Raw genomic sequence first — 364,432 nt, 5'->3', positions numbered from 1 at the left:
CGGATCACCCATTTTACAATCGAATACCACATCAGCCGGGCAACTGATTGAAGGAGGTACATTATCCCTGACCGTGATCGTTTGCACGCAAGTGGCGAAGTTTCCGGCACAATCAGTAGCTCTCCATGTTCTTGTAATGGTTCCGTATCCACAGTCATCCAGGCTTCCTACATCGCTATAGGACAAGGCTGGATTTTCATCACAGTTATCAGAAACAGTTGCGGTTCCCGGATCACCCATTTTACAATCGAATACCACATCAGCCGGGCAACTGATTGAAGGAGGTACATTATCCCTGACCGTGATTATCTGATCACAAGAGACTGAATTACCGTGACAGTCTGTTGCTGTCCATGTACGGGTAATAACAGATTCCTGCGGACAATCTCCTGCAGCGATTTCATCGCTATATGCTACCTCAACTTCATTGTCACAGTTGTCAGTGGCCGTAGCAAACCCTGTGGCTGACGGATCTGTGCTTTCGTCACATTCAACGGTAGCATCTTTCGGACAAAGAATTACCGGTGGCGTAGTGTCCACAACCTTAATGGTCTGTACACAAGTGGAAATATTACCGTCACAGTCTTTTGCAGTCCAGGTACGTTCGATCAGTGCCAGTCCGCAGTCTCCATCGGTAGTAACATCAGCCCATGTGATTTCCACGTCGTTGTCGCAGTTGTCGGTAGCTGTTGCATATCCGGTAGCTGTCGGTGAATTATCGACATCGCATTCAACCGTAGCATCGGCTGGACATTTGATAACCGGCGGTTTGGTATCCACAACGGTGATAATCTGAATACAACTTGCTGCATTGCCGTCGCAGTCAGTGGCTGTCCAGGTACGTTCAATACTTGTCAGTCCACATGATCCAATGGCTTCATCATCAGCCCATGTGATTACCACTTGGTTATCGCAGTTATCGGTGGCCGTTGCATATCCTGTGTTATCTGGATCGGTGCTTTCGTCACACTCTACTGTAACATCAGGCGGACAAACAATAACCGGAGGAGTAGTGTCCTCAACCTTGATTAACTGTGTGCAACTTGCCACGTTACCACAGGCATCGGTAGCAGTCCATGTACGCTCGATCAAGATCAGACCGCAATCTCCTTCAGTGCGGGCCTCGGTAAAGGTTAGTGTAACATCAGCATCACAGTTGTCGGTAGCTGTTACGTTAGCCGGATTAGGAATATTGTCACATTCTACAGTCACACCGTCTGGGCAACCGGTGAGTACCGGCGGCTCGTCGTCATTTACAATAAATGATTTTGTTGCTAATGCGCCATTCGTGCAGAAATCTTCTGCATAAAAAGAAACGATAATTTCTTGATTGCAGTTGCTTGTTGGTGGAATATATGAAAAATCTACATCAACAGCTCCGTCGCAGAGATCGTTTGCTGAAGCTCCGGCTGCCCATGCGGCAACCAGGTCGGCATCGAAGCATTTCATGGTCAGGTCATCCGTAGGCGGAGTGACTACCGGCGGAGTATGATCTTCGATGGTAACAGTCAAACTACAATCCGTGAAACAAGTTGGATCATCGTCTCTGGTTACTCTGACGGTTAAAGTGAAAGTCTGATCACATACTTTATCCGCTACTACAACTACGGATGGGCCATCAGTGTCTCCCGAAATTGTAGCAGCACCGCTTATACTCCATGAAAATAGAAGGCCATCTACAGCAAATGGGTAGCTATATGTTTCAGTTGCCCCGGGACAAACCGGATCATTACCGGTAATATCACAAGGAGGCGGCACACAGGAAGCCTTTGACTCATTTGTAAAAGTAACGGTAATTACCTGATCCCAGTCAATATTAATAGTCGCTGTACCTACATCTACTGCCGTAGTAACATCCGGAGTAATGGGGCCGGTATGAATGTTATATCCTTCATATGTTATGTTTGTAAGTCCCCAGTCCAGAGGTGGTAGTTGTAATGCCTTATCAATCTCTTCTACCACATATGTACCTGGTAGTAGCCCAACAAACTCTTTTGTATTGGATAATGTTGCATCTGCATCATCGTCTAAGGAGAATGATTCTGTAACTCCATTAGTAAATGAAAATCGAAAGTCCTGCGCATTATCCGGGACGGCATCTTTTACAACAATAATTTTTGCATACTGGATAATATCCCCAATACTTTTAAAAGGTACTGTCTGGGCACCACTTCCCGGAATTGCGTTATCCAGATCGTATTCGACACCATTAAAATCAATGCCCCAAATTACATGGGCTGCATCAAGTGTTGCCTGCAGGTTACCGGTAGGATCGCTCCCCGGAACACATTCGATAACTACATCAATTCGTAGAACAACTTCCTCGCCTGGATTAAGACTATCTATTTGAATAGTGGCAAGTAAATTATTTCCATCTGCCGAAAGTAAGTACGGATCAGTCATTAATTCTGCTTCACTATCATGATTGTCACTAATTCCGGTATCCGGATCACCATCGTTAGCGGTACCAACGAAATCTGTGTTGTAATTTATTGCAACACCTTTAATATATTCATGTCCAATTCCTGGCTGTCCGGTAGTGGTCGCTAAAAATGAAAAATCAAGTTCGATAGTTTCGGTTGCATATTCAGCATCTTCTAAAGGGTCAGTTACGATATGCATTAAATAGGTAACAACGTCACCGCATTTAAAATCACCGCCTTCCAGCGATTCAACAATATCATCGTATTTACCCACTGTACGGTCGTTAAAAGCTCCGCCACCTGTTTCATGATCGTAGGTATACGGCGCCGCAGCAGTGAAATCCATGTCGTAAATATCCGTCTGCCCATCTGTGAAAGTGGTCGTCGCTTCCAGCAGACTGGATAATCCTTTTGCTGTTAGAAGAAATGCTTCACCCAGATCCCATTCTTCAATTTGAAATTCATGGTTATCGATATCGCCAATGTCATCGGCAACAGCATAGAGCGTATCGTTAGGGTGGTCGTAAATCTGGTGGTCGATAACCAATAATACGGTTTCACCGGCCAGCCACCCTGAGCCTGTTATAAAGACAACATCACCTGGGAAATAGTCGGTTTTGTCGGTAGTTACTGTTTGTCCAAAGCCAACGCTGGTGGTAAACAGCATAATGCCCGTCAAAACTGCTGATAGCAGTACGCGGGCTGTTCGTAAAGGCACGTAGATTTTTCTCATAATCTGATAGTTTTAGATATAAATTGCTTTCAGTTTTTTTTTATATCAAATCATCAGAAAAAACACCCGACAGGTATTCTGTTTTATAATTGAATTATATTCCCGGGGTATGGTACATTTAAGTTCAATTCTTATAAATAAAAGTTACGAAATAGACGACCGGGAGTCAATTGGGATTACTACGTAATTACTGATTTGAATGTAACGTGTTTGAGGTCGTTTTTTTTTTTGTAAAAACTTGTTTATTAAAGTACATGTAAAAGTTTCCGCTGCGTAGATTGAAGATTAGAAATAATACCCGGATTAGGGCCTTTGTTAAAGATTATTTTACGAATATTTTATGCTGAAATATGATGCTGAAATGCGTAACGTATCATTTCGGCTGTAGATTTTATATTCAGCTTCTCCAGGATATTTCTTTTATGAGCCTCTACTGTTCGCGGACTGATATTCAAATAGGCAGCAATCTCCTTATATGTCCTGCCTTTTGAAAACTGTACTATAATTTCCAGTTCCCTGTTGGTAAGAACCTGATCATTTTGCTTTTCATTTTTCCGGACACGAATAGTTGTCCGGATTATAACCCATACCTTTTTGCTAAAAAATTCTTCTCCGTTCATTAATTTCAAGATCGCTTTTATCAGTTTTTTTTCGTCTGCATTATCAAAAATAATACCCTTCACACCAGACCTAATGTAGGCTTCAAAATATTCGGAACAATCCTGACTAACTAGCAATAAAACAGGAGATTTTGAATAGTTTTTTCTAAGTTTTCGAAGTGCCTTAATTCCTAAATTTTCGCAATGGCAAATATCAAAAACAACCACATCGGGATCTTCATCCCCGAGTTTAATTGTTAATTCTTCTATGCTTTTCGCCTGCACTATATCGTTATTTATTTGAGCGTTATGAAGAATTGCTTTTATTCCCTTTCCGTAAAGTGTAAATTTTTCCAGTAAGGCTATCTTACCCATATGTGCGGTATTTTAAGGTTAGATATTCTTGCCTGAAACATATTCAGACAATAATAATTTTTCAAATTGATTCCAAACACTTTAAATAATCCCCGTTAAGATAAATTATCTGTTCCAAGCTAATTATTTAAGCATTATTCAATCAAATTCGACGAACATACTTCTGGTTGGTTTTGTGGAAAGGATGAATACATTTAACCAAGCAAAACAATATACAAAGAAATATGTAATCTGTCAATTAGGGAAATTACCTATATGGATTTTGAAAATTCCGCATATAAAGCTTGATATTATATATTTTTAAATCTCAATTTAAACGTCAGATTTGTGCATTTGCATCCTCGAACTCATGATCCCGTGATATCGTATAGTTTAAAAATCCCGAAAGTAAAATTTATTACTCCCGGGCTTTACATAAGAAAGCAACTGTTCACAACTCTTCTGTTTATCAGTCGATTATGAAAATTTGCAAAAATATTTTTAGCGGCTGTTTGGAATGTCAAACTATCAGTAAATACTGATACTGTACAACTTTTTAAACAGTCCTGATCATTCCTAAATCGTTGTGTGTTAAAAAAATAGCTTGTGTATAAAAAAACGAACATCTACATTCGTCTCCTGAACCCGTAATATAAAATCGATCAAGAGTTCATGGACGATTCAATCCCAGTATTCTTATCGACTGAGAGAGTTAAATAGTTTAGTTTATTAATTAATTAAGTTGTGAGTAGAATTTAATTAAGGACATTTGTTTTTACAGACAAACCCGCTGATTGTTTTTGAATGATCAGAATACAACGAAACAAGACCATTAAATCAAATTCTAGAGTTTTGTTATGAAAAAATCAGAGTTATTGGCATTGCTGATGCTAATTTTTATCGGTAGTGCGTTGTATGGACAAACCCCAGACAACAAATTCAAAATGGCAGGAACGAATCCGGTATCCATGTCAATTGATCAAACCTTTTCGAAGTCTGCTGAAATTTTCCCGTTTGATGAAAACGGAAATGTGATTTACGGACTTGATATCAGTGCAAATGTTGAACTCAAGGACGATAAATCCCTGGTTCGGCTGGTATTAATCGATAGTAATTTTGAGGAGTACCTGATCTATGAGAGTTATCAGCTGCTGGCAGAAGAGGAAAGCTCTTTTTCCATAAAAAACGTTTGTGAAGAAACAGCGATTCTGGATCGTATAAAACCGTACGCTATATACATTGAGCTTGAAAATGCCGATCTTGAACTTACAGGTATCACTTATGCAACAGCTGTTGCTCCGGGTCTCGATGTAGCAAGCGTAAAAAAGGAAAAGAAGAAAGGTCAGAACGAGGCAAAGATCCGGAAGATCAACCAGAACCTAAAAAAGAAAGGTAAACACTGGGTGGCCGGAGAAACAAGTGTTTCGCAGCTAAGCTATGGAGAAAGAAAAAAACTGTATGGACAAAGTACCTTTCCTGCCGGTTTTGAATATTATGCAGGCGGGGTAATAACTGCCGGTAGTTCAGCGTCAACCACTACGACTGATGGCACGTTAAAATCAGCCACTACAACATCATCCAGTCCTTATGTTGGAGAATGGGACTGGCGAGACCGGCACGGGAAGAACTGGATCACTTCAGTAAAAAATCAAGGAGCCTGTGGATCCTGTTGGGCTTTTGCATCAACCGGGGCAACCGAGGCTATAGTAAATGTCTATTATAACCAAATTCTTGAACTGGACTTAGCAGAACAGGACGTATTGTCCTGTAGTGGAGCCGGAAGTTGCACAGGAGGATATCCGAGTATTGCCCTGAATTACATTACAAATACAGGTATAGTTGACGAAGGAGCTTTCCCTTATGAAGGAGCAGATTTATCCTGTAATGAAAAGTCAAAAAGTCCATCCGAGCTTATTAAAATTGGAGGAAAGATTGATTTTGGTTCTACTGCTTATCCAAGAACAGAGGATGATCTTAAACGTATGCTGATTGAAAAAGGCCCGGTCAGCGGAGGACTTTATGACTGGAGCCATGCGATGGTCCTAGTTGGATATAAGGTTGTTGAAGAAGGAGATGTATTTTACTACAGAGACCTAGACCTGCAGAGGTACTGGATTACAGTTGAAGCTAACGATCCTTTGATTGGAAAGACAGTTTGGATCTTTAAAAACAGCTGGGGATCCTATTCCGGAGATGCAGGATATGTTTATGTAGAAACACCGATCAGCAATATTGGATGGACACATGCACTGGAAGCGCCTGTTACAAGCCTTGTTCAACCCTATACTGTTAAATATACTGATGCTGATGGAGATGGATACTACTGGTGGGGAATAGGTCCGAAGCCGGCAAATTGCCCAGGGCCAGACCAGGCTGACGGTAATGATGCTGATCCAACATTAGGCCCGCTAGATCAGTATGGTTTTTGTTTACCGCTTAATAATCCTCCGGTTGCTGATTTTTCAGCAGACAGAACAGAAATAATCCAGGGAGAAAGTATTGACTTTACTGATTTATCCAGCGAAAATACAACTTCCTGGTCATGGACATTTGAAGGAGGATATCCCGCAAGCTCCTCAGAAAGAAATCCTACAGTTACATACGATGAGCCTGGTATTTACGATATTAGTCTGACAGTAACCAATACATCGGGAACGCATACTAAAACTGTTCCCGGATATGTTTCGGTTGAAAAAGTCTATTGTACTTCACATGGAAACGCTTCTGAAGAATGGATAAAAACATTACAACTGGGCTCAGTACCGATTGGATCCCAATCTACCGGTACAACCGGTTATCAGGATATGACCAATGTGTACACGATTGAAGTGAGTGGAGGTACAAGTAAAAATATTTACCTGGTCCCCGGATATAGCGGAAATGCATATGAAGAGTACTGGAAAATATGGATCGATTATAATGGTGATCTGGATTTTGATGATGATGGGGAATTAGCATATGCCAGTGCTGCAATAAGCGGTATGGTAACTGGTTCCATAACATTTCCACCGAATTTGAATATTACAACCCGTATGCGTATTTCCATGAAAAGAGGTGGAAGTCCATCTCAATGTGAAATATTTCCTTATGGAGAAGTAAGAGATTATTTGGTAGCGATAACCTCGCCATTAACAAATGCGCCGGTTGCCAACTTTACTGCCGATAATTCAATAATCACAGAAGGTGAATCTGTCTCTTTTACTGATGCTTCTACCAATACACCCACAACCTGGAGTTGGACCTTTGAGGGAGGATCTCCGGCCACATCAACGGCTCAGAATCCAACAGTTACTTACAGTACCGCAGGTACTTATAATGTGACTTTAACTGCAGGCAATGCCGACGGATCAGACACCAAAATAATGACGGATTACATTCGGGTGAATGCTCCGGTTATTGCACCTGTTGCAAATTTCTCTGCAAATCAAAGTACGATTACTGCAGGCGAATCAGTTACATTCTCTGATCTGTCCACCAATACACCAACTTCCTGGAGCTGGACATTCGAAGGCGGTACTCCTTCTACCTCAACGGCAAAGAATCCGGTAGTCAAATTTAATACTCCGGGAACTTTCAATGTAAGCCTGACCGCAACAAATTCAGGCGGTTCAGATACCAAAACTGCGACCGGCTTTATTACAGTTGATCGTATTCCTACGCCTCCGGTAGCAGCATTTGTCGCAGATGTTACCAATATAAAAGAAGGAGAAAGCGTTTCGTTTACCGATCAATCGACCAATACTCCCACCACTTGGAACTGGACTTTTACCGGTGGCAGTCCGTCGACATCAAGCGCACAGCATCCCACAATCACTTATAATACAGCCGGAACTTATGCAGTAACACTTACCGCTGCAAACGACGATGGATCAGATACAAAAACGATTGCTTCTTATATTACTGTTGCTGAACCTGCTCCGCCGGTTGTTAATTTCACGGCCAGTCAGACATCGGTTACCGAAGGAACCATTATTAATTTTACTGATCTTTCGACCAATAATCCGGATGAATGGTACTGGGAATTCCCGGGTGGAACACCAGGCAGTTCGAACGAGCAGGATCCGACTATTGTGTATAATACGGCCGGAACTTACAATGTTACTTTAACTGCCACCAATGCTGACGGCACAGGCACGCTGACATTAAATGGCTTTATCGAGGTTACCACACAACCGGTTGTTACATATCCTCCGGTTGCGGCATTCTCATACAGTGCACAAACAATTGATGCCGGTGAATCCATCTCGTTCACAGATGAATCGACAAATTCTCCGACTTCGTGGTCGTGGACTTTTACAGGTGGAACACCTGATGTATCAACCGCACAAAATCCAACAATCACCTACAATACAGCCGGAAACTATGGAGTTAGCTTAACGGTTACAAATGACGACGGTTCCGATACCAAATCATACAGCGGCGTTATAACAGTTAACGAGCCGGTAACTCCTCCTGTTGCAGATTTTACTGCAGATCAAACACTGATTACAGAAGGAGGGCAGGTGGACTTTACTGATAAGTCTAATAACAGTCCGGATACCTGGTACTGGCAATTTGAAGGCGGCGAACCCGCAACTTCAACAGAAGCCAATCCGAAAGTAACTTACAGAAATCCGAACAGTTACAAAGTAACGTTAACCGTATCCAACAAAGGCGGTAACGACACCAAAACCATTGAGAATTACATTCAGGTTGAACAGGCTATACCGGAGTATTGTATCCCATCGCCTGTTGCAAGTGAAGAATGGATAACAAAGATCTCGATCGGAAATACTATAAAAACATCGGGATCGAATGGAGGATATGCCGACTTTACAAACACAACATTTACGCTGGAATCAGGATCAAATTATGCCATAGAACTGGCACCGGGATTTAGTTCACGCGATAAATTTGAATACTGGACAGTCTGGATCGACTACGATCAGAATATGGATTTCACTGACGATGAAAAAGTATTCACTGCCTCAAAAAGCAAATCGGCGGTTAGCGGATCAATCACAATTCCTGACAACCTGGACCTGACAACCCGAATGCGTGTTGCCATGGGAAAATCAGATCCAACGGCATGTGGGTACATAGACCTTGGTGAAGTGGAAGATTATACTGTTCAGATTATGGCACCTCAGCCTCTGGCACCGGTGGCCGAATTTGCCGCCAATCTTTATACCATTAATGCTGGGGAAAGCGTACAGTTTTCCGATATTTCAGCCTATACTCCAACATCCTGGGCCTGGACATTTGCTGGAGGAAATCCGGCAACATCAACCAGTCAGAATCCAACGGTCACTTATTCAAGCGCCGGGACGTACAATGTAACGTTCACCGCAACAAACAGTTATGGTTCAGACACAAAAACGGGTGTAATTACCGTACTGGCTCAGGGAGAAGTTGCCTACTGTACACCTGTTAATTTGAACAGTACGAGTAACTATATTGAAAGCGTAATGATCAATAATACTGGTTATGAATCATTGACCGACGATGGATACTCTTTCTCGAATGTGAGCATCGATATGCTTCCGGGACAAAGCTATGATATCACACTTATTCCATCGCTTACCAGCTCGCGTAATTTCTGGAGAATATGGATCGATTTCAATCATGACGGGGATTTTGACGATGCAGATGAAACGGTTCTTGCAGCCAATAATAATAAAGGCGATGTAATTTCCAACATCACGATCCCTGACTATGCTTATGGAGTTACCCGGATGCGAGTGAGTATGAAAACCGGAAAAACTCCGGCTGCCTGTGATGATGATTTTGAGGGTGAGGTGGAAGATTATGAAGTCTCCTTTGGAGGAGCAGCTCCCGGTTCATCAATGCCGGGCTCAAGTGCAGATCTGTTTGCGCCGGAAGATAAAACCTTCTTATCGGTTTATCCAAATCCGACTGAAAACAACGTTACCCTGCGGATTTCTGCAATTGGAGAAACGGATTCCTATGCAGTCTATAATTCAATTGGGGCAAAGATCATGGAAGACTTTATAACAAATACGATGAGCACCATTGATCTGTATGATCAGTCTCCCGGTCTTTACATCGTTGTTGTAAGCTCTCAGGGACACCAATACACTGAAAAAATTATTAAAAAGTAACAGTAATAAGGGCACTTTTATTTAAAGCAGGATTGTCTGATTTTTCATGACACATCCTGCTTTTTTTTAAAAGTCTGGTTGTGCAATAATTTGTTATCATAGTAGAATCAAGTATTATTGACTCACCATGATCCCGAGTACTCGGGATCGTCCCTCTCCGCGCGCAGCTACCCTCTATACACAAATATTTTGGGACAATTATTTCAACTTCACGATGGCAATACGGCGCAAATAACTTTAAATCTCTGAACTGCGGGGTGTTTGCGCCTATCCCTGATACTGATCAATACCACGGGTTTCACTCTCTACGTTCGTTTACCCGCGGTTATTATTGTTTCACCCTTCCGGGGTGAATATAAAATGACACTGAAAGTGTCGAATGTGAATAACCCGGTGCGCCTGCCCGGCTTTTGACGGGAAGCGCCGGGCCGGTTAACAGCCCGCATCTCGTCCGGCGAAGAAAGTTGCTTAGTGATTGTTCGTTGTCCCGGACGAAATAATATTGGCCAATATTTAATCAGACAATCAAAAAAATGTAAACAAAGAGTAGATTCCGGAAGGGAGACCCGCCCGGATGAACCTGTCGGACGGGAACAGGAGAGAGGGTAAATGAGTAGCAACTTACAACTACTTTCATTTCTGCTGGTGATTCCCGGGAATCATGATTGTTTTTTCTGAAAGTCTATCTCCAAGAAATGAACTACCCCGCCGCAGAGCAGCGGGGTATCACAAAGTATGATGTTTCTCGATTCACCCCAAGGGGCGGGGAATAGAATCCATTAGATCCCGATGGCTATGCATCGGGATCAGTTCGACTTCATAATTTCAGTTCTCCGTCGGTTGACGGATTCTGAAATTAGAGTCTCACTGATTTAAATAAGAATTTTATTGCGATATGCATACTTCACCATATCGGCAGTTGAGTTGATCTTAAGTTTTGAAAGTATGTTACGTTTATGGGTTTCTACAGTACGCGGACTAATACTTAACTCCGATCCTATTTCCTTGTAAGTCAACCCACTGGAAAAAAGTTTCAGGACAGCAACTTCCCGGTCTGTCAGTTTTTGATCTATCGGCTTATGTTTCCTCGATTGAATTGAACTTTTAAAGATCTTCCAGACTTTATCCGTAAAGTATTCCCCGCCCTTCTTTAACTTTCTTATGGCGTTAAGCAATTCATCCCTGTCGGAACTATCAAAGATAAATCCCTTCACTCCCAATCGAATATATTCTTCGAAACAGTCGGCATAACTCGCACTTACAACTAACAGTACGGGAACATGCGGAAAGATATTCCGAAATCTTTTTAAGGGTTTGAAACCTGAATTTTCGTTATGAATTATATCGATTATGATCACATCCGGAATGGTGCCATCAAGCTTTCGTACCAACTCCTCCCTGGTTTTCGCTAAAATTACCTGGCAGTCTTTTTCATTACTCAGAATGGATGCGATACCCGATCCAAGAAGTGTAAACCTCTCTAATACAGCAATTTTACACATGACGATTGATATTAAAATGTTAAAAACACATTTACATCAATCTACCTAACTATTGATATCCCTTATTTTAAATCAATAAATCTGAATATACTGGATATAACCGTTAAACAGATTGTACATATCTACCAATCAGCCCGATAAGTCATCCATGAAATTGTTTGTGCGTAGTAAGTAATTTCTTATACGTAATTTACGCAAAAAGATACATATAAGTCAATAGGTAATTCCCGGTATATTTTTTTGAAGGAAATATGTAACTACTTTTTTTGACAACTTACGAAATATAAGATCTGCCATAATGAATGAGATTCGTTTCATTTCTATTGTAATTAATCAGCTCAAGTGTAACTATCCGGCATCGGAATAAATGAGTTGGATGAGGGTAACAATGCAATTCAAAAAATGGAAGAGGCCGACGCTGACAGCCGGCCTCTTCTGTAATTCTATTGAGGTATTATCCTCAACCTAAAGCAGAACACTTTAGTTATTTGATAAAAAATAAGGGTCAAATTATTTTTTGTAAATAATCCTTCCAACCTGAACATCTCCGTCCAGATCAAGACGATAGAGGTATACACCCGTAACATCGTGATCCGGTTCGTAGAATACCTTGTTCAATTCACCGGCTATTACCTGGCGCTCGAGTATGCGCGCAACACGTTGTCCGGTTAAGCTGTATATATCAAGCGTTCCGTAAGCATCTTTTGCAGAAACAAATTCGAACGTTACCTTCTCGGTAAACGGATTCGGGAATACTTTCAATTCTCCTTCTTCGAATTCACCAATACCAGTGGTAATTTCTGCGCTCTTCTTATTACCTCTAACTCTAACGGTTTCGAAGTCACCGTCCTGAGCTGCCAGTAATGTAACTTCAGGTCTGACTGTTTCCGGACAGTCGCATGTAGGTATGCATACCACAGAATGGACGATTACCCAGATATAGGCTCCTTCCGGCACATTGGTGATGTCAACTTCTATGCCGCCGGTAGAACCATCGTTCTCCCAAACTACGGTATATTGTCCCGGAGCCACGGTATATTCACCTTTGTGTTTCCCATTCTTCTTCTGAGGATACATTGGAGTACCTGCATAAATATGTGCTTCGGTTAATACATAACCTTCCAGCAAATCGAAGTCGACAAACATGGTGTTAGTGCCTCCGAAGGCGAAGCTTAAATCAACGGTTCCAACGTAGGTACCTTTACTAAGGTCGCACTGACCGGCGCCGGCATAAACATCCAGAGTATAGGTTGAATCTCCGTCAGCCAGGATCCTGTTTGTCCATCCCCAGCGGTTAAATACCGCGGTGTCAGGTTCGTCCAGGAAGCATTTTGCACCAATTTCGGTGGTATATGGCGTTTGATCCAGATCTACATTCAAATCCGGTTCCGGCAAACGTCCAAATGCTGTTTCACAATCGCCTTCCGATTCTGTGAACCTGTATAAGGTATCAACTGCAGTAGAAGTATTTTCGCAATCATCCTTTGCAGTGAATGTAAATATCCAGTACTCATCACATTGATTCGGATCTGAAGGATCGATCGGTACCACACGAATTGATGGTGTTATACTGCCTCCATCTGAACATTCGTCAGTATAGGTAGCCGTAGCTACCGGATCCGAGTTACAGGTGGAATCCATAACTACGGTAATGGTAATTACCGGTGGCGTGGTGTCTATAACTGTGATCGTCTGACTCGCTGTCGAACTGTTACCACAGGCATCGATGGCCTTCCAGGTACGGGTAATTACCAATGGACATGAATAATTCGTTGTGTCATCAACCATTGTTGGCGTGATATCTCCGTCACATACATCACTAGCTGTAGGACTACTCCATTCTGGTACACTCGGACATTCTATCGTAGTGTCGGCGTCAACTCCCGTGATAACAGGTGGTGTTGTATCGATTACTGTGATTGTCTGGCTCGCTGTCGAACTGTTACCACAGGCATCGATGGCTTTCCAGGTACGGGTTATTACCAATGGACATGAATAGGAAGTCGTGTCATCAACCATTGTTGGTGTGATTGCTCCGTCGCATACATCATTTGCTGTTGGTGTGCTCCATACCGGCTCATCCGGACATTCGATCTCTGCATCAGCACCTACTCCACTGAATACCGGTGGCGTAGTGTCTAAAACTGTGATCGTCTGGCTCGCTGTTGAACTGTTACCACAGGCATCGATGGCTTTCCAGGTACGGGTTATTACCAATGGACATGAATAGGAAGTCGTGTCATCAACCATTGTTGGTGTGATTGCTCCGTCGCATACATCATTTGCTGTTGGTGTGCTCCATACCGGCTCATCCGGACATTCGATCTCTGCATCAGCACCTACTCCACTGAATACCGGTGGCGTAGTGTCTATAACTGTGATCGTCTGACTTGCTGTTGAACTGTTGCCACAGGCATCGATGGCTTTCCACGTACGGGTGATTACCAAAGGACATGAATATGAAGTCGTATCATCAACCATTGTTGGTGTGATGGCTCCGTCGCATACATCATTTGCGGTTGGTGTGCTCCATACCGGCTCATTCGGACATTCGATCTCTGCATCAGCACCTACTCCACTGAATACCGGTGGCGTAGTGTCTATAACTGTGATCGTCTGACTTGCTGTAGAACTGTTGCCACATGCATCGATGGCTTTCCAGGTACGGGTGATTACCAATGGACATGAATAGGATGTCGTGTCATCAACCATTGTTGGTGTGATGGCTCCGTCGCATACATCATTTGCCGTTGGTGTGCTCCATACTGGTTCATCCGGACATTCGATCTCTGCATCAGCACCTACTCCACTGAATACCGGTGGTGTAGTGTCTATAACTGTGATCGTCTGACTTGCTGTTGAACTGTTGCCACACGCATCGATTGCTTTCCAGGTACGGGTTATGACCAGTGGACAAGCGTAAGACGTTGTATCATCGGACATGGTTGGAGTTACTTCTCCAAAACAAGCATCAAGCGCTGTTGGCGTGCTCCATTCAGGAACCGAAGGACATTCTATGGTAGTGTCAGCCTCAACTCCCGAAATTACTGGTGGAGTATTGTCCGAATTAACCGTAAATGTCGCATCACAAGTATCCTTTAATCCGCAATAATCAGTTACAATCATTCGAATTGTGACGGTACCGCCACAGTAATCCGGTGCATCAACGGTATCCGGATCTACTTCAATATCGTTAATATGAAATACCGTATCAAGAGGATCTGTTCCACCGGAAACCATGAAAACCGTATCTAACCAATTTCCAAAGTTTGCATCAACTGCAGATTGCCCCTGACAACCATCCATGCTATAATCTGAACATTCAACATAAACAGGATTTGGATCCGGTTGGAAAATAGTATCGCCACAAAATGATCCATTGGGATCAACAGCGTTAAACACTTCAACATCATAAATTCCGGCTCCAAGGTTAAACATGGTATCTACCAGATTTGGAGTTATCGTTGTATCAAAAGCTACTGCATCTTTGTACCAAATGTATGTATAAGGTGGATATCCAATCGTATCAGAAGGTGTTACTTCTGCCCATGCGATACCAGTTTCTGCACCATAACATTCAACATCAACCGTAAATACGGCACATGTTGGAGCTGTTGGAGTCCATAAAACCTCACCATAGCAATCAGTTGTACAACCATTCGCATCGGTAATATAAACATCGTATCTGCCGTCTGTTAACCCATAAATACTATCCGAATTCTGGCCTCCACCAATAGTACCGCCGTTACTTGGCACCCATAAATAAGTATAAGGGCCTTCACCTCCAGTAACAGTCACTTTTGCAGTTCCATTTCCGGCATTAAAGTAAGTTTCATCCGTAGCTGTAACATTACAAACCGGGTTATCGTGAACAGTTACCATAAAAGAATCTACAGCAAAACAACTTTCATCATCTGGATTTGAACTGCGAGCCCAAAACATGGTATCTCCTACAGGTAAAGTTTGGTTTGAAGAAATCGCATTTACAGGAGGATCTGCAAAGGCGTCAGCACTAGTAGCATAAAAGGTTACATTTCCGTCACCAAAGCTATCTACAGCTGTCATCAAATCAAATTGATTTTCGCCGTCATCGCAAGAATCGAGAGGCATTGCCACAATTTTGGTTTCCAAATCATAACCAAACAACAGTGGTCCAACAAAGTCATGCATTTCCGATTCAAAACTTGGCGAACTTCTGGTTTTTACCAACAGGCTTCCCAAAGTTTTGTTACAGGCATTTCCTCCAAATGCATCCAATCCTAAAAACGACATATTAATAGCAAATTCGGCAAACTGAAGTGGCAGATAGCCATCATTATTATCCGCTTGCGGACCTTCCAGGGTACCCCACGGAGGTGCAGGAGAAACACTATCAACGTTTACCACCGCCCATGCAGCAGGATCAACACCATCAACTGCCGGCTGAATTTCGGCATAACCAAAACCAGCACCCGATTCCGTAGTGAAAGCACCTGTAAAACTGAAGGAAGAGCTCGCATTAAAATTAGCTAATCCCCAATTGTAGTCATCTTCACTTACCCAAACGCGTATACTGGCCACGGGATCATCACCACCTTTTTCGTAATCAATACTAACGATCAAGTCTCCGGCGGTTAATACTATCCCATCATTATCACGATCAAATGTCCATGAGGTATGTCCATGGTCACCGCCGGTATTGGTAAAATTCATTCCATTATACCCAACCTGGTTTGCAAAAAACTCAAAATCGGCATGTACAGATCCTGAACTCGACCGGGTGGAGAAAGCTCCTATTCCCCAAACTTGTCCACTTGGGTCTTCTCTCATGTGCCCAAACACATCAATTAAATCTCCTTTTTGATAAGGGTCTTTAATCCCCGTATTCCATGTTGATGGATCCTGAAAGTTTTTATCCGACGTACCGGCAAACGCAGAACTGTCTTTCCCATTTCCGGCAGTATTGTTATCTCTTGCATACACTCCGTCAATCCATACAATTGTATCTCCAAGAGAAGAAGGAATCTCTATTTCGGAGTTTCGGGGAACACCCATCCTGACAACAAAACTTAAATTCTCATCAATTGCAAGCGCACTGATTATGTTAGCAATGAATGTTCCGGAAGGGGTAAACACGGCCATTCCATTCCCTCCATAAAGACCGCCAAACCAATCGTCGGTGCCAACTGCAGTTTCTCCAGCCAAAGCAGGATCAAGTAAGTAGTTCGCATAAATATCAGCATCAATTCCGAAGTTTGCCTTTACTGCGGGCCCCTCGGTGACGATCTGACTATTTGCATACTGCATTGTACAACACAGCAAAATAAATAATACGGCAAACATTCGGCACCAATAAAGGCACAGCAATTTTGCCCAGGCAGGAACAACTTTTCCGGCTCCTGAAAGTTTTTTGTAAAATGTCTCCATAAACTGATAATTTAAGTAAGTAAATAATGTCTTTTACTTATCAAATCATCATCCAACAAACGCCAGGTTACTGTATCTTTTAATTGAAATTTTGTGAGTACTTCGCGGGGTTGCACGTTAAGTTTCTGCTTTCGTTCAAAATTTCAAATACAAGTTACGACGAACGGATAGCCTAAGTCAATCGGGTTTTATACGGATTTGAGAATCGATATTTAAATACTTTTTGGTATTTTTTTCTTTTCTGATTCAGACTTCCAGTTTCTCTATAAATCCTGACTTTAATTTTGAACGGACAAAAGATTTATCAAGCAAGGATAGCAAAATTGAAATAAACTTGTGTTCTATTTACAATCAAATAAAAAAGAAAATAGAATCATCGACAAGAAGCATTTCACCAAGTTGATCAACATTGTAGTCTGAAAAACATTTATCAAAATACTATTGATATTAAAACACTTACAGGTATTTTATTGAATTTTAAGATTAAGTACTTTTCTCAACTTCTTTTAATTAAATTATACATTCTCCATTTGCTTACATTTGCAAGAATCCAGCTCATCGGAAATATCAAAATAGATTCCACAACTAAGAATTAAAGGGTTAAGCGTTCATAATTATGAAGTTGAAATTTTAATTTCCTCTATACGTAAAATCCCGTATAATTTATCCGAAAATTACGTATAGAAATGACATATATCCATGTAATATTACGGGATTAATTCACTCATTTTTTCGTTCACACGGCAATTTATTGGTGATAATAAACAAGATTCTAACACCTTAAAAATCACCTTTAGAATAAATATTGAGTTGTAAAAGAATAAGAGAATTCTTTATATCAAACACTTTGCAAAACCAATTCATCGTATTCATTTGCAGAAACAACTGCTTCAACCACTACAGGTCCGTTCAATTTGAAAGCTTCTTTCAAAGCTATTCGATAAGTAGTCAAGTCGATTGCCCGTAATATCGGCACTCCAAAATAATGGTTCGTTGGTTCATCCGGGAGAGTATTTAAATCCGTTCCGTAATGTGGCTCGTATCCTTTCTTTTGTTGTTTGATGTTGATCAGCGACAAACTTTTGTCGTAGATCACCACAAAAACGATATTGAGATTGAGTCGTTTGACTGTGGCCAGTTCGCCCACAGTCATATAAAAACCGCCGTCGCCCATTAAGGCTACAACGGAAAGTTCGGGATGACACATTTTTGCCGCCATAGCAGCAGGTAGCGCAAATCCCATTCCCGACCAGCCATTGGTCATCAGTAGTTTTTGTGGCGCCGGAGTTCGCCACTGCTGACCGGCAAGGTGAAGGTGAGCACCAACATCAAGCGTCAATATTCCATCATCAGGTAGTATCTGTCGTAATTCATGCAAAACAGCAAGCGGTCCAAAACTCCCTGGGTTGGGCGTCAATTTTCGGAACAAGCGTTCACGCCTTTTCTTTAGCTGACCAATATTCCAACTCTTCCTTTTATCTTCTAAAGCCAGCATTTCTTTTAACGCTGTTTTCAATCCCCCCACCACATTCAATACTTCAGGAATTTGTCCGGTATCCACATCGGCTTTCTTCGAATCGATGTGAATCAGCGGTACCCTCGGCATCCAGTCTTCATAATTAAATTCCACCGGGTCGTATCCCACACCGATCACCAGGTCGGCTTCGCTGTAAGTTTCGGACACCATATCTGAAAGCGCATGAAACAGCACACCTGCGTACAGCGGATGATCTTCAGCAAACATCCCTTTTGCCATTGGTGTCAATACAACCGGTAGTTGATATTTTTCGGCGATTTCAAGCAGGATGTCCTGAATACCTTCACGCACAGCTGTCAAGCCTACTGCCAAGACAGGTTTTTCACTTTTATTCCAGAGCTGCTCAATCTTACGAACCTGTGCGCCCACCAAGGGCGACCATCTTTTCTTTTCGATACTTAAATAATCGAGGGATGATCGGGCATCTGCCGCCACACGTTGCCCGATTCCGGCAGGCACACCAATATGAACCGGGCCGGGAATATCAGCTGTAGCCTTGCTCCTTCCTTTCAGAATGATTTCCTCCACGTTTCGATCATTCATATGGGTGGTCCACTTGGTAATCGGGAAAAACAATTGCTGATGATCGATATTCATCTGGACAGTTCGGCCCTGCAGATGATCGGGCATTTCGTCGGTAAAAGCAAGTAGAGGCGATCGATCTAGAAAGGCTTCCCCTACTCCTGTACTCAGGTTTGTTGCTCCCGGTCCGAATGTTGCAAAACACGCTCCAGGAATTCCGGTGAGTCGGCCGCAAACATCGGCCATAATAGCAGCTGTAGCTTCGTGGCCTACCAGCACAAAATCAATACCTTTTTCTTGACGAAGGGCCTCAATATAATCGATCATGTTACCACTGGGCACACCAAAAACATAACGAACACCAATTTCGCGCAGGGTGTGGGCAAACTGTCGGGCAACGGTTGACATGGTTTATCAGGAAATCATTTCTTTTACCAGTTCCAGATCTATATCAGGCTCAGTGATGTAATGCTTTGCCTGCATGTAAAATTCGTTTCTTTTGTGAAGCGTATCATCAATAAAGGCAATCAGTTCTTCACGCGATTTACCTTTTATCAGCGGTCGTTCGGTTTTCGATTTCAGTAAACGATCGGCCAGAATTTTTGGATTTATATTCAGGTAAATGGTTTTACCTGTCTTGTTCATCAGATCGATATTATCGAAAAAACAAGGTGCACCTCCGCCCGTAGCAATGACAATATCGGTAAATTCCGACAGCTCTTCCAGTGCTTTTCGTTCTTTCCTTCTGAATTCGGATTCCCCTTCTTCGGCAAAAATCTGTGGTATGGATTTGCAGTTGCGTTCTTCAATGTAATGATCCATATCGACAAACTGCAAATTCAAATGCTTCGAGAGTCGCCGTCCCAAAGTGGATTTTCCGCATCCCATATATCCGATCAAGTAAATTCTCATAAAAACAGTTTAGTGTTCAGTGTTCAATGTTCAGAGCATCAAGAAAACTTTGAACTTTGAACTCTAAACTTTGAACTAAAATAGTGACATTTGATTTCCATTGTCGTCATCATCGTCATTTTTCGGACGATTTACTTCGAATGGAATATCATCCTTCTCCGGCTCATCGTCAGCCTGCTCTTCCGGTTCACGGTCATCTTCGTCTTTTACAACAGGTTCAATCTCCTTAATGTTTTTCACTTCGTAATTCGTTAGGCGCTTCCCTTTAGCTTTCCACGATTTCACCCCGATAAATTCAGCAACTTCGATGATCTCGTTGTCACGCTCTTCGTTTTTGCCTCCAAAAGTTAACTCAAGTCGTGGGTAATGTACCCAGGTAATGCTCACCAACTTGTTGTCGGGATTGTCGCCAATAAACGGAATCAACTTCCCTTCGACTTCCTCAATTTCAAAGCGTTTTACGTAATAAAACTGTTGCTCTGCATCGAAATAAACAGCCGATAAAATTTTCGATTTATCAAATTTCTCAATGCACAGAATATTGGGTTCGAAGTGGTTACTAAGGTCGTAATTGTACAGCTGATATTCACCGCTCTTATACAGCACAAGGATCTTATCCTCGCCCATAAATTCGCCCAGATAGTTACCTCGGTTGTCGGCATTTAAGCGCAACACGTCAGGATCGAACCAGATCTTTCGGCCACCCAGGGTAGATACTCCTTTTTCTTTCAGCGAAATTTTGTGTACTTCGTATTTGGTAAGAATATTACCCATCGATTGCTTTCCTTTAATGGCCAGCTCACTCAGGTCTTCTTCGAAAGTTAATTTTTTAAGCCTTGGTTTTGGTTTTAGCACTACTCTCAAAGTTTCGGCCTCACCGTTCGGATTGGCCGAAAAATAAGTAATGCGCGATCCTTTGGTTCCTTTAGTCACATTGTATTCTTTGTCGCGCGTTACGCCGGTAACAAAGAATCGCTTCATGTAGTAATACCCGGTTTTGCCGTCTTTGTAAACCACATTGTAAATGGTGCGTTTATCGTTTTTCTTGAATACTGCAATGTGCAGCAGGTTTTTCCCGATAAACGCCTTATCCGAAACTTTGGTAACATAGTAGCTGCCATCGCGCCGGAAAATTATGATGTCGTCGATATCGGAACAGTCGCACACGAACTCAGCCTTTTTCAACGAGGTTCCCATAAATCCTTCTTTGCGGTCGACATAAAGTTTTTCATTCTTCACCACAACCTTGCTGGCCACAATGTTCTCGAAACTCCTGATTTCGGTTTTACGGTCGCGGCCCTTACCATACTTGGCTTTCAGGTGCTGGAACCATTTTATCGTGTAAGGAACAATGTTTTTGATGTTGTTCACCACCTCGGCAATCTCGTCTTCAATAGCTTTCAGGTGATCGTTGGCTTTATCTTTATTAAATTTAAGGATACGCGCCATGCGAATTTCCATGAGTTTCAGAATATCTTCGCGGGTAACCTCTCTTTTCAGTTTGGGTTTCCATGGCTCCAGTCGCTTGTCGATATGCGCAACAGCCTGGTCCATGTTTTCCGAATCCTCAAATTTCTTGTCCTTGTATATGCGTTCCTCGATAAATATTTTTTCGAGCGAAGAAAAATGCCATTGCTCTTCCAGCTCACTTTTTTTGATCTCGAGTTCCAGTTTCAGAAGTTCCTTTGTACTATCAGCCGAACGCTTTAAAATTTCCTTCACCCCAATAAACAAGGGTTTATCGTTTTCGATGATACAGGCATTTGGCGACAACGAAATTTCGCAGTCGGTAAAAGCGTACAAGGCGTCGATGGTTTTATCGGATGAAACACCGGAGGCCAAACGAACCAGGATCTCCACATTTTCAGCCGTGTTGTCATCGATCTTCTTCACCTTGATCTTCCCCTTATCATTGGCTTTAATGATGGACTCGATCAGCGAAGTAGTCGTTTTACCATAGGGAACTTCGGTTATGATCAGCGTTTTATTATCCTGCTTCTCGATTTTCGCGCGCACTTTAATGCTTCCACCACGGACACCGTCGTTGTATTTGCTAAAATCGGCCGAACCGCCGGTTGGGAAATCGGGATACAGTTCAAAATCTTTTCCTTTAAGATAATTGATTGAAGCATCTATCAGTTCATTAAAGTTGTGTGGGAACATTTTTGAAGCCAGACCAACGGCAATACCGTCGACACCCTGTGCCAGCAACAAAGGAAATTTTACAGGAAGCGTTACCGGCTCCTTTTTCCGGCCGTCGTATGAAAGTTTCCACTCGGTAGTTTTTGGATTAAAAAGAACCTCAAGTGCAAACTTCGACAAACGCGCCTCGATGTAACGCGGAGCGGCTGCACCGTCCCCGGTTAGCAGGTTCCCCCAGTTTCCCTGGCTGTCGATCAGCAATTCTTTTTGCCCCAGTTGAACAATCGCATCACCGATGGAAGCATCACCGTGCGGGTGATACTGCATGGTTTGCCCGATAATGTTAGCCACTTTGTTGTAGCGCCCGTCATCCATTTCGCGCATGGCATGCAAAATACGGCGCTGCACAGGTTTCAGGCCATCGTTGATGTACGGAACTGCGCGTTCAAGGATCACGTAAGAAGCATAATCCAAAAACCAGTCGCGGTACATCCCCGATAAATAGGTTACCTCGTCCTTTAGCTGTTCGTCCTGTATTTCTTCGTTATTATTGGTGTTCTCTTCCGACATTCTTACTTTTCAGGTTTGTAAATGCCACAAGGGCAATTGGTTTTTATGTTAAGCCACTTCGTCTTTCTCTACATACAGATTATCGATAATAAAATCCTGCCGGTCAGGTGTGTTTTTTCCCATGTAAAATTCAAGCATCTGAGCCACCGATTCATGCTTTTTCATTTGAACCGGATCGAGGCGAATGTCTTTCCCGATAAAATGTTTGAACTCATCAGGCGAGATCTCACCCAATCCTTTAAAACGGGTGATCTCGGGTTTGCCTTTTAATTTCTTTATGGCTTTTTCTTTCTCGTCGTCAGAATAACAATAATAGGTTTTTTGCTTGTTTCGAACGCGGAACAGTGGCGTTTGCAAAATATGTACATGACCTTTTTTGATCAACTCGGGGAAAAACTGAAGGAAGAAAGTGATCAGCAGCAAACGGATATGCATTCCATCCACATCGGCATCGGTAGCTATAATTACTTTATTGTACCGAAGGTCTTCCATGCTGTCTTCGATATTCAGTGCCGCCTGCAAGAGATTAAATTCCTCATTCTCGTACACCACTTTTTTAGTCAGTCCATATGTGTTCAGCGGCTTTCCTTTTAAGCTGAATACCGCCTGCGTATTTACATCACGCGACTTGGTAATTGAGCCACTCGCCGAATCTCCCTCGGTTATAAAAATGCTCGATTCTTCTTTCCTTTCATCGTTACTGTTGAAGTGGATACGACAGTCGCGCAATTTTTTATTATGAAGGTTGGCCTTTTTAGCCCGTTGCTTGGCCAGTTTTTTTACGCCGGAAATGGCTTTGCGCTCGCGCTCCGATTCCATAATTCGCCTGAGCAGCACTTCGGCGGTTTCGTGGTTTTTATGCAAATAATTATCCAATTCCTTTTGCAGGAAATTTCCCACATGCGCCCTAACTGAAGGCCCCTCGGGGCCAATATCCTTCGAACCCAGTTTTGTTTTGGTCTGGGACTCAAATACAGGCTCTTCAACCTTAATACTGACCGCCGCCACAATTGACGCCCGAATATCAGACGGATCAAACTCCTTCTTGTAAAAATCTCTGATTGTTTTTACCAGTACTTCCCGAAAAGCCTGTAAATGAGTACCACCCTGTGTAGTATGCTGGCCGTTAACGAAAGAATAATAATCTTCGCCATATTGGTTTCCATGCGTGATGGCAACCTCAATATCCTCACCTTTCAGATGTATAATTGGGTAAATTGGGTCGTGATCCATGTTCTCTTCCAGCAGGTCGCGCAATCCATTTCGCGAATAAAAACGCTCACCATTAAATTCAATGGTAAGTCCTGCATTCAGGAAGGTATAATTCTTCATCATGTTCTCGATGTAATCGTTCAGGTAACGATACTTCTTGAACACTTCGGCATCGGGAACAAAAGAAACTTCAGTTCCGTTTTCTTCCTCCAAACCTTTATAGTCTTTTTCGTCGGTTATAACTCCTTTACTAAAGCTAACTTCTTTGGCCGTTCCTTCGCGAACAGCACGAATTGTAAAATTAGTGGAGAGCGCGTTAACGGCTTTGATTCCCACACCATTCAAACCCACAGATTTTTTAAAAACCTTGTTGTCGTATTTGGCACCGGTATTCATTTTGCTGGCCACATCCACCAGCTTCCCAAGAGGAATACCACGACCAAAATCGCGGATTGAAACTTTCTCCTGATCAACGTTCACGATAATCTTCTTACCGTGTCCCATCATAAATTCATCAATGGAATTGTCCATCACCTCTTTCAGCAATACATAAATACCGTCGTCGGCTGAAGATCCGTCGCCAAGTTTTCCGATATACATTCCCGGACGCCTCCGGATATGCTCCTGCCAATCTAAGGTCTTAATCGTTCCTTCGTCGTAATTTGCGCTCATAATTATTCTCCTGAATCCTGCAAAGTATCAGTGAACGCCAACTATTAAATGAAATGTAATTGTGTTTGGGATTTTGCTTATTTCAAATAACTGCGGAATTCACCGGATTGCCACAAATATAATTAAATCATCATGTTTTACGCAGTTTGCCGCGCTTCATTAACTAACAATTTACAGTTGAAAAATACTGAAGAATAAAAACTTCCGGGATCCGAAAACGAATGAAAAATAGAATTTGAAAATCAAGGGATTACACTTCTTCCTAAAGCTAAATTATCCCCATTTTTTTCATCAGAAAAGTGGCATTCATGGTTTTGGTGACACCACCCGACAATTTGTAGTCGAAAACCAGCTCATCATTTTCAATGCTTATTTCGAAACATTTATTGGAAACCTGCACAGGATATTCCTTCTCCATCTCACTGAGCTTCAAATCGTGAGTGGCTATCAACGACACCGCCTGTAAATGCACCAGACGGCGAATCAGCTCTTTCGAACCATTCAATTTGTCGATGGAATTGGTTCCTTTCAGCATTTCATCGAGTATTACAAAATATCGCTCACCGTTCTTTAGCCTGTCGAGTACAGTTTTTATACGGCTTAGTTCGGCAAAAAAATACGATTCATCTTTTAACAGCGAATCAGTAGTTCGCATATTGGTGTAAATATCAATCGGCGTAAAACGCATGGAGGAAGCACAAACTGGAGCTCCCATTTTTGCCAGTACCAGGTTTACCCCAACTGTTCGGAGAAAGGTGCTTTTACCGGCCATGTTGGCCCCGGTAACAATTAAAACCTGCGACCACTTGTTCAACGATAAATCGTTACAAATTCTTTTGTCGGGATGAAGCAGCGGGTGCCCCAACTGAGTGGAAGAAAATTCAAAATCATCTACCTGTACTTGCGGAAATACAAATTCAGGGTGGTTGTTTGAAAAATTTGCAAGGCTTACCAGTGCATCAACTTCCGCAACTACGTCTAACCACACTCCAAGGTCTTTGTGGTATTTTTGGTGCCATTGCCAAAGGCGGTACATGCAGCGAATATCCCACAACAGAAAGGAATTCATGGCCAATCCGACGAGTAAATTTTCCCGGTAATCAAATTCTTTAACCAGGCTTTTTAATTTTTTGAAAGCTTTCGCAGCTGATGGATCTTCTATTCTTTGTTGAAGTTTGAGAAGCAATACCGACTGAAATTCATGTTCTCCGATTTTTCCCAGTTGTTGCATGTACTTGGAAAGAAGCTCCGATTTTCGGCCAAAAAAACCAAAATATTTTGTAACCGGTGTCCAGAAGAAGTAAAGCATAATCCACTGAGCAAACAATGTCAGAATCAGAAAAAGATTGGTGATTCCAAGTATTGCAGGAACGGCAGAGATCAGTGTAATAGCAGGAACAACCCAAATTAAATACCGGATGACAGCTGCCTTTTTCAGTTTCAGGTTTAGCTCCGACCACGACCGGATCTCGTGGTAAATATCTGCTGTCTCTTCAAAAAGTTTTCCTGCCGATAAAAATTCAAGACGCCATTCAGGCTGAGCGGCAAGCTCTTTAACAGCATGCTGTCGCGGTTCAATCTCCTTCTTGTTTTTAAAAGGAAACATCAACCATTTTGCCAGCAGGTTTTTCCCGCTTAAGGTGGAGGTTCTGTTTATAAACTGAAAAAGAGAACCGCTTCCAAAAAGATCGAGATCGTATGAATAAAAATGATCGGTATCGAGAAATTCTTTCCCGTCCGGAAAGTGCAAAAATGAATGCTGAAGTGCCAAACGCTCATCTTCCACCAATTTCAACAAAACCCCTGTTCTTCGTTTTTCCCTTTCAAGCTGGATATTCTTTTTGATGAGATAAAAGAAGAGGGCAACTAAAAGCACCACGTAAATTATGCTTCGCCAATTGAATCCGTCAAAAAAGAATGGAAGAAAAATAAATACAAAAGCCAGAAAGCGATACCAGCCAAACCACCTGAGTTTCGATCGTAAGGATTGAAGCTGACCGGAATACTCATCGAATTTATTTTGGTAAAAATTCTCCGGGGTACGCATTTACAAATAGTTGTAATGATGAAGCAGATAGCTTACAATAAATACTGTAACCAGAAGCACGAAAAACACCAGCCAAATAATTCCTGACTGTTGCTCCGGTAATGCTGTTTTTTCGATTTTCGGCGAACGGGAAAAAAAGAAGTGATTCTCCACAAACATCATTAGCTTATAAATGCCATAGCCTGCACCCCAGCCCAACAGCGCGCCCCCAAGCAAATCGAGCGGATAGTGAACACCCGAATAAATTCTGGAGTAACAGAACATTAAGGTCCAAAGCATCATGAGAATGTAGTAGCTTCGGCGCTTAAAAATGCGGGAGGTAAATACCAAAATCGCTACTGAATTGGCCGCATGTGCTGATACAAATCCGTACAGTCCGCCTTTCCGCAATACATTGTGCACCACGTTTTCAATGGCCGGCTCGTGCACCGGCCGAAACCGCTGTATCGTATCTTTGAGTAGGCCGGAAAACTGGTCGGCAGCAAGAACAAGCAAAGCCAGTGCAATAATGATAAGTATGGATTTGATCCGGTAATTTCGAATAAAATACCAGATGATGATCGCATACAGGGGAACCCAGGTTTCTTTACGGGTGATCGTTAACATGATGGTATCCCAAAAATCGCTGTGAAAACTGTTTAAATACAGGAACAACTCCTTGTCCCACTCAAGAATGTGTTGTAAAAACGCCATTAGCTATTCAATATCTCCCAGATTTTGTCTTTTAAATTTTGAATATTCAATCCTGTTACCGATGAGAAAAACAGGTGCGGAATATCTTTCAGTTCCGCGCTGATTTCTGTCATCAGTTCCTCATCCAGCAAATCGGCCTTACTGATGGCCAGGAAACGCTGTTTGTCGAGTAATTCAGGATTGTACTTTTCGAGCTCGTTCAACAAAATTTTGTATTCTTTTAAATGATCTTTACTGTCGGCCGGAACCATGAACAACAACATGGAGTTACGCTCGATATGGCGCAAAAATCTCAGGCCAAGGCCTTTCCCTTCATGCGCTCCTTCAATAATCCCGGGAATATCGGCCATAATAAACGAGCGCTGTTCGCGATGCCCCACGATCCCGAGGTTGGGAACGAGAGTAGTAAAATGATACTCGGCGATTTTTGGCTTAGCTGCCGATACTACAGAAAGCAATGTTGATTTTCCTGAGCTTGGAAATCCCACCAGTCCAACATCAGCAAGTACTTTCAGCTCCAGTATCCGCCAGCCTTCCACATCTTCTTCTCCGGGTTGAGCGTATCGTGGCGTTTGGTTGGTTGACGACTTAAAATGATCGTTTCCCAAACCTCCGCGGCCACCTTTCATTAATATTTTCGATTCGCCATGTTCAGTAATTTCGAACAGGAATTCGCCCGACTCGGCATCCCTGGCAATGGTTCCCAGAGGTACTTCCAAAACGATATCCTCGCCATCGGCTCCGGTACTGCGTTGCTTTCCTCCTGGATCGCCGTTGCCTGCTTTAATGTGTTTTCTGTATTTCAGGTGCAACAGGGTCCACATGTGCTGATTCCCCTCGAGAATAATATGTCCGCCACGGCCACCGTCGCCACCGTCGGGTCCTCCTTTAGGAATGTATTTTTCCCGCCGCAGATGTGCTGAACCTGCTCCCCCACTTCCGGATTGACAATGAATCCGCACATAATCAACAAAATTCGATTCGGCCATTTTCCTGTTTTTCGATTTTCAACTCCCTACAACTATTCACTCCCCGGGTTCAAATTCGGCGTTAGGCGAAACTATAATTTCTCAACCACCTTTTTTACTCTTTCTGCAATTTCCTCGATGCTTCCCATACCATCAATGGTATGATGCTTGTTTTGAGGATGGTAATACTCGATGATGGGTTCTGTTTTATTACGATAGACTTGAATGCGGTTCTCGATAATTTTCTGATTCTGATCGTCCACTCTGCCTGAAATCTGACCACGAGTCAGCAAACGTTTGATCAGTTCTTCTTTTTCCACTTCAAGACACAGCATGGCCGAAATGGGAGTACCGTTTTCATTCAGCAGTTTATCCAGAGCTTTTGCCTGATTAACAGTGCGCGGGAAGCCATCAAAAATAAATCCTTTGGTATCGGGATTGGTTGCCAGTTTTCCTTTGATCATTTCAATTACCACTTCATCGGGAACCAAATTGCCTTTCGCCATAAACTCGTTAGCTTTTTTACCCAGCTCGGTACCTGCTGCAATTTCACTACGCAATAATTCTCCGGTTGAGAGATGGATCAAATCAAAGGTATCTATCAGAAATTCGGCCTGAGTACCTTTTCCGGCACCGGGTGGCCCAAATAATACAAGATTTAGCATGTTGATTTATTTTGGTTGTTTTTGGTTACTTCATCACTGTATAAATATCGATCAGATTACGCCCCTGTCCGTCATAATCCAAGCCGTAGCCCACAATAAAATCGTTGGGTATTTCCAATCCCACGTATTTCAGATCAACTTCGCGCTGCAGCGCATCGGGTTTTAGCAACATGGTGGCCACCAATACTTCTTTCGGATTTAGTCCGGCCAGTTGCTGCTGAATATTTTCGATGGTAATCCCGGTGTCTACAATATCTTCGAGCACCACAACGGTACGCCCTTCAATGTTCTCGTTCAGCCCGATCAACTGCTTTACTTTTCCGGTAGTTTGATCTCCCTGGTACGAAGCAAGTTTTACAAACGATATTTCAGTCTCCACAAAGTCAATCCTCTTAAATAACTCGGCGGCAAACATAAACGAACCGTTTAGAATACATAGGAACAAAGGATCTTTCCCCGCCAATTCGGAATTCATTTTTTCGGCCATTTCTTCGATCACCGATTGAATTTTTTCGTGAGAAATAAATAATTCGAATTCCTTATCGTGGATTTTGACTTGCTTCATACTAAACTTTGATTTTTATAAATTCTCAAATTGACGTAAATTCGCCCCGAAACGAGAGCTACAAAATAACAAAAACAATTGGACTATCAGAAAAATAAATATAAATATGACACCAAAAGTTAGCATTATTATGGGCAGCACATCCGACCTGAGCGTGATGGAAAAAGCGGCCAAATTATTTGATGAATTTGAAATTCCATTTGAGATCAATGCACTTTCGGCTCACCGTACTCCTGAAGAGGTTGAAACTTTTGCCAAAGGTGCCAAAGACCGTGGAATTAAAGTGATTATTGCCGGAGCAGGAATGGCAGCACATTTACCGGGAGTTATCGCGGCCATGACACCGATTCCTGTTATCGGAGTACCGATCAATGCGAGTCTTTCAGGATTTGATTCAATTTTAGCTATTCTGCAAATGCCTCCGGGAATTCCGGTGGCCACTGTTGCTGTTAACGGAGCCATGAATGCTGCAATTCTTGCCGTTCAAATGATGGCAACCGGCGACGAAGCATTGATGCAAAAAATGGTCGAATACAAAGAAAGCTTAAAACAAAAGATCGTTAAAGCCAACCAGGATTTATCCGAAGTAAAATACAAGTTCAAAACAAATTAAATTGAATAAAATTTTTGTACCTTTAAAGAGGTGTGTTTAAACAACATACCTCTTTTTTTTGCTAAAAACTATTGATGCCACCCTATTGACCTCAAACTTTAATGAAGAGACCCGCTCAAATACTCATTATTCTTACCTTCAGTTTTATGTCGTTAACGGCCAGGGAAAACTATCCGGCAGGAGCGCGGGCAACTGCTCTGTCAAATGCCATAGTCTCGGTGAGCGATGTTTGGAGTACCTTTCATAACCAGGCAACTTTAGCCAATATTGAAAATTTTTCTGCCGGCATTTTTTATGAATCGAGGTACCTGGTTGACGAACTTTCGCTGGCTGCCGGAACCATAAGCCTTCCTGCCTTAAGCGGCACGCTCGGTCTTAGTTTTTACCAATTCGGGTACGGAACATATAAAGAAAGCAAAGTTGGCTTCGGCTATTCCAAACAGCTTTCTAAACGAATGAGTGCTGCCCTTCAATTGGACTATTTTCTGTACCGTTTCCCCGAAAATGATGGAGCAAAAGGATTCCCAACATTTGAAGCCGGGGTAAGTTACCAAGCCACGGATCAACTCACACTGGCCCTGCATATTTTTAATCCGGTGCATAATGGAATTAAAACCCGATACGGGAAACAAAAGTTGCCGGTTATTTTCAGACTAGGTGGACATTATCAATTTTCCGATCGGAGCCTCATCGCGCTTGAGGTTGAAAAAAATAACGATCAGAATGCGATGTTAAAAACCGGAATTGAATTCTACCTGGTAGATAATCTTGCTTTACGTTTTGGCGTTTCGGGTCGGCCGGTACAATTCTCTTCCGGATTGGGGTATTCATTCGGGAGAATAACTACGGACATTGCTTTTAGTTATCACGGCAACCTGGGTCTTACTCCGTCTGTCTCAGTAAACTTTAAACTTTAATGGAAAGAGCAATCAGAAATATCATCCTCCTGCTTTGCTGTACTTTTCCGTTGCTGCTTGTTGCCCAGGAAAACGATCCGCAACAATTGATTGAAGCCATTATTGAATCACAACTCGAAAATATTGAAGAAGGCACCGATGTTGCACTGATCATCGAAGACCTGGAAGGACTTCTTGAAAACCCGATTAACATCAATTCAACCAGTGCAGAAGAATTGTCACGACTGTACCTGCTTAATCCGGTTCAGATCGATCAACTTCTAAAGTATGTAAAAACTTATGGTCCTGTTTACAGCATTTTCGAATTGAACACGATCGACGGATTTACTCCTGATATTCTAAAAAAGATGGAACCGTTCATCGTTTTCGGACCTGTTGAAGAACAAAAAGTTGACTTAAAAAAAGAATTAAAATATGGACGGCACGAACTTCTGCTTCGTGGTCTTGGCACCATGCAGGAAGCACGAGGTTATAAAGAAAAAGATGACGGCACCACGCCGTACGAAGGAAACCGATACCGCTACTATACCCGTTACAGCTATAAAACACGAAATAAACTTACACTGGGATTTACGGCCGAAAAAGATCCCGGCGAAGCCTTTTTACAGGGTTCCAATAAACAAGGTTTTGATTATTATTCGGGACACATCAGTATAAAACCCGGCAAAACGTTTCAGCAAATAATTGCAGGCGATTTTGTGGTGCGTGCCGGTCAGGGACTCACACTTTGGCAGGGATACACAAATGGAAAATCGGTAGATGTATTGGGAATTTCGAAAACAGGACAAAGCATACGCCCTTACACTTCGGTGAATGAAAATGCCTATTTCAGAGGTGTTGCCGCCACTCTTGATTTTGGTCGAGTATCGCTCAGTATTTTTGGTTCGCACAAAAAAGCCGATGGCAACATTGAAACCGACGAAAACGGAATTGAACATTTTACCAGCCTGCAAACTTCGGGATATCACCGAACGCAAAGCGAGATTGAAGATGAAAAATCGGTAAAAGCCAGCGACGCCGGTGCAGTTTTGAGCATGCAATTCAACCATCTAAAAATAGGTGCAAATGCAGTTTATCAACGCTTCGACAAAGCCTTTATTCGAAGTGACCAGTTGTATAATAAATTTCGTTTCTCGGGCGATGAAAACTATACAGGCAGCATCGATTACCTGTTCAGCAAAGGGAAATTCCAGCTTTTTGGTGAAGCCGCTTTATCCAAATCTTTGGGATTTGCTGTCGTTCAGGGAGCCGTTGCCAGACTCAATGATCAACTGAGTTTCTCAGCCTTATTTCGGCATTTCGATAAGAATTATCATGCTTTATGGGCCAACACATTTGCCGATGGAACCAATACCAATAACGAATCAGGTCTGTACCTCGGTACACGAATTCTGCCTGTAAAATTTGTTACGCTTTCGGGTTACAGCGACATGTACCAATCTCACTGGATCAATTACTCCACCGCCGGTCCGTCAAGGGGCTGGGACATTTTTGCCCAGGCCGACGTTCATATTTCGGAGAATTTCAGTTTTTACCTTCGGTTTAAAAATGAGGAAAAAGACAACAAATTCAAAGCGGATAAGCTATATATCAACCTGCCGGAACGCACGCAAAAACTGAGACTGCATATTGATTACCGAATCTCGCAGGTCTTTCAGGCCAAAACACGTTTTGAACACGTTTACTATGAAGAAGAAGATTCAGAAAATGGCTTCATGATTTTTCAGGACATCAAGTACGAACCGTTGAAAATCCCCATCAACCTGATTGCCCGTATAGCCTGGTTTTCGACGGACAGTTACGACTCCCGTATATACGCCTACGAAAACGACTTACTTTACACCTTTGCAGTGCCGGCCTATTACGGAAAAGGAATCAGAACATACCTGAATCTGAAATACCGGATCAGCAAAAATGTGGAGTTCTGGCTTAAAGTTGCCAACACCCGATGGACTGACAGAGAAGTGATCAGTTCGGGGTACAATGAAATAAAAGGAAGCAATAAAAGCGAACTAAAAATGCAACTGAGGTTGAAATTTTAATTCCGAATGTGTTACTTTGTTGTGCTAAATTCTAACGCATGTCAAGCTATAATTTCGATGATATCCGTCCTTACCACGATTCGGAGGTAAAAGAAAAAATGCGGATCCTACTCAAAGACAAGACTTTTGACGAGGTATTGCTGCATTTATTCAAAAACAAGCCTAAAGTGCAAATGGTTAAATTCCAGCTGCGGCGGGTGCGAAGTATCAAACAGTTGCAGGGAGTTTTTATTTATGATTTGCTGCACTGGCTGGTCGATAAAACATCGAAAGGATTGCAGTGCACCGGAATAAATAACCTGGACAAAAAAACGCCTTACCTTTTTATTTCGAATCACCGCGACATTATTCTTGATGCAGCGCTACTTAATTTTCTGATTTTTGAGAACGGGATGAATACCACGCAAATTGCGATTGGCGACAACCTGCTTTTGTACGAATGGATTGAGCACACCGTAAAACTGAACCGCTCTTTCATCATTAAACGAAGCCTACCGCCGCGCGAATTAATGATGGCCTCGAAAAAAGTATCGCAGTTTATTCGCAAATCCATTACCGAGGATAAAATGTCGTGTTGGATTGCACAGCGCGAAGGCCGAACAAAAGACGGCTTCGATAAAACCCAGGACAGCGTACTGAAAATGCTGAACATGAGCAATAAAAATGGCATTTCCGATGGTTTCAACGAACTTAATATCGTTCCTGTTTCTATTTCATACGAAATTGAACCCTGCGGTTTAACTAAGCTGAAGGAACTGATAAAAGTGGAACATTACGGTGAATTGAAAACCAACAAAGACGACCTGAAAAGCATGTCGATGGGAATGTTCGCACCAAAAGGAAGAATTCGTTTTGCCTTTGGCGAACCTATAAAAACCAACTTCACGCTTGCTAAAAATAATGAGCAACGAAATAAGTACGTACGCAATATTGCCGAGTTGATCGATGCACAGATCTATAAAAACTTTAAGCTGTGGCCAAGCAATTACATTGCCTACGACATGCTGATGCAGGAACATCGGTTTAAAGACAAGTACACGGTTGAAGAACAAAAGCGTTTTGAAATTATGGTGGAGCAGGCCATGGTTAACATCGATTACCCGATCACTGATCTGCAGGAACGCTTCCTGAAAGTTTACGCCAACCCGGTTATCAACAAACTAAAAGTTAACGGCCTTTAATGAAGTCGGTAATCTGGGACTGGAACGGCACTTTACTCGACGACCTTGATCATTGCATCGCTTCCATCAATGTTCTGCTCGAAAAAAGGCATTTACCAACTCTTAACACCACACAGTATAAAGCCGTCTTTTCGTTTCCAGTTAAAGATTATTACGAGGCGATCGGTTTCGATTTTAGCCGGGAAGATTTTGCCATTCCTGCACAGGAATTCATCGATCTCTACAACGGCAATGTTGAAAAATGTACACTACATCATGAAGCAGCAGCCGTTTTGGAGCATTTGAAGAAAAAAGGAATCAAACAGTTCGTGTTATCGGCCATGCAGGAAGATATGTTGGAACGTACCTTAAAACACCAGGGAATCTATAACTATTTTGATGCCATTGCAGGATTAGATCATCACTACGCCACCTCGAAAATAGAGCGGGGAGAACAGCTGATTCATCATGCGGGCATCAGTAAAGAAAATGCAGTAATGATCGGCGATACCATTCATGATTTTGAGGTCGCGCAAAAGCTTGGAATCGAATGCATCCTCATTGCCGACGGCCACCAATCGGCCGAACGCTTGAAAAGCACGGGAACAAGAGTAATCGATAGTCTGGGTGATTTACTAAAAAACGGCTGGATTTAAAAAATATCCCTTTTCTTGATATCGCGGATAAACAACTGAAGATTCTTTTTCCCCCGGTATTCATTTTCGGTCACCGAATAACAAATATCAAAAGGCGAACCTGAAGTGATCAGGTCGTAAGCTTCCGACTGATTAAATGCAATACCCGGGAAGATTCCCGAGTTAACATCAGGTTCCACCAAATCGAGTTTAAGGTGCTCCTTGTTTTTACCCACCAAACGGCTTGTTCCGGCATCAAAAACATCTTCGGTAACAAAAACGGGCGTCATGTTGTGCGGTCCGAAAGGCGCGAATTGTTTTAGTATCCTGAAAAATCGGGGTGTAATCTCGCTGAGTGTAATTTTAGCATCCACTTCAACGGTTTGCACCTGTTGCTGGTCGGTGATCTGCCGGGTAACAATTTCTTCAAAGCGTTCTTTAAATTCGGGAATGTGTTCTATCTTCATGGTCAGGCCGGCTGCATACATATGACCACCATACGATTCAAGAAGATCGCTGCATTGCCCAATGGCTTCATACAAATCGAAATCGCGAACCGATCGTGCCGAACCCGTTGCCAAACCGTTTGATTCGGTAAGAATAATGGTAGGCCGGTAAAATTGCTCGGTAACCCGGGAAGCCACAATTCCAACTACACCTTTGTGCCAGTCGCGATTGTAAAGGACGGTGCTGTTCATGGCCTTCAACTCCTCACTACCTTCAATCATATCCAGCGCTTCCTGGGTAATATCGCGGTCGAGTGTTTTACGAATTTCATTAAACGAGTCGATCTCTTCACCCAACAGGTCCGATTTATTTTCATCATCGGAAACCATAATCTGTACTGATTTCTTTCCGTGTTCAATTCGTCCTGACGCATTCAGTCGCGGGCCAATCTTAAAAACGATATCGCTGATGGTAATTTCACTTCCGTTAATACCCGCAAAATTGATAATGGTTTGTAGTCCAACCCCGGGATTCGAGTTCAGTTTTTTCAATCCATAATAAGCCAGCACCCTGTTTTCTCCGGTTATCGGCACAATATCGGCAGCAATACTTACTGCAACCAGATCGAGCAGGTCGTATATTTCTTCGTAATTTATATCGTTCTTTTTCGAATACGCCTGAAGCAGTTTAAAGCCTACCCCGCAACCGGAAAGTTCTTTATAAGGATATGGACAACCGGGTTGTTTTGGGTCGAGTACCGCAACCGCCGGGGGAATTTCGTCTCCCGGATTATGGTGATCGCAGATAATAAAATCGAGACCGCGTTCTTTGGCTTTGGCAATTTTATCTACTGCTTTAATACCGCAATCGAGCGCCACCACCAGGGTATAACCATTCTCAACCGCATAGTCAATGCTTTTGGGCGAAATACCGTACCCTTCACTGTACCTGTCCGGAATGTAATATTCAATTTCGTTTATTCGCTGTTTAAGGAAAAGGTACATTAAGGCCACCGAAGTGGTCCCATCCACATCATAATCGCCGTAAACAATTACTTTCTCCTGATTTTCGATGGCTTTTTGCAAGCGTTCAACTGCTTCATCCATGTCTTTCATCAGAAACGGATCGTGAAGATCGCTCAAGCGTGGCCTAAAAAATGCTTTGGCCTCGTTGTAGGTTTTAATGCCGCGCTGTACCAGCAAACGGGCAATAACCATATTGACATTTAACGCCGCAGAGAGGTGTTTTACCTCGTTTTGGTCGCCTTGTTTCTTTAAGTCCCAAATTTTTTCCATGCCGCGTTTGTAGATATTTTTTTGGTGAATGTGCAAAGATACAAAATGCGCGTTCATATTGAAACAAATCATAAAATCGCACCAATATTTTTTGGGTTTCATTGTTGCTGAAAACCATAAGCAACTAGTTTTATTATCTTTGCCCAAATTTTTCAACAGACAGTTCAACCAAAACGGCAGTAGGCTCAGTTTGTTAGCGTTGCAGCATGTGTTTTTTGGCTTGAACAAATTAAAAAGAGTAGTTAAATGAGTCATCAGGAATTAAGCGAACAGGAAATTATCAGAAGAAATTCGCTACAGAAAATGCGAGAGTTGGGTGTTGAGCCCTACCCTGCTGCCCAGTTTGAGGTAAATACTACATCAGCCAAAATAAAAGCAAACTACAAGGAAGAAGAAAAGAATTTTCAGGATGTGGTGATTGCCGGCCGTATGATGAGCCGCAGAATTATGGGGAAGGCCGCTTTTGCTGAACTTCAGGATCATGAAGGCAGAATACAGGTTTATGTGAACCGCGATGAAATTTGTCCGGGTGAAGACAAAACACTTTACAACGACGTATTTAAAAAACTACTCGATATTGGCGATATCATCGGGGTGAGAGGTCATGCGTTTATCACTCAGATGGGTGAATTGACTGTTCACGTAAAAGAGCTTACGGTGTTGAGTAAATCGTTGCGCCCGCTGCCTGTTGTTAAAGAAAAAGAAGGAAAAACCTTTGATGCATTTACCGATCCGGAACAGCGCTATCGTCAACGCTATATCGACCTGATCGTTAATCCGCAGGTAAAAGATACTTTCATCAAGCGCACGAAAATCTACAACACCATGCGCCAGATGTTCAATGAATATGGTTACCACGAAGTGGAAACGCCCATTTTGCAGCCCATCCCGGGTGGTGCAGCGGCGCGTCCGTTCGTCACTCATCACAATGCACTGAACATGCCGCTTTACATGCGAATTGCCAACGAGTTATATCTAAAACGGTTGATCGTTGGTGGCTTTGAAGGCGTTTATGAGTTTTCGAAAGATTTCCGTAACGAAGGCATGGACCGCACCCACAATCCCGAATTTACGGTGATGGAAATTTACGTGGCCTACAAAGACTACAAATGGATGATGGAGTTTACCGAAGAAATTTGTGAGCGGGTTGCCATGGCCTTGCACGGCACAACAAAAGTACAGTTGGGAGAACATGTTATCGATTACAAAGCGCCTTATCCGCGTGTTACAATGGCCGAAGCCATAAAAGAACACACCAGTTACGACATTAACGGCAAAACCGAAGCCGAACTTCGCGAGATCTGCGACAAACTGGAGATCGAAATTGATGAGACCATGGGTAAAGGAAAACTCATCGACGAGATTTTTGGCGAGAAATGCGAAGGCAGTTACATCCAACCTACATTTATTACCGACTACCCGGTTGAAATGTCGCCACTTACCAAAAAGCACCGCAATAACCCGGAGTTGACCGAACGCTTTGAATTGATGGTAGCCGGTAAAGAACTGGCCAACGCTTACTCCGAGTTGAACGACCCGATCGATCAACGCGAACGTTTCCAGGATCAGTTGAAACTCTCGGAAAAAGGAGACGATGAAGCCATGTTTATCGACCAGGATTTCCTGCGTGCGCTGGAATACGGCATGCCGCCAACATCGGGAATGGGAATTGGAATGGATCGTCTGACGATGTTTATGACCAACAGCCCGAGTATTCAGGATGTCCTGTTCTTCCCGCAAATGAAACCTGAGAAAAAAGCAGTGGAATTGACCGACGACGAAAAAGTGGTTTTCGAACTCCTGAAAACTGAATCTCCGGTTGATTTGAATGTATTGAAAACGAAATCGGAACTCAGCAACAAAAAATGGGACAAAGCCATAAAAGGGCTTACCAAGAAGAATGTGGCTAAAGTTGAGAATACTGATACCGGGTTGATAGTGACAATGCTGTAGACATATAAAACCAGATTATATAAAGGCCTCTTCATTGATTGATGAAGGGGCTTTTTGTTTTACTAAATTAGACTTTAAGCTCTGATTGTTAATTAGTTATTGATCTCACATTACAGCTGAACCAAAATTAGATCATTTTCAAACCTTGAGGTAATACTATTGTCATTCTCTGTAGAATGGAATATGAGCTATTGTTCTATTATATGAGCCTGGACCTTTTATTACAAGAACATGTTCGCCTTTTGACAAGTTTGACACATCAATATGAGTAAAATAACCTCTTTGTTTCGTTTTTGACTTATATCCGTGAAACCATTGCAGATTATGCATTAAACTGTCAGCCACAGAAATATGGTAAAATTCGCTAATGCACTTTCTGTCTAAAAACGCTTTGTTTCTGTTAGGGTAAGCAGTCAGTAGCGAATCATAATTTGCAAACTTGCGAATATCCTTTTCAATATCAATCCTGGCAACTACGAATAAGCGGATTGTATTGCCTTTTATTATATCTGATTGAATATGTGCTCGCGGAGAATAATAGTCAGTATTCTGATCGTCATAATAAGAATTAAACCCAGAGTGATTAAAAAGACTAAGCCTTGAAAACTGATCCCCTGGATGTACATGTTTTCCCAACGTGATCGTTTGACTATATGTTATTGCAACAAATAAAACCAGAAAAAGGATAATCTCCCATTTTTTATAATTGGTTATAAAACTATAATAAATAGGACGATAGAATCTGGCTAAAGTAAGAATACTTACAACTTTGTAAATCGGCCAGTAAATTTTGCTGATGAACCTGAATCGCCTAAAATAGCCCAGTGACACAAAGTCGATAACAGCAATTACACCAACAATAGCTAAAACATAAAGGTAAATCAATTCAAAAATTGTACCATCGGAATAATTCTCCATGCCCGAGGCGTAAATCCAGAACAGAGTAAGTGGAAACATGCATACTACGATAAAAACATAAGCTCCAACAACCGACATTAACACTAAAAATGCAATGGAGAATAAAGCACTGGCAAGATTTTCCAAGTTGTTTATTATTCTTTTATACTCTGGGATTTTTTTTAATCCGTTTTCAAATTTACCCGAAAGCTTTAATTTGTCAGATTTAATTTCATTCGGGAAAATATAACTTAAGCCTATCATTCCTATCCAGATTGAGCGTACGACCAGATGTATGATAAGTATTACTATTACCCAATAGATTGCCACCTTAAATAGCGCCATTACCTGTGCAATATCTACTCCGTAAAACTTAATATTAGCTTCTATATATGCTACTAACTGGTCTAACAATTTCGGAATACGAAACAAAGCAAAGATTGCAATACCTGAGATTAATATTTCTGGCTCCCAGCTATTTCTCTTAAGTTTTTCTATCCAGTTCAGATCAGTTTTTTCTCCCATTTTTTTATTTAAAGATAGGTATTAAAAAATACTTAAAAGAAGAGTTATTTTATCAGACGAATCCGTAATTAGATTCTAATTATTATGAAATTAAATGATGGTAGATTTAACTTTTAGCTTTACTTAAAGGAGCAAAAACAATTTTTATATGTATTGAAGATGAATGTAACTTGCAGTTAATTTGCCATTTATCCCATAATCATACTGACTATTGTTGCTTGATCCGGTTGTATTTTAAAGTTAGAATTTAAATTTATTTGGGATAACAATTCGTCTTGGAAGTTGATAAACGAAATTAGTTCCTCTTACAAGTTTTGAAAGGGATTACCTTTGTCATTCTCTGTAGAATGGAATACCAGCAATTGTTCTGTTGTATGAATCCGGGCCTTTTATGTAAAGAACATGGTTACCCTGTGGCAAGTTTGAAATATTAATATGGGTAAAGTAACCTTTTTGTTTTGTATGTGCTTTATAATCGTGCAACCATTTTAAATTATGAATCAGGCTATCATCTACATAAATATGATAAAATTCACTTATGCACTGCCTTTCAATTAAATATTTTTCTTTGTTAGGATTCGCAATCAATAGCGAATCATAATTTGCATAATTGCGAATATCGTTCTCAATATCTACTCTGGCAACAACAAATAAGCGGATTGAATTATCTTTTATTTTTTCTGATTGAATATGTGCTCTCCGAGAATATCTATCAGAATTTTGATCGTCATAATAAGCATTATATCCATTATGACTATAAAGACTAAGCCTTGAAAACTGATCTCCCGGATGCACCCTATCCCTTAGTTGAATCATCTGAAGATTTGTTGCATAAACAAACAAAATCAGATAAAGTATAATCTTCCATTTCTTATAATTGGTAACAAAACTATAATAAATTGGGCGATAGAACCTGGCTAAAGTAAGAATACTAACAACCTTATAAATTGGAAAGTAAATCTTACTGATGAACTTGAACCGCCTAAAATAGCCAAGTGAAACAAAGTCAATTACAGCAATTATGGATATAACTATTATTAGAATTAAGTAAATTAATTCTATTACTGAGACTTGAGAAGGATCGTTTTCCAAGATAAAATGACTGCTTATAAATAAAGGAGCCATACATACAAAGAAAAAAACATAGGCTCCAACAACCACCATTAACAACAAAAATGCAATGGAGAACAAAGCACTGCATAAGTTTTCCAATTTGCTTATTATGCTTTTATAATCAGGGATGTTTTTTAATTCGTTTTCAAATTTACCTGAGAGCTTTAATTTATCATAATTGATTTCTTTCGGAAAAATGTAACTCAAACCGATCATTCCTATCCATATAGAGCGGACAACAAGATGTATAATAAGTATTAATATCACCCAGTAAATAGCTACTTTAAACAATGCAACAGCATTTGGCATATCTAAAGTTCTACCGTATATATTAGCCTGAAAATATGCTAAAAACTGGTCTAATAATTTAGGTATACGAAACAACGCAAAGATTGCAATACCAGAGATTAATATTTCTGGCTCCCAACTATTTCTCTTAAGTTTTTCTATCCAGTTCAGATCAGATTTTTCTCCCATTTTTTATTTAAAGATATGGATTAATCAAATACAGCTTACCTCATCAATTTTGAAGTGATTCTGTTTCAATATGTCCTAAACCATATTCGTTTCTTTTGGTAAGTGTCACCTATCCGATAATTTAATCCTAAAGATTCTATTATGAAGGTACACTTAAGAAAGAGGAAATTAAGGAAATCCAACTGATTTAGAAACAAGAATCAAGACAAAAGATATAGCCTCATCACACCATACCAATAGCGATCCGGATGGAAGGGCTTTTTTGGTGCCGGATATTTGATAATGGATGCTGGATCGGGGAATTTGTATTTATCTAAATTTGAACTTAACAACAACCATTAATAACACAGAACGATCTGTATAGTCTAACGCATCTCTAAATACCTCAGGCACTTCCTCAAATGCATCGGCACTGTTTATATCGGTCAGGCCGAAAACTGCACGAGTTCCTATACATATCCTGTCATTAAAGCAATAACCTATTCCAACTGGTACGCCAACGTCAAAGGTCTTAAATGATTCTCCGGCATTGGTACTATTTCCATCCTCTGCATCAATTCTGGCAATGATCAAAATGCCAGGCTGAACACCTCCTTCCAGATAGAACCCTTTTCTGCCTCTAAATTGATAAAGAAGAGGAAAATTAACATAGTAAAGAGAAGCATTCCCCTGTGATTGAATTGTTGTAGAATTACTATAACCATCATTGGAAATTATCTTGTAATTGGGGCCTTCCTGTTTCGTAAAAAGAATACCAGCTTTTATAGTAGATCTTTCATTAAAATAATATACATTGGTCTCAATACCAACCATAAAACCGAAAGCTGGCTCCCATATTCCCCAACCTTGATGATGTGACACTCCTGTACCAATAATTATCCCAAGATCATTAAATACTTTACTACTTTGGCACCAAGTTGCAAAGGAAATACCCATGAAGACAAATAGAAGAACAAGTTTGTTATTCATAGTTAATGATGTATCGAAGGTAAATGATTCACTTTAAAAAAACGTTGAATTCTTTTCATTTAAGGTCAGTCGATTTTAAAGTGGTTATATACGTAAAGTGATTTTAAAAGATACCACAAAAGTTTATTTCGAAGTCAGCTTCGGAATAAAGCCTTAATTCTGAAGAAAGTGAAACCGGGCAAGAAAGGTGGAGAATACGGATGCAGAATTGTTGGTGACATTGCAATAGACAAATAAAACCAGATTATATAAAGGCCTCTTCATCGATTGATGGAGGGGCTTTTTTGTTTTGGATGCTCGATATTGAAAGTTCGATACTCGATTGACGAATTGGGATTATGTGGTTTTGGCTATCGCTTGGATGGAATGGAACATTTTGTAAAATAATTAGTATATGCTACAAAAACGCTAAAACACAAAATCATGTACCGCCTTCGTTTCTTAACATTTACTCTTTTGACAACAACCTTAATCTCTGTTTTTTCTTGTTCCAAAGAAGATGATATTATACAAACAGTTAGCTTATCAGATGAAATTCCTTACGGAACTATCGGTACAGGTAAAATTTTGTTTAACCGTAATTACGACTATTATTTAATTGACAGTGAAGAACAATGTGTCAGCGAACTCAGAATAGAAACAATTGGAAACAACTGTGTTATCTCGCCTAATGGAGAAATGATTGCTTACGCCGATTACTCGGATATTCTTCACATAGTTAATATTGACGGTTCTGTTTATGCAGAGCAGAGCTATACGAAACAGTGCTTTAGTAAAATTAGTTGGAGCAAGGATTCGAAAAGAATTATATATTTCGACCAATGTTATGGTGATCCAGAGAATCTTTACGAATTGAACGTAGAAGAACCATGTTGTACAAATAGACTAATAAGAACATTTGGTCGTTCCAATGTGATTTATGGTATTTCATCTCCTTTTTCACTTTCAGTTAATAATGACATGGTTTTTTATGCAATTACTAATGAGGAATTTCAACAAAGTGGAATTTATACTATGAATAAAGATGGCGAAGATCTGAAATGTATTTATACTGACGATAGTGTTGGAGTTTATTTTCAGAATCCTTATTCACATAAATCATACAGTAGTCCAGCATGGTCTCCAACAGATGATAGAATTGCATTTGCTTCTAATACTTCTGGCGACCTTCAAAATTCCTCAGAAATTATTTTAATTGATCCCGACGGGAATAATGCTGAAACACTTGTAAAATTTGATGAACAATCGGTAAACGAGGGACTTAATTCCATTAGCTCAATATGTTGGTCACCAGACGGTACCAAGATTGCATTTTCTATATCTGACGAAATATTTAACCAGCAAAGTATATCACATATTTATATGATTGAGCTTATTACCCGTGAGATTACACAATTAACATTCGAAGAAGGCATGTCAGATACTGGTATCTCATGGTCAGAATAAGAAATAATTGTAATCTATTATTCTTCCATCCTAAGTTTGTCACCGATTCCATCAATTCCTATCCCATCCCCTCAACTTGAATGAACCACACAATTTTCACGCATGTTTCCCACAAATGAAGCCCGAGAAAAAAGCATTGGAAATGACCGACAACAAAAAAGCGGTTTTTGAACTCTTAAAAGCAGAATCGCCGGTAAAATTGCCGGACTTAAAAGAAAAAGCCGGACTAAGCAACAAAAAATGGGACAAAGCCATAAAAGGGCTTACCAAGAAGAATGTTGTCAGGATGGAGAATACCGATGCAGGGTTGTTGGTAACCTTGCAGTAGACAATTAAAACCAGATAATATCGAAAGCCTCTTCATCGATTGATGGAGGGGCTTTTTGTTGCATTAAATTGGGATTTTGTGGCCCTGAATGTCACTTGGTTATTGAGGACAAAAAAGGGCAACACAAAAAGTGTCACCCTTGAATTATTATAATCTCCATTATAGCGAATCCCATCCGTCTTCCAGGTCTTCCTGAGTCATGTCAGTTCCCCAGGGATAGAAGCGTAATTGCAAAAGTTTCAGTCCATCATTATCATACTTCCAATACTCGTCTTTAAGTATCTCATTGAATATTGGTATACGAACATGCAAGGTTATTTCTTCTTCAACCACTACATCAGGATCTGGATCAGAATCATAAGTTATAACAATTTCATAGACAACTGAGAGTAATTCCGCCGTAACATTTTGGAAAGTTTGTTTGCCTTTTAATCTTTCAAATGTTATCGGATTAGGAATAAATTCACCCCAAACAAGGCTTATTACATCATAATTGTCCATGATATTCTCCCAGATTCTTTCACCATGTTTGTCCAGAATTTCCCATCCATAATCAGATAGTTCAGCCATGGTTGTAATTGTTGCACCAGTCATCGGTTTTCCAAGCGGACGTGCATACACCGAATAATCTGTTTCAGTATCATATCCATATGGAAGTTCTGTTACATACGGTTCAAATCCAGGATCCGGAAGTTGGAACAGAGCACCATCTTCATCGGTGCCATTTTTATCCAGAACCGCAAAATCTTCGCCTTCTACTAATCCAATTTCGGTCGTTCCTTCCAGATCAACAAAAATGACATTACCAGCTGCAAGATCATCCTTCATGGTTTTATCCTTAACCCCAATAAGGTTGAGATTAAAGTGCTCACCAACAAGTTTTACGCCGTCATCGGCAGTAGATTTTAAGTTCACATCGTCATTATTAGGGACGAGGTCTGGTTTCTCACATGCGGCAAAAAACACCGCGATCATCAATAAAACAAAAAGTTTTTTCATGATTTAAATTTTTGTGTTAATAGTTAAATTTTATTATCCCCATCGGGGGAAGAGAAATATTCATTATAATTTACATATGATCTAATCATTTCGAGTTAATTGCTTATGATTAGGTTCAGAGTTCATATACTTAAAATGAAATTTTTAATTTCTTTAGAGTTCTACTTTACAAAATCCTAAGTATTATTTCAGTAAAAGATTCAGTTTTAATCAAGTCAAGCATGTATCCATCCTTTCTTATAGCACAGCTATAGTCAACTCTTATGAGTATGGCCTTATTCTTTATCATTAAAATATTGATGCTGTGCTAATTCGCCCTTTTGTCTGAGGAAGACGATATCCTATTCGATCATTTCATAAAATGTTTTAGTTCTGTCAGGTCAAGTGGTCTTTCAACCTTATTCTTTTTGATAACACAGTTATCGCACAACTCTATTGAGTACGGTCTTATTCTTTATCATTAAGATTTATAATGGTCGATTCTGTATCCAAAAGCATTTTTTAGGGATCAACAATTTACAATCTTTAAAAGTAAAAACCAAGTATTTCAACAACTTTTCAACACAGTATCATCCTACATACCAAATATTTACACTTTAGTTATGTTTATCCTTGAGCACAGCAAAATCCCAAAACAACTACTGAATAAGCTCAGTAGCTAATTAAACAACAAACATGCCTAAACATTATGGTCAATATCTGTTGTGCGCTGATAATGAGCAACTAACACTTTTACCCTTGATGCCATACCATATTTAACCTTTATGTTCGAAACCACATTCGTTTCTTGTAGTTCATGCCATCCATCCTATATTTTGGCTAAAGGATTTAATATGAGGGTACGCTAAAGAAAGAGGAAAACACAAAAATGATTTGGTGGAATGTTTTCTTAAAACTGGACTTTTTTAATGTCCACATTTCATTCCCGAACCATATCCAGAAAAAAAATCACGATCTCATCTGTACCATCGCCATTGAAATCAAATTCTGAATTGGCACCCAGGTGCAGCTTGCTATCATCATAGGAAATGTCATAATATTCTGCTTCTCCTTTATCTGTATCGTATTCAACTGCTAACCATTCTTCATCGAACCACAGCGTTCCCGAAAACACCATCGTTCTGCCTCCTGCCCGATTGATTGTAAAGGTGAACCTCCCGTTTACTGAAATGGTAAATGTAACGGTGCCTCCTTCTTCAATAACATCTACTCCATTGAAAGTAGCTTTCGTTGCAGTCCAGTTCCCGGCAATTTCTGCTATCCCTTCGGTTGAGTGTCCGTCATCCTTGCTGCATGAGATGATCAGCACTGAAAACAGTAGCAGGAACATAAAGCCCATTTTAGAATATGTACTCCAGTTTTTCATGTTAGTTTCGTTAGTCTTTCTGCCATCCGGTAAAATGACTTAATCAACAAGGTTTTATGGTTTACGAGGTTTTTATGTGCAGGTTTCCTTCCGGATAAATACACCTGTTCAATGACTATTGAGCTACTATATTCGTCTGATGAAGACTAATTCCATATCATTGAGAATTCGATTGAAAACAAAAGCAGTTATCCGGAATTTTATAAGTGGATTGAAATTTTATTCTGAAAAAGTTATGTTTTGGAATAAGGGCTGATCGAACCTTCATTTTTAAAATGCGTTATTGATTTATATCATTGTGTTTTGAACACTTTTAGTATGTGTTAAGCAACTTAATCATTGCAGATATGAAACAATTTATATTGATATTTTCAATCCTGCTTATTTCGATATCAAGCTGGTCAGAAAAAAATAAATTCCCGTTGATAGGGGATAAAGCTCCTTCGTTTACAGAAACCTCAACAAACGGCATTTTAAAATTTCCGGAGGATTTTGGGGAAAGCTGGAAGATTTTGTTCAGCCATCCACTTGATTTTACATCGGTTTGTACTTCTGAGTTGTGTGGTCTTGCCCGTAATCAGGATAAATTGGATTCGATGGGCGTAAAGGTGGCTGTAGTATCGATCGATGAAATTGAAAGGCATTTACTGTGGAAAGAATTTATGGAGAGAGTGTTGCACGATGAAAATCAAGCCATTAAAATAAAATACCCCATTGTAGCCGATCTTTCCGGACAAGTCTCAAAAAAATACGGAATGTTGCATCATGCAACGGAGGACAAAAGAGACGTTAGGGGCGTATTTATTATTGATCCTGATAATATTATCCAGGCCATTAGTTTTTATCCGCAGAATGTGGGACGAAATATGGATGAAATATTAAGAATGATTGCTGCCTTGCAACTTACACAACAAGAGAATGTTGGAACACCCTTTAGCTGGCAACCGGGTGACGATGTGCTGGTACCACATAAACCTTATACCTCCGATGAATTAGAGCAAAATCCCGAACTTAAAGATAAGTATTACAATAAGGGAGAATTCATGTGGTTTAAAAGAATGAATAAGTTTGCACCCTTACCATAAATTGAAGACAACTTTATCGTATTTGCGAAAAAAAATCTGAAAGAGCAGATATTAAAACCGAGTTTACAGATTTACCGGAATTTCCTGTATTCGATCCTTGGATTTTTCTTCACTTTCTTGTTGTACTCTTCTATGAAGATCAGTCCGGACACCGACATAAGCCGGATCTTCATTTATTTCGCATTTCTTGTGGATCCTTTTTCCAGGTCGTACAATTCCCACTGGTCGATTTCGTAGTAAAAATGAATAAGTGTATAGCAGTCGGAAGTGATATCGAAATGACGCATAACATTAAGTTCCAAGGGATATTCGTAATCATGATAACAGTGCGCTGTTCTAAAGTCTTCGGGAGTCTCGCCATTTAATATTTCCTAAACCATATTCGTTTCTTTTAGTACGTGTCAGCCAGCCTGTATTTTGGCTAATGGTTTTAAGTTGAAGATATACTTATGTAAGCCATCTGTCAAACATAGACGCTTTCGTATAAAAATTCAGATATACAATTACTAAGTGCTTACTCTTTGTAACTTATACCTTTCCATTTTTCGTATACTGTCAAAGAATTAACTTATTAAAGATGAGTACAAAAGTTGTTATTCTCCTTTCACTACTGATCCTCTATAGCTCATTACAAGCGCAAGACAAGACACTACTGAAAAAATATGTGCACAGGCAATTCAACGTTTTGCCTCATTTGGTATTTAGTAATGATTTCTATGATATTCAATCAGCCAATTTTGAAACAGATGATTTTTCATATGCAAGAATCGATGAACTCAAAGACTCATTCGAGACCTACCTGGATGAATCATATTTATATCGGATTTATATCATTTATGACGGATTAAATGATGTAGAATCCGGGAAAAAGTACCTCAGAGAATTAGCAGTCCGATTTCAGGACAAACAGATAGATGAGCCTGACAATATCAAAATTCTTCGGAACCTCTGTCAAATACATTTATTACTGCGTGATATATACCCAGCTATGGAATTTGCGGATCGGATTCTAGATTATGATCCTAGGGATCAAATTGCACTCATGACAAATGCCATGCTTCATTTTGGAAGTGGAGACTTTTCAGTTGCGAATGATTACGCAGAAAGGGGAATTAAAGCGTTTCCGGAATCCCCGGTATTTTATATCTTAAAAACTACCTTATTATTATCATCAGAATTGGTGGACATCAAGAATAAAGATGTCTGGGAAGGTTTTAGCGCTGACTTTTCATATTTGCTGGAGGCGGAGGATAAATACAAAAACAATGCTGAATTGCAATTCAATTTACTACACTGCAATTTATTTGTTCTGTATTTAAATGTAACGATGCCGTATTTTTTGAATCCTCCTGAATCATTCCACAAATTCCGGCTTTCAGTAAGCGATTCTCTTAAGCTGCATGATTATGAGTTCAGGCTACTTAGTATGGCTAAAATGGATAAATTCAAGAATAACCACTCATTATATTTTTATGTTGGATTCATCAACTTGTTGCAGGGAGAATATAACACTGCAATAGAGTATTTTACACAATCTATTGATGCTTATGGGAGTCAACGCGTGAACAAAGAAAAAATTTTGGTTTCGTATAACAACATATTGTCCTGCTATCTATTAATGGGCGATACCATTCAGGCGCAAAAGTGGACGGAAAGGAAGATCAATGATAAGGTTTCAACCCAATCGCTGCCACAGGACTATATAGAACTGGCACGATATTATTTGAAAAAAGGGCAATTAAACCAGGGAGAGAATCTTTTACAAAAAGCCATTGAACTTGACTCAACAACATTTGAAGCGTTTGTTGAATTGGCTAACATCGAAATGATTAATGACAACTTCAAAACAGCCGAAGAACTTTTAGACAAATGCTTTAAAATTAATCCCGATTGCGTGGAAATGTACGAATCAGCTATTCTACTTTCGCTGTTTCAAGGTGATATTGGAACAGCCAAATATTATGTGAAAAGAATACTTGTCGATGATCCGGAGAATTCTTTTGCACTGGATATCGAAAGAGACTTTTTGAACAATTGAACGAGACTTAAATTTTTAATCTTAATCAAATAAATCTTGTTATGCACCATACACGTTTCTTTTGATAAGTGTCACCTATCCGAAATTTGATCATAAAGGTTGATTTTAGAAAGAGGACACTAACCAAATCCAGCAAATCGGATATAAGCTATGATAAATAAATTGTAACTTGATATTTAAAGCCTACCGTAAGTATTTGAAAACGAAACAATATAAAATTTAAAAAACAAAAACGATGCAACCAAAACTTGCTCTAATTCTATCTTTACTTCTGCTAACATCAGTTGTAAATAGTCAGGTAATAATTGTTCCTGAAAAAGAAAACTTAAAAGGAAAAGTTAAATCGTACTCGGAGCTCACTTATAAAACCTTAGAACGCAATGGAAAGATTGAAAAAGGAGAACAAATTATAAACGATTGGGGATATGATATTCAAAGACGATATGATGAGAATGGAAATCAAATCGAATGGAACGGTTACAACCCAGGTAGTAGTTTGTATATTAAATACACTTATAAATACGATGAAAACGGAAGTCCAATAGAACAAAACTGGTACAACTCTGATGGTAGTTTAAAGGGGAGTCGCACCAATAAATTTAAATACGATGTTAACGGAAATCGAATTGAAGAGAACCACTACAGTTCAGATGGAAGTTTAAGCCTGAAAAACACTTTTAAATATGATAAAAATGGAAATCGAACCGAATGGAAATGGTTCAACTCTGATGGCAGTTTAAACGGAAAACACATTTATAAATATGATGATTCAGGCAATAGAATTGAAGAAAATTTCTACAACTCAGTTGGAACGAATTACCGGAAGCTGACTTATAAATACGATGAAAAAGGTAATCAAATTGAAGAGGACAGGTACTTGGATGACAATTTTGAAGGCAAGGCCACTTATCAATATGATGAAAACGGAAATCGAATTCAGGAGAAGCGGTACAGCTTAGATGGTAGCTTAAGCAAGAAAAAAACTTTTCAATACAATTACGACCAACGAGGAAACTGGATCAAAAAGACAGTTTTTGAGGATGATACAGCTAAATTCATTCTGGAACGAGAATATCAATATTTTAAATAAAAAGTATAATACAACAGTTTAACTTAAATACCCAAAATTATGAACCGACTTACGAATTTGACCCTTGCGATTTTAGCGTTGATTTTAGTTTGTGCTGTCTCATGCTCTAAAGATGATGATGCCGATAAAGTTGATCCTATTGTTGGAACCTGGGAAAATATCTTGTCGTTTGAAGGGTTCTCAATGACAACAACAATGACTTTTAAAGCCGATCATTCGGGAACATCGAAAATAGTAATGGTTATCGCCGGAGAAACGGAAAGTGAATCTGTAAATTTTACCTATAGCACCAATGGATCTGCACTAACCTTGACCGAAGGAGAAGAAAGCACGGTTCTAACGTATTCGATTTCGGGCAATAAATTAACCCTCACCGAAGATGGAGAGGAAATTGTGTTTACCAGGAAGTGAAATTCTGCCTTTGCATCGATACAGGTTAAGGCCTTTTTATATTCGGAAAATCACATTGAAAAGTTACACATACTAACGGCTTAAAATGTGGCTTTGGATTTATGCTTGTGGCCGGAGAATTAGGGGAGCGAATGCTACTCCGATCAAAATCTTAGATGCTTCGATCAGGAATTGGGGAACACAAATTGATCTTTCAAACGAACCTGCTCTTAGTTCTCTTTCAAATCGCGGTAACTCAGATACATTACTACTGAAACCACCATCAACAACAGGACCATGTAAGTAATAATTGCTGTCATAATTCCGGTTTTAGTTCAATACACAACAGTAATCTCGATATTAACTGTTCTAAAATTACAAGAATATTAGCTTGCTAAATCACTGACTCGTTGAAACTTATCAAACACAAAATGTTCATATGTGCTCGAAAGGCAATGCCTACGGCGAATTCCAATCTTTTAAAATTCTCATTTCACAAGCGGCAGAACAATTCAACCAATGATGATAAAGCAACTCCTAAGGTTGTCCCGAAAGTGAAAACAGGAAGCTCTTATTCCAAAAATGAAACAGCAGAAGCCTCAGCCAATTTGCGTATCGCACTCATATTCTGTCACTTATGAAAACTGGCATTATGTTTGACTTAGTAATGTAGCTTTGGATAACTGCTATCCTTTTGAAGATACAGACCTAAACTCTTAATGAGTTGCACGATAACCGCGTTATCATTGAATTTTACGAGTTTGATATAAAATAAGGGTCTTTACATTGAACGTCGTTGTTCAATTAAATCGTTTACGAAAAGTAGACAACGCCTCCCTCAACCACCCAATTAAGGTGTGATAAAACAATGCTTTTAAAAGCCTTCTGTAAAAACAGGGGGCTTTAACTTTTGATATCAACAACCTTTTTACTGCACCTTTCACTATTGCTAATTACCTGGAAATTATTTTATTTAGTACAAGAAAATTGCCTCTTTAGCTCAGTTGGTAGAGCAGCTCATTCGTAATGAGCAGGTCGCGGGTTCGAGTCCCGTGAGAGGCTCTGAAAATTTTATGCTGCTGCCTTTATTCTATTCGCTGCCGGAGCAAATTACGACTTGGTAATCTTTTTTACTTCTTATCTGTTATAGCAGTATGGAAAATCAGGATTTTAACAAAGAGTTTCATTCAAATCTGAATATTGAGTTTCAAAAAATCGATAAGTTCTTAAAGGAATTCCGCCACGAATTTACCAAAGAACTCTCGTCAGAACTTGAGCTTTTAAGTGCCGGAATCACATCGGATGAAACTCTTAAAGAAAAGCTACTGGTATACTCCAATCAGATTTTCAATTCAGCCGAATCGGTCATCGATAAAGACAAGCACTATACTGAAGTGCGTTTAATAGAAGAGCTTGAGACCATGTCGCGGGTAAGTAGAAAGGATTTAATTCGTCCGGAGCATCTGGAACTGGCAGAACGCACCCATCGCAAAGCAAAAGCACTAATGGTAAAATTCTATCCCAACCTGATCGATCTTTCAGCAAACGGCTTCAGGCTTCTTGAGAAGTATTGTTCCATGTACAATCACGATTTTGTATTGTCACTGTTGGATCACGCCTGATAATCTAATTTTGATTTTGCCGGTATACAGTAGTTTTTCTCCGGCACATACCTTTCTCCTTATGCCGCTTTTTAGCTTCATCCCATAACCAAGGATATGTTTTGGCAAACGCCAACTCCTTTGTTATTCATGATGTTTCAGATCCTGATAACTCAAATACAATATCACCGAAATCACAATAAGCATCAGAACCGCATAAGCCAGAAGTATTACCATAACTCTTTGCTTTAATTCGATCTTTGTAGGAAAACGCAATATCCAACCGCCAGGACTGACATATTCTTTTTCGTGTTACCTCTTCAAATCGATGCATTTCCTGCACATTTTAACTACATCATCGACTGTATATACGTAAAATCGCGGGAAATAGTTGGATAACGCTTTCGCCGGTGGCTATCAAAAAAGCCACCCGAGAAATCGAATGGCTTTTGAATTCAAATTTTTTGTTAGTTTACCAGCCGCTTAATCCGCTATGATCGCTGCTTTTGTAAGCAATGCCATGATCGCCAGCACACGGATCGTTTGATACTTCCTGCACGGTGGCAAACTGCCCCCAGATTTCAGGACCAATTTCAGTTCCATCTGCAGAATACCAAATATCACCGTCGAGAACCGCATCCTCGGGAACGGCAATAATCTTTGTGAAATAATTCCAGCTGCATTCGCTGCCATCTTCGGTTACGGTTACCCCCGAAATGTGATTGGTCAACCAGGCTTCTGAGCCGATATAGGAATCAAAACCGGCATGACGGTCAAGTTCACCATTACCATCACAGTCGGTATTCGCCAGCCATACATCGTTCCATTTCATCTTTACGGTATCATTCCGGTTTGGCCAAGCCCAATGATTGGCAGCTTCAGGAAATTCAGCCAGGTAGGCATCATCATCTCCCTTGAAAGGAGGCAAAGCAGTTCCCGGACGGCCGGCGTAAGCATTAAAATATGAGCCCTTAAACATATGAGCCTGGTAATTGTACCCGTAAATGTCGTAACCCGTTGTTATGGGCTGTCCTTCCAGGTAATGTCCGTCCGCATACACCAGCGTACCTTCTTTAAGAGTTACACATGAAGATGCCTTCTTTTTGGCACCTTTTAACAACAATTCGTCCCGGGCCGGCTGCTCGAACGATTTTTCACAAGCCGCAAAAGCAACGGCAACTACAATTAATAAAAATACTTTCTTCATGTTTTAGAAATTTTGAGTTTGTAAATCTGCTTCATATTAAAGCGTCTTAATTTATGTAAGCTTCCAAAAAATGTTCATTCGTTCCCCGAAACAACAAGTCGTATTTCGGTACCTTTCAATACTGCATTTATTGTGTGTGAGAATAGCCCAACAGAACTGTTAGTACCTTAAATAAATCAATTTTATTGATCATTTGCAAATCTTATGAAAATTAAATGTGGCGATACCATAGTTAGAGATCACTATAATATCCCCCGAAAAGCACGTTTACAAAGGGTTTTGAAAAGAAGGACCAACTCCAAAGAATCTTAAGTCAACATGTCTTAACGTTATCTCTTGGGTTACCATTTCATCATTTTCAGAATATATAAGTGACGACGCTTTATTTTATGTACAGTATTTCATAGCAATGCAGTTCTGATAATGAACTCAGAGTTCCCTTGCATTTCATACAGGTATTACGTAACTTGTGTAGCTTGATAAGCGCAATGGAAAATAAGTTGAATGATAAACACAACCAATCTTAAATCATATGAAGAAATTTTACATGCTCACAAAATTTATGTTGCTCACGGCCGGAATATTTCTGGTCACCAACGCAACAGGTCAAATCCTGGAAATTATTTCAGGAGATATCAAAACTGATCCTGATTCAGCGGTTATGGTTTCTGCTGCGGTTACCGATACTTCGGGAACCGAAATTACAGATGCCAGAATAAAATGGCACACCGAACCCGGTTACCTGGGTAAAGTGAATAAAGAAGGATGGTTGGTGCCCAATCATCCCGGCGACGGTTACCTGATTGCCAAATACCAAGACTCCCGCGATTCGGTGATGCTGGTAGTTACAGGCACTCCGAAAAACGACGATGATGATAAGGGAGAAATGGAAGATGAATATCCAAAGGTAAAAATCGTTCCGTCCAGCATCCGTATTGAAATTAGTGACTCGGTTGAATTGCGTGCTTTCTACATCGACTCAACGGGCTGCAAAGTAGATACAACCGTAACCTGGTCGGCCGAGCCGATGGGAATTGGCATGTTCCCCGATTCGAGTGTAAACATGTTTTACTCAACTGAAATGCCTGGAAGAGGAATGATTATTGCCACACTTGGCGAGTTGGCCGATACCGCAAAAATCACGGTTTACGAAACCAAAGCCAAAAAAGAAAAAATTAAACAGGAAAACGAAAATCAAAATAACCGCGGCAAACAATTAACAATCGAGCCCGGCGATATGGTAGTCTATACCGGAAATGAACCAATATTGTACTCCGCTACCTACAAAACCAACGGAAACAAACACCAGAATGCCGAATTTATATGGAGTGTTACCGATACCAGTGTGGCTACAATAGACGAAACAGGCTTACTGACCCTAAGTGGCGAAACCGGGATGACACTTGTTGAAGTAAGTTACAGCAACTTTGAAGCCGCTGTTGAACTTCTTGTGGTTGACTCCACGGTTGATATGGATGTAAATACCATTTCAATTCGAAGAGTTTTACCCAATGGAAACGAGCTGAAACCAAAATATTTTAAAGAAGGTGAATCCTACAAAATTGGCGGTCTGCCTTATCCGTTGAACATCCTGAACGCCAGCATGCTGCACTTCCCTTACGGCTGCGTGAGTGAAGATGTAGATATTTTCATGTTCATTCCTGAAAAATATGCTGAAATGGATGACGACAGCACCGAAGTGAATTTTACTGAGGATATCATTACCGGTGTAAAATTCAGCGTAAAACCGGTAAGTTCCGACACGATTGTAGAGCCTTATTATTTTAATGTTCCGGTGGAACTGAAATTGATTTACAAGCAAGACCTGCTGGATTCGCTTGGTATTGATCCGAAAGATCTGAATGTTTTCTTTGCCGACAATACCGGTTTCGAAGAAGTTGGCGATGGCGTTGCCATGGTTGACACTGCACGCAATCGCATTTATGCAACCATCGAGCATTTTAGTACCATTGTTGTAAAATCGGTAGAATCAGCTACTCAAGTGGAGGCTTTACAACCCGAGCCTGATAATTACTTCAATATTTACCCGAATCCATTCCGTACTGTTACTAATATCGAGTTCACACTCGACGAAGCTTCTGATGTTCATCTGAGTATTTATAACATGTTTGGGCAGGAAGTTAAGATTCTGGTTAACGATAATCTACCAGAAGGTAAGCACAAAGTAAGATGGACGGGAGCTCAGGAAAACGGATCGCCGGCAACCACCGGTATTTACCTCTGCAGGTTTATTAAGAATGGTGAGGTAAGCAACGTGAAACGCCTTATCATTAACAGATAGACAACCTTACGAATTACATATTTCAAAGCCATTTGCCGGGAGGTGAATGGCTTTTTTAGGCATAAAAAAACCGCCCATTTTTTAATGAGCGGTTCTTATATCTTCTTCAGCTTTTATTACGCATTCAAAGTGTAGCGGTCAAAAGCTGTAACTGTTAACTCAGGATCGTTTTGCTTCAGGAAATCTTTGATGGAGATTTTTCCGTCTTTCACGTAAGTTTGGTTCAAGAGTGTTACGTCTTTGTACCATTTATTCAACGAACCTTGTGCAATTTTATCAAGCATTGCTTCAGGTTTTCCTTCCTTGCGGTATTTCTCTTTGGCAAACTCAAGCTCTTTGTCGATTTCGGCCTGTGGAATAGCTGACTGATCGATAGCAAGAGGCGCCATTGCAGCAATTTGCATAGCAACGTCTTTACCAACGTTTTCGGCAACACCTTCTTTGTTAAAACTAACTAAGGTAGCCAGTTTATTTCCCGGGTGAATGTACGGCACAACACTTTCGCCGGCAATACATTTGTAGTAAGAAAGATCAAGTTTCTCTCCGGTTACACCAGTTTGCTCGGTTACCTGAGCTTCAATAGCTGTTCCGTCGAGTCCTATCGCTTTAAGCGCTTCAAGGCTTTCTACTTTATTTTCGAGAGCTGCATTCAAAATCTTTTCAGCAAATGCAACAAAGCTTTCGTTTTTAGCCACAAAGTCGGTTTCGCAATTCAGTACAACCAAGGCACCAAATTTACCATCTTCGGTCACTTTTGCCAGAGCTACACCTTCAGCGGCATCTCTGTCGGCACGTTTGTTAGCAATAAGTTTTCCTTTTTCACGGATAATTTCCAGTGCTTTATCAAAGTCACCGTCGGCGTCTTTCAGGGCATTTTTGCAATCCATCATCCCTGCACCTGATACTTTACGCAGTTTTACTACGTCGGCTGTTTTAAAAGACATATTAAAATCTTTTTTAAAAATTGTTATTCTAGAAAATCTTTATTCGCTGTCAGAATCGTCTTCTTTAGCGGCTTTCGCTTTCTTTTTTGACTCGCTGGCTTCAGCTTCCTCTTTATCCTTCTCGATCTTACGTTCGTTCAATCCTTCGCGTACGGCTTCAACCATTTCGCCTACAATGATACGAATTGATTGTGAAGCGTCGTCGTTAGCAGGAATTACGAAATCAACATCTTCAGGATTTGAGTTGGTATCAACGATAGCAAATACCGGTATTCCCAGTTTTTTGGCCTCGCGAACCGCGATTTTTTCTTTCAGTACATCAACTACAAACAATGCTGCAGGCAAACGAGTAAGGTCTGAAATTGAACCTAACACTTTGTCCAGTTTTGCACGTTGTCTGGTGATTTGAAGTTTTTCACGTTTCGAAAGATTTTCCCAACTTGAATCTTTCATCATTTTATCGATGGAGATCATTTTCTTCACCGCTTTACGGATTGTTGGGAAATTGGTAAGCATTCCACCCGGCCAACGTTCAGTCACGTATGGCATTCCAACAGTTTTAACCTGATCGGCTACCAGTTCTTTTGCCTGTTTTTTAGTGGCAACAAACAATACTTTGCGACCTGATTTTGCAATCTGTTTGATGGCTGCTGCTGCTTCGTCGATCTTAACAACTGTTTTTTGCAGATCGATGATGTGGATTCCGTTTTTCTCCATGAAGATGTAAGGCTCCATGTTCGGGTTCCACTTTCTTTTCAGGTGACCAAAATGTGCACCTGCATCCAATAATTCTTGAAAATTTGTCTTTGGCATCTGTTTACTTTTTCTATGTCCTAAAAGCAACACCTGAGTAGTCCCGAGTACTCGGGAATCTCAGCCGTTTTAGATCCATATAAATGAATAATAATATTAACGTTTTGAGAACTGGAAACGTTTCCTTGCTTTTGGCTGTCCCGGTTTTTTACGTTCAACCTCACGTGGATCCCTGGTCAGGAATCCTGCAGCCTTCAGCGGTGGTCTCGATTCCGCATCGATTTTAATTAACGCACGTGAAATGGCCAAACGCAAAGCTTCTGCCTGTCCTTTTGGGCCACCTCCATCGAGGTTAACTTTAATGTCGTACTTTTCAGAAACTTCCAGCAAGTTTAATGGTTGCAATACGATGTACTGCAGGATACCGGCCGGAAAATATTCTTTAAGATCTTTTTTATTGATGGTAATGTTTCCTTTACCTTCACTAACGTAAATGCGAGCTACTGCTGATTTTCTACGTCCTAATGTATTAACTACTTCCATCTTGTTTATTTACTTTTTAAGTCAACAACTTTTGGTTTTTGAGCCTCAAATTTATGCTCTGCACCAATAACTACATGTAAGTTTCTGAAAAGCTGACGTCCCAATTTATTTTTTGGCAACATTCCTCTAACAGCTTTTTCTACCAGACGCTCAGGATATTTAGCTAATATGTCCTGAGGATTTTGAAAGGTTTGTCCTCCCGGATAACCTGAGTGACGAACATATTGTTTGTCAGTCATCTTTTTACCGGTAAGAACTACTTTCTCAGCATTAATCACAATTACATTGTCTCCGCAATCGGCATGCGGAGTAAAATTTGCTTTGTTTTTCCCTCTCAGGATTTTGGCAACTTCACTTGCCATTCTTCCCAAAACAAGTCCTTCGGCATCAATCAAAACCCACTCTTTAACGGCAGTTTCTTTATTGGCCGAAATTGTTTTATAACTAAGTGTGTCCACTTTTTCTAATTTTTATGAATTCAACACTTATGATTCTCCCTTCTGCTGCAATATTCGATTCAACGGAATAATATCACCAAACGTGCTTACATCAAGAAAATCAATCATTTACACTCCTTATCTCTAAGGATAATAATCGGGACTGCAAAAGTATTTTCTTTTTTTGTATTTCCAAAGAAATAACGTTCAAATTTTCAATAAGTTAACGCAAGTCAGGCAAGCTTTTCTCAGAAAACACAAAAACACAATCTAAAACACTGGCATACTGCAACTTACAATAAATAAGGAAAAATCAGAAGTATTAGTTGGAGTGTTAAGTTCCTATTCCAAAATTTATTTTCCTCCTTCCATACCCCGACCGTATATTTCGTTACATTTGTTAGGCTCAGCATTTCACAGGACGTATGAAGCAAAAAAAGGCAAAAAAGATTAAAAAACGATTTTGGAACTCCTGGATTACTTCCCTGGTGAATATCACGTTGATTTTGATTTTGCTGGGTCTACTCAGTTTTGTTGTCCTCAATGCACATCAATTGTCGAACTACGTGCGCGAGCAAATTGGATTGACCCTTGTTTTAAACGACGACTTAAAAGAAGTTGAAATCATCCGTCTCGAAAAAACCTTATCGCTAAGCGAGTATGTAAAATTAACACGTTACATCGACAAAGAAACAGCCGCAAAAGAATTAACGGAAGAACTGGGTGAAGATTTCACGGGTTTTCTGGGCCAGAATCCGCTGTTCTCTTCCATCGAAATAAAGCTTTACGCATCCTACACCAACAGCGACAGTTTGAAGATTTTGGAGCAAAGATTTCTGAATTACCCGGAGGTGAAGGAAGTGTATTTCGAAAAAAATATTGCAACACTAATCAATGATAACGTAAAAAGAATCAGCCTACTTCTGCTTATTGTTAGCGGACTGCTAACCTTTATATTTTTTGGTCTGATCAACAATACCATTCGACTGCTCATTTACTCGCAACGTTTTATTATTAATACCATGCAAATGGTAGGCGCCAGTAAAAACTATATACGCCAACCGTTTTTAAAGCGCAGTTTATTGCTGGGAGGTACAGGGGCATTGCTGGCAAACCTGGTTCTGCTTGCGGGAATTTATACTTATAAAACCGAATTGTTCGACCAGTTTGGAATCAACGATATGCAAATTATCCCCATTGTAGTTTTGTCAGTTTTCGTTTTGGGATTTGTTATTTCGCTGTTATCAACATGGCTTGTCCTCAACAAATTCCTGCGGCTTAAATTTGATGAATTATTTTATTAATTATCTTTACCGCATCTATAAAAGAAACAATGGCTAAAAAATCGAAAGAAACAAAGGATACTGCCGGATTTGCGTTGGGAAAAGAGAATTATAAACTGTTGGCTATCGGCTTTGCAATTATTGTACTGGGTTTTATTTTGATGGCCGGAGGCGGTAGCGACGATCCGAATGTATTCAGTGATGATATCTTTAGTTTTAGGCGAATAACACTGGCACCGATTTTATTATTTATCGGTTTTGTTTTCGAGATCTACGCCATAATGAAAAAGCCAAAGGCTGACCAGTAACCCCACAATTCATGACTGCATTCCAGGCATTTCTTCTTGGAATAATCCAGGGCCTTACCGAATTCTTACCTATCAGTTCAAGCGGACATCTTGAAATTGGGCATGCGCTTTTGAACATCAAAAACGAGAATAACCTGCTTTTTGTGCTCGATGTGCATCTAGCCACGGTACTTAGTACTATTGTTGTTTTCAGAAAGGATATTGGCTCACTCCTGAAAGATCTGTTCAAGTTCGAATGGAACAATGCCACAAAATACGTGGCTATGCTGTTGTTTTCGTCGGTCCCCATCGTTATTGTTGGTTTACTATTCAAAGCTGAAATCGAAAGTCTTTTTACGGGTAACCTGTTTTTTGTGGGGTGTATGCTTTTATTCACAGCGTGTCTGCTCACACTTACCGGTTACGTAAAACAGAACACCAAAGAAATTACATTTGCCAAAGCATTTATAATCGGAATTACCCAAACTCTGGCCGTTTTACCGGGTATTTCGCGAAGTGGAGCAACAATTGCAACCGGTATTCTATTAAAAGTAAAAAAAGATGATGTGGCGAGATTTTCATTTTTAATGGTGTTAATTCCAATCATCGGAGCCGCCATTCTCGATGTTTTCAGTGGCGAAATTACCACTCAACATTTAAATGTGACCAACCTGCTGGTTGGCTTTGTTGCCGCATTTCTTACCGGATTGGCAGCCTGTTCGTGGATGATTAAAATCGTTAAAAAAGGCAAACTCATTTATTTTGCCATTTATTGCGCTCTTATCGGCCTAATTGCTATCTTTGCAGCCTGAATTTTGCAAAATATTACAATTCTCTGAATAACAGAGCCTTATATATGCCCAGATTCAAAAACAAATACGACTTTTCCGCAGGGGAAATATTATTGTTTGACAAAGGTTTGAACTGGACCTCCTTTGATGTTGTGAATAAAGTACGTTATGAACTTTGTCAAAAACTGGGCATAAAAAAACTCAAAGTAGGTCATGCCGGCACACTCGATCCATTAGCAACCGGAGTGATTGTTTTGTGCACGGGAAGGGCCACAAAAAAAATTGAAAGCATACAGGCTACTGAAAAAGAATACGTTGCTACCCTGAAAATTGGGGCAACAACTCCTTCGTTCGACCTTGAAACCGAGGAAGACTCGAGAACGGATTATGCTCATGTTACCAAAGCATTGGTGAATGAGGTCCTGCAGGATTTTACAGGGGAGATCGAGCAGGTTCCCCCGGTATTTTCGGCAGTAAAGGTGAAGGGGAAGCGGGCATTTGATTATGCAAGAAATGGTGAAGAGGTAAAACTTCGACCCAAAAAAATTGTTATACATAAGGTTGAAATTGAGGAATTCGAATTGCCGTTTATAAAATTACGGATTACATGCGGAAAAGGTACCTATATTCGTGCGTTTGCGCGCGATATCGGTGAAGCTCTGCAATGTGGTGCGTATTTAACGGCGTTGGAAAGGACCAGGGTTGGTGAATACAAAATAAGCGATGCATTTAAAGTGGAATATTTTCTGGAAAACATACAAATTGATGTATCCTAAAGTATTTTTATCTCGTAGATTGATAACTTTGAATAAAACCGCATTGCTGAATTCAATGACCAACAACCTGAATTCGAAGAATAAAATAAATTAAAATGAAAAGAGCCGTGATCAAAAAATTACCGAACGGGTAATTCGATAAATCATGGATCATTTTCCTGTCTGACAAAAGACAGGCTGGAGTAAACAAAGAAAATTAAAAATTAGCGAGATGAAATTATCAAAATTCAAGTATGAACTTAGCCCGGAGAAAATAGCCTTACATCCGGCCGACAACCGCGACGAATCGAAATTAATGGTTTTAAACCGGGAAAACCGTACCATCGAACATCGATTGTTTAAAGATGTGCTTGATTATTTTGATGATAAAGACGTGTTTGTTTTTAACGATACCAAGGTATTTCCGGCCCGTTTATATGGTAACAAAGAAAAAACAGGAGCCGAAATCGAAGTTTTTTTGCTTCGCGAACTAAACCGCGAACAGCGACTTTGGGATGTTTTGGTTGATCCTGCACGAAAAATTCGAATCGGTAATAAACTTTATTTTGGCGACGACGATGTTTTGGTTGCCGAGGTTATCGACAATACCACTTCGCGCGGCAGAACTTTGCGTTTTTTGTTCGACGGACCGTACGACGAATTCAAACAAACCTTGTACAGTCTTGGTGAAACGCCACTTCCAAAATTTATCAACCGCCAGGTTCAACCTGAAGATAAGGACCGTTACCAAACCATTTTTGCCAAACACGAAGGCGCAGTAGCTGCACCAACTGCAGGATTGCACTTTAGCCGCGAATTACTAAAACGCCTCGAAATCAAAGGAATCAATTTCTCGTACATTACACTACATGTTGGATTGGGTAATTTCAGGAGTGTCGATGTGGAAGACCTGACGAAGCACAAAATGGATTCGGAACAGATCTGGATAAAAGACGAAGCTTGCAAAATGGTAAATACCGCCAAGGAAAATAAAAGAAATGTGTGTGCCGTTGGAACAACTGTGATGCGCACACTTGAAAGTTCGGTCTCAACACAAGGTTTCCTGAAACCATTCGAAGGATGGACCAATAAATTCATCTTCCCACCCTACGAATTTAACGTAGCCAATTCGATGATCACTAATTTACACCTGCCTTATTCTACCCTTCTAATGATGGTAGCGGCCTTTGGGGGTTACGAATTTGTGATGGAAGCCTATAACACAGCCATAAAAGAAAATTACCGCTTTGGAACTTATGGCGACGCTATGCTGATTATCTAGCACTTTAACAAGAAATAATAAAGTAGCCGTTAAAGCCTGTCTTTAGCGGCTTTTTTTATTAAAGAACAGCCCGGCCGCATAGCAGCCAGACTGATTCTAATCGTGTTAATCACTTAGTATAAAACTTATAGATTCACCAATACTTTGTAATAGCTGAATCCGCAACGCTTATCCGGATCGAACTGATAATAGGCAATTGCAACGCGACAAATATCCTGGATGGTACTGTAAATGCTTGCAACTTCCTGTTTTCCGTAATTGTCGAGTAGCGCATCACCTTCGAGGGCTACAAAACAATCTCTGAATTCATTGATTTGATTGGCACAAGCCAGGATTTTATCAAATAATGAATCCACGGTACCATGTTCAACAATTTTCTGGCGGGTAGCCTCATCCAGATTAGCGGCAAAAGTTTTCAGGAAATTGAAAAGGCTTAAATGATCGCCGTTTTTGGCATCGCTGAAATAGGCGTTGTACCCCGTCTTTTCGAAGAAAGCCTTTAGAAATTCCTTATCCTTTTTGAAATCGATTTTTACTGATGCCCGTAAAACTTTCAGGTGCTGCAGTGCAGCTACCATAATTTCGTGCCACTCGCGATAGCGCTCATCTTCCAGTGCATCCTGTGAATCGGCATAATGTTTTTCGATGGTGTCATCAATCCAAACATTTAAAGAAGTGGCATATTCTTGATCCCATTCGGTGCGAACACTGGAAAGTTCAAAAATATTCTCCTTAAAAGTCCGGGCAATTTTCTGACACGCCAAAATTGTAGCAGTACTTGTTGGGCAAACGGTTAGAGTTTCCATATCACGGTTTTTTCGATTAGCAGTACTACAAAACTAAGGACTACAATACAGAAAAACCAGCCCGCAACACATTAATTGGCAATGTTTTACAACTATGTTACGCAACTATGTTATAAAATAGTATTATCGAACATAGGTTTTAATCGAACAACTCTTTATCCGACTCTCAAAAAACAACCGTAATTCCCGTAATTTTATTTATGACGTTTGCGCAGTTCCCTTACAATGTCTTCAATACGGTATCCTTTATGTGCCAACAAAACTATAAGGTGATAAAGCAGGTCACCGGCTTCGTATAAAAAGTTCTCGTCGTCGTTGGCCATAGCTCCAATAATGGTTTCAACCGCCTCTTCACCCACCTTCTGAGTGATTTTCCGAGTACCTTTCTGAAATAAAGAAGTAGTGTAAGAGCCTTCGGGCATTTCAACTTTTCGTTTGTCGATGAAATCCTGCAGGTAACTCAAGAACAAGATTTCATTGGAGGTATTCACCTCTTCAAAACAAGTATCGGCACCCGTATGGCAAACCGGCCCAACCGGATTCACTTTAATCAAAAGCGTATCGTTATCGCAATCAACGCCTATCGAAATCACATTCATAAAATTACCCGATTCTTCGCCTTTGGTCCATAAACGATTTTTCGAGCGACTAAAAAAGGTTACTTTCCCACTCACCTGGGTTTTAGCCAGCGCTTCGCTGTTCATATACCCCAGCATTAATACGTTGTTGGTTTCAGCATCCTGAATTATGGCCGGGATCAGACCTCTGGTTTTGTCAAAGTCGAGTTGTGATATTTCTTTTAATATTTTCATCGTTCCAATTTTTTCGTTCCTCGTTTAATTGTTTCTTCTTTAACGGGAGGAACCACACCGTTCAGAACTCATTTATTTCTCCTAAGCGAGAAAAACGAGTTCGTTTTCATGACTTAATTCGGTGCGAAGTTAAAACAAAGCACTGATTAACGGACTACAATGTCGTTGTGTTTTAAGTAATTCTTAAGTACGGGAATTGGAATTTCGTTGTAATGAAAGATACTGGCCGCCAGTCCGGCATCTGCTTTGCCGCTAGTAAACACCTCTACAAAATGCTCTTTGGCGCCCGCTCCTCCCGAAGCGATGATCGGAATTTTAAGCATATCGGCCATTTTTGAAAGCTGCGTATTGGCAAAACCGTTTTTGGTTCCGTCGTGGTTCATCGAAGTAAAAAGTATTTCACCGGCTCCACGGTCTTCGGCTTCTTTAGCCCACGAAAACAACTCTTTATCAGTAGGAATGCGACCACCATTTACTGTGACCGTCCATTGGTCGTTTTCATCTCCGCGGGCATCGATTGCGACAACAACAAACTGACTTCCGAAATGCAATGCCAGATCGTCGATCAGTTTCGGATTACGAACGGCTGAAGAATTTATTGAAATTTTATCGGCACCGGCGGCCAAAAGTTTTTCGGCGTCGCTCAATTCGCTTATTCCACCACCAACAGTAAACGGGATGTTGATGTGTGCAGCAATCCGTTTTACCAGTTCCACAAAAGTTTTCCGGCCTTCGTGTGTAGCTGTAATGTCTAAAAAGCAAAGTTCATCTGCTCCGTCGGCAGCATATTTTGCACCTAGTTCAACCGGATCGCCAACTTCCTGGATATTCACAAAGTTGATCCCCTTTACAGTTTGTCCGTCTTTAATATCGAGACACGGTATGATTCGTTTTGCCAGCATTCTTTATTTCAAAGTTGAAAGTTCAACAGCTTAAAAGATGAACTTTTTTATTTCCTTTAAAGTTATCCGATTTTCATAAATGGCTTTACCGGTAATTACTCCCGGAACTCCCATTTCATCTAATTTTAATATGTCTTCCATTGTAGCAATTCCGCCACTGGCGATTATTTCTACTTTGGGAAGCTGTTCCATAATTTCAGCATAGAGCTCGAAAGACGGGCCACTTAACGTTCCGTCGCGACTTATATCAGTTGATATTACTTTTGAAATTCCCTCACCAAAATATTCTGAAATAAAATCTACCACCGGCAGTTCAGTTGTTTCGAGCCAGCCGCTGACCGCAATTTTTCCGTCTTTTGCATCGGCACCGAGGATAATTTTGTCGCTTCCATATTTTTCGAGCCAGATCAGAAACGTCTCTCTTTCCTTTACGGCAATGCTTCCGCCTGTAACCATTGCAGCACCCGAATTAAATGCGATTTCAAGATCTTTATCCGACTTTAGACCACCGCCAAAATCGATGATGAGATCAGTTTTGGTAGCTATGGCTTCAAGCACTTTATAATTTACAATGTGTTTTGCCTTTGCTCCGTCCAGATCAACTAAATGCAGGCGCTGAATTCCTGCAGTTTCAAACATCTTTGCTACTTCCAGGGGATTTTCGTTGTACACGGTTTTCTGATTATAGTCGCCCTGCGAAAGCCGCACACATTTACCGTCAATTAAGTCGATGGCGGGAATTATTTCTATTTTTTGTGTCATGATATACAAGTTGTTCGCAAAGACGCGAAGACGCAAAGTTAATTCTTGATACGTCATTCCGAACCTGATTCGCAATCTTTTTAATTTATGAGATGCTGAATCTGCCGTTTGACGGACAGCGTGACAGGTACTACGAGTCTTCCAAAATCATTTTCAGTACCGCCTGGGCAGTTATTTCACGATTGTAAGCTTCTTCCACCACAATCGAATTTGAACTATCAATCACTCCGTCGGCAACTACCATGTTCCGGCGAACCGGTAGGCAATGCATAAATTTAGCATCGTTTGTCAGTGCCATTTTAGCCTCATCAACAGTCCATGCCAGATCTTTCGACAAAATCTGCCCGTAGTTAGTGTACGATGCCCAATTCTTGGCATAAATAAAATCGGCCCCCTCAAATGCCTTTCTCTGATCGTATTCTACTTTCACATCTCCCATGAATTCAGGTGCCAGTTCATATCCCTCGGGATGTGTCACTACCAGCTCGTAATCGGTTTCACGCATCCACTCAACAAACGAGTTAGCTACAGCCTGTGGCAATGCGCGGGGGTGTGGAGCCCAGGTCAATACTACTTTGGGTCGTTCTACTTTTTTATGCTCTTCAATCGTTACCAAATCGGCAAAACTTTGCAGCGGATGACGCGTTGCTCCTTCCATACTCACCACCGGAACACCAGCATATTCGACAAACTGGCTCAGTATTTTTTCAGAATAATCATCGTCGCGATTTTCGAATTTGGCGAATGCACGTACTCCGATCACATCGCAATACTTGCCGATCACCGGAATGGCTTCACGCAAATGTTCGGCATTGTTGCCGTCCATTACCACGCCCATTTCCGATTCCAGCTGCCAGCTGTCTTCGTTTACATTCATCACCATGGTATTCATGCCCAAATTCATGGCTGCTTTTTGGGTACTCAACCGGGTACGTAAGCTCGAGTTGAAAAACACCAAAACCATGGTTTTATTTTTTCCCAGGTGCTGAAATCCAAACTTATTCTTCTTAACCTCAAAAGCCGTTTTAAGGGCTTCGTCAATTCCTGGTATATCTTTTACCGATGTAAATTTCTTCATTTTGCAGTGTTTATTTTGGTCTGATTTGTCCGTTTCCTTCAATTATCCATTTATAGCTGGTAAGCTCTTCCAGTGCCATTGGTCCGCGGGCATGTAGTTTCTGTGTGCTTATTCCAATTTCGGCTCCCAGTCCGAACTGTGCCCCATCCGTAAAAGCTGTGGAAACATTCGAATACACCGATGATGCATCGATCACTTTTCTGAAAGTCTCAATGCGTTGCTGATCCTCACTTATGATTGCCTCGCTATGTTTCGAACTGTTCGTGTTAATGTGTTTTATAGCTTCCTCAAATGAATCCACCGTTTTAACCGACATTTTCAGCGATAAAAACTCTGTACCAAAACTCTTCGGTGTAGCTTCGAAAAGCAACTCTTTAGGATATACTTTGCTGATTTCGGGGAATGAAAGTTCATCGGCATAGATGATCACCTTTTCCTCTAAAAGCTTTTCTGCAAATTTTGGCAATTCATTTAAGCGCTTTTTATGAATCACCAGGCAATCGAGCGCATTACAAACTGAAGGCCTGCGTGTTTTTGCATTGAAAATGATTTCCCGGCCTTCTTCGGCATCGCCAAATTCATCGAAATAAGTATGACAGATTCCGGCTCCGGTTTCGATTACCGGAATGGTAGCGTTGTCGCGTACAAAATTAATTAGCCCCTGGCTACCTCTTGGAATGAGCAGATCGATAAAACCGTTGGCATGCAGCATTTCGTTGGTTTCTTCGCGACCGGCAGGTAAGAGCGTTACCGTATTTTCATCGATATTGAATTTATTCAGTACGTTTTTAATGATAGAAACAATCGCCTGGTTTGAATAAATTGCATCGCTGCCTCCTTTTAAAACACAGGCGTTACCCGATTTCAGACAAAGTGAAAATACATCGAAAGTAACGTTCGGGCGTGCCTCGTAAATGATCCCAATCACTCCAAACGGAACGGTGATTTTTTTTATCTTCATTCCATTGGGCTGATCGCTTTCTTTTAACAGCTTTCCCACCGGATTCTCCAGTTTGGCAACATTTTCGATATCCGCGGCAATACCTTCAATTCGTTCAGCAGTAAGTTTCAGCCGATCATATTTCGGATCATCTTTACTCATCCGATCCAGATCCTTTTGGTTTTCTTCCAGAATAAATGCTTTGTTGGCACGCGCCTGTACAGCCAGTTCATTTAAGACAGCAATAATTTGCTCGTGCTTAGTTAGATTAAGCTTTTGCGAGGCTTCCAGTGCATTTTGTAACTGTTGCTTTATCTTCATTTTCACCAAACTTTATCGTCAAAAAAATGTATTGTTCAATTAAAACCCCCTCCCGGGGGAGGGAGAGGGAGCTCAGAATAAGTTCAAATTAAGGCATATAAAAGGGATAATGGGTAGTAACCTGAAACAGGTATGTTAGTAAAAATCATTCTGAGCTATTTTATTTTTTATTTGTTTCTTCTCCATTTCCTTTTCGGTTTTCCATGTACAAATAATCGTAGTGGACTACCGGTTTCTGTCTTTCTGAAAGTTTTTCTTTTTCAAGCCTTTCCGAACTGTAAGCAGCTTTCCCCAAACCTATCAATTCTTCATTTTCGTTTCTGATCTTAATCAGATCACCACGTCTAAACCGGCTTTCCACACTAATCACTCCCACCGGCAAAAGGCTAACCGCTTTCTCGGATTTTAGCGCCTTTTCGGCACCTTCATTGATGATCAATTCTCCTTTGGCAAAACCATCAGAATAAGCAATCCACTTTTTCACGCCACTCGACGGTTTTGTCCCCGGTACAAAAGAAGTATGCTTCAAGTTTTTATTCACGTCGAGTAAATCAACCAACACATTCTCGCTGGTACCGTTGGCCACGTGAACTGCAATACCGTCGTTTGCCACTTTTTTGGCAATCCTGAATTTGGTATGCATTCCTCCACGGCCAAAGTCGGACCGTTCAGATGATATAGCGTTAGCCAACTCTTTTTCGCCGACCTCTATTCGTTCTATTAGTTCGGCATCGTCGCTATTGGGATGAGCACTAAAAACACCGTCGACGTTTGTTAAAAGAATTAGTGCCTCCGAATCAACCATCGAGGCGATCAGCCCCGACAGCTCGTCATTATCGGTAAACATCAGTTCTGTCACCGAGATCGTATCGTTTTCGTTAACTATCGGTATAACTTTATTTTCAAGTAACGTTGTAATGCAGTTTTTCATGTTCAGGTAATGCCCTCTGCTCGAAAAATTTTCTTTGGTAGTGAGTACTTGTGCACAGGTCAATCCGTCTTCCTGAAAAAAGTCGGAATAGCGCGAAATAAGTTTTACCTGCCCCAGCGCGGCCCACAATTGACGTTGGGAAACTGCATCGGTTTTTTTCGACGGTTGCATAACCGCTCTTCCGGCAGCCACTGCTCCTGAAGAAACCAGAACTACTTCTACCCCGTTTTTATGAAGAACAGCAATCTGATCGACCAGGTGAGCAATGCGCGAGACATTCAATGTCCCGTCGGCTTTCGCCAAAACATTGCTACCAACTTTTATGGTTATTTTCTTGTACCTTAACTGCACAGTTCCTACTTCGAATTCCCAACTTTTTTGTACGATGCCATCACTCCCTGAATTAACGAAGAACTAAATCCCCGGTGCTCCATTTCATTTAAACCGGTAATGGTCACACCCATTGGAGTGGTCACCTTATCGATTTCGCGTTCGGGGTGGTTACCCGACTGCAGCAGCAACTCGGTAGCACCTTTTACAGTTTGGGCGGTAATAAACTGAGCCATCTCGGCCCCAAAACCGATCTCGATTCCTCCCTGCATAGCAGCCCTGATGTAACGCAGTGCATAAGCTATTCCACACGATGAAAGCACTGTGGCTGCAGCCATCAATTCCTCCGAAATTTCAACCGTTTTGCCCAGTTTATCAAAGAGGTCGACCACATAATCGCGATGCTCTGCCGTGTTTTCATTGGCTGAGATACAAGTCAGTGATTCCTGCAAAGCAATGGCCGTATTGGGCATCACTCTGAAAATAGGGATATCCCGGCCGGCCATTTCACCCAAAACATTAATACCAACTCCGGCAACGATTGAAATGAATATTTTGCCGGTATCAAGCGCCGGTTTAATTGCACTTATCACACCTTCGATGTGATAAGGTTTAACTGCTGCGATAATTACATCGGCATTTTTGGCTGCTTCCAGATTCTCAGTGTAGGTATTTACGCCAAGGTCTTTTAATTCCTGAAGACTGGCTTCCTTTCTATCGGCCGCAAAAATATGGTCGGCGGGCAAAAAACCCGATTTTAAGAGACCATGTGCAATGGCACCTCCCATATTTCCAATCCCGATAATGGCTATTTTTTTTGTTTCCATAATTACAAGTTATAAAATCAAGTTCATTCTGCTTCTATTTTTCAGTCAGCGACTCAGAAACATCTGCATAAACAGCTTCAAAAGCTGCAAGAAAATCGTTGGCTTGCTGAATTGTGAGATTCAACGGCGGCAACAATCGAATAATATTTTGTCCGGAAACACCGGTAAAAATTCCATAATCAAACAATAAACGCTGGCGGATTTCTTTGATCGGAAATTTAAATTCCATTCCGATCATCAGGCCTAAGCCTCTTAGTTCAAAATCGGCATCCAAAGCTGCCAGTTTTTCAAAAAAATATTCCCCCACTGTTTGTGCATTCTCGATCAGTTTCTCAATTTTCATCACATCAAGTACAGAAATGGCAGCCGCACATGCCAGATGATTTCCACCAAAAGTGGTTCCCAACATGCCGTACCATGGTTCGATGCTGGGCTGAATTAACACCCCGCCAACCGGAAACCCGTTACCCATCCCTTTGGCCATTGTAATAATATCGGGTTTCACATCGGAATGCTGAAAGGCAAAAAACTTTCCGCTTCGTCCGTAACCCGACTGAATTTCATCGAGAATCAAGGCTGCCACATATTTTTCGGTGAGTTTCTTTATTTGAACCAAAAAATCGGCATCAGGAACATGAATTCCGCCAATCCCCTGTATCCCCTCAACAATAACTGCAGCGACATTTCCATTTTTCAGTGCCTCTTCAGTGGCTTCAATATCGTTGAATGGAAGAATAATGGCATTATCTGTTTCGTTCACCGGAGCAATGATCTTCGGATTATCGGTTATCGAAACCGCTGCCGAAGTACGCCCGTGAAATCCCTTTTTGTAACTGATTATCTTTTTCTTACCTGTAATAAACGAGGCAAGTTTAAGCGCATTTTCGTTGGCTTCGGCTCCCGAGTTGCAAAGAAAAAGCTGGTAATCCTCGCAACCTGAAAGTTGCCCTAATTTATCGGCCAGTTCATGCTGCAACGGATTCTGAACCGAATTGGAATAAAATCCAATTTTATTTAGCTGTTCCGAGATATTTCGCACATAATCAGGGTGACTGTGACCGATAGAAATTACGGCATGTCCTCCGTACAAATCGAGGTATTTTCTACCCTGCTTGTCCCAGACATAGCAACCTTCGGCTTTTACCGGAGTAATATTGAACAATGGATATACGTCAAATAGTTTCATATTATTCAAGTTGGAAGTCAGGAGCGGGAAACATGAAGCTAAATCCTCCCTTCATTCCATTTTTAATTTTCATTAAAAAGCCACCGGTTTTAAATTCAGACCGGCTTTTTCATCGAGTCCGAACATCAGGTTCATATTCTGAACCGCCTGCCCTGAGGCACCTTTAATCAGGTTATCAGTAACACTTATCATCACTAGTTTTTTCCCGTTTTTTTCAAGGTAAACTACTGCTTTGTTGGTATTTACAACCTGTTTTATCGACGGATTGTTTTCCACCACAAAAGTAAAAGGATGACCGTCATAATATTCTTTATACAACTTGATAGCATCTTCCAGCGATCCTGAAAAATTGGTATATGCCGACACAAAAATACCACGAGTGTGATTCCCGCGGATCGGTACAAAATTAAAGTCGCTGGAGAAACTCGTTTGTAACTGTTTCAGGCCTTGCAGGATTTCTCCTTCGTGCTGATGTTGAAAAACTTTATAGGCCGACAAATTATTATTACGCCAGCTAAAATGCGAAGTGGATGTTGGTTTTTGCCCAGCTCCGGTCGAACCGGTAATAGCCTGTACATGCACTTCATCATTCAGTAATCCGTTCGCCGCAAGTGGTAATAATGCCAACTGGATTCCGGTAGCAAAACATCCCGGATTGGCAATAAAATCAGCTTGCTTAATCAGCTCGCGATTTAATTCCGGCAGCCCGTAAATGAAGTTATTCCCTTCTCTTTTGAGTCTGAAATCGTGGCTAAGATCAATGACCTTCAAACTTTCGGGCAGTTGATTTTGTTCCATGAATTCTACCGATTTACCGTGCCCCATGCAAAGAAAAATAACATCTGCATTTTCTAAAGGCATTTCACCGGTAAAAATCAGGTCGGTTTCGCCCAGCAAATCAATATGAACATTGGTTATTGGATTTCCGGCATTGCTCGAACTTTGAACAAACGCAAGTTCCACTTCAGGATGATTTATCAATATCCTCAACAGTTCGCCGGCTGTATAGCCCGCTCCTCCTATGATCCCTACTTTTATCATCCTACAAATCCTTATTGACCGAGTTGTATATTTTCAACGAGTTCGACATGATTTTTGTAAATCCTTTGATGTCCTCAGCAGTCCAGGCTTCCACCGTTTCGCCGTATTCTCCAAAGCCCGAATTCATCAGGTCGTTTTCCGACTCAATTCCAACAAGTTCGAAGTGATAAGGCTTCAATTTAACAATCACTTTTCCCGTTACTTTATCCTGGCTCGATTCGAGAAAATCCTCGATATTTCGCATAACCGGTTCGTGATACATGGCTTCGTGCAGGAACATGCCGTACCAGTTACCCAGTTGTTCTTTCCAATACGATTGCCACTTTGTAAGCGTGTGTTTCTCTAACAAATGATGTGCTTTAATGGTGATCATCGGGGCAGCGGCCTCAAAACCAACCCGCCCTTTAATACCGATAATGGTATCACCAACATGGGTATCGCGGCCAATGGCATATTTCGATGCCACGGTTTCCAGCGCCCTAATAATATCGGGTCCATTCTCGTAAAACTCGCCGTCGATTGAAACCAGTTCACCTTTTTCGAAACCCAGTTCGATAATTTTTTCGTCGCTCGCTTCCAACTGACTTGGATATGCTTCTTCCGGCAAGTTTTTATTCGTTGTTAAAGTTTCTTTTCCTCCAACGCTGGTTCCCCAAAGTCCTTGGTTGATCGAATAGGCCATTTTTGTGAAATCGGCTTCGAAGCCATATTTCTTCAAATAATCGATTTCTTCCTGGCGACTCAACATCAGGTCGCGTGTTGGAGTAATAATTTCAATTTCGGGTGCTAAAACCTGGAAAGTCAGGTCGAAACGAATTTGGTCGTTTCCTGCCCCGGTACTTCCGTGTGCAATATAACCTGCACCAATTTCTTTGGCATATTCAATGGTGGCAATGGCCTGAAAAACACGCTCGGAACTCACCGAAATCGGATAAGTATTATTTCGTAACACATTTCCAAAAACCATGTATCGAATACATTTCTCGTAATACTCGTTGGTTACATCAAGTGTGGTGTGCTTCACCGCACCCAGTTCAAGCGCTCTTTTTTCAATCGCTTTCAGTTCGTCATCAGAAAAACCTCCGGTGTTGGCAATAGCCGTGTAGACTTCAAAACCTTTTTCTTCTTTCAAATACTTGACGCAAAACGAGGTATCCAAACCTCCGCTAAATGCCAATACTAATTTCTTGCTCATAATTATAATGTCTTAAAGAGAGCGACAGCATTAATTCTTCTATGAAAAAATATTACCTGTAGCTGACTATCCTATTCAGATGCTGCCACTCTCTTAATCTTTTTTTACTGACTTATCTTTTTTAGCTCCCATACCGGGCTTCAATCTCGGAATGAGATCTAACAAACTTCTTTTTTTTATGCCGTTGACACTTTTGAAATTGGGTTTCTCCCACGCCGGATTGTACAACATTCCGGTGCACAAACATTTGCTTCGGCCGGTTCTTTCCAGGATATCGTGATTTACACAACCCTCACATCCTTTCCAAAACTGATCGTCCATGGTAAGTTCCGAAAAAGTTACCGGACGATAACCCAGCTCGTGGTTGATTTTCATTACCGCCAAACCGGTAGTTAAACCAAATATTTTTGCATTCGGATATTTTTTTCGTGAAAGTTCAAACGCTTTCTTTTTGATTTCCTTGGCCAAACCAAGTCCACGGTATTCTTCAACAACAATCAATCCCGAATTCGCCACAAAACCCTTTTCCTGCCAGGTTTCGATGTAGCAAAAACCAGCAAAAACGTCACCGTAGGTAGCAATTATCGCTTTGCCTTCATTAATTTTTTTACTGAGGTATTCGTTGGTACGGCGGGCAATACCTGTGCCCCGCTGTTTCGATGCCAAATCAATGGCATCATTAATATCATCGATGTATTTCAGATGTTTCTCTGTTGCTATTTCAACTTTAATATCTTTAAGACTCTTCATGTTTTCTGTTATAACTTTTCTCTCAGTTTTGGCATTATTTTAATCAATGCCTCCATCAAATCGTTTTTTGATATCCCTTCCCGCTGTATAATTAATATCGTATCGTCCCCGGCAACTGTACCAAGGATTTCCCAGGGATCGGCTTGGTCGATTACCACCGCAAAACTACTGGCATAACCGGGCAATGTTCGCAACACGGCCAGGCTCCCCGAAAACTGAAGGCTTTTAAAACCATCAGCCAGGTAATTCACCCGGATCTGCTCAGCACTATTTACCGCCTGGTCATTCCCGGAAGGAATGGTATACACATAACCTTTTACCGGATGCGGCACTTTTGCCACCTGCAAAACTTTCAGGTCGCGCGACAAAGTAGCCTGCGTCAGGTCGTAACCCTTTCCTTTCAAAACCGCTAATAACTGCTCCTGACTGTGAACATTACCGCCCTGAATAATTCTCCTGATTTCTAATTGCCTTTGTACTTTATTCTTCACTGAATAAATATTCATTTTAAATGCAAATTTATGCATTTCTTTGTTTTTTCAAACCTAAATCTCAGAATAATTGTTATTTTTGCAGCGATATTGATTTTAGCTTAAGGTTACGATCTTTATAAATGGGAAATAATACTTATCTGAAAATACTTGAGAGAGATAACTGAAATGCGTTTGTTCATTTAGGGCAAACGCATTTTTTTTAATTACGCAGTTGAATATGTTTAAAGTAAAACAGGCAAAATTAACATTGGAAGACGGTACCGTTTTTATCGGGAAATCTTTCGGAAGCGAAAAGGCAGTAGCCGGCGAAGTTGTGTTTTATACCGCTATGACCGGTTATCCTGAAAGTTTAACCGATCCTTCTTACACCGGCCAGATTCTGGTTTCGACCTACCCGATGATCGGGAATTATGGTGTTCCGGTTGGGCACAAGGAAAACGGCATTCATAAGTATTATGAATCGCACAAATTACACATCTCCGGACTGATCATCTCCGACTATTCGTTCGAATTCAGTCACTGGAATGCAGAAAAGTCATTATCTGACTGGCTGAAAGAATACGAAGTGCCGGGATTATTTGACATTGACACCAGAGCCTTAACAAAAATTTTACGTGAGAAAGGCTCGATGCTTGGAAAGATTGAATTTGAAGAAGAGATTGATTTTTACGATCCTAACAAGGAAAACCTGGTGGCCGTTGCCAGCTGCACCGAACGTGAAGTTTATGGCGAAGGTGAGCACAAAGTTGTTCTGGTTGATTGTGGCGTAAAAAACAATATTATCCGTTGCCTGCTAAACAGAAATGCAACTGTGATCAGGGTGCCGTGGGATTACGATTTCAGATCGGAAGAATTTGATGGTGTTTTCATTTCAAACGGTCCCGGCGACCCGGCCATGTGCGATGTAACGGTAGAGCACATTAAATCGGTTATTGGCGATGAAAAACCGATAATGGGAATTTGCCTCGGGAACCAGTTACTGGCCCGGGCTGCCGGAGCTGACACTTACAAACTGAAATACGGTCACCGCAGTCATAACCAGCCTGTTCTTTTGGAAGGAAGCAATAAATGTTACATTACTTCACAAAATCACGGTTATGCTGTTCAAACAGAGTCGCTGCCTTCCGACTGGGAGCCACTTTTTACCAATGTGAACGACAACACCAACGAAGGAATCCGTCATAAATCCAAGCCATTCTTCTCCACTCAGTTTCACCCGGAAGCATCGAGCGGCCCGACTGACACCGAGTTTTTGTTTGACGAATTCATTAAAAACATTGAAGAAAGCAAGAAATCATGATAGAAACACATATTAAAAAAGTTATTGTTCTGGGGTCGGGTGCCCTAAAGATTGGGGAAGCCGGTGAATTCGACTATTCCGGTTCACAGGCGTTAAAAGCATTGAAAGAAGAAGGTGTTGAAACGGTTCTGATCAACCCGAATATTGCAACCATCCAGACTTCGGATAACATTGCCGATAAAATTTATTTCCTTCCGGTTACGCCACATTTTGTGGAGGAAGTGATCAAAAAAGAAAATCCACAGGGAATCCTGTTGGCTTTTGGTGGCCAAACAGCATTGAACTGCGGGGTGGCACTTTACAAAACAGGAGTACTCGAAAAATACAACGTTGAAGTTGTTGGTACACCGGTCCAGTCGATCATCGACACGGAAGACCGCGACATTTTTGCCAAAATGCTGGGCGAGATCGGTGTAAAAACGCCAAAAAGTATTGCAGCTGCAAACATGGCCGAAGCCAAAGCAGCTGCGAAAGAGGTGGGTTTTCCGATTATCATCCGGGCAGCTTATACGCTTGGTGGTTTAGGATCAGGTTTCTGCGAAAACGAAGAAGAACTGGAAAAACTGGCCGGGAGTGCTTTTTCCTACTCTCCACAGATTTTAGTGGAAGAATCGATCAAAGGCTGGAAAGAAGTAGAATACGAGGTAGTGCGTGACAAATACGACAACTGCATCACGGTTTGTAACATGGAAAACTTCGATCCGCTGGGAATTCATACCGGAGAAAGTATCGTCGTTGCTCCGTCACAAACTCTTACAAATTCAGAATACCATAAACTTAGGGCAATTTCAATAAAAATTATCCGCCGCGTTGGAGTGGTTGGCGAATGTAACGTTCAATTCGCACTTGATCCGAATTCGGAGGATTACCGGGTTATTGAGGTGAATGCACGTCTGTCGCGTTCATCGGCACTGGCATCAAAAGCTACCGGATATCCACTGGCTTTCGTAGCTGCAAAACTCGGTTTGGGTTACGGACTTCACCAGTTAAAAAACTCGGTAACCAAAGTAACCACTGCGGCTTTCGAACCTGCACTCGACTACTGTGTAGTAAAAATACCGCGCTGGGATTTGAGCAAGTTCGTTGGTGTTTCTAAAAACATCGGAAGTTCGATGAAATCGGTGGGTGAGATTATGGCCATCGGACGAACTTTTGAAGAAGCCATTCAGAAAGGAATTCGAATGGTTGGACTCGGAATGCATGGATTTGTTGGGAACCGCGAGGAGATCAACATTCCTGAAATTGAGGAAGAGTTGACCAATCCGACCGACCGCAGGATATTCGCAATTGCAGAAGCTTTTAACAAAGGTTATACGATCGATGAAATTCACGATAAAACAAAAATCGATCGCTGGTTCTTACAAAAGCTAAACAACATTTACAAAATAAAACAGGAGCTAAAAACAGTAAACGAATTGGAGAAAATACCGATTCCGCTGTTAAAAGCGGCAAAACAAGCCGGTTACTCCGATTTTCAGGTGGCTCGACTTGTCCTGAACAGCAAGAATGTGAATATAAATGAAGACATTCTTAAAGTTCGGGAATACCGAAAAGCCAATGGCATCGTTCCGGTAGTAAAACAAATCGACACGCTTGCCGGAGAGTATCCTGCACAAACCAATTACCTGTATCTTACGCATAATGGAACAGAGAATGATGTCCATTATTTAGGCGATCATAAATCGGTGATGGTGCTTGGTTCCGGTGCTTACCGTATCGGTAGTTCGGTGGAATTCGACTGGTGTAGTGTAAACACGATAAATACTATAAAAGAACAGGGCTACCGTTCGGTAATGATCAATTACAACCCGGAAACGGTAAGTACGGACTATGATACCTGCGACAGGCTTTATTTTGATGAGTTGACTTTTGAGCGGGTTATGGATGTTTACGATCTGGAGAATCCACATGGAGTTGTGGTTTCCATGGGTGGTCAGATTCCGAATAACCTGGCCATGAAATTGCATGGTCAGAATGTTCCGGTACTCGGAACTTCGCCGGTGAAGATCGATAATGCCGAAGACCGCGAGAAGTTTTCTTCTCTGCTGGATACATTGAATGTTGACCAGCCACGCTGGGCAAGACTTTCAACCATTGAAGAAATTCACAAGTTCGTCGACGAAGTGGGTTACCCGGTTCTTATTCGCCCATCGTACGTACTTTCGGGTGCTGCAATGAATGTGGTTTCGAACCCGGATCAGTTGGAGCATTTCCTTGAAATGGCCGCCAATGTTTCGAAAGAACACCCGGTGGTAGTAACCGAATTTATCGAAAATGCTAAGGAAATAGAGATCGATGCGGTGGCGAATAAAGGAGAAATGATCGCTTACGCCATTTCGGAACATGTGGAATTTGCCGGAGTTCATTCGGGCGATGCCACCATCGTTTTCCCACCGCAGAAATTATATGTGGAAACGATCCGCCGCGTAAAGAAGATTGCTCGCGAGATCGCTAAAGGACTTGAAATTACCGGACCATTCAACATGCAGTTTCTGGCTAAAGACAACGATATTAAGGTGATTGAGTGTAACCTGCGTGCATCGAGGAGCTTCCCGTTTGTTTCGAAGGTTATGAAACTCAACCTGATTGAGATTGCTACGAAGGTGATGCTCGGAATCGATGTTCCGAAACCGGATAAATCGCTTTTCGAACTGGATTATGTTGGAGTTAAAGCACCGCAATTCTCTTTTGCCCGATTGCTAAAAGCCGACCCCGTTCTGGGCGTGGATATGTCGTCGACCGGGGAAGTGGGTTGTATTGGCGAAACCTACTACGAAGCCATTTTGAAGGCTATGTTCTCGGTGGGTTATACCTTCCCGAAAAAGAACATTCTGATTTCGTCGGGTCCTTCACGCGGGAAAGTTGAATTGCTGAACAGCGCACGTTTGCTGGTTGAAAAAGGGTATAACATTTTTGCCACCGAAGGAACGCACAAATTCTTCCGCGATAACGGTGTTGAAAATACACTGATCTACTGGCCGGATGAAACAGGACAATCACCAAATACGATGGACATGATTCGCGACAAAAAGATCGACCTGGTGGTTAATATTCCGAAAAACCATACACAACGCGAGTTGAAAAACGGTTATCAGATCCGACGCAGTTCAATCGATTACAATATTCCACTTATTACCAACGCCCGGGTTGCCAGCGCTTTCCTTTCAGGAATTTGCAAATACAGCCTCGAGGATATAAAAGTGAAGAGTTGGGAAGAGTACAAATAGACTATTTGGAATCTGACTAATAATATTAAAAAAGCTCCGGCCAAATTGACCGGAGCTTTTATTTTAGTTTAAAATAATGTTCATTTTCCATTTCTTCGATTTCCTGAATACATGAATCGTGTTTTCAGAAATCCCCGAGCGAATACCAATTCTGGCTTTCCAAACCGGCCCTCGCTCTTTCATTTCCAGTTTGTCGTTGTTCTCTTTCATGCTTTTTTTCTTTTATTAATCTCATCAGGCTTCATGAGCAATATACGCATTCTACAAATATTATACCTAATTCGAATATAAGAAATTGAGAACAGTACAGTGTTTATATCTCTTATTCTGAAGATTTTACCCTGTAACCACGTTTTTCAACGGCTTTTTCAAGGTCATCCATCTTCACCAGCGAAGCATCGTATTTTACTACTGCCGTTGAGTCTTCAAGTGTTACTGATACTGATTCCACTCCTTCAACACCATTAATCCCTTTGGCAACCGACATTACGCAATGATCACAGGTCATTCCTCCAATACTTAAGGAGGCTTCAACAATTTCAGCCGGTGCAGCTGATTTTTCTTCGGTCTTTTTCTCACCTGAACTGCAGGCAAACAATCCCACAGCTAACAGCACGATTAAAAATTTTTTCATTGGTTTTGATTTTTATTGTTACAATGTTTTTCAGTTCAGTATCGGCTGCAAAATCTGCAGATTTTCGGCACTGGCGGCTCCCATTACCTCTTTAGCGGTTTTTCCCATAAACTTCGATAAAAATCCTGAATTCATCATCGAAACATACGTTTTTCCATCTTTTTCATAAACCGACACTCTACAAGGCATCATAGCCGAAAGTGGTCGTTCTTTATCGCTTTTCAGAATCTCATACGCGTGCTCGGGTTTGCACAGCGAAAAAACTTTTACCGGTTTTACCGAAAATCCGTGTTTACTCATCGTAGCCTGAAGATTGTACTGATGCGGCATGCTCCAGTTATTATCTTTTACCGATTGCTCGATAGCAGCCACCGTTTCATCGAAACCCAATTTACTTTCTTGCTCCACAAACATCCGCTGAGGTAAAACGGCAATAATTACGACTAAAGTCAGCACCACTCCCGAAAATGCTCCAAGTATAAAAGTTAGTCCTTTTTTCATTTTATAACCTTTTAATTTTAACCCTAAGAACAACTTTATATTGCTTTTGTTCTATCAATTTTGTTGATCATAGATTGGCAACCTTTTGATTATAAACAAAAAAGGACCCTCTCCGTCAAACAACGAAAAGTATCCTTTCACTTTTTATGCTGTAAATATTCTTATCTAGTACAGGCCTTCAATACTCAGGTAACGCTCGCCATGGTCGTAGCTAAAGGTAAGAATGCGCGAACCTTTGGGCAGCTCTTTAATTTTTTTGGCTACTGCCGCCAGCGATGCACCGGAAGAAATTCCGATAAACAAACCTTCTTCTTTGGCCGCTTTCTGTGCATATTCGAAAGCTTCTTCTTTGGCAATTTCAACAGTCCCGTCGAGCAATTCAATATTTAAGTTTTCAGGAATAAAACCTGCACCAATTCCCTGGATTCCGTGCGGTCCGGGTTCGCCTCCACCGATTACCGGGCTGGTATCGGGCTGAACCGCAAAAACCTGCAGGTTAGGGAACTGCTTTTTAAGCACTTCGGCAACACCGGTGATATGGCCGCCGGTACCCACTCCCGTTATCAGATAATCAATTCCTTCCGGAAAATCGTTCAATATTTCCTGGGCAGTAAATTTCCGGTGTGCATCAACATTTGCCGGGTTATCAAACTGTAAAGGAATCCATGAGTTTGGAATATCGGCTGCCAGTTCTTCGGCTTTAGCAATCGATCCCTTCATTCCTTTTTCTTTGGGTGTCAATTCCAGTTCGGCACCCAGGGCAAGTAACACTTTGCGGCGTTCCAGCGACATGGATTCGGGCATGGTAAGTATTAAGCGATAACCTTTTACGGCTGCTACCAAAGCCAACCCAATACCGGTATTTCCCGATGTTGGCTCAATAATCACCGACCCTTCTTTTAAAATTCCTTTGCTTTCCGCGTCTTCTATCATTTGCAGCGCAATACGATCCTTGATACTTCCTCCGGGATTGGTTTTTTCCACTTTTACCCAAACCTCGTAATCGTCGGGAAATAGTCTGCTTAAACGTACATGTGGCGTGTTGCCAATGGTTTCGAGAATGCTGTTTGCTTTCATTCTAATAATTTTTTGAGTTATACTGTTCTGTTAGTTTCATAAAAAAAAAGCCCTCCTGAACTTAGGAAGGCTTTGCTGTATCTTATTCTTATTACAATCTGATCAACACACGATGTTACCTTCCCTTTGACTAAGAGAATAACAACACATACAAGCATTAGTTTTGGTAATCATCATAATGCTAGCAATATAGGTAATTTTTACTGAATCTAAATAATAAAAGGCAAATTAATCTGAAATACTTTCTGAAAATTTACCTGCATTTAACAACAGGCTTAATTCTTATACCGTAGCCATTTTATCAATTCCTTCAGGTTTACTTTTTTCCCGTACATCAGCAAGCCGACACGATAAATTTTTGCTGCTGCCAGTATGGCTCCCACTGTAGTAAGGATCAAAAGGAACATGGAAAGCAATAATTCCCAGGTGGGTAAACCATACGGTATTCGCGCCATCATGGCCACCGGCGACGTAAATGGTATGATCGATGTCCAGAACGCCAATTGTCCTTCCGGATTTTTTGCGATGGGAAATAACAACATGATCGAAAGAATCAGCGGGAAAGTAACCGGGAATACCATCTGCTGCGAATCCTCGTCGTTATCGACAGCTGCTCCAACAGCACCCAGCAGAGCACTGTACAAAAGGTAACCTCCGATAAAGAAAAATACAAATGAGAACAGGATAAGCGGAATGTTCAGATTAGCAATCATTTCCATGGCCTCTGTCATTTTATTGGTTTCAACGGCCTGTGTCATGGCGGGATTCATTCCACCTTGTGCTTCCATTAAACTTTGACTCATTTGCTGTGCCGACTCCGGAGAAAAGAACAAACCCTGGACTACCACCAGTGAAATTCCTCCAAGAATCACCCAAATAGCCACCTGTGTTAATCCAACCAGGGCAGTTCCGATTACTTTTCCGGCCATCAACTGACTGGGTTTTACCGACGAAATAATAACTTCGATAATGCGGTTCTTTTTCTCTTCCATTACACTCCGCATTACCATGGCACCGTACATAAACACAAAGAAATAAATGATCAGGCCCATGGCATAACTTGCAATAAAAGCCACAATCGAGGAGCTCTTTTTTGCTTCTCCTTTATCGGATATTTTCAAAGTACTCAGTTTTACCGAGGTGCGCGTTTGTGCCAGTTTGTTATCGAGATCGGGGATGCCCGACTCGTCGATGATCTTTTGTCGCTTATCATTTTCAATAAAACGACTGAGTTTGCGCTCGATCTGCTCAGCCAATTCAATGGGTAACTGCTTCTCCGAAATCAATTGTGCCTGGTTACTGCTATATATATTTCCCGGGATGTAAAGCAACCCGTAATACTCACTTCCTTTTATATTCGATTTTAACTCAGCGTATTCTTCCTTCGGAATGAAATAATACTTTGTAGTTCCCGAATCGTCGAATTGCCCCATAAAAAGTGTCGATTCGTCGTAAACTGCAATTTTTCGTTCTTCGGTATCATCCTTAATCGAAAAATAAATGACCAGCCCGTAAACGCCGGCAATCAGAAACGGAGTAAGAATGGTTAGAATGATAAACGATTTCTTTTTTACCCGTTTCAGGTATTCTTGTTTTAGTATGAGGAATGTATTGTTCATGATTCAATTTTTTCTGAGGATTGATTTATTTCTTGTTGGCTTCTTCCACAGCTTGGATAAACACATCGTTCATACTGGGAATCAGTTCTTCAAAGACACGGATCTCTGCGGCCGGCATCAGTGCTTTCAGCAGATCGTTATTCGAATTACCATTCAGGTACTGCACTTTCAGGGTGTTGCCTTTTTCGCTTTCTGAATGCTCCATAATTTTGTATTGGCTTCCAAGTAAGCGATTCACCTCCGAAAAATCTCCGGTGTAATTAATGTCGAAAATGTTCGATTTGTATTTTTCACGGATCGCATCCGTTGGTCCGTCTTCAATTTTTACCGATTTGTTTATCAGTGCAATATGGTCGCACAATTCTTCTACCGATCCCATGTTATGTGTCGAGAAAATAATGGTTGCACCGTCGTCGCGCAATTTCAGGATCTCCGATTTCAAAAGGTTGGCATTTATCGGATCGAAACCGCTAAAAGGTTCATCAAAAATCAGCAGTTTTGGTCGGTGCACAATGGTAGTGACAAACTGCACCTTTTGCTGCATCCCTTTCGAAAGTTCCTCCACTTTTTTGTTCCACCAGGCCATAATGTCAAATTTCTCGAACCAGGTTTTCAGGCTGCGAATGGCATCGCCACGCGACATTCCTTTTAATCGCGCCAGGTAGATGGCCTGCTCCCCGATTTTCATTTTTTTGTACAGCCCGCGTTCTTCCGGCAGGTAGCCAATATTCGATATGTCGGCCCGGGTCATAGGCTTTCCGGCCAGTAAAATTTTGCCGGAATCGGGGGCTGTAATCTGGTTAATAATGCGAATTAGTGTTGTTTTGCCTGCACCGTTTGGCCCCAGCAATCCAAAAATGCTTTGTTCCTGTACCGAAATGCTGACATCGGTTAGTGCCTGAGTGGAGGCAAAAACCTTGTTAACTTCCCGCGCTTCGAATAATTCCATATTGTTGTTTATTGAGTAGTATAATTAAGTCTGTGCAAATTACGGTTTTGATGGATATATTAAGAATTAAAAACACAAAAGCTGAAAAAATTATCGGTGAATGGAGAATATTAAGTGATAAAACAAGAACCTGGATGACCGATCAATAAACAATTTCTACTTCTTCTGATGAAATCGAAAAAAGCGTCTCAAGAACAAGACAACACAAAAAAGCACATTCCGAAACCGGAACGTGCTGAATCCTTTGTTTGAATGTGTATGTTACAACAGGAATCTGCTAGAAATGATGCTGTATACTTTCTTCGAGGTAAGGATGCTTTTTGGGGACCAAACTTGCCTTAGCCAAAGTGGTTCCTACTACCCACGAGAATAAACCGGCAAAGCCCAGGAAAGTACCAACTTCGAGCAATCCGAATTTAGCCTCATGCACCATTGCAGGCCAGATTATATAATACAATTCGGTATATTGCCCGATAATCAGTAACAGAATGACCGGGAACATGTAACGTTTTCCGCGCGATGTTTTACGTGGCATAAGCGCGAGGAATGGAATGGCCCAGTTCAGAATAATGTTGGCAAAAAACAGAACTTTGTAAGCCCCGTGCCAGCGATGAACGAACCAACTTGTTTCCTCCGGAATGTTACCGTACCAGATAAGCATGAACTCGGCAAAGTTGAAGTATCCCCAAACAATGCTTGCCATGAAAATATAACGGGTAAAATCGTGCAGGTGACTTCGGTTCATCAGTTTGAAATAACCTTGTCGCGAAAGCAGGATCACAATTAACGCGATCACTGAATTGGCGTGCATAAATGCAGCGATAAAGCTTTTCCCGGCAAACAGGGTACTGAACCAGTGCGGCTCGAGCGACATCAGCATATCTACAGCAAACAAGCTGAATGTAAAAGCAATAATGAAAATAAATATTTTTGAATATAACTCCGATTTCTCAAAATAAGCCATCCCTCCGACTTCATCTTCTTTAAGTGAAAGCTTACGAAGAATTCTCGACATAATAATCCATACAGCAAAAAACACAACTACCCGGATAAAAAAGAACGGGACGTTCAGATATGGCGACTTGTGTTGTAGCAAATGATCATGCTGAACAACGTCCTCGTGTGTCCATTCGAAAATGGAATGCATTCCAAAAAACAGAAGTAAAAAGAGTACAGCGGCGAAAGGAAGAAATGCCACCATAGCTTCCGGCACCCGCTTGAACATGGCCGACCATCCCGATTGGGTAATGTACTGTATAGCACCAAAAAAGGCGGCACCAACAGCCAGCGAAACAAAGTAATAATTGTTTAACAGGTAATTGGCCCAGGTACGTTCGGCATCGAAAATAAATCCCAGCGCAAACGAAAGCACTCCAATGCCCATTAACACATAAGTGATCAGTTTAAATCTGTTTGAAACTACAAATCGCTCTTCCATTTTTGGGTATTTTGAAATCTATTTCTGTAATTCTTCTTTAATGTACATCGCAATTTTCCAGCGATCTTCAGGCTTGATCATCGAACCGTGTTCGCCCATCACACCGTGTCCCACCGTTATCACGTGGTAAATATCCGCTTCGGGATTTACCATCATTTTTTCGCTCAGCAAACTGGCCGGCGGATAAGGATATTTTTTGCTTGTATACAAACTTCCCTGCCCGTCACCTTTTTCGCCATGGCATTGCATACAATAAATGCCATACATACGTTCTCCGCGATCAAGATTAACGGTGGTCATTTCCACATCGTTCACCAGTGTTTTGGCAGCCAGTGCACGGTCAGAGTCTGATTTTTCGTAAGGGTAAGGCACCATTCCGCGCGGGATGGTACCGGGTACGGGTGGCTGCATGGTTTTGCCATCATTAAAATTCGGGTTGGGTGTGTAACTCTCGTAGGCCGGCGATTTTACCATATCGTCGAAATATTGCCAGCCGGTTGTTCTGCGGTTATAATCGCACGATGAAATCAAGGCAAAAGTTAAAAGCAGAAAGGTAAAAATCAAGCCTTGCTTCATGCCCTTTTTTCCTTTCATATTATCGTTTTTATTCGTAATGCTCATATCTCTTAATCTCATGTCTTTTATTCAATTTCACCATGTTCTTTTATAATGGCTTGAATGTCTTTTTCGCTGCCGCCCAGGCTTTCTTTGCTGATAACCATAACAAACTTATCGTCGGTAGCTCGTTCGTGAAAGATCTTGGCTTTCTTCCCCGGGAATACTTTAGCTCGTGCCGAAAAGGTAAACAATGTTAAAAGCGTTATGGCTAAAATGGTAGCCACAATGGTCACCACTATAAACGACGGGAAAGCATTAAACGGTTTTCCTCCGTAACGTAAAGGCCAGTCGATAACCGCGGCATACGTTAAAAAGCTAAGAATACCAATTGCCGCAAACAATCCATAAAAGAATGCAGCGTGCGTAATGCGTGTTTTCTTACCCATCCCTTCCAAAATTTCATGAACCGGATAAGGCGTGTACACTTCCAGCGGAAGAATTCCTTTGGCTTTTATCTTTTCAAAAGCATCAACCAGCGTTGCCTCATCGTTAAATACTCCAAGGATATATTTCTTATTCATGGCTAGTAGCTTTTAATTGTCCGTTATTGGGCTTATCAAATTTGGCCACACTTTTCAATTCCGAAATCGCTATCATCGGGATGAAGCGGAAGAACAACAATACTCCGGCAAGGAACATGCCGAGTGTACCAACAAAGAAACCAACCTCAACCCAGGTAGGCGAATAATTGGCCCAGTTGGCGGGTAGAAAATCGCGGCTGGTTGAGGTTACTACAATATTGTAACGCTCGAACCACATACCAATGTTAATGATAATTGAAATCACAAAAACCATCCACATTTTACGGCGAACAGCTTTAAACCAGAACAGCTGCGGAACCAGTGCATTCGAAATAAACATCGCCCACCACTCGAAAGCATAATCGCCAAAAATCCTGTTGTGGAAGAACATGTACATTTCGTAGTCGGAACCGGAATACCAGGCCATAAAAATTTCGGTAGTATATGCGGTTCCCATGATCAGCGAAATAAAAATAAGAATACGACAAATGGCATCCACATGAGAATCCGTCACAAAATCATTCATTTTATACATTCCCCGCATGATCATTACCAGTGTAAGTACCATAGCGAATCCAGAGAAGATTGCACCAATTACAAAGTAAGGCGGGAATATGGTGGTGTGCCACCCGGGAACTACAGAAACAGCAAAGTCGGTAGCAACAATCGAGTGCACCGAAACTACCAGAACAGCAGCAATTCCTCCGAGCACAAAACTCAGTCCTTCAAAACGTAACCATTCCTTGCTTGAACCAGTCCAGCCAAAGGAAAAGAAACCGTAAACAGCTCTTTTAATTTTCGATTTGGCAGTATCGCGGATCGTGGCAAAATCGGGAACCATTCCAAAATACCAGAAACTGGCAGAAATAAGCAGGTAAGCCGAAATGGCCACAAAGTCCCAGAACAGTGGAGAATTAAAGTTCACCCATAACGGACCGCGGGTATTCGGGTAAGGAAAAATAAAGAAAAACAACCACGGGCGTCCCATGTGTAAAAGCGGGAATAAACTCGCACAGAATACTGCAACTACGGTCATCGCTTCGGCAGCACGGTTAATCGCAGTTCTCCATTTTTGCCGTAAGATCAGCAGAAAAATGGAGAATGCTGTACCGGCGTGTCCGATTCCGATCCACCAAACAAAGTTGATGATGGCCCAGCCCCAGGCAGAAGAATTGTTCACCCCCCAGGTTCCAATACCGGTAGAAACCGTAATGTATTTGGCGTATAAACCAAATCCAAACATACCGAGACTGACCAGGAAAGCAAAATACCACCAAATGGGTGTTCTATCAATAGGAGCCAGAATCTCGCGCGATATTTGCCCAAACGACTTATCGCCCTGAATCAGCCTCCCCCTTGCCTTTGAATTGTACATAGGTTATTATGCTTTTTTGTTTCTTACTTTAGTTAAATATCCTACCGACGGCAGCGTGTGCAGCTCTTCCAGCAAATGATAGTTCCGCTCGTTCTTGAAATGCTTTGATATCTTGCTGGTCGGATCGTTCAAATCGCCAAACACCAGCGCATTTGCCGGACAAGACTGAACACAAGCCGGTTGAATTTCACCATCTTCCAACATTCTGCCTTCAACTTTAGCTTCCGCTTTTTTCTCCTGGATACGCTGTACACAGAACGAACATTTCTCTACAACCCCGCGAGAACGTACGGTTACATCCGGGTTCAGTACCATTCGTCCCAGATCGCTGTTCGATGCATAATCGAACTCGTCGTTTTTGACGTACTGAAACCAGTTAAACCGACGCACTTTATACGGGCAGTTGTTCACACAATATTTTGTTCCCACACACCGGTTGTAGGCCATTTGGTTGAGGCCTTCGTCGCTGTGCGGTGTAGCTGATACCGGACAAACATTCTCGCACGGAGCATTGTCGCAATGCTGGCACATTACCGGCTGATGAAATACTTTTGGATTTTCAGGTTCATTCGAAAAGTAACGGTCAACACGGATCCAGTGCATGATCCTGCGGTTTCGTACCTGTTCTTTACCGATCACCTGTACATTGTTCTCGGCCTGACAAGAAATAGCACAGTTACCACAACCGATACACGATGAAAGATCGACGGCCATTCCCCAGTGATGTCCTTTAAATTCCTGCTCGGGATAGAGCGAGACTGAATGTTCTTCGTGTTCTTCTTTTAATTCGTTACCCGACGACGGATCGAGTTGCCACTCGCTAAAATTGGTTTCACGCACAATCGGTCGTCCTTCCATGGAATGGTGCGTTTGCGAAAGTGCCAGCTCAAATGTTTTATCAGTGGTTTCTACTTTGGCACCTGAAATCCAGAATTGCTTCGCTCCGTTTTTCACTGGAACATGAGCATACATATTTTTTCCAATGTTGTCACCGACTTTTCCAGCTACTTCACGTCCGTATCCTAAAGCCACCGAAATGGTTCCGGGTGCCTGGCCGGGTTGAACAAACACCGGTAATTCAAGTCCGTTTACGGTGATCACCGATTCGTTCTGCACCCCGTTTTCTTCGGCCCATTTAACAGGAACGGCAGCAAAGTTATCCCAACTGATTTTGGCAACCGGGTCGGGCAATTCCTGTAACCACGGATTATTCCCGGCGCTACCATCTTTTAAAGCCATACTTTGATAAAGTGCCACTTCCCAACCGTCACTTGTCGATTCCGATATCTGAACCGCATTATCCAATCCATTTTCGGTGTATGCGAGTGCTTCTCCTGTTTTTACTTCCGGCTCATAAATTCCTTTCTGCAATACATCGTTCCAGAAAATACGCGGATCGGTATTCATTGCCTGAAGTTGGTACATTTCATCACTCCAGTTCTTCTTCAGATATTCGTAGTAGTTCGGTGCCTCAACACCTGCCCATTTCATAAGCGTTTCCTGTCCCTGACGACTATCGAACAATTTCGAAATGGCGGGCTGGGCCAAACTGTAAATTCCTGATTTTGGCTCGGCATCGTTCCAGGCTTCCAAATAATGAGGCTCGGGACAAACCCAATGACAGGCCGCCGTTGTTTCATCCTTCCGATCGAAAAAAGAAACCGAAAGTTCTGCTTTCTCGATGAGATCTTTTATTTCTTCGCCCTGCGGATGATTATACACCGGATTAGCTCCCCAACACAGCACTCCAGCAACGGTTTTATTTTTTAGTTCAGCTAAAAACTGCTCGAAATCATCATCAACCCCGGCATGTGTATTTAGCGTACTTTCAGTCAGAATTGTATTTCCATAATTACCCAATAGGTTATTGATAGCATTAACCAGAAGCTGCGTATCGGTATCGTTACTTCCAGAAACAACCAACGAACTTCCTTCATTAGCCAAAAGATCTTCAGCCAGATCGGTAACATCAACCGGACTGGCCGGAGCGGCAATCGTCACGAAGCCTTTTGCCTGCTTTAACCGGTAGTAAAGTGCGGTAAGTATTGTTTTTTCTTCGGAAGGTTTTATCGGGAAACGCACATCGGCATTTGATCCGGTAAGTGTCATTCCTGACTCAAACTGATAATGACGATTCATTTCATCGCCTTTGTCCATCAGTTTTCGGCCCGATGAATAAGCCTTGGTATATTCCACCGAAGACAACCATGTTCCCAGGAAATCGGCTCCAAAACTGACGATCACTTTGGCTTTATCGAAACGATAATCGGGAACAAAAGTTTTTCCGAAACTAAGCTCATTGGCTTTCAAAATTCCTGTTGCCGAAACGGCATCGTATTGAAGCCATTCCACATTGGGATAAGCCTGCTGAAATTCGTTAATAACTTTCTTTGTTGAAGGAGAAATAATGGTAGAAGTGAGCAAAACTACCTTTTTATTGTCATCGCGCAACTGAGCGAGTTTTACGGGAATGTAATCATCGAGTTCGGCCCAGGTTGTTTCCTCGCCTCTTTTAAGCGGCGTTTTGAAACGGGCGTCGTCGTACAAATCCAAAACCGAAGCTTGCACCCGCGCCGAAGTTCCCCGTTGTGAAACAGAAGAAAGATCGTTTCCTTCAATTTTAATCGGACGACCATCGCGCACTTTTACAAGAACACTGCAGTATTCATTTCCCTGAAAATAGGAGGATGCATAGTAATTTGCCATTCCCGGGGTTACCTCTTCGGGCTTTACAAGAAAAGGGATGGCTTTGTCAACCGGACGTTTACAACTGGCCACCACGGCGGCTGTGGCTACGCTAAAACCGAATACTTTTAAAAAGTCGCGTCGGGAAGAGCCCGAAGCCTTTTTTGCAACGGCCCTTTTGGCGTCGATTTCCAGTTTTACTTCATTTTGTTTAAACTCAACCGGATTATTTAACTCTTCTAAACTTCTCCAATATTGTGTCATAGTAAGTCTGATTCTTCTTTGAATTCTGAACTTTAAACTCTAAACTAATAGTGGCAACGCATACAATCGTTTGCTCCAATGTCGGCTGCGGTAACGGAATCGATGGCACCCGTTTTCAGGTCTTCATGCATTTTTACAAAATGTTCGTAATAACCATTGTTGCCAAAATCGACCTTGGTATCGCGGTGGCAGTTCACACACCAGCCCATCGAAAGATCGCTGTATTGTTCCATAATATCCATCTCTTCCACCGGCCCATGGCATTGCGCACAATCCAGTTTCCCGGAGCCAACGTGAACCGCATGACTAAAAAATACGTGATCGGGTAAATTGTGAATCCGTGTCCATTCAATCGGGGTACCTTTTTCGTTGGCTTCCACCACTTTGGCAATTTCGAACTTACCGCTATTAGTTCCTTCACGAATAATAATGTGGCAATTCATACACAGATTGGTAGCCGGAATTCCGGCTGATTTTCCCTGCTCAACAGTGGTATGGCAATACATACAATCAATTCCATTCTCGCCCACATGAACTTTATGCGAAAATTTTACGGGTTGATCGGGCGCATAATTTTCCTGACGCCCCAACTTTATGGCGTCGGTAATGATCATTTTCACCTGCCATCCGAAAGCGCCCATAAAAATGATCACCGGCACTATCTTCCATTTTATTTTATGCAAAAAGATAAGTTCTACGAGGGCCCAGGTCAATAAAAGTCCCAGGAACAAAAAGATGATCAGGTTATTATAGGTTGGCTTGGGATCGGCTGTTCCCGTGTGCGCCAAGTTATCGAGGTATACTTTTACTGTTTTCAGGTCTTCTTCGGGAATATCGAAATTCACATGCGAAGCTTCCATTTTCACACCTATCGGGCTCATCACTGCCGCCTGAAAACTTTCAAAATCCTTGTCTGCATATTTTAATGCAATATCCATCGCGGAAGGATTCCAGTTGAGGGTGTCTGTCAGAACAAGATTATGACACGAAACACACGAGGAATAATCGCGCTTAAAAGGCAACAAACCTTTAAAGAAGCGTTCGCCACGTTTTACTTCTTCGTGAGAATGACCATCAGTTACAACAGATTCGGCAAAAAGATTATTGGATAAGATAAAAAATGAAACGAATAGAAAAATGAACAATGGCAAATTCTTAAGTCGCATTTTCCCATAGAAATTTCTTCTCATTTTGTTCAGTTTAGCAATGAAACAAAGGCCACGTTTTTTATGAATTATTATAGTAACAATAGAGATGCCCGAATGTTCCTTATAAAATTAAAAAAAAATGAAAGAATCTGGTAACCTGTCTTTTGCGAAAAATAAAAAGTTCTTTAAGTCTTGTTTTTGGGCGTGGAATATCAGGATTCCAGAGGCCTTCAGAAAGAATCACGGTCCCTCTTTTTCCAGGTTCCGGGTCATCTTTTGAACCAGTTTCATGTTTACAAAAAATTCTTTGGCAATTACCCTTAAAATGGTGTAGACCGGAATGGCCAGAATCATACCTATTATTCCGGCTAAACTACCGGCAGTGAGAATCACCAGGAAGATCTCGAGTGGGTGAGCTTTAACACTACTGGAATAAATAAGCGGCTGGAACAGGACATTATCGGCCACCTGCACCAAGGCAAAAACAAGCGTCATCCATCCAAGCAGGGGTAAGGTAACACTCATGAAATCGGCATTAATGTGTAATGCGGCACCAATCAACAAACCCAGCGAAGCTCCCATCCACGGACCTAGATAAGGGATAACATTGAAAGTACCGCAGAACAACCCAATAACTACTGCATGCTGAAATTCGATCCCGACGATGGTTAATCCAACAGTGTCGAGCAGCATTACCATGAATACCTCGAAAACTAGCCCGATAAAATAACGGCGCAACAAATAAGAAATCGAATCGAGAATGTGCCTTACTTTTTCTTCCAGGGTTGATGGGACCAGCAAAATGATGAATTCGCGAAACATGTTCTGCTCTTTCAAAAAGAAAAAAGTAATGAACGAAACAGAAAAAAAGGCGATCAACAATTCGCCGATCGTTCCGGCCACAACACCAAACCAATTCGATACTTTTGAAAAGTCAATTTGTGCACCAAGTCCTTCCGAAACAATGTCGAAGAAATTCTTGTCAGTCAGGTCGGGAGCATTATTACTAAAAAACTGAATTACATTCAACACAGGCTCCTCAATGGAATCGAGTACCACCGTAAAATCGATTTGCGAAAGCGTTTCAAGTTCATTGATCAGCAGGGGAATCATAAACCGAAAAAATGAAATAAATGTTACCCAAAGCAATACCAGTGTTATGAAGGCGGCCAGACTGACCGGAATTTTAAGCTTTTTATAATGCCATTTGCTCAGCCAGCGTACAATCGGCCTGCCCATAAAAGAAAGCACAACCGAAATAAGAATGTACGCCAGAATGTTGCTGAAGTACCACATCAGAAAAACAATGAACAAAAATCCGATTATGAGCAACACATTGCGTGTCCAGCCTTTGAATTGAATCATAAGTTAAGCCGATTTTAAACAAATATAGCTTTAAATTATTCCAACTCAAAGATGTAATGAAAATGAGTCTAAGAGGTAAAAATTACACCTCGGATTTTTGCCATTTTACCAAAATCCGGATGGGTCTATGGTAAAGCAGATTAAAAACCCTGTCGGTCATTCTCCAGCACCAGAAACTGAAATATTTATACAAAACGTGCATTCGCAGGTGAATTGGTATCTGGTTGGCAAAAGTCAGGTAGTGACATTCAGCCAAATCTTTTCCCTGATACAACGAGGTGAGAATTTTTTCGTCGAAAGAATGAATGTGGGCATGAAGTGGTGTAAGTTTATTGCAGTGCACGCACAAAGAATAGCTAAGCTTTTCCTTGTAAGGTGTTGTAATTATCAGCGCTCCTCTTGGTTTGAGCACACGAATCAGATTCTCCACAAACTTTGTCGGATCCACCACATGTTCAATAATTTCGGAAGCGATAATAACATCAAAGGTATTTTCGTTAAACGGCAAATTAAATACATCGGCCACCACCGCCGAATGATTCCCGAACGGATAACGTTCCAGCGCCCCCGAAGTATTTTCGTGAGAGATGTCCATGGATACCACTTCGTAATTTTTAGGACACATTTCACGCGCCACCCAAGCCCGGCCACATCCTACATCCAACACCCTGCCGGACTTGTGTTTTATTTGGGATAAAATGGTTTGGTGCACTCTTTTATCCAAATGTTCTGTCCCCGCATCACGATCCTTAAAATAATCATTTTCTACGCCATCTTTCTGATAATGATCGACGTAATTAAAAACCGAACCATGCGTCTTATGAAGGTCAGTTTCTACAGATTTTTCGGTGTCAGTTTCCGAAAGGAAAACCGGAACTCCCTTTTTTATGGGGTAGGTTTTCCCGCAACTTTTACATTGTAATTGCTCACCTTCTTTAGCCAGTAACAATGCAGCGCTGCCACAGTTCAGGCAATGCACGATTTCTGAAATCGTCTTATTTTTCATTTCAAAGTCAATCCTTTTTGATCTGGTCGTGCTCATGTCAGTAAACTATAATAAATGCCAGCAAAGTAAGTAACGAATAGATTCCCCAAAGTGGTATTGGAATGTACTCGCGTGGTGCAATGTTCAGCACCATTTTGTTATAAATAACCCAAATAATCTTCTGTACGCCAAACGCTATTACGGTTGCAATTGCTACACCTTCAATTCCCCAGTAACGAATAAAAAGTACGCTCAGAACAATATTTACCAGCAGTTCAGCTAAGGACGCGTACATAACCACTTTTGTTTTCTTGAGTCCGATTAGCAAAGTATGCGGGAACACCAACCGGCTGATTATCAACAACAAATAAATATTAAAAATAATCGCACTGTCGGCAAAATCGGGATTGAACACCCGCGGATAAAGCCATTGGCTAAACACAATAAAAACAATGGTTATCGGGAAAAGGAAGTGTGCAAGTCGTTTCGTTTTATCGCGTAAGATTTTTAGCGATTCTTTAATTTTTTCTATTGATGAAAATTCTGGGATCAATGCTGTACTCATCGCATTGGCCATTAAAACAACCAGGGGAAACTCCTTGGCCCCGTAGCGAAAAACAGCAAAAGTGGCGGTATCGTATTTATTCAGAACCAGGAATCCATCCACGTATTGTGCCGATGCCCCCATCAAACTGCTTACCACAAGTGGTGTCGCCAAACTAATGTGTTCTTTTAAAAATGCAAAGGAAAGTGAAAAACGAGCATATTTTTTTAACAAGGTCAAAAGCCAGATGTAACGAATGGCTGAAATTACAACCAGACCCATTATACTGTATCGCATGCCCCAGCCCAAAAATGCAGGACCGGCAACAATTACAAACTGAACGGCAAAAGTGATTATCCCGTACCCGATGATCCATGTTACTTTGTTCTTCAGGAGGTAAACATACTCCACCAAAAATGCCGGGCTGCTCACCAAAATATAAAGCAACAAAAGCGAGAAATAAGGCAAATCGGAATACAGTAAATGAAAGGCAGCCAACACAAGCACAACTCCAACACTTAGTAAACTAATCAATACAAAAACGTTGAAGAACTCGGGCGATTTTTCATTTTTGTTCTCAAAGGATTTATTGTTGCGAAATAAGGGTAAAAACGATTGAATAATCCCGTTAATCCAAAACGAACAGGCCAATGCGGCAACAAATAAAAAATACTCGTAATTACCGATGGCTTCAGTACCAACAGTGGTTTTTGTGAACACAATACTGATAAGCAGCAGTGTACCAAACCTCAGCAATTGAAAAAACTGAAGGCCTGAAATATTGGTTATGTTTATTTTTGAAAGCAATTTACTGTTACGGCTTGCACAAAAATAAACTTTTAGTGGTATAAATGCATTTATTTTAATTTTGCACAAACATTTGCAAATGGATTTTATTCTCGACAATAACGAAACGGAGCAACAATACCAGGCTTTACTGAAAGCCATTAAACTGCGAAAAAGCGGCGAGGTGGCCGACAGCATGAACCAAAAAGGATTTAACTACAAACTCAACTGGGGAGTGTCGATCCTCGATTTACGGGAGCTGGCCAAACAATACGAAGCCAATCATTTGCTGGCCCTGAAGCTTTGGAACAAACAGTGGCGCGAAACCATGATACTGGCCACTTTACTCGATAATCCGGATGAAGTAAGCGAAGAGCAAATGGATTTCTGGACAAAGTCGTTCGAGAACATGGAAATTGCTGAACAGGCTTCCAGCAACTTGTGGGTAAAAAGTAAATTTGCCTTTGTAAAAGCTCTGGAATGGTGTCGGGGCAAAAAACACATTGTCCATTTTACGGGCATTCATTTGCTGGGGCGACTGGCCATCACCGATAAAAATGCTATCAACGAAATGTTTGAGCCCTTTTTCGAAGAGTTGCCAACACTGGCAAAAGATGAAAAACTTTTCACACCGCTCTACCGCACTTTAATTGCGCTCGGAACCCGATCGAAACAGCTGAACGAGCAATGTTGCGAACTGGCCAAAACTTTTCAGCTCAGTGATTCTGAAAATTCGGTTCAACTCGGAGAACAACTTTACGATGAACTGACAAGCGATTATGTTCGGGAAACACTGGAGGATTGATCCCGTTAAACATTTTTAACTGAAAAGCTGTCAGAAAAAACTTTCATGGCAGGGAAATTGTTTATGGTCTCATTCGGTTTTCGTTTAAAACGAACTTGAAATTTGAAACTAAAATATTGAATTATGAATATCACAAAATCTTCAAATCCGGTTTTTAAGGAGCGTGTATTTTCAAAAGATTATACCACTTCTTCGGATGTAATGACGGTAAACGGCACCATGAACAAAACAGCATTAATGTTGCTGCTTGTGGTTGCCGGTGCTGTATTTACCTGGAACAAATTTTTCGAAGCAGCTGCCAGCAATCCTGAAACAGCCGTTTCAGTTGTGGCCCCGTGGCTGCTTATTGGCGGAATCGGCGGTTTCATCACGGTACTGGTAACGGTTTTCCGACCAAAAAGCTCAGGTATTTCGGCTCCGATTTATGCCGTTTTCGAAGGCTTGTTGCTTGGTGGAATATCTGCCATTCTTGAGACGCAAACCGAACAACCAATCGTATTAAGGGCCGTGTTGCTGACTTTTGCAGTTTTTGCTGCCATGCTTTTTCTTTATCGATCCGGAATAATAAAAGTTACCAAAAAATTTATGATGGGTGTTTTTGCGGCTACCGCAGGAATTGCCTTGGTTTACCTGGTAAGTTTTATCGGTGGATTTTTCGGAATGAATACATCGTTCTTATACGGTAGTGGAAATTTTAGCATTGGTTTCAGCCTGGTAGTTGTAGCCATTGCCGCACTAAACCTCGTGCTCGACTTTTCATTTATCGAAAGGGCTTCAGATGCCGGTGCACCAAAATACATGGAGTGGTACGGTGCTTTCGGATTGATGGTAACACTGATCTGGTTGTACCTCGAAATTCTGCGTTTACTGGCTAAAATTGCCAGTCGCGATTAAGGATTAAACCATATTATCGAAAGAACGATTCATTTCGTAAGTAGTGAATCCTTTTTTATTTCCTCACAGAAAATATTATTTTCGGTTAAAGAAATCAATTAACGTTTATCAATGGAAGTAATCGAGGTTACCAACCATGATCTGGTAAATGCATTTCACTGGGTTCCTGAAATCATTTACAATAACGATCCCAACTATATTCCCTCTCTGAAAAAGATGGTTGAAAACACCTTCGATCCGACAAAAAACGCACGGTTCAAAACCGGCGACGCCATTCGGTGGGTACTAAAATCAGAGGGAAATTACGTCGGCAGGATTGCTGCCTTTTACGATGAAAACTATGCTTCGGGCTACGATCAGCCCACCGGGTGTTGTGGTTATTTCGAATGCATCAACAAGCAGGAAGCCGCCAATATTTTATTCGATACGGCTAAAAACTGGCTTCAACAAAATGGTATGGAAGCCATGGACGGCCCGGTTAATTTCGACGAGAACTTCTTTTTCTGGGGATTGCTGACCGAAGGTTTTCAGCCCCAGAGTTTTGGTATGCAATACAACCCGGCATACTACTTCAAATTGTTCGAAAACTATGGGTTCTGTACCTATTACGAACAGTACAGTTACTCGCTGGATATTACCAACCCCGACCTGCCTGAACGCTTCTGGAAAATAGCCGATTGGGTGGCTAAAAAACCGGGCTATTCGTTTGAAAATTTCACCTTTAAGGATCAGAAAAAATACATCAACGATTTTATCGAAATCCACAAAAAAGCCTGGGGTGGCCATGGAAACTATAAACCGATTAAATACAACGTTATAAGAGATACATTGAATAACGCCAAAATAATTATCGACGAAGAGTTCATTTGGTATGTTTACCACAACGGCAAACCCATCGCCTTTTTTATGCAGATTCTCGATCTGAACCAGATCCTTCAGAAAATTAAAAGCGGCGATCTCTCGTTTTGGAACATCATTAAACTGTTGTATTACAAGCAACGGAAAGTGATTACACGTTGCCGGGTTATCGTATTGGGCGTTGTTCCCGGCTATCAGGGAAAAGGAATTGAATCCGGCATTTTTCATCATCTAAAAAAGGTTATGCTGAGAAGGCCATGGTACAACGACATGGAAATGAGCTGGGTTGGCGACTTCAATCCCAAAATGAATGCGATGTTTAAATCTTTTGGAGCTCAAAAGAAACTTACTCACCGCACCATGCGCTACTTATTCGATCGTAAAAAAGAATTCAAAAAAGCACCGATAATTCATTAATTAGTGGTTCATTTGCTAACTACAGTAATTGGAAACAGCTATGCAGTTAATTGAGGTTAAGGACAAACGTTCTGTTAAACTTTTTCACCGGGTTCCGCACCTGATCTACAAGAACGACAAAAATTGGGCGGCTCCTTTGCAAGGTATGGTTGAAGGCATTTTCGATCCGAAGAAAAATAAAACCTATAAAAACGGCAAAGCCATTCGCTGGGTATTACTCGGTGAAAATGGTGACTTGCTGGGAAGAATTGCAGCCTTTATCAATTTCAACCTGGCCAACACCTACGAGCAACCAACCGGCGGCTGTGGTTTTTTCGAATGCATCGATAACCAGGATGCCGCAAATATGCTTTTTGATGCAGCTGCGGAATGGAACAAACAAAACGACATGGAAGCCATGGACGGTCCTATCAATTTTGGCGAGAATTACGTCAACTGGGGTCTGCTGGTAAAAGGCTTCATGCCACAAGGTTACGGCATGCCTTACAATCCGGAATATTACGAAAAACTATTCCGCAATTATGGCTTCGAAGTTTATTTTGAGCAATATTCTTATCACCTCGATTATACCAAACCTTTTCCGGAACGTTTCTGGAAAATTGCCGGGTGGGTGGCCCAAAAGCCGCAGTACCGGTACGAGCATTTCGATTATAACCAAACCGACCGATTTGTAAAAGACTTTTGTGCGGTTTACGATGCAGCCTGGTCTTTTCACGAGCATTATAAACCACTCGACCCGGACGATATTTACGACTTTATAAGTAAATCGAAAGCGATCCTTGATCCCAAAATGATCTGGTTCGCGTACCACGAAGATCGCCCAATCGCCTTGTTTGTTATGGTTCCCGACATCAACCAGATCCTTATAAAACTGAACGGGAAGCTAAACCTATTGGGAATTCTAAAATTCCTCTACTACAAAAAAACAAAGGTGATCGACCGCACCCGGATCCTGATTATGGGCATCGACCCGAAATACCAGCGTTCGGGGATCGAGTCGGGAATCTTCTGGCAACAGGAACAGATTATGAAACAGAAATCGCACCGCCATTATAAAGAACTGGAGTTTTCGTGGGCCGGCGATTTTAATCCCAAAGTTATTGCCATTTACGAAGCAACAGGCGCCAAACGGGCAAAAACGCATTACACCATGCGCTACATGTTCGACCGAAGCAAAAAAGTAAAAAAAGCACCTGTTATCGAATAGCAATAACAAGTTCTGTTTGAAGGGAATAAATGATGTATTGATTTTTTGGATTATTGCAAACTATATTTATCTTTGCAGCCCGAAATTAGTAAAAGTAGTAACTAAAGAATGGATTGTAACGTAAAGGAATGCAACCATTCACTTAAAGAATATAAAACATGAAAAAAGACATTCATCCTAAGGAATACAGATTGGTGGCTTTCAGAGATATGTCGAACGGACATACTTTTATCACCCGCTCAACTGTTGACACAAAAGAAACTGAAGAGATTGATGGTGTTGAATATCCGTTGTACAAACTGGAAATTTCAAACACTTCTCACCCGTTTTATACCGGTAAAACAAAACTGGTTGACAGCGCAGGACGTGTTGACAAGTTTATGAACCGTTACGGGAAACACATGCAAAACAGGAAAAAGTAATTTTCCTTAACGATATTATTTGAGAAGCATCCGCCGATTGGCGGGTGCTTTTTTTTTGCCTCAAACATGCAATTCTGTCGCGGTTTTGTGATATTCAGTAAATTTACAGCCAATATCTTTCATCGTAATGAAGTGGCACGGCTATTGCAATCTAGCCAAGCTGTATAAAAGGACGCGCTGTTGCGACAAACTGTCATTATATAATTGAAAAATGGGGAAATTAAAAAAGCATACAACCTTACAGGGAATTTTGGGATCAGGAATTGTGGATGACGAATCTGAATTCATACCCATTATTGCCGATGGAGACGACAACGAATTAAAAAATACCGACATACCTGACTTACTCCCGATATTACCATTACGGAACACTGTATTGTTCCCGGGAGTTGTTTTGCCTATCACCGTAGGCAGAGAACGTTCGCTGAAACTGATCCGCGATGTTCACCGCGGAGCCAAATTACTCGGTACCATCGCTCAGAAAGACCATACCGTTGATCGCCCTGAAAAAGAAGACCTGTACTATGTTGGAACGGTTGCCGAGATCCTGAAAGTGCTGGAAATGCCCGATGGATCGACATCTGTAATTATCCAGGGAAAAAGACGCTACCAGATCAGCGAATTTGTCAGTGAAGATCCCTATTTGAAGGCCAAGGTTGAACCGTTGACCGATGTTACCACAGAAAACGATAACGAGTTTAATGCCATTGTAGGATCACTAAAGGACCTTTCGATCAAAATCGCACAATTTTCATCGAACGTGCCGCCAGAAGCCACTTTTGCAGTAAAAAACATTGAGAATTCCACTTTCCTGATAAACTTTATTTGTTCAAACACCGACCTGAAAGTAGAAGACAAGCAAATGCTGCTCGAAACCGCAAACATCAAAGACAGGGGCGTTCAAGCCATTAGTTTTTTGGTGAAGGAAGTTCAGATGCTGGAACTTAAGCACGACATTCAGAAAAAGGTGAAAACAGGCATCGATCGCCAACAACGCGAGTTCATGCTAAACCAGCAAATGAAAACCATCCAGGATGAACTGGGTGGAAATCCAACCGAACAAGAAATTAATGTCCTTAAAGAAAAGGCAAAAGAGAAAAAGTGGAGCAAAGAGGTTGGTAAATTCTTCGAAAAAGAAGTCGAAAAACTGGGTCGTTTGAATCCGGCAGCCGGCGAATATTCAGTTCAGTTCACTTACTGCCAGACTCTACTCGAATTGCCCTGGAATGAATATACCGAAGATAATTTCGACCTGAAACATGCTAACCAAGTTCTGGATGAAGATCATTACGGACTCGAAAAAGTAAAGGAAAGAATCCTGGAACATCTGGCTGTTTTGAAATTGAAAGACGATATGAAATCGCCAATCCTTTGTTTATACGGTCCTCCGGGAGTTGGTAAAACTTCGCTCGGAAAATCAGTGGCACGGGCACTGGGTAGAAAATATGCTCGAATGAGCCTTGGCGGCCTCCACGATGAATCGGAAATTCGCGGACACCGCAAAACCTACATCGGTGCCATGCCGGGACGAATCATTCAAAACATTAAAAAAGCAAAATCATCGAATCCTGTTTTTATCCTCGATGAGATCGATAAGGTATCAAAACATTTCCACGGTGATCCGGCTTCAGCATTGCTTGAAGTGCTCGATCCGGAACAAAACGGTGAATTCCACGACAATTATGTGGAACAGGATTTCGACCTCTCGAAAGTGATGTTTATTGCAACAGCCAACTCACTGAGTACGATTGCACCACCACTTCGCGATCGTTTGGAACTGATAGACGTAAGCGGCTACCTGTTGGAAGAAAAAGTAGAAATTGCCAAACGTCACCTGATTCCCAAACAGCTTAAGAATCATGGTTTGAAAAAATCAGATGTGACTTTCCCGAAAGAAGTGATCGAACTGATCATTGACGGATACAGCCGTGAATCAGGAGTGCGCGAGCTCGATAAAAAGATTGCCAAAGTTGTTCGACGGATCGCTAAAAAGATCGCCTTTGAGGAGCCCTACAATAAAAAGCTTACAAAAGCCGATGTTCGCGAATACCTGGGTGTTACCGAATATACCAAAGAGAAATACCAGGGCAACGATTTTGCCGGTGTTGTAACGGGCCTGGCCTGGACTGCAGTTGGAGGCGAAATTCTTTACGTGGAAACCAGTCTCAGCAAAGGAAAAGGTGCCTTAACTTTAACCGGTAACCTTGGCGATGTGATGAAAGAATCGGCCATGCTGGCTCACGAATATTTAAAAGCGCATGCCGAAGAACTGGGAATAAAACCCGAAGTTTTTGGTAACTGGAATGTACACGTGCACGTGCCCGAAGGCGCCATTCCCAAAGATGGTCCATCGGCCGGTGTTACTATGGTAACTTCGCTGGCCTCGGCATTTACACAACGCAAAGGAAAGAAAAACCTGGCCATGACGGGCGAGATCACTCTTCGGGGAAAAGTATTGCCGGTGGGCGGAATTAAAGAAAAAATTCTGGCAGCAAAACGTGCCGGAATTACCGAGATCATTCTTTCGGAACAGAATAAAAAGAACCTGGAAGATATTAAGGAAGCCTACATAAAAGGTTTGAAATTCCACTTTGTAAACACCATTATGGATGTGCTGGATATTGCACTCTTAAAAGCAAAAGTGGATAAGCCGATGAAGATTGAATAGAGAAGACGTATAATCAGATATGTTTGGAAATAAAAATACCCTTAGTGAAGCTTCGCGACCCTAAGGGTATTTCTTTTAAAAGAAGCCTAGTTCAAGACGAGCTTCTTCACTCATCATCGATTTGTCCCACGGCGGCTCGAAGGTCAGTTCAACATTTACCGTCTCAACTCCTTCAACAGCCTGCGCGGCCTGAGTAACATCATCGATCAATACATCAACTACCGGGCATCCCGGAGCAGTAAGTGTCATAATAATATTGGCATTATTGTCTCCGTCAACATCAACATTGTAAATCAGACCCAAATCGTAAATATTCACCGGAATTTCCGGATCGTAAACTTCTTTCAGGTTATTTATAATTAAGTCTATTCGTTTATCCATCTCTTCTCCTCCTTATCCTTCAATTTTGCTATATGCAACAGCATAAAGCCGAATTTGTTTTACCATGGCCAGCAAACCGTTCGAGCGGGTTGGTGATAAATGCTGCTTCAATCCGATATCGTCGATAAAATGCAGATTAGCCTCCAGTAAGTCCTTTGGCGTGCGGCCCGAAACTACTCGCAATAAAAGTGCCACCAGACCTTTCACAATAACGGCATCGCTTTCGCCTCTGAATTCAATCTTTCCGTCTTCCATGCCGGCCACCAACCACACGCGCGACTGGCAACCTTTTATCAGGTTCTGATCGTTTTTATCTTTCTGATCGAGATCCTGCAGATCGTTTCCCAGTTCAATCAGGTAAGAATACTTATCCATCCAGTCTTCAAACATCGAAAACTCCTGTACTATTTCCTCCTGAACTTGTTCAATCGTCATACTTAAATCCATAATATTAAGACGTAAAGGTCGCAATTTTTTATTTTCTGACAAGAACATCACCGGTCTTATTAAGAAAGTTTCAAAATTAATAACAGCAGTCAGCAGGGTGAAGCTATTTAACTAAATTAGCGAACCAAAATCAAAAAAATCTTTAACCATGTCAACCATTCAAGGATCAAAAACCGAACAAAATTTATTAAAAGCATTTGCCGGCGAATCGCAAGCCCGCATGCGCTATGACTATTTTGCCAAGCAAGCTAAAAAAGAAGGACTGGAACAAATTGCAGCTATTTTTACAGAAACTGCAGAAAATGAGTACGAACACGCCAAACGTTTTTTTCGGTTTCTCGAAGGAGGAATGACCGAGATCACCGCTTCGTATCCGGCCGGTAAAGTTGGAACGACCATCGAGAACCTTAAGGCTGCTGCCGACGGCGAAAATGAAGAGTGGACCGAACTTTATCCTGAATTTGCAAAAGTGGCCGAAGAGGAAGGATTCAAGGAGGTTGCCCAAGCTTTTAAACTGATCGCTAAAGTTGAAAAGGAACACGAAGATCGCTACCGCACGTTGTATAGCAACCTGGAAGAAGGCAAGGTTTTTAAACGAGAGGATAAAGTGATCTGGAAATGCCGCAAATGTGGTTTTATCCACGAAGGCCGAGTGGCTCCGAAACAGTGCCCGGCGTGTAAACACGATCAGGATTATTTCGAAATTCAGGCTACAAATTATTAGACAGAAAAAATCCTATAACAGAAACCCTAAGGGAACTTCTTAACTCTTAGAGCTTCTCTTTCTTAGAACATCATTCTTACTTTATTCAGCGCCTCCCAAAAGGCATCGATTTCGGCTTTTGTATTGTACATTCCGAAAGAGATCCGAATACATCCCGGAATATTGTAATGTGCCATTACGGTGTCGGCGCAAAGGTGACCGCTACGCAGGGCAACTCCCATTTTATCAAGTAGCATCGCCAGATCGTAAGAATGTACGCCCTCGATATTAAAAGAGATCACTCCGGATTTTTGTGTTGCCTCGCCATAAATACGCAATCCTTCAATCTCCTTCAGTTTAGCCGTGGCATATTCCAGTAGCGAATGCTCCCAGGCTGTAAGATTTTCAAGCCCTGTTTCATTGATCAGATCGATGGCTGCTCCGAAAGCAATCACACCTGTAATATGTGGAGTTCCGGCTTCGAACTTATACGGAAGATCGTTAAAAGTTGTGCCTTCGAAACTCACTTCCGAAATCATTTCACCTCCTCCCTGATATGGCGGCATTTCATTGAGCCACTTTTCTTTCCCAAACAATATACCTACGCCATTCGGGCCATACATTTTGTGCGCTGAAAACACATAAAAATCGGCGTCCAAATCCTGCACATCAATTTTAACATGTGGCGCCGCCTGTGCCCCGTCAACCAGCACCGGAACATCACTGTGATGTGCAATATTTATGATCTCTTTTACCGGATTGATTGTCCCAAGTACATTGGAAACATGTGCCACGGAGATAAGTTTTGTTTTATCGCTGATCAATTCTATCAGGCGTTCGATTTCAAGGATGCCCGAATCGTTAAACGGCAGTTTTACAATTCTGGCCCCTTTGCGTTCGGCTGCCAACTGCCACGGAACAATATTGGCATGGTGTTCCATTTCTGAAACAATAATTTCGTCACCTTCAGCGACAAAGCGCTCACAAAACGAACTGGCCACCAGATTAATACTTTCAGTGGTTCCCTTTGTAAAAACAATCTCTTTTGTTGAAGTCGCATTTATAAATGTCTTGATTTTCTCGCGTACGCCTTCAAAATCGTTGGTGGCTTTGTCGGCCATATAATGTGCACCCCGATGAATATTGCCGTAATATTCGTTGTGCAATTCTTCTTCCTTCATTAAAACCTGAACAGGCTTTTGTGATGATGCTGCACTGTCGAAATATATGAAAGGCTTATTGTAAACCTCTTTTTTTAGAACCGGAAAATAAGACCGTATTTTATCGATATCGTAATTCATATTGCTTTTAAAATTGGATATCCCTTTATAAAAGGAACTGTTACAAAGGTGCGAAAGTTTTGTAAAATAAAGAACCGCTCCTCGCAGGGAAGAACGGTTCCTTAATCTATCAGAAATCTTATAAGTTATTCCCGATTGTATTTCTTATGAATTAATCACACTCACATTGATAATCGCATTCGTGACAACGGGCAAGTTCGCCTCTCAGTCGTTTGTCAACCAAATGATCGATTCGGTCGCGAAGCGGTTCCAGTTTAATTTCGTTGACCACTTCGTGGGTGAATGCATTCATCATCATTAAGCGCGCCTTATCTTCGGCAATTCCCCTGGCACGCAGGTAAAACAGAGCTTCCTCATCAATTTGCCCAACCGTTGCACCGTGACTACATTTTACATCGTCAGCATCAATAATAAGCTGCGGTTTTGTTTGCATAGTAGCCTCATCAGTCAGCAAGAGGTTGTTATTTCGCTGGAAGGCATTGGTTTTCTGTGCATCGCGCACTACATGGATCCTTCCTGAAAATGCTCCAACCGATTGTTCATCGAGCACATTTTTATACAACTGGTTACTCTCGCAATGCGGTTTGGCATGAATCACCTGTGTAAAGTTATCTATATGTTGTTTGCGGTCCATAAAAGCCATCCCATACATATGCGCCTCAGCATTCTCACCATTCATAATGAACTTCAGGTTGTTCCTGATCATTCCTCCGTGCATGGTTGATGTATGTGTCGTAGCTCTTGAATCTCTACCCTGATTTACAAAAACAGAATTCAGATTAGCGGCTTTGTTGTGCTGATTCTGCAAGGTGTAAAATTCCATTTCGGCATTATCACCGACAAAAATCTCAGTCACCGAATTGCTAATATATTGATTTGAATTCAAGGTATGATCGCACCATAACACCTGCACTTTTGCACCTTCCTCAACGTAAATAAAATTACGCTGCGTTGAGTAGGTATCCGTTTCATTTTTCAGAATGTTAATGATCTGAATTGGATCCTCAACAATAACTCCTTTGGGCACATACACAAAGAATCCATCCTTGGCAAAGGCGGTATTCAGTGCTACCAGAGGATCTTCTTCTGCCTTTGCAATACTGCCGTAAGCCGCCAGTAATTCCGGCTTCTCATTGGCAATTTTCTCCAGACCATCAAAAATTACGCCTTCCGGCAGATCACCTTCTTTGTCTTTCTTAAACCAACCGTTTTGAATAATCGCCAAGTTGGTATTCAAATTAGGGACATCGCACTTAAACACCTCATCATCCACTGTAGCCGCCTGCTGTCTTTCGTGAATAAAATCAAAATCAGCAGCAAATGCCGGATTAAGATTGGTGTATTTATAATTTTCGTTTTTACGCGTTGGAATACCCTGCTTCACAAAATCCTGAAACGCCTTTTTACGCTGAGCGTTCAGCACCTCGGACGATCCTTCGAAAAGGGCGTTTTTCACCTCGGTGTAGTGGGCAGTATATTTCAACGATAAATCTGCTTGATCTACTATCACACTCATGTTAACCTACAATTTCTGTTTTAATCCAGTCGTATCCTTTTTCTTCGAGTTCGAGTGCCAGTTCTTTACCGGCAGTTTTTACAATCTTACCCTGGTAAAGGATGTGCACGTAATCGGGTACGATGTAATCGAGCAGGCGCTGGTAGTGGGTTACTACAATAGCCGAGCGCTCTGGCGATCTCAAAGCATTTACACCGTGCGCTACAGTTTTTAATGCATCGATGTCAAGCCCCGAATCGGTTTCATCTAAAATAGCCAGTTTGGGTTCGAGCAACGCCATCTGGAAGATCTCGTTTTTCTTTTTCTCTCCTCCCGAAAAACCTTCGTTTACTGAACGATTAGTGAGGTTTGGATGCATGTCGACCATGTCCATTTTTTCACGCATCAATTTCAGGAACTCACCGGCCGTAAGCTCTTTTAATCCTTTGTATTTGCGTTGTTCGTTCACCGACGATTTAAGAAAGTTAACCATAGGCACACCCGGAATTTCAACCGGATACTGAAAACTCAAAAACAGACCTTCTTTTGCACGATCTTCAGGTGCTTTATCCAACAGGTCTTCGTTTTCGTAGATCACTTCGCCCGAAGTTACTTCGTATTCTTCCTTACCGGCCAAAACACTAGCCAGGGTACTTTTACCCGAGCCGTTTGGCCCCATAATGGCATGAATTTCACCGGGCTTAACCTCCAGGTTTATTCCTTTTAAAATTTCCATTCCCTCTACGGAAACATATAAATCTTTTATTTTTAGCATGTTAATTGAATATTGAAATTCAAGAATGAAAACGGTTCATTCTTTTTAGTTAATAATCTGTTTTTATCCTACACTACCTTCAAGGCTGATCTGAAGTAATTTTTGAGCTTCTACGGCAAACTCCATCGGTAATTTGTTCAGCACTTCTTTCGCGTAACCATTTACAATCATTCCGATGGCACTTTCTGTATCAATTCCCCGCTGGTTGCAATAAAAAATCTGGTCTTCACCAATTTTCGAGGTGGTTGCCTCGTGCTCTACTATCGAAGATTTGTTCTGTACTTCAATGTACGGGAAAGTGTGTGCACCGCAGGTATCGTTCAACAACAACGAATCGCACTGCGAAAAGTTACGTGAGTTCGTCGCTTTGGGTAGAACTTTTACCAAACCACGGTATGAGTTATCGCTTTTCCCGGCAGAGATACCTTTAGATACAATGGTCGATTTGGTGTTTTTCCCAATGTGGATCATTTTCGACCCCGTATCGGCCTGCTGATGGTTGTTGGTAACAGCCACTGAGTTGAATTCTCCTACCGAATTGTCGCCCATCAAAATGCAACTTGGGTATTTCCAGGTAATGGCCGAACCGGTTTCTACCTGGGTCCAGCTGATTTTCGATGACACTCCACGGCAAATACCACGTTTAGTAACAAAGTTGTAAATACCACCTTTACCATTTTTATCGCCCGGGTACCAGTTTTGTACCGTTGAATATTTTACTTCGGCTCTGTCGGCTGCAATTATTTCCACTACTGCAGCATGCAGTTGATTTTCATCGCGCATTGGTGCAGTACATCCTTCGAGGTAACTCACGTAGCTGTCGTCATCGGCAACAATTAATGTACGCTCGAACTGCCCCGTATTTGCCGCATTAATCCTGAAATAGGTTGACAATTCCATCGGACATTTAACTCCTTTTGGAATGTAACAGAACGAACCGTCGCTGAATACCGCTGAATTTAATGCAGCAAAGAAGTTATCAGCCACTGGAACTGCTTGTCCGAGGTACTTTCTCACCAACTCAGGATGTTCTTTTACAGCTTCAGAAAAAGAACTAAAGATGATGCCTTTTTCAGCCAGCGTATCCTTAAAAGTAGTTTTAACCGACACACTGTCGATAACAGCATCCACCGCAACTCCTGCAAGCTGTTTCTGCTCGTCGAGCGGAATACCCAACTTGTTAAATGTCTCCAGCAATTCCGGATCAACTTCGTCCAAACTGCTGTATTGTGGCTTCTTCTTTGGAGCAGCATAATAACTGATCTCCTGGAAATCGATTGGCGGAACTTTAAGGTAAGCCCAATTGGGCATCTTCATTTTTTGCCATTTTCGGAAAGCTTCCAATCTGAATTCTAGCATGAATTCAGGCTCTTCCTTCTTGGCAGAAATCATACGAATAACGTCCTCATTCAATCCCTTCTCCAAAATATCGGTTTCAATTTCGCTTGTAAACCCATATTTATATTCGCTCTGCGTTACTTCGCTCAATATTTTATCTTGTTCTTCCATCTCAAATGTTTACTTTTAAGCTAATAACAAAGCTTAATTAAGACTGTTTAAATAAAATTGCAAAGATATAAAACTATGGGTATTTTTGCCTATTGAAACACACCATTAAATACTTTTTTGTCTTTTATTTACAATGAATAAACAAAGTAAGAAAACAAGCATATCAGAACTAGGCGAATTTGGTCTGATTGACCGATTAACAAAGGGAATTCAATTAAAGAATGAGAGCTCGGTGAAAGGTGTTGGCGATGATGCTGCCATCATGGAATTTGGCGACAATCAGGTGGTTGTTTCCACCGATCTGCTTACCGAAGGAATTCACTTTAATTTAATGTATGTACCACTGAAGCATCTGGGATACAAAGCCGTAGTGGTTAATTTGTCGGATATTTATGCCATGAACGCCACCCCAAAACAAATTACAGTTAGCATTGCCATTTCGGGTAAATTCTCGGTTGAAGCGATCGATGAACTCTACTCGGGAATTCATCTGGCTTGTGAGCAGTACAACGTCGACCTGGTTGGAGGCGACACTACCAGTTCGTTAACCGGGCTTACCATTTGTATCACTGCAATTGGCGAAGCTAAAAAAGAAGATGTTGTGCAACGAACGGGCGCCAGCTCCAATGATTTGCTCTGTGTTTCGGGCGACCTGGGCGGTGCCTACATGGGATTGCAGTTGCTCGAACGCGAAAACGAAGTTTTTAAAGTCAACCAAAACATGCAACCTCAGCTTGAAGGCTACGATTACATTCTCGAGCGCCAGTTAAAACCCGAGGCACGAAAGGACGTGATTGCTGCTTTTAAAAAACTGGGGATAAAACCCACCTCGATGATCGACATTTCCGACGGGCTTTCTTCGGAAATTATGCACCTGTGCAAAAATTCAGGTACAGGCTGTTCCTTATTCGAAGATAAAATCCCAATGGACAATCAAACAAAACAGATGGCGGAAGAGTTGAACATCAATCCGCTTGTAGCTGCATTGAATGGTGGAGAAGATTACGAGTTACTTTTCACCCTGCCGCTGGATGAATATGATAAAATTAAGAACGATCCCGATTTTACGATCATCGGTCACATGACAGAAGCCGGTGAAGGAATTAACCTGGTTACGGGTACAGGTTCGGCCATTCCATTGGAAGCACAAGGCTGGAATCACGGAAAGAAATAAATAAAAAATGCCATCCGTTATAGAATGGCATTCAATTTTATCTGGTTTTATCACAAATTAATCGGGAAAATATCCACGAATAATTCCTCGTTTCGAATCTTTAACAAACAACAGCACTTCGTCGCGTTCCGGTGTCGCCGGCATTTCAGCTTCGATAATTTCTACTGCCTGGGCTGTGTTCAATCCTTTTTGGTAGATGTATCTGTATATGTCCTGTACTTCGCGAATTTTATCGTTATTGTATTGGCGGCGACGCAATCCAATTGAGTTGATACCCACATACGAAAGTGGCTCGCGACCTGCTTTAATAAACGGAGGTACATCTTTACGAACCAGCGAACCACCCGATATCATCACGTGCGTACCGATGTGACAGAACTGATGTACTGCCGTCATCCCGCTGATGATCGCCCAATCATCAACAATTACTTCTCCGGCCAACTGAGTGTTATTTACCAAAATCACATTGTTTCCTACTTTACAATCGTGAGCAATGTGCACGTAAGCCATGATGAGGCAATTGTTCCCAACAGTAGTTTTGGTGCGTGCAGCCGTTCCCCGGTTAATGGTTACAAATTCCCGGATGGTGGTATTATCACCAATTTCTACGGTAGTGTATTCGCCTTTGAACTTTAAGTCCTGCGGAACCGCACCGATTACTGCCCCCGGAAAGATTTTACAGTTCTTACCGATTCTTGTCCCGGGCAAAATAGTAACGCTTGAACCAATTCTTGTTCCTTCACCAATTTCCACATCGTGATCGATGGATACAAAAGGCTCGATAACCACATTGTCGGCTATTTTTGCATCAGGATGAACGTAAGCTAATGGTTGTTTCATTCGTATAAAATTGCTTGTTTACTCTTCTTTTTACTGAAATTCTTTCCCGTTGAACAGCGCTCTTTTCTTTCTTTTGCAAATTCCCAGGAACCAGGTCGTATACCTTTACATGTTGCTTTTCAATAAAAAACCGATCAGTTAGCTGACAGGTTTCACTGCGCAAATATAGTATTATTTATGAATCTGCTTTTTTTACGATCTGTGCCATGAATTCTCCTTCGGCCACAATTTTGTCGCCAACGTAGGTCACCCCTTTCATATTGGCGATTCCTCTTCGGATTGGCGAAGTTAAATTTAATCTAAATACCAAAGTATCGCCGGGCACAACCTTTTTCCTGAATTTTACGTTATCGACACGGATAAAATAAGTTGAGTATCTTTCCTCTTTCTCACTCAGAACGAGTAGCCCTCCGCACTGTGCCATGGCTTCAATAAGCAAAACACCTGGCATAACAGGCTCTTCCGGAAAATGTCCCTGGAAAAACGGTTCGTTAATGGAAACATTTTTCACCCCCACAATTTCGCTGTCCACAATCGAAAGTACTTTATCAACCAACAAGAACGGATAACGGTGTGGCAACAGTTCCTGAATGCGCCCAATATCCAATAGCGGTGCTGCATTTAGGTCGTACTGCGGAACCTGCGCCTGTTTCTTAATCCATACCTTCTTCAATTCCGTGGCAAACAGAGTATTTGGCCCGTGTCCCGGTTTTGTGGCAATAATACGGCCTTTGATCCTTTTCCCGAACAGTGCCAGGTCTCCAATCACATCCAGTAATTTATGACGTGCACATTCGTTCTCGAAATGCAATTCCAGGTTATTCAGAATCCCCTGTGGTTTAACTTCCACCCGAGGATGGTTGGTCAAATCGGCCAGGCGATCGAGCTCTTCCTGGCTCATATCACGATCGATGATCACTATGGCGTTTGTCAGATCGCCACCTTTAATCAGGTTATGATTTAACAGAAATTCTATTTCGCGAACAAATACAAAGGTCCGGCATTCCGCAATTTCTTTTTTGAAATCGTGAATCGACTCCAGCGTGGCATATTGATTATTCAGTACTGCTGAAGGAAACGAGATCATCACATTCAGACTGTACTTATCATCGGGAAGTGCAATAATATGCGAACCCGATTTTTCGTCGAACATCTCCACCTTCTCTGTAATTTCGAAATATTCCCGCTCGGCATCCTGCTCCACAACTCCGGCTTTTTCAATACCTTCAACAAAATATTTCGAGCTACCATCTATAATCGGAGCTTCTTCGTTGTTTACTTCAATAAGCACATTGTCGAGATCCATTCCTACAAGCGCTGCCAGAGCGTGTTCGATGGTACCAATCCGTGCTCCGTCTTTTTCAAGCAAAGTACCGCGTGATGTATCAATTACCAAATCAACATCGGCATCTATAATTGGCTCACCTTCCAGATCGACCCGTTTAAATTTAAATCCGTGATTTTCCAGTGCCGGCAAAAAAGTCATGGTCGTCAACACACCGGTGTGCAGACCTTTACCTTCGATCTTAAATGGGCTGGCCAGCGTTTTTTGTTTTTCTAGCATGAAATATGAGATTCGTTCTATTTGTTTTTAAGGGCTTCCATTTCCTTTTTCAGTCTGGAAAGGTCGTTCCGCATTTCCGGCAGATAACGCAAAGCTACGTATGCCTTCATCGCCTGTTTGATTTCGATGGCCGGAGACCCGAACAACACCTGATCGCTTTTAACATTTTGTGCAACACCTGATTGTGCTCCCAGGGTTACATTATCGCCAACAGTAATATGCCCTCCCAGTCCAACCTGACCGGCAAACTTATTGTAATTTCCAACTTTTGTTGATCCTGAAATTCCTACCTGCCCGGCAAAAACATTATGTTCGCCAATGTCGCAATTGTGTGCGATCTGAACCAGGTTATCAATTTTCGACCCCTTACGAATAATAGTGTGTCCCATGGTACCGCAATCAATGGTTGTATTGGCACCAATTTCCACATCGTCTTCAAGAATGGCAATTCCAATTTGCGGGATCTTTTTATATGAACCGTCTTCCTGCGGTGCGAAACCAAATCCGTCGGAACCGATAACAGCTCCCGAATGAACAATACATCGATCACCAATAACAGTATTCGGATAAATTTTTGCTCCGGCATGAATAATACTGTTTTCGCCAATGCTTACGTTTTCGCCAATGTGCACCTGAGGATGAATCTGAACTTTATTACCCAACTTCGATCCTTCACCGATGTACGCAAACGCTCCCAAATAAATATCGTCTCCAAGCGAAACGTCTTCAGCAATAAAACTGGGTTGTTCAATTCCTGTTTTTACCTTTGTTGTAGCCTGCACATACATATCAAGCAGCGAAGCAAAAGCTTTGTATGCATCATCTACTTTAATTAATGTGGAAGAAATTTCCTTGCGCGGTTCAAAGGTTTTATTCACCAAAACAATCGATGCTTCGGTTTCATAAATGTAGTGCTCGTATTTTGGATTTGCCAGGAACGCCAAGGTGCCCTTTTTACCCTCCTCAATCTTCGAGACATTCGTTACTTTTACATCACCATCTCCAACGATTTCTCCGTTTAAAAAGGCGGCAATATCCGTAGCTTTAAAATCCATTCTCTGTTTTTTTGCGATGCAAATATAGTTTTTAACTGCTAATTGTCCAATTCTTTGGGATAGCACACAAAATACTTACGCACTGCTTTCGAGAGTGCTGACAGGTTAATATCAGAAGCCGCGTTGAGTTCTTTAATGGTTTGATCCTTGTTTAAAACAAAGATATTTTCATCGTTACGGTTGTAGGCACTATTGGTAATTACGCCCGTCATCAGGAAATATTTGGCCAGTTCCGGATCGGGAATGATCTTTTCCTGAATTTGCTTTAAATATTTTTCGCGGGCCTTTTCGGGCAGCGGTTTATCCCGCAGTATCGTTCGAAGCAATTTTCGGTTGGTTAGTCCGCCGGCCAGCCTCGAAAGTACCGGGTCGGGATGTTCCTGCCACTCTTTAATCGAGATCAGGACATCGTTATCGTCGAGCAGCGCATACCACGTTAATACTCCCTTTCCGTCAACGGTTGAATTATTGAGGAAATCATCCGGTTTAAAATTATTGTATAAAAAAATCGACAAAGTTGGTGTAGCATACAATTCAGCTCCCTGAAGGATCAGCTCCCTGGCACGTTTTAACACATTAATCAGAAGGAACTCGGCGGCAACCACGGTTTTATGAAGATAAACCTGCCAGTACATCAGGCGCCGCGAAATCAGAAACTTCTCGATGGAATAAATGCCCTTAACATCCACCACCAGCTTATCGTCATGCACATTCAGCATTTTTATAATGCGCTCAATGCCAACCGTTCCTTCAGCCACACCGGTAAAAAAACTGTCGCGGCTCAGATAATCGAGCCGATCCATATCGAGCTGACTGGCTACAAGTTGATGCAAAAACTGCTTTTTATAACGGTTTGTAAAAATTTCGATAGCCAGATCGAGCTTGCCATCAAATTCACGGTTTAACTCGCGCATGATGAGCAAAGAAATTTCTTCATGAGAGATATTGACCAGGGTATTTTCTAGCACGTGAGAAAAGGGAGCATGCCCAATGTCGTGCAGTAAAATAGCAATGGTAACTGCTTCCGCTTCTTCATCGCTGATCCGGTGCCCTTTAATACGAAGGGTATTAATTGCCTGGCGCATTAAATGAGCGGCTCCCAGGGCATGTTCGAATCGGGTGTGGTTGGCTCCCGGGAAAACCATGAACGATAATCCCAGTTGCTTGATTCGCCTCAAACGTTGAAAAAAGGGATGTTCCAGAAGATCGAATACGGTTTCGGATTGCAAATTTATAAATCCAAAAACGGGGTCGTTTATTATTTTTTTCTTATTTAATTGGGTCTTGCTCACCAACAATCTGTTTCAGGTTGCCTAAAAGTACAAAAGTTTAATCAATACCGAAATGCAAGGTACAATTGCAAATTAAATGTTTGTGTGCTATTGTTTTAAAATTGCAGTGCCAGCCGCTATTGTTAAAGATTTTTTTAGCTTTAAATCAATTATTTAAGACGTAATAAGTTATTTGTCAAAGTTCAATTATTTTACTATTTTTGCGGAGAATTTTCTAAAAACGACTTTTAGGGGACCTCTGGTTCCCTATTTTATTGGATAGAAAGTTTATGATTGCAGTAGATACAGTAGAAAAACTGGTAAAGGAAAGACTTGACGATAAGATGTTTATCGTTGACATTAACGTTAGCAGGAATAACGTTATACATGTTTATGTCGACGGCTTCGATGGGATTAGCATTGAACAGTGTATTGCAATCAGCCGAAATGTTGAACACAACCTCGACCGCGAAGAAGAAGATTTTGAACTCGAAGTATCATCGCCGGGCTTAACCGAAGGATTTAAAGTGCTTGAACAGTACATTAAATATACCGGACGTGAAATAGAGGTAGTGGATTCGGAAGGGAAAAAACTTACGGGCTTGTTAAAGGTGGCCGACGAACACGGCATTGTTCTCGAAACTTCGAAACGCGAAAAAGTGGAGGGACACAAGAAGAAACAACTGGTAGTTAGAGATTATAAATTTAAGTACAACGAAATAAAAAGTGCGAAAGCGGTAATTTCATTTAAATAAAGTTGACAATGGAAAATATTAACCTGATAGATACTTTTGCCGAATTCAAGGAGCTAAAGAACATTGACAGGGTTACAATGATGAGCGTACTGGAAGAAGTGTTCAAGAGTGTTCTTGTTCGTCAGTATGGTACCGATGAAAACTTCGATGTGATCATTAACATCGATAAAGGTGACTTTGAGATCTGGAGAAACCGTGAAGTTGTGGAAGACGACGAACTGGAAGATCCGAACCTGCAGATTACACTTTCCGATGCTTTAAAAATTGATGACGATTACGAGGTGGGTGAAGAAGTTACCGACGAGGTAAAACTGGCAGATTTCGGGCGTCGTGCCATTCTGAATTTGAGACAGAACCTGGCCAGCAAGATCCTTGAACTGGAAAAGGACCACATCTACGGGAAATACAAAAATAAAATTGGAGACATTGTTACCGGTGAAGTTTACCAGGTTTGGAAAAAGGAGATCCTTATTCTCGACGACGAGGGTAACGAACTGATCCTTCCAAAATCGGAACAAATTCCTTCTGATTATTTCAGAAAAGGCGACAACGTTCGCGCCATTGTTTATAAAGTGGAATTGCGCAACAACAATCCACTGATCATTCTTTCAAGAACTGCACCGGCATTCCTCGAAAGATTGTTCGAACTGGAAATTCCGGAGATCTTCGACGGACTGATCACCATTAAAAAGATTGTTCGTGTTCCAGGAGAACGTGCAAAGGTTGCTGTTGAATCGTACGACGAACGCATCGATCCGGTTGGTGCCTGCGTGGGAATGAAAGGATCAAGGATTCACGGAATTGTACGTGAGCTGCGCAACGAAAACATCGATGTAATCAACTATTCATCGAATTTACAGTTGTACATTAAAAGAGCGCTAAATCCGGCAAAAATCAATTCGATTAAAATACTGGAGGAAGACAAAAAAGCAGAAGTATATTTGCGACCTGAAGAAGTATCGCTGGCCATTGGTAAAGGTGGTTTGAACATACGACTTGCCAGCCAGCTAACAGGTTACGAAATAGATGTGTATCGCGAAATGGAAGAAGATGACGAAGACGTTAACCTGGACGAGTTTGCCGATGAAATCGAAAGCTGGGTTATCGATGCACTGAAAGGAATTGGATGCGATACCGCTAAAAACGTTTTAAATATTACGCGCGCAGATCTTATCAAACGTACCGACCTCGAGGAAGAAACCATCGATGATGTACTGAAGATTCTGAGCTCGGAATTTGAATAAAAATGAAGTTCCCTTAATTTTGGGGTCCGGCATTAGAAAAAAGAATAGTAATAGAATAATTTATGGCAGGTCAAACAATAAGGCTTAGTAAACTTGCAAGAGAATTTAATGTAGGGATTCACACCATCGTTGAGTTCCTGCATAAGAAAGGTTTTGAGATCGACTCAAATCCTAACACAAAAGTATCACCCGAAGCCGTTCAACTGCTTGAGCAAGAATATAAAATTGATATCTCGCTCAAGAAAGAGTCTGAAAAAATCAGCCTGAAAAGTCAACGTCCGAAAAAAGAGGTGATTACCATGGATGGCGATGAAGAACCGGCCGCAGAAGAAGAGAAGAAGGAAGAAAAAGCTGAGCCGGAAGCTAAAAAAGAGCCTGAAGCAGAAGAGAAGAAACCTGCTGCTGAAAAACCTAAGGTATTAGGTAAGATCGACCTCGACAGCGTTGGTAAAAAACCAAAGGAAAAAGAGCAGGAACCTGAAGCCAAAAAGGAAGAGCCCAAAGAAGAACCTGTTAAGAAGGAAGAAAAACCTCAGGAAACAGCTGCCGAAAAAGGGAAGGAAGAAAAAGCCGAAACTCCTAAGGAAGAACCGGTTGCAAAAGATAAAGAGCAAGAGAACAAAGAAGAAAAAGTTACAGAAACCGATGTTCCAAAGGTAGACGAGGTTAAGGTAGTTGGAAAAATCGACCTTAAAAACATCAATCAGAAAACCCGTCCCGATAAAAAATCGAAGGAAGAAAAAGATAAAGAGCGCAAAGAGCGTCAAAAGCAAAAAGAAGCCAAAAAACAAGCTTCAAGAAAAGGTGAAAAAGACGATGTTATCCGTGCTAAATCGGAGAAACTGAACGGCCCTACCGTTCTTGGGAAAATCGATCTTCCGGAGAAGAAAAAAGAAAGCGATTCGGATAAAGGACGGAAAAAACGTCGCAAACGAATTCAAAAAGATACCGGCCGGGTTAATGTGGATAAGCCTCAAGGCGAAAGACAAAAAGGTAAATTCCAGGTTAACAAACAAGGCAGTAAAAAGAAACGACCGCTTAAAAAAGAGGTTAACGAGGAAGACGTACAAAAGCAAATTAAAGATACTCTTGCGCGCTTAACCAGCAAGGGAAAATCGAAAGGTTCGAAACACCGTCGCGAAAAAAGAGCTGCAGCCAGCGAAAAAATGCAGGCTGATATGGAACAGCAAATGCGCGAACAGAAAATTCTGAAAGTTACCGAGTTTGTTACCGTAGCAGAACTGGCAACCATGATGGATGTTGGCGTGAATGAAATTATTGCATCCTGTATGTCGCTTGGCCTGTTTGTATCGATCAACCAGCGACTCGACGCCGAAACACTTTCGGTAGTAGCCGAGGAATTTGGCTTCAAAGTTGAGTTTGTAAGTGTTGATATTGCCGAGGCCATTGAAGAGGAGGAAGACAAAGAGGAAGATTTGCTTCCACGATCACCAATTGTTACGGTAATGGGACACGTCGACCACGGTAAAACGTCGTTGCTCGACTACATTAGAAACACCAACGTAATTGCCGGTGAGGCCGGAGGTATTACACAGCACATTGGTGCCTACCATGTCGATCTGAAAAACGGGAAAGACATTACATTCCTCGATACTCCGGGTCACGAAGCGTTTACCGCCATGCGTGCCCGTGGTGCCCAGGTAACCGACATTGCCATTATTATTGTAGCTGCCGACGACAACGTGATGCCCCAAACTGTTGAGGCCATTAACCACGCAGCTGCTGCTGGAGTGCCAATTGTATTTGCGATCAACAAAATCGACAAACCGGGAGCTAATCCTGAAAAGATAAAAGAAGAACTGGCCAATATGAATTACCTCGTTGAAGAATGGGGTGGAAAATACCAGTCGCAGGATATATCGGCCAAAAACGGTGTGGGTATTGAAGAACTCATGGAAAAAGTGCTGCTTGAAGCTGAATTGCTCGAGCTAAAATCAAATCCGAATAAAAACGCGCAGGGAACCGTTATTGAATCGGAGCTCGACCGCGGACGTGGATTTGTTTCCACCGTATTGATCGAAAGCGGTACCTTAACAGTTGGAGATGTTATTATTGCAGGTCAGTATTACGGCCACGTTAAAGCCATGTTCAACGAACGTAACCAAAGAGTTGAAGAAGTTGGACCGGCGCAACCGGCCATCATTCTTGGATTGAACGGAGCACCGCAGGCCGGCGATAAATTCAATGTAATGGACAACGAACGCGAAGCCCGTAACATTACCAACAAACGAGAGCAACTGGCACGCGAGCAAGGACTGCGTACACAAAAACATATTACACTTGATGAAATTGGCCGACGGATTGCCATCGGTAATTTCCAGGAGCTGAACCTGATTATTAAAGGTGACGTGGACGGATCGATCGAAGCACTTTCTGATTCGCTGATCAAACTGTCGACCGAGGAAATTCAGGTGAACGTGAAGCACAAAGCTGTTGGTCAGATCTCGGAATCAGATATTCTGCTGGCAGCGGCATCCGAAGCTATCGTAATCGGATTCCAGGTTCGCCCTTCGTTAAATGCACGAAAACTGGCTGAGAAAGAACAAATCGATATTCGTTTGTACTCGATCATTTACGACGCCATTAACGAAATCAAAGCGGCGATGGAAGGTATGCTTTCGCCCGATATCAAGGAAGAAATACTTGGTACCACGGAAGTTCTGGAAACGTTTAAAATCACAAAAGTGGGAACAGTTGCAGGATGTATCGTTCGCGACGGCAAAATCAACCGCAACTCGAAAGTGCGGGTTATCCGCGATGGAATTGTAATTTATACCGGTAACCTTGGGTCGCTGAAACGTTTTAAAGACGACGTTAAAGAAGTGAAAAATGGTTACGAATGCGGATTGAACATCGAGAACTTTAACGATATAAAAGTGGGCGACCAGATTGAATCGTACCACGAAGTTGAAGTGGCAAAATCATTGTAAAAACAAGTTAACACTATAAAGAAAGGTCGGCAATAGCCGGCCTTTTTTGTTTTACTAACTACAAGCCGCAAGTTACAAGTATCAAGCAACCGGAATCGAGAATCAAGTTTATTAACAACCTTTTTTTCATACTATAAACGAAAATCTTTCCGTTGCACGTTTGCTTATTAGTACTTTTGAAACCAAATAGTTTATACTATGAAACGGAGCCTCATCATCATACTTGCTACGGCGGTAATCGCCGTAATTGCAGTGACTATCTATTTCACCAGGGATAAAATTGCTTACTCGCGCGAAACATCGCTTTACAAAGCCATTCCTGTAACCGCTCCGGTTTTTGTGGAATTCAGTTCGTTAAAAGCAGTTCCTGCCGATAATCCGGTACTGGAACAACTCTCCGGAATCGGCGGACTGAACCGGGCACTGAAAAAGCTCGAACAGATTACAAACGACATCAGCTCCAATAAAGAAATTCAGAAACAGTGGCTAAAACGCCCTGTAATTCTGGCTTTCGACCTGGTAGGTGAGGATAAATTACGCCCGGTATTCATTAGTAAAATTAAAAGTGCCGAGGAGCTAAACGGCATACAAAACCTGTTGATGCAACTCACCAATACATCGGGAGTTACACCGCAGGAACGCAAATACAGCGGACACAAAGTTTTTAGCTACGACCTTGCCGATGGTGAAAAGGTGCATTTTTGCGCGGCGGGTGGTTTGATCATCATCAGTCCCGAATCGATTTTACTTGATAAAAGCATCCGCCAGTTAAATTCCGAAAACCTCACCGATATCCGGAATTTTATGCGAGTGAACAAATCGGTAAGTTCGCAGTCGGATATGGCCTGGTTTATTAACCATCAGCGTCTGCCCGAGCTGTGGAACCAGGTGATTAACGGAACGACACAAACCGAGGTGAACGAATTTGGCGTAACTGAACGGCACAATCTCAGGCGAAAAGCAGCCGAATTAAAAGATTATGCCGGCTGGAGCGAACTGGATATGACTTTCCACGACAATCACATTTCGCTGAACGGAATAACAGCCGCCGATGATTCACTTAATCATTTTGTTACCATTTTTAAAGACCAGCAAGCCGAGAATTTCCAGGCCGATAAAGCGCTGCCGCGAAATACCTCGTTCTATTTTGGGTTCAGCTTTTCCGATCGTGATCTGTTCTTCCAAAACCTGATCGATCATTTCAAGCATGCTAACACTTACTACGAACGCGAAGAGCTTCTCAAAAAAATTGAAAAGAACCTAGGTGACGAGAGCCGCACCACTTTCCGCAACATGGTAAAAAATCAAGCAGTAGCCGCCATTACTGATATTTCACCCGAGAACGAGTTGAGCACTTTATTTGTGATGAACATCAACTCGCGAAAAGACGGGCAGAAAGCCTTCGAGGAAATGATGACGCGCTACGCATCGCGCAAAAAAGTTAAAGTAAGTTCACTGTACAATTCTGTTAAGGTGGAAAATGACAAAACCTATCGGGTGTACCAATTCCCTTACCCTTCGCTGCCCGGAGTTTGGCTGGGCGAGTCATTTCGTTTTGTGAAAGCCAAGTATGCTGCATTTTACGACGACTACCTCGTTTTTGCCAGTTCTGAAAAATCCATGAAAGACTACCTTTCAGACATGGAACTGAACTACACCCTCAGCGAAGACCGCGCCTATGACCGTTTTAAACGCAACACCGAAAGCAAATCGAATTTAAATGTTTATGCCAATGTGAGCCGGATGTTGCCACTGAGCAAAAAACTGTTCAACACCGATTTTAATAAAGCCATTGAAACTAACAGCGAAGTACTGAACCAGTTTGAAGCCATTAACTGGCAGCTGCTTTCCGAAAACGGCGTTTATTTTAATTCAATCAACCTGGCTTTGCCCGATATTGAAAGCAACGACGGCGATGAATTGTGGAGCTGCGATTTGGGAGCCGATGTTAGTTCCAAACCACAGATAGTGATCAACCATACCAACGAAAATGAGAAAGAAGTGATCGTTCAGGACGAAGAAAACAGGCTGCATCTTGTTTCGGCCGATGGAAACATCATTTGGTCCATCCCGATAAGCGGGAAAATACTGAGCGAGATCCACCAGATGGACATGTTCCGAAACGGTAAGCTGCAATACCTGTTCAACACCAGCGAGAAATTGTACCTGATCGACCGTAACGGTAATAACGTGGGCAACTTCCCGGTTACTTTTGAATCGGCGGCCACAAACGGAGTGAGTGTTTTCGATTACGACAATAACCACACCTACCGCTACTTTGTAGCTTGCGAAAACCGGAAGGTTTACGCCTTCGACCAGGAGGGTAAAATTATAAACGGCTGGCTGTTTGAAAAAACCAAAAGCAAAGTAACCACACCTGTTCAGCATTTCAGGGTAAACAACCGCGACTACATTGTTTTAAAAGACGAATCGAAGATATTCATTCAAAACCGTCGGGGTGCAACCCGGGTACCCGTTACAACAGAATTTCAAAACTCTCGGAGCCCGTTGGTACTGAACATGAATGGAACACCAAAAATTGTAGCCAGCGATCTTGCAGGAAAAGTTTATTACCTGTATTTCGACGGCAAAGTGGAAGAGAAACCCGGTGGTGGTTTTAGTGCCTCTCATTATTTTACTGTAGAAGACCTGGATGGCAATAACATTCCCGATTTTGTGTTTGCCGACGGGAACCAGCTGGAAGTGGCCGACGAGAACGGGCTGACTATTTACAGCGAAAAACTGGATAATCCGGTAAGCGGACAGCCGTACATCTATACTTTCTCGCCACGCGAAAAAATGGTGGGAATTAGCGATGCCGAAGACAATCACATTTACCTTTTTAAGCCCGATGGCAAGCAAGTCAATGGTTTTCCCCTGCGCGGAAGCAGCGCGTTTAGCATTGGCGAACTAAAACCCGGCTTGTTTTGTGTGCTGGTGGGCAATAACCGCGAAGAGCTGGTTTGTTACGGGCTGTAACCAAAGCTCCAACATTTCAAATCTCCGTTGGGGAAGGTTTAAACAAACCTCCATGCCTTCAGTTTTGATTTGTCCTGCATTAAACAAATATACATTGCTTCCTTTTCCATTTGGTGAAGCTTTAAACATAGCTCTAAAGCTTCACCTATTCGTTGGAGAGCATTTGGGCAAAAGTCCATACCCCCACCGAAACCCTGGTCAGGCTTTGGAGATTCGTCCAAATCCCATTTACAGAAATTATGACTATTTTTATTCCTGTGGTTTTCAAAACCAGAACTAAAAAGCACGAATACATTGAAGCTGGTTCTTGCAAATATTATATGCCCTGCGTTCAGAAATGTCGTGTAAATGTCGTGTTTTTGTAGTTGGAAAATAACTGAATCAAGCTGACATTTGAATGCAAAAAAAGAAATGAACACCGGAAAACGAATAAAGGAACTCAGACTTAAAAAAGGCATGACCCAGGAAGAGCTGGCCTTTAAAACCGAGGTGAGTGCCCGAACAATTCAACGGATCGAAAACGGAGAAGTTGATCCGCGGGCTTATACACTTCAAATGATTGCAAAAGCACTGGATGTTGATTATAGTGTTCTGGTAGAGTCTGAATCGTTCGACAGTCAGGAAGATTTAAAAATTAAAAACAACACCTGGTGCGGCCTTTTACATTTAAGCGGTTTGTTACCGCTGATCGCTCCTACTTTATTCATCTGGTATCGGAAAAAGGAAAAGACTCTTGAAATGTCCAATCATTTTATGGCAGCCCTTAGTTTTCAATTGTGCATTTTGGCCATCAGCCTGGTAAGTCTTTGGATTTATCAGAAAGTAAACGTGTTAACTCCGCTAATTGGAGGATTACTTGCCGGTGGTTTGGTTTCGATAATAAATGCAATAAGCGTGATGAACGGCAGAGCATATATCAATCCATTCTATAAGTGTAGAGATAATAATTAGATACACACATGAAATCGAAAATCAAAAAGGATATTTTGGACAATATGCACAAAGATCCGTCGAACTGGAAAGGAGTATTTTATTTCAACCGGCAAGACCCACGCCTGGTAGTTTCGAAGATTACCATGACCGGCTGGACTTTTAATTTTGCAAGCCCGTGGTCATATGTGCTGATCATTGCTGTTGTTTTAATTATTGTTGCAACGCAGTATTTATAAGGATAATTTTTAGCTAAAAAAGATAGTTGATGAGTTCTATCACAGATCGTGTAAGAAATGAACTGCAAAAGAATGCGGAAGAAAAAGTACGCATCAGCAGTCAGCGCTTTTTTAAGGAAGAAATAAAAACTTTTGGTGTAAAAGCGGCGGTATTGCACAATCTCAGCAAAGCGCTGTATAACGATTTCGATTTTAAAGGTAAACAGGAACTTTTTGAAGTCTGCGAATTACTCTGGCAGTCGGGGTATATTGAAGAAGCTGCGGTGGCCTGCAACTGGTCGTACTATATCAGGAAACAATACGAGCCTTCCGACTTTGAAACTTTTGAACGCTGGATTTTGAACTACGCAAATAACTGGGCCACCTGCGACGCGCTTTGCAATCATACTGTGGGTACTTTTATAGAAATGTATCCTGAATTCATTCAACGGTTAAAGGATTTTACCCGGTCGGAGAACCGCTGGATGCGGCGGGCAGCTGCAGTTAGCCTGATCGTTCCGGCCCGGAAAGGAAAATTCCTGACCGACATTTTCGAAATTGCCGATCTTCTGCTCACCGATACCGACGACCTCGTACAAAAAGGTTATGGCTGGATGCTAAAGGTAGCTGCCAACAAACATCAACAGGAAGTATTCGAATATGTAATAAAACACAAAAGAATCATGCCTCGGACTGCACTTCGATATGCCATTGAAAAAATGCCGGCAGACCTGAAAGTGGAAGCGATGAAAAAATAAGGAAGCTTGCGCGAATCTTGCTATCTTCAGTACCTCAAATAGTACTATAAATGAAAGTCTTTAGAAGATTACGGGTAAAACTGCTCGAAGAAAATAAAATCAGAAAATACCTGGCCTATGCAGCCGGTGAAATCATTCTGGTGGTGATCGGGATTTTAATCGCACTGGGAATTAACAACAGCAACGAGAAACGCATCATCCGCGAAAAAGGACAAAAGTACCTCGTGGGTCTTCATCAGGAATTTAAAACCAGCCGACGAAAACTGGCGGAATTGATCGCTGTGAACCACCGGAATTACGAGGGAGCCAAACAGATTTTGCAATACATTTCGGGAGAAAGCGATCTGCCCGACGAGAAATTATTCTCTGAATTGTTGTTCAATACTTTTGCTTTCGACATCGCCTTTAATCCGAACAATTCGCTGCTGAATGAAATGATCAACTCGGGAAGTGTAAAAGATATCAGAAATGCTGAACTGCGTATTCAACTCACCAACTGGATCTCGACACTGGAAGACATTGCCAAACAGGAAAACGACCTGGGTCTGCAGCGCGAAAAGGTGATCGACATATTTCGCTCGGATGAAAGCAGTTTGAGAACCGTGATGGATCTTGCCGGTGTTTCAGAACACGAGATCGGACTAAAACCTGCATCGCAACACAAGAGCAACCTGAAACTGTTGAAATCGACAACTTTCGAAAATAACGTACTGCATTTTGTGATCAGCTGCCGGGCCACCGAAATTTCGCACTACCAACCGCTAATGGACGATATAAATCGTATTCTTGAATTACTGGAGAAGGAAACCCGTCAGTAATCTAAACATATTTCATGCTATGTAAACTTAGTTTAAAATGAGGCGTAAACAGGAGCCGCTAATAGCTATTATCAGTTTCAAAACCACAGATTTTTGTATTTTAGGAGAGGTAGTTTTTTACTGCCCTGTTCACCGATAAAACACAATATGGGAAAAGAGAAATGGCTCGCAGCAGGTTACAGGCACTTTGCGCTTCATGGCCCCAAAGATCTTAGCATAAACAAGATAAGCATCGAAATCGGCTCGTCCAGAGCTTCTTTCTATCATCATTTTGGAGAGACTGATATTTTTATCGACGAATTGCTGGCGATGCATTGGAACATGTCTGAATCATTTATTACGGCCGGCGTAGAACACTGTAAAAATCTTTTGCCCGATCTTTATAATTTACTTGCAGAATATTCCATACCACTGCAATTCAATTTGCAACTTTTTCAAAACCGAAATGTGCCAAACTTTAATCTTCTGTTTATAAAATCGTACACAGCCATTGCCAATGCATTAGAGCTGAATCCATCGTATCCCGGGGTATATGATTTATGGGTAACTGTTGGCGAAGCCTGGTACTCACGACTTGATCCAAATGATTTATCGGCATCAACCATGCAGCAACACGCCTCAGAAATTCTGCAAACTATCACCCGTTTAAAAAACTCCAAATTATACCTCTCGTTAAACAGGATTGCATAATCTGCACATTATCGGCTCATTCTTTGTACAGGCCTGTCTAACATAAGCCATCATTCTTGCTTACATTTAAGCTAAAAAGAAAAATGAAAAAACTGAATTCAATTTCACTTGGACTTGGTGTTATAATTCTCATTTCACTGGTAGCATTTAATACCCCCGAGCAGGCAACTGTCAAGTACAATTATAAGCAAGTAACAACCCTTGAATCGGTAGTTGGAGCCGGATTAGGGAGATCTTCGGTAATGGCAACAACTGATACCGGAACAGTAGTTTTAAGCCAATATGAACTAAAGAACTTTTTTGGTGCGGCAGGAATAAATATGGGAAACGTTCAAACGAACGAACAAACGATTGTAAAAATGATTTCCGATATGCAAACCAAGGGATGGGAGCTTTTTTCCATTACATCAACAGCCTTAAATACCGAAACAAAACGACAGGGAATCTTTATAACACGATACTTATTCCGGCGAAATTCAGAACAATAAGTATACTCTATTTAAACAATACATAACATAAGAATTTTTTATTGGAGGAAAAAGATAGAGTTGAATAATTATTGTAACTTATCGTGATAACAACGTCATATATAACTCAAAAAAGTCCAAATACTTTAAACAACAAAATATAAAAATGAAAACAAAATTTATCCTTTCAACATTCATCGGAATATTATTTCTGGGATGTTCTCAACAAACAAAGTTAACACCCGACGAAGCCCGACAAATTGCCAAGGAGGCTTATACTTATGCCAATCCAATGGTAGACCACTATCGCGGGCTTTACAATTACTTCATCGACACAAACAGTTCTGACTACAAAGGTCCCTGGAATAAAGTCATCAATATGGCAAGGGTATATACCCATGAAGACCGTACAATACAGACTGCAAATTCCGATACACCGTATAGCTTTGTCGCCTTGGATCTGCGTTCAGAACCCATAGTTCTTACAATTCCAGAAATTGAAGAAGGACGTTATTTTAGTGTGCAGCTTATTGATATGTACACCCATAATTTTGCATTTATCGGCACCCGAACCGTGGGCAATAATGGCGGTCATTTTCTTATTGCCGGCCCCGGATGGGAAGGTGAAATACCAAAAGGCATCGAAAAGTTGATTCAATCCGAAACCGAATGGGTGTTGGCAGTGTACAGAACACAACTTTTCAATCCTGAGGATCTCGACAATGTGAAGCAAATTCAGTCGGAGTATAAGCTTCAACCGCTATCTTCTTTTCTTGATTTACCCGCCCCAGAGGCAGCTCCGGATATTCAATTCATTGAACCTTTAACACAGGATGAAATCAAAGCGTCTCCAAAGGTATTTGAGCAGTTGAACTATCTCCTGCAATTCTGTCCTACCAATCCTTCAGAAAAAGAATTAATGAAACGCTTTGCTAAACTAGGAATTGGAGCTGGAAAAGAATTCAAATGGGACTCTTTTTCTCCAGAAATTCAAAATGCAATAAAACAAGGGATTGCAGATTCCTGGGAAGATTTTGCCACGATCAAGTCTAAAGCAGAAGCCGGTGAAATAGGCTCTGCAGAAGTATTTGGTAACCGGGAACACCTTAACAATAACTACAGCTACAGGATGGCAGGAGCCGTATTGGGCATTTGGGGCGTGAGTGCCGAAGAGGCTATCTACCCCAGCTATTATGTCGATTCGGAAAATAAACCACTCAACGGTGCCAATAACTACACCCTTCGTTTTGAGCCGGGACAGTTACCTCCTGTAAATGCCTTTTGGTCTTTAACCATGTATGAGCTTCCGGCGAGCCTTCTCGTGGAGAACCCGCTTAACCGTTATCTGCTCAATTCACCCATGATGGACGATTTCGTTTTTGACGAAGACGGAGGACTTACCCTTTATTTTCAAAATGAATCTCCGGGCAAAGAAAAAGAATCCAATTGGTTACCTGCACCCAAAGGACCATTTTCAGTTGTAATGCGATTGTATTTGCCCAAACCTGAGACCTTATCAGGCGATTGGGTAAGACCGCAAATGGTAAGAAGTAACTAAAAAAACAGACGGATGAAAAAATCAATCCTGCTCCTAATCATCTTATTTTTTGTTGGCGTACCGTACACTTTTTCGCAAAACAATTCAAATCCCAAATTGATCTTGCAAATAACTGTGGATCAACTAAGGGGCAATATGCCAAGAACTGTTTATGACCGCTTACCGGAAGGTGGATTTAAATATTTCTACAAGCAGGGAGTTGTTTACGAAAATGCCCACCATCGGCATGCCAATACCGAAACGGTTGTTGGGCATACTACTTTGGCTACCGGTGCCGATCCTTCAGAACATGGAATGATCAGTAATTTATGGTACGATAAAGAATTAAAGCATACTGTTTATAACGTCGAAGATTCCCGTTATCCTTTGCTAGGTGCAGGTGTTGAAAACGACACAGAGATTGATCCTACTCAAGCTGCTGCTTTAACAAATGGAAGATCTCCTTCAACTATAATTTCCACGACATTTTCTGACGAATTGTCCTTGTTCACCAATGGGAAATCAAAAATATTTGGAGTTTCAGTAAAAGATCGTGGTGCAATTCCCTTGGCGGGGCACGACGGAAAAGCATTCTGGTTTAGCAAAGCCACCGGCGGTTTTATAAGCAGTACTTACTATTACGATAAGTATCCCGATTGGGTAACCAAATGGAACGGTAAAGAAAAGTATAAAGCTTATGCCAACACAAACTGGGAGTTGACCTATGACATTTCTACCTATATATTTGGCGAAGAAGACGATATGCCTTACGAAACAAATCTCCCCGGCTATGGCGTGGTATTCCCGCATCCTTTTGGAGATAAAGACAATGGCTATTTTACAACATTCCTAACGCTTAGTCCGGCAGGAGATGAACTGACACTGGATTTTACAAAAGAGTTAATTGTAGCCGAGCAGTTGGGTACAGATAATATTACCGATTATCTCTCGGTGAGTTTTTCGTCAACCGATTATATCGGACATGCTTTTGGACCCGGAAGTTTGGAAAGTGAGGATAACCTGATAAAACTGGACAGAACGCTGGCTGACTTAATCAGTTTTGTGGATGAAAAAGTTGGACTGGACAATGTTCTTATTGTTTTATCAGCCGATCATGGTGCGCCCGATGCTCCCGGCCGACTGCAGAAGTTTGGCATCGATGCCGGTTATTTTGATATAAATACGGTTGATACATCGGCGATAAGCCAGGTATTTAAAAAGAAGTTCAATCTCAGCGAGAAAATTGTTTCCGGATATTTCCAACCTTACGTGTATTTGAACCGGGATGTCATTGAAAAGAATAAATTGGATATCGATGAAGTTTCCCGGACTTTGGCGCGTGAATTACAAAACCAGGAAGGCATTGCTTTTGCCATCCCATCCATCGATTTACTGGAAGGCCGACTTGCAGACACTGAACTAAACAGGTCGGTATTACGGAACTATAATCCTAAAAGATCGGGCGAAATATTTATCGTTACAGAGCCGTACTGGTTCATTAATGATTTTGATGGTTTAGAAGTGGCAAGCACACATGGCTCACCCTGGAAATATGACACGTATGTTCCTGTAATTTTTGCAGGAAATGGTTTGACGCATCAGGATGTTTTTCGGAATGTGGAAACCGTTGATATTGCATTGACTTTATCGAATTACCTGAAAATAAAAATACCGTCGGCCGCATCCGGCCACCCACTGGTAGAAGTATTGAAAAAATAAGAACGATTTAAAGTAATCACGTTGAAAAATTATAATTGATTAAAAAATGAAAAAATTATTTTATTGCATTACACTGTTCTTGTCCGTTACGGCTACTGCTCAGGACAATGCTGTACTTGATAAATTTAAGGTGTATAATATCCCAGCCGAGTTACTTGCTAAAAGTATCGGAGGTGCAGATACCGATGGAGATCACTCCTTTAACTTTACAACGACTGCTGATGTAGATGCGGAAATTATTATTGAGGAAGCTAAGTACGATCCAACGCAAAAAAAGGGGGAACAGTGGATTCTGCTGTCTTATAACGGAAAAGATCCTTCAAAAAAGGAGCTTAAACAGTTCAAAAAGGATCACAATATGAAAGAAGAGGAGATTAAAGCGAAAATCGACGATTCTTCCTGGGATATAGAATCCGACAATAACGATTACCTGGTGGTTAATTTTAGATACGATAGTTCTACCTTAAAATGGCGATATAAGTATCTGGCAGATATAAAAGGCAAAGCCTTCTTAAACAAAACTACAAAACAGCTTGAAAAAGTTAAATATGTAAATGTCAAACCAACAAAGATCAAACCTTTCAAAGTTGATCAGTATTCCTTGGTTGTAGACTATGTTTTTAACGATAATGAAAAAATATACCTGGTGGAAAAAGAAGAAATTAAAATGAATGCAAAAATGTTTGGACAAACAGTGCCCGTAAAATTTACTTCTGAATATACTAATTATAAAAAAATATAAATCGCTTCATATTTACCTGATCGATATAAAGAAATAAACTGAACCGGGGTTGTTAAAAGATTAGCAACAAACTTATTCTACTGAAGATTCGGGTTCCTGCGGGTCGTCGCTGTTTTCTTCGATCTGATTTTCTTCCGGCGACGTTTCCTCCGCTTCCTCATCAAATGGATTTTTACCGTCGGTAAAAATAGGATTGTCTTTGCGGCTTTCCTCATCGAGTGGAACATAACCTGATGGAATTTGCGATTCCGAAGCCTCATATGGGAACACATCAACAATGGTACTTACTGCCATGGCTGAAACCACGTATGGAATAACCAAAAATTCGAGGCTTTCTTCCAGGCGTTGAAGCGCTTCCTTAATATCATCGGCCATAAGGAGGTAATAGGTCCGCATTTTCTTTTCTTTACCGGCGTCTTCATCAACTGTAACCAGGTTTACAGTGGCTTTAAACCACCACTCGCCATTCTCAAAAGGAAACACTTCGGCTATTTTCGACTTCTTAATATCGACAATTTGGAATTCGCCGCCTTTTACCATTTCCTGCATTTTGCGGATAATACGTGTTTCAGCATCGGTATACGACACCGCATCGAGCAGGAAACTCTCGGTAACCATTTGTTCCTTGCCGGTTTGAGAAACCTTTGAATATTTAACTTTGCTTTCGAACCAGGTCTGCATCATGATCTTCAGATTTTAGAGCCAACAAAAATAATGATCGCCGGATGAATGAAGCCAAATACCGCTATAATTTATCAACAAAAAAACCGGTGCCATTTCTGACTACCGGTTCATGCTTTTCTAATCTAACTAAACTAACTTAAACTACCCTTGACCTTAATTGAAGTTAAATCTATTATTACAAGTTAATTAGTTTCGCTTTGCTTCTGCAGTGTCTGAAGAAAGGCCCCACCCTCTGGCGGGGCCATAAAACAGACAGCTACAGACTTAAAAGCTGAAGAAGATTAATTGTAGGCACTTTCTCCATGTTCGTAAACATCGAGGCCTTCTTCTTCAATGCGCTTAGAAACGCGCAAGATATTTAGTTTCTTCAAGATGAAGAACAAGATCAAACCAAGACCGAATGCCCAAACAAAGAAGGCAAGAACGCCGATTGCCTGGATACCCAGTAATTTTGCACCAGCACCGTAGAACAGACCTTCAGAGGTAGAGAATAAACCTACTGCCAAAGTACCCAGTGCTCCGCTCACACCATGAACTGAAATAGCACCTACAGGGTCGTCAACTTTTAATACTTTATCGATGAACTCAACAGCAAATGGCAGTACAAATCCGGCCATAATACCGATAAACAGAGCACCCATTGGATTTACAGCGTCGCAACCTGCAGTAATAGCTACCAAACCGGCAAGCGCACCGTTCAACGAAATCGACAGCGCTGGACGTTTGTAACGTGCCCACGATACCAACATGGCAGTAACAGCACCGGCTGCGGCAGCCAGGTTTGTAGTAACTGCAATGTGACCAATAGCAACAGCGTTATCAGTTCCGGCAGCAGCTAATTGAGATCCGGGGTTAAATCCGAACCATCCAAACCACAGGATAAATACACCAAGGGCACCCAATGCCAGGTTGTGTCCCGGAATCGCTTTCGCTTTTCCGTCTTTACCGTATTTACCAATACGTGGGCCAATAAGTGCAGCACCGGCTAATCCTACCCAGGCACCTACCGAGTGAACGATAGAAGAACCGGCGAAATCGTGGAAACCAAGCTGGCTTAACCAACCGCCGCCCCATGTCCAGTGTCCTGAGATCGGGTAAATCAATACCGTAATAACAATACTGAAAATTAAATAAGATTTGAATTCTGTTCTTTCAGCCATGGCTCCCGAAACAATAGTTGCAGCAGTAGCAGCAAATACAGTTTGGAAGAACAGGTCGGCGTAATCAGAATAATTGTCGCCAAAACCATCGCTCATAAAGAACAGGTCGGGCATTCCAATAAATCCGCCAATTGAGTCACCATACATAATGGTGAAGCCGATAGCCCAGTATAATAATGAACCGATTGAGAAGTCCATCAAGTTTTTCATCAAAATGTTTGCGGTGTTTTTTCCACGGGTAAAACCTGCTTCCACCATTGCAAAACCGGGTTGCATAAACATTACCAGAAACGCAGCAACTAACAACCACATATTGTCGATACCTATTTGTAGGCCTTGTAAAGTTTCTTCCATGATATTCTAATTTTTTTGCAGTTATTAATTATTCTTCTTTTCCTTTAATGTAAAGCGATTCATCGCCTACCTCTCCGGTCCTGATTCTGTATGACTCTTCGATAGGCAGAACAAAGATTTTTCCGTCGCCGATTTCTCCGGTTCTTGCTGAACTAAGAATTGCAGAAACTGTTTTTTCCACGTTTTTATCGCGAACGATAATCTCGAGTTTGGTACGTTCGATAGAACTGGTGTCGTAAACCACACCACGGTAAACACGACCTTCTCGTGCCTGACCAACACCTCTTACATCCCAGTAAGAGAAGAATTCAATACCAGCTTCGTGAAGAGCTTCAGTAACCTCATCGAATTTGGTTTTGCGTATGATTGCTTCAACTTTTTTCATTGTCTATATTTTTTGTTAAAAAAGTAAGGTGTATACAAGCTACACCTTACCAGCTATTTGTTTTATTAAAGTGAAATTCCAACTGTAATGAAGAATCCGCCGGTTGCTGGATTAAGTATTACAGAACCGGAAACCGGAAGAGTAAATGTCTCAGTAACTGCAATATCCTTTGAAGTTCCAATATTGATGTTACAAATCCCAAAATCATCTACCATCATACCATCATCATCTTCATGCAAAGTGTACAAACCATCACCTGCTCCCAATCCAATGCTAAAGTTTTCGAAACTGTAGCTGGCTTCCAGGTACATATCGCCGCTATCTTCTTCCCCTTCGGCATCTTCAGAACCATCGGGCAAAAACATGTAGGCACCGGTTAACGAAAAACCTCCTAAACCAAGAGATACCATTGGCTCAATAGAATGTGAATCACCATCCAACCAGTCGCCACCGAAATAATAGTCGGTCACGGTGATTCCCAGGGTAGACGATTCGCTAAGTGCAAATTCGTAACCTGCGTAAAGATCCATTTCAAAACCTTCATCAAAATCTGAGCTAACAGAACCCCATGCACCAATAGCGAAACCGCCGGCTCCAAATTCAACGTAAGGTTGAAAGGCTGGCCCTGATCCAAATTTGGCACCACGCCAAATGTAACTTGAATAGATGTCAAGACCCGTGTCCCATTCCTGTGCTTTAGCGTTCGGGGTGAACAATGCTACCATTAATAACATGCTTGCAGCAATCAGTAGTGTCTTTTTCATAATAGTTAATTTTAAATGTTAAACTGTCTTTTTCTTTTTATGGTTTTTAAGGCATATACCCCTTAATTAAACATGGTCTATCAGTTTTTTTAGTTTTTATTCTTTTAGACCCCCTTTATTTTTTATTCTTGGTTCAAAACAATGCATTTTTCCGAAGCGGCGGCCGATTTTTGACGCCCCAATCACATCGCTTAACAAATTATTAATATTTAAATACTTTTTTTCACATTTTGACAGATTTATTGTGCATAGGTTGACTTTTTTGTAACCTATTGTCAGATTTTAGGAATATTTATCACCATATATCTAATTCAGAAAAGGCCTTTTCCTGAAAAAACTAAACTGAAATGACTGTTTAAGAAAGAGATAAAGCGAAGAAACGGGGAGTAATTATTGTTAGTGAAACAAAAAGAAGAATATACAACTGCAAAAAATGCAGTTGCTGAAGAAGATTAATTCCTAAAAAAACAGAATCCTAAACCGAAAAACTACTTCAGGATCACTAAATACATTTTTTGAAAGCGGGAAGCTCGTTTATTCGGATTAAGAAAATTGATCGACTGACTGGTCACTTTCTTATGTTGGGTGAATTCATGAACTACTTCCATATTAATCCCCATTTCCTGCATTTCGTGGAAACAAGGTTCATTGGTATAGATCCAGGCGCCGGGGTGCGGAAGAAAATCTTCGAGCATCTGCCGGGTTTGCAGATAGGTCCCGTATCCATCGGAATACAGAAACAATTCCCACAACCGTGCTTTTTCGCCATATATATTTAATGTAGCTCCGGGCTTGGCTTTTTCATTAAAAATACTTGCGGCCTCAATTGAGGTTTCATACTTACTCATATTGGGGAGCATATTGTAATTAATGGTAAACAATAGCGCCGACGATGCCAGCAACAACATCAAAACCTGCTTTTTAAGGTCACATTTCCGAAACACCAGGTAAATTGCCGAACCGGCCATCACTGCTACAATAATCCAATACAAAATTCTCGTTTCCGGGAAAAAGAATCCGGCCATGAACGGGATTATGGACAAAAGTATCACGGCAACTACTTTGTGGATCACCGACAGCGCTTTAAGCTGTTTTGCAAACTGCTCAGTGTTTAAATAACGCACGGTCCATTTTGCGGTTATTATATATAAGAAAGGAACAGCACTTAACATGTAATGTGGATTCTTCTGTTTAGCCACGCTCAGAATACCGAGGAAAAACACTACTGCAGCAATATTGGCCACCTCACGCGTTTCAATCTCGGTCTTTTTCAGTTTTATCAAACTCTTCACTTCGTTAAACATGGCCACCACCATAAACACCGACCACGGCAATAACATGTACAGCGAGGTGTGCAGGTAAAAAGCATAATCGGTATTCCCTCCCTGGTAGGATCCGGTGACGCGTCCTACATTATTGGTCCAGAAATAGAACTTGATCCCTTCGAGCCCAAACTGCTGAAATAATCCCAGCATTGCCGGAATAATAAGAATCCCAACAATAATTGCAGCTCCTATCCATCGGATATTAAAAATCTCGCGCCATTGTTTATGCACCAGCAAATTCGCACCAACGGCAAATGCAGGGATCAACACCCCAACCGGTCCCTTGGTCAGCATCGACAAGCCAACACCCACCGAACCCAACACAAATTGATGCCATTTCTTTTCGCGAAAAAAAGCCATAAACTGCCATACCGAGAAAACCACAAACGAAACCAGCATGGTATCGGTATGAATATCGTTATGAAAGTGTAAATAACTCAGCGATGTTGCATAGAAAATAGTGGCAAGAATACCGGTTTCTTTTCCGTAAAAGAATTTCCCCAGGCGATACGTCGAGTAAATCCCCAACAACGAAACCAAAATAACGGCAATTTTGTATGCAGCAACCGACAATCCTAAAATGCTGAAGGTTGAGGCTGCCACCCAGAATAACATCGGTGGTTTTTGATCGTAAGGCTGGCTGCCAATGGTAAGATTGATCCAGTCTCCGTTATCCAGTATTTCGCGTCCTACCTGGGCATACTTGGCCGCATTTACCAGGAGCGGAACAGGAAGCGAAGAAACAATAACAACGAGAACAGAGGCGATCACAGCAAAAATAAACAGACGATCTTTTGTCATATCGATGAGTTCAAATAGCTAACAAACAATAAAAATCTTAATTTTGGCGCAATTTACAATTAAACACTGACATGAAAAGAAAAGTATCAGGCATTTTAATTACCGATATTATTGTATACGGTATCATCATTTGGTTCATTGCTTTCGCTAAAATAAAAAGCATAGAAAGTTACGAAGCTTTCCGGGTTGTTGTGCGCGAAGATGGCTGGGTGGAATACCTTACAACACTTTTTCTTTTTCTTGGAGCTGTAATACTCGGAATCAACGCTATAAAAGCCATCCGGCAAAACGATAAAAAACAGATACTTTTTTATGTACTGGCTACGCTGGCATTTATTTTTGGTGCTGGCGAAGAAATTTCGTGGGGCCAAAGAATTTTTGGAATCGAGACAGGCGAATACTTTATGGAAAACAATTACCAGGGAGAGACCAATCTGCACAACCTTGAAATTGGTGGGGTGGATTTAAACATGCTCATTTTCTCGAAACTGATGTTTATTGCCCTCGCCTTTTATTTTGTTATACTTCCTGTTCTGGTTTGGAAAACAAAAACATTCCGTAAACTTGTTATTGATTTTGGTGTTCCTATTCCAAGGCTGCACCATATTATCGTACTTTTAATCACCAACATTTCAGTACCTCTATTAATAGGTATGAAAAAAGAAAGCGAGTTGCATGAACTGGCCTTAACAGGCATTTTATTTCTTATTTTTCTAAATCCGGCTAAAAAAATCAAGGACGTTTCGCTTATGAAACAAACGGAATAAAACGTTGAGTTGGCTTTAACACTTCCTAAAAACAATATTCTGAATCGGATCGCTATCCGGCAAGAAGTTTTTCTTTGGAGTTCCACGGTTCTACAAAAACCCAAAGAAGAATAATGACAAACATGGCCTCCCAAAGCTCCCAAATTCGTTTATCGGGAATAAGTAAGATCAAACCCGTAACCAGGAACATGACAACCGAATGCTTTATTTTTGGAAGCTGTAGTCCAAAATTGTCAATCAGCGTCGCGAATTTACCCCACTTCCGGTAAAGCACCTGAGCGAACAGAAAGTAAAAGCCAAATATTATTACCAGTCCCTGGGAGAAGATCAGTTTGTTGATGTTTACACCTCCAACCTCGAGGTTGTGCAAATTGGTTTCACTTTGAATATTATTGGCGGTAAAAAACTCCCCCGACTGGATGGAAAAAATGCGCTGTCCCCACGAGATCTCCTCACCAAATCCGAAAAATGCACCAACTATTATCAGGATGTTTAAAATCTTCCACCAACGACTTCGGGTCTTACGCTGCTTAATAAACCGAACCAAAAAAAGAACCGATATCGACAGCAAAACCAACGCCGTAATATTTTCGAAGATCCCATCCTCTGCAACAAGGCTGTGGTAAAAGGCATCAGTGTAATAAAACGATGTTGCGCCCAAAATTGCAGACACCAATAAAATATATAATATACTTTTAATAATCTTTTCCATGCTATATTGTAAGTTGTGCTTTTCGCTAAGAATCATTTAAAAGAAATCACCTTTACGAAAAGCAGGTGCAAATTTAATAATATTACAAACAGATCGCAGTAAATAAACTGAGAATAGCACCACAATCCAATAAATGCAAAGGATTATTTTATCTTTGTTGCCTTGAATTCGCATTGCATTAAACGCAATTTCAGGCATCGCTTAAATCGAATATTATGAAACTCTGGGACAAAGGAACACCTGTAAACAAAGCCATTGAAGAATTTACCGTAGGCCGCGATCGTGAACTCGACATTTACCTGGCCACACACGATATACTGGGTTCGATGGCACATGTGACCATGCTTGAGTCGGTAGGATTGATTGGGAAAGATGAACTACCGGATTTACTGGCTGTTCTGCAAAAACTTTATAACGAAGCAGAATCAGGTAGCTTCAAAATTGATGACGGTGTTGAAGACGTGCACTCGCAAGTCGAATTTATGCTTACTCAGTCGCTTGGCGATTTAGGTAAAAAAATTCACAGCGGCCGTTCGCGTAACGACCAGGTTTTGCTCGATCTTAAACTGTTCACCCGCGATGCGATTAAAGAAATTACAGAAAGTACTTCGGAAATGATCGATATTTTACTTGACCGCGCCGACGAACTTAAAGACATTCTGATGCCTGGATATACTCACCTTCAGGTGGCTATGCCTTCATCGTTCGGACTCTGGTTCAGTGCATATGCCGAAAGCCTTACTGACGACCTGGAGTTACTCCGGTCGACCTACAAGATCACTAACCAAAATCCGCTTGGATCAGCTGCAGGTTACGGGTCTTCATTTCCCCTCAACCGGCAAATGACCACCGATCTTCTGGGTTTTGAAAACATGAATTACAATGTGGTTTATGCTCAAATGGGTCGGGGAAAAGTTGAAAAAATTGTGTCTTTTGCCCTTGCCAATCTTGCGGCCACCATCTCGAAACTGGCCTACGATGTTTGTTTATTCATGAGTCAAAACTTCAATTTTGTGAGTCTTCCCGCTGAATTTACAACAGGGTCGAGCATCATGCCTCACAAAAAAAATCCCGATGTATTTGAGCTCACGCGTGCCCGCTGCAACAAACTGCAGGGAGTTCCTGCACAGATCGGACTGATCATAAACAACCTGCCAAGCGGCTACTTCCGCGATCTGCAAATGGTAAAGGAAGTATTCCTGCCGTCCTTCAGAGAGTTGAACGATTGCCTGAAAATTGCAGGACTTGCACTAAAAAATATGAGCGTTAACAAAAACATTGTTGATGACCCGAAATACGACTACCTTTTTAGTGTTGAAGAAGTAAACAAACTGGTACTTCAGGGTGTTCCATTTCGTGAAGCTTATAAAATTGTTGGCGAACAGATTGAAAAGGGAAATTTCAAGCCCGAAAAAACTGTAAATCATGTGCATGAGGGCAGCATTGGAAACCTTGCGCTTGACAAAATCAAAAGCAAAAAGGACGAAACATTAAAAACTTTCAATTTCAAATCTTTAGAAAAAGCCAAACAACAATTGTTGAAACCTACAAATTAAGTCATTGAAAACGTGACGAATGACAGGCTTTAGTGAATTTACGACTTTTAAATAATGACTTTTCTCAAGAATAGAAAAGTTAATTGTATGTTATTTAACAGGCAAAAGTGAATAATTGATTGTAATTTTTCACTTCATTATTTATTTTTGATTTCACTTCGTAAGTAAATTATAACATTAACTTACATTTTTTGCAATGATTGATTTTTGACAGCGGTTAATTGTTGCTATTAGGGGGAAATTTAAACAGAAAGGAAAGATGATGCAGAAGAGATTACCGGATGCACAGGGGCTCTACAACCCTGTGAACGAACACGATAACTGTGGGATTGGATTTGTAGCACACATCAAGGGAAAACCTTCACATGATATTGTAAATCGCGGTTTAGAAGTATTGCGGAACATGGATCACCGTGGGGCCACAAGTGCCGATAATTCAACAGGTGACGGTGCAGGAATGCTCATGCAGATACCGCACGAATTTATTACCGACGTACTGAAAATGAATGTCGGTCCGCAAGGAAAATACGGAACCGGATTGGTTTTCCTTCCAAAAGACGAAATTGAAGCGAATGTTTGTACTGAAATACTGACCAAACATGTAGAAGCAGAAGGATTGACATTACTCGGCTTCCGCGATGTACCGGTGGATGCATCGGCGCCCGGTGAAATTGCAAAAACAACCGAGCCGTTCATCAAACAAATATTCGTAAAAGCCGATCTTGAAAAAGATGCGCTCGAACGAAAACTTTATATCGTACGCAAACTGGCTGAAAAGGAGGTTCGCGAATCGAACCTGAATTACAAAGACAGTTTCTACCAGCCCAGTTTGTCGGCTAAAATAATTGTATATAAGGGAATGTTGACGCCCGATCAGTTGAAGGCGTACTATGTTGATTTCAAAAACGAGAAATTTAAAAGTGCCATTGCGCTTGTTCACTCACGCTTTAGCACCAACACCTTCCCCACCTGGGATCTGGCTCAGCCATTCCGTATTGTTGCTCACAATGGTGAGATCAATACCGTTAAAGGTAACCGTTTGTGGATGCAAGCCCGCGAGGCACTGATGAAATCGGAAGTGTTTGGTGAAGACCTGAAAAAACTGCTTCCGGTAGTGGAGCCCGGAAAATCGGATTCAGCATCATTTGATAACGTGCTCGAATTCCTGCACATGACCGGACGCTCGTTACCACATTCATTGTGTATGATGATCCCGGAGTCGTTCAACAAGAAAAACCCGATACCTGAAAGTTTAAAAGCATTCTACGAATACCATTCTACCATTATGGAACCGTGGGACGGTCCTGCATCAATGGTATTTTCCGACGGACGTTACATCGGAGGAACACTCGACAGGAACGGATTGCGCCCGTCGCGTTATGTAATCACCAAAAACGACCTGATTGTAATGGGTTCTGAAGTTGGTGTCCAAACTTTCCCGGCTGATGAAATTAAAGAAAAAGGACGTTTGCGTCCGGGTAAAATATTACTGGTCGACACTCAACTCGGAATCATTATTCCCGACGAAGAAGTAAAAGACCAGCTGAGTCGCCGTAATCCTTATCAAATGTGGTTAAAGGAAAACCGCATGATGATGAAAGACATCTCGGTAAAAAAACGCGTACCTTCTGCCATCGATAATTTCGAAACGTACTCAAAAGTATTTGGTTACAACAAAGAAGACATGTACGAGTTGATTCAGCCCATGAGTATTAATGGTGCCGAACCAACCGGATCGATGGGAAATGATGCCCCGCCGGCTGTTTTCTCAGATAAACCAAAACGCTTTTTCGATTACTTTAAACAGATGTTTGCCCAGGTGACCAATCCACCAATCGACCCGATTCGTGAAGGACTGGTAATGGCACTCACCAATTACATCGGCGCGGTACATTCAAACATTCTGGACGAAAGCCCCGAGCATTGTAAACTCATCAAGTTCGATGAACCACTGATCACCAATACCGACCTCGGGAAGATAAAAGATATGAAGGACGAGATGTTTACGCACAAAACCATCTCGATGACCTTCCCTGTTAAAGAAGGAGTAGAAGGCTTTAGCAAATCTATGGATAAGATGCTTGCTGAAGCAGAACAAGCGGTGGACGATGAAAAGAATTACATTATACTCACTGACCGTCAGGTTTCGGAAGAGCTTGCTCCTATTCCATCACTGTTAGCGGTTGCCGCGGTTCACCATCACCTCATTCGCAGTAAAAAAAGAATGCAGGTTGGTATAATCGTTGAAACCGGAGAAGCACGCGAGGTAAACCATTTCGCTCTTCTGCTGGGTTACGGAGCCAGTGTAATCAATCCTTATCTGGCATTTGCCGCCATCGATCATATGGTGAAAGAGGGAAAAATCCAGATGGAGTACAAAGAAGCGCGTAAAAACTACATAAAAGCAGTTGGTAAGGGCCTGTTGAAAGTATTCTCAAAAATGGGAATTTCAACCCTGCGCAGTTACCACGGTGCTCAAATATTTGAATCGATTGGTGTAAGCCAGGAAGTAATTGACAAATATTTTACTGGAACAACCTCTAAAATTGGTGGTGTAGGGTTAGATGAAATTTGCAAAGAAACCACCATGTTTCACGAACAAGCTTATAAACCGGACAATGCGCCAGAGCCTTTCCGTTTCGAAAATACAGGAAATTATGCCTGGAGGAAAAACGGTGAACATCATGCCTGGAATCCGGAAACAATTGGCTTGCTGCAGTGGGCTACGCGCACAAACGATTACAGTAAATTCAAAGAATACAGCGCCATTGTTGACAAGGAAAACAAAAGACCGAGTTTTATTCGCGGATGTTTTAACCTGAAACGCAATCCTATCCCGATTGAACAGGTTGAACCGATCGAAGAGATCATGAAGCGCTTTGTAACCGGTGCAATGTCATATGGTTCGATCAGCAAAGAAGCCCACGAGGCACTTGCGGTTACCATGAACACCATCGGCGGACGAAGCAACACCGGTGAAGGAGGTGAAGATCCTGCACGTTTTGGTACGCTGAAAAACAGTAAGATCAAACAGGTGGCTTCAGGTAGATTCGGTGTGACCAACAATTACCTGACGAATGCCGATGAGCTTCAGATTAAAATCGCACAGGGAGCAAAACCCGGAGAAGGTGGTCAGTTGCCAGGATTTAAGGTAAACAAGATCATTGCAAAAACGCGTAACTCCACACCCGGAATTACTCTGATTTCGCCGCCGCCTCACCACGATATTTATTCAATCGAGGATTTGGCACAGCTGATTTACGACTTGAAAGTCACCAACCCAAGAGCTAAAGTTTCTGTAAAACTGGTGTCTGAAGACGGAGTTGGAACAATTGCAGCCGGTGTATCAAAGGCTTTTTCCGATGTAATTATTATAGCCGGTGCCGACGGAGGTACAGGAGCCAGCCCGGCAAGTTCAATCAAGCATGCTGGACTTCCGGTAGAACTCGGAATTGCCGAAACTCAGCAAACTCTTGTTCTAAACAACCTTCGTGGACGTGTAAAACTGCAGGTCGACGGTCAGCTGAAAACCGGTCGCGATGTAGTAACACTGGCTTGTTTGGGTGGTGAAGAATTCGGATTTTCAACATCAGCGCTTATCGTTCTGGGATGTATCATGATGCGTAAATGCCATATGAATACATGTCCTGCCGGTATTGCCACACAGGATAAGGAGCTCAGAAAACGTTTTATCGGCAAATCGGAATATACCATTAACTTCTTCAAATTTATTGCACAGGAAATTCGTGAATACCTGGCAGAAATGGGATTCCGCAGGTTCAGCGAAATTGTAGGTCGTACCGATCTGCTTGAAGTTGATCAGAACGTTACCAACTGGAAAATGAAAACCGTTGACTTCTCGAAATTACTTTACTTACCAAAAGAAGCAGAAGAAGTTGACATTCATAATACGCATCCGAATCAACAGGATTTAACACAGCACATGGACAATCAGCTGATCCGCGATTCGAAAAAAGCATTAAACGGCGCCGAAAAGGTGTGGATACAACGCAATATTGTTAACGTCGATCGTACGGTTGGCGCGATGTTATCAGGTCAAATTTCGAAACGCTACGGCGAGTCCGGATTGCCCGACGATACCATCAATTGTAATTTTCACGGAACTGCCGGCCAGAGTTTTGGTGCATTCCTGACCAAAGGAGTAACTTTCCGTCTCGAGGGCGATGCCAACGATTACATTGGCAAAGGACTCTCGGGTGGTAAAATCATTGTGGTTCCGCCAATCGGTTCAACGTTTAAACCAGAGGAGAACATTCTAATCGGTAACACCTCGCTGTACGGAGCAACAAGCGGAGAAGCCTATTTCCGCGGAGTAGCCGGCGAACGTTTCTGTGTTAGAAACTCGGGAGTGAAAGCCGTTATTGAAGGTACCGGCGACCACTGCTGCGAGTACATGACCGGTGGACGCGTTGCCGTTCTCGGAAAAACGGGCCGTAACTTTGCCGCAGGTATGAGTGGCGGTATTGCCTACGTGCTCGACGAAACAGGAAACTTCGATTATTTCTGCAACACCGGATTGGTGGAATTATCTCCTGTTGAAGACAAAGCCGATATTAAAGAATTGCAGGAAATGATCAGTAAGCACCTCACTTATACACAAAGTGCAGTGGCTTCAAAAATACTGACCAACTGGGAAGCTTACCTTCCAAAGTTTGTGAAAGTGATTCCGTTTGAATACAAAAAAGTTCTGCAGGAACAGAAGTTAAAAGAGTTGCAAAAGAAATTGCAGTTGACCGAAGACGATCCTTCGCGTCACGAGTAAAATTCTTGCAGTATTAATTAATCGAAAAAAAGGAAACGAGATATGGGAGATCCAAGAGGATTTATGAAAGTTGGCCGCATTGAAGCCGGTTACCGCCCGAAGGAGGAGAGGGTTTTTGACTACGGGGAAGTTGAACAGACCCTAAATGAAAAAGACCGCAAACTACAAGCATCACGCTGTATGGATTGCGGCATACCATTTTGCCACTGGGGATGCCCGGTGGGAAGTAAAATTCCGGAATGGCAGGATGCTGTATACAAAGGAAACAAAGCAGAAGCTTATTATATTTTACATTCTACCAACAGTTTCCCGGAAATTACCGGTAGAATTTGCCCGGCACCATGCGAAAAGTCGTGTGTACTTGCCATTCATGAGGAGGCAGTTACCATTCGTGAAAACGAGAGTGCCACTGTTGAACAGGCTTTCGAAGCCGGAATTGTGGTGGCCAATCCACCAAAATCACGCACTGGTAAAAAAGTTGCCGTAATCGGTTCTGGTCCTGCCGGACTTTCGGCCGCCGACCTTTTAAACAGAGCCGGTCACCTGGTTACCGTATTCGAAAAGAACGATGCCATTGGAGGATTACTCCGTTACGGCATTCCCGATTTCAAACTAAATAAGCGCATCATCGATCGCCGCTTGGCATTGTTTGTCGACGAAGGAATTGAATTCAAAACCAATGTGAATGTTGGTATCGACGTAACAAAAAAAGACTTGCTGAAGGAATATGATGCGGTTGTACTGGCTAACGGAGCCGAACAAGCACGTAACCTCGAAGTTGAAGGTCGAGAACTCAATGGTGTACACTACGCCATGGATTTCCTGATGCAATCAAATAAAGTTATTTCCGGACAGGAAATACCCGATGACGTGCTCATTTCTGCTGAAGATAAAAATGTATTGGTTATTGGAGGTGGCGATACCGGATCGGACTGCGTAGGTACTTCGGTTCGCCAGAAAGCCAAATCGGTTACTCAGATCGAGATCCTTCCAAAACCACCGGAGAAAAGGGCCGATAATAATCCATGGCCTTACTGGCCCAATACGCTGCGTACTTCAAGTTCGCACCAGGAAGGCTGCGAACGTCGCTGGAGCTTGAACACCAAACGTTTTATTGGTGAAAACGGAGTACTGAAACAAGCCGAAATTGTACAGGTAGAATGGAGCAAAGACAACAACGGACGCTGGGTAATGAACGAGGTAGAAGGAACTACCGAAATTATTGATGTGGATCTGGTTTTGCTGTCAATGGGTTTCACCCAGCCGGTACACAACGGACTGCTCGACAGTTTAAATGTTGAATACGATCCGAGAGGAAACGTTAAAGTTGACGAGAAAAAACAAACATCTGTCGACAAGATTTTTGCAGCTGGTGATGTTGAGAAAGGTGCCAGTCTTGTGGTACACGCCATTCAGGCAGGAAAAGAAGTGGCGCAAACTGTGGACACTTTCCTGAGAAATGGCAAATAAATTTGAAATGATTTGAATGAACTATAAGTGCAGTTTTTTCGGGAGGACAGGTAAAAGGAAATTTCCTAACTAATCACTTTCCCTTGACCAATTGAATGTGATTAAATACCGGTCCTCCTTTTTTCTGCTCTCTTTTCTGAATTCCCAAAGACATTTTTACAATAACCAATTAGTGCTTTTCAGTTTTTGAGATTACTCCGTGTAATTTAAATTTCCCCCGATTTGAATCAATAAAAACAGGCTATTGGTATTCTTCAGTACTTTTTATCCGCTGCCGAAAATTTAATGTTTAACTTGTGAAAAGTTTAACCGATACAGGATAATTCTAACAAACTAAACAATGAAGACCATTAACCTGTTAATTGTATTTCTGTTACTTCTCGAAAGTTGTTCGCAAAAAACCGAAATAATCCTGCTTGTGGATTACGTTAATCCTTTGATAGGAACGGCCCCGGCCACAACTTTAAGCGCATTAAGTCACGGTGAAGGTTCGGAAAACAATGCCCAGGTAGTGCCGTTTGTAACTACGCCTTTTGCCATGACTAACTGGACTCCGCAAACGCGTGCCACCGAAACAAAATGCATCGCTCCGTATTATTACAACGACTCCATTATTAACGGTTTCCGGGGAAGTCATTGGTTAAGCGGCTCCTGTGTGCAGGACTATGGCAGCATGAGCATTATGCCGGTTTCGGGCGATCTGATCTGCTCAACTCAAAAAAGGGGCTCCGGATTTGTGCACGAAACCGAGACCTCGACGCCATACAGCTATAAAGTTCATCTAAACGATTACAATATTGTGGCAGAAATGACTGCCACCAAACGATGCGGGATTCTCCGGTTTACCTTCGAAGATGGTGGCCCTTCACATATTGTCGTTAACCCAAACAGCGACGAAGGACAGGGTTTTACCATGGTTCTGAACGATCGTAACGAAATTGTGGGGCACAACCCGGTGCACCGTATTTACCAGGGCTGGGGAGAAGAAGCCGGATTTAGCGGTTATTTTGTAGCACGTTTTAACCGCGAATTCGAGAACTACGGAGTCTTTCACAAGGATAATATTCTGGAGTTGGACACCGCCATCCAAAATCTGCAGGAATTGGGAGGCTATGCTTCTTTTACAACTGCATCCGGCGAAAGCATAGAAGTACAGATCGGCACTTCGTTTACCAGCATTGAGCAGGCACGTAAAAACCTGGATACTGAGTTAACCAATAAAGATTTTGAACAGGTAGAATCTGAACTGAAATCCACCTGGGAAACAGTGCTAAACAGGGTTAAAGTTGAAGGCGGCAACGAGACGGAGAAAGTTAAATTTTACACGGCGCTCTACCACAGCTTTCTGCAACCACGAACCTTTAACGACAGCGATGGTACCTACCCAGGTTTTGCCGGTGGCCGAAAGCTGTTAAATTCCGGCAGCAAAAATTACTACGTCGATTTTTCGATTTGGGACACCTACCGGGCTTCGCATCCTTTGTTTAACCTGATCATGCCTGAAGAGAATGCCAACATGATGTCGAGCTTGCTCGACAAAGCAAAGAACGGGGGCTGGCTCCCTATTTTTCCGTGCTGGAACAGTTATACCTCGGCAATGATCGGCGACCACGCGATTACAACAATTGCAGATGCTTACATTAAAAACACCATCGATATTAGTGATGAAGAATATGCTTTCCTACTACAAAATGCCTTTGAAACGCCAGACAATTTTGAAGACTATAAAAACGGTAAAGGTCGGCGGGCCTTAAACTCCTATCTGAAATATGGCTACGTTCCCCTCGAAGACGAAGTGAAAGAATCGTTTCATAAAAACGAGCAGGTCTCGCGAACCCTTGAATATGCATTCGACGATTTTGCCCTGAGCCGCATTGCATTAAAACGAAACGATACCCAAAATGCACAACTCTTATTGCAGCGGGCCATGAATTATAAAAATGTGTACAGCAAAGCAGATACCTGTGTTCGTGGCCGTTTTGCCGATGGTACATTTACAGCCGATTTTAACAAGTTTAACCGCATGTCGTACATTACCGAAGGAACGCCATGGCAATATACCTGGTATGTTCCGCACGATATTTACGGGCTTATGGTACTTATGGGTGGCGAGCAAAATTTTGCCGAACAACTCGATCGTTTTCACGAAGGCGGCCAGTACTGGCACGGTAATGAACCGGGACATCAGATCCCGTTTCTTTACAATTATTGCGGGCAGCCGTGGAAAACGCAGGAACTCGTTTCAAAGATTATGCAGAATGAATACGATGCAAGTGTTGGCGGTTTAAGCGGTAATGACGATGCCGGGCAAATGTCGGCCTGGTACGTTTTTGCTGCGCTGGGCTTTTACCCAGTGAGTCCGTCAATGCCGGAATATGTAATTTCAGGTCCGCATTTCGATCGGATTACCGTGCAGCTACGCGATGCAGATTTAATTATTGATGCCCCTGGCGCATCAGCCGGAAACAAATACATTCAAAGTGTAAAATTTAACGGGGAAACATACTCAAAAAACTACCTCAATCATTTCGATTTGATGAAAGGCGGAAAACTAGAGTTTGAAATGGGTAGTTCATCAAATAAAAACTGGGGAACTGCCCAGAAAAATCGTCCTTATTCTTTAAGCCTTGAACAGGATTAATATTTTGGTGTGTTTTCCGACAAGTTATAAATAAACCAGACCGAATTCGAATAAAGCTGAATCCGACCTGGTTAAAGCTTTTGTCGAAAAAGTGGATTATTTGGTTTCAGTTTTCTCCAAAACCCAAAGTTTATTGTCAAGATCTCGAAATCCTACAATTCCGGTATCAGACGTAAAATACAGCTTACTCCTTTTGCTTTCGTATACATTCTGAAAGGTTTTCCCTAATAAAGTTAATTCAGCCATCGGTTCTTGGAATGTCGAAATATATTCAGATGATGCATCACGCGGATTAACCACTACCTGAATGTAATCTTCATCGTAATTTCCATCATTGTAATAAGAAATAGTAGCTGAAAGCATATCGATTATTTCCAGGTTAGTTTCATAATCAACATTTACTCCAACTCCAACTCGGAATTCAACATTAAGAGCATCATCGACCTCTCCAATATAGCACCCGTACTTTTCAATTTTTGCTGAATATTCGTTTCCAGTCCCTGAAACACCTTCCTGATATCCCATACCATAACCATCCTGATCTGCCTCGTATACAAATTCGGTTTGGTTGCCCAGCGAATCGGAGAACGTGAGCAATAAATCTTCGGTGTATGGAAGTGCATCTTTGGTGCCTTCCATCAGGGTATATTCACCCAAATCTTCTGTTTTGGAACAGGATACAACTGTGAAACTAATAATAACCGCTAATACAAAAAGCTGAATAAAATTTTTGGTTTGTTTTCTTCTCATGGTTTCTTTTTTAAGGTTAAACAAATATCTATTGCAAACTGCTCATATAATGAGCTAAACGAAAAATGCCTGGGCCAAAGCTTATTATTGATGCTTTCGTTTGGTATGTTAAGCGCTTTGTCAAAACTAACCATAATTTTCGTTAATGTATAGTTAACAAGCCGTAACAAGATTTAAAAAACTTAAAGAAAAGAAACGGATTTCTGGGGGATAACATTTTAAATAGCTTAAACAGTCAACTCAATACCCTCCGGCCGCTGGTGCTTCCACCTGCGGTGCGACCACAAATAGTACTCAGGTGTTTCGTGAATTATTTCTTCCATTTTTTGAACGTATCGAAGCATAATCTCGTTTGGTGCAGTGTTTTTAGGTTCTGAAAACAACTCGATAAAATTGGCTTCGTAATGTCCGCGCTTTATCTTTTTAAGGTGCATGAAAAATACGGGTTGATTGGTTTTCATGGCAATCTTATCGGGTCCAGTAAAAAATGGTGCCTCCCGATTCAGAAACATAGTCCAGAATTGGGCATTTGCCGCCGGTGTCTGATCTGCCGCCAGCCACAGTGCAATGGGCTCCTTTCGCCGGGCAGCTTCAATGGCTCTCCGGGCCGATTTGTGCACCGGGATTGACTCACCACCCCATTTCTCGCGCGAGTGAGCAATGAATCGATCCAAAGCAACATTCCCACGCATGGGATTTACGATCATAAGTACCTGGTGAATCCATTTACTTTGAACAGAGCTGCACCACTCCCAATTGTTGTAATGAAAGCCCAGCATAATTATACTGATTTTTTCTTCGGCATACTTAAAAATTGGATCATTCCCGTTAAATTTCAACCTCTTGTCCATCTGTTTTTCGTCCATGCTGTAAAGCTTCACAGTTTCGAGCGTAAAATCGCAAAAGTGCTTGTAAAATTTGTCGGCAATTTCGTTCTTCTCCTGTTCCGACTTTTCGGGGAACGCATAACTGAGGTTTTCAAGGATCACTTTTTTACGGTATTTGACTACATTCTTCAATAAGAAGTAAAGGAAATCGGAAATGCCATAAATCACCCAAAAAGGGAGATAAGAGATTAGGTTTAAGATGAATACCAACACGTTATTGAGTGCTTTTTTTAACGGCCCTTCATGGTATCGTTTATCTCGTTTCTCTAATTCCTTATCGATCATTCTTCTTCGCTTTTACTGAATAAGTTCATGGGCATCGGGGCGCTTGTGCTTCCATCGTCTGTGGCTCCAAAGATAATATTCCGGTGCGTCTTTTATCGCTTCCTCCATTTTTTGAATGTACGAAAGCAGAATTTCATTGAGTTGTGCTTTTGCCGGTTCTTCAAACAAGAGAGAAAATTCGTATTCATATTGGCCTCGACCCAATCGTCGTGCACGCTGAAAAAAAACGGGTTGGTTGGTTTTCCGCGCAATCTTTTCGGGGCCGGCGAAAAAAGCGGCTTCCCGGTTAAAAAACCGTACCCACATTCCCTGGTCGGGCAAAGCACTCTGATCGGCAGCCAGCCACAAAAAAGTTGGGATTCCCTGCCTTTGAAAATCGAACATAGCTTTGGCAACTCGTCCCATTTGCACACCCACACCGCCCCATTTTTCGCGCGATTTCAATAAGAAATCGTCCATTGGCTGATTGTTGCGCATTTTGTTATAAACCATTAAAACCCTGTGTTTAGCCATAGTTTGCATCAGGCTGGCCCACTCCCAGTTATGCTGATGAAAGGCCACTACAATAACACTCTTACCCTCATCAGCATATCTGTTGAACACGTCGAGTCCTTTAAAACTTACCCTTTTACTCAACTCTTTTTCCGAAATTCCATACATTTTCATCGACTCCAGAAACATGTCTGATAAGTAACTGTAAAATTTATTCCGAATGGAGAACAGCTCTTCTACTGATTTTTCAGGAAAGGCGTGCTTCAGATTATCGATAATTACAGTACTTCTGTATTTAATCACGTTTCGAAGCAGAAAGCAGATAAAATCCGAGATCAGGTACAGAACACTTAAAGGCAACTGCGCAAATAACTTCAAAAGAAGAACCAGAGAATGATTCCCTAAGTTTTCCCAAAAACCAACAGTGTTTTCTTTTGTCGTATTTTGCATGCCTTAATGTGGCCCTTTAAGTAATATCACTAATGTTTTATTTCTGCCGAAAAGCAAATCCAAAACTACATTTTTAAGCTTACATTCGCTAAAATAATTCTTATATTCGATACAAAACAGAAGCATGAGAACAGCAGTAATTTCTTTACTCTTAACATTTATAGGAATGAGTTTAATGGCTCAGCAAACATTTATCGCTCACCGGGGGGCCTCTTACCTGGCTCCTGAAAATACGGTAGCTTCGGCAAAGCTGGCCTGGGAACTGGGTGCCGATGCTGTTGAAGTTGATGTGCACCTGTCGAAAGATAACCGGGTGATGGTAATCCACGACAAGGACACCAAACGCACCTGCAATGGCAAGAATAACCTGACCATTGCTAAAACTCCGTCGCTGGTGCTGCGCGACCTGGATGCCGGAAGCTGGAAAGGAGAAGAATTTGAAGGCGAAAAATTACCCTTTCTTTCCGAAATTATCGAAACGGTGCCCGAAGGAAAAACACTGGTTGTTGAAATTAAAGCCGGCGGAGATAAAATTATATCGGCGTTACGCCGCTGTATCGATAACAGCGGGAAGATCGGTCAGATTGTTTTTATCAGCTTTGGATGGAATACGATTTTACTCACTCACCGGGAATTTCCGGAAAATAAGTGTTACTGGTTGAGCACCTCAAAAGTGGGGCTCAATAAAAAAATGGAACAAAGTGCCGAACTGGGACTGACCGGTGTTAACCTGAAATACTCAGTGATTGATGAAGAGGTGATAAACGCAGCCAAAGTACTGAACCTTGATGTACTAACCTGGACCGTGGACGAACCCGCGGAAGCCAAACGCCTTAGCGACCTTGGAGTTAGTGGAATTACGACCAACCGCCCGAAATGGCTGAAAGAAGAGATGGAGAAATTGTAAAAAAAGGGATTCCAACCATGAAATCCCTTTAAAAATCCGACGTTTTTTGAACAGTGCCTTATTCGCACACAGCTTAACTATTATTGAATCACCTTTCAAAGATAGGTTCATAATATGTTAACCCGACTTAACGTGAGTAAATTATTGTTAAACAAGATTTACAACTGTTAAATTTGAAGCCATACTATACAGAATGATTATGTGCCACTACCAATTGAAAAGCACCTTTACCAATAAGTTTTGACTTTTGAATGGTAAATCCATTTTGCGGAAGAATAGTATTTAAACCTCCGGCAGTTGAATAGCTTTTAAAATTTCGGTTGTGCTCTATACCGGCCATGAACTCGGCAACCTTACTGCTCACACCCACATAGTTCTTTGGTAAGGGAACGGCATAATCCAGAATAACAATTCGTTCGGTAATCTTTTTAATTTCTGAAAGGATGGGTTCCTGCAACTCCGGCGAAAACTGATGCAGTGCCATCGACAAAATAGCCACATCAAACTTTTGGCCGTAAAAACCTGAAAGATCGGTAGCATCGGCCACTTGAAACGATGCATTTGAAATGTTTCTTTTTTCTGCATTTCTGGCAGCAAATTTTACCATCGATTCCGAAAGATCGATCCCTGTTACCGTTGCCGCTTTTTGTGCCAGGTCGAAAAGCTGAGCACCCGTACCGCAGGCAATATCTATTACATGTTCGCCCGGCTGAATTTCCAATGCCAGTCGTTTCCGAAAACTCGCCAGCAGCGGATCGATAATAGTACTGTAAACAAAGCCGGTTTCTAACATTTAATTAGTTTTTATCGATTGAAAGAAATCCCAAATTTCATCGCAGCCATTAAAATCGCCATTCACATTTCCTACCAGCTTTCGGGGCAGATATTGTTTTGCTCCGGGCCAGGTGTGGCCGCCGTTTTCGATGCGAATATTCACTACTTTTAACAACTCATTTTCAGGATTCCGCCAAACCGTTTTTACTGCTCTTGAACCATCTCTTTTGTTAACATCTTCGAAGGTACTGACTTTTGCCTTTTTAGTACAGCCATTTACTTGCTTCCAGTATTCTAGGCCTTCATCAATGCTTAGCATTTCTCCGCGATTTTGATTTAATACCACAACCGGACCGCCGCTATAGGGAACCAATGAATCGGCAGTTCCGCAAATAAAAATAACCGAAACCGGATTTTCAGGATTTGTCTTTTGCTGATCTTCACTCATATTTGCAGCTACTACCCCAATGGCTTTAAATACTCCGGAGCGTTCGATAGCCAGCCGTTGCACCATAAATCCTCCATTGGAAATTCCGCAAGCAAAAATATTATTTCTGTCAATCGAAAATTTGCCATCCAGATCTTCGATCATTGCATCAAAAAAGCCCACATCATCAATGTTCAACCTACGGGCAGCGGCGAGCGTATCGCGATCTCCGTCATTCCAGCCTTTCTTATATCCATTCGGATAAACGGCAATAAATTCATCGCGATCGGCCAAAGTATTAAAACGGCCACATGTAAATCTGATCATTCCGGCTGCCTTTCCTCCTCCACCGTGCAATATAAAAACCAGCGGGTAGTTCCGGTTCTCTTCATAAGTCTTCGGAATGTAAACCATGTAATAGCGTTCGAGTCCGTCAACTTCCAGGCCAACAGTTTCAACTCCTTTTTGAGCTTTTGCTGCAATGGTCACCAGAATCAATAGGAATACAAAAAGAAATCGATTCATTTTTACCTTAGTTCTTCTAAATTAAACTCCAAAGCCTTTTCTTTGTTGTTTTACTCAATGTTATAAAATTATACAAATGAAGAAATACTTTTCGCTTTTGCTTGTTGCCTCCCTGTTTGTTTTTAGTGCGTTTAAATCTGATAAACCGGCTTATTCTCTTTTTGATAAAAAGGGGAAACCAGAGAAATACGAAAAAATGCTGAATCAGTTGGAAGATGCCGATATTGTACTGTTTGGCGAATTGCACGACAATCCCATTTCGCATTGGTTACAACTGGAAGTGACTAAAGACCTTTACGCACAAAAAGGCAAAAACCTGGTGCTGGGTGCTGAGATGTTCGAAAACGATAACCAGGTAATTATGGATGAATACCTGTCGGGAGAAATCTCGCAACGTAACTTTGAAGCTGAAATGCGTTTGTGGCCCAATTATAAAACCGATTACAAACCGCTGGTTGAATTTGCCAAAGATAGTGGGCTGTATTTTGTGGCCACCAATGTTCCGCGACGTTATGCATCCTTGGTTAACAGCAAAGGTTTTGAGGGGCTGGAAGAACTTTCAGACGAAGCCAAAGCATTTTTACCTCCGCTACCACCGGCTTACGATTCAACCCTGAATTGCTATGCCAGTATGATGGAAATGGAAGGAATGGGAAGTCATGTAACTTCTAATTTCCCGAAAGCACAGGCCATAAAAGACGCCACCATGGCCCACTTTATTCTACAAAACTGGGAGCCGGGAAAACTTTTATTGCATTACCACGGTGCCTATCACAGTCAAAATTTCGAGAGCATTTACTGGTATCTGAAGCAAGAAAATCCCGATTTGAAAATCGTTACCATTCACTCGGTTCTACAAAAAGATGTTTCGGAACTGAAAGAAGAAAACACCGGGCTGGCTGATTTTACGATTTGTGTGGATGAGGATATGACGCGGACGAGACAAAATTAAAAAAGGCAGAAACCGAAGTTCCTGCCCTTTCTAATCTACTCTCTAACGGTGTTGGAGAACAATTTTATTCGTAAAAACCTGATCTTTTATTTCGGTTCTTATGTAGTACATTCCGGCGTTATTACCACTCAGGTCGAGCTCTATAAAAGGTGAATCTCTGTATTCATTACGAATAATCTCCTGCCCGGTGATATTGGTTACCAGCACGTCAATTGTTTCATCCGGAGGTGATTTAATTTCGAGCATCAATCGTCCGGAAGTGGGATTTGGATAAGCCCTTACTCCGAATTCCGTTAGTTGGGAAATTTGATCAAACGAATTACTTAGGTTCGCTGATTTATTCAGTGCCGCCACTGCCGCCGCCTGTTCTCCTTCGATTATTAGTGTATAGCAATCGTACGACCATAATTTGGCTGCTCCTCCCGAAACTTCGATAAAATATTCGGTTCCGGCATCCAACTGATAAGTTTTGCTTTCTGCATCAGAAGAAACAGGCGTCAGCATTGTTTTTGTATCCGCATAAATATTAAATTCAAAACTTTCGGTGTGAATCAGGCTAAGGGTGTATAAACCCGCAGTATCAGAGTTAAACGCAAATACATCTACATCGCGAGCAGGTGCAATTCGTGCTGTAACAAGATTATCCAAAGAGATTACAGGAGGACTTTTGCGGATCGATTCATTGGGTTCAAAAGCATCGCTTCCATTATCTACTACAGAAACGATCTCAGAAAGCTCGCATCCATTGGCATCCCGTACAAAAACCTCATAGTCACCAGCAGAAAGACCAGCAATTGTATCGTCAGGAATGTATACTACACCATCTAAACTATATTCATACGGAGCAGTACCCCCTTCAGCTGCAATGATCACTTCAGCCGTTTCACCACATCCCGAAATTTCGGTAGCCGATGCAGTAAAACTAAGTGCTGATGCAGGTGCCCCCACATCGAAACTCATACTTGTTTCGCAGCCGCCCGTGCTGGTAACTGTTAGTGTATATGTACCTTCAGATAATCCTGAAAGATCTTCGGAAGTATCACCTTTTACTCCCTGTCCGTTCCAGGAATAAGTAAAGGGACTATTTCCAGTAACCGTAACATCAATCGCTCCAGTGGATCCCCTAAAACAGAGTACGTCGTCAACGGTTCCAAAAATATCTGCAGCCGATTCTTCTTCAACTTCAAAACTTTCAAAGTAGATACAACCGTTGGCGTCGGTCATGGTCAATTCATAGCTTCCGGCAGTGGCACCGGAAATATCTTCTTTTACACTGGTACTACCGTCGGGCCATAACCATGAGAAACTATATTTTCCGGTTCCACCTATAGGCGTAATGTCTATCGAACCGGTGGCTGATCCGGCACAGGCATTTCCAAGTATCACATCCGACAATTCAAGTAGCGGTGGCTCTGTTATTTCTACCGTTTCTGTTGCCTCGCATCCGTTGGCATCGATTACTGAAACCGGGTAAATTCCCGGAGCGAGATCGGTATAAATTGCGTCTGTTTGGTAACCATTGCTTCCCAGCTGATACATATACGGACCTGTGCCTCCATTGGCGCGACTCAGATCGATTAACCCGTCAAGATCTCCAAAGCAAGAAACCGGAGTGGCTTCGGCATTTACTCTTACAGCAGAAGGTTGTGTTACCGCGTAACTTGCGGTGCTTATGCAGCCGTGAGCATCTGTAACAGTTGCGGTGTAGGTTCCTACCGCCAGATTCCGGATTGTATCTGTTGTTTCTCCTGTATCCCAAAGTATTTCGTAAGGAGCGGTTCCGCCCGTTACCTCAACAAATGCTGAACCGTCGGCGCCGCCAAAACAAAGAACGTTGGTTCCGCCGGCCGCAGCCACAAGTGGATCGGGCTCGGTGAGCGTGACGGAGAAACCGTTTCTCTCCACACCATTGCTATCGATTACTTTCAGGTTGTAAATTCCAGCCGGTACATCCAACAAATCTTCCGTTGTACCCATTAAAATTGAATCAATGCCAACAATGTTTGACCATTCAAATAAATAAGGTGGTGCTCCACCAATAACCGATACATCGATGATGCCATCGCTTCCGCCGAAGCAGGAAATATTAACAGTCTGTTCGAGTATTACATTGAAATTCAGTTCCAGTTCATTCAGGATAATTCCCTGAGTCGCTGCACTGGGACCGTTTAACTGAATAAACGTAGCCATTTGTCCGGCAGAAACATAGCCTGTATAGTTACCGCCGCTTACTACGGTAGCGCCATTTGAAGTGGCATTTTGGTTCAGTACTGTTTGTGCATCAATCATAAATGGTAGCGCACAAATCGCCAATGCAAGCAACAATAATTTTTGTTGATGCCGAAACAATGGCTTCATGATCTTATGTATTTGTTTTAAAATCATGACTGATTATTTTAAACCCGGAGTTGAAGTAATTTCTTCTGTCGACACCGGTGCCGCTTGGCCATGCACAAGTTTTACCAATGCATCCATTTGCGCTTTTAATGCTTCTATCTCAGAGGTATTGGATGCCGAAGCAGAAAGCTCAGCTTTTAGTTGCGAGTTTTCAGTTTCCAATTTTTCAACTTTGGCGTTAAGTTCTTTAACTGCTTCAATTAGAACCGCTGACAAACCATCGTAATTAACCGATTTATAACCTTCTGCATTTGTTTTTACCAACTCCGGAAACTGTGCTTCCAATTCCTGGGCAATTACACCAATTTGTTTTGCATTGGTAAAATGCTTTTCCGGGAATTCATCTTTTCGCCAATCGTAAGATACACCGTTCACCAACTCTACTTTTTTCATCACATCATCTCCAAGCGATTGAATGTTGGTTTTATATCTTCGATCAGAAACGCCGAGATTGAGTGTATCGCCGTTTAGAGTAATAAATCCATCCACACTGAGCCCACCACTAACCTGAAATGGTGTATTGCCACCAACCCCATGAGAACTGTAGAACATTTCTTCACCAGATTGTTTGTTCACCATTCTAATAAAACCTCGTTGAGTTGCGTCATCAACAGCACCTATCTGCATAGCTTCGAAGCCCTCTGTCCCCTGGAGTGTAATCCATGGAAGATCAGGGTTCTGCTGGCTCCCAATATAGACGTTTCCCGAATTCGGCCCACTCACAGCTACTGTTCCGACCCAACTTCCATTATCGTTGTTTATCCCCATCGAAGCCAAGTCTCGCCAATTGTTAGGATCTGACTTGTTGACAATGCTAAAAACGTGTGGTTCCAGAAATGAAATAGCGTCTTGTGATGATAAATCTATTTTACCATTCTCTCCATTTATTAGTACTCTTTCCTCTCCATTATTAGAGAGACTAATTCGACCCCACGAATCTGTTCCATTAGTATTTGCATATATACCAGCGGCTCCATAATAGCCACCGTTACCGTCCGGTTTATCCGTAAAAACAGTAAAAAATCCTAAATCATGATTATTATCCCAGGGCTGGCCTCCCATCTGTATATTTGGAGTGTTGTTGCCTTGCAAAAATATTTCACCACTGGAAACACCGTTTTCATTCACAGTATTCAAGCTAATTTTTTCTACTCCAAAACCATTGGGACTTAAATACAAGTTCTTCCCGTTTTCCGACCAAAGGTTAATAAAACCGTACTGGTTCCCATTTTCATCGGGTAATACAGAAAGTTCCATCGCTTCAAAATCATTCTCCCCGTATAGAGCTAACTGTGGAAGATTGGCATTTTCCCAGTCCCTGCTTCGAATACGAAAATTCAAAGACTCCGGGCCATTTAATGTAATTGTTCCATGCATACCGGTTCCTGTATCAGGATTTTCCCACATATTCAAGTTTGCAAACTCACGCCAATTATCACCTGTCCTATTTAGGCTTATAATGTATGGTTGAATTGAAGCTAATTTCTGATTACTGCCGGAAATATCTACTGATCCAAATTCATTCTGCTGTTCATCTTCATAAACAGCCATACGAATCCGGTTTTCATCGGTAGCACCGTTTAAATTCAAATAAGCCCTGTCGGGGTTGTTCCAATCGCCACCCGTTTCAAAGTTTGTAGTATTTGGACCACGTGTAAATAAATAGCCATAAATCATGGAGTCTATACCGATCTGACTATTCATACCAACATTTTGTAATCCAAATCCTTCCGGACTTAAATGTAAATTCTTCCCGTTTTCTGACATCAGGTTTATAAAACCATACTGATCTCCGTTTCCATCCGGAACAATTGATAATTCCATACCATGAAAATCATTTTCACCATGCAGGTTTATTAAAGGTAAATCGGATGTTCCTTCCCAATGACGTGTTCCTAAATGTATATTTCCAGTGGTTGGACCACTTAAACTAAAATAGCCGGCATCTCCATAACCATCCCGATTTTCAACATTTATTGATGCAAATTCCCACCAATTTTCCCCGTTTCGATTAAAACGAATTCCATTGGATGAAATATGGGCTTCCTTGTTTTCCAGAGAGTTTAAGTTTATGTACGCGGTTTCTGTAGAATCTTCATATAAAGACATCTCGAGCGCGTATTGATCCTGGCTTCCATGCATTTTAAAATATGGCAAATCGGAATTATTCCAAAACCGTCCTCCCATTTCCATGTTCATTGTGTTTGGCCCCATTAATTGGAGAAAAGCAGAATAACCTTTGCCTTCCCAATCGTGAACACGATACTGAGCGTATTGACGGTTGCCCTGAATAAACAATTGAGCATCAGGCCTAATAAAATTCCTAAACTCAGATGCTTGTTGAGATCTGTTATACTGAGATAAGTTAAGACTGGAAGAGACAATGGTATCTCCGCCATTAGAATCCTGATAAGAATTTGCATACAACGATGCCACTCCGGTCCTCATTGCCGACAAATTTAAATTCGAATATTCATTCCCATTCCACATGCTAGACTGAATGGATGCTCCAATCCCGTTCTTATTCGATAGAAAAAAAGTACTATTATCACCATTCGAGTAAAAACTACCCTTCCGATTTCCTTCAGTATCGTGAATACTAATCTCTCCGTCATTGGCTAAGGTGGATAGATTTCCTATGCGAACATTGGGAAGCCCGTTTGGCCCGTTTAATAACAACTCACCGCTTTGCAAACTATCACTACGCGCAAAAAAGCGGCCAACAATAGTGTCTTCATCGTTTCTTACAGTTAACTCACTTCCTTCGAATGGAGAACTAAGTGGCTTAAACAAAGTAACCTCCGACAAAGCAGTTCCATCCACTGCTATGGCCATACTTTGTTCAGTAACTCCGTAAAATAAACTGTCGGGCAACGGCTCGATACTTCCCAACACCACAAAGTATAAGCCATCGGTTATTGTAACATCGGAATGCGTTTCGCTCCAGCCAACTGCAGGAATTTCAAAAACAAAAGTGCGGGTACCGTCGACCGGCGTTCCCGATTCAATCAATTTTCCCTGAAAAGGGATTTTTTGGCCAAATGTCAGTACTGACACTGCCACCAAAAAAAGTGTAAAGAGTAGATTTCGTTTCATAACATAAGTATTTGAGATTAAACCCTATTTTTTATCACCCATCAAGTTACCACTACAAAGCATGCGAGTAAATAACCAGATCTTGGTATTTTGAACCATTCCAAATAAGTTGTGTTATAGAATGCAATAAGGGTTTAATGTACTAGTCCTCAAAAAGATGAAACCTAAGCAAAAAGGCTTCTTATTAATTTTTAAAATTTTATTGCGTGCTTTTATATTGTGCGCGGTATTTCTATTTGCCAACATTGCGTCTGTTTCGCAGGAAATGACAGAACCTGAGTTGTTTCACTGCACCGCTATCGGGCAGGAAGAAGGGCTGGTACAGCTAAATGTCAAGAGCCTGACGCTTGACGAACTGGGCTATTTGTGGGTAGGCACCGAAGATGGATTATTGCGCTACAACGGTTTCGAATTTAAATCGTTCTTGCACGATCCGGTTGATTCGTTTTCCATTGCCGACGACCACATACGCGGCATGCTATTTTCAGGAGGGAAATTGTGGATCGCAACCAACTCAAAAGGCATTATTTATTATGTGCCGGCTGAAGACAGATTTTACAACTTTACGAACGACAATATGGAACCGGACCTTTTAACCGGGTATAAAATTTTGTTACCTGTTAAGGATACACTGGTCTTTTCGATTCAAAACAATCTGTTTGTTGTTAATGACAAAAGCGGTGAACATTCGCGAATGAAACTTCCACATACTGCCAAAGAATGTGTGGTTAACGATGTCCTTCCCCTTGGCGATAATCGATGCTGGATGGCAACAACATCGGCCGGGATTCTGGAAGTAGATAAAAATGTCTGTGAGTTCGCTGAGACTCAACTGTTAGAGAACAATACCAATAATTGTTTCCACAAAATCGATCAGCAGGTTTTTATCGGTACCGAAGAAGGTTTGTTTACCTACGACCTGGAGAAAAATAGTCTTCATTCAACTTCGTTTACCAATCCTGTAAATTGTTTCTACCCCATAAGTAAAAACACTTTTTATTTGGGCACCGATGTGGGACTTTTCCGCTACAACCAAAGCGATGAGACCATCACACCAGAAATTATAAAAACACAAAACGATGTGCTGCATGCACAGCTCGACATTAACCAGATTCTGGGCGACGACAAAGGAAATATCTGGATAGGGACCGAAGGCGACGGGCTGTTTCATTACAATCGCTATCAGCGGAAATTTGCCCCCATAAAACTTCAGCTCGACGAATTCCCGCTAAGCTCGAACATCAGCACTTTTCAGTTTTTACCTACCGGTGATTTCTTGTGGCTGGGCACAAAATACGGCATGGTAAAATACAACTTTAAAACAAGTAAATTTCAATTCTACGAATCGGAACATAAACCATTGATTTATACCATTGCCAAAGACGAAGACAACGCCATCTGGGCAGGAGGTTTTACATCCGGGTTGCTAAGGTACGACCCAAAAAATGACATTTTTGAGACGGTAAAGTCGGATTTCCCCGATAACGATATCGTTGAAATTATTCCCCGGGGAAACAATCGCTTATGGATTTGTACCTGGGCCGGTGGAATTCATTCTTACAATGTGGAAACCAGGGAAAGCCAGGAAGTGATGATTGATGATAAGCGAATTAATCGTGCACGCTGTTCGTTGATCGACTCCAAAGGCAACACCTGGTTGGGTACCGACGAAGGTGCCTTTTGCATAACACCACGACTGGAGGCCAAACAATATATTGCTGATGTGAACAGCGACTCAGGATTGAGCGGCGAACGTATTTTTTCAATCTCCGAAGACCGTACCGGAAACATTTGGCTGGGAACCAATGTGGGCCTGACCATGCTGGATGTACAAACTGATAAAACCACCTTGTTTTACAAACAAAAAGGACTGCCGAACGATTTTATTTACGCCGTTTTGATTGCTGCGAACAACGATGTTTGGGTAAGTACAAATTATGGTATTTCGGTGCTTCGCAGAGAAAGTAACTCGTTTACTAATTTTACGGTCAGCGACGGATTGCAAAACAATGAATTTAACGGGAAAGCAGGATATCAGGACAAAGAGGGAAATTTTTACTTTGGTGGGATTTCAGGCTTTAACATTTTTAAACCTGAGGATTTGATCGAAAATCCGCACACCCCAAAAGTTTATATCGAATCGGCCGAATTGTTTAACAAACCTTTAAACAGGAATGAATTATTCGCGGATGAACTAAGTTTCAAGAGCCGTGAAAATGTGTTAACCTTCAACTATACTGCCTTAAATTACCTGGCACCACAAAAATGCAATTTCAGCTATCAAATGGAAGGTTTCGATCAGGATTGGCGACCAGTTACTAAAAACCGAAGTACTACTTACACGAACCTCGATCCGGGAACGTACACCTTTAAAGTGCGGGCTACCAACGATGCGGGAACCTGGAGTACATTCACCGATCAGTTAACTATCACCATTGTTCCGCCCTGGTATGCATCAAACTGGTTCAGGATGCTGTTCATTTTTGTATTTCTGCTCAGCGGAATTGTATTTTATTTCTACCAGACCAATAAATTAAAGCGCGAAAAATTAAAGCTTGAAAAAATTGTTTCGCACCGCACGAGGCAGGTCAGAGACAAGAACCGTGAGTTGGAAAGCGCTTACCACGAAGCTACAGAACAACGCGACCAGGTACGTTTTTTAATGAAAGAAATGCGCCACCGGGTAAACAACAACCTGCAGATCATTTCCAGCTTGTTAAGTATTCAGGGTAATCGTGTAAAAAGCCCTGAAGCTGTTGATGTGCTTGAAATGGCAAGAAACCGGATATTGGCCATTGCACAGGTAGAGAACAAAATTAAGTCGGATTCGGAGAGAATCGAGATCGGAAGTTTTATCCGCGAAATCGCGGAAAATATTATACACGCACTTTCCGGTGCCAATAACCTGAAATTCAAAAGTACCTTCGAAATCGAGCGCATCGAAGTCGAGAACATCAACACTACGCTTATCGGGCTTATTGTTAACGAATTGATCACCAATACTACAAAACACGCCTTTGAAAAGAGCAGTACGGAAAACGAACTTCGGATATCGTGTACGCTGAAAGATGAAATCCTGACGCTAACAGTAGCCGACAACGGGAAAGGTTTTGATCCTGCTCAGTTTGGAAGCGATTCGATGGGAATGAGCCTGGTAGAAGGAATGGTTCAGCAACTGGAAGGGAAATTAAGTATTGAAGGGAAACTAGGCACAGTAGTAAAAATTGAAATACCCGTTAAAACCACAGAAGCATGAAACAGATACTGCTCATTGAAGACGAAAGGATCATTGCCGATGATCTGCGAATCAACCTTGAAAAAGATGATTTTGCCCGGGTGGAGATCTCTGCAAACTTTGATGAAGCACAAGAGCTTTTTGATTCGTTTGTACCGAGCCTGATCATTTCGGATGTACAACTGAATGTTGAACCCGACGGGATTGATATTGTTGCTAAACTTTGCCGGCAGAGACAGGTTCCTGTGATCTACCTTACTGCCTACAGCGATGAAGAAACCGTTCACCGCATCGAACAGACGCTTCCTTTTGCCTACCTGCTGAAACCCTATAACATTAATCAATTAAGAGCTACAGTAAATCTGGCTTTACAGAATTTTGCCGGGAATAATCATTTGGCAATTGATGAAGAAAACTTAGAGAAAATTGATCAGCTGACCACACGCGAAAAACAGGTTTTGGCCATTTTAGCAACTGGGAAAATAAGCAAGGAAATAGCCGATAACTTGAATATTTCCATCAACACCGTAGAACAACATAAAAAAAACATAAAAAAGAAATTGAATTTAAGCACGGTAGGCGAACTTGTTAATTTTGCAATCTCAGCACGATTAGAGGCTGAATAAAAAAAAGCAGGAACCGAAGTTCCTGCTTGCAAATCTTTAATGTGTGTATGGAGAATATTTTTCTCCATTTTTAGTTTCACAAATCGAATGCAAGATAATTGAGGAAATTGTATTTCGAAATACCTAATTTTAGGTATATTGTAGATTAAATTTAGAAATAAGAGTTTGTTAGTTCCGGGGAAGAGATTATGGATCAGGATAGTATTGCAAGAATAAAAGCGGCGTGGAAACCCAATAAAATTAAAAAACCCGTTAAAACCGAGTTGTACCTCAACATCATTGAGCAGGTGGCCAACCTGTTTTCGGCCGGCAGTTTCTATTATTACATTATGAATTTCGATACGATGCGCATGGAGCATGTTGATGAGCGCATTAAATCGGTGCTCGGGTTAGATCCAAAAGATTGGAGCCTTGAAAAGGTCTTCGATCTCGTTCATCCGGAAGACCTGAAACACATGCACCGAAAAGAAGCCGCAGCAGTAGATTTTATCCTGAACCGGATCCCAACCGAAGATATACTAAAATACAAAGTAGCTTATGTTATTCGCCTGAGACATACCGACGGCAGTTACAGAACCATACTTCAGCAATCGAAAACACTTACCGTTTCGGAAGATGGTAAAGTGCAGCAAGTTTTGGGCATTCACACCGATGTAAGTCACCTGAACATGCCTGTGGACAATAAAATTTCGTTTATCGGCGATGGCCGCCCCTCGTTTTTTGCCATTCCAACCGAAGAGAATTTCACACCGGAACATTACGATTACAGCACGCTTTTCACACCGCGTGAGAAAGAGATCTTAAGCAACATTGCCAACGGAAAAACCTTTGGAGAAATTGCCGGGATTTTAAATCTGTCGCCACATACCATCAACACGCACAAGAAAAATATTCTTCGGAAAACCGATTGCCGAAATACAACCGAATTGATCGCCCGCTGCGTGAGGGATGGGATCATCTAATTGATCAATGAAATAGGATATGTAAGTTTTAAAAAGAAGTTATCTGTCCCGGGCCGACCAGTTTGTTCCCCATATTGATCACGCGAATAAATCAGGTACAAAGCTCCAAACGGCGGTTTAAAGCGCCAACCAAACATGCCGTAAAAGTAAAAATTTTCATCTTTGGTATTATTCTGGGCAAAAACCCGCAACCACAAATCATTGGTAAAGTTATAATCGGCAGTAATTACATTGATAAATGTGGAATTGTTCTCAGCATCCGGGGAGAACTCGAGGTAATTGGCCGTGTAACTCAAACTAACTTTTTTCAACAGTTTAATTCGTCCACCCCCTGAAACCAGGTAGAAATCGCGATCGAAATTATCTCCCGTTGTATAACTCAGAATCGCATGGCTCCACTCCTCTTTATTATACCCCACTTCGAATCGATGCCTATGGTTATAATATTCTTTCTCGAAAAGTTTGTACTCGTTGTTGTATGAATATTCAAAATTGAATTTATTTTTAAAATAGAAATTAATGGCATCGGTGATATACCAACTGCGAAGATCACCGGTTTCACGACTCCAGAAAATATTATTTCGGCTCTGCAACTGGATGTACTCAAACGTATTGTCTTTCATCCACCATTTATAAGTTATATCACTATCGATCTCACGCCGGTCATCATCAGTTACAAATCCGGTTTGGTTGACATTTTCCTGAAAATTTTCACCAATTTCAGTATATCGAACATGATAGTGGTAAATATTATTTTCGCGCGCAAAGCGCACAAACCAGGCACTATGACTCAAAAAGTCACCCGGTGCACTACCCACCAACTGGCCCGTGAGTTTCCATGTTTTTCCCAGGTTCATTACATAATCAACACTCAACGATCTTGTGTAACCATCATTCCAGCTTTTATCCACAAACGTTAGTCCCAGGGTAGATGATTTTAGAAAATCATATTTGGCACGTGCAGCCGTATACCATGTGGCAGGTTCCTCTTCCGATAAATCGGGTGTTTTAACATTTAAAACATTGAATTGTGTTCGGCCTATTTTCCCATTCAAACGACTTCCAAAATCGATATCCTGAATTCGACGTGAATAAAATGTTTTTATCCGTGTGTTATACATTTCATTCCCTTCCTGAAAAAACAATCTTTTTTCCGGATAGCTCAGTTCATATCGTGTGAGGTTTATTTGTTGCTGATCGGCTTCTACGGTGGCAAAATCGGGATTGATGGTACCGTTGAATGATACATTTGGACTGATTTGCCAGCGAACATCGCCTCCGCCATCCAGCTTCCAGTCTTCGCCTGAAGTCTTGAAAACCGACAAATACGGGAAAGCAGTCAGTTTCATCCGGGATCCGGGAGATTCGATACCCGTGGCTTTCCCTCCCTGCGATATACGAAAATCTTCAGTCAATACTCCAGACCAATATGAAGTTTCAAAACTTGACCGGATTACCCGGCCAAAATTAATACCCCATTCGTCGAGGCCTTTTTTGTATTTCAGACTGTGAAACGGAATTTCAAACTCAGCAACCCATCCGTTTTCATTTATTGCTGCAGCACATTTCCATTCTGTATCCCAGTTAAAGTCTTCATTTCTTCCGTCATCATTCACTTTCACGTCAAACTGGGTTCCTAAAGGATTTGTAAGAAAAATATAGCCACTTCTGCTATCATTGTATGTATCCAGTATCAATGCAACAAGATCTTCGCTCTTGCTCAGTGCATCGCGGCTTTGGTTTTGAGCAACTATGCCAGCCGACTGATCACAAATAAAAACAGCGTATAAGCTAGTCTCATCTGATCCGAAATAAACCACCGTTTTTTCTGAACTTGGATTACCGGTTTGAGGTTCCATTTGCACAAAATCGGTTGCGGGTTTGGCACCATTCCATTTTTCCGGTTCAAATACTCCATCAATTACAGGTGGCGACTCAAGACGAAAAATGTGTATCTGCTTTTGAGCACTTAGATTGAAAACACTCAAAATGAAACATGCAATTAGAAAATGAGACCTGAGTTCAATCATGATCTATTTATAAAAATTCATCTCTTCAAGATATGCCCAGGTTTTTGCCGGCAGAAAATGCCGGACGTCTTTACCGGCTTTGATGGCTTTTCGAATAAAAGAGGCTGAGATTTCCATCAGCGGGGCATCTTCAGCCACGGTAACATTTTTATGCACCTGAACTTTTTTGCGATCGAATCCGGGCCGCGGATAAACAATCACTCCGTAATTTTCAAGAATAGTCTCGAAGTTTTTCCATTTATGAAAGTTTTCCAAATTATCTGATCCCATTAAAATAACAAAGTGATAATCCGGGTGCTGATCTTTTAAGTAAGCCAGTGTATCTACCGTATAACTGGGTAAGGGCAGATTGAACTCGATGTTGGAAGCCCGCAGCCGGTCGTCGTCATCCACAGCGCGATGCACCATTTCGAGGCGCTGATAATCATCAAGCAGATTATTTTTGCTTTTGTGCGGGTTATGAGGCGAAACCACAAACCACAACTGGTCGATATCGGTAAACTCGACCATATAATTGGCAATGGCCAGGTGCCCGATATGAATTGGGTTGTAAGTACCAAAATACAGCCCGATCTTCATTTTCAGATTTGTTTTTGGTGCAAGTATGTCGGTTACCTGGTTGCTCATGAGTTAGGTAAATTTACAAAAATCGTAATTTCGAACTAGGTCGTGAATGTCATGCGAACTTGATTCGGCATCTTTTAGATGCAGATCCCGAATCAAGTTCGGGATGACGATCCAGTACCGAGAAATTCAGACAATACTTTTTCCGCCTCTGCAAATGCTTTTTCCAAATCGTCGTTCACGATCACCACATCGAACTGTTTGGCAAAACTGAGTTCGTGTTCAGCTTTTGCAACGCGCATAGCAATCTTTTCCTCGGTTTCGGTAGAACGCCCGGTTAAACGATTCCGTAATTCTTCCACCGATGGCGGCTGCACAAATACCGCCAAAGCTTCCTTACCGTAATATTTTTTTATGTTGAGACCACCAACCACATCTACATCAAAAATAACGTGCTTGCCTTTGTTCCGAATTCGTTCTACCTCGTTTTTCAAAGTACCGTAACTTGTTCCCTTGTACACTTCTTCCCACTCCAGGAATTCGTCGTTGTCCACCTTCCGTGAAAATTCTTCGGCCGATAGAAAATAATAGTCCTTGCCATGAGTTTCGGTGTGCCGGGCTTCCCTGCTAGTTGCCGAAATGGAGAATTCCAAATCAAAACCTCTGCTTAGCAAATGCCGTACAATCGTTGTTTTACCTGCACCCGACGGGGCTGAAAATATAATGAGTTTTCCTTTCATTTTCTAGCTTCGAGCCTCGAGCCTCAAGCTTCGAGCTTTTTAAAGTACATTCAACAATTGTTCTTTTACGCGTTCGAGGTGGTCTTTCATTTGAACCACCAATCGCTGGATGTTGCTTTCGTTGGCTTTCGATCCGATGGTGTTAATCTCCCGGCCGATCTCCTGCGAAATGAAACCAAGTTTTTTACCCGATGAAGTTGGTAGGTCTGCTGTTTCGTAAAAATACTCGCAATGGTTATCCAGGCGTACCTTTTCTTCATTGATGTCCAGTTTCTCCAGGTAAAATATCAGCTCCTGCTCAAAACGGTTTTCATCAACATTCTGTTTCAAAGTTTCCAGGCTGTCGGTTAAACGGTTTTTAAGAGCCTCTATTCGCTGTTTCTCAAAAGGTTCAATCTGTTTCAGCAAAGCATGGATGCTTTTTACATTACCCAGTATATCGGCTTCGAGTGCTTTTCCTTCCTTTGTTCTAAAATCATCGATATCGCTAAGTGCCGCTACAATATTACTGTAAATAGTATTCCATTCCTGTTCGTCGAGTGTTTCGTATTCGGTTTTCACTACATCGGGCAGGCGCATTACGGCTTGCAATGTCGTGTGGTCAACCGGCAATTTCAGATCGGTACTAATTTTACTGAGATCGTTGTAGTAACCTTTCAGAATCGGCTCATTGATTTTTGAGTTCGATTCTTCACCCAGGTTTTCAACATAAATATTCAGGTCTACCTTCCCGCGTATCAATTTTTCTGAAAGCGCTTTTCGAATTAAAATGTCTTTCTCGCGATACAGTGCGGGCGTTCTTGTATTGATGTCGATCTGCTTGCTGTTTAACGATTTGATTTCGATGGTAATTTTCTTGTTGTTTACCTCGAATTCAGCTTTCCCAAAGCCGGTCATCGATTTTATCATAGTATAAAATTTTTATTCAAATTTAGCATAAAGTCTGTAAAAACAACTGGATGTTGAATCCTGGATTCCGGATACTTGATTAGAGCATCTTACAGTATTCCCTTAACCCTTTTCAGTCCCTCGATCTTACTTGATCACTCCCGAGCCAATTAGTTCGTCTCCCAGGTACCAGGCAGCAAATTGCCCCGATGTGATTCCCCGCTGTTCGTTCTCGAACAAAAACCAGGCACCGTCTTCGCGCAAATGAATCGTTCCTTTCTCCAGTGGCTGACGATAACGGATGCGGACATCAAAATCACGTTTCTCGCCCACATTCATTTCCAGATCGGGCCTGATCCAGTGCATATCTTCGGCAGCTACAAACAATCCTTTCCGGTGCAATCCCGGATGATCCTGTCCCTCGCCAACGTATACGATATTACGCTTTACATCGGTACCAAGCACAAAAAGAGGTTCTTTACGACCTCCGATATTAAGTCCTTTTCGTTGTCCGATGGTGTAAAAATGGGCGCCTTCGTGTTCACCGATCACCTCACCATTCCAGGGTTTAAACGGAAACGGGAAACATAATTTACGATAGTTCTCTTCTGTGATCTCCAGTTGCTTTTTCTTTTCCATGAATCTGGCCGGTATTTCAATCACATTACCTGTTTTAGGCTCCAGTTGTTGCTGAAGAAATGTCGGCAGATCCACTTTCCCAACAAAACAAATGCCCTGTGAATCTTTTCGTTCAGCAGTTGGCAGGTTCTGTTCTTTGGCAATTCTTCGCACTTCCGGTTTCAGCAATTCGCCAATCGGGAACATGGCTTTCGAAAGTTGTTCCTGATTCAGCTGACACAGAAAATAACTCTGATCTTTGTTCGGATCTTTACCGGCCAAAAGCTGGTGGATGGTTTCCCCGTTCACTTCTACCTCACTTTTGCGGCAATAATGCCCCGTTGCCACAAAATCGGCATCAAATTTCAGGGCCTCTTCCATAAAAGTGTCGAACTTAATCTCGCGGTTGCAAAGTACATCGGGGTTGGGCGTGCGACCTGCCTGGTATTCGGCAAACATGTAATCGATCACGCGTTTTTTGTAGTCCTTACTAAGATCGACAATATGAAAAGGGATATCGAGCTTCTTGGCAACCATTTTGGCAATCAGCGAATCTTCTTCCCAGGTACACGAGCTGGTAAGCACTCCTTCACGTTCATGATAATTGATCATAAACAATGCAAGTACATCGTGCCCTTGCTCCTTCAGCAAATAAGCCGCAACACTTGAATCGACTCCACCTGATAATCCCACTACTACTCTTGCCATGGCGCAAAAGTAGAAAGATAAGTGTCAATTGTCAAAAACCATCATGAAAAATGAAGGATTTGTTAATGCGTCCAGATGCTTCACATTCAAAGTTTTATCAAAAGTTGAAATCTTTGTGACCTTTCCGTGATACTTTCCCCTGACCTTTGACTCAGTTTATTCACTTAAAATTATATCGTTATGAAATCACTACGAATCTTATTAGGCTTAACTCTTGTTGCTTTTCTTTTTGCTCAATGTGAAAAAGAGGAGTTTACAGAACCCGAATTGAAAAAAGGTCCACTGCCGGATGTCGTTCCGGCGAAGATGTTTACAGTAACCGTTGAAAATGTTTCAACCCATTACAAGTATTTTGAGGCTGGTGCAGTTACGATTCCTAATGGAGAAAGTGAAGCAGGTCCCGCCTTCCCGGGGCATTCGTTTTCATTTTCCTTCCATGCCGGACCAAGTCACATGCTTTCGTTTGCTACCATGTACGGACTATCAAACGATGGATTTTATGCGCCTGACGGAGATGGGATTGCACTCTTCCAGAATGGAAATCCGGTGACCGGCGACATCACTTCACAAATTATGTTGTGGGACGCAGGTACCCAAATGAACCAAATGCCCGGCCCAGATAATCCACACAATGGCGACGATACCGATGATCCGGTTCAACTTATGTCGGACGTTGGCGATGGCTATGATTACGGTATGGTGGATACCAACCTGAAAGTAATGCTCGACTATGATGGTGATCACATGTTTACTGTGACTATCGATGTGTTGAGTGGAGCAACAACTGCCATATCGCCTGTTGCCTGGGTAGTACATTCAATGCCAAATCCGATTTTTGAAGCAGGTATGCAAGATTGGGATAAAGGTTTGGAAGATCTGGCCGAAACCGGAAATCCCGGACCGTTATTGCACTACCTGATGTGGAACAGTGGTTATGTTTCGCCGGTTGCACCGGTACTTTGGGCGGTTCACGAAAAAGGTGAAATGCCAATATTCACCAGTAATACACCCGACCGTGGTGATGGTTTGGAACTGTTGGCAGAAACCGGAGATCCAAGTGAATTGGCCGGCAATTTGATCGATATGGGTTATAATGCCGGTGCACATGCCGTTCCTGATGGTGAAGTTGATGCAGGTCCGCTATTCCCAGGAGCAAAATACACTTTTTCCATCGACGCCAAACCCAACCAGTATTTAAGCATAGCAAGTATGCTTGGAAATTCAAACGACATATTCTTTGCTTTTGGTGATAGCGGAATAAAACTGGCTTTCGGTGACGATACACAAGACATTACAAAAGAGGTGATGCTTTGGGATGCAGGAACCGAGGTGAACGAATATCCGGGAACCAAATCGATGGATGAAGACGAAGGTGGAGATGTAGTGCCACTAAATGATGGTTACACTTACCCTGCTGTTGATAAGATCATAAAAATCACGATCCATAAAAATAAGAAATAGAGACTTGCTGAGGGAAAGACTTTAAGTAAAAATCCGCCGGTGTTTGCCGGTGGATTTTTTATGCTGTTATTCCACCCGTTTTAGGTTATTCGTGCCAAAACAAGCCATTTCACGCCCCGGAAAACCTACATCAAAAACGGTTTGAATTTCATCTTTACCAATAAGTTTTATGGTAAACTTCGCCCTTCCCCCGGGGACAAAATTCTCGATCCGCTCGGTTTCAAAAATCAAGTTCGATTTAGTGGACAACGAATCATTCAACACATACTCATTAAAGAAACCTTCATTATGATATTGTCTGAAAACCACCACCTGACGTGCTTTATCGAAACTGATGATTCCCTGGTCATCATGAATTTCTCCCTCCGGATTTTGATCAGTGGGGTCAAACTCCGAATGATGTTTTACTTCAATATACTGCCTATTCATCAGCCAGTTGTAGTTGGCCGAAACTTCTGATTGCGCATTTCCAAAACCGGTTCCGGTTCCCTCCCATTTGCCAATCAAGCCATCAAATATTTGCAAAGAATTTTGTGCATGAACATTAACAATTACGCACATAAAAATTATCAGCGAGATATTCTTCATCGATTTTTCTTTTTTCTTTCGAAATGTAACTAATCAACAGAGATTAAAAAACCATGGAGACAGCTACATCTAAAAATTCACAAACGGTTATACTTCTTTTTTTCCAAAAGGAATTACAAAGCCGATAGCAGGGAAAGCTACAAATCTATCCATGCCGGTACCAAACGGAATTGCGAACATGAAATCGAGCGAGGCCTTTTTGATCAGCCACCGGCCACCCAAACCAATTACGCCACCACCATCTCCATCGGCATGCACATAATAATTCTCGGTAATAAAATACATTCGTTTTGAACCGCGTACCATACCACTCAGATTAATCAGAGGTGTACTGGCCCATTCTCCGGCAGCAAAAGCATAACCAAGTCCAAAGGTGAAATTCTTGTCCCGGTCACCAAAAGTGGAAACACCATACACAATTCCGAATGTGGCCTCATCTTCACCCAAAACGGCACCTGCCAATGCACCCGCTCCCAAATTCAATTTATCTTTTACCACAGGAACTGATAGTTTGGCAGTTAAAAAAACCGGTGTAGGTCCACCTCCAAGTAAAAATAGAGGAATAACTCCTCCTCCCAACGAAATATTATCTGTAACTCCAACAGTAAACTGGTTCCAGAAAACATAAATATTCTGATAATATCCTTCCCCTTTTTTAAGACCGTATCCGTTTGGAGCCCAGAAATATCGCGTAGCCTGTGGATTCTCGAACCATATTTCGCCATCTTTAACCTGCTCAGCTCTGATCACTTCCCGACTTTTTATATCTATTTTCCTTATGGTGATTTCACCGAGATCATCGGTTTTCAAAACCAGCGTTTGCTGGTCTTCATCAATAACAGTTCCGATATATTCATTCCCGTTATTTGTTTCAATTCTAACGAGTACTGAGTCCTGAATTTGGGCATTTAGGGTTCCTGAAATAAGCAAGCACAGGAAGGTAAAAGGTAAAATAAAGTTTTTCATATGGTAATGGTTGTTAGTTGAATCTGAAGTTACAAAATATTACCATGTTATGTTTACCCAATACCTACTTTTTCTTTTTCTTCTGATAATTCTTGCGGTGTTGGGCTTGTCCTCCGCCCCCTTGCTTTTTGTACTTATGAAACTTGCCTTTTCGTTTTTTCTTTCCTTTTATCGGTAGTTTCCATTCAGGGCCAATGCCCAAATGATCAGGCATCGGGATTTTGAAGACCTCCCGCTCGATCAGTTGTTCAATCTGGTGAAACTTGTACATATCGTCTTCGTTCACCAAAGTTAGCGCCACTCCGGTTGAATCGGCGCGCGCTGTTCGCCCCACTCGATGTACATAGTCTTCCGCATCACCGGGAACATCGTAGTTCACTACAAGGTTGATGTCTTTTATATCGATTCCACGGCTCATTACATCGGTAGCTACCAGAATACGAATGCGTTTCGAGCGGAAACCATTCAAGACACTTTCACGCTCCGACTGTTCAAGATCGGATGAAATGGCTTCAGCATCAAAATTCTGCTTCTTTAAGGTTCGTGCCAACTCGGTTGTTGCCCGTTTTGTTGAACAGAAAATGAGCACACTTTTATACTCCGGATTTTCGGAAATCAAATGCGCGACCAAATCGTTTTTTTGCTTGTTGTAAATAAGATAAGCAGCCTGTAGCACACCTTCTGCCGGTTTCGAAATTGAAATGTTGATTTCCTGGGGTTGATATAAAATCTGAGATGCCAGTTTCCTGATCTTTGGTGCCATCGTTGCACTAAACATCAAGGTTTGTCTGTCTTTTGGCAAGTATGAAATAATCTTCACAATATCGTCGTAAAAACCAATATCCAGCATGCGGTCGGCTTCATCGAGAATAAGAAATTGTATGGTATTGAATTTTACATAGCCCAGGTTGAGGTGAGAAATCAGTTTCCCGGGAGTTGCAATTATAATGTCGGCTCCCTGGGTCAGTGCGGTCTTTTGTTGGCCCCATTCATCGCCATCGCCACCACCGTAAAGCGCAATGGAGTGAATACCCATTGTATATCCGATTCCCTGCACCTGCTGATCGATCTGCATGGCCAGTTCGCGGGTTGGAACGATAATGAGTGTTGACGTTTCGCCGCCCGGCAAATCGGCAATAAAATCGAGAATAGGTAGTAAAAATGCAGCCGTTTTTCCTGTACCTGTTTGTGCACAGGCAATTAAATCGTGACCGTCAAGTATTGTGGGGATGGCCTGCTCCTGAATTGGAGTAGCGTCTTTAAAACCCATGTAATCAATGGCGTCCAGCAGGTCGTCGTGTATTCCGAGTTCAGAAAATTTCATAAATACTTTTAAAATTGAATCGCCACAAAGTTAAGCAAATAAGTGGCTTCTGATCAATCCGATGAATTAAGACTTTACGAGGCTGTCAACAATCAGAAAGATCATCATAAAAAGGTACAGGAAATTGAGCTTATAAAACGAAGCACGTACCTTAAATTCCTTTTGGGCGAACACCGACATGCTAATGGACGAAAGCAGGTAAAAAATGTAAAACAGCAGTAAAAACATGATCAGTTGATTTCCGATAACAAAGAAAATTACCAGGAAAGCAGAGGCCACCGTTGTGAGCACCCAGGCATAAGTAACTCTTTTAATCTGTGCTTCTTCGAAGATCTGGTTCAGGCTGGGCATTTTAGCTTCCTTGTATTGTTCACCAAACATAAGCAGCAGCAACCAGAAATGCGGAATTTGCCCGATAAAGAAAAACGATGCTACCAATAAAATGATCTCAGCAGTTGGATCGCCGCCGGCTCCGGTCCAGCCGATAATTGGTGGCAAAGCGCCAACCATTGATCCGGGAATAACCGCAAATGCCGAAACTTTTTTGAGCGGAGTGTAAACCGCATTGTAAAAAAACAAAGTTAACCAGCTCAATATTAACGCCATCACCGGATTTGATACATACAAGATTCCGGATCCCAGAACCGCTAAAACCACCGCGATCAAAAATGCATTGCCGGCACTGATCCTTCCCGATGGAATTGGACGATTTTTAGTCCGGATCATTTGTGCATCGGTTCTGCGTTCCTGCCAGTGGTTAATCACACTCGAACTGCACGACATAAAAAATACGCCTAACCCGAGTAACCAGCCCTGTGCATCCATGTGGCGGGTAAACAGCACATAACCTGTTACTGCCGACAAAGCAATCGGCAGCGAAATGCGCACTTTTGCCAGTTCATAAACTATTTTAATTTGTTCTTTCAAAATTCCTCTTTCCGTTTATTCTTCGTGATCACTCAAGGATTTCAGGTACTCAATGATGTTGTCCACGTCCTCATCCGAAAGCTGTCCTTCGTAAGTCACCATCAAACCTTTGCCAAATCCCTCCACGATATCTGCATTTGGGTCAAATATCGACTTACGAACATAATCCTCGTCCACAGTAATTTCTCGTTTTTCCCCTCCGGTTGTAACGGTTTGCGTTTCGCCCCAAATTCCTTTAAAACTTGGTCCAACCAGCTTGGTTCCGTCGATGGAATGACAGGCAAAACAACCGATGTTCTGCATCACCTTTCTTCCGGTTGCGGTTGGCGATGCAGCTGCTGCTATCGATGATGCCACACTCGTTGTATCCGTTAACCAGTCGTTGAAAGCATTTTGTTCCATTACTTCAACATAAGTGTACATATACGAATGTTGCAATCCGCAGTATTCGGCACAGAACAGCTCGAAAGTTCCTTCTTGCTGCGGTTCGAACCACATAAAGTTGTCCTTTTTACCGGGTACCATATCTTGCTTCACCCTGAATGCAGGAATGTACAAACTGTGCAAAACATCCAGTGCAACCAGGTTCAGTTTTACCGGCTGATCTTTAGGAAGAAACAAAGTATCGGACCTTCTCCCATTGTCGTATTCGAAACTAAAATTCCACATCCGGCCATATGCGGTAATTTCCATGGCGTCTTTTGGTGGATTGTGCATGGGTTTCCAACCGGCCCAACCATAATAAAACATAAACATGGTAAGAATAAACGGAACCACGGTCCAGATGATCTCCAGTTTTACACTTCCTTCAATTTGTGTTGGTTTGGGGTTTCGTTTTTTATTGTACCTGTACACAAAATACAGCATTACCACTGTCAAACCGATCAGGAAAATAAATGAAATTCCCAGGATCACAAGAAATGCAGTATCTACACCCTGTACAAAATTCGAGGCTTTGGTTATTTCTGAGTTATACATAGCTACATTATCTATATAGGTAATCTAAAAAGGTAATGATGATCACAACTAAAAAGATGGCGAATACAAATCCGACCATGATTTTTATATATCGTTTATCGTATTTAAGGTGCATAAAATAGGTAAGCACCAGGTACGATTTAATCACGGCAAAAATCAATGCTGCCGCCACCGTATATTCTGCCAACTCGATACTTGTTATCTCAATTGACGATAAGGTGAGAATGATTAACGCAATTAAAATAATAAAGTAGGTACGATACGGTACAATATGTGGTTTCTCTCCAGACATAAGTTCAGCTTTTAATGGATTAAATAAAACAAGGGGAACAGGAAGATCCAAATCAGGTCGACAAGGTGCCAGTACAGGCCACAGTTATCGAGCAGCGACGGTCGTTCAATTTTTACTTTTCCGTTTACCAGTCCGCGGATGGCAAATCCCATAATCGCCATTCCTATGATAATGTGTAGTGCATGCAATCCAGTCATCACAAAGTACAATCCGAAAAACAGTATTTCGCCCTGACTCATTTGATTCAGCATGTGTTCGGAGCCCGGCCAGATTCCGTGAGAGAACTTCACTCCCCATTCGAAATATTTGTTTACGAGGAAGGCCAGCCCGATAACGAAAGTGATTGTCACCAATCCGATCGCCAGTTTCCGGTGTCCCTTCCGCAAAGCAGTCGTTGACATTGCAATGGTCATACTGCTTATCAGAAGAATAATGGTATTGATTGCTCCAATGGTGGTGTTGAGTTCTTCAGCCGCCAGGTGAAAAGCATCGGGATTCATGTAGCGGTATACTGCATAAACCACAAACAATGCCCCAAACAGCAGAAGCTCGGTAAAAATGAATAACCACATACCGATTTTCGACGATTCCTCGTCGTACATATCGGGATGCTCTACATGATGCGCATGTTCCATAATCCGTTCAGTTTAGTTTATTTGTAATTGTAAGGTCCGTCGTTCTCTCCAACAACCGGTTCTTTACCAAAATTCAATACCGGTGGTGGCGATGCCACTGTCCACTCCAGCGTTCTGCCGTGCCATGGATTTTTTTCGGACCGTTCTCCTTTGCGTGCCGAGCGAATAAGATTGGCTACAATGATGATAAATCCGGTGGCCAATACCCACGAGCCAAATGTGCTCAGAATGTTACCCCCGTGGAATTCTTCGAGGTAATCGTAATAACGACGCGGCATCCCCATTATTCCCAAATAAAACATTGGGGTATAGAGGGCAAGAAAACCAATGGTAAAAACGAGCCAGCCAATATTAGCCCAGGCCTTATCATACATTCTTCCAAAAATTTTGGGGAACCAATAGTGCATGGCAGCAAAAAAGGCAAAGCCTGTTCCGCCAAATACTATATAATGAAAGTGGCCAACTACAAAGGCGGTATCGTGAACATGAACATCGGTTGCCAGCGAGCCAAGAACGAGGCCGCTCAATCCACCAACCATAAAAACAAAAATAAACGATATTGCCCAGTAAAAGGGTGTTTGAATATTGATCGATCCTTTATACAAGGTTGAAATCCAGTTAAATACTTTTATGGCACTCGGAATGGCCACAATAAAAGTAAGCAGCGAGAAATAGTATTGGGCTGTTCCGCTCATTCCGGCGGTAAACATGTGGTGCCCCCAAACAAGGTAACCTACAAAGGCAATGGCCATGGTTGAGGCAATAATAGCTTTGTATCCAAAAATATGTTTCTGCGAAAACGTTGGAATAATTTCAGAAATGGCTCCCATAGCCGGAAGTATCATGATATAAACAGCGGGGTGCGAGTAGATCCAGAACAAATGTTGGTATAAAACGGGATCGCCACCCAAAGCCGGATCGAAAACGCCAACTCCGAAAACACGTTCAAGTGCTACCAAAACCAGCGTAATTCCCACAACCGGAGTAGCCAGTAATTGTATCCAGGCGGTACCATACAACGTCCACACAAACAGCGGGAGCTTGGTCCATTTCAATCCAGGACAACGCAAACGGTGAATGGTCACCAGGAAGTTCAATCCGGTTAAAATGGACGAAAATCCCAGTACAAAAGCTCCAAACACAGCGGGCAGGAGATTGGTTCCGGTTTTAAAACTGTACGGGGCATAAAACGTCCAGCCGGTATCGGGTGCGCCGGGTCCAAAGAAAAGCGCTATTAAAACCAGAATAACACCAGATACGTACAGCCACCACGATAATAAATTCAGTTTTGGGAAAGCCACATCTTTGGCTCCGATCATTAATGGCAGCATCAGGTTACCAAATACGGCGGGTAAGCCGGGTACAACCACCATAAAAATCATAATTACACCATGCACTGTAAAAGTGGCATTGTAGGTTTGTGCTTCCATAATGGTTTTGCCGGGTGCCAGTAATTCAAATTTCATGGCCAGCCCAAGCAACAAGCCCGTGGTAAACATGGTTGCAATGGAATACAGGTAAAGTAAACCGATTCTTTTATGGTCGGTTGAAAAAATCCATCCGAGCAAACCTTTGTATTTCCCCTGGTAGGTTAAATAATTTGCTCCGTTCTCAGCGCTACTCATTTGCATAAAGTTTTGATTAATTTGACTTCTTCCTTTTTGGTTTTAGTACCAGGACCAAAAGCAGCACTATGGCAAAGAACAAGATCAGTGTTCCACTAATCTTGGTTACATTCAAAACATAGCTCTGCCCTTCCGGGTCGTATGAATAACAAAATCGTAATACCTTGTTTATTGTTGGTCCCGATTTACCTTTTGAGGCCTCAACGATAGCCATCTTCCATTCGAAGGGAAGAAAATACAATCCGTTGAGGTAGCGGGTGATCTTACCATCGGGGCTCAAAACGATCAATGATGCCGCATGGGTAAAATCGTTGCCTGTTTTTATATATTTAAAACCCGTTGCCTGAGTGGCCTTCACAATGCTGGCACTGTCAGAAACAAAGAACTTCCACCCTGTTTTAGCGGCTTCAATCTTGAGCGAGTCATTCATCAGGTTCAGGTAGTTCTTCTTTTTGCGGATCCCCAGATCGATGGTTTCACCAGGATCGAAGCTGATGGTAAGTACCTGGTAATCTTCGCCCGGAACCACATCGGCTTTGTCCATAACACCTGCCACCGCCTCCATCAGCGGGCTGCAAATGCCGGGACAACGATAATACACAAAATTCAGAACGGTGGGTTTATCCAAAAGATCGGCCAGCAGAACCTGCTCGCCCTGTTCGTTAATTAAAAAAATACTGTCCGGAATGTAATCATCCAGATGCTCTACAACGCCAATCTCTACTTCATCATCGGTAGCAGCCGGGTTCACAACAGTTTGTGACCACCCCTGAAACAGACTTCCAATAACGAGTAACAAGGTCGTTGAAATTGTGTAGAAAAGTTGATTTCTCATTTTTTCTATTTCCTTTTGCGGAAAGTCATCTAACCTTCGGCATGTTCAAAACATATAAGTTTTTAGTCTTTTGATTTCCGCCGGTTTAAATTTATCAGTTAAATAAACCCGAAAAAGGCTTTAATGTTTATGCAAAACCGCTGTTTCTTCCTTATTTAATGAATTCTGTTTGCTTCAAAATGGCTTATTCAAACATATGGTCGTTATTCGTATTTTTATCCCGACTTCAAACCAGCAGAACTCGAGTCATGCAAATTGGCTTATTCCATCCGTTTCGACAAGCACAAGAGCATGAGCTGCTTATTTAGAATATGTTTTACAACATATAATTAGCAACATTATATTCAATGCATTTTGCTGTACTGAAAATCGAAAATCCCATTACAACACACTAGTTTTCGTTTTGTTCACTGCCTGAAGAAAAAAAATTGTAGTGGTAAAAGCATTTCTATTCACTATCAACCAATTATTGAATCAAAAAAAAGACGATTGGGGAACATCGATCTAACTTGCTCATTATGAGTCATTATAGACATTTTTGTCTTTTATTAGCGTCTGGCCTTCTATTTAGTTTGCAGCTTAGTGCTTATTTTATAATTTCGTCAAGGTTAGAACTTAATCAAGCTGTATTTCCTAGTAGAAAAATTGTCAGTTTTATGGAAAAAAAATCGCGCAGAAGCTTTGTAAAAGCTCTTGGAGCATCTATTGGTGCTGCGGGGGTAGTTGGGGGATCTACTCTTTTGAATTCGTGCACGCAGGTCGAAACAACCAGCGGCGACACAATAACCTTGTTAACTTCGAGTGGCGAGCTGGTAAATGTTGATAAATCGCAGCTTAAACCTGCCGACATGCCAAGCCTGGAGGAAAACCAGAAACGGGGAAGAAAAGGATTACCGAACCGTAAATTTGTTATGGTGATTGACCTTTCGAAATGCCGGAATGCACGCAAGTGTATGAAAGCTTGTCAGAACCATCATCAGTTGCGTCCCGAGCAACACCATATAAATGTATTGCAAATGCAGGATGCCGAGCATACGGCACCTTACTACATGCCAAAACCGTGTCAGCACTGCGATAATCCGCCTTGTACAAAGGTTTGTCCGGTAAACGCCACGTTTAAGCGTGAAGATGGTATTGTACTGATCGACAACGAGCGTTGCATTGGCTGTCGGTTCTGTATTGCAGCCTGCCCTTATTCTGCAAGGGTTTTCAACTGGTTCGAACCCCGCGACGCCGATAAATACAAAGGTGTTACCTATAACATCGAGGCTAATGTTCCGCAGAAAAAAGGAACCATTTCAAAATGTTTGTTCAGCGCCGACCGATTGCGCGATGGTAAACTTCCATCCTGTGTCTCGGCCTGCCCGAACGGAGTTTACTGGTTCGGCGACCAGAATGAGGATGCAGTTACCAACGGAACAACACACGAAACCACCAGTTTCAGTGATTTGATAAAAGACAACGCCGGTTACACGCTCATGGAAGAACTGGGAACTAAACCGCGTGTTTATTACCTGCCTCCAAAAGACAGGGCTTTCCCTTTCCAGGGCGAAATCGAAGAGCACCACTCATAAATACTGACTAATCTTTAAACGATGGAAAAAATAAAATCACCGGAAGAATCCCGGAAGTTACTGGATAAAATTACCTATGACCTGACGCGGTCGATCGTGAAGCGGGATGAGTTGACCAATTTCTGGTATTTCATCCTGATCATGTTTGCCGCTGTTGGTTTGTGGGGCTGGGGCATACAGATTCGCGACGGACTGGGTGTTACGGGAATGCGCGACTACGTTTCGTGGGGAATGTACATTGCCAACTTTGTATTTTTTGTGGCCATCAGCCTGATCGGGTTTCTGATCTCATCGGCCTTGCATCTTTTGAAAATAGAATGGTCGAAACCCATTTCGCGAGTTGCGGAGCAAGTGGCCATTGCCGGAGTTGCTTTGGCGGGTATTATTATTATTAATGACATGGGACGCCCCGACCGCTTCCTGAATGTTTTTCTTCATGGACGTTTTGCATCGCCAATTATTTGGGACGTAACAGTAGTTACCACCTACCTCACCATTTCGGTGCTTTTGTTTTACCTTCCGTTAATACCGGATCTGGCCTTGCTGCGCGATAAAGGAACAGACGATATTCCAAAGTGGAAGATGAAAGTGTACAAAATACTTGCACTGGGCTGGAAAGGAAATGCCGAACAATTTAAACTGGTGTATCACGCCATGCGTGTTTTGATGATCCTCATCATTCCCGTTGGTCTTTCTATTCACACCGTAACTTCGTGGTTATTTGCTGCCACACTACGTTCGGGCTGGGATACGACAATTTTTGGTCCTTACTTCGTGGCCGGTGCTTTTGTTGCGGGTTCAGCGGCAGTTGTAATAGCCATGTTCATCTACCGGAAACGCTACGGCCTGACGGAATATTTTGGCGACGTACAATTCGATTACATGGGGAAACTGCTGGTTTTGGTCAGCCTCGTGTATCTTTATTTTAACATCAACGAATTTTGGGTGCCGGGCTACAAAATGAAAACTGCAGAAGGTATTCACTTGTCGAACCTTTTTATTGGCAGATATGCATTAATGTTTTGGTCGACCCAGTTTTTGGGCCTTGTACTTCCCATCATTTTAATGATGATGAAATTTTTCAGAAAACCGCTTCCGCTGACCATCATCTCAGTTTTTATTGTGGTAGCTTCGTGGTTCAAACGATACATTATTGTAATACCAACTCTTGAACACCCGTTCCTACCGGTGCAGAATGTGCCCGAACATTTTAAGCATTATTCACCAACAAGCATCGAGATCATGATCACACTCTTCTCATTTATGGCAGCATTACTGATTATTACCGTACTGGCAAAAATGTTCCCCGTGGTAACCATCTGGGAATATGCCGAAGAGAAAGGCGTTTCGAGGGAGATTATTTCTGAACCTAAAAACCAGGCAAAATGACAAATAAAGTATATTTAATAGCTATTCTGATCCTGTTTGTTGCACAGCAAGGAATGGCTCAGGAATGGATTGTCCCTGACGGTGAGGGAAACCTTGAAAATCCTTTACCCTTTAATCTTACCAATGTAGAAAAGGGAAAAGAACTGTACATGAAGAACTGTAAATCGTGCCATGGCGATCCGGGAAAACACAATGGGTTACCTTTGGTTCCGCCACCACCGGACCTTACTTCAGATTTAATGCAGACCAATAACGAAGGCGAATTATTCTACAAAATAACACATGGTAGAGGAGGGATGCCGCGTTTTGAGACGACCATCTCGGAAGACGATCGCTGGCGTTTGGTAAATTACATAAGAAACTACAATCCGAATGTTGAGCCTGTACTAGTGGAAGTTCCGCCCAGAAAAGCGAAACTTCTGGCATCGGTGAACGAAACTGATAAAACAGTAGAAATTTTTGCCGAAGTGGAAAACAAGGAAGGAAAGTATGTTAAACTTGCTGAGGCTCCGGTAAGTATTTCGGCAAAAAAAGCCTTTGGCAACCTGCCAATCGGTGAGGTACGGACCAATGATGAAGGTCGTGCCGTGTACTCGGTGCCTGAGTCCTTGATCGGCGACGAAAATGGTTTGGTGAACATTGTTGTTGAACTCGATGAAAATTTCATCACCGACCAGGTGGTTTTGGATGCTGCCAAAGTCGGTCAACCCAAACCACTTCCAAAACTGATAAAGAAAGAAATACTTTGGTCGACCAATGATAATATTCAAACCTGGTTGTTGCTTTCGTACCTGGGGGCAGTAGGTGCTGCTTGGCTGGCCATTGGATATGTGGTATTTCAAATTTTCAAAATCTGGCGCATTGGCAGAGAATAAAAACCGAATGAACATCTTTTACTTATTGATAGGAGTGAGTTTGCTGGCTGCCCTGATTTTTTTGGCTGCCTTTATCTGGGCCGTCCGTTCCGGGCAGTTCGATGATAGCGAAACACCTTCGATAAGAATTTTATTCGACGATGACGATTCAGACGACACAGATTCAAACAACGAAGAAAAACAAACGACATAAGATCCAAAATATGGAAAATCAAAAATTTTATTACGACAATAAAATAGTAAAGCTGTTTATTCTGGCTACGCTGGTGTGGGGAATTGTCGGCATTTTGGTTGGATTAATTGCAGCCTTGCAGTTGGCTTTCCCGGTCATGAATTTCGGGTTAGAATATACAACTTTCGGCCGTGTTCGACCGGTACACACCAACGCCATTATTTTTGCTTTTGTGGGCAATGCCATATTTGCCGGGGTGTATTATTCCATGCAAAAACTGCTAAAAACCCGGATGTTCAGCGATGCACTAAGCAAGTTTCACTTCTGGGGATGGCAAACCATTATTGTTTTGGCAGCCGTTACTCTGCTGGCAGGTTTTACAACAGGTAAAGAATATGCCGAACTTGAATGGCCGATTGATATTCTAATCACCCTGGTGTGGGTTGCTTTTGGCTGGAACATGATCGGAACAATCGTAGTACGTCGTGTTCAGCACATTTATGCCGCCATTTGGTGGTACCTGGCAACTTTCCTGGGAATAGCCATTCTTCATGTAGTCAACTCATTTGAGCTGCCTATTTCGTTGTTTAAAAGTTACTCGATCTACGCCGGAGCGCAGGATGCTGTAGTTCAGTGGTGGTATGGTCATAATGCAGTTGCATTCTTCCTCACCACACCCTTCCTCGGATTGATGTACTACTACCTCCCAAAAGCTGCCAACCGGCCAATCTACTCGTATAAATTATCCATCATTCACTTCTGGTCGCTCATCTTTTTATACATGTGGGCCGGACCTCACCACTTGTTATACCAGGCCTTACCCGATTGGGCGCAAGCGCTTGGAGTAACATTCTCGATCATGCTGATTGCACCAAGCTGGGGAGGAATGATAAATGGATTGTTGACGCTCCGCGGAGCCTGGGACCGGGTTCGCGACAGCGCCTCATTAAAATTTCTTGTAGTTGGGGTTACTGCCTATGGTATGTCAACTTTCGAAGGACCAATGATGTCGCTGAAAACTGTAAACCAGATCACTCACTTTACCGACTGGACCATTGCTCACGTCCACATTGGAGGCATGGGCTGGAACGGAGGCATCGTTTTCGGTATGTTGTATTGGTTGGTTCCAAAACTATTTAAAACAAAACTTTTCTCGGAGAAACTCGCCAACATACATTTCTGGATATCAACTCTTGCCATTCTTATTTACGCCATCCCATTATACTGGGCAGCGGTTACGCAGTGGTTGATGTGGCGCGAATATACTCCCGAAGGATTTTTGGCTTACCCGAATTTCCTGGAAACACTCACCCAGATCATCCCGATGTATGTAGTCAGGGTATTGGGCGGACTATTGTTCCTTGTCGGATTTTTGATCATGGTTTTCAACCTTGCCAAGACGATGGCGGCAGGCAGCTTTATCAGCAACGAGGCTTCCGAAGCGCCGGCACTTGTTCTGGCAGGAAAACGCAATCCGGTTAGAGAAACCGTTCACCGCTGGCTGGAAAGAAAAGCTGTTCGCTTCTCAATTCTGGTATTTATCGCACTTGCCATTGGTGGCGCGGTGGAGATCATCCCAATGATCTTTATCAAATCGAATGTACCGACCATCGATTCTGTGACGCCATACACGCCGCTGGAATTGGAAGGACGTGATCTCTATGTAAAAGAAGGCTGTTACGTTTGTCACTCACAAATGGTTCGCCCGTTCCGCTGGGAGACCGATCGCTATGGCGAATATTCAAAAATTGGTGAGTTTGTTTATGATCATCCTTACCAGTGGGGATCGCGCAGAACCGGCCCCGATCTTGGACGCGCCGGTGTTGTTGGTGGCCCGATGTATAAAAATGCAGCCTGGCACTACAACCATTTCATGGATCCGCAAAAAATGAACGAGGCATCCATCATGCCAAATTATGTATGGCTGGCGGTGAAAAATATTGATCTGAGCCAAACTCCGAAAAAGATCAGGGCGATGCAAAAACTTGGCGTACCTTACGAAGAAGGATACGATGAAAAAGCTGTCGACATTCTGCTGGCTCAAGCTCAGGGAATTTCGGATGACCTGAAAGCATCAGGCATCGAACTTGAACCGAAAAAGCAAATGATAGCGATGATCGCCTACATGCACAAATTAGGACGTGATATTTCAACAGAAACCGAAACTCCGGAGACAGCAACTGCTGATACTACTCAACAAAAAGAAGTAGTGCTGCTGAATAATCCGGAAGATCTGGCAGCCGGGAAACAACTTTTCCAAAGCACCTGTGTCGCCTGTCATGGCACCGATGGCAAAGGAATAGCTACTTTCCCGAATTTAACCGATGATGAATGGATTCATGGTAATTCACCGGAGATGGTTTATCATCAGATTTCGGAAGGAAATGTGGCCAAGGGAATGGTCCCTTACAAATCCATGTTCACCGAGAAACAGATGACGCAACTGGCAAGTTATGTACTAATTACCTTACAAGATGAAGATAGTAAGTGAAGTTTTAACAAGTATTGAAGGCATCCGGATATTCTACATTATCGGGCTGCTGATTTTTATAGCCTTGTTCATCGTTATTTTTATACGTACCATGCGCATGAAAAATAGCGATATGGATGAGATCAAAAATTCGATTTTAGTAGATAGCGAATCTGAAGAGATCCCAACTTCAAACTAAATTTTAAGCTATGTCAGAAGAAAAAAAGATATTAAACGAGCAGGAAGAAGATCACCTCATGGATCATGATTACGATGGAATAAAAGAGCTGGATAATCCGCCTCCACGTTGGATCATGCTGCTTTTCTACATTACCATTGGCTGGTCGATTATTTACGCGGCCTACTTTTTCTGGTTGAAACAAGGAAAAACCCAGAAAGAGGAATACGCATATAAATCGGAACAGCACGACGAGAAATACCAGATCGCGTCGTTATCGGCTAGCGATCTTGTGGCTTTTACCGATGAAGCTTCATTGACCGAAGGAAAACAGATCTATACCGAAATGGCTTGCATGGCTTGCCACGGTATGAATGGAGAAGGAAATGCTGTGGGCCCCAACCTGACGGACGACCACTGGCTTCACGGTTGTAACATCAGCGATGTATTCACCATTATAAAAAACGGAGTACCCGCGAAGGGAATGACACCGTTTAAAAGTCAGTTAAGCGACGAGAAAATCCAAAAGGTAGCCAGTTATGTGCTCAGCCTGGTTGGCTCAAATCCGGCAAATGCCAAAGAGCCACAGGGAAAGGTATGCGAAACCGGCGACCAATCATAATAAAGGGTAAATTCCCCTTTTGAAACTTTAATCGCGTGCCATGTCGGTGGAAGAATTAACATTCCGTGACAGACCCATAAACCTCAACGAACGTGGAGGAAGAAAATGGGTTTACGCCAAAAAGCCTTCAGGCAAGTGGTGGACACGACGTACCATTGTTGCCTGGATTTTGCTGGCATTATGTGTGGGAATACCCTTTGTAAAAATCAATGGTCATCCACTTGTTCTTCTCGACATTGCCCACCGAAAGTTCATCATTTTTGGAGCCATTTTTTGGGCGCAGGATACGTTTATTCTGGCCCTGCTCATGCTGTCGTTTGTGCTATTTATTGTTTTATTCACTGTTACTTTTGGACGATTCTGGTGCGGTTGGACCTGCCCGCAAACCATCTTTCTGGAGATGGTATTTCGACGCATCGAGTACCTGATTGAAGGCGATTACCGCGAGCGTCTTCACCTCGATAACAGCTCGTGGACAAGCAAAAAGATTTTCAAAAAGACACTGAAACACGGCATTTTTATGTTGATATCAGTGACCATGACCAATGTTTTCCTGCTTTGGTTTATTGGTAGTGACCGCTGGCTTCAGTTGATTACAGAGCCCATCTCGCAAAACCTTGGTGGCTTTGCCATTATGATACTCATTTCGGGTATTTTTTACTGGATCTATTCATTTTTCAGAGAGCAAATCTGCACGATGGTGTGCCCATACGGAAGAATGCAGGGCGTTTTGCTGGATTCGAAATCGGTTATGGTGGCTTACGATTACAAACGTGGCGAACCGCGCGGCCCCAAAAGTACCGGCGACTGCATCGACTGCAAACAATGTGTTTCGGTTTGCCCGACCGGAATCGATATAAGAAACGGGACGCAACTGGAATGCATTAACTGCACCGCTTGTATCGACCAGTGTAACAAAGTAATGAAGATAACCGGCAAAGCTCCGGGCCTGATTCGGTATGCTTCGGAAGCCTCGATAAAAGGCGGCCACACAAAAATCTGGAACGCCAGAAACCGTGCTTATTCTGTGGTTCTGCTCATCATTTTCTCCTTCTTTGTCTACACACTGGCTACCCGCCCGGCGATAGAAACAACCATACTTCGCACACCGGGATTGTTGTACCAGGATCAGGACAGTACCTTTTCGAATGTGTACAACATTAAAGTGGTGAACAAAACGCATGAAGAAATGCCACTGGAACTTAAAATATTGTCGCATAAGGGTAGAATTCAAATGGCCGGTAACAAAATGGATATTAAAGATCAGTCGATGTACGAGTCTACTTTCATTTTGTATATACCCAAAGAGGTAATAACAAGTGATAAAACGGAAGTTGAATTTGGGATTTACAGCAACGGCAAACTGATGGAAACGTATAAAACAACGTTTGTTGGACCATAGGCAGTAATGCCAAAATAAAAAAGGAGTTATGAAGAAGTTTACGTGGGGAACAGGGATTTTTCTTTTTCTGGTGTTGTTTTTAGTAGCCTCGGCAGTATTTATAATATTTGCCTCGCGACAACAGGTCAACCTGGTTTACAAGGACTATTACGAAAAAGGTGTCGATTATTCGGAGCAAATGAAGGTGCTGGAGCGCTCGAAACCATTTAACCATTCGATCTCGATCAATGCCGACAATGAATATTTAAAGGTGGATATCGAGGCCGGATTAGCCGCAAAATTAGATTCAGGCAGTGTATACCTGTATCGTCCTTCCGACAAAGATCGTGATATCACTACTTTGGTTTCAGCCCGGACCTCATCTGTTCAATTCAAAAAAGCTGATTTGATCAGCGGACGTTACATCCTGAAATTTTCGTGGTATACCGATGGTACAAAATACGAAGTCAGCCGCCCTGTAAATGTGCAGTAGAATGCCTATATTTATCTCTTTATTTTAATCTTTAGTTCAATTACTACGCCATGACCATTTTACTCTCTGCCCTGCTTCTTGGCCTTATGGGAAGTTTCCACTGTGCCGGAATGTGCGGGCCAATTGCCATTGCACTGCCACTTCACGGAAACACTGTTCCGCAAAAAATTTTTGGCGGCACCCTGTACAACCTGGGACGAACCATTACCTACGGAATTATGGGCGCCATTTTTGGACTAATTGGCCAGGGGCTTCAACTTATCGGGTTCCAGCAGAAAGTTTCTGTAATTATGGGTGCGATAATGATCATTTCGGTGCTCTTCCCCGCCCTGTTTAAAAATCAGTATCGAATGGACAAGAGCTGGATTTCACTGGCAGGTAAACTAAAAAGTACCATCGGGAAGATGTTTGCCATCCGTTCGTTTCAAAGTCTGTTTTTTATTGGCATGCTGAACGGACTGCTTCCCTGCGGACTGGTTTATATGGCCATTGCAGGAGCCATTGGAACCGGAGGCGTTGTTGAAGGTTCGCTGTACATGATACTTTTCGGATTAGGTACGATCCCCATGTTGCTGGCTATTTCACTGGCCGGAAACGTTTTGAGTCTGACCGTCAGAAAACGCATCAACAAACTTATTCCGGTGCTGGTGGTTATTGTTGGCATCTTGTTTATTCTGCGTGGCTTGAGCCTCGGAATTCCGTATCTTAGCCCGCCAAAGCAAAAAATTGAGCAGAAATTTGAAAGGAGCCTTCAGTCTGAATCGGCTCAACTGCAAGAAGAATCGAAGGGAGATTGTTGCCAGGTAAATGAAGAGTAAGGGGGAGAATACATGCGTTCATTGCGGAGCCGACTGTGGCAAAGAGCCCGTGGTGTGGAACAACATGAATTTTTGTTGCAACGGCTGTCTTACAGTTTATCAATTGTTGAACGAGAATAAACTCTACAATTATTATCAGCTTGAAGAAACCCCCGGGATAAAAGTAGAAACCACTGAGTTTGGCAATAAATACGCTTTTCTCGATAACGATGAAGTCAAAGAAAAACTCATTTCATTTAGCGAAGGTGGCATTTCAAAGGTTCGGTTTTTTATTCCGGTAATTCACTGTGCATCATGCATTTGGTTGCTCGAACATCTCCAAAAACTACATTCGGGGATCCGGCATTCGTTTGTCAATTTCACAAAAAAAGAGGTGGATATTACTTTTGACGAAGGTAAAATTACGCTTCGGCAACTGGTAGAATTACTTTCATCGATCCACTACATTCCTGATCTTTCGCAAAGCCAGACAGACAAAAAGGACGATAAATCGTATAAAAAGCTGCTGTATAAAATCGGAGTAGCAGGCTTTGTTTTTGTGAATGTGATGACCTACAGTTTGCCGGCCTATTTTAACGGCGAACCACTTAACGAAAAGTTGCAATCGCTGTTTAGCATCCTCAGTTACATACTGGTTATTCCTGTGGCCATATACAGCGGCAGCGACTATTACATTTCGGCGTTTAAAAACCTCTTGAAAAAAAACATCAGCATCGATTTGCCCATTGCACTCGGGATCATCGTGCTGTTCATTGTAACCAGCTACGAAGTGCTTTCGGGCATGGGACCGGGATATTGCGACAGCCTTTCCGGGCTCATCTTTTTTCTTCTGGTTGGAAAATGGTACCAGGGAAAAACCTACGAAGCACTCTCGTTCGAACGCAATTATAAATCTTATTTCCCCATTGCCGTAACTAAAATCAACAAACAGATTGAAGAAAGTATTCTACTCGAAAAGATCGAAGTTGACGATGTCCTGATCATACGAAATAAAGAGTTGATCCCGGCAGATTCGGAGTTGCTTGAAGGTGACGCCCGCATTGATTACAGCTTTGTGACCGGCGAATCGACACCAGTGGCCAAAAACACGAGTGATTTTATTTATGCCGGCGGTCGGCAAATGGGTGGTATCATCAAAATAAAGGTAAAAAAAGGAGTCAATCAAAGTCACCTCACCAAACTCTGGAACCAGGACGCGACCTACCATAAACCCAGCGATTCGCTAAAGAATCTGTCGGACAGAATCAGTCAGTATTTCACAGTGATTGTTATTGCCATTGCCATTGCCGGATTTACGTACTGGATGCTGCAAGGCGAAACGCACACCGCCATTTTTGTATTTACTGCAGTGCTGATTGTTGCCTGTCCATGCGCGCTGGCACTGTCCATTCCGTTTACTTTTGGAAATACCATGCGGATCTTTGGCCGGAAGGGCCTTTACATCAAAAACACCGATGTTATTGAAAAACTCTCGCATATCGACACTATTGTTTTCGATAAAACAGGAACTCTTACCCAGCCCAACCAAAACAAAGTTGAATACCTCGGAGAAGAACTCAATCCGGATGAAAAAGAAGCTGTATTTTCCATCGCTAAACAATCGACACATCCTTTGAGTGCGGCACTCACACAATTCTTTAACGGTAGCAACTACCACGCTCCCGAGCACGTTGTGGAGGTAGCGGGGCGAGGTATATTCGGAAAGGTGAACCAGCTGGAAGTACGTATCGGCGCGGAAGAATATGTCACCAACCGCTTAACTGAAAAGAAACAGAACTCATCAATAGTTTTTGTTGCGATTGATAACCGCGTAAAAGGTCATTACACCATCAGCAATAAATACCGCAGCGGTTTCGACAAGGTTCTAACCTCATTACGGAGCTGCTTTAAACTCTTTTTGGTCTCCGGTGACAACAGCGCTGAAGCCAAGAATCTGAATGCTTACTTTGAAACCGGGAACATGCATTTTAATCAAAAACCCGGTGACAAGGCTGAATTTATCAAAAAGCTGCAGAGTGATGGCAACAGCGTTTTAATGACCGGCGATGGTCTTAACGATGCCGGTGCGCTGATGCAAAGCGATGTGGCACTTACCGTCGCCGACAAAGCCTACCATTTCTCACCGGCCAGCGATGCAGTGCTGGAAGCCCAACAATTCAATAAGTTAGACAGGTTCATTGGATTTACACGAACGGCATTAAACATCGTGAAAATAGCCTTTGTGATTTCGTTTCTCTATAACATCATCGGAATCAGCTTTGCCATTACCGGAAATCTGTCGCCGGTAGTAGCGGCTATTCTAATGCCGATCAGCTCAGTTTCGGTGGTGGCATTTGCCACATTTGTCACCCGATTAGCCGGAAGGTGGCGTTTGTAGTGCTCAACTACAAGATTCTTGCTATTTTTAAGCCTAAAAATAAAACCGGATGATAAACAACAAAAAGGTAGTAGTGGTGCTACCTGCATACAACGCATCAAAAACACTGAAAATTACTTACGATGAAATTGACTTTAATGTTGTTGATGATGTAATACTTGTTGATGACCTGAGTAACGACGATACGGTTGAAGTCGGGAAAAAACTGGGCATAAAACACATTGTTGTTCATGAGCACAACGAGGGCTACGGCGGAAACCAAAAATCATGTTATAACAAAGCACTTGAACTCGGTGCCGATATCGTAATTATGCTTCATCCCGATTACCAGTACACCCCAAAACTGATTCCCGCCATGTCGAGCCTATTGGGGAGTGGTTTATACCATGTTGTGCTTGGATCGCGTATCCTCGGTACGGGAGCAATGAAAGGCGGAATGCCCCTGATAAAATACGTGGCCAACCGCGGGCTAACTTTCATCCAGAATATATTGCTGAATGCCAAACTTTCGGAATACCACACCGGATACCGGGCTTTTTCGCGCGAAGTTCTGGAAGCCGTGGATTACAGTGCCAACTCCGACAATTTTGTATTCGACAACCAAATGCTGGCCCAAATATGGTACGCCGGTTACGAGATAGCAGAGATCACCTGCCCCACAAAATATTTCGACGATGCATCGAGCATCAGCCTGAAGAGCAGCACTGTTTACGCGCTGGGTGTACTGAAAACCTCCATACAATTTAGATTGCAAAAATGGGGACTGATAAATAATAAGATTTTTCAACTGAGAACTTAATTTGCACAATTAGGTTTTTAACGCTTTTGTAACTTAATTGTCACAAACATTGATAAATTCTTTGAAATACCTGAAAGTATTTTATCTAAAGACTTAAAAAAAGGATATGAAAAGTCTGGGACTAATTGCCGAAATGAAACACCACCACTTACTAAATACCTAAGTGGTGTATGGTATTTCATGTCAATAACAGTAAGGCATGGGAAAAGGGTATCGAATCGCTCTTTATCTCGCTCGAACACAATCCAGGGCAATGCTCCATTTGCTCCGCTTAATGGACCATTTTCAGGAATTTTCCAATCACCACCAACTTCAAAAGGTTCGTGATGAAAATTTTTATAAATAAATCGACCCCAAAGTGAATTTGCAGGCTCAACCATAATCAAAACACCATTCGTCATCAAAACCCTTTCCGCTTCTTTTAAAAAAAGCTCAGAATCAGGGACATGATGAAAAGTATCGATCATAAAGATAGCACTGACTTCTTCATTTTTAAAAGGCATGTCAAGTGCTGAAAAGGTGAGATCGTTAGTCGGCAAATCCAAAATATCAGTACAAATCACATTCCGATCAATTTCCTTAAGGAATCCGCCACCGGATCCTAGTTCAATAAGTTTTCCTTGTGGCAAATCTTCTTTAACGCGTATAAAGAAAGTGTACCATTCTTCGTACAATCTTCGAAGAAACAACTTTTTCTGAATTAGTTTCTTATGAAAAATAGTTCTTTCCGGAGAATCTAAATTATAGGGTATATAGTATTTAAGCATAACTCAACTAATGGCAAAAAGGCTCAGTATCTATTTAAATTTGATTTTAAACAATGCAAACCACCACATTTTCAGCAAAAGAAGACCGTGTTTAAACCTTGAAATATTAGTGTCGCCATAAATTCTTTCCTGGTACCTGATTGGCATATCAATGATTTTCAGGTTGAGTTTAAATGCACCAAAGAGCAAATCGAAGTCGCCAAATGGATCAAAGTCTCCAAAATACGAGCGATTGGCCGCTAACTTCAGGTAATCTTTTCGAAACATCACTTTTGTTCCGCACAACGTATCTTTTATCGGCTGTTCGAGCAACCAGCTAAAAGCCATGCTAAAGAATTTATTCCCCAGCGTATTCAGAAAACGCATGGCATTTTTTTCCATCGGATAAATCAAACGTGTTCCGTTTATAAATCCTCCCTGGTTTTGTGCCAGTGCATAATAGAATTTTGGCAGCTGCTCCGGCGGAACGGTTAAATCAGCATCCAGGATCATTAAAATATCGCCCGTTGCTATGTTATAACCGGCCCTTACTGCATCTCCTTTTCCTTTTCCAGGTTGCTGTATCGCTTTTATATCATGAGTCGCTTCATATTTTTTCTGAATCTCAAGTATCTTCTCCCAGGTATCGTCGGTTGAGTTTCCTTCAACAAAGATGATCTCGATGTGCTTTCCAAATTTTGGCAAACGCAATATGGCATTTTCAATATTGCCACTTTCATTTCTTGCCGGGACCAAAACTGTAGTTGAATATTCCTCCGCTATTTTTTCTTTCGACAGTTTAGAAATGGGTTGTGCAAAGGTATATTGATTCAGTGCCAGCAAGTTAAACAACGGCAACCTGGATAAAAACTTATTCAAAAAACCGGATATTAACGGAATGTAATATGGAAAGAGCATGGATGAGTTTTGTTTGTAAACTTCGAAACCTGCCAGGTAAAGCAGGTTGGCCATGTCTTTTTTCGAAATCCAGCTTTGTTTTGGGCCCTTCTTTTTAATTCCAATGAATTCGGCAAATTTTATAAAGGGTTCCCAACTTGAATTGTAGTAGGTGACAATAATTTTGGTTTCGGCGTGACAAACCTTTTGCAGTTCTTCAAAAACCGATTGAATATCGAGAAGATAACCTGTCAGGTTGGAAAGGATAATCACATCATATTTTTTGTCAATATCAATGCGCTCGGCCTCCATACATATGAATTCGATATCGGGGAAATGCGATTTTGCCTCCTCAATCATGTTAGCGCTAAAATCGATCCCGGTTTTATGCTGGCCACTTATTTTATTTAATAATTCTCCGGTACCGCAGCCAATCTCTAAAACAGAGGATTCAGGATGTACAAAAAAATCGCAATACTCCGTAATACTATCCCAATAATAACTTCTCCTTTTTCGGTATTTAACACGTGTTTTTGCCGCTAAATCAAAATATGAATTTAGCTGCTCCTTTTTCTCCTTGTAGATATCCATATGTAATTTTGGCTAGTCGATTGTAAAAATTGAGGCGTAAATGTACAATTTCATCCGTATTAATAAAACTATTAATCGGGTTAAACATTATTCCTTAAGGTTGAAAATTGATTGTAGCAAGAGCGCTACTCCGTTTTAAAAATCTATTGTTTTTTTTTGTGTTGATAAGCAATGGTTAATTGTCATCTACAAATTTCCGCGGAACATTATAAGAACTACATTTGATTCTATTTTTGCTGCTCTTAAGGAAACCAGCGCGAAGTATGCTTTTTAATTCGATTGAATTTACCCGACGGTTAAAACACAAAATTTCTAACTGAAAGCTAAGATATTTTGTTATTCAGGAACTTCACTTCTGAAATGGATCATTCCGGCCAGAAACTTTGAGTTTTTATCTAAACGAAACGGAAATTGCGTGGTGATCATATCTACTTCGCTATTCCATTCTTCATCGTATTTCAGTTCAACTACGGTCTTAAAGTCCTCGGTAAAAGGCCGGCCAAAATGGTTCCATCCACGTCGCAGGTTATAGAACTCCAGTTTATCGTCGATGGTAACGCGGTATTTTTTATTTCTCGATTCAAAGTAGCTTCGTTCATATGAATTGAGCAGTACAGGTTGAAGTTTTGCCACCCTCTCCCGAACTTCGTCAGGTAGGTCTCCGTTCGAAAAAAGGGAATCGATATCCTGAACGGTAAAATTGTTTTTATCAAAATGAAAAGCCGGCATTTTAAACGATCGTTTTGTGCCTACCAATCCCTTTTTAATTTTGAATTCCAACACGGGTGATTCAACGGTTCCAAAAACATCGCCATACCAACGCAGGCGGCATTTCCAGCGGGTTCCGTGACCAAACAGATTATCGAAAAAACAATCCAGTCCCGGGGTATCGAAATAAATATTATTCACACGCCGGGGTTGGTATACGGGAGAAAAAAATGCCTGGTTTTGTTTAATAACCAACTCGGTAGCCAAGCGTGACATGTTGGGCGCAATAAATTTACGCTCGAAACGATAGGTATTTAACTCCGTATAGCCGTTTACCATGCTTAAAATGAGTTGTTATCGACAAATGATACACGGACTTCGCTACTAACCGCTGTCAGTTTATTTTTAAAATTCTGCAATTCGTCGGGATTTTTTATTTCAATCCAGAACGCTGTTTCAATGTTGTCGGAAGTTTCGTCGTAACGAACCAGTTTCGATGCTTTAAAACTGTTCTTCACGACTTCGTCAACACTTTCCAGACTGGGTTTTCCTTCGCCTGCTCCGCTAACAGTAAGGTAAAGATTCTGCTTGCTTCTTTTCGGCGTACTCAAGTGCCTGATCCAAATAATACCAAGTAAAACAAAAGCACCAACAATGGTTACCAACCGCTGATTGGCTCCCATACCCAAACCAATTGAAATGGTAAGGAATAAATACGCCAGTTCCTCAGGTTCTTTAATGGCCGAACGAAAGCGAACAATTGACAGTGCTCCAACCAAACCAAGCGACAGTGCCAGTGATGATTTTACAATCGAAATGATGAGCATGGTTGTGAAGGCCACCAAAAAGAAATTGGCCGCAAAAGTTTTCCTTCCGGACAGACTTTTTGCACAACGTGTGTAGGTAAATTCAAGTACCAGCGACAGTATCAGAACAATTCCGGTATTGATTAAAAAGTTAATGATCGAAATTTCTGAGCTCTCGGTGATCAAAAAACGTTGAAACAGATTCCATTTATCCATTTTTATCTTTTTTATTGATATAATTTAATTGCTAAATTCTCTTCTCTTCCTTCTATTTTCCGTCCATTGAGTTCCAAAACCGAACCGAGTTCAATTTGATGGAACACGACCTTATTTTTAAGTTTGAGATTATCTATTTTTATGCTAGCCGGACCGTATTCCGGTTTTTTAACAAAGGCAACAAGACCATAGCTCACGCCGTCTATTTCAATTCTGTCGAGCGTTAAACGGCTTAAATCTTTTGATGCAATTCCAATATTGGCATCTTCAATTTGAACGTCGCTTACATTCAGTTCCGATTTCTCGCCTCCCGAAATGGCTTTGTCTCCAATTACTGACATCTGGCAATCACTGATCTCAACGTGGCTTCCTGAAAAATCGATGGCATCGTTGCCAATATTTTCAAAGTTGCAACTCCGCACCGTTCCGGTACAAAAATCCGAATCGAAAGCGTCGGCAAATGTATGCTTAAATTCGCAATTGTTCACACGGAAATCCGACCGGACAACATTTAAAGCATCGTCGCAATTATTATTTCCTTCAAACAGGCAATACTCCATCTCAACATCTGATTCGTAGATATTTATCGCAGCCGGCGAAAACCAACCACTATGTTTCATATTGCTCAATCGGGAGAAATAAGTGTATGAAAAGCGCGATTTGCCAGCAGCCTGCAGAACATTAAATCCATTGGCTGAGCTATCGCTTGAATGAATAAATATTGGTTGTGCAGCATTTCCCATTGAAACCACCGGCGCGAAACAAAAGAATCCGGCTCCCTGCGTAAAATCAATAGTCGTTCCCGGTTTTATATAAACTTGAAACGAGTCTGGGATTACCACATCTTCCGAAAAATTATAGTTCCCTTCAAAAAGTACGGAGTCACCTGAAAATGTTAAGTCGGGATGCAGTGGCTGAGCCAGCAAAACCTGCCGTGCCGATTTTTCTTTGGGTGCCGCCCATTGGCTGATCGTCGCTTCAAACATCTCGGTGCCCACCGCAAACAAGAGTTTTTCCGGAACGCCTTCGTTAATCGTAAAATCAAGTCTTCTGGCCACCATCCCTTTTGAGGGTTCAATTACCGGTTTATCATCAAAACTTACCGGAAGTGCATTTTTTATAAAAGCACCCAGAATTTTCACATCGGTGTTGGCATAATTAAAAACCGTCAGATGTTTATTGGCATTATCAAAATATGCATGAACCTGCTGAACGATTAAATTCGCATTGGCGCCAGGTAAACTTCCCGGATGATAACGTTCGATCTTTTTGCTCTGTAATTTGGCACCTAATTCAATCAGGTTTTTGCGAATATTTTCAAGGTTATTATTTATAAACGCAGCCTGCTCTTGTATGTAAGAAAAATCGGCATTGTAATACGGAAATTCCGCCTGAAGCAAAGTCGTTAGCGAATCGATTTCACTTTTATTTTCTGTAATAATGTTCGCAACAAACTCTTTTGTGCTGTACTTTTTTAGATAAGCCATATATTCTTCACAAAACACCGGATTTTCGAAAGGTTTGTACAGCATCAAATCCATGCGCGATAACTGGTCGACTTTAGCGGCCGGTAACAATCCGTTAATGCGTTCATCGATGCGTTTATAAATCCCGTCTTCGATGTAGCCGTCAAAAGCAATGGGTTCGAGCAAACAGGTAACCGGATTATAGTAAAACCTGAGGTTGTGCCAGGCAAAACCATGATAAGCCTGTGTGAGATCGAGCAGCGCATAATAAGCTGCCAGTTTTTTCACGTCAAACACTTCGGTTACCGGCGCACTAGAAAACTTAAACTGGGTAAGTAAAGTTTCCGCTTCCTCAAATTGTTTCACCTTTAACGAGTCTTTCGCTACGCTACCTTCTTTAAATGGTATTATTTTGGCTGCCCCATAATAATCCACATCCCAGTTTTGCCCTGCAATCCTCGTTTCACGTATCTGATCCCAGAAAAGCGTCTCATCAAAACGGATGATCGGCCCTTCTCTTCTGTTTTTATTTTCAACCAGTTGTTTTTCAAAATGCTCTTCCCAAGCATAAACACCCCTCGATTCGCTATTTATTTCAATGGGAATAAAACCGTAGCGGGTGGTAAGTATATCCTCATTCAGGTAAATCTGATGAGCAAACCATTCGTTCAAGAAATGCCGTGTTGAAGGATTCTGAATGGAAAAAGTCCGCATTCCATTCCAGGCAAACTGCTTTTTAAGTTTTAAGCGGTACGACCATTTGTCTCCATAAAGATGATCGACCAGATCGCCCTTTAAACGAAGCTCGCCATTTAAAAAATCATGACCCTCGTAGAGCATCATTGGCACATAATCGTCGCCCGAATTCACTAAAACTCCCGTTTCAAAAGCATCGAAACGTTTGTTACCAAATGTTTTAAAAAACTGCTCATCCACATACAATCTTAGCTTCGGATAACCTTCAAATGAAGCATATTCTTTTTTATCCCGATGCACGATCTGCAAGTCATCGAAATAGATCGTATCAGCCGTGTTGTTCCAAGCATAGATTTTTATCTTCCCACTGAAATAGTTTGGAGGCACATAATATTCCAGTTCAATTTTTTCCCAGCCGTCATTGCCTTTTTCAACTACATTGCCCGAAGCCTCGTAACCTCCAACTTCTCCTCCATCGGCAACAACAAGACCGCTTTCGGCCGGGCTTTTTCGCCACACTGTAATTTCAAGGTAATCGTCGGGTTTTACATCGTTTAGTTCGGTGGTCATTCCAAAGCGATTCCCCGGATAAAGTTTGCTTGAATAAGTCCCCGAGAATGCTACTTCACCCGATTGTGCATTGGTGTTCGAAAACAGGAGATTACTTCCGTTCTTCTCCAAAAATCTTTTACCGTCTTCAGATATTTGTTCTGCATCGCACGTATACACAAGCTGCTTTTGTTCCTGCGAATTACCTGTTTTGTTTGTACAGGCAGCTATCCCGAAAAACAAAAGAATTATTGCTATGAATGAAGACCGAAAATTCATGTAATTTTTTGAAACTGCAAAAATAGTAATTCGAGAATGTTTTAATAATATTTTAACCTGTTTTATATTTCAACATTAAAAAATAAACAGCGCAAAAATTATTGTAAAACATATGCTTATTTTTATTTTGCCAAATAAAACCATAAAACAACAATTAATGTGGATTAATAAAATGATCAAAAAAGCATTCATTCCTTTATTTATTATTTTACTTATTTCCTGCTCAAAAGAATCAGAGCCTGATCCAGAGCCGCAACCTGCTTCCTATTCATTCTTTGTTGCAGGACATACCTACGGAAAACCTGGAATAAACAATATCGGATTACACCCTCCTTTTAAAGAGAAATTTGGATATATAAAAAGCCGCGAAGAAATTAAACTCGGATTTCTCACCGGGGACATAGTGCCATTGCCTTCACCAGAAGATTGGGATGAAGTTGACGACGATATCACTTCGTTGGGTCTCCCGGTGTATTTTGCGGTAGGTAATCATGATATGAAAGACAGAGAATTGTACGAAAGCAGATACGGCAGTACTTATTTCTCTTTTTTTTACAACACCGATTTATTTATTGTTCTTGATCCGAACCTTGACAACTGGAATATTTCAGGAGAACAACTGGTTTTTTTAAAAGAAACTGTTCATTCAAATAGCCATTCGGTAGATAATATTTTTGTGTTTTTTCATCAACTTCTGTGGAGAGAAAATGACAATATATATAAAGAAATAAAACCCAACTCTTTTGAGGGCAGAAGTGATACAATCAATTTTTGGTCAGAAATAGAGCCTCTTTTCAACGAATTGGAGAATCAGGTATATATGTTTGCGGGAGACATTGGTGGCGCTGCATGGAGCTCGGACTTCATGTATGACAGATTTGACAATATTAGTCTGATTGCCAGTGGAATGGGGGAAGGCCCTGGCGACAATTTTGTAATTACCAATGTTCATTCAGACAAATCAGTTACATACGATTTAATTTGTTTGAGCGATAGTACGCTTAACTGCTTTGGCGATTTAACAGATTACCGTTTGACAACACATGAATAAATACCGTAATAAAAAATGTAGTCTTTCAGTTCAAGTTACTTTCAATAGCTTACTGATATTCTTCCTTCGCAGAAAATCGATAATGTCGGTCTAAGGTACCAATGTGATTATTGCTTCCATCTTTTCTTATTAATTTATCTGGTCTAAAATCTCATCTATTATTTCTATTTTTACGCCATATGCAAAGCATATCTTTTACGTATGAGTAGTCAAAATAGCTGGTTTCAAAACAAACAAATCAACATATTATCGCTTGTTATTCCGCTAATTACTATAAGCTCACTCTATTTTATCAGTGCACCGGACTTCCCGGCTTCAATTACCCGTATCGATCCGGAGTTTGTTTGCCTGTTAAATGGGCTAAATGTTTCGCTACTGAAGTTTCACAACATTGGATTTACCGATTCTCCGGGAGCTCCTTTTCTGGTGCTTTCAGGAGTTTTGCTGCGTATTGTTCATTTTCTGTTTGGCTCAGGATCAATAATCGATGATGTATTGTCGAGACCCGATTATTACATCGAGTCTGCATCGTACGTATTGCTTATATTTACTTTTTTCTTAATGGTTTGGGGAGGGAATAAAGTTTATCGTTCTACCCAAAGCATTGCAGCCATGTTATTCATTCAGAGTACACTGCTCATTTCCCCCATTTGCTTCTATTTGCAGGTTCGGTTTAACATGGACCGCATTAGTCCGCTTCTGGTTTTTGTATTTGCCGTTTACGCCATATTATACCTGTACGACTCCGTTAGCAGCAACCGTTTTGCTATTCTTTCCGGAATAATATTAGGCATTGGTTTTATCACAAAATTTAATTTTATCGTTTTGACGATAATACCGGTTTTAATGCTTCCATCCTTTAAATACTGGTTAAAATATGCCGCGGCTTTTATCGTATCGGCTTTCATCTCATTTCTTCCCATAATCGATAAGTTTCAGGATGTGAGGCGGTTTTTAAGCAGTTTGTTTTTAAATAAAGGTTCTTATGGTACGGGCGAGGAAGGGATTGCCAGTTTCGATTTGATTCTTAAATCGTTTGAATATGCGAGTCAACTCAACCTTAGTTTTGTTATTATTTCCGGTTTGGCTTCTGTTGTAATGGAAATTTATCTGATCAAAAAGAAAAAGGAAAAAAGAAAAAGAATTGGATTCATGATCGGTTATTTTATTGCCATTGTGCTGATAATTGTATTGGCTTCAAAAAATTATAAGAATTATTACCTCGCACCCGTTCTGGGCTTATCCGGGATTTCACTATTCCTGGTTTGGGAATACCTCAATCAATTCATCGAACTAAGAAAGCGATTGAAGATTGTGGTCGTATTTGTACTGATTTCATTGCTGAGTTTGCCTACTCTCATAAAAATGAACCAACAAATCGCCTTAAAGAAAAAAAACAATGCATTTCGGAATGAAACCCTAAATTACATTAAAAACCACATTACAGCTACCGATTATTTGTTTCTGGAACCTACCTGGAAAACCGGAGCAATGGTGGAAGATGCATTGCTTTATGGAGTTAGTTATGTGGCCGGACGAAATGATTTTACACCGTATTACCTCGAGCATTACCCCCGTGTTTTGTCGTTTGAAGGGACCGACAAACCCATTAAACATTTTAGAACAAAGGATGCCAAGATTGACGAGGTCTTAACAAAAAGTAACACCATTTATCTCTTCTCGGGACCGGGTAGAAATACGAAAAGGTTGATGAACGAACTCGAAAAGAATGCAAAACTGGTGGGAATGTCAACAAGTTATGATACCACTTTTGTAAATACAAACAACGATGAACGTTTAATCAAGGCCACTTTTAGCCCTGCACCTGATCAAAAGAAGCTCATAATTCAGAAGACTTATTGTAACAACATGGAAGAAACTCCTGAAGCCTGGAAACAGCAAGGTCTTACTTCTGAAAAGTCTTTCTCGGGAACCGTGTCTGATGTTATCAGAAAAGGAGATAAATACGGATCGACCTTTCATTTGAAGGACGACCCGGTGATGGAAAATCCGATCACGTCATTGGAGTTGTCCTGCAAATTCCTGCAGGAATCGGAAAAAAACGGTGCCCGACTGATCATTGAACTTACCAATAAAGATGGCAATGTGTTGCGCCAAGCAGTTTTTTGTTCCGATTATTCCTTACAATCAAACACCTGGGATGACTTTAAATATAAACTCTATCTTACACCTAAATTTCAGCAGGTGAATGAACTGAAATTATATTTTTACAACTCCAAAAAGGAGGCTGTTTATATTGATGATATTGCACTTTCATTATCGGTACAAATACCAAATTCAAGAATTTGACTTACATGAAAAAAAACGGAATAGCCATAATATTTTTAATGCTTGTCGCCACGCTGGTTTTGTTTATGCAGCTAAAACCGGTGTTTCAATACCCCAATTCAATTTTATATTCGAAAGGAGGCGACGCACAAAAAAGCTATTTTAATTTTGCCTACTATTTAAAATACGACGATGGTATTCGGCACGACGGCATCAACTATCCTTACGGCGACCATTTGCAATACATCAACTCGCACCCACTTTATGTGCAGCTTGTAAAGTTCGTCGATAAGCACATTTACTCGGTGGCCGATCATGGAGTTGCCATATTAAACCTGACGATGATGGCACTTTTTCTTTTAGCCCTTCCGTTTATCTTTCTTATCCTCCGGCATTATTCGCTACCGCGCTGGTATGCAGGAATAATATCGCTGATTTTATTATTTCTCAGTCCGCAATTCGACAGGATACATGGTCATTTCGAGATGGTTTACGCCGTGTTTCTGCCCATGTATTGGTACTTCCTGATCCGTTGGCGTCAGGGTAAAAAACGAACCTTATGGTCAGCACTCCTGATTTTAGCCGCGTTAATTGGTGGTTTTACAAGCGCTTATTTTGTAGCCTTTTTCACCATCATGATACTTGGTGTTTTGTTTGTTGAACTGTGGAACCACCGAAAAAATCTTTCGGAATACTGGAGGACCGGCCTCTTTCTATTTTTGGTTGCCGTAATACCGCTGATTGTTGTAAAAGGACTGGTTTCAGCCACCGACTGGGTTTCCGACCGACCCAATAATCCTTATGGATTTTACGTTTATCATGCCAATTTCTTAAGTATTTTCTTACCTCCCGGATCGCTTCTTAAAAATATTTTGGGCAATACCATCAACATGGATTATCAGTGGGAAGGTCGCGCTTATGTTGGGCTGCCGGCTACTATTTTGGCAGCATCGATGTTTATAACCGGATTTTATAACCTGATCAGCAAAAAGAAAAGCAACTGGAAATTTTTTAAACCAACGAAAAAGATCGAAGTATTTTTCTACGCGTCCATTCTTGTTCTTCTGTTTTCCATGTGCATTCCGTTTAAATACGGTTTCGACTGGCTCTTAGATGTGTTGCCTCCGGTAAAACAGTTTCGGGCACTGGGCCGTTTTACCTGGATCTTTTACTATGTGTTTACGGCTTATACCGCCTGGTTTATTTACCGCTTGTTCCGTTTATTAAAAATCAGGAAATTACCTGTTGTGGCAACAGTTTTACTGGTTTTCACAATCGGTTACTGGACCATTGATGCCGGGATAAATATTAAACGAAGTACGCGAGGCTTACTCAACAAAAACGACAAATTCGAAGCAGACGACAGCGAATACCTCGCACGTTTTCAGGAAGCGAAGGTCAATCCCGATGAGTTTCAGGCCATCTTCTTTTTACCATTCGCCAGCACCTGTGGCGACAAACTGTTGTTCGAGCACAGCCTTAACGGATTTTCGGATGCGATGAAATGCGCTTATCACACCGGATTACCGCTGGTTCAAAGCTTTTCGCCACGCCTTTCATATTCGCAGGCACTTAGCAGCATACAAATGCTTGCCAGCCCGGCCATCGAAAAAACACGCCTAAACGATATGAATCAGAAGCCACTTCTCCTGGTTTGTTCAAAAGAAAAGCTGAACGAAAGGGAACAGTGGCTGCAAAATCAGGCCGAAGTTTTTTGGGAAGATCAATACATTACACTCTCCCGGCTTCCACTTTCGGTATTTCGAAATGCCCATAAACAGTGGAAAGAAAGTGCCTCAGAGATAATTTCGACCTTAACGAATCACGGAGCCTTCTCTTCGGATACAAACTCGAACTCTATCATTTTTGAGGGATTCGAATCAAACGAAAACGCGCCAAACATATTTAGCGGAGAAAGCTCGTTTTACAGCCGCAAGGGGCAAAAGGTACTACTGGACCAGAAACTTGACTCTACTTTTCCGGAAGGTGATTATGAGTTGTCGTTCTGGCTTTATGTTGATAGCCGAAAATATGATATGCCCCGGGCAGAGATCAAGGTTTTCGATTCATCCGGCAAACAATTATCGCTCACAAAAATGAACTCGCGGCAGGTTTACGACGTTTACAATGGCTGGATAAGAGTTGCTGACAAGGTGCATTTAAAAGCCGGAGACACGCTTCAATTGCTAATTAAAGATGAATATGTTTCGGTGGACGACTTGCTTGTAAAGCCAGTTGATTCTCATGTTTTTGTGGAAACTTCAAACATGAAACTATTCAATAATTATCCGCTTTAAATTAGGATTGACAAGTGTCCAATCCCGGAATTCAGGCTTAAATGATTTGAAAATTCAGATTAATATTTCAACTTTAGAACTGCAAACACTATACTTATGGCAAAGTCGCTGGTAAACACAAATGCAAAATTTGGAACCCTTCCGGTATTTCTCACGGCTCTTTCCACTATTCTCGGCGCCATACTTTTTCTCCGTTTTGGATGGGCTGTCGGGCAGGTTGGCTTCATGGGTGTCATCGGGATTATCGTACTTGGACACGTGGTTACCATACCCACCGCATTTGCGGTAGCCGAAATTGCAACAAACCAGCGCGTTCAGGGAGGTGGGGCTTATTTTATTATCAGCCGCTCGTTTGGATTGAATATAGGCGGAGCCATAGGAATTGCGCTCTATCTTTCGCAGGCCATAAGCGTGGCTTTTTATGTCATTGCTTTTGGCGAAGCATTTGAGCCCGTAATTAATTGGATTTACCAAAATTACGACTTTTATATTCCCGACCGCCGCTGGATTTCAATCCCTACCATGTGTTTACTTTCCCTGCTAATTCTTACCAAAGGTGCCAATGTTGGTATGAAGGCTTTGTATGTGGTGGTTGCCATTTTGATCACTTCTATCGTTTTGTTTTTCATGGGCGATTCACCTATAAGACCAGACGAAGTGAATTTTCATAAAACCGTGATGGATAACATGAACTTCTTTTTTGTTTTCACGATTATCTTTCCGGCTTTTACAGGGCTTGCCGCCGGACTGGGCTTGTCGGGCGATTTAAAAGACCCCAAGAAATCAATTCCACGAGGTACGATCTGGGCCACAATTGTTGGGATGTTTGTTTACGTAGCCATCGCTTATAAATTTACGGTTTCAGCATCGCCCGAAGATCTTGTGAGCGACCAGCTCATTATGAGCAAAATAGCCATTTGGGGCCCCATTATTCCTATTGGCCTGGCTGCTGCTTCTTTAAGCTCAGCACTGGGTTCCATTATGGTTGCCCCACGAACCTTACAGGCCATTGGCTACGACGATATTTTTCCGCAGGGCCACATAAACCGCTGGTTTGCCAAAGGGAGAAAAACCGATAACGAACCCATTAACGGATCCTTGATTACCATCGCTATTGCGTTTGTTTTTGTTGTTGTTGGCGATGTGGATTTTGTTGCCCAGATCATCTCGATGTTCTTTATGGTAACATACGGCGCCATCTGCCTGATTTCGCTGCTTGAGCACTTTGCCGCCGATCCGGCATACCGCCCGACTTTTAGGTCGAACTGGTACATTTCTTTGGTTGGCGCACTCGCTTCGTTCTGGCTGATGTTTCAAATGAATGCCACTTATGCGGCTATTTCGGTTATAATCATGGCCATGATTTATTACATCGTAATGCTTAACAACGAGGAGAACCAGGGACTGAACAAACTTTTCAGGGGGGTGATTTTCCAGTTAAGCCGGCAGTTGCAAATTTTGCTTCAACGTGCCGACAGCGAGAAAGATAAGAGCTGGCGTCCATTTGGTGTCTGTATTTCACACGACACTTTTAAACGACGTTCGGCCTTCGATATCATGCGCTGGATATCTTACAAATACGGATTTGGCACCTATATTCATTTTATAAAAGGGTTGCTGAACGAGAAAACCACCGAAGAATCAAAGAAAGTACTCGATCGGCTTATTCAACTTTCGGCAGGCAGTAAAAACCGGGTTTACCTCGATACTATTATTTCGCCGTCGTACACTTCAGCTATTGCACAGGTCGTGCAGCTCTCGGGCATCTCCGGGAAGGGGAACAACCTCATTTTGTTCGAATTCTCCAGAACCGATCCGGGCAACCTCAAAGAAATTACGGGAAATTACCAGATTGTGGAATCCGCCGGTTTCGACATTTGTATCCTGAATACTTCCTATAAAAGTTTTGGATATAAGAATGAGATTCACATTTGGATCAGCCCCGAAGACTACACCAATGCCAACCTGATGATTTTGCTGGGCTACATCATTCTTGGCCATCCCGACTGGAAAAAGGGGAAAATAAAGATTTTTGCCCTTTATCCGGAAGAAGATATTGAAGACAAACGCAAACAACTGATGGACCTCATAAAAACAGGACGTCTGCCCATAAGCCCATCAAACATTTCGATGGTTCCGTTTGAGTCGGGCAACCGAAAAAATGTGATCATGAAATATTCGGCTGATGCCGACCTGACCATCATTGGATTTACTACCGATGCCTTAAGAAATATCGAGGAATTCAGTCAGGGATATCACGATTTGGGGAATATCCTGTTTGTGAGTTCCAACCGGGCCAAAGCAATAAACTAATCGACGGTTTCGTTTTTGAGTTGGCTTTTTTCGTTACTTTTGAACGACTGATAACTAAAAAAAGATGGATAAAATAGCCATATTTCCCGGATCATTCGATCCTTTTACTATCGGCCACGAATCGATTGTAAGGCGTGCCGTTCCCATGTTTGATAAAATTTATATCATGATCGGGAACAATGCCAATAAGCAATCTTTCTTCACGGTAGAAAAGCGAATGAAGTGGATCAATCAGGTGTTTAAAAACGAAGATAAAGTCGAGGTAAGAGTTCATGAAGGATTGACGGTTGACTTTTGCAAAGAGGTGAAAGCCCGATATATTCTGCGAGGTATCCGAACATCATCCGACTTTGAGTACGAACGTGCTATTGCCCAGGTTAACAAGAAAATGCATCCCGAAATTGAATCGGTGTTCCTGTTAACCTTACCGGAGCATACACCAATAAATGCCAGCATCATCCGCGACATTGTATCGCACGGTGGAGACGCCAGCATGTTTTTGCCCAAAGGACTTGACATGAACGAGTTTAAAATAAAATAAACAGTTCACTTGTGGTTCAGCGATTAACAGTTTTCTTCTTTTTCATCCTATTTTTTTCGAACGCTATCCAGGCAGCAACAACGAAAATTAGTTGCGTAAATACGGATTATGCGGGAAAAACATTAGTATTTTATCAGCCCGAAGATCCGGTAACCAACTACAAAATAGAAGCTTTTTCACTTAAGTTCGACAGCGACGGGAAGTGCAACACTGATATCGATATTTCAAAAAGCAGCTACTTCTACACGGAGTTTGGCATTTATCGGGGGATGTTGCTGGCTAAGCCCGGTGAAATCATGACTTTAAAACTTCCGCCGCTAAGAGAAAAATCATTTGCCGAAGAAAAGAATCCTTATTTCCAGCCGGTATCTTTCTGGTTCATTACAGAAAACGGAAACCAACTCACCGATAAAATCTCAGAATTCGATCAGCAGTTGAATGCCCTCATTGATACGAATTTTAAAAAGCTCTATCTTCAGCAATCACAGGCTGTTTTTGATTCTGTGCAGACACAGATCAATAACCTGGTTCCTGCTTCAGCACCCTTAACGTTGATATACCATAAACAACTCAAACTAAAATTAGCTGAGGCTGATATTTTTCAGTTACGCCCCGAGGCCTACTCCTCTGTATTCAACAACATAGGACCGGATTACTGGCTGCAACCCGCTTTTATGGAGGCACTCAATAAAACCTTCGACCAGCAGTTGAGTTTCTCGGCACAGGCCATTGGTGGTAATAAGATACGGGAGGCAGTGGCTTCAAAAAACCTGCAGGCATTAACTGATTTTGTGGAAAACAAATATCACACGACGGGTCAAACAAGCGAGATCGTTCTGTTGAAACTGCTGCACGATGGCTACTATTCAAAAGAATTTTCGCAGGCGGCCATTATGGAACTGATCGAGAATCAGCGTTTCACAAAAAACCAGAACACGCTGATAAAAACTACCGCAAAGAATATCCTGGATAAGTTGTCATTTCTGGCTACAGGAAGTACCGCACCTGCTATTTGCCTGGATGACCTTGATGGAACAAAAATTTGTACCAACGACAAAAAAGACAAATTTAAATACCTAATATTCGCCGATGTTGAAACCATGGTGAGCAAGGAACACCTGAAATACCTGAGCCGCCTCGATGAACTTTTTAGTAAACATCTCGAGATATTTGTGATACTGCGAAACACTGAAACTGAAACGGCACAAAAATTCTTCGGTGAAAACGATGTCCCAGCACAGGTTTTATTGGATAAAGACAGAACCTACATTGAACAATACCGGATCCGCTCGTTCCCGCAGTGTGTGCTGCTGGATGAACAGCACCGGGTAGTTTTCGATTTTGCAAAAGCACCGCTCGATGGATTTGAGCAGCAGTTTGGGGCCTACCTGCAAAAGGAACTTTTTATGCGTCAGCGTAATCCGAAAAAATAACAGTTAGCCGCGAACTGCGAGATAAAAGTATACAGTCGCAGTTCTCAGTCCCAATTTTAGGATTTGCATTCAGATCAGGAAATATTATTAAGAATATAATATCCAATGCAGAATGACCAATAAACAATTTCCAACATCTTTTCATTGAAAATTCTTTATTCATTATTGGATATTCTACGTTAAAAACGATCTGCTCAAACTAGCTCATCATCAAGTATCTTCGATCTGGTATCAGGCATCCTTCATTGATAACTTTCGATCAACTCTTTCAGGTTCCCATAAGTATTTGCGAGAACCTCATCCAGTTCCGAAGGCTTAAACCAGCGAATTTCAGTAATTCCTTCATCTGTTTCCGGAACTCCGTTTTTGCTTCCTGTATATTCCATCTCGAACCAAAAAGTTGGCTTAACGATCCATTCGCCTTTGTTTTTTTTATAGGGCGACTGGTAAATATGATAGCTCGTAGGCAACTCCTTTACAATCCGGTGTCCCCGTATTCCGCATTCTTCCTCAACTTCGCGAAGAGCTGCTTTTTCGCGTGTTTCTCCCTTATCAATTTTTCCCTTTGGCAGGTCCCACTTTCCGTTCCTGAAAATAAAAAGCAGCTTTCCGTCTCGCTTTACCACGCCGCCTGCAGCTTCCAGTTTTATAAGTTGTCCGCAAAAGTCGTCAAATGTTTTACGTGGATTCTCGCTTTCAAATACAGCTTCCTGTTCACTGCTCTTTAAAAAGTCTTCGAGCCAATTTTTAACATTCAATCGGGATGAAAAATCGGTAATGTTCTTCTTTGATGTACTAAATGTTATCTCTCCAAAAGAGGTAAAAAGAATCCTCTTTTCATTCAAAAAAACTTTATACTTTTGCATCAACAAAAAATTGCACTATTTATGAATTCGTTTCAAATCGAAGTAACTAAGAAATTACTTGAAATCAACACTATAAAGATACAACCAAACAATCCATTTACATGGGCTTCGGGTTGGAAATCGCCGATTTATTGCGACAACCGCAAAATCTTATCATATCCTGAAACGCGTACCTACATTCGCGACCAGTTTGTAAACGTGATCAAGGAAAAATATCCGGAAGCAGAGGTTATAGCGGGGGTTGCCACAGGAGCCATCGCCATGGGAGTTTTAGTTGCCGAGCAACTTGGATTACCCTTTATTTATGTGCGCTCGAAACCAAAAGGTCACGGCTTGGAGAACCTGATTGAAGGCGACCTGAAACCTTTCCAGAAAGTGGTAGTAATTGAAGACCTTGTTTCAACCGGAGTCAGCAGTTTGAAAGCTGCCGAGGCCGTTAATAATTTTGGCGGCGATGTAATTGGAATGGTTTCAATTTTTACCTACAATTTCCCGCTGGCCAAGGAAAACTTCAAAAAAGCAAACATTGCGCTTACTTCATTGAGTCGCTACCAAATTCTGATCGATCTTTCGCTTGAGAAAGGAGAAATCACAAGAGACCAGATCGACTCATTGATGGAGTGGAGAGAAGATCCCGCAAACTGGGGAAAATAATTTCGAATAAAGACACTTAATATATCCCGATCCCGATGTTATTGGGACGGGATTTTTTTATTGAATTATGGGAGTAAATAAATACGTTAGCGAGGTAAAAACCATCGATCACAATGAGCAGGTGGTATTTAATTACTTGTCAAATTTCGAGAACCTTTCTACTTATCTGAATTCAGGCTTGATTGAAAAAATAACCGAGAAAGTTCCACAGATAAAGATCACTGATTTCGAGTCTGATCAAGATTCCTGCAAATTCAACATTACCGGAATCGGGTTAGCCGAAATCAAGATCGTAAATCGTGAACCGTTTAAAACCATAAAAGTGGAAAGTTCGGGCGGTTTGCCGCTTAGTTTTACCTTTTGGATTCAGCTGGTTCGCATTGATGAATACAAAACAAAAATGCGACTGACCCTGCATGCCGAAATGAGCATGATGATTAAAATGATGGCCGGCAACAAGCTGGAAGAGGGAATCAACCAACTGGCCGACACTTTATCAAAACTACCTTACCAGTAAGGATTGAGGGACTGAAGGATTGAAAAAAATGCGTGAATGCATGAATGCTTTAATCTTTAAAGAACTCAAAGCCCGTGGCTTTATAAAACAAACTCTACTTCCTTAAACATAAATTCCCGGATGTTCCCCGAACGTTCTTGAAGTTGTAGCTTTCCGTAATCACCAATTCCAGCGATGCGTGCTTCAAATTCAGTGTTTTCAGAACGAAAGGTCCGCCATTCGTTGCGACCAAACAATCTGTCGAGATATGCAGCATCAATTTTACTCAACTTGCCCTTTTGCAGGGATTTATACCAATCCTTAAATACGCTTAAGAACTCATCTACTACTTCGTTGATGTTGTAATTTTGCCCGGTCAGCATTTTTAGCGAAACAGGATTTGGAGCATCGGACACAAACTCTTCCTGGTTCAGGTTTAATCCAATACCAACAATCGAATAATCGAGGTGTACCGCCTTAATGGCATTTTCTATGAGTATTCCGGCTACCTTTCTATTGCTGATGTAAATATCGTTCGGCCACTTTATACTGAGATCTTTGACCTTGCTATCCAAAGTGTGCACAAGAGCGAGGCTTACAATCTTGGAAATATAAAATTGCTTGTCAGTAGGCAAAAATCCCGGGTAAAGAATAACACTCATCAGTAAATTCTTTCCGGGCTCGCTTTCCCAGTAATTTCCCTGCTGTCCGCGTCCTTTTTCCTGAAACTGTGCCAAAACGACAGTACATTCTTCCGGCTTGTCGGAAACCAATTGACTGGCATAATTGTTGGTACTTCCAACATCGGTCAGTACAACGATTTTGTTCTCCCCTGAATACATGAGAGCCAAAAGTAATCCAATCTTTTAAAAAATGCTTAATGCACAAAAAGATTATCTTTGTACTGAACAATTAAAATATATGAAGAAAGTTAAGGAAGAAACAGAAATATTGTTGGAAACCATCCTTGAAGGGATAGATAATTTAAAAGGAAAAAATATAAAGCTCATTGACTTAGAAAGCATAAAACATACCGAGTGCAGTTATTTTATCATTTGCCACGGAACATCATCTACCCATGTTGATTCCATTGCCCGATCGGTTGAAAGTACCGTAAAAGAAAAACTAAAAACCGATGTCTGGCACCGCGACGGCTACAGAAATGCATACTGGATTTTACTGGATTACGGAGATATTATGGTACATGTGTTTCAGAAAGACGCACGGGATTTTTACAATCTTGAGGATCTTTGGGCAGATGCAAAAATTAAAACAATAGCAGAGACAGAATAAGCAGATCATGACAGAAGAAAAACAAAATAAAAAACAAAACAACAACAATCCGAACAACCCGTTTGGAAAGTTTTCTCCAAATAAAGGTGGGGACGGAAAGCCGCCAAAATTTAATTCGTACTGGATTTACGGAATTATTGCCGTAGTTTTCCTGATCGTTCAATTTTACATCAGCAACAGCCGCGGACCGGTTGAAACAACCTGGAGCGAAGTTAAATCGACCATGCTGGCCAATAACGATGTTGCCAGAATTGTAGTAGTAAATGACGAGGTTGCCAATATTTACATTAAAAAAGACAGGCTGGAAAATTACAGCAGCGAATTTGATAATAGCTTTACGAAACCTTCGGATGCAGGACCTCACTTCAGTTTTAACATTGGTTCGGTAGAAACATTTGAGAATAACCTGAAGGAAGCACAGGAAGGTTCGGCTGACGAAATTTTACCCGAATATAAAAACGAAACCAATTGGGTGCGCGATGTATTGATCTCCATCGGGCCATTCATCATCATCATTTTGATCTGGTGGTGGATCTTCCGCCGCATGAGCCGTGGTGGCGCAGGTGGTGGCGCAGGTGGTATTTTCAATGTGGGGAAATCGCAGGCAAAAGTATTCGATAAAGATCAAAAAGTTTCGACCAATTTTAAAGATGTTGCCGGACTGGCAGAAGCAAAACAGGAAGTCGAAGAGATTGTTGAGTTCCTGAAAAGCCCGGCGAAGTATACCAAACTCGGTGGTAAAATTCCGAAAGGCGCTCTCCTTGTGGGACCTCCGGGAACCGGAAAAACTTTGCTTGCCAAAGCCGTTGCGGGCGAGGCGAATGTTCCTTTTTTCTCCATGTCGGGTTCCGATTTTGTGGAAATGTTTGTAGGTGTTGGTGCGTCACGTGTACGCGACCTCTTTAAACAGGCCAAGGAAAAAGCACCGTGTATTGTTTTTATCGATGAGATTGATGCCATTGGACGTGCACGAGGGAAGAATCCGAATATGGGATCGAATGACGAGCGCGAAAACACCCTGAACCAGTTACTCACCGAAATGGACGGTTTTGATACCAACAGCGGAGTGATCATACTGGCAGCAACCAACCGCGCCGACATTCTTGACCGCGCCCTGATGCGTGCCGGACGATTCGATCGTCAGATTCATGTGGAACTGCCCGACCTGAACGAGCGTGGAGAGATTTTCAAAGTACACCTTCGTCCGCTAAAACTGGGTGAAGATGTGAAAGTTGAATTTCTGGCCAAACAAACACCGGGATTTTCGGGTGCCGATATCGCTAACGTATGTAACGAGGCTGCATTGATCGCTGCCCGAAAGAACCGCGATTCGGTAACCAAACAGGATTTCCTTGATGCGGTAGACCGTATTATCGGCGGGCTTGAAAAGAAAAATAAGATCATTTCGCAGGAAGAGAAAAAGACCATTGCTTTCCACGAAGCCGGTCATGCTACCATTAGCTGGTTGCTCGAACATGCACACCCGCTGGTAAAAGTTACCATTGTTCCGCGCGGAAAAGCGCTGGGTGCTGCCTGGTACCTGCCTGAAGAACGTTCGATCACCACAAAAGACCAGTTACTCGATGAAATGTCGTCGGCGTTGGGTGGCCGTGCTGCCGAAGAACTCATTTTTGGAAAAATCTCTTCAGGGGCACAAAACGACCTTGAAAAAGTAACCAAGCAGGCGTATGCTATGGTAAGTATTTTTGGGATGAGTGAAAAAGTGGGGAATGTAAGTTATTACGATTCGACCGGTCAGTCGGATTATTCATTCACAAAACCTTATAGCGAGAAAACGGCTGAACTGATCGACGAAGAAGTAAAAATTCTGATCGACAGCCAGTACGAACGTGCCAAACAGGTACTTCGCGATCATGCTGAAGGCCATGCAAAACTGGCGAATCTGCTGCTCGAACGCGAGGTAATCTTTAGTGAAGATCTGGAAGAAATTTTTGGCAAACGCCCCTGGGAGAAAAAGCACATTATCTCTGAAAATGGCAACAAAAAAGAAGAGAAGGTGCTGAAAGAGGCTAAAGAAAAACTGGAAGAAGCCAAAAAGAAAAACGAAGACAAGAACACCGAAGAAGGTGTAACCAAAGAATAGATGGCAAGTGCCCGGCAGGAAATATTGAATAAGCTGAAAAAAGCCGTTCATAATGAGCCGGAAAAGCCTGATTTTGATGCTCCCGTTTATTTTCCCTTAGAAGAACCTTTGGAGGAAAGCTTCAAAGCCAACCTGGCGAAAGTGAACGGGAGCGTTCATTTGTGCCACTCCAAAGCGGAACTGTACTCCGAATTAAAAACCTTTCTCGACAGGTTTGTCAAAGAATTGATCGTTTGTAACGAAAGTAACTTAAAGTCAAACCTGCAAAAGCATCTGGTTCCATTTACTTCCACTTCACAGTTGCCAAACGATCTTCAGGTGGGGATCACTTCTTGTGAATACCTGATTGCACACACCGGCTCGGTTATGATAAGTTCTGCCCAGGGAAGCGAACGCCGTTTGTTTGTTTTTCCTGAAATTCATGTTGTGATTGCCGATTCGGAACAGGTAGTAGCTTACCTTGAAGAAGCCTATTCATCCATAAAAAAGAAATATCCGGATCAACTGCCTTCGCATATTTCCTTATTAACCGGCCCCAGCAGAACTGCCGACATTGAAAAAACATTGGTTCTGGGAGCCCACGGTCCACGCCAGTTTCACGTGTTTATTAACCAGAATTTCAATAAATAATACTGACTATGCAGATTTTACTAAATTTGCATTATGGAGAAAGGATGGCAGGAAGTATACATGACTGCTTCGGAATACAAGGCCGAAATGGCGAAAGACATTCTGGAGAATGCCGGAATTAAATGCGTTCTTATGAATCAACACGACTCAGCTTATCAAAGTTTTGGAGACTTTTTGATTTATACGGCCGAAAAAGACAAGGCCCGATCAGTTGAGTTACTCAAAAATTTAAAAGGTGAGTAATCTGCTAAAACGTTCAATCTGGGGAGTTCTTTATGTGGTCATTATGATGGCGGGAATACTGCTTCATCCCATTGCTTTTGCTGTCGTGTTCGGCACTTTGCTCTTTTTTACACAATATGAGTTTTATGCCATGGTTGAGGAGGCCGGCCACAAAATTTACCGACTTCCGGGAACACTTCTGGGACTCCTGTTTTTTCTTGTTTGCTTCGGACTTTCGATCGGTTTTTTACCCCGCCCGTTTGAATTTATTTTCATCCCAATTTTGCTGACACTATTCATCATCGAATTATTCCGATCGAATAAACTTACGCTACAAAACAGTGGAATTACTGTTTTGGGTTTTGTCTACATTACCACGCCTTTTGGTCTGATGAATTTTGTGGTTCACACTTCAACAGCAGGCCACAGCACAGTTTATTATCCCTGGATTTTGGCCGGTATATTTTTTATTCTTTGGGTAAACGATTCATTTGCATACATGATTGGAACTGCACTGGGAAAACACAAGTTATGTCCCAAAATTTCTCCAGCAAAGTCGTGGGAAGGATTGATCGGCGGTGGCGTATTTGCAGTAATCATGGGTATTGTAAATGCGGTTCTTTTCCAGCAAATAAGCATGCTTAGCTGGATTGTTATTGCAATAATTACCGTTTGCTTTGGTACGCTGGGCGATTTGTTCGAGTCGAAAATAAAACGAGAGATCGGGGCAAAAGACTCTGGGAATATCCTGCCCGGACACGGGGGATTTCTCGACCGGCTGGACAGTTTACTGTTTGTTATTCCCGCCGTATTTTTATGGCTAATCTTCTCCGGAAACCTGTAACATTATGAGAGCAATTCTAAAACAAATACCTAATTTCATTACCACATTAAACTTGTTATCCGGACTGTTGGCTACCTTTTTTGCCATTGACGGTCATTTAATATGGGCAGGGATTTTTATCTGTGGGGCTTCGGTTTTTGATTTTCTCGACGGGATGGCAGCGCGTGCCTTAAACGCCTATTCTGAAACGGGTAAAGAGCTGGATTCGCTTTCCGACCTGGTTTCGTTTGGTGTTGCTCCGGGTGCCATACTTTTCACACTTCTTGAATTTTCGCTTTTCGATTATAACCAACGCATTTACGAAATTAATGCCAACTGGTACGAATGGCTGATTCTGTTTTCAGCCTTCCTCGTCCCGGTTTTTGGAGCCATCAGGCTTGCACGATTTAATGTGGATACCAAACACGAACCTTTTTTTCGTGGTCTCCCCATTCCTTCAAATGGCATATTCTGGGCATCGATGGGATTGATGCTCGAGTTCCCGAAATACTACCAGTACTTCGAGGTAATTTATTCCACAAAAAACCTAGTGATACTTGGTGTTTTCATGTCGGGGATGATGGTGATCAACATGCCCATGTTTTCCTTAAAAGTGCAAAATCTGAAATTTGGCGAAAACTGGTACCGCTACCTGTTTTTAGCACTGGCATTGGTATTGCTGATCACTTTAAATGTATACGGGCTGGCACTTACCATACTTCTCTACATTATTATGAATGTAGTATTCTACCTTTTCAAAGTAAGATTCTAGTTCTATTTCAGAGCATAAAAAAAGCCTCTGAAAACGGAAGAAAGTATTTTTCCCGAGGGAAAGATTAATAATACGCCATGACAAATTGACTTCCGAAACCAGAGGCTAATATTTTATTATCGAGTTTAATCAAACGCTACGTTTAGCGCTCGTTTATTAGTTAACAACAAAGGGGCAAAGTTGTTTTTAAATCAGAAGATAAAATGAATTTTTATTAATTGAGTGGCGCTGCAAACTTAAGCACATCTGCCTCCTTGATCTCACTGTCGCAGAGAATAATTAGCCGTTCGATCACATTTCTGAATTCCCTGATGTTCCCGGTCCAGCTTAATTTTTGAAGTTCGGCAATGGCCTGATTAGTAATGGTTTTCGGCGACATACCATATTCGTTGCAAATTTGAGCAATAAAATGATTGGCCAGTAAAGGAATATCTTCTAAACGGTCGTTTAGGGTAGGAACTTTAATCAGGATCACACTGAGACGATGATATAAATCTTCCCTAAATTTATTTTCAGCAATTTCTTCCGAGAGGTTTTTATTGGTGGCAGCTACTACTCGCACATCAACCTTAATGTGCTTATCGCCACCTACGCGACTGATCACATTTTCCTGCAAGGCACGCAAAACTTTCGCCTGTGCCGAGAGACTCATATCCCCGATCTCGTCGAGGAATAAAGTACCACCATTCGCTTGCTCAAACTTACCTTTTCGCTGTTTCACTGCCGAAGTAAAAGCTCCTTTTTCGTGACCAAACAGTTCACTTTCGATCAATTCGGATGGAATTGCGGCGCAATTTACCTCAATAAACGGGCCTGAAGCACGTCCGCTTTGATCGTGAATTCGACGGGCCACCAGTTCTTTTCCCGTTCCGTTTGATCCGGTGATCAGCACACGAGCATCGGTTGGAGCCACGCGGTCGGCCATTTGTATCACTTCAAGTATGGCAGCTGACTCTCCTACAATTTCATATTTCTGGTTGACTTTCTTTTTTAGGATCTTGGTTTCGGTTACCAGGCTCGATTTATCCATGGCATTCCGGATCGTGATCAGTAATCGGTTCAAATCGAGTGGTTTTTCAATGTAATCGAAAGCGCCTTTTTTTATCGAATCAACTGCAGTATCGATATTTCCGTGCCCTGAGATCATTACAATCGGTGTATCGGGTGCCAGAACAACAGCACGCTCCAAAACCTCGATGCCATCAAGTCCGGGCATTTTTATATCGCACAACACTACATCGTATTCAGCCGATTGGATCATCTCAACTCCTTTATTACCGTCTTCCGCCAGATCAACCTCATATTTCTCATATTCCAGGATGTCCTTCAGCGTATTCCGAATACTTCTCTCGTCGTCTATAACCAGGATCTTTGACATGTAATTTGTTTTTTATTGCAAGATATAAATAACTATTCGCTGAACCCAAGCAAAAATGATTCCAAAGAAAAATCCCGAAGAAAAATTCTCCGGGATTTTTTGAATGCAAAACTCGATCTTGATTTTTGCTTTATTTAGGTTTCGGTTTTTTAGCAGCCTCCTGCTGCCACATTTGTTTTTTCCCTGCGTTGAATTTGCACCGGCTTTTCACTTTCGGCTGAAATCACCGCACCATCTTTCGGGGCAGCCATTTCAGCATAATTGAAACGGGCAATTCCTTTTTTGAAACTGTCATCTTCCCTGGTAGCGCTCAAATCATTCTTATGTTCCTTGTAATAAGAATAGCCACCCAGCAGCAGTTTTACATTATTGAAGCCAACCTGGCGAAACAGCATCCACGGTCCGTTGGCCTGAAGTTCGTCCTCGCCGTAAAGCACAACGGTAACACCCATGTCGCGCAGGTTTTTCATCCGTTCAATGTTATCTTCCTGACTCAAAACACTTGCTGCAAGATTTTCTGCTCCGGGAATGTGACCTTGTCCGAAAATGAAATTGTCGCGAATATCAAAAAGCACCACATTTTCAGTTTCTTTAGCGATCACCTTTCCCAGATCCCAGGGATAGAAATATGCATCTGACTCCAGCAAAGCATCCACACTTTCACTTATGGTTTTCTCGTATGTTAGCAATGGTTTTGGTCGGGTTAAGAATCCAACAATCAGGATAAGAACAAAGACCGAAAGTGCGATCATTGTTCTCCACGGATTCAATTCGTGTATATGCATGGTATTAATTTTAACAAGTTTAGATTAACAGCCTCCTGCGGCCACATTCGTTTTTTCACGTCGACGTATCTGCACATCAACTTTAGAGGCATCAGAATCATCAATTCCGCCACCGGTGAAATACATCTGAGCTCCTTTCCGAAAAGTATAAGTTTTGAAATCGGCTGAAGGTGCATCATCACTCGGACGTTGCGGATCAATAATGGTTTGCATCCAGCAATTGATTCCACCTTTCAAAACATAGGTTCCGTTAAAACCAAGTCGCTTAACCAATACCCAGGTTTGATCAGCTTTTATATCGTCGTTGGAAACAAACACCACTTTGGTACCGGGAACTCCGAAATACGAAAGATTTTCTTTATCGAGTAAATTTTCGAGTGGAATATTGATGGAACGCGGCAGTGAAAATTCTTCATATTCATCAGCGCTGCGAACATCCACCAACATCAGCGACGGATCGGCCTGAATAAGCATTTTTGCCACCTGGTCGGTAGAAACATATCGTGTTGGCTGGATCATTTCCTGTAAGAGGATTTCCGGATCTATTTGTTTCGGCTCATCATCCATGGTCAGAAAAAGCGTTCCGGCAGCCAGAACAAGCATTAGTATCGTAAGAAAAATATAATTTCTGTTCATCATCTTAGAATTTATATTGTTTCATGTTTTTGCGTACACGTTTTTCGATAAACATTGTTCCCCAGAAAGCGGCTAAAGCTACTACGGTAAATGCCATTGCAAAATATGGTGCAGGTATTCCGGTCAGTTCGGTTAAGGTTACATTTCCCATCGAACCGCTGTTGTAAAAGTCGCCCAAAAGCGGAAATGCCAGTGAAAAGACCATGATTCCGAGGTACAGTCCCACTGTAAAAAGCAAGGCATCGAGTTTACCGATAGCAATACCCGTAAAACTTGTTCCCGGACAATAACCTCCGATTATAAATCCAAATCCCATAATGATGCCCCCAACAATCATTGGTCCCAGATAAGTGGGAAGAATAAATATTTTTGAAAGATCGAGCCAGCCGAAATAATCGAAATACATCAATCCGACCATGGCTACAATGAGAGCGGTAAAAAATACGCGAAGCACTACAAAATTATAACCGTAAAATACACCGGCCAGGTTTCTTGATGAAGAAAATCCTGAAGCTTCAAGAATAAATCCGAAAGCGATTCCGATTAAAATTGCGATTAAAAAATCCCAGCCTTCACCAATTATGCCATTAGGAATTAAAGGTCCCATATTTTAATGTTTTTGAATGTTCTATTTGTAAAATGATAATCCATTATTTTCAATATTCAGTCTCAGTTACCAGTTTCAGTAGTCAGTATTTCCTGACTGCCAAATGCGACTGCCAACGTTATACTATATCCATAGTTTTCTGAAGAAGTAGGCTATTATATAACCTGTTCCAAAGATTCCGAACATTACAATTACACCCCCTAATGCAAATGTTGCTGTCCCACTCAAGGCTGCACCGCTGGTACATCCACGGCCAAACTGGCTTCCCAGTCCAAAAAGGGCTCCACCGATAATAGCCAGTATCCAGCGTTTTTTACTGGTGATCTTTGGTCCGTGGTCGGTTCTGAATTTACCAACACGTCCAAATATTAATCCTGACAATAACCCTCCGAGCAATACGCCCAGCGATTCAAATACCAGCCAGGTGTACATAGGCGAATGATCGTCGCTCACAAACTTCCCCATATAATCGTTGGCCTTGGTTGCTGAAGGAGCAACGGTATTTGAAGTCGTTACCACGGCACTTTTAATGGCGCCACTCGCTCCAAGACCACGCCCGGTTACAAAAACGGTGGCCAGAATAAGCAAGCCGAGTAGAACTCCGCCCAAATAAGGATTGATGTATTTTGGCTGTTTGTTTACAGCTTTTTCCGTATTCATAATTCAATCTTTATAATGTTTTTAATATAAATAACGTGTTATTTGTCCGGCTTCCACCATAATAAAACGGAACATAAATCCACCAAACAGGATCATTGCCGGCGGAATCCATTTTGGAATGTGAATTCCCCAAATCTCAATGGTTTCGAACACAGCTGGTAAAATCAATCCGATCAATACTACAAACACCCAGAAACTTACTGTGAACTCACCTCCAAGGAAAAGGTTGGCTGCTTCGATTGCAGTTTGCGAACCGGCCAAAAATCCCATAAACAGGTGAATAATCAGGAAAAGTTCGATGAAAATAAAAACCAGATCAATCCGGCTTAAAACTTTTCGTTCGTTCGCATCTTTACTCATCCAGATTATGGTTGCAAGCCCCGTTGAAAATCCTGAAACCAGGAAAAGTGGCCCTAAAATCGAAGTATTCCATAACGGACGGGCATTAAATGCCGAAAGTAATATACCCGTGTAGACTCCGAGAATAATTGCATAAATCATCATGATCCATGCAAGAGCTACTCTGTATTTAATTACAAAAGCTTCGAATTTTTCAAGAAAATCAAATTTCCAGTGCCACCCGGGAACCAGTTCTTTCATGTAACTGGCCACCCAAATGAATGATATTGGTGTAATGATCATCAAGGTCCAGGCTCCCCACCCCATTGGCGACTCCAGGCGAATGGTAGTGTACAACTGCCAGAAAAAGAGTTTATGTTTCAAATCGAGAAACAGGGCAAACAAACCTAGTATCAGTGCAATTGGAGCAAGAATAGGCGCCCACTTAACGGTAGTCTGCATTTCTTTTTCCTTACCCCTTACTACATAGTATCCGGCAAAAAATAATATCCCGGCAGCCAAACCACCTAAAAACAAATAGAGTGGAATCTGCCAGTGCCAGATATTCAGATAGGGATCGATATTTGGGATATTTCGTCCGCTTACAAATAATTCTTCCTTCATTTTTAATCAGTTTTAAGATTAAGTAAGAAAATACAGTTGTGGATCGGTACCGGCTTCGGGAGCCAGCGTTTTCCATTTACGGTCTTTAATTGCCAGTGAAACATCGCTGTTCGGATCGTCCAGATCGCCAAAATGCAAACACCTGGTCGGACAAACGTCAACACAAGCAGGACTTTGACCTTTCTGAACACGGTGCAAACAGAAGGTACATTTATCAACATAACCTTCAGGATGTGAATAACGCGCGTCGTAAGGACAAGACTGGATACAGGCACCGCAACCAATACATTTATGGTGGGTTACCGTAACAATCCCACCTTCCTCGATATGACTTGCTCCGGTTGGGCAGCAACGTACACAGGGAGAATTATCACAATGATTACAACGCTCGGAACGGAATTCCAGACTCAGGCTGGGGTACGTTCCGTCCACACTTTCCACGATCCAGTCGCGGCAATAACCATGTGGTACATTATTCTCCGTTTGACAGGCCACTACACAGTCGCCACATCCGACACATTTTTTTGTGTCGATCGCCATTGCATATCTCATGCTTTAACCTCCTTTTCTTCCAGTGTAGGTTCTTCTATTAAAAATGTAATAAAGTTTCCTCTCATACCTGTTCCACCCATTATCGGGTCAACCGCCACGTTCGTGATCATCTCGGTATCGCTGGCACCGCGGCCAAAGGCACGGGACAGTTTTTTGTTTTTATGTCCGAAACCATGAACCATGTACACCGAATCCCATCGTATGCGCTCGGTAACCCTCACCTTAACAGGGAAAGATGTAATTTGTCCGTCCTGATTTTTTAGCCACACTTCCTGACCTTTTTTCAATCCCCACAAATCGGCCACTTTTGGATTCACCCAAACGCTGTTTTCGCTCATCAAATCCGAAAGATTCGGATTGTTAGAAGTACGACTAAAGGTGTGCATAGGAGCACGGCCGTAAATCAATCGATAAAAGTTTTGAGGCGGCTCGGGATGCTTCGTATATTTTGGCATCGGATCGAAACCATGATCGGCAAAATCAGTTGAATAAAGTTCAATTTTACCGCTATTGGTATTAAATGTAAAATCTTCGTTTTTACCCAGGTACAAAGGACCACTCTTCCTCGGGAATTTCTTCACACCAATCTTCTTCATTTCTTCCAGCGAAGTTCCCAATTGTTTCAACTGCCAGTCGATTACTTCAGAATAATCATCAAAATTGAAGTAATCGTGCAATCCAAGACGTTCACCAATTTGTTTGGCGATCCACCATCCCGGTTTCGAATCGTATTTTGGCTCGATAGCCGGCATCCTCAGCGCAATGTTTGGCTCACGGTTGGGTGCCGAACGAATCACATCGTAACGTTCCAGATAAGTTGCCTCGGGCAATACAACGTCAGCATAACCGGTAATGTCCATTGGCATGGTGTCCATAACCGCGATAAACTCAACCGAAGCAGCTGCCTCTTTGAATAATGGTTTATCGGGCATCGATAATGGCAGGTTGGTACCTGCTACCAGCCAGGCTTTTACCTGGTGCTTGTAATTGTATCTCGGAATCGATGCTTTCAACAGCTCGGTAGTGATTCCCATTGTAGCCAGCGGATATCTTCCTGCGTTCCAGTCTTTCCAGGTCCATTCCGGTTCCGGAAAATGCGGATGCGGATATGCCGGTACAGAAACACCTTCAGGAAAGTAGAAACCGCCACGTTTACCCCAGGCTCCGAGCAGCGCTGTTAAAATAGCCATCGCTCTTTCACGCTGGGTATCATCGCCATACCAAACCACGTGACGTCCCGGGTGTACAATAACCGAAGGAGCAGCGCCGGCCATAGCCCGCGCCGTTTCCCTGATCTTTTCAGGCTCGATGGTGGTAATCCCGTAGGCCCACTCCGGGGTCATACTTTTTACATGATCTTTCAGGTATTCCAACCCAAAAGTGTATTTTTCAACAAATTCTTTATCGTAAAGCTCTTCGTAAATCAACACATGAATCCATGCCATCAGCAAAGCAATATCGGTAGCCGGTTTTATGGGCAACCAGTGTTGCGAGTGCGCAGCAGCTGTTGATAATCTGGGATCAACAGTAATGATGGTCGCGCCGTTATCAATGGCATCCGACATTTCCTGAACCTGCGAGTTGTGCATGTTCTCTCCAATGTGCGATCCGATCAGCACCAAACATTTGGTGTCGCGAATATCGGTACTTTCGGGAGAACCAACATAAGCTCCAAAGGTGGAGAAGAACGCCGAAGAACGTGGACCACGACAGTTGGCAAAAGCAGGTTCCGCATTACTTTCCGATCCGTAAGCCTTTAAAAGGTGATGGAATTGTCCACCCGGAGTTCCGTGGTTAAACAAACCAAAAGCTTCCGGTCCGTGCTTTTCTTTCACCTCTTTCATTTTGGAGGCTACAAGGTCGAGTGCCTCTTCCCAGCTTGCTTCGCGGAAATACTGGCTGCCATCCTTCCGTGTTTCCCGGATGAGTGGCTTTTTCAAACGATCCTCATCGTAAACCATTCCAACACCGCCTGTACCACGCGGACACAAACGACCGTTGCAATGCGGGTCATCCTGGTTTCCAACTACCTTCCTGATTCGACCACTTTTATCGACATAAGCCCAGCCTGCACATTTCCAGAAACATACTTCGCAATATGTCGGATACGGTGTGAGGTCTTCATCACTCACCGGGTCGACCGAATTCGATTCAAAAAGGCCAAAACCTTTCGAACCAAAAGCCTTAAAACCTAAGGCTGCAACTCCGGCACCGGCTGTTGAAATTTTAATAAAATTCCTTCTGGTCTTCATTCGTAAAATGTTATTGTGTAAACGAAACTGATCTTATTCGGGGATCAGAAAAACTGATCAATAAAATACAAGCTTCTACCTATCTACATCTCTAGATTATTGGCTGCAAATATAAAAAGCTTTTTACAGAACGACGATGACATAGTCCTATTTGAAAACATTAAAAATAAGCTAGTTGCAACCTGATTATATTGGCTAATTTAATAATCTTTTGTTCGTTTTTATATGTTTTAAATTATTATTTTACAGTTAATTAAACATTCCAAACAAAACACCAAAATACATTAAATAAATTGAGACTAAAAAGTATTAAATAGAACAAATGCTAAATAACATAACTGGTCTGAATACAAATTACAGGGATGGTTTGTTTGTTTTAAAGAAGCGGAAAAAGGTCTGTTAATATGAGATTTAGCACAAAAAAGGGTGCCAAAATCAGATTGAAAAGTAAAGCAGCAGGTTTCAATTCTTGGCATTTTATCTCATATTTGCCGGTATTAAATTAACATTATGGAGAGCAGGAGAACATTTTTGAGGATCGGTGTCGTAGGATTGATCTCCTTTTTTGCCTTTATCTGGAACAAACTAACACTGAATCACCTTGAAGCTGTTAAACAGAAAAGTAAAACTTTGCCGTTCAACAGAAACAAAGAGATTGCCTTTAGCGACGAATATATTATAGTAACACAAGATAATACCACCACTGTTTATTCTGCCCACTGCACCCACCTGGGTTGCAAAATCGATAAACTGGAGGGCGACCGATTTGTTTGTCCCTGCCACGGATCGCAATACGATTTACAGGGAAAAGTATTAAAGGGGCCAGCATACAAAAACCTGAGAGAGGTTCTTTCATCAATTTCAGAAGACGGAAACAACATAACGATAAATGGCTAAAATGAAACAGAAAAAAGATAAAACTACTTTTGGAACATATGCCCTCGCCATGTTCTGGTTGGTTGTTTTGTCGGGTGTAATACTGGCCATTCCGTTCGATTTTAAGGATCCGTATTTGAGTGTAAGCAACATGATGGTCAGTAATCCTTGGGCATCATTTATAAGAAATTATCATTACTGGAGTTCGCAGTTTTTTCTTATTCTTAGCCTCATCCATCTTTACGACCATTTTCATTACAAAATAAAGATCGGATTAAAACCGGGTATCGCTTTTCGGCTGAGTATTTCACTGCTGATCATTTTTCTGGCGATGATAACCGGCTTTTTGCTAAAAGGCGATGCCGATAGTATGCAAGCCCGCCAGATTTTGCAAACACTGGCCGAACGGATTCCCCTAATTGGAGAATCGCTGGCTTATTCATTGCTGGGGTCTTCAGACAGCTACCAGTTGATCTATGTCCATCACATTGCCACCTTCACGGTTTTTATTGCCATTGCCATGGTTGAACACAGCCGCAAATTCTGGCCTCCGGTTATGGATTTTGTGATATCAACTTTGGCGACTTTTGTGATCAGTTACTTTTTGAGTGCTCCGCTGCACGATAATATTAATCCGGCAGTAAAAGGCCCGTGGTACTTTGTGGGTTTTCAGGAAATTTTGCACTGGCTGCAACATCCGGCATGGTCACTTCTGCTATTTCTGGGAGTTCTTATCCTGGTGTATTTGAGCAACTCTGCGGCCGGAAAAACCATGCTCATGAGTAAACGTAGCCTGCTCCTTTTTACCGGTTTTTATGCTGTTCTTACTTTTATTGGTTTATTTTTCAGAGGAGAAAGCTGGCAGTGGACAACGCCCTGGAGCCAGGAATACAAAACCAGTATTTTACATAATTTCAGAACACCGCGGGTAGATTTTGCTCCTGATTTTACATTGAATGAAGCGTTGAATTCGCCGGTCATCCAGGGAAGAAAAGAAAGTTGCCTGGCCTGCCACACCGAAACACATGGCTTCACAGATTCGCATTCCGCTGAAGCAATCGGCTGTATTTCGTGCCACGGAGGAAATCCATTCGCGACAGATAAAGTTCAGTCGCACAACAAAATGATCCTTATTCCCGGGAACCTATCCAATTCCAAACTTTCATGCGGCAATACGCAGTGCCATCCGGAAATTGTTGAGCGTATTCCAACTGGTTTGATGGCCACACTCAGTGGAATGATCAGTGTTGACCGTTATACCTTTAACGAACAGGATAATCCCGATCTCCTGACTTCGGTTCATGAACTTGCTGATTCTCCCGCCGATGAACACCTGCGAAATTTATGCGTGCGCTGCCATCTTGGAAATCCAAAAACAGAATTGGGTCCGATCGATGAATTTAGCCGGGGCGGTGGTTGCCTGGCCTGCCACCTGAATTACAGTCCGGAAGCTGAGAAAGAATTAGCAGCCAATAAGGGAGAAATGTTAAAATCGCACCCCGAAATCAGTTTGAAAATTACCAACAACCATTGTTTTGGATGCCACAGTCGTTCGGGCAGGATCTCGACCAGTTACGAAGGCTGGCACGAAACTACTTTGCTTGCCAGCGAAATGCCCGACTCATCAAACTACCGAATGATAGAGGATGAACGCGTTTTTGTAAAGCAACCGGCCGATGTTCACCACGAACTTGGGCTGGAATGTATCGACTGTCATCATTCGTACGAAGTAATGGGCGACGGAACACATTACGCCCACCAGGAAGATCAGCAGGATGTGCAATGTTCTGACTGTCACATCGATGGTGAACCACGAACGATTGCCGCCGAAAATTTGGATAATGAATCGGCAATTATTGCTGCGCTTCGATTTGGAAACATTACCAATAAAAAATTCCTGGTGACCGAAAAGCACAATCGGGCATTGATCAACACTTATATTGAAAACGATTCTGTTTTCTTTCTGACGAAAAACAGCAGTAAGAAAATGACGATGAAAGCACCGGCAAGAGAGTGTACCAGAAACATTGCTCACTCGAAGCTCGACTGTTCGAGTTGCCATACCTCATGGGCACCTACCTGCATCGGGTGTCACAACGAGTACGATGCAAATGAACGGGGTTACAACATGATCGAAAACCGCGAAAAATTAGGCAGCTGGGTGGAATACATTGGCGAATACAATGCCAAACTTCCTACTCTCGGCATCAGAAAAACAGAAGAAAAAACTGAAGTTATTCCAGTACTTCCCGGCATGATCATGACCGTTGACCTACATTCCTACACCGGGAATAAAAACGATGCTACCATCTTTCATCGACTGTATGCGCCGGCTGCACCGCACACCACTTCAGCAAAAGGAAGAAGTTGTGTAAGTTGCCACAACAGTTCGCTGGCTTTGGGTTATGGTGAAGGTGAATTAAAATACGTGATTGAGGATGGAAAGGGAAAGTGGAAATTTAAAGCCTTGTATCAAAGCGATCCGAACGACGGGCTGCCGGCTGATGCGTGGATCGATTTTCTGCAAACCCGTGAAGGCAAAGTTTCAACCCGATCAAATGTTTTTCCCTTCACCGTTGAACAACAAAAACGAATTCTTACTGCCGGAGCCTGCCTTACCTGTCATAAAGAAGACTCGAAGGTGATGCAACAAAGTCTGGATGATTTTGATGCTTTGATTCAAAAAAGAAGTACAAAATGTGTTCTACCGGACTGGGACTAAAAAAGGCGCCATCCAAAATATTGAATGACGCATTTAATCCCCCCCAGGAATGTTAAGCTAGGTAAAAATAATCTGAGTTCCTTCTCCCCCTGACATTGCGTACAGATCTCCAACTGTAATAATCGCTTTTACATGGTCACTCAAATCGTCTTTGGTAAGCTTAAACATATCTGCTGCCATTTTACAGGCGTATATTTCTCCACCTCCTGCGGTAATCATATCTAAAAATTCATCAACCGGTGGAACATCCAGCTCATCCATCTGCTTTTTCATCATGGCAGAAACGCCGGCTTCCACACCCGGTATTGCGCCCAGTAAAGTTGGAAACGGCAGACCTCCCGGCATGCGCATTCCCGGATTACCCACTGTTCCAGTATGCAATTTATTCATACGTTTTTTTGTAATTGCATCCAGTCCAAAAAACGTAAAGAACAACTTGGCCTCAATACCTTCCATAACCGCACCGTTAGCCATGATCAAGCCTGCATACACATCCTCGATGTTGGCTTTGGCAACAATTATCATTACTTTTTTTAAAGGAGTTTCCTTTACTTCAGTCATATCTTTCGGTTTTTGAGTTTAAACACAACTGGCCGGTTTTGGTATACCGGCATATTTTGAAGATAATTTCAGTGGCCCGCCGGGGAACAACTGATACAATCCTTTTATATCAGTAATACCCGATTTACCTACTTTTCGAATTGTAAGTGAAGCACCTGCAGCCTGTTCTTTGCGCAGATATTCCAATACCTCGTAATGCTTATCGGTCAATTCAATACCGTCCTCTTTTGCCATCTCGGCCGCTATTTCCTTCGACCAATCTCCTGTGCTTACCAGGTAACCTTCTTCGGTTACTTCAACTGTCTTTCCTGCTAAATTTTTCTCAGCCATAATTCATATTTTAATTGTTATTTTTATTGGTTTCAGCCGCCATGTTCTTCATAAACGTTACAAAGAATCCCAGCCCACGTTTCATTTCCGGTTTATTCAATTCACGCATCACTTTGAAGATTGAATATTCAGGCACATTCTCCATTTCCAGGCTGGCATATACTTTAAATCCATTGTTCATTGCTGCCATCATTTCAGGCTGCGTTGCCGAACGAACCGTTTCCAGAATAGTAACAATATGCTCTGAAAGTTCACGAACATCTTCCGGTTTGTAGTGTGCGATAATGTTGTCAAATATTTTTCCTGCTTCGGCAAAGAATTCGAAATAACCTTTCTGGTCGAACTCGTTTAATTTTTTGCTGAAGTCAATGATCACTTCGTTCAGAATCGGTGAAGCATCCTTAATGAAATCGTTTATACTTTCAAACATTTCTAGGAATTTGTTCATGTTATCAATATTCCTAAGAATCCTAAGCATCAATCCTTTTACTTCATCCAGGTCGAGATTAACCATTCGGTTTTCCAGTTCCTCAACTGCTGTATCGTACATATCCTTCCCAACGATTGACAGATCGGAAACAAGATCCTCGAGTTGATTTGTCTTGAGTCGCTGCTGGTTCACATATTCCAGCAACAAATCCACTTTCTGATTCAACTGAGTTATTTCTGCTTGTAATGCATTATCTTCCATTGTCAGGCTCCTTTCCGTTAATTCACTGTCTTTTTCCCGGCCATTGTCATGTGTGGCTCAACTGGCATTTCCTTCCCTTTAAGCAGAATGTGCCAGTAAATCCAACGGAACATCACTTTGCCGTAATGGTTGATCTTCGTATTCTTCAATAGACCAAAGGGACCGATTCCGGGAAGCGGGAAAGTACCGGGAAGCGGTTCAGTATCGTAATTAAAATCGATTAAAGCTCCCTTTCCATGACCGGTTTCAATATAACAGTTGGCGTGTCCGTCAAACTTTGCCTGCAAAGGACGTCCTTCGATAGCACTCATAAGATTTTCAAAAAGGATTTCGGCAGCAAAGTGCGCCACTGAACCAGCCTTGGATGTGGGAAGATTTGCAGCATCGCCCAGAACGAAAATATTTTCGTGTGCTACTGACTGCAAAGTATGTTTGTTGGTTGGAACAAAATTCATATCATCACCCAGACCACTTCTTTCAATCATCTCATCACCCATATTGACCGGGACAACAGTAAGAACATCAAAATCAATTTCCTTTTCATCATAGGAGATCAACTTTTTGCTATCGTTATCCACTCTTTCGATATAAAAATCGGGAATAACTTTAATGTTCTTTTCAGCCAGTAACTCCGACAACATCTTGGTCGCAATTGGTTTTGTAAACGCTCCCGGCATGGGAGTCACGTATGTGATATCTACTTTGTCGCGAATTCCTTTTTCAGTAAAATAAGCATCGGCCAGAAAAACAAATTCGAGCGGTGCAACCGGACATTTATAGGGCAATTCAGTAATGGCCATCACCAGTTTTCCGCCTTCCCATCCTTTAAAGAAATTCTGGAGAGCCAGTGCACCTTCCACCGTATAAAAATCAAAAATTTCCTTGTACCACAGTTTATCCTGAAGTCCGGGCGTTTCAGTAGGAACTGTCTTTGTCCCGGTCGCAACGATCAAAAAATCATAATTCAAAACCTGTCCGCCTTCCAGTACTACCCTACTCGTTTCTGCCTCAATTTTTTCAATTTTTGCGTACACCATATTTACCCCGGCTGGAATAAAGTCCGATTTTGGTTTGATAACATCTTGCTTGTTGTAAATTCCAAAGGGTATGAATAAAAATCCAGGTTGATAATAATGTGTTTTAAACTGATCAACAATGGTGATATCCCATTCTTCCCTGTCAAGTGTATTCCGGAGTTTATTGGCCATCATTGTTCCGGCAGTACCGGCACCAAGTATTACAATTCGCTTCATAGTTAAGTACTTTGATTGTTTTATTGATGTTAAAAATATCAGTAAGAAAGATTCGTGATTTTGAGGTCTTTATGATAATTATCACAACGTATTAAATATCATAAGAAAATGGTATTTTAGCGGACAATTAGGTGCGATATATCATGAATCAAAGAGTTCCAAAATGTAGTTGTGAAAATTGTCAATTAAAAACCCTTTTCTTTTCGCATGTCTCACCCGATGAACTGTTTGACATTTGTGACATTAAAGAAGAACGCACTTACCGGAAAGGAGACCGAATAACCAGCGAAGGCGAACCGATCCATGAATTCCTATACATGAAAGAGGGACTGGTTAAGCTCTCGAAATCGACAAATGAAGGAAAGGAACAGATCATTAGCTTTTCAAAACCCTTTGATTTCGTAAGCCTTTTAAGCGTGTTCTCTTCCAAAACATATATTTATTCCGTAACAGCAGTTGAAGATTCAGTTGTTTGCATCCTCGACCTGTCGGTTGTCAAAAACAAGGCACAGCAAAATGCAATGTTCACGATGGACCTGATGACCAGAATAAGCAGTGCGACGGATAAAATAGTTATCGAAAACCTGGAGATCAGAAGAAAACAGCTTAAAGGTCGCGTTGCACATGTTTTACTTTACTTTTCGAATTACATTTATGAAAAGGACGAATTCGAACTTCCGGTTTCCAGGCGTGAAATCGCAGAATATATAGGTATGACTACCGAAAACGTTATCAGGACTTTATCCGAATTTCGCAAGGATAAAATCATAAAAATCTTTGGCAAGGATATTTTAATTGCCGATAAAAGCCGATTGGAAAATATTTCTGAGTTCGGGTAACACTTTAATTAAAAGAAAAGATCTTCAGGGTTATTCAAATTGCGAAACAAATCCGGATATTTTTTCAGCCATTCTCCTGCATCCATAAAGTTGGTATTCAGCTTCTCTAACAGAAAATGCAATTTGTAATTCTCTGCTTTGATCCGGGCTTCTATTTGCGGCAAAGCTTTTTTGTGATAAAAGGCAATCAAAGGTTCTTTCTTCCCGGCGTGAATAGGAACAACAGCTTCGAAATTAGGTGTTCCGTCTTTCAAAAATCGAATAAAGTCTTGTTGTACAAAAGGGGCATCAACACTTAGTACAAGATTCCAGTCGTGTGAAGATTGTTTTAAACAGGAGTAAATCCCGCCGATCGGGCCACAATCTGCATCCTCATCATCGATTCGTCTAAAGTCCTCCACCTGATGTTCAGGATAATTGGAACTGATCAGCACTTCTTCGCAGAAGGAGGAACAAAGATCTACGGCACGTTTTAATAAGGTCTTACCTTCGAACTCCAGCAATGCTTTGTCGCTGCCCATTCTGCTGCTTTTTCCACCGGTCAATATAATTCCTGTGATGTTCATGGCACAAAAAAGCCCTGACGGAACCGTCAGGGCTTCTATATCGTTTAACTTGCTTTTAGTCGTTGTAAACTCGAATTATCAAGTTTTTCTTCGGCGTATTCTTTTGATATCAGCAACTTCTCAACCTCCTCCGATGGCAGGTCGAACATGGCATCGTTCATAATGTTTTCGCAGATCGAACGTAATCCGCGAGCACCCAATTTAAATTCAATCGCCTTATCCACAATATATTCCAGCGCACCTTCTTCAAATTCTATTTCAATGCCATCAATCTCAAACAACTTCTTGTATTGCTTGATGACCGAATTCTTGGGTTCGGTAAGAATATTCCTCAGCGTTGCTTTATCCAGTGGATCGAGGTTGGCAAGCACCGGCAAACGACCGATGATCTCCGGGATCAATCCAAAAGATTTTAAATCCTGCGGCGAAACATACTGCAACAGATTTTCGCGTTCAATGCGGTCCGAATCTTTAGCGGCACTGTATCCAATAACCTTCGTATTGAGTCGGTTGGCAATTTTGCGTTCAATTCCGTCGAAAGCTCCACCACAAATAAAAAGAATGTTCTTGGTATCCACCGGAATAAGTTTCTGCTCCGGATGTTTACGTCCTCCCTGCGGAGGTACGTTCACGATCGATCCTTCGAGTAGTTTCAACAATCCTTGCTGAACACCTTCTCCTGATACATCGCGGGTGATTGATGGATTATCTGTTTTACGGGCGATTTTATCAATCTCGTCAACAAAAACGATTCCGCGTTCGGCGGCTTCCACATTGTAATCGGCTGCCTGCAAAAGTCGTGTAAGTAAACTTTCGATGTCTTCGCCCACATAACCGGCTTCAGTCAAAACGGTAGCATCAACAATGGTAAACGGAACATGCAGCATGCGTGCAATGGTTCTTGCCAGCAATGTTTTTCCTGTTCCTGTTTCACCTACCAAAATAATGTTCGACTTTTCAATCTCAGTTTCGTCGTCACTTACATGCTGCGTCAACCTTTTGTAATGGTTGTACACCGAAACTGCCAAAATCTTTTTCGCACGATCCTGACCAATCACATATTGGTCGAGAAAGTCCTTGATTTCCTTTGGCTTTAATAATTTCACACCATCCAGGTCGAATTTGTTGTTGGTTTTCACTTCTTCCTGAATAATGGAATGCGCCTGATCGGCACAGCGGTCACAGATGTGCCCGTCGATACCTGCAATCAGCAGGTTCACCTCGTTCTTTTCCCTTCCGCAGAACGAGCACTTATCCATATTTTTCTTTTCCGCCATTATTTTTTATTCCGTGCTAAAACTTCGTCAACCATACCATATTCAACAGCTTCGGTTGCAGTCATCCAATAATCGCGATCAGAATCTTTTTCGATCTGTTCAAGCGACTGTCCCGAATGCTCTGCAATAATGGTATATAGTTCTTTTTTAATTTTCAGAATCTCGCGAGCCGTAATCTCAATATCAGAGGCTTGTCCCTGAGCACCGCCCATAGGTTGGTGGATCATTATGCGAGAGTGTTTCAAAGCCGAACGTTTTCCTTTTGTTCCGGCGGTCATTAGCACCGCAGCCATCGACGCCGCCATTCCTGTACAAATTGTAGCCACATCGGCGGTTATGTACTGCATTGTATCGTAAATACCCAATCCTGCATAAACCGAACCTCCCGGCGAATTGAAATAAATCTGAATGTCCTTGCTCGGATCGGTTGATTCGAGGAACAACAACTGCGCCTGAATGATATTGGCTACAGTATCGTCGATCGGGACACCCAAAAAGATGATGCGGTCCATCATCAAACGCGAGAAAACATCCATTGATGCTACGTTCAACTGGCGTTCTTCAATAATTGTAGGAGAAATGTATGCTCCGTAGGCCGATGTATATTGATGCATAGTCATGCTGCTGATGCCGGCATGCTTTGTTGCATATTTTTGAAATTCGTTGTGATCTTTCATGTCAATTACTTAAAAAAATAACTTTGCAATGCGCTTATGCGCCTCACAAAGTTATAAAAAAGTTTCATGCTGCTATCTTCAGCACTATTAATTTCGTGTATGTGAAATAAGCGTTTCGCCTATTGCATCATTTTATTGAATTCTTCCTGAGAAACCTCTTCTTCGTCAAGCGTTACCTTTTCTTTCACGTGTGCAACAACTTTGTCTTCCTGCACTTTTTTATAGATTCTTTCCTGCTCTTCAGGTTTCTCCATGATCATTTTAGCGAACGATTCCAGTTGTTCTTCCGGAACATCGTGCATACCGTACTGCTGGAACTGTGCCAAAGCCATACGTTTTGCAAATGCATCGGTTTCTTCCGGTGTAACTGTAATATCGTTTTCTTTTGCAATGGCGTCTTTAATCAACTGCCATTTCAGATCGAGAATGAAATTATCAAAATCATTTTCTACCTGCTCAACTGTCAACTCCTTGTTGGCAGCGATCAACCAGCGTTTCAGAAATGCTTCGGGCAATTCCACATCTATCTTTTCTACCAAAGCGTCGCGGGTGTCAAGTGTAAATTTGTGCTCCGAAGAATAAACTAGGCTGTTCGCAATATCTTCTTTGATCCTTGCTCTGAAATCCTCGATGGTTTTTACCTCAGTCTCTTCACCGTAAAGATTTTTGAAAAGCTCTTCGTTCAATTCTGCTTTTTCAAACTGAAGCACTTCAGTAACCGTGAAGCGGAATTCGCTATTCAACTCATCGGCTTCTTCGTGGCTAATGTTTAACATGTGCCCAACTTCGTGACGGTTATCGAAGGCTTTCACCGGGTCGAAAATCATCACATCATCTTTCTTGCATCCAACAAATGCATTCTTAACTTCTTCGTCCTTGATTTTGTCAACAGCCAACAGAACACCTTCAGGCGCGATTCCGTCTTGTACTTCGTTTCCTTCTTCATCAAGCTGAACAAAATTACCGCGAACCGAGCTGTTTTCCTTAGCCTCATCAACCGGAACATTCTGACCAAGTTGAGATGCGGCCATTTCTTCCTGCTGCGCAATCATTTTATCAGATACCGCGATGTTGTAGTATTTGAATTTGTTGCGTTTGTCGAGTGAAACATTGATTTCGGGTGCCAGTGCAACATCGAAGGTAAAAGTGAAGTCCTCATCTTTTTCCCAGTCGAATTGTGCCTGACGCTCTTCGTTCGGAAGAGGTTCGCCCAGCACCGGAAGCTTTTCATCTACCAGGTATTTCGACAGGTTTTGCGAAAGCAATTTGTTTACTTCTTCCACCAACACACCCATACCAAATTTTTTCTGGATAAGGCCTTTTGGTGCTTTCCCCGGACGGAATCCCGGAATGGATGCTTTCTGGCGATATTCTTTCAACACATCGTCAACCTGTTTTTCGTAATCGGCTTTTTCAATGGCAATGTTGATCACTGCATTTACATTGTCGATATTTTCCCTGGTAATGTTCATTATCGTAAAATTTAAAACGCTTTTCAAAAAAATTAAAACCGCCAAGCCTTACCAAAAAAGGAAGGTCGGCGGTTATCCGTGCGGATGAAGGGACTCGAACCCCCACGCCATAGGCACTAGATCCTAAGTCTAGCGCGTCTACCAATTCCGCCACATCCGCTTTTAGCGGCGCAAAGGTATATAAAAAATTTATTTTCCCATGAAATACACCGAAAATTAAGGGAATATTAAATTGATTTCTTTGAAATTAAAGAGGTTAACGCCATTCAACAATGGTACCACGTTCTGCTTCCTGCATTTCTTTTGGTACGGCATCGCGCATAACGTTCCACAAGAGGTTGATGAGTTTGTGTTTTGCAAAATGCCGTGAATAAACCAGACTCACTTCACGCAATGGTTTAATGGTAGTGAAATGCTTCACGTTGTAAGCCCGCTTTTTCGACATCGTTGCTTTGGCCAGCTCAGGAATCAAAGTAAGTCCACCTTCGTGATCTACAATATTCATTAAGGTTTCCAGCGAACCTGCTTCGAAGTGAAATGGCAACTGACTATCGGTAGTTCCGAGGTAACTGCAAAGGTTAATTACCTGGTCGCGGAAACAGTGTCCGTCGCTCAGTAACCAGATTTCCGGAGTAGCAATATCCTGTAGTGTAATTTCTTTTTGGTTGTGCAGTTTGTGCGAACTGTTGGCATACAGCAACATCTCTTCGTAAAACACCGGTTTCTCAATAATCTTTTCCTCTTTTAACGGCGTTACCAGTACCCCTACATCAATCATGTCTTTATTTAGTAACTTGATGATATTATCGGTAGTTGCTTCGGTAACTTTTATAAAAATGTTCGGGTATTTCTTTTTGTATTCACCAATAAAAATCGGCAACAGATAAGGAGCCAAGGTTGGAATAATACCAATACGTAACATTCCGGAAACCTGGTGTTTGTGATCTTTCACAATATTATTGATCTCTTCAGCTTGTTTGAGAACTACACGGGCCTGTTCGATAACCCGCTGACCAATATCGGTAGGTATAAGTGGTTGTTTACTCCGATCGAAGATGATAATCTCCATATCTTCTTCGAGCTTTTTAATTTGCATTGAAAGTGTTGGTTGAGTGATAAAGCAAGCCTCGGCGGCTTTACCGAAATGCCTGTGGGTATCAACAGCAACTATATATTCCAATTGGGTTAAAGTGATCATGGCGCGTTGATTTTTGGCTAAAGTAGAAAAAATCTATCAATTCGGGCCAATTAGTCGATGGAATTAATATTTATTAAAACAATGTTGAAGATCAGTTAGTAAGTAGTTTGTCTCAGCCATTCGAAAGCAGCCACCGACAAAGCATTTGACACGTTCATCGATTTGCATCCACCGGGCATTGCGATGAATACTTTATGATTTATTAAGGCCAGAATTTCTTCCGGAATACCACGCGATTCGCTGCCGGCCAGTAAAATAGTTTTGACGGGCAACCTGGTCTGGTACAGATCAACGGCCCCATCGCAGGTTTCCAGGGCGGTTACAACATGGTTTGGCAGGTATTCCGTCTCAAACTCTTTTTCCGTAATAAAGCTCCAGGCTTGCTGATCGTAAGAAAAACCAGCCGTTTTTTTGATCTTCGAAAGCCGGTGATTCTCATCGCCCTGAACAAACAAGGCCTGAGTCGCACCAACATTGTGTGCCAGGCGAATGATCTTGCCAATGTTTTCGGCATTACTTATTTTCCAGGCTGCCAATATTAGCTGTGCCTCTTCAGAATCCGAATCCACGGGATGATCGCGAAAAAATTGTACGGAATTTGTATTCATATAAACCGCCTTAAAAGTGCTGAACACTTTCGTTGAACTCGGGCTAAAATACTACTTTTGCGAAAAAGATTTTATGATGAAACAGGCAATTCAATATATCGCATTATTTCTGGTTGTTCTGGTAACTGCATGTGGACCTTCCCAAGAAGACCTGGCACGCGTTAAACTGGAACAGGCAAAAGCGATGCTTCAAAACCAGGATACGACCGGTGCCTTGCAAAAACTCGACAGCATTGCCAAGCTTTTCCCCGAAGCCGTATATTCAATAAATGCCGCTAAAAATTTAAGTACTGATGTGCGTTTTGTAGTTTACGAACGCACCGAAGCGGAATTGGATTCGCTGAAAGTTACTATTGCCGAGCTGAAAAAGAATTTTGTGACGGAAAAGACCGAATTTGATCGGTACACGCAATACATCCACAAACGCCAAACCTTTAAACGTGCCTGGGATCGCTCGTACATTCAGGTGCATTTGGATGAACGCGGCGAATTATACCTGAGTAGTAATTACCACGGCGACCACTGGTTAAATCACACCGGGCTTAGGGTATACGACAGCGGCGAAGATGCCAAAACCGAGAAGATCCCGATCGGCAGTCCCGATAACCATCGCAGCGATTTTATGGATGCCAAATGGGAAAAAGTTTCGTACCGGAATGGCAATGACAATGGGGTAATTGAATTTATTGCCCAACATGTCGACAGGAATTTGAAAGCTGTTTTCCTTGGCGACGAATATTATTACATTATTCTAGAAACCTACGACAAAGAAGCTGTTCGCGATGCATTCGCACTTTCAAAAGCCATAAAAAAACAGAAGAAGTTGGAACGTGAAATAAAAAGACTGGAGAATCAGCTCAACATTCAATAAGCACTTCCGTTTAAGTTTAAATACTTTTATTAAGCAATTTTCTCCGTTATGAAAAATTCAACCGCCGTTATCCTGGGCCTTTTCATGGTACTTGCATTTGGCGTTTTCGGATGGTACTTCAAACAATCGCGCCAGCAGCAACAAACTGTAAAAGTGGTAGGTTATGCCACACACGAATTTGAAAGTAACCTCGTGAAATGGTCGGTAACACTTTCGCAGCGCGTATCGATGTCGGGTACTGAAGAAGGTTATCGTTTAATGGCCAAAAAGCTCGGTTCATTTAAAGAAGTTTGGGAATCGACAGGTATTTCCGCCGACGAATTTAAAGTCTTCCCTATTACGGTAAACGGCGAGTATGGCAATGGTGGCCAGGTTGGCTATAACCTCACTCAACGTATTTACTTGCTCTCGAACGACCTGGAAAAAATCGAGCAGATCGCTGTCAATCCGGCGGTTTTTGTAAATGCCGGACTGGCTTTTGATAATTCACAAATGGAGTTTTTCAGCACGGACCTGGAAGACATAAAAAAAGACTTGCTGGGAGCAGCGACACAAAATGCACGCGAACGTGCCGAGTTGATTGTTTCAACTACCGACCTGCAAGTCGACAAATTGCTTTCGGCACGCAGCGGAGTTTTTCAAATTACCGAACCTTACTCAACTGAAGTGGCCGGTTACGGTGTGCACAACACCAGCTCGCCAATAAAAAACATTAAAGTTACCGTGTCGGCAGAATTCTCACTGAAGTAATCAATTTTTCATGAGTAATAATAAAGTTACAATTCTAATCGGCCTGATGGTGATTATGGCGGCTTGCAATAAACCGTCAGGCGAATTGCAGGTAGAGGCGCTGCCCATCGATGCGACCGTTAGCGGAAATATCCTGATTGGCCCATCGGTAATCAACGATCCCAATCGTTTTGTGTGGGGTGGCAGCGTGGTAAAAGGCGACGACGGGAAATATCACATGATCTACAATACCTTTGAATGTGGTGATTCGCTGCCTGAATTTGGCAATGGCTGGGTGCTTCATTCAAAACTGGCTTATGCTGTATCTGATTATCCCGACCGGGATTTTCAATTCAAAAAAATTGTTTTACTTGGTCGCGCTCTCGAGGGCGATACTGCCGCCTGGGATGCTCAGATGGTATCGAATCCGCACCTGAAAAAATTCAACAACAAATATTACCTGTACTTCATCGGTTCAAAAGATCCTGGTATACAGCCACCCGGTTCACCCGGCGAAAAACTGAACAAACGTAATCGCGTACAGCAGAATCAAAAAATTGCGGTGATCGAATTCAACAGTTTCGACGACCTGATGAATGGGAACTTTAAGCGTCCCAAGGCTCCCATTTTGTCGCCCCGAACACGGGTTAAACCCGATAATATTGTAAATCCTTCACCCGCAGGTACGGCCGCAAAACCCGACAATATTATTGTTGTGAATCCATCAGTAACCTACCGACCTACTGACGGAAAATACCTGTTGTATTTTAAAGGTAATCTTTACGACACGAACTGGCGCGGTGTGCATGGCGTCGCACTTTCCGATTCACCAACGGGGCCTTTTACACCGCTCGATGATATTATTTTCGATTTCAGAACAGAAGATGGGAAACTTGCTTCGGCAGAAGATCCTTACGTTTGGTACCACAAAACGCACAAGAAATTTTATGCGGTATTTAAAGATTTCTCGGGTAAAATAACTGGTCAGGAACCGGGGCTTGCTATCCTGGAATCGACTGACGGGATTAAATGGACCAAACCGGCCGAGCCGTTTTTTATGAAAAAACAAGTAGTCCTGCAATCGGGCGACACTATAAAAGTAAACCGCCTCGAACGTCCCCAGTTGCTGATAGACGATGACGGAAATCCAGAGGTACTTTATTCAGCCTGCTCCATCATCAACATCAATCCGACAAAAAAAGGCGAATCGTTTAATGTGCAGATACCATTAAAACTCAAATAAAAACACAACGTATTGAGAATAAAAAGCCTGAATATTTACTCCACTAATTTATCTGAGCAAGTACCATTTTACAGTGAAGTGCTCGAACTGCCCATGCTGGAATCAACAAACGAAAGTGCCACTTTTCAGATCGGCGAATCGAGGTTCACTATTCAGCACCGCGTGCAAACAACCCCCTATCATTTTGCCATAAACATACCCTCGAACAAGGTCGATGAAGCACTGGGATGGCTGCAAGAGCGAGTAAGCGTTTTAAACGAAGGCGACCGGAAGATACAAAATTTCGAAGCGTGGAATGCTAAGGCCGTGTACTTTTACGATCGGGACAAAAACATTGTGGAGTTGATTGCCCGCAAGAATTTAGGATTGAACAGCAGCAATAAATTTGACACCGGTTCCCTCCTGTCAATCTCTGAGATCGGAATACCGGTTAACAACATCGAAAAGATTTATGCCCCGATCCACCGCGTAACCGGGCTCGAAATTTACGATGGCTCCTTTGAACGTTTTTGTGCCGTGGGCGATGAAAACGGCTTATTTATCTGTGTAAATAAAAACCTGAAAACCTGGTTCCCCTCAGGTGATGTCGCACATTCCTCTGACTTTTCTGTAAAAATTGAGACCTACAATAATTTATACTTTGTGGAATTCGTAAACGGAGAACTAAAAATCACAGACAAGCACTAGCAACCAGCTAGAACGATTATCTCTCCCGCGTGTACGTACAACCTTTTTTTGTTCCACAAATAGAGATTAGGAATAGATTGTCTATTTTTAATGTGTAATGATGAAACCATGAACGTAGTTCTTCGTTATGTCACGAACTGCAAAAACTGATACGATAACCAAAACCAACTAACCGATGATGGAAGAACCTTATTCTGTTTCTTTTAAAGACGACAGTAAAAACACTTTTAAATTGGCAATTTGTGGTAAAAACCGCCTAATTAAACTCGCGTATTTCATCACTTTATTTTTATTAATAGTGGTGAATTCCACGAATGCACAACTATCAGTAAGTGAAAATGGCAGGTATTTAGCAAGGCACGACGGCACACCATTTCTGTGGCTGGGTGACACCGGATGGGGACTTTTCCAAAAATTAAGCCACAAGGATATAGATTTCTACTTTAAAACAAGAGCCGAACAAGGATTTTCTGTTGTACATGCTGCGGTTGTGCATAAAAATCCATTTATCGTTCCTGAGCTTGAAAATATTTATGGTGACAAAGCTTTTGCTGATGAAACTCTAATGTTACCTGCAGTAACTGATGGAAAAGACAACAATGATCAAGCAGATTATGATTATTGGGATCATGTTGACTATGTAGTTGATAAAGCCGATAAATATGGTTTGTACCTGGTATTTGTACCCCTTTTTAATATGGCTGAAGGTGATGGCTATAATTTAATTAATGTGGAAAATGCGTATGGTTACGGCAAATTTCTCGGCAAGAGGTACAAGGATAAAACCAACATCATCTGGTGTATGGGAGGCGATGTTCTTGCTGAAAATGATCAGAGTAAAACGATTTGGAATTTGCTGGCAAAGGGCATAACCGAAAGTATAGCGGGAAAAGAAGATTATTCAAAAACACTTATGACCTATCATGTCCGCGGCGGACATTCTTCATCCGATTATTTTGGGAATGCCCCATGGATCGATTTCCACATGATTCAAACCTGGGATTCGTATACCACAATTTATGATATGGTTGCGAAAGATTACAATAATAAATTGGTTAAGCCGGTATTACATGGCGAAGGAGCCTATGAAGACGGGCCCGAATATCCGACCAAACCAATTACTTCACACAAAATAAGAAAACAGGCTTATTGGGCCACTTTTGCCGGAGGAATGCATACTTACGGAAATACCAACATCTGGAGCTTTGGATCAAATCTGAAATACGTTAAACAAGACTGGAAAGAAGCTATATATTCGGATGGAGCGAAAAGTATGTCTGTGTATCATCAGATTTTTCAGTCATTAAACTGGTGGGATTTTTCACCCGATCAATCCATAATTGCTGAAGGAACAGGAACAGGAGATTCTTTAAATGTTGCAATGAATTCTGTTAAAACGAATCAAATTCTGGTTTATCTTTCCGAACCTTCCGAGGTGAGCCTGGATTTAAATAAACTTTCAGGTTCTACAAAACTTCCGGGCGAATGGATTAATCCTAAAACCGGGGAAAGAAAAAGCGCTGGAAAGTTCAGCAAAAATAAAGATGTTAAAGTTAAAACCCCACTCGGTTGGGAGGATGCTTTGCTTCTGATCGGGGACAGATAAATTAGATTTCAATTGAAATTCTGAAGTACAACAATACAAGAAAATAGTTCCGTTTTTCATCAACACGATTGTTGTAAAAAATTGGCTATTAAAAAATATTTGCCAACTTTAGTAGCTGAAGAATTTTATAAAAACGCTAAGGGGAAGTGTCCAGAAATAACGCTCATAAGAACCTAACCTCTCTTTTGATACAGCGATTCATTTTAATATTTATTTTACTTGTATCAATTCAGGCAACCCTTTATTCCCAACCTTTTAAGGATGTCAGTCTTCAGAGTAAAGTCTCTCTGGTATCAAACAACAATGGCGTTGCTGTAGCCGATTACGACAACGATAATGACCTTGATTTTTTTGTGGTAACCCGCTACAACAGTGTGACAAACAGAACTGCCAGCAGTTATCTGTTCAGAAATAACAACGATGGAACTTTTACCAATGTAACTGCTCGATCAGGGATAAACAGTGCACACAATTACAAGGATACCCCGGTTCCGGGACTGTACAGTTTTGGCGAAAAAATGGGTGCCTCCTGGGGCGATTATGATAATGACGGGTACCCCGATCTCTTTTTAACAAACGCTTTCTACAACGAATTATACCACAACAACAAGGACGGAACATTCACTAATGTTACAGCATCAGCAGGTTTCCCGGAAGAAGATAAGTGTTATCACACACATGCTCTGTGGTTCGATTTTGACAATGATTCTTTTCTGGATCTGTACCTGACAAGTATTTTTAACTGTAATGGTTCTTTTTACCGGAATAACCAAGATGGTACTTTTACTGAAATGACCGATCAGGTGGGTTTAGGGGGTTCGGGGCAAGCTTCATGGATGGCTGTTCCATGGGACATCAATGAAGACGGCTACCAGGACCTTTACGTCACACGGGATTTCGGTTCACCAAATGAATGCTTTATTAATGTGAATGGCGAATCTTTTGTGAATAAAGTGGCAGATTATGGACTGCAAGATGAAGGAAAGGACGGAATGGGAATCGCCCTCTCGGATTTTAATAATGACGGATTGGTTGATTTATTTATCACAAATATCAATGAGAGTTCGTTGTATAAACAAACCTCCACCGGAGTTTTTGAAAATGTAGCTGCAGATCTGGACGTAGAAAAAACAGATTGGGCATGGGGATGCCAGTTCCGGGATTTTGATCACGATTTGGATCTTGACCTGATGGTATTGAACGGCTTTAATAATAAAGCTGAAAACCGTTACTACGAGAATCAATCGGAAACGGGTCAGGAAGCATTTAGTGAGAAAGGTGTTGAATATGGTTTTGGTGAATTATCCTTCTCCAATTGCCTCGCCACCTTTGATTATGATCTGGATGGTGACCTGGATATCCTCATCTCAAAAACTGACGACAATCTGCAGTTGATAGAAAACCAACTGATTGATGGATCACCTGTCGATTCCAAAAACTGGCTTCAGGTCGGACTGGAAGGCACTACTTCAAACCGCGATGGCATAGGAGCCGTAATCCGGGTCTCCCTGGGAGATACGGTCCTGACGCGTTACTATCACGGTGCAAGCCTGATGGCACAGAGTCTTCAGCCTGTTCATTTTGGTCTGGGCGATCATACTGGAATTGATGAACTCACCATTACTTGGCCATTAGGACTAAAGGAAAAATATACCGGCGACGAAATACAAGTAAATACTTTTGTACACCTCGTTGAAAATGAAGGTACGGAAGTACTTGACATCTCAAGCGAGAAAATTCCCGGTTGTACCGATCCTAATTCGTGCAATTATGATCCTGAAGCAACTTATGATGATGGTTCATGCACTTACCTGGATGCGGCCGGTGGGATTGTCGGAAATACTTCTGCCGGAATAATAAGCACACATACATATTCTTATCCCGGCAGAAACGGAAGTACCTACAACTGGAGCATTAAGAACGGAACAATTATTAACGGACAGGGGGAATCCAGCATAACTGTGAGATGGGGAATTGCCGATAAAGGAGAAATCGAAGTCACCGAAATTAATGAATGTTATGGTCTTCCTGTAAAGCTTGAAGTAATGCTAAATACCACTGAAGCACCGGATAATGTTTCCGTTGCCCGAATGTGGAATGAAGTTCTTTTGGAAGGCATCCGAAACGACTACGCCAGACCAACCGTTCACGCTAGAAACCTTTTTCATACCAGCGTTGCGCTTTATGATGCATGGGCCTTGTTTGACGATGAAGCCGATACTTATCTTATTGGAAAGGAACTCCACGGCTACACTAACTATTTCGAAGGATTTGAAACAAAGATTAAAAAAGAGAAAGCGATTGATGCGGCCATGAGTTATGCAGCTTACCGGCTCTTAAGCAATCGATTTAAGTATTCACCACATCACGAGGAGACACAGGAGCAGTTGGATGCATTAATGAATATTCTTGGATACAATTCGGAATACACTTCCACGAACTATACCATGGGAAATGTAGCAGCACTTGGAAATTTTATCGGGCAATCCATCATCGATTACGGACTTTCCGACGGATCGAACGAGGCAAATAAATATGCGAATATATACTATCATCCGGTAAATGAACCACTGGTTCCTGTACTTCCCGGGAATCCATCAATAGCTTTTCCAAATCGCTGGCAGCCACTTGAACTGGATGTTTTTATCGATCAGGCAGGAAATGTAACAGCGGAAAACACACCCGCTTTTCTAAGTCCGGAGTGGGGCGATGTCGATGCTTTCTGTCTCGATTGGAAAGATGCCAACGTATTTTCCCGCGAAGGAAATGATTACACCGTTTACCTCGATCCCGGTGCACCACCTCATATAAACCAGCAAAAGATAAGCGGCTCGGATATCGATCTCTACAAATGGAATTTTTCGCTGGTATCGGTATGGAGTTCGCATCTCGATCCGTTTGATAGTGTGATGTGGGATATTTCTCCGGCAAGTATTGGTAATATTAACTTTAGTTCCCTGCCAAAAAATATAGTTAATCACGATGATTTTTACGATTTACTTCAGGGAGGGGACATCAGCACCGGCCGGGAAATAAATCCGTATTCGGGGCAGCCCTACGAACCGCAAATCGTTCCCCGGGGAGATTATACCCGTGTACTGGCTGAATTTTGGGCCGATGGACCCGACTCAGAAACACCTCCCGGACACTGGTTTGTATTGTTGAATTACATTAGCGATCATCCCAATTTCGAACGGAAATTTAAGGGAGAAGAAATTCTGGATCCTTTGGAATGGGATGTGAAAGCGTATTTTACGCTGGGAGGTACTATGCATGATGCTGCCATTGCAGCCTGGGCCGTGAAAGGCTGGTACGATTTTATCCGGCCCATTTCTGCCATTCGTTACATGGCCGATAACGGACAATCAACTGATCAGTCATTGCCCAACTATCATCAGGATGGAATTCCATTGATCGACGGATTTATCGAACTCGTGGAAGAAGAGGATTCGCTGGCCGGAACGGAGAATGAAAACGTAGGAAAAATAAAACTTTTTGCCTGGAAAGGACATAATTATGTGTATAATACTGAAACCGATCAGGCAGGTGTGGATTGGATTTTGGCCGAAAACTGGTGGCCCTATCAACGACCTTCGTTTGTAACTCCACCATTTGCCGGATATGTATCAGGGCATTCCACCTATTCGAGGGCAGCAGCAGAGGTGATCACGGCATTGACGGGCAGTGAATACTTTCCGGGTGGACTTGGAGAATTCGTTGCCAAAAAAAACGAATTCCTTGTATTTGAAGAAGGCCCCAGTCAGGATGTGGTGTTGCAGTGGGCCACTTATCGCGATGCTTCAGATCAGTGCAGCCTTTCCCGCATCTGGGGTGGAATCCATCCTCCCTGCGACGATATTCCCGGACGAATTCTGGGCGCCAAAATAGGACTGGATGCTTTTGCCTTTGCCGAGAAATACTTCCAATCAGAAACGGTAGATGTACCCTATCCTATCGCAAATGTTCAAACTAAGGTTTACCCGGTTCCAAGCTCTGATGGTTTAGTGTACATAACCGGGTTAAAAGCTAATCAGCTTTTTACCATTCATGATGCTTTAGGAAATATTGTTGCAGTCAAAAAGTCAAATTTTTCAGAAAGCGAAAACAGAACGGTATTAAACCTGAAAGACCTCGCAAACGGATTCTATATCGTTCGTTCCGGGCAACAATCGTGGAAGATAATTTTGAAAAAATAAGCAAATAAAACCTGACTTAGCATGAACTCAACAATCACGGATTCCTCCCATCAATCTCACGGAAAAACAATTACATATAATCTTTTAAGAATTCTGATAGCCTCCGGTTTAATTGCAATGTCGATATTGATACGAACCCGTCAGGATTTGTTTGTTTACGAAAATGGCAATATGAGTGCCATGTCTCCCGAATTGATCGCGATCCTGATTATTGGCATGTTTCTCGATTGGGATAAAATCTATCCGATTATTCTGGTATTGATGATAATTGCAAGTTTATTTCATTTCGTTTTTATTGGAATAGCCGATCACCTGACCGGTAAACTGATCTTACTTTCCATTGAAGCCGTAATGATAATAGCTTTGATTGCACTTATTCGAATCAGAAAAAAAGAAAAAACTGCATAGAAATAAAGAAATTTTCGGTCGAATTCTGAACTCACCTTGTGATTTTTTAGGACAGATTATACGAAGCTAAAAAACAAGGCTTCTTCATATTTGAAAATCCTTATATTTGAACTTTACTGAACAAATTAATACATCATGAAATTTACCCGACTTCTGATTTTAGTTGCTATCATCTCATTTTTTGCGCTCCAAAGTTATGCGCAGGAATATAAATTCGACAATCCCATTGCGGAACAACGCGCTGATCCATGGGTACATAAAACACCGGATGGAACGTACTATCTCATCGCCACTGTTCCCGCTTATGACCGTATTGTTATCCGGAAAGCAGAAAGTATAAACGGATTAAAGCAAGCCAAAGAAAAAGAGGTTTGGCACAAACATGAAACCGGCAAAATGGGAGCTCACATCTGGGCACCGGAATTGCATAAAATCGATGGTAGATGGTACATCTATTTTGCTGCGGGCGATGCAGAAGACATCTGGAACATTAGGATGTATGTGCTTTCTAATTCATCGGAAGATCCGATGGAAGGTGAATGGAAAGAAGAAGGCAGGATTATTACCGAGGATGATTCCTTTTCGCTGGATGCAACTACATTTGAACACAAAGGCAAACGCTATTTGATCTGGGCACAAAGAAAAGGCGATGGTACCGGACTGATCCTATCCGAAATGTCATCGCCCACCACGCTAACCGGACCGGAAGTGATTTTAACCGTCCCTGAATTTAACTGGGAGCGAATAAAATACAATGTGAACGAAGGACCCGCAGTGATCAAACGTAACGGAAAAATATTTGTAGCCTTTTCAGCGAGCGCTACCAATCACAATTATTGCATGGGTTTGTTATGGACCGATGACACCACTGATCTGCTGGATGTGGCGAACTGGAACAAATCGCCAGGCCCGGTATTTTTTACCAATCCTGATTTAAAACGCTACGGTCCCGGCCATAATTCTTTTACAACTTCCGAAGACGGAAAAAAAGTGATCATGATCTACCATGCGCGTGATTACAAGGACATAATCGGCCACGAACTGAGCGATCCGAACCGTGCCACACGCGCCCGGGTTGTAAACTGGACTGCCACTGGATTTCCTGACTTCATGCAGAATGTTGGTGACTAGAAACCCGACGAATGTGTTGGTTTGAGTTAATCCCTACCCTTTTCTTTTGATTTTGAGCTTTTGGCCCACATATAAACCACGATCGTTAGTGAGGTTGTTGAGTTTCATTATATCGTCGGAGCTAATGCCGGCGTACTGCTTGGCAATGTCCCAAATGGTGTCACCCCTGCGAACGGTATGATACACGTAATTTGGATCGAGCGGCTCTACTTTTTTGGGTGCTGCCGGTTTAACCGATTTACCAATGGAAGCCTGCTTTTCAGCAAAACTCATCGAATTCAGCTTTTCATATTTTGCCAGCTGTCCTTCAGGAACATAAACAGCCAGCTTTTGCCCGATGCGAATAATATCGCGGTGAATGTTGTTCCAATAGCGCAGATCGGAGGCCCGAACATGAAACCATGATGAAATAAAACCAACATTGTCGCCCGATTTAACGGTATAAACCACTTTATCTTTCCCCTTGATATCTGCAGGCGTAAAATAGCTGGTACTAGTCGGATCCATCAAAGTATTGTTCGGAAAATATTTCTCGCGTTCGAAAGCAAAAATGGTGGTGTCTTTGTCTACAAAATCAAGAATAACTGAATTTGGTAAAACCAAAGGATAAGGCTTCTTTGCTTTCCCTGGAATCACATCGCGGCGGTACATCGGGTTAAGCGCCCGCAACTCTTCTTTATCGATATCGAGCTTGGCAGCCACCTGGTTAAAATGCAGGTAATCGCTGATCATTACAGTATCAACCGACAGTGGAATATCAGGATATCTCTGTACCAGATTGTGTTCTTTATGATACTCGAAAGTATAGGCTGCGGCAATAAAAGCCGGAACATAACCACGGGTTTCGCGTGGCAGGCGGTAATAAATTTCCCAGTAATTGGTTTTCCCTCCCGATCGACGGATGGCACGATTCACGTTTCCCGGGCCACAGTTGTAGGCTGCAATGGCAAGGTGCCAGTTCCCGTAAATGTCGTATAATCGATTAAGATAGCGTGCAGCTGCATCAGTTGCTTTAAGCGGATCACGACGCTCGTCGACAAAGCTGGTAATCTCCAACTTCATGTTTTTAGCAGTCCCATACATAAACTGCCACAATCCATTGGCACCTGCTCTCGATCGCGCGGTTGGATTCAGCGCCGATTCAATAATAGCCAGGTACTTGATCTCAAGCGGCATGTCGTACTTGTCGAGAGTCTCTTCGAAAATCGGAAAATAGTAAGCCGACAAGCCCAGCATCACTTCCACCAGGTCGCGTTTCTTTTCGGTATACATTTGAATGTAGCGCTTAACAACCTTGTTGTACGAAAAGTCTACAACTTGCTCGATATCTCGCAGGCGCTCCATATAAACTGAATCAGAAATGTTGGTCGGAAACGAATTGAAAACCACCTCCGAACTGTCGAAATCAAAACGATTCTGAACTTCCCACGAATGAAAAAGACTGTCCATCCGCTCGGAGAAAATTTCATTCATAGCATCGTCCAACTCCAGCATTTCGTCGCTGATGGAATCCGATTCCACCGAATCAATAGCGAAGGTATCAAGTTCAGCCAGGTCAACAGGAATCGAATCCTGAACTTGTGCGATGGTGTTCACCGAAAAAATAAAAAGGATGATATTTAAAAGTAAGTATCTATTCATTTTAAAAAGTAAATGTACAGTTAATACCATAAATGGTTTCGCGATTAAACGAACTCATAACAGGTTGCCAGTTAAAAGTAAGATCATCACTCATATCGAAATCGAAAAAGTGGGCATCCACACTGGCATCAATAATTTGCAGGCCATAAAACCCAACGGTACAAATTACCAGCAAATCACGGTTTCGACGGTAATAATCCTGTTGTTTCGCCACATTGGTTTTAAAGTTGGTAGCATCAGGTTCCTTATCGAGGTTGTAATATTGTGCCCCATCCAGATCGAGGTGGGAATTGGTTTCCGGATCATCGTCAGTAAAATCGCTGTACGCTTGTTTCATGATCTGGTAATTATCATTGTTCCAGTAGATAAAATATCCCAAGGTCCCGAAACCCGCATATACCAGTGGAATTTTCCAGTATTTTTTATTGTAAGCCTGCCCCAGTCCCGGAAGAATGGCCGAATAAAGAGTAGCTTTTTTTGGCGAGTGTACCTCTTCCTGCTGCTGTTCCATTTGCTGATCCATCTCGACAATGCGCGCAGAATCTACCTCTAGGTTTTGGCCCTTTGCAGCGAGACAAAGAAACAGGACAGGTAACAGGACTAATATTCTGGAAGATAAGTTCCCTTTATTCACACTAAGAATTTTGCGCAAAAATAGAAAATACGCAGCGTAATGAGCTGAAAGTTAAAGTTTATTTTTGATTTTCAATTATTTTAACAATTCGCTCCAAATCCTTCTCCGATTTAAACGGAATGGTGATTTTCCCTTTTCCTTTTTCGTTCATCGAAAAATCGATTCGGGTATTGAAAACCTGATCGAGTTGCTTTTTAACCCCCGTGAAAGCTTTTGGGAACTTTGGTGATTTTTTAGTGCTTTTTGGATCTTCCTCTGAACTGAGGTTACGCACCAGTTCTTCAACCTTACGCACCGAATAAGCGTGTTTTACAATCTGCTCGTAAATGGCGATCTGCGTATCCGGATCGTCGATATTTATAATGGCGCGGGCATGCCCCATTGAAATCTCTTTATCAATCAGTCCTTTTTGAACAATGGCAGGTAGCTTTAATAAGCGCAAGTAATTGGCAATGGTCGAGCGCTTTTTCCCAACGCGCGAACTCAACTCTTCCTGGGTGTATTCCAGTTCGTCGATCAAACGCTGGTAGCTCAATGCTATTTCGATGGAATCGAGGTCTTCGCGCTGGATGTTCTCCACCAACGCCATCTCGAGCATGCCATCGTCTTTGGCTTTCCTAACGTAAGCCGGTATAGTTTCCATGCCTGCCATTTGCGATGCCCTGAAACGGCGTTCACCGGCAATGATCTGGTATTTATCTTCGGCAACCTTTCGTAGTGTAATGGGCTGAATAAGCCCGATTTCTTTGATGGAAGATGAAAGCTCTTTTAACGCTTCCTCATCAAATTTCGAGCGCGGCTGAAATGGATTTGCTTCAATTTTGCTCAGTCCCACCTCGCTAATTCCGGCTCCTTTCTGCACTTTTTCGGCGTCATCGATAAGTGCTCCGAGTCCTCTTCCCAGTGCGTTTCGCTTAACCATCATAAATAACTTAATTAATAACTATGTTTTTATCTTTCGACATCTGGGTCATTTCGTTGCGTTGCAGAATCTCGCGCGCCAGGTTCATGTGGTTGATCGCGCCGCGTGAGCTGGCATCGTACAACACCACCGGCTTACCGTAACTTGGTGCCTCGCTAAGTTTTACATTCCGCTGAATGACAGTTTCAAAAACCATTTCCTGGAAATGATGCTTCACTTCTTCGTAAACCTGGTTCGAAAGATTCAACCGACCATCGTACATGGTAAGCAGGAAGCCCTCAATAGCGAGTTCCGGATTTAAACGGTTCTGAATAATTTTAATCGTGTTGAGCAACTTGCCCAAACCTTCGAGCGCGAAATATTCGCATTGAACCGGAATAATTACCGAATCGGAAGCTGTTAACGCATTTACCGTGATCAGGCCCAGCGATGGAGAACAGTCGATAAAAATAAAATCGTAAATTTCTTTTAATTGCTCAATCGCGTTTTTCAACACTTTTTCGCGGTTGGGCATGTTCAGCATTTCAATTTCGGCCCCCACTAAATCGATGTGTGACGGAATAAGATCCAGGTTTTCGATCTGTGTTTTCAGTGTTACCTTGGTTGCTTCCACATCATCAACAATGCATTCGTAAATGCTCGATTGCACATTGTTCACATCAAATCCCAATCCTGAAGTTGCGTTTGCCTGCGGATCGGCATCAATCACCAGCACCTTTTGCTCGAGCACAGCCAAACTGGCGGCCAGGTTAATTGTTGTGGTGGTTTTACCAACTCCTCCTTTCTGATTTGCCAACGAAATTATTTTTCCCATCTACGCGTCTTTTTTCTTTTTAGAGTGGTTTCAAAGGTAACAAAATCACAAAAACCTGTGTCTATTTTTTATCAACGGGTTATCAGGATACTATTAACGACTATTTCGTTAATAACTTGTTTAGTACTTAGTGGATTTCATCTCTTTTCGAAGCTGCTCGCTGTCGACCGGAACCACGCCAACTTTCTCACAAACCAGTCCTCCGGCCAGGTTCGACATCAGTGCCATAACCTTTGGTGAGAGGCCTGCTGCCATGGCCAGACTGGCCACACCGATCACCGTGTCACCAGCTCCCGAAACATCTGCAATATCGCGGATTACTACCGGGTAATACTGCTCCTTAACTCCGTTGCTGATAAATACGCCAAGTTCAGAAAGGGTAATAAAGATAAGTTTCAGGTTCTGCTTTTGCTTGAAATCGTCGGCATACGCTTTTATGGTTTCCAGATCGTCCTTGGCAATTGGCTGCCCGATGCCTTCAACAAACTCCTTAAAATTGGGTTTGAACAGACTCACATTCTTGTAGTTCCAGAAATTCCGTCGTTTTGGATCAACGGCCGTTGGAATATTTTTTTCGATTGCTACTTTGTTGATCAATTCAAACAAGTTGGGCGTTATAATGCCCTTGTCGTAGTCAACAAAAACAATCACATCAATTTTATTATCCTCAATTTCCTGCAAAATAGCGTCGATCAGCTTTTGCTCCATTTCCGGAGAAATATAACTGGTTGACTCCTCATCCACACGCACAATCTGTTTCCCGCTACTGATGATCCGGTTTTTTACCGTCGTATTCCTCGAAGGATCGACCATAATTCCCTTGTTGCTCAATTCGCGTTTTACCAGCAGACTTTCGAATTCCTTGCCGTTATCATCGTCGCCGATTACCGAAAAAAGAATTGGTGTTGCCCCCAAAGCCTGAATATTACGACTTACGTTGGCCGCGCCGCCAAGCCGGTTTTCGCGACGTGTTACCGAAACAATTGGTACCGGTGCTTCAGGCGACAAACGTTCAACCTTGCCCCACAAATAAGTGTCGAGCATTGCGTCGCCGATCACTAGAACCCGCATGCGGGAAAACTGCTTAAAAATTTGATTTACGTCTTTACTGTTCACAAAAATGTGTTAAGGCTACAAATCTATAAAAAAATCCATGCCCGAAAAATGCGATGGAACATAAAACGAACGTGAGATTAAAAGAAAATTACACTTCGTTGAACAAGCCTGAAAAGAGTAATCAAAGATTGATGCAGATCGAAAACAAATTGATGCAAATTGATTCAATCTTATCAACCTCTTCAATCATTTCAATCCTGAAAACAACGGTATTCTTTTTAGAAAAGCATGCCGGATATTTCACGACGAGTTATCTAAAAGGGATCGACGTCGATATTGATCTGACTACTGCTGTTGGAAGGAGCAGATTTCACGATTTTTACTGCTTGCATGATTCCGGTTTTTACCTGATCGAGCGGGAGTTTCCTATCAATCTTTATCCAGATTTCTTTGTGATGCCACAACTGGATCCGGCTGATCATGGGGAATTCGGGGCCAAGTATCTGCAGCGATTTATTTTTCCGAAGCAGATTAGCCAGTTGTTGTGCCACCCGATCGACTGTCTCGAGATTTTTGTGCTTGACAACTATCTTCATCAAACGGTAAAAAGGCGGATATTTAAATAACTGACGCTCTTCAAACTGTTCTTTCAAGGTTGCTTTGTAGTTCTGCCTGCCGATCAGTCCGATTAAAGGATGCTCGGGCTGCGTGGTTTGAATAACCACTTTTCCCTGTTTGTGTTTTCTTCCGGCCCGGCCCGCCACTTGCGAAATCAGTTGAAAGGCTCTTTCGTGCGCCCTGAAATCGGGGAAATTGATCAGGTTATCGGCATTTAAAATCCCGACCACACTAACGTGATCAAAATCGAGACCCTTGGTAACCATTTGCGTTCCGATTAGAATGTCCGTTTTTTGATTTTCGAGCTTACCAACAATTTTTTCGAATGCATTTTTCGATTGTGTGGTATCCATATCCATCCGATCGACCCGGGCATTTCGGAAAAGTTGCTTGATCTCGTCCTCGATTTTTTCGGTTCCAAAGCCGCGCGTTTTAATTTCGGGCGAACCACACTCTTCGCATTTGTCGGGCAATTGATAGCTGAACCCACAATAATGACAAGTCAATCGCCGCTTGTATTTATGATAGGTAAGACTCACATCGCAACGCTCGCATTTTGGAATGTGCCCGCAGGTAAAACACTCGACGAACGGTGAATAACCGCGCCGGTTCTGAAATAGAATTACCTGCTCCCGGTTCTCGAGTGCAGTCTCCATCAGTTCGTACAATTGTGGCGTAAGCACCGAGCGCATCTCTTTACGTTTATAAGCACGTTTCATATCGGCCACAATTATTTCGGGCAATTCAACATCGGCATGCCGTTTCGTCAAATTTACCAGCCCATACTTTCCCGTAAGTGCATTGTAGTACGATTCATACGAAGGAGTTGCCGATCCCAAAACCACTTTGGCCCGGTTTTGATAGCCCATGACTACCGCCATGTCGCGGGCATTGTAACGCGGAGCCGGATCGAACTGTTTGAACGAGTTTTCGTGCTCCTCGTCAACTATGATCAGCCCGAGCCTGGAAAAAGGCAGAAATACCCCGGAACGTGCTCCGAGAATTACCTGGTAACCTTCGTCCGGTTTCTCCTCAAAAAGCAAAGTCTTTTCCCATATTTCAACCCGCTCTTGGCTATTGAGCTTCGAGTGATAAATACCTACTTTTTGTCCGAAAACATTTTTTAAGCGCTGAATGATCTGTGTGGTCAGTGCAATTTCAGGAACCAGGTAAAGTGCCTGTTTACCCGATTTCATGATTTCGTCGATCAGATGAATATAAATCTCCGTTTTTCCGCTTGCCGTAATTCCGTGGATCAATACCACCTGTTTGGTATCAAATTCATGCTTGATTTCTTCCAGCGCTTTAGCCTGGTATTTATTCAGCAAATTAATACTTACCTGATCGATTTTCTCTTCATCGAGCCGCGAAACTTGTTTTTGATATTCAACCAGAATCTTTTTTTCAACCAATCCTTTTACCAGCGCTGGAGAAAAATTTGTTCCGTCAAGCAATTCTTTTTTTGCAATCTCGGGCAATGCATCGGGTTCAAATAAATTGGTCGCGGCACAAAAATGCTGCAACAAAGCTTCCTGTTTTTTGGCCCGCTTTAACAACTCAAACTTATCAGTTAACTCTTTTTCTGAATTGATTATGGAATTCAGTTTTAAGTACGATTCGGTTTTGGGGCGGTATTTCCTGCTGATTTTCTCCTCGGCATAAACCAGGTTTTTCTTCATTAATGTTTTCAGGGTTGAATACGAAAAGCGCGTGCCCAGTTTTCGCTGAAGTTCTGCCAAAATATTTGTTTCATTCTCAATTTCACGAAGCATCAAAACTTCATCCTCAGAAAGTGAAACTTCTTCATCCACACCCGTTAAAAACACCTTCGATTTGCTTTCGAGTTTTAGCCCGGTTGGAAGTGCGGCACGAAAAACATCGCCAAGTGTGCAGCAATAATATTGTGCCATCCAGTGCCACAGTTCAAAATTTTTAGGTAGTACAACCGGATGATCGTCCAAAATCTCCTGAATTTCCTTTAGTTCATCAACATTTTCAGGTTTTGTGGCAGTAACTGCAGCCACCAGGGCGGCATACAGTTTTCGTTTCCCAAACTGAACGATGACGCGTTTACCCGGAGCCACAGCATTTTCCAGGGCCTGCGGCACTTTATATGTGTAGGCGTCGTGTAATGAAAGGGGCAATATTACCTGTGCATAATGTTGAGCCATATGGTAGTTTTACCAAGGCTAAAAATAACTAAAAAACCCGGAAGCAGTAGTTTACTGAAAAATCAATCAAACTTTTCGTGTACCCATTTTGCAGCTTCTTCCATTAGCCAGTTTGGTGTTGAAGTGGCTCCGCAAATGCCCACGGAATTAACTCCTTCGAACCATTCGGGATGAATTTCGTCGATGGTGGCAATTTTGTACGAACGTGGATTTTCCTCTTTGCAAATGGTGTAGAGGTAACGTCCGTTGGAACTTTTTTCGCCGGCGATAAAAAGAATGAGATCGAAACGGGTTGCAAACTTTTTTAGGTTGGGCACACGGTTCGACACCTGACGACAGATCGTGTCTTTAATTTCAAGCGGAACCCCGGGTTGCATTTTTGTTTTTACGCTTTGAGCAATGTCGTAAAAGTCTTCAATACGTTTGGTGGTTTGCGAATACAACGCTACCGGACGAGTCGGATCCACCTTTTCAACATCCGCCATGCTTTCGATCACGACTGCATTGTTATCGGTTTGGCCATTAAGTCCAATAATTTCGGCGTGGCCTTTTTTACCATAAATCACCACCTGCCCTTCTTGCTGATTGTTTTTCAGGTACGATCCTTTTACTTTTTCCTGCAAGGTGATCACCACCGGGCAGGTCGCATCAATCAGTTCAATATTATTTTTTTTAGCATGCTCATAAGTTTCCGGCGGCTCACCGTGAGCACGTATCAAAACCTTACAGTTGCTTAAGTTGAAGTATTCTTCCTTGGATATCGATTTTAAGCCCATTTTCTCGAGACGTTCAACCTCCATTCCATTGTGGACAATGTCGCCCAAACAATAGAGACTGCCTTCCCGCTTCAATTCATTTTCCGCTTCCTTAATCGCGTTTATCACTCCAAAACAAAATCCTGAACGTCTGTCAATCTCAACTATCATCCCTCTATTCTTTCTTTAACTTTGTTTATTGTCCACTCCAATTGTTCTTCACGTGTCATGTAACTAGTATCCAAAACAATTGCATCGCCAGCTTGTTTAAGCGGACTTACTTCGCGAGTGGAATCAATCTTGTCGCGGCCTTCAACATTGGAGAGTACTTCCTCGAAATTTACGTCCAATCCTTTTTCTTTCAGCTCTTTGTAACGGCGCTCTGCTCTGATTTCGGGCGACGCAGTCATGAAAATTTTCAGTTCGGCATTCGGAAAAACAACAGTACCGATATCACGGCCGTCCATCACAATCCCTTTTTCTTTTCCATTTTCACGCTGCTGATGAACCATTTCAGCACGCACTTCGGCAATGGTACTAATGGGGCTTACATTTTCAGAAACTTCCAACCTGCGAATTTCTTCCTCCACATTTTCTCCGTTAAGAAAAGTGGTGTTTTTCCCCTGTTTTTCATCCCACTGAAACGTAATTTTGATGTCCTTTAATCCATCGATCACTTTTGCTTTGTCCGGAACTTTATTTTCGATCCAGCCCTTACGCAGCGCCACAAGTGTAACCACGCGGTACATGGCACCGGTATCGATATAAACATAACCCAGTTTTTGCGCCAGTTGCTTGGCCATCGTACTTTTCCCGCACGACGAATGCCCGTCGATTGCAATTATGATCTTTTTCGTGCTCATATGATTTTAGCTAACAAAGATGAGAATTATTTAAGAGAAATTAGTCCTTTTCTAAAAATTGTCGTTCAGGTCGATCGTAATCGAGAAGAGGTTGGATGATCCGGCGAGGTGAAAACGCGAAATGCCGTAATCGAGCCTGAAACGTTTGATGCGCAGTCCAAATCCGGCGGAAAATCCAACCGTTGATGCCTTCTCTTCGAATTTTAGTTCCTGACGGCGCTGGTAATTATATCCGGCACGCAGAATAAAATTTTCCGAAGGAAGGAACTCGACTCCAAAAACCATGTGCCGCATAAACTGCTTCACAAATTTTTCATCGTATTCATAGATCGTTTCGGTAGAAAAATCCAGTTCTTCTTCGGGATTGGAAAGATCCCAGTGATTGAGGTGCTGCAGTGTAGCTGAAAAAATAATCGGAGCATGTTTCAGGCGCTGACTGACTCCCACTTCCAGGTTAAAGGGAATTTTCTCACGTTTACCATCCTGGTAATAAGTGGTAATCTGTGTTCCTAAATTTCGGGCCACGATCCCTATGGTTGTCAGTTGCGATTTACTGCTGAAATTCAAGCCCAGATCGGCAGCGATACCAAAAGATTGGTAACTTTCGAAAGATGAAAATATCGGTTTCAAATTCACCCCGTACCTCAGGCGCTGGTAACTGTTCGAGTAGATTAGATTCAGTGCATATTCAGCCGCTTTAAAGGTCGCTCCTGTAAGCTCTCCGTTCTCGAGCGCTTCTTCAAATTTTCCGTAATTGATATAGTGCATCCCCACTGCAAAATTGCCAATTCCCTCATACGATTGAGCATATGAGGCATAGCCATAATTCACATCGACCAGGTAATTCACATAATTCACTAAAACGCGGTCACTCATCTGGCCGTGAAGCAAGGATGGATTGTGGTATGGCAGGTTTAAATCCAGTGAATCGGAAATAGCGACTTGTGTACCTCCCAGTGCGGCAATCCGGGCCGAATTGGTAAGTTCCAGAAATTGATAGGTGTATTCCCCTCCAATCTGTGCCCGGCCGGTCAATGCAAGTATTCCGAGTAATAAAATAAGGTAAACCTTTCGCTTCATCCGCGATACTAATTTTCAATAGAACGCCAAAGGTAATTAAATAGTATAATTTGGAGTTTTAAAACCAGTTCAATTTGGTAATGACGTAATGGAAGATCAGTGCTACCAAAATCGCGACGATAATAAGACCAATTCCAAAGCCAATGTTTTGAATGTGTTTCTGATTTATCAGTTTAGACAGAATTCTTTTTTTGTCGCTCTCAGAATATTTCTTCTTACCAAGCGTACTAAAATCGCGCTTTTTAATGTGATAAAATTCGCCGATATCCTGCGAGCGACGGGCCTCTCCGCCTCCGCCGTCAGGTTTGCTACGTTTCGAGAGAAATTTTCGGGGCTTCATCGTTGCTATCCAACGCTGGTAACCCATTCCATTGTATCCCATAGCTTATTGGTTCAAAGGATTCCCATTCATTTTTTGTAACTTGTATAAACTTACTTAAAAACCATGGATCATTCAACTTTTAACCGGAGAGACTTTGTAAAGACATCACTGGCCGGTGCACTTGCATTAGCTGCAGGCGTGTATCCCTTCACCAATCCGGCCATAGTCAGCGTGGTAAAAATCAAGCAGAGAAATATTAAAAAAGCTGTTGATACAGCCATTCAACTGATTGGCGGAACAGAACAGGTCTTAAACGGAAAACAGCGGATCATGCTTAAGCCAAACCTTGTCTCACCCGACCCGGCATGTACCACAAAACCTGAAGTTATAAGGGCGCTGGCTGAAATCTTCAAAACAGCCGGAAAAGAGGTTTGTATTGGAGAGGGATCGGCAGCTGCAGAGGAATTCAACTTTAAGAACAATATTCAATATCGCACCAAAAAATCAGAGATTCTGGATCCGATGCAACAACATGTTTTCGACCAGCTGGGATATACCGCCCTCGCTAAAGAACTCGACATCCCGTTGATTAATCTTCACTCGGGGGAAATGAAGGAATTGAAGTTAGGAAACGGATTATTGTTCGATAAAATAACGTTTCATAAATCAGTGGCAGAAACCGACCTGCTTTGTTCGGTCCCTATGATGAAAACGCATGTGCTGGCCACAGTTACACTTGGAATGAAAAACCTGATCGGTGTTTATCCCGGCAGCGTTTATTATTCGGTACGTTCTTTTTTACACGACCGGGCTGCCGAAAAGAACTCGCAAGGCATTGCTTATGAAATTGTGGACATGGTGCGGGCCAGCAAGATGGGATTGACTGTTGTTGATGCTTCGATGGCTATGGAAGGGGACGGGCCTTCGGAAGGTGAAGTGGTAAAAATGGATTTGATCATTGCCGGAACCAATCCACTGGCAACCGATATAGTAGCTGCCAACATCATGGGATTTGAGCCACAGGAAATTCCAACATTCGCCTGGGCCATGAAAACCGGGATGCAACCCTCAGATCTCGATGATATTGAAGTGAGAGGTGAACCGATTGCTGCTGTTCGGCGAAACTTTAAAAGGCCAAATATTGTACCGTGGAATTCAATTAATAAGTTTTGGGGAGTTGAGGAATTGTAACAGAAGGATAAATTTCAGCATCAGTTGCAGTACATTTTAATTAAAATTACCCGAACCGGTTATCCGACCTTTTTCCAACTCCAGAAAATGTGTAACGCACGAAGGAACCTCTTCCTTTCGGTGTGTGACATAAATCAGGGTGGTGTGATTTTTAAAACAACTATCGTTCAGGATTGAAGTGAAACGTTCAATTTGCGACGAATCCAGCCCCTGGCACGGTTCATCCAAAATCAAAAGATCGGGTGATTTTATAAGTGCCCGTGCCAAAAGAATTATCCGTTGTTCACCCAGGGAAGCATGTAAAAAAGGAGCTGCCGCCAGATGTTCCATATCCAGAAGATGCAGCCATTTTTTTGCTATTTGCACTTCAATATGCGAATCGCTTGTGGAGAAACCAACTTCATCTTTAAATCCGGATAGTACAACATCGAGGCATTTCATCGAAGAAGAACTTACCTGGGTTGACGCTGCCGCATTGTACAAGCCGCGCCGGCGCAGAAAATAAAGGTGCAACTCGGGCGATACAAATCCTATTTTCTCCTTTATCTCCCAAATGCTTTCACCGCTTCCGCGTTTGCGGTCGAAAAGCACCAGATCGTTGACATAGCCCTGCGGATTATCGGCCGAGATCAGGCTAAGTAATGTTGTTTTGCCGGCACCGTTATGTCCTTGCAAAAGCCACTTTTCGCCCGGTTTTACTTCCCAGTTGATATCCGACAAAACAGTTTCACCACCAAAGGTAACTTTAACATTGCGCATTTTAACGATGGAATTGTAAGTTTGTTTTTCCTTCGTCTCCAGATTCGGATAAACATTTGATCCTTTATCTTCTAAAGCATCAGATCCGTTTCGGAGGTGTTGCGGTTTATCTTCGTTAAGTACCAATTCAATTAAACGATCCGAAAATGTCGGAATGAGACCGGATTCGCTCACCAGGACAAGTGTAATACCTGCTTGCTTTTGATTTTCAAGAAGTCGAAAAAGTGTTTCGCGTGCGTGCACATCCAGTCCCACAAAAGGCTGATCGAAAAGTAGCAGATCGGGTTTTTGTAACAAAGCTTCTGCCAGTTGAACGCGTTTTCGTTCGCCGTTGCTGAGCGACAATATTTTACGATCCAGCAAATATTCAATTTCCAGTTCCTGCAAAATTGTAACTTGATCTTTTTGTGAGATTCCGGTAACTTTTTTGAATAAGTATTCCTTAACGTCCGGAACCATTTCTTCGTTGGGTTTTTCATAGCGCTGGCTGTAATAGGAAACCCGCAACCCGGATGCCGACAGAAAATCGTCCTGTTGCGACACAATCTTTGAAGTTATTTCCTCAGCAAATGAAATTTGCCCTGAAGTTGGTTGTAGTTTTCGACCTGTAATGTTAAGAAGTGTGGTTTTTCCACTACCTGAAGGACCTGTGATTACTACAGTTTCACCTTTACCAATTTCAATATTTATATCCTGAAGTATGGTTTTGTAATGCACCTGATAGGCAATGTCAACCATTGTTACTATTGGATTTTGATAATTCACCATTCCCTCCTCTTAAGTTCTTCAACAATATCGCAAACCACTGGGCAGGTTTCGCAATTCTTGAGTGTAAGGTTCAGTATCTGGTAAAAACGTTTTCGGTCGGTGTGCGGATATTCGCGGCAAGCACGCGGCCGGCTTTCGTAAACCATGCAATAATTGTCGGGCAATAAAAACGGGCAGGGATGTTCCCTAAAGATCATGTCGCCGTCTTCGTCAACCTCGATGTATTGATCCATAATCTCCGACGGCTTCATTTTTAAATGTTTGGCCAGACGTTCCACATCTTTATCTATCAGTCGCGGACCGATAGTTTTACAGCAATTCGCACAATCGAGGCAGTCGAATTCGGAAAAAGCCTCTACGTGCAATTCATGAACCACATCATCAAGGTTCTTGGGCTTTTTCTTTTTTAGTTTTTTCAGAAACGCAGCAGTTTCCACCCGGTTTTTATCGGTTAGTATTTTTAATTGATCGGGCGTTTTGTACTCTACTTTTTTCATAAAGTTAATTTACTATAAACTGCATACTGCAACTGCCAACTGAATACTTTTTCTATCCTTTTCGCTGTGTACTGAATTCCATCGTTCCCAAACTACTTTTCTTTCGTCGTTGCCTGATTTGTGCCAGGAACAAACCTGAAACAACAATCACAATTCCTACGATTTGCTGAATACCAAGATTGTCCTTCAAAATAAAAAATGAAAGGATTGCCACAAAAACCGGAATCAGGTTAATAAATGTATTCGAGAGGTTAACACCTAAATTCCGGATAGCCTGTGTAAAAAAAACGAAGCCCAGCGTTGAAGAAAAAACCGCCAGAAAAACTATGGCGCGAAAAGCCTGCGGATGAAAAGGCTTACTTATAAAATCCTGAAATTCGAATCCCAGCCAAAGTGGCAAAAACATCACAACTCCAATAATGTTTTGCCAGGCAATGATTGACATGGTATTGTAACGTCCCACCAGGCTTCGCAAAACTATGGAATAAGAAATAGCGGCAAATACAGCCATAAATTCGAGTGCAACGCCAAGTGGCGAAGCATCGAAACGAAAAGAGCCGTTTAATACCACTAAACCTACCCCGATGAATGAAAACAGCAGCCCGACAATGTTCATCCAGCGAACTTTCTCGCGGTGAAAAAACCAGGCAGCCACCGGCGTAAACAGCGGAATAGTGGCCACGATTACCGCAGCAACGGTTGACGAAATGTACATTAAACCATAGCTTTCGCCAATAAAATACAGAAAAGGCTCGAACAACGACATTAGAATAAACAGCCATATGTCTTTTTTTGCAGGCAGTTGAAAGCGTTTCAAAGCCCCGGCGATGACTCCCATCAACACCGCAGAAATGGCAAGTCTGAAAATTACAACGGTTATCGGTTCGTAACCCAGATAGGCAATTTTAAACCAGATAAAGGAGAAACTCCAAAAAAAAGCCGCTCCCAAAGCCGATGCATAAGCCAGAAAGTTTTTGTTTTTCATATTAATGACTGAAGCGGCAAAAATAATGAATTAAGTAGAAATGCTGTAATAAACAGGAAGTCGAAATAGATCCTGAAACAAGTTCAGAATGACACCGCAATATACTTTATACACACGAAACTGAGGGAGTCAATCCATGCAAAAAGTGCCTTCACAAAAATGCCGGAACAAAATTGCCCCGGCATTTTCTGAAAAACTCACTCCTCCTAAAACTTCCCAAATTTGAAAGTCATTCCAAAATTAAATCCATTCAACACATCATCATCTGTTTCGTACAATTCTATTTCTGAAGTAAAACGATAGCTGGCATATGCTGCAGCTCTGAAAAACCGGGTAAGATTAAATTCAAGTTCTACTGCAGGTTCGACCACAAAAAACAGGTCGTGATCATATTCATGTCCAGTATGATATGGATCGATGTCCCATTCCCAACCCCAGCCTGTGTTTTCAACGAGGGCAATGCCTCCCATTCCCACCAGTATAGGGAATGAAACATGAACGGGTTTTGTTCCTGCAATTATGGATTCAATAAACAGTCCACCATAACCACCGGCCAGCATAAATCGGTCTTCAGGATTATCGTGACTGTAGCTGCTGTAATCGAGGTTGTTGACAAAACCATATCCTCCCAAACCAATGGCAAAGGAGTGATCGAAAATAAATGCTCCACGGGCTCCGCTGATCAGTGCATCGCGGCCGGCAATTTGCGAATAACCCAACGAAAATGCACCGTAACCCCCGTTACTTTTTCGTTTTGTAAAAATGGTTTCCACCTCATCGTTTGTGTAGTCGTCTTGTGCGCCGGCATAGAACGCGGCCATAATTAACACAAGTACAATGCTTAATTGTTTCATTTTTCTGAATATGTTTAATTGTTTTTAAAATAGATATTTCACGGTAAAGGCAAAGTCGAAGAGTTGCACATTGAACATCTCGCGACCTAGGAGATCGAAGTATGGTTTAACCTCGAAACCCAGCGAAAGCGGGACTTCATAAAAAAGGTATTCGACACCGACCAAACCATCGAGCCCGGCCAAAAATGCGGTTCTATCTTCGTACCAACTGGTGTTACCCTCCACGTAATGTTTGTCCCATTGCTCGTAACCGATGTGCATCCCGGCACCGTAAAACAGCACCAGGCGATCTGAAAATTCAAAAAGGTCGTACTGATGAAATTCCTTAAAAGCATAAAACTGAACACCTCCATCGCGTGTTCCCAGCAGGAATTTGTATGAATTGGCATCGTCGGTATAAAAGCGGTATTCGAAACCGGCTGTTAAACCACCGCGGATACCAATCGCATTTTCAAAAAGCTGAGCAAATCCAAGGGTAGGCAAAACGACAAATAGTATAAGGAATGCTTTTTTCATAAGGCTGAGGTTTTTTATTGGTGATAACTGACGATGTTTCCAGAGCCGGAAATGCTGGTGTCGATACGCGGATTTCCGTCATAATAAACATTGCCACTTCCCGAGATTCGTACATCAAGATAATCCTCAACATTGATCCACATATTTCCAGATCCTGAGGTTAAAGTGTGACAGCTTTTAACCTGCATGTTGATACCTTTTACATCGCCCGAACCGCTAATTGTTAGTTGAGCTTCATCCAAACTACCCGCAACGTTTATTCTGCCCGATCCTGAGAGCAATATGTCAGCTGATTCGGCCCCAAATTCAGCATCTACTCTTCCCGATCCCGAAAGTATGAGATCGAAATGATCGCTGTCGAAATAATCCGAAATAATGGTACCCGATCCACTCTGTACAATTCCTTCCAGCTGTGGCGTGTAGATATAAACTTCCATTGGTACAACTGCTTTTACACTGTGTATTCCATCGATATCGATATGCAGTGTTTCACCAGACACATATGTCTCGATGTACTGTAGCAGGTTTTCGTCGGCCCGGAGTGTAATTTCAGCTTCTTCGCTGTTGGTAATATACACTTTGAAATCTCCATCCGATTTTACTTTACTAAAACTGGTAACTGTTCGTGTTTCGCTGGCCGGATGTCCGTTTCCTGTAACGTTAATTCGATCGAGACAGCTGGTGGAAAGAAGTGCAATAATACCTGCAAACAAAAGTGGTGTAATTGTTTTCATGATTAAAAATTTTTCTGTTCTTGTTTAATTGTTTTCACGACCTGAGGCTGGCGACCTCAGTTGGTCATCGAATTGTTTTCATTTATAGGGACAGGTGATTTTTTTGAGGGTTGCAACTTTTCTTTAAAAAAGTGAAAATTATTTCGAGCGAATACTCAAACTTCCCGAATCCGAAGTAATATTGAGTTTTGGAGCGGCTTCAGAAGACTCGCCAAAACTACCTTTCATCGTAACTGTTTTTTCATCTTCGCTTATCGTTTCATCGGTAACATTCATGGTTTCATCCAGCGATAGAACGGTCTTTGTTCGGTTGATTTCGAAATTGAACGAAGATTCGCGGTTGAAGTATAAACTGATATCGGTTGACTTTGACTGAATGATCATGCCTCCGAAATCGGAAGCGGTTTCGTTAATTTCAATGTCGCCATATTCGGCCCTGATATTTGCCCTGTCGGTAAGTTCTTTTATTCTGAAATTGGAGAAACTTCCCTGTGCATCCAATAGGTCGGCGTGCTGAATACGAAACTTATCACGACGCGACTCGGCATTCAGTTCCATCACTTCCTGCAAATCGAACTCGGTAGATTTACTGATAATGCGAATCGATTCTGCTTCTTTTAAATAGAGCTCGCTAAAATTACAATCTAAGCGTCCCTGTTTTATTGTATTGATGGTGGCATCGGCAAAGTTCAGCGTCAGATCGATATTATTGTAAAAGTCATTGGCTTTCAGGTTTCCGTTCGACAGGTTGATCCAAACTTCTCCCTTATAATCACCAATAAAAATATCGCCAAATTTATTTTCAATTTTCAGTCGGTTGGTTTCGGGGATCCAAACCGTATAATCCACCTGAATATTTCCGTCGGAACTCAGCAAAGTCTCTTTAAACTTCTTAAACTCCTTCGCCAAACCTCCCTTGTTTTTCTCCACTTCGGTTCGTACAATCAGGTAATTCACGCTGCTGGTGACATCGAATTCAATGTTCCGCATGGATTCTTCGAGTTTCGAGAGCTTCTTCTCCTCAACCCTGATACTGATCTCGAACACTGCAGAATCCTTATCCCAGGTATTGATATCAATTTTACCGTACTTATTGGCAATTTCAATCTGGGTTTCGGGTGACACAGAAAATTGACGGACCACCTGACGGGTATCGCTGAACTGCGCCTTTGACGAGAACGAAATCAGACCAAACACCCAAATGAAATATCCTGCTATAATGTAACTCTTCATGGATTACTCCTTTCTTAACAATTAATTTGCTCCAATACGTCGTCGCAAAGTTTTAACCTATAGCGATTGTTCTCGATCATGGCTTCAATAACACTTTTGTTCGAGATATTTTCATCCAGATCGGTTTTCAAGACTTTGTACATATCTTCCAGTTCGTTGAGATCGGTCTCGATTTCACTTTTCAATTCCGGATAGGTATAGTAACATTTCTTTATTTCCTTGAGTTTTTTATCCACCTGGTGCGAATAATAAGCTTCGGTTTCCATCAATTCCACGATTTCCGGATCGGCATTACGGGCCATCATATTCGACGATAATATACCTGATTGCCAAACCAAAACGGTACTGACAAGTGCAATCACCAAAACAGCGGCAATACGCATAAAATAAGTTCTGAACGGGACTACCTTTTTACGGCTGGTATTCTCCGCGATCTTCTTCCAAAGTTCCGGCGATGGTTCCCGAAAATCGAACTCTTCGCGATTGGCACTCACAAATTCCTCTAACCTGTCTTTCTTCATCGTTATCCGATTTTAGTAGTATCCGTTAATCTTCTGTAAATCCTTTTAATAATTCGGCCACCTTTCGTTTTGCTCGCATGTACTGGCTTTTCGAGGTCGACTCTGTAATGCCCATAATCTGGGCAATTTCGCCATGGTCGTATCCTTCCATCAGGTAAAGCGAAAAAACCATTCGGCTTCCTTCGGGTAATTGTTCCATAGCCCTGTTCACAAGTTGAACCGTATAACGTGGTTCTGCTTCCACTTCTTCGAAAACATTACCTGAATACACCTCTTCGCAATACGTTAGTTCAACTTTTCTTTTATTCATGGCATTAATACACGTGTTTACAACAATGCGTTTTAACCACGAACCGAAGCTGGAATCGTATCGAAACGAGTCGAGTTTCATAAAAGCCTGTGTAAATGCATCCTGCAACATATCTTCAGCCTCTTCGCGGTTGTTCATCATACGGTAACTCACGTTGTACATAGCCTTTGCATACAGCTGATACAACTGGTAACGGGCACTCTCATTTCCTTTTTTACATGCCTCAATTATGTTTTTATGTATGTGCGCCTTGTTTCCCAATTGTGCAACTTTCATTATTAACGACAAGAAAAAGATACAGGGGTTGCAACGATTATCACAATATGTGTATTTATTTTTTTTGGAAATTACCTGAAATTCGGAATGGAATTTTGTTTTTTGGTAATTTTAAGTTGACGAACAAATAAAATATTTATATTTGCACCCGCTAATCAAATGGTGGATGTAGTTCAGTTGGTTAGAACGCTGGATTGTGGTTCCAGAGGTCGCCGGTTCAAATCCGGTCTTCCACCCAAACAAAGAAGCTTCGAAGAGATTCGGAGCTTTTTTTATAAACTATCCCTCCAAATATTTCCAGCCCTTGATCTCTTCAAATTTTTTATAACCTTCTTCCACCGAAGGATGTGTCAGCAGAGATTCAACACTTACTTCGGGCAGCTCTTTTTCGAGGAGATTTTTACGTACAAAAATAAAGTTGAAACCAAGTTCGTTGGCACCAATCAAACGATAGCCTTTTCTATTGGCCAGCTTATTCATGGCCACCGGTGATGCTCCATGATAAACCGGATGCTTCCCGGGGAAATAATAATCGGGATCATAAGGAACAACGATGTTATTCATTCCAAATTCGTTGTGCGTTTCAATAATCACCACCTGGGGATCGACGATGTTGATGGCATCCCAGATCCAATAGTCGTTGCCGTCAATATCGATCGATAATAAACCAATTTCACCTTTAAAACCCGATTCCTGGATCAACTCATTTACATTTTCGCGGGTCACTTTAGCGCAGGTAAATTTAGGCTGATAAAACCACGGGTGCGGGTATTTACTGAAAAAAATTTTGCCCCGACTGATACTTTTGGAATTCCCATCGATAAACAAACCATACCAGCCGAAATTAAAATACAGGTTGGCCGAATTGCTGTTCACCCCATCATCAGAGCCAATCTCAACAAAACGTTTGTTCGTCATTCCCAGCAACGAAAAAATAAACAACAGTTTTCCGTCTTCCTCGAATTGTGAGTACACCCGAAATCCTGTTTCATTCAGTTTCGGGAGATGATTATCGAGCAACATCTTACGGTACTGCAGGTACATGTTTCGTTGTTCTATCTGTACCGAAGGATACATCCGGTTTCGGACTTTGGTGATCAGAAATTTATCTTTTAGGAAATCTTTGAGTTTTGACATGCGATCTTGATCAATTTTATCAGCTAAAGATAAGTAGAATAAACGTATGTGATTAATGCATTCATTTTTAAGAGAAATCCGGAAAACAACAAATGGCTCCAATCACATAAAACTTATTTAACTTTTTTTAACAAATAGTTTAAACTCCTAATAAAAATGTATTTAAATCATATTGTTTATTTTTTCAATTTATTTTTTAAACATTTTAATTCATTCAAAGTTATAGTGAGTGTAACATTTAAAAATTAAAGAAAATAAAAACTCTAAATCTTATTAAAAAATTGAACTTACGAATTTTTGCACTTGCAACCATATTGGGAAATGGGTTGATGACAGTAAGTTGTGACAAGCCAAGTGATGATTATGTGCCAACAGTTTCGGAAGATATGGAATTGAAAGCCGGAAAAGCGTTGAAAAAAGGTGACTTGAGCATCGCAGAAATTGCGCTCATCGACGACGGCGAATTTGAAGAACTGGTTGCTGCGTTGTTATACGTATATGACAGCTTGGGAACAGGACTGGTAGATATGTTTCTGAATGGAACAGACCAGTACACCGTGTTTGCACCGACAGATGCTGCATTTGATTCACTTTACTCAACATTAGGTATTAGCGCCATAACCGATCTCGATGCAGAACTGGTTTTAAATGTGTTGTTATACCATGTAACAGACAGACGCAGCGCTGCTCACAGTGTAGTACCAAAGAATAACCCGCGCACTATTCAAACTTTACTTGAAGAGGCTTCCTTTAAGGTAGACAATATGGGAATTATCTGGGCAATTGGTAACACCGCCAATATTGGAACTGATGAAGACGATAAACCAATGATTAACATTTCAGCATCCAATGGAATCATTCACGTGATCGATGCCGTAATATTACCGATAGAGGTTTAATAGAGATAAAACGTCATGATAGTTTTTAAGGGCTGTACTGTAAGGTACGGCCTTTTTTCTTTCCTTTCAACGGACCACCGTTCTTAACACACGTAAAATTTTGTTAATCTTTCTTCAATTTTCTAAAATAATAGGCAGTACTCTATATTTTTTCTATTTTTCCGCAAGGTTTTGAAAAACAACACATGGGAACATTATCACGCAGAAAATTTATCACTACAGCTTCAGCAGGAGTTGCTGCAGCAACCATTTTACCTTCGAATGTGATTGCCGGTTTCGGACACAAAGCACCCAGCGATAAACTGAATATTGCCGGGATTGGTGTCGGCGGAAAAGGATTCACCAACCTGAAATTCATGGAAACCGAGAACATTGTCGCCCTTTGCGATGTGGACTGGGAATATGCAGGGAGAAATGCTTTTCCACGGTGGCACAGAGCCACGCAATACAAAGATTTCAGGGTGATGTTTGAGCAGCAAAAAGACATTGATGCCGTGATGATTGCCACACCCGACCACACACACGCACTTCCTGCGTTGATGGCGATGCGTGAAGGGAAACATGTTTTTCTGCAAAAACCACTGACTCATTCGGTTTATGAATCGCGGATTTTAGCCGAAACTGCTCAACGATATGGCGTTGCTACGCAGATGGGTAACCAGGGAAACTCAGCGGAAGGCATCCGTCAAATTTGCGAATGGATTTGGGCAGGAACGATTGGTGAAGTCACCCATGTTGACACCTGGACCAACCGCCCAATTTGGCCCCAGGGATTATCGCGACCCGAAAAAAGCAAACGTGTCCCTAAAACCCTTGACTGGGATTTATTTATCGGTCCGGCACCGTTCAGGGAATACAATCCGGTTTATCACCCGTGGAACTGGCGTGGCTGGTGGGATTTTGGAACCGGTGCTCTTGGTGATATGGGCTGTCACATTCTCGATCCTGTTTTTAAAGCGCTCAACCTGCAATATCCCGATAGTGTTGAGGGAAGTTCAACAGCATTCAATAATGATTCGGCACCGAATGCCGAATTTGTGCGTTACGAATTTCCACGACGCGACAACTTACCAAAAGTAGCCATGCCCGAAGTTACGGTTAACTGGTACGACGGAGGTTTTATGCCTCCGCGACCCGATGAACTAAGAGACGGCGAACAAATGGGCGACGATGACGGTGGCTGCATTTTTTACGGAACACGAGGAAAGATCATGTGCGGGACTTATGCTGCTAATCCAACCTTGTTGCCAACTTCGGAAACGGCAAATTTTGAACCCCCGAAAATGATAATCAGAAGAATTCCGAACGCAATGGAAGGCGGACATGAACAAGACTGGATTCGTGCCTGTAAAGAGAACAAAAACAGCCGGGTGGAAGCTTCTTCGAATTTCAGCTACGCCGGGCCATTAAACGAAATGGTAGTAATGGGCGTTTTGGCCGTTCGCTTGCAGAGCCTGAAACGCAAATTAAAATGGGATGGTCCAAATATGCGTTTTACAAACATTTCACCCTCTGATGAACTGCGTATTCTTACCAAGGATAATTTTGAAATCGTCAATGGCGATCCTCGTTTTAATAAAGATTATGCAACGCTGCCTGCCCTTGGAATGGCTGACGAATGGATACGACATACCTATCGTAAAGGCTGGGAACAGATTTAATTCTATTTAATCCTGTTAAATCGTCACTCCGTCCCGATAGTTATCGGAATATTTCGGAATCTGGCAATTAGATCCTGAATCCGTCAGCTGACGGACAGGATGACGTTAAAAAACATTGGTCTTCAGAAGAAGACAAAAAGAAAAGGGTAGCAATTTCAAACTGCTACCCTAAATATTTTCATTAAAATTTACTTCTAAATCAGACCTGCTTCAGCAAGCAACACTTCCATTTCCTTTTGAACTTTTTGAGCTGCATCTCTTGCTTTCCCGGCAAAATCAACATCGGGTGAAGCATAAATAATTCCCCTCGATGAATTCACGAGCAAGCCGCATTTGCCGTTCATACCATTTTTAGCTACTTCCTGCAGGCTGCCTCCCTGTGCACCAACACCCGGGACCAAGAGAAAATGGTTCGGAACAATTTCACGGATCTCTTTTAATTTTTCAGCTTTTGTGGCACCAACTACATACATCAGGTTCTCCTCAGTTCCCCAGTTTTGCGACGTTTTCAGCACCGTTTCAAAAAGCTTATCACCGGTTTCTTTGTTCTCAATTAACTGAAAATCGGCCGCTCCCTGATTCGAAGTCAATGCCAGCAAAATCACCCATTTTTCAGGATAGGTCATAAATGGTTTTACCGAATCTTCACCCATGTATGGAGCAACAGTAACCGCATCGTACTTTTGCTTATCGAAAAACGCACGCGCATACAGATTGGATGTATTCCCGATATCACCGCGTTTCGCATCAGCAATAATAAAGATGTTCGGGTACTTCGATTTTACATACGAAACTGTCTTTTCCAGACTCACCACTCCCCTCGATCCCTGACTTTCGTAAAAGGCCAGGTTGGGTTTGTAAGCTACTGCAAACTCGGCTGTGGAGTCGATAATTTCCTTGTTGAAAGAAAACATCGGATCGGAAGTATCGAGTAAATGTTGTGGTATTTTTTGGATATCGGTATCCAGACCAACACAAAGAAAGCTGCGTTTCTTTTGTATCTGTTCAAAAAGTTGTTGTTGATTCATATTGAATAGTCTGAAGTCAGGAGACTTCCTTTATTTATTAGATTTCTGCTTCTTTCAGTTTCTCAGCATTCTCCTCGAACATCAGCTTCTCGATGATCTCGTTGATTTCACCGTTGATGATCGCCTGCAGGTTGTACAATGTGAGGTTGATACGGTGATCGGTTACACGACCCTGCGGCCAGTTGTAGGTACGGATTTTTGCCGAACGGTCGCCGGTAGATACCATGGTTTTACGTTTCGATGAAATTTCATCTACATATTTCTGGTATTCCATGTTGTACAAACGTGTACGCAATTCGGCCATCGCTTTGTCCAGGTTCTTCAATTTCGATTTCTGATCCTGGCAGGTTACCACAATTCCGGTTGGAATGTGCGTTAAACGAATAGCCGAATACGTGGTGTTTACCGACTGTCCACCCGGTCCCGACGAACAGTATTCATCGCGACGGATGTCTTCATTCTTCAGTTCCACATCAAATTCATCAGCCTCGGGCAAAACAGCAACCGTAGCTGCCGAAGTATGCACACGTCCCTGCGTTTCGGTTTGTGGTACACGCTGTACCCGGTGCACGCCCGATTCGTATTTCATTATTCCATATACACCTTCGCCGGTAATATTGGCAACAATTTCCTTGAAACCACCTGCGGTACCTTCATTGGCATTGGTCACCTCCATACGCCAGCCTTTGCTTTCACAAAACTTGGAATACATACGGAATAGGTCGCCGGCAAAAATACTAGCTTCATCGCCACCTGTACCGGCACGAATTTCAAGAATAGCGTTTTTACCATCTTCCGGGTCGGCAGGAACAAGCAATAACTTGATCTCTTTTTCAATCTCCGGAAGTTTTGCCTGTGAATCCTCGATCTCATCACGCGCCATCTCACGCATTTCTTCATCACTTTCTTCTGCCAGCATTTCTTTCCCGGTTTCAATATTGTCCACCAGGTTTTTGTATTCCTGAAACTTAGCAACCAGCTTTTGCAGGTTTTTGTATTCCTGATTCAGCTTCACATAGCGTTTCATATCAGCAATTACTTCCGGATCGGTAATTTGCTGCTCCACTTCTTCAAAGCGGTGTTTTATCGTTTCAAACTTCTCTAATAATGCGTACTCTGCCATCTTCTTTGTCTATCAATATTCAAAAGTGCCGTTCTCCGACTTAATGGTAAGTTTCTTACCCTCGGACGGCTCCACTTTTCCAATAATTTGCGCATCAATGTTAAACGATTTCGAAATCCCGATGATTTCATCCGCCACATCGGCACCACAATATATCTCGTAACGGTGCCCCATGTTGAACACCTTATACATTTCTTTCCAATCGGTTCCCGACTGCTCCTGAATCATACTAAAAAGCGGTGGAACCGGGAACATGTTATCTTTAATTACATGAACTCCATCAACAAAATGCAGCACTTTGGTTTGTGCACCACCCGAACAATGTATCATTCCTGAAATTTGTTTCCGATACTTGTCGAGTACTTTTTTGATTACCGGCGCATAGGTACGTGTTGGCGATAACACCAACTTGCCTGCATCAATTCCAAGTCCTTCAATCGCTTCGTCAAGCTTTTTCTTTCCTGAATAAACCAGCTCGGAAGGAACCTGCGGATCAAAACTTTCGGGATATTTTTCGGCCAGGTAACTGGCAAAAACATCGTGGCGGGCCGAGGTTAAACCGTTGCTGCCCATTCCTCCGTTGTATTCATCTTCGTAAGTTGCTTGTCCCGAAGAAGAAAGCCCAACAATTACATCGCCGGCTTTTATTTGATCGGCCGAAACCACATCCTCTCTTTTCATGCGGCAGGTCACCGTCGAATCAACAATAATAGTACGAACCAGGTCGCCAACGTCGGCAGTTTCGCCACCGGTTGAATAAATGTTGATCCCCATTTCGCGAAGTGTGGCCAGCAATTCTTCGGTACCGTTAATAATGGCGGCAATTACTTCGCCCGGAATGTTGTTTTTGTTTCGCCCGATGGTTGATGATACCAAAATATTATCGGTTGCACCTACGCAAAGCAGGTCATCCACATTCATGATAAGTGCATCCTGTGCAATGCCTTTCCAAACCGAAATATCCCCGGTTTCTTTCCAGTACATGTACGCCAGCGATGATTTCGTTCCTGCTCCGTCGGCATGCATAATGTTGCACCAATCGGCATCGCCTCCCAAAATATCGGGAACGATCTTGCAAAATGCTTTGGGATACAATCCTTTATCTACATTTTTAATGGCCGCATGAACATCTTCTTTTGAAGCCGAAACTCCCCTGGCACTATATCTCGATTCGGTTACCATTTACTTTGCGATTTTTGTGGCTACAAAATTAACAAAATCTGAAGACCTGTAACAAAAAAAGGAAAGCCTTCGATAAAGCTTTCCTTTGCATTAATATCTTTGTAACTAAGCGTATAAAAAGCGCTTGATTTTCTTTGTAGGTGTACGTTCAAAAGGCATCGGCTGCAGAACTACCTGGCTGATCCTTGAAAACTTGTTAACTTCCTGATTCACCTTTTTGTGGATTTCATTCAATATTTCATCCGATTTATCAGAGATATACTGTTTAGCTTCCAGTTTCAGGTGCTGAAACTGCTCTTCAATTTCTTCCCTGTTCAAATGAATCATAGCCACCAGTTTCCCTTTTTTCTCCACCACCAGCGACTCCAGCACAAAACGCATTTTGTTGATCACTGATTCAATTTCTTCAGGGTATATATTTTCTCCGCTTGCCCCAACAATCATGGTCTTTATACGGCCTTTAATGTGCAAGCGATTATTCTTATCGAACATTCCACGGTCGCCGGTTCTGAACCAACCATCTTCCGTAAATACATCCTTCGTAATATCCGGAGCTTTGTAATACCCTTTCATCACATTTTCGCCTTTGGCCTGTATTTCGCCTTCACCGGTTTTTGGATCAGGATCGGCAATACGCAGCGAAACACCTTCCATCGCGATTCCGGTCGATCCGACTGCCCTGTTTTTACCAACTGCCCCAGCTAAAAGTGGCGCGGTTTCGGTAAGGCCGTAACCAATGGCGTAAGGGAAACCACCTTCATACAGAAAACGCTCAACGGCATCGTCGAGTTTTGAGCCACCTATTCCAAAAAAGTGCAGTTGTCCGCCAAACGTTTTCATCAGTTTCTTAGCGGCTATCTTATGCAATACAATTCGCGTCGGTGCAAAAGAACTCAGAAAACGCATTAACGCATTTTTCTGAAAAGTCGGCAACACTTTCGAACGATAAACTTTTTCGATAATAAGTGGCACCGAAAGCATTACTGTCGGTTTAACTTTTTGAAAAGCCGGCATCAACACAGAAGCCACAGGAGGTTTCTTCAGGTAATGAACAGATGCACCGTACATTATCGGTAACAGAAATCCAACGGTATTTTCGAGTGTATGTGAAAGTGGCAAAATCGATAAAAACCGGTCATCGGAATTGATCTTTTGCAAAGTCCTGCTCTGACGTGCTGTCCAAATCAGGTTCTTGTGTGTTAACATCACTCCCTTTGAATTTCCGGTTGTTCCGGAAGTATAAATGATGGATGCAAGATCTTCTTCTTCAACAGAAACCCCATCAAATTTCTCCACTTTTACCGGCAACGACGACTCCAGAATTTTCAGATGGTCGGCAGGAGTTGCTTTTGGAATAATCGCAAAATTCTCCATTAAAACCATAGCTGATAAAAGATCGCCGGTTTCCGTTCCTACGCTGTGATACAATCCTTCAGAAACAAACAAAATCTTTGATTCGGAATGTTCTATTATGGTGTAAATTTCACGTGTATGAAAATCGGGCAAAATAGGCACGGCCACGGCTCCAACTTTTGAAATGGCAAAAAATACTTTTCCCCAGTTTGGCATGTTGGTGCTCAATATGGCCACTTTGTCGCCTTTTGCAACTCCAAGTTCCAAAAGCATTTCGGCCAACAAATCAACCTCCTCTCCCATCTCGCGGTAAGTGTAGTCCTTATCACCGGCAAATACGATGGAAGTTTTATCTGAATAAGTCTTTACGGCATGTTCAAACATCGCCGGTAAAGTCAATTTATTATTATATGTCATAGATATCCCTCTCACTGTCTGATTCGTAACTCTCGCTTTTATAAACGATTACAAATACTTATTGGCTGCAAAATTAGAAAAAAACTATTTCCTGATACGGTGACTCAGGTCGCATTCAGGCTTCTTTGGCATTCCAGCACTGGATATCAGCATATTACGAAGAAATTGGGGAAAATATTAACTTTTATTATGCTTTTGGGATTGTTTATATTTGACAAAATTTGAATCATGAATACGAATATTCGATACAATTACATCCTGAAAGCTACCAGGCAATACATTAAAAACCACTTTGAGGCAGAAGGATCGGGGCACGACTGGTGGCACATTTATCGTGTAAAAAACCTGGCATTAAAAATAGCTCAAACCGAAGATGGAGACTCTTTTATTATTGAACTGGCGGCCTTGTTGCACGATCTTGACGACTGGAAACTTAACGGAGGTTCTGAAGAATCGCTTACTTCGGTCTGGCTGATGAAAATGGATTTGCCGGATGAAGAAACTCAGAAGGTACTGCAAATCATCCACGAAGTATCGTACAAAGGAGCCGGAGTTGCTACACCGGCAAGTTCGATTGAGGCCAAAATCGTTCAGGATGCCGATCGACTTGATGCCATTGGCGCCATTGGAATTGCGCGCACTTTTGCTTATGGAGGAAATAAAAACCGTTTGATCTACGATCCGGCTGTTCAACCCGAAATGCATACCAGTTTTGATGAATACAAAAAAACAACAGCCCCTACTATCAATCACTTTTACGAGAAACTACTGTTGTTAAAAGACAGGCTGAATACCAAAACGGCAGTTCAGATTGCCCAAGCCCGTCATCAGTTCATGGAAGATTTTTTGGAACAGTTTTTTAAGGAATGGGAAATTAAAAATTAATGGTGCCTATGGCTTTTAAACAAAACCTTTTGTAAATTTAAAAGGACATAAAACGAAAACCATGAGAATAGAACACTTAGGAATCTGGACCTACAATCTGGAAGGTCTCCGAAATTTTTACATGCATTATTTCGACGCTTCTTCTTCCGAAATATACTACAACCACAGCCGGGAGTTTCGCTCCTATTTCCTCACTTTCGACGGAGATTGCCGGATTGAACTCATGGAAATGCCAAACATTCCAAAATCGAAGAACGACCCGATCAAACAGCATTCGGGCATCATTCATTTTGCCATTCAGGTGGGTTCCATCACCAGGGTAAAAGAGCTGACCGAAGAATTACGCAAGGACAGTTTTAAGGTGATCAGTGAGCCCCGAATTACCGGCGACGGTTATTACGAAAGTGTTATTCTCGATCCGGAAGGCAATCGGGTTGAAATTGTGGCTTAATTCAAAGAAAAATAATCTGATCGTAAATTTCAGGGCTGCGCAGTAGAATCGGCAGGACACTCCCAAAGCAATATCTGACGTGTTTTATTTTCCCAGAAATCAGCGCGATCAACGATTTCCCAGTCTACCGGCTCACCATCGAAATGGTAAATTTCGCAATCGATACACGACCAGTAATTGCAGTATACGTGGTAAAAAAACTCCTCCTTGTAGGTGTATCTTTTAATGGTGCATCCTACACAGCCCGACTCTTCGAGCTCCGCAATTCTGGCTTCGAGCCACACCGGAGTTAAAACCGGATCGGGTTCACGGTCTTCGCAGGATAAAGTGATCAGGAATAATATGGAAATAAAATAGAATTTGCGCATCCTCAAATTTAATGAACCTGAGGGTTTAAAACAACACTACCAGCTGTGATAAATTTACTCTTTGTTGCGGAGATCCGCTACTAGAAGTGATCGTTAGTGACGCTTAACATTTCTTTATGATCTGTAAAACCCAGAAATTGAGCTCCTTCATATTAATAGTAAACAATGGTAAAATGATTTGTAGATTCAAAATTTGTAGTCTCCAAAAAATGAATCAGGATATATTGCATTAACGATCTTTCTGCAAATACTCAGCAGCCATTTCAACCTGAGTATACCACTCTTCACCGTATTTTTTGATGAGCGGCTCTTTTAGGAATTTGTATAGTGGTGCTTGTTGCGATACGCCACACTCACGGCCGGGCTTACAGATGTCCAGTTCCTGATAGTTAACCGCATCAAATCGTTTGTACTCGGTAATGCGGATAGGAAAAAGATGACAGGAAATAGGTTTCCTGAATTTGGATTTGCCTTCGAAGTGTGCTTTTTCGATGGCGCACTTTAATATGCCTCGTTCATCGAAAAAACTATAAGCACACTGACGGTTATTTACCAGCGGAGTTACAAGATCGCCATCACTGTCGATAAGCGAAAAGCCTTGTTTTTCAATTTCCTTTTTGTGCTTTTTAGGGAGGTACTTTTCAAAATTGGGATACTCTTTTTCAATCGATACGGCTTCTTCATCGGTAAGCGGGGCACCCGAGTCACCTTCAATACAACAAGCGCCTTTACATTTTAATACGTCGCAAACAAAGTGCTTCTCAAAAATATCGTTGCTTAATATGGTACGGCCAATTTCGATCATTTCAAATATTCCGAGAGAATTAGGAAAAAAATCCGACCCCTGATTTTGAGGCCGGATTTCTGTATAATAATTATGCTTTTCCCCTGATCAAGTTTTTACCGGTCATTTCAGCCGGTACCTCAATACCCATAACATTTAACAATGTTGGTGCTACATCGGCCAATACGCCGTTCTCCAGTTCAATGCCTTCTTTGTCTGAAACAAAGATACAGGGAACCGGATTTAATGAATGTGCAGTATTTTCAGAGCCGTCGGGATTTACAGCATTATCTGCGTTTCCATGGTCGGCAATAATCAGAACATCGAAACCACCTTTACGGGCAGCGGCTACAACATCTTTTGCGCAGGCATCAACGGCCTGAACAGCTTTGTAAACGGCTTCGTAAACTCCGGTGTGTCCCACCATATCGCCATTGGCAAAATTCAAACACACAAAATCAGCTTCACCATTTTCCAGTTTCGGAACAATGGCATCGCGAACTTCGGGTGCCGACATTTCGGGCTGAAGATCGTAGGTTGGAACTTTTGGTGACTGGATCAGGATCCGGCTTTCACCCTCAAATTCATCCTCGCGACCACCGCTGAAGAAGAAAGTTACGTGAGCATATTTTTCGGTTTCTGCAATTCGAATTTGCTTTTTACCGGCTTTCGAAACAATTTCACCCATCGTATTTACTACATTTTCTTTGTCGAAAATAACGTTGATCCCTTTGAAATCGGCTTTGTAATTGGTCATGGTGTACCACTGCAGATTCATGGTGTGCATGCCGTATTCCGGCAGGTCTTCCTGAGTGAATGCAATAGTTGTCTGACGCAAACGGTCGGTTCGGAAGTTGAAGCAGATCACCACATCGTCTTCTTCAATTTTAGCGAGTGGCTCACCATTGTCGTCAACCATAACGATCGGCTTCATAAACTCATCGGTTATCCCGTTATCGTACGATTTCTTGATGCTGGCCAAAATATCGGTTGAAGCCTCACCTTTTCCCTGTGTGTAAAGGTCGTATGCCAGTTTCAAACGATCGTAGTTTTTATCGCGATCCATTCCGAAATAACGGCCAATCAACGATGCGAATTTACCGTTGGTTCCTTCCAATGCTTTCAGGTCGTTCTCCACAAAACCATAACCCGAACGCGGGTCGGTATCGCGACCGTCGGTTAAACCATGAACAAATACATCTTCCAGTCCCATGTGGGTAGCAATCTGGCACAATGCAACCATATGTGAACTCAAGGCGTGAACTCCGCCGGGGCCGATCAAACCGATCAGATGTACTTTCTTATTATTTTCTTTGGCGTAATTATAAGCTTTTACAATCTGTGGATTCTCCCATAACGACTTATCGCGGATGGCTTTAGTGATCTTTACCATGTCCTGGTACAAAATTCTTCCGGCACCAATGTTTAGGTGACCTACCTCCGAATTTCCCATTTGTCCGTCGGGTAATCCAACATTTTCGCCGCTTGCCAGAAGTTGAGAGTGCGGATATTTTTCCATTAATGAATCCATAAAAGGTGTTGGAGCCGTTGAAACGATATCGTTTTTCGATCCATCGCCGATTCCCCATCCGTCGAGAATCATCAGTAAAGTTTTCTGATTATCAGCCATTTTATTCTGTTTTTCTTATTAACTAAATTTGAACGGACAAAAGTATCCTTTTTTAAATCATTAATGAAATAACAGTCAACTTGTTCAAACGGATTTAACATTCTTTTGGGATTCAATTCCTGAACGAATGATTTTTAAGTAATGAACAGTAAAAGCTACATTTGTAAAAACAAGCTTCAGAATAAACTTGTTCCGGATCGATAAACAGTCATTCCGGATTTTGGCATTAAACTTGTTTTCGGTGCAAACGTATATTTCAAAACGTGATTCAAACATATGAAAAGAATAAAAATTGAAATACCGATCATTTTGCTGACAATTGTGATGCTTGCATTAATGGCATTATCTGGAAACCTGGTTTATAAGAGCCTTTCTAAGATCGTGAATTCGATGGAGAATGAATCGACACCCGATAACAAACTACTTTTAGTAAAAGATGTGAATTCAGAGCTAAATGAACTGGAAAACATTGTAAAACTATACTCACTTAGCGAAGAGCAAAGCTACGTTAGCGAATACTTCGAGATCAACAATTCATTGAATAGCAAGCTTACCGATGTAAAGGGAACGGCAATTTTAGACTCGCTAAATCAACCGCTTCTGGACTCTATCATCACGCTGTCTTATCAAAAAATGGGGATCTGGGAAAAGATTCTGAACCTTCATCTCTCTAAAAAAAATGAGCACGAAGCGTTTGATCAGTACTTCGAAACACTGGATACTGTAATGATTGTTCAGGACACTTTCTATTATGAAGAACCTGAAAAGGAAGGAGTTTTCAAGCGGATTTTTGGGAAAAACCATGAACCATCAAAACCAGTGGATACAACACTGGTCAATCAGGACACGACACAAATTGAAGAAGCTAAAAAAGTACCATTTTTCAAGCGAATTTTTAAGGGGAAATCAGAACCTCCAAAGCCAATAATTGTAGATCGCACAGTTGAAAAACAAATACTTCGTCAAGAAATGCAGGATCTTGAACAGGAGATCAGAGAACGAAACAAGGAAATTTCATCGATTGAAACTGACTACCTGCAAGAGAACCTAAAGTTAAATGAAGCTCTATCGAAAACCATTAAACATCTCGAATCGAACGAACAGGAAAGCTTGCTGAAAAAATCGGAGGATGCCGATATATTGGCCAATCAAACATATCAACGTTTAGCCACATTCGCTCTATCACTTATCCTTTTGATGATCCTGGTTCTCTTCCTGTTTTTCAGAGACTTGAGAAAATCGAGAGCTTATCAAAAAGCATTGCAAGCAGCCAAAACACAGGCCGAAAACCTGGCACGCACCAAAGAACTTTTTGTAGCCACAGTGAGCCATGAAATGCGCACTCCCGTTAATGCGATCCACGGATTATCGGAACAGCTGATCCAGCAAAAACACAATACCAAAACGCAAAAAGATCTGCAGGTGATTTACGAATCCACCCAACATTTAACCGAACTCGTAAATGACACCTTCGATTTTACACGAATTGAAAATCAGCGTCTTCAGCTAAAACCCGATGACTTTTCGCTGAACGATTTGATCGATAAACTGGAAATGTATTACCACGAAAGCTCGTCGGCAAAGAACATTCATTTCGAAGTGGAAAAGAATTTCGAAGGAACACTGGTTTTATTTGGCGACGACGGACGACTTAAACAGATATTAAATAACCTGCTTACAAATGCCATTAAGTTTACTGATGACGGACGAGTAAAACTAAAAGCAGAGGCCAATGAGCAAGACGATAAAGTCTGGCTTTCCTTCGAAATTTCGGATACAGGCATTGGCATTGCCAAGGAAAGTCAGCAACGTATTTTTGACGATTTTGTACAACTGGAAAGCGACATCAATAAAAAAGCGGGCGGCACCGGACTGGGACTTTACATTGTAAAAAAACTGGTTGATCTGCTGGACGGCGAAATAAATCTGGAAAGCCAGCCCGGCAAAGGAACCACCATATTTGTAAAGCTGCCTTTTGAAAAAGGTGATCAAACAAAACTTCTCAAAAACGTAAAAAGCAAGCCGACACCGCCAACTTTGAGGAACAAAAAAGTGCTGATTGTTGACGACGATGAATTTAACCGGCACCTCCTTAAAACCATTTTCGGCAAATGGAAAATCGATTTCGATGAAGCCGAAAACGGAAAAGAAGCTGTCGATCTTTCAGAACGAAACATTTACGCACTGATTTTAATGGATATTCGGATGCCGGTAATGAATGGAATTGAAGCCACTCAAAAGATAAAGGCTTCGGGCAACGGTGCTAAAATTATTGCCTTATCGGCTAACACGGGCAACGAAATTGCATCTACCTCTGATGCCGGATTTGATGGAAACATGGAAAAACCATTTACCGAAGCTGCATTGTACAACCTGATAGAAACAATATTAGAAGGTCAACCAAAACCGGAAGAAGCTCAGCAGGAAAAAGGAAGTACTGCACCTGATTTAAACGAATTGGAGCGCATGGCAAACGGCGACCCGAAATTCATGCAGGAGATGATCTCGCTTTTCATTAAAACCAGCGAAAGCAGCTTGCTGGCTATGAATGATAACCTGGAAAAGGAAAATTTTCAAGCCATTGCCGATCTGGCACATAAACTAGCGTCTCCTGTAAAATACATGAATGTAATCGGAGTTTACAACACCTTAAAAGAATTGGAACAGTTGGCTAAAGAAGGTGATAAACCAAAAATTATTGCCCAAAAAGTCACACAGCTGCAGTCCGAAATCGAAACGCTGAATGATGAACTAAAGGTGATGCTCAAAGATAAGTTCTAATAAGTAAATTTTACTTTCCGAATCCGGCCATATTCAATACATTTGTTTTTTTACTAAAAACCAAATCCGGAATTCTATGCACAATAAACAAGTTACAATACCAGGATGGCTGCGGTGGGTAGCACTGGTAGCCGTTAGTCTCACCATGTTTGGAAGCTACTATATGTACGATAGCGTTGCATATGTAGCTAAAGATTTTATCGAACTACTGGGCTTCAGCCAAACAAACATCGGTCAACTGTATACCATGTACAGTATTGCAGCAGTGATTGTTCTTTTCTTTAGTGGTGTTTTTATTGACAAATACGGTACACGTGTTTCCATGGTATTGTTTGGTGCTATCTGTAGTTTGGCCGGTTTTGTTACCGCATTTAGCGACAATTTATACATCATACTGATCGGTAGATTTATTTTAGGATTTGGAAGCGAACCATTAATTGTTGCACTGACTGTTGCCCTGGCAAAATGGTTCAAAGGAAAAGAACTTGGTTTTGCATTGGGGATCAATCTGCTGATTGGCCGGGGCGGATCTTATTTTGTAGACCGCTCGAATGCATGGGCCAGCTCGATATATGATATGGGATGGCAGCCGGTATTGTACCTTGCCGCCGGAATTGGATTACTTTGCTTTTTAGGCGGTGTTATCTATTTTTTTATTGAACGGTGGACACAGAAAAGATATGTGCTTGGCGAAGCTGAAGAAACCGAAAAACTCGATTTTAAAGGTTTGTTTAAATACAGTCCTTCGTTCTGGTATGTGGTAATTCTTTGTTTAACCTTCTATTCCGCCATATTTCCGTTTCGTGGATTTGCCCCTACATTTTACCAGGATGCACATGGTGTAACAGAACAAATGGCCGGTAAACTGAATAGTGTTTTAATTATGGCAACCATGTTTGCCACACCGGTCATCGGGCTTTTGATCGACAAAATAGGGCGCCGCGCACTGATGATGTTGATAGGATCAGTGATTATACTGCCGGTATATTTGATGTTCGCCTACGGAAACATGTCGTTATACATACCCGTAACTTTAATGGGAATTTCATTTTCGCTCATACCTGCAGTAATGTGGCCTTCGGTAGCTTACATTGTTGAAGAGAGCAAGCTGGGAACCGCTTATGCTTTGATGACTTTATTACAGCAGATTGGAGTAGCAGCAATGGCGTGGTTAATTGGCGTAACCAACGACGCTTCAGGAGCATCGGCAAGTAATCCGGAAGGATATATTCCCGGAATGTGGGTATTCAGTATACTTGGATTCGTAGGCTTGTTGTTCAGTTTTCTTTTGCGCAGAGTAGAAACAGGACCGAAAGGACACGGACTTGAAGAACCAAGCGGTAGCAAAACTTAATTTAATTCCGTAAAACAGAACAATACCGGGTGCAAAAACAGAGTTTAGAATGACGGAAAACCGAAAGCAGAGATAGTGTAGCATGGAAGTTAAAAACATAAAAATATTTGTTGTTGAAGACGATGAATGGTACCGCCGTTTACTGGTACACAATCTGTCGATGAATCCCGATTACGAGATCAAGGCCTTCGGAACCGGCAAAGAATGTTTGAACAACCTTCACGAACTTCCTGATGTTGTTACGCTGGATTACCGCCTGCCTGATATGAAAGGGCTTGAGGTATTAAAGCAGATAAAAGCGATAAATGACGATATTCAAGTAATCCTTATTTCGGAACAAGACGATATTGAAGTGGTTGTAGACCTGCTAAAACATGGCGCCTACGACTACATTGTTAAGTCGAAAGACATACGCGAACGCCTCTTGAACACGGTCAATAATATTAGCAAGGAATTCAAGCTTAAAGACGAGATCCGCTCGTTGCGGCAGGAGGTCAAAAAGAAATACAGCTACCAAAACACGATTGTTGGGAACAGTCCGGCCACCCAAAAAATTTACGACCTGATTGAGAAGGCCACACGCACCAATGTCACCGTTTCCATCAGTGGCGAAACCGGAACCGGAAAGGAACTGGTGGCCAAAGCTATTCATTACAATTCAACTCGGGCCAAACAACCTTTTGTTCCTGTGAATATGGCTGCCATACCAACCGAGCTCATCGAGAGCGAACTTTTTGGTCACGAAAAAGGAGCATTTACCGGGGCAGCTGCCCGAAGGATCGGTAAGTTTGAAGAAGCCAATTCCGGGACATTATTTCTCGATGAAATTGCAGAAATGGATATCTCGTTGCAAGCCAAACTGCTTCGGGCACTTCAGGAAAAAGAAATCATCAGGATAGGTAGTAACAAACCGGTAAAAATTGATTGCCGCATCATAATTGCTACCAACAAAAACCTGCTTGACGAGGTGAAAAAAGGAAATTTCAGACAAGATCTTTACTACCGCTTTTATGGTCTGCCAATCGATTTGCCACCTCTCCGCGAACGCGGAAACGATACTATTCTGCTGGCTAAAAATTTCATCACAACCTTTTGTAAAGAAAATAAAATGGAGCCTAAAACACTGGCACCGTTAGCCTCAAAAAAACTGCTGGCCTACCCCTTTCCGGGAAACATTCGCGAACTAAAATCGGTGATCGAACTTGCTGCTACACTGACGGATGGCCACGAGATTGAAGCAGAACATTTATTATTGGACGATTCAACCGACCTGGAAAGCCTTTTCACCGAAAACATGACGCTTCGCGAATACAACCTCAGGCTAGTAAAAAAACTGCTCGACAAATACGACAATAAACCCAAGGTGGTTGCCGACAAGCTCGACATTGGTGTAGCTACCATTTACCGGATGCTGAAAGAAGACGAATAAAACCCCCATGGATTATCATTTTGATAATTCACTATCATATTGATAGACTATCTCCATCTCCCCGAAATTTCAATAAACTGATTTTTTGACGTTTAGCTCTCTTTAAAATTTATGGCACACGACTTGGCTATATAGTAGCAAAGTATTTCACTTTAATAAAAAAGGAGGAACAAGTCATGAAAAAGAACAGAAGATCACAGATAGCCACTACCGTGCTTGCGTTGATTATTATTGCTATAGTTGCTTTTGCCGGTGTTTCTATCTACAAGAAAAAGACAGGTGAAATTAATTCCCTTCAAACCGAGAAACTGAACATTAACGAAGAACTTGCTGCACGCGACTCCATGGTTAACGAACTAGTTGGCGCATTTAACGATATTGAGGATAACCTGAGATTCATCAAAGAAAAGCGTAAAATGCTTTCCATCGAAACTCAGAAAGAAGGTGGACGCGATCAGAAACAAGCCATTATCGATGATATTGCTCTAATGAACGAGATGCTGGAAAAAAGCAGTGAGCACATCGATCAGCTGGAAAAAAGGCTTAAAAGAGCAGGTATCGAACTGAGTTCATTCAAAAAGAAACTGGCGAATCTGAACCAGAGCATTGAAGAACAGAATTCAGAAATTCTGGCGCTCCAAGAGAAGCTCGAAGAAAAGGACATTCTGCTGGCTGAATTGAACAGCAAAGTTGATACCATGGCGATTATGATCGCCCAACGTGAGGACACTCTTCAGGTTAAAGAGCAACAAATAATGGACAAAACCATGGAGCTGAACAGAGGTTTCATCGCTTATGGCACTTACAAGGAACTGGCTGAACACGGTGTTTTGAAAAAAGACGGAGGATTTCTTGGACTAGGTAAACAGGTTTCATTACAAAACAATTTGGATGAGTCTTATTTCACCCAGCTCGACATTCGCGACACCAAAACAATACCATTGTTCAGCAACAAAGCGACAATTATTTCGGAACATCCCGACAGCTCATACAACTTTATTGAAGAAGATGGCATGATTGCCTACCTGGAAATTGAAAATCCGGAAGAATTCTGGAAGATATCAAAATACGCAGTAATAGAAGTAAAATAACCCTTTATTTTTTATCTGTTGAGATGCCGCCGGCAGAAAACCCGGCGGCTTTCAACAACTTTTTGAAAACAATTAAATAAGGAATTATTGAGATTAAGTGATAAAGAATGACCATTGAATCAGTTGAGATGCCGCCACTGCAGACCCCGGCGGCTTTCAACACTTTTTTACTAAAAAAATAAGACAGAATACAGCATGAAAAAAATTGGATTTGTATTGATGATAATTGTTTTAGGAACCGCGTTAATGCTTTCGTGTAGTGAGGATGATACGGTGAATAATTACACGGAAGGAAAGGGAAAAGTGAACATCTATCTTACTGATGCTCCTTTTCCTGTTAACCTGGTTTCTAAAACTGTTGTGGTCATCGATAAAGTTGAAATAAGAAAACAGGAAAGCGATACCACCGGAGCAGAATTTATAACACTTACAGAGGAACCAATGGAAGTTGACTTGCTAAGTCTGTCGAATGGTGTGACAGAACTTCTGGCTTCAGTGGAACTGGATGCGGGTTCCTACGACATGATCAGAATGCACGTTGGTGAATCAAGCGTTTACCTGAACGACGACACAAAATTCGATCTGAAAGTACCAAGTGGTTCAAGCAGCGGCCTTAAAATAAAAATTAAGCCGGCCATTGAAATCAGTAACGGTCAAACTGCCGATGTGCTACTCGACTTTGATGTTAGCAAATCATTTGTTGCCAAAGGCAACTGGAAAAAAGGAAATATTATTGGGTTCAACTTCAAGCCGGTGATTCGGTGCGTCCTCCTCGATATGGCTGGGCGTATCGAAGGCACCGTCCTTGATACTGCCAATACAGCACTGGAACACGCGTCTGTGAAAGTGTGGATGGAAACTGAAGAGATGAATGACAGCTTAATAACTTCTGCATTTACAAACCCGGATGGTAATTACCAGATCATAGGGATTCTGGCAGGAAACTACTATGTGACATGCGAGTTAGATAGTTTTACGACAGATACCGTTTTTAATGTTAATGTTACGACAGGAGAATCAACGGAAGTTGATTTTATGTTGACTCCCGAACCGTAAAGATTGTATGAGGGATGCGTAGATCAAACTTATCAATCAGTTTGGTCACGGCTTTGAGGTTTTTTAGTACGGGCTGCCCATTGTTGAATGGGCAGCTTTTTTTATGTCCATCACCCACTCTACAATTCATCCCAAAATTACTACACTTCAGTCAACCTATTTTTTAAAAGCCTGATTTTCAGCGGAGATTTGAATCGTGAAAACAATAAACGATTTAATACTTCGAGTCATGAAACAAGCTTATAAAACAACTACAACAACAATCCTTCTACTCATTTCGGCAATCTTTGTAACAGCACAAACCAACATTTCCGGAGTGGTTACCGACAAACATGGTGAGCCAATTACAGGAGTAAATATTTTTATAGAAGATACTTACGACGGAGCTAGTTCGGATGACGAAGGACGGTTTAGTTTCCGCACAACAGAAAACGGGAAACAGGTACTGATGGCCACTTTTATTGGTTACAAATCCTGGGAACAGGAAATCGAACTGTCCGCAGAAGTCCATGTTCAGATCGAATTGCAAGAAAGCGTAAACACCCTCGACGCCGTAACCATTACTGCCGGCAGTTTTACGGCCAACGATGAAGGGCGCGCTTCGGTGATGAAGCCTCTGGATATTTATACCACGCCAAGTGCCAACGGCGATGTGATGGCTGCCATCCGCACCATGCCAGGAACACAGGCTTCAGCCGACGACGGTCGTTTGCTGGTGCGTGGCGGCGATGTTTACGAAACAGCGACTTACATCGACGGCTTAGTTGCCGCCAAACCCTACTACTCGAAAACTCCGGATGTTGCTACCCGAGGCCGTTTTGCACCTTCGTTATTTAATGGCGTTCAGTTCAACACGGGTGGTTATTCGGCTGAATACGGACAGGCACTTTCATCGGTTTTAGTGCTTAACTCAACCGGGAAAGCTGAGAACGACAATACAGGAATTTCGTTGATGAGCATTGGCGGAGAAGCCAACCACACCAGCAGCTGGGACAAAAGTTCATTAATGCTTTCGGGCGGTTATGTCAACTTTGCCGGATACGATAAGCTTTTTAACAGCAACATCGACTGGGTAAAACCGGTAGAGTCGGTAAATGGAACAGCCGTATTTCGCTACAAACCGCGTTCTTCGGGCCTGTTTAAAGCATACTTTACTACCGATTACGGCAAGCTCGCTTATAATGTCCCTGCCGGTAGTGATAGCAATCCCATGAAAATCTCAAATCGCGGAATAACAGTTTATTCCAATCTTTCGTACCGCGACTGCATTTTCGATAAAACCTGTTATCGCGTGGGTGTTTCTGCTACTTTTCAGGATCAGAAGACCGGGATTGGTGCCGATGATGTCGATACACGCGAGTGGAGTGTTGAATCTCGTTTTGCCGTTATTCACGATTTATCGGAAGGCATAAAACTTACCTGGGGAGCCAATGAAACATCTCACCTTTACAACCAGGATTATATTCGGGCTGAAGGAGAAAATTACACAGGTGAATTCGACGATCACTTATTTGGAGTATTTGTTGAGCCTGAGATAAAATTCACGAAAAACCTGGCCATTCGTCCTGGATTGCGAAGCGAATATTCTTCGGTAATTAATAAATGGAATGTGGCACCGCGTTTTGCTGTCGCTTTAAAAACCGGCGAAAATGCGCAACTCTCGGCTGCGTGGGGAATGTATCATCAGACACCTCAGCCCGACTGCCTGAAACTGAAAACTGATCTTGATTTCGAAAAAGCCACGCACTACATTTTAAGTTACCAATTCGGCAATGTTTCTGAACGCTTGTTCAGGGCCGAAGCCTATTATAAAACTTATTTAGATCTGATCTCCCACTCAGCCGGAGAAAACGGATTACCAACCAATCTTCAGAATACCGGCAACGGTTACGCCGGTGGATTTGACATATTCTGGCGCGATCAAAAGAGTATTAAAGGTTTCGATTACTGGATCACTTACTCTTACATCGACACCAAGCGGAAATACAAGTATTACCCGGAGAAAGTCACGCCTGAATTTATTTCTGATCATACTTTTTCGGTGGTAGGAAAATACTGGGTGAGTAAAATAAATACACAGATCGGGATGTCATTCACTGCAGCCAGCGGCCGTCCTTACAACGAACCAAACTCGAATACATTTAACGGCGAAAGAACAAAAATGTATTCCGACCTCAGCCTGAATTTCAGCCACGTATTTTACCTCGGCAACCATTACTCTGTATTTTACTGCTCGGTAAACAACGTGCTCGGAAATGACAATATCCTGAGTTATCGTCCGACAGGAATCGCCGATGCGCATGGGAATTACAGCCTGGTTCCTGTAAAACGCGACCTGAAACGGATGGTGTTTGTGGGGCTGTTTCTGAACTTTTAGTTAGAACGTCATCCCGAACTTGTTTCGGGATCTATCATTCAGAAGATGCTGAAACAAGTTCAGCATGACTCAATACAACAATTCATCCTGCAAAATCAACAGTTCAGTAAGGAACAATTTCAAGAGCCGACAATTCCATAGAAATTTGAATCAGAAAATCATTCACAATAACAATTAAAAACAAACGAAATGAAAACAATTATTACCATCCTTTTTGTAGCCATTGCTACCACAGCCTTTTCTTCGAAGTACGAAGAAACCATGAAAACAAACATCGATAAACTGTACACGCTGAATTCTTCAATTGAATTACAGGCGCTGGCCAACCAGTTCGAACGCATAGCCAATGCCGAAGCCGACAAATGGCTGCCCGATTACTACGCCGCTTACTGCTGTATTCGTTCCACTTTTTTTGATAACATGGAGGCCGATGCAAAACACATACAGCTCGACAAAGCACAACAACTGGTTGACAAGATCATGAAAAGCCATGATGATGAATCGGAGATTTTTGCACTGCAGGCTTTGTTGTACCAAATCAGAATTACCGACATAAGCAAAGGAGCAAAATATTCGCAAAAAGCTGCCGAAGCCATTGCTGTTGCCGAAAAACTGAATCCTGAAAACCCAAGGGTATACTACTTACGCGGAAGCAACACTTTCCACACACCAAAGTTTTTTGGTGGAGGTGCCGAAAAAGCCAAACCCGATTTGGAGAAAGCTGCCTCAATGTTTGAAAGCCAGGTGCAAACGGATCCGCTGCAACCAACCTGGGGAGCGCATCACAACAAAGAATTGTTAAGCCAGTGCAGCGAAGTTGAAAACAATTAAGCCATGTTAAAGAGATCTTTGATGCAGCAGCCCTGAAAATGCATCATCGGTCTCTTTACATGTTTCAGTTCCTATAAAAATTACTAATTTGTCACCTGCAAAATCTTTCACCCTTGAGAAATAAAATTGCCATACGAATTACCACCATTGTTGTTGTTTCAATTCTGATCGGAATTGTCACGAGTTTACTGATGGGTGCAAGTCTGAATAAATCGCTCGAATCCTATTTGTGGAACGCCGGTTATTCCATTTCGCTGGGGTTTCCATTGTTTCTAAATGGCCTGCTTTTCGATAAAGTAGCATCCCGTTTTATCGACTGGATTCAAAAACCGATAAAAAGCATTTTAACCGCGCTTCTTGTACATCTCGTTTATTCCAGTATTGTAATTTTTATTGTAAACTGGTTTTGGTTTATTGTGATTCTCAACCAGGAATGGGAAAATTTCTGGACCTGGAATAAAGCCACAATCATTTCTGAATACATCATTTTCATTATCATTGCCGCTATTATTTATGCCGTTTCGTTTTTTAAGGCCTGGCGCGAAGAAGTGAGGCAAAAAGAAAAAGTGAAAAGCGAAGCACTGGCACTACAATACAAAGTTCTGCAGGATCAGATCAACCCGCATTTTCTGTTCAACAGCCTCAATGTGCTACGCAGCCTCATCGATCTGGATATGGAAAAAGCCAAATCATTTACAGGTGAACTTTCTACCTTTTACCGCGACCTCCTGCATTTTAAAAATATCGACATTGTTTCGCTGAAAGAAGAAATCGATTTTGTAAAAAAATACATTTATCTGCAACAAATCCGTTTTGGTGAAGCATTGCAGGTTGATATTATTGCCAACCAAAAAATTGATGGCAAGGTGATTCCGCTTTCGCTCCAATCGCTTGTCGAAAATGCAATAAAACACAACGAAATGTCGATGGCCAATCCGCTGAAGATCGTTATTGCCATTTCAGATGATTACGAACTGGTGGTTGAGAATAACCTGCAGCCAAAAAAATCAATTGAAACACCTAGTCAGACCGGGCTAAAAAACCTGGCCGGACGTTACAAATACCTCACCGGAAAAGAAATGGTAATAACAAAAAATACACACTATTTTAGAGTGAGTTTGCCGTTAATAAAGCTGAAGGATTGAGGGAATGAAGAACCGAAGGATAGATTTAGGAGATGTATCAGGACGTTTGAAGTTTGGAAACACATAAAAAATGAACGTTTGGGAAATTTAATTTGAAAATTTATATCCCCCGTTTCGGCCTCGCACCTTATTCCGGAGCTTGCGGCCTCAACTGTCCACCTCAGTTGAGGGGGACAGCTGGAGTCGGTGACTTCGAAGAAGCGCTGATGAAAGCAGGGGGTAAATAATAATAAAAGCTCGAAGCTAGATTATGAAAGTACTGATTGTTGAAGACGAGCCACTGGCTGCCGCACAACTGGCTGCACACATTTCGGCATTAAGACCCAATGCAGAAATTCTGGCTGTGTGTGACACGGTGAAAGCAGTGGTTGATTGGATGAGCAACAACGAAGCTCCCGAGCTTGCTTTTTTTGATATCCAGCTGGGTGATGGACTGAGTTTCGATATCTTCGATCAGATCGATTTCAAGTCGCCTGTGATCTTCACTACAGCGTACAACGAATACGCCATCAGGGCTTTTAAGGTAAACAGCGTCGACTATCTCCTGAAACCCATCGAACGCCCTGAATTGGAAAAGGCGCTTATTAAATTTGAGCAACTTGCAAAACCGACAACAACTTCTATTTCGCCTGAAATTCTTACGGAAATCATCGACTCGTTTAAAAAACAAGATTATAAAGAGCGCTTCCTGGTAAAAGTCGGCACACACCTGCGCGTGATCGAAACCACCGAAATTTTGTATTTCTACAGTTTTGAAAAAGGAACGTACGCCAAGCTCAACGACGGCAAAGATTACCTGCTCGATCAAAGCCTGGAACTGGTGGAGGGCATGGTGGATCCGTCACAATTTTTTAGGATCAACCGAAAATACCTTGTCGCCTTAAAGTCGATTACCGATGTGGTGACTTACAGCAACTCGCGCCTGAAATTAAAAGTAAAAAATCCGAACGATGACGATTTTTTGGTGGCCCGTGAAAAAGTGAAAGACTTTAAATGCTGGCTGGAAGGAGGAGTTTAACGAATACCCTTAGCATACCACATTTCATTTTTCATCCCCGGTTTAACTTCGTGTTGTAACATCAAATCCGATTGATCATTAACGTTTTCTGGCTCCCTGCAAAAAATTGGCAAAATGATCCTTAATTTTTAAATCTGGTCACCCACTGCAAATGAAGCGGCACAACAGTTGGACAAATTAAAAATTGGCGATATCTTTACTGATAGTCAGGTGATTAAATTAAGAAAAATGCAACCAAAAAACCTGCTCCCATTTTTGCTGACAATACTGTCGTTAAATCTTTTTGCCCAAAACGAAAACACATTTAATCAGAAACAACAATTTGTTCCACTTTTTCAAAAGCTTTACCTCCATACCGATCGCGAATACTATTTCAACGGAGATACGATTTGGTTTGCAGCTTATCTGCTTCATCCGCAATTGCACCATCCAATAAAAACCGACTGTAATTTATACGTCGAGTTAGCAGATAGTGCTGCCAACATTGTACAAAAAGAAATATTTCCCATTGAGCAAGGATTTTGTCCCGGACAGCTAATACTTGATGATTCAAGCTCAAAAGCCGGTACTTACCTGATTCGGGCCTACACCGATTTACTGGGAGCTTACGGCGATGATCTGATCTTTTCAAAATCACTGAGAATTTCCCGGATAAAAAACCAGGTTATTTTTGAGCATCAGCAACCAATGATCACCAAAGTAAATATCGATCTCCTTCCCGAAGGTGGATTTCTGCTAGCCGACAAATACAACCAGATGGCTTTTAAAGCTACTGATGATGCGGGTAAAATTGTTAATATTAATGGTAGTCTGTTCAATAGCAAAAGTGAAGAACTATTGAAGTTTTCTTCGTTGTACGACGGAATGGGCATCATTCACTTCGTTCCCGATCAAAATGAAACATACACGCTTGAAATTGATGGATATACTAATGTTGAGTATACTTTCCCCGAGATCAGGAGCAGCGGAATTAAATTGATGGTCACGCGACAAAATAAAAATGGTGTTGAGTTGGTTGTCATGTCAAATAATCCAGGCAACAACGAAACTTATTCCGTGGCCTCAATGCACCGAAGTTCATTGACTTCTGTTGCCGACATTGGAACATGTGATTCCGAAAAAACAGTTTCGATAAAAAAAGAACTGTTAAAAACGGGCATTAATCGACTGGTTCTTTTGGACCAAAATTTAGTGCCAATTTCTGAACGTCTTGTTTTTGTTGATAATTCAGATAATGTGCCGCTCGAATTAAAACTGAATAAGTCGCAGTTCAATCCTCGTGAAAAAGTAGAAATTGAAGTTACCGGCAATAAAAATATCCATTCAAACGAAAACGTAAATATTTCTGTCACAGTTATCGAAAATAGTACAATTCCTTCCACCGGTGTAACTCAAAACATTAATTCGTACCTGCTGGTTGACTCTGAACTAAAAGGATACATTGCCAATCCTGCCGGTTATTTTAGCGATGATCCAAAGATCTCATCGGCACAAAAGCTCAACCTCTTAATGCTCACCCACGGCTGGAGTAACTATGTCTGGAATTCGTTATCGGGAAAATACACAATACCGGATTTTGAAACGCAACTGGGATTAAGACTAAGTGGAATCGTTAAAAATTATTATCAGACAAAAAGGTTAAACGATGCCAGCGTCATGCTAAGTGTTTTCAGCGCTGAAAATGAATTTATGACTTTTACCCCAACCGATTCATTGGGCCGCTACACATTCAAGAATGTGCAATTTTACGATTCGGCCACTGTCATTGTCCAGGGAACCAATCGTAAAAACAGACCAAACACAACCATCACCTTAAACAACCTACAATTTGCTTCTCCTGAATTGACAGCTTCTGAACTATTAATGAGCAGAACTTTCTCAAGCGCACCGATTTCTATGCTTCAAAGAAAATATAAAAATGAATTGGAGCTAAAAGAGTTTTTCCCTGATCGTTATACTCATCTATTGGAAGACATAAATGTAATTGCCGATAAACCGGTAGAAGAAAATAATGGTAAAATTAAAATCTATGGCGAACCCACTTACTCATATACGATGACTGATAATGCTTATGCCTATCCTAATATTATAGAATACCTGAAAGGCCGGGTTCCCGGTGGATTTGGAGGAGTATATCTTATCGATGGGATTGAAGTTGTCGGAAGAGATTCGATGTTTGACCCTGTAACATCCATTCCTATGGAATCGATTGAAAGAGTGGATATTATAAAACATGCCGGAGCTGCCATTTTTGGGATGAGCGGAAGAGATGGTGCTGTAAATATTATCCTGAAACGAGGGGGTGAATATGCTCCTTCTCCATTTGTTCTTAAAGGGACTTTAGTGAGACGGATTAAAGGGTTTTCGAGCTACCGGGAGTTCTATTCTCCTAAATATACCAGCGAAAATATTCATTCCGAAATTCCGGACAAACGCACCACTTTATACTGGAATCCTTCACTCAAGCTTGATCGCAGGAAAGCCCACATATCTTTTTATACCTGCGACAACAGTACCGATTATAAAATATTTATCGAAGGAATTACTGAAACCGGTAAGATTTGCCTGGGTGAAGCAGAATTTACGGTGAATGAAAAAGATCGGGCTGCAGACGATTTTTAAACGGATATTTAATGTGCGTTTATAAAAAATAAGTTCCGCACAGCGCATCAGGCGAAATTTGTGGCTGCAAGAATGATCACCTCCCCCTAAATTTTGTAAATTACAGGCAACTAAATCGATAAGGAAATTCAACCAGGTGATCCAACTAAACTTTCAAAAATGAAACCGAAACTTTTTATTCCCTTTTTATTACTCGTATCAATATTTGGCTCCCATAAAAGTACAGCTCAGGATGCCGTTGAAAAGGTTGCCGGAATTCCGGTCAATTATGATGAAGCACTTGTTAAGCCGTACACCTTGCCCGATCCGCTTACCCTGTCGAAAGGGCAAAAAGTGAGTGATGCAGAGACTTGGTATTCCTCGAGAAGACCCGAGATTGTACGTTTATTCGAGGAACACCAATTTGGGAAAACACCGGACCGGAGCGAAGTCAGCTTTAAAGTATTTGATACCGGAACGCCAGCCTTCAATGGTCAGGCAATCCGAAAGCAGGTAACCCTCTACTTTACAAACGACACTTCTGACCATAAAGCCGACCTGCTGATTTATCTTCCTTCCGATTCCAAAGGACCTGTTCCTTTGTTTTTAAATATCAGTTTTGTTCCTAATCAAGTGACAGTGGATGATCCGGGTGTACGAAAAGGTATGATGTGGGGCCGCGAGGGAAAGAAAGTCCCGGTACCCAATGGAATGACATTCGGAAGGATGGATGCAGAAAAATTCATCGCTGCAGGCTATGGATTTGCCACAATATATTACGGCGATATCGAGCCCGATTTTGCAAAAGGCATTTCTTATGGCATCAGAGGCTATCACCTGAAGAAAGAAACAAAATATCCTGCTCCTGATGAATGGGGCGCCATAGCTGCCTGGGCCTGGGGACTTAGCTGCACCATGGATTACATGGAAACGGACAGCGGGATCGATTCAAAAAAGGTAGCCCTTTTTGGTATTTCCCGTTTAGGAAAAACGGTTTTGTGGGCCGGCGCACACGATCCGCGTTTCGGGATGGTCATTGCCAGTTGTTCGGGTGAAGGAGGAGCAGCGATTTCGAGGCGAGAATATGGAGAGACGATCAAACACATGACCGATTCAACGAGGTTTTTTTACCAGTTCTGCGGAAACCGGGCAAAATATGGCGATGATCCCGGTCAGTCGCCGGTGGATGCGCACATGTTAGTTGCTTTGATGGCTCCCCGACCGCTTTTGCTGCAAACGGGAACGGCTGACAACTGGTCGGATCCGAAAGGTGAGTTCCTGGCAGCAGTGGCGGCTGAGCCCGTTTATGAACTACTTGGAAAGAAAGGATTGGGAACCGAGACGATGCCGGCTGCCAATGTTCCGATCCTGCACGATCTGGGCTATTTTATGCACGAAGGAGGACATGGAGCCATGCCCGGCGATTACCATATTTTCCTACAATTTATGGACATGCATTTTTCAAAAACCAAGTAACAAATCGACTGACAAATCAAATCTACCGATGAAATCAGGAATAATATTCGCTTTAGTATTTACAGTTCTGCTGCAGACAAACTGTTTCGGACAATTACCGCCCGTATTTGGGCCTGAATATGAAGACCTTGCCAGAAAAGATGAATTGACACGTGTTTTTATTTCTCCGCAACGTGTTATGTGGATATCCGATCAGAGCGGAGAACTTATCAGCAATACTGAAGTGTTGTTGAAAATGGGAAACAGCCAGTCGGAAATGAGTCAACGAAAGATCTTTTGCTCCATGAAAAGCACGGATAATGACACGGCTTCCATTTTGCTTGATTATGGGAAAGAACTTCACGGGGGACTACAACTGGTGATGGGAGGTTCCTCGCGCCGCGAACCTTCGCTGGTCCGGATCCGTTTTGGGGAATCGGTCGGAGAAGCAAACAGCCAGACATTTAACTCAGACTGGTTAATGGGTTTCTCAACCGACGACCATGCCAAGCGGGACATTGTAATGGAAATACCGCGTACAGGGCTTATTGAAATTGGGAACACCGGTTTTCGCTTTGTTCGCATTGATCTGTTGCAGCCCAATACTACCATCAACCTGAAAGAAGCCAGTGCCATTTTGCGTTACCGCGACATCCCCTATCTCGGTTCTTTTCAAAGCAGCGACGACCGACTGAATAAAATCTGGATGACCGGTGCCTATACTACCCATTTGAACATGCAGGAATACCTTTGGGATGGTATTAAACGCGACCGGCTGGTGTGGCTGGGCGATTTTCACCCGGAGTTAAAAACCATTACAAAAGTTTTTGGCTACAACGAAGTCGTTCCCCGAAGCCTTGATTTGGCTTGTGAACAATACCCGCTCCCGAGCTGGATGAACGGCATGAGTTCCTACTCGATGTGGTACCTTATTATTCACCACGACTGGTACATGCAAAATGGTGACTTGAATTACCTGAAACAACACCGGGATTATATTGTGGGTCTGATTGACCTGATCGATTCAAAAATAGAAGATGACGGCACGGAAACCTTAAGCCGTTTTCGTTTTTTGGATTGGCCTTCTACTCCAAACGCAGAAGGTGTGGAAGCCGGTTACCGTGCACTACTGCTCTGGGCGCTGGAAGATGCCCGTAAATTGTGTGAAATTCTGGATGCGCCGGATGCAGTCCAACAATGTAACTCTTCCATTGAAAAACTGAACCGAAAAGTGAAAGGGCACAACGATTTGAAACAAGCTGCTGCATTAATGGCCGTTGCAGGAATTTTAGATCCTGCCAAGGCTTGTGAAGATGTAATTGCGGTTGACGGAGCAAAGCGTTTTTCCACGTTTTACGGCCTTTACATGCTAGATGCACTGGCCATGGCCGGCATGTACGATCAGGCGCTCGAAATCATCAGCGATTACTGGGGCGGAATGCTCGACATGGGTGCCACCACTTTTTGGGAAGATTTTAATGTTGAGTGGATGGAGAATTCTGCCCGCCTCGATGAGTTTACACCCGAAGGGATGAACGACATTCATGGGTCATTTGGAGCATATTGTTATCCGAGTTACCGCCATAGCCTTTGCCACGGCTGGTCGTCGGGAGTAACCGCATGGCTTACCGAGAATGTACTGGGCATAAAAGTGGTGGAGCCGGGATGTAAAACACTAATAATAGATCCACACCTTGGAAACTTGGAATGGGCAGAAGGCAGTTTTCCAACACCACTGGGTGTGGTTAAAGTAAAACATACTCAACAGGCAAACGGGACTATTGAAACAAAAATCGAGGCTCCTGACGGGATTAAAATTATTCGGTAAAAGGCGTTGATTTCGTTACAAAGTACTACAACGCTTTAATTCTGATGTTCTTAAACCAAATTGGTGCGCCGGCATGTTTTCCCTGAAAACCAATTTTGCCTTTGGTTGCTAATTCGGCAAACGGAGTACTTAGCCACGAAGGAATGTCTGTACCGTCCGGATTCTTCGTTCCGCTGGTCCAAAGTGCCATGTCCATCTCGGTAACGGTTTTTCCATTTAATTCAACGGTGATATTCTGATCCTGACACCTCACTAACATCTTATTCCATTTACCCGGTTTTTTAACGCGGCTTTCGCTGGCTGCTAAATGTCCGAAAATAGCGCCACACTGCCAGGTTTTATCGGCCGTTGCCCATTGCTCTGCATAGTCATCGGCAATTTGTATTTCAACGGAATTGGGGATCCAGTTCTCGGTATCGGTGCAATACACAATGACACCACTATTTGTTCCTTCGGCTGTTTTGAATTCCAGTTCCAAAACAAAATTATCGTAGTCATCAACGGTCCAGATACATTCATCTTCGCTTGCCGTTAACACACCGTTCTCAGTTCTCCAAACTCCTTCTTTGTATGCAGCATTCGACAAATCATCTTCGAACAAATTTTTCCAAGTCGGTTGTGCCTGCAACGAAGTTACCACAACAACGCACAGCATAATTAAGAGCATCAATTTTTTTGATTTCATGATTCCGTTTAAATTTCAGTGATTATGTCCGAAGATAGAGATTTTTGATGAAGATGACCGGCCGGAATTTTTAGATAATGAATACGTATAAACAACAATCCTGAATGAATTGAACTTTTTGGCAAGTTTCTCGTAGAATCCGGCACACCAAAAAAATAAGCCTTATGAAAAAAATTTTGTCTCTATTCACACTGATTGTCCTGCTTTGCGGGTTTACAACTGCTCCCAAAAGCACAAACGAAGAAGCAGCCATGAATTCCATCAATGGCTTTTACAAAGCCATGTCTGACTTTGCTTACGCAAAAGTAGGCGATTTCTGCACGGAAGATTTCTGTGTTATCGACAACGGAATGTATTACAAAAATCTCGATGAATTTTTAGCGATGCTTAAAGAATTTGAGGGTTCCGAATTTAAATATAATATGGAAGTTATGCGTTCCAGATTTAATGGAAAATCGGGCTTGATAATTTTAGAGTTTAATATAGATATCATCTCGGGAAACGATAAGATGCACATAACAGCTTTAGAAAACTATGTTGTTCAGAAAGTGAAAGGAGATTGGTTAATCGCTTTTATTCAGAGCACGCCAATTCAGCCGGACGGATATGCACATCAATAAATAAGAAAAGCCGGCTGCCTTTTCAGGTAACCGGCTTTTGGGTTTCTGTTTTTGCTGTTTAATTCTCTTCTTCTTTTTCTTCTACTTCGACGTTAACTTTAACTTCGTCGCCTTCCTTTATTTTTTTGATCACGATTTTCTTCCCGTCTTTTTCGATGACTTTTTCACCCTCTTCCATATCTTCAACACTCCAAACATCACCGTCTTCAAGAATTTCGACTTTGCCATCGTCGCCGGCTATTACCTTTATGCGTTTTTCAATCTGAGGATGAGCACCATGCATCATTGGCGCACCTTGAATGATAATCTCCTCATTCATTTCAATATCTTCTTCTGAAGGTTTTTCGCGAACGATAACGATCTTTTCCTTGCCGTCTTTCAACTCCTTTTTCTCGTACGAAATAATACCCGGATCACTCAAGTCGATCACGTTTCCCTTTTTGCGATCGCCAATAAACATCATTTTATGCGGTGCCGGTGGTGCTCCAAAAAATACATCCTCATCGCTGTCGGCATGACATTTCATTACATTAACGTTCTCACCGTCGTCGCTGGCAATCACTTTAACGCGATATTGTTTGGTCGAATCGTCGTCGGTTTTGAATTCGTATACCATCGGAGCAGTTGCATCTCCCGATTTCATAACAATTACCTTGTGTTTTCCATCGGTTTTCACGTCAAAATCCATGTCCATGTCGAAATCAAAATCTCCATTTTCGCTCACCCATTTCAAACCTCCGTCTTTCCCAATGGTATCACCGTTCCATACAAAAACCTGGTTGGCTTCAAGCACGGTATCAATTTCTACTTTTTTCCCGTTATCATCCACACGTACCAAATTAATGTGCTTTTTCCCTTTTTTAGGTGGATCCTGTGGAATGTCGGTAAACAATACAGCAGAGGTTAACAGAATGGCCGAAGCCAGAATTGCAGCGATTGTAAAAATACTTTTCATTTTTGTGATATTTTTTCGATTTTAATTTCCGAAACAAATATAGCAGTCAAACTGTATATCAAGCCGTTAAAGCCTGGTTAAACTCTGTTAAGGAAAAGTTAAAATCTGATTTTCAGCCACCTAAATCCCTATATTTGAGCCATGAACAAAAAATTATTTACCGGATTGATCGTTCTCATGGGCATCTCTATTTTAGGGATAATTGCCGTACAGTTGATTTGGATGAACAATGCCGTGAGGGTAAAAAACGAAATGTTCGATCGCAGTGTGAACGAGGCCATGCAGCGCACCATCAGCCGTCTCGAAGACATCCATAACTTTGGTGTGGTGAACGACATGATCTTTTCGGACGATTCCTTACATTTCATTGGAAAAGATAAATCCGGTGAAGCCTTTTTCGATAAAGATGAAGAACTGATCTGGCGCACTTCGCCCGAATCGCTGGCTGTTGTTCAAGGAAATGCTGTTAAAAAGAGAAAACCAATTAAAATCATACGCGAATTCTCGCCCGATAAGAAAGACGCTGTTATTGAAATTAAGGTGGAAAACGACAGCGATGATAACAGCACACACACTTTTTCATACAATGTGCGGCAAACCAACCGGCCTGCACATGTTGTTGTTTCTTCGAACAAATCGGCGGCCAACAGCATGGTTTTTATTCAGAGCGATACTATCATTTCCGACGCCGATTCACTTTACACCTACACCACGGTAAAAATCGATTCGGTGCTGATGGAACTGGACACTTTTGATGTGCTTCGCCCCGATTTTAGCAAAAGAGTACAGGTGAAAGCCGGCAACCTGAAACGCATTGCCAATAAAATGGTCAGCGAAGTGTCGGCCTGGGATGTGCGCACGATCGATGAAAACCAGATAAGCGATGTATTAACAACGGAATTACTCCAAGCCAATATCACACTTGATTTTGAATTTGGAATAATTCACGACAGCATTGTCGAATTTCCGATGAGCGTGACCGATTCAGCAGCAGTCGCCAACTCCATTTTCCAGGCGAACCTGTATCCCAACGATATATTTCAGAAAAATATAAAACTGGCCGTTTTCTTTCCGGGAAAAGATGGATTTATTTACCGCTCGCTAAACTGGTTGCTGGTAGCTTCGTTTCTGTTTTCGTTGTTTATTCTGGTGACTTTTGCGCTGAGTATCTTTTATATTCTGCGTCAGAAGAAGATTTCGGAAATGAAATCGGATTTTATCAATAACATGACGCACGAATTTAAAACACCAATAGCCACCATCTCGGTAGCTACCGACTCCATTAATAATGATAAAGTGGTGAACGATCCTGAACGGATCAGGTATTTCGTGGGAATGATAAAAAAAGAAAATACCCGCATGAACCGGCAGGTGGAAGACATTCTGACGATTGCACGCCTCGACCGCAAAGAGTTCGATTTCCGTTGGGAAACCATCGATGCACACGACCTGATCAGCGACGCAGTGCAGGGAATCGAATTGCAGGTGGAGAAACGCAGTGGTAAAATCGATCTCGACCTGAAAGCAGCTAATTCGGTGGTAACTACCGATAAATTGCATGCTACTAACCTGGTGTATAACCTGATTGATAATGCCAATAAATACTCGCCGGATGCACCCCAGATAAAGGTGAGTACAAAGAACACCGCAAAAGGTGTGCTTATTTCAGTTGAGGACAAAGGAATTGGGATGAGCAAGACCGTGCAGGCCAAAATTTTTGAACGCTTTTACCGGCAAACCAGCGGCAACATTCATAATGTAAAAGGCTTTGGACTCGGGTTGAGTTACGTTAAAGCCGTTGTGGAAGCCAACAAAGGAACCATAAACGTAAGCAGCGAACCGGGTAAGGGAAGCAAATTTGATGTATTTTTACCTTTTGTAAGGGAGTAGGCCTCTCCCCGGCCCTCTCCAAAGGAGAGGGAGTTAGGAACGTCATTCTGAACTTGTTTCAGAATCTAAAATAGCAAACAAAAAAGATCCTGAATCCGGCAGTTAACGGACAGGTTGACCAAAAAGTGGAAAAAAAACAACACATATTCCTTTTAGAAGACGATCTGAGTTTTGGGGCAGTATTAAAATCCTACCTCGAAATCAACGACTTTAACGTGACCTGGGTCGACGATGGAAAACTCGCCATGGATAAATTCCGGACCGGTGAATACCACATTTGCATCCTCGATGTGATGTTGCCCAATGTTGACGGATTTACCGTCGGTGCGGAAATTAGAAAGATCAACAAAGAAATACCGATGGTTTTTCTCACGGCCAAAAGTATGAAGGAAGACATCCTAAAAGGCTACAACCTGGGTGCCGACGACTACATTACCAAACCTTTCGACACTGAAGTACTGCTGGCTAAAATTCAGGCCATTGTTAAAAGGCAGTCGGTAGAAGCTAAAACAGAAGACATTATATTTGAAATTGGTTCTTATGCTTTTGATTCAAAGCTCCGGAGCATTTCACGCGATGGCGAAAAACAAAAACTCTCGCCCAAAGAAGCCGACCTGTTAAAACTACTTTGCCAGAACAAAAACGAGCTGCTCAGTCGCGAAACGGCGCTCCGAAAAATTTGGGGCGACGATGGCTACTTCACCGCCCGTAGCATGGATGTTTTTATCACCAAACTTCGCAAATACCTGAAAGAAGATCCCGATATTGAGATCAAAAATATTCATGGAAGCGGATTTATATTGGAAGTGAAGTAAGGACCATTTCCAAAACTAAGGATTCCATTTCTCAAAAAAGATGGAAACCCTCTTGCATACTACCTTCCCCTACAGGGAAGGAGTAAGTAAAACAATTAAAATACCATTACCCTATTTGTTAATTTTCAATTTATTACGGCGATTTATTGAGATCTTCGATCTTTAATTTTATATTAAACAAAAAATTAAAAGTCGTCAAGAATGAGAATCTCCATACTTCTTCTTTTCTTTATAATTCTCGGACATTGTACTACTGCTCAGAAAAAATTTGGCTTTGAGATGGGCGCTGATTTTCCGTCAGGCTGCACGATTGGCATATTTTCAAAATTTTCACCAGCAAGCAAACTCGAATTCAGTTATGGTACTGACCTAAAATTTGAAGACAGTAAACAAGTTCATACCATTACACTAAATCATGGTTATTATTTTGGCAATCTGAACAAAAAATGGGAAAAGAAATTATGGATAATAAACACGGGGCTAGTTTACGGCTACTCCGATAGTGCGCAAAAAAAGGTATCCTCTTTATTACTTAATGTTCATTTCTCTCGTGAAATACCATTATCTGCAAAATGGAGTTTAGAACCAAAATTAGGTATTGCTGGTGTTCTGATGAACAAAGTTGAAAACAAAGATGAATTTCATGAAGTAAATACTATTCCTGTATTCCCGGTGTTAGGAGCGAAAGTACTTTTCTGTTTATGAAACCGTCGCTATGCTTTGAAATGTATACAGCTAGGATACCATGTTTTCGAAGAGATGGAACCCTATTTGCCAAATGCCTGAACCTTTCTTAGTATTTTTATTTCCTGTATTCAGATCGTATCTTTAAAAAAAATGAATTTATGATTTTAGAAAACCGAATTGCGGTAATTACAGGTGCAGGCAAAGGTATTGGCAAGGCAGTGGCGAACGGATTGGCTGAGTTGAATTACCTGACTGTTTTAATTGGCCGGAATCTTCATGACCTCGAACATGTTGCTTTAGAAATTATCAGTAAAGGCGGGCTTTCTCCGTCCATTTTTGAGCTGGATATTAACGACACCGATAAAATAAATGAAACGGTAAAGGCAATTCTGGCAAAACACGGACGGATTGATGTTTTGGTGAATAATGCCGGCATTTATTTCGACGGAACACTTGAACTCTCCGAAAAAGATTTCAGTTCCATGATCGCCACCAACCTTACGGCCCAGTTCAATTTCACCAAAGAGATTGTGCCTTTGATGAAAAAGCAGCGAATGGGCTATATTTTTAACGTAGTCTCGCGATCGGGGAAAATTGGTTTTGCCGGCAGTGGCGGTTACAGTGCATCGAAATTTGGTATGCTTGGATTAAGTGAATCGTTGTATCGCGAACTCACTCCGCTGGGTATAAAAGTTACCGCGCTGTGCCCGGGCTGGGTAAATACAAAAATGGCTTTCGAAGCCGGGACACCTCTTCCTGCAGAGGAAATGATCGAGCCTGAAGACCTGTTCAAAACCATAAAATACTTGCTCGAACTTTCACCGGCTGCCTGTGTAAAAGAAGTGGTAATTGAATCGAAAAAAAGCATTAGTTAAATACACAAAAAGTTTGTTGAGGAAAATTTTTAAAACCATTTATTATGCCGGAACTAAACAGCCATCCTACACTTTCCGATTTTCAAAAATATGTAACTGAATTGGAACACGAACGTGATTTTATTCATCAAACCACCATCGACAAATGCTTACTACTGGGCGAAGAGGTAGGTGAGCTTTTTAAAGCAGTAAGAAAATCGGAAGGTTTATCGGTTGATTCGAATTCAAATTTCACCGAAATTGGTGACGAACTTACAGATATACTCATCTATTTATGTGCCATTGCCAACCGAAAAGGAATTAATCTGGAAAATGCTTTTCGGGCAAAAGAAGAAATCAATAAAAATCGAACCTGGAAATCACTTCCATAAAATGAAACTTTACTAAAAATGGATAGAAATAATAACATATTAAAAGTCGGTCTGGCGCAAATGGCACCTGTCTGGCTCGACCGTGATAAAACGCTGGAAAAAGTAAGCAGTTTTATTGAAAATGCAGCTGCCAAAGGTTGCGAGCTGGTGGTTTTTGGTGAAGCACTTGTTCCGGGATATCCTTTTTGGGTGGAACGCACCGAAGGTGCACGGTTTAATTCACAGGTTCAAAAAGAAATGTACGCACATTACGTTGAGCAAGGTGTTCAGATCGATGCCGGCCATCTCGACGGCGTATGTAAAATAGCAAGGGAAAAAAAGATAGCAGTAGTACTTGGAACGGTTGAACGGGCTTCCGACCGTGGCGGGCACAGTATGTATTGTACGCTGGTTTATATCAATGCTGCCGGTAACATCACCCATACCCACCGAAAACTTATGCCAACTTACGATGAACGTTTGGTTTGGAGCATCGGTGACGGTCATGGTCTGCAGGTACAGAAACTTAAAAACTTTACTGCAGGGGCACTCAACTGTTGGGAGAACTGGACGCCACTTTCTCGCGCTACTCTTTACGGACAAGGAGAAGATCTGCACATTGCCATCTGGCCGGGGAATGTGCGAAATATAGAAAATATCACCCGCTTTATTGCAGAAGAAGCCCGATCCTTTGTGATTTCTGTTTCGGGTTTAATGCGAAAAAACGATATCCCTACAACAATTCCTCACGCGGACCTGATCAGGGCAAACTGCACGGAAGTACTGGCCGATGGTGGCTCCTGCATTGCAGGCCCCGATGCACAATGGATAATCGAACCACAGGCAAACACTGAAGGAATTTTTACGGCTGAACTTGATTTCAGCAAAGTTCTGGAAGAAAGACAAAATTTTGATCCTGCGGGACATTATTCCAGACCTGATGTTACGCAACTGCTTGTAAATCGCGACAGAAATTCAATAATCAAGTTCAAATAAAAGGCTCAAAGAATAGTCTTTTCAATATCTTTGAGAACTTATGTCAATTTAAATGTCGCACAACATTTCTTCAATCAACTAATTTACTGGCAATAAATCACACTTTAGTGTGATATTTTACTACCTTTATTTACACTTATTACAAACCAAAACTCAAATTGAATGAAAGCTTTTAAATCAAAAATCAATTTTTTGCGCTTGGCATTTGCCACTGCTACTGTATTCTTCCTAAGTGCCGGGTTTACCCCCGACCCTCTTTCAATCAACATTGATGTAGCGCCCAACGTACTCAATATCCAAAGCGAAGGAACCGTAGTTACCGTGCACACCGATATTTCATATAGTGCGGTTAATGGTGCTTCGGTATTGCTCAATGATGTGCCTATTGCCTGGTGGAAATCGGACAGCAGGGGACAGTTCGTTGCCAAATTTAATATGGAGGAAGTAACTGAACTCGTTGATGCCGATGTGCTGGAACTTGGAGACATTATGCTAACGCTTACCGGATCATCTGTGTTGGGAGAGTTTTCAGGAAGCCAGACAATTAAAGTCATTTCCGTGGAAGCAAAAGGGAGATAAGTTATTAATTAAGATTCAGGGAAAAGGGAAATCATGTGTTGGTTTCCCTTTTTCGTTTGGCATTTGTGTCTGCTTAACTCTTCTAAAACAATTTCCATATCTTAGTAATATCATGAAGTAATTTTCAACAAATGAAACACATTGCTCTTTTGTTGTTTGCGGCAGTACTTGCCTTATTCTCATCAGCTCAAACCAAGGTTATTTTATTGGGGACCGGAACACCGAATCCCGATCCCGACCATGCAGGAAGCAGTATTGCCATCCTGGTGAACGATAATGTTTACCTGGTTGATTTTGGTGCCGGTATTGTACGAAATGCGGCTAAAATGACGCCCCGTTACGGTGGAAATTTTCAGCAACTGGAAGCCAAAAACCTGCGCATTGCTTTTCTTACTCACCTGCATTCCGATCACACCATTGGATTACCTGATTTGCTGCTTACTCCGTGGGTACTCGAACGCGATGTTCCACTTGAACTATATGGTCCGACGGGGACAAAACATCTGGCTGATCATATTGTGGAAGCATATCGGGCCGATATCGACTACAGATTGAACGGACTGGAACCGGCAAACAAGAACGGTTGGAAAGTAAATACTCATGAATTTGAAAATGATGAAATTATTTATACTGATTCGTTGATTAAGGTTGAAGCATTTCATGTACAGCACGGCAGTTGGCCCAATGCGTTCGGTTTTCGATTCACAACACCAGATAAAACCATCGTAATTTCAGGCGACACCCGTCCGTGCGAGAATATCCTGAACTATTCAATAGGTGCCGATATCCTTATTCATGAAGTATATTCCTATCACCGATGGACCAAACGAAATGATTTCTGGAAAAAATACCATGCTGCCAACCACACCTCAACTCTGGAACTTGGGGAACTGGCAACCAAAGCCCAACCCAGCAAACTGGTCCTCTATCACCTGCTTTTTTGGGGAGATACTGAAGAGGATCTGCTCAAAGAAATTGCCACAAAATACGATGGCGAAGTAATTGTTGGGCGCGATTATATGGTGATCGAATAAAAGCTGACCTTATTAAAACAATTCACCGGGTGACTGGAGAATCGTCTTACAGTCACCCGGTGAATATGTTACCTGGCATTTTTAATGCTTTTATTCGTAGTCCTGAATAATCACCCCCGCCAAACGGAGCAAGGAAGTTTGAGCATCGATAAAATTATAAATGGCCCGTAATTCGCCCTGCGAAGCATTCAGGTAAATTTGCTGAACATCGCGAAAGTTAAACGAATTAATAGCTCCCGACTCAAACTTTTCGCGTGATATCTGTAAATTGAGTTGAGCGGCTTCGATGTTTTCGCGTGCCAAAACCAGCAACTCTTTGCGTACTTCGTAAAACTCGAACAAATTGGCCAACTGGTTATTCAAGCCATGTTGAATATCCTCGGTTTCCACATCTGCCAGTTGACGATCGATTTCAGCAATTTGCACGGCTCGCTTCCGGTTACCACCACTAAAAAGGTTCCAGCTTAGTGTAAAGTTACCGTACAACGAAGCATTTTTGCTCCAACTTGCATCGGCATTTTCATTTTTAAGCCGCGTAGTAGTACCGCTTACACCACCTCCAAAATCGAGGCTCGGAGAATACGCACTTTTAGCTGCAGCAATTTCATTTTCGAGCAGGCGCAAATTTATGTATTGCGACTGCAGCGTTTTGTTGTTTTCCATCATCTGCGCCTGTAAATCGGCCAGTGTATAATCTTCCAGTACCGGTTCAAATTCTTCTGTCAGCTCGTAATCGATATTCTCCGGTTCGGCCATTAAATAGGCCAGGTTGCGTTTCGAATTTTTATAGGCAACTTCCTGAAGCAGGTAATTCGCCCGATCTTCGAGGTAGGCATTTTGAGCCTGCAACACATCGTAAGTCACTGCCGAACCGTATTCCTTTCGCTGCAGGGCCTGCTCGTAACGGTCGTTCGATAAATCCATCACTACCTCAACCGTTGCCATTTGTTCTTTCTGCAACAAAACATCGTAGTAGGCCAGTATCACCGACTGAATGGTGCCTTCCACCAAAGTAGCGGTGTTGTTTTTCGAAAAGTTTTCCAGTTCTTCGAGCCGGGTTTTACTGATCTTCACCGAAAACCCATCAAAAATAGTCCAGTTAAGCGATGCACCACCCGAAAAACGATTGCTGACATTATCATCGCCTTCCAAAATATTGTAGGTATTGTTATCAGCAGCCGACAAATTAATGTACGGATAGCGGCCGGCAGTACCCCAGTTATTCTGAATCTCGGCGATTTGCTGGTTCCCTTTGGCAATGATAATCCCGTAATTATTTTCGAGTGCTTTCGAAATGGCATCAGTAAGCGAAAGTGGTTGTTGGGCTACACTTGCCCAGGCGCTGAATACAAACAGGATTATTATCTTAATGACTTTCATGTTCTTTGTTTTCGTGTTCTACATCAATTGTATTATCAATCTTGCGTTGCGAATGGATCCAGGCAATTTCCACTTCTTCACGTTCATACTTCTTGCCGGTCCATATTTCACGCACAAATCGTCGGATGTCATTTAAAATGATAATCAAGGCCGGGAAGAACAGCAAAATAAAGAAAGTTCCGAAAGCCACCCCATAAACCAGCGAAATGGCCATAGGGATTAGGAACTGAGCCTGGAAACTTTTCTCGAGAATTAGCGGATACAAACCGAATGCCGTAGTTAAGGTAGTAAGAATGATTGGCCGCAACCTCGATTTACCGGCTTCAACAATCGCTTCTTTTACTTTCATACCTTCCGTGATATTCAGGTTGTATTTAGCCAAAAATACTACTGCATCGTTTACAATTACTCCGGTGAGTGCAACGATTCCCCATAAACTTAAAATCGATAATGGCTTTCCGTGTAAACCATGACCCCAAACCGCTCCAAGAATAGATATCGGAATCATGATCAGGATAATAAGTGGCTGCTCAAAAGATTTGAAGTTGATCATCAGAATAAAGACGATGGCCAGAAATGCCATCGGGAACAGGAACAATAAATCGCCCATACTACGTTCACTTTCCTTTTGCTGCCCCATGTATTCGATCCTGATACCCGGGTACAGCACACTCAATTCCGGAATCACATCTGCTTTAATAATTTCGAGTATTTCGGTTACCGAAGCGTCGGGATCAACGAGATCGGCTTCAACCCTGATTTCGCGGCGACCGTTAAAACGATTAATGTTTACCGGCCCTCGCTTTTTCGTGAAGTTGACCAGTTCGGTAAACGGATATTCTCCTTGCGGAGTAACAATTTTCATACTTTCAAGCTGCCCGAGTTTGGCACGACCTTCAGCCGGGTAGCGCACCCAGATACGAATCTCGTCACGGCCAACCTGCAAACGCTGTGCCTGCCCGCCATAAAAAGCCTGGCGCACCTGGTTGGCAATGGTAACTTCGTTCAGTCCCAACATATATGCCTTAGGTTTGAGTTCCAGAAGAATTTCTTCTTTTCCCATGGCGTTGGTATTTACAATGTCTTTTAGCTGTGGGTAAGTATGCAGTTTATCCATTAGGTAGTCTCGTGCATGTTCCAGTTCCTCAATATTTCTGGAAAGCAAGCCGATTGAAACCGGCGAACCAAAGCGGCCCCGCGCGCCAATTGTAAATTTTTCGGCTTCCGGAACCGGCCCAATGTGTTTTCTGATTTTTTCAATAATTTCAAACGAACTAATCCCGGTTTCCTCTGAGTTGCGGGGCGAAACATCAACGTTACCGGTATGTGCACCACTTTCTGAGCGGCTAAAACCTGAACCAAGATTAATAATACTACTCTCGATTATGGGTAAAGTATCGTTATATTCTTCCATCAACTCTGCATTCACCACCCAAACCACGCTATCGAAGCGGGTGAGGTAGTCCATCGTTTGTTGTTCGCCCGAACCGGGAGTGAAGGCAATATTGATGTTAAAATCGTCGAATTCCATTCGCGGGAAAAAAGTGGTTTTGATGATCTGTCCGCCAATCAAACCTAAAGTTATAATGATCATTGCCACGGGTATGGCAGCCACAATGTACCGCCACTCGATCACCAGTTTCAATACACCATCGTAGGCATAATCGCGCAACCAGCTAAAAAATTTCTCAATGTATTTTCGCAATCCCTTGGCTTTCGAACTTAACACTTTGCGGTTGAGAACGTGCTTGTTTCCAAGGTGAGCAGGCAAAACAAAAAAGGCCTCAAAAAGTGAAACCAGCAAACTGAAGATAACAATCAGTGCCATTTCTTCCATCATTTCCATCCTTCCGGTAATGAAAATCAGTGGCGAAAATGCAGCCACGGTAGTCAGAACCGATGCCACTACTGCCGGCACCACTTCATTGGTTCCGTCAATTGCAGCACGCATTGGGCTCTTTCCCCGCTCAAAATGCTGGAAGATATTCTCGCCAATAACAATCCCGTCGTCCACCAGGATACCAATTACCAGGATCATTCCGAACAGCGACATCATGTTAATGGTAACGCCCATGGCATTTACAATAATAAACATCCCTAGAAAGGAAGCCGGAATTCCCCAGGCCACCCAAAGCGAAAGTCGGGTACTCAGCATTATTCCAAGAATCAGAACAACCAGGATCAATCCCTGACCTCCGTTGGTGTACAATAGTGCCAGGCGCGATTTTAGCACATCGAGGTAAGAACGCGACAATTTTAATTCAACGCCGTAATTTTTACTGTTAAAATCCTTGACGTAATCTTTCACGTATTTATCGATGGCATCGAGGTCTTCGGTTATCAGTTTATTCACCCTGAGGTTGATCACCGGATTACCTCTTTCAATGGCCTTACTCGGAACATCGGAAAATTTCATTTTAACCGTTGCGATGTCACGGATGCGAATAACACTTCCGTCGGGATCGGCCCGTAAAATAATGTTGCCGATTTTATTAGGGTCGGAACTACGCGAGCGCAAACGGATCAGCAATTCCTCCTCAGCCGAACGGATTTGCCCGCCTGAAACATCGCGGTTATTACTTGAAATGGCATTTTGCAGATCGGTAAAAGTTAATCGGTAACGCAAAAGATCTTCTTCATGCGCTTCCACCGAAATCTCCAACGAAGGATATCCCGAAAGCGACACCTGGCTCATATAACCTGAGGCCAGAAAATCTTCTTCTACCTGTTGTGCATAACTTTTTAGCGTCATCAGGTCAACATTCCCGGTTACCTCCATGCGGGCAGCCGGCGAAGTAGTCCGCGTTTTTGCCACGATCGGACGCTCGGAGGCAGTTGGCAGTGCAGAAATTCCGTCTACTGCATTTTTAACTTCTATCAGCGCTTCGTCAATATCGTATCCAGGTTCGAACTCAATGGTTACCCGTGAACTGTTTTCCGACGAAACTGAATTGATCTCGTAAATTCCGGGTATAGCGCGTACCGCTTCTTCAATCCGCGAGGTAATCCCCTCTTCCATTTCTACCGGTGAAGCACCCGGGTACATTACGCTTACATTAATAATATGCGATTCACGTTCCGGGAAAAACGACTTTTTCATTGAATACAGGCTGATGCCCCCAACAATGATAAAAAAGATCAGGATCAGGTTGGCATAGAACGGAAACCGGACAAAAATTTCAATCAATTTTCTCATAATCAGGCCTGTTCTTTCGTTGATTTAGCTTTTCTGTTTCCTTGCGATTCCGGTTGTTCTTCACCAAGAATTCCTACCGGTGTGTTTTCTTTAACATTAATAAGTGGCTGTACCACCACTTTGGCTCCTTCTTTTAGTCCTCTAAATATGAGGGTGGTTTCGGTGGTTTTCAGTATATCAATTTCGCGTTTTTTTAGTTTCCCGTCGATAACCACATAAACCTCGTTGGAGTTAAAAACTGCATTGCGCGGAATTTCCATCGCTCTTTTTATAGCCTGCCCGGGGAAACTCACCTTCTTATATTCACCGGGAAGTAACTCGTGACCAGCCGTGCTGACCACCTTTATAAAAATGCTGCGCGATTGTGTATTTGCGTCGATAAAATTTGAAATCCGGATCACGGTACCCGATAATACGTCATTGTTGTTTAACTCGTGAACCTCCACTTTATCCCCAACTTTTATCCAGTTACTTTCGCCATTAGGCACAGGAACCTCGATCTCAATATTGTCAGTACGAATCATTCGCGCGATTTGGGCACCGGTGTTCACATAGGCTCCAACCTCGTAGTTTACCTGCGAAAAAGTTCCATCGAAAGGAGCATAAAGCGAGTGACGTTCCAGTTTCTTTTCGTCTTGTTTTATTCCAAAGTATTCGTTGTACACTCCTCGGCTAGCCAAAAATATTTTGAGTTTTTCGTTGTTCACTTCAGGAAACTCGGGCAGGTCTTTGTTCAAATCGATTTGCCGGAAAAAACTCTCATACGTTTCAAGCGCCTCCGGGAAATCAACCTTCAGGTCGGGTAACAAGGAAATCATAGTTGTCAGAAAATTACTTTTCCGGGCTTTAAGGGCAAGTTCTGCCTCATCTTTATAAATTTCGGCCAGCAATTGTCCTTGTTGAAATTTTGTACCCTTTCTCAAACGAACAGTTCCGGGTTCAATTTTTCCTGCGGCCTCGGCTACCAATACTACCTCACTCCCCGAAACAGCACGACCTTCGCGTGTTAATGGCGAGATTACATTCGTATATTTTACGGTTTCGGCTTTTACAAAACGCTTCATGTCGTTGGCAGGCTTTGTGGGTGGTTCGGGTTTCATCGAAACAAACAATTCAGAAAGCGCTGCTGATCCTCCCAACAAGACAATGAGAGCAACAACAATAAAGGTGATTTTTCTCCAACTCATGGTTTTTGTTCTTTTTAATGTTCTTCGAACTTAATTTCATTTCCGACCGCAAAAATCAATAAAAAAATTTACACCCTAGTATCTATTTTGTTAAAATTGAAAATCGCGTGTGGATTGTTACCGGTTACTTTACTACCGACGATAGAAAGACATCATATTTGTGCCAAGGTTTAATGTAAGGCTCAAAAAATACCAATCTAAATACAATCAAATTAGAACCACCTTTTGCTTTAATTGAATTTAATATGCAATTGCATAAAAGAAATGCTAACTTTGCACGCTCGTTTGCAGGAAGCAGATAAGATGCAAGTACTTGAATTTGATACGGTTATAATAGGTAGTGGTCTGGCAGGTCTGGCCGCCTCTTACAATGCTGCCAATTTTGGATCGGTTGCCATAATTACAAAATCGCAACTCGATACCAGCAATTCGTATTATGCACAGGGAGGAATTGCAGCTGCCATCGACAAAACCGACTCACCGGAACTTCACTTACGCGATACAATGGTTACAGGCCGTGGCCTTTGCGATCGCGATGCCGTGGAAATCCTGGTGAATGAAGGAAGAGAACGGGTGCTGGAACTGATTGATCTGGGAATGCCATTCGACAAAGAAAACGGCGAATTTGTTCTGGGTCTCGAAGGTGGTCATAATAAACGTCGCATTCTGCACTCGGGAGGCGATGCCACCGGTAAAGAACTCACCTGCTTTCAACTTGAACTTGTAAAACAAAAAGAGAACATTCAGGCTTTTGAATATGTAGCAGCTCTCCGTTTACTGCAAAACGAAAACTGTATACAAGGTGTGCAAGCCTACGATTTTAAATCGAAGAAAAATATTGTATTTAAGGCAAAAGCTGTAATACTCGCCACCGGAGGATTATCACGAATTTTCGAACGTTCAACAAATCCGCACACGGCAACCGGCGACGGAGTAGCTCTGGCTTACGCGGCTGGAGCACAGATTGCTGATTTGGAATTTATCCAGTTTCATCCCTCGGCACTGTACGTGCCCGGAAAAAATGCTTACCTGATCAGTGAAGCCGTACGTGGCGAAGGCGCCTGGATACTGAACCATGAGGGAGAACGATTTATGAAAGACATCCATCCGCTGGCCGAACTGGCACCACGCGATGTAGTGGCTTACAGTATTTTCAGGCAAATTCAGAAATCGGGAAAGAAAAACATTTTCCTCTCCTTAAAACATCTCGACGAGCAACAAATAAAGCAGCGTTTTAAAAACATCGACAGTCACCTGAAAGAATATGGTTTTGATATGACCAAAGACCTGCTTCCCATTTCGCCGGCTGCACATTACATGGTTGGAGGAGTACATACCAACCTCAATGCAGAAACCAACATTTCGGGACTTTTTGCCTGTGGCGAAGTAGCATCAACAGGTGTTATGGGAGCCAACCGGCTGGCAAGCAACTCGCTTTTGGAATGCCTGGTGTTTGGGAAACGTGCCAGTGAAAAAGCTGCAACCCAGAAAAAACCTGCCGGAGAACTGATCCTTCCCGAACCGGTTCACGTTGATACAGCTAACGAGCAGTTGTTTTTGAAATACCAAAACGAGATGTCCGTATTGATGTCCGAAAACCTGGGCATTGTACGCAACAAAACAACACTTCAAAAGGCACTCGATCGTTGCCATGAAATAGAAACGTCGTTCGCGCCGGATGCCAACGAATACAACCTCCTTAAAATCAGAAATACCGCCACGCTCTGTAAACTCATCGCTCAGTCTGCACTTGTTCGTGAAGAAAGTCGCGGAGGACACATCAGAGAAGACTTTCAGAAAGAAAACCCTGATTTTAAAGTACACATCCTTCAACAGAAAGGCTGTAATTATCAATTTGAAAACGTAAGAGATTAAAGTTATGATGGACGAGAAAACATTGAAATCAGCAGAAGTACTCTTCGATCTGGCTTATGCTGAGGATATCGGGGATGGTGACATCACCACCAACAACCTGATTGATCCGGGAGAAAACAGAACCGCACAACTTGTTGCAAAAGCCGATGGTGTGGTAGCCGGACTACAGGTAGCAGAAATAGTTTTCAAAAAATTCGACAAAAACATAGAATGGAATGTATTGCTCCCCGATGGAAGTGTGGTAAAACCCGGAGATGTAATTGCTGAATTTAAAGGCAATTACCGGGCTTTATTAACCGGCGAACGCAAGGCGCTTAATTTTTTGCAGCGTTTATCGGGAATAGCCAGCTATGCCAGCCGTTGTATGAAAGAAATTGAAGGAACGAAAGTAGAAATACTCGACACCCGAAAAACATTACCCGGATATCGTTACCTCGATAAATATGCTGTGCGCATGGGCGGTGCATCGAACCACCGTTTTGGCTTGTACGATATGGTAATGATCAAGGACAATCACATTCAGGTTGCCGGCGGGATCACAGAAGCTGTTGTGGCCATTCGCAAAAAAATTCCGAAAAGCATAAAAATAGAAGTGGAAACCACCACTATTGATCAGGTAAAAGAAGCACTCGCTGCCGATGTGGATATCATCATGCTCGATAATATGAGTTCTGCGATGATGAAAGAGTGTGTAGCGATCATCGACCGAAGAGCAAAAATTGAGGCCTCCGGAAACATGACCACGAAAAGAATACGGAAAGTCGCACACACCGGTGTCGATTACATTTCAATCGGGGCACTAACACATTCGGTGAAGGCGCTTGATATCAGCCAACGAATTATTGATTAATGAACCTGGTCATCGACATAGGAAATACACGCACCAAATTTTCGGTATTTAACCGGGGCGATGTACTTATAACCGTTCCGGTAGAAGAGTTTAACGCCTCAAACATCTGGGTATTAAAATCGGAATACGATAATCTTGACAAGGCCATTCTTTCAGCGGTAAAAGACTATCCGCAGGAATTGCGGCAAGCACTGGAAAAGGAATTCGATACTTTTATTGAACTGGATGCCGACACTCCACTACCCATCGAGAATTGTTATGAGACAAAAGAAACGTTGGGGAAAGACAGAATAGCTGCAGTGGTTGGTGCCTACGATCTTTATCCGAATACCAATGTCCTGATCATCGATGCAGGAACCGCAATTACCTACGACCTGCTTACGGCCGACGGTAAATACCTGGGCGGAAACATTTCGCCGGGCATTGAAATGCGGTTTAAGGCACTGCATCAGTTTACCGGAAAGCTACCCAAAACAGAACCGGCCGAATACAATAAATTGTTCGGCACAACAACCACCGATGCCATCCGGGCAGGAGTACAGAACGGAACTGTGTACGAGATTGATACAACAATCACAACTTTTAAAGAATTTTATAAAAATTTAAAAGTTATTATTACCGGGGGCAATGCTGAATTTTTTGATAACAAATTAAAAAATTCTTTCTTTGTACACTTTAATTTAACCAGCTTGGGTTTAAACCGCATTCTAGAACATAATGGGGAGATTTAGCAGAGTAGTATTATTTATCGCCGGGTTAGTTTTTATCCCGGCTATGTTATATGCGCAATTTAATAATAACACCTCATCACCTTATTCAAGGTATGGGTTAGGCGATCTTAGTTCATACAGCTTTGGTCGGTCGACGGCTATGGGAGGAGCCACACTGGCAAGCAGGTATTCGCTGCAGATCAATTCGGCCAATCCGGCTTCCTACACGGCAATCGACTCGCTTAACTTCTTGTTTGAATTCGGCTTGCAGGGCGCTTTCTCGGAATACAAATCGAGTATCAACAGTACCACATCCAACGATATTAACTTTAATTACTTTGCTATGGCTTTCCGGCTCACTGAATGGATGGCCACCAGCCTGGGAGTTTATCCTTATTCTAATGTAGGATACAGTGTGCAGGCAGGCGAAGACCTTGAGAATACAGGCGCCTACCTTACCACTTACTATGGCGAAGGCACCATCTCGGATGCGGTATGGGGATTGGCCATTCAACCGCTGAAAAATCTTTCGCTCGGAATGAACGTAAATTATCGTTTTGGAAACCTAAGCAGGAATTCGGAATTGAATTTTGCCAATGCCGACATGTATTTGCTGCAGCGTTATTCGAGACTCCGCGTCAGGGATTTTGGCCTGGAACTGGGAGCACAAGCCTTGTTACCGTTAAAAAACGACAAACAACTTGTTTTGGGTGTAGTGTTTGAAAACAAACCAAAATATACTTCGCTAAACTCCGATATCGTTCAGAAAAACATTTATTACTCGCAGGTAGCCGATCAAGATACCTTATACTTTAAAGAAGAAGAAAAAGGAGATATTGTTTTTCCTACGACTGTGGGATTGGGCCTATCGTATTCGAAGAAAGACGTTTACGAAATAAATGTTGACTATTACCACCAAAGTTGGAGCGATGCTTTGTTTTTTGGAGAAAAAAGTGAGTTTTTGGCAGATTTGAATAAATTTGCAATCGGCGCTGAATGGATTCCCGATAAATACTCCATTCGAAGTGCCTTTAAGCGTGTCGCATATCGGGCAGGATTCAAGTACGAACAAACGTATCATTCTTTCGATGGACACCAGGTTAACAGTTTTGGCATAAGTTTTGGACTGGGGTTACCGGTATATCGTTCAAACTCAACAATAAACATTTCTGCTGAGTTTGGAAGAAGAGGGTCAACAGATTTCAATTTGATTCGCGAGGATTATGCAAAAGTTAATTTGAGTGCTAATTTGCACGACTTGTGGTTCATTCAGAGAAAGATAGATTAAAATTAAGGAAAAAATACAACTATTATGAAAGCTTTATTACGCATAACACTCTTAATCGCTGCAATTGTTGCAACCGGCGTTACAATTGCCCAGGCACAAAGAGTTCTAAAAGGTACCGTTTATATGGATGGGGAACCGGCCGCCGGTGTAACTGTTGAAGTACATAAAGGAGGTACTATGACAACAAGCTTTGACGGAAAGTATGAAGTTGCAGTCGATCCTAAATCAAAATGGATCAAATTTACTCCTCTGGCAACCGGAGAATCAGTAAGAGAAGATATTGAAAACATTCAGGGTGATGTTTTCGATTTTGCTATAACCGGAGAAATCCCTTCAGGAGACGGAGGAGCAAATGTAGCTGCCGGAGGAGTGGTGTTGAAATCGCTGGAAGAACTGATTAAAGATCAAGACCAGGATTTTATGAACGAATTGTCGTTGTACACCGAATTCTACAAACAAGGCGACTACAAATCGGCCATGCCTCACTGGAAAAAATTGCTTAAAACTTATCCAAAATCCACTTCAAACATTTACATCCAGGGTGCTAAAATGTATGAAGACATGATCGAGAAAGCGGCAACAAAAGAAGAGCGCGAAAAGTTGTTGAATGAATACATGAAACTGCACGACACGCGTATTAAATACTTCGGTCAGGAAGGTTTTGTTTTGGGAAGAAAAGGAACAGCCTGGTATAAATTTAAAATTAATCCCAACGACGATGAAGTGCCCACTACTGATGAACTAAAAAAGATACACAAAACAGGTTACGAATACTTAAGCAAATCTGTTGAATTGCAGGGTAACGAAACAGAACCACCGGTATTGGTACTATTTTTGCAAAGTACGGTGGCCTTGTTTAAACTTGGCGAACTTCCGCAAGAAAAAGTAGTTGAGAACTACGAGAAATGTACCGAGATTGCCAATAACATTATTGCCGAAAGCGATGATGAAAAAGAAGTACAGGTGGTACAGGAACAGGTACTGCCATTCATTGAAGACCTCTTCGGAAAGTCAGGTGCTGCCGACTGCGAAGTATTGATAAAAATATACAGCGAAGATTACGAAGAGAATAAAGACGACATCGATTTTATCAAATCCATGTTACGTCGCTTAGGAAGAGCTGACTGTACAGAATCAGAACTGTTTGGAACAGCAACCGAGCGTTTATATGAGCTTGATCCTTCGGCAGAGGCTGCCTTTAATATGGCCCGCCGCTTCCTGAAAAAAGATGAAATGAATAAAGCACGTGAATATTACCAGATGGCGATTGATCAGGAAACCGATAATACCTTGAAAGCTACCTATCATTACGAACGAGGCTTATTGCGTTACGCCAAAGACGGTAACCTGGTTGGAGCACGAAACGATGCACACCGTGCTCTGGAACTCGATCCGGACTTGTGCGAAGCAAACATGTTGATTGGTGACGTTTATGTTGCCGCATCGCAGAAATTTGAAGGAAGTGCTCTTGAAAAATCAGCCGTTTTCTGGTTGGCCTGCGATTATTATGCGAAAGCCCGCCGCGGCGAAGAATGTGCCATCGATGCATCTGCGAATCTGGCAAAATGGAGCAAATATTTCCCAAATAAGGAAGAAGCATTCATGGAAGGACTCCAGCAAGGTGCAACCTATCATGTGGGAGGATGGATAAATGAAAATACAAAAGTTAGATTCTAAAATCTTACATCGAATAAAACAAAGTGGTATTGCAGTTCTCATCATGGGGGCTGCAATACTTTTCTATGCTTGCGAAAGCAACAACCTTTCGGAAATAAGTGCGTTTTCCGCTCCTGAAAACCTGCCCATTCAGGAAGCAACAAATTTCCAGACCACTTACACCGATTCCGGCCAAATCAGGTTTACACTTACAACACCCAAGCTCCTTCGTTTCGAAAACGATGGTGTTACCTACACCGAATTCCCCGAAGGAATGGAACTTATTAAATACGACGCCCAGCAAAATGTGGTATCCAGCATAAGGGCCGACTATGCAAAACAGTTTGTAAAAGAACAGCGCTGGGAGGCTAAAAACAATGTGATAGTCACCAACGCCGAAGGCGACTCGTTACTGACAGAACACCTGATATGGGAAGAAAAGAATGAAAAAATTCACACCGAGGAGTTTGTAAAAATTATCAGAGAAGACCAGATTATTACCGGAGTTGGATTAACTTCGGATCAGAATATGGCCAACTGGAAAATCAAAAACGTTAAGGGCATTCTTTACGTAACCGTAGATAACAAAAATACAGCACCTCAGGAAAACCGGACGCCGCAACCCGCTCAGGAGCCGCCGCAGCCCGATATTCCGAAGTTACAGGATACAAAAAAAGCGATCCGGTTTAAGTGATAAAATACTGGCATGAACCTTTACCTGCTGATATTAATTACCATATTGCTTTCCGCCTTTTTCTCGGGCATGGAAATTGCTTTTGTATCGGCAAATAAACTAAGGCTCGAACTCGACAAACAATCCGATCCTTTCAATTCACGCTTCTTAAAGTTTGTAACAGCCAATGGTGGGCAATACATTGCTACCATGCTGGTTGGAAACAACATCGCCCTGGTAATTTACGGTATTGCCTTTGCCGCCTTACTCGATCCCGTACTGAATTTGTACATTCATACCGAATCAATCATTTTGCTTCTGCAAACTCTTATCTCAACACTGATCATTTTGACATTTTCCGAGTTTCTGCCAAAAACACTTTTCAGGCTGTACCCCAATACTTTTCTGAATATTTTTACACTGCCACTCACTTTTTTCTACATCGTATTTTATCCGATAACCCGCTTTTCAATCGCCATCACAAATACTCTTCTGCGGCACGTGTTAAAAACCAATGTATATGCCGATAATAAAAACCCGGTTTTTAGTCGAGTCGACCTGGATGAGTTTGTTACTGAAAGCGATTCAGCACGCACCGAACTTCAGGAAAAACATGTGGAAACCGAAATCAAATTATTTAAAAATGCCCTTGACTTCTCGAAACTAAAACTTCGTGAAATTATGGTTCCGCGCCCCGAAATCGAAATGCTGGAGTTGGGTTCTTCCATCAGCGAGTTGCGTCAGAAATTTGTGGAAACCGGCTATTCACGCATCTTGTTCTTCAAAGAAAATTCGGATAATATTGTGGGTTATGTGCATTCATCGGTGTTATTCAGCAACCCAAAATCGATAGAGCCACACATTAAAAAAGTACTGATCGTACCCGAAACCATGCCGGCCAATAAACTGCTGAGTACTTTTATTCAGGAACACCGCAGCATTGCCATTGTGGTTGATGAATTTGGCGGAACCGCAGGAATGGTAACGAGCGAAGATATACTGGAAGAAATTTTTGGTGAGATTGAGGACGAACACGATACCAGCGATATTGTTGAGCGCAGGATAAGCGAAAACGAATACATATTTTCGGCGCGGGCTGAAATAGACATGCTCAACGAAAAGTACTTTTTTGAATTGCCCGAAACTGAAGAATTCGAAACGCTGGCCGGTTACATCCTCTACTTCCACGAAAGCATTCCAAAAATAAATTCGGTGATCAAGATCGGAAAATTTCAATTTAAAATCCTAAAAGCCACCAATACTAAAATCCAATTGGTCAAACTCACCATTTCCGAAAGTTAAGTGCTCAATAACATCCTTCGCAACAATCTATATTACAGCCACTTAAACTTCTATTCTTCTGAGCAGGAAAAAAAAATTAAATACGGAGGTTAAATAGTTAAAATTGTTATCTTCGTAGCTCGAAAATTTCAAATAAATTTTGCATTAAAATAACTGTAAATCAATGGCAACGTTACAAAAAATCAGAACGAGAGCAGGATTGTTAGTAGCAATTGTAATCGGTGTTTCATTGGCAGCATTTATCCTTGGCGATATGTTACAAGGTGGTTCGTCGATGTTTCAAAGAAACCGCCTGGAAGTTGGAGTGATTGATGGAGAATCAATTCAGTACCCGGATTTCCAGACTGAGGTTGAAGAATTAGGAGAGATATTCAAACAAAATTACGGAACCAGTCAACTGGATGAGAATACCTGGGCACAGGTTAGGGATCAAGCCTGGCAACAAAAAATTAGTGAAATAGTGATGGGAGATACCTACAAAGATCTGGGTATCGATGTTTCATCCGATGAGCTTTTCGACATGTTGCAGGGAGCCAATATTCACCCCATCGTTCAGCAAATTTTCCGCAATCCTGAAACCGGTCAGTTCGACCGCGGTTCGGTTGTTCGGTTTTTGAAAAACCTGGAAACAGGAGCTGTTGCACAGGATCAGCGCAACTACTGGTTGACACTCGAAAATCAAATTGTTGACGAACGTGAGCAAAGCAAATACGCCAACATGGTTGGAAAAGGTTTGTACGTAACCAGCCAGGAAGCTGAAAATACACTTCAGGCCAACAGTAAAACGGTAAATTTCGATTACATTTCGTTGCCACACAGCACAGTTTCGGATGACGAAATCACCATTACCGAAAAAGACCTGAAAGATTATTACGACGCACATCAGGAAGATTACAAGCAAGATCAAAGTAGAAGAATCGAATACATCACTTATCCGGTGAAACCATCGGAAGCTGATTATACCGATGCTCAAAACTGGATCGAGGACATTAAAAGCGATTTCGAAGCTACCGAAGATAACGTACAGTTCGTGGATGCCAATTCCGACGTGAGTTTCGAAAACGTTTGGTACAAAGAAAGCGGTCTCCCGGAAAACATTGCAACCTGGATTTTTGAAGAAGATGCTGAGGTAGGCGATGTATTTGGACCATACCAGGACGGCGACGCATTCAAACTGGCCAAACTGCACAAATCGGAAATGATGCCCGACTCGGTTGAGGCACGCCACATTTTGTTGCAGGTTAATACACAGGCCGAATTAGTTGCCGCTCAGGCACTGGCCGACAGTTTAAAAACAATGATTGCCAACGGTGCGGATTTTGCACAGTTGGCAAGGGATAATTCAGTCGATCAGGGTTCTGCCATTAACGGTGGTGAACTGGGGTGGTTCCAGCGCGGACAAATGGTAAAACCATTTGAAGACGCAGCATTCAACAATGCAAAAGGAGAAGTTACGGTTGTTACTTCTCAATTCGGAATTCATGTTGTGCAAACCACCAACAGGGGAGTTCTTACTCCTCAGGTTCAGGTGGCTTACCTGGTTAGAAACGTTGTGCCAAGTACAAAAACCTACCAGGATGTGTATGCCAAAGCAAGCGAATTTGCAGGCACGCACACTACTTTCGAAGCATTTGAAACAGCTGTAGCCGATCAGAAACTTACCAAACGAGTTGCCAACTTGGGTGAAAACGATCGTCAGATAGCAGGACTCGAAAACGCACGTACGCTGGTAAGAGCAGCCTACGAAGCTGAAGAAAACACGATATTAATGACCACACAGGGATCTCCGATTTTTGAACTGGGCGACAACTTTGTAATTGCCGTTCTATCGCAGGTTACCGAAGAAGGTGTTGCACCGCTTGAAGACGTAAAACCTCGTGTTGAACTGGCCGTTACCAAAGAAAAGAAAGCTGAAGCACTAAAAGAAAAGGCAAGTGCAGCCATCAGCGAAAACAGCGATTTATCTGCGATTGCCACAGCATTGGATACTGAAGTTAAAAGTGCCAACGGAATCAACTTCAATTCATTCTCGATTCCGGGAGTAGGTTTGGAGCCGGCAGTTATCGGAACCGTAACTTCGCTGGATGTGGACCAGATTTCGGAACCGATTGCCGGAAACAACGGAGTATTTGTTGTGATGGTGACTTCTGAATCGCAAAATCCTGTTGGTAGCGTATCTGACGAACAAACCAGATTAGCTCAAACATTAAATTACAGAGCTGCGCAACAAGCCTTCCCGGCCCACCGCGATGCTGTAGAGATCGTAGATAAAAGATCGAAATTCTATTAACAGATAACGATATTTTAAAGAAAGCCGTTCATAATTTTGAACGGCTTTTTTGTTGCCATCAACTGAGCCTTGTTTTTAAAAAGTAAGCACCTTCAACTTCAAATCATATAAACTGAAATTGATAAAGTAACAGAATAAGCCGGTATTATTAGGAAATAATTATACTTTCAACATACCATTCAAATTTTAAGAGATGCAAACAAGAACCCTCGGAGAAAACGGTTTTGTGGTAAGTGAAATAGGTTTGGGAACCTGGCAAATTGGTGCAGACTGGGGAAAAGATTTCTCAGCGGATAAAGCCATGGAAATTTAAAATACAGCCGTAGAAAGTGGCGTTACCTGTTTCGATACGGCCGATGTCTACGGCAATGGGCAGAGCGAAAAATTTATTGGCAAATTTTTACACCATACTGAAAAAGAGATCAGAGTAGCTGCAAAATTCGGGCGCGGAACCGATGTTTACCCGGCCTCGTACACCAAAGAGGCCATGCGTAAATCGATTCAGGGCTCACTTAAACGTTTAGGTGTTGATTCCCTTGATTTGCTACAATTGCATTGCATCCCCACTGCAGAAATGCAAAAAGGCGACGTTTTTGACTGGCTGCGCGATTTTAAAAACGAAGGTCTGATTAAAACTTTTGGCGCCAGCGTGGAGTCGGTCGAAGAAGGATTGCTATGCATTGAACAGAACGGGCTGCAATCTTTACAGGTTATCTTTAATATTTTCAGGCAGAAACTGGTCGGCGAATTGTTGCCCCAGGCTGCGGCTAAAGGAGTTGGTATTATTGTGCGACTACCCCTGGCAAGTGGTTTGCTCACCGGGAAGTTCACAAAAGCAACCAGGTTTGTAGAAGGAGACCGCCGAAATTTTAATAAAGACGGTAAAGTTTTTAATGTTGGTGAAACGTTTGCCGGCCTGCCCTTCGAAAAAGGAGTTGAGTTGGCTGACGATTTAAAAAAATATTTACCCGAAGGCATGACAATGGTTCAATTGGCCCTGAGATGGATTTTGGATCATCAGGCGGTTTCAACAATTATTCCGGGAACAAGCTCTCCCGAACAGGCCAGAAACAATGCACTTGCAGCTCAGCTTGAACCGTTACCACGGGAACTTCACAACAAACTCGCCGAATTTTATACTGCTGAAGTGCATGATTTTATTCGCGGTGTTTACTAAATGATTTATTCTCCGGTGTGAATTAGTCAAACATCATGTACAGAATAACAAATTCGACAAAAATTCGTTAAGTTTAGGCACAAACCATTTCAATTCAATTCTATGAAAAACACGATCCTGTTATTTTCGATCTTGCTGATTCTGATGGTATCAGCTTGCAAAGAGGTTGATCAGAAAACCATTACAACTGAAGAAGCTACCGTACTTGTAACCGAAGCGGCAACTGCCTACAGCATATTTGCTTCCACGCAGGAAGAAGGAACGACGGCCGGTTTTAAATCGAAGAATATGGTAAAAAGCGCCGAGACTGCCAGTGATGATTATCCGACCATCTCGATCGATCCTCTCGATCTGACTACCTGGCCCAAAGTCATTACAGTGGATTACGGCTCCGAAAACATCACCGGATTAGACAATCATCAACGTAGGGGCAAATTGATCATTAACGCTGATAATTTCCCGGGAGAAGTTGGTGCAGAATGGGTGATCACCTTTGAGGATTATTACCACGATAACTACGAAGTTGAAGGCGAACAAACCATTACTTACAATGGGCCAAATGCCAGCGAACATCCAGTTTACAGCTGTACCGTTAAAGATGGAGTGATCACTTCACCCGATGATAAAAAATTTTATTTCGAACAACAAACTCAACGCGAATGGATTGCGGGTTACGATACACCACTTAATTTTTGCGACAATGATTACGAAATAACCGGAACTCACGGTGGTAAAAGCTCCGACGGATATATTTATTCCATGTCGACAACAACGCCATTGGTGGTCGGTACCTGCTGCCGCTGGATCAAAGAAGGAATTCTGTACATTGGTCTCGACAATTACGATTTGAGTTGTGAGATTGATTATAAACCGGCTTCAGATAAAGGAGAAGACAGCTGCAACAATTTGGCCAGCGTTACCGTATTCGGAGAAACTTTTGAGGTTAATCTGCCTTAAATAGAAAATATACATCAACAAATTTCCACCAGGCGTATGGTGAAACTTAAGACTGCATTTGGTGGAATTTTATTTCCTGTACCTTTTCGGCCCCAGGCCAAATCGGCGGGCACCCAAAATTTATATCTGCTCCCCACCGACATCATTTGCAGGCCTTCCTGTAACCCTTCTATCAGTTCTTCAATAGCTACCTCATCGGGTTTGTTCTGCCGGTAAGTATCTTCCAGAATTTTCCCATCGAGCAACAAGGCACGCTGATGGATTTTTACCTTGTCGAAAATGCCGGGTTTTACTTCATCAGTACTTTCAACAACCTGGTATTGCAAGCCGGAATCTGTTTCTTCAATCCCCTCTTTTTGAAGGTTATTACGTAAGAAATCCTCACCGGCTTTCCGGTTATTTCCGGCCGAACCTTTACTACGGGCTTTCTTTTCTCTTCGTGCCATTACATTTATCTTATTGTCAACAAAGTAAATGAATTCTTAAAAACTGTGGTGAAATAAAATCAATAAGGTATATTTGAAACAGCTATTAAAAAACCACATTTAAGAACCAACAAAAGCCTAAGGAGCGAGAAATCGTTATGCCAAATAAATTTTTTATTCTACTCATTCTTTTCGTGATTACACTTACGAGTGCTTCTGCAGGTGATCACATATTTGATTCGAAACTTGATATTAAAAGTCCGCGATCGTACGATAAAAGAGAAGAAAAACTAAAGGTTTACTTCGAAGGAATACGACTCGACATGGATTACCTGAGGCGAAATATGCGTTTTGTCGATTTTGTCAACGAACCGGCTGTGGCCGATGTGCACGTGATTATTACAAGACGAGTAAGTGGCTCGGGCGGGCAGGTATATTCGCTGATGTACAACAACCTCACCATGGAAAACCTGAGCGACTACACCATAAGTTGCACCACACTTGCAAGTGATACTTACGAAGAAAGCCGTAAAAAAATTACAGATGCTCTTGCGCTTGGCTTAATGCCGTTTGTCAATCAGACCAAAGCCTCGGAAAAACTTGTTATACGTTTCAATGGTAATGATAAAGAAGTAACAACACAGGTTCTTGAAGATCCCTGGCACAGCTGGACATTCAGAGGTGATGTTTACGGAGATGTCAACCTCGAAGAAAGCAGAAAAACGTATGATTATTCGTTTAATCTGCGGGCCGATAAAGTAACCGAAGAATGGCGTTATCGTAACTCTGCCCGACGAAGCGTAAGAACTCGTAAATACATGAGTGAAGGAGAAGAGTACCGCTCGGATAATACCTCGAACAACATTTCTTCGAGCGTAGTAAAAAGTTTATCATCGCGCTGGTCGGCGGGGGCATTTGGAAGCTATTACAACAGCAACTACAGTAACACCGTGTATTCCATTTCGTTTAAGCCGGCTATTGAGTACAACATTTTCCCGTGGGACATTTCGGACCGGAAAGTATTTACGATTGCCTACTACATAGGTCCTGAATGGAAAAAGTATTACGAAGAAACCATATTCGATAAAACACAGGAGAGTTTATGGGAACAATCACTTCGGCTCGATTTACAGATAGTACAAACCTGGGGTGAAATTGAAGCAGGTTTAAATGCGACCAATTACATGCACGACTGGACCAAAAACCGCATTACACTCGACACCGATCTTTCGGTTCGAATCATTCGTGGTTTGTCGGTTAGAATGGGATTTCGTGTTGAAAATGTGCACGACCAGATCTACCTGGCCAAAGGAGAGGTTTCACTCGAAGATGTGTTACTGAACAAAGTGCAACTGCCTTCAACTTTCGAGGTCGGCGCCAACATCGGACTGCGCATTCAATTTGGATCTATTTACAACAACATCGTAAATAACCGGCTTTAATTATTGCACCTGGCCAACCACAATCAGGCGGGTAGCCATTTCAAAACCATGCTTTTCCAGATCGGCTTCTATCGACGGAATTTCTGCGGCCATTTCGTGATATTCGGGGCGGCCCTCCAGCTGTTTTAAGGCCAAATGTAGTTTCGCTTTTCGCTCCTCTATTTCCTCTTGCGTTGGTGGAACCGGAACTTCCTGGTGCTCGAAAATAAGCCGTACTTTCAACCCCGATTGTTCAACCTGGGCCAAAATCTCCGGTTTTGCAAACGCCTCGTTGTGGCAAACTCCGTTTAAGCGGTCGATTTTACTCCGGAAATGGTGCATCCGTTTATGCACTTCCTGTGCCGGATTCAGATTATCGCTGAACAATTCATTCACCACTATCCAACCTCCGGGTTTTACCGTGCGCTGCATTTCCTTTAAGGTTTGCTGAACATCGGAAAGATGATGCAAAGCCATGGATATGGAAGCCACATCAAAACTGTTATCCTGAAAATCCAATGATTCACCTTTCATGGTTTTAAAATCCACGCTTGGATAAGTTTTACGGGCTTCATCGAGCGATTCACGATCCGGATCAACACCGGTAATTTTCGCATCCGGGAAAGCATCTTCAAGTTTAGAAATAAAGTGCCCCGGACCGGTGCCAACATCTAACACATTTTGTACGGTTTTATCACTAAAAAATTCCTTAAGTTGTTCAATCATATCAATAATAAAAAGGCCGAAAGCGCAGTAACTATAATTACCGCCGTTCGGTAAAGTTTGTCTGAAATTTGTTTGACCAGTTTTACGCCAATAAAAGCTCCCAGTGCAATGGCCGGCAACATCATCAGATTCAAGGATAAAGTATCGATGTTGATGGTTTTCCACACCAGAATGTGCAAAGGAAATTTTGAGAAGTTAATGATGAGAAAAAACCAGGCTCCGGTTCCAATAAAACTGTTCTTTGGTAAATGCATGGCCAGTAAGTAAATCGCAAATATGGGGCCTGCAACATTCCCGATCATGGTGGCAAAACCACCTAAAATGCCCATTACAGCAGCAAACCACCAGGTATCAGGGAAGAGTTGAGTTCCTTTTTGCCGGTCTTTCCATAGCAGCAGTGCAATACAAAAAAAGACCAAAATGGCCATGATATTCTTGAACCAGTTGTCGTCGACCACCTCGCCTACCCATAGTGCGATTCCGATACCGATAAAAGCCCAGGGCAACAATTTCCAAAGGTATTTCCATTCGGCATGACGGTGATAATAACTTACGCCGAAAATATCGGCCATCATCAGCATCGGCAGTAAAATTCCGGTTGATGCCTTTCCTCCAAAAATAATTGCCAGCGTTGGTACCACCAGCATCGAAACTCCCGGGACTCCAACTTTCGACATACCTACCAGCATGGCACAGGCCGCTAATAAAATCCATTGCAAAATTGAAAAGTCGAGCTCGAGCATAAAATGGTTTGAAACGTCTAAAATATCGAAAATCGGTTGAAACGAAAGTGCAACCGGACAAAAACATTCAGGATTTTGATGAATCACCAGCCGAAATGAAAGATTTTAATCCGTCCTTGCCTTCCGCCATCTGGTAGATAGGGACTATCACCTTTGGGGAATTCAGAGAGCCCAAAATTAATTGGAATCGAGACTGCCATAAAAAAATAGCCCCGCCGAAGCGAGGCTATTCCAAGCTAACAATTCGAAGGTAGTATCCCTTCACAAAAAACAAAAAGCAAGGTTTTTGAATGATTTCCATTCTTCCCCTTAAGCCATACTCTACAGAAATCTCCTTGCATCTATATATTTAGATAAGTGCAATTAATATGCCATAAACCGATAAAAATCAATCTTTAACTTCTGTTAACAAGGCATTTAAAGAATCTTTTCCTCTATTTCTTTTAGTGCGTCGGGTTCGACTGTACCAAACCACTCGGTGAGTTTGGCACGGGCTTTTTCTTTTATTTCAGGGGTGACATTTTGCCCGATCTGGGCAAGTACGAACAATAAAACACCCAGGTCGTCGGAATATCCAATGATGGGTGTAAGATCGAAAATGGCATCCGCAGGCAGGATAAAATACCCCAGAGCGGCGGCAATACTGAACTTGGTTTTTGTTTTTACATGGGGCGATTCCATGGTGTAATACAATACCAGTGCAGCATAAACGACCTTCATACCGGCGTTTTTAGCCTGTTCCTTTAACTTTTCCCAAAGCGATTGTTTGGAAAAGTATTTGCAGTATTTCTGGTCTGTCATTTTAAACTTGCTGTTGAAAAGTCCAACTGATGGTCTCCGTATTCTTCAACGATCTGATCCAGGATTTCGTTCACTTCATCGTTTGTTTCGGCACGCAACAACCTGATTTTCAAATCGCGAAAATTTGGCAATCCCGGAAAATATTTGGCAAAGTGACGTCGCATCATCAAAATCCCCACACGTTCGTCGTTCCGCCATTCCAGGTTCATGCGCAATTGCTGTTTTAGTACATCAACAACCTCGCGAACAATTGGTTGTGGCAAACTTTCCCCAGTGTCGAGAAAATGCCTCACTTCGCGAAACAACCAGGGACGGCCAATAGCTCCACGACCAATCATCAAGGCATCAACACCGGTTGCATCCAGTAAAGCTTTCGCTTTTTCGCCACTGTTAATATCACCGTTGCCAATGATCGGAATTTGAATTTTCGGATTGTTTTTCACTTCGCCAATCAGTGTCCAGTCAGCTTCTCCGGTGTAAAGTTGCTCCCTTGTCCGTCCGTGAATGGCCAGTGCCTGAATGCCGGTGTCCTGCAAGCGCTCCGCAACTTCCATAATGGGTGTATCGCCGGCCATCCAGCCCAAACGCGTTTTTGCAGTTACCGGAACTTTTACGGCTTTCACGATTTCGGCCGTCATCTGCTGCATTTTAGGCAGGTCTTTCAACATGGCAGCCCCGGCACCGTGGCGCACTATTTTTTTCATGGGGCAACCGTAATTGATATCGATAAAATCGGGATTAAATTCTTCGGCCACCTGCGCTGCCCGTACCATCGAATCGATATTGTGCCCGTAGATCTGAATGGCTACCGGACGGTCGAAATCATACAGGTGCATTTTTTGTTTGGTCTTCTCGATGTTGCGAACCAAAGCTTCCGACGATACAAATTCGGTGTACATAACATCGGCACCAAACTTTTTACACATCCAGCGAAACGACTGGTAGGTGACGTCTTCCATAGGCGCCAGAAAAAGTGGTGTGTTCGTTAATTCGATGTTACCGATCTTCATATCGTAAATTCTATTGCGATGCAAAGTTAAAAATATTCGAGTTGGGCAGTGAAAGCTCAGATTAGCCTTTTTACTTTGGCTTTTTTAGTAAGTTTCAGGTTTTTCAGGTCAAGTCCGCTTATGAGATTAACACCCGGTTTTTTGCCGGTTTCGAAAGTCCCGATTTGCTTGTCCAACCCAAGTGCGCGAGCTCCGTTAATGCTTGCCCAACTTAATAGCTCCTCAAACTTCAATGCTTCGAAATGCTGTTGCAAAGTGATCATTTCTTCCAGTATCGACAGCTGATGATTAGAGGCCAAACTATCGGTGCCCAGGCAAATATTCAGCCCGAATTCCTGAAACAGCTGAACCGGAGGTAAAGTATTTTCGATGTACAAATTAGAATTAGGGCACAGAACAAAACTAATATCATTTAAGTCGCGCTGCTTCGATAAATATTCCAAATCAGCCGAGGTAGAAAATGTATTATGAACCAGCAAAAGTTTGTTGCCCTTTGGCAGATGATCCAAAATCCTGTGCAGTGAACTTTGCCCGGTACCTTTCCAGTGCGAAAGATCCAGTTTCAGGTTTTGCTGAAAATGATCGGCAATCGTACCGGTTCCCTTGCCAACAAATTCCTGTTCAGCCTTACTTTCCTGGTTATGAATGGATAAAACACCCTCGTTTTGTTTTGCCCAATCACTGATTTTATGGAACAGCGGATCAGAAACCGAATAAGCCGAATGCGGAACAACTGATGCCGAAAGATTATGCTGTGCAAACTCTGATTGTACCCGGCCGGCCAAAGCAAAAGCCCGCTCGGCACGCGACGGATGAACACCAAAAACCTCAACAAAAGTGTGGTATTGAATTTTGCTTTTAAGTTTGATATTCAACGAAGCCGATGAATTTGAAACATCGCCAACTGCTGCAATTCCGGTGGCATACATTCGTCGGTCGGCTACCTGCATGGCTTTTTGTTGAAGCTCTTCATCACTATCATTTCGAAGTTGATTGATCTGACCGATAAATTCACTCAGCCCGCTTTTTGTAGCAATACGGTTGTGGAGGTGAGAGAATTCGAGATGGCAGTGTGCATTTACAAAACCCGGAACCAAAATTCCGCTGTAATATTCTACACCGGCTTCTTCACGAAAACCGTTATCCCGGGGTTCAATATCCAGGATTGTTCCTTCGTCGTCGCAAATTAAGACTGAATTTTTTACCAGTTCACCACTTCCGGTAAAAAGATATGTAGCAGCAAATTTTCTCACCTCTTGTTTTGGATTGCTTCATCGTCAAACTCCAGCTGTTCTTTTCTCCCCGAGAATTCCTGTTCCATTTCACTCAGTTTGTTCATGACCTCGCGGTACATTTTCTCGAATTTCTTGGGCATGCTGGCGTAATAAACGTACGATTGCTCAAAAAGCGTATCAGGTACTTCGTACTTCTCCAATACCGAAGCGTAAAAGTTGGCTGCAGAATTATCGCGCATAATCGAGTCGTAGCGAAACTTGTTAAAGGTAGCTTCTGCCAGGTGCACATCGACCAACATATTCACCATTTCCTTTTCCTTGATGAGATCCTTCGGTTTGGGCACGATCGGTTTATCGCAGGCAACCAGCATGATTGCCAGTGCAATAAGTAATATTTGAAGTTGCTTCTTCATTTCAGTGCTCCAAATTATAAATAGTTGTGACAGAAATCAAATACGGGAAGTTAAAAAATATTATTTACCCCTGTCTCGACCTTGCCTCCGTTGAGTGAAGTCACTGGCGAAATCAGGGGGTAAACTTTCACCTAAAACTTTTTCTTTAAAATTCAATTTACTTAAATAAAGTTTTGAATACTTCTTCAACCCGACTGACACGAATAATTTCGATGTTGAATTTTTTACTGTCGAAACCTTTGTTGAGTGATGGAACATAAATACGATGGAACCCCAGTTTGGCGGCCTCGGCAATGCGTTGCTCAATGCGGCTGACCGCACGAATCTCACCCGTCAATCCCACCTCACCGGCAAAACAAATTTTGTGGTTGATGGCAATATCGATGTTCGACGAAAGGATGGAACAGATTACGGCCAGGTCGGTTGCAGGATCGTTAATCTTCAATCCCCCGGCGATATTCAGAAAGACATCTTTGGCAATGAGTTTAAAGCCAGCGCGCTTTTCCAACACGGCGAGCAACATGTTAAGCCGACGTAAATCGAAACCGGTAGATGAACGCTGCGGTGTTCCGTAAGCTGCCGAACTTACGAGTGCCTGAATTTCGATGAGAAAGGGCCGCACGCCTTCGATGGTTGCGGCAATGGCAGTTCCACTTACATCTTCGCTAACTTTCGAGATCAGTTGCTCCGAAGGATTGGTGATTTCGCGTAATCCATCGCTGCGCATTTCGAAAATCCCGAGCTCATTAGTCGATCCAAAACGGTTCTTATTCGATCGCAATATACGGTACATATAGTTAGTATCGCCTTCAAACTGAAGCACGGTGTCCACCATGTGTTCCAGAACTTTTGGTCCAGCCAGACTACCTTCTTTGGTAATATGCCCGATTAACACCACCGCCACATCATTTTTCTTGGCGTATTTCTGCAAAGCCGATGCACACTCACGCACCTGCCCCACCGAACCCGGCGACGACTCGATCAGTTCGGTAGAAATGGTTTGAATCGAGTCTATAACTAGCAACTCAGGTTTTACCTGTTCGGTGTGTGCGATTATATGTTCCAGCGAAGTTTCGCTCAAAAACAGACAGGTCCCCACATCTTTGCTCAGGCGTTCGGCCCGCAGTTTTATTTGTTGTAAACTCTCTTCTCCCGAAATGTAGAGTATGTTTTTGTTTTTGAGAGCCAATGCCATTTGCAACGCCAGTGTTGATTTTCCAATTCCGGGATCGCCGCCTAAAAGTATCAGCGAACCGGGAACAATTCCACCACCAAGTACGCGGTTAAATTCTTCAATACCGAGCGAGATCCGGCTGTTTTTTGCGGCCTCAACTTTATCAAGTGTCAGTGGCTGATTACCGGAAAGCTGAACTGAAAGTTTTCCGGAACTTTGCTTTTTTACCACCACTTCCTCAACCAGCGTGTTCCACTCGCCACACGAATTGCAGCGCCCCATCCATTTTGGTGACTGCGCTCCACAGTTCTGACAGGTATATATGCTTTTGGTTTTTGCCATTGTCAATTCTATTTTTGAGGAAAATATACTGCGGAAATCCCAGCAAACTCAGAGATTTTTTATTCGTTTTATCAATTCGCTCGAGGAAATTCCTTCAATCAGTTCGAGAGTTTCAACGCTGCCACCGTTGTTGAGTACTGTATCGTGGCCCGCAATTTCGTGAATTTCGTATTGTGCGCCTTTTACGAGTACATTGGGCACAATTTTGGCGATCAGTTCGGCTGGTGTTTCTTCGTTAAAAATAACTACAGCGTCCACCATTTCAAAAGCTGCCAGCACGGTTGCTCGCTCCACTTCTCCCAATATCGGGCGTTTCTCTCCTTTCAGCATCTGCACCGATTTATCTGAATTCAAGCCAACAATAAGCTTGGTGCCCATTGCCGCCGATTGCTGCAACGAATCTACGTGACCATGATGAATCAGATCGAAGCAACCGTTGGTAAAAACAATGGTATTATTACTTCCTTTCCAGATTTGAAGCAGCGGAGAGAAGGATTCGAAGTCGCGAAATATTTTTGCTTTGGTCGTTAAGTTCATAACTGTCAAAAATAGCCATTAATTTACAATTGCAACAATGCAAAGACCAGCACTGTTATTTAAAGGGATTTCAAATTGCAACCATAAATTTTAACCTCTATAAAATTATATCTTATTCTCATTCTTTTATTTTTGTCAAAGAAGATAATCATATAAAATTGGATGGAGTTGTGGAATTTTGAAACAAATTAATCTCTGATTTCCCTTATTCTGGTGCTAAGGCATTTAACGAAATGATTTATATAAATATCACACCATAATGAAACTATTAAAAATTTGTCCAGTCTGTGGGTGGGACAAGCTTATCCAACCTCCTTACAACATTTACAATGAACCTTCATATGAAATCTGTTTTTGCTGTGGTTTTGAATTTGGGTTTACTGATGCAAATTCAGGATACTCATTTATTGAATGGCGTAAAAAATGGATTGAAAGTTCATATAAGTTTTATTTTCCTAAGAACCACATCCCGGAAGATTGGGGGCAAGATATGGCGATAAAACAGCTAGAAAATGTACAGCAAGTAAACTATTGTCCAAGGTTACATAAAAAATCGTAAAGAGTTTTGATTTTCATTTGATTCAACTGGTCCCAATACTACTAAAAGGTTACTTTTAAATGGGAATTGATTACCAAAAAATTAGGTTATACATTGATCCTGGTTTTATCAAATCAAACCTATCTAAAGCAGAGCTTCAAATACTTCCTGAATAATTATAGAATTATGAATGAACAAGATTATTGCGACCATGTTTCGAAATGCTTTTTACAGAAATTCCCAAATGCAAAAAAAACTGGAGAAAGAATTCCAAGAACAATGGGGGCCTGGCATGTAGAGTTTCTTCTTAAAAACCATGCAATATTTATAAGCTCAGACAGAGGTTTTCTTGAGTTTCATGTTTTTAATTCGGATGGGGTTAATTTAGGGTTGATGACGACAAACCCAGATATTTTTAACGATTTCTTTTCCCTCAATCTTGAGAACATCGATATTATTGTCAATTTCCTTTATGATCATAGAGAAGAAATATTTCGAAAAGACTAATTAAAATATATTCAGGGAGTATCGTTCATTCCCAGATTCCCTTATTTTGCGTGAAGTAACATTTCTGTTATAAATACTCTTCAGTTAAACAATGCTGTTGGTTTCGGTATCAGGAAAAACCAGGCTTGGCTTAAAGCTTTTGGCTTCTTCGAAGTCCATTTGTGCGTAGGAAATAATAATCACAACATCGCCCACCGCCACTTTTCGTGCTGCCGGCCCGTTGAGGCAAATGGTACCTGTCCCGCGCTCACCTTTAATCACGTAGGTTTCAAGGCGCTCACCGTTATTAATGTTCACAATCTGAACCTTTTCGTTCTCGATCAGGTTAGCGGCATCCATCAAATCTTCGTCGATGGTAATACTGCCCACATACTGAAGATTGGCTTCAGTAACGGTTACCTTATGAATTTTCGATTTACAAACTTCAATCAGCATAACAATGCACTTTCGGTTTACAAAATAATATTGTCGATCAATCTAACTTTTCCACAGAACACAGCAACACAGGCTATTTTTGTTGTGGGTTCGTCCCAGCTTTTAACCGTTTGCAGTTCTTCGTCGTCAACTATCTCTACATATTCAACATCGAGGAAGGGGTTATTGTTGATCTCATTACTTATCCATTCCACGAGTTCTTGTACGCTTTTTTGCGTTTTAAGTTCTTTGGCGCTAAACAGCGTTTTTGCAATTACTGAGGCATTCTTACGTTCTTCGGCCGACAGCAATTCATTCCGCGAGCTCATGGCCAGTCCGCTGTCTTCGCGAACAATAGCGCAAGGTACAATTTCAACAGAAAGATCCAGCTGTTTCACCATGTTTTTTATGATGGCCAGTTGCTGAAAATCCTTTAATCCAAAGTACGCTTTATCGGGCTTCACCATGTCGAACAGGCGACTCACCACCTGTGCCACACCATTAAAATGCCCCGGACGGAATTTCCCTTCCATCACCTCTTCCAGCTTTCCGAAATTAAATATTCGGGTGTCTTGTTCGGGATAAACTTCCTTTGCATCGGGTGCAAAAACAAGATCGCATTCTGTGGTTTTAAGCAAGTTTAAATCCGCTTCCAGAGTGCGCGGATAACGTTCCAGATCTTTAGGGTCGTTAAACTGATTCGGGTTCACAAAGATACTGACAACTACCAAACTGTTATCAGCCACAGCCTGCTTTACCAGTGAGATATGCCCTTCGTGCAAAGCTCCCATGGTCGGTACAAATCCAACGGAAGCTCCCTTGCCTGAATCCTGAATTTGCTGTTGTAATTCGCCGACCGTTTTAAGCAGTTTCATTCCCTAAAATTTGAGGCTGCAAAATAAACAAATAATATTGGTATAACCGCACAAAAATTCGTGATACCAGCTGAAGCTAACCAACTTAAATTGAATATTAAGTTTATTTTTATTAATTTTGCAGCCTGTTTTTAACTGTACTTTGGTTGATGAAAAAGAAAAGAATCCTTTATATTTCACAAGAGATTACCCCCTACCTGCCTGAAAGCGAAATGTCGGAAATTGCCCGTTACCTGCCACAAGGTGTTCAGGAAAAGGGAAGAGAGATTAGAACGTTCATGCCCCGGTATGGCTGTGTTAACGAGCGTCGTAATCAATTGCACGAGGTCATTCGCCTGTCGGGAATGAACCTGGTAATTAACGACACCGATCATCCATTAATCATAAAAGTAGCCTCTATCCAGGCAGCCCGGATGCAAGTTTATTTTATTGATAATGAAGATTATTTTCATCGCAAAACCGTTCTAACAGATAAGAATGGCAAAGAGCTTGAAGATAACGACGAACGCGCGATTTTCTTTGCACGCGGTGTTCTGGAAACAGTTATCAAGTTGCGCTGGGCACCGGATATTATTCACTGCCACGGCTGGCTTACTTCGCTCGTGCCGCTTTACATTAAAAAATACTACTACAACGATCCTTTGTTCAGCCAATCGAAAGTGGTTTACTCGGCCTACAACGACGATTTTAAAAATCCACTGAACAAGGAATTCAACCAAAAACTATTGCTCGAAGGAATCACCCCGGAAGATGTTGCTACCCTTGATGATCCCACTTATGTAAATGTAAATAAGATGGCCATCGATTATTCTGATGCCGTGATCCAGGGAACGGAGGAAATCAATCCTGCCGTAAAAGAGCACATCAAAAAAAGCGAGAAACTGTTCCTCGATTACCAGTCGAAAGAAACTTACATTGATGCGTATAACGAGTTTTACGATAAGGTGTAAGCACAGTTTTTGTTAAAAGATTGAAATAATATTTTAAAAACTACAATTTAACAATGTTTGCCGGAATGCTCTCGTTGTTTTTTCATACGTTTGTGTAATTTTTCAGAAACAGAACAGAGCATAAAATAAAATCAGAACACAGGTGAGATATTATATAAATCAGATACTTAAATATACGAGTGTTGCTTTTGTACTGGCACTTTTATTTACAGCTTGTAACGAAGACAGCGACCTGGGAATTGAGATTCTTCCGGGAACCGATCTGATCAATGTGAAAAATGCTGTAATTAAAGACCAGTTGAGTGCTTACGCGAACAGCGAATTTGGAATTGTAACCAGTAAGTCAGATTACAACTTGCTTGGAAGTTTCCAGGATCCTGTTTTTGGTAACACAACGGTCAACTTCGCTACCCAGGTGCGGTTAACTGCTTATCCCGATTTTGGAAGCAATCCTGTGGTTGATTCCACTTTTTTGTTTTTGTATTACAGGAGCGTATACGGCGATACAATAACGCCACAAAACATCAAAGTATACGAACTGGAATCATCGCTTGATGCCGATGCGGAATATGAGCAGGACATCGATCTTAAATCTATGGCCTCGACCGAAGTAATTGGGGAAAAGACATTTACCCCGCAAATTGAACTGGATTCTGCCACACTGGACACTCTGTACCAGATCATAAAAATTCCAATTGAAAACAGCATTGGTCAAAAACTGGCAGATGCCGATTCGCTCGATTTAATTTCGAACGATGTTTTTCTGGAATACTTTAAAGGATTCTACCTCGAATCAGAAAATATTAATACATCAGGATCCGGATCGCTGGTAAAACTTATAGCTTCTTCAAGCAGTACATTCCAGGGGTCGGCCTTGTTGCTGTATTACAACAACGATGAAAATAAAGCCCTTGCATTAGACGATGACGACGAAACGCAGCCTGATACTATGTCGATGCCATTTCTAATCACTCAGTACAGTGCCCGGGTTAATAATATTACACACGATTACTCAGGAACACCGTTTTACGACGAACTGGATCAGGGGGTAGAGCAGGATGATTACATTTATGTTCAACCTACAGGCGGACTTAAATCGCACATTACAATTGGTGAACTTTCGGGCTGGAGAGATTCGCTGAATACAGCGATCAACAAAGCGGAGCTGGTTTTCCAGGTAGATACTGTAGCCAGTGAGGTTGAGAAATATCCGCCACCTTCGAAACTCACATTGACTTTTATTGACAAAGACAGCATTGAGCGATTACCGATCGATTATTATTACAGTCCGATCTTTCACGATGGTAACCTGAGAGAGGATTATTCCTATCATTTTAATATTACGCAGCACGTACAGCGTGTGATCAATGTGCTTGATCCGGATCTTGACGAATATGTGGGTAACCAGGGTTTTGTAATTACAACCGGTCAAAACAGCGACGATCCACGCAGGGTAGTTCTAGAAGGTACCGGTCGCGAAAATGGTGTTCAGTTGATCATTACCTATTCGAAATACCTGCAATAGCTGAAGATACGAGATAAGCAAAATACAAGAAAAGGGCAGATCGCATGGATCTGCCCTTATCCTTTGAAGCCGGGATATGTTATTTTGTAATGATCCGAACAATGGTGATTTCACTGTTCTTCTCGTCCTTTTTAACATCGATGGTTTGAATCGTTTCTTTTTCCAGCTCCTTAATTTTTTCAGCATCCACCTTTTTACCGTTCAGATAATATTCGGTACTGTCGCCGGGATAATTCAGAAAGATGGGCTGGCGGCCATATTTCTCTGCCATCTCGCGGTATTTCTCAGCCATTTCCATTTGTTTTTGAGCCTGCATTTCAGCCTGCTCCTGTATTTCCTGCATCTGCTTGTCGGATAAAGCTGCCTGTCGCTCGGCCATTACACGGGCCTGTACTGCCATTTGCTCAATCCGTTCTTCATCAATGTAAGGCTCATAAGCACCGTAAGGACTTTTATTGTCTATTTTATACAGGTTCTCCAATCCACGCAGGTTCATGGCTTTACTTAGCGAGGCCACATTTGCCAGGTCAATCTTTCCATCCAGTTCAACCAGGCTGGTTGCGGTATTCGAGTTGGTGACCAGTGCCAGCGAATTGATCTCCCCGTTTCTCTTTTTGAGGTACACTTTAACATCTTCACCCATTCTTTTTTCGGTTTTCAATAAAGTGTAATCACCGGTGTTGTAATGCGCAAGAATATCTATGTGCAGCTTCCCTAAATCGGGTTTAGACGTTTTGACTCCTGCACCGGCCTGCTCGTTAAATGCCGCGTAAGCATTACCAAACTTGCTTTGCGAAACCACCAGTATATTATCCAGATTCTTTAACGCAGCTGCCACTTCCGAATCTTTATCCAGATCTTTCTTTTTCATGTACAGATCGAACATATCGCTGCTAAGCATGCTTGCACTAAATCCATCCTGGTCAGCATAATTTGTAGTTAGCTGTTTAAAAAAGCCTTCTACATTCTGCGACTGTACTGTAATCGATATACCGATCAACAGTACCATTAAAATCAATTGTCTCATTTTTGATATTTTTTAGTTCTTGTTTCTATCCCCTGCTAATTCACTATTATCTCAACATCATTATCCACCCAGAGCACCAGCATATCCTTTTGTTCCTCGGGTTGCAGACTGCTCGACATCTGGTATAGCGCCTGTTCCATCACATAAAACTGACTTTCCAACTCCCGTTGCTGTTGTTTTCTGAAATCGAGATAAACAGCCAGAACAACCAGGATCATTGCTGCTGCAGAACTGAATGAATACCAGCGCATCTTCCTCACTTTATTTCGGTCGTGCTTTTCCTCAACTCCAGCAAAAAGCAATTCTTCCAGGTCATTCGGAACGGCTGCTTCATTTTCAAAGTAGCCAAACATATCCTGATCCGGTCCTGCTCTTTCATCCGCTCCAAGTAATTCTTTCAGCTGCTGTTCTTCTTCCAGCGATGTCTCTCCCTTATAGTACTTGTCGAGCAATTTTTCCTGATTGGTCATATTCATACTTTTTATTCACTTCATCTTTAACTTTCTGTCGCGCCCTCGAAAGGATTACTCTAATGTAGGGCACTTCGTAACCGGTCATTTCACTTATTTCGTCGAACTCAAAACCATCGATGTCGCGCAGCCTGATAACTTCCCTGTATTTTTCGGGCAGTGCTTCGATGGCCATCCTGACATGTTCAAACTGCTCTTTTATTTCCATCCCTGAATCTGTTGACAGGCTGTGCAGTTTGTGTTCTTCCTTTTCGCTAATTCGTTGCGGTCGCTTCTTTTTCAACAGGTCGAAACTGTGGTTTTTGGCCATGGTAATAATGTAAGCCGTTTGGTTGGTACACTGCACCAGGTCGTTCCTTTTGTCCCACAATTTCACCATCAGGTCCTGCAAGGCATCGCGCGTTTCTTCCTCGTTTTTTAGTATCCTGAACAACATTGGATACAACTTTCGCGAAAATGGAATAACCGTATTATTAAACTCCTCTGTGGTCATCTGTTAAATGAGACGATTTGATGTTGAATTTATAACAAACCGATGGTAAATATTACAATTTATAATTCGAAAGTCATCGTGACACTTTACTTAATCTGATTGCAAATGCTTACTTTTGCAGCTCTCGATGACTGTTTTTCAATTCATAACATTTTTACTGATCGGGCTGGGATTGAGTTTCGATTCCTTTGCAGTTTCTGTATCGATTGGTCTACTTCGTCGCGATATACGGTTTTTGCAGGCCTGCAAAATTGCCTTTTCGCTGGCTTTTTTTCAGGCTACTTTCCCTGTAATTGGTTGGATGATCGGTAATGTAATTGAAGATCTTATTGTTTCAGTAGATCACTGGATAGCCTTTGGGCTGCTATTGCTTATCGGAGGGAAAATGGTTTACGAAGGCCTAAAAGACGAGAATACCTTAAGCAATTTAAATCCGTTTAAACTGACCGTGCTGATAGCACTATCGATCGCTACCAGTATTGATGCATTTGTGGTTGGAATTACCTTCGGATTTCTTGAAACACCCATTGCTTTTCCGGCAGCGGTTATCGGATCAGTAACCTTTATTGCTTCAATGCTGGGGCTGTTATTCGGCAAAAACATTCCGGCCAAACGCAGTCACCAATCCTTAATTCTTGGAGGTATTATTTTAATGTTGATCGGGATAAAAACGCTGGTAGAGCACCTGTGGTTCTAGTCTGCCAACCTGTTAATCTGAAGTACAACCTTATAGTCTTCAGGATCAATTTCAACCGACAGGTCGGGATAAGGCAAAACATCAGTCAGTATGATTTCATAATTCAGTACTGTATCCCTCTGATTGTCGAAAGTGCTTAGAACCAAATGATTTTCAGCCTCTGCAATTAAAGTCATAAAAACTTTGGCTTCACCTTGCCAGATACAAGTAGCACCAATCGGACAACGCGAATCATGAATATTGTCAATCCTGATTTGAAGTTTTTCATCCATCGACCGGTAATTGCGGAGCACATCAAACTCCGTTTCGTTTTCGTATTGAAATTCACCGGAATCGTAAACCTCAGTTTCACACGAAAAAAACAGATAGGGAAGTAAAACGATTATGAAGAACAGCTTTTTCATTGAATAGATTATATATTACAGATGCCTGAACACAATAAATGGTTGCGTGGGTTTTTCGGAGATTGAATTTAATGTTTTCCGAAAAAACCTTACTTTCATGCGATTAAAATTTTTTATGTAGAAAGTATCACATGGAACCCGTCCCGACTTAACGGAACTCGTTTCACAGATCCAAAAATCAATCTAAATGTCTTTAATCAGGGTCACAAGGAATTTTCATTTCGAGATGGCGCATGCCTTGTATGAATACGATGGAATTTGCCGAAATATTCATGGCCACACTTATCATTTGGAAGTAACGCTGCTTGGTGATCCCAAAACGGAACCGGGTCATCCGAAAGACGGAATGGTAATCGATTTTGGTCAGCTAAAAGAGTTGGTTCAAAAAAAAGTAATCTTTCATTTCGATCATGCTTTGGTGGTGAATTCACTGTTCCCCGATGATCACATCGATGCTTTCAAAAAGGCTACCGAACGACTGATCGTGGTCGATTTTCAACCTACTACTGAAAACTTGTTGTTACATTTTGCACAAATTCTTCAACAAGCTTTCCCTTCAAACGTTTCTCTTTTTAGCATGCGACTTTTCGAAACATCGAATTCTTATGCCGAATGGTTTGCAACTGATAATCCGTAATACATTAAAATATGCCAGAAGCCGATCAACAAAATCTATTTCTTCTTGATGCGTACGCATTGATCTACCGCAGTTATTTTGCTTTTATCCGCAATCCGCGTTTCAACTCGAAAGGAGTGAATACCTCGGCAATGCTGGGTGTAACCAACACCATTGTGCAACTTCTGGAAAAGGAAAATCCGGATTTTATAGGTGTGGTTTTCGATGTTTCGGCACCCACTTTCAGGCACGAGATGTACAAAGAATACAAAGCCAACCGTGAAGAAATGCCCGAAGATCTGCGGAAATCGATTCCCTACATCCGGAAAATCATTGAAGCATTTAATATCCCGATTATCGAAAAAGCAGGATACGAAGCCGACGATGTTATTGGAACCCTTGCAAAAAAGGCAGAAACAGAAGGTTTTACCACTTACATGATGACACCGGACAAGGATTATGCCCAGCTTGTTTCGGACCATGTTTTGATGTTCAAACCGGGGAAAGCCGGTGGCGATGCAGAAGTATGGGGCACGGATGAAGTGAAGGAAAATTTCGGCATCGACAAAGCTGAACAGATGATCGACATACTCGGGCTGATGGGCGATTCGGCCGATAATATACCGGGATGTCCGGGCATTGGCCCCAAAACAGCACAAAAACTTATTGCTCAGTACAGCAGCATTGATGGCATTTACGAGAACATCGATCAATTGAAAGGCAAACAAAAAGAAAATCTGGTCGAGAATGAAGAACAGGTTCGTCTCTCCAGAAAACTCGCCACCATTATCACCGATGTACCGATCGATTTTGATAAAAAAGGACTTACCCGCGAAGAGTTTCACAAAGAAGACCTGCGAAAGTTATTTGAAGAACTGGAGTTTAAATCGCTAATCTCCCGTTTGGAATTGAGTGATGTGCCCCAGCAACCGGCCATGCAGGGTACACTTTTCGGTGCCCCTGAAACAGCCACTTCTGAAACAAAAACAACTGAAAATATCGAAACGGTACCCCACCAGTATTACCTGGTTGAAAATGAAATGCAACGTGCCAGCCTGCGTGCTGAACTTTCGGTACAAAAAGAGTTTTGTTTCGATACAGAAACTACAGGGCTTGATCCGCACACGGCCGAAATTGTTGCCATGTCGTTTTCGTTCCGAACCCACGAGGCGTATTGTGTCACACTTCCTAAAAAACGTGAGGAAGCCCAAAAAATCATGGACGAATTCCGGGAAGTTTTTGCCGATGAGAATGTGGTAAAAATCGGGCAGAACATAAAATACGATATTCTGATTCTGAGTAACTACGACATTCCGGTGAAAGGGAAATTGTACGACACCATGTTAGCGCATTACCTCATCCAGCCCGATATGAAACACAACCTCGACCAGTTGTGCCTGCAGTACCTGAATTACGAGAAAGTTCCGACCGTACAACTCATCGGGAAAAAAGGAAAAAACCAGCTGACAATGCGTTCGGTGCCAACCGATAAATTGCGCGATTATGCCTGCGAAGATGCCGATTTGACCTTGCAACTGAAACTGACCATTGATCCGGAAGTAGACAAAGCCGGTGTACGCGAACTTTTTGAAACGATTGAAATGCCGCTGGTTCCTGTACTAACTGAGATGGAACGCGCAGGAGTTAAAATTAATACAGAAGAACTGAATACTTATGCAAAAAAATTGCGCGAGCAGATCATCCAACTTGAAAAAGAGATTATTGATCTGGCCGGTGAAGAATTTAATGTTTCGTCGCCCAAACAACTTGGACCAATTTTGTTTGAGAAGCTGAAAATCGACAGCAATGCGAAAAAAACAAAAACCAAGCAATACTCTACTTCCGAAGATGTGCTGATTCGTTTGGTCGATCGCCATCCGATTGTGCAAAAAGTACTGGATTTCCGCGGGCTTAAAAAATTGCTTTCCACCTATGTTGAAGCTTTACCGCTGTTGGTGAATAAACAAACCGGGAAAATACATACTTCCTATAATCAGGCCATTGCGGCTACGGGACGATTGAGCTCAGTGAATCCAAATCTCCAAAATATTCCAATTCGCGATGCGGCCGGGCGCGAAATGAGAAAAGCCTTTATTCCTTCGGATGATAAGCATGTTTTTCTTTCGGCCGACTACTCGCAGATTGAATTACGAATAATGGCCGCACTTAGCGAAGACGAAGAGATGAAGCGTGCTTTTAACGAAGGGAAGGACATACATGCCATTACCGCAGCAAAAATCAATAAAATAGATGAAGGGGAAGTAGATGCTGATATGCGGCGAAAAGCAAAAACGGCCAACTTCGGAATTATTTACGGCATTTCGGCTTTTGGCCTGTCGCAACGACTAAACATCTCACGTTCTGAAGCCAAAGATCTGATTGATGGTTATTTCGAGAGTTTTCCAAAGATCAAGGAATTTATGGACAAACAAATAAAACTGGCACAGGACCAGGGTTACGTTGAAACCATTAAAGGCCGCCGGCGCTATCTTAAAGACATTAATTCGGCCAATGCAGTGGTTCGCGGAATGGCCGAACGAAATGCGATAAATGCTCCAATCCAGGGATCGGCAGCAGACGTCATTAAAATTGCGATGATCAATATTCATCGCGAAATGGAGAAACAAAACCTAAAATCGAAAATGATCATTCAGGTACACGATGAATTAAATTTCGATATTTACAAACCGGAACTCGAATCGATGAAAAAGCTGGTAAAGACAAAAATGGAAGAGGCAGTAAACATTGGAGTTCAGTTGATTGTTGAAATGAATGCAGCAAATAACTGGTTGGATGCACACTAGAAAAATGATCACAGAAATTGAAACTGAGGAGGATTACCGCGAGGCACTGAACCGCTTTCTACAAATTTGCAACATTCCCAAAAACGAAAAAGAGGAACAGGAATTCTTTCGACTGTCAAAACTTATGGAAGAGTACGAAGAAAAAAATTGTCGTTACGATTAGCAACTCTGCTTCAAAGCCGAATCCCGAATCAGCAATAAAGCTTCCCGTTTTATGTCGTTCAGGCTCTTCGATTTTTTTATTTTCTTAAATACACGGGACTGATCATCAAAATGATGGCTGAAATAAATCCAGCATTGCCTGAGTTTGTTCACAGCATTTCCCTCGTTATCGGCAGTCTGTAAATACGCTTCCACAATTTCATCATGAAATTCGTGCAAGATTGTACGTTTTTCTTCTTCTGTAAATCGCTTTCCCTTAATTTCTGCAGGTAAAAAAGCATTCATCAATATTCCGCGTCCCAACATCCAGTCGCTCACATCGGCAAACTTATCCGAACGGCTTTCAAAAGCTTCAACCGAAAAAATATCGCCGTTATATACCACAGGGTGCTCCGACCTCGCGACGGCTAATTGAAAAGCCTCATCGTTTATGGGACCTTTGTACAACTGCTGTGCAACTCGCGCGTGCAGAATAATCTCTGATGCAGGATAGTCGTTCAATACCTGAATTATCGCTTTCAGCTCGTCCGGGCTTTTTAATCCGGCACGCAGTTTAACCGAAAGTTTCAGCTTGAAATGCCGAAAAAATCCGTCGAGAATCGATCGTAATTCATTCGGATTCGCGAGAAGAGCAGCTCCCCGTCCGCGATTGGTAACCATTGGATACGGACAGCCCAAATTCAGGTTCGCTTCAGAGTACCCGTGATCTTTTACTACTGAAATCAAAAAGTACAGTTCCTGCACATCGCGGAACAAAAGCTGCGGAACACATCTTCCGTAAAGATTATTTTCCGGTCGGATTTCACGCTCGTATTTCTTTAATAGTTTGTCGTTCGGCGCCGTAATGTAGGGAATGAAAAACGCATCGACACCGGAAAAGATGTTTGCATATGCTTTTCGATATACGTAATCAGTGAATCCTTGTATTGGCGCCAGGTAAATCATAAACTTCATTCCGTAAAATCGGGAATTAAAATACACAATTCAAACTTATGCCGTGTGCTGTACCTTCAAAATAACATACAGAAGACAACAAAATTGGTATCTTTGCTGCACATTTATATGGATGCCCACGTTACATATCAACAAGACAGTGTTCAGGTGAAAAAGCTGGCTAACCAGCACTTGCCCGAGAACACGCTTCACATTGAACGAAAGCCGGTTTCGGTCATGGAAATCAATGAACCACCAAGGAGAGAAAATGAACTTCGGGAAGCAGAAGTACCAAAATATACCGTCGAACAAATACGTAACTGGCGTTTGCAGCAAGACCATAAATTACCGGTCGACACCTCAAAATTTATTTCATCGCGAGAGAATCTGCAGTTAACGCAGACGGAACTCACCGGTATTGATGTAATATTACCCGAGCGCAGCAAACCAAACACGGGCACCGATTGGCTAACGGTACTACTCTTTACAGGCATTTTGCTTTTTGCAACCATTCGCTATTCCTACGTAAAATACATCAAACATCTGTTTACGTCATTGGTAAATTACCCAACAGCGGTGCGTATGTGGCAGGAAAGCAATTATCCGGCTGCTCATGCCGCCTACCGGCTCGACGTAATTTTTTACCTCACATTGTCAATATTCGTTTATCAGAATTTACGATTTTTCGAGTGGTCGCATGCTAACAATAAGCTAAGCTATTTTGCCCTCGTTTTAGGAAGTGTTATTATTTACTTTTTGGGTAAAAAATTACTCTATAAGGTACTTGGTTTGCTGTTTGAAACGAAAAATGAGACCCGGGAATTCCTTTTTAACATGGATAATACCTTCCGCGCGCTTGGTTTAATACTACTACCACTCATTGCTCTTGTGGCATTCTCACCCATACAACAGACTCTTTTACTGATTGTTACGGGTATAGCCATTGTATTCATTTTCTATGCAATAATACTTCAAAGAGGTGTTTTCATTTTATTGAGAAAACAATTTTCTATATTTTATCTCTTTTTATACCTTTGTACCCTTGAATTTTTACCCTTGCTTTTAATTTATAAAGTAGTTGTAGTTGAATAGAAGGGAAATGTTTCATTAAAAGCATAAAACTTTGAAAGTCAAGAGCATTTTAGTTTCACAGCCGGAGCCTCAAACAGCAAAGTCTCCTTATTTTGAATTAGCGGAAAAGAACGGTCTTAAGATTGATTTCAGACCTTTTATACAAGTAGAAGGAGTACCTGCTAAAGATTTCCGAAAAACGCGGATTCAGATTCTGGATCATACGGCGGTAATTTTTACCAGCCGTACCGCAATTGATCATTATTTCAGGATCTGCCAGGAAATGCGCATTACCGTTCCGGATTCCATGAAGTACTTCTGCATTTCAGAAGCCACAGCATTCTACTTGCAAAAGTACATTGTTTACCGCAAGCGTAAGATCTTTTATGCCAACGGTAAGTTTGCCGATCTCACCAGCGTAATGAAAAAGCATTCCGACGAACGCTTTTTAGTACCACTTTCTGATATCCACAAACAGGAAATTCCAAGTTTGCTCGATCAGGGTGGATACAAATACACAAAAGCAATTTTGTACCGTACGGTGAGTGCCGATCTTTCCGATTTAGCGGATATAAAATACGATGTTCTTGTATTTTTCAGTCCGTCGGGAATAAAGTCGCTGTATCAGAATTTTCCTGAATTTGAACAAAACAGCACTCGCATTGCCTGTTTCGGGCCATCAACAGCAAAAGCAGTTCGCGATGCTGGTTTGAGGCTCGATATTGAAGCTCCAACTGCCCAGGCTCCGTCAATGACCATGGCTTTGGAACAGTATATCAAAAAGAATAATAAGAACTAAAAATAAAAATCCATATTTTTGAAAGGCTGTCAGTCGGTTGACTGATGGCCTTTACTTTTTTCATGGAAAATAAATCAGAAATAAAAACCACACCATCTTACTCCTTTAAAAAAGATGAACGGCTGTGCAGTAAAAAAATCATCGACCGGCTTTTTTCTGAGGGTCAAACGTTTCTGGCTTTTCCATTAAAAGTAGTTTTCCTGTCAACACCGCTAAATACATCAAGTCCGGTTCAGGCAGGCTTTACAGTAAGTAAAAAGAATTTTAAACAGGCCGTAAAACGCAACCGTATAAAGCGACTGATGCGTGAAGCTTATCGTTTAAACAAAAACGAATTGTACCTCGAACTTGGGGAACAACAGTTGGCTGTATTTTTTATTTACATCGGAAAAGAAATGCCAGTCTATTCAAAGGTAGAAAGTGCCATAAAAAAAGCCTTCCGACAAATTTCCATTAATTTGCAGAAAGACTAAGCGCTATATTATTAAAAATTTCGGCTAACTAAAGCAACTTACCCAGGTTAGCAAATTTATCGTTGTAGTCCTTAATCGACAAAAGAATTACTTCCAGAGCTTCGTCCACTCCGTAAGTTGCAGCAATTTCGGTATTGCTGTCAACACCCGGCATATCTTTGTAGGTTAAAAAATAGTGTTCCAAACGTTGGATTACGATTCCCGGAACTTCTGAAACATCTTTTATATGCCCGTAAACGGTGTCGTTATCCAGCACGGCAATAATTTTATCATCTGCCTGATCGCCATCAATCATTCTGAATCCGCCAATCGGGCGAGCCGTTACAAGTAAATCGCCGTGTGCAAGGTCTTTTTCGGTCAGCACACAAATGTCAATCGGGTCGCCATCACCTTTAATATTTTTTCTGCCGGTTTTCTTGTTACAGTATTCTCCAACATTGTTGCCGCAAAAAGTTTGCGGAATGAATCCATACAAAGCCGGAACAACATTCGAGAACTTTTGCGGGCGATCGACACGTAAATAACCGCTGTCTTTATCAATTTCATATTTAACGGTATCTGTCGATACCACTTCAATAAAAGCAGTTAATTCTTCGGGAGCATTTTGCCCAATGGATACGCCGTGCCAGGGATGTGATTTATAACGCAGTCCCATCAACCTTCCAATGGGGTCTGAAATTCTGTCTACCATAATGTTAAAATTTAGTTTATTCCTGAAACCGTTAATAAACGGCTATTGTTCAAAATTTATGTTTCAATTTAGTTAAAATTGTATTACTCCGGTTTTATTTTCATTTACTTTCTCCTTCGCCACCTTTTTTTATTCAAAAGGGAAAATGAGAAATTCATAGGTTATACGACTATTCTTTTAATCTCACGTCAATAATTCCTCCCTTAAAATAATAGCATTTTTTGTCGCATTTGCTGTTTTCCCGCTCTAGGTCAAACCGATCGCCGTCAACCACATAAATAGTATCAGTCCCGCTTATATATTTCGCCTCGACTGAATAATATTCATTAACCGGGACTTCAATTTGTTCTTCTATTATGAAGGCAGTGCCAACATATTCTTCAATACGATTTTCAAACTTACCCTTGTAAATGGTATAAAGGACAAAGTCATTCTCATCGTTGAAAGAGAAATAGATAATCAATGGTCCATATTCCGGCTTTTCCTGGTAGCAATCTTCACAATTGAACTCAAAAAATTCAAATTTTCGCTCACAGGAAATCACTATCAACAAAAATGACATTAAAAATATCCATTTTTTCTTCTTCAGTCTGTCCATCTTTTGATTCACAACCGTTTGTTTCATTGCTACATCCTCCCAAAATAAAAGTGAAGTTGTATACTAAACTCCCCGGGTTCATCGTACTGAAATATATCTCGTTTGTATCCGACTCGTGTCTCGGTAAATCCTTGCCTCCAAAACAAACCGGCTACCGGAAGCAAGTTCAGGTCCGACAACGGATGAATATTTGTTCCGCGATAGCTTCCAAAGTTGTATCCTGCTTCGGCCCCGGCGAAAAGCCCCCATTCCGATTGATAGCTTTTTTGAAAAGCAATGTATTTATCCGCTTCCATTGCCACCCGGTAATCGCGCTCCCAAAACTGGTACGTTTTTCCATTCAATTCCCGAATACTACTATAAACAAAGGGATTTAGCCCGAAAGACATCTGAATCCAGAAATTGTATTTCATTTCACGAACACCGAGTAAAAGAGTCGTTGTAAAGTATCTATCAATCCATCCGAGTTTAAAACCTCCGGCCCAGTCTTCGAACACGGGCGAAAGATTTCTTTTTACTTTCGAATCGCGCAATACTTTTTGCATATATTTTCCGGTACCTTTTGAGAAATACCAGTGGTCTTTTGCTTTCCGGGAAAGCAGGTTTCCATCAGCGCCATTGAGCAGGAAAAGCTCTGCCAAATATACATTCCCGTTTAAAATAGCAATGGTAAGTGCTGAATATCCCTGGTCGTTTATGGCATTTAAATCTACCCCATAACTTACCAGCAATTCGGCAGTTGAATTAAAGTTCTGTGAAGTGGCTACCATCAAGGGCGTAAATCCCTCGCAATCTTTCGTATTACCTTGTGCGCCGGCATTCAGCAGTAATACCACCATCGAATCATTTCCGAAGGCTGTTGCATAATGAAGTGCCGTATTGCAGTCGTTATTCGAATCGTTCACTCCCGCTCCGGAACTTATGAGAATGCCCGCCATTTCGAGATCGTTGTTTTCTGCAGCATTTAATACGGGTGTATTTCTCCACTGGTCTCTGGTGTCTAGTTCTGCACCATTCTCAAAAAGTAATTCAACTGCGTCCTTTTTCCCAGCAATAACAGCACTTTGTAAAGCGGTTACTTTATTATTTGGAACCTGATTTATATGAGCTCCGGCCTGCAACAGTTTCCGAATAAAATACAAATTACCTTCCTGAGCTGCATACATTAGAGGTGTTACTCCTTCATTTGCTGCAATGTTTACATCAACTTCAGTTGAAAGCAAATTATCGACTTTTAAAGTGTCGTTGCTAAGAATTGCATCGGAAAGTAAAATTGAAAGCTTCAGTGAATCGACAGAAGAAGTATTATCCTGCGAATACCCACTAAGCGGTCCTGCCAGCATAAGTATTAAAAGCAGGTGAGGTGAAATTCGGCTAGAAAAAGTAATATCGGCCATGTAGCTTCATGATTTAGCATCATACTCAAAAACAATTTTCGTACCAGTCAAATTTATATTTTTCCCGAAGTCTCATCTTGCTTGTTTACAGCAAAGTATCGAATATCATTATTGTTTTGATTGATTGAGAAAGTTACGACAAGTTATTTACCAATTGTTTCAATGTATAATTTCTCAACTTTGTCGCGGGCCCACTGCATTCTTCTTAAAAACTTCAAACTTGATTTTATACTGGGATCTTTACGAAAACAATTGATCGGAATCAAGTCGCCCAGTTCTTCCCATCCGTAATAGCTAACCAAATAAACCACAATGGCTTCGAGTGTTTTTCCGTGAAGTGGATTATTGGGCTGTTCCATAAATCGATATTCTGTTAGAAATTGTATAATCCTTAGGCAAAAATATTGATTTTACCTGACCTCTATTTCACTTATTTTTCTTGATTCGGAAACTCTTTTCTTTCCGTCGCACACATTTATTGGAGGAATACTCGACTGAAAACTGATTACTCACCTACCCTCCCCAGTTTTCACGATCCAAACTTCGGTAATGAATTGCCTCGGAAAGATGATGTGCCTGAACATTTTCAGCTTCCTCGAGATCGGCGATGGTGCGAGCCACTTTCAAAATACGGTCGTAGGCGCGCGCCGAAAGCCCCAGACGGTCCATCGCATTTTTTATGAGATCACTGCTTTCTTCATCCAGTTGAACAAACTCCCTGATCTGTTTCGAGGTCATTTGTGCGTTGGCATAAACGCCCTTGTGCTCGGCAAAGCGTTCTTCCTGAATTTTTCGTGCCTGCAATACTCTTATGCGCACTGCTTCACTATTCTCAGAGGATTGCATTTCCGACAATTTTTTAAACGGTACCGGCACCACTTCAAGATGAATATCGATACGATCGAGCAACGGCCCTGATATTTTATTCAGGTATTTTTGTACCACTCCGGGCGCACAAACACAATCTTTTGTGGGGTGGTTGTAATACCCGCAGGGACATGGATTCATAGAAGCTACCAGCATAAAACTGGCCGGATATTCCACCGAAAATTTTGCTCTCGAAATAGTAATATTCCGATCTTCCAAAGGTTGCCGCATTACTTCCAACACAGTACGCTTGAACTCAGGCAACTCATCCAGAAACAATACGCCATTATGAGCCAAAGAAATTTCGCCCGGCTGCGGGTAATTTCCGCCACCGACCAAAGCAACATCAGAAATTGTATGGTGCGGACTGCGAAACGGCCGGCGAGTCATTAGCGAAGTTTCCTTATCGATCTTTCCAACCACCGAATGAATTTTGGTGGTTTCGAGCGCTTCCTTCAGCGAAAACGGTGGAAGAATCGTAGGAATTCGTTTTGCGAGCATCGTCTTTCCGCTTCCCGGCGGACCTACAAGAATTATATTATGACTTCCGGCCGCAGCAATCTCCAGCGCACGTTTTACATTTTCCTGTCCTTTTACATCCGAGAAGTCGAGTGGGTTGTTGTTAACCTGCGCATAAAACTCAGCACGGGTATCAATAATGGTCTGTTGCAATTCGCTTTCATCATTCAAAAAGTCAATTACTTCCGTAATGTTTTCAGCTCCATACACTTTTAGAGTATCCACCACTGCAGCCTCACGGGCATTTTGTTTAGGCAAAATCAAACCTTCAAAACCTTCTTTTCGTGCATTAATGGCAATGGGTAACACGCCTTTTATGGGTTGTAAAGTACCGTCGAGCGAGAGTTCACCCATCAACACATAATTCTCGAGCTTATTTGAATTAATCTGATTGGATGCCGCCAAAACTGCTGCTGCCAAAGGCAAATCGTAAGCCGATCCTTCTTTGCGAATATCGGCCGGAGCCATGTTAATGATGATCTTCTGCCGCGGCCATTTGTAACCATTCAGCCTGAGTGCTGATTCGATGCGTTGCTGACTTTCTTTAACAGCACTGTCGGGCAGGCCGACCAGCATAAATTTTATTCCCTTGGTAACATCCACCTCCATGGTAATGGTGGTGGCATCTATTCCAAAAACTGCGCTTCCGAAGGTTTTTACAAGCATACACGGGGATATTAGTGTAAAAACTTAAATTTAATGAAAATGAACGACTTATAAAACGGTGCCGTTTGCAGAACATGTTTTTGGCTGTAAACAACGTTCGTGCCGAAATAAGAATTATTTATAATTCACTTTTTAATAACGCAGGATCGCACCTGCCGGTGAATTGTGTTCTGGCATACCAGATATTTCTTCGCGAAACACTGTACCTCCTTTTAAAAATGTTTGGCGTGCAACCGCATCAAGCAAACAGTTATCCAGAGCTTCTTTCTCTTCATGTACTTGTATTTTTCCCAGTTCAGGCTCTGCTTTTCCCCACACAAACTCGCCTTTTTGTACAAACAGGGTATCAATTCTTCCTGCATTTGCTGCCTTATACAGTGCCTTAATATCAAAGATTACCTTGTCGTGATCCGACGAATATTTTTCTTTGTCCAATACTCGCTCTTTTTCGAAAAAAGGCTGCAACACTTCGCATGCTTTTTCGTGAACGAGCAAAATATCAGATTCATCATAATTTCCCGAAACATGCACAGGGTATATGTTTTTATAGCCGGAAACTTCCTTAAAAAGGGAAAAAATATAATCGACCGAAGCCACCACAAGAGGAGCGTCATTACCTTCCATCAACTCTTTTAATCCCTTGTCAACATCTTTCAAGTATTTGATAATTTCTTTCTTTTTATCGTCCTTACCTTCACCCTTTCCATGATAAAGGCCCAATCCTCCTTGTGATTGTCCACTTCTGAATTGAAGCGATTTTTGTTTCACATCTTTGCCAACTGTATCTTCAAGTTTCTCGGGCAGAACATTTTCCGTAATGTACTCGCTTATTTCATTTTTTGTGGCTTCGTAAAGCCTGTTGTGTTTCTGACTTAAAACAAGCAAATAGAATGTAGCATTCTCATTAAACATCGAAAGCAGCGGTAACAAGTAATACCTGTCTGATACAATCGACATTTCTTCCACATCTAAGGGCAATGTGGTATAATTGAAATCATTTGTGTTTCTGAAAATGATCAATGCGTCCGACAGGTGCCGCCACAAGTCACTATCTTCCAAAAGTTTGTTAAGGGGTTCGAGATACTTGTCGACTTCTTTTGTTTTCATTCCGAGTTGCGACAACTGGACTTCAATTGCAACCAGTTTATTCTTGAGTCTCAGTTTATTTTTTTTATTGTTTCCACCCCGCTCAGTGGGGATGTATATCGAGGTGCAATAACGGCTTCGTTCATTTGCCAGATTTTCAAATCTGTTTTTTGTAAGTAGTGTCATAATATTTAATTTAAGAAGTTATTAAATGGCGACTTCACGAAATGCATATTACAGGCCTAAGAACCATATTCTGCCAAACCGAATGTATGCGAAAAACCTAAGTTGCCAAACCAATCAATTTGGTTTTCTCTGCCACAATGATCTTCTCCTTCTTTTTTTTGAAAATCGGGAAAATGCGTTGTCAATCCGGGCTATAATCCTGTTTCGCTTTATTCTCCGTAGCCGCTCAGTTTATTAAGATCAAGACATGTGCCCCGTTTATTTTTGAAACAATCGACTGACTCGAAGTCATTAAATTTCAGGTATTTGATCGATACCCGTTATTTTTAGCTTTGAGCAAGAATTACAAGCGATTATGTGGAAATTGCAAGAAAAGTGTGGAAATATCCAACACAGCAAATGCTGTTAAGCCCTCTCTGTTCCCGAATTGATCCATATACGTGGCTGGCACAGTATTTTCGTAGTTTAAAGCATGTTGAATGAAAAAAATATGAATATGAAAAACATCAGATTTAAATCACTTGCAAATAAGTTTAGTTGGATATTCTTCCTGGTATTCTTTATAGCATTTGTTTCGTGCAATTACTCGAATAAAAAAGACAAGAAGAATGAATTGGCGAAAGAAGTGCAGGATGTAAAGATGGAAGCAACGGATATACTTCAAGAGCAAAAAAAAGAATTAAAAACTGAAGTTGATTCTGCTGTAACCGAGTTTAACAATCAGTTTTACGAGTTTGAAGAAAAATTTCAGGAAGGTACACAAACGGTAAATGCTCAAACAAAGGAGTTAATTGCTGAGCTTAAAGAACAAAGCGATTCCTTATCGATGCGTGCCGATGAAATACAAGATCAAAGTCAGGAAAACTGGCAGGACTTTAAAGAAGAGCTTCAACATGATACCGAAAAATTTAAAGAGAGTGTTGGAGACTTTTTCCGGGATAATACTTAATTCGAGTTCGAACCATTATAATGGTTCATAAACAAATAAAATAATACCCAATCGAAACTGAAGGTTTTAAACCGTTATTTGAATGATAAGACCCTGAGAAGGCAACATTAGTTCCTTGCTCAGGGTTTTTCATGATCCGGATAAATTGAAAAACATTATATCTGCTGATTCTTTAATTAAAGTACATGTAGATTTCGGGTGGTATAAATCAATTTTTCATACTGCTACTGATTACCTTGCCCACTGCGGATTGCGCGATCAGCTTGTTGTTGAAGGCATGCTGCGCTGCGTTAATGGTGTCGGGAGTAAAGACCATCTGCACATTTATTTTCTGCATTTCGGATATAAATTTTTGCATTTGCCTGTTCTTTCGCTTCGAGATCGTACGTATGTAAATGGCTTTAACGCGCCCTGGGAAACGATGTGCTATTCGCGAATAAATATTGGGATCGTGCTGACCATTATCGCCCACTAAAACAAAATCCATATATGGATAGCTTTCAAAAATTTGCATGATCTTTTCGAATTTATGCTCATGGTTTCTGCCACCCTGTTTCCAGAGATTTAAGAACCCGGGTATAATTTCACGCAACAGAAAAACACCTTTTGGAAAGTTATTGTAGGTGCAAAAATCATCAATCAGGTCGTACAGATTCCATTCGCTACTCGATATGTAAAAAAACGGATTGCTGGCGGTTCCACTCATCCCGGTATGCAGTGCGCGGTAAAAAGCTTCAACTCCCGGAAAAGGTTTTCTTGTTCGCGAATTATGCGTAAGAAGCAACCTCAATTTGCGAAGAGTCTTTGTGGAGTGGCTCACCATAATGGTATCATCGATATCGGAAATTACACCAAATTCCGCATCCGTTCCGGGGATCAAAATCTCACCAAAAGCATCATAGGTTTTCCCTTCCTGATCAAATTGATCGAGCAGGCTAATTCTGTAGTTCAGCCATTGGGTTGGCGCATCTGAATTTTCTTCCGGAATTGGAAAAGATGTACTCAAAAGACCATTCGCTTTTGTTGACAGCTCTTGCCGGCTATCCATAAATTCAACAGAAACCCGTGCATCCGGTATCTGATCGCCGGAATACCTTTTTACCATCGACAGAAAATTCTCAAGGATCGATTGCTTTTCGTCCGGCTTTTCCAGTCCCTTGTCTTCAGTAAGCATACCATTGATATACGCCTTATTCGTGAAATATGAGCCAAATCCCCGATACGGGACGAGTCGCGGAATACCCAGCCAACCCAGGCGATGTTTTAGCCAGACCTTTTGCCGTTTGAGCGGCCCTTTTCGCTTTCGTTCAAAATAATCGTTATTACATATTTGATTCTCCATAAAAATTCGGCACAGATTTTATACTAGTGGATACTATAAATGCACAAGATATGCCAGAAAATAAATCGAAAAAGGACATCGACATACTTTTCATTATCAATCCTATATCGGGCGACAAGGATAAGTCTGATCTGAAAAACGAGATCAACGAATATTTAAAAGAAAAGGACATTTCAACTGAATTTTATTTTACTACGGGTGAAAACGATGCAAAGCAAATTACTCAAATTCTGAAGGGCAGAAAATTCGGGAAAATAGTTGTGGCGGGCGGAGATGGAACCTGTAACCTTGTTGGAAGATTAGTACTGAACCGCGAAACTGCAATGGGAATTATTCCGGCCGGGTCGGCAAATGGACTTGCAACAGAGCTCGATTTGCCTATCGGATTGCAGGATAGTCTCGACTGCATTGTAAAAGGTAAATCGAAAAAAGTTGATGCCCTCAGAATAAACAACGAGCATATCTGCCTGCATCTTAGCGACATAGGATTTAATGCCAGAGTCATCGATCGTTTCGAAAAAGGAGAATTACGTGGTATGGCCGGATATGCAAATTCTTTTATTGGCGAACTGGTTGAAACGCAACCTTCTTCATTCCAGCTTAAATTCGAAGAGGAAACGAAAGAGAAAAGTGCCTTTATGATCGTGCTGGCCAACGCCACTAAATTCGGGACGGGAGCCGTTATCAATCCAAAAGGGAAACTCGACGATGGAATGTTTGAAGTTGTGGTTATGAATCCGAACAAGGTTATTCACTTCCTTGAAATGATTGTTCCGTTTTACACTCAGAAAATTCACACCCTGGATTTTGTGCATACTTACTCCTGCCGGAAAATTGTAATTGAAAATCCGAGGCATCAGAATGTGCAGATAGATGGGGAATTTATTGGAAAACCGGAAACAATTTCTGTGGAAATTTTGCCACAGGCACTCGAGATAATCGTTCCGTGATAAACAATTTGTAAAAAATATTTATGCGTTTTCGGAGCTATTAGTTGTTTCGCAAGGCATGGATCAATTCTGATTTGCTCATCGTACTTCGGCCATCGATACCAACATTACGCGCCTGTTCGTACAACTCTGCCTTTGTCCATTTTTCGTACTTACTGCTTTTCCCGCCTTTTTCACCTGAGTCGGGTGTGTTGGCTATACGGGCGGCTTTTCCCTTGCTGTAACCTTTGTCTCGCAGCGCTTCATACTGCTTTTCGTTTTTAACCTGAGGAATATCTTTTGTTTTAGGCATAACTAATATTTTTAAATTACACCATTCACACCTGAAAAAATCCTGCCAGATTCGCATAGTATGCTCTAATTCAACCGATACTAATTCACTGTCTGTTTATCGAAAGTTAGTGTTTCCGGCTCAAAGAATTGGCACAATTTTGTATTACTCTTTGTAGTTCATGGATGCATAAGCAAATTATAATTGATTAATTAACGTGAGTTCGATCTAAGAGAAAGAGCAAACACGTCTTTCTTCGACAATTTCTTCCAGGTTGAGTTTTGGCTTTT

General features: G+C 42.0%; 311 protein-coding genes, 3 tRNA genes and 1 pseudogene. 143 read left to right on the top strand and 172 right to left on the bottom strand.

Features of this window, described 5'->3' with window-relative positions:
- Together WFY05_RS14430 and WFY05_RS14425 are read right to left on the bottom strand one after the other, a co-directional pair.
- Window positions 1–3,156, bottom strand: a 3,156-nt coding sequence (locus WFY05_RS14430) for an HYR-like domain-containing protein (protein ID WP_437127410.1), incomplete at its 3' end; no start/stop codon positions are given.
- A gap of 338 nt (window positions 3,157–3,494) precedes the next feature.
- Window positions 3,495–4,130 carry a LuxR C-terminal-related transcriptional regulator gene (locus tag WFY05_RS14425; protein ID WP_340113599.1) on the bottom strand — a complete coding sequence of 212 codons (636 nt, stop codon included), beginning with the start codon at window positions 4,128–4,130 and terminating at the stop codon, window positions 3,495–3,497.
- Window positions 4,131–4,966: 836 nt separating this feature from the next.
- Between WFY05_RS14425 and WFY05_RS14420 the strand changes: the two genes are divergently transcribed.
- Window positions 4,967–10,210 (top strand): PKD domain-containing protein, encoded by a 5,244-nt coding sequence (locus WFY05_RS14420; protein ID WP_340113598.1) that lies wholly within the window; start codon window positions 4,967–4,969, stop codon window positions 10,208–10,210.
- Window positions 10,211–11,082: 872 nt separating this feature from the next.
- On the opposite strand, the gene WFY05_RS14415 is transcribed toward WFY05_RS14420, so the two are convergent.
- The 11 genes from WFY05_RS14415 to hpt form a co-directional block, all read right to left on the bottom strand.
- Entirely contained in the window at window positions 11,083–11,712 is a 630-nt protein-coding gene (locus WFY05_RS14415) for a helix-turn-helix transcriptional regulator (RefSeq protein WP_340113597.1), read from the bottom strand.
- A 510-nt stretch (window positions 11,713–12,222) separates the two neighbouring features.
- A complete protein-coding gene (locus WFY05_RS14410) occupies window positions 12,223–17,118 on the bottom strand; it encodes an HYR-like domain-containing protein (protein ID WP_340113596.1) in 4,896 nt (1,631 codons plus the stop codon).
- Between the two features lie 838 nt (window positions 17,119–17,956).
- Window positions 17,957–19,585, bottom strand: a complete 1,629-nt coding sequence (locus WFY05_RS14405) for a thiamine pyrophosphate-binding protein (protein WP_340113595.1) — start codon at window positions 19,583–19,585, stop codon at window positions 17,957–17,959.
- 6 nt (window positions 19,586–19,591) lie between these two features.
- Complete coding sequence (locus tag WFY05_RS14400; protein ID WP_340113594.1) at window positions 19,592–20,089, bottom strand: shikimate kinase; 498 nt, start codon at window positions 20,087–20,089, stop codon at window positions 19,592–19,594.
- 75 nt (window positions 20,090–20,164) lie between these two features.
- Window positions 20,165–22,801 (bottom strand): DNA gyrase/topoisomerase IV subunit A, encoded by a 2,637-nt coding sequence (locus tag WFY05_RS14395; protein ID WP_340113593.1) that lies wholly within the window; start codon window positions 22,799–22,801, stop codon window positions 20,165–20,167.
- Window positions 22,802–22,849: 48 nt separating this feature from the next.
- A complete protein-coding gene (locus tag WFY05_RS14390) occupies window positions 22,850–24,685 on the bottom strand; it encodes a DNA topoisomerase IV subunit B (protein ID WP_340113592.1) in 1,836 nt (611 codons plus the stop codon).
- A 268-nt stretch (window positions 24,686–24,953) separates the two neighbouring features.
- Window positions 24,954–26,732, bottom strand: coding sequence for a MutS-related protein (locus WFY05_RS14385; RefSeq protein WP_340113591.1), 1,779 nt, complete (start codon window positions 26,730–26,732; stop codon window positions 24,954–24,956).
- Window positions 26,733–27,425, bottom strand: coding sequence for a phosphatase PAP2 family protein (locus WFY05_RS14380; RefSeq protein ID WP_340113590.1), 693 nt, complete (start codon window positions 27,423–27,425; stop codon window positions 26,733–26,735).
- Entirely contained in the window at window positions 27,425–28,414 is a 990-nt protein-coding gene (obgE, locus tag WFY05_RS14375; RefSeq protein ID WP_340113589.1) for a GTPase ObgE, read from the bottom strand. Before obgE ends, WFY05_RS14380 begins: the two co-directional genes overlap by 1 nt.
- Before the next feature lie 71 nt (window positions 28,415–28,485).
- Window positions 28,486–29,058 carry an adenylate kinase gene (locus tag WFY05_RS14370; RefSeq protein ID WP_340113588.1) on the bottom strand — a complete coding sequence of 191 codons (573 nt, stop codon included), beginning with the start codon at window positions 29,056–29,058 and terminating at the stop codon, window positions 28,486–28,488.
- 25 nt (window positions 29,059–29,083) lie between these two features.
- Entirely contained in the window at window positions 29,084–29,623 is a 540-nt protein-coding gene (gene hpt / locus WFY05_RS14365) for a hypoxanthine phosphoribosyltransferase (RefSeq protein WP_340113587.1), read from the bottom strand.
- Window positions 29,624–29,729: 106 nt separating this feature from the next.
- Between hpt and purE the strand changes: the two genes are divergently transcribed.
- The 5 genes from purE to WFY05_RS14340 all read left to right on the top strand — a co-directional run bounded on the left by purE (window position 29,730) and on the right by WFY05_RS14340 (window position 35,011).
- Window positions 29,730–30,236: a 5-(carboxyamino)imidazole ribonucleotide mutase gene (gene purE, locus WFY05_RS14360; protein WP_340113586.1), complete on the top strand. Its 507-nt coding sequence runs from the start codon at window positions 29,730–29,732 to the stop codon at window positions 30,234–30,236.
- A 101-nt stretch (window positions 30,237–30,337) separates the two neighbouring features.
- Window positions 30,338–31,153: a PorV/PorQ family protein gene (locus WFY05_RS14355; RefSeq protein ID WP_340113585.1), complete on the top strand. Its 816-nt coding sequence runs from the start codon at window positions 30,338–30,340 to the stop codon at window positions 31,151–31,153.
- On the top strand, window positions 31,153–33,195 hold the full coding sequence (locus tag WFY05_RS14350) for a helix-hairpin-helix domain-containing protein (protein WP_340113584.1): 2,043 nt from the start codon (window positions 31,153–31,155) through the stop codon (window positions 33,193–33,195). The genes WFY05_RS14355 and WFY05_RS14350 overlap by 1 nt, the downstream gene beginning before the upstream one ends.
- A gap of 38 nt (window positions 33,196–33,233) precedes the next feature.
- Entirely contained in the window at window positions 33,234–34,376 is a 1,143-nt protein-coding gene (locus WFY05_RS14345) for a 1-acyl-sn-glycerol-3-phosphate acyltransferase (RefSeq protein ID WP_340113583.1), read from the top strand.
- Window positions 34,376–35,011 carry an HAD family hydrolase gene (locus WFY05_RS14340; RefSeq protein WP_340113582.1) on the top strand — a complete coding sequence of 212 codons (636 nt, stop codon included), beginning with the start codon at window positions 34,376–34,378 and terminating at the stop codon, window positions 35,009–35,011. Before WFY05_RS14345 ends, WFY05_RS14340 begins: the two co-directional genes overlap by 1 nt.
- Here WFY05_RS14340 and recJ read toward each other — a convergent pair.
- Window positions 35,008–36,732 (bottom strand): single-stranded-DNA-specific exonuclease RecJ, encoded by a 1,725-nt coding sequence (gene recJ / locus WFY05_RS14335; RefSeq protein ID WP_340113581.1) that lies wholly within the window; start codon window positions 36,730–36,732, stop codon window positions 35,008–35,010. The genes WFY05_RS14340 and recJ overlap by 4 nt on opposite strands.
- Window positions 36,733–36,978: 246 nt before the next feature.
- Here recJ and lysS point away from each other — a divergent pair, with 246 nt between their 5' ends.
- Window positions 36,979–38,685 carry a lysine--tRNA ligase gene (gene lysS / locus WFY05_RS14330; RefSeq protein WP_340113580.1) on the top strand — a complete coding sequence of 569 codons (1,707 nt, stop codon included), beginning with the start codon at window positions 36,979–36,981 and terminating at the stop codon, window positions 38,683–38,685.
- Window positions 38,686–38,847: 162 nt separating this feature from the next.
- Here lysS and WFY05_RS14325 read toward each other — a convergent pair whose 3' ends face one another.
- The 3 genes from WFY05_RS14325 to WFY05_RS14315 all read right to left on the bottom strand — a co-directional run bounded on the left by WFY05_RS14325 (window position 38,848) and on the right by WFY05_RS14315 (window position 42,666).
- A complete protein-coding gene (locus WFY05_RS14325; RefSeq protein WP_340113579.1) occupies window positions 38,848–40,107 on the bottom strand; it encodes a hypothetical protein in 1,260 nt (419 codons plus the stop codon).
- A gap of 333 nt (window positions 40,108–40,440) precedes the next feature.
- Complete coding sequence (locus WFY05_RS14320; RefSeq protein ID WP_340113578.1) at window positions 40,441–41,697, bottom strand: hypothetical protein; 1,257 nt, start codon at window positions 41,695–41,697, stop codon at window positions 40,441–40,443.
- Between the two features lie 309 nt (window positions 41,698–42,006).
- The gene (locus WFY05_RS14315) at window positions 42,007–42,666 is read right to left on the bottom strand and encodes a porin family protein (protein WP_340113577.1); all 660 of its coding nucleotides are present in this window, start codon (window positions 42,664–42,666) and stop codon (window positions 42,007–42,009) included.
- 423 nt (window positions 42,667–43,089) lie between these two features.
- Between WFY05_RS14315 and WFY05_RS14310 the strand changes: the two genes are divergently transcribed.
- On the top strand, window positions 43,090–44,112 hold the full coding sequence (locus tag WFY05_RS14310; protein WP_340113576.1) for a TolB-like translocation protein: 1,023 nt from the start codon (window positions 43,090–43,092) through the stop codon (window positions 44,110–44,112).
- A gap of 115 nt (window positions 44,113–44,227) precedes the next feature.
- A complete protein-coding gene (locus WFY05_RS14305; RefSeq protein WP_340113575.1) occupies window positions 44,228–44,440 on the top strand; it encodes a hypothetical protein in 213 nt (70 codons plus the stop codon).
- Window positions 44,441–44,599: 159 nt separating this feature from the next.
- Here WFY05_RS14305 and WFY05_RS14300 read toward each other — a convergent pair whose 3' ends face one another.
- Complete coding sequence (locus WFY05_RS14300) at window positions 44,600–45,439, bottom strand: hypothetical protein (RefSeq protein ID WP_340113574.1); 840 nt, start codon at window positions 45,437–45,439, stop codon at window positions 44,600–44,602.
- A gap of 919 nt (window positions 45,440–46,358) precedes the next feature.
- A complete protein-coding gene (locus WFY05_RS14295; RefSeq protein WP_340113573.1) occupies window positions 46,359–46,805 on the bottom strand; it encodes a hypothetical protein in 447 nt (148 codons plus the stop codon).
- Window positions 46,806–47,152: 347 nt separating this feature from the next.
- Here WFY05_RS14295 and WFY05_RS14290 point away from each other — a divergent pair, with 347 nt between their 5' ends.
- A complete protein-coding gene (locus tag WFY05_RS14290; RefSeq protein WP_340113572.1) occupies window positions 47,153–47,890 on the top strand; it encodes a peroxiredoxin in 738 nt (245 codons plus the stop codon).
- A 173-nt stretch (window positions 47,891–48,063) separates the two neighbouring features.
- On the opposite strand, the gene WFY05_RS14285 is transcribed toward WFY05_RS14290, so the two are convergent.
- Entirely contained in the window at window positions 48,064–48,258 is a 195-nt protein-coding gene (locus tag WFY05_RS14285) for a sulfatase/phosphatase domain-containing protein (protein ID WP_340113787.1), read from the bottom strand.
- Between the two features lie 209 nt (window positions 48,259–48,467).
- On the opposite strand from WFY05_RS14285, the gene WFY05_RS14280 reads away from it, so the two are divergent.
- The 5 genes from WFY05_RS14280 to WFY05_RS14260 all read left to right on the top strand — a co-directional run bounded on the left by WFY05_RS14280 (window position 48,468) and on the right by WFY05_RS14260 (window position 53,030).
- The gene (locus WFY05_RS14280; RefSeq protein ID WP_340113571.1) at window positions 48,468–49,928 is read left to right on the top strand and encodes a tetratricopeptide repeat protein; all 1,461 of its coding nucleotides are present in this window, start codon (window positions 48,468–48,470) and stop codon (window positions 49,926–49,928) included.
- Between the two features lie 235 nt (window positions 49,929–50,163).
- Window positions 50,164–51,018 (top strand): hypothetical protein, encoded by an 855-nt coding sequence (locus WFY05_RS14275; protein ID WP_340113570.1) that lies wholly within the window; start codon window positions 50,164–50,166, stop codon window positions 51,016–51,018.
- 39 nt (window positions 51,019–51,057) lie between these two features.
- The gene (locus WFY05_RS14270; protein WP_340113569.1) at window positions 51,058–51,429 is read left to right on the top strand and encodes a lipocalin family protein; all 372 of its coding nucleotides are present in this window, start codon (window positions 51,058–51,060) and stop codon (window positions 51,427–51,429) included.
- A 968-nt stretch (window positions 51,430–52,397) separates the two neighbouring features.
- Window positions 52,398–52,470, top strand: a tRNA-Thr gene (locus WFY05_RS14265).
- A 92-nt stretch (window positions 52,471–52,562) separates the two neighbouring features.
- On the top strand, window positions 52,563–53,030 hold the full coding sequence (locus WFY05_RS14260) for a hypothetical protein (protein ID WP_340113568.1): 468 nt from the start codon (window positions 52,563–52,565) through the stop codon (window positions 53,028–53,030).
- A gap of 451 nt (window positions 53,031–53,481) precedes the next feature.
- Here the strand turns inward: WFY05_RS14260 and WFY05_RS14255 are convergent, their stop codons facing one another.
- A complete protein-coding gene (locus tag WFY05_RS14255; protein ID WP_340113567.1) occupies window positions 53,482–54,216 on the bottom strand; it encodes a hypothetical protein in 735 nt (244 codons plus the stop codon).
- 532 nt (window positions 54,217–54,748) lie between these two features.
- On the opposite strand from WFY05_RS14255, the gene WFY05_RS14250 reads away from it, so the two are divergent.
- Window positions 54,749–56,518: a T9SS type A sorting domain-containing protein gene (locus tag WFY05_RS14250; protein ID WP_340113566.1), complete on the top strand. Its 1,770-nt coding sequence runs from the start codon at window positions 54,749–54,751 to the stop codon at window positions 56,516–56,518.
- A 116-nt stretch (window positions 56,519–56,634) separates the two neighbouring features.
- Here WFY05_RS14250 and tsf read toward each other — a convergent pair whose 3' ends face one another.
- From tsf to rplM, 4 genes are all read right to left on the bottom strand, one after another.
- Window positions 56,635–57,462: a translation elongation factor Ts gene (gene tsf, locus WFY05_RS14245; RefSeq protein ID WP_340113565.1), complete on the bottom strand. Its 828-nt coding sequence runs from the start codon at window positions 57,460–57,462 to the stop codon at window positions 56,635–56,637.
- Between the two features lie 39 nt (window positions 57,463–57,501).
- A complete protein-coding gene (gene rpsB, locus WFY05_RS14240) occupies window positions 57,502–58,275 on the bottom strand; it encodes a 30S ribosomal protein S2 (protein WP_340113564.1) in 774 nt (257 codons plus the stop codon).
- Between the two features lie 96 nt (window positions 58,276–58,371).
- Window positions 58,372–58,758 (bottom strand): 30S ribosomal protein S9, encoded by a 387-nt coding sequence (gene rpsI / locus WFY05_RS14235; protein WP_340113563.1) that lies wholly within the window; start codon window positions 58,756–58,758, stop codon window positions 58,372–58,374.
- Between the two features lie 5 nt (window positions 58,759–58,763).
- The gene (gene rplM / locus WFY05_RS14230) at window positions 58,764–59,216 is read right to left on the bottom strand and encodes a 50S ribosomal protein L13 (RefSeq protein WP_340113562.1); all 453 of its coding nucleotides are present in this window, start codon (window positions 59,214–59,216) and stop codon (window positions 58,764–58,766) included.
- Window positions 59,217–59,620: 404 nt separating this feature from the next.
- Between rplM and WFY05_RS14225 the strand changes: the two genes are divergently transcribed.
- The 5 genes from WFY05_RS14225 to queA all read left to right on the top strand — a co-directional run bounded on the left by WFY05_RS14225 (window position 59,621) and on the right by queA (window position 63,593).
- Complete coding sequence (locus WFY05_RS14225) at window positions 59,621–60,499, top strand: cell division protein FtsX (protein ID WP_340113561.1); 879 nt, start codon at window positions 59,621–59,623, stop codon at window positions 60,497–60,499.
- Between the two features lie 29 nt (window positions 60,500–60,528).
- Window positions 60,529–60,786, top strand: coding sequence for a DUF3098 domain-containing protein (locus WFY05_RS14220; protein WP_340113560.1), 258 nt, complete (start codon window positions 60,529–60,531; stop codon window positions 60,784–60,786).
- An 11-nt stretch (window positions 60,787–60,797) separates the two neighbouring features.
- A complete protein-coding gene (locus WFY05_RS14215) occupies window positions 60,798–61,577 on the top strand; it encodes an undecaprenyl-diphosphate phosphatase (RefSeq protein WP_340113559.1) in 780 nt (259 codons plus the stop codon).
- 44 nt (window positions 61,578–61,621) lie between these two features.
- Window positions 61,622–62,332, top strand: a complete 711-nt coding sequence (gene truB, locus WFY05_RS14210) for a tRNA pseudouridine(55) synthase TruB (protein ID WP_340113558.1) — start codon at window positions 61,622–61,624, stop codon at window positions 62,330–62,332.
- Window positions 62,333–62,543: 211 nt separating this feature from the next.
- The gene (gene queA, locus WFY05_RS14205) at window positions 62,544–63,593 is read left to right on the top strand and encodes a tRNA preQ1(34) S-adenosylmethionine ribosyltransferase-isomerase QueA (protein ID WP_340113557.1); all 1,050 of its coding nucleotides are present in this window, start codon (window positions 62,544–62,546) and stop codon (window positions 63,591–63,593) included.
- 125 nt (window positions 63,594–63,718) lie between these two features.
- Here the strand turns inward: queA and WFY05_RS14200 are convergent, their stop codons facing one another.
- The 13 genes from WFY05_RS14200 to WFY05_RS14140 all read right to left on the bottom strand — a co-directional run bounded on the left by WFY05_RS14200 (window position 63,719) and on the right by WFY05_RS14140 (window position 76,001).
- Window positions 63,719–64,399 carry a hypothetical protein gene (locus WFY05_RS14200; protein ID WP_340113556.1) on the bottom strand — a complete coding sequence of 227 codons (681 nt, stop codon included), beginning with the start codon at window positions 64,397–64,399 and terminating at the stop codon, window positions 63,719–63,721.
- A gap of 194 nt (window positions 64,400–64,593) precedes the next feature.
- Window positions 64,594–65,211: a bifunctional phosphoribosyl-AMP cyclohydrolase/phosphoribosyl-ATP diphosphatase HisIE gene (gene hisIE, locus WFY05_RS14195; RefSeq protein WP_340113555.1), complete on the bottom strand. Its 618-nt coding sequence runs from the start codon at window positions 65,209–65,211 to the stop codon at window positions 64,594–64,596.
- A 146-nt stretch (window positions 65,212–65,357) separates the two neighbouring features.
- Window positions 65,358–66,113: an imidazole glycerol phosphate synthase subunit HisF gene (gene hisF / locus WFY05_RS14190; protein ID WP_340113554.1), complete on the bottom strand. Its 756-nt coding sequence runs from the start codon at window positions 66,111–66,113 to the stop codon at window positions 65,358–65,360.
- Between the two features lie 30 nt (window positions 66,114–66,143).
- Window positions 66,144–66,875 carry a 1-(5-phosphoribosyl)-5-[(5-phosphoribosylamino)methylideneamino]imidazole-4-carboxamide isomerase gene (hisA, locus tag WFY05_RS14185; RefSeq protein ID WP_340113553.1) on the bottom strand — a complete coding sequence of 244 codons (732 nt, stop codon included), beginning with the start codon at window positions 66,873–66,875 and terminating at the stop codon, window positions 66,144–66,146.
- A 130-nt stretch (window positions 66,876–67,005) separates the two neighbouring features.
- A complete protein-coding gene (locus WFY05_RS14180) occupies window positions 67,006–67,953 on the bottom strand; it encodes an N-acetylornithine carbamoyltransferase (protein WP_340113552.1) in 948 nt (315 codons plus the stop codon).
- A gap of 10 nt (window positions 67,954–67,963) precedes the next feature.
- Window positions 67,964–69,214 carry a glutamate-5-semialdehyde dehydrogenase gene (locus WFY05_RS14175; RefSeq protein WP_340113551.1) on the bottom strand — a complete coding sequence of 417 codons (1,251 nt, stop codon included), beginning with the start codon at window positions 69,212–69,214 and terminating at the stop codon, window positions 67,964–67,966.
- Window positions 69,215–69,374: 160 nt separating this feature from the next.
- Entirely contained in the window at window positions 69,375–70,496 is a 1,122-nt protein-coding gene (gene proB, locus WFY05_RS14170; RefSeq protein WP_340113550.1) for a glutamate 5-kinase, read from the bottom strand.
- A gap of 5 nt (window positions 70,497–70,501) precedes the next feature.
- The gene (gene proC / locus WFY05_RS14165) at window positions 70,502–71,302 is read right to left on the bottom strand and encodes a pyrroline-5-carboxylate reductase (protein WP_340113549.1); all 801 of its coding nucleotides are present in this window, start codon (window positions 71,300–71,302) and stop codon (window positions 70,502–70,504) included.
- A 34-nt stretch (window positions 71,303–71,336) separates the two neighbouring features.
- Window positions 71,337–72,488 (bottom strand): aspartate aminotransferase family protein, encoded by a 1,152-nt coding sequence (locus WFY05_RS14160; RefSeq protein WP_340113548.1) that lies wholly within the window; start codon window positions 72,486–72,488, stop codon window positions 71,337–71,339.
- 72 nt (window positions 72,489–72,560) lie between these two features.
- Window positions 72,561–73,529, bottom strand: coding sequence for an N-acetyl-gamma-glutamyl-phosphate reductase (gene argC / locus WFY05_RS14155; protein ID WP_340113547.1), 969 nt, complete (start codon window positions 73,527–73,529; stop codon window positions 72,561–72,563).
- A 1-nt stretch (window position 73,530) separates the two neighbouring features.
- Window positions 73,531–74,724 carry an argininosuccinate synthase gene (locus WFY05_RS14150; RefSeq protein ID WP_340113546.1) on the bottom strand — a complete coding sequence of 398 codons (1,194 nt, stop codon included), beginning with the start codon at window positions 74,722–74,724 and terminating at the stop codon, window positions 73,531–73,533.
- Between the two features lie 93 nt (window positions 74,725–74,817).
- The gene (locus WFY05_RS14145; RefSeq protein WP_340113545.1) at window positions 74,818–75,474 is read right to left on the bottom strand and encodes a GNAT family N-acetyltransferase; all 657 of its coding nucleotides are present in this window, start codon (window positions 75,472–75,474) and stop codon (window positions 74,818–74,820) included.
- Window positions 75,475–75,482: 8 nt separating this feature from the next.
- Window positions 75,483–76,001, bottom strand: coding sequence for an arginine repressor (locus tag WFY05_RS14140; protein ID WP_340113544.1), 519 nt, complete (start codon window positions 75,999–76,001; stop codon window positions 75,483–75,485).
- A gap of 184 nt (window positions 76,002–76,185) precedes the next feature.
- On the opposite strand from WFY05_RS14140, the gene carA reads away from it, so the two are divergent.
- Together carA and carB are read left to right on the top strand one after the other, a co-directional pair.
- Complete coding sequence (gene carA, locus WFY05_RS14135) at window positions 76,186–77,268, top strand: glutamine-hydrolyzing carbamoyl-phosphate synthase small subunit (RefSeq protein ID WP_340113543.1); 1,083 nt, start codon at window positions 76,186–76,188, stop codon at window positions 77,266–77,268.
- Window positions 77,265–80,495 (top strand): carbamoyl-phosphate synthase (glutamine-hydrolyzing) large subunit, encoded by a 3,231-nt coding sequence (carB, locus tag WFY05_RS14130; RefSeq protein WP_340113542.1) that lies wholly within the window; start codon window positions 77,265–77,267, stop codon window positions 80,493–80,495. The genes carA and carB overlap by 4 nt, the downstream gene beginning before the upstream one ends.
- A gap of 63 nt (window positions 80,496–80,558) precedes the next feature.
- Here the strand turns inward: carB and WFY05_RS14125 are convergent, their stop codons facing one another.
- The 15 genes from WFY05_RS14125 to WFY05_RS14055 all read right to left on the bottom strand — a co-directional run bounded on the left by WFY05_RS14125 (window position 80,559) and on the right by WFY05_RS14055 (window position 97,094).
- A complete protein-coding gene (locus tag WFY05_RS14125; protein ID WP_340113541.1) occupies window positions 80,559–80,705 on the bottom strand; it encodes a hypothetical protein in 147 nt (48 codons plus the stop codon).
- 112 nt (window positions 80,706–80,817) lie between these two features.
- Complete coding sequence (locus WFY05_RS14120; RefSeq protein ID WP_340113540.1) at window positions 80,818–81,129, bottom strand: heavy-metal-associated domain-containing protein; 312 nt, start codon at window positions 81,127–81,129, stop codon at window positions 80,818–80,820.
- 30 nt (window positions 81,130–81,159) lie between these two features.
- Complete coding sequence (locus WFY05_RS14115; RefSeq protein WP_340113539.1) at window positions 81,160–81,630, bottom strand: DUF302 domain-containing protein; 471 nt, start codon at window positions 81,628–81,630, stop codon at window positions 81,160–81,162.
- A 165-nt stretch (window positions 81,631–81,795) separates the two neighbouring features.
- Entirely contained in the window at window positions 81,796–82,707 is a 912-nt protein-coding gene (gene cysK, locus WFY05_RS14110) for a cysteine synthase A (protein ID WP_340113538.1), read from the bottom strand.
- A gap of 275 nt (window positions 82,708–82,982) precedes the next feature.
- Complete coding sequence (locus WFY05_RS14105; RefSeq protein WP_340113537.1) at window positions 82,983–84,326, bottom strand: ABC transporter permease; 1,344 nt, start codon at window positions 84,324–84,326, stop codon at window positions 82,983–82,985.
- 25 nt (window positions 84,327–84,351) lie between these two features.
- A complete protein-coding gene (locus WFY05_RS14100; RefSeq protein ID WP_340113536.1) occupies window positions 84,352–85,275 on the bottom strand; it encodes an ABC transporter ATP-binding protein in 924 nt (307 codons plus the stop codon).
- Window positions 85,276–85,552: 277 nt separating this feature from the next.
- Complete coding sequence (locus WFY05_RS14095; RefSeq protein WP_340113535.1) at window positions 85,553–86,713, bottom strand: hypothetical protein; 1,161 nt, start codon at window positions 86,711–86,713, stop codon at window positions 85,553–85,555.
- An 18-nt stretch (window positions 86,714–86,731) separates the two neighbouring features.
- The gene (locus tag WFY05_RS14090; RefSeq protein ID WP_340113534.1) at window positions 86,732–87,349 is read right to left on the bottom strand and encodes a c-type cytochrome; all 618 of its coding nucleotides are present in this window, start codon (window positions 87,347–87,349) and stop codon (window positions 86,732–86,734) included.
- A 5-nt stretch (window positions 87,350–87,354) separates the two neighbouring features.
- Window positions 87,355–87,852, bottom strand: a complete 498-nt coding sequence (locus WFY05_RS14085; protein ID WP_340113533.1) for a DUF3341 domain-containing protein — start codon at window positions 87,850–87,852, stop codon at window positions 87,355–87,357.
- Window positions 87,845–89,227, bottom strand: coding sequence for an NrfD/PsrC family molybdoenzyme membrane anchor subunit (nrfD, locus tag WFY05_RS14080; RefSeq protein ID WP_340113532.1), 1,383 nt, complete (start codon window positions 89,225–89,227; stop codon window positions 87,845–87,847). The genes WFY05_RS14085 and nrfD (WFY05_RS14080) overlap by 8 nt, the downstream gene beginning before the upstream one ends.
- A gap of 6 nt (window positions 89,228–89,233) precedes the next feature.
- A complete protein-coding gene (locus WFY05_RS14075) occupies window positions 89,234–92,176 on the bottom strand; it encodes a TAT-variant-translocated molybdopterin oxidoreductase (protein WP_340113531.1) in 2,943 nt (980 codons plus the stop codon).
- Window positions 92,177–92,220: 44 nt separating this feature from the next.
- Entirely contained in the window at window positions 92,221–93,366 is a 1,146-nt protein-coding gene (locus tag WFY05_RS14070; RefSeq protein WP_340113530.1) for a cytochrome c3 family protein, read from the bottom strand.
- Window positions 93,367–93,564: 198 nt separating this feature from the next.
- Window positions 93,565–94,689 carry an AI-2E family transporter gene (locus tag WFY05_RS14065; protein ID WP_340113529.1) on the bottom strand — a complete coding sequence of 375 codons (1,125 nt, stop codon included), beginning with the start codon at window positions 94,687–94,689 and terminating at the stop codon, window positions 93,565–93,567.
- Window positions 94,690–94,771: 82 nt separating this feature from the next.
- Entirely contained in the window at window positions 94,772–95,695 is a 924-nt protein-coding gene (locus tag WFY05_RS14060) for a methyltransferase domain-containing protein (RefSeq protein ID WP_340113528.1), read from the bottom strand.
- A gap of 37 nt (window positions 95,696–95,732) precedes the next feature.
- Window positions 95,733–97,094, bottom strand: a complete 1,362-nt coding sequence (locus tag WFY05_RS14055; RefSeq protein ID WP_340113527.1) for an oligosaccharide flippase family protein — start codon at window positions 97,092–97,094, stop codon at window positions 95,733–95,735.
- Window positions 97,095–97,104: 10 nt separating this feature from the next.
- On the opposite strand from WFY05_RS14055, the gene WFY05_RS14050 reads away from it, so the two are divergent.
- The 6 genes from WFY05_RS14050 (at window position 97,105) to lon (ending at window position 104,275) form a co-directional block, all read left to right on the top strand.
- Complete coding sequence (locus WFY05_RS14050; protein WP_340113526.1) at window positions 97,105–97,809, top strand: DNA alkylation repair protein; 705 nt, start codon at window positions 97,105–97,107, stop codon at window positions 97,807–97,809.
- A gap of 123 nt (window positions 97,810–97,932) precedes the next feature.
- On the top strand, window positions 97,933–98,703 hold the full coding sequence (locus tag WFY05_RS14045) for a Bax inhibitor-1/YccA family protein (RefSeq protein WP_340113525.1): 771 nt from the start codon (window positions 97,933–97,935) through the stop codon (window positions 98,701–98,703).
- Window positions 98,704–98,814: 111 nt separating this feature from the next.
- Entirely contained in the window at window positions 98,815–99,978 is a 1,164-nt protein-coding gene (locus WFY05_RS14040) for a GNAT family N-acetyltransferase (protein WP_340113524.1), read from the top strand.
- A 40-nt stretch (window positions 99,979–100,018) separates the two neighbouring features.
- Window positions 100,019–101,185: a GNAT family N-acetyltransferase gene (locus WFY05_RS14035; protein ID WP_340113523.1), complete on the top strand. Its 1,167-nt coding sequence runs from the start codon at window positions 100,019–100,021 to the stop codon at window positions 101,183–101,185.
- 158 nt (window positions 101,186–101,343) lie between these two features.
- Complete coding sequence (locus WFY05_RS14030; protein WP_340113522.1) at window positions 101,344–101,607, top strand: type B 50S ribosomal protein L31; 264 nt, start codon at window positions 101,344–101,346, stop codon at window positions 101,605–101,607.
- Between the two features lie 211 nt (window positions 101,608–101,818).
- Complete coding sequence (gene lon, locus WFY05_RS14025) at window positions 101,819–104,275, top strand: endopeptidase La (RefSeq protein ID WP_340113521.1); 2,457 nt, start codon at window positions 101,819–101,821, stop codon at window positions 104,273–104,275.
- A 75-nt stretch (window positions 104,276–104,350) separates the two neighbouring features.
- Here the strand turns inward: lon and WFY05_RS14020 are convergent, their stop codons facing one another.
- Window positions 104,351–104,656: an iron-sulfur cluster assembly protein gene (locus WFY05_RS14020; RefSeq protein WP_340113520.1), complete on the bottom strand. Its 306-nt coding sequence runs from the start codon at window positions 104,654–104,656 to the stop codon at window positions 104,351–104,353.
- Between the two features lie 12 nt (window positions 104,657–104,668).
- Complete coding sequence (locus tag WFY05_RS14015; RefSeq protein ID WP_340113519.1) at window positions 104,669–105,091, bottom strand: SufE family protein; 423 nt, start codon at window positions 105,089–105,091, stop codon at window positions 104,669–104,671.
- 160 nt (window positions 105,092–105,251) lie between these two features.
- Between WFY05_RS14015 and rbr the strand changes: the two genes are divergently transcribed.
- Window positions 105,252–105,827 carry a rubrerythrin gene (gene rbr / locus WFY05_RS14010; RefSeq protein ID WP_340113518.1) on the top strand — a complete coding sequence of 192 codons (576 nt, stop codon included), beginning with the start codon at window positions 105,252–105,254 and terminating at the stop codon, window positions 105,825–105,827.
- A 62-nt stretch (window positions 105,828–105,889) separates the two neighbouring features.
- Here rbr and WFY05_RS14005 read toward each other — a convergent pair whose 3' ends face one another.
- The 4 genes from WFY05_RS14005 to sufB form a co-directional block, all read right to left on the bottom strand.
- The gene (locus tag WFY05_RS14005; RefSeq protein WP_340113517.1) at window positions 105,890–107,107 is read right to left on the bottom strand and encodes an aminotransferase class V-fold PLP-dependent enzyme; all 1,218 of its coding nucleotides are present in this window, start codon (window positions 107,105–107,107) and stop codon (window positions 105,890–105,892) included.
- A gap of 151 nt (window positions 107,108–107,258) precedes the next feature.
- Window positions 107,259–108,623, bottom strand: a complete 1,365-nt coding sequence (sufD, locus tag WFY05_RS14000; RefSeq protein ID WP_340113516.1) for a Fe-S cluster assembly protein SufD — start codon at window positions 108,621–108,623, stop codon at window positions 107,259–107,261.
- A gap of 1 nt (window position 108,624) precedes the next feature.
- Entirely contained in the window at window positions 108,625–109,377 is a 753-nt protein-coding gene (gene sufC, locus WFY05_RS13995) for a Fe-S cluster assembly ATPase SufC (RefSeq protein WP_340113515.1), read from the bottom strand.
- Between the two features lie 63 nt (window positions 109,378–109,440).
- The gene (sufB, locus tag WFY05_RS13990) at window positions 109,441–110,886 is read right to left on the bottom strand and encodes a Fe-S cluster assembly protein SufB (RefSeq protein ID WP_340113514.1); all 1,446 of its coding nucleotides are present in this window, start codon (window positions 110,884–110,886) and stop codon (window positions 109,441–109,443) included.
- A gap of 133 nt (window positions 110,887–111,019) precedes the next feature.
- Between sufB and thiL the strand changes: the two genes are divergently transcribed.
- Complete coding sequence (gene thiL / locus WFY05_RS13985) at window positions 111,020–112,060, top strand: thiamine-phosphate kinase (RefSeq protein ID WP_340113513.1); 1,041 nt, start codon at window positions 111,020–111,022, stop codon at window positions 112,058–112,060.
- Window positions 112,061–112,117: 57 nt separating this feature from the next.
- Here thiL and lpxA read toward each other — a convergent pair whose 3' ends face one another.
- The 4 genes from lpxA to WFY05_RS13965 all read right to left on the bottom strand — a co-directional run bounded on the left by lpxA (window position 112,118) and on the right by WFY05_RS13965 (window position 116,811).
- Window positions 112,118–112,900: an acyl-ACP--UDP-N-acetylglucosamine O-acyltransferase gene (gene lpxA / locus WFY05_RS13980; RefSeq protein ID WP_340113512.1), complete on the bottom strand. Its 783-nt coding sequence runs from the start codon at window positions 112,898–112,900 to the stop codon at window positions 112,118–112,120.
- A 175-nt stretch (window positions 112,901–113,075) separates the two neighbouring features.
- On the bottom strand, window positions 113,076–114,464 hold the full coding sequence (locus WFY05_RS13975) for a bifunctional UDP-3-O-[3-hydroxymyristoyl] N-acetylglucosamine deacetylase/3-hydroxyacyl-ACP dehydratase (protein ID WP_340113511.1): 1,389 nt from the start codon (window positions 114,462–114,464) through the stop codon (window positions 113,076–113,078).
- Between the two features lie 17 nt (window positions 114,465–114,481).
- Complete coding sequence (gene lpxD / locus WFY05_RS13970; protein WP_340113510.1) at window positions 114,482–115,519, bottom strand: UDP-3-O-(3-hydroxymyristoyl)glucosamine N-acyltransferase; 1,038 nt, start codon at window positions 115,517–115,519, stop codon at window positions 114,482–114,484.
- Window positions 115,520–115,557: 38 nt separating this feature from the next.
- Window positions 115,558–116,811: an HD domain-containing protein gene (locus tag WFY05_RS13965; RefSeq protein ID WP_340113509.1), complete on the bottom strand. Its 1,254-nt coding sequence runs from the start codon at window positions 116,809–116,811 to the stop codon at window positions 115,558–115,560.
- Window positions 116,812–117,080: 269 nt separating this feature from the next.
- Here WFY05_RS13965 and rimP point away from each other — a divergent pair, with 269 nt between their 5' ends.
- From rimP to WFY05_RS13900, 13 genes are all read left to right on the top strand, one after another.
- Window positions 117,081–117,545: a ribosome assembly cofactor RimP gene (gene rimP / locus WFY05_RS13960; RefSeq protein WP_340113508.1), complete on the top strand. Its 465-nt coding sequence runs from the start codon at window positions 117,081–117,083 to the stop codon at window positions 117,543–117,545.
- An 8-nt stretch (window positions 117,546–117,553) separates the two neighbouring features.
- Window positions 117,554–118,789 (top strand): transcription termination factor NusA, encoded by a 1,236-nt coding sequence (gene nusA, locus WFY05_RS13955; RefSeq protein WP_340113507.1) that lies wholly within the window; start codon window positions 117,554–117,556, stop codon window positions 118,787–118,789.
- 62 nt (window positions 118,790–118,851) lie between these two features.
- A complete protein-coding gene (gene infB, locus WFY05_RS13950) occupies window positions 118,852–121,740 on the top strand; it encodes a translation initiation factor IF-2 (RefSeq protein WP_340113506.1) in 2,889 nt (962 codons plus the stop codon).
- A 198-nt stretch (window positions 121,741–121,938) separates the two neighbouring features.
- Window positions 121,939–124,719 carry an outer membrane protein assembly factor BamB family protein gene (locus tag WFY05_RS13945; protein WP_340113505.1) on the top strand — a complete coding sequence of 927 codons (2,781 nt, stop codon included), beginning with the start codon at window positions 121,939–121,941 and terminating at the stop codon, window positions 124,717–124,719.
- 411 nt (window positions 124,720–125,130) lie between these two features.
- Window positions 125,131–125,670: a helix-turn-helix domain-containing protein gene (locus tag WFY05_RS13940; protein ID WP_340113504.1), complete on the top strand. Its 540-nt coding sequence runs from the start codon at window positions 125,131–125,133 to the stop codon at window positions 125,668–125,670.
- 8 nt (window positions 125,671–125,678) lie between these two features.
- Window positions 125,679–125,888, top strand: a complete 210-nt coding sequence (locus WFY05_RS13935) for a DUF5808 domain-containing protein (protein WP_340113503.1) — start codon at window positions 125,679–125,681, stop codon at window positions 125,886–125,888.
- A 29-nt stretch (window positions 125,889–125,917) separates the two neighbouring features.
- Window positions 125,918–126,625 (top strand): DNA alkylation repair protein, encoded by a 708-nt coding sequence (locus tag WFY05_RS13930; protein ID WP_340113502.1) that lies wholly within the window; start codon window positions 125,918–125,920, stop codon window positions 126,623–126,625.
- Between the two features lie 50 nt (window positions 126,626–126,675).
- Window positions 126,676–127,443 (top strand): DUF6090 family protein, encoded by a 768-nt coding sequence (locus tag WFY05_RS13925; RefSeq protein WP_340113501.1) that lies wholly within the window; start codon window positions 126,676–126,678, stop codon window positions 127,441–127,443.
- 147 nt (window positions 127,444–127,590) lie between these two features.
- The gene (locus WFY05_RS13920) at window positions 127,591–128,133 is read left to right on the top strand and encodes a TetR/AcrR family transcriptional regulator (RefSeq protein WP_340113500.1); all 543 of its coding nucleotides are present in this window, start codon (window positions 127,591–127,593) and stop codon (window positions 128,131–128,133) included.
- An 83-nt stretch (window positions 128,134–128,216) separates the two neighbouring features.
- Window positions 128,217–128,621: a hypothetical protein gene (locus WFY05_RS13915; RefSeq protein ID WP_340113499.1), complete on the top strand. Its 405-nt coding sequence runs from the start codon at window positions 128,217–128,219 to the stop codon at window positions 128,619–128,621.
- Window positions 128,622–128,766: 145 nt separating this feature from the next.
- Window positions 128,767–130,158 carry a DUF1254 domain-containing protein gene (locus WFY05_RS13910; protein WP_340113498.1) on the top strand — a complete coding sequence of 464 codons (1,392 nt, stop codon included), beginning with the start codon at window positions 128,767–128,769 and terminating at the stop codon, window positions 130,156–130,158.
- A gap of 12 nt (window positions 130,159–130,170) precedes the next feature.
- On the top strand, window positions 130,171–131,856 hold the full coding sequence (locus tag WFY05_RS13905; protein WP_340113497.1) for an alkaline phosphatase family protein: 1,686 nt from the start codon (window positions 130,171–130,173) through the stop codon (window positions 131,854–131,856).
- A 46-nt stretch (window positions 131,857–131,902) separates the two neighbouring features.
- The gene (locus tag WFY05_RS13900) at window positions 131,903–132,598 is read left to right on the top strand and encodes a hypothetical protein (protein WP_340113496.1); all 696 of its coding nucleotides are present in this window, start codon (window positions 131,903–131,905) and stop codon (window positions 132,596–132,598) included.
- A gap of 72 nt (window positions 132,599–132,670) precedes the next feature.
- On the opposite strand, the gene WFY05_RS13895 is transcribed toward WFY05_RS13900, so the two are convergent.
- The 5 genes from WFY05_RS13895 to WFY05_RS13875 form a co-directional block, all read right to left on the bottom strand.
- Window positions 132,671–133,282 (bottom strand): DUF4494 domain-containing protein, encoded by a 612-nt coding sequence (locus WFY05_RS13895; protein WP_340113495.1) that lies wholly within the window; start codon window positions 133,280–133,282, stop codon window positions 132,671–132,673.
- 281 nt (window positions 133,283–133,563) lie between these two features.
- Window positions 133,564–134,796 (bottom strand): ammonium transporter, encoded by a 1,233-nt coding sequence (locus WFY05_RS13890; protein ID WP_340113494.1) that lies wholly within the window; start codon window positions 134,794–134,796, stop codon window positions 133,564–133,566.
- Window positions 134,797–134,824: 28 nt separating this feature from the next.
- On the bottom strand, window positions 134,825–135,181 hold the full coding sequence (locus WFY05_RS13885) for a P-II family nitrogen regulator (protein WP_340113493.1): 357 nt from the start codon (window positions 135,179–135,181) through the stop codon (window positions 134,825–134,827).
- A gap of 65 nt (window positions 135,182–135,246) precedes the next feature.
- Window positions 135,247–135,945 carry a TorF family putative porin gene (locus tag WFY05_RS13880; RefSeq protein ID WP_340113492.1) on the bottom strand — a complete coding sequence of 233 codons (699 nt, stop codon included), beginning with the start codon at window positions 135,943–135,945 and terminating at the stop codon, window positions 135,247–135,249.
- Between the two features lie 488 nt (window positions 135,946–136,433).
- Window positions 136,434–138,071, bottom strand: coding sequence for an ArnT family glycosyltransferase (locus WFY05_RS13875; RefSeq protein WP_340113491.1), 1,638 nt, complete (start codon window positions 138,069–138,071; stop codon window positions 136,434–136,436).
- A 71-nt stretch (window positions 138,072–138,142) separates the two neighbouring features.
- Here WFY05_RS13875 and WFY05_RS13870 point away from each other — a divergent pair, with 71 nt between their 5' ends.
- Window positions 138,143–138,838: a hypothetical protein gene (locus WFY05_RS13870; RefSeq protein ID WP_340113490.1), complete on the top strand. Its 696-nt coding sequence runs from the start codon at window positions 138,143–138,145 to the stop codon at window positions 138,836–138,838.
- Window positions 138,839–138,890: 52 nt separating this feature from the next.
- On the opposite strand, the gene WFY05_RS13865 is transcribed toward WFY05_RS13870, so the two are convergent.
- Window positions 138,891–139,550 carry a hypothetical protein gene (locus WFY05_RS13865; protein ID WP_340113489.1) on the bottom strand — a complete coding sequence of 220 codons (660 nt, stop codon included), beginning with the start codon at window positions 139,548–139,550 and terminating at the stop codon, window positions 138,891–138,893.
- A 215-nt stretch (window positions 139,551–139,765) separates the two neighbouring features.
- Here WFY05_RS13865 and argH point away from each other — a divergent pair, with 215 nt between their 5' ends.
- From argH to WFY05_RS13845, 4 genes are all read left to right on the top strand, one after another.
- Window positions 139,766–141,106: an argininosuccinate lyase gene (argH, locus tag WFY05_RS13860; protein WP_340113488.1), complete on the top strand. Its 1,341-nt coding sequence runs from the start codon at window positions 139,766–139,768 to the stop codon at window positions 141,104–141,106.
- A gap of 259 nt (window positions 141,107–141,365) precedes the next feature.
- Window positions 141,366–145,889, top strand: a complete 4,524-nt coding sequence (gene gltB, locus WFY05_RS13855) for a glutamate synthase large subunit (RefSeq protein WP_340113487.1) — start codon at window positions 141,366–141,368, stop codon at window positions 145,887–145,889.
- 42 nt (window positions 145,890–145,931) lie between these two features.
- Entirely contained in the window at window positions 145,932–147,359 is a 1,428-nt protein-coding gene (locus tag WFY05_RS13850; RefSeq protein ID WP_340113486.1) for a glutamate synthase subunit beta, read from the top strand.
- A gap of 340 nt (window positions 147,360–147,699) precedes the next feature.
- Window positions 147,700–150,000 carry a GH92 family glycosyl hydrolase gene (locus WFY05_RS13845; RefSeq protein WP_340113485.1) on the top strand — a complete coding sequence of 767 codons (2,301 nt, stop codon included), beginning with the start codon at window positions 147,700–147,702 and terminating at the stop codon, window positions 149,998–150,000.
- A 96-nt stretch (window positions 150,001–150,096) separates the two neighbouring features.
- Here WFY05_RS13845 and WFY05_RS13840 read toward each other — a convergent pair whose 3' ends face one another.
- The 3 genes from WFY05_RS13840 to WFY05_RS13830 all read right to left on the bottom strand — a co-directional run bounded on the left by WFY05_RS13840 (window position 150,097) and on the right by WFY05_RS13830 (window position 152,864).
- Window positions 150,097–150,750, bottom strand: a complete 654-nt coding sequence (locus WFY05_RS13840) for a hypothetical protein (RefSeq protein ID WP_340113484.1) — start codon at window positions 150,748–150,750, stop codon at window positions 150,097–150,099.
- A 227-nt stretch (window positions 150,751–150,977) separates the two neighbouring features.
- Window positions 150,978–151,922, bottom strand: a complete 945-nt coding sequence (locus WFY05_RS13835; RefSeq protein ID WP_340113483.1) for a lysophospholipid acyltransferase family protein — start codon at window positions 151,920–151,922, stop codon at window positions 150,978–150,980.
- A 12-nt stretch (window positions 151,923–151,934) separates the two neighbouring features.
- Window positions 151,935–152,864 (bottom strand): lysophospholipid acyltransferase family protein, encoded by a 930-nt coding sequence (locus tag WFY05_RS13830; protein ID WP_340113482.1) that lies wholly within the window; start codon window positions 152,862–152,864, stop codon window positions 151,935–151,937.
- A gap of 124 nt (window positions 152,865–152,988) precedes the next feature.
- Here WFY05_RS13830 and WFY05_RS13825 point away from each other — a divergent pair, with 124 nt between their 5' ends.
- Window positions 152,989–153,771, top strand: a complete 783-nt coding sequence (locus WFY05_RS13825) for a glycerophosphodiester phosphodiesterase (RefSeq protein ID WP_340113481.1) — start codon at window positions 152,989–152,991, stop codon at window positions 153,769–153,771.
- 184 nt (window positions 153,772–153,955) lie between these two features.
- Here WFY05_RS13825 and WFY05_RS13820 read toward each other — a convergent pair whose 3' ends face one another.
- Window positions 153,956–154,564 (bottom strand): class I SAM-dependent methyltransferase, encoded by a 609-nt coding sequence (locus WFY05_RS13820; protein ID WP_340113480.1) that lies wholly within the window; start codon window positions 154,562–154,564, stop codon window positions 153,956–153,958.
- Window positions 154,565–155,497: a CE1 family esterase gene (locus tag WFY05_RS13815; protein WP_340113479.1), complete on the bottom strand. Its 933-nt coding sequence runs from the start codon at window positions 155,495–155,497 to the stop codon at window positions 154,565–154,567.
- A 76-nt stretch (window positions 155,498–155,573) separates the two neighbouring features.
- Here WFY05_RS13815 and WFY05_RS13810 point away from each other — a divergent pair, with 76 nt between their 5' ends.
- On the top strand, window positions 155,574–156,449 hold the full coding sequence (locus WFY05_RS13810) for a ChaN family lipoprotein (RefSeq protein ID WP_340113478.1): 876 nt from the start codon (window positions 155,574–155,576) through the stop codon (window positions 156,447–156,449).
- A 42-nt stretch (window positions 156,450–156,491) separates the two neighbouring features.
- Here WFY05_RS13810 and WFY05_RS13805 read toward each other — a convergent pair whose 3' ends face one another.
- Both WFY05_RS13805 and WFY05_RS13800 read right to left on the bottom strand, forming a co-directional pair.
- Window positions 156,492–158,807, bottom strand: a complete 2,316-nt coding sequence (locus tag WFY05_RS13805) for a T9SS type A sorting domain-containing protein (RefSeq protein WP_340113477.1) — start codon at window positions 158,805–158,807, stop codon at window positions 156,492–156,494.
- Window positions 158,808–158,840: 33 nt separating this feature from the next.
- On the bottom strand, window positions 158,841–161,942 hold the full coding sequence (locus WFY05_RS13800; RefSeq protein ID WP_340113476.1) for a tail fiber domain-containing protein: 3,102 nt from the start codon (window positions 161,940–161,942) through the stop codon (window positions 158,841–158,843).
- Window positions 161,943–162,099: 157 nt separating this feature from the next.
- On the opposite strand from WFY05_RS13800, the gene WFY05_RS13795 reads away from it, so the two are divergent.
- The 3 genes from WFY05_RS13795 to WFY05_RS13785 all read left to right on the top strand — a co-directional run bounded on the left by WFY05_RS13795 (window position 162,100) and on the right by WFY05_RS13785 (window position 166,765).
- Window positions 162,100–165,198: a ligand-binding sensor domain-containing protein gene (locus WFY05_RS13795; RefSeq protein WP_340113475.1), complete on the top strand. Its 3,099-nt coding sequence runs from the start codon at window positions 162,100–162,102 to the stop codon at window positions 165,196–165,198.
- Window positions 165,195–165,803, top strand: a complete 609-nt coding sequence (locus WFY05_RS13790) for a response regulator transcription factor (RefSeq protein WP_340113474.1) — start codon at window positions 165,195–165,197, stop codon at window positions 165,801–165,803. The genes WFY05_RS13795 and WFY05_RS13790 overlap by 4 nt, the downstream gene beginning before the upstream one ends.
- Before the next feature lie 188 nt (window positions 165,804–165,991).
- Window positions 165,992–166,765: a LuxR C-terminal-related transcriptional regulator gene (locus tag WFY05_RS13785; RefSeq protein ID WP_340113473.1), complete on the top strand. Its 774-nt coding sequence runs from the start codon at window positions 165,992–165,994 to the stop codon at window positions 166,763–166,765.
- Here the strand turns inward: WFY05_RS13785 and WFY05_RS13780 are convergent.
- The 5 genes from WFY05_RS13780 to mnmA form a co-directional block, all read right to left on the bottom strand.
- Window positions 166,762–168,795 (bottom strand): carbohydrate binding family 9 domain-containing protein, encoded by a 2,034-nt coding sequence (locus WFY05_RS13780; RefSeq protein WP_340113472.1) that lies wholly within the window; start codon window positions 168,793–168,795, stop codon window positions 166,762–166,764. The two genes, WFY05_RS13785 and WFY05_RS13780, sit on opposite strands and share 4 nt — an antisense overlap.
- A 3-nt stretch (window positions 168,796–168,798) precedes the next feature.
- On the bottom strand, window positions 168,799–169,422 hold the full coding sequence (gene nadD / locus WFY05_RS13775) for a nicotinate (nicotinamide) nucleotide adenylyltransferase (protein ID WP_340113471.1): 624 nt from the start codon (window positions 169,420–169,422) through the stop codon (window positions 168,799–168,801).
- A gap of 92 nt (window positions 169,423–169,514) precedes the next feature.
- A complete protein-coding gene (gene gmk / locus WFY05_RS13770; RefSeq protein ID WP_340113470.1) occupies window positions 169,515–170,099 on the bottom strand; it encodes a guanylate kinase in 585 nt (194 codons plus the stop codon).
- Window positions 170,100–170,138: 39 nt separating this feature from the next.
- Window positions 170,139–171,008 (bottom strand): YicC/YloC family endoribonuclease, encoded by an 870-nt coding sequence (locus tag WFY05_RS13765; RefSeq protein WP_340113469.1) that lies wholly within the window; start codon window positions 171,006–171,008, stop codon window positions 170,139–170,141.
- Window positions 171,009–171,134: 126 nt separating this feature from the next.
- Entirely contained in the window at window positions 171,135–172,313 is a 1,179-nt protein-coding gene (gene mnmA, locus WFY05_RS13760; protein WP_340113468.1) for a tRNA 2-thiouridine(34) synthase MnmA, read from the bottom strand.
- Between the two features lie 180 nt (window positions 172,314–172,493).
- On the opposite strand from mnmA, the gene WFY05_RS13755 reads away from it, so the two are divergent.
- Window positions 172,494–173,774, top strand: coding sequence for a spondin domain-containing protein (locus WFY05_RS13755; RefSeq protein WP_340113467.1), 1,281 nt, complete (start codon window positions 172,494–172,496; stop codon window positions 173,772–173,774).
- A gap of 66 nt (window positions 173,775–173,840) precedes the next feature.
- Here WFY05_RS13755 and WFY05_RS13750 read toward each other — a convergent pair whose 3' ends face one another.
- The 9 genes from WFY05_RS13750 to WFY05_RS13710 form a co-directional block, all read right to left on the bottom strand.
- Window positions 173,841–174,362: a hypothetical protein gene (locus WFY05_RS13750; RefSeq protein WP_340113466.1), complete on the bottom strand. Its 522-nt coding sequence runs from the start codon at window positions 174,360–174,362 to the stop codon at window positions 173,841–173,843.
- Window positions 174,363–174,449: 87 nt separating this feature from the next.
- Window positions 174,450–175,328: a hypothetical protein gene (locus WFY05_RS13745; RefSeq protein WP_340113465.1), complete on the bottom strand. Its 879-nt coding sequence runs from the start codon at window positions 175,326–175,328 to the stop codon at window positions 174,450–174,452.
- Between the two features lie 64 nt (window positions 175,329–175,392).
- Entirely contained in the window at window positions 175,393–176,652 is a 1,260-nt protein-coding gene (locus tag WFY05_RS13740) for a DEAD/DEAH box helicase (RefSeq protein ID WP_340113464.1), read from the bottom strand.
- Between the two features lie 66 nt (window positions 176,653–176,718).
- The gene (locus tag WFY05_RS13735) at window positions 176,719–177,579 is read right to left on the bottom strand and encodes a protoheme IX farnesyltransferase (RefSeq protein WP_340113463.1); all 861 of its coding nucleotides are present in this window, start codon (window positions 177,577–177,579) and stop codon (window positions 176,719–176,721) included.
- Between the two features lie 15 nt (window positions 177,580–177,594).
- The gene (gene coxB, locus WFY05_RS13730; RefSeq protein WP_340113462.1) at window positions 177,595–178,557 is read right to left on the bottom strand and encodes a cytochrome c oxidase subunit II; all 963 of its coding nucleotides are present in this window, start codon (window positions 178,555–178,557) and stop codon (window positions 177,595–177,597) included.
- A 7-nt stretch (window positions 178,558–178,564) separates the two neighbouring features.
- Window positions 178,565–178,849 (bottom strand): cytochrome C oxidase subunit IV family protein, encoded by a 285-nt coding sequence (locus WFY05_RS13725; RefSeq protein WP_340113461.1) that lies wholly within the window; start codon window positions 178,847–178,849, stop codon window positions 178,565–178,567.
- Between the two features lie 11 nt (window positions 178,850–178,860).
- On the bottom strand, window positions 178,861–179,484 hold the full coding sequence (locus WFY05_RS13720) for a cytochrome c oxidase subunit 3 family protein (RefSeq protein ID WP_340113460.1): 624 nt from the start codon (window positions 179,482–179,484) through the stop codon (window positions 178,861–178,863).
- A gap of 17 nt (window positions 179,485–179,501) precedes the next feature.
- On the bottom strand, window positions 179,502–181,109 hold the full coding sequence (locus tag WFY05_RS13715) for a cytochrome c oxidase subunit I (RefSeq protein ID WP_340113459.1): 1,608 nt from the start codon (window positions 181,107–181,109) through the stop codon (window positions 179,502–179,504).
- Between the two features lie 16 nt (window positions 181,110–181,125).
- The gene (locus tag WFY05_RS13710; RefSeq protein WP_340113458.1) at window positions 181,126–181,944 is read right to left on the bottom strand and encodes an SCO family protein; all 819 of its coding nucleotides are present in this window, start codon (window positions 181,942–181,944) and stop codon (window positions 181,126–181,128) included.
- Window positions 181,945–182,600: 656 nt separating this feature from the next.
- Here WFY05_RS13710 and WFY05_RS13705 point away from each other — a divergent pair.
- From WFY05_RS13705 to WFY05_RS13650, 12 genes are read left to right on the top strand one after another with little or no spacing between them, the layout of a single operon-like run.
- A complete protein-coding gene (locus tag WFY05_RS13705) occupies window positions 182,601–183,518 on the top strand; it encodes a 4Fe-4S dicluster domain-containing protein (protein ID WP_340113457.1) in 918 nt (305 codons plus the stop codon).
- A gap of 21 nt (window positions 183,519–183,539) precedes the next feature.
- Window positions 183,540–184,907: an NrfD/PsrC family molybdoenzyme membrane anchor subunit gene (gene nrfD, locus WFY05_RS13700; RefSeq protein ID WP_340113456.1), complete on the top strand. Its 1,368-nt coding sequence runs from the start codon at window positions 183,540–183,542 to the stop codon at window positions 184,905–184,907.
- On the top strand, window positions 184,904–185,782 hold the full coding sequence (locus WFY05_RS13695; protein WP_340113455.1) for a c-type cytochrome: 879 nt from the start codon (window positions 184,904–184,906) through the stop codon (window positions 185,780–185,782). The genes nrfD (WFY05_RS13700) and WFY05_RS13695 overlap by 4 nt, the downstream gene beginning before the upstream one ends.
- Window positions 185,769–185,975, top strand: a complete 207-nt coding sequence (gene ccoS / locus WFY05_RS13690; protein WP_340113454.1) for a cbb3-type cytochrome oxidase assembly protein CcoS — start codon at window positions 185,769–185,771, stop codon at window positions 185,973–185,975. The genes WFY05_RS13695 and ccoS overlap by 14 nt, the downstream gene beginning before the upstream one ends.
- Before the next feature lie 10 nt (window positions 185,976–185,985).
- Entirely contained in the window at window positions 185,986–188,445 is a 2,460-nt protein-coding gene (gene ccoN / locus WFY05_RS13685) for a cytochrome-c oxidase, cbb3-type subunit I (protein WP_340113453.1), read from the top strand.
- Window positions 188,429–188,623: a hypothetical protein gene (locus tag WFY05_RS13680; RefSeq protein ID WP_340113452.1), complete on the top strand. Its 195-nt coding sequence runs from the start codon at window positions 188,429–188,431 to the stop codon at window positions 188,621–188,623. Before ccoN ends, WFY05_RS13680 begins: the two co-directional genes overlap by 17 nt.
- A gap of 10 nt (window positions 188,624–188,633) precedes the next feature.
- Window positions 188,634–189,224 carry a cbb3-type cytochrome c oxidase N-terminal domain-containing protein gene (locus WFY05_RS13675; RefSeq protein ID WP_340113451.1) on the top strand — a complete coding sequence of 197 codons (591 nt, stop codon included), beginning with the start codon at window positions 188,634–188,636 and terminating at the stop codon, window positions 189,222–189,224.
- Window positions 189,225–189,264: 40 nt separating this feature from the next.
- Complete coding sequence (gene ccoG, locus WFY05_RS13670) at window positions 189,265–190,626, top strand: cytochrome c oxidase accessory protein CcoG (protein ID WP_340113450.1); 1,362 nt, start codon at window positions 189,265–189,267, stop codon at window positions 190,624–190,626.
- A 28-nt stretch (window positions 190,627–190,654) separates the two neighbouring features.
- A complete protein-coding gene (locus WFY05_RS13665) occupies window positions 190,655–191,098 on the top strand; it encodes a FixH family protein (RefSeq protein ID WP_340113449.1) in 444 nt (147 codons plus the stop codon).
- Between the two features lie 50 nt (window positions 191,099–191,148).
- On the top strand, window positions 191,149–191,916 hold the full coding sequence (locus tag WFY05_RS13660) for a sulfite exporter TauE/SafE family protein (protein ID WP_340113448.1): 768 nt from the start codon (window positions 191,149–191,151) through the stop codon (window positions 191,914–191,916).
- Entirely contained in the window at window positions 191,906–194,293 is a 2,388-nt protein-coding gene (locus WFY05_RS13655) for a heavy metal translocating P-type ATPase (protein WP_340113447.1), read from the top strand. Before WFY05_RS13660 ends, WFY05_RS13655 begins: the two co-directional genes overlap by 11 nt.
- A 49-nt stretch (window positions 194,294–194,342) precedes the next feature.
- On the top strand, window positions 194,343–195,092 hold the full coding sequence (locus tag WFY05_RS13650) for a glycosyltransferase family 2 protein (protein WP_340113446.1): 750 nt from the start codon (window positions 194,343–194,345) through the stop codon (window positions 195,090–195,092).
- Between the two features lie 17 nt (window positions 195,093–195,109).
- On the opposite strand, the gene WFY05_RS13645 is transcribed toward WFY05_RS13650, so the two are convergent.
- The 5 genes from WFY05_RS13645 to WFY05_RS13625 form a co-directional block, all read right to left on the bottom strand.
- On the bottom strand, window positions 195,110–195,859 hold the full coding sequence (locus WFY05_RS13645; RefSeq protein ID WP_340113445.1) for a class I SAM-dependent methyltransferase: 750 nt from the start codon (window positions 195,857–195,859) through the stop codon (window positions 195,110–195,112).
- 30 nt (window positions 195,860–195,889) lie between these two features.
- On the bottom strand, window positions 195,890–197,326 hold the full coding sequence (locus tag WFY05_RS13640) for a glycosyltransferase (RefSeq protein ID WP_340113444.1): 1,437 nt from the start codon (window positions 197,324–197,326) through the stop codon (window positions 195,890–195,892).
- A gap of 336 nt (window positions 197,327–197,662) precedes the next feature.
- Complete coding sequence (locus WFY05_RS13635) at window positions 197,663–198,373, bottom strand: polyphosphate polymerase domain-containing protein (protein ID WP_340113443.1); 711 nt, start codon at window positions 198,371–198,373, stop codon at window positions 197,663–197,665.
- 2 nt (window positions 198,374–198,375) lie between these two features.
- Complete coding sequence (locus WFY05_RS13630; RefSeq protein WP_340113442.1) at window positions 198,376–199,056, bottom strand: DUF4956 domain-containing protein; 681 nt, start codon at window positions 199,054–199,056, stop codon at window positions 198,376–198,378.
- Between the two features lie 11 nt (window positions 199,057–199,067).
- Window positions 199,068–202,046: a CotH kinase family protein gene (locus WFY05_RS13625; RefSeq protein WP_340113441.1), complete on the bottom strand. Its 2,979-nt coding sequence runs from the start codon at window positions 202,044–202,046 to the stop codon at window positions 199,068–199,070.
- Window positions 202,047–202,203: 157 nt separating this feature from the next.
- Between WFY05_RS13625 and WFY05_RS13620 the strand changes: the two genes are divergently transcribed.
- The 6 genes from WFY05_RS13620 (at window position 202,204) to WFY05_RS13595 (ending at window position 211,970) form a co-directional block, all read left to right on the top strand.
- Window positions 202,204–203,097, top strand: coding sequence for a metallophosphoesterase family protein (locus WFY05_RS13620; protein WP_340113440.1), 894 nt, complete (start codon window positions 202,204–202,206; stop codon window positions 203,095–203,097).
- 201 nt (window positions 203,098–203,298) lie between these two features.
- Window positions 203,299–205,407, top strand: a complete 2,109-nt coding sequence (locus WFY05_RS13615) for a glycosyltransferase family protein (RefSeq protein ID WP_340113439.1) — start codon at window positions 203,299–203,301, stop codon at window positions 205,405–205,407.
- A 5-nt stretch (window positions 205,408–205,412) separates the two neighbouring features.
- Window positions 205,413–207,683: a DUF6311 domain-containing protein gene (locus WFY05_RS13610; RefSeq protein ID WP_340113438.1), complete on the top strand. Its 2,271-nt coding sequence runs from the start codon at window positions 205,413–205,415 to the stop codon at window positions 207,681–207,683.
- A 96-nt stretch (window positions 207,684–207,779) separates the two neighbouring features.
- Entirely contained in the window at window positions 207,780–209,996 is a 2,217-nt protein-coding gene (locus WFY05_RS13605) for an APC family permease (protein WP_340113437.1), read from the top strand.
- A gap of 64 nt (window positions 209,997–210,060) precedes the next feature.
- Window positions 210,061–210,537, top strand: a complete 477-nt coding sequence (gene coaD / locus WFY05_RS13600) for a pantetheine-phosphate adenylyltransferase (RefSeq protein WP_340113436.1) — start codon at window positions 210,061–210,063, stop codon at window positions 210,535–210,537.
- 11 nt (window positions 210,538–210,548) lie between these two features.
- A complete protein-coding gene (locus tag WFY05_RS13595) occupies window positions 210,549–211,970 on the top strand; it encodes a TlpA family protein disulfide reductase (RefSeq protein WP_340113435.1) in 1,422 nt (473 codons plus the stop codon).
- A 242-nt stretch (window positions 211,971–212,212) separates the two neighbouring features.
- Here the strand turns inward: WFY05_RS13595 and WFY05_RS13590 are convergent, their stop codons facing one another.
- Window positions 212,213–212,836, bottom strand: a complete 624-nt coding sequence (locus WFY05_RS13590; protein WP_340113434.1) for an NUDIX hydrolase — start codon at window positions 212,834–212,836, stop codon at window positions 212,213–212,215.
- Window positions 212,837–212,857: 21 nt separating this feature from the next.
- On the opposite strand from WFY05_RS13590, the gene pyrE reads away from it, so the two are divergent.
- Entirely contained in the window at window positions 212,858–213,490 is a 633-nt protein-coding gene (gene pyrE / locus WFY05_RS13585; protein ID WP_340113433.1) for an orotate phosphoribosyltransferase, read from the top strand.
- A gap of 67 nt (window positions 213,491–213,557) precedes the next feature.
- A complete protein-coding gene (locus WFY05_RS13580; protein WP_340113432.1) occupies window positions 213,558–214,007 on the top strand; it encodes a hypothetical protein in 450 nt (149 codons plus the stop codon).
- A gap of 80 nt (window positions 214,008–214,087) precedes the next feature.
- Here the strand turns inward: WFY05_RS13580 and WFY05_RS13575 are convergent, their stop codons facing one another.
- Complete coding sequence (locus WFY05_RS13575) at window positions 214,088–214,828, bottom strand: biotin--[acetyl-CoA-carboxylase] ligase (protein WP_340113786.1); 741 nt, start codon at window positions 214,826–214,828, stop codon at window positions 214,088–214,090.
- A gap of 79 nt (window positions 214,829–214,907) precedes the next feature.
- Between WFY05_RS13575 and rsfS the strand changes: the two genes are divergently transcribed.
- Genes rsfS through WFY05_RS13545 form a run of 6 tightly spaced genes read left to right on the top strand, consistent with a single transcriptional unit; the run spans window position 214,908 to window position 219,830 of the window.
- Window positions 214,908–215,279, top strand: a complete 372-nt coding sequence (gene rsfS, locus WFY05_RS13570; protein WP_340113431.1) for a ribosome silencing factor — start codon at window positions 214,908–214,910, stop codon at window positions 215,277–215,279.
- Window positions 215,280–215,286: 7 nt separating this feature from the next.
- Window positions 215,287–217,383: an ATP-dependent zinc metalloprotease FtsH gene (gene ftsH / locus WFY05_RS13565; protein ID WP_340113430.1), complete on the top strand. Its 2,097-nt coding sequence runs from the start codon at window positions 215,287–215,289 to the stop codon at window positions 217,381–217,383.
- Window positions 217,384–218,013: a LutC/YkgG family protein gene (locus WFY05_RS13560; protein ID WP_340113429.1), complete on the top strand. Its 630-nt coding sequence runs from the start codon at window positions 217,384–217,386 to the stop codon at window positions 218,011–218,013.
- 33 nt (window positions 218,014–218,046) lie between these two features.
- On the top strand, window positions 218,047–218,256 hold the full coding sequence (locus WFY05_RS13555; RefSeq protein ID WP_340113428.1) for a putative signal transducing protein: 210 nt from the start codon (window positions 218,047–218,049) through the stop codon (window positions 218,254–218,256).
- Window positions 218,249–219,079 (top strand): phosphatidate cytidylyltransferase, encoded by an 831-nt coding sequence (locus WFY05_RS13550; RefSeq protein WP_340113427.1) that lies wholly within the window; start codon window positions 218,249–218,251, stop codon window positions 219,077–219,079. The genes WFY05_RS13555 and WFY05_RS13550 overlap by 8 nt, the downstream gene beginning before the upstream one ends.
- A 4-nt stretch (window positions 219,080–219,083) precedes the next feature.
- Window positions 219,084–219,830, top strand: a complete 747-nt coding sequence (locus tag WFY05_RS13545) for a CDP-alcohol phosphatidyltransferase family protein (RefSeq protein ID WP_340113426.1) — start codon at window positions 219,084–219,086, stop codon at window positions 219,828–219,830.
- Between the two features lie 214 nt (window positions 219,831–220,044).
- On the opposite strand, the gene WFY05_RS13540 is transcribed toward WFY05_RS13545, so the two are convergent.
- The 8 genes from WFY05_RS13540 to WFY05_RS13505 all read right to left on the bottom strand — a co-directional run bounded on the left by WFY05_RS13540 (window position 220,045) and on the right by WFY05_RS13505 (window position 227,663).
- Window positions 220,045–221,208, bottom strand: coding sequence for a sigma-54-dependent transcriptional regulator (locus WFY05_RS13540; protein ID WP_340113425.1), 1,164 nt, complete (start codon window positions 221,206–221,208; stop codon window positions 220,045–220,047).
- Between the two features lie 149 nt (window positions 221,209–221,357).
- Window positions 221,358–221,993, bottom strand: a complete 636-nt coding sequence (locus WFY05_RS13535; RefSeq protein WP_340113424.1) for a rhodanese-like domain-containing protein — start codon at window positions 221,991–221,993, stop codon at window positions 221,358–221,360.
- Window positions 221,994–222,017: 24 nt separating this feature from the next.
- Window positions 222,018–222,632, bottom strand: a complete 615-nt coding sequence (locus tag WFY05_RS13530; protein ID WP_340113423.1) for a rhodanese-like domain-containing protein — start codon at window positions 222,630–222,632, stop codon at window positions 222,018–222,020.
- Between the two features lies 1 nt (window position 222,633).
- Window positions 222,634–223,236 (bottom strand): YeeE/YedE thiosulfate transporter family protein, encoded by a 603-nt coding sequence (locus WFY05_RS13525; RefSeq protein WP_340113422.1) that lies wholly within the window; start codon window positions 223,234–223,236, stop codon window positions 222,634–222,636.
- A 123-nt stretch (window positions 223,237–223,359) separates the two neighbouring features.
- Window positions 223,360–223,896 carry a YeeE/YedE family protein gene (locus WFY05_RS13520; protein WP_340113421.1) on the bottom strand — a complete coding sequence of 179 codons (537 nt, stop codon included), beginning with the start codon at window positions 223,894–223,896 and terminating at the stop codon, window positions 223,360–223,362.
- 21 nt (window positions 223,897–223,917) lie between these two features.
- Window positions 223,918–224,859, bottom strand: coding sequence for an NrfD/PsrC family molybdoenzyme membrane anchor subunit (gene nrfD, locus WFY05_RS13515; RefSeq protein WP_340113420.1), 942 nt, complete (start codon window positions 224,857–224,859; stop codon window positions 223,918–223,920).
- 18 nt (window positions 224,860–224,877) lie between these two features.
- The gene (locus WFY05_RS13510) at window positions 224,878–225,411 is read right to left on the bottom strand and encodes a 4Fe-4S dicluster domain-containing protein (protein ID WP_167609904.1); all 534 of its coding nucleotides are present in this window, start codon (window positions 225,409–225,411) and stop codon (window positions 224,878–224,880) included.
- Window positions 225,408–227,663 carry a molybdopterin-containing oxidoreductase family protein gene (locus WFY05_RS13505; protein WP_340113419.1) on the bottom strand — a complete coding sequence of 752 codons (2,256 nt, stop codon included), beginning with the start codon at window positions 227,661–227,663 and terminating at the stop codon, window positions 225,408–225,410. The genes WFY05_RS13510 and WFY05_RS13505 overlap by 4 nt, the downstream gene beginning before the upstream one ends.
- Window positions 227,664–228,173: 510 nt before the next feature.
- Between WFY05_RS13505 and WFY05_RS13500 the strand changes: the two genes are divergently transcribed.
- Window positions 228,174–228,560, top strand: coding sequence for a QcrA and Rieske domain-containing protein (locus WFY05_RS13500; protein WP_340113418.1), 387 nt, complete (start codon window positions 228,174–228,176; stop codon window positions 228,558–228,560).
- Window position 228,561: 1 nt separating this feature from the next.
- The gene (locus WFY05_RS13495; protein ID WP_340113417.1) at window positions 228,562–231,261 is read left to right on the top strand and encodes a hypothetical protein; all 2,700 of its coding nucleotides are present in this window, start codon (window positions 228,562–228,564) and stop codon (window positions 231,259–231,261) included.
- 57 nt (window positions 231,262–231,318) lie between these two features.
- Here WFY05_RS13495 and WFY05_RS13490 read toward each other — a convergent pair whose 3' ends face one another.
- Genes WFY05_RS13490 through sqr form a run of 4 tightly spaced genes read right to left on the bottom strand, consistent with a single transcriptional unit; the run spans window position 231,319 to window position 234,096 of the window.
- Window positions 231,319–231,822 carry a DsrE/DsrF/DrsH-like family protein gene (locus WFY05_RS13490; RefSeq protein WP_340113416.1) on the bottom strand — a complete coding sequence of 168 codons (504 nt, stop codon included), beginning with the start codon at window positions 231,820–231,822 and terminating at the stop codon, window positions 231,319–231,321.
- Window positions 231,823–231,840: 18 nt separating this feature from the next.
- Window positions 231,841–232,152, bottom strand: a complete 312-nt coding sequence (locus tag WFY05_RS13485; protein ID WP_340113415.1) for a TusE/DsrC/DsvC family sulfur relay protein — start codon at window positions 232,150–232,152, stop codon at window positions 231,841–231,843.
- Between the two features lie 10 nt (window positions 232,153–232,162).
- Window positions 232,163–232,843, bottom strand: a complete 681-nt coding sequence (locus WFY05_RS13480; RefSeq protein WP_340113414.1) for a DUF1641 domain-containing protein — start codon at window positions 232,841–232,843, stop codon at window positions 232,163–232,165.
- Between the two features lie 17 nt (window positions 232,844–232,860).
- Window positions 232,861–234,096 (bottom strand): type III sulfide quinone reductase, selenoprotein subtype, encoded by a 1,236-nt coding sequence (sqr, locus tag WFY05_RS13475; RefSeq protein WP_340113413.1) that lies wholly within the window; start codon window positions 234,094–234,096, stop codon window positions 232,861–232,863.
- 143 nt (window positions 234,097–234,239) lie between these two features.
- Here sqr and WFY05_RS13470 point away from each other — a divergent pair, with 143 nt between their 5' ends.
- The gene (locus tag WFY05_RS13470) at window positions 234,240–234,935 is read left to right on the top strand and encodes a Crp/Fnr family transcriptional regulator (protein ID WP_340113412.1); all 696 of its coding nucleotides are present in this window, start codon (window positions 234,240–234,242) and stop codon (window positions 234,933–234,935) included.
- Between the two features lie 8 nt (window positions 234,936–234,943).
- On the opposite strand, the gene WFY05_RS13465 is transcribed toward WFY05_RS13470, so the two are convergent.
- The 7 genes from WFY05_RS13465 to WFY05_RS13435 all read right to left on the bottom strand — a co-directional run bounded on the left by WFY05_RS13465 (window position 234,944) and on the right by WFY05_RS13435 (window position 240,733).
- A complete protein-coding gene (locus tag WFY05_RS13465) occupies window positions 234,944–235,501 on the bottom strand; it encodes a molybdenum cofactor guanylyltransferase (RefSeq protein ID WP_340113411.1) in 558 nt (185 codons plus the stop codon).
- 44 nt (window positions 235,502–235,545) lie between these two features.
- Window positions 235,546–236,778 carry an ATP-dependent Clp protease ATP-binding subunit ClpX gene (gene clpX / locus WFY05_RS13460; RefSeq protein WP_340113410.1) on the bottom strand — a complete coding sequence of 411 codons (1,233 nt, stop codon included), beginning with the start codon at window positions 236,776–236,778 and terminating at the stop codon, window positions 235,546–235,548.
- The gene (clpP, locus tag WFY05_RS13455; RefSeq protein WP_340113409.1) at window positions 236,778–237,455 is read right to left on the bottom strand and encodes an ATP-dependent Clp endopeptidase proteolytic subunit ClpP; all 678 of its coding nucleotides are present in this window, start codon (window positions 237,453–237,455) and stop codon (window positions 236,778–236,780) included. The genes clpX and clpP overlap by 1 nt, the downstream gene beginning before the upstream one ends.
- 119 nt (window positions 237,456–237,574) lie before the next feature.
- The gene (gene tig, locus WFY05_RS13450) at window positions 237,575–238,927 is read right to left on the bottom strand and encodes a trigger factor (RefSeq protein ID WP_340113408.1); all 1,353 of its coding nucleotides are present in this window, start codon (window positions 238,925–238,927) and stop codon (window positions 237,575–237,577) included.
- A 79-nt stretch (window positions 238,928–239,006) separates the two neighbouring features.
- Window positions 239,007–239,087: transfer RNA gene (locus tag WFY05_RS13445), tRNA-Leu, on the bottom strand.
- A gap of 96 nt (window positions 239,088–239,183) precedes the next feature.
- Window positions 239,184–240,125: a LysR substrate-binding domain-containing protein gene (locus WFY05_RS13440; protein ID WP_340113407.1), complete on the bottom strand. Its 942-nt coding sequence runs from the start codon at window positions 240,123–240,125 to the stop codon at window positions 239,184–239,186.
- Window positions 240,126–240,220: 95 nt separating this feature from the next.
- Window positions 240,221–240,733 (bottom strand): TrmH family RNA methyltransferase, encoded by a 513-nt coding sequence (locus WFY05_RS13435; RefSeq protein ID WP_340113406.1) that lies wholly within the window; start codon window positions 240,731–240,733, stop codon window positions 240,221–240,223.
- A gap of 16 nt (window positions 240,734–240,749) precedes the next feature.
- Here WFY05_RS13435 and WFY05_RS13430 point away from each other — a divergent pair, with 16 nt between their 5' ends.
- The 8 genes from WFY05_RS13430 to WFY05_RS13395 all read left to right on the top strand — a co-directional run bounded on the left by WFY05_RS13430 (window position 240,750) and on the right by WFY05_RS13395 (window position 251,604).
- The gene (locus tag WFY05_RS13430) at window positions 240,750–241,604 is read left to right on the top strand and encodes a hypothetical protein (RefSeq protein ID WP_340113405.1); all 855 of its coding nucleotides are present in this window, start codon (window positions 240,750–240,752) and stop codon (window positions 241,602–241,604) included.
- Between the two features lie 48 nt (window positions 241,605–241,652).
- On the top strand, window positions 241,653–242,354 hold the full coding sequence (locus tag WFY05_RS13425; RefSeq protein ID WP_340113404.1) for an SIMPL domain-containing protein: 702 nt from the start codon (window positions 241,653–241,655) through the stop codon (window positions 242,352–242,354).
- A gap of 10 nt (window positions 242,355–242,364) precedes the next feature.
- The gene (locus tag WFY05_RS13420) at window positions 242,365–243,576 is read left to right on the top strand and encodes a glycoside hydrolase family protein (RefSeq protein ID WP_340113403.1); all 1,212 of its coding nucleotides are present in this window, start codon (window positions 242,365–242,367) and stop codon (window positions 243,574–243,576) included.
- A 12-nt stretch (window positions 243,577–243,588) separates the two neighbouring features.
- The gene (locus WFY05_RS13415) at window positions 243,589–244,263 is read left to right on the top strand and encodes a VOC family protein (RefSeq protein WP_340113402.1); all 675 of its coding nucleotides are present in this window, start codon (window positions 243,589–243,591) and stop codon (window positions 244,261–244,263) included.
- Window positions 244,264–244,438: 175 nt separating this feature from the next.
- Entirely contained in the window at window positions 244,439–245,869 is a 1,431-nt protein-coding gene (locus WFY05_RS13410) for a glycoside hydrolase family 140 protein (RefSeq protein ID WP_340113401.1), read from the top strand.
- 185 nt (window positions 245,870–246,054) lie between these two features.
- Window positions 246,055–250,065: an FG-GAP-like repeat-containing protein gene (locus WFY05_RS13405; RefSeq protein ID WP_340113400.1), complete on the top strand. Its 4,011-nt coding sequence runs from the start codon at window positions 246,055–246,057 to the stop codon at window positions 250,063–250,065.
- A 21-nt stretch (window positions 250,066–250,086) separates the two neighbouring features.
- On the top strand, window positions 250,087–250,473 hold the full coding sequence (locus WFY05_RS13400; RefSeq protein WP_340113399.1) for a hypothetical protein: 387 nt from the start codon (window positions 250,087–250,089) through the stop codon (window positions 250,471–250,473).
- Between the two features lie 135 nt (window positions 250,474–250,608).
- Window positions 250,609–251,604 (top strand): glycoside hydrolase family 43 protein, encoded by a 996-nt coding sequence (locus WFY05_RS13395; RefSeq protein ID WP_340113398.1) that lies wholly within the window; start codon window positions 250,609–250,611, stop codon window positions 251,602–251,604.
- 33 nt (window positions 251,605–251,637) lie between these two features.
- Here WFY05_RS13395 and WFY05_RS13390 read toward each other — a convergent pair whose 3' ends face one another.
- The 10 genes from WFY05_RS13390 to WFY05_RS13345 form a co-directional block, all read right to left on the bottom strand.
- Window positions 251,638–253,245 (bottom strand): transglycosylase SLT domain-containing protein, encoded by a 1,608-nt coding sequence (locus WFY05_RS13390; RefSeq protein WP_340113397.1) that lies wholly within the window; start codon window positions 253,243–253,245, stop codon window positions 251,638–251,640.
- Window position 253,246: 1 nt separating this feature from the next.
- Complete coding sequence (locus WFY05_RS13385; protein ID WP_340113396.1) at window positions 253,247–253,879, bottom strand: DUF5683 domain-containing protein; 633 nt, start codon at window positions 253,877–253,879, stop codon at window positions 253,247–253,249.
- A gap of 58 nt (window positions 253,880–253,937) precedes the next feature.
- On the bottom strand, window positions 253,938–254,804 hold the full coding sequence (locus WFY05_RS13380; RefSeq protein WP_340113395.1) for a ParB/RepB/Spo0J family partition protein: 867 nt from the start codon (window positions 254,802–254,804) through the stop codon (window positions 253,938–253,940).
- 7 nt (window positions 254,805–254,811) lie between these two features.
- Window positions 254,812–255,615: a ParA family protein gene (locus WFY05_RS13375; protein ID WP_340113394.1), complete on the bottom strand. Its 804-nt coding sequence runs from the start codon at window positions 255,613–255,615 to the stop codon at window positions 254,812–254,814.
- Between the two features lie 120 nt (window positions 255,616–255,735).
- Complete coding sequence (locus WFY05_RS13370) at window positions 255,736–256,686, bottom strand: bifunctional heptose 7-phosphate kinase/heptose 1-phosphate adenyltransferase (protein ID WP_340113393.1); 951 nt, start codon at window positions 256,684–256,686, stop codon at window positions 255,736–255,738.
- 299 nt (window positions 256,687–256,985) lie between these two features.
- Window positions 256,986–259,460, bottom strand: coding sequence for a replication restart helicase PriA (priA, locus tag WFY05_RS13365; RefSeq protein WP_340113392.1), 2,475 nt, complete (start codon window positions 259,458–259,460; stop codon window positions 256,986–256,988).
- A gap of 62 nt (window positions 259,461–259,522) precedes the next feature.
- Entirely contained in the window at window positions 259,523–260,386 is an 864-nt protein-coding gene (locus WFY05_RS13360; protein ID WP_340113391.1) for a 4-hydroxy-3-methylbut-2-enyl diphosphate reductase, read from the bottom strand.
- Entirely contained in the window at window positions 260,383–261,078 is a 696-nt protein-coding gene (cmk, locus tag WFY05_RS13355) for a (d)CMP kinase (protein ID WP_340113390.1), read from the bottom strand. The genes WFY05_RS13360 and cmk overlap by 4 nt, the downstream gene beginning before the upstream one ends.
- Window positions 261,079–261,129: 51 nt before the next feature.
- The gene (gene porQ, locus WFY05_RS13350; RefSeq protein ID WP_340113389.1) at window positions 261,130–262,158 is read right to left on the bottom strand and encodes a type IX secretion system protein PorQ; all 1,029 of its coding nucleotides are present in this window, start codon (window positions 262,156–262,158) and stop codon (window positions 261,130–261,132) included.
- A 58-nt stretch (window positions 262,159–262,216) separates the two neighbouring features.
- Entirely contained in the window at window positions 262,217–262,540 is a 324-nt protein-coding gene (locus tag WFY05_RS13345) for a hypothetical protein (RefSeq protein WP_340113388.1), read from the bottom strand.
- A 63-nt stretch (window positions 262,541–262,603) separates the two neighbouring features.
- Between WFY05_RS13345 and WFY05_RS13340 the strand changes: the two genes are divergently transcribed.
- Window positions 262,604–263,671: a DUF362 domain-containing protein gene (locus WFY05_RS13340; protein WP_340113387.1), complete on the top strand. Its 1,068-nt coding sequence runs from the start codon at window positions 262,604–262,606 to the stop codon at window positions 263,669–263,671.
- A gap of 36 nt (window positions 263,672–263,707) precedes the next feature.
- Here WFY05_RS13340 and WFY05_RS13335 read toward each other — a convergent pair whose 3' ends face one another.
- From WFY05_RS13335 to WFY05_RS13295, 9 genes are all read right to left on the bottom strand, one after another.
- Window positions 263,708–265,198, bottom strand: a complete 1,491-nt coding sequence (locus WFY05_RS13335; protein WP_340113386.1) for an ATP-binding cassette domain-containing protein — start codon at window positions 265,196–265,198, stop codon at window positions 263,708–263,710.
- A complete protein-coding gene (locus WFY05_RS13330; RefSeq protein ID WP_340113385.1) occupies window positions 265,192–265,695 on the bottom strand; it encodes a YkgJ family cysteine cluster protein in 504 nt (167 codons plus the stop codon). Before WFY05_RS13330 ends, WFY05_RS13335 begins: the two co-directional genes overlap by 7 nt.
- A gap of 52 nt (window positions 265,696–265,747) precedes the next feature.
- A complete protein-coding gene (locus WFY05_RS13325; protein ID WP_340113384.1) occupies window positions 265,748–266,680 on the bottom strand; it encodes a DMT family transporter in 933 nt (310 codons plus the stop codon).
- Window positions 266,681–266,886: 206 nt separating this feature from the next.
- A complete protein-coding gene (locus WFY05_RS13320) occupies window positions 266,887–267,534 on the bottom strand; it encodes a hypothetical protein (protein ID WP_340113383.1) in 648 nt (215 codons plus the stop codon).
- Window positions 267,535–267,558: 24 nt separating this feature from the next.
- Window positions 267,559–268,050 (bottom strand): hypothetical protein, encoded by a 492-nt coding sequence (locus tag WFY05_RS13315; RefSeq protein ID WP_340113382.1) that lies wholly within the window; start codon window positions 268,048–268,050, stop codon window positions 267,559–267,561.
- Between the two features lie 14 nt (window positions 268,051–268,064).
- Window positions 268,065–268,784 (bottom strand): head GIN domain-containing protein, encoded by a 720-nt coding sequence (locus WFY05_RS13310; RefSeq protein ID WP_340113381.1) that lies wholly within the window; start codon window positions 268,782–268,784, stop codon window positions 268,065–268,067.
- Window positions 268,785–268,922: 138 nt separating this feature from the next.
- Window positions 268,923–270,017, bottom strand: coding sequence for a hypothetical protein (locus WFY05_RS13305; RefSeq protein WP_340113380.1), 1,095 nt, complete (start codon window positions 270,015–270,017; stop codon window positions 268,923–268,925).
- A 14-nt stretch (window positions 270,018–270,031) separates the two neighbouring features.
- On the bottom strand, window positions 270,032–270,538 hold the full coding sequence (locus WFY05_RS13300) for a hypothetical protein (RefSeq protein ID WP_340113379.1): 507 nt from the start codon (window positions 270,536–270,538) through the stop codon (window positions 270,032–270,034).
- Between the two features lie 25 nt (window positions 270,539–270,563).
- On the bottom strand, window positions 270,564–271,124 hold the full coding sequence (locus WFY05_RS13295; protein WP_340113378.1) for an RNA polymerase sigma factor: 561 nt from the start codon (window positions 271,122–271,124) through the stop codon (window positions 270,564–270,566).
- Between the two features lie 161 nt (window positions 271,125–271,285).
- Between WFY05_RS13295 and WFY05_RS13290 the strand changes: the two genes are divergently transcribed.
- Window positions 271,286–271,361: transfer RNA gene (locus tag WFY05_RS13290), tRNA-His, on the top strand.
- 42 nt (window positions 271,362–271,403) lie between these two features.
- Here WFY05_RS13290 and WFY05_RS13285 read toward each other — a convergent pair.
- Window positions 271,404–272,261 (bottom strand): hypothetical protein, encoded by an 858-nt coding sequence (locus tag WFY05_RS13285; RefSeq protein WP_340113377.1) that lies wholly within the window; start codon window positions 272,259–272,261, stop codon window positions 271,404–271,406.
- Between the two features lie 281 nt (window positions 272,262–272,542).
- Between WFY05_RS13285 and WFY05_RS13280 the strand changes: the two genes are divergently transcribed.
- Window positions 272,543–273,160, top strand: coding sequence for a fasciclin domain-containing protein (locus tag WFY05_RS13280; protein WP_340113376.1), 618 nt, complete (start codon window positions 272,543–272,545; stop codon window positions 273,158–273,160).
- Window positions 273,161–273,345: 185 nt separating this feature from the next.
- Window positions 273,346–274,821, top strand: coding sequence for a glycoside 3-dehydrogenase (locus tag WFY05_RS13275; protein WP_340113375.1), 1,476 nt, complete (start codon window positions 273,346–273,348; stop codon window positions 274,819–274,821).
- Window positions 274,822–275,015: 194 nt separating this feature from the next.
- Here WFY05_RS13275 and pyrF read toward each other — a convergent pair whose 3' ends face one another.
- The 4 genes from pyrF to WFY05_RS13255 all read right to left on the bottom strand — a co-directional run bounded on the left by pyrF (window position 275,016) and on the right by WFY05_RS13255 (window position 279,924).
- Window positions 275,016–275,849: an orotidine-5'-phosphate decarboxylase gene (gene pyrF, locus WFY05_RS13270; RefSeq protein ID WP_340113374.1), complete on the bottom strand. Its 834-nt coding sequence runs from the start codon at window positions 275,847–275,849 to the stop codon at window positions 275,016–275,018.
- Window positions 275,850–275,886: 37 nt separating this feature from the next.
- On the bottom strand, window positions 275,887–276,972 hold the full coding sequence (prfA, locus tag WFY05_RS13265; RefSeq protein ID WP_340113373.1) for a peptide chain release factor 1: 1,086 nt from the start codon (window positions 276,970–276,972) through the stop codon (window positions 275,887–275,889).
- A 12-nt stretch (window positions 276,973–276,984) separates the two neighbouring features.
- Complete coding sequence (locus WFY05_RS13260; RefSeq protein WP_340113372.1) at window positions 276,985–278,154, bottom strand: AIR synthase related protein; 1,170 nt, start codon at window positions 278,152–278,154, stop codon at window positions 276,985–276,987.
- A 105-nt stretch (window positions 278,155–278,259) separates the two neighbouring features.
- A complete protein-coding gene (locus WFY05_RS13255) occupies window positions 278,260–279,924 on the bottom strand; it encodes an AMP-binding protein (protein WP_340113371.1) in 1,665 nt (554 codons plus the stop codon).
- A gap of 228 nt (window positions 279,925–280,152) precedes the next feature.
- Here WFY05_RS13255 and WFY05_RS13250 point away from each other — a divergent pair, with 228 nt between their 5' ends.
- Both WFY05_RS13250 and WFY05_RS13245 read left to right on the top strand, forming a co-directional pair.
- Entirely contained in the window at window positions 280,153–280,809 is a 657-nt protein-coding gene (locus WFY05_RS13250) for an HD domain-containing protein (RefSeq protein WP_340113370.1), read from the top strand.
- A gap of 61 nt (window positions 280,810–280,870) precedes the next feature.
- A complete protein-coding gene (locus WFY05_RS13245) occupies window positions 280,871–281,260 on the top strand; it encodes a VOC family protein (protein ID WP_340113369.1) in 390 nt (129 codons plus the stop codon).
- A gap of 29 nt (window positions 281,261–281,289) precedes the next feature.
- On the opposite strand, the gene WFY05_RS13240 is transcribed toward WFY05_RS13245, so the two are convergent.
- The 3 genes from WFY05_RS13240 to gpmI form a co-directional block, all read right to left on the bottom strand.
- Entirely contained in the window at window positions 281,290–281,628 is a 339-nt protein-coding gene (locus WFY05_RS13240; RefSeq protein WP_340113368.1) for a hypothetical protein, read from the bottom strand.
- A gap of 229 nt (window positions 281,629–281,857) precedes the next feature.
- A complete protein-coding gene (locus WFY05_RS13235; protein WP_340113367.1) occupies window positions 281,858–282,433 on the bottom strand; it encodes a DUF3109 family protein in 576 nt (191 codons plus the stop codon).
- A 70-nt stretch (window positions 282,434–282,503) separates the two neighbouring features.
- Window positions 282,504–284,042, bottom strand: coding sequence for a 2,3-bisphosphoglycerate-independent phosphoglycerate mutase (gene gpmI, locus WFY05_RS13230; RefSeq protein WP_340113366.1), 1,539 nt, complete (start codon window positions 284,040–284,042; stop codon window positions 282,504–282,506).
- Window positions 284,043–284,318: 276 nt separating this feature from the next.
- On the opposite strand from gpmI, the gene WFY05_RS13225 reads away from it, so the two are divergent.
- From WFY05_RS13225 to WFY05_RS13170, 12 genes are all read left to right on the top strand, one after another.
- Window positions 284,319–286,823 carry a hybrid sensor histidine kinase/response regulator gene (locus WFY05_RS13225; RefSeq protein ID WP_340113365.1) on the top strand — a complete coding sequence of 835 codons (2,505 nt, stop codon included), beginning with the start codon at window positions 284,319–284,321 and terminating at the stop codon, window positions 286,821–286,823.
- Between the two features lie 76 nt (window positions 286,824–286,899).
- Window positions 286,900–288,177 carry an MFS transporter gene (locus tag WFY05_RS13220; protein ID WP_340113364.1) on the top strand — a complete coding sequence of 426 codons (1,278 nt, stop codon included), beginning with the start codon at window positions 286,900–286,902 and terminating at the stop codon, window positions 288,175–288,177.
- 82 nt (window positions 288,178–288,259) lie between these two features.
- A complete protein-coding gene (locus WFY05_RS13215; protein WP_340113363.1) occupies window positions 288,260–289,606 on the top strand; it encodes a sigma-54-dependent transcriptional regulator in 1,347 nt (448 codons plus the stop codon).
- 176 nt (window positions 289,607–289,782) lie between these two features.
- Window positions 289,783–290,697, top strand: a complete 915-nt coding sequence (locus WFY05_RS13210) for a FeoB-associated Cys-rich membrane protein (protein ID WP_340113362.1) — start codon at window positions 289,783–289,785, stop codon at window positions 290,695–290,697.
- A 195-nt stretch (window positions 290,698–290,892) separates the two neighbouring features.
- Window positions 290,893–291,753 carry a DUF4382 domain-containing protein gene (locus tag WFY05_RS13205; protein ID WP_340113361.1) on the top strand — a complete coding sequence of 287 codons (861 nt, stop codon included), beginning with the start codon at window positions 290,893–290,895 and terminating at the stop codon, window positions 291,751–291,753.
- Window positions 291,754–291,982: 229 nt separating this feature from the next.
- A complete protein-coding gene (locus tag WFY05_RS13200) occupies window positions 291,983–294,130 on the top strand; it encodes a TonB-dependent receptor (RefSeq protein WP_340113360.1) in 2,148 nt (715 codons plus the stop codon).
- A gap of 189 nt (window positions 294,131–294,319) precedes the next feature.
- Window positions 294,320–294,961, top strand: a complete 642-nt coding sequence (locus WFY05_RS13195) for a hypothetical protein (RefSeq protein WP_340113359.1) — start codon at window positions 294,320–294,322, stop codon at window positions 294,959–294,961.
- Between the two features lie 113 nt (window positions 294,962–295,074).
- A complete protein-coding gene (locus tag WFY05_RS13190) occupies window positions 295,075–296,106 on the top strand; it encodes a sensor histidine kinase (protein ID WP_340113358.1) in 1,032 nt (343 codons plus the stop codon).
- Window positions 296,107–296,356: 250 nt separating this feature from the next.
- Window positions 296,357–297,124, top strand: a complete 768-nt coding sequence (locus tag WFY05_RS13185) for a LytR/AlgR family response regulator transcription factor (protein ID WP_340113357.1) — start codon at window positions 296,357–296,359, stop codon at window positions 297,122–297,124.
- 228 nt (window positions 297,125–297,352) lie between these two features.
- Window positions 297,353–299,746 carry a TonB-dependent receptor gene (locus WFY05_RS13180; RefSeq protein WP_340113356.1) on the top strand — a complete coding sequence of 798 codons (2,394 nt, stop codon included), beginning with the start codon at window positions 297,353–297,355 and terminating at the stop codon, window positions 299,744–299,746.
- A 159-nt stretch (window positions 299,747–299,905) separates the two neighbouring features.
- Window positions 299,906–301,201: a glucuronyl esterase domain-containing protein gene (locus WFY05_RS13175; protein ID WP_340113355.1), complete on the top strand. Its 1,296-nt coding sequence runs from the start codon at window positions 299,906–299,908 to the stop codon at window positions 301,199–301,201.
- 28 nt (window positions 301,202–301,229) lie between these two features.
- On the top strand, window positions 301,230–303,008 hold the full coding sequence (locus tag WFY05_RS13170) for an alpha-L-rhamnosidase-related protein (RefSeq protein ID WP_340113354.1): 1,779 nt from the start codon (window positions 301,230–301,232) through the stop codon (window positions 303,006–303,008).
- Window positions 303,009–303,033: 25 nt separating this feature from the next.
- Here WFY05_RS13170 and WFY05_RS13165 read toward each other — a convergent pair whose 3' ends face one another.
- Entirely contained in the window at window positions 303,034–303,693 is a 660-nt protein-coding gene (locus WFY05_RS13165; protein ID WP_340113353.1) for a 3-keto-disaccharide hydrolase, read from the bottom strand.
- A 164-nt stretch (window positions 303,694–303,857) separates the two neighbouring features.
- Here WFY05_RS13165 and WFY05_RS13160 point away from each other — a divergent pair, with 164 nt between their 5' ends.
- Window positions 303,858–304,313, top strand: coding sequence for a hypothetical protein (locus tag WFY05_RS13160; protein ID WP_340113352.1), 456 nt, complete (start codon window positions 303,858–303,860; stop codon window positions 304,311–304,313).
- A gap of 58 nt (window positions 304,314–304,371) precedes the next feature.
- Here WFY05_RS13160 and WFY05_RS13155 read toward each other — a convergent pair whose 3' ends face one another.
- Window positions 304,372–305,268, bottom strand: coding sequence for a hypothetical protein (locus tag WFY05_RS13155; RefSeq protein WP_340113351.1), 897 nt, complete (start codon window positions 305,266–305,268; stop codon window positions 304,372–304,374).
- Between the two features lie 141 nt (window positions 305,269–305,409).
- Between WFY05_RS13155 and WFY05_RS13150 the strand changes: the two genes are divergently transcribed.
- From WFY05_RS13150 to WFY05_RS13115, 8 genes are all read left to right on the top strand, one after another.
- Window positions 305,410–307,158: a sensor histidine kinase gene (locus WFY05_RS13150; protein ID WP_340113350.1), complete on the top strand. Its 1,749-nt coding sequence runs from the start codon at window positions 305,410–305,412 to the stop codon at window positions 307,156–307,158.
- A gap of 125 nt (window positions 307,159–307,283) precedes the next feature.
- The gene (locus WFY05_RS13145; RefSeq protein WP_340113349.1) at window positions 307,284–307,973 is read left to right on the top strand and encodes a response regulator transcription factor; all 690 of its coding nucleotides are present in this window, start codon (window positions 307,284–307,286) and stop codon (window positions 307,971–307,973) included.
- A gap of 201 nt (window positions 307,974–308,174) precedes the next feature.
- Window positions 308,175–308,678 carry a hypothetical protein gene (locus WFY05_RS13140; protein WP_340113348.1) on the top strand — a complete coding sequence of 168 codons (504 nt, stop codon included), beginning with the start codon at window positions 308,175–308,177 and terminating at the stop codon, window positions 308,676–308,678.
- A gap of 140 nt (window positions 308,679–308,818) precedes the next feature.
- The gene (locus WFY05_RS13135; protein ID WP_340113347.1) at window positions 308,819–309,535 is read left to right on the top strand and encodes an SDR family oxidoreductase; all 717 of its coding nucleotides are present in this window, start codon (window positions 308,819–308,821) and stop codon (window positions 309,533–309,535) included.
- A 44-nt stretch (window positions 309,536–309,579) separates the two neighbouring features.
- On the top strand, window positions 309,580–309,906 hold the full coding sequence (locus tag WFY05_RS13130) for a MazG nucleotide pyrophosphohydrolase domain-containing protein (protein ID WP_340113346.1): 327 nt from the start codon (window positions 309,580–309,582) through the stop codon (window positions 309,904–309,906).
- Between the two features lie 18 nt (window positions 309,907–309,924).
- Window positions 309,925–310,881, top strand: coding sequence for a carbon-nitrogen hydrolase family protein (locus WFY05_RS13125; protein WP_340113345.1), 957 nt, complete (start codon window positions 309,925–309,927; stop codon window positions 310,879–310,881).
- Window positions 310,882–311,043: 162 nt separating this feature from the next.
- The gene (locus WFY05_RS13120; protein ID WP_340113344.1) at window positions 311,044–311,460 is read left to right on the top strand and encodes a hypothetical protein; all 417 of its coding nucleotides are present in this window, start codon (window positions 311,044–311,046) and stop codon (window positions 311,458–311,460) included.
- Window positions 311,461–311,591: 131 nt separating this feature from the next.
- Window positions 311,592–312,494 (top strand): MBL fold metallo-hydrolase, encoded by a 903-nt coding sequence (locus WFY05_RS13115; RefSeq protein WP_340113343.1) that lies wholly within the window; start codon window positions 311,592–311,594, stop codon window positions 312,492–312,494.
- A gap of 90 nt (window positions 312,495–312,584) precedes the next feature.
- On the opposite strand, the gene WFY05_RS13110 is transcribed toward WFY05_RS13115, so the two are convergent.
- From WFY05_RS13110 to WFY05_RS13100, 3 genes are read right to left on the bottom strand one after another with little or no spacing between them, the layout of a single operon-like run.
- A complete protein-coding gene (locus WFY05_RS13110) occupies window positions 312,585–313,874 on the bottom strand; it encodes a TolC family protein (RefSeq protein WP_340113342.1) in 1,290 nt (429 codons plus the stop codon).
- Window positions 313,861–317,070, bottom strand: coding sequence for an efflux RND transporter permease subunit (locus tag WFY05_RS13105; RefSeq protein ID WP_340113341.1), 3,210 nt, complete (start codon window positions 317,068–317,070; stop codon window positions 313,861–313,863). Before WFY05_RS13105 ends, WFY05_RS13110 begins: the two co-directional genes overlap by 14 nt.
- Window positions 317,071–317,072: 2 nt before the next feature.
- Complete coding sequence (locus WFY05_RS13100; protein WP_340113340.1) at window positions 317,073–318,257, bottom strand: efflux RND transporter periplasmic adaptor subunit; 1,185 nt, start codon at window positions 318,255–318,257, stop codon at window positions 317,073–317,075.
- Between the two features lie 264 nt (window positions 318,258–318,521).
- Between WFY05_RS13100 and nadB the strand changes: the two genes are divergently transcribed.
- The 10 genes and pseudogenes from nadB to WFY05_RS13050 all read left to right on the top strand — a co-directional run bounded on the left by nadB (window position 318,522) and on the right by WFY05_RS13050 (window position 331,035).
- Entirely contained in the window at window positions 318,522–320,132 is a 1,611-nt protein-coding gene (gene nadB, locus WFY05_RS13095) for an L-aspartate oxidase (protein WP_340113339.1), read from the top strand.
- A gap of 4 nt (window positions 320,133–320,136) precedes the next feature.
- Window positions 320,137–320,982 carry a carboxylating nicotinate-nucleotide diphosphorylase gene (nadC, locus tag WFY05_RS13090; RefSeq protein WP_340113338.1) on the top strand — a complete coding sequence of 282 codons (846 nt, stop codon included), beginning with the start codon at window positions 320,137–320,139 and terminating at the stop codon, window positions 320,980–320,982.
- Window positions 320,982–321,713: a type III pantothenate kinase gene (locus WFY05_RS13085; RefSeq protein ID WP_340113337.1), complete on the top strand. Its 732-nt coding sequence runs from the start codon at window positions 320,982–320,984 to the stop codon at window positions 321,711–321,713. Before nadC ends, WFY05_RS13085 begins: the two co-directional genes overlap by 1 nt.
- Window positions 321,700–322,980, top strand: a complete 1,281-nt coding sequence (gene bamG, locus WFY05_RS13080) for a BamG family beta-barrel-assembly machinery protein (RefSeq protein WP_340113336.1) — start codon at window positions 321,700–321,702, stop codon at window positions 322,978–322,980. Before WFY05_RS13085 ends, bamG begins: the two co-directional genes overlap by 14 nt.
- Before the next feature lie 24 nt (window positions 322,981–323,004).
- Window positions 323,005–324,657 carry a tetratricopeptide repeat protein gene (locus WFY05_RS13075; RefSeq protein ID WP_340113335.1) on the top strand — a complete coding sequence of 551 codons (1,653 nt, stop codon included), beginning with the start codon at window positions 323,005–323,007 and terminating at the stop codon, window positions 324,655–324,657.
- A gap of 43 nt (window positions 324,658–324,700) precedes the next feature.
- Window positions 324,701–325,330, top strand: coding sequence for an LPS export ABC transporter periplasmic protein LptC (gene lptC / locus WFY05_RS13070; RefSeq protein WP_340113334.1), 630 nt, complete (start codon window positions 324,701–324,703; stop codon window positions 325,328–325,330).
- A 12-nt stretch (window positions 325,331–325,342) separates the two neighbouring features.
- On the top strand, window positions 325,343–326,611 hold the full coding sequence (locus WFY05_RS13065; protein ID WP_340113333.1) for a hemolysin family protein: 1,269 nt from the start codon (window positions 325,343–325,345) through the stop codon (window positions 326,609–326,611).
- A gap of 163 nt (window positions 326,612–326,774) precedes the next feature.
- Window positions 326,775–328,901, top strand: a complete 2,127-nt coding sequence (locus tag WFY05_RS13060; protein ID WP_340113332.1) for a peptidylprolyl isomerase — start codon at window positions 326,775–326,777, stop codon at window positions 328,899–328,901.
- 325 nt (window positions 328,902–329,226) lie between these two features.
- Window positions 329,227–330,078: pseudogene (locus tag WFY05_RS13055) on the top strand (aldo/keto reductase); the annotation flags it as partial.
- 102 nt (window positions 330,079–330,180) lie between these two features.
- Window positions 330,181–331,035 carry a hypothetical protein gene (locus WFY05_RS13050; RefSeq protein ID WP_340113331.1) on the top strand — a complete coding sequence of 285 codons (855 nt, stop codon included), beginning with the start codon at window positions 330,181–330,183 and terminating at the stop codon, window positions 331,033–331,035.
- A gap of 14 nt (window positions 331,036–331,049) precedes the next feature.
- Here the strand turns inward: WFY05_RS13050 and WFY05_RS13045 are convergent, their stop codons facing one another.
- Window positions 331,050–331,481, bottom strand: coding sequence for an FKBP-type peptidyl-prolyl cis-trans isomerase (locus tag WFY05_RS13045; RefSeq protein ID WP_340113330.1), 432 nt, complete (start codon window positions 331,479–331,481; stop codon window positions 331,050–331,052).
- A 137-nt stretch (window positions 331,482–331,618) separates the two neighbouring features.
- On the opposite strand from WFY05_RS13045, the gene WFY05_RS13040 reads away from it, so the two are divergent.
- Window positions 331,619–332,902, top strand: a complete 1,284-nt coding sequence (locus WFY05_RS13040; RefSeq protein WP_340113329.1) for a hypothetical protein — start codon at window positions 331,619–331,621, stop codon at window positions 332,900–332,902.
- Here WFY05_RS13040 and WFY05_RS13035 read toward each other — a convergent pair whose 3' ends face one another.
- The 8 genes from WFY05_RS13035 to rfaE2 all read right to left on the bottom strand — a co-directional run bounded on the left by WFY05_RS13035 (window position 332,903) and on the right by rfaE2 (window position 339,862).
- Complete coding sequence (locus tag WFY05_RS13035) at window positions 332,903–333,607, bottom strand: class I SAM-dependent methyltransferase (RefSeq protein WP_340113328.1); 705 nt, start codon at window positions 333,605–333,607, stop codon at window positions 332,903–332,905.
- Window positions 333,604–334,350 (bottom strand): sulfite exporter TauE/SafE family protein, encoded by a 747-nt coding sequence (locus WFY05_RS13030; RefSeq protein ID WP_340113327.1) that lies wholly within the window; start codon window positions 334,348–334,350, stop codon window positions 333,604–333,606. The genes WFY05_RS13035 and WFY05_RS13030 overlap by 4 nt, the downstream gene beginning before the upstream one ends.
- A 417-nt stretch (window positions 334,351–334,767) precedes the next feature.
- Window positions 334,768–335,151, bottom strand: a complete 384-nt coding sequence (locus WFY05_RS13025; RefSeq protein WP_340113326.1) for a YkvA family protein — start codon at window positions 335,149–335,151, stop codon at window positions 334,768–334,770.
- Window positions 335,148–336,161 (bottom strand): tRNA dihydrouridine synthase DusB, encoded by a 1,014-nt coding sequence (gene dusB / locus WFY05_RS13020; protein ID WP_340113325.1) that lies wholly within the window; start codon window positions 336,159–336,161, stop codon window positions 335,148–335,150. The genes WFY05_RS13025 and dusB overlap by 4 nt, the downstream gene beginning before the upstream one ends.
- A gap of 56 nt (window positions 336,162–336,217) precedes the next feature.
- Window positions 336,218–337,414: an amidohydrolase family protein gene (locus WFY05_RS13015; RefSeq protein WP_340113324.1), complete on the bottom strand. Its 1,197-nt coding sequence runs from the start codon at window positions 337,412–337,414 to the stop codon at window positions 336,218–336,220.
- Entirely contained in the window at window positions 337,411–337,809 is a 399-nt protein-coding gene (locus tag WFY05_RS13010; protein WP_340113323.1) for a DUF4296 domain-containing protein, read from the bottom strand. The genes WFY05_RS13015 and WFY05_RS13010 overlap by 4 nt, the downstream gene beginning before the upstream one ends.
- A gap of 157 nt (window positions 337,810–337,966) precedes the next feature.
- Complete coding sequence (gene radA / locus WFY05_RS13005) at window positions 337,967–339,325, bottom strand: DNA repair protein RadA (protein WP_340113322.1); 1,359 nt, start codon at window positions 339,323–339,325, stop codon at window positions 337,967–337,969.
- A gap of 48 nt (window positions 339,326–339,373) precedes the next feature.
- Window positions 339,374–339,862, bottom strand: coding sequence for a D-glycero-beta-D-manno-heptose 1-phosphate adenylyltransferase (rfaE2, locus tag WFY05_RS13000; RefSeq protein ID WP_340113321.1), 489 nt, complete (start codon window positions 339,860–339,862; stop codon window positions 339,374–339,376).
- A 259-nt stretch (window positions 339,863–340,121) separates the two neighbouring features.
- Between rfaE2 and WFY05_RS12995 the strand changes: the two genes are divergently transcribed.
- Both WFY05_RS12995 and WFY05_RS12990 read left to right on the top strand, forming a co-directional pair.
- Entirely contained in the window at window positions 340,122–340,421 is a 300-nt protein-coding gene (locus WFY05_RS12995) for a hypothetical protein (RefSeq protein WP_340113320.1), read from the top strand.
- Between the two features lie 165 nt (window positions 340,422–340,586).
- A complete protein-coding gene (locus WFY05_RS12990) occupies window positions 340,587–340,907 on the top strand; it encodes a hypothetical protein (protein ID WP_340113319.1) in 321 nt (106 codons plus the stop codon).
- 84 nt (window positions 340,908–340,991) lie between these two features.
- Here the strand turns inward: WFY05_RS12990 and panD are convergent, their stop codons facing one another.
- Both panD and panC read right to left on the bottom strand, forming a co-directional pair.
- The gene (panD, locus tag WFY05_RS12985; protein ID WP_340113318.1) at window positions 340,992–341,342 is read right to left on the bottom strand and encodes an aspartate 1-decarboxylase; all 351 of its coding nucleotides are present in this window, start codon (window positions 341,340–341,342) and stop codon (window positions 340,992–340,994) included.
- Between the two features lie 17 nt (window positions 341,343–341,359).
- A complete protein-coding gene (gene panC, locus WFY05_RS12980) occupies window positions 341,360–342,196 on the bottom strand; it encodes a pantoate--beta-alanine ligase (RefSeq protein ID WP_340113316.1) in 837 nt (278 codons plus the stop codon).
- A gap of 149 nt (window positions 342,197–342,345) precedes the next feature.
- Between panC and WFY05_RS12975 the strand changes: the two genes are divergently transcribed.
- The gene (locus WFY05_RS12975) at window positions 342,346–343,146 is read left to right on the top strand and encodes a glycogen/starch synthase (protein WP_340113315.1); all 801 of its coding nucleotides are present in this window, start codon (window positions 342,346–342,348) and stop codon (window positions 343,144–343,146) included.
- Window positions 343,147–343,288: 142 nt separating this feature from the next.
- The gene (locus WFY05_RS12970; RefSeq protein ID WP_340113314.1) at window positions 343,289–344,671 is read left to right on the top strand and encodes a DUF4270 domain-containing protein; all 1,383 of its coding nucleotides are present in this window, start codon (window positions 343,289–343,291) and stop codon (window positions 344,669–344,671) included.
- Between the two features lie 79 nt (window positions 344,672–344,750).
- Here the strand turns inward: WFY05_RS12970 and WFY05_RS12965 are convergent, their stop codons facing one another.
- From WFY05_RS12965 to WFY05_RS12955, 3 genes are read right to left on the bottom strand one after another with little or no spacing between them, the layout of a single operon-like run.
- On the bottom strand, window positions 344,751–345,698 hold the full coding sequence (locus WFY05_RS12965) for a DUF4252 domain-containing protein (RefSeq protein WP_340113313.1): 948 nt from the start codon (window positions 345,696–345,698) through the stop codon (window positions 344,751–344,753).
- A gap of 35 nt (window positions 345,699–345,733) precedes the next feature.
- On the bottom strand, window positions 345,734–346,168 hold the full coding sequence (locus WFY05_RS12960) for a PG0215 family putative anti-sigma factor (RefSeq protein WP_340113312.1): 435 nt from the start codon (window positions 346,166–346,168) through the stop codon (window positions 345,734–345,736).
- A complete protein-coding gene (locus tag WFY05_RS12955; RefSeq protein WP_340113311.1) occupies window positions 346,131–346,661 on the bottom strand; it encodes a GFO_1088 family ECF-type sigma factor in 531 nt (176 codons plus the stop codon). Before WFY05_RS12955 ends, WFY05_RS12960 begins: the two co-directional genes overlap by 38 nt.
- 127 nt (window positions 346,662–346,788) lie before the next feature.
- On the opposite strand from WFY05_RS12955, the gene WFY05_RS12950 reads away from it, so the two are divergent.
- Window positions 346,789–347,358: a manganese efflux pump MntP gene (locus WFY05_RS12950; protein ID WP_340113310.1), complete on the top strand. Its 570-nt coding sequence runs from the start codon at window positions 346,789–346,791 to the stop codon at window positions 347,356–347,358.
- On the opposite strand, the gene WFY05_RS12945 is transcribed toward WFY05_RS12950, so the two are convergent.
- Entirely contained in the window at window positions 347,355–347,762 is a 408-nt protein-coding gene (locus tag WFY05_RS12945; protein ID WP_340113308.1) for a hypothetical protein, read from the bottom strand. The genes WFY05_RS12950 and WFY05_RS12945 overlap by 4 nt on opposite strands.
- A gap of 187 nt (window positions 347,763–347,949) precedes the next feature.
- Between WFY05_RS12945 and WFY05_RS12940 the strand changes: the two genes are divergently transcribed.
- The 3 genes from WFY05_RS12940 to WFY05_RS12930 are packed head-to-tail and all read left to right on the top strand — an operon-like array spanning window position 347,950 to window position 351,345.
- Complete coding sequence (locus WFY05_RS12940) at window positions 347,950–348,399, top strand: 6-pyruvoyl trahydropterin synthase family protein (RefSeq protein WP_340113306.1); 450 nt, start codon at window positions 347,950–347,952, stop codon at window positions 348,397–348,399.
- 11 nt (window positions 348,400–348,410) lie between these two features.
- Window positions 348,411–351,182: a DNA polymerase I gene (polA, locus tag WFY05_RS12935; RefSeq protein ID WP_340113304.1), complete on the top strand. Its 2,772-nt coding sequence runs from the start codon at window positions 348,411–348,413 to the stop codon at window positions 351,180–351,182.
- Entirely contained in the window at window positions 351,172–351,345 is a 174-nt protein-coding gene (locus WFY05_RS12930; protein WP_340113302.1) for a hypothetical protein, read from the top strand. The genes polA and WFY05_RS12930 overlap by 11 nt, the downstream gene beginning before the upstream one ends.
- On the opposite strand, the gene WFY05_RS12925 is transcribed toward WFY05_RS12930, so the two are convergent.
- Window positions 351,342–352,298 carry a tRNA dihydrouridine synthase gene (locus WFY05_RS12925; protein ID WP_340113301.1) on the bottom strand — a complete coding sequence of 319 codons (957 nt, stop codon included), beginning with the start codon at window positions 352,296–352,298 and terminating at the stop codon, window positions 351,342–351,344. The two genes, WFY05_RS12930 and WFY05_RS12925, sit on opposite strands and share 4 nt — an antisense overlap.
- Window positions 352,299–352,391: 93 nt before the next feature.
- On the opposite strand from WFY05_RS12925, the gene WFY05_RS12920 reads away from it, so the two are divergent.
- The 3 genes from WFY05_RS12920 (at window position 352,392) to rnpA (ending at window position 354,620) form a co-directional block, all read left to right on the top strand.
- Window positions 352,392–353,369, top strand: coding sequence for a DUF4271 domain-containing protein (locus tag WFY05_RS12920; RefSeq protein WP_340113299.1), 978 nt, complete (start codon window positions 352,392–352,394; stop codon window positions 353,367–353,369).
- Window positions 353,370–353,400: 31 nt separating this feature from the next.
- Entirely contained in the window at window positions 353,401–354,147 is a 747-nt protein-coding gene (locus WFY05_RS12915; protein WP_340113298.1) for a uroporphyrinogen-III synthase, read from the top strand.
- A gap of 62 nt (window positions 354,148–354,209) precedes the next feature.
- Entirely contained in the window at window positions 354,210–354,620 is a 411-nt protein-coding gene (rnpA, locus tag WFY05_RS12910; RefSeq protein WP_340113297.1) for a ribonuclease P protein component, read from the top strand.
- A 28-nt stretch (window positions 354,621–354,648) separates the two neighbouring features.
- Here rnpA and WFY05_RS12905 read toward each other — a convergent pair whose 3' ends face one another.
- The 6 genes from WFY05_RS12905 to WFY05_RS12880 form a co-directional block, all read right to left on the bottom strand.
- Complete coding sequence (locus WFY05_RS12905) at window positions 354,649–355,311, bottom strand: inorganic pyrophosphatase (protein ID WP_340113296.1); 663 nt, start codon at window positions 355,309–355,311, stop codon at window positions 354,649–354,651.
- A 169-nt stretch (window positions 355,312–355,480) separates the two neighbouring features.
- The gene (locus WFY05_RS12900; protein WP_340113295.1) at window positions 355,481–355,909 is read right to left on the bottom strand and encodes a hypothetical protein; all 429 of its coding nucleotides are present in this window, start codon (window positions 355,907–355,909) and stop codon (window positions 355,481–355,483) included.
- Between the two features lie 29 nt (window positions 355,910–355,938).
- On the bottom strand, window positions 355,939–357,306 hold the full coding sequence (locus WFY05_RS12895; protein ID WP_340113294.1) for an ankyrin repeat domain-containing protein: 1,368 nt from the start codon (window positions 357,304–357,306) through the stop codon (window positions 355,939–355,941).
- A 143-nt stretch (window positions 357,307–357,449) separates the two neighbouring features.
- Window positions 357,450–357,665 carry a VF530 family protein gene (locus WFY05_RS12890; protein WP_340113292.1) on the bottom strand — a complete coding sequence of 72 codons (216 nt, stop codon included), beginning with the start codon at window positions 357,663–357,665 and terminating at the stop codon, window positions 357,450–357,452.
- A gap of 154 nt (window positions 357,666–357,819) precedes the next feature.
- Complete coding sequence (locus tag WFY05_RS12885) at window positions 357,820–359,358, bottom strand: YifB family Mg chelatase-like AAA ATPase (protein ID WP_340113291.1); 1,539 nt, start codon at window positions 359,356–359,358, stop codon at window positions 357,820–357,822.
- Between the two features lie 132 nt (window positions 359,359–359,490).
- Window positions 359,491–360,630 (bottom strand): baeRF7 domain-containing protein, encoded by a 1,140-nt coding sequence (locus tag WFY05_RS12880; protein WP_340113290.1) that lies wholly within the window; start codon window positions 360,628–360,630, stop codon window positions 359,491–359,493.
- Between the two features lie 496 nt (window positions 360,631–361,126).
- Between WFY05_RS12880 and WFY05_RS12875 the strand changes: the two genes are divergently transcribed.
- Window positions 361,127–361,579 (top strand): hypothetical protein, encoded by a 453-nt coding sequence (locus tag WFY05_RS12875; RefSeq protein WP_340113289.1) that lies wholly within the window; start codon window positions 361,127–361,129, stop codon window positions 361,577–361,579.
- Between the two features lie 208 nt (window positions 361,580–361,787).
- Here the strand turns inward: WFY05_RS12875 and WFY05_RS12870 are convergent, their stop codons facing one another.
- Complete coding sequence (locus WFY05_RS12870; RefSeq protein ID WP_340113288.1) at window positions 361,788–362,921, bottom strand: App1 family protein phosphatidate phosphatase; 1,134 nt, start codon at window positions 362,919–362,921, stop codon at window positions 361,788–361,790.
- Between the two features lie 50 nt (window positions 362,922–362,971).
- Here WFY05_RS12870 and WFY05_RS12865 point away from each other — a divergent pair, with 50 nt between their 5' ends.
- Entirely contained in the window at window positions 362,972–363,871 is a 900-nt protein-coding gene (locus WFY05_RS12865) for a diacylglycerol/lipid kinase family protein (protein ID WP_340113287.1), read from the top strand.
- A gap of 40 nt (window positions 363,872–363,911) precedes the next feature.
- On the opposite strand, the gene WFY05_RS12860 is transcribed toward WFY05_RS12865, so the two are convergent.
- Entirely contained in the window at window positions 363,912–364,163 is a 252-nt protein-coding gene (locus tag WFY05_RS12860) for a DUF7218 family protein (RefSeq protein WP_340113286.1), read from the bottom strand.
- Between the last annotated feature and the right edge of the window lie 269 nt (window positions 364,164–364,432).

It is taken from the genome of Maribellus mangrovi (assembly GCF_037646455.1).
Lineage (GTDB): Bacteria > Bacteroidota > Bacteroidia > Bacteroidales > Prolixibacteraceae > Draconibacterium > Draconibacterium mangrovi_A.
Note: the sequence above shows the minus strand (reverse complement) of the source record. Positions and strands in the feature narration are given on the sequence as shown.

Excerpts from the sequence above, each read along its gene's own strand:
- WFY05_RS14425 (WP_340113599.1), bottom strand. The coding sequence starts at position 4,130 with ATGGGTAAGATAGCCTTACTGGAAAAATTTACACTTTACGGAAAGGGA.
- WFY05_RS14420 (WP_340113598.1), top strand. The coding sequence starts at position 4,967 with ATGAAAAAATCAGAGTTATTGGCATTGCTGATGCTAATTTTTATCGGT.
- WFY05_RS14415 (WP_340113597.1), bottom strand. The coding sequence starts at position 11,712 with ATGTGTAAAATTGCTGTATTAGAGAGGTTTACACTTCTTGGATCGGGT.
- WFY05_RS14410 (WP_340113596.1), bottom strand. The coding sequence starts at position 17,118 with ATGGAGACATTTTACAAAAAACTTTCAGGAGCCGGAAAAGTTGTTCCT.
- WFY05_RS14405 (WP_340113595.1), bottom strand. The coding sequence starts at position 19,585 with ATGTCAACCGTTGCCCGACAGTTTGCCCACACCCTGCGCGAAATTGGT.
- WFY05_RS14400 (WP_340113594.1), bottom strand. The coding sequence starts at position 20,089 with ATGAGAATTTACTTGATCGGATATATGGGATGCGGAAAATCCACTTTG.
- WFY05_RS14395 (WP_340113593.1), bottom strand. The coding sequence starts at position 22,801 with ATGTCGGAAGAGAACACCAATAATAACGAAGAAATACAGGACGAACAG.
- WFY05_RS14390 (WP_340113592.1), bottom strand. The coding sequence starts at position 24,685 with ATGAGCGCAAATTACGACGAAGGAACGATTAAGACCTTAGATTGGCAG.
- WFY05_RS14385 (WP_340113591.1), bottom strand. The coding sequence starts at position 26,732 with ATGCGTACCCCGGAGAATTTTTACCAAAATAAATTCGATGAGTATTCC.
- WFY05_RS14380 (WP_340113590.1), bottom strand. The coding sequence starts at position 27,425 with ATGGCGTTTTTACAACACATTCTTGAGTGGGACAAGGAGTTGTTCCTG.
- obgE (WP_340113589.1), bottom strand. The coding sequence starts at position 28,414 with ATGGCCGAATCGAATTTTGTTGATTATGTGCGGATTCATTGTCAATCC.
- WFY05_RS14370 (WP_340113588.1), bottom strand. The coding sequence starts at position 29,058 with ATGCTAAATCTTGTATTATTTGGGCCACCCGGTGCCGGAAAAGGTACT.
- hpt (WP_340113587.1), bottom strand. The coding sequence starts at position 29,623 with ATGAAGCAAGTCAAAATCCACGATAAGGAATTCGAATTATTTATTTCT.
- purE (WP_340113586.1), top strand. The coding sequence starts at position 29,730 with ATGACACCAAAAGTTAGCATTATTATGGGCAGCACATCCGACCTGAGC.
- WFY05_RS14355 (WP_340113585.1), top strand. The coding sequence starts at position 30,338 with ATGAAGAGACCCGCTCAAATACTCATTATTCTTACCTTCAGTTTTATG.
- WFY05_RS14350 (WP_340113584.1), top strand. The coding sequence starts at position 31,153 with ATGGAAAGAGCAATCAGAAATATCATCCTCCTGCTTTGCTGTACTTTT.
- WFY05_RS14345 (WP_340113583.1), top strand. The coding sequence starts at position 33,234 with ATGTCAAGCTATAATTTCGATGATATCCGTCCTTACCACGATTCGGAG.
- WFY05_RS14340 (WP_340113582.1), top strand. The coding sequence starts at position 34,376 with ATGAAGTCGGTAATCTGGGACTGGAACGGCACTTTACTCGACGACCTT.
- recJ (WP_340113581.1), bottom strand. The coding sequence starts at position 36,732 with ATGGAAAAAATTTGGGACTTAAAGAAACAAGGCGACCAAAACGAGGTA.
- lysS (WP_340113580.1), top strand. The coding sequence starts at position 36,979 with ATGAGTCATCAGGAATTAAGCGAACAGGAAATTATCAGAAGAAATTCG.
- WFY05_RS14325 (WP_340113579.1), bottom strand. The coding sequence starts at position 40,107 with ATGGGAGAAAAAACTGATCTGAACTGGATAGAAAAACTTAAGAGAAAT.
- WFY05_RS14320 (WP_340113578.1), bottom strand. The coding sequence starts at position 41,697 with ATGGGAGAAAAATCTGATCTGAACTGGATAGAAAAACTTAAGAGAAAT.
- WFY05_RS14315 (WP_340113577.1), bottom strand. The coding sequence starts at position 42,666 with ATGAATAACAAACTTGTTCTTCTATTTGTCTTCATGGGTATTTCCTTT.
- WFY05_RS14310 (WP_340113576.1), top strand. The coding sequence starts at position 43,090 with ATGTACCGCCTTCGTTTCTTAACATTTACTCTTTTGACAACAACCTTA.
- WFY05_RS14305 (WP_340113575.1), top strand. The coding sequence starts at position 44,228 with ATGAAGCCCGAGAAAAAAGCATTGGAAATGACCGACAACAAAAAAGCG.
- WFY05_RS14300 (WP_340113574.1), bottom strand. The coding sequence starts at position 45,439 with ATGAAAAAACTTTTTGTTTTATTGATGATCGCGGTGTTTTTTGCCGCA.
- WFY05_RS14295 (WP_340113573.1), bottom strand. The coding sequence starts at position 46,805 with ATGAAAAACTGGAGTACATATTCTAAAATGGGCTTTATGTTCCTGCTA.
- WFY05_RS14290 (WP_340113572.1), top strand. The coding sequence starts at position 47,153 with ATGAAACAATTTATATTGATATTTTCAATCCTGCTTATTTCGATATCA.
- WFY05_RS14280 (WP_340113571.1), top strand. The coding sequence starts at position 48,468 with ATGAGTACAAAAGTTGTTATTCTCCTTTCACTACTGATCCTCTATAGC.
- WFY05_RS14275 (WP_340113570.1), top strand. The coding sequence starts at position 50,164 with ATGCAACCAAAACTTGCTCTAATTCTATCTTTACTTCTGCTAACATCA.
- WFY05_RS14270 (WP_340113569.1), top strand. The coding sequence starts at position 51,058 with ATGAACCGACTTACGAATTTGACCCTTGCGATTTTAGCGTTGATTTTA.
- WFY05_RS14260 (WP_340113568.1), top strand. The coding sequence starts at position 52,563 with ATGGAAAATCAGGATTTTAACAAAGAGTTTCATTCAAATCTGAATATT.
- WFY05_RS14255 (WP_340113567.1), bottom strand. The coding sequence starts at position 54,216 with ATGAAGAAAGTATTTTTATTAATTGTAGTTGCCGTTGCTTTTGCGGCT.
- WFY05_RS14250 (WP_340113566.1), top strand. The coding sequence starts at position 54,749 with ATGAAGAAATTTTACATGCTCACAAAATTTATGTTGCTCACGGCCGGA.
- tsf (WP_340113565.1), bottom strand. The coding sequence starts at position 57,462 with ATGTCTTTTAAAACAGCCGACGTAGTAAAACTGCGTAAAGTATCAGGT.
- rpsB (WP_340113564.1), bottom strand. The coding sequence starts at position 58,275 with ATGCCAAAGACAAATTTTCAAGAATTATTGGATGCAGGTGCACATTTT.
- rpsI (WP_340113563.1), bottom strand. The coding sequence starts at position 58,758 with ATGGAAGTAGTTAATACATTAGGACGTAGAAAATCAGCAGTAGCTCGC.
- WFY05_RS14225 (WP_340113561.1), top strand. The coding sequence starts at position 59,621 with ATGAAGCAAAAAAAGGCAAAAAAGATTAAAAAACGATTTTGGAACTCC.
- WFY05_RS14220 (WP_340113560.1), top strand. The coding sequence starts at position 60,529 with ATGGCTAAAAAATCGAAAGAAACAAAGGATACTGCCGGATTTGCGTTG.
- WFY05_RS14215 (WP_340113559.1), top strand. The coding sequence starts at position 60,798 with ATGACTGCATTCCAGGCATTTCTTCTTGGAATAATCCAGGGCCTTACC.
- truB (WP_340113558.1), top strand. The coding sequence starts at position 61,622 with ATGCCCAGATTCAAAAACAAATACGACTTTTCCGCAGGGGAAATATTA.
- queA (WP_340113557.1), top strand. The coding sequence starts at position 62,544 with ATGAAATTATCAAAATTCAAGTATGAACTTAGCCCGGAGAAAATAGCC.
- WFY05_RS14200 (WP_340113556.1), bottom strand. The coding sequence starts at position 64,399 with ATGGAAACTCTAACCGTTTGCCCAACAAGTACTGCTACAATTTTGGCG.
- hisIE (WP_340113555.1), bottom strand. The coding sequence starts at position 65,211 with ATGAAAATATTAAAAGAAATATCACAACTCGACTTTGACAAAACCAGA.
- hisF (WP_340113554.1), bottom strand. The coding sequence starts at position 66,113 with ATGCTGGCAAAACGAATCATACCGTGTCTCGATATTAAAGACGGACAA.
- hisA (WP_340113553.1), bottom strand. The coding sequence starts at position 66,875 with ATGACACAAAAAATAGAAATAATTCCCGCCATCGACTTAATTGACGGT.
- WFY05_RS14180 (WP_340113552.1), bottom strand. The coding sequence starts at position 67,953 with ATGAAGAAATTTACATCGGTAAAAGATATACCAGGAATTGACGAAGCC.
- WFY05_RS14175 (WP_340113551.1), bottom strand. The coding sequence starts at position 69,214 with ATGAAGATAAAGCAACAGTTACAAAATGCACTGGAAGCCTCGCAAAAG.
- proC (WP_340113549.1), bottom strand. The coding sequence starts at position 71,302 with ATGGAAACAAAAAAAATAGCCATTATCGGGATTGGAAATATGGGAGGT.
- WFY05_RS14160 (WP_340113548.1), bottom strand. The coding sequence starts at position 72,488 with ATGAAACTATTTGACGTATATCCATTGTTCAATATTACTCCGGTAAAA.
- argC (WP_340113547.1), bottom strand. The coding sequence starts at position 73,529 with ATGATAAAAGTAGGGATCATAGGAGGAGCGGGCTATACAGCCGGCGAA.
- WFY05_RS14150 (WP_340113546.1), bottom strand. The coding sequence starts at position 74,724 with ATGAGCAAGAAATTAGTATTGGCATTTAGCGGAGGTTTGGATACCTCG.
- WFY05_RS14145 (WP_340113545.1), bottom strand. The coding sequence starts at position 75,474 with ATGAAGAGTCTTAAAGATATTAAAGTTGAAATAGCAACAGAGAAACAT.
- WFY05_RS14140 (WP_340113544.1), bottom strand. The coding sequence starts at position 76,001 with ATGCATAAATTTGCATTTAAAATGAATATTTATTCAGTGAAGAATAAA.
- carA (WP_340113543.1), top strand. The coding sequence starts at position 76,186 with ATGTTTAAAGTAAAACAGGCAAAATTAACATTGGAAGACGGTACCGTT.
- carB (WP_340113542.1), top strand. The coding sequence starts at position 77,265 with ATGATAGAAACACATATTAAAAAAGTTATTGTTCTGGGGTCGGGTGCC.
- WFY05_RS14125 (WP_340113541.1), bottom strand. The coding sequence starts at position 80,705 with ATGAAAGAGAACAACGACAAACTGGAAATGAAAGAGCGAGGGCCGGTT.
- WFY05_RS14120 (WP_340113540.1), bottom strand. The coding sequence starts at position 81,129 with ATGAAAAAATTTTTAATCGTGCTGTTAGCTGTGGGATTGTTTGCCTGC.
- WFY05_RS14115 (WP_340113539.1), bottom strand. The coding sequence starts at position 81,630 with ATGAAAAAAGGACTAACTTTTATACTTGGAGCATTTTCGGGAGTGGTG.
- cysK (WP_340113538.1), bottom strand. The coding sequence starts at position 82,707 with ATGAAAGCAAACAGCATTCTCGAAACCATTGGCAACACGCCACATGTA.
- WFY05_RS14105 (WP_340113537.1), bottom strand. The coding sequence starts at position 84,326 with ATGAACAATACATTCCTCATACTAAAACAAGAATACCTGAAACGGGTA.
- WFY05_RS14100 (WP_340113536.1), bottom strand. The coding sequence starts at position 85,275 with ATGGAATTATTCGAAGCGCGGGAAGTTAACAAGGTTTTTGCCTCCACT.
- WFY05_RS14095 (WP_340113535.1), bottom strand. The coding sequence starts at position 86,713 with ATGGAAGAGCGATTTGTAGTTTCAAACAGATTTAAACTGATCACTTAT.
- WFY05_RS14090 (WP_340113534.1), bottom strand. The coding sequence starts at position 87,349 with ATGAGATTAAGAGATATGAGCATTACGAATAAAAACGATAATATGAAA.
- WFY05_RS14085 (WP_340113533.1), bottom strand. The coding sequence starts at position 87,852 with ATGAATAAGAAATATATCCTTGGAGTATTTAACGATGAGGCAACGCTG.
- nrfD (WP_340113532.1), bottom strand. The coding sequence starts at position 89,227 with ATGTACAATTCAAAGGCAAGGGGGAGGCTGATTCAGGGCGATAAGTCG.
- WFY05_RS14075 (WP_340113531.1), bottom strand. The coding sequence starts at position 92,176 with ATGACACAATATTGGAGAAGTTTAGAAGAGTTAAATAATCCGGTTGAG.
- WFY05_RS14070 (WP_340113530.1), bottom strand. The coding sequence starts at position 93,366 with ATGAGAAGAAATTTCTATGGGAAAATGCGACTTAAGAATTTGCCATTG.
- WFY05_RS14065 (WP_340113529.1), bottom strand. The coding sequence starts at position 94,689 with ATGATTCAATTCAAAGGCTGGACACGCAATGTGTTGCTCATAATCGGA.
- WFY05_RS14060 (WP_340113528.1), bottom strand. The coding sequence starts at position 95,695 with ATGAAAAATAAGACGATTTCAGAAATCGTGCATTGCCTGAACTGTGGC.
- WFY05_RS14050 (WP_340113526.1), top strand. The coding sequence starts at position 97,105 with ATGGATTTTATTCTCGACAATAACGAAACGGAGCAACAATACCAGGCT.
- WFY05_RS14045 (WP_340113525.1), top strand. The coding sequence starts at position 97,933 with ATGAATATCACAAAATCTTCAAATCCGGTTTTTAAGGAGCGTGTATTT.
- WFY05_RS14040 (WP_340113524.1), top strand. The coding sequence starts at position 98,815 with ATGGAAGTAATCGAGGTTACCAACCATGATCTGGTAAATGCATTTCAC.
- WFY05_RS14035 (WP_340113523.1), top strand. The coding sequence starts at position 100,019 with ATGCAGTTAATTGAGGTTAAGGACAAACGTTCTGTTAAACTTTTTCAC.
- WFY05_RS14030 (WP_340113522.1), top strand. The coding sequence starts at position 101,344 with ATGAAAAAAGACATTCATCCTAAGGAATACAGATTGGTGGCTTTCAGA.
- lon (WP_340113521.1), top strand. The coding sequence starts at position 101,819 with ATGGGGAAATTAAAAAAGCATACAACCTTACAGGGAATTTTGGGATCA.
- WFY05_RS14020 (WP_340113520.1), bottom strand. The coding sequence starts at position 104,656 with ATGGATAAACGAATAGACTTAATTATAAATAACCTGAAAGAAGTTTAC.
- WFY05_RS14015 (WP_340113519.1), bottom strand. The coding sequence starts at position 105,091 with ATGACGATTGAACAAGTTCAGGAGGAAATAGTACAGGAGTTTTCGATG.
- rbr (WP_340113518.1), top strand. The coding sequence starts at position 105,252 with ATGTCAACCATTCAAGGATCAAAAACCGAACAAAATTTATTAAAAGCA.
- WFY05_RS14005 (WP_340113517.1), bottom strand. The coding sequence starts at position 107,107 with ATGAATTACGATATCGATAAAATACGGTCTTATTTTCCGGTTCTAAAA.
- sufD (WP_340113516.1), bottom strand. The coding sequence starts at position 108,623 with ATGAGTGTGATAGTAGATCAAGCAGATTTATCGTTGAAATATACTGCC.
- sufC (WP_340113515.1), bottom strand. The coding sequence starts at position 109,377 with ATGCTAAAAATAAAAGATTTATATGTTTCCGTAGAGGGAATGGAAATT.
- sufB (WP_340113514.1), bottom strand. The coding sequence starts at position 110,886 with ATGGAAGAACAAGATAAAATATTGAGCGAAGTAACGCAGAGCGAATAT.
- thiL (WP_340113513.1), top strand. The coding sequence starts at position 111,020 with ATGAATAAACAAAGTAAGAAAACAAGCATATCAGAACTAGGCGAATTT.
- lpxA (WP_340113512.1), bottom strand. The coding sequence starts at position 112,900 with ATGAAACAACCATTAGCTTACGTTCATCCTGATGCAAAAATAGCCGAC.
- WFY05_RS13975 (WP_340113511.1), bottom strand. The coding sequence starts at position 114,464 with ATGCTAGAAAAACAAAAAACGCTGGCCAGCCCATTTAAGATCGAAGGT.
- lpxD (WP_340113510.1), bottom strand. The coding sequence starts at position 115,519 with ATGGATTTTAAAGCTACGGATATTGCCGCCTTTTTAAACGGAGAAATC.
- rimP (WP_340113508.1), top strand. The coding sequence starts at position 117,081 with ATGATTGCAGTAGATACAGTAGAAAAACTGGTAAAGGAAAGACTTGAC.
- nusA (WP_340113507.1), top strand. The coding sequence starts at position 117,554 with ATGGAAAATATTAACCTGATAGATACTTTTGCCGAATTCAAGGAGCTA.
- infB (WP_340113506.1), top strand. The coding sequence starts at position 118,852 with ATGGCAGGTCAAACAATAAGGCTTAGTAAACTTGCAAGAGAATTTAAT.
- WFY05_RS13945 (WP_340113505.1), top strand. The coding sequence starts at position 121,939 with ATGAAACGGAGCCTCATCATCATACTTGCTACGGCGGTAATCGCCGTA.
- WFY05_RS13940 (WP_340113504.1), top strand. The coding sequence starts at position 125,131 with ATGAACACCGGAAAACGAATAAAGGAACTCAGACTTAAAAAAGGCATG.
- WFY05_RS13935 (WP_340113503.1), top strand. The coding sequence starts at position 125,679 with ATGAAATCGAAAATCAAAAAGGATATTTTGGACAATATGCACAAAGAT.
- WFY05_RS13930 (WP_340113502.1), top strand. The coding sequence starts at position 125,918 with ATGAGTTCTATCACAGATCGTGTAAGAAATGAACTGCAAAAGAATGCG.
- WFY05_RS13925 (WP_340113501.1), top strand. The coding sequence starts at position 126,676 with ATGAAAGTCTTTAGAAGATTACGGGTAAAACTGCTCGAAGAAAATAAA.
- WFY05_RS13920 (WP_340113500.1), top strand. The coding sequence starts at position 127,591 with ATGGGAAAAGAGAAATGGCTCGCAGCAGGTTACAGGCACTTTGCGCTT.
- WFY05_RS13915 (WP_340113499.1), top strand. The coding sequence starts at position 128,217 with ATGAAAAAACTGAATTCAATTTCACTTGGACTTGGTGTTATAATTCTC.
- WFY05_RS13910 (WP_340113498.1), top strand. The coding sequence starts at position 128,767 with ATGAAAACAAAATTTATCCTTTCAACATTCATCGGAATATTATTTCTG.
- WFY05_RS13905 (WP_340113497.1), top strand. The coding sequence starts at position 130,171 with ATGAAAAAATCAATCCTGCTCCTAATCATCTTATTTTTTGTTGGCGTA.
- WFY05_RS13900 (WP_340113496.1), top strand. The coding sequence starts at position 131,903 with ATGAAAAAATTATTTTATTGCATTACACTGTTCTTGTCCGTTACGGCT.
- WFY05_RS13895 (WP_340113495.1), bottom strand. The coding sequence starts at position 133,282 with ATGATGCAGACCTGGTTCGAAAGCAAAGTTAAATATTCAAAGGTTTCT.
- WFY05_RS13890 (WP_340113494.1), bottom strand. The coding sequence starts at position 134,796 with ATGGAAGAAACTTTACAAGGCCTACAAATAGGTATCGACAATATGTGG.
- WFY05_RS13885 (WP_340113493.1), bottom strand. The coding sequence starts at position 135,181 with ATGAAAAAAGTTGAAGCAATCATACGCAAAACCAAATTCGATGAGGTT.
- WFY05_RS13880 (WP_340113492.1), bottom strand. The coding sequence starts at position 135,945 with ATGAAAAAGACACTACTGATTGCTGCAAGCATGTTATTAATGGTAGCA.
- WFY05_RS13875 (WP_340113491.1), bottom strand. The coding sequence starts at position 138,071 with ATGACAAAAGATCGTCTGTTTATTTTTGCTGTGATCGCCTCTGTTCTC.
- WFY05_RS13870 (WP_340113490.1), top strand. The coding sequence starts at position 138,143 with ATGAAAAGAAAAGTATCAGGCATTTTAATTACCGATATTATTGTATAC.
- WFY05_RS13865 (WP_340113489.1), bottom strand. The coding sequence starts at position 139,550 with ATGGAAAAGATTATTAAAAGTATATTATATATTTTATTGGTGTCTGCA.
- argH (WP_340113488.1), top strand. The coding sequence starts at position 139,766 with ATGAAACTCTGGGACAAAGGAACACCTGTAAACAAAGCCATTGAAGAA.
- gltB (WP_340113487.1), top strand. The coding sequence starts at position 141,366 with ATGATGCAGAAGAGATTACCGGATGCACAGGGGCTCTACAACCCTGTG.
- WFY05_RS13850 (WP_340113486.1), top strand. The coding sequence starts at position 145,932 with ATGGGAGATCCAAGAGGATTTATGAAAGTTGGCCGCATTGAAGCCGGT.
- WFY05_RS13845 (WP_340113485.1), top strand. The coding sequence starts at position 147,700 with ATGAAGACCATTAACCTGTTAATTGTATTTCTGTTACTTCTCGAAAGT.
- WFY05_RS13840 (WP_340113484.1), bottom strand. The coding sequence starts at position 150,750 with ATGAGAAGAAAACAAACCAAAAATTTTATTCAGCTTTTTGTATTAGCG.
- WFY05_RS13835 (WP_340113483.1), bottom strand. The coding sequence starts at position 151,922 with ATGATCGATAAGGAATTAGAGAAACGAGATAAACGATACCATGAAGGG.
- WFY05_RS13830 (WP_340113482.1), bottom strand. The coding sequence starts at position 152,864 with ATGCAAAATACGACAAAAGAAAACACTGTTGGTTTTTGGGAAAACTTA.
- WFY05_RS13825 (WP_340113481.1), top strand. The coding sequence starts at position 152,989 with ATGAGAACAGCAGTAATTTCTTTACTCTTAACATTTATAGGAATGAGT.
- WFY05_RS13820 (WP_340113480.1), bottom strand. The coding sequence starts at position 154,564 with ATGTTAGAAACCGGCTTTGTTTACAGTACTATTATCGATCCGCTGCTG.
- WFY05_RS13815 (WP_340113479.1), bottom strand. The coding sequence starts at position 155,497 with ATGAATCGATTTCTTTTTGTATTCCTATTGATTCTGGTGACCATTGCA.
- WFY05_RS13810 (WP_340113478.1), top strand. The coding sequence starts at position 155,574 with ATGAAGAAATACTTTTCGCTTTTGCTTGTTGCCTCCCTGTTTGTTTTT.
- WFY05_RS13805 (WP_340113477.1), bottom strand. The coding sequence starts at position 158,807 with ATGAAGCCATTGTTTCGGCATCAACAAAAATTATTGTTGCTTGCATTG.
- WFY05_RS13800 (WP_340113476.1), bottom strand. The coding sequence starts at position 161,942 with ATGAAACGAAATCTACTCTTTACACTTTTTTTGGTGGCAGTGTCAGTA.
- WFY05_RS13795 (WP_340113475.1), top strand. The coding sequence starts at position 162,100 with ATGAAACCTAAGCAAAAAGGCTTCTTATTAATTTTTAAAATTTTATTG.
- WFY05_RS13790 (WP_340113474.1), top strand. The coding sequence starts at position 165,195 with ATGAAACAGATACTGCTCATTGAAGACGAAAGGATCATTGCCGATGAT.
- WFY05_RS13785 (WP_340113473.1), top strand. The coding sequence starts at position 165,992 with ATGGATCAGGATAGTATTGCAAGAATAAAAGCGGCGTGGAAACCCAAT.
- WFY05_RS13780 (WP_340113472.1), bottom strand. The coding sequence starts at position 168,795 with ATGATTGAACTCAGGTCTCATTTTCTAATTGCATGTTTCATTTTGAGT.
- nadD (WP_340113471.1), bottom strand. The coding sequence starts at position 169,422 with ATGAGCAACCAGGTAACCGACATACTTGCACCAAAAACAAATCTGAAA.
- gmk (WP_340113470.1), bottom strand. The coding sequence starts at position 170,099 with ATGAAAGGAAAACTCATTATATTTTCAGCCCCGTCGGGTGCAGGTAAA.
- WFY05_RS13765 (WP_340113469.1), bottom strand. The coding sequence starts at position 171,008 with ATGATAAAATCGATGACCGGCTTTGGGAAAGCTGAATTCGAGGTAAAC.
- mnmA (WP_340113468.1), bottom strand. The coding sequence starts at position 172,313 with ATGGCAAGAGTAGTAGTGGGATTATCAGGTGGAGTCGATTCAAGTGTT.
- WFY05_RS13755 (WP_340113467.1), top strand. The coding sequence starts at position 172,494 with ATGAAATCACTACGAATCTTATTAGGCTTAACTCTTGTTGCTTTTCTT.
- WFY05_RS13750 (WP_340113466.1), bottom strand. The coding sequence starts at position 174,362 with ATGAAGAATATCTCGCTGATAATTTTTATGTGCGTAATTGTTAATGTT.
- WFY05_RS13745 (WP_340113465.1), bottom strand. The coding sequence starts at position 175,328 with ATGAAAAACTTTATTTTACCTTTTACCTTCCTGTGCTTGCTTATTTCA.
- WFY05_RS13740 (WP_340113464.1), bottom strand. The coding sequence starts at position 176,652 with ATGAAATTTTCTGAACTCGGAATACACGACGACCTGCTGGACGCCATT.
- coxB (WP_340113462.1), bottom strand. The coding sequence starts at position 178,557 with ATGTATAACTCAGAAATAACCAAAGCCTCGAATTTTGTACAGGGTGTA.
- WFY05_RS13725 (WP_340113461.1), bottom strand. The coding sequence starts at position 178,849 with ATGTCTGGAGAGAAACCACATATTGTACCGTATCGTACCTACTTTATT.
- WFY05_RS13720 (WP_340113460.1), bottom strand. The coding sequence starts at position 179,484 with ATGGAACATGCGCATCATGTAGAGCATCCCGATATGTACGACGAGGAA.
- WFY05_RS13715 (WP_340113459.1), bottom strand. The coding sequence starts at position 181,109 with ATGAGTAGCGCTGAGAACGGAGCAAATTATTTAACCTACCAGGGGAAA.
- WFY05_RS13710 (WP_340113458.1), bottom strand. The coding sequence starts at position 181,944 with ATGAGAAATCAACTTTTCTACACAATTTCAACGACCTTGTTACTCGTT.
- WFY05_RS13705 (WP_340113457.1), top strand. The coding sequence starts at position 182,601 with ATGGAAAAAAAATCGCGCAGAAGCTTTGTAAAAGCTCTTGGAGCATCT.
- nrfD (WP_340113456.1), top strand. The coding sequence starts at position 183,540 with ATGGAAAAAATAAAATCACCGGAAGAATCCCGGAAGTTACTGGATAAA.
- WFY05_RS13695 (WP_340113455.1), top strand. The coding sequence starts at position 184,904 with ATGACAAATAAAGTATATTTAATAGCTATTCTGATCCTGTTTGTTGCA.
- ccoN (WP_340113453.1), top strand. The coding sequence starts at position 185,986 with ATGGAAAATCAAAAATTTTATTACGACAATAAAATAGTAAAGCTGTTT.
- WFY05_RS13680 (WP_340113452.1), top strand. The coding sequence starts at position 188,429 with ATGAAGATAGTAAGTGAAGTTTTAACAAGTATTGAAGGCATCCGGATA.
- WFY05_RS13675 (WP_340113451.1), top strand. The coding sequence starts at position 188,634 with ATGTCAGAAGAAAAAAAGATATTAAACGAGCAGGAAGAAGATCACCTC.
- ccoG (WP_340113450.1), top strand. The coding sequence starts at position 189,265 with ATGTCGGTGGAAGAATTAACATTCCGTGACAGACCCATAAACCTCAAC.
- WFY05_RS13665 (WP_340113449.1), top strand. The coding sequence starts at position 190,655 with ATGAAGAAGTTTACGTGGGGAACAGGGATTTTTCTTTTTCTGGTGTTG.
- WFY05_RS13660 (WP_340113448.1), top strand. The coding sequence starts at position 191,149 with ATGACCATTTTACTCTCTGCCCTGCTTCTTGGCCTTATGGGAAGTTTC.
- WFY05_RS13655 (WP_340113447.1), top strand. The coding sequence starts at position 191,906 with ATGAAGAGTAAGGGGGAGAATACATGCGTTCATTGCGGAGCCGACTGT.
- WFY05_RS13650 (WP_340113446.1), top strand. The coding sequence starts at position 194,343 with ATGATAAACAACAAAAAGGTAGTAGTGGTGCTACCTGCATACAACGCA.
- WFY05_RS13645 (WP_340113445.1), bottom strand. The coding sequence starts at position 195,859 with ATGCTTAAATACTATATACCCTATAATTTAGATTCTCCGGAAAGAACT.
- WFY05_RS13640 (WP_340113444.1), bottom strand. The coding sequence starts at position 197,326 with ATGGATATCTACAAGGAGAAAAAGGAGCAGCTAAATTCATATTTTGAT.
- WFY05_RS13635 (WP_340113443.1), bottom strand. The coding sequence starts at position 198,373 with ATGGTAAACGGCTATACGGAGTTAAATACCTATCGTTTCGAGCGTAAA.
- WFY05_RS13630 (WP_340113442.1), bottom strand. The coding sequence starts at position 199,056 with ATGGATAAATGGAATCTGTTTCAACGTTTTTTGATCACCGAGAGCTCA.
- WFY05_RS13625 (WP_340113441.1), bottom strand. The coding sequence starts at position 202,046 with ATGAATTTTCGGTCTTCATTCATAGCAATAATTCTTTTGTTTTTCGGG.
- WFY05_RS13620 (WP_340113440.1), top strand. The coding sequence starts at position 202,204 with ATGTGGATTAATAAAATGATCAAAAAAGCATTCATTCCTTTATTTATT.
- WFY05_RS13615 (WP_340113439.1), top strand. The coding sequence starts at position 203,299 with ATGAGTAGTCAAAATAGCTGGTTTCAAAACAAACAAATCAACATATTA.
- WFY05_RS13610 (WP_340113438.1), top strand. The coding sequence starts at position 205,413 with ATGAAAAAAAACGGAATAGCCATAATATTTTTAATGCTTGTCGCCACG.
- WFY05_RS13605 (WP_340113437.1), top strand. The coding sequence starts at position 207,780 with ATGGCAAAGTCGCTGGTAAACACAAATGCAAAATTTGGAACCCTTCCG.
- coaD (WP_340113436.1), top strand. The coding sequence starts at position 210,061 with ATGGATAAAATAGCCATATTTCCCGGATCATTCGATCCTTTTACTATC.
- WFY05_RS13590 (WP_340113434.1), bottom strand. The coding sequence starts at position 212,836 with ATGCAAAAGTATAAAGTTTTTTTGAATGAAAAGAGGATTCTTTTTACC.
- pyrE (WP_340113433.1), top strand. The coding sequence starts at position 212,858 with ATGAATTCGTTTCAAATCGAAGTAACTAAGAAATTACTTGAAATCAAC.
- WFY05_RS13580 (WP_340113432.1), top strand. The coding sequence starts at position 213,558 with ATGGGAGTAAATAAATACGTTAGCGAGGTAAAAACCATCGATCACAAT.
- WFY05_RS13575 (WP_340113786.1), bottom strand. The coding sequence starts at position 214,828 with ATGTATTCAGGGGAGAACAAAATCGTTGTACTGACCGATGTTGGAAGT.
- rsfS (WP_340113431.1), top strand. The coding sequence starts at position 214,908 with ATGAAGAAAGTTAAGGAAGAAACAGAAATATTGTTGGAAACCATCCTT.
- ftsH (WP_340113430.1), top strand. The coding sequence starts at position 215,287 with ATGACAGAAGAAAAACAAAATAAAAAACAAAACAACAACAATCCGAAC.
- WFY05_RS13560 (WP_340113429.1), top strand. The coding sequence starts at position 217,384 with ATGGCAAGTGCCCGGCAGGAAATATTGAATAAGCTGAAAAAAGCCGTT.
- WFY05_RS13555 (WP_340113428.1), top strand. The coding sequence starts at position 218,047 with ATGGAGAAAGGATGGCAGGAAGTATACATGACTGCTTCGGAATACAAG.
- WFY05_RS13545 (WP_340113426.1), top strand. The coding sequence starts at position 219,084 with ATGAGAGCAATTCTAAAACAAATACCTAATTTCATTACCACATTAAAC.
- WFY05_RS13540 (WP_340113425.1), bottom strand. The coding sequence starts at position 221,208 with ATGTCAAAGATCCTGGTTATAGACGACGAGAGAAGTATTCGGAATACG.
- WFY05_RS13535 (WP_340113424.1), bottom strand. The coding sequence starts at position 221,993 with ATGCATATACACGAATTGAATCCGTGGAGAACAATGATCGCACTTTCG.
- WFY05_RS13530 (WP_340113423.1), bottom strand. The coding sequence starts at position 222,632 with ATGATGAACAGAAATTATATTTTTCTTACGATACTAATGCTTGTTCTG.
- WFY05_RS13525 (WP_340113422.1), bottom strand. The coding sequence starts at position 223,236 with ATGGGACCTTTAATTCCTAATGGCATAATTGGTGAAGGCTGGGATTTT.
- WFY05_RS13520 (WP_340113421.1), bottom strand. The coding sequence starts at position 223,896 with ATGAATACGGAAAAAGCTGTAAACAAACAGCCAAAATACATCAATCCT.
- nrfD (WP_340113420.1), bottom strand. The coding sequence starts at position 224,859 with ATGAAGGAAGAATTATTTGTAAGCGGACGAAATATCCCAAATATCGAT.
- WFY05_RS13510 (WP_167609904.1), bottom strand. The coding sequence starts at position 225,411 with ATGAGATATGCAATGGCGATCGACACAAAAAAATGTGTCGGATGTGGC.
- WFY05_RS13505 (WP_340113419.1), bottom strand. The coding sequence starts at position 227,663 with ATGAAGACCAGAAGGAATTTTATTAAAATTTCAACAGCCGGTGCCGGA.
- WFY05_RS13500 (WP_340113418.1), top strand. The coding sequence starts at position 228,174 with ATGGAGAGCAGGAGAACATTTTTGAGGATCGGTGTCGTAGGATTGATC.
- WFY05_RS13495 (WP_340113417.1), top strand. The coding sequence starts at position 228,562 with ATGAAACAGAAAAAAGATAAAACTACTTTTGGAACATATGCCCTCGCC.
- WFY05_RS13490 (WP_340113416.1), bottom strand. The coding sequence starts at position 231,822 with ATGACTGAAGTAAAGGAAACTCCTTTAAAAAAAGTAATGATAATTGTT.
- WFY05_RS13485 (WP_340113415.1), bottom strand. The coding sequence starts at position 232,152 with ATGGCTGAGAAAAATTTAGCAGGAAAGACAGTTGAAGTAACCGAAGAA.
- WFY05_RS13480 (WP_340113414.1), bottom strand. The coding sequence starts at position 232,843 with ATGGAAGATAATGCATTACAAGCAGAAATAACTCAGTTGAATCAGAAA.
- sqr (WP_340113413.1), bottom strand. The coding sequence starts at position 234,096 with ATGAAGCGAATTGTAATACTTGGTGCCGGTACTGCCGGAACAATGATG.
- WFY05_RS13470 (WP_340113412.1), top strand. The coding sequence starts at position 234,240 with ATGAATCAAAGAGTTCCAAAATGTAGTTGTGAAAATTGTCAATTAAAA.
- WFY05_RS13465 (WP_340113411.1), bottom strand. The coding sequence starts at position 235,501 with ATGAACATCACAGGAATTATATTGACCGGTGGAAAAAGCAGCAGAATG.
- clpX (WP_340113410.1), bottom strand. The coding sequence starts at position 236,778 with ATGGCGGAAAAGAAAAATATGGATAAGTGCTCGTTCTGCGGAAGGGAA.
- clpP (WP_340113409.1), bottom strand. The coding sequence starts at position 237,455 with ATGAAAGATCACAACGAATTTCAAAAATATGCAACAAAGCATGCCGGC.
- tig (WP_340113408.1), bottom strand. The coding sequence starts at position 238,927 with ATGAACATTACCAGGGAAAATATCGACAATGTAAATGCAGTGATCAAC.
- WFY05_RS13440 (WP_340113407.1), bottom strand. The coding sequence starts at position 240,125 with ATGATCACTTTAACCCAATTGGAATATATAGTTGCTGTTGATACCCAC.
- WFY05_RS13435 (WP_340113406.1), bottom strand. The coding sequence starts at position 240,733 with ATGAATACAAATTCCGTACAATTTTTTCGCGATCATCCCGTGGATTCG.
- WFY05_RS13425 (WP_340113404.1), top strand. The coding sequence starts at position 241,653 with ATGAAAAATTCAACCGCCGTTATCCTGGGCCTTTTCATGGTACTTGCA.
- WFY05_RS13420 (WP_340113403.1), top strand. The coding sequence starts at position 242,365 with ATGAGTAATAATAAAGTTACAATTCTAATCGGCCTGATGGTGATTATG.
- WFY05_RS13410 (WP_340113401.1), top strand. The coding sequence starts at position 244,439 with ATGATGGAAGAACCTTATTCTGTTTCTTTTAAAGACGACAGTAAAAAC.
- WFY05_RS13400 (WP_340113399.1), top strand. The coding sequence starts at position 250,087 with ATGAACTCAACAATCACGGATTCCTCCCATCAATCTCACGGAAAAACA.
- WFY05_RS13395 (WP_340113398.1), top strand. The coding sequence starts at position 250,609 with ATGAAATTTACCCGACTTCTGATTTTAGTTGCTATCATCTCATTTTTT.
- WFY05_RS13390 (WP_340113397.1), bottom strand. The coding sequence starts at position 253,245 with ATGAATAGATACTTACTTTTAAATATCATCCTTTTTATTTTTTCGGTG.
- WFY05_RS13380 (WP_340113395.1), bottom strand. The coding sequence starts at position 254,804 with ATGATGGTTAAGCGAAACGCACTGGGAAGAGGACTCGGAGCACTTATC.
- WFY05_RS13375 (WP_340113394.1), bottom strand. The coding sequence starts at position 255,615 with ATGGGAAAAATAATTTCGTTGGCAAATCAGAAAGGAGGAGTTGGTAAA.
- WFY05_RS13370 (WP_340113393.1), bottom strand. The coding sequence starts at position 256,686 with ATGCGGGTTCTAGTGATCGGCGACGCAATGCTCGACACTTATTTGTGG.
- priA (WP_340113392.1), bottom strand. The coding sequence starts at position 259,460 with ATGGCTCAACATTATGCACAGGTAATATTGCCCCTTTCATTACACGAC.
- WFY05_RS13360 (WP_340113391.1), bottom strand. The coding sequence starts at position 260,386 with ATGATAGTTGAGATTGACAGACGTTCAGGATTTTGTTTTGGAGTGATA.
- cmk (WP_340113390.1), bottom strand. The coding sequence starts at position 261,078 with ATGAGCACGAAAAAGATCATAATTGCAATCGACGGGCATTCGTCGTGC.
- porQ (WP_340113389.1), bottom strand. The coding sequence starts at position 262,158 with ATGAAGCGAAAGGTTTACCTTATTTTATTACTCGGAATACTTGCATTG.
- WFY05_RS13345 (WP_340113388.1), bottom strand. The coding sequence starts at position 262,540 with ATGGGATACAATGGAATGGGTTACCAGCGTTGGATAGCAACGATGAAG.
- WFY05_RS13340 (WP_340113387.1), top strand. The coding sequence starts at position 262,604 with ATGGATCATTCAACTTTTAACCGGAGAGACTTTGTAAAGACATCACTG.
- WFY05_RS13335 (WP_340113386.1), bottom strand. The coding sequence starts at position 265,198 with ATGGTGAATTATCAAAATCCAATAGTAACAATGGTTGACATTGCCTAT.
- WFY05_RS13330 (WP_340113385.1), bottom strand. The coding sequence starts at position 265,695 with ATGAAAAAAGTAGAGTACAAAACGCCCGATCAATTAAAAATACTAACC.
- WFY05_RS13325 (WP_340113384.1), bottom strand. The coding sequence starts at position 266,680 with ATGAAAAACAAAAACTTTCTGGCTTATGCATCGGCTTTGGGAGCGGCT.
- WFY05_RS13320 (WP_340113383.1), bottom strand. The coding sequence starts at position 267,534 with ATGAAACAATTAAGCATTGTACTTGTGTTAATTATGGCCGCGTTCTAT.
- WFY05_RS13315 (WP_340113382.1), bottom strand. The coding sequence starts at position 268,050 with ATGAAAAAAGCATTCCTTATACTATTTGTCGTTTTGCCTACCCTTGGA.
- WFY05_RS13310 (WP_340113381.1), bottom strand. The coding sequence starts at position 268,784 with ATGAAAACAATTACACCACTTTTGTTTGCAGGTATTATTGCACTTCTT.
- WFY05_RS13305 (WP_340113380.1), bottom strand. The coding sequence starts at position 270,017 with ATGAAGAGTTACATTATAGCAGGATATTTCATTTGGGTGTTTGGTCTG.
- WFY05_RS13300 (WP_340113379.1), bottom strand. The coding sequence starts at position 270,538 with ATGAAGAAAGACAGGTTAGAGGAATTTGTGAGTGCCAATCGCGAAGAG.
- WFY05_RS13295 (WP_340113378.1), bottom strand. The coding sequence starts at position 271,124 with ATGAAAGTTGCACAATTGGGAAACAAGGCGCACATACATAAAAACATA.
- WFY05_RS13285 (WP_340113377.1), bottom strand. The coding sequence starts at position 272,261 with ATGTCAAAACTCAAAGATTTCCTAAAAGATAAATTTCTGATCACCAAA.
- WFY05_RS13275 (WP_340113375.1), top strand. The coding sequence starts at position 273,346 with ATGGGAACATTATCACGCAGAAAATTTATCACTACAGCTTCAGCAGGA.
- pyrF (WP_340113374.1), bottom strand. The coding sequence starts at position 275,849 with ATGAATCAACAACAACTTTTTGAACAGATACAAAAGAAACGCAGCTTT.
- prfA (WP_340113373.1), bottom strand. The coding sequence starts at position 276,972 with ATGGCAGAGTACGCATTATTAGAGAAGTTTGAAACGATAAAACACCGC.
- WFY05_RS13260 (WP_340113372.1), bottom strand. The coding sequence starts at position 278,154 with ATGGTAACCGAATCGAGATATAGTGCCAGGGGAGTTTCGGCTTCAAAA.
- WFY05_RS13255 (WP_340113371.1), bottom strand. The coding sequence starts at position 279,924 with ATGACATATAATAATAAATTGACTTTACCGGCGATGTTTGAACATGCC.
- WFY05_RS13250 (WP_340113370.1), top strand. The coding sequence starts at position 280,153 with ATGAATACGAATATTCGATACAATTACATCCTGAAAGCTACCAGGCAA.
- WFY05_RS13245 (WP_340113369.1), top strand. The coding sequence starts at position 280,871 with ATGAGAATAGAACACTTAGGAATCTGGACCTACAATCTGGAAGGTCTC.
- WFY05_RS13240 (WP_340113368.1), bottom strand. The coding sequence starts at position 281,628 with ATGCGCAAATTCTATTTTATTTCCATATTATTCCTGATCACTTTATCC.
- WFY05_RS13235 (WP_340113367.1), bottom strand. The coding sequence starts at position 282,433 with ATGATCGAAATTGGCCGTACCATATTAAGCAACGATATTTTTGAGAAG.
- gpmI (WP_340113366.1), bottom strand. The coding sequence starts at position 284,042 with ATGGCTGATAATCAGAAAACTTTACTGATGATTCTCGACGGATGGGGA.
- WFY05_RS13225 (WP_340113365.1), top strand. The coding sequence starts at position 284,319 with ATGAAAAGAATAAAAATTGAAATACCGATCATTTTGCTGACAATTGTG.
- WFY05_RS13220 (WP_340113364.1), top strand. The coding sequence starts at position 286,900 with ATGCACAATAAACAAGTTACAATACCAGGATGGCTGCGGTGGGTAGCA.
- WFY05_RS13215 (WP_340113363.1), top strand. The coding sequence starts at position 288,260 with ATGGAAGTTAAAAACATAAAAATATTTGTTGTTGAAGACGATGAATGG.
- WFY05_RS13210 (WP_340113362.1), top strand. The coding sequence starts at position 289,783 with ATGAAAAAGAACAGAAGATCACAGATAGCCACTACCGTGCTTGCGTTG.
- WFY05_RS13205 (WP_340113361.1), top strand. The coding sequence starts at position 290,893 with ATGAAAAAAATTGGATTTGTATTGATGATAATTGTTTTAGGAACCGCG.
- WFY05_RS13200 (WP_340113360.1), top strand. The coding sequence starts at position 291,983 with ATGAAACAAGCTTATAAAACAACTACAACAACAATCCTTCTACTCATT.
- WFY05_RS13195 (WP_340113359.1), top strand. The coding sequence starts at position 294,320 with ATGAAAACAATTATTACCATCCTTTTTGTAGCCATTGCTACCACAGCC.
- WFY05_RS13185 (WP_340113357.1), top strand. The coding sequence starts at position 296,357 with ATGAAAGTACTGATTGTTGAAGACGAGCCACTGGCTGCCGCACAACTG.
- WFY05_RS13180 (WP_340113356.1), top strand. The coding sequence starts at position 297,353 with ATGCAACCAAAAAACCTGCTCCCATTTTTGCTGACAATACTGTCGTTA.
- WFY05_RS13175 (WP_340113355.1), top strand. The coding sequence starts at position 299,906 with ATGAAACCGAAACTTTTTATTCCCTTTTTATTACTCGTATCAATATTT.
- WFY05_RS13170 (WP_340113354.1), top strand. The coding sequence starts at position 301,230 with ATGAAATCAGGAATAATATTCGCTTTAGTATTTACAGTTCTGCTGCAG.
- WFY05_RS13165 (WP_340113353.1), bottom strand. The coding sequence starts at position 303,693 with ATGAAATCAAAAAAATTGATGCTCTTAATTATGCTGTGCGTTGTTGTG.
- WFY05_RS13160 (WP_340113352.1), top strand. The coding sequence starts at position 303,858 with ATGAAAAAAATTTTGTCTCTATTCACACTGATTGTCCTGCTTTGCGGG.
- WFY05_RS13155 (WP_340113351.1), bottom strand. The coding sequence starts at position 305,268 with ATGAAAAGTATTTTTACAATCGCTGCAATTCTGGCTTCGGCCATTCTG.
- WFY05_RS13150 (WP_340113350.1), top strand. The coding sequence starts at position 305,410 with ATGAACAAAAAATTATTTACCGGATTGATCGTTCTCATGGGCATCTCT.
- WFY05_RS13140 (WP_340113348.1), top strand. The coding sequence starts at position 308,175 with ATGAGAATCTCCATACTTCTTCTTTTCTTTATAATTCTCGGACATTGT.
- WFY05_RS13135 (WP_340113347.1), top strand. The coding sequence starts at position 308,819 with ATGATTTTAGAAAACCGAATTGCGGTAATTACAGGTGCAGGCAAAGGT.
- WFY05_RS13130 (WP_340113346.1), top strand. The coding sequence starts at position 309,580 with ATGCCGGAACTAAACAGCCATCCTACACTTTCCGATTTTCAAAAATAT.
- WFY05_RS13125 (WP_340113345.1), top strand. The coding sequence starts at position 309,925 with ATGGATAGAAATAATAACATATTAAAAGTCGGTCTGGCGCAAATGGCA.
- WFY05_RS13120 (WP_340113344.1), top strand. The coding sequence starts at position 311,044 with ATGAAAGCTTTTAAATCAAAAATCAATTTTTTGCGCTTGGCATTTGCC.
- WFY05_RS13115 (WP_340113343.1), top strand. The coding sequence starts at position 311,592 with ATGAAACACATTGCTCTTTTGTTGTTTGCGGCAGTACTTGCCTTATTC.
- WFY05_RS13110 (WP_340113342.1), bottom strand. The coding sequence starts at position 313,874 with ATGAAAGTCATTAAGATAATAATCCTGTTTGTATTCAGCGCCTGGGCA.
- WFY05_RS13105 (WP_340113341.1), bottom strand. The coding sequence starts at position 317,070 with ATGAGAAAATTGATTGAAATTTTTGTCCGGTTTCCGTTCTATGCCAAC.
- WFY05_RS13100 (WP_340113340.1), bottom strand. The coding sequence starts at position 318,257 with ATGAGTTGGAGAAAAATCACCTTTATTGTTGTTGCTCTCATTGTCTTG.
- nadB (WP_340113339.1), top strand. The coding sequence starts at position 318,522 with ATGCTAACTTTGCACGCTCGTTTGCAGGAAGCAGATAAGATGCAAGTA.
- nadC (WP_340113338.1), top strand. The coding sequence starts at position 320,137 with ATGATGGACGAGAAAACATTGAAATCAGCAGAAGTACTCTTCGATCTG.
- WFY05_RS13085 (WP_340113337.1), top strand. The coding sequence starts at position 320,982 with ATGAACCTGGTCATCGACATAGGAAATACACGCACCAAATTTTCGGTA.
- bamG (WP_340113336.1), top strand. The coding sequence starts at position 321,700 with ATGGGGAGATTTAGCAGAGTAGTATTATTTATCGCCGGGTTAGTTTTT.
- WFY05_RS13075 (WP_340113335.1), top strand. The coding sequence starts at position 323,005 with ATGAAAGCTTTATTACGCATAACACTCTTAATCGCTGCAATTGTTGCA.
- lptC (WP_340113334.1), top strand. The coding sequence starts at position 324,701 with ATGGGGGCTGCAATACTTTTCTATGCTTGCGAAAGCAACAACCTTTCG.
- WFY05_RS13065 (WP_340113333.1), top strand. The coding sequence starts at position 325,343 with ATGAACCTTTACCTGCTGATATTAATTACCATATTGCTTTCCGCCTTT.
- WFY05_RS13060 (WP_340113332.1), top strand. The coding sequence starts at position 326,775 with ATGGCAACGTTACAAAAAATCAGAACGAGAGCAGGATTGTTAGTAGCA.
- WFY05_RS13050 (WP_340113331.1), top strand. The coding sequence starts at position 330,181 with ATGAAAAACACGATCCTGTTATTTTCGATCTTGCTGATTCTGATGGTA.
- WFY05_RS13045 (WP_340113330.1), bottom strand. The coding sequence starts at position 331,481 with ATGGCACGAAGAGAAAAGAAAGCCCGTAGTAAAGGTTCGGCCGGAAAT.
- WFY05_RS13040 (WP_340113329.1), top strand. The coding sequence starts at position 331,619 with ATGCCAAATAAATTTTTTATTCTACTCATTCTTTTCGTGATTACACTT.
- WFY05_RS13035 (WP_340113328.1), bottom strand. The coding sequence starts at position 333,607 with ATGATTGAACAACTTAAGGAATTTTTTAGTGATAAAACCGTACAAAAT.
- WFY05_RS13030 (WP_340113327.1), bottom strand. The coding sequence starts at position 334,350 with ATGCTCGAGCTCGACTTTTCAATTTTGCAATGGATTTTATTAGCGGCC.
- WFY05_RS13025 (WP_340113326.1), bottom strand. The coding sequence starts at position 335,151 with ATGACAGACCAGAAATACTGCAAATACTTTTCCAAACAATCGCTTTGG.
- dusB (WP_340113325.1), bottom strand. The coding sequence starts at position 336,161 with ATGAAGATCGGTAACATCGAATTAACGAACACACCACTTTTTCTGGCG.
- WFY05_RS13010 (WP_340113323.1), bottom strand. The coding sequence starts at position 337,809 with ATGAAGAAGCAACTTCAAATATTACTTATTGCACTGGCAATCATGCTG.
- radA (WP_340113322.1), bottom strand. The coding sequence starts at position 339,325 with ATGGCAAAAACCAAAAGCATATATACCTGTCAGAACTGTGGAGCGCAG.
- rfaE2 (WP_340113321.1), bottom strand. The coding sequence starts at position 339,862 with ATGAACTTAACGACCAAAGCAAAAATATTTCGCGACTTCGAATCCTTC.
- WFY05_RS12995 (WP_340113320.1), top strand. The coding sequence starts at position 340,122 with ATGAAACTATTAAAAATTTGTCCAGTCTGTGGGTGGGACAAGCTTATC.
- WFY05_RS12990 (WP_340113319.1), top strand. The coding sequence starts at position 340,587 with ATGAATGAACAAGATTATTGCGACCATGTTTCGAAATGCTTTTTACAG.
- panD (WP_340113318.1), bottom strand. The coding sequence starts at position 341,342 with ATGCTGATTGAAGTTTGTAAATCGAAAATTCATAAGGTAACCGTTACT.
- panC (WP_340113316.1), bottom strand. The coding sequence starts at position 342,196 with ATGAAACTGCTTAAAACGGTCGGCGAATTACAACAGCAAATTCAGGAT.
- WFY05_RS12975 (WP_340113315.1), top strand. The coding sequence starts at position 342,346 with ATGAAAAAGAAAAGAATCCTTTATATTTCACAAGAGATTACCCCCTAC.
- WFY05_RS12965 (WP_340113313.1), bottom strand. The coding sequence starts at position 345,698 with ATGAGACAATTGATTTTAATGGTACTGTTGATCGGTATATCGATTACA.
- WFY05_RS12960 (WP_340113312.1), bottom strand. The coding sequence starts at position 346,168 with ATGACCAATCAGGAAAAATTGCTCGACAAGTACTATAAGGGAGAGACA.
- WFY05_RS12955 (WP_340113311.1), bottom strand. The coding sequence starts at position 346,661 with ATGACCACAGAGGAGTTTAATAATACGGTTATTCCATTTTCGCGAAAG.
- WFY05_RS12950 (WP_340113310.1), top strand. The coding sequence starts at position 346,789 with ATGACTGTTTTTCAATTCATAACATTTTTACTGATCGGGCTGGGATTG.
- WFY05_RS12945 (WP_340113308.1), bottom strand. The coding sequence starts at position 347,762 with ATGAAAAAGCTGTTCTTCATAATCGTTTTACTTCCCTATCTGTTTTTT.
- WFY05_RS12940 (WP_340113306.1), top strand. The coding sequence starts at position 347,950 with ATGTCTTTAATCAGGGTCACAAGGAATTTTCATTTCGAGATGGCGCAT.
- polA (WP_340113304.1), top strand. The coding sequence starts at position 348,411 with ATGCCAGAAGCCGATCAACAAAATCTATTTCTTCTTGATGCGTACGCA.
- WFY05_RS12930 (WP_340113302.1), top strand. The coding sequence starts at position 351,172 with ATGCACACTAGAAAAATGATCACAGAAATTGAAACTGAGGAGGATTAC.
- WFY05_RS12925 (WP_340113301.1), bottom strand. The coding sequence starts at position 352,298 with ATGAAGTTTATGATTTACCTGGCGCCAATACAAGGATTCACTGATTAC.
- rnpA (WP_340113297.1), top strand. The coding sequence starts at position 354,210 with ATGGAAAATAAATCAGAAATAAAAACCACACCATCTTACTCCTTTAAA.
- WFY05_RS12905 (WP_340113296.1), bottom strand. The coding sequence starts at position 355,311 with ATGGTAGACAGAATTTCAGACCCCATTGGAAGGTTGATGGGACTGCGT.
- WFY05_RS12900 (WP_340113295.1), bottom strand. The coding sequence starts at position 355,909 with ATGGACAGACTGAAGAAGAAAAAATGGATATTTTTAATGTCATTTTTG.
- WFY05_RS12895 (WP_340113294.1), bottom strand. The coding sequence starts at position 357,306 with ATGGCCGATATTACTTTTTCTAGCCGAATTTCACCTCACCTGCTTTTA.
- WFY05_RS12890 (WP_340113292.1), bottom strand. The coding sequence starts at position 357,665 with ATGGAACAGCCCAATAATCCACTTCACGGAAAAACACTCGAAGCCATT.
- WFY05_RS12885 (WP_340113291.1), bottom strand. The coding sequence starts at position 359,358 with ATGCTTGTAAAAACCTTCGGAAGCGCAGTTTTTGGAATAGATGCCACC.
- WFY05_RS12880 (WP_340113290.1), bottom strand. The coding sequence starts at position 360,630 with ATGACACTACTTACAAAAAACAGATTTGAAAATCTGGCAAATGAACGA.
- WFY05_RS12875 (WP_340113289.1), top strand. The coding sequence starts at position 361,127 with ATGAAAAACATCAGATTTAAATCACTTGCAAATAAGTTTAGTTGGATA.
- WFY05_RS12870 (WP_340113288.1), bottom strand. The coding sequence starts at position 362,921 with ATGGAGAATCAAATATGTAATAACGATTATTTTGAACGAAAGCGAAAA.
- WFY05_RS12865 (WP_340113287.1), top strand. The coding sequence starts at position 362,972 with ATGCCAGAAAATAAATCGAAAAAGGACATCGACATACTTTTCATTATC.
- WFY05_RS12860 (WP_340113286.1), bottom strand. The coding sequence starts at position 364,163 with ATGCCTAAAACAAAAGATATTCCTCAGGTTAAAAACGAAAAGCAGTAT.